Raw genomic sequence first — 384,873 nt, 5'->3', positions numbered from 1 at the left:
TAGGGCGGGACACGTGAAATCCTGTCTGAACATGGGGAGACCACTCTCCAAGCCTAAGTACTCGTGCATGACCGATAGCGAACAAGTACCGTGAGGGAAAGGTGAAAAGCACCCCGACAAGGGGAGTGAAATAGAACCTGAAACCGGTTGCCTACAAGCAGTCGGAGGCCGCAAGGCTGACGGCGTACCTTTTGTATAATGGGTCAACGACTTAGTGTGTCGAGCAAGCTTAAGCCGGTAGGTGTAGGCGCAGCGAAAGCGAGTCTGAACAGGGCGTTCAGTTCGACGCATTAGACCCGAAACCGAGTGATCTAGCCATGAGCAGGTTGAAGGTTGGGTAACACCAACTGGAGGACCGAACCCGCATCTGTTGCAATAGATTGGGATGACTTGTGGCTAGGGGTGAAAGGCCAATCAAACTCGGAGATAGCTGGTTCTCCGCGAAATCTATTTAGGTAGAGCGTCGACCGAATACCCTCGGGGGTAGAGCACTGGATGGGCTATGGGGACTCACCGTCTTACTGATCCTAACCAAACTCCGAATACCGAGGAGTACTAGTCGGCAGACACACGGCGGGTGCTAACGTCCGTCGTGAAAAGGGCAACAACCCTGACCTCCAGCTAAGGTCCCCAAGTCATGGCTAAGTGGGAAAGGATGTGAGACTCCCAAAACAACCAGGATGTTGGCTTAGAAGCAGCCATCATTTAAAGAAAGCGTAACAGCTCACTGGTCTAATTAAGGGGTTTTGCGCCGAAAATGTAACGGGGCTAAAGCCATGCACCGAAGCTGAGGATTGGACGCAAGTCCAGTGGTAGCGGAGCGTTCCGTAAGCCTGCGAAGGAGGACCCGTGAGGGCCTCTGGAGGTATCGGAAGTGCGAATGTTGACATGAGTAACGATAAAGGGAGTGAGAGACTCCCTCGCCGAAAGACCAAGGGTTCCTGCTTAAAGTTAATCTGAGCAGGGTTAGCCGGCCCCTAAGACGAGGCGGACACGCGTAGTCGATGGGAACCACGTTAATATTCGTGGGCCTGGTGGTAGTGACGGATTGCGTAACTTGTACATTCTTATTGGATTGGGTGTGCAGGGAAGCGGTTCCAGGAAATAGCTCCACCGTATAGACCGTACCCGAAACCGACACAGGTGGTCAGGTAGAGAATACCAAGGCGCTTGAGAGAACTCTGCTGAAGGAACTCGGCAAATTGCACGCGTAACTTCGGAAGAAGCGTGACCCTTTTGCGGGCAACCGTAGAAGGGTGGCACAGACCAGGGGGTAGCGACTGTTTATCAAAAACACAGGGCTCTGCGAAGTCGCAAGACGACGTATAGGGTCTGACGCCTGCCCGGTGCTGGAAGGTTAAGAGGAGAGGTGCAAGCTTTGAATCGAAGCCCCAGTAAACGGCGGCCGTAACTATAACGGTCCTAAGGTAGCGAAATTCCTTGTCGGGTAAGTTCCGACCTGCACGAATGGCGTAACGACTTCCCCGCTGTCTCCAGCAGAGACTCAGTGAAATTGAATTCCCCGTGAAGATGCGGGGTTCCTGCGGTTAGACGGAAAGACCCCGTGCACCTTTACTATAGCTTTACACTGGCATTCGTGTCGGCATGTGTAGGATAGGTGGTAGGCTTTGAAGCAGGGACGCCAGTTTCTGTGGAGCCATCCTTGAAATACCACCCTTATCGTCATGGATGTCTAACCGCGGTCCGTTATCCGGATCCGGGACCGTGTATGGTGGGTAGTTTGACTGGGGCGGTCGCCTCCGAAAGAGTAACGGAGGCGCGCGATGGTGGGCTCAGACCGGTCGGAAATCGGTCGTCGAGTGCAATGGCATAAGCCCGCCTGACTGCGAGACTGACAAGTCGAGCAGAGACGAAAGTCGGTCATAGTGATCCGGTGGTCCCGCGTGGAAGGGCCATCGCTCAACGGATAAAAGGTACGCCGGGGATAACAGGCTGATGACCCCCAAGAGTCCATATCGACGGGGTTGTTTGGCACCTCGATGTCGGCTCATCGCATCCTGGGGCTGGAGCAGGTCCCAAGGGTTTGGCTGTTCGCCAATTAAAGCGGTACGTGAGCTGGGTTCAGAACGTCGTGAGACAGTTCGGTCCCTATCTGCCGTGGGTGTAGGAATATTGACAGGATCTGTCCCTAGTACGAGAGGACCGGGATGGACATATCTCTGGTGGACCTGTTGTCCTGCCAAGGGCATAGCAGGGTAGCTATATATGGAATGGATAACCGCTGAAGGCATCTAAGCGGGAAACCAACCTGAAAACGAGTATTCCCTTGAGAGCCGTGGAAGACGACCACGTTGATAGGCCGGGTGTGGAAGCGCAGCAATGTGTGAAGCTTACCGGTACTAATAGCTCGATTGGCTTGATCGTTCTCATTGTTCATGCTCATCGGCCCTTTGAAAAAGGGCGATGAAGCCAGACGTGTTCACAGACTAAACAAACGAAGGCTCCGCCTTCTACCAGCTTCTCAAAAGATTGCCCTTAGCCGACCTGGTGGTTATGGCGGGGTGGCTGCACCCGTTCCCATTCCGAACACGGCCGTGAAACGCCCCAGCGCCAATGGTACTTCGTCTTAAGACGCGGGAGAGTAGGTCGCTGCCAGGTCTGCTAAAGGCAATCAAATCTTCTCAAAACAATCCTCGGCCCAAGCCGAAATCGGGCCGCCCTCAAAGCGGCCCTTTTGCATGCAAAAACATAACGCGGGGTGGAGCAGCCCGGTAGCTCGTCAGGCTCATAACCTGAAGGCCGCAGGTTCAAATCCTGCCCCCGCAACCAAATCAAAAGCCCCGATGACAGAAATGTCGCGGGGCTTTTTAGTGTTTGTGCTCCGTCTCAAGCTCGCCGGACGCAATGCGGGCCATCATATCGTTCTGGGCGGAAGCGACAAACTGCTGTTGCATGATGTCGATCACATCCATCGACGCCATGATGTTGGCGACATCGCCATGGACCTGCAGAGCTGCCAGCCGACGGCCCGGTGTCTTGCCGATCACCACCGTCTCGATCAGATCGCGAACGATGTTGATGAACGGCTGCTTCGTCTCGGTATCTACCAGCATCAACGAGCCTATGGCTTGAGCGTGCCGGGAGGGTTCGCGGAATATGCCGTCGCCGATGTCGCATTCGCCGTGCGACTGCCGTCGGATGTAGACCCTTCGACGATGGTGCCGGTCATGTGCGCCAGCGTCACCGCCTATTGCGCCATTCGACGGGCGGACCTGACCGCCGGCGAAAGGTTGGCCGTCGATGGCTGCGGCGGCCTTGGCCTTTATGCGTTGCAGATCGCGACCCGCATGGGCGTTCACATGCTGGCCGTGGACCGCAATCCGGCAAAGCTGGACCATGCCCGCCGCTATGGCGCGGCAGAGGTCGCCGTCGCCGGCGAAAGGCTTGAGCAAAACCTTGCGGCCAATCCCGGCTACCATCCTGGGATCAATTCCGCGCCGATTCCCGCCACCTGGTCGGCGATCGTCGCATCGATCCGGCCGCGCGGGCGCATCGCCGCCTCGGCGCTGGTGTCTGAACCGGTTCCACTCATTCAGGAATGGCTGACGGCGACTGGCGTCGCAATCACCGGAACCGGCGTCGGTACGCGCCAGGAAATGCGTGAGGTCGTCGCCATGCATGCCAGGCAGCCGCTACTCAATCCGAATCGGCATGGTATCGCAGCAGATAATCAACGACAGCGTCATTTCTTAGCAGGCGGGAAACGTAGCCTTTGGCAACGACCAGCACGAGCATCGTGTCGCCAAGCGTATCCTGAACTGTTCGATAGTCCTGATAGAGCCTTTCCCTCTCCCGCTCCATGCGGGCAATGTCTTCCGCAGAGGCCTCTATCGGTTTAGGTTTCTTCGGCTCCAGAAGAAGCTCTGGGCGTGTCGCCGAAAGGATCATGGTCGCATAGGTTATCGTAAAGCGATTTGCCGCGATCATCATTTCGGCGGCTTCGATCTGCCTCATTGGCTTCATCTTGCGCAGGATGGGGAATACACCGCGCGCCGCCAGCCTATCCTTAAGCAATTCCACCACCTCGGGCGCGATACCGTCCAGCATGCGCTGCCGTTCGCGGATACGTTCCACATTGACGCTGAGCGCTTTAGCTATGCGTTCAGCAGGAACCTTTTTAGCAATTGCCTGCATGATCATGCGGTGTTCCTGCACAGCATTCAGCCGATTGACCTGTCGATTGAACGTGAAGCCTTCGTCGTCTTTCGAAAGAAGACAGACGGCATGCGTCGCACCGAGAACCTTGAGGCATTCCAGCCGCACATGCCCGTCGAGAAGAATGTACTTTCTGCCTCCGTCTTTCCCACCCTTTTCGGGGAACACCGCCAGCGGCTCTATGATGCCGACTTCCTGTATCGACGCGAGGATCGTCTTGAACTTTGAGGAGTACCGCAGACTGGGTGACAGTGTGCGTGTCGGCAGAGTGTCGTTTACAGGTACCGTGATGGTATGCTGTTCGAAGGTGGAGCGGCTCATTGGCTTTTTCCTCCGGAAAGGCGGTCGGCGAGCGGCTTGGGCATATCGACGATCCCCTCCGCTCGCAGCAGCGTCCGAAAATGCTCCTCCGAATGCAGCTTGCGCATAGCAGAGACGACAAAGAGCAGCCGCTGTTCTGTCACATCCGCTTTCTGGATGGCGAGACGCTGGCGCCGAACTTCCTCCTGGAAGGTCTGCGCCAGCCTTGCTGCCGTCATGGGCTTCTCGTTGCGCTGAATTACCTTCTGGTATTTTTGACCGAACGCCTTGTGTTTATCGATCAGCCGCCGGACTTTCAGAAGCTGGTCCCCCTTTAGAGTTCCAGTTTCGTAGGCTTCCATCATAGCGATCTGAACGTCGGCCTGGCTGGATCTGGCGATTTCGACGGCCAGGGAAAGTGGCAGCCATCCTTTTTCAACGGCTGTTATGAGACGTTCTTCTCCTGCTCGTGACCTGAGCCCCGACTTCCCTCCAGTTTTCGGGAGAGTCTTGGGTTTTCAATCTGGCCTCATGCGGCCTGTTTTTCCATAGCCATTTTCATTGCGAACTCGCTGGGCGTGATGTTGCCCAGCGATGAGTGCGGTCTGTTTCTGTTGTAATCCTCCTTCCATGCGGTGATAGCGGCGCGCGCGTGGGCGAGCGACGAGAACAGGGTCTCGTTGAGGCATTCGTCTCGGAAGCTGCCGTTGAAGCTCTCGACGAAACCGTTCTGCATCGGCTTGCCGGGGGCGATGTAATGCCACTCGACACGAGTTTCCTGGCACCATTTGAGGATGGCCATACTGGTCATCTCCGTGCCGTTGTCCGAGACGATCGTCTTCGGCTTTCCCCGTCTGGCGATGAGGCTGTCCAGCTCGCGAGCAAGCCGAGCGCCCGACAAGGATGTGTCTGCGATCAGGCACAGGCATTCCCGGGTGAAGTCGTCGACGACAGCCAGAACACGGAAGCGGCGACCATCCGTGAAGGCATCGCTGACGAAGTCCAGGCTCCAGCGCTCGTTGGGGCGTGACGGCAAAGCCAGGGGACGCCTCGTCCCTAAGGCCCGTTTGCGACCGCCGCGCTTGTGCACCATCAGCTTCTCCTCCCGGTAAAGCCGCCTGAGCTTCTTCAGGTTCATGACGATCCCTTGCCGGTCCAGCATGACGTGGATGCGCCGATAACCGAAGCGGCGGCGCTCCGACGCAACCTTCTTCATCGCCTCCCGAATGGCCGCATCGTCAGGCCGCACGCTGCGGTATCGCATGGTGGACCGATCAAATGACAACATCTCGCACGCCCGACGTTGGCTCACCCCATGCTGCGCACAGACATGAGCCACCGCATTCCGCTTCACATCGGGCGTCACCATTTTTTTGAGGCCACGTCCTTCAGGATCGCATTGTCCAGCATGGTCTCGGCGAGCAGTTTCTTCAGCTTGGCGTTCTCGTCCTCCAGCGCCCTCAGTTTGCGGGCATCGGAAACGTCCATGCCGCCATACTTCGCCTTGTATTTGTAGAAGGTTGCATCCGAGATGCCGTGCTTGCGGCAGACATCGGCCGTCTTCGCACCCGCCTCCTGCTCTTTCAAAATCCCGATGATCTGTTCTTCCGTGAACCGGGAACGCTTCATGTCGTCCGTCTCCTGATCGTGACGGACTCTACCAAAATTTGGAGGAAGTTTAGGGACTCAGGTCACTCGCAGTAACTGAAGGATTCCCTGAATGTAGCTCGGATCCAGCCCGGTTTTCTGGCCGATCTGCACATTGGTGTACCCTCGATCTGAAAGCACCTGGACGGCGTTCGGGAGATCCTGGCTGGAGTGCTGTCGGCGGGCCAGGTTTTCGACGAGGCTTATCAGATAGCGGTCCGTTTCAGGAGCGGCTATGATCATCGCTGGAATATCCGGTCGTTGCGATAAGCGAGAAGGCGGAGGCCATCCCGTCCGACATCGCCATTGCCGCCGACATCGGTCTTGCGGCAGGCTGGCTGGACTATCCCTTCCTTAGTGGCATGGTGGAGGCGATGCACGGCGCCAGCGGTCTGGCGGCGCTGGAACAATGGTCGACGGCCTACGACGCGCATTACCTGACGATCGATGATGTCGTGCTGGCGTTCCGGCCGGGGCGCAACGCATCCCAGGTCATCGCCGTGCTGGCATCTCTCGCCGAGCGCAATCGTGTAGCCGCTCGGGATGATGGCGATGACGACGACGACGAACCGGCATCCAGAGGTACGGGCAAATCGTCGAAGCCGGAACAGGATGCGAAAGCGTCGGAGAAATCCTCATCCGGGAAAGACAGCGGCGGTGGATGGAAGCGCGACAAGCCGTCAGGCGCCGAGGTCATCCAGCCGGAGCCATAGGGACCCGGTGAAGCCGATCGTCCATTGCTCGCAGTCGAGACGCTCTCCGGTTACGGCAAGGCCAAGACCAGGGCGCTGGATCTGAAGGCTGATCTGGCCGATCACAGGGCGGGCGCTCTCGTCTGGTCGGACATGAGCACCAAGCTTCTGCTCCATGGACCGCCCGGGACCGGCAAGACGACCTTTGCTCGGGCGCTGTGCAACAGTCTGCAGGTGCCGCTGGTTGTCACATTCGTATCGACTTGGCTGCAGGGCGGGCATCTGAACGACGTCATCGCCAGGATGGCCAAAACCTTCGTAGAGGCCCGCGCGCTAGCGCCAGCCATCCTGTTCATTGATGAGATCGATGGCATCGGCAAGCGGTAGCCGGCCGAGCGGGAATACGCCGACTATTGGAATACCGTCGTCAACAAGGCGCTCGAGCTGTTGGATGGGGCGGTCAAGAGTGAGGGGCTGATCATCGTCGGCGCGACGAACAGGCCGCAGGAGATCGACGATGCGCTGAAACGCTCCGGGCGGCTTGAGACGCATATCGAGATCCCCATGCCGGATATCGTAACCCTCGCTGAAATCTTCGTCCACCATCTAGGCGATGATCTCGCATCGTATGGTCGATGTAAGGGCGTCGGAGGAGACCAGGGCCGATGAGGTGGGTTCCGAGGCCTCGGGCATGAATGTATCCGAGGCAGCAGCACCCAACATCCAGGCCGATTGGGACAGCGATAAACACACCTTGGATTGGTGAGATGGAAGGAGGTGTCGAACACCGCGACTTGCGGCACGGCAGGCCAAAGCGCGCGGCAGAGCCTGATGGCCTGCAGACTGCCCGGATTATATAACGGCGCCAGTGGTGACAGCTCCTTGATCGCCCCGATGGTCGCGTCGTCGAGGATCGCGGGCGCAGTAAATCTACTGCCACCATGAGCGACACGATGGCCGATCGCCTCGGGCGCACCGAGGTCGAATTGCCGAAGCACACCGGGGATAGCGGCGATGGCGTTGCCGATGTCAGCGTAGTGGACTGAGCCGCTCTGGTCCGTCTTGCCACAGCGAAAACGGAAATCGCAGCCTCCCTCCCGAAAGCGTTCGAATGAGCCTTTGAAAATCTCGCGAGATTCCGAGGCGATATCGAATACACCAAATTTGAGACTGGAGCTGCCGGCATTCAAGACGAGAATTTTCATTCAGTTTCCCTGATCGTTGAACAGTGTTCCGTGGTCTGCGGGGTGATGCGCCGAAGTGCGTTCAGGCCCTGGCAAAGTTGTTGGTTGCCGGGCCTCAATTCACAGACGGCCAATATACAGAGACGCGGCCATGCCGGCCGCAAGGCCGAGCACGCTAAGGGCGCCGACGCGCCCGCCGATCCTTGAGCCTCCGACCCATGCCGCCATCACGGCTTTGACAAGTGTATTCATGGCCACGGCGATCAGGATCGCATCTGCCGCAAGACCGGGCTCGATCGAATGCGACGCCAGGCGGGCCATGGAGATCGAAATCGCATCCACATCGACGATCCCCGAAGCGGCGGCTGTCACCAGGACACCCGCATCCCCGAATGACTGTTGAAGCAGATGCGACACCACCATGACCACGGTGATGAGCGTCCCCATTTTCAGGGCAGGCGTCAATTCCAGCGGGTTGGTGATCGTAAGTTCCGGCTGTTCGGAGGAGCCGCGACTCTGCAATAGCAGGAGCCCGGCGCCGATGGCGAGCACGCCACTGCCGATGAGAAACGGCCATTTGAGATGCGGAAGCAAGCTTGGGTTCAAGGCCATCGCCACGACTGCGACGCGAATGATCATGGTCAAGCCGGAAAGAAGCACGCCGCAGGAAAGCAGCGTGCTGGACTCGGGGTGTCGGCGGGCAAGCCTTGCCGGCGTCAAGGTCGTCGCTGTCGAAGAGGCGAGCCCGCCCGCAATCGCCGTCATCAGGACGCCAAGCCGGTCCCCGAACACGCAGACAGCGACGTAGCCGGCGAAGGAGACCGCAGCAATCAGGATGGTCAGCAACCAGATCTCATATGGATTCACGGTGCCCCAGGGATCGACCGGCCTGTTCGGCAGGATCGGCAGCATGAGAAAGGTCATTGCCAGAAGCGTCAGGCCCGACCGGATCTCATTCCAGTTCAGTGATGCGACCCAACGATGCAACGGCTCACGCAGGGCAAGCAGCACAGGCGTCTTCGCCACAGTGACGAGGACGGGTATCTTTCCGGCCTGCTCCACCGCCATCGCCCGAACCGGGGTCTGGTTTGTCCATGAAGGTCCGTACCGGCCGTCTTACGCTCTTATTGGCAGCGTTTGTCCCTCAAGCTGATCCGATGCTTGGCCGCTGTCTGCCACCATTTTACTGACGATGATGGAAGATAATCCGCTCCGCTTCTGGTCATCATCAAGGGATCGCTGGGGTTCAGGTGCGCGCAAGTTTCCGTCCGCAGGCTTGGTTGCGGCCACGCCCGCTACGAGTAGGAAAGCAGTTGTGCTATGAGGGAGGCAATGATTGCTCTGCGGGACAAAGCTGCTGTTTGCAGGTGCCGCGCGACGAAGCGCACCATCACCCCAGGGCGTGCCGACAGGGCGGAAAGCGGCAACCCGTGCGCAGCGCGGCAATTACTCTTCCCGGGGCCCGTGACGGGCGGAAAACCACTCCAAATTCTTGTCCGCATCCCCCAGGGGTCAACTCCGCGAGGAAATCAACAAACTATTGGACATACAGCAACAAATCGCACAAAGTGTACATTTCAACAAATCATGAGAAATCTCGCCCGACCAGGCCGAGACGGGTTGGGCTGGAATAATGGGAACTAGTAACGAGGCCTTCCGTTTCGTCGACCTCTTCGCTGGGCTGGGTGGCTTCCACGTCGCCCTCGATGAATTGGAGGGGTGTGGTGTATTCGCTGCAGAGAGGGAGCCCAAACTGAAGGCTCTCTATAAAGTCAACTTCGGCGTCGACGCTTGGGGTGACCTTAATGAGTTGAGCAGCGACGAAATCATAGCCCTCAACGTGCCCGATCACCACGTCCTTACCGCAGGTTTCCCGTGCCAACCGTTCTCTAAAGCAGGAGACCAGTTGGGCTTCAAGGATACAAATCAGGGCAATCTCTTTTTCAAGGTGCACGACATCTTGCGCGTCAAGCGGCCACTACACTTCATCTTGGAGAATGTGCCCAATATCCTCAAGCACGACGGTGGCCGCACCAAGGGCACAATCATTCGCTTGTTGGAGGAGCTTGGCTACTCCGTCAAAGTAGAGCACTTTTCGCCGCACGATTTCGGCATTCCGCAGGTGCGAGACCGCGCCTACTTCGTAGGATCACTCCACGGTCTCGATCATTTTGAGTGGCCAGCGAAGCATAAAGATCCAACCGAAATTCAATGGGTACTGCGCCACGAAGGGCACTCCAAGCGCGCCATCCCGGAGCAGACGCTGCGAGCCATTGACATGTGGGGTGACTTCCTGCGCCGCTCGCCGGCTTCTTTGAAGCTGCCTTCCTTCCCGATTTGGGCGATGGAATTTGGGGCAACCTATCCATATCTGGACGAGACTCCAGCAGGGGTTTGGATTCGGAGATCTGGGTTGGGTCTTAGCCAGTTGGGTTTCAAGGGCAGCTTCGGCCAGTGCCTCGACTGCTCGCTCGACGAACAAATTACGAGGATACCAAGCCACGCTAATCGCCTAGGTGATTTGAATTTTCCACAGTGGAAGCGGACTTTTATCAGGCAAAATCGCGAATTCTACCAAGCTAACCGCCATTGGATCGACCCCTGGATCGCACGATGGAGCCCTCAAAGCTTCCCTTCTAGCTTCCAGAAGATGGAGTGGAACGCGCAAGGTGAAGTCCGAGACATCGACAACTTCGTACTACAGGTCCGTGCGTCAGGGCTGCGGGTCAAGCGCCCCACTACCTCCCCAAGTCTCATCGCCTTCACGCAGACCCAAGTGCCCATCCTTGGTGCCAACCTGACCGGCGAACGCCGTTACATGACACCAGAAGAGTGCGCCGAACTTCAGTGCCTCAGCGGCATCCAACTCCCCGCGTCCGACCTCGACGCTTATAAAGCCTTGGGGAACGCAGTGAATGCCCGCGTAGTCAAAGCGATCGCCGAAAGATTGTTGCACGGACTCATCCGGCCCACTTCTAGCATCACCTCTGACCTCGAACCGTTGAGAGCTACTGGATGACTGACCACATCGAAGACGAAGTCGACGGGGAAGACCCGCGGTCCCTCTTGATGGAGAGCATTGCCGACGGGTTGGCAACCCTCTCCGAGGCTTCAGACACGCCGAACGGCGTTCACCCAGTATCGTCAATATTCAGCAGCGGTGACGTCGACTTCGCCTCCGCCTCATGGATGAACAAACTGGCTGAGATTCAAGGCTGGCTGAGCTTCAGCGAGGACCTCCCGCGCACGGGTGGTGAACCATTCCTTCAGGCACTCATCGCTGAACTCAAGCTTGAACCCGCCGACCTCCTTTCTCCCGGAGACACCTACCCGCCGCTGAGCCTTCGTACGCTAGAGCGTCTACAAGAGCGCGTCGAGGCAGCCGTCCGGCTCCAGAGAAATTTTCTTGAAGAACTTGAGACCAAGGGCACCAGCCGTGCGGTAGCTACCCAGTCGTGGGCTGACGCTTGGGCGGAGTCCGACGCGAGTGAGGAGGCGGTGAGTCCGGAGCCGGTCACGGCAAGGGCCGACGTATGGCCGATCTACCAACTCACAAATAAGGTGCCTAACCTAACCCCGTCCTATCAGCGAGGTGATGTATGGGCTAACGGCGACCGACAGTCTCTGATGGAGTCAATTCTCCGTGGCGTCCCTTTGCCCTCCATCATTCTGCTGCGAACTGGACCTACCACACCTTATGAGGTCGTTGACGGCAAGCAGAGGCTCACGACCATCCTCCGATTTGTGGGAAAGCACCCTGTCGCTACGCAGAAGGTTGCGGAGGTCACCTCTCGGCACAGAGATAAAAAGTTCAACGATCAAGGGCGTCTCGACGATAACGGTAGCATGAATTTAGCGGATCTGTTCCGCCACGATTACCCGGCCTTCCGCCGTGCGTGGAAAGCGCTGGAAGGTTACGCACTCAATGCCACACAAGAGAACGAATACTACTTCCCATTCAAGCTGCGCACGACCGGAGAAGGCGGGCTGGTTGGCTCCTACCTAGAGCCTCTCCGCGGGAAGTACTACACGCAGATTAAGGATCTGGTGATCAAGGTCGCTGCTGAGGAAGTCACGATAAAGGGGTTGTTCGAGGAAGTCGTTGAATACCGCATTCCTGTCATCGAATACACTAAGGCCAGTCAAGCCCAGATCCATGAGGTCTTTCGACTCTACAACAAGCAGGGCGTACACCTCAATGCTGAAGAGATCCGTAATGCAGTTTACCACGAGGTCGAACTCACCCGCGCGACCCTTGCTGCCGCCGGCGACGCCGACCCAAACACCGATGTCGCCAAAATCGCCGAATCGCTGGCCGGCATCCCCAATCTTGACCGGCTCAGTGAGGCGCTGAAAAGCTACGGTTTTGGCGACACGCGCTACAAGCGCACTAAAGTTCTAGCTTGGGTCATCTCAGTCCTGGTGCATGATACTGCTGGGAAAGACTTGGCATCGACTAGCCGTAATATCGACCAGTTGCTGATCGCGATTCAGAAGAACACATCGCACCGGCTGGCCGATTCATCGACGTTGAACAAACTGTTCTCGCTGCTGCTAAAAGCTGTCGAACTCCATTCATCGCACGATGAGTTGTGGTCCGATCAATTCAAAGATGGCGGCAAGGGTGCAAAGTGGCAGGAACTTCAACTCGTAGGTTCCCTCGTGGGCATTGCCATGGCCTTAGCTGCCTCGCCAGACGACGTAGAGGACCGCATCGAGGCCAGCGGTGATGTTATCCGAACGGCGAGCGAGGTAGCCCCGGACTGGGTACGCCCCGAAAAGACGCAAACCAAAACCCAGTGGGACTACATAGCTAAGATCAGCAAAAGTCTTCTGGAACTATTGAGCATCGACCCCGATCAAGCGGCTAACGCTGTTCGTCTGCAGTTCGGGACCTCCGGGTACGCGTCGTTGCAGCAGATGCTCATCAAACCGAAAAGTTGAGAGTGGTGCCCGGAAGTTCTCCACTCGTCGAGCATGTCTACTTCAATCCACCTGCTTCTCAGGAGGCGGACTCGTGGTGGGCTAGATACAAGTCCCAACTCGTCGGCTTGACCGACACAGCGCGTGCCTCAGTTGAGGCAGACTCCCGCTATATTCTCCAGCGCGGAATCTTGGGAGCCGACACCGCGAAACCCGAAGAGTGGTCATTCCGCCGATCACGCACTGGCCTCGTTATGGGCTCGGTCCAGTCTGGCAAGACGGCTTCTATGCTGGGGGTCTCAGCTCTGGCCATCGACAACGGCCTCGACATCATCGTCGTACTCGCCGGGACCCGTCTCTCGTTGTGGCGCCAAACCTATGAGAGGTTGGTGCAGCAGTTGGACTCGGGCGAGGAAAACGCACAGAAGATTAAGCGCCGCCTTCTGTGCCCTGCGCCTGGCATCGCTCTGTCAGAACAGACCTACCCACTAGCAACCACTTACGGCTTGACGCCGGCACAAGTGCGACAACGGCTGGGTCAGCGCAAGCCTCTAATCATCGTGGCGATGAAGCAGACCGACCATCTGCATGCCTTGGCCGCAAGCCTGCGCAATAACGTTTTTAACGAAGTTAAGGAGCTTGATCGTAGCGTCCATATGCTCGTGCTTGACGATGAGGCCGACGACGGCTCAATCCTCGATGCCATCGTTGAGTCCTCACAAGACCCTATTTACGGCAGACTGAAGCAGATCCCGCGTGCGATCGCCAACCTCTGGGATCCTCCCCAGGGTTCGCCTGAAAATTTGTTCTCGACCTACATCGCCTACACGGCGACGCCCCAGGCTAACCTCCTTCAAGAGGATCACAACCCATTGGCGCCACGAGATTTCTTGATCTCTCTTCGCACGCCGCTCGACGTCGGCCATCCAATAGATACAATAGACCCCAGCAATCTCAATGCACCGCGCTCATCGACCTATCCCGAGGCGACTGGGATCCGTTCTTACTACACCGGCGGAGAGGTCTTCTACCGCCGCGCAGAAGCAGCTCAACTGTGCGTGCCTACCACCAACTCCGCTCAGCAGGACCTCGCAGACGCCGTCCGAGCTTTCTTGGTGGCTGGCGCAATCCGACTACACCGCTCTGGCAAGGTCGGTCCGGTATCTGCCCTCGCAAAGCAGTTCGACACGAAAGAAGAAGCCCTTGCCAACGCGGCTTCGCCGCACTCTATGCTGTATCATCCTTCTGCGGCAATCCAGCACCACTTTCAGGGTGCTGAAGATGTCCTGATCTGGGCGGGAATTCAGGATCGATCGGCGGCTCGAAATCTCATTGATGGGGGGGATGCTAGGCTGCCCCATACCTTAGTAGATCAACTGCTGGCGGACCCCGCCCCATGGGCGCAATGGCTTGAGAAATATCGCGCCTCCGCCAGAGAAATTGAGAAGGAGTTCGACGTCCTGCCTCCGACGAGTTTCCCGGACTGGCAGACCGTCGAAAGTCTACTTATTTGGGAGGTGATCCCTGGAACTAGAATTGCCGTGGTCAACAGCGACCCTAATGCTGACGATCGCCCGGCCTACGCACCGAGCCAGGATAAAGATACGGGCAAATGGAGAGCAGCTCGCGACCTCTGCACGATCTTTGTCTCAGGGAATGTCATGGCCCGGGGACTGACGTTGGAAGGTATGACCACGGCGTTGTTCCAGCGTTCATCAGCCAACCCGCTGGCCGATACCCAGATGCAGATGCAGCGCTGGTTCGGCTACCGCGGATCACATATTGAACTATGCCGAGTCTTTGCCTCCAGCGACCAACTCTCACTCTTCCGTGCTTACCACGATGTCGACGAAGCGGTTCGAACTGCCATCACCGAACGCATGATGAGCGACGCTCCTGAGCCTACCGTCTTGCAGGGACTCAATTTCGAAGCCACCGGCAAGATCGCAGGCGTCGGCAACCTTCCACTATCACCAGGGGCACGTCCCTTCGTTACAGTCATCAATGACAGCCGGCGGGCGGATTCGAATGCAGACATCGTGGCTAAACTCTTCGTTCGGCCATCCAGCGACCTCACTGTCGCCAATGTGCTGCGGGGCCGGATCCTAGATGTTCCACTCGAACTGACCGAGGCCGCCGAACTCTTGGATAGCCTAACTTACGCGGATTATCGCCCCAGAAGCGAGGGGTTTCACGTGGACTTCTGGAGCGGTATCGAAGCCCGGGCAAACGCAGTTGCCCCACTGGTAGATACACCTTTCTATCGCCCGCCGGTGAGACATGGTAAGGGAGACGAGCCGAGGCGAGTCTGTCCTTATGCCATTGCCGCCTACCTTCGACTTTGGTCGGCTAGCCTCACCCGGTCGATCACGGGCCTATTTGTGACCGGCCAGCCCGGCGATCTATGGTCCTACGCCGACCTTAGGCGCAAGAACACTGAGCGACCACGGTTCTGGATCGGCATTCGTTACGGAGATGGTGCCACCATATCCAAAGGTCCGCTGGCGCTGCTTCCATTTGACATACGCGCCACCACAAAGAGGGTGGCCGGAGGCGAACTCAAGACCACTTGGGGTGCAAGTGACCCCAACGCCGGCCCGGGCCAGTATCGCGGCGACGTCTACTTCGACTACTATCACCGGTACGCTGACGTGCCGTCGCGCAGCACCACGGGGTGGCGACCCAGCGGCTCCGACGGTCAAATCCTCTTCTACGTTAATCAACACTCGGACGACGAGCACCCCGCGGTCGCAGTTGGGGTCTGTCTCCCTGCGGGAGGTCCGGAGCAGTTTTCAGCCACCCGTGCTGGTGGGGGGCGTCGTTAAGGAGGAAATTCCATGACCAGCTACGAAGTAGTTTTGAACCAGATCAACGTCGTCCCCGCGGGAACAATTGGAGATGACCGAGCCATTACTTGGTTAACTGATGCGAAGGTGGTCGGGATCGCTCGGAATAGTCGTGGTCACTTAGAACTGTTCCTTGCAGGCGACGAGTTAAGGCCCCGGACCGGCACAGTGAAGACTGCGATGCGCTACCACTCTTGGCACCGCGACGCCCTGCCTCCTCTGAACGCAAACCGCATTTGCTTGCCCGCGCTCGGGCATTTTGACCAGGTCGGTGCATTTATTGCCGCTGAACTCCTGCGCGAGAAGGCTGATTCTAATTTAGAGCGCGCCTTTGCCGTCACCGAGCCGCTGATCGAACTCGCCATTAAGCGCATGGAGATCTCCGAAAACGCGATCCTCGGGCTCGTCGGGGAACTGCTCCTACTCGATGCTCTCTGCCGCCGCGCGGCTGATCCCCAGGTCGGACCAATCGTTCAAGCTTGGGATGGCTGGCGCCGCTCGGCAAGGGACTTCACATGGCAAGGCACGGGCGTAGAGATAAAAACCACTACTCGCACCACCTCAAGTCACGCCATCCATGGTGTCCACCAGATCGAGCCTACCCCTGCCAGTGATGACGCCACAGGGGAAACGCGCCTGCTCCTCGTGAGCATCGGCCTGTGCCAATCAGATCTCAATGCGCCTGCTTTGTCGATCCCTTCCTTGGTGGAGAGCATTCTTGATCGACTCAACGGCACCGGGGCTAGTGGCTTGGTCGAGGACTTCCTCACGCGCGTGTCTGTGTACGGCACAGAGTCGGGCATCGGATACGAGCATGCCACGATGGTCAACGAGGCACCGTTCACGACTACATTTGGCGTGACGTTCATCCGTGGGTACGACATGGCAGACCCGGCCGTCGAGGTCCTGCGGCGCGATGACCTCGTCACCCATCAGCATGTGGATGCCCAGTCGGTCATCTTCCGCGTAGAACTTCCCGCGACGATCAGCTTAAATAACCCTATCGTAGGTGCCCGACGCGTCGCGGAGGCGATACTTCGCTTGCACATTTAGGGACTGTTGATTTCGCGCAGAACTGACGCTTGGGGGTTCGCTGAATAACCTGAGCAAGTCGGCGATGGGAAGCCCCAGAACGGCAGCAATCTCCCGCATCGCTACCATCTTGGCCGAGTCTTTGCCGCGATGCCAAACTAACGGCAGCTTTCGGCAATCAACAGCCGGAAGATGCCAATTCGCTAGCTACCTCTGAGGGGTACTTCCTTTTCGCATCGCCTGGTCGTTTGCAAGGACAGGATGCGTCTTGAGGCTTCACGATTACACCGATGCGTGCATTCCACGCGACATGGTCATGACAGTTCGATCATGCAGAACTCCAACCCTTTTTGACCTCGTCAATCTGTTGCGCAGCGACAGACTTCGTTTCGGTCACAAATTGCGAGATGAGTTGAGCGCTGCGGGCGTCGCGAAGATAGCGACGTTATCAGCGGCGATATCGCGCAGGAGGGTTGCTGATATCCATGGAAAGGTTCAAGCACCTCGTAAATCGTACCGTCGAGACCGTATCGGAATGGCACCATGGCGAGTTCGATGATCTCGTCTTGGCGAACATCCAGCCCGGTGGTCTCGACGTCAACGAACAGACCGGTACGAATCTTCTCAGATTTAGGATGAGGGCGTGGAGATCGCGGAGTAAGGCGACGTAAGACACGGTAATGTCCACTGGCTTCCAAGGCTGCGGCCATCGAGGCAAGATCGGATTCACTCATGAACTGCCCCCAATTTCGACCGGACAGTCGGCATAAGCAGAAAGGCTCAAGCACAGGCTTGAGGACAGGCTTATGTCTAACGAGTATCGACGCATTGAAGTGATCACGGGCGATGTTCTGCGACGGCGGTGGACAACCGAGCAGAAGCTGCGGATTATCGAGGAGAGTTTTGAGCCGGGCGAGACGGTTTCGTCGGCGGCCAGGCGTCATGGGGTTGCGCCCAATCTGCTCTACCGGTGGCGCAGGCTTCTCAGCGAAGGAGGCACGGCAGCGGTGGATTCTGATGAACCTGTCGTCGGCAATTCCGAGGTCAAGAAGCTCGAGGATCGCGTTCGCGAGCTGGAGCGCATGTCCGAATTTACAAGGCTCCCTGCGTTCAGGCCCCCGCAACCAAATCAAAAGCCCCGATGACAGAAATGTCTCGGGGCTTTTGGCGTTTCTGTTCAATGGAAACGGCAAGCCGATCCTTACCGATCACAAGGATCCTCAGCATTTGTGCCGCCTGGCCGCACGTCTCCTCATGACCAAGCCGGGTGTGAAGTGATCTCCTTTTGGCAATATCTGGCGAGGTTGGGGTGGGGCAGAAGAGGCGGGCCGATGAAGTCGCCGACTTAGTTGACCCTTGATTGCGGCAGACATTGCCGTCTTCTGGCCGCTTCCCTGCCTCTTCAGGATTTAAGGAAGTCCTAAACTTAATCCGGCTGCCTCCTTTGTGATGAACGGCGTGGTGTTTGAGCGACCGGCGCGTCAAACGAGCCGTAGATACGATGCCCATGCCTCAGAAGATCATTGACGTATTATAATGAAGTGTTGTACGTACAACATTACAATGTTGAGTGACGCTGCGCGTTTCTGTGGAGGATAGCGGTGGCGTCGGGTTGGGAGCTTACCCGCCTTCGGCATTGGCGTGTCACGTAAACGGAGGAAAATCGTGCTGAATTTTAAGAAGGCCCTGTTCGGGGCGGTTGCCCTGACATTCGCTCTCTCGGCGTCTGCTGGCGCTGAAGACAAGATTCTCATCGGCCTCGTCACCAAGACGAACGGCAATCCCTTCTATGCCAAGATGAAGGAAGGCGCCGAAATGAAGGCGAAGGAGCTCGGCGTCGAGCTGCAAAGCTTCGCCGGCAAGATCGACGGCGACAGCGATTCCCAGGTCGCCGCCATCGAGACGCTGATCTCGGCGGGCGCCAAGGGCATCATGATCACGCCGAGCGATCCGAAGGGCATCGTCTCGACGCTCGATAAGGCACGCAAGGCCGGCATCTTCGTTGTCGCGCTCGACACCGAGACCGATCCGATCACGGCGGCCGACGCGACCTTCGAGACGGACAACAAGCTGGCCGGCGAGCTGATCGGCAAGTGGGCCGCGGCCACGATGGGCGACAAGGCGAAGGATGCCAAGATCGCCTTCATCGACGCGGTCGAGAACCAGCCGACCGTCGACTGGCAGCGCGACCAGGGCTTCATGAAGGGCTTCGGCATCGACATCAAGGAGCCGAACCGCTACGGCGAGGAGGACGATCCGCGCATCGTCGGCCATCAGTGGGGCGCGGGCGCCGAGGACGGCGGACGCACCGGCATGGAGCAGCTTCTCCAGCGCGAGCCGGAAATCAACCTCGTCTACACCATCAACGAGCCGACGGCGGCCGGCGCCTATGAGGCGCTGAAGGCGGTCAAGCGCGAGAAGGACGTGCTGATCGTTTCCGTCGACGGCGGTTGCCCGGGCGTGAAGAATGTCGCGGCCGGCGTCATCGGCGCCACCTCGCAGCAATATCCGCTGCTGATGGCCACGATGGGCGTCGAGGCGATCGTCAACTACGTCAAGACCGGCGCCAAGCCCACCAACAGCGAGGGTCTCGACTTCTACAATACCGGCGTCAAGCTCGTGACGGACAAGCCCGTTCCCGGCATCGATTCCATCACGTCGGAAGAAGCACTCAAGCTCTGCTGGGGTTGATGAACCGGATCGGCGCGGCCCTCGCCGCGCCGCCCTTCCTTAACGAAAAAGGGCTTGCTCCATGTCGTCGGACAATCAGGCACTCTCGACGGCCGAGGCCGCATTCGAGGACCAGCGGTCGTCGGTGGGCCGCACGCTGCACCGCTTCCTTCACAACAATTTCACGGTCGTCCCGGCCGCGATCCTCATCCTGAGCTGCCTTCTCTTCAGCCTCATCGTCGGATCGCGCTTCCTGCACCCGTTCAATTTCTCCCTGATCCTGCAGCAGGCGACGATCATCGGCATCGTCGGCACGGCGCAGACGCTGATCATCCTGACGGCCGGCATCGACCTCTCCGTCGGCGCGATCATGATCATGGCCTCGCTCATCATGGGGCGGCTCGCGGTCCTGTCGGGCGTGCCCGTCGAGCTCGCCTTCCTCGCCGGCCTTGCGGCGGGCGCGGCCTGCGGCTTTGCCAATGGCGTCCTGATCTGCCGCTTCAAGCTGCCGCCCTTCATCACCACGCTCGGCACCTGGAGCGTCTTCGGGGCGATCAATATCGGCTATTCTCGCAGCGAGACCATCCGCTCGCAGGAGATCGCCGATGCCGCGCCGTTCCTCCAGTGGACCGGGCAATCCTTCTCCTTCTTCGGCGCGACGCTGACCTATGGCTCGATCCTCCTGCTGCTGCTCGTGGCGGTGGCCTGGTACGTGCTGAACCGCACGCCCTTCGGCAAGCACGTCTATGCCATCGGCGACGACGCGGAAGCCGCGCAGCTTGCCGGCATCAACATCCGCCGTACGCTGACGGCGGTCTATGTGCTGGCCGGCATCATCTGCGCGCTTGCGGGCTGGGTGCTGATCGGCCGCACGGGCTCGGTCAGCTCGCTGTCCGGCGCGACCGTCAACCTCGATTCCATCACCGCGGTGGTGATCGGCGGCACCAGCCTCTTCGGCGGGCGCGGCTCGATCATCGGCACCCTGTTCGGCGCGCTTATCGTCTGCACCTTCCGCAACGGCATCGCGCTCGCCGGTGCGGATGCGGTCTGGCAAGAGGCGTCCATCGGCCTGCTCATCCTCTCGGCCGTGGCGCTCGACAACTGGCTGAGAAAGGTGTCGGCATGAGTGTGGAACCCATTCTCAAGGCGCGCGGGCTGGTCAAGCGCTACGGGCGTATCGTCGCCCTCGATCACGCCGATTTCGATCTGATGCCGGGAGAAGTGCTTGCCGTCATCGGCGACAACGGGGCCGGCAAGTCGACGCTGATCAAGGCGCTGTGCGGCGCGATCACCCCGGAGGCCGGCGAGATCTCCCTTGGCGGCGAGCCGGTCTCCTTCCGCTCGCCGCTCGATGCGCGGCGGGCCGGCATCGAGACGGTGTTCCAGTCGCTGGCGCTGGCGCCGTCCATGACGATCGCCGACAACATGTTCCTCGGGCGCGAGCGCCGCACGAAGGGCATGTTCGGCCGGATCTTCCAGAACCTCGACATGCGCACCATGCGCCGCGAGGCGCGGGCGGCCCTGTCGGAGCTGGGGCTGGCGACGATCCAGGACATCAACCAGCGGGTGGAGACGCTTTCGGGCGGCCAGCGCCAGGGCATCGCCATCGCGCGGGCCGCGGCCTTCAGCAGCCGGGTGATCTTCATGGACGAGCCGACCGCAGCCCTCGGCGTGAAGGAATCGCGCAAGGTGCTCGACCTTATCGCCGACGTGCGGCGCAAGGGCATCTCGATCGTGCTGATCAGCCACAACATGCCGCATGTCTTCGAGATCGCGGACCGGATCCATATCCACCGCCTCGGCTCGCGGGCCTGCGTCGTCGATCCGAAGTCGATCTCGATGTCCGACGCCGTCGCCATCATGACGGGGGCGAAGCGGCTGGAGCCCGAGCCCGTTCAGGCCTGAAGCCAGCCTCACCGGCTTCCCTTTTCAAGTGCGGGCTTCGGCGGGGCGCCGGGTCCCTTGCGGCCTTTGCGCTTTCGGGCGGCGGAGGTCATTTCCTCAATCGAAGTGTCTTGTCATGTTGTACGTATAACATTATAGGATGCGAAAAGCATATCTGGAGGCACCCCTATGTCTGACCGCCGCGACCTGGCGAACGCCATTCGTTTCCTGACCGTCGATGTCGTGCAAAAAGCCAATTCCGGCCATCCCGGCACGGCCATGGGTATGGCCGATATTGCCGAGGTTCTGTGGAACGATTTCCTTCGGCACAATCCCGCGAACCCGAAATGGCTCAACCGCGACCGCTTCGTGCAGTCGAATGGTCACGGCTCCATGCTGACCTATTCGCTGCTGCACCTTTCCGGCTACGGGCTGACGGTGCAGGACCTCAAGGATCACCGCAAGCTGCATTCCAAGACCCCCGGGCACCCGGAATACGGCATCACCGCGGGCGTCGAGACGACGACCGGCCCGCTCGGGCAGGGCTTCGCCAATGCCGTCGGCATGGCGCTGGCGGAAAGGAAGCTCGCGCAGGAATTCAACCGCGAAGGCTTCCCCGTCGTCGATCACTTCACCTATGTCTTCGTCGGCGATGGATGCCTGATGGAAGGCGTGGCGCAGGAGGCGGCTTCGCTCGCCGGCACGCTGAAGCTGAACAAGCTCATCGCCGTCTATGACGACAACAAGATTTCCATCGACGGCGAAACGCCCGGCTGGTTCGCGGATGATACGCCGGCCCGCTTCCGCGCGCTCGGCTGGAACGTCATCGCCGATGTCGACGGCCACGACTTCGACGCCATCGCCGCCGCCTTCACTGCCGCACGCCGCTCGCCGGACAAGCCGACCATGATCTGCTGCAAGACGATCATCGGCTACGGCTCGCCGAACAAGCAGGGCAAGGAGGAGGTGCATGGCGCGCCGCTCGGCGTGGACGAGGTCACCCGCACGCGCGAGCATCTCGGCTGGCCACACGAGGCCTTCGTCGTGCCCGATGCCATCATGCAGGCCTGGGACGCTCGCCCGCGCGGGGAAAAGGCGGAAGCCGAGTGGAACGCGCTGTTCGCGGCCTACCGGGCGCAGCATCCGGCGCTGGCCGCCGAGCTGGAGCGCCGCACCGCCGGCCGTCTGCCGGAAGGGTTCGACGCCGCTGTCTCGGCCGAGGTTGAGCGCATCCTCGGCGGCGATCCGGTCAAGCAGCCGGTGCGCAAGGCGTCCAACCGTGTGCTCGGCAATCTCCTGAAGGGCCTGCCGGAGGTGATCGGCGGTTCGGCCGATGTTTCCCTCTCGACGCTCGCCTGGACGGGCGAGGCCCGCTCGATCACGCCCGAGGATTTCTCCGGCAATTTCGTGCATTACGGCGTGCGGGAATTCGGCATGTCGGCGATAATGAACGGCATGGCGGCCCATGGCGGGCTCATTCCCTATGGCGCCTGCTACCTCGTCTTCAGCGACTACAGCCGCAACGCGGTGCGGCTTTCCGCCCTGATGGGGCTCAAGGCGGTCTTCCTCTACACGCACGATTCCATCGGGGTCGGCGAGGACGGGCCGACGCACCAGCCCTGTGAGCAGCTCGTGGCGCTGCGCGCCATCCCCACCATGTCGCTGTGGCGGCCGGGCAGCGAGCTGGAAGCGCTCGTCGCCTGGGAGAGCGCCATGAAGCGCGAGGGGCCGAGCGTCATCGTCGCCGCGCGGCAGGACGGCGCGGTGTTCGCGCACAAGGCGGGCGATCTCGAAGGCATCCGCAAGGGCGGTTATATCCTCAAGGACGCCGCCGGCAAGCCGGATGTCGTGCTGGCCGCGACGGGTTCGGAACTCGGCCTCGTGCTGGAGGCCGCGAAGGTTCTGGAAGGCGAGGGCCGGGCGGTCCGTGTCGTCTCCATCCCCAACGGCAACCTCTTCGCCGGGCAGGATCGCGCCTATCAGGACAGCGTGCTTTCCTTCGGCACGCCGGCGGTCTTCGTCGAGGCGGCTTCGCCCCTCTACTGGTACCAGTTCCTAAAGGGGCCGGGCACGGTGGTCGGGGTCGACCGCTTCGGGGAATCGGCCCCGGGGCCGGAGATCTACCGCGCCATGAACCTGACGGCCGAGCGCGTCGTCTCCGAGGCCGCCCAGCTTCTGGCCTGAGAAAACGGTTGCAGCAGGGATGGAAAGCATCTCTGCTGCTTTTTCATGACGCATATGGGGACAGGCAGGCATGTATCTCGGCATCGATCTCGGCACCGGCTCGGTCAAGGCACTTCTGATCGATGACGACGGCAGGACCGTCGCGGAGGCCTCGCAGGCCTATGCCGTTTCCTCGCCCGTGCCGGGCCATGCCGAGACCGCGCCGGCCGACTGGTGGGCCGGAACGGTCGCGGCCGTGCGCGCCTGCTGCGCCGGGCGCGGCGCGGCGGTGCGCGGCATCGGCCTGTCGGGCCAGGCGCACGGGCTCGTCGTGCTCGACGCGGCGGAAAAGCCGCTGCGCCCCGCCATCCTCTGGGCCGACCAGCGCGCCACGGCGGAAATGGACGCGGTGCTCGCCTTGCCGGAGGAGGTGCGCCGCCCGCTCGCCAATCCCGTCGTCAGCGGCATGGCCGGCCTCTCGCTGCTGTGGCTTCGGCACAACGAGCCCGCCACCTATGCCGCCATCCGCCGCATCCTCTCGCCGAAGGATTGGCTGCGGCTGGTGTTGACCGGCGAGGTTGCGACCGAGCCATCCGACGCCTCGATGACGCTGCTCTACGAGATCGACGGCGACCGCTGGGCGACGGATTTCCTGAAAGCCCTGTCGCTCGATCCGGCCGTCCTTGCCCCCGTCGTGGAATCGCAGTCGGTCGCCGGCCGGCTGACGGCCGCGGCGGCTGAAGAACTGGGGCTACCCGCCGGAACGCCGGTCGCCGCCGGTCTTTCCGATACCGCCTCCTGCCTCTTCGGCATGGGGCAGACCAGGCCCGGCTCCACCATCCTGCAGGTTGGTTCGGGCATCCAGATCATGTCGGTGGTCGAGAGTATCGAGCCGCGCGTCCAGCCCTTCTACAACAGCTATCGCGGCATCGGCCGCAGCCTCTATTCCATGGCGGCGCTACAAAACGGCGGCACGGTCTTCGAATGGGCGCGCACCGTACTCGGCGCCTCCTGGGCGGAAATGTACCGCGCCGGCTTCGACGAGAACGAGGGCAATGGCGGCATTGTCTTCCTGCCCTATGCGGCGGGCGAGCGGGCACCGCTGCTCGATCCGAACGCGGCGGCGGCCTGGGCCTATATGCGCCTCGGCTGCACGCGCGGTCAGCTCATCCGCTCGGTCTTTGAGGGCGTCGCCCTTGCGGTGCGCGATAGCTGGGACGCTATGCGCGGCGTCGGCGTTTCCGCCGACCGCATCCTTCTCACCGGCGGCGGCAGCACGGATCCGCGCTGGCGGCAATTGCTGGCGGACATCCTGCAGATGCCGCTGGTGCCGGCGCACGAGCTCGGCAATGCGACGATCGGGGCCGCCTATCTCGGCGGCCTCGCCGCCGGCCATTGGCGCGGCGTCGAGGACATTCCCTTCCCCGACCAGCTCGGCGAGACCGTCGAGCCGCGTCCCTTTGCGGGGCTGGACGAACTTCTGGCCCTGTTCCGTGCCACCTATCGCGGCCTGAAGCAGGCCTGACGGTCCTCAATAGGTCCGGTGCAGGTCGATGGTCAGGCGCGTGCGGTCGGGATGGTGCCAGGATTCGTAATATTCGAGCACCTGCTTGTTCTGGTCGTAGGTCACTTCGCGGTTGAACAGGACGTAGCTGTTCATCTCCACCTGCAACTGGCTGGCGATGGCTTCCTCGTCGATGCGGGCGAGCTCCACCTGTCGCTTGCCGGTGGTCGCCACGGCATTGTAGCGCTTGGCGAGGTACTGGTAGAGCGAGACGTTCTCCAGCTCGTTCGAGTGCAGCAACTCGGGGAAGCGCGAATAGGGCAGGTAGTTGCGCACGACCAGGAAGACCACGCCGTCGGCATAGCGCATGCGCTCCAGGAAGACGGCGTCGTTCTCGCCGATCTCTTCGGCCACATGGGCGGGCGGGCGGATGCGCTCCTGTTTCAGCACCCGGGTCGTCAGCTTGAAGCCGGCCTTGGCCATGCTTTCGAGCAGCGGATCGAGCTGCTGGACGAGGGCGATGGGCACCTTGCGTTCCAAGACGAAGGCGCCGCGGCCGCGCTCGGTCTCGATCAGGTTGTCATGCGCGAGCGATTGCAGCGCCTGCCGCACGACGCTGCGCGAGACGTCGTAGGTCTCGCAAAGCTCGCCTTCGGTCGGCAGCTTGCTGCCGGGCGGATAGGCGCCGGATTCGATTGCGCCCCTCAGCGTTTCGGCGAGCTGGAAATAGAGAGGGATGGGGGAATTGCGTTCAATGCTCATGCGAATCTCTCTTCCTCGCGGGGCGGTTGCAGGCACTTTGCTGTTGTTAGCGTGACATGACAAGCGGACATCACAAACTGAAAAGGCTGTATTCACCGGCTATTGACACTCGGAATGTAGTTTGATTATGTTGTCCGTACAACATTACAAAATGTCATAATGATATGGCGCATCCTGCCATTCATATCAAATCCGGGAGCTGCGAGGTGGATGTGAGTGAAGCTGTCATCGGGGGTGCGCCGGCCGTGCGCGCCGCCGCCGAGGTCCGCAATTCCGGGCCGCATCCGTCCAATCCCGGCATCGCCTTCTCCATGGATCCCATCGAGGCGGTGCGCGTCAACCTGTCGGCCGCCGAGCGCCGCACGGCCTCGCTGGGCGGGCGCCGCACGGTCAAGAAGGAATGGCAGGCGGCCTGGCTGGTGCGCGCCATCGAATGCATCGACCTCACGACGCTGAACGGCGACGACACGGAAGGGCGCGTGCGCCGTCTCTGCGCCAAGGCCCGCCAGCCGCTGCGCGAGGACCTGCAGGCCGCGCTCGGCCTTGCGGATCGCCGCGTCACCACGGGCGCGGTCTGCGTCTACCACCGTTTCGTCTCCACCGCCGTCGATGCGCTGAAGGGCAGCGACATTCCGGTCGCGGCCGTCTCCACCGGCTTTCCGGCCGGCCTGTCGCCGATGGAAACGCGCCTCAAGGAGATCGAGGCCTCGGTCGCCGACGGGGCGGAGGAGATCGACATCGTCATCACGCGTGAGCATGTGCTGCGCAGCAACTGGCAGGCGCTCTACGACGAGGTGAAGGCCTGCAAGGAAGCCTGCGGCCCGGCGCATATGAAGACCATCCTCGCCACCGGCGACCTCCAGACGCTGCGCAATGTCTCGCGCGCTTCCTGGGTCGCGATGATGGCGGGTTCCGATTTCATCAAGACCTCGACGGGCAAGGAAGGCGTCAACGCCACGCTGCCGGTGACGCTGATCATGCTGCGCGCCATCCGGGACTACCGCGAGATGACCGGCCATGTCGTTGGCTACAAGCCTGCCGGCGGCATCTCCACCGCCAAGGACGCGATGGCCTATCTCGCGCTGATGAAGGAGGAACTGGGCAACGACTGGCTCCAGCCGAACCTGTTCCGCTTCGGCGCTTCCTCACTGCTTTCCGATATCGAGCGGCAGCTCGAGCATTATGTCACCGGCCGCTACGCGGCCTTCAGCCACCACGCCATGGCCTAGTCGGGCTGGAGCGTTTCCAGGAAAAGCGGATCCCGGTTTTCCGTTCGGAAGTGCGCAAAAACAAAGGAACAGAGCGTTTTCGCGGTTCGGAGAACGCGCAAATGCTCTGGGGAGAACACGATGTCCATTGCAGAGATTCTTGAGACGATGAGCTACGGCCCGGCCCCCGAAAGCGACAAGGAAGCCCGCGCCTGGATCAAGGGCCTGGGCGGCGAGACGAAACTCTTCATCGGCGGCGCCTGGAAGAAGGCGAAGGCCGGCGAGAGCTTCGAGACCATCGCGCCCGGTTCCGGCGAGGTGCTGACGCGCATCGCGCAGGCGGGCGCCGCCGATGTCGACGCCGCCGTCAAGGCCGCCGCCAAGGCGCAGCCGGCCTGGGCGGCGCTCGCCGGCCACCAGCGCGCCCGCTACCTCTATGCGCTCGCCCGCCTCATCCAGCGCCACAGCCGCCTCTTCTCGGTGGTGGAGACGCTCGACAACGGCAAGCCGATCCGCGAGACGCGCGACATCGACATCCCGCTCGTCGCCCGCCACTTCTACCACCATGCCGGCTGGGCGCAGCTCATGGACGGCGAGCTTGCCGACCGCGAGGCGCTCGGCGTCTGCGGCCAGATCATCCCGTGGAACTTCCCGCTGCTGATGCTCGCCTGGAAGATCGCGCCGGCCATCGCGCTCGGCAATACGGTCGTGCTGAAGCCCGCCGAATATACCTCGCTGACGGCGCTGCTCTTCGCTGAGATGTGCCAGAAGGCCGGTCTGCCGGAAGGTGTCGTCAACATCGTCACAGGCGACGGGGCGACCGGCGAGGAGATCGTCAAGCATCCGGGCATCGCCAAGATCGCCTTCACCGGCTCGACGGAAGTCGGCCGCCGCATTCGCGAGGCGACCGCCGGTACCGGCAAGAGCCTGACGCTGGAACTCGGCGGCAAGTCGCCCTTCATCGTCTTCGACGACGCCGATCTCGACGCGGCCGTGGAAGGCGTGGTCGACGCCATCTGGTTCAACCAGGGCGAGGTCTGCTGCGCGGGTTCCCGCCTCCTCGTGCAGGAAAGCGTCCATGACCGCTTCATCGCGAAGCTGAAGGCCCGCATGGAGACGCTGCGCGTCGGCGATCCGCTCGACAAGGTCGTCGATATCGGCGCCATCGTCCATCCGGTGCAGCTGGAGCGCATCCGCTCGCTCGTGGAAACGGGCGTCAAGGAAGGCGCAAGCCTGCACCAGCCGAAGGCCGGTGTGCCAGCCAAGGGCTGCTTCTACCCGCCGACCCTGCTGACGGGTGTGCATCCGGCCGCCACCGTCTCGCGCGTCGAGATCTTCGGCCCGGTCGTGGTCGCCACCACGTTCCGCACGCCCGCCGAGGCGGTGGAGCTTGCCAATAACACAGAATACGGCCTTGCCGCTTCGGTCTGGAGCGAGACCCTGTCGCTCGCCCTCGACATCGCGCCCAAGCTGAAATGCGGCGTCGTCTGGGTCAACGGCACCAACATGTTCGATGCCGGCGTCGGCTTCGGCGGCTACAAGGAATCCGGCTTCGGCCGCGAGGGCGGCCGCGAGGGGCTTTCGGCCTATAGCCGGCCGAAGTGGCTGGCGAAAGCCAAGCCCATCGCCGAGAAGCCGGCTGCCCAGCCGACCGGCGACGTGCTCTCCACCGCCTTCGTCGACCGCACGGCGAAATTCTATGTCGGCGGCAAGCAGGCGCGGCCCGACGGCGGCTATTCGCGCCCGGTCGTCTCGCCCTCCGGCGCGCTCGTCGGGGAAGTCGGCGAGGGCAACCGCAAGGACATCCGCAACGCCGTGGAAGCGGCGCGCAAGGCGGCATCCTGGGGCACCGCGAGCGAGCACAACCGCGCGCAGATCCTCTACTACATCGCGGAAAACCTCGACGCCCGCGCCGGTGAATTCGCCGAACGCCTCGCCGCCATGACCGGCCGCCGCCGGCAGGACACGGCCCGCGAGGTCTCCGCCAGCGTCTCGCGCCTCTTCGCCTATGGCGCCTGGGCCGACAAGTATGAGGGCGCGGTGCACAAGCCGCCGATGCGCGGTGTGGCGCTCGCCATGAACGAGCCGGTCGGCACGCTGGGCATCGTCTGCCCGGAGGAGCCGGGCCTGCTCGGCTTCGTCTCGACCTTCGCGCCGGCCATCGCGCTCGGCAACCGGGTCGTCGTCATCCCCTCGGCCAGCCAGGCGCTCGCCGCGACCGACTTCTACCAGGTGCTGGAGACTTCGGACGTGCCGGGCGGCGTCGTCAACATCGTGACGGGCGACCGCCATGCGCTGGCGCTGGAACTCGCCAAGCACGAGGAGGTGGACGGGATCTGGTACTTCGGCAACGCCGCAACGACCGGCGCCATCGAGAAGGCCTCGGCCGGCAATCTCAAGCAGGTCTGGGCCGAGACGGCGCAGCGCGACTGGTTCGATGCCCGGCAGGGCGAGGGACGGGAGTTCCTCGGCCGCGCCACGCAGGTCAAGAATATCTGGGTGCCCTACGGGGAGTAGGGCACGGCAAAAAGCACAGTGCATGTTGGCCTTCACCCTAACCCTCTCCCCGCAAGCGGGGAGAGGGGACTTGCCGCACGAACGGGCATTGGTTGGGGAAACCGGCGCGGCATATCCCCTTCGCCCCGTTTACGGGGAGAAGGTGGCCGGCAGGCCGGATGAGGGGCGCCTGCGCAACAGCATCAATAGGGACGGAGGAAACAGGTGTATCTCGAACGCTTCAGGCTCGACGGGGAACGTGCGGTCATTACCGGCGGAGGGCGCGGCATCGGGCTTGCGACCGCCGATGCGCTTGGCGAGGCCGGCGCCCGGCTTGCCCTCATCGAGCGCGATCCGGCGCTGCTGGAAGAGGCCCGCGCGGCATTGCAGGCCAAGGGCTACGACGTCTCGGTGCATGAGGGCGACGTCACCGATGCCGCGCGCATGCAGGCCATCGCCGACGAGCTGGCGGCGACGGGCGGTGCGTCCATCCTCGTCAACAATGCCGGCATCGCGCTCAGCGACATCCCCGCCGAGGACATGGAAGACGAGCGCTGGCTGAAGGTCATCGACGTCAATCTCAACGGCACCTACTGGTGCGCCCGCGCCTTCGGCCGCCACATGCTCAAGGCCGGCCGGGGCTCCATCGTCAATGTCGGCTCCATGTCCGGCTTCATTGTCAACCGGCCGCAGCCGCAGGCGCATTACAACGCCTCGAAGGCCGCCGTGCACCACCTGACCAAGTCGCTCGCCGCCGAATGGGCGACGCGCGGCGTCAGGGTCAATGCGGTGGCTCCCACCTACATCGAAACGCCGCTCAACGCGCTCGTCGAGAACAACCGGCCCATGCTCGACCGCTGGATCGATTCCACGCCGATGGCGCGCATGGGCAAGGACCACGAGGTCGCAAGCGTGATCCTCTTCCTGTCCTCTCAGGCCGCGAGCCTGATGACCGGATCGATCGTGCTTGTGGATGGAGGATACACGCTCTGGTGAGGCCATCCGTGCCGGATGCCGCGCCGCCCGTGTCAGCATGCAACAATCACTAGGAGGAGTTAACATGATCAGCATCAAGACGCTTCTGGCAGGGTCGGTGGCCCTGTTCTGCCTGACCTCTGCCGCCATGGCCGAGGATTGCAAGGTGGGCCTCACCATGCCCTCGCTCAACGCGCCCTACTTCGCCGCGCAGGTCGCCGCCGTCGAGAAGGCCGCGAAGGATGCGGGCTGCGAAATCACGACGGCGGACAGCCAGAGCGATTTCTCCAAGCAGATCAACGACGTCGAGGACATGGTGGCCAAGGGCATCAACATCCTCATCATCAACCCGCGTGACCAGGAAGCGCTCATTCCGGCCGTCAACGCGGCGACGGCCGCCGGCGTCAAGGTCGTGGCGATGGACTCGACGCTCAACGCAAAGGCCAATTTCATCTCGCTGGTCCGCTCTTCCAGCGACGAGAACGGCCGCCTTGTCGGCGACTGGATCGCCAAGAAGATGAAGGGCACGCCGATCAAGATGCTCCTCATCTCCGGCAACCAGGGCAATCCGGGCGGGTTGGAGCGCCGCATGGGCGTCGTCAAGGGCATCGTCGAGGCGCAGCTCGTCAACGAGGGCGCGGTCAATCTCCAGATCCTCGGCCAGGGTTGGGGCGACTGGGCGACGGACGGCGGCCTGAAGGCGGCGGAAGACCTGTTGCAGGCCCATCCGGACGCCAACCTCGTCGTCGGCGAGAACGACTCCATGGTGCTCGGCGCGGTGCAGGCGGCCAAGGCCGCGGGCCTCGACAACATCCTCTTCGCCGCCGCTGCCGACGGGCAGCGCGAGGCGCTGGCGATGATCAAGGACGGCAGCTACGGCGCGACGGGCCTCAACGACCCGGACCTCGTCGGCCGCACCGCCTTCGACGTCGCCTACAAGGCGTTCAAGGGCGAGCTGCCGGCGGACTTCCCGAAGGAATATTTCACGCCCGCCGACGTGATCTCCAAGGACAACGTGGACAAGTACTACAATCCCGAGTCCGTTTTCTGAGCGACAGAAGAGAGGGATGCACCGGGCCTCCGGTGCATCCTTTGAGGATCCCATGACCGAACTTGTCCGCCTATCCGGCATCCGGAAGAATTTTGCGGGGGTGCAGGCCCTCAAGGGCGTCGACTTCGACCTCAAGGCCGGCGAGGTGCATGCGCTGGTCGGCGAGAACGGCGCCGGCAAATCCACGCTGATGCGGGTGCTCGCCGGCGAGATCGCGCCGACATCGGGCACCGTCAGCCTCAACGGCGAGGCCGTGCAGCTTTCCGGCCCTCGCGATGCGACCGGCCGCGGCATCTCGGTGATCCACCAGGAACTGGCGCTCGCACCGGACCTGACGGTCGCCGAGAACATCTTCCTCGGCCGCCTGCCGGGCTTCGTGAACCATGCCGCGCTGCGCAAGGCCGCGCGTGAAATCCTCGACCGGCTCGGCTTCTCCATCGATCCCGCCGTGCAGGCCGGGCGCCTGACGGTCGCCCACCAGCAGGTCGTCGAGATCGCCAAGGCGCTTTCCAACAAGGCGCGCATCATCGTCTTCGACGAGCCGACCGCCGTGCTCGCCAACAGCGATGCCGAGCGGCTGCTTGCCATCATCCGTGAACTGCGCGTGAACGGCACGGGCATCGTCTATATCTCGCATCGCCTCAACGAGGTCTTCGATCTTTCCGACCGTATCACCGTCATGAAGGACGGCTCCCATGTCGAGACGCTTGCGACGTCCGCGACCGACGTGGACGCCGTGATCGCCCGCATGGTCGGCCGGCAGATGGCCGCGCTCTTCCCGCCGAAGGGCGGCCGCGCGCCGGGCGAGGTGGTGGTCGACGCGCGCAACCTCACCCGCGGCCGCAAGGTGCGCGATGTCAGCTTCACCGTGCGCGCCGGTGAGGTCGTCGGCCTCGGCGGCCTGGTCGGCTCGGGCCGCACGGAGGTCGCGCGCCTCGTCTTCGGCGCGGATCGGATGGATTCCGGCACGGTGGAGCTCAAGGGCAAGCCGCTGCACCTGTCCTCGCCGCGCCAGGCGGTGCATGCCCGCATCGGCCTCGTTCCCGAGGACCGCAAGGAGCAGGGCGTCATCCTCGACGCGCCGATCCGTATCAACACCACGCTCGCCAAGATCCGCAGCGTCACCCGCTTCGGCTTCCTCGATGTCGGCAAGGAGCGCAAGGTCGCGACGGCCCTCGGCAAGGACATGCGCCTCAAGGCCTCCAGCGTCGATGCGCCGGTCTCCAGCCTTTCGGGCGGCAACCAGCAGAAGGTGGCGCTCGCCAAGTGGTTCCACGCGGATTGCGACCTTCTCATCCTCGATGAGCCGACGCGCGGCGTCGATGTCGGGGCCAAGAGCGAAATCTACAATTTGATCAACGATCTGGCCAAGGCCGGGAAGGCGGTTCTCGTCATTTCGTCCGAGCATCAGGAACTGTTCGGCATCTGCGACCGCATTCTCGTCATGGCGGAGGGCGCCATCGTCGGGGAACTCACCGAGGCGGCGTTCACCGAGCAGCAATTGCTGACGCTGGCGATGACCCAGACGGCCAGAGCCAGATCAGAGACAAGGGATGAGGCAAGCCAATGAATACGCAATCCGCAAGCGCCGCCGCGCCGTCGCCGTTCACCCCGCGCCTGCTGGAGGCCGTGCGCCAATACGGCACCCTTGGTATCTTCATCGTCCTGGTCGTCGTCGCCTCGCTCTGGTCCGATGCGTTCCTGACGGAGCGCAACCTGATGAACGTGGTGCGCCAGGTCGCGTCCGGCGCGGGCATCATGGCCGTCGGCATGCTCTTCGTCGTTCTGACGCGCGGCATCGACCTGTCGGTGGGCTCCATCGCGGCCGTCGGCTCCGTGCTCTGTGCCCATCTCATCGCCGCGCAGGGCTATGGCGTGCCGATGGCGATCCTGCTCGTCATTCTCACCGGCGCGGCCTGCGGCGTCGTCACCGGCTTCTTCGTCGCCTATATGCGCCTGCCGTCCTTCGTCATCTCGCTCGCCATGATGGCGATCGCCCGCGGCCTCTCGCTGATCATCAGCGCCGGCCGGCCGATCACCATGGGTCCGCCCGGCGCCTCGCTGGTCGATTTCGGCAGCGGCTTCCTCTTCGGCATTCCACAGCCCGCCATCCTCATGCTGATCATCTACGCCATCGGCGGCGTGGTGCTGGCCTATACGAGCTTCGGCCGCCTCGTCACCGCCATCGGCTCCAACGAGGAGGCCGTGCGGCTCTCGGGCGTTCCGGTCGAGCGCTACGTGCTGTCGGTCTATGTCATCAGCGGGGCGCTCGCCGCCGTCGCGGGCATCGTCGCGGCCGGGCGCACCGGCATCGGCACGCCGCAGGTCGGCGTCGGCGCGGAACTCGACGTCATCGCGGCCGTGGTTATCGGCGGCGCGAGCCTGATGGGCGGGCGCGGCGGCATGTTCAACACGCTGCTCGGCGCGCTGATCCTCGGCATCATCACCAATATCATGAACCTTGCCGGCGTGCCGGGCTACCATCAGAACGTCTATCTCGGGCTGATCATCATCCTTGCCATGCTGATCCAGTTCGTCACCGCCCGCTCGCGCCGCTGAACCCCAGGGAAACCGACATGAACGACAAGACGGAAAAGTCCGGGATCGCCGGCACCTACCTGCCGGACCTCTTCGCCGGCAAGCGCGTGCTGGTCTCGGGCGGCACCAGCGGCATCGGCCTTGCCATCGCCCGGGGCTTCGCCGCGCTCGGCGCGGATGTGGTGGCGACGGGCAGCAATGCGGCGAAGGTCGAGGCGGGGCAGGCCGAAGCCGGGGAGCGACTGCGCTTCGCCGTGCTCGACGTGCGCGACAGCGCCGCCGTCAGCGCCTTCGCCAACGGCTTCGACCGGCTCGACGTGCTGGTCAACGCACAGGGTATCGGCCGGGGCGAGGCGGAGCATCAGGAGGCGGTGTTCCTCGACGTCATCGAGGTGAACCTCAACAGCGTGATGCGCCTCAGCACGGCCTTCCGCCCGTTGCTGGCGAAAACGCGCGGCGCCATCGTCAGTATCGCCTCGATGCTGAGCTATCTGGTGGAGCCGGAAGTGCCCGCCTACACCGCCAGCAAGACCGGCATCCTCGGCCTCACCCGCGCGCTCGCCCATGCCTACGGGCCGGACGGTGTGCGCGTCAACGCCATCTCGCCCGGCTACCACAAGACCGACATGACGAAGGGCCTGTGGACGCAGCCGAAGAGCCACGACCTCATCGCCGAGCATTCGGCGCTGAAGCGCTGGGGCTCGGTCGACGATCTCGTCGGCACCGCCGTCTTCCTCGCAAGCCCCGCCGCCTCCTTCGTCACCGGCGCCGACCTGCCGGTCGACGGCGGTTATGTCTGCGGCAACACCATTCGCTGATACTGGAGAAGAAAACCATGTCCCGTTCCTTCGGCAGCCCCGGCCGCTATATCCAGCGGCGCGGCGAGATCGCCCGCCTCGGCGAGCATCTGGCCTCACTCGGTAAAAAGCCGCTCTTCCTCATCGACGCCTTCCTGCATGACCGCTATGCGGCCAGCCTCGGCGAGAGCGTGAAGGCCGAAAGCCGCTTCGAGAAATTCGGCGGCGAATGCTCCGACCGCGAGATCGACCGGGTGACGGCGGCCGCCGTGGAATTCGGCGCGGATGTCGTCGTCGGTATCGGCGGCGGCAAGACGCTGGATACGGCCAAGATGGCGGCGCACCGCACCAATGCGCGCATGCTGGCCGTGCCCACCATCGCCTCCACCGATGCGCCGACCAGCGCCGTCGTGGTCGTCTACAGCGATGCCGGCGTGCTGCAGGAGGCGCACAACCTGCCGCGCAATCCCGATCTCGTGCTCGTCGATCCCGAGGTCATCGTCGCCGCGCCGGTGCGCTTCCTCGTCGCCGGCATGGGCGATGCGCTCTCCACCTGGTACGAGGCGCGCGCCAATATCGAGGCGGGCACGATGAACTACATTTCCGGTGGCTTCCCCGCGACCCGCGCCGCCGTCGCCATCGCCCGCGAATGCCATGCGGTCATCATGGAGCAGGCGGTGAAGGCCAAGCTCGCGGCCGAGGCCGGCGTGGTCACGCAGGCGGTAGAGGATATCATCGAGGCGAATACGCTGCTTTCCGGCCTCGGCTTCGAGAATTGCGGCGTCTCAGCCGCCCACGGCATCCACGACGCGCTGACCGTGCTGCCGGAAATCCACGGCCTGCTGCACGGCGAGAAGGTCGCCTTCGGCGTGCTCTGCCTGCTCGTGCTGGAAAATCGCCCGCAGGCCGAGATCGACGAGACGCTGCGCTTCTGCCGCGCCCTCGGCCTGCCGACGACGCTGGCGGACCTCAACATCAAGGACGATATCGCCGCCAAGGTGCGCAAGGTGGCGGAAGCCGCCGTCAGGGGCAACATCACCCACGCCACCCGCGCGCCGGTGACCGCGGAGGACATCGAGGCCGCGATCCTCGCCGCCGACGCCCTCGGCCGGGCGGCCTGATCCTTTCCTTCCCTGCAAGACAAAACCCCCGGCCGAAAGACCGGGGGTTTCTTTTTGGGCCGGCTGGAGGGCTCAGAAGCTGCCGTTGACGAAGCCGCCGTCGACCGGCAGGTCCGCGCCGGTGATGAAGATGGCGGCCGGGGAGGCGAGGAAGAGGGCGGTGCCGACGAGGTCGTCCACCGTGCCCCAGCGCTTCAGCGCCGAGCGTTGGGCGATCTTTTCTGCCGGAACCGGATCGGTCCACAGGCCCTTGGTCATGTCCGTCTTGTGGTAGCCGGGCGAGATGGCGTTGACGCGGATGCCGTCCGGGCCGAAGGCATGGGCGAGGTGGCGGGTGAGGCCGAGCACGCCGGTCTTGCTGGCGCCATAGGCCGGTACGACCGGGTCGGTGACATAGCTCAGCATCGAAGCCGTGTTGATGATGACGCCGCGTGATGCCTTCAGCAGCGGCAGGACGGCCATGGAGAAGCGCATCTGGCTGTTCAGGTTGACATCCATCACCTCCATATAGGTGGCGTCCTCGAACTCGGCCTGCGGCCGGGCGATGCCCGCGCCGTTGATGAGCACGTCGAGCTTCTTCAGCGTCCCGGCGAAGGCCTTGATGGCCTCCGGGTCGCGCACGTCGACGCGCTCGAAGCGGATGCCCTTGTTCTCCGGGTCCGCGGCGGCGGCCTTCAGCTTGGCCTGCGAGCTGCCGAGCGCGACGACGGAGCCGCCGAGCCGGGCGAAGCCCTGCGCGATGGTAAGGCCGATGCCGGACGAGCCGCCGGTGACAAGGATGTCCTTGCCGGCGAACAGGTCGGACCGGAACGTGTCGATAATCTCTTTCATGAAATCCTCCTCGTTTTTGACGGTTAGCGCGCGGCCGGTTGCCGGTCGCGGATCAGGCTGGCAAGCGCGTCCATGTCGTCGTAGAGCGCCTTGCTGTGATGGTAGAGCCGGTCGAAGACCGGCTGGACATGGCTGTAGATCTCCGCCCAGGCCGGGTCGGGCGCGATCTCCTCGTCGTAGCGGACATAGGCCTCCGCCGCGTCCTCGGTGCGCGAGAAGCGGCCGGTGGCGGTCGCGGCCATGGCGGCGCAGCCGACGAGGCCGCATTCCGGCTCCTGCGGCACCAGCACGGGCGTATCGAAGACGCTCGCCTTGATCTTCAGCCACAGTTTGGTCCGCGCCCCGCCGCCGGCGGCGATCATGCGTTCCAGACGCTTGCCGGAGCTCGCCTCCATGATGCGGATATGCCGGGCCATGGCGAAGGCGATGCCTTCGAGGATGGCGCGGTGCAGGTGCTCCACGCCATGGCCGGCGCCGAGGCCGAAGAACTGCGCCCGCGAATTGCGGTGCTGGCCGAGGCGCTCGCCGGTGAGGAACGGCAGGAAGAGGAGGGCATCCGAGCCGGGCGGGGCCTTCTCCGCCCGCTCGACGATGTCGCCATAGCTCAGCTTGCCCTCATGGAAGGCGCGGCGCGCCCAACGCATGCCGTCGCCGCCCGTTTCCAGCAGCACGAAGGGCGCCCAGTTGCCCTCGATCGTCGCGACATTGGAGATTTCCGGGTCGAGCAGCGGCCTTTCCGCGATCATGGTGACGATCGCGCCGGTGCCGGTGCTGTCCGAGCCGAGGCCCGGCCGGCAGGCGCCGGAGCCGAGCAGCGCCATCGGATAATCCGCCCCGCCGACCATGACGGGCGTGCCGGCGCGAAGCCCGGTGGCGCGGGCCGCGTCCTCGGTAACGTGGCCGATGATGTCGAGCGGATTGCGGATCGGCGGCAGCAGCCGTGCGTCGAGGCCCATGCGCTCGATCATGGCGGGCGACCAGGCAAGCGTCGCCGGGTTCATCAGGAAGCTGCACGAGGCATCGCCCGTGTCCATGGCGATCTCGCCGGTCAGCCGGAAGTTGATGTAGTCCTTCGGCATGATAGCGACGGCGCTGCGGCGGTAGGCCTCCGGGTCCGCGTCGCGCACCCATTGCAGCTTGAAGCCGGGCCAGGCCGGCGTCGGCGTGTTTCCGCTCTCGGCGAGGTAGCTTTCCGGCCCACTCTCCGCCTCGAACCTGCGCACGAGGTTCAGCGTGCGCTTGTCGTTCCAGAGGGGGGCGGTATCGCGGGTGAGGTTCCCGGCATCGTCCAGCAGCACGAGGCCGTGCATCTGGCCGCAGATGGCGACCATGGAGATGCGCTCGCGCGCGCCCTCCACCTTGTCGAGCACGGTGCGCACGGCGGCGCAGGCGCCGTCCCACCAGGCGAGCGGGCGCTGCTCCGCCCAGCCGAACTGCGGCACGATCTGGTCGTGCTCGCGCGCGGCGATCTCGACGATCCGGCCGCTGGTGTCGATCAGCGCGGCGCGGACGCTGCCGGTGCCGACATCGATGGCGAGGAAGAGTTCGGTCATGGCGCGGCCTCCCGCAGGGCGGCGAGCGCGCCCGACAATTCCTGCTGCTGCACGGCCGCCCGGCGATAGGCGGCGAGCGCCGCGCCATAGACCTTGCGGGTCTCCGGCGATGGCTCGCTGCGGCTCTCGGTGGTGTGAAGGTCACGGATGGGGGAGAAATCCCGCCACAGGCCCATGCCGACGAAGGCGAGCGCGGCCGCGCCGAGGGCGGCGGCCTGCTGGTCGATGCGTGTCTTGACGATGGCGCAGTCGAAGACATCGGCGAAGATCTGCCGCCACAGCACGTTGCGCGCCCCACCGCCGACGATGATCATCTCCGGGCCGAGCGCCGTCATGCGGCGCAATTCGTCGAGCGCGACCCGCAGGCCGAGCGCCACGCCCTCCAGCGCCGCGCGAAAAATGTCGGCGCGGCCGTGCTGGAGGTCGAGGCCGAGGAAGCCGCCGCGCACCGCCGGTCCGCCCTCGAAGCTGGTGCCGCCGCCAAGCGTGGGTACGAAGAGGAGGCCGCGCGCGCCGGCGGGGGATTGCCCGGCGAGCTGGAAGAGGTCGTCATGCACGTTGCGGCCGGCGGCTTCCGCCTCGCGTCTTACGTCCGGCAGAAGCGTATCGGCGACCCAGTTGACGCTGGTGCCGGAGGAGAAGATCGAGGTCGCGGAGATGAACATGCCGGGCGCGACATGGGCGAAGACGAAGGGGCGCACCCGGTCGTCCAGCAGCGGCTCGGCGGACGAGACGGTGATCCAGCTCGACGAGCCCATGGAGGCATAGGCGTCGCCGTCGAGGAAGGTGCGCCCGCCGAGCGCCATGCAACTGTTGTCGACGCCGCCGGCGACGACCTTCACGCCCTGCGGCAGCCCGAGCGCTTCGGCGATCTCCGGCAGCACCTCGCCGATGATATCCGTCGAGGCGACGATGGGGGCGAAAAGGCTTGGGTCGAGGTCCGCCGCCGCGATGAGGTCGGGCGCGTAGCGGCCGGCCCTGAGATCGTAGACGCCGGTGCCGGAGGCGTAGGAGGGGTCGGTCGCGATACGGCCGGTGAGCCTGAGGTTGATGTAGTCCTTCGTGCCGATGATCGTCTTCGTCCGCGCGAAGACGTCGGGCGCGTTGCGGCGCAGCCACATCGCCTTGAAGACGGTGTAGAGCGGGGCGGGGAAACCGTTGCCGGTCGTCCTGTACCAGAGGGCGGGATCGACCCGGGTGAAGAAATCCTCCGCTTCCGCCACGGCGCGCCCGTCGGACCAGATCGGCACGAATTCCTGCAGGAGGTTCCCGTCCGCGTCGAGTGGCAGGCAGCCGAGGCTGTGGCCGGAAATGGCGATGGCGCGGATCGCGCCGGCATCGACGGCCGGATTTTCGGTGAGCGTCTTCAGGCTGGCGCAGACCGCGTCCCACCAGTCCGCCGGGCGCTGCTCGTGGAAGGAGGAGGACGGGTAGAATGTCCTGTAGGAGACGACCTCTTCCGCGAGGCAGGCGCCGTCGGGGCGGAAGATCGCCGCCTTGACGCCCCCGGTGCCGAGGTCGAAAGCCGCAACGGTATCGGTCATGATGTCAGTCCGCCTTGCCGGTGATTTCGAGACGGCCGCCGGGCAGGGCGGCGCACTGGCGCACGAGGTCGACGGCGACCTTCGTGTTGATGCCGAAGCGGGTGACGCCGAGCCGCACCATGTCGGCGATGGCGTCCAGAGAGCGGATGCCGCCCGAGGCCTTCACCTCGACCGCGCCCTCCACCGTCTCGACGATGATCTTCAGCTTCTCGAGTGTGGTGGCGCTCGGCGTCCAGCCGGTGCCGGTCTTCACGAAGGCCGCGCCGCTTTCGGCGACGAGGGCCGAGGCGGTGCGGATTTCCGCGTCCGTCAGATGGGCCAATTCGAGGATGACCTTGAGGGGGACGGGGGCGATGGCCTCCACCACGGCGCGGATCTCCCGGCGCACATAGTCGAGGTCGCCGGATTTCAGGCGGCCGACATTCATCATCATGTCGAGTTCCTGCGCGCCGTTCCCGGCAAGCTCCGCGGCTTCCGCCACCTTGGTGCGCGTCGTGTGCCCGCCGGAGGGAAAGCCGACCGGGCCGCCGACCAGCGTCACACCGCCCATCGGCACGAGGCTGCGCAGCAGCGGCACGAAGTTCGGCAGGGCATGGGCGGCGATGAAGCCTTCCGCGACCGCAATTCCCGCCAGTTCCCGCACGTCCGCTTCCGTATGGAAGGCCTGGACGGCGCTGATATCGATCAGGGCGGCGAGATCGCGGGGGGCGAGAAAGGCTGGCGGGGAGCGGTGGCGGGTGTCGTTCATCTCTAGGTCTCGTTGCTCATTCGTAGGTAGCGGAGGTTTCGCTTCATGCGCGTGAAGATTTCCACATGCTCGTCGCCCCGGCGCAGCGCCACGCTGGTCGACAGGATGTCGACGACGGTGAGCGCGGCGATGCGGGAGATGGTGGGCGTGTAGATATTGGTGTTCTCCAGCGTCTCGACCATCAGCACGATGTCGCAGAACTCGACGAGCGGCCCGTCCGAGCCGACGATGCCGATGACCTGACAGCCGCTCTCGCGGGCCCGCCGCGCGGTCTCGATGATCGCCAGCGTCGCACCCGTGTTGGAGATGACGACGACGACGTCGCCGGGCTTCAGGCTGGAGACGACCATGATCTGCTGGTGGGCGTCGGTCTCGGCCCCGCAGGGCACGCCGAAGAGCGGGAACTTCTGCTGCGCGTCGCGCGCCACGATGCCCGATGCGCCGAAGCCGAAGAATTCGATGCGGTTCGCCTTGGCCAGCGCATCTACCGCCCGGCCGACCGCCACCGGATCGAGATGGTTGCGCACCCAGTCGAGGCTGGTGATCGTGTAGTCGAAGATCTTTTCCGAGACCCCGGCCGGGCTGTCGTTGCCGTCGATGACCGAGTGGGTGGCCGACATGCCGAGCGCGAGGCTCTGGGCGAGGCGCAGCTTGAAATCCTGGTAGCCCTGGCAGCCGATGGAGGCGCAGAAGCGGATCACCGTCGGCTGGCTCACCTCGGCCCATTCCGCCGCCTCGGCGATGGTCGCGTTGACCACGCGCTTGGGATCGGCGAGCACGAGTTCGGCCACCTTGCGGTCCGATTTGCGCAGGTCCCCGCGCTTCAGGCGGATGACTTCAAGGATGTTGTTGTTGCCGCCGATCGGTTTGGACTGGGCTGCGCTGGTCGACATGGAAACCCCCCGGGTTACTTGGACAGTCGGTATTCGACCGACAGCTTTGCCCGATGGAGCCTTGCCCTGCAATCAGCGGCCGCCGATTTGGCGTCGATGACGGCGGGGTCTTCCGTGTTGAAGGCGAAGAGGCCGTAGTGGTGTGCGATGAAATCGGCCGCGCCGATCCGTTCGGCCAGAAGGCACGCTTCGTCCAGTGTCAGGTTGCCGGCGATGCCGGCCTCCGTCAGCTCCGCGCGGCGGCCGTTGACGGGCAGGAGCGCGAGGTCCACCCCATGGGGCGCGACCTCTTCCGCCAGCCCCTCGAAGGGGATCGTGTCGCCGGAATGGTAGAGCGAGACGCCGTCCACCGCCACCACATAGCCGAGGAAGCGGTGCCAGCCCTCCGGCGAGCGCTCCAGTGCCTCATGGGCGGCGCGGATGGTGGTGATCGAAATGCCGGCAAGGGGCGTCACCGTCTCGCCGGCATCGACCGCGACCAGCCGGTCCGGCGTAACGCCTATGCGCTCTTCAGCCGCCGCCAGCGCTGCGCGGGGCACGACGAAGCGGCAGTCCGGATTGGCGGCGGCCAGCGGCATCAGCGTCTGCGGGTCCATGTGGTCCGTGTGCTGGTGCGTCACCAGAACGAGATCGACGGGGCCGAGTTCGGCCGGTGCCGCCGGGGCCGGCATCATCCGCTCGTGCTCGTAGCGCTTGCCGCGATATTTCTCCGCAAGGCTGTCGGAGAGATAGGGGTCGATGACGATGCGCCGTCCGCCAGCCTTAATGACGAAACCGGCCTGCCCGAGCCAGTAGAGCCGCACGCCGTCGCCCGCCGATGCGGCGAGCCTTTCGGCGAGCGATCCCGAAAAGGGCACGGGCGAGAAGGATGTCATGGGCGCTTCTCCTCCGTCAGAGCAGAGAGGAGGTTTTCCACCGCGATCGTCGTCGCCTTGCTGACGCTCTCGTCGGTCAGGCCGCCGATATGGCTGGTGGCGATGACGCGTGGGTGGCTCGCCAGCGAGCCCGGTGCCGGCGGCTCGTCGATGAAGACGTCGGTGGCGTAGGTCTGCAACCGGCCTTCGTCGAGCGCGGCGCGCACGGCATCCTCGTCCACCAGCGTGGCGCGGGCGGTGTTGATGAGGATGGCGTGCGGCGCCATCTTGGCGAGCCGCGCCGCATCGACAATGGGCTTGCCGTCGGCGGGGGCCGGGCAGTGGAGCGTCACGATATCCGCTTCCGCGAAAAGTTCGTCGAGGCTCGCCCATTTGAACGGGCCATAGACCTCGACATTCGGGCGGAAGGGATCGTGCGCCACGACATTCGCCCGCATCGCCGAGACGGCCCGGGCGACCCGCTTGCCGATCGCCCCGCAGCCGACGACGCCGACGGTGCGCTCGGCGATTTCCTTGCCGCGCGATCGCGGCCAGCCGCCGGCGCGGATACCGGCCGTTTCGGTCGGGATATGGCGTAGCGAGGCGAGGATGAGGCCCATCGCCAGTTCCGCGACGCCGACGGCATTGGCGCCCTCGGCCTTGAGCACGCGAATGCCCTTGCCCCTGAGCAGCGGCAGCGGCAGGTTGTCGATGCCGGTGCCGTTGCGGCTGATCGCGCGCAGGCTTTCGGCGGCGTCGATCACCTTGTCGGAGACGGGCTCGACGCCGGCCAGCCAGCCGACGCAGCCCGGCACGAGGTCGAGCAGTTCGGCCTCGTCCGGCATGCGGCCGGGCGTCGGGAAGACGAGGTCGAAGCCGGCCTGCCGCAGCGGTTCGAGTTCCGGTGGAGGATCGAGCGAGAGCGAACGGGGCGTGACGAGGATACGGTTCACGGCATCACCCCTTCGCCGCCTCGATGGCGATGCGCGAGATTTCGTCGAAGGACGGTCCCGAGGTCGGGATGTCGATGTCGAACACTTCGGCGATCACCTGCGTCCAGCCGTGCAGGAAGTAGGTCCAGCCGTCTTCCACCTGCAGCCCGCGTGCCGCTTCCTGCCGCCGCGCCTGGTCGAGGAAGACGAGGTCGCCGCGATAGTTGAGGTCCCAGGCGATGGCCCGTTCGGGGAAGATGCCGGCATCGGTGATCGGCGAGCCGGGCGCGTCCTTGCCGAGGCCGGTCGCGTTGATCACCAGCGAACCGGGCTTCAGCGCGGCCATGGCCGCGTCGTTGAGTTCCGGCCGATCGGCGAGGACGTAGTCGATTTTTACGCGCGGGGCCATGGCCGCGTGGATGCGTTTCAACTCGTCGAGGCGCGGCTGCGAGCGGTTGGTGACGACGATACGCGAGGGCACGTCGGCTCCACGTTTTTCCTGCATCAGGTGCCAGGTGATCGCGATGGTCGAGCCGCCCGCGCCCATGGAGAGGACCTCCGCGCCGGTCCTGGCGAAATGCCCTTCCGGCACGAAGCCGTCGATGGCAAGGCCCGAGGAGATCGGGTCCTTGGCATGGCAGATCAGCTTGCCGTCGCGCTTGGAAAGGCAGCTCGTCTCGTGCATCAGCAGCGCGTGCGGGTCGATCACGTCGAACATGTCGCGCGCGGCGTTGAAGAGGTCGATCTTGTGGGTCGTCACCAGCGCGCCGAGCGAGAGCGGGTCGTTCTTGATGAAGGCGACGGCCTCGCGGTAGGCGCCAGGCTCGGCATGCAGCGGAAAATCGATGCCCTTCAGTACCGCGTCCTTCAGGCCGAGATGGCGCGCCCAGGCGGGGAAGACCCGCATGATCGAGCTTTTCGCCGTGGTGACGCCGATGAAGTAGAAGGTCGGCTGGGTGGCGGGCTGGTAGCGGCTCATTTGCCCGCCTCGCGGATTTCCCTCGCCTTGGCGACCGCCGCGCGGGCCTTCGCCGCGATGTCGGACCAGCGGCCTTCGCTGATATCGGCCTTGGTGGCGATCCAGGTGCCACCGACGGCGGCGACCGCGCCGAGCTTCAGCCATTCGTGCATGTTGTCGAGGCTGACGCCGCCGGTCGGCACGAAGCGGGTGCCGAGATGGGCGAAGGGCGCGCTGATCGCCTCCAGCATGGCCGGCCCGCCCGCCGCCTTGGCGGGGAAGAACTTGGCGAGCGTCAGGCCGTTGCGGGCGGCGGCCGTCAGGTCGGACGGGGTCATGATGCCGGGCGCGAAGGGGAAGTCCTTTGCCTTGGCGGCGGCGACGATCTCGCCGTCGAAGCCGGGGGCGAGGCCGAAGCGCGCGCCGGCGGCGATGGCCGCGTCCAGCGCCTGCGGCGTCAGGATCGTGCCGGCGCCGACCAGCAGCTCCGGCCGCTTGTCGGCCATGATGGCGATGACCTCGGCGGCGGCCTCGGTGCGGAAGGTGATCTCGGCGAGCGGCAGGCCGCCTTCGAGGAGCGCATCGGCCAGCGCCACGGCATCGGAGGCGCGCTCGATGGCGATGACGGGAACGACGCCGAGGGTTGCTGCCTGTTCGAACGGGGCGGTCATGCGGTTTCTTCCTTCTTTTCCTGTCCGTAGAGGGCGGCGATGGTCGCGGCGTCGCGCATCCGCCAGTTCGGATTGTCGACCTTTCTCCAGCCGCCCTTGCCGTCGTCGACGATGCGCGCGCGCATGCCGCCGGCCTTGGCGATGCAGTCGTAGTCCTGGCCGGAATCGGCCGGGTAGCAGAAGAGCATCACCAGCTCGTCGTCGCCGACATTGACGGAGCGGTGGATCCAGTAGGGCGGCACGTAGCAGACTGTCTGCGCGTCGATCTCGACGATGCGGACCTCGCCGTCGGGTGATTCCATCAGCATCAGGCCGCGGCCCTTCTGGCCGTAGTAGATTTCCGGCCGGTCGGATTGCCTGTGGATATGGCCGCGGGTGACGAAATATTCCGTGCCCACCTTGCCCGGCAGCATGCGCGTGACGCCGAAGATGAGATCGCCGGAGCGCTCGTTGGGGCGGAATTCAGAGACCTCGTAGACGACCGTGTCGTCCCATTCGCCCTGCATGGCGGCAAAAGCGGCCTCGTCCGCATAGAGGCCGGCAAGGTCGCGGAAGCGTTTCTGGTAGGCGCCCGTTGCGTTGCTGATGGCGCCCGTTTCAAGGTCGACCGCGCAACCGACGGGCTCGAATAGCTGTGTCAAAGGAAATTCCTCGTCTTTCTCTTCGTTCATTGCAATTCCGAACGTAGAACCGCTGCACATGTTTGCTGGAATTGCCCGGGCATCAGGCGATGGTGTAACCGCCGTCGATCATCAGGTTGGCGCCATTGACCATCGCGGCCGCGCCGCTGGCGAGGTAGAGCACCGAGGCGGCGATCTCCCACGGCTTGGCAAAGCGGCGCGTCGGGATGGCGGCGCGGGCGCGCTCGCCCTTCTCTCCGGCCCAGCCGGTGAGGCCGAGCTCGGTCTCCACCACGGTCGGCGAAAGCGCGTTGACGGTGACGCCGCGCGGGCCCCATTCCAGCGCCATGCAATTGGTCATGCCGACGATGCCCGCCTTGCTGGCGCAATAGGCGACATGGCCCTCGATGCCGATGATGGCGGCCTGCGAGGCCATGTTGACGATGCGGCCGGCCTTGCGCTCCAGCATGGCGGGCGCGACGGCGCGGGCCATCAGGAACGCGCCCTTGAGGTTGATGGCGAGCGTGCGGTCCCATTCGGCGGTCGGGTAACTCTCGGCGGGGGCGAGCGGCCCGATGCCGGCATTGTTGACGAGGATGTCGATCTGCCCGAAGGCCTCGGTCACGGCCGCGACGGCGCGCTCGACGCCCGCTTCGTCGGTGACATCGACCATATGGCCGATATGGCCCGCGCCGAGCGCGGCGGCGACGCCGGCGACGGCCGGATCCCGGTCGAGCAGCGCCACGCGCGCCTTCTTCGCCGCGAAGGCTTCGGCGACGGAGCGGCCGATGCCGGTCGCCGCGCCCGTGACGACGACGGTCTTGCCGGAAAAGTCGAGCAGGTCGTCGAAGGAGGGGATATCCGTCATGTCAGAATTCCTGGCCTGTATGGGTGATCGTCATTTCCTGGAGGTTGACGTTCTGCGGCAGCTGGTAGGCGAAGAGCATGGTGCGCGCGATGTCGTTGGCGTCGAGCCCGCCGTCCAGCGCCTTGCGCCCGCCGTCCCAGAACTCGTAGGCGTTCTGGTGGGTGATCGTCTTGTCGATCTCGGACTTGGCGACGCCGGGCGAGATGACCATGACGCGCACCCGGTAGGCCGACATGGTCTGCCGCATGCCTTCGCTGACGGCATGCACGAAATGCTTGGTGCCGCCATAGACGTCGTGGTGCGGATAGACCTTGCGGCCGGCGATGGAGGAGACATTGATGATAGTGCCGTGCCGGCGCTCCTTCATGCCGGGCGCGACGGCATGCATGCCGTTGAGGACGCCGAGGCAATTGATGTCGACGAGGTCGCGCCACTGCGCCGGGTCCTGCTCGTCGAGCCGTGCGAGGCGCGAGATGCCGGCATTGTTGATCAGGCAATCGACGGGGCCGAACTTCTCCTCGCCCTGCCGGATGGCGTCGGCGAGTGAGTTGTAGTCGCGCACGTCGGCGGCGACGGCCAGCGTGTCCGGCAAGTCCATCGCCTCGATGAGGTCCGGGCGGCGGGCGATCAGCAGCAGCGGGTAGCCCGCGGCGGAAAAGACGCGGGCGGTTTCCTGCCCGATGCCGGCGCTGGCGCCGGTGATCATGACGAGCGGCTTCTTCTCGGTCATCGTTTGCCCTCGCTCAATCGATGCTGCGCGAGAAGGCGTCGAGCGCCAGGATCGCATCGCGCACGGCCGCAACGGTGATCGGGACCGGCGTCGCATAGATGATGTTGCCGGGCCGGCAGGCGGCTTCCGCCACGCGGCCGATCCTGGCCGGCACGTCCTCGACGATGCCGAGGTCGGCAAGCTTTGTCGGCAGGCCGACGCTGCGGCAGAAGCGGATCATCTCCTCGATCTCTTCGCTTTCGCGGTTTTCCAGCATGAGGAGGCAGAGCACGCCGAAGGCGACCTTCTCGCCGTGGAAGAGGCCATGCACCTCCTCCAGCACCGTCAGGCCGTCATGGATGCCGTGGGCGGCCGAGCAGCCGCAGTTCTCGAAGCCGAGGCCGGACAGCAGCGTGTTCGCCTCGATGATGTTCTCCACCGCCTGGGTGAGAAGGCCCGCCTCGACGGCCACCTTGGCCTTGACGGCATCGCGCATCAGGACGTCCTGGCAGTGCATGGCGATGGCCATGCCGGCCTCGGTGGCGGGGAAGCCGCCGGCGACATAGTTGTCGGTGCGCGATTCGATGTTGGAGCGCGCCTCGAACCAGGTCGAGAGCGCATCGCCGATACCGGCGACGAGAAAGCGCGCGGGGGCGGCCGCCACCAGCGCGGAATCGACGATCACCGCATCCGGGTTGCGCGGCAGGCGGAGCGATTCCTCGTAGACGCCGTGCTCCGTGTAGCGCACGGCGATGGCGCTGCAGGGCGCGTCGGTCGAGGCGATGGTCGGGGCGATGACGATGCGTGCATTCGTGTCGATGGCGACGATCTTGGCGGTATCGGCCGTCTTGCCGCCGCCGACGCCGACGAGGATGTCGGCGCGGTGCTCGACGGCGATCTTGCGCACGCGCTCGATCTCCGCGGTGCAGCATTCGCCGCCGAACCGCTCGAAGCGGATGTCGAGGGTGTCGGCGCAGCTTTGGGCGATGCGTTCGCTCAGCGCATCGAACAGCGCGCGGTCGATCAGCACGAGGGCGCGCTTGCCCAGCGGCGCCAGATAGGCCGCCAGCTTATCGATCTCGCCCGCGCGCTGGATGTATTTGTTCGGTCCGCCGAATGCCCTTGCCATGCGATGCTCCCGTATCTGTCTAATGTTCAGGTCAGTGAATGGTGTAGCCGCCGTCGATGGTCAGCACCGAGCCGGTGACGTAGCTGGCGGCGTCCGAGGCGAGGAAGAGCACGGCGGCGGCGACCTCGCTCGCCTTGCCGGCGCGGGCCATCGGCGTCATGCCGAGCCAGATCTTCGACCATTCGGGGTCGTCCAGCCCGCCCTGCGTCATCGCTGTCTCAATATAGCCGGGGGCGACGGCGTTGATGCGGATGTTGCTCGCCGCGAACTCGCCGGCGAGCGACTTGGTGAGCATGTGCACGCCCGCCTTGCTGGCGTTGTAGGCCACCTGGTTCTGCGGCAGGTTGCTGATATAGCCGGAGATCGAGCCGATATTGACGATCGCGCCGCTTTTCTTCTCCGCCATCATCTCGATGGCCGCGCGGCAGCACCAGAAGAGGCCGGTCAGGTTGGTGTCGATCACCTCGTTCCAGGTTTCCGGGGTCAGCTTAAGGCTGTCGCAATGGCGCGCGATGCCGGCATTGTTGACGAGGATATCGAGCCCGCCGAGCGCCTCGGCCGCCTGCCGAACGGCATCCTGCGCCGCGCTTTCGCTGGAAATGTCGGCGGGCAGGTAGATCGCCTCGATGCCCTTCCGCTTCAGGTATTCGACGGCTTTCGCACCCTCTTCGCGGGAGCGGGCGGAGATCGCGATGCGCGCGCCGGCCTCTCCCAAGGCCTCGGCGCAGGCAAGCCCGATGCCGCGGCTGCCGCCGGTCACAAGAGCGGCGCGGCCATCCAGTCTGAAAAGCTCAGCGTACATGGTTCCTCCCGGCAGCGCCCTTCCCCAGCGCTTCTAAAAATGTAGTTTAGTTACCTTGACAATCGAGTGTCAATCGGAAAATCTACGTCTCAGGGATGGAATTTGGCGCATATCCAGCGGAGTTGAGGCTGATATATGCGCAATAGTCAGATAAAATGTAGTTTAACTACGGGAGAAATGCCGCATGGGCGCTTTGCGTCACTGCCGGTTTCGGCCGGACTGCGCGATGGACGGAGGGTCAGCGACGGATCGTGCGGCGCCGTCCCTTGAGCGCCGTGGCCGCCGCTTCCTCTCCCCGCGCCTTGATGGCCGCAAGGTAATGTTCCCGCGTGGCGGCGATATGCCGGCCCATCAGCTCGGTCGCGGCGGCGTCCTCGCCGCCGGCCACCAGCTCGGCAAGGCGCACATGCTCCTCGAACGAGGTGACGTTGAGCGAGGGGGCGAGCGAGAGCCGGTTGCGCAGCGCCTGGACGCGGAAGGCGATCATCTCGTAGGCCTCGAGCAGGTAGGCATTGTCGGCAAGCTCGAAGAGCGCCCGGTGGAATCCGCCGTCGAGGGTGCGATAGAGCTCAGTATCGTCGGCATCGAGGGCCTTGCGCATCTTCCTGACGATATCCGCCCATTGCCGGGCAAGGGCCTTGCGGTCGGTGGCGAGCGCCATGCGGATGGCGGCCAGCTCCAGCACCTCGCGCAGCTCGGAAAGCTTCCGGACCTGGCTCGCATCCATGTCGAAGACGAAGGAGCCGCGCTGCGGATGGACCTCGATCAGCCCCTGGCGCTTGAGCACCATGAGGGCTTCGCGCACGGGCGTCTTGGAGACGCCGAGCTCGTTGGCGAGCGCGATCTCGGACAGCGGCTCGCCGAGCTGGAACTGCCCACGGACGATGCGGTTGCGAATTTCCTGCGCGGCCTGGTCGGTCAGCGAGGGGCCGCGGTCGAGTGTGCTCATGAAATCTCTCTCCCATGCGGGTTCGGCGCAGGCAAGCCGAAGCCTTCTGTTCTTTACACTGAGATATCAGATATGATACGCCAATTCTCGTTGCCTGCAATCTCCTAAGGTTGGCCCGGTATGTCTGTTCCCACTCTTGTTGCCCCTGATTTGCTCGAAGCGCTACTCGAAAACGCGTTGTGCGCTGCCGGTGCCTGCGCGGCGTCCGCCGGCGCGGCGGTGCGGGCGATGATGCATGCCTCGCGCATCGGGGTGGACAGCCACGGGGCGCGGCTGGTGGTTCACTATGACAAGGTGCTGCGCGGCGGCCGGGTCAAAGGCACGCCGGACATCGCAGTGCGCCGCACGGCGGCGGCGACGGCGGTGGTGGATGGCGACGATGCGCTCGGCCACCACGCGGCCTATGTGGCGATGGACACGGCGATCGAGCTTGCCCGCGAAAGCGGCATCGGCGCCGTCGGGGTCGTCCGCTCCTCGCATTTCGGCGCGGCCGGGGCCTATGCGCGTGTCGCCGCCGAGGCGGGCATGATCGGCTTCGCCACCACCAATTCCGACAAGGTCGTCGCGCCGTTCCAGGGGCGCGAGGCCTTTCACGGCACAAATCCGCTGGCCTTCGCCGCGCCGAGCGGCGCGGCCCGGCCGTGGCTGCTCGACATGGCGACCTCCTCCATTCCGCTGAACCGCCTGCTGCTCTTCAAGTCGCTCGGCGTGTCGCTGCCGCAAGGGGTGGCGGTGGACGCGGCGGGCCGGCCGACGACGGAGCCCTCGGAGGGGCGCACGCTCCTGCCGCTCGGCGGGGTCGACTTCTCCTTCAAGGGCGCGGCGCTTGCCGGGGTAGCGACGCTGTTTTCGGCGATCCTGCAGGGCACGACGCTCGACCACGCCTTCATCCCCATGGTCGGCGGTGACGATTATTCGACGCCGCGCCGGATGGGCCACTTCCTTCTTGCCATCGATCCGGATCGCTTCGGCGGCCGCGATGTCTTCGCCGCCGGCATGGCCGCCTATCTCGCCGCCCTCAGGGCCGCACCGGCGCAGGAGGGCGCCGAGGTGCTGGCGCCGGGCGACCGCGAATGGCGCGTCGAGGCCGAGCGCGAAAGGACGGGCATCCCGATCGATCCCGATACCGCGGCCTTCCTTGGTCTGCCGCGGGACCCGGCCGCATCGGCCGGAAACACCGAGGGGAATTTAGTCGCATAGCGCAACACGCGCCGGGGCAGGGAGCCGCCGGCCGTCAACTGGGAGGAATGACATGCAATCCATGCTGAAAACGGGCCTTGTGACCGCAGCGCTGATGGCTTCGGTAGCCCCCGCCGCCATGGCGCAGGAATGCGCCGATGCCGACCGCGTGCCGATCACTTGGTCGACCATCGCCGGCTTCTATACCGACGCGATGGCCGACCTCGTCGCCGGCTTCGAGAAGGGCCATTGCGTGAAGGTCAATGTCGTCAACATCGACAACTCGCAGCTCTACAACAAGCAGGTCATCGAGATGGTCGGCCAGACCGGCGCCTATGACGTCGTGACCCTGGAAACCTCGGAAAAGGCGGAATTCGCCGAAAACGGCTTCATCCTGCCGATGACCGAATATTTCGCCGACAAGAAGGCGCAACTCGACGACGTGGCGCCGACGCTCGCTGCCCTCACCACCCAGTACAAGGGCGACGTCTGGGGCCTGCCCTATTACACCTACACGGCCGGCTACATCTATCGCCAGGACCTCTTCGACGACCCGACGGAGAAAGAAGCCTTCAAGAAGCGCTTCAACTACGACCTCGCCGTGCCGCAGACCTGGGCGCAACACCGTGATATCGCCGAGTTCTTCACCCGCAAGGCCGGCGAGAACCTCAAGGGCGAAAAGCTCGCCAAGGATTTCTACGGCGTCGGCCTGATGGCCGGCCCCTTCCCGGAAATCCAGGACGAGATGTCCGGCGTGCTCTGGTCGCAGGGCGCCGACTGGCTGACGGACGAGGGCAAGGTGCCGGTCGATGCCGTCGAGAAGGCGATGAACGACTATCTCGCCCTCATGAAATACGCCCCGCCGGCCGCCCTCACCGTCACCTATGACGGCGTGATGAACCAGATGAAGGACGGGCAGATCGCCCAGACCTATTCCTTCTTCCTCGACCAGTGGCCGAATGCCGTGACGACCGAGACCTCCGTGCCGGGCGCCAAGATGGGCGTTGCCGAGGCGCCGGAGAAGAAGGCCTATATCGGCGGCTTCCTGCTGGCGGTCTCGGCTTCCTCCGCCCATCCGAAGGAGGCGATGGACTTCGTCGCCTATGTCGGCGGGCACGATGCGCAGATGGAATTCGCCAAGGCCGGCGGCACCTCGACGCTGATGAGCGTCCTGTCCGACCCGTCTTTCGCCGCGCCGGAAAGCCGGCCGAAGACCGGCCACTTCGCGACGCTGCTGAAGATCTTCGATTCCATGAAGGGCTTCCGCTCGAACCTCTTCGACACGCCCTTCGGCGCGAAGATCTACAACACGATGCAGATCCCGCTACAGTCGGCCGCGGCCGGCCAGATCTCGGCGCGCCAGGCCGCCGAGCAACTTGCCGCCGAAGTCGAGAAGATTTGCGGCGGTCCTTGCCCGATCGGCAAGTGACCGGACCCATCGCCTGGACCTTCGCATGGCGGGCCCGCGCCCGCCATGCGGATTGACCCGAAAGGCGCGGCACCCCCGCGCGAAACGATCTTCTGGAGGAATTTGATGTCGCAGTCGCTATCCGTGCCGGCGTCGCAGGAAAGGGGAACCGCCGGTCCGGCGGCCATGTCCGACCGCTGGTTCTCGATCCTGCTCGTCGTGCCTGCGATGCTGGTCATCCTTGTCTTCGCGCTTCTGCCGCTTGCCTATGCGCTGGACGTGTCCTTCCGCTTCGCCGACCTGACGCGCGGCCGGATCGGGGATTTCGTCGGCCTCGACAATTACCGCACGGTGCTGCACGACAGCGCCTTCTGGAGCTCCGTCTGGGTCACGCTCAAGTTCACGGTGACCGCCGTCACCCTCGAAATGGTGCTCGGCATCGCCATCGCCTTCCTGATCCACGGCGCGACCGTCGGCAAGGGCATCATCCGGAGCCTGATGATCCTGCCGCTTGCCACCTCGGCGGCGGTGACGGGCCTGTTCTGGCGCTATCTCTACGATCCCCAGTTCGGCCTCATCAACTATTTCCTCGGCCTCATCGGCCTGCCGGAGCCCAACTGGCTCGGCGACTACACCATCGCGCTGTGGTCGGTCATCCTGTTCGACGTCTGGCAATGGACACCCTTCGTCGCGCTGATCGCGCTCGCCGGCCTGCAGGCCCTGCCGAAGGAGCCCTTCGAGGCGGCCGAACTCGACGGCGCCAGCACCTTCCGCGTGCTGCGCACGCTGACCTTCCCCATGCTGAAGCCGGTTCTCTTCCTCGTCCTCGTGCTGCGCACCATCGACAGCGTGCGCCTCTACGACGCGGTCGCGGTGCTGACGCGCGGCGGGCCGGGCACGGTGACGGAGACCATGACCTTCTACCTCTACCGCACGGGTCTCAAGCTGTTCCGGATGGACTACGCCTCCACCATGGCGATCTTCTTCCTCTACGCCATGCTGGTCGCAAGCCTCTTTGCGCTGCGCCCGCTGCTCACCCAATTCTCATCCCGCGCATCGGAAGGCTGAGGAGGCAACCATGCTGCAACGTGAATCGAGTTTCCCCAAGGAAGTCCTGCGCTACGGCCTGATCGTGCTGGTGCTCGGCTTCATCGTCTTCCCCATCGCCTGGATGATCCTGACGTCGTTCAAGCCGGCCGATGCCGTCATGGTCTCGCCGCCGCGCTTCCTGTTCACCCCGACGCTGGATAACTACGTCCACGCGATCTACGACAAGAACTTCCTGTTCTACATCAAGAACACGCTGTTCATCTCCGTCGCCTCGACGATCATCGTCGTCATCACCGGCTCGCTCGCGGCCTACAGCTTCGCCCGCTACAATGTCGGCGACGGGCATCTGCTGTTCTTCATCCTGTCGACCAAGATGTTCCCGGCAATCGCGGTGATCCTGCCCTACTTCCTGATCTTCCGCGAGGTCGGCAAGACGGGTATCGGCAGCTTCCTCGGCATCGGCCTCGACCAGCCGGGCGCGCTGATTATCTCCTATACGGTGTTCAACCTGCCCTTCGCCATCTGGCTGCTGGTCTCCTTCTTCCAGGACATCCCGCGCGAGCTGGAGCATTCCGCCCGCCTCGACGGCCTCACCCGCCTCAAGGTGCTCGCCAAGGTCGTCTGCCCGCTGGCCGCGCCCGGCATCGCGGTCACCGGCGTCTTCACGTTGATCTTCAGCTGGAACGAGTTCCTCTTCGCCTACATCCTGACCCGCAAGGCGGCGAGCACCGTGACGGTGGGCGTGGAGTCCTTCTTCACCCTGCAGGGCATTCTCTGGGGGCCTGTCGCGGCCGCCGCCACCATCAGCGTCCTGCCCATGCTGATCTTCGTTCTGGCCATGCAGCGCTACATGGTGCGCGGCCTCACCTTCGGCGCCGTGAGAGGATAGGATTATGAGCTTCAGTCAAGGCTGGGATACCGGCTTCCGCGTCATCCTCATCTATGTCGGCGTCGTCTTCGTCTGGCTCGGGCTGATCGAGCCCTACTTCGCCAGCCAGTCGATGTCGGTGATCCTCATGAACATCGTCGCGCTCGCGGTGTCGGCGGCCTTCGTGGTCCGCGCCCGCGGCCGCTTCATCGCTGAGCGCCTTGCGGCCGAAGCCGAGGTCGCCGCCCTCATGCAGGAGGATGTCTGATGTACGAACTGAAATCCGTCCACAAGCGCTACGGCCTCGCCAAGGTCGCCCTGCGCAAGATCGACCTTGCCGTGCGCGACCGGGAATTCCTCGTCATCTACGGCCCGGCCGGCGCCGGCAAGAGCACGCTGCTCAACATCCTCGCCGGCATTGCCAAGCCGACCAGCGGCGACGTGCTGCGCAATGGCGTGTCGATCCTCAAGGTGCCGCCGGAAAAGCGTGACGCCGCCATGGCCTTTGAGAACTACGCGCTCTATTCGCACCTTTCCGTCGGCGAGAACCTTGCGTTTCCCCTCAAGGCGCGCGGCCTCGGCCGCGCCGAGGTCGAGGAGCGCGTCAAGCGCATCTCCGGCATCCTCGGCATCGGCCACCTCTTGGAGCGGCGCCCCGGCTTCCTTTCGGGCGGCCAGCGCCAGCGCGTGGCGCTCGGCCGCGCCATCATCCGCCCGGCCGATATCTACCTGCTCGACGAGCCGGTCGGCCATCTCGACGCCAAGCTGCGCCACAAGATCCGCGCCGAGCTGAAGGCGCTCGCCGAGGACCTGTCGGCCACCGTCGTCTTCACCACTACCTCCTCGCGCGAGGCGCTGGCGCTCGGCGACCGGGTCGCCGTGCTCAATGCCGGCAGGCTGGAGCAGGTCGGCAAGCCGGCCGATCTCTATCATCGCCCGGCGAACGCCTTCGTCGCCTCCTTCGTCGGCGATCCGCCGATGAGCTTCATCTCCGTCGAGCCGCGCCCGCATGACGGCAGGGTGGATTTCGTGACGGCGGACGGCATGCCCGTCGCCTCGCTTGCCGCCGACGCCGTGCAGGGCCTCACCAACGAGGCCGGCAGGATCCAGGTCGGCTTCCGCTCCAACGAGGTGCGGATTGCGGGCGAGGGGGATTCCAACGCGCTTCGCGGCCGCGTCGATGTCATCGAGAACCTCGGCTACATGAAGATCGCCCTTGTCGGCATCGGCGGCGACCAGGTCTCCGTCTCCGTTCCCGCCGGCACCGCGCTCGGCGTCGGCGAGACGGTCGCAATCGCCTTCCCGCGCGACGCCGTCCACCTGTTCCAGAATGCCCGGGCGGTCACGCATGCGACGCCCTCGGCAGGAGTTTGACCCATGGCCTCCATCAAAGCTGAACGACTCGTCAAGCGCTACGGCGCCTTCCAGGCCGTGCACGGCATCGACTTCGAGATCGCCGACGGCGAGTTCGTCGCCATCCTCGGCCCCTCGGGCTGCGGCAAGTCCTCGACGATGCGCATGATCGCCGGGCTGGAGACGGTCACCGAGGGTTCGATCTATTTCGACGGCAAGCGCGTCAACGACGTGCGCGCCCGCGACCGCAACGTCGCGATGTCCTTCGAATCCTACGCGCTCTATCCGACGATCTCGATCTACGAGAACATCGCCTTCCCGCTGCGCTCGGCCAATGTCGACAACAAGGAGATCGACCGGCAGGTGCGCGACATCGCGGAGAAGATGGAGCTGACGGCGCTCCTCGATCTCAAGCCGAAGGGTCTTTCCTCCGGCCAGGCGCAACGTGTCGGCCTTGCGCGGGCGCTGGTGCGCAATCCGGCGGTCTTCCTGCTCGACGAGCCGATCTCGCATCTCGACACGCGCCAGCGCTACCGCATGCGCCGCTTCATCAAGAGCCTGCACCAGAAGTTCAACTACACGATGATCTACGTCACCCACGACCAGGAGGAGGCGCTGGCGCTGGCCGACCGGGTCATGGTGATGAGCGACGGCGAGATCCAGCAGATGGCGGTGCCGGACGAGGTCTATGCCCGCCCGAGGAACGCCTTCGTCGCCGGCTTCGTCGGCGAGCCGCCGATCAATTTCTTCGATTGCAGGGTCGTGGCCGGTGACGGCGGCTGGCAGATCGAATTCGAGGGGCGCAAGCTCGCCTTGCCGGAGCGCCTGCACGCCGCCGCGCAGGGCATCGGTGACGGCGGCCTTGCCGCCATCCGCCCGCATTTCCTCTCCATCGGCGGCGACAGCCCGCTGCGCGTCGACGGCAAGGTCTTCATCACGGAGGAATTGCAGGACCAGAACCTGATCTTCGTCGATGTCGGCGACACGCGCTTCACGCTCGTCGCCCATCCCTCGGTCACGCCGAAGCGCGGCGAGGCGGTGCCGGTCTCCATCGACCCGGAGCACCTTCTCCTCTTCCCGCGCTCGCAGGCCGGCAAGGTGGAGAGCATCGTCGCATGAGCTACGACCACATCGTCGTCGGCGGCGGCACGGCCGGCTGCCTTGCCGCCGGCAAGCTTGCCGGCGAGCACGGCGCGCGCGTGCTGGTGCTGGAGGCGGGGCCGGACGACCGCAACCCGCTGATCCGCATGCCGGCCGGCTTCGTCAAGCTGCTCGGCGTCGAGAAATACATGTGGTTCTACAAGTCCGTCGCGCAGGTGCGGCTCGGCGGGCGCACGCCCATCGTGCCGCAGGGCCGCGTGCTCGGCGGCGGCTCCTCCGTCAACGCCATGGTCTATATGCGCGGCCAGCCGGCCGATTATGACGGTTGGGCCGGGGAGATCGGCGACGATCAATGGTCCTACGATGCGCTGCTGCCCTATTTCATGGGCATGGAGGACAACGCGCGGCTGAACGACGACTATCATGGCGTCGGCGGCCCGTGGCAGGTGTCAGACCTCGAGCACATGTGCGAATTGTCGCGCGCCTTCGTGCTGGCCGCGCAGGGCATCGGCCTGCCGCATAACGGCGATTTCAATGGCCGGAGCCAGCGCGGCGTCGGGGCCTATCAGGTGACGACCCGCAACGGCCGGCGCTGCTCGGCGGTGGACGCCTTCCTGCGCCCCGCCATGAAGACCGGCCGGCTCGACGTCAGGACCTCCTGCCTCGTCCACTCGATTATCATCGAGAACGGCCGTGCGGTCGGCGTCCGGTATTCTGAGGGCGATGGCCGCGCCGTGATGGAAGCCCACTGCGACGGCGAGGTGCTGCTTGCCGCCGGCGCCATCGCCACGCCGAAGCTTTTGATGCTCTCCGGCATCGGCCCGGCGGATCACCTGAAGGCGCATGGCATTCCGGTCCGCGTCGATCTTGCCGGCGTCGGGGCCAATCTCCAGGACCACACGGAAACGCCGGTCGTCGCCCTGTGCAACGGCCCCTACGGCTATTATGGCCATGACCGGGGCTGGAAGCAGATGCGCAACGGCCTCGAATACCTGCTCAACCGCACCGGCCCGGTGACGTCCAACGGCGTCGAGGCGGGCGCCTTCTTCGATCCCGACGATCTGTCGAACGATCCGAAGATCCAGCAGTTCTGCGTGCCGACGGTCTATCTCGACAAGGACCACACCGACCAACAGGCGAGCTACGGCCTGACGCTGAATTCCTGCGTCGCCAGGCCCCGTTCGCGAGGCTCCGTGCAGCTTGCCTCCGCCGATCCGAAGGACCAGCCGCTGGTCGATCCGAACTATCTCGCCGATCCCGAGGACCTGCGCCTTTCCATTGGCGGCATACGCCGCGCCCGCGAAATCCTCCGGCAGGAGCCGCTGCGCTCGATGATCGCCCGCGAGATCTTCCCCGGCCCGGACAAGGCGTCGGACGCGGACCTCGCCGAGCATGCGAAGCGCTTCGTCAAGACCGTCTATCACCCCGTCGGCACCTGCCGCATGGCCCGGGAGGGCGATGCCGGCGGCGTGCTCGGGGCGGACATGCGGGTGCGCGGCGTTGCGGGCCTGCGCGTCATCGACGCCTCCGCCATCCCCACTATCATCTCCGGCAACACCAATGCCGCCGTGCTGGTCGTCGCCGACAAGGCGGTGGAATTCATCACCGGCGGCACGCGCCGTCCGTCCGCTGGCATCGCCCCGGCTACGGGGCGGCCGGCGGCCAACGCATTTCAGGAGGCATGACATGAAGGCCATCGTTCTTCCGGGACCCGGTGCGCGGCTCGACGACGTGGCGCCGGCCGACCTGCCGGTGCCCGAGCCCGGCCCCGGCCAGCTGCGCCTCAGGGTCATCGCGGTTTCCGTCAATCCGGTCGACTGGAAGCTGGCGATCGATCACAAGCCGGAATGGACCTATCCGCATGTGCTCGGGCTCGATGCCGCGGGCATTGTCGATGCGGTCGGGCCGGATGTGGAGGGCTGGGCCGTCGGCGAGCCGGTGGTGGTGCACAACAATCTCTGGAAGCCCGGCGTCTTTGCCGACTATTGCCTCGCGCCGGCCCACGCCACCTCGCGCCTGCCGGCCGGTGTGCGCTTCACCGATGCCGCGGCCGTGCCCTGCGCGGGCTACACCGCCTATCAGGCCCTGTTCCGCAAGGCCCGGCTGGAGGCCGGCCAGACCATTCTCGTGCAGGGTGCGAATGGCGGCGTCGGCGGCTTTGCCACCCAGCTTGCCCATCAGGCCGGGGCGAAGGTCATCGCGCTGACACGGCCGGAGCATTTCGATGCCGTGCGCGCCTTCGGCGCCGACGTGGTCCTCGACTATCGCGACCCGAATCTCGTGCAGAAGGTGCGGGACGAGACGGAGGGCGGCTATGGCGTCGATGTCATGCTGGAGGTGGTCAATCCGGGCGATGCGCGCAAGTCGCTCGCCTTCATGCATTACAACGGCCATCTCGTCTCGGTCGATCCGCTGCCGGTGATGACCGACGTGCCGTCCTATACCTATGCCGCCTCGGTCCATGAAGTCGGCCTCGGCGGGGCGTATTTCGCCGGGCACGTGCCGACCCAGCGGGATTTCGCCCGCATGGGCGACGACCTGATGGCCCGGCTTGCGGCCGGCAGGCTCGATCCGATGGTCGAGGAGATCGTGACGCTCGGCGGCATTCCGGATGCGCTGCGGCGGCTGAAGCGTCGCGAGGTGACGGGCAAGATCGTCGCCCGGATCGCGCCGGACCCCTGAACGAGAAGACAAGACGGGAGGAACACCATGTCCAGCAACACGCATTATATCGACGGCCGCTTTGTCGAGGACACGTCCTCCGACCGCATCGCCGTCTACAATCCGGCGACCGAGGAGCAGATCGCCGAGATCCCCGACGCCTCGGGTGCGGTCGTCGATGCCGCAGTCGATGCCGCGCGCAAGGCGCAGCCCGCCTGGGCCGAGCTGCCGCCCATCGAGCGGGCCGGCTATGTCAGGGCGATTGCCGAGAAGATCCGTGGCAAGGCCGATCTTCTTGCCGAGACCATCTCGCGCGAGCAGGGCAAGATCCTGTCGCTCGCAAAGGGCGAGGTGCTCGGCATGGCCGGGCTGATGGACTACATGGCCGAATGGGCGCGGCGCATCGAGGGCGAGATCATTGCCAGTGACCGCAAGGGCGAGACCATCTATCTCAACCGCGTGCCGATCGGCGTCGTCGCCGGCATCCTGCCGTGGAACTTCCCCTTCTATCTGATCGGCCGCAAGCTCGCCCCGGCGCTCGTCGCCGGCAACACCATCGTCGTCAAGCCGAGCGAGGAGACGCCGCTCAACGCCTTCCTCTTCGCCGAGATCGCGGACGAGGTCGGCCTGCCGAAGGGCGTGTTCAACATGGTATCGGGCCGCGGCCGCACCACGGGCGCCGCGCTTTCCGGGCACACCGGCATCGATCTCGTCAGCTTCACCGGCAGCGTGCCGACTGGCGTCGCCATCATGGAGGCGGCGGCGAAGAACCTGACGCGCGTCAACCTGGAGCTCGGCGGCAAGGCGCCGGCCATCGTGCTGAAGGATGCCGACCTTGATCTCGCGGTGGAGGCGATCACCGCCTCGCGCATCGTCAATACCGGGCAGGTCTGCAATTGCGCCGAGCGCATCTTCGTCGAGCGCCAGGTGGCGAACGAATTCACGGAACGCTTCGTCAAGCGCATGGCGGCTGTCTCCTATGGCGATCCCATTGCCGAGCGAAATGTCGACATGGGGCCGCTCGTCAACGCGGTGCAGCTCGGCAAGGTCGAGGCCATGGTCGAGCGGGCGAAGGCGGCGGGGGCGTCGGTCGCGCTCGGCGGCCAGCGGGCGGAGCGCAATCGCGGCCACCACTACGAGCCGACCGTGCTGACCGGCTGCACGCCGGACATGGAGATCATGCGCAAGGAGATCTTCGGCCCCGTCGCGCCCATCGCCGTCGTCGAGGATGCCGACGAGGCGGTGCACCATGCCAACGACACCGAATACGGCCTGACATCCTCGCTCTACACGCAGGACCTCAACAAGGCGATGCGCGTCACACGGCGGCTGCAATTCGGCGAGACCTATATCAACCGGGAGAACGGCGAGGCCTATCAGGGCTTCCATGCCGGCCGCAAGAAATCCGGCATCGGCGGGGCGGACGGCAAGCACGGCTTCTACGAATATATGGAGACCCAGGCCGTCTATATCCAGCACGGCTGAGGCGAGTGACGGACCGGCGGCAACGTCCGGCCAGAAAGGACCAGCATGTATCTTGAGAAATTCGGCCTCGCCGGCCGCGTGGCCGTGGTCACCGGGGCGGGGCAGGGTATCGGGCTTGCCTCAGCCGAGGCGCTGTGCGAGGCGGGCGCGGCGGTCGTCCTGACCGATATCAGCATGGAGCGGGCGGAGGCCGGGCGCGCGGCACTGGCGGCGAAGGGCTACACGGCCGAGGCCGACGTGATCGACATCGGCGACAGCGCCTCGATCAACGCGGTGGCCGACCGGCTGGCGGCGAGCGGCAGGACGGCGGACATCCTCGTCGCCAATGCCGGCATCGCCCATGCGGGCGTTCCGGCGGAAGACCTGTCGGACGCCGACTGGGAGCGGATGATCGGCATCAATCTCAGCGGCGCCTTCCGCTCCTGCCGCGCCTTCGGCAAGCACATGCTCGCCAAGGGCGGCGGCTCGATCGTCACCATCGGCTCCATGTCGGGCAGCATCGTCAACCGGCCGCAGCAGCAGGTGCACTACAATGCCGCCAAGGCCGGCGTGCACCACCTGACCCGCTCGCTCGCCGCCGAATGGGCGACGCGCGGCGTCAGGGTCAATTCCGTCGCGCCGACCTATATCGACACGCCGCTGCTCACCTTCGCGAAGGAGGACAAGCCGATGTACGAGGAGTGGCTGGACATGACTCCGATGCACCGGCTCGGCCAGCCCGCCGAAATCGCCTCCATCGTGCTCTTCCTCGCCTCGGATGCCTCGAGCCTGATGACCGGCTCCATCGTCTCGGCCGATGCCGGCTATACCTGCTGGTAGAAACGCCATGCCGCCCGCCTCGGCTTTCCGGGCGGGCGGTATTCGCGGCGGGGCGGAAAGTGAACTTTCTCCCGCCGCCGCCATTCGGGTGTCATTTAGGTGCTTGAATTATACGCCTGACATGTTATGCGTACAACATGATAAGTTTGGATCGCACGTGCCGACAAGGTTGCCGCGCCGCGCGATCCGGTGCTGTTTTGCGACCATCTTCTCAAGGCTGGATTGATCGCCGCGAAGCATTCCCGCTCAGCGGGCATTTTGTAGCTTAACTACATTGCGGCGTGCTTTGCTTTGCGAAGTTGGCGCGAGCGCTCAGTCGATTCATTCTGTTTTTCCTGAAATTTGGCAGAATCGTTTCAAAAAATAATCTGCCGCCAATCGTAAAAATGTAGTTGAATTACTGAAATGCTTTGTCTAGCATCCCTGCTGCGTGAGGTGTGGGAGCGCCGACCGGCCAGCCGCTGCGCGCATTGGAGGCGTTTTTCGATAGGGAGGGGAGCTATGTTCAAAAAGCTCGTGAAAGCATCGTTGTTTGCCGCTGCCGCCACGGTCGCGCTCTGGCCGGCCATGGTTGCCGCGCCGGCTGCCGCGCAGGACGGCGATAATATCGACATCACCATCGGCTGGGTGCCGCCGGACATCACGGGCGTCTTCAAGACGGCCACGAACTTCTTCGAGCTGGCCGCCGCCGACGCCAACAAGAACGGCTTCAACGTCAAGGTCCTGACCAAGTCGCCGACCAGCCCGACGGCCTTCGCCGAGCAGGTCAGCATCATCGAGGACATGATCCAGCGCAAGGTCGACCTGATCGCCGTCTCGCCGGCCGAGGTCGCCACCGTCAAGCCGGCGCTCATCCGCGCCACGGAGGCCGGCATTCCGGTCGTCATCGTCAACCTGCTCGAGCCGATCGACGGCGTGAACGTCTCGTCCTATATCGGCTTCGACAACACGCAGGGCGCGGAAGTCTCCGCCTATGCGGTCGCCGACTATTTCGGCGGTCCGGGCGTGCTCGGCTCCGGCGACAAGGTCGATGTCCAGCCCGACACCTATCTCGACCTGAAGTTCTGGCAGGATCTCGCCGCCAAGCTCTCCGAAGAGGACAAGGCCAAGATCAAGGCGCGCGGCGCCATCATCGAGGGCGTTGCCGGCGGCTTCTTCTCGACGGCCCGCCTCAACGGCTTCCGCGAAGTGCTCAAGCAGTTCCCGGGCATCGAGATCGTCGGCGGCACCTGCGCCGGTGACTGGAACCGCGAGAAGGGCACGCGCTGCGCCGAGGACATCCTGCAGGCCAATCCCGACAACCTCGACTTCATCTGGGCGGCATCCAACGAAATGGGCCTCGGCGCGATGCTCGTCGCCGGTTCGCAGGGCCGTCTCGAAACCACCAAGGACGGCGCCAATATCGGCGACAAGAAGGTCGCGATCTTCACCAACGACGTGACGCCGGAATCGGTCGACCGCATCGCCGAGGGCAAGATGATCGCCGAAACCACCCACGGCTTTGCCGACTGGGGCTGGTTCGGCACCAAGTTCGCGGTGGAGCTCGCCTGCGGCCTCGAAGTGCCGAAGACCTTCGATATCCGCCCGCGCACCGTCTACGAGGCGAATGCCCGCAACTTCTATCCGGAACCGAAGCTGGAAGCGATCGACTGGAAGACCATCCGGGCGAACTGCAAGAAGGCCAACTGAGTTTCTCCCAGGACCGCGGGGTGTCGTCTTTTCGAAGGCGCGCCCCGCGTCTTGCTTGTCCGCGCGCGGACGGGCGAAGAACGAAGGGGCGCCTGCGCGCCCGTGCGGAACGGTAGTTGTAGGGCATGGATCAGCACGAAATCCTCTTGAAGCTCGAGAATATCGAGAAACGCTTTCCCGGCGTCATCGCCCTGAAATCCATCTCGCTCGACGTGCGCGCCGGCGAGGTGCAGGTGCTTCTCGGCGAGAACGGCGCGGGCAAGTCCACGCTGATGAAGATCCTTGCCGGCGAGCATGCGCCGACCGGCGGCGAGATCGTGGTCGGCGGTCGCCAGGTTTCCGCGCTGACGCCGACGCTCGCCACGGAACTCGGCATCGGCCTCGTCCATCAGGAGCTGAGCCTCGTGCCGGCGCTGAGCGTGACGGAGAACATCTTCCTCGGCCGCATGCCGCGTGGCGCCTTCGGCAAGATCGACTGGGCCAGGGCCCATGAGGCCGCGCGCCATGCGCTGGAGGCGCTCGGCGTCTCCATCGACCCGACGGCCGAGGTGCGCACGCTCGAGGTCGCCGAGCAGCAACTCATCGAAATCACCCGCGTCCTGGAGCGCGGCCCGCGCATCCTCCTCCTCGACGAGCCCACCTCGGCGCTCTCGGACAGCGAGCGCAGCCGCCTCTTCGACGTCATCCGCCGCCTCAAGCAGCGCGGGCATGGCATCATCTACATCTCGCATCATCTCTCGGAAATCCCGATGATCGCCGACCGCGTCACGGTGCTGCGCGACGGCGTGGTCGTCGAGACGCTGCCGGCCGAGAAGGCGGACGAGGAGACGGTCATCGGCCTGATGGTCGGCCGCAGGCTTGAAGAGCAGTTCCCCAAGGAGACGGTGGAACTGGGCGCGCCGATGCTGGCGGTGGAGAACCTCGCCTCCGGCCGCACGCTGAAGGACCTTTCCTTCACGCTGCGCCGCGGCGAGATCCTCGGTATTTACGGCCTGATGGGCGCGGGACAGGCGGAAATCGCCAGCGCGCTTTTCGGTCTTCAGCCGGTCAAGGCCGGTTCGATCGCGGTCGAGGGCAAGCGCGCCGATTTCCGGCATTCGTCCGATGCCATCGCGGCCGGGCTCGGCCTCATCTCGCGCGACCGCCGCCAGAGCCTCGTGCCGATGCAGCCGGTCGGGCCGAACCTCAGCCTGTCCTGGCTTTCCGGCAAGTCGCTGCTGTCGCGGCTCGACCTTGCCCGCGAGCGGGAGGAGGGCAGGCGCTACATTTCGGACCTGCGCATCCGCCCGGCCTCCACCACGCACAAGCTCTTCTTCTTCAGCGGCGGCAACCAGCAGAAGGTCATCCTGGCGCGCTGGATGTCGAGCGGCGCGAGGATCCTGATCTTCGACGAGCCGACCCGCGGCATCGACGTCGGCGCCAAGGCCGAGGTCTTCGCCGTCATGAGCCGGCTGGTCTCCGAGGGCGCGTCGATCCTGATGATCTCCTCGGAACTCAACGAACTCATCGGCATGGCGGACCGCGTGCTCGTCATGCGCGGCGGCCGCCTCTCCGCGGAGTTGCCGCGCGAGGAGATATCGCAGCAGAACCTGCTGCGATACGCGAGCTAGCAAGACAAGTGACAGGGCAGTTCCGCCGTCCTGAGCAGGAGACGGCAGGGCCCAAGGGAGTGGGAAGCATATGAGCACGGAAAAGAACCCGGACGCAGCCGTCAGCGCGGCCGATGCGCGCAAGGCGAAGATCAAGGGCATCGTCTTCCAGGCGGGGCCGCTGATCGCCCTCGTCCTGCTGATGGCCTATCTCGCCTTCGCCACGTCGAACTTCCTGACCCTCGACAACCTCTCCAACGTGGCGCGCCAGTCCGCCTTCGTCGCCATCCTGGCGGTGGGGCAGACCTTCGTCATCCTGACGGGCGGCATCGATCTTTCGGTGGCGGCCATCGCGGCGCTTGCCGCCTCGATCACGGCCGTGCTGCTCACCCAGCCGCTGGTGCTGTTCGGCGTCGATTTCGGCTTCGTGCCGCCGCCGATCGCGATCCTGATCGGCCTTGCCATCGGTATCGTCGCCGGCGCGCTCAACGGCTGGCTTATCTCCAAGTTCAAGATCCCGGATTTCATCGCTACGCTCGGTACGATGACGGCGTTCCGCGGCGCGGCGCTGCTGGTTACCGACGGCCTGCCGGTTCCCTCCTTCAATGCCGGCCGGCAGCTTCCCGACAGCCTGCTCTGGGTCGGCGGCGGGCAGCTTCTCGGTCTGCCGGTCAGCGCGATCATCGCGCTGCTCTGCGCGGTCGCCGGCTGGTATGTGCTGCGCTACACGGCGCTGGGCCGTGCGATCTATGCCGTCGGCGGCAACCGCGCCGCGGCCCATTCCTCGGGCATCAGCATTTCCCGCACCAAGATCATGACCTATGCGATCTCCGGCCTGCTGGCCGCCATCGCCGGCATCATCCTGGTTGGCCGCCTCAACTCCGCCAACGCGCTGATGGCGGAAGGCGAGGAGCTGCGCTCCATCGCCTCCGTCGTCATCGGCGGCACCAATCTCTTCGGCGGCGAGGGCGGCGTCTGGGGCTCGATCATCGGCGCGGCCATCATCGGCGTGCTCGGCAACGGCCTCAACCTGCTCGATGTCAGCCCGTTCTGGCAGCGCATCGCGCAGGGTGTCGTCATCGTGGTCGTGGTAATCTTCGACCAGTGGCGCCGCCGCAGCATGACGAAGGTTTGAGGAGAAACGGGATGAAGAACAAGCTTGGCCTGCACGCCAATGTCTGGGTGCGCGACTGGGGCCGCGAGGAATGCGTGCTCGCGGTCAACAAGACCGCCGAACTCGGCTTCGACATCATTGAGATATCCGCGCCCGATCCGAAGGCGCTGGACATCGCCTTCACCGCGGCCGAGCTGCGCAAGGCCGGCATCTCCGCCAACCTGTCGCTCGGCCTCGATGCCGCAAGCGACATATCGAGCGGCGATCCGGCTCGCGTGAAGGCGGGCGAAGTCCGGCTGCGCGAGGTCATCGCCGCCGCCGCCGAGCTCGGCTCCAGCCATGTCTGCGGCATCCTCTATTCGGCCTTCCAGAAATATCCCGAGCCGCCGACCGCGGCCGGCATTGCTGGAGCGGTCGAGGTTCTTCGCCGGATCGGCGAGGAGGCGGGCCGTCACGGCATCACGCTCGGCCTCGAAGTCGTCAACCGCTACGAGACCAACGTGCTCAATACGGCAGGGCAGGGCGTCGAGTTCTGCAAGCGGGTCGGCCTTCCCAATGTGAAGGTCCATCTCGACTCTTACCACATGAACATCGAGGAGGCGGACATGGAGATGGCGCTCGTCGATACGGGCGCCCATCTCGGCTACTTCCACATCGGGGAATCGAACCGCGGCTATCTCGGCGCCGGTTCCGTGGATTTCGGCCGTATCTTCAACGGTCTCGCGCGGATCGGCTACGACGGGCCGATCGTTTTCGAATCCTTCTCGTCCGCAGTCGTCGGGCAGCCCCTTTGCGGCATCCTCGGCATCTGGCGCAACCTCTGGGAAGACGGAGAGGACCTCGCGCGCCACGCAAAGACCTTTATCGAAGCCAAGCTCAAGTCCGCCGGCGAAGTCGGGCGCGAAGCCAGCCGTTCTGCCCTGCCTTAGGGCGGTCGGTGCGCCCATCCGGGCGCACCTGTCGCTTAGACCCCTTCCGCCGGAGCAGTAGGGGCGGGATGGGCGGCTACCAGCCGCCCTCGATGCGGCGGTCGTCGGCGGGGCCGCCGAGGTCGAAGACGATGAGCTTGTTTTCGGTGAAGCTGTCGAGAAACCATTGCGACAATTCGCGGCCGACGCCGGACTTGCCCGCGCCGCCGAAGGGGGCGAGCTGGTCCCAGTAGTTCGAGGTCTCGTTCACGTTGACCGCGCCGTGCGGCAGGGCCTCGGCGACGCGCCAGGCCTTGGACATATCCTGCGTCCACAGCGAGGCGACGAGGCCGAGCTCGGATTCGTTGGCGATCTCTATGGCCTCCTCGTCGGAAGCGACCTTCAGCACCAGCGCCAGCGGCGAGAAGGATTCGCCCTTGCCGCGGATCATCGCCCGGGTAAGGCCGGTGACAATGGTGGCGGGGTAGTAGAGCCCGTGTTCCGGGCCGAACTGCTCGATGGTCGCGCCGGCTTCGCGCAGGTCCCCCACATGCTGGCGGGCGCGTTCGAGGACGGCGGGATTGCAGAGCGGCCCCATGTCGTTGCCGGCGTCGGCCGGGTCGCCGATCTTCAGGGCGGCCGTGGCGGCGCGGAACTTCGCCAGGAATTCGTCATAGACCTTTTCGTGCACGAAGAGCCGTTCCGACGAGGTGCAGACCTGGCCGGAATAGTAGAAGGCGCCGGTGATCGCCCCTTCCACGGCGCGGTCGATATCGGCGTCCTCCAGCACGATCTGCGGCCCGTCACCGCCGAGCTCCAGCAGCATGGGGCGTAGCGGATTGACCCGCGCGATCTCCTCGCCGACCCTGTTCGAGCCGGTGAAGAAGATGCCCTTGACGTCGGCATGGCGCACCAGATGCGCGCCGACATCGCCAAAACCCTGCACCATGTTGAGGACGCCTGGCGGGAAGCCCGCTTCTTCGAAGAGCTCGGCGACCATGGCGCATGAGACCGGGCCGTATTCCGTCGGCTTCCAGACCACGGTGTTGCCGGCGGCAACGGCGTGGGCAAGGGCGATGGAGGAGATGTCGGTCGGGAAATTGAAAGGCGTGATGACGCCGATGACGCCGAGCGGCCGGTGGCCGAGCACGAGGCGCTTGTTCGTCGTCTTCTCCTGCGTGGAAGGCAGGGTCATGCCGCGGTAGCGCAGGATCTCCTCGGCCGCCTTGCCCCAGGCGGGGCCGGAATATTCGAAGGTCTCCTCGCGGGCGGCGAGGATCGGCTTGCCGACCTCCTTGGTGACCATCTGGGCCATGGCCTCGGCGCGGTCGCGGAAGAGGCGCTGCATGTTGCGCAGGATCTTCGCGCGCACCTGTACCGATGTCTTCGACCAGTCGGCGAAGGCGTCCTTCGCCGCCGCGACGGCGCGGTCGACATCGGAGGGCGCGCAGCGGCCGATGTCGTGCAGGCGCTTGCCGGTATGGGGATCGTTTGCGGCGAAGGTGCCGCCGGAGCCCGGTTCCCACCGACCGCCGATCAGCGCGCCGTTCAGGAGCCTTCTGTCGAACTGCATGCCGAATTCATTGCTATGGACGGTCATCTGGTTCCTCCCCATGGCCATCGTGCAGGCAGGAACGCCCGCCTCCCTGTGATCGAAGGTAGGCCCGGGGCGGGACGAACGTCAACTATTTTTGACGAAATGTTTTATTTATTTGACGCTCAGAGCATCGGCGGCGTCACGGCGCAGACGACGACGACCGGCGTGTCGCCGGCATTGCGGATGCGGTAGGGCACGCCGGAAAAGAGCTGGTAGCCGCCGCCGGCGCCGATCGTGTGCGCCTTGCCGCCGATCTCCAGTTCGATGGTGCCTTCCACCACCAGCGCGGCGGTTTCGCCGTCGTGCACGATGAGGTCCTCGCCCGTTCCCGCGTTGGGGGCGTAGTGCTCCAGGAACATCTGAAGGCGCTTGTCGCGGCGTTGCGAGGCAAGGCAGCGCATGTCGGCCTCGCCGCGCGTGATGACGGTGAGGTCTTCCGGCGCGGCGATCAGCACGTCCTCCTCGGCCGGCGGAATGGCGAAGAAATCGGCAAGGCTCATCGGCAGGGCCCGCAGGATCTTGTGCAGCGAGACGACCGAGGGCGCATGCGCATCCTGCTCGATCAGCGAGATGCTGGCATTCGTCACGCCGGCGCGCTTGGCAAGCTCCCGCTGAGAGACGCCGAAGGCTTCGCGCACCATCTTCAGCCGCTGGCCGATCTTCAGGTCGCCCTGCATGTCCTGCAGGGGGGCGGCGGCGATGGCCGGCGCCTTCGGGGTCGAGGTCTTGGGTTTGCGGCTCACGAACGGAATCTCCCGGTCGGCAGGGTGTTTTCCTCCGAGTTATAGGTTTTCCGCCGGAAATCAAGGCGTTGTGGATGCGGCCGGCGCCCGCCTCGCGCGAGCGCCGGCCCGGGTCTCAGTAACGGCCCTTGCCGGCCGGCTTCACCACGAGAAGCGTGATGAGCGCATAGACCACGCCGCCGACCACCGCCGTCGGCAGGGCGGCCGTCAGGTAGTCGTAGGGCCAGCGGCTTTCATAGGTGATCGGGTTCAAGAGGTAGAGATAGGTGCAGAAGCCCGCGGCCATGGCGATCAGCGAGGCCGGGTTGAAGCCGCTCCAGAAGCGATAGGCGCTGTCCGGCCTGTCCTCGAAGAGGCCGCGCACGTCGATCCGCCGCTTGCGCAGGAGGTAGTAGTCGACGATCTGGATGCCGCAGAGCGGGGCGAAGCCGAGGCCGATGAAGGCGATGAAGGTGCCGAAATTGGCGAAGAACAGGTCCGGGATCAGCAGTCCCACCACGCCCACCGGGGCGATGGAGATCAGGAGCAGCATCGGCCAGCTCAGCTTCTGGAGCGCCGGGAAATGCCGGAGCCCGATCGACGAGGAATAGACCCCCGCGACCGCCGTGCCGAGATTGGCCGCGGCGACGAAGAGCAGCGCGATCACGCCATAGGTCGGCCCGCCCACCGTGCGCATCCATTCGGCCGGGTCGGAGACCTGGAGCACGAGGATGCCGGCGATGCCGATGGCCGAGAGCAGCGGCACGGGAAGGCCCATGCCCACCATGATGGGGGCGGCCGCCCGCCTTCCGTTCGGGGCCATGCGCACCATGGCGCCGATATAGGGCCACCAGGAAAGCAGCGAAATGATGCCGATCTCGACGCCCGTCGTGTAGTTCCAGTGCGCGTCGGTCGCGGCATAGGCGGGCACGGCCGCCGACAGGTCCTCCCAGCGCTGTGTGACGAGGATGTAGAGCATCCAGAAGCCGACGAAGACATGAGCGACGAGGATCTTCGCGATCCGGTCGACGCCGGAGGAGCCCTTGAGCAGGAAGAGGAACACCAGCCCGGCGGCCAGCAGCACCGTCGCCTGCACGAGGAAGTTATGGCTGTCCTCGCCGATCCAGCCGAGCGCCAGCAGCAATTGCCGTGTCGACTTGGCGAAGAAGATGAGGAGCAGCGAGTTCCAGCCGACGATGGAGACGAACTGCATGGCGGCGGGGATGATCCAGCCGCGCGAGCCGAATTGCGGCTTGGACGAGGCGATGGAATCGACGCCGAAGCGGATGGCGACCGGCACGGCCGCCAGCGCCACGATGAGCATGCCGATCATGCTGCCGGCGAGGAGGGCGAAGAAACCTTCCTTGAAGCTGAGATAATAGCCGACATATTCGCCGATGATGTAGCACCAGGTCGCGGCGGCGGCCGTGGCGAGAGAAATGCCGAGCTGCCAGGGGCCCCAGACCCGCTCCTGCGGCAGCAGCGGCCAGGCGCTCTTGTCGGCCTCGATGAGGATTTCGTCCTGTACGCTCATGCCATCCTCCCGATCAGAAGGGCGAGGATCGGCAGCAGAACGCCGAGCCCGATCAGCGCGGCCCAGGCCATGCCGTCGAAATCCTCTCCCTGGTTGCGCGGGTCCTCCAGTAGCCGGAGCCGACGCTCCAGCTCCGGTTGCAGCCTCTCCTCAGCCATGCCGTGTCCTCCCTGATATGGCGTTCGTTGCATGCGGCCCGAAGTTCCCCTTCCGGGCCTTGATTGTTATCCGGCCAGCCGCTCCCCCTTCGGGTCGTACCAGGGGCGAAGCTGCAAGCGGATCGGATAGCGCCGCCAGGCGATCTCCGCTTCCCAGGTGCCGGCGGCGAGCCAGTCCGGCGTCACGCCGCCGGGGCAGGTGACGTAACCCATGCCGAGCGAGGCCCCGAGGCGGTGGCCGTAGGCGCCCGTCGTGACGGAGCCGACGATCTCGCCGTCCCTCAGCAGCGGTTCGTTGTGATAGAGATGCGGCGGCTCGCCTTCGGCCTCGATGCGGATCTGCACGAGGCGGCGGTCGGGCGTTCCGGCTTCCTTCTGGCGCAGGAGCGCGTCGCGGCCGATGAAGCCGCCGGCCTTGTCGAGGGCGACGGCAAAGCCGAGGCCGGCCTGGAGTGGGTTGTCCTCCTCGCCGATATCGTGGCCCCAGTGGCGGTAGCCCTTTTCCATGCGCAGCGAATTGATGGCGAAATAGCCGCCCATCCTGAGGTCAAGACCCTCGCCAGCTTCAATCAGCTTCTCCAGCACATGGCCGGCGAATTCCGCCGGCATGTAGAGCTCCCAGCCGAGTTCGCCGACATAGGTGAGGCGACTTGCCCGCACGCGGGCATAGCCGAGGTCGATCTCCCGGCTGGTGCCGAAGGGGAAGGCCTCGTTGGAGAAATCGGCCGGTGACAGGCGATGAAGCAGCGCGCGGGACTTCGGCCCCATTAGCGCCAGCATTGGCAGGCCGGAGGTGACGTCCTGCACATGGACGCGCGCGCCCTCCGGCAGGTGCCGGCGCAGCCAGGCGAGGTCGCGGCGCTGCGAGACGGCGATGGTCACGACCATGAACTCGGTCTCGGAAAGCCGGGTGACCGTCACGTCCGCCTCGATGCCGCCCTCTTTGTTCAGCCATTGCGTATAGACGACCTTGCCGACGGGAACGTCGATCTGGCCGGCCGAGACATGATTGAGCGCCGCGCAGGCATCCGGCCCGCTGACGAGGTACTTGATGAAGCAGGAATGGTCGAACAGCGTGACGTTATCCGCCGTGTTGCGGCATTCCTCGCCGACCGCGTCGAACCACGAGGGGCGGCCGTAGGAATATCGCACTTCGGGCGTCGTGCCCGGCGCGCCGAAGAAGCCCGGCCGTTCCCAGCCGGCCGCTTCCGTCATCCATGCCCCCGCGGCCGAAAGCCTGTCATGGAACGGGCTGCGGCGGATGCCGCGCGCCGTTTCGAACTGGCGCGACGGCCAGTGCATGTCGAAGAGCAGGCCGAGCGTCTCGGTCGTGCGGCCCTCCAGATATTTGCGATTACCCATGAAGGTCTGCATGCGGCGGATATCGACATCCATCAGCTCGACCGGCGGACGGCGGTCGCGGATCCAGTCGGCGAGCGCCTTGCCGACGCCGCCCGAGGAGAGGATGCCGACGGAGTTGAAGCCCGTCGCGCAGAAGAGGCCGGGCACTTCCGGCGTCTCGCCGAGAAGGTAGCGGTCGTCAGGGGTGAAGCTTTCAGGGCCGTTGAAGAAGAGCTGGATGCCCGTGCGCTCCAGCACCGGCACGCGGCGGGTCGCCTGTTCCAGATAGGGCGCGATATGGTCGACGTCCTCCGGCAGGGTGCCGAAGCTGAAGTCCTCGGGAATACCGGCCTGGCCCCAGGGTTTTGCGTTCGGCTCGAAGAAGCCGACGAGCAGCTTGCCGGCATCCTCCTTGTAGTAGGTCCATTCGTCGCCGAGGAAGAGCACGGGCAGGTCGCGCGGCAGGCCCTCCACCTGTTCCGTCACGATGTAGAAATGTTCGGCGGCGTGCAGCGGGATCGTCACGCCCGCCTCGGCGGCGAGGTCGCGCGACCACATGCCGCCGCAGATGACGACGGTTCCGGCGCGGATCGGCCCCCGGTCGGTCATCACGCCGGCGGCCTTGCCGTTCTCGACGAGGATTTTGGTGACGGAGAGATTCTCGAAGACCTTCGCGCCGCGCATGCGCGCGCCCCTGGCATAGGCCTGCGTCACGTCGATCGGGTTGACCTGTCCGTCATGCGGGAACCAGAAGCCGCCGACGATGCCGTCGGTGCTGATCGGCCCCCAGCGCTCCTTGATCTCGCCCGGCGTGACCGGCTCGACCGGCAGGCCGAAATTGCGGCCCATCGAGGCGCCGCGCGCCAGTTCCTCGTAGCGGGCCGGCGTGTTGGCGACGCGCAGCGAACCGTTGCGCTTGAAGCCGGTCGCCTGTCCCGTCTCGGCCTCCAGCGAGCCGAAGAGCTCGCCGGTATATTTCGCCAGCTCCGTCATGCGGCGCGTGGCGCGAAGCTGCGTCACCAGCCCGGCCGCATGCCATGTCGTGCCGCTGGTGAGCTGCTTTCTTTCGCAGACCACCACATCCGTGATACCGATCTTCGTCAGGTGATAGGCAACAGAGCACCCCGCGACGCCGCCGCCGATGACGACGACGTCTGCCCGCTCCGGAACATCCGTCATTGTGTTTCCCCCGGACAGCGGCTCCACTCCGCTGCATGTTTGGATTTCTTAACACTGTGTCATAGAAAATCAAACAGTCAATAGGGTTCGGAATGCTGCAGGGGGATGGTATCGGCAACCTGTAATTTTCCTGCATCCTCGTAGGTCGGTGCCGCAAAGCCTGATAGAACGACGTATCCCGCCGCCAACCGGATGCAGCAGATCGCATGGCCGACCGTATCGGAAAACTCCCGTCCCTCAATGGCGTCCGCGTCTTCGAAGTCGTCGCGCGGCATCTGAATTTCCGGCTTGCGGCGGAGGAGCTCGGCGTCACGCAGGGCGCCGTCGCCCAGCAGATCCGGGGGCTGGAGGCCGAGCTCGGCCTCAAGCTGTTCGAGCGGCATCCGAGGACGCTTGCGATCACCGAGGCGGGGCGCAGCTATGTCGGTAGCGTCCGCCGTGCCCTGGAACTGATTTCCGAGGCGACGGAGACCTTGCGCCCGGAGCCGCAGCATCTCACCATCAGCGTGACGCCGACCTTCGCCTCGAAATGGCTGATCCCGCGCCTGCCCGACTTCACCGCCGCGCATCCGCATATCGACCTGCGCATTCTCGCCAGCGACCGCATTTCCAATTTCCAGACGGATGCGGTGGATCTTGCCGTGCGTTACGGCCGGCCGCCCTTCGGGCCGGGCCTCCAGGCGGATCTCCTGTTCGAGCAGGTCATCGTGGCGCTCGGCAGCCCGCTCCTGATCGAAAAGCTCGGCAGGCCCGTGGTGCCGGAAAACCTTGCCGGTTATGCGCTGCTGCACGATGCGCACAATTTCTGGCCACGCTTCCTGGAGCAGGCGATGGGCAAGGCGGCGCCGGTTTCGGCGTCGAAGAACATCCGCTTCAACCAGACGGCGCTGGCGCTGGAGGCGGCGCGCGGCGGGCAGGGGCTGGCGCTCGCCAGCGAATTCCTCATCGGGGACGACGTCGCCGGCGGCCATCTGGTGCGGCTCTTCGAAACGCGGATGCGCGTCGGCGCCGATTTCTACGTCGTCGCGCCGCGCAAGCCGCGGCATGCCGCTTCCGTCGAAGCGGTCCGCGGCTGGCTCCTGAAGGAAAGTGCGAAGCATAGGACCGGTGCCGTCCCAGGCGACGGGCAGTAGATTTTCTACAGGAAGCGGCGCGTATTTCTGGTTGGTTCCGCCACGGGCGGCGTGGCAGGATGGCGGCAGTCAACGGCTCACGAAAGGACAGTTCCATGGCAGGCGAGAAGGTCGCGTTGATCACAGCCGGCGGCAGCGGCATGGGGGCGGAGGCCGCCCGGCGGCTGGCGGCGGACGGGTTCAGGATCGGGGTGCTTTCCTCCTCCGGCAAGGGCGAGGCGCTGGCGGATGAGTTCGGCGGTTTCGGCGTCACCGGCTCCAACCAGTCGAACGACGACCTGAAGCGCCTTGTCGACGGCGCACTGGAGCGCTGGGGCCGTATCGACGTGCTCGTCAACAGCGCCGGCCACGGGCCGCGCAAACCGATCCTCGAGCTGACGGACGAGGACTGGCATGCAGGGATCGACGTCTACTTCCTCAATGCCGTGCGTCCGACGCGCCTCGTGGTGCCGGTGATGCAGAAGCAGAAGTCCGGCGTCATCATCAACATCTCGACCGCCTGGGCCTTCGAGCCGAGCTCGATGTTCCCGACCTCGGCCGTCGCCCGTGCGGGCCTCGCCTCCTTCACGAAGATCTTCGCCGACACCTATGCGGGCGACAATATCCGCATGAACAACGTGCTGCCCGGCTGGATCGACAGCCTGCCGTCAACGGATGAGCGCCGCGACAGCGTGCCGATGAAGCGCTACGGCACCAGCAAGGAAGTCGCCGCGACGATCGCCTTCCTCGCCTCCGAGGGAGCGGCCTACATCACCGGACAGAACATCCGCGTCGATGGCGGCATCACGCGCGCCATCTGACCGGATCGCGTGAGATCAGGCGATTTGCCTGATCTCCCTAGAGGCGATGCCGGCGGGGACCCTCCGGGTCGAGGGTCATGCGATAGCCCGCCGTCTTCGGGGGCGCGGCTGACGGTGCGGTCGTGCGGGCGGTGCCGGAGAGATCGTCGAGGAAGGCGCGGCACCAGGCGAAGACGTCGTTTTCGCGCAGGGTCGCCATCATGCCCTGCCAGCGCTGGCGCCGCTCCTCGAGCGGCATGGCAAGGCCGCGCGCGATGGCCTCGGCCGTACCTTCGACATCGTAGGGATTGACCAAAACGGCCTCCTTCAGTTCCTGCGCCGCGCCGGCGAAGCGCGAGAGCAGGAGGACGCCCGGGTCTTCCTCGTTCTGGGCGGCGACATATTCCTTCGCCACCAGGTTCATGCCGTCGCGCAAGGGGGTCACCATTGCGAGCTTCGCCATGCGGTAGAGGCCGGCGAGGGCCGGGCGGCGAAGCGAGCGGTTGACATAGCGGATCGGCACCCAGTCCACGGTGCCGAGGGCACCGTTGACGCGGCCGGCCTGCTCGGCGACTGTGCGCTGCATCGCCTCGTATTCCGGAACCTCGGAGCGCGATTTCGGCGTGATCTGCAGCAGCGTCACGTGGCGCTGGCTGTCGGGATGGCGCGTCAGGAACGTCTCGAAGGCGTCGATGCGCTGGGTGATGCCCTTGGAATAATCGAGCCGGTCGACGCCGATGATCAGCGCCTTGCCGTCGAGGCTCTGCAGCATGCGCCTGTGCAGCGTGGTTTCCGACGCGCGCCGCGCAATGCCAGCGAATTCGTCGGTCTCGATGCCGATCGGATAGGGCTTTGCGGTGAAGGCCTGTTCGCCGACCATGAACCGGGTCGTGCCCAGCCGCTTGCCGAGGCCCTGCCGTGCCAGGCAATCGGCGAAGTTCTCCCGATCGTGAACGGTCTGGAAGCCGATCACGTCATATTCCGTCAGGCCCTTCAGCAGTTCCTCGTGCACGGGCATGGTCAGGAAGACGTCCGGCGCGGGCCAGGGAATATGCAGGAAGAAGCCGATGCGGTTGCGCACGCCCTGCCGGCGCAGTTCCGCGGCAAGGGGGATCAGATGGTAATCGTGAACCCAGATGAGGTCGTCCTCCCGCAGCATCGGCAGGAGGCGGCTGGCGAAGAACCGGTTGACGCGGAAATAGCCCGCCATCTCGCGGCGCCCGTATTCGGCGAGATCCAGCCGGTAGTGGCAGATCGGCCAGAGCACGCGGTTGGCGAAGCCCTGGTAGTATTCCTCGACATCCTGCTGGGTGAGGTCGGTCAGGGCATATTCGATATTGCCCTCCTTCACGCTGGTCAGCGGTCCGATCTCGTCCTCGCCGCAGGAACGGCCGGACCAGCCGAGCCACAGGCCGCCGCGTGCTTCCAGCGCCGTCTTGAGCGCGACCGCCAAACCGCCGGCCGGGGCCGTGCCCCGCTTGTCAGGAACGGGAACGCGGTTCGAAACGACGATCAGACGGCTCATTCTCGGGGCACCAATTCTTTTGGGTGAAGGCGGCCGGTCCCGAAGGACGGGCCTTGCCATTTTCATTGCGACGGAGGTGAAACACCTCACGGCGGGGAAGGTTCCACGGTGAAACGGCAGGCACCGCGATGGGCGTCTGCCGCTCCAGGGACCACTTCACGACAAGCGGGAAGTGCATGACAAACTGTCGCCGCACGACATTGTTCCGGCTGAAGAACGGGAAAATTACGGGGTCGGAACTTCCCTCAGGGGCCGGAGTTACCGCCGTCACGCGGTCTGGAGCCGCAGTGCGGTAAAGGCATTTTCCCATGAGCGAGACGGTCCTGAAGTCCTCGGCGGATTCAACGGAAAATCCAGCGGAACGTCCGGAAGAGAAAGAGAAGCCGCCGCTTCTCAAGCAGCTCGGCCCCGGCCTCATCACCGGCGCGGCCGACGACGATCCGAGCGGGATCGCCACCTATTCGCAGGCCGGGGCGCAGTTCGGCTTCAGCCTGCTCTGGACGATGCTCCTTTCCTATCCCCTGATGTGCGCCATCCAGATCGTCAGCGCGCGGATCGGGCGCGTCACGGGTTGCGGCCTCGCCGCCAATCTGCGGGGCATCTGGCCCCGGCCGGTCGTCTTCCTGCTGATCGTGCTGCTGTTTGCCGCCAATACGATCAATATCGGCGCCAATCTCGCCGCGATGGGGGCCTCGGCGGAACTTGCGACGGGTGTGCCGGGGCGACCGCTGGCGATCGGCTTTGCCATCCTTTCCCTGCTGCTGCAGGTCTTCGTGTCCTACCATCGCTATGCGAGCTACCTGAAATGGCTGACCATGGTGCTGCTCTCCTATGTCGCGGTCCTCTTCGTCGTGGAGGTCGACTGGGGCGCGGCGGCCTATGGCCTGTTCGTGCCGACCATCGGCAAGGGCGGCGATACTTTCACCGTGATCGTCGCGATCCTCGGCACGACGATCAGCCCCTATCTCTTCTTCTGGCAGACCAGCCAGGAGGTGGAGGAGATCGAGGAGCACGAGGATGCCCGGCCGCTGAAGCGAGCGCCGCGCCAGGCGAAGCGCGAATTGAAGCGCATCCGCCTCGACACCTTCGTCGGCATGGCGGTCTCCACGCTCGTCGCCGTGGCGATCATCATGAGCACCGCCGCCACCCTGCATGCGAGCGGCAAGACGGATATCGGCACGGCGGCGGATGTCGCCGAGGCTTTGCGGCCCATTGCCGGCGACTTCGCCTTCGTGCTGTTCAGCCTCGGCATCATCGGCACGGGCATGCTTTCCATTCCGGTGCTCGCCGGTTCGGCCGCCTATGGCGCCTCGGAATGCTGCGGCTGGGAATGCGGCCTCGACAACAAGCCGGGCCAGGCCGCCGGCTTCTATGCCGTCATCGCGGCGGCGACGCTCTTCGGGCTGGTCATGGAGTTCCTGCCGATCGACCCGATCAAGGCGCTTTTCTGGAGCGCCGTCATCAACGGCTTCGTCGCCGTTCCCATCATGATGTCGATGATGATGGTCGTCAGCCGCAGCGCGCAGATGAAGCAATTCACCGCTTCTCCGCTGCTTCTTGTGGTTGGCTGGGCGGCCACCGGGGTGATGGCGCTGGCCGCCGGCGCGATGCTGATCTTTCACTGATCCGCATCGCGTTGAACAAATTGTGTTTTGTCCGTCATCGCGGGAACAAAATTCGGTGGGAATTCGTTGCTATGCATAATCGCAGGGATTGCGTCCGGCGAGTGCAGGAGGGTTCCATGAGAACCACAGGCAGCGATGTTTTCGATCTCTTTTCCGAAACCTACGCAAGCAATGCGCGGGAAGAGATGAGCCTCCAGGAATATCTCCTGGCGTGCCGCGAGGACCGGAGCCTATACGCCACCGCCCCGGAGCGCATGGTGGCCGCCATCGGCGAGCCGCAGCTGATCGATACCAGCGCGGACGAGCGGCTCGGGCGGATCTTCGCCAACCGCACCATCAAGATTTATCCCTCCTTCTCCGATTTCTACGGCATGGAAGACACGGTCGAGCGGATCGTCGGCTACTTCCGCTATGCCGCGCAGGGGCTCGAGGAGCGCAAGCAGATCCTCTACCTGCTCGGCCCGGTCGGCGGCGGCAAGTCGTCGCTCGCCGAGCGCCTGAAGAAGCTGATGGAAGAGCAGCCCATCTATACGCTCGCCATCGACGGCAAGGTCAGCCCCGTCTTCGAATCGCCGCTCGGCCTCTTCAGCCGCGAGCGGATGGGCGATCTCCTCGAAGAAAAATACGGCATCGCCAAGCGCCGGCTCACCGGCCTCATCTCGCCCTGGGCGACGAAGCGGCTGGACGAGATCGATGGCGACATCTCGCGCTTCAGCGTCGTCAAGCTGATGCCCTCGCGCCTGCGCCAGATCGCCATCGCCAAGACGGAGCCCGGCGACGAGAACAACCAGGACGTCTCGGCGCTCGTCGGCAAGGTCGATATCCGGCAGCTGGAAAACTTCAGCCAGGCCGATCCCGACGCCTATTCCTACAGCGGCGGCCTCAACCGCACGACGCAGGGCCTCCTCGAATTCGTTGAGATGTTCAAGGCGCCGATCAAGGTGCTGCACCCGCTGCTCACCGCCACGCAGGAGGGCAGCTACAACGGCACGGAGAATTTCGGCGGCTTCCCCTATCAGGGCATCGTGCTGGCGCATTCGAACGAATCCGAATGGCTGCAATTCAAGCATAACAAGAACAACGAGGCCTTCCTCGACCGCATCCTCGTCGTGAAGGTGCCCTATTGCCTGCGGGTGACGGAAGAGCGGCAGATCTACGAGAAGCTGCTTCGGGAAAGCGAGCTGGCGGACAGCCCCTGCGCGCCGGAGGTTCTCTCCAATCTCAGCCGCTTCACCGTCGCCACGCGCCTCGCGCCGCACGAGAATTCGCCGATCTATACCAAGATGCGCGTCTATGACGGCGAGAACCTCAAGGATACAGATCCCAAGGCGAAGTCGCTGCAGGAATACCGCGATGCCGCCGGCGTCGACGAGGGCATGACGGGCATCAGCACGCGCTTTGCCTTCAAGGTGCTGTCGGAGACCTTCAACTACGATACCAAGGAGGTGGCGGCCGATTCCGTCCATCTCATGTATATTCTCGAACAGGCGATCCGGCGCGAGCAGTTCCCCAAGGAGGTCGAGGCGCATTATCTCGATTTCATCCGCTCGGAACTGGCGGCCCGCTATGCCGAGTTCATCGGCCACGAGATCCAGAAGGCCTATCTCGAATCCTACAGCGAATACGGCCAGAACCTCTTCGACCGCTATATCGCCTATGCGGATGCCTGGCTGGAGGATCAGGACTTCAAGGATCCCGACACCGGGCAGATCCTCAACCGCGAGATCCTCGACAGCGAACTGTCGCAGATCGAGAAGCCCGCGGGCATCGCCAATCCGAAGGACTTCCGCAACGAGGTCGTCAAGTTCACCCTGCGCGCCCGCGCCCGCAACGGCGGGCGCAATCCCTCCTGGACGAGCTACGAGAAGCTGCGCGAGGTCATCGAGAAGCGCATGTTCGGCCAGGTGGAGGACCTTCTGCCGGTCATCAGCTTCGGCTCGAAGAAGGACAGCGCCACCGAGAAGCAGCACGCCGAATTCGTGCAGCGGATGACCGAGCGCGGCTATACCGTGCGCCAGGTCCGCCGGCTCGTCGACTGGTACATGCGCGTCAACAAGGCCGGCTGATGCCGGCCCCGGGGGTGGGCCATGCCGCATTTCATCGATCGCCGGCTCAATCCCAAGGACCGCAGCCTCGGCAATCGGCAGCGTTTCCTGAAAAGGGTGCATGACGAACTGAAGCGGTCGATCCGCGATCAGGTGAAGACCGACCGGATCGCCGACGTGGATGCCGCCCATGGCGTGCCGGTGCCACGGCGCGGCGCCGACGAGCCGACCTTCCGGAATGCCCCCGCCAGCGGCCAGCGCGACTATGTGCTGCCCGGAAACGAAACATTCTCGCCCGGCGACCGGCTGGGAAAGCCGGACGGCGGTGGCGGCGCGGGTGGCCGCGGCCCGGGGCGCGGCGAGAGCGACGACGAATTCCTGTTCGTCCTTTCCCGCGAGGAGGTGCTCGACCTCTTCTTCGAAGATCTGGAACTGCCCGACATGGTCAAGCTCAACCTCAAGGAAACGGTGACCTACAAGCCCCACCGCGTCGGCTTCACGACCAGCGGCACGCCGAGCAACATCAATGTCGGCCGCACCATGCGCAACAGTTTCGGCCGGCGCATCGCGCTTCGCCGGCCGAGCGAGAAGGAGTTCCTGACGCTTGCCGCCGAGATGGCCGCGCTGGAGGGCGAAGCCAATCCGACGCAGCAGCAGCGCCGCCGGCTGGCACTGGCGCGCGAGGAGATGGAAAGGCTGGAGCGGCGGCGCAAGCGCATCGCCTATGTCGATCCCGTCGACGTGCGCTTCAACCGCTTCGAGCGCCAGCCGATGCCGAATGCCAGTGCCGTGATGTTCTGCCTGATGGACGTCTCCGCCTCGATGGGCGAGCGCGAGAAGGACCTCGCCAAGCGGTTCTTCGTGCTGCTCCACCTCTTCCTCAAGCGCCGCTACGAGCGTATCGACATCGTCTTCATCCGTCACACCGACGAGGCGCGGGAAGTGGACGAGGAGACCTTCTTCTTCAGCCGCCAGAGCGGCGGCACGGTCGTCTCGACCGCGCTGGAGGAGATGCAGCGCATCATCCTCGACCGCTATCCCTCGAACCTCTGGAACATCTATGCCGCGCAGGCTTCCGACGGCGACAATGCTGCGGGCGATTCCGAACGCTGCGCGCAACTCCTGCGCGACGAGCTGATGAAGCTTTGCCAGTACTATGCCTATGTCGAGATCATCGACGAGCGGGAGAGCGAAATTTTCGGCTCGACCGACAACGGCACTTCGCTGTGGCGGGCCTATCGCACCGTCGACGGCGCGGCGCCGCATTTCCAGATGACGCGCATCGCCCGGCCGGCGGATATCTATCCGGTTTTCCGCAAGCTCTTCGCCCGCCAGCCGGTCCAGCTTCGTCGCTAGGGGGATCATATGGCAAGACGCGGCGCCTCTTCCCTGCTGTTCGACGGATCCGAATGGAGCTTTACGACGCTCTCGCGCGCCTATGACGCCATTGAGGCCATCGCGCTCGGCGAGATGGGGCTCGACGTCTATCCCAACCAGATCGAGGTCATCTCCTCCGAGCAGATGCTCGACGCCTATTCCTCCGTCGGCATGCCGCTGATGTACCAGCACTGGTCCTTCGGCAAGCGTTTCGTCTTCGAGGACCATCTCTACCGCAAGGGGCGCCGGGGCCTCGCCTATGAGCTCGTCATCAATTCCAATCCCTGCATCACCTATCTGATGGAGGAGAACACGATGCCGATGCAGGCGCTGGTCACCGCGCATGCCGCCTTCGGCCACAACCATTTCTTCAAGAACAACTATCTCTTCCGCCAGTGGACGGATGCCAGCTCCATCCTCGGCTACATGGATTTCGCCAAGAAATATGTCGCGCGCTGCGAGGAGCGGCACGGGACCGCCGCCGTGGAGGATATTCTCGATTCGGCCCATGCGCTGATGGACCAGGGCGTCTTCCACTACCGCCGCCCGCCGCGGCTTTCCTCCGAAAGGATCACCGAGCGGGCGCGTGAGCGGCTGGAATATGAGGAGCAGACCTATAGCGACCTCTGGCGCACGCTGCCCACGGCTGGCGGCAATGCCGACATGGAAGAGGCGGAGGAGGAAGCGCTGGAGCGCAAGAAGGCGCTGAACCTGCCGGAGGAGAACCTCCTCTATTTCCTCGAAAAGCACAGCCTGATCCTGGAGCCGTGGCAGCGGGAACTGTTGCGCATCGTCCGCGTCATCGCGCAGTATTTCTATCCGCAGGCCCAGACCAAGGTGATGAACGAGGGATGCGCGACCTTCGTCCACTATTTCATCATCAACCGGCTCTTCGACCAGAAGAAGATGAGCGAGGGCGCCATGCTGGAGCTCCTGGCGAGCCACGCAAATGTGGTCTTCCAGCCGAGCTTCCACGATCCGCGCTTTGGCGGCATCAATCCCTATGCGCTGGGTTTTGCGATGATGCAGGACATCGAGCGCATCTGCACCGAGCCGACGGCGGAGGACAGGGACTGGTTTCCGGACATGGCCGGCAACGGCGACTGGCGGGGAACGCTGCTCGACGCCTGGGAGAACCACCGGGACGAGTCCTTCATCCTGCAATATCTGAGCCCGGCGTTGATCCGCAAGTTCCGCCTGTTCCATCTGACGGACCGGTCCACCGACCGGTTCTGCGAGGTCGCCTCCATCCATGACGAACGCGGCTATTCCGCCGTGCGCACGGCGCTCGCCCGCAGCTACGATCTCGGCGCCAACAGGCCGGATATCGAGGTGGTCGACGTTGATCTCCTCGGCGACCGGCAATTGAGGCTGAGGCATACCGTCAAGAACGGCGTTCTGCTGGAGGAGGCGGACCGGGATGCGACCCTTTCCCATATCCGCCGCCTCTGGGGCTACGATGTCAGCCTTGCCGGCGTCGCGGCGTCGAGCGGGACGGTTCTCTACGAATGCTCCTCCCGCGATCTCTAGAGCATTTCCAGCAAAAGTGCGAAGCGGTTTTGCGTTCGGAAAATACGGCGAAACAAAGAGTTAGAGCGTTCTCGCGATTCGGAGAAAAGCGGAAATGCTCTAACCATGGTAGCTTCGTACGATCCCGTACGCAGCGGGGAAAGGTTCGCGCGCGGCTTTCCGTCCCGCGCCTTCGGTGGCAGGTTCCGGTTTCCCGAAACGGGAGGGTGCGGCCGCCCTGCGGCCGGGCGGATTCTCAAGCGTGTCCGTCGCCGGGGCTCCCCCGAGTCCCGGTCGCCCTTTTTTCTTCATGGGTCGTCCGGCTTCGGGCGTTGCCCGCTGCGCCGGCACCGTTCTAGGATCATGGCATGACCCTGGACCGATCCTTCTTCGCGCGCGATGCCGTCGATGTCGCGGCCGATCTTCTCGGCGTGCTGCTGCTCGTCGATGGCGTCGGCGGCATCGTCGTGGAAACCGAGGCCTATCGCCGCGACGACGAGGCCTCGCACAGCCATCGCGGGCCGACCCCCTCCAATGCCGCGATGTTCGGCGATGCCGGGCGGGCCTATGTCTACCGTTCCTACGGGCTGCACTGGTGCCTGAATTTCGTCTGCGAGCCGGGCAGCGCCGTGCTGCTGCGCGCCCTGGAGCCGACGGAAGGTGTCGAGACCATGATGGCGCGGCGCTCGCTCGCCGTGACGCGGCGGCTTTGCGCCGGGCCGGGCAATCTCTGCAAGGCGCTTGCCGTCGGCGGCGGGATGAACGGCCTTTCCCTCTTCGAGCCGCCCTTCCTCCTCGACCTGCCGGCCGAGCCGCCCGTCTCGACCTCCGGCGTGCGGATCGGCATCAGCAAGGCGGCGGACCGGCCGTGGCGCTTTGCGGTGCGGGGTTCTCCCTATCTCAGCAAGCCGATCTGAAGTCTCCGATCCCGCGTGGAACATTCGGGCATGCCCCCGAGTTCGAGCATCCGTTCCCTCATACCCATGGAGACATCAATGGCTACCGAGAAGACACTGGACGATCTGTTCCTCGATACTCTCAAGGACATCTATTATGCGGAAAAGCAGATCCTGAAGGCGCTGCCCAAGATGGCGCGGGCGGCGCAGTCGGAGGAGGGCAAGCAGGGCTTCCTCCATCACCGCGACGAGACGCAGGGGCAGATCGAGCGGCTGGAGGAGGTCTTCGAACTCCTCGGCAAGGCGCCCCGCGGCAAGACCTGCGAGGCGATCCAGGGCATCATCGCCGAGGCCGAGGAGATCATGGAGAGCTTCAAGGCCACCCCGGCGCTCGATGCGGGCCTCATCTCCTCCGCGCAGGCGGTCGAGCATTATGAGATCGCGCGCTACGGCACGCTGATCGCCTGGGCAAAGCAGATCGGCCTCGACAAGGCGGTTCCGCTCCTGCAGGCCAACCTGGAGGAAGAGGCTGCGACCGACAAGAAGCTGACGAAGCTTGCCGAATCCTCGGCCAATGCGAAGGCCAAAAAGGCGGCCTGACCGTCTGCTTGGAGGCGGCCCCGGCGGGCCGCCTCCGGTCGCCCGGGCGGGGCGGGAAGATTTTCGTCAAACCCGATTTTTTCCGGGAACAATCGACAGACAGGCCGGTTGATGGGTTGCAGGAAATTTCCGCCACACGATGACGGCCCCAAGCCGTCCAGAAGAAAAAGTCGGCGGGCGTTGACGCCATCAGCTCAGAAAAGGGACGCTCTCATGGTCGATTTTGAAGATCTCGTTCGCAGCGAAGCCTATCGCATCTGGGAAACGGAAGGCTGCCCCGACGGCCAGCATGATCGCCACTGGCAGATGGCGGCCGAACGGGTGAGGGAGGCACACTCGCCCACGCGGGCTGAGGCTCCCGTCGTCCCCCTTCCGCTGAAGCGCGTGGCGCTGTCGGCGCGTCGTGGCAAGCCGCGGCCGTCGGTGGCGGTCGAGCTTCGCGCTTCCGCTTGATCCTCCCCGTGGACCTGCGCCCGGCAGCGATGCCGGGCGCTGATGCGTTTCTCGTCCCTCGCGCGGAGTGTCACCTGACGGGCCATGAACGTTCTGTCGACTGTTTCCGAGGTTTTTCCTCTCATCAAGACCGGGGGATTGGCGGATGTCGCGGGGGCCCTTCCCAAGGCGCTGCGGTCTCACGGCATCCTCGTCTCGACGCTCGTGCCGGGCTACCGCGCGGTGCTGGAGCACCTGCCCCGGCGCACGCCGGTGGCCCGGCTCGACGGCCTGCTCGGCCATGATGCCGTCCTGTCGCGGGCCGAGGCCGACGGGCTCGACCTGCTCGTGCTCGAAATCCCCGAGCTTTACGACAGGCCCGGCGGCCCCTATCTCGACGGCGAGGGGCGGGACCATCCGGACAACTGGCTGCGCTTTGCCGCCTTTTCGCTGGCCGGGGCAAGGCTCGCGCTCGGGGAAGTGCCGGCGGTGCGGGCGGATATCGTGCATGTCCACGACTGGCAGACGGCGCTTGTGCCGGTCTATCTGCGCTATGCGTTCCGCAGCTCGCTTCCGGTAGTCTGCACCGTCCACAACCTCGCTTTCCAGGGGCAGTTCTCCTTCGATATCGCCGGCCGGCTCGGCCTTCCCGACGCAGCCTTCGGTATCGAATGCCTCGAATATTACGGCGGCGTCGGCTTCCTGAAGGGTGGGCTGCTCTCGTCCGACGTGGTGACCACCGTCAGCCCCACCTATGCGCGGGAAATCCTGTCGCCGGAGCTTGGCATGGGGCTCGACGGCGTATTGCAGGTGCGGCGCTCGGCGCTTTACGGCATCGTCAACGGCATCGATTCCGATATCTGGAATCCGGCGTCCGATCCGCTCGTTCCCCGCCGCTACGATGCGCGCTCGCTGCCGCGCCGGCAGGCGAACCGCGCGGCGGTGCTGTCGCATTTCGGTCTCGGGGATGCCGGCGGGCCGCTCTTTGCCGCGCTGACGCGCCTTGCCTGGCAGAAAGGCGCGGACATGATTCCGGATGCCGCCGAGGAAGTCGTGCAGCATGGTGGCCAGTTCGTCGTCTGCGGCCAGGGCGATGCGGCGATAGAGGAAGCGCTCGGGGAGTGCGCCCGGCGCCACCCGGACCGCGTTGCCGTGCATATCGGCTATAGCGAGGAGCTCGCCCATCTCATCGTCTCGGGCTGCGACGTGCTGGTGCAGCCGTCCCGCTTCGAGCCCTGCGGCCTTACCCAGCTCTATGCCATGCGCTACGGCGCCATTCCGCTGGTCGGGCGGACGGGCGGGCTCTCCGAGACGATCATCGACGCCAACGAGGCGGCGATGGCGCGGGCCGTCGCCACGGGGTTCCAGTTCCACCCGATCGAGCCGCACAGTTTCCGCGAGGCGGTGCGCCGCGCTTGCGAGGCGTTCGAAGACCGGGAGGCCTGGGCCAGCCTGCAGCGGCAGGCCATGAAGGCGGATTTTTCCTGGGACCGCAGCGCCTTCCAGTATGCCCAGCTTTTCGAGGCGCTGCAGGCGGCGTGGCAGACGGCCGGCGTGCTGCCGGCCGAGCCTGAGCAAACCCATTCCGGGGGGACGGGTCCGTGACGCAGCAGAACAGGCTTCTGGCGGCGCTCGGCCCGGAGGAGCGCGATGTCCTCCTGTCCCTGATGACAGATGTGGCCCTGCCGCAGGGGCTGGAGCTCTCCCAGCCCCTGTCGCCGATCGACTATTGCCATTTTCCGAGCACGGGGATCATCTCGACGGTGGTCGTGTCGCCGACGGGCAAGCAGTCCGAAATCGGCATCATCGGGCGGGAAGGCATGTCGCCGTCGTCTGCCATCCTCGGGACGGATCGCAATCCGTTCCGCACGGTCATGCAGGTCGACGGGCGCGGCTGGCGCATCCGGCGGGAGGATTTTCAAAAGCAGGTGGAGGAGCGTCCTGCCTTCCGGGTCGTCATGCTGCGCTGGGCGCAGGCCTTTTCCTGCCAGGTCGCCTTCACGGCGCTTTCGCAGGCCGTCGACCATGTCGACGAGCGCCTCGCCCGCTGGATCCTGATGTGCCACGACCGGGTGGACGGCGACCGGCTGGCCCTGACGCACGAATTCCTGGCGGTGATGCTCGCCGTCCGGCGGGCGAGCGTCACGACTGCGCTGCATGTGCTGGAGGGCAACGGCTTCATCTATTCCCAGCGCGGCATCATCGTCATCCGCAACCGCGCGGCCCTGCAGGCCTTCGCGGCGAATTCCTATGGCGAAAGCGAGCGGGAATATGCCCGCCTCTTTCCCTCGTGAGGTGAGGAACAACCGGCAGGCTTGCGGATTGAAGGGAGGCAGTCATCCGCTGGGAATACGGTCATGCTGAAGAAGGCGAGCACGCCGGCGCCGGCTTTTCAGGAACACGCGCAAGGCGATATCGAGGCGATGCACGCCGCGGCGGCGGAATGCCGGCGCTGCGACCTCTACCGCGAGGCGACTCAGGTCGTTTTCGGCGAGGGCGCGAAGCGGGCGCGGGTGCTTCTCGTCGGCGAGCAGCCGGGCGACCGGGAGGACCAGTTCGGCCATCCCTTTGTCGGTCCGGCCGGGCGTTTCCTCGACGGCTGTCTCGAGGAGGCCGGCATCGACCGCTCCGCCTGCTATCTCACCAATGCGGTCAAGCATTTCAAGTTCAAGCGCTTCGGCAAAAGGCGCATCCATGAAAGGCCGAATACCGGCGAGGTCCGGCAATGCGCCTGGTGGCTGGGCGGCGAGATCGAGCAGGTGAAGCCGGCACTTCTCGTCGCGCTGGGCGCGACCGCCACCTTCGCCCTTCTCGGCAAACGCCACGCCGTCACCGCAGATCGCGGCCGCATCGTCGAGACGGAAAGCGGCGTGCCGACGCTGATCACCGTTCACCCTTCCGCGCTTCTGCGCAGCCGCGGCCGGCCCGATGCCGAGCAGGAGCGCGGCCGCTTCGTGGCGGAGCTGCGCAAGATCAGGCCGTTTCTCGAAAACTGAGCGTCAGGCCGGCGGCTCGTCCGTAGCCGTCACGGCGGAATCCTCCACCTCGGTCTCCGGCCGGTCCCGCCCCGCCGCCACCTCGTTGTGCCACCGGCCGTCCTCGTCCTCATAGGAGATGAAGCGGTCCTCGTCGCTTCTTTCGTGCCGTTCGGCCGCAAGGCGGGCGGCTGCGAGCGCTTCGGCATGGTTGGGGAATGTCTCGGAAAAGACGTCGTCCAGCTGGTAGGCCCAGCCGTCTTCGTGCGGCACGACATGATAGGTGATCGGCATGATGCGCTCCCTGGTTGTCTCGATGCGGAAGAAACCGGCCGTGCGGCAAATGGTTCCGGCATGGCGGAACAATGGGCGGGCGGATCGGTTCGAACCTCCTCAGGCATAACAAGCGACGGAGATGACGATGAACGGCCGCAAGCAAGCCCCCCGCGAAGACGACTTTCGCGATTACGAACAGCGCGACATCCGCGACGGCTGGCCCTATCCGGACAATGACGGCGACCTGAACGACGGGAAGAACGCGCCCTACGGCGCGCCGGGGACCAATTTCGACGCGCGCGACAACAAGGGCGTGGAGGTCGAGGCCGATCCCGACCTGCGGGACGTCGACGGCGCGCCCATGCCGTTTTCCGACGGGAACGAGGAGGCGATCGCCGACGACGACCTCGAGGCGCGCATCATGCAGACGCTCGAGAACGACGAGCGGGTCGATCTCGACATGCTGGAAATCACCATCCGGGACGGTGTCGCCGAGCTGGACGGGGCGGTCGACAGCGAGGACGACCGGCGCCATCTCATAGGGCTTCTGCGGCGGGTGAAGGGGCTGCGGGACGTGCGGGCGGAGGGCCTGTTGGCGCGCGGCGTCGACAGCCATGTCCCGCGCGATGTCGACGAATAGAGGAGATCGTCATGACCATCATCCCCAACGAGCCCAATCCCGGTCCGACGCCGGTGCCGGACCTTCCGCCCATCGACAAGCCGACGCCACCGATCAAGGAGCCGGAGCCCGACCGCCTGCCCGACGAGGAACCCAACCCCAATCCGGACGAGAACGACGATCCTCCAAAGCACATATAGGTGTCAGGCGTCGGTGCGGGAAAAGCTCGCATTGCCGAGGCCCGTGCCGATCGTCACGGCGGCCCAGTTATCGACATCCGCCATGCGCGGCAGCTCTGAAAGCCCCTGCACGACCGCGTCATTGTGCATGATGATGAAGGTGGGCTCGTCGGCGATCTCGGGGATTGCCTTGCGCAATGCGTCGGGCAGGTTGAAATGCGTGCTTTCCCAGTTGCCGCCCGGAAGGTTCTGTCCGCCGCGGGCGATGGCGCCGTCCGGCGCGATGATGCCGGGGCAGCCGATGCCGATCACCGGGGCGAGCGCGAGCTTGGCCTTTTGCGCCTTGCCGATCAGCGCCCCGATCATGTCGACGAGATACTCGATGGTGGCGGTGCGGCGGGGCTCGTCGTCGGCATGGCGCCACAGCTCCGATTTCCAGACTTTCGCCCTGGAGAAATCCGGCTTGTCGTCGAGGTTGAGCTTGACCACGCCGGCGCGGATGTTCGTGCCGCCGATATCGACGGCGAGGATCGCGTCATGGCCCTTCAGCATCCAGGAGGGAATGAGATGCACCGCGCCGATGAGGCCGGCTTCGTCAGGGTGATGGGAGATCGGCACCAGTTCCAGCTTCAGGCCCTCGGCATTGAGGAGAAGCTGCGCGCGGGCGATCGACATCAGGCCCGATTTGCTGTCGCTGAAACCGCCGCCGACGGCGATCTTCGTCGTCCCCTGCCAGTCCTTTTCCTTCATGTAGCGGGCGAGGATGGCGGCCAGGTCCCTGGCGAAGTCGTCTATCGCGGCGAGCACCAGCGCAGCGGCATCCGATGTCTCGTCCTTGAGGAGGGCGTCGATGTCCTTCTTCGACAGGTCCTCCGTGGCAACGTCGCCGAGGGGGTCCTCGCGGCCTTGGCGCACCCGCCGGCGCCAGCCGTCGATGGCGTCGCGGAAGGCGGCTTTGTTGGCCTGGTCGCCGATGAAGCCGTTGCGGTCGCGCAGCTCCAGATTGCAGCTCCTGACGCGCACGGCGGGCAGGTCCGTCGCTCCGTGGGCGATGGCGGGATGATACTCCTCGGCCTTCGCGCTCTGCTTTCCCATATCGCCTCCCACCGTTCCAAAACTGCGAAGTGAGAATGCGGCGGGGTAAAACTTGTTCCCAGATGCCCCCTTGCCGCCCGGCAAATGCGATCTACTTGCAGGACCCATGAGCGAACAGGAAAAATTGCAGCCGACCGATGCGGCGACCCGCCATCTCGTCCGCCGCCTGATCGACGAGCCGGACCGTTGGGCGCTCTTCCTCGATATCGACGGAACGTTGCTGGACCTTGCGACGACGCCGGACGCCATCCAGGTTCCGCTGTCGCTGCCGGTCGACCTTGCCGCGGTCTCGGGCCGCCTCGGCGGCGCGCTGGCGCTGGTGACGGGCCGGAGCCTCTCCTATGCCGACGGGCTCTTCGCGCCGCATCGCTTTCCGATCGCCGGCCTGCACGGCGCGGAGTTCCGGGCGGCCGACGGGGCGACCTCGGCGGTCGCGCAGACCTCCGGCTTCGACGCGCTCAAGCGCCGGCTGGTCGAGGAAACCGCGTGGATGGAGGGTGTGCTGATCGAGGACAAGGGCGCGGCCGTCGCGGCGCATTACCGGCTGGCGCCGGCCTACGACACCGCGCTGGAAAAGATCATGCGCGATTTCGCGGAGGCGGCGGGGCCGGCCTGGGTGCTGCAGCCCGGCAAGATGGTCTTCGAGATCCGCCCCTCGCGGGCCGACAAGGGCGAGGCGGTCGCCTCCTATCTGGAGCAGCCGCCCTTTCTCGGCCGGTTGCCGGTTGCCGTCGGCGACGACCTGACGGACGAATCGATGTTCGCGCTTGCCAATGCGCGGGGTGGCCAGTCGATCCGGGTGGGCTCGCTCTCGACGGCGACCTGCGCCCTTGCCAAGTCCTCGTCGCCCTCGGCCATCCGCTCGGCGCTCGCGACCATCGCGGCGGCGGGCGCGCGCAAGGAGGCCGCGGCGTCCTGAGCCCGGGAACCGGATCGGTTCTCGCGCCTTTCCCTTCGACGAAGGGAGACGAACGATGCAGCACAAACTTCTGGCAAGCGATGCGGGCGAGCGCACCTTCATCCTCGTTCTCGAGGAAGGGGACGAGGCTTTTTCCTGCCTGACCGGGTTCGCGAAGCGCGAGGGCGTGACGGCGGCCTCGATCACCGCCATCGGCGCCTTCCGGGCCGCCACCATCGCCTTCTTCGAATACGAGACGAAGAATTACAAGAAGATACCCGTGGAGGTGCAGTCGGAGGTGCTGAGCCTCATCGGCGACGTCGCGCTCGACGACGACAGCAAGGCGAGCCTTCACCTGCATGTCGTGCTCGGCCTTTCCGACGGCAGCACGAGGGGCGGGCATTTCCTCGAAGGCCATGTACGTCCGACGCTGGAGGTGGTGCTGCGCGAAACGCCGGCCAGGCTGCGCCGCCGGCACCGCAGTGATCTCGGCATCGCCCTGATCGACCTCTGCTAGCGCGTGGCACCCTCTCGCCAGAGCGAGAGAAGCGGGCCGGCGATGCCGTAGACCGGATCGCTTGCCGGGATCGGCAAGGCGGCGATGATCTTCAACTCGCCGGGCGTCGCGGCTTGCGTTTCGATATCCGCGTGCTGGCCCGGCGGATAGCCGCCGACCACCAGGAAGTCGTCGCTTGCGGACATCCGCCTGTGGCCGGTGCCGGCGGGCAGCACAAGGCAGTCGCCGGAGCGGACATCGAGGGTGGCGCCCTCCGGTCCGCCGATCAGGAGCTCCGCCTTGCCGCCTGCGATGCCGAGAACTTCATGCGCGCCGACATGGTAGTGCTGGTAGGAGAAGACGCCGTTGCGCCAGAGCCCCTGCCACCCCGCGTCGTGGAACATCCCTTCGAAGGCGCGGGCTGGGTCGTCCTCCTTGCCGCCGAAGAGGTCGCGATAGACCAGCACCGGCAGGAAGGGATGGTTGGGCACCCATTCGCTCGGGGGGAAGAACAGCGTTTCCGGTTGCTTCATGTCGCCTCACTTGCCGCCTTTGGGGGCCTTGCCGAAATCCTTGCGCAATTCGTCCTTGGCCTTTTCCAGCGTTTGGCGCCGCTGCGCCGAGAGCTGGTCGCCGGCCCGGTTGATATAGAATGTGAGCATGGACATGGCCGAACGGAAAGGGCTCGATTTGCGCCGGTCGCTCCGTTCGGCGGACTGCTTCAGGGAATCGGCGATCCTGCTGGCGCTGCGCTGCTTGAAGATGCCGTCTTTCAGGTCGAGCGCGTCGCTGTTTTCGGTCACGTCCTGCGACCATTTCTTCTTCCTGCTCTTTGTCATCTTCCTTCTCCTTCACCGTGCGAGTCGAACCGCGCCGCCGGTCGAATGTTCCCGGAACCCAGGGCGATATGGCGCATTAGAGGAGACGATGCGCGTTTGCGGAGGTTCGAACCCATGGACAACAAGGACCGGCTGATCCTGGCGCTGGCGGCGCTGCTGCGCGCCGAGCGGGAGACCCGCGGCGCCCTGATGGAAGCGCTGGAGGAGGATTCCATCTCGCGCGAAGCGCTTCTCGCCATCCTGTCCGATCCCATTCCCATCGTCACGCAGGAGGATATCGAATTCGCCGAGCGTTTCGCCATGTCCCGCCACCTGCCGATCGGGGGGAAGGGCTGATGGCGCCGCGCTCGTTCTGGAAGGGCTATCTCAAGCTTTCGCTCGTCACCTGCCCGGTGGCGATGTCGCCGGCGATTTCGGCGGAGGACAAGGTCCGCTTCCGGACGCTGAACGTGAAGACGGGCAATCCCGTCGTCAGCCGCTATGTCGATGCTGTCACCGGCAAGGCGGTGAACGAGGACGACGAGGTGAAGGGCTATCCCCACGGGGAGGACGACTATGTGATGCTGGAGGACGAGGAGATCGACGCGGTGGCGCTGGAAAGCACGCGCACCATCGATATCGAGAGCTTCGTGCCGCGCGAGAGCATCGAATGGATCTGGTACGATTCCCCGCATTATCTCGTGCCGAACGACACGGTGGGCGAGGAAGCGTTCTCCGTCATCCGCGAGGCCATGGCCGCGACCGGCACCGTCGGCATATCGCGCCTCGTGCTCTATCGCCGCGAGCGGGCGGTGATGCTGGAGCCGCGCGGCAAGGGCATCGTGCTCTGGACGCTGCGCTACGGCGACGAGGTGCGCGACGAGAAGGATTATTTCGCGGGGCTGAAGGACGCCAAGCCCGAATCCAGGGCTCTCTCGCTGGTGAAGACGCTCATCAAGGAGCGGACGAAGGACTGGGACCCGAAGATGGCGGACGATCCGGTGCAGGACCGGCTGCTCGACATCATCGCGGCCAAGAAGAAGGGCCGCAAGCGTCCCGCGAAGGCCAAGGCGCCGCCGCCGACCTCGGGCAATGTCGTCAATATCATGGATGCGCTACGCAAGAGCATCAAGGCGGAAGGCAAGGGCAGGTAGCTCAGCCCCCCGCCTTCGCCTTCAGCGGCTTGGCCGCCTTCCTGAAATCCTCCCACGGGTCGGAGCGAAGCGCCGCAAGGCGCGTCGGCGTGTTGTCGACGGTGAAATAGGCCGGGCCGATATCGGGGCTGAGCTCGCTCCATGCCAGCGGCATGGAGACCGCCGCGCCGGGGCGGGCGCGCGTGGAATAGGGCGCCACGGCGGTCATGCCGCGCTGGTTGCGCAGGTAATCGATGAGGATCTTGCCGTGCCGTTTCGACTTGGTGATGGTGGAGACGTATTTGTCGGGGCTGTCCTTCGCCATGGCGTCGGCGATGCCCTTGCAGAAGGCCTTGACGGAAGGCCAGCGCGCGGAGGGCTTGAGCGGGGCACAGACATGCAGGCCCTTGCCGCCGGAGGTCTTCACGAAGGCCGCAAGGCCCGCCGCTTCGAGACGCTTGCGGGTCTCCTCCGCCGCGTCGATGACGGCCTGCCATGCCACGCCCTCGCCGGGGTCGAGGTCCATGATGATGCGGTCCGGCCGCTCCCAGTCGGCCAGCGTCGAGCCCCAGGGGTGGATTTCCAGCGTACCCGCCTGCACCAGCCCCATCAGGCCGTCGAGATCCTCGATGGCGACATAGGGCTCGTCGTCCTTCTCCGCCGGGTCCTGCACCTCGACGACATGGGCGTTGATGCCCTTCCAGGCGTGCTTCTGGAAGAAGGTCTGCCCGTCGATGCCGCCCGGCGCGCGCAAGAGGGCGAGCGGCCGGCCGACGATATGCGGCGCGATATAGCGCCAGACGTCCGTGTAATAATCCGCAAGCCCCTCCTTGGTGACACCCTCGGCGGGCCAGTAGACCCGGTCGGGATGGGTGAGGCGCACGGTGCGGCGTGGCGGCTTTTCGGCCCGGGGGGCGGCCGCGGCTTTTTCGGTGGCTTTCGACTTCGGCACTTCGGCAACGACCTCCGTGGCTGGCTTGTCTTCCCTCAGGCCCCGGAAGGCAGCATGGCGCAGATGCCCGTCGGCCGTCCAGGCCCGGAATTCCACTTCCGCCACCAGTTCCGGCCGCACATAGCGCGCCTGCCGGGCTTCCTCCGCCGTCAGCTTGCGGGAAAAGGGGCTCTCGTCCGTCCGCATGCGGTTCAGCCGCCGGAAGAGATCGGCGGCGACGCTCGCGCTGAAGCCGGTGCCGACGCGGCCGACGGGGTCCAGCTTGCCGTTGCGGTAGACGCCGAGCACCAGCGAGCCGATCGCCTGGCGCGAGACGGTGGAGGGGACATAGCCGCCGATGACGAATTCCTGCCGCGCCGAGCATTTCGACTTGATCCAGCTCTTGCTGCGCCCTTCCCGATACGGCGCGTCGCGCAGTTTCGAGACGACGCCCTCGAGGCTGAGGCGGCAGGCGTGGTTCAGCACCAGCGCGCCGTTCTCGTCGAAATGCTGGCTGTAGCGCAGGATGCCCCCGGTTCCCGGCACGAGCTTTTCGAGCAGGGATTTTCGCTCCTCCAGCGGCATGCGCGTCAGGTCGTAGCCGTCGAGATGGAGAAGGTCGAAGAGGTAGAAGACGAACCGGTCGTCGCGCCCCTCGCTGAGATCGGCCTGAAGCGCGGAGAAGTCCGATGCGCCGGCGCCGTTCTCCACGACAAGCTCGCCGTCGATCAGCGCCGTGCCGACGGGCAGGTCCTTGAGTGCCGAGACGACGGCCTTGCCGAATTTCTTCGTCCAGTCGAGCCCGCTGCGGGTGAGGAGCTTCACGCGGCCGGCTTCGATGCGGGCCTGAAGCCTGTAGCCGTCGAACTTGATTTCGTGCAGCCAGCGCTCGCCGACCGGCGGGGAAGCGGCCAGCGTCGCCAGCGTCGGGGGCAGGAAGTCGGGCAGTTTCGCCTTGCGGGAACCCTTGAGGCCGGCGGGGTCGGGGGCCGTGGCCTCCTCGGCCGCCGGCTCCGTCTTCTTCGCCCTCGCCGTCTTTCCGGCGGCCGATTTGCGGATGCGTCCGGTCTTCGAGGACCAGCCGGGTTCCTCGCCGGCGACATCGGCGATGTCTCGCCCGGTCTTCACCGATTCCGGCCGCTCTTCGAGAAGGTCGTCCTCGCCCTCGGGCACCGCGAATTCGTCCTCGCCCTTGATCAGCAGCCAGTTCTCGCGCTTTTCGCCCGGCCTGCCGTGCATGCGCACGAGATGCCAGCGGCCGTGCAGCTTCTCGCCGTCGAGCTCGAATTCCATATGGCCCTTGGCATAGGCCTTGCGGGCGTCGCCGAGCGGCGTCCAGGTGCCGCGATCCCAGACGATCACCGTGCCGCCGCCATATTCGCCCTTGGGGATCGTGCCCTCGAAGTCGCCGTATTCCAGCGGGTGGTCCTCCACATGCACGGCGAGGCGCTTCTCGCTCGGCACGAGGCTGGGGCCGCGCGTCACCGCCCAGCTTTTCAGCACCCCGTCCATTTCGAGGCGGAAGTCGTAATGCAACCGCGTGGCGTCGTGCTTCTGGATGACGAAGCTGTGGCCGCTCCTGCGGCCCTTCCTGCCCTTCGGCTCGCCGGTGGACGTGAAGTCGCGTTTCTGCCGGTAGACGTCCAGCGTCGCCATGGGTCACCCTGCCTTTCGCCGGGTCGCTGCCGGCTTGCGTGTCGATGCGGCCTTTTTCGCGCCGCCGCGTTTTGCCTTGCCGGGCTTGCCCGTCTCGCCGGCGCTCTGGCGCAGCGCTTCCATGAGGTCGATGACCTTGCCCTCGGCCTTCGGCCTGACGGGCCTGATCTTGCGGCCTTCGATCTTCGCCTTCACCACCTCGGCCAGCGCGGCATCGTAGCGGTCGTCGAATGTCTTCGGGTCGAAACGGCCGCTCTTGGTGCGGATGATGTGCTCGGCGAGGTCCAGCATCTCGCCCTTCAGCCTGATATCGGGAATGTCCGCGAAGGCCTCTTCGGCCGGGCGCACTTCGTAGTCGTAGTTGAGCGTGGTGGCGACGAGGCCTTCGCCATGCGGGCGGATGATGAGGGGGCGCATGCGGCGGAAGAGCACGGTGGCGGCGAGCGCCGCCACGTCCTTCGCCTTCATGCCGTCGCGGATCAGCGCGAAGGCCTCCGCGCCGTGGCGGTCGGACGGCGCGAGATAATAGGGCTTGTCGAAATAGAGGTCGTCGATATCGGCGCAGGCGATGAAGGCCTCGATATCCATCGTCTTGTCGCTCTGCGGCACCGCCGAGGCGACTTCCTCGGCGTCGAGCACGATATAGTCGTTCTCGCCGGCCTCGTAGCCCTTCGCCTGGTCCTCGCGCTCCACCACCTTGCCCGTCTGGCTGTCGACGAATTCCCGGTGCAGCCGGTTGCCGGTGCGCCGGTTGAGCATGTGGAAGGAAATGCGCTCGCTCGTCGAGGCGGCGGTGTAGAGCGCGACCGGGCAGACCAGCTCGCCCACCTTCAGGAAACCTTTCCAGTTCGCTCTCGGTGCCACATCCGCACTCCCGCTTCAAAGCGGGTGCAATGCGGACGGGCCGTGATTGTTCCGCGTGGCCAGATGGGGCCGGAAACGGATACGGCGCCCTTCCGTCTGGAAGAGCGCCGCATCGCATGCTCGGGCTGGTGCCTTGGGCTTACCAGGCGGGGATCAGGGCGCCCTTGAACTCGTCGTTGATGAAGGCCTTGATGCTGTCGTCGTGATAGGCTTCGACAAGGGTCTTGACCCAGGGGGCGTCCTTGTCGGCGCGGCGCACGACGATCACGTTGGCATAGGGCGACTCGCTGCCTTCCATGGCGATGGCGTCGGTCTTCGGGTGAAGGCCCGCTTCCATCGCATAGTTCGTGTTGATGACGGCGGCGTCGACGTCATCCAGCGAGCGGGGGAGCTGCGCGGCGTCGAGTTCGGAGAACTGGATGTTCTTCGGGTTCTCGATGACGTCGGCGGGGCCGGCCTTCAGGCCCGCTTCCGGCTTGACCTTGATAAGGCCTTCCTTGGCGAGGATGAGCAGCGCGCGGCCGCCGTTCGTCGGGTCGTTCGGGATGGCGACGGTCGCGCCTTCGGCAAGCTCGCCGAGGTTCTTCACCTTCTTGGAATAGACGCCCATCGGCGTGGTGATGGTCTTGCCGACGCTGACGAGATCGAAGCCGCGGTCGGCGATCTGGTTGTCGAGATAGGGCTGGTGCTGGAAGGAATTGGCGTTGAGGTCGCCATCGGCCAGCGCCTGGTTCGGCACGACATAGTCGGAGAATTCCAGGATCTCGATGTTGAGGCCCTTCTTGGCGGCGACGTCCTTGACCTTCTCCATGATCTGCGCGTGCTCGCCGGGCGTGACGCCGATCTTGATGTCTTCGGCGAGCGCCGGAACGCTGATGAGGGCGGCGAGGGCCGCCGAGACGAGGAACTTCATCATGTGTATCTCCTTGAGGTTACATGGATTTGAAAGGAAAGGCGTCAGCTCTTGCGGTTACGCTTGTCGAAGCGCCGGGCGAGCGCGTCACCCGCGCTCTGGACGAGCTGCACGAGGACGATAAGCACGACCACCACGGCCAGCATCACCTCGGGCATGAAGCGCTGGTAGCCGTAGCGGATGCCGAGGTCGCCGAGACCGCCGCCGCCGACCGCGCCGACCATGGCCGAATAGCCGATCAGGCTGACGATGGTCATGGTGAAGGCAAGCAGGATCGCCGGGCGGGCCTCGGCGAGAAGCACCTTGAAGACGATCTGCATGGGTGTCGCGCCCATGGCGCGGGCCGCCTCGATCAGCCCCTTGTCGATTTCCCGGATCGCCGCTTCGACGAGACGCGCGAAGAAGGGAACGGTCGCGATGGTCAGCGGCACGATGGCCGCCGTGGTGCCGATCGACGTGCCGGTCAGGAGGCGGGTGAAGGGAATGATCGCGACGACGAGGATGATGAAGGGCGTCGAGCGCGCCGCGTTGACGATCAGCCCGATGGCATAGTTCAGCGCCGGCGCGGGGAAGAGCTCGTTCCGGCCGGAGGTGGCAAGGAACACGCCGATCGGCAGGCCGATCAGCGAGCCGACGAGGCCGGAGACGGCGACCATGTGCAGCGTCTGCAGCAGGGACTTCCAGAGCAGGTCGAAAAGCATGTCAGGCGACATAGCCGAGCACCTCCGTGGAAAGGCCGGTTGCGGCATAGAAGCGATCGGCGCGCTCGATGACCTCGGGCGTCGCCGGATAGGCGACGACCAGCGTGCCGAAGGGCTCGCCCGCAATCTCCTCGATGGAGCCGGCGAGGATGTTGACGTTGCCGCCGATCTCGGTGACGAGCCGCGCCGTCAGCGGCTGGAAGGCCGTTGCGCCGAAGAAGGTGAGACGCACGAGGACGCGGTCGCCCGCCGAGGGCGCGGCCTTCACGCCGGACCGCAGCCATTCCGGCAGGCTGGTGCCGAGCGTGGAGGAAAGAAGGATCTTCGTCGTCTCGTGCTTCGGCGCCGTGAAGATGTCGAAGGTCGGCCCCTGCTCGACGATGCGGCCCTTGTCGATGACCGCGACATGCGAGGCGATGGTCTTCACCACCTCCATCTCATGCGTGATCAGCAGCACCGTCAGGCCGAGATCGGCGTTGATCTGCTTGAGAAGGGCGAGGATCGACTGGGTGGTTTCCGGGTCGAGCGCCGAAGTCGCCTCGTCGGAGAGCAGCAGCTTCGGCGCGGTGGCGAGCGCGCGGGCGATGCCGACGCGCTGCTTCTGTCCGCCGGAAAGTTCGGAAGGGTAGCGCTCCGCCTTGTCGCCGAGGCCGACGAGATCGAGAAGCGGGCCGACCTTCGCGCGGATCGCGGCGCGGTCCAGCCCGGCGATCTCGAGCGGCAGGGCGACATTGTCGAAGGCGGTGCGCGAGGACAGGAGATTGAAGTGCTGGAAGATCATGCCGACTTCGCGGCGCAGGCCCCTGAGGCCCGCGTCGTTCAGCCCGCCGACTTCCGTGCCGTCGACGACGACCCTGCCGGAGGTCGCCTTTTCCAGCCCGTTGACGAGGCGGATGAGCGTCGATTTCCCCGCGCCCGAGCGGCCGATGATGCCGGTGATCGCGCCGCGCCCGACCGTCATGTCGACGCCGTCGAGGGCGAGGAAGGCGTCCGCGGCCGTGCCGTAGCGCTTGGTCACGCCTTCGAAGGTAACCATGGGCGCAAGATCCGCTCGCTCATGCGAGGCGGTGCTGCCCGCGGCGGTTGGAAGTGTCATGTTCGGTTCACGCTTTCAGTCAGATCCTGGAGGAGATAGCATCGCTGCGGTGCCCTTGCGAGATGCAAGGCCATCCGGTTGGGGGCGACCCGCTGTCACATCCTGTCGCTCTCGGTCTCACGAAAAGCTTTAACGTGTCTTGCGGCCCGGTGAAAGTGTCCCGGAAGACGGGGCACGGGGCCTCTTTAGCCGGCCTGAGGCCGCTGTTCAATTGTCCTTTGGCAGGAGGCGTTCCGGGTGTGGACCGCGGGCTGCCTCTATTCCTGCCGGCGCACCAGCTTGCCCTCTTCCGCCTTGTAGAAGAACTGGCTTGCGACGAGCCAGCCCTTGAGCGGGCGCAACGGCGGAATGCAGGTGAGCAGCATGAAGGGGCCGGTCACCAGAAGCTGCGTCAGCAGCGAGGCGCCGAAGGCGACCTCCAGCCAGACGGCGAGCGCGACGCTCGGCACGCAGGCGAAGCAGATGACGAAGAAGGCGGGACCGTCCGCCGGGTCGGCGAAGGAATAGTCGAGGCCGCAGGCCTCGCATTTCGGCGCGAGGGTCAGGAACCCCTTGAAGAGATGACCCTGGCCGCAACGCGGGCAGCGGCCGCGGATCCCCGTCTGCATCGGTGGCAGCGAGGGATAGGTGTCATTCATGGCATGCATCCTTTCCATGGCATTCAATCCAATCATTAATGCTGTCATATGGATGCTTGAATGCAGTCAATCTGTCGAGCAGACATACTGACGCAGGCGCGCGGGCGGAGATCGCGCGCGGCTGTCCGAGGGCGGGAAGAGGATTGATTCAGAAGAACGAGCCGGCCATTTCGGGCGGGCCTTCGAGGGCATGCGCCATGAATTCGAGGGCGGAGCGGAGCTGCGGGCGGGCGATGGGGCCGCCGAGGCAGACGCGCACGGCCTCCGGCGGCGTGCCGTCGACCGTGAAGGCGTCGCTCGCGACGACGCCGAGGCCGCTGTCGCGCATATAGGCGCTGAAGGTGGAGCGGGTCCAGCCATGCGGCAGGGGCAGCCAGATGTTGAAGCTCAGCGGGTCGGCGGCATGGCTGCCTGCCGGCAGCAGGCTTGCGGCGAGCGCCTGGCGCTCCGCCGTTTCGATGCGGAGGGCCGCGAGGATCGCCTCGACCGTGCCGTCCTCGGTCCAGCGCGTCGCGAGCGCGGCGGTGAGCGGCGAGGCCATGACACTGCCGGCCCGCATCGCGCCGGCGAAGGACCAGAGCGCGCGGCTGTCGTCCGGCGCGGCGACATAGGCAAGGCGCAGGCCCGCGCCGATGCATTTCGAAAGGCCGCCGATATGCCAGGTGAGGTCCGGCGCATGGGCGGCAAGGGGCGCCGGCCCGTCGGCGGGAATGAAGCCGTAGGCGTCGTCCTCGACGATGGGCACGCGGTATCTTTGCGCCACGGCGGCGATTTCCGCGCGGCGCGCGGCGGGCATGGTCAATGTCAGGGGATTGTGCAGCGTCGGATTGAGATAGAGCGCCTTCGGCCTGTCGCGCTCGCAGGCCGCCGCGAAGGCGTCCGGCAGGATGCCGTCGCCGTCCATCGGCAGGCCGGCAAGGCGCAGGCGGAGCTGGGCGGCGATGGAGCGGATGCCGGGATAGGTGATGTTTTCCGAGAGCACCGTGTCCCCGGCGGCGGCGAGCGTACCGAGGATCGCAAGCAGCGTTGGGTGCGTGCCCGGCGTGACGAAGATGCGCTCCTGCGGCGGCGTGAGGCCGCGGCGCGCGAGCCACAGCGCGGCGGCCTCCTTGTCCACGGCCGCGCCGCCGAAGCCCTGATAGCGCAGGAGTGGGACGAGATCGGCCGAAAGCGTAGCGAGCCCGCCGCGCATGCGGGCGAGAAGGGCTGGATCGTCGGGCTCGGGCGGCATGTTCATCGACGGGTCGACGATGGCGGCGCGACGCGGATCGGCGGGCGTGTCGGCAGGCGGGACGCCGGCCGGGGCCGCGGCATTGCCGGTCACGAAGGTACCGCGGCCGACATGCGATTGCACGAGCCCGCGCTTCTGTGCCTCCAGATAGCCGCGCGCCACCGTGGTAACGTCGATGGCAAGGCGCTTGGCCAGCGCCCGGTGCGTCGGCAGCTTGTCGCCGGCCGCCAGCAGCCCGCTGCGCAGGTCCGCCGCGATCAGGTCGGCGATCGCCATGTAGAGGGGGCTGTCACTTTGGCCGAGATCGGGATGCCAGTTCTTCATGCCGGGGATTCCATGCGCTGCGGATATTGACTGTATATTGCCTGCATGTGCATCTGTCATCCACCGCTTCCGGACAAAGCGTCGCAAGGAAGCCTTGCCGTTGCCGCCCGCCATTGCAATAGTGGCACCGTCGAACAGGGGGCAGAGGGCGAAGCTTGTCGTTGGAGGTCAGGGAAACAAGGGCGACGGCTCTCGGGGAGGCGGAAGCCTACCTCTCGGCCTCCTATTGCGACCACCGGCTGGCGCCGCAGGACCGGACCGGTGCCGTCGATTTCCGTCATCGCTGCGTGCAGTTCTCCGGCTCCGGCTTCAATTTCCTGCAATATGGCCACGAGGTCACGATCAGTTCCCGCTTCGAGGATTTCTACATGCTCGAAATGCCGGTCTCCGGCGGCGTGGACATCGCCTTCGGAACCGAGACCATCCGCTCGGAAGCGGGCAAGGCGCTGATCCTGTCGCCGGGGCCGAAGTTCCAGTCGCGCTGGCGGCGGGGCACGCGGCAGTGGATGCTGCAGATTGACCGCAGGCTGGTCGAGGAGCGCCTGGCAGCGATATCGCGCCGGCGCGGCGGCGGCAATCCGGTGTTCAATCCCGTCATCGACCTTTCCAGCCGGCATGGGCGGCAGCTCGCCTCGGTCCTCAGCGCCTTTTCCGAAATGCTTGCGGACGACGCCTTTTCGGATGCGCCGCAGGCCGTCGACGCGGCGCTCGGCTCCGTCGTCGACCAGCTCCTCGGCAATGTCGCCTTCACCAGCGCCGCATCGGTGATCCCCGAGCGGCTGCATGTTTCGCCCCGCCATGTGAAGCAGGCGATGGATGCGCTGCGATCCCGCTATGCCGAACGCCTGCTGATGCCGGTGATCGCGGGCGAGATCGGCGTTTCCGAGCGGGCGCTCTACGAAGGATTCCGGACCTATTACCAGCGCACGCCGTATGAGATCCTGACGCGCATCCGCATGGAGGCGGCGCGCCGGCTGATCCGCGAGGAGGGCCTTTGCGCGGCCGAGGCGGCACGCCGCGTCGGCATCCATCACCTTGGCCGCTTTTCCGCCACCTACAGGGAGGCCTTCGGCGTGCTTCCCTCGGCGGATATCCGCCGCGATCACTGACGGCGCCGGCCCCGGCCGGCACTATCCACATCCTGCAGAATTCGCGCCGGGTCGCCCCGCCGCGGCATCATTCCCCATGACAGCTTCATGACGGGACCCTAATGTCCGCCCGGACGCCGCGTGAGGGCGGCGGGCGGGAGAATGAAATGCTGATCGGCTTCGATGTCGGTTCGACCTCGATCAAGGCGGCGCTGTTCGACATGAACGGCACGGTGCTCGACCATTGGAGCCGCGGCTACCCGACCGAGCGTCCCGCATCCGGCATGGTGGAGCAGGACCCGCAGCACTGGCTCGACGGCATCCGCGATGCGATCGACGCCCTGCTCGTCGGCCGCAATTCGGCCGATATCCGCGCGGTCGGCCTCTGCAGCCAAGTTAATACGGATGTCTTCGTCGACCGGGACGGCAAACCGCTGGCGCCGGCGATCTGCTGGCAGGATATTCGCGCCGGCGCGGAAGCGGCGGCGCTGGATGCCACGATCACATCAGCGGAAAAGCGCAGCTGGTGGGGCGCCGAAATGCCGATCGGCGCGAGCCATGTGCTGGCGAAGATGATGTGGTTCGCCAGGCACCATCCCGATCTCTGGGAGCGCACGCATCAGGTTCTCTCGACGCGTGATTTCTGCCTCCTGCACCTGACGGGCGAAGCCTCGTCCGATCCCATCTCCGCCTTCGGCCATGTCGGGCAGGACCTCCGCTATATCGACGCGCTGATCGCCCGGGTGCCCGGCGCGGCCGGCAAGCTGCCGCCGCTCAGGCACTTCACCGAGATCGCCGGCGAGATGATGCTTGGTTCTTCCGGTTGCAAGGTGCCGGTGGTGACGGGCACGATGGATGCCTGGGGCAATCTCTTCGGCTGCGGCGTCTGCCGACCGGGGCAGGGCATGTATGTCAGCGGCACCTCCGAGATTCTGGCGCTGGCCGGATCGCAGCGCATCGGCGCGCCCGGCATCGTCACTTTCGCTACCATCGACGGGCTAGTGGTCAATGCCGGCCCGACGCAGAGCGGGGCGGATTCGCTGCGCTGGTGGGCGGCGACGGCGGGCGTGGAGCCGGGCGACGTGCCGCGGCTCGCCGGCCTTGCCAGCCGCGACGACCGGCCGATCCTCTTCCTGCCACATCTCGAAGGCGAGCGCGCACCGCTCTGGGATTCCGAGATTCGCGGCGCCTTCATCGGCCTCGACAGCCGGGCCGGCGGGCCGGATTTCGCGCTCGCCGTGCTGGAAGGCGTGGCGCTGGCGGCGCGCCATGCCATGGGCGCGCTCATCGATGCGGCGGGCTTCCGGCCGGACCACATGCTCTATGGCGGCGGCGGCGGGCGCTCGGACCTCTGGAGCCAGATCCGCGCCGATTGCCTCGGCATTCCGCTGCATCGCTTCGCCTTCGTCGATGTCGGCTGCCTCGGCGCGGCGATCCTCGCGGCCGTCGGCATCGGCGCCTTCGGCTCGATTGCCGAGGCCGTGCCGGCGATGACCAGCGTCGAGCGGGTCTTCGAGCCCGATCCGCGGCGCGCGGCGCGCTACGACGCCATGTTCCACGCCTATCGCAACGCCATCGATGCGCTTCGCCCCATCGGGCTGATCCGCACCCAATGAAAAAAACGATCTTTCCGGAGAGGAGAACCCCAATGAAGAAATTCGCATTTGCAGCGTCTATCGCGACACTCATGGCGTCTGCTTCGGCCGCCTTCGCCACCGACGTCACCATCCTGACGCCCTATATCAGCTCGGTGCCGACCAACGAGATGGCGCAGAGCTTCAAGGCGGAGGGCGAGAAGCGCGGCTGGAACGTCACCATCATCGACACCCGCAGCGATTTCGGCCAGCTCGCCTCGCGCATGGAAGACACGATCAACGCCAAGGCCTCGGCCATCGTGCTGGTCTCGACGGATCCGGCGCAGGTCGAGGACCAGGTGACGCTTGCCGCGAATGCCGGCATCCCGGTGATCTCGCTCGACGGCTCGAAGAACGCGCATGTCGCGGTCAACGTCACCTCCAACAATTTCGACCTCGGCACCCAGCTTTCCGACGCGCTCTTCAAGGCGCTCGGCGGCAAGGGCAATATCGTAAAATTCTTCCATTCGGCGCATCCGGGCGTGCACCAGCGCGAACTGGCGCTCGACGAGGCGCTGAAGAAGAACCCCGACGTGAAGGTCATCGCCGATCATTTCGTGAAGGTGCCGGGGCCGGTCGACGACGGCCGCATCGCGATGGAGAACATCCTTCGCCAGCACGGCGACGAGATCAACGGCGTGTGGGCGGCCTGGGACGATCCGGGCGTCGGCGCGGAGCTTGCGACGGAATCGGAAAAGCCGGATGCCAAATTCATCATCATGGGCATCGACGGCAGCGAGCAGGCGATCGAGATGATCAAGTCCTGCACGCGCTACAAGGCGACCTTCCGCCAGGACTTCCCGAAGATGGCCGCCGTCGGCGCCGAGCAGCTCGAGAAGATCCTCGGCGGCGGCAAGGCGGACAAGGACGAGTTCTTCGTTCCGGCCGTCATGATCACGCCCGAGACGCTCGGCGTGACCTGCCCGTAACGAAGGATCGCCGGCCATGCTGCTCGAGATACGGGGCCTCGAAAAACGCTTCGGCGGCGCGCGGGCGCTGGCCGGGGCGAGCCTTTCCGTGGCCGCCGGCTCGGTGCATGGCCTCATCGGCGAGAACGGCGCGGGCAAGTCGACGCTGATCAAGACGCTCTCCGGCCTCGTGCGGCCGGATGCCGGCGAAATCCGCGTCGACGGCGCGCCGATCGCGATCGGCAGTGTGCGGGAGGCGGAGGCGCTCGGCTTCCGCTTCATCCATCAGGAGCTCAGCCTCGTGCCGCAGTTCGACGCCGTCGAGAACGCCTTCGTCGGCCGGTCCTATCCGAAGAGCGGCCCCTTCATCGACCGGGCCGCCATGCGGCGCGCGGTGGCGGCGACGGCGGCGGCAATCGCGCCGGACCTGCCGCTCGACGTGCCGGCGGGGCGGCTGACGACCGGGCAGAAACAGCTCGTCGAGATCATCCGCGCGCTGATGAACGAGCCGGCGCGGCTGGTCGTGATGGACGAGCCGACGGCCTCGCTTTCCGAAGGCGAGGCGCGGCGGCTGCACGAGGCGGTGCGGACGCTCGCGGCGCGCGGCGTCGCCGTCATCTACATTTCCCACCGGCTCGACGAGGTGGCCGAGATCTGCGACGCCTTTACGGTGTTGCGCAACGGCGCGACGGCCGGGACAGGCATCATGCAGGGCACGACGCGGGCCAATCTGGTGCGAATGATGTCCGGTCACGAGGAGATCACGTCCGGCCGTCCCTCCGTGCCCGCCGTCGGCAAGCCGGTGCTGGAGGTTCGCGACCTGCCGTTCGGGCAGCGCGGCAACACGCTGTCGCTGACGGTTGGCGAAGGCGAGATCCTCGGCCTCTACGGGCTGGTCGGCGCAGGCCGGTCGTCCCTCATGAAGATGATCTGGGGCGCACGCCGGACGGAAGGCGGAACGGTCCTCCTCGACGGCCATGTCCTGAAGCCGGGCGATATCCACGCGCGTATCCGCCGCGGCGGCGCTTATGTGCCGGAGGATCGCCGGCATGAAGGGCTGGTGACGGCCCGGTCCATCGCGGAGAACGTGGCGATCAGCGATCTCTCGCGGGTGCGGTCCCATCCGGTGCTGCCGGTCACCAGCCGCAGCCGGCTGGCGGCGCGGGCGGAGGATATCCGCACGCAGCTTTCGGTGAAGATGGGCTCGCCTTGGGCCCTACCGCTGACGCTTTCCGGCGGCAACCAGCAGAAGCTGCTGTTCGGCCGCTGGTTCGGCGGGCGCATTCGTCTCCTCATCCTCGACGAGCCGACGCGCGGGGTCGATGTCGGCGCCAAGGCGGAAATCCATGCCATCGTCAGGCGTATCGCCGCTGAGGGCGCGGCCGTGCTGATGACGACCAGCGACATGGACGAATTGCTGGCACTCTCGCACCGCGTCGCCGTCTTCGCCAATGGCGAGATCACGGCGCGGCTGGAGGGCGAGGCCATCGCGCCGCCGCGCATCATCGACGCCGCATTCCATCACGAGACCAGAAGAGAACCCGCCGCATGACCGGCCTTGTCAGACAATACGGAACGCTCATCGCGCTCATCGCGATCGTCGTCGTCTTCTCCATCGCCTCGCCGGGCGCGTTCGGCTCCATGTCGAACCTCGTCAACATCACCCAGCAGATGACGCTGCTCGCCATCGTCGCCATCGGCGCGACGGTGGTGATGGCCGTCGGCGAGTTCGACCTCTCGACCGCCTCCATCGTCTCCTTCGGCGGCATTTTCGTCGTCTATCTCTTCAAGCTCGGCGTGCCCGCGCCGCTCGCCTGCCTCCTCGTGCTGGCGGTCGCGGCGCTCTTCGGCGCGGTGTCGGGCTATGTGGTCTCGCGCTTCCAGGTGCTTTCCTTCATCGCGACGCTCGCGACCGGCACGATCATCGGCGGCATCACCTTCTGGATATCCGACGGCGCGACGCTGCTCGGCGATATCCCGGCCGGCTTCCGCGACATGGCGCGCGGCCATATGCTCGGTCTGCCGACGCTGACCTGGTGGCTGATCGCCATTGCGCTCGTCGTCTGGGTCCTGCTCGACAAGCTGGAATTCGGCCGCCGTCTCTATGCCATCGGCGGAAACCGCGAGGCGGCGCGGCTGGCGGGCGTCCGGATCGTCTCCAACACGACGGCGGCCTTCGTCGTCTCGGCGGTTCTCTCGGCGCTGGTCGGCATCCTGCTCACGGCCCGCATCGGCAGCGCGAGCCCGACGGGCGGGGGCGGCTATCTGCTGACGGCCTATGCCGCCGTCTTCCTCGGTATGACGGCTTTCCGCGAGGGCGAGGCGAACCTGCCGGGTACGGTGGTCGGCGCGGCGATCATCGCCGTCATCGGTAACGGTCTTACCATCCTCGGCGTCTCGACCTTCCTTCAGGACATCATCACCGGCACGATCATCCTTTCCGCCGTGCTGGTGCGCCGCATCGGCCGGGGGACGGCATGACGGCGGCGGGCGCGGCAAGAAGGCGGCCGGGGCGCTATGGCCGGTTCGGCGGGCAGTTCGTGGCGCCGGTGCTGCTGCCGGTGCTCGATCGCCTCGAAGCCGCCTTCGACCAGGCCTGGGCGGACCCGACCTTCCGCCGCACCTTCGAGGACCTGCTGGAGCGTTTCGTCGGCCGGCCGACGCCGGTCTTCGAGACGGTGACGCTCGCCTCGGCCAATGGCGGGGCGCGCATCATCCTCAAGCGCGACGACCTGACCTTCAATGGCGGCAACTACGCCAATTCCGCGCTCGGCCAGTGCCTCCTCGCCGTGCGCATGGGGCTCGGCGCGGTGGTCACGGATACCGGCTCCGGCCAGAACGGCGTCGCGGCGGCGGCGGTCGCCGCCCGGCTCGGGCTTTCCTGCATCATCTACATGGGCAGCAGCGATGCGGCGCGGCACGCCGCGACGATCCGGAAGATGCGCGCCTTCGGGGCCGATCTCAGGATCGTGGAGGATGCCGACCGGACCTTGAGCGCCGCGACCTCCGCCGCCATCCGCCACTGGATGGGCAACAGCGCGACGACGGCCTATCTCGCCGGCGCGCCCATCGGCGCCCATCCCTATCCGGCCATGGTCAGCGCCTTCCAGGCGGTGATCGGCCGCGAGACGCGGCTGCAGCTTATCGAGGCCGGCGTGCTGCCGCGCGCCATCGTCTCGGCGGTCGGCGGCGGCTCCTCGACCATCGGCATCTTCTCCGCCTTCGTCGGCGATCCGCAGATCCGGCTCGTCGCGGTCGAGGCCGGCGGCCGGTCCGGCGGGGATGCGCCGCATTCCGCCCGGCTCGGCAAGGGGCGGCGCGGCATCTTCCACGGCGCCGAGACGCTGGTGCTGGCGGATGAACACGGCCAGATACTGCCGACTGCCTCGATCGCGCCGGGGCTCGCCTATCCGGGCTCGGCGCCGGAGATCGCCGATCTCGTCGAGCGCGGCCGCGTGGAGACTGTCGCCGTCACCGACGAGGAGGCCCGCCAGGCCGTGCTGCGGCTGGCGAAAAGCGAGGGGATCCTCGTCTCGCTGGAGGCGGGCCATGCGGTGGCGGCCGCCGAGCGCATCGCCCGGCTCTACGACCGCAACGACGCCGTCGTCGTCATGGTGGCTTCCGCCGGCGACAAGGACCTCGACGTCATCTGGCCGGAAAGCTGACCATGGCACGTTCCCCCAACCGCATCGACCGCATGTTCCGGCGCCTCAAGGCGAAGGGTCGCAGCGCCTTCGTCACCTTCACCGTCGCCTGCGATCCGGATTTTGCCGAAAGCCTCGAGCGGCTGCGGCTGCTTGTCGGAAACGGCATCGATCTCCTGGAAATCGGCCATCCCTATTCGGACCCCATTCTCGACGGCGCGACGATCCAGACCGCCAACCGGCGGGCGCTCGCGGCGGGCGGCAATCTCTCCCGCACGCTGAACCTCTGCGCCGCCTTCCGGGAGGAGGATGATACGACGCCCATCGTGCTGATGGGCTATGCCAATCCGCTTCTCGCCATGGGCTACGAGGCCTTTGCTGCGCGCGCCGCGGCGGCGGGCGTCGACGGCCTCATCGCCGCGGACCTGCCGCTTCGCGAGGCCGAGCCGCTGCTGAAGGCGCTCGGCAGGCATGGGCTGGTGATGATCCCGCTTGCCGCCCCGTCGCTGCCGGCCGAGGATTTCGTTTCCGCCAGCAAGGGCGTCGGCGGCTTTCTCTATTGCATTCCCGTCGTCGGGCCGACGGGCGGGCCTTCCGCCTCCATCGAGGCGATCTCGGATGCGGTGGCGCGCTGCCGGACGGTCAGCCGCCTGCCCGTCCTCGTCGGCTTCGGCGTCAAGACGCCCGACATGGCGGCGGCCGTCGCGGAAGTCGCGGATGGCGTCATCGTCGCGACGGCCCTTATCGACCGGTTCGAGGCGATGCGCGGGCAAGGGGATGCCGAGGCCTTCCGCCGCACGGCCGCCGGGCTGGTCGCCGGCTACCGGCAGGCCATCGATGGCCGGCCGGCGTAGCGCCAGAGGCCGGGCCTATTCGACGACCGCCGCTATCTCGCTCTCGGCGCGGCCGCGCAGGGGGCGTTCCGGCATGAGGTGGTAGACGACCAGCGACAGCGCCATGGCGAGGGCGCAGGCGATGAAGATATAGGCGAAGGGCATGGCGGAGGCCGCGCCGGCTGCTGCCGCCTGCACGCCCTCGCCGCCGAGCGGCAGGCCGTTGCCGAGCGCGATGGCGCCCAGCGCCGCGACGCCGAGGGCGCCGCCGAGCGAGCGCAGGAAGGTGAGGAGGCCGGTGGCGACGCCGAGATGCGCCTGGTCGACAGCGTTCTGCACGGAAACCGTGGTGACCGGGAACGTCATGCCGGTGCCGAAGCCGACACCGATGGTCAGCAGCTCCAGCACGACCAGCGACGACCGGCCGGCGACGGTTGCAAGGGCGGCAAGGCAGACCAGGCTGAGCACGCCGCCGACAAGGGCGATCCGCTTGTAATGGGTAAAGCGCGGGATCGCCCGGCCGCTCGTCGTGGCGCCGAAGACGGTGCCGAGCAGCAGGCCGAGCATCGCCATGCCCGAGCCGCCGGCCGTCAGCCCGTGGGCCGACTGCACATAGACCGGAAGGTAGACAGAGAGGCCGACATTGGCGGCCTGCACGAGGAAGATGGCGATCGTGCCCCAGCGCACGACGGGATCGGCGAGGACCTCCAGCGAGATCAGCGGCTCGGCGGCATGGCGCAGGCGCAGCGCGAAGAGGGCCCAGAGCACGACAGAGCAGGCGAGGAGCCCGAGGATTTCGGGCGAAAGCCAGGGATAGGTGCTGCCGCCCCAGTTGAGCGCCAGAAGGAGCAGCGAGGTTGCCGCGACGAGCAGCGTCGCGCCCGCCGCGTCGATGCTGTGCGTGCGCGCCACCCGCGGCAGCTTCTTCAGCGGGTTGTTGATGATCGCCAGCGCCACGATGCCGAGCGGAATGTTGATCCAGAAGATCAGCGACCAGTGGAGATGTTCGGCGAAGGTGCCGCCGAGGAGCGGGCCGGCAATGCTGGCGACCGCCCATGTTCCCGAGATCCAGGCGGCGTAGCGGGCGCGCTCGCGCGGCGGCACGAGGTCGCCGATCACCGTCTGCGACAGCGCGAAGAGGCCGCCACCGCCGAGGCCCTGCACGGCGCGGCCGACGATCAGGGTCAGCATGTTGGGCGCCAGCGCGCTCACCAGCGAGCCGATGAGGAAAATGACGATGGCGGCGAAGATCGTCGTGCGGCGGCCGTGCACGTCCGAGATCTTGCCGTAGAGCGGCGCCATGGCCGTTGCGGTCAGGAGATAGCCCGTCACCACCCAGGGCAGGTAGTCCGCATGGCCGAGCGCGTGGCCGATGGTCGGCATGGCGGGCGCGACGATCGTCTGGTCGAGCGCGGCGAGGAGCATGGAGAGAAGGACGCCGCCGATGATGACGTTCTTTTCCTGCTCCGAAAGGGCGGGAGCCGTTGCCGACGTTCCGTGCGGGTGACGTGCCTCGTTCATGGTGCTGTCCGGTCTGAGATGGGCGTATGCAGCCGCCGGTTTCGTGAATCGGGCCGCCGCCGCGCTGGGGAAAACACCGTAAAACATCTTCCGCAGCGGGATGTCCACCCATTTGCGCCCGCCCGGCCGGTGGCGAGGGCGAATGCACGGAAACGTGATCGGCGGCGGCGGGGCGCGTCAGGCGATGCCCGGCAGGCCCGCGGCCGGCTCGCCGTCGCGCACGACGACGCGGCCGCGGCGGATGACGGTGCGCTTCTGCGGCGTCAGGGCCACGGCCTCGGCAAGGGTGCTGGCGGGCACCAGAACGAGGTCGCCATGGTCGCCTTCGGCAAAGCCGTAGCCGGAAAGGCCGATACCCTCGGCGCCGCCGAAGGTGCAGATGCGCATGGTTTCCGCAAGGTCGGCGTCGTTGGTCATGCCGTTGCGCTGGGCGAGGTACTTCGCCCGCTCCAGCATGTCGCCATTGCCCCACGGTTCCCAGGTGCCCTGGATGCCGTCCGAGCCGGAGGCGACGACGAGGCCGCTCTGCCGCATCAGCCGGAGCGGCAGGGCAGGGGCCGAGGGGCTGCCGACCGTCATTACCGCGATGCGTTCGGCCGCCAGCGCCTCGATCAGGGCCTTCTGCCGCGCGGCGTCCAGCATGCCGAGACAGTAGCCATGGCTGACCATGACCTTGCCCTGCATGGAAAGGGCGCGTGTGCGCTCTATGATGAGCTCCAGGCAGAAGGCGCCGAGCTCGCCGAGTTCGTGCAGATGGATGTCGATGGGCTTCCCGTGGCGCTCGGCGAGCGAGAAGATCGCATCGAGATGGCACACCGGATCGCGCTCGATGGTGGCGGGGTCGATGCCGCCGACGATATCGGCGCCGGCCTTCATCGCTTCGTCCATCAGCTCGAACGTGCCCTCGCGCGGCAGCATGCCGCTCTGCGGGAAGGCGACGATCTGCACATCCACGAGATCGCGCAGCGCCTCGCGGGTTTCCAGCACGCCCTCGATATTGGCGATACCGATTTCCGTGTCGATGTCGACATGGCTGCGGATGTGGAGGACGCCGAGCTTCAGCGTCTGGAAGATCTGCCGGGCGGACTGCCTTCGGGCGTCGATGCCAAGCTCGCGCTTGGCGTTGCGGTCGGCGAGGATGCGGTGGTCGCGGGTCGGGCCGACGCGGTTTTCGAACCAGTCCATGCCGATCAGCGTCTTGTCGAGATGGGTATGCGCCTCGACGAGGCCGGGCAGGGCGATGAAGCCCGCGGCGTCGATTTCCCGGGCGGGACGGTCGCCGCCCGCGGCGCTGAAACGCCCGCCGCGGATGAGGAGGTCCACCGGTGCCGCGCCCATCGGGCGGGCGTTGCGGATGAGGATGTCTTCGGTCATGTCCGGTTTCCTTTCTTCACGCGATGCCGGCGCGCCGCATGGCGAGCCGGAAGGCCTTTTCCGCCCGGTCGAGGATGGCGTCCTCGTCCTGCCCGACCAGTTTGCGCCCGCGCATCAGGATGCGCCCGCCGACGATGGTCGTGTCCACGTCCGCGCCGTTGGCGAAGCGCGCGAGGCGCTGCACCGGATCGACGGGTGGCCACAGATGCGGCTGGCGCATGTTGACGAGCAGGATGTCGGCGCGCTTGCCCACTTCCAGCGAGCCGATCTCGTTTTCCATGGAGAGGGCGCGGGCGCCCTCGATGGTCGCCATTTCGAGAAGCTCGGACGGCGGCAGCACGGCATCGTCGCGGAAATGGCGGGCGTGGTAGCGGTGCGCCTGGAACATGTTGCGGAACATGTCGAAGGAACGGTCGGGCGCGGCGGCGTCGGTACCGAGCGAGACGGTGACGCCTTCCGCCCGCAGTTCCGGCGCGGGGCAGCGGCCGGAGACCGACATCAGCGCGCTCGGATTGTGCGCGACCTTGGCGCCGGTGCGCTTCAGAACGGCCCTGTCCGCTTCGGTGAGGTCGACGCAATGGGCAAGCAGCGAGCGGCTGTCGAAGAGGGTCATTTTCTCGTCGGCGGCGGAAATCGAACCGTCGCGGTGGCCGTCCTGGACGAGCAGGACGCCTTTTTCCCGCGCGAGCCGCTGTGCTTTTTTCGAAAGGTCGATTGCCGCGTCGTCCTCCAGCTCCGCCGCATCGAAGACGGGGAGAGACACCGCCAGTTGTATGCGGTCGCTGCGGCCGGCCCAGGCGTCGATCAGCCCGGCGCTGACATCGAGCTGCACATCCGGGGAGACGGCGACATCGTCATGGGCTTCTGCGCGCCAGGCGCGGTATACGCTTGCGGCGGACGGCCTGTTGGGGCCGACGGCGAGCACTTCGCGCACGCCCATGGCAAGGATCGCGGCCAGATGGGCTTCGGCGGCCTCGGGGGCCTCCGTGCGCATGATGTCCGGGCCGCCGCCGAAGAGCAGCGCGGCGGTGGTGGTGCCGCACTTGATGCGCTCGGCTGCCGACAGGGCCGCCTCCGCCGCCCAGAATTCCGGGTCGGTGGCTTCCGCATAGATGCGGCCGGTGGTCGTCATCCAGTCGTCGGAATCGCCGCCGAGGCCCTTGGTCAGCATGTGGCCGGCATGGGCGTGGGTGTCGATCAGGCCGGGCATGATGACCATGCCGGCAGCGTCGATGCGTTCCGCATCCGCCATGCCGTCCGCCGCGCCCGCGCCGATCGCGGTTATGCGCCCATCCTCCACCAGCACGTGGCCGCGCTCGAATAGGCGCCGATCGGCATCCATGGTGATGACCACACCGTTCTCGATCAGCAGAGCCTTCGTCATCGAATTTCCTCCCGCAGTGATTGCATGCGAATTGCGCCATGTCATGTGCGCAAGGCCTAATCTTTGTATCTTGATATTGCGCGCATGTTATGTACAGTCATATTGAAAATAATCGTATGCAAATTTTTTGGGAACAAGCATACAAACTTGGGAGATCCTGGTGAAGACCTATCTGAAAACCCTTTTGGCGGGGCTTGCCGTGCTGGCGCCGCTTTCCACCCCCGCCCTTGCCGAAACGCTGCGCTGGTCGGCCTCGGGCGATGTCATCTCCTACGATCCGAACGCCCAGGTCGACAGCTTCACGCAGAGCGTCCAGCACATGGTCTTCGACCCGCTGGTCCGCCGCAACAAGGAGCTGAAGCTCGAGCCGGCGCTCGCCACGTCCTGGGAGATCGTCGAGCCGACCCGCTGGCGCTTCAAGCTGCGCCAGGGCGTGAAGTTCCATGAAGGCCAGCCCTTCAATGCCGACGACGTGGTGGCCACCATCCAGCGCCAGATCGATCCCGGCGCGCGCAACCGCGAGAACCTCTCCGCCGTCACCGGCGTCGAGAAGGTGGACGACTACACGGTCGACCTCATCCTGCGCGGCCCCTATCCGCTGCTGCTCAACGACCTTGCCGCCATTTACATCATGAGCAAGCCGTGGATGGCCGAGCACGACGCGCTGAAGCCGGGCAACACGGCGACCGGCGTCGTCACCTATGCCAGCGCCCACGCCAACGGCACCGGTCCCTTCAAGCTGAAGAGCTACGAGCCGGATTCCCGCTCGGTCTTCGAGGTCAACAAGGACTGGTGGGACAAGCCCGAGCATAACCTGACGGAAGTGGAATTCCGCCCGATCGCCTCCGACGCGACGCGCGTCGCCGCGCTGCTTTCCGGCGAGGTCGACATGATCGCGCCGGTTCCGCTGCAGGATATCGACCGTATCGCCTCCACCGACGGGCTGAAGGTCGTGGAAAACCCCTCGCTGCGCACCATCATGCTGGCGCTGAACTTCAAGAAGGAACTGCATGCCGATCCGGGCGTGCCGAATCCCATGCTGAACGAGAAGGTGCGCCAGGCGCTCTGGCACGCCATCGACCTCAACACGATCCAGAAGCGGCTGATGCGCGGCAAGTCGCGCGTCGCCGGCATGCTCGTCGCCCCGGCCGTCACCGGCCATGACGACGCCATCGACGTGCCGCTGGAATACGATGTCGACAAGGCGAAGGCACTGATGGCCGAGGCGGGTTATCCGGACGGCTTCAAGACGGGTCTTTCCTGCTCGAACGACCGCTATATCGCCGACGAGCAGATCTGCCTTGCGATCTCCTCCATGTGGGCGAAGATCGGCGTGAAGGTCGACCTCAACGTCGAAAGCAAGACGACCTATTTCCCGCGCATGGACAATGGCGAACTCGACGTCTACCTGCTCGGCTGGGCCTCGCTGCCGGCGATGGACGGCTACAGCGTCCTGCAGGCGCTGCTCGCCACCAATGACGGCACCTATGGCGGCTCCAATCCGAACGGCCTTTCGGACCCGCGCATCGACGCGCTCGCCCGCTCGGCCGCGGTGGAGCTCGACGAGGCCAAGCGCATCGACATGCTGAAGGAAGCCTTCCGCATCACCCATGACGAGGCCCTGTTCATTCCGCTGCACCAGCAGCCGGTCGCCTGGGCCATGAGCGACAAGGTCGACATCCCGCAGTTCCCGGACGAATACGTTCGCCCGTGGTTCGCGCAGGTCAAAAAGTAGCGGGTTCTCCCACGGCTGGTCCCGGCAGGCGAAAGCAGGCCGGGACCGATCGGCATCCGGGCTCCATTTTCCGCAGGCGAGAAGCCGGGAGGAAGCGGGAGCGCAACGGCCCGGTTTCCGCCCCCAGGGCATGATCGCTCCCTGAAGGACCATTCCGATGCTCAGACTTCTTTCCGTGAGGCTTCTGCAGGCCATCCTCGTGATGCTCGCCGTGACGGCCGTCGCCTTCGTCATGTTCCGCTTTGTCGGCGATCCCGTCGCCTCCATGGTGCGCGAGGGCGCGACCCAGGCGGAAAAGGACGCCCTGCGCATGGCGCTCGGCCTCGACAAGCCCATCGTCACGCAGTTCCTCGATTTCGTCGGCCAGGTGCTGACCGGCAATCTCGGCACGAGCTTCCGCTACCAGCAGCCGGTCGTCGGCCTCCTGATGAGCCGCCTGCCGGCGACGCTGGAACTCGTCATCGTCGCCACGCTGCTGGCACTCTGCATCGGCATTCCGCTCGGCGTGCTCTGCGCGCTGAAGCCGCATTCCTTCCTCTCGCGCTTCACCCAGTCGGCAACGCTCGTCGGCATCTCCATGCCCACCTTCGTCACCGGCCTGCTGCTGATCCTCGTCTTCGCGGTCAATCTGCGCTGGCTGCCTTCGTCCGGCCGCGGCGACCTCGTCGATCTCGGCTTCTGGCAGACGGGTTTCCTCACTCTTTCGGGCCTGAAGTCGCTGATCCTGCCGTCGATCACGCTGGCGCTCTTCCAGCTCACGCTGATCATGCGGCTGGTGCGCTCGGAGATGATCGACGTGCTGTCGTCGGATTATATCCGCTTCGCCTTCGCCCGCGGCCTGCCGCGCGCCTATATCTACGGCCGCCTTGCGCTGCGCAACGCGCTGATGCCGGTCGTCACCGTTACCGGCCTTCAGATCGGCCAGCTCATCGCCTTCGCCATCGTCACGGAGACGGTGTTCCAGTGGCCGGGCATGGGCCTGCTCTTCACCAACGCCGTCGGCTATCCCGACATGCCGGTGCTCGCCGCCTACCTGCTCTTCGTCGGCTTCCTCTTCGTCATGATCAACATGATCGTCGACATTCTCTACACCTTCATCGATCCGCGCCTGAGGACACGATAATGGCCACGCAATCCCTGATGCGCCGGCTTCCGCCGGTTTCCGTGATGATCGCCGGCCTCGTGCTCGCCGTCATGCTCGTGCTCGTCCTCTTCGCGCCGATGATCGCGCCGATGGACCCGCGCGACGTCTCCTCCTACTCGCTCATCGACATGGAGATCCCGCCGGCCTTCATGGACGGCGGCGATCCGCGTTTCCTGCTCGGCACGGACAACCAGGGCCGCGACCTCGTCTCGGTCATCCTGTTCGGCCTGCGCATCTCCGTCGTCATCGGCCTCGGTGCGGTGCTGTTTTCCGCCGCGCTCGGCGTGATACTCGGCCTTGTCGCCGGCTTCTTCGGCGGCATCGTCGACAGCATCGTCATGCGTATCGCCGACGTGCTTGTCAGCTTCCCGACCATCCTCGTCGCGCTCCTCATCAGCGGCATCGCCCGGGCGCAGTTCAGCGCCGACACGATGCTGACCTGGGCGCCGCTGGTGCTGATCTTCTCCATCGCCGTCAACGAATGGGTGCAATATGCCCGCACGGTGCGCGCCTCGACCATGGTGGAAGTGGCGCGCGACTATGTGCGCGCCGCCAAGGTGATCGGCCTGCCCTCCGGGCGCATCATGGGCCGGCACATCCTGCCGAATGTCATGAGCTCGGTCATGGTCATCGCCACGATCAACCTCGCCGGCGCGATCCTGACGGAGGCGACGCTGTCCTTCCTCGGCGCCGGCATGCCGCCGACCTATCCTTCGCTCGGCACGCTCATCCGCATCGGCAACCAGTTCCTGTTCTCCGGCCTCTGGTGGATCGCCGTGATGCCGGCGGCGGTGCTCGTCGTCCTCGTGCTCGCCGTCAACGTGATCGGCGACTATCTGCGCGACCGCTTCAACCCGAAACTGATGGCCCGCTGAGATGACCGAAACAAAGCCCCCCGTTCTCGACATCCGCAAGCTGCGCGTCGAATATCCGCTGGCCAACGGCGACACGCTCGTCGCCGTCAAGGACATCGACCTCCTCATCCGCCCGGGCGAGATCCACGCCCTTGTCGGCGAATCCGGCGCCGGCAAGACCACGGTCGGCAATGCGCTGATGGGCCTGTTGCAGGCCCCCGGCAAGATCGCCTCCGGCTCCATCGAGATCGCCGGCAAGCCGATCGACCTGCGCACCGGCCGCACCGAGGGCATCGTGCCCGGCCGCGACGTCGGCGCGATCTTCCAGGACCCGATGACGAGCCTCAATCCGCTTTTCACCGTCGAAAGCCAGCTCTGCGAGGGCATGCTCGCCCATCTGAAGCTTTCCCGCCCGGCGGCGAGGGCGCGTGCGCTGGAGCTGATGAAGGCCGTCGGCATTCCCGAGCCGGAGCGCCGGCTCGGCTCCTATCCGCACCAGCTTTCCGGCGGCCAGCGCCAGCGCGTCGTCATCGCGACGGCGCTGGCCTGCAACCCGCAGCTCATCGTCGCCGACGAGCCGACCACGGCGCTCGACGTGTCGGTGCAGGCGCAAATCCTCAAGCTGATCCGCGACCTTGCCGACGAGCGCGGCGTCGGCGTGCTGCTCGTCACGCACAATATGGGCGTCGTCGCCGAGATCGCCGACCGCGTCACCATCATGCAGAACGGCGCGGTGGTGGAAAGCGGCACGGCCCGTGAGGTGCTGACCAATCCGCAGGCGCCCTATGCCCGCACGCTGATCGCCGCGGTGCCGCCGATCGAACACCGCCTCGAGCGCCTGCCGGTGCCGAGCGAGGAAACGCAGGTGACGCTCGATGCCCGCGCCAGCGTGCGCGGCAAGAGCACGAAGAGCGAAACGGGCAGCAGGGACGATGTCGTCCTCTCCGTGCGCGACCTTGCCGTCGAATATGGCGGGCGTTCGCTGATCCCCGGCCGCAAGGCGTCCGTCTTCAAGGCGGTGAAGGGCGTTTCCTTCGATGTCCGCCGCGGCGAGATCTTCGGCCTCGTCGGCGAATCGGGCTGCGGCAAGACCACCGTCGCCAACACCATCGCCGGCCTCGTCACCCAGAGTTCCGGCAGCATCGATTTCCAGGGCACGGCGCTCGGCGCCAAGCGCGAGAAATCCGTCCGGCAATCCTTGCAGATGGTGTTCCAGGACCCGTATTCGGCGCTCAATCCGCGCCTGCGCATCAATTCCGCCATCGCCGAGCCGATCCTGTTCTACAAGCTCGCCTCCAATGCGGAAGAGGCGCGGCAGGATGCGAAGACCCTGCTGGAGGCGGTAGGCCTGCCGGCCGATGCGGGCGGGCGTTTCTCGCACGCCTTCTCCGGCGGCCAGCGCCAGCGCATCGCGATTGCCCGCGCGCTCGGCCCGCGCCCGTCGCTGCTGATCTGCGACGAGCCGACCTCGGCGCTCGACGTCTCGGTGCAGGCGCAGCTCCTCAACCTCCTCAAGGACTTGCGCGACCTTGCCGGCCTCTCCATGCTGTTCATCAGCCACGACCTCGCGGTGATCCGCCAGATGTGCGACCGCATCGCGGTGATGAAGGCGGGCGAGATCGTCGAGCTGGCCGATACGGAGACGCTGTTCACCGCGCCGCAGCACGACTACACCAAGGAGCTGCTGCGGCTCGCGCCCTCGCTCGATCGTATCCTTTCGCGCCAGACGGCCGCGGAGTGACTGAAGGGAGACCCTCCATGGCCGATATCCTCATAAAGAACGGCACCGTCATCGCCATCGACCCGGAGCGCCGGATCATCGCCGACGGGGCGGTGGCCATCGCCGGGGACCGTATCGTCGCCGTTGGCCCGACGGCGGAGGTCGAGGCGGCGCATCCTGCCGGCGAGGTCATCGATGCGCGCGGCATGGCGATCATGCCGGGCTTCGTCGACGCCCATGCCCATGCGGGCCATGGCCTGATCAAGACGCTGGGCGGCGGCAAGAGCGATCCGTGGTACCAGGCGTGCCGCGGGGCCTATACGGTCGGCTCGACGCCGGAATTCTGGTTTGCCGAGGCGCAGCTCGCCGCGCTGGAGCGCCTGCGCTTCGGCGTCACCACGGGTGTCTCGCTGCTCGGCGGCGGCGATTCCATCATGCGCATCGACGAGCCGGTCTATGGCGATGCGCATATGGAAGGCGTGCTCGGCATCGGCACGCGCTCGGTGGTCGCCGTCGGCACGACGCGCCCGCCGCATCCGCTGACCTACGCCCGCTGGGAGGGCGAGACGCGGACGGATTATCCGGTTTCCTTCGACCGGCAGTTCGCCACCTGCAAGACCCTCGTCGACCGCTGGCACGGCAGCCATGACGGCCGCCTGCACGTCGCCCTGCTGACGCCGACGCTGCATCGCGGCTATCGGGAGGCGGCCGGTGCCGAAGAGGCCGTCGCCCAGTCGCGCGCGGTCAAGCAATATGCGGAAGAGCGCGGCCTCGTCTTCACGCAGGACGGTCACACCACGGGCAGCGTCCGCATCGCGAACGAGATCGGCATTCTCGGCCCGCGCACGCTGCTGTCGCACGCCACGGGGCTGGACGAGGAGGAGATCGCGATCTGCGCCAAGACCGGCACGACCATCGTGCACAATCCGAGCGCCGTCGCTGCCATCCTCGCGCGCTGCCCGGTGACGGAACTGCTCGATGCCGGCGTCACCGTCGTCATCGGCTCGGACGCGACCGCGCCGGACCGCTCGGCCGACATGCTCCGCCACATGCAGCAATGCATGCATTACCACCGCACCCATTTTCACGATCCGAGCTGGCTGCCGCCGGGCAAGGCGCTGGAAATGTGCACCATCGATGCCGCCCGCGTGGTCGGCCTCGAAAGCGAGATCGGCTCGCTGGAGCCGGGCAAGAAGGCTGACGTCATCCTCGTCGACCTGCGCCGGCCGCATCTCTATCCCGCCCATATGCCGGAATACCGCGTCACCTATTTCGCCAATGGCAACGACGTGCACACCGTCCTCGTCGGCGGCAAGGTGCTGCTGCGTGACCGCAAGCCGGTCCATGTCGACCAGGACGCGGTGCTGGACGCCGCCCAGCGCGAGGCCGACCTGATGATCGACCGCCTCGGCCTGCGTTATGCGCTGGAGACGCCCCGGATGTTCTGGGGGCACAGCCGCGACCTCGACCTTATCGAATAGTTTGAAATCCGATTGCCAGACTGGATAGATCCATGACCCTTTCCGACCTCGTCCTCGGCCGCCGCCCGGAAGGCCGCACCGCGCTTTCCGCACGCTGGATCGTCGCCCATGAAAACGGCCGCCACAGGCTTCTGACCGACGGCGAGATCGTCATCGAGGGGCAGGAGGTCGTCTATGTCGGCCCGCGCTTTCCCGGCGAGGTGGCGCGGCGCATCGAACTTGGCGATATGCTGGTCTCGCCCGGCTTCGTCGATCTCGACGCCCTGTCGGACATCGACACCACGGTCCTGACCATCGACTACGGCCCCGGCTGGGCGACGGGCCGCGTCTGGCCGCGCAGCTATGTCGAGCGCGGCCCCTACGAGATGTACACGCCGGAGCAGCTCGTCTTCCAGAAGCGCTTCGCCTTTGCGCAGCTGCTCCTGAGCGGCGTCACCTCGGCGCTGCCCATCGCCTCGCTGTTCTATCGCGAATGGGCGGAAACGGTCGCCGAGTTCGAGGGCGCGGCGGATGCGGCGGGCGATCTCGGCCTGCGCGTCTGGCTCGGCCCGGCCTATCGTTCGGGCGGCATGGTCTGCGAGGCGCCCGGCGTGCTGGAGCCGGTCTTCGACGAGGCGCGCGGTCTCAAGGGGCTGGAGGACGCCATCGCCTTTGCCGGCCGCATCGCCGGCCGCCACGAGGGGCTGGTGCAGGGCATGCTCGCGCCGGACCGGGTGGAGACCTCGACGCTGGCGCTTCTCCAGCGCACCATGGCGGCTTCCGCCGAGATGAACCTGCCGGTGCGTCTGCATATGGCGCAGGGCAAGATGGAGCGCCAGACCGTCGCCCGCCTGCACGGCACCACCGCGCCGCAATGGATGGCGCGCCACGGCCTTCTCAGCGAGCGGCTGATCGCGCCGCATGCGGTGCAGGCCGAGCCGGAGGACCTCGACCTCTATGCGAAGCATGGCGTGACCATCGCCCATTGCCCGCTGGTCTATGCGCGCGGCGGCGAATATCTCAATTCCTTCCGTCGTTGCCGCGATCTCGGCATCCGCATCGGCATGGGCACCGACACGACGCCGCCGGACATGGTGCTGAACATGGCTGTCGCGCTGATGACCGGCCGCATCGCGGCGGGCGAGGCGGGGCTTTCGACGGCGGAGGTCTTCGACGCGGCGACGCTCGGCGGGGCCGATGCGCTCGGCCGCTCGGATATCGGCCGCCTGCAGCCGGGCTCCAAGGCGGATATCGCCATCTTCGACCTTTCCGATCCGCGCTTCGCGCCGACGGTCGACCCGGTGCAAACGCTGATCTTCGGTGCGACCGGCCGGGTGACGCGCGCCGTCTTCGTCGACGGGCGGCTCTCCATGCGCGACGGCGAGGTGGCCGGCATCGACATCAAGGCGGCGCGGAGACAGGCGCAGGCGCAGTTCGACGGGCTTGTCGCCAAATATCCCGAGCGCAGCTGGGGCCATCCTTCCGTCGAGACGATGTTCCCGCCGACCTATCCGCACTGGAAGGCCGACTAAGGACGGATAGCGGGGCGATTGCCGGACGGGCCCTCCTGTGCGACCATGCGCGCGGGAGGATGTCTGGATGGTGTCGACGCTGTCGCACATACGGGAGATCGAACGCGTCGGCATGGGCGCGGTCAGCCCGCGCGATGCGCCCGTCATCCAGTCCTGGCTGCGCTGCCTCAACGACTACAAGCTCGACCCGGCCGTCGCGCAGGAAGCCTATATCGTTCCCGAACTGAAGCTGCGCGAGCATCGCGAGCAGGCCGAGGAGCTGATCCGCATCGGCCGTTCTGGCCTGGAAGCGCTGTTCAATCAGGTGGCCGGGCAGAACTACGTGCTGCTGCTTTCCGATGCGCGCGGCGTCACCGTCGATTTCATGGGCGATCCGACCTTCGACAACCAGTTGCGCAAGGCGGGGCTCTATCTCGGCTCGGAATGGTCGGAGAACCGGGCGGGCACCTGCGCGGTCGGGGCCTGCATGGTCTCCGGCGAGCCGGTGATCATCCATCAGGACGACCATTTCGACACCAGCCATATCGGCCTCACCTGTACCGCCGCGCCGGTCTTCGACACGCTGGGCAGCCTGACGGCCGTGCTCGACATCTCGCAGCTCCGCTCGCCGACGGTGAAGACCAGCCAGCAGCTCGCGCTGCATCTCGTCGCCTCCACCGCGCGGCGCATCGAGCTTGCCAATCTCATGACCCGCACCCGCAACGACTGGGTGCTGCGGCTTGCCCGCTCGCCGGAATTCCTCGATGTCGATCCCGATGCCGCCATCGCCCTCGACGGCAGCGGTCGCATCACCGGCCTCACCCATGGCGGCTTCGGCGCGCTCGCCCGTTCGATGAACCTTGCCGGCCTTTCCACCCGCGATTTCCTCGGCCAGCCGATCTCGCAGGTCTTCGACATCGACGTCGACGACCTGCCGCGCTTCATGCGCGGCCGGTCGAACGGCGAGCGGCTGCTTCAGGCGCGCAACGGGCTGGTGCTGTTCGCGAGCGCCGTCGCGCCGGCGGTCAATCTTCGTTCGGCCGTGCCGGCGCAGCCGCGCCTGCCGCGGGCGCTCCGGGACCTCAGCAACGGTGATGCCGCGATGGAGCGGGTGCAGGCGCGCGCGGCAAAGCTCGCGGCGCGCGATATCCCGATCCTCATCCAGGGCGAGACGGGCAGCGGCAAGGAGTTCCTGGCGCGGGCGATCCATGACGGTTGCGGCGGCAGCGGGGCCTTCGTCGCGGTCAATTGCGCGGCGATCCCCGAACACCTCATCGAATCCGAACTCTTCGGCTATGCGCCGGGCGCCTTCACCGGCGCCAGCCAGAAGGGCAAGCGCGGCCTGATCGAGGAGGCGAGCGGCGGCACGCTCTTTCTCGACGAGATCGGCGACATGCCGCTTGCCCTGCAAAGCCGGCTCCTGCGCGTGCTTTCGGAAAACGAGGTGCAGCCGGTCGGGGCGCTCAAGGCGCGGGCGGTGCGCCTCAGGGTTCTCTCCGCCTCGCATCGCGACCTTGCCGAACTGGTGCGGGAAGGCCGCTTCCGGCAGGACCTCTATTATCGCCTCAACGCGGCGACGCTCAGCCTGCCGGCGCTTCGGGAGCGGCAGGATCTCGGCTGGCTCGTCGACCAGCTCCTCGCCCGCATCGAGAAGGAGAACGGCGCGTCCTACCGGCTCGACAGGGCGGCGCGGGCCGTGCTGCTCGCCCATGACTGGCCGGGCAACCTGCGGGAACTCTCCAATGCGTTGCGCGTGGCGGCGGCGCTGTCTGAGGGCGGCGTCATCGGCACCGATAGCCTGCCGGATCACCTTTTCGCCGAACCAGCCGCGGCCCGGCCCGGCGACGAGGACGCCCTGCGCCAGGCCCTCACGGACTGCGGCAACAATGTTTCCGCGCTCGCCCGCAAGCTCGGCGTCAACCGCTCCACCATCCACCGCCGCCTCAAGCGCCTCAACTGACGCAACGGCTGCAACACCTGTCGCACGCCACCTGTTGCATCCCGCCCCGCGGTCCGGCTTCCCTTGATGGAAGCCGTTGATAATAATTGGAAATTCTTCCATCGGCCGTTCTGGCACGGTGCTTGCTGATCCTCCTGCGCAAGAACGACAGGAGGAACTCAATGAAAGCTCTGCGCTTCCACGCCGCCAAGGACCTGCGTATCGAGGAGGTCGATGCGCCGCCGTCGCCCGGCCCGGGCGAGGTGCTGGTCGAGAACCGCTTCTGCGGTATCTGCGGCACGGACCTGCATGAATATGCCTATGGCCCGATCTTCGTGCCGAAGGAACCGCATCCGTTTACCGGCGCGCACGGCCCGCAGATCCTCGGCCACGAATTCGGCGGGGTCGTCAAGGCCGTCGGCGAAGGGGTCGGTCATGTAAAGCCGGGGGATCGTGTCTCGATCCAGCCGCTGATCATGCCACGCCATGGCGACTACTATGCCGACCGCGGCCTTTTCCACCTCAGCGGCAACCTCGCGCTCGCCGGCCTGTCCTGGCATTCCGGCGGCATGGCAGAGGCAGCGCTTGTCAACGACTATAACGTCCAGCCCATTCCCGATGCGCTGAGCGACGAGGAAGCCGCCCTGATCGAGCCGACCGCGGTCGCCGTCTACGCCTGCGATCGTGGTGGCGTGACGGCCGGCAACAGCGTGCTCGTCACCGGCGCGGGGCCGATCGGCATTCTCGTCGCCATGGCGGCGCGGGCGGCCGGGGCCTCGCAGATCTTCCTGTCCGATCTGAACGATACCCGGCTGGCTCTGGCGCGGGAGGCGCTGGGCGAGGTGCGCACCATAAACCCCCGGACGGAAAAGGTCGGCGACGTCATCCGCGCCGAGACGGAGGGCGGCGTCGGCTGCGATGTCGCCATCGAATGCGTCGGCAACGAGCATGCGTTGAAGAATTGCGCGGACGCCGTGCGCAAGCAGGGCGTTGTGGTGCAGACCGGGCTTCATCCCGGCGAGAACCCTCTGAACTGGTTCGACGTCACCTTCAAGGACATCGACATCCGCGGCTCCTGGGCCTACCCGACCCACTACTGGCCGCGCGTCGCCCGGCTGATCGCCAGCGGCCAGATTCCGGCGGGCCGCATCGTCACGAAACGTGTCTCGCTCGGCGAGGCCGTCACCGAAGGGTTCGACCAGTTGCTCGACCCTGCCGGCAGGCACCTGAAGATCCTGATCGACCTCACGCGATAGGCCGGTCCGTTCTGCGGGGCGGTTGAGGAGCCGTCCCGTTTTTCCACTGAGCAGGAGGAGAAACGATGCTCGAGAAAACCCCCACCACCCGCGTCCAGACACTTCTCGACACGCTCGGCGCGGCCCTTGCCGCCGGCCGGATCGACGATGCCGTCAACCTTTTCGCCGAGGAATGCTACTGGCGTGACCTCGTCGCCTTCACCTGGAACATCAAGACCGTCGAGGGCCGCGACCAGGTGCGCGACATGCTGCAATCGCAGCTTTCCGCCGCCAAGCCGTCGAACTGGCGGGTCGCTTCGGGCGAGGAGGCGACGGAGAACGACGGTGTCCTGGAAAGCTGGATCACCTTCGAGACGGCGACCGGGCGAGGCTATGGCCTCGTGCGCTTCAAGGACGGCCTCATCTGGACGCTGCTGACGGCGCTTTCCGAGCTGAAGGGCCATGAGGAGAAATCCGGCTTCACCCGCCCGCTCGGTGCGAAGCATGGCCAAAATCTCGGCGCGAAGACCTGGAAGGAGGAGCGCGAGGAGGAGGAGCGCACGCTCGGCTACGAGAAGCAGCCCTATGTCGTCATCATCGGCGGCGGGCAGGGCGGCATCGCGCTCGGCGCGCGGCTGCGCCAGCTCGGCGTGCCCACCATCATCCTCGAGAAGAACGACCGGCCGGGCGACAGCTGGCGCAAGCGCTACAAGTCGCTCTGCCTGCACGATCCCGTCTGGTACGACCATCTGCCCTATATCGACTTTCCGAAGAACTGGCCGGTCTTCGCGCCGAAGGACAAGATCGGCGACTGGCTGGAATTCTACACCAAGGTCATGGAGCTGAACTACTGGACCCGTTCCACCGCGAAGTCCGCGAAATGGGACGAGGCGGCGCAGGAGTGGACCATTGTCGTCGACCGTGACGGCGAGGAGGTCGTGCTGCGGCCAAAGCAGCTCGTCTTCGCGACCGGCATGTCCGGCAAGGCGAACATCCCCGACTTCAAGGGACGCGAGCGCTTTGCCGGCGACCAGCACCATTCCTCGCAGCATCCGGGACCGGACGGCTACAAGGGCAGGAAGGTCGTCGTCATCGGCTCGAACAATTCGGCCCACGACATCTGCGCGGCGCTCCACGAGGCCGGCGTCGACGTCACCATGATCCAGCGCTCGACGACCCATATCGTCAAGTCGGACACGCTGATGGATATCGGCCTCGGCGCGCTCTATTCCGAAGAGGCGCTGGCGAATGGCGTGACGACGCAGAAGGCCGATCTCATCTTCGCCTCGCTCCCCTACCGGATCATGCACGAATTCCAGATCCCGCTCTACGACAAGATGCGCGAGCGCGACGCCGACTTCTACGCGGCGCTGGAAAAGGCCGGCTTCCAGCTCGATTGGGGCGCGGACGGCTCGGGCCTCTTCATGAAGTACCTGCGGCGCGGCTCCGGCTACTATATCGACATCGGCGCTTCCCAGCTCATCATCGACGGCAAGGTGAAGCTTGCCGCCGGGCAGGTCGAGGAGATCACGGAGAATGCCGTGAAGCTTTCGGACGGCAGGGAGATCCCGGCCGACGTCATCGTCTATGCGACGGGCTACGGCTCGATGAACGGCTGGGTCGCCGACCTCATCGACCAGGAGACGGCCGACCGGGTCGGCAAGGTCTGGGGCCTCGGCTCCGACACGCCGAAGGATCCGGGTCCCTGGGAGGGCGAGCAGCGCAACATGTGGAAGCCGACGCAGCAGGCCGCGCTGTGGTTCCACGGCGGCAACCTGCACCAGTCGCGCCACTATTCCCAATATCTGGCGCTCCAGCTCAAGGCGCGCCTGGAAAGCCTCCCCACGCCGGTCTATGGCCTCCAACCGGTTCACCACCGGAAATAGGCCGGCATCTCGAGCGGGCAGCGCAAGTCGCTGCCCGCCTTTTATTGCGAACAGGTTGCCAGCGTCTCGACGAAGCGGGCAGCCGGCTATTGGTCTGGTGGCTGCCGCTGTGAGCGGCGCGCTTCATTCTTGCCAGAAGCGGCAAGCGGGTCTATCGACGGGCGATCCCAGCCTTTCAGGAACCCTGCCATGTTCGACATCCGCAAGATCGAAGCCGCCGACAAGCCCGGCTTCTACCGCGAGCTTCTTGCCCAGGCGGAAGGCCTGCTGCATGGCGAGCGCGATGCGATCGCCAATGCGGCGAACCTCTCGGCGTTGATCTACGATGCCGTCGCCGACCTCAACTGGGCCGGCTTCTATTTCCTGAAGACGCCCGGCGAACTCGTGCTGGGGCCGTTCCAGGGCAAGGTCGCCTGCGTGCGCATTCCGGTCGGCAAGGGCGTCTGCGGCACGGCGGTCGCCGAGGCGCGCAGCCAGCTCGTGGCGGACGTGCATGCCTTTCCCGGTCATATCGCCTGCGATGCCGCCTCGCGCTCCGAGGTGGTGGTGCCGCTGATCCGCGCGGGCGCCGTGCTCGGCGTGCTCGATCTCGACAGCCCTTCGCCCGGCCGCTTCACGGCGGAGGACCAGGCGGGCTTCGAGGCGCTTGCCGCACTCTATGTGGCGGGCAGCGATTTTTGAGGTGGTGAGCGATGCAGCATGCGCATAGCTGCACTGCACAATAAATGTTTTCCATCTGATCAAAAAACGACCATATTGCACACAGCTGATGCGCATGGCGGTTTTCCTCCCAGTGCCGCTGTATCAGCTGTTCCCCTCTGGAGGTTTTTGACCTTCACACCTCATGGGCCGCGAATTTCGCCGGCCCATTTTTTTTGCCCTTATGGCGGGGCTTAGCGGAACAGGTACGGTATTGGCGGGGCGAGGGCTACTTCGCCTTTCGCGCTGGTAGCAGCGGGCTGCGTTCAGCCTTCCTCTTCCGGCGGACGGCGGTGCTCGTCGCGGCGCAATCGGCCGCTTTCCCGCAGGATGGCGGCAAGATGCGGGGAGAGCGATGCTTCTCCCGCCGGCGCAGTGTCGGCCCGGCGAAGGGCGTCGGCGGCGTCTTCGGCGGCGGCAAGGGCCGCTGCCGCCGCGAGAAAGGCGTTCGTCCGGTGCTGTCCGGCTAGCCCGATCTGCGCGGCATCGATGGCGCGTCCCGCTTCGCCGGCCATCGCTTCGGCGGCAGCAAGACGGGCGGCAAGACGGCCGGTCTCGATGGGATCGCCGGCGTCGTCGTCCAGCAGATGCCGCATCGCCCCGCGGGCGGCGCCGATCCGCCTCGCCGCCTCCAGCAGCAGGTCGAGGGAGCGGGGGACGCCGTGCAGTGCTGTCTCCCCGGCGGAATGCAGCAGGGTGTCGCCATCGATCGCCACGTCCTTGAAGAGCACGTGCTCGGCGGGCTGGACGCCGCCTTTCGCCGGCTCGCAACTGTTGGCGACATAGTGGAGCCCGTCGATGCGGGTCGCAAGCAGGAGGCCCGCCGACCGCCCACCGTCGAGATGGGCCGGCACCAGCAGCCAGTCGGCATGCCTCGCGCAGGGGGTACAGAGGGCCTCGCCGCCGAGCCGCCAGGCAAGGCCGCTCGCGACGAGGGGAAGGGCGTCGACGCTCTCGCCGTTGCGGCGGGCCGATGCCCGCGCCAGCCGTCCGCCGGCGAGGGCGGCGGAAAAGACCGTGCCCTGCTGGCTTTCGCTGCCATGGCTGCGGACCTCTTCGACGGCGACGAAATGGGCGGCGAGAACATCCGCGAGCGCCGCGGACCGGCTGGCGGCGACACTGCAGACCTCGGCCAGAACGGTGTTCGAGACGTCTATTCCGCCGTGTTCCGTCGGAACGGAGATGCCGAAGAGGCCCGAGCGGGAGAGAAGATCGAGGCGGGCCTCGGCCGTTCCGGCGGCGGCGCCGCCCTCCGCGGGAAAGCTGAAAACCTCGGCGACCGTGCCGGCAACGGTGATCGCTTCATCCTCGGTTCCGATGACCGCGGCCGTTCGGGCCGGGCGGTCGAGTGCCGATGAAAACGTACCCATGTCGTCTGCTCCTTACGGAATGCGGTTCCAGGGCGCATAGGCATTATCGGGATAGAAAGATCACATTCTATAAAGATTGTATAGATTGGTTCTGGCCAGTTCGGGCGACATCGCCGGATCGTTTCGCGGCGCCTGCCATGTGCCGCGCCGCCGACGGAATGGGTGCGCGACCCCTGTGGCCGCCCGCCCAGTTCCACTATTTTAATGAGGGAACGCGTTCGTGAGAAGGAAGTTCGCCGGCCTCGCTTTCGGGCTCGGAATCGGCGAAATTTATTATCTACAAAAAAGGTAGAAAATTATCGAAGGCTGCGCTATCGTGTCTTCCGCTTCTTGCTTCACGGTGCAGGGGAGGGACAGGACATGTTCTTCGAAAGGGTCGCAGCAGAAGACGCCCGCTGTACGGGCGCATCGCCGATGGCGCGCATCGCGGTCGTCGGCGCGGGACCGTCGGGGCTCGCCACGATCATCGCGCTGATGCGCCGGTTTCACCGGCCCTTCGAAGCCTGGATGATCGATGCCGAGGATGCGCCTGGCGCCTTCGGCGACGGCCCTGCCGGCGAGGCGCTGACCACCGAGCCCGCCCGCGACCTTTCCGTCCTCCCCGAGCGGCCGGACGATTTTTCCCGCTGGCTGAAGGATACGCTTCTTGCCGCCGGCACGGTGTCCGCATTGCGCGGCCCGCAGGATATCCATGTGCCGCGCGCTCTCTTTCGCGACTATCTGATGGCGCGGTTCGGCGAGGCGCTTTCGCAACGCCCGGACGTGCATATCCGCACCATCCGCGGCACGGTGCGCCATCTCCTTGCGGAGGCGGGTGCGGTGCGCCTTGCATTTCGGGATGGCGAAGGCGCCGTCTTCGACCATGTCTTCATTGCGACCGGCTTCGGCATGGCGCAGCGCGAGGCGGCGTCCTGGCGGGAGGCATTCGCCGCCGCCGCGCGCCTTTCGGGGCAGGAGAACCCGCCGCCGCTGACCCTTGTCGGCAACGGCCCGCGTCTTGCCGCCATCCTGCTCGACCTGCGCCGGCGCGGGTTTTCCGGGCCCGTCGAGGTCGCCGCCGCGGCGGGCCGCCTGCCGCAGCCGCATGGCCGGGGCCATGAAGGCATGGTCTTCGGCGAGCCGCCCACCAGCCGCTCGCTGAGGGACGCCTTCCGCTATATCCGGCAGGAATGTAGCATCGCGGAGGCGCGGCACGGCGGTCAATGGCAGACCGTCGTCGATGCAGCCTCCGCCCGTCTTTCCGTCGTCTGGCGCAACCTGCCCCAGGCCGAGCGCAACCATTACCGCCGCCATATCCTGCGCCTGCACCGGCATTTCTCCGTGCGCCTCGCCGGCGATATCCATCGGCGCCTTGCCGCGGAATTCGAGAGCGGCCGCACGCGCTTCGTACCCCCGCGCGATCCGAAATCCCCCGACGAGACCGTCATCGACTGCCGCGAGGCGCCGTCCGCCCGCGCGCTTGCGGGATTGCTCGGCTGCGATGTAGCGCTGCTCTCTGCCGATGATTGCGGCCAGCTCCTGAACGACGGCGCGCCCCTGCGCGGGCTCTCGGCGGTGGGGGCCATTGCCTCCAGCCTGCGCCCCGGCCCCTTCACCTTCGCCGAGACGGTGCGACAGGTCTATCGCGGCGTTCTCGCCGTGCCCCTTTCCGGTCAAAGGCGGGTGTCGAATGGCTGAAAAAAATCCGGCGGGCGGCCGGAAAACCTGAATTTTTCGCGGATGCATTTTGCGTTCGCCCGGGCGTTTTCGAGATGAACTGTGCGCTTGCCGCCGGGTGGGACAGTGCGCCCATTGCGTCGTTGCGGCCCGTTTGGAACCGGTTTTGCGAAGTTTCCGGCCATTGTTGACTAAGTCTACTAATTCTCTAGGGTTTTGACCGAGGCAGAGACCAGGAGGTTGGAGATGTCGAAATTTCTGAAAGGTGTTGGGGCTTTCGCCCTTGGTGTGAGCCTCGTGCTCGGCGGCGTTTCGGCGGCAATGGCCGAGACCACGCTGCTGAACGTTTCCTACGATCCGACACGGGAGCTCTACAAGGATTTCAACGCCGCCTTCGTGGCGCACTGGAAGGCCGAGACCGGCGAGGACGTCACGATCCAGCAGTCGCATGGCGGCTCCGGCAAGCAGGCCCGCGCGGTGATCGACGGGCTGGAGGCCGACGTGGTGACGCTGGCGCTTGAAAGCGATATCGACGCCATCGTCGAGAAGACCGGCAAGATCGCCAAGGACTGGCGCTCGCGCCTGCCGAACAATTCGGCGCCCTATACGTCGACCATCGTCTTCCTCGTGCGCAAGGGCAATCCGAAGAACATCCATAACTGGGGCGATCTCGTGAAGGGCGACGTGCAGATCGTCACCCCGAACCCGAAGACCTCCGGCGGCGCACGCTGGAACTACCTTGCGGCCTGGGCCTGGGCCAACCAGGAATTCGGCGGCGACCAGGACAAGATCAAGGCCTATATCGCCGAGCTCTACAAGCGGGCGCCGGTGCTCGACACGGGTGCGCGCGGCGCGCTGACCACCTTCGCCCAGCGCCAGATCGGCGACGTGCTGCTCGCCTGGGAGAACGAGGCCTATCTGGCGGGTGCCGAATTCGGCGCGGATTCCTTCGACATCGTCGCCCCGCCGATCTCGATCCTCGCCGAGCCGCCGGTCGCCGTGGTCGACGGCAATGTCGATGCCAAGGGCACGCGCAAGCAGGCCGAAGCCTATCTCGAATATCTCTACTCGGAAGAGGGCCAGAACATCGCGGCCAAGCACTTCTATCGCCCTTCCAAGCGGGAGTTGGTGAAACCCGAGTTGCTGCAACAGCTTCCCGACATTAAGCTGGTGACGATCGACGACCCGATCTTCGGCGGCTGGGCAAAGGCACAGCCCGAGCATTTCGGTGACGGCGGGGTCTTCGACCAGATCTACAAGCCGGGGAACTGAGTAACGTGTCGACTTCTGCTGCCGCTTCTGTGCGGTGGCGACTGAGACAGCCAAGCGTCATTCCGGGCTTCGGACTGACGCTTGGCTTTTCGCTCGCCTACCTCACGCTCATCATCCTGATCCCGCTCGCCGGCCTCGTCTGGCGTTCCGCCTCGCTGTCGGGTCCGGAATTCCTCGCCATCCTTGCCGATGAGCGCACGTTGAATGCGCTCAAGGTGTCCTTCGGCACGGCCTTCCTCGCCGCGCTGATCAATGTCGTCTTCGGCGTCATGGTCGCCTGGGTGATCGTGCGTTACGATTTTCCCGGCCGGCGCATCGTCGATGCGGTGGTCGACCTGCCCTTCGCCCTGCCGACGGCCGTCGCGGGCATCGCCCTTGCCGCGCTTTATGCGCCGAACGGCTGGGTCGGGCAGGTGCTGAACGTCTTCGGCATCAAGGCGGCCTTCAACACGACCGGCATCGTCATCGCCCTCGTCTTCATCGGCCTGCCCTTCGTGGTGCGCACGGTGCAGCCCGTCATGGAGGAGATCGACGGCGAGGTCGAGGAGGCGGCGGCGACGCTTGGCGCCAACCGTTTCCAGACGGTCTTTCGCGTGCTGCTGCCGGGGCTCGCGCCGGCGATCCTGACGGGCTTCGCGCTCGCCTTTGCGCGCGGCGTCGGCGAATACGGCTCGGTGATCTTCATCGCCGGCAACATTCCCTATGTCTCGGAGATCGCGCCGCTGCTCATCGTCATCCGGCTCGAAGAGTTCAACTACGGCGCGGCGACGGCGATCGCCACGATCATGCTGGCGCTGTCCTTCGCCATGCTGCTCGTCATCAACCTCATCCAGGCGTGGAGCCGCAGGAGGTACGGTCATGGCGCGTGAATCCCGTCCCTTCCGCTCGCCGACGACGGAGGCGCCCGCCGCCCGCTACACGCTGATGGCGCTCGCTTTCCTGTTCCTGGCGCTCTTCCTGCTCCTGCCGCTGGCCGCGGTGTTCATCGAGGCCTTCCGCAAGGGAGCGGGCGCGTTCTTCGCCGCCTTCGGCGATCCCGATACGCTCGCCGCCATCCGTCTCACGCTGCTGGTCGCCGGCATCGCGGTGCCGCTCAACCTCGTCTTCGGCGTGGCGGCGGCCTGGGCCATCGCCAAGTTCGAGTTCAAGGGCAAGGCGTTCCTGACGACCCTGATCGACCTGCCCTTCTCGGTCTCGCCGGTCATTTCCGGCCTCGTCTATGTGCTGCTCTTCGGCTCGGGCAGTGTTCTCGGGCCGTGGCTGAAGAGCCATGGCATCGAGGTGCTCTTCGCCGTGCCGGGCATCGTGCTCGCCACCGTCTTCGTGACCTTTCCCTTCGTCGCGCGCGAGCTGATCCCGCTCATGCAGGAGCAGGGCACGGGCGACGAGGAGGCGGCCCTGTCGCTCGGGGCCTCCGGCTGGCAGACCTTCTGGTACGTGACACTGCCCAATATCAAATGGGGCCTGCTCTATGGCGTGCTGCTCTGCAATGCCCGCGCCATGGGCGAGTTCGGGGCGGTCTCGGTGGTTTCGGGCCATATCCGCGGCCTCACCAACACCATGCCGCTGCATGTCGAGATCCTCTACAACGAGTACAATTTCGTCGCCGCCTTCGCGGTGGCCTCGCTGCTCGCCGCTCTCGCGCTCGTCACGCTGGTCGTCAAGACGGTCCTCGAACTTCACTACGGCGCGGAAATCGCCGCCGGTCGCAAGCATTGATTTGAAAGGCACGCCCGCAATGGACGTCAGTGTAAAGAACATCCGCAAGGAATTCGACCGCTACCCGGCGCTCAACGATGTCTCGCTCGACATCCGCTCCGGCGAGCTGATCGCGCTCCTCGGCCCGTCGGGCTCCGGCAAGACGACGCTGCTGCGCCTCATCGCCGGCCTGGAGCAGCCGACGCTCGGCAGCATCCATTTCGGCGCGGAGGATGCCTCGCACAAGACGGTGCAGGAGCGCCATGTCGGCTTCGTCTTCCAGCATTATGCGCTGTTCCGCCATATGACGGTTGCCGACAACATCGCCTTCGGCCTCACCGTGCGCCCGCGCGGCGAACGCCCGCCGAAGGCCGAGATCCGCCGCCGGGTCGGAGAACTGCTGGAGATGGTGCAGCTTTCCGGCCTCGATAAGCGCTATCCGAACCAGCTTTCCGGCGGCCAGCGCCAGCGCGTGGCGCTCGCCCGCGCCATGGCGATCGAGCCGAAGGTGCTGCTGCTCGACGAGCCTTTCGGCGCGCTCGACGCCAAGGTCCGCAAGGAGCTGCGCCGCTGGTTGCGCGAATTCCACGACCGCACCGGCCACACCACCGTCTTCGTCACGCATGACCAGGAAGAGGCGCTGGAGCTCGCCGACCGCGTCGTCGTCATGAGCCAGGGCAAGATCGAGCAGGTCGGCTCGTCCGACGATGTCTACGACAGGCCGAACTCGCCCTTCGTCTTCTCCTTCATCGGCGACAGCGCGAGCCTTCCCGTGACCGTGGCGGAGGGCGGCATCCTCTTCCAAAAGACGCCGATCGGCATCACATCCGCTGCCGGGGACGCCGCCGCCGGCACGCTGTTCTTCCGGCCGCAGGATGTGGTGCTGGTCGCCGATCCGCAGGCGTCGGCGCTCGAAGGGCGCGTCGCGACGTCGCGGCGGCTCGCCGGCACCCGCATCGCCGATATCGACATCGGCAGGGCCGGTGCGGCGCACCATGTCGAGATCGAAATCCCGCTCGACGCGCAGGCGGCGAACGGCTCGACGCTCCGCTTCAGGCCGACGCGGTGGAAGCTGTTCGGCGAGCAGGCCTGACGTGTTTGTGACCTAGAGCGTTTCCGTTTTTCTCCGAATCGCGCAAACGCTCTAACTCTTTGTTTCGCCGTATTTCCGAACGCAAAACCGCTGCGCACTTTTGCTGGAAATGCTCTAGACGAGGCCTTCCGCAACGGCATAGGCGGAGAGGACGTCCTTGATGTTGCGGTCGTCCTCCTTCGGCAGAAGGGCGCGGGTGGTGATCGAATCGAGGTGATGCGCCATCAGCTTGGCCGCCGCCTCGGTCTTGCCGGCGATCAGGTGGTCGAGAAGGTCCTGATGCTCCGACACCGCGCATTCGGACGAATGCGGCCGGCCGTAGAGCGCGAGGATCAGCGAGCTGCGGGCGACCGTCTCGTTCACGTAGCGGATGAGGCTGGCATTGTTCGTCATCTGCGCGAGCAGGGTGTGGAATTCACCGGCCAGGCGGATCGACTGGGCGTGCTCCATCCGCGCGGCATCCTCGGCGGCGATATGCGCCGAAAGCGTGTCGATCTGCTCTTTGGTCAGCTTGCCCGACAGGGTTTCCACGACAAGGCGCTCCAGCGCCATGCGGGTAAGGAACAGGTTGCGTCCCTCTTCCAGTGTCGGACGGGCCACCGTCGCGCCCTTGTTGGGGCGCAGGTCGACAAGGCCCTCCTCGCTCAGCCGCACGAGGGCCTCGCGCACCAGCGTGCGGCTGACGCCGAGGCGCTCGCCGATGGAATCTTCCGGCAGCTTGGCGCCGGGCGACAGGGCCTGGTCCAGAATCGCGCGCTTCAAGGCGCGATGTACGGCTTGCGACCGGCCGCGGCCCGTTTCGCCCACCTTCTGTGTCATGCGGCTTTCTCCCGTCCCGAAATGAGCCTGCAAATTGCATGCAAACAGCGAGTCTGTCCACCCGTGCGCATCCGGCACAGGCAATCGGCCGACGGCGGCGGGCGTTTCGAATGGCCGCGCGCCTGTTCGGGGAGCAATGTATGCGATCCTGTCCCGGGAATGCGTACTTTCGCGCTATTCCCCGGGAAAGATGCTTTTCAGTTTCGCCGGCGGCGGCGGGGCGTAGCCGCCGAGGCGCGAGGTGCGCATGTTGAGGCCGGCCATGGCTTCGGCGAGCTTGACCGCGCAGGTGACGCCGTCGAGCACCGGCAGGCCGTGTTCCTGCGCGAGATCGGCGGCGAGGCTGGCCATGCCGGCGCAGCCGAGCACGATGGCCTCGGCGCGGTCCTCGGCGATGGCGGTGCCGATTTCGGCGCTGATCTTCTGGCGGGCGTTGGAGCCTGGCTGCTCCAGTTCCAGCACCGCGACTTCCGAGGAGCGCACCTTGGCGCAGCGGGCATCGAGCCCGTAGCGGGCAAGATTGTGCTCCAGCGCCGGCACGGAGCGGGCAAGCGTCGTCACCACGGAGAACTTGTTCGAGATCATCGAGGCGAAATGGTAGGCGGCCTCGCCGATGCCGATCACCGGACGGTCGGTGAGGCAGCGCGCCGCGTCGAGGCCGGTATCGTCGAAGCAGGCGATGACGACGGCGTCGCAATCCGGATTGCGGCGAATCGTGTCGAGCAGGCCCGCAAGGCTCATCGCCTCGTCGAAATAGCCCTCGATGGAAACGGGGCCGTGCGTCGGGTTGACGGCGGTGATTTCGGTGCCGGGAGAGGCGGCGCCGCGCGCCGCCTTCCCGATGTGATCCGTCATCGATGCGGTCGTGTTGGGGTTGATGACGAGGATTTTCATGTCAGAGTTCGCCTCCGAGGTAGGCAGCCTTGATGCGGTCGTCGTTCATCAGTTCCCTGGAATTGCCGGAAAGCGCGATCGAGCCGGTGGAGAGCGCGTAAGCGCGGTTGGAGATGGAAAGGGCCATGCGGCTGTTCTGCTCGACGAGGAGGATGGAGACCTTCTCGTCGCGGCTGATGGCCACGATGGCGCGGGCGATGTCCTGCACGATCTTCGGCGCGATGCCGAGGGAAGGTTCGTCGAGGAGCAGGAGTTTCGGGCGGGCCATGAGGGCGCGGGCGATCACCATCATCTGCTGCTCGCCGCCGGACATGGTGCTCGCCTGCTGATGATAGCGTTCCTTAAGGCGGGGAAAGCGCGTCAGCACGTTTTCCAGCGTCCGCTCGATCTCCGCCTTGTCGGTGCGGGTGAAGGCCCCCATCAGGAGATTGTCCTTCACCGACATCAGCGGAAAGGCGCGGCGGCCCTCCGGCACCATGGAGATGCCCCGGCGGACGATCTCGGCGGCGGGCGTGCCGTCGAGCTTTTCTCCCTGGTAGGTGATCCGGCCGGACTTGATCGGCCTGAGGCCCGTGATCGCCCGCAGGATCGAGGACTTGCCCGCGCCGTTCGCGCCGATCAGCGCCACGGTCTCGCCTTCGCCCACATCGATGGAAACGCCTTTCAGCGCATAGATGTGGTCGTAGTAGAGTTCGACATTTTCAACGCTCAATATGTTCGTCATGGCTTACATCCCGATCGCGGCATCTTCGGAGCCGAGATAGGCTTCGATGACCTTCTCGTCCTGGCGGATTTCCTGGGGCGTGCCCTCGGCGATCTTCTGGCCGAAGTTGATGCACACGATGCGGTCGCTGATCTTCATCACCGCGGGCATGTCGTGCTCGACGAGGAGCACGGTGACGCCACGCTCGTCGCGAAGACGGCGCACGAGGGCCACCATCTTCATCGTCTCGTCGTGGTTCATGCCGGCGAAGGGCTCGTCGAGCAGGATGACCTTCGGATCGGTCGCAAGGCCGATGGCCATGCCGAGCGCGCGAAGATGGCCCTGCGGCAGGTTGGAGGCGAGCTCGTTGCGGATCGCCTGCAGGCCGAGGAAATCGACGATGTCGTCGGCCGACGCCGCGAAGGCCGCCTCGTCCTCGCGCGCCTGCTTCGAGCCGAGGAAGAAGCCGAGAAGGTTCGCCTTCGAGCGCAGGTGATGCGAGACGATGATGTTCTCGCGCACCGTCATGGAGCGGAAGATCGTCGTTTCCTGGAAGGTGCGCACGACCCCGAGACGCGCCACCTTGTGCGGGGCGAGGCTGGAAATGCGGCTTCCCCTGAAGAGCACTTCGCCGCTCGTCGCCGGCACGAAGGAGGAGATCAGCTTGAAGAGCGTGGACTTGCCCGCGCCGTTCGGACCGATCACCGAGAGGATCTCGCCTTCCTTGACGTCGAACGACACGTCGTTCACCGCCGTCAGGCCGCCATAGCGCTTGGTGATGTTGTTGATCTGCAGGATCGGGCTCATGCGCGGCCCTCCTTCTTGTCGAGCAGGCTCAGGACCCCGTTCGGCAGGACCAGCATGAGCAGGATCATGACGCCGGAGTAGATGAGGAGCTGGTATTCCCTGGCGATCGACAGCAGGTCCCAGCCGAAATAGAGCAGGAGCGTGCCGAGCATCGGGCCGAAGACGTATCCGAGGCCGCCGAGGAAGCAGTAGAGCATGAAGTTCACGCTGTCCGCGACGACGAAGGAGGACGGATAGATCGACTGCGAGATCGCCGCGAACATGGCCCCGGCTATGCCGCCGAAGAAGGACGAGATCGCATAGGCGAGGACCCTGAGATAGGCGGTGTTGACGCCGATCGAGGCCGAAAGCTCCTCGTTCTGCTGCAGGCTGCGGCATAGATGCCCGAGGCGCGAGTTCACGATGCGCCAGAGCACGAGATAGGTCACGATCATCAGCACCACGGCCATGATGTAGAAGCCGAAGCGCGGATTGGAGAGCGTGCCGAAGGCCGGGATGATCGTCAGGCCGAAGAGGGAGAGTTCCCCCGGCAGCGGGATCGAGGTGATGCCCTTGGCGCCGTTGGTGACCGGCAGGGCGAGCGCGGAAAGGCGCGCGACCTCGGTGAGCACCAGCGTCACCATGGCGAAGTAGACGCCGCGAAGACGCAGGATCGGCAGGCCGATGACGACGGAGATGAAGGCGCAGAACAGGCCTGCCAGCGGCAGCGTCAGCCAGAAGGAGACATTCGCCTGCGTCACGAGGATGGCCGAGACATAGCCGCCGACCAGCGCATAGGCGCCCTGGCCGATATTGATGCGGCCGATATAGAAGGTGAGCCACACGCCGGCGGCGCCGACGGACAGCAGCGCGACCGAGGTCAGCGTATAGAAGAAGTCCCAGCGGCCGGTGGCGCGGATGAACAGCGGCACGAGCACGAGGACGGCGATCAGGAAGACGGCGAAGCCGAGGATTTTCTTGATATTCATTGTCTCAACCCCACGGCTTGCCCATCAGCCCCTGCGGGCGGAATGCCAGGAACACCATCAGCGAGGCGAAGATCACGAGATAGGTGATGTCGCCATAGGCCGAGAGCACGGTAAGGCCGACGCTTTCCATCATGCCGAGGATGAAGCCGCCGGCGATCGCGCCGGAAATCACGCCCGCGCCGCCGATCATGATCATCAGGAAGGCCTTGATCGAGGTCGGGCCGCCCATGCCGAGGTTGACGCCGGTGATGGTGACGAGAAGGCCGCCGACGAGACCGGCAAGCATCGCGCCGAGCGCAAAGCCCAACATGGAGTAACGCGAGACGTCGACGCCCATCAACTGGGCCGCCATGCGGTCCTGCGCCAGCGCCCGCATGGCGCGGCCGGCACGGGAATAGTTCATGAAGCCGATGAAGACGACGATGAGGAGGATCGCGAGGACGCCGATCAGGATGCGGTCATAGGGCATGATGATGCGCATGTCCCAGTTGAACACGCCGCTCACGATCTTCGGCACGCCGCGCTGCTTCTCGCCGAAGAGCAGCAGGATGACGGCATCGAGGAAGAAGGCGACGCCGGCGGCGAGCAGCATGGTCGATTCATCGCGCTTGGAGCGGCGCACGACCGGCGCGAAGAGGAATTTCTCGATGAGCGCGCCCATGACCGCGAGGATCACGGCCGAGGCGACAAGGCCGACGACGAAGGGCAGGCCGAACTGGACGACCACCGTATAGGTGACGAAGCCGCCGAAGACGTACATCTGCCCGTGGGCGAAGTTCAGCACGTTCATCAGCGAGAAGATCAGCGTCAGCCCGAGGGCTATCAACGCATATTGCGCACCAAGGTAGAGACCGTTGGCGATTATCTGTTCCATCGTGAGCCTCCAATGGAAAGGTCAGGCAGAGAGAGACCCGGCCGGACGACAGGTGCGGTCCGGGTCCCGTTTCTGAAGCGCTGCGCGCCGTTCGGACGGGTGCGAAGCACTTTTCCTGGATTTGCCTCCAGGCGCCTCAGGCGCCGGTCAGTCGACCTGGCCGACGAACAGCGTCTCGAACTTGCCGTCCTTGTACTCGTTGACGACGAGCGGGACGGAGATCTGGCGCTTCTGGCCGAAGGAGGTCATGCCCACATATTTCAGCTTCGCGTCGCCCTTCATGAAGGGGTTGGGCGCTTCGAAGGTGTCGATCGTCTTCTTGAACTCGTCGACATTGTCGATGGCCGCCGGGTTCGCCTTGATCGTCTCGATGATGTATTCGAGCGCATAGACCTTGGTGTTGGATTCGTCGTTGTATTCGCCGAACATCTTGGTGTAGCGGTCGACGAATTCCTTCATCGTGTCGCTGGCAAGCTCCGGCGTGGAGGCGCCGCCGACGGAGATGAAGCCTTCGGCAAGTTCGCCGGCGCCTTCCTTGAGGACGGCCGCGTCCTGCGCCGTCTCGGTAGAGATGAGGCCGGTATAGCCGAGCTCGCGCGCCGAGCGGATGAGCTGCGGGGCGTTGGCCGGCGACACGCCGGAGAGCACGAGGAGATCCGGTGCGGACTGGATGACCGGCAGGAGGACCGGCGTGAAGTCCGTCGTATCAACCTGGTAGGTCACGTTGCTGGAGACCACGTCGAGGCCGAGGGCCTGAGCGGCGGCGACGCCGGATTCACGCTGGCTGAGCGGGTCGGATTCGTTGGCCGCGACGAAGGCCACCTTCTTCACGCCCTTGTTTTCCATCAGGTACTTATAGATGGCCGGGCCGGACTGGTAGTTCGCCACCATGCTGAGGATGGCGTTGGAGGCCGGCGGCGAGAAGAGCGCCTTCGGGAAGGAATAGGGGAAATACATGATGCCGTTCTGCTCGGCGGCCGGGCGAACCGCCGCCGCGCCGTCGTCGACATTCGGGCCGACGACGTAGTGGACGCCGTCCTGCGCCATCTTTTCCATGCCGGCGATGGCGCGCTTGGGATCCTTCTGGTCGTCGAAGGGGACGATCTCGATATTGTAGGTCTTGTCGCCGATCTTGACGCCGCCGAGTTCGTTCAGCCAGGTCGCCCGTGCCTCCATCGAGCGCTGGTTGGAGATGCCCCAGGCCGCGGCCGGGCCGGAAGTGACGCCGACAAAGCCGACCTTCAGCGTCGCGTTCTCGGCATGGGCCATCAGCGGCAGCGACAGGACGGTCGCTGCAGCGAGGGCGGAAAACTTCAGGAATGTGCGCTTGTGCATGATGTTCTTCCTCTGGGCCATTGATCTTTATCGGTATAGGCACGCGGGCCGCGAGAGGCGGCCATATCGGCCTTGGCTTGAGCATTGAGCGTATTGTTAACGATCTTGTCAAGTGGTGTGAACAACGGCGAGATATGGCGTCGACGAAATTGACGCTTGTTGGTCAACCAAAACGGCCCTATCTAGGGGCTTACGAGGCAGAGAACGCATGTAAAGGTCAATGCGGCCATGGATGTAAGCACGCGGAACCCGGTGGCGGAATCGGACGAGATCGACGAGAGCGATATCGTCGAGCGCATTTTCGAGGCCGTTATCGAGCAGCGGTTGCCGCCGGGCACCAAGCTTTCCGAATCCGCACTTTGCGATGCCTTCGGCGTCGGACGGATGCGTATCCGCCGCAGCCTGCTGCTGCTTGCAAGCCGCGAGGTCGTCGAGCTGCATGCCAATCGCGGCGCCTTCGTCGCCTCCCCCACGGCCGAGCAGGCCCGCGAGGTCTTCGAGGCCCGTCTGGCGCTCGAGCCGAACATCGCGCGCCTCGCCGTCCAGCGTGCGACGGACGAGGATATCGCGACGCTGAACCTTCATCTGGAAATGGAGCATCTCGCCCACAAGGAGCGGCGTCGGCACGATGCGATCCGCCTGTCCGGCCAGTTCCATACGCTAATGGCGCAGGTCGCCGGCAATGCCGTGCTCCTGCGCACCATGAAGGAACTGGTGACGCGCACCTCGCTGATCATCGGCATCTTCGGTGCGCCCGGCGTCAGCAATTGTCGCGACGACGACCATGCGGCGATTGTCGGCGCGTTCCATACCCGCGACGCCGAAAAGGCGGCGTGGATGATGACGCAGCACCTGCGCCACATCGAGAGCCATCTCCAGCTCGGCGCCAAGGCGACGGACAGCGTCGACCTCGTCAAGCTCTTCGCCAAGCCCTGATCGTTTCTAGACGCTGAGGAGCAAGGCGACCGGCTCCTCCCCGAGGGCGTCCGCCACGGTAAGCGTCGCGCCCGGTGTGAGGGTGCGGCCGTCGAGGACCGAGCGCAGTTTTCGCGCCTCGAAGCCGGCCGGAAGGGCGAGGCGGATATCGTCCAGCGTGCCGTCCAGCAATTGCAAGCCATCCGGCGCGACCTTGCCGAACACCAGCCGCGGGACGACGGTGATGGCGAAGGCCTGCGGCGTGCCGCGCAGGAAGGCGAGGGCCTGCCGGCTTCCGTCCGAAAGTGCCAGCGGCAGGTAAGGGCCGTCGAAGGGGGCGGGGTGCCGGTTGCGGGCGTCGAGCACCGTTGCCACCAGCCATTGCTTGTAGTCCGCGAAACGCAGCCGTGAGTCCGTCGGCTTTTGCGGAACGTCGAGGCTTTCCATCTCCAGCGGCTGCCGGTTGTCGGGATCGACCAGCGAGAAATCGCCGCGCTCGCTGCCCTGATAGATGTCGGGAATGCCGGGCGCAGTCAGCTTGACCAGCGTCTGCGCCAGCGAATTGACCAGCCCCGCATCGATGAAGGGCGACAGCGTGGCGGCGAAGTCTTCGAGGAAGACGTTGTGCCCGAAGAGGCCGTCCACGAAACCGGCGACCTTTTCTTCGTAGTCGACATCCGGCAGGCTCCAGTTGGAGCCGAGCTTGGCCTCGCGCAGGGCCTTTTCGACATAGGGCCGCATGCGCGCCTTCAGCGCCGCCATGGCCGGTGCGTCCCCATGCCCCTCCAGCGGCCATGCGCCGGCCAGGGATTGGTAGATGAGCCATTCCACGCCCGGCTCCGGCGCAATGCGTTCGGCTTGCTGGCGGCGAAGATGTGCGTTGAGCGCCGTCCAGCGCCGCGTTGCCGCGATCCACAGGTCCGGGGCTTCGCCGAGGGTGTAGAGCCGCGCGCGGGCATCCTCGCCGCGCTTCGTGTCATGCGTCGCGGTGGCCGAAAGGCCACGCGGCAGGGCCTTTTCGCGCGCCTCCATGGCAGCGTGGAAGGCGGCGGGCCCGCCCGTCGGCCGGCCCGGATCGCCGCCGACCTCGTTGAGGGCGATGAAGGCGTTCTCACGGTAGAAGAGCGTATCCTCCAGCGCCTTCGCCATGATGGGGCCGCTGAGTTGCTGGAACCGCACGCGAAATTCCGGGCAGCCGGTGAGCGTGCCGCATGTCCTGTCGTCGACGAGCAATTCCCAGATGAAGTCGATCGCCTCGCGCACTTCGGGGCGGACGTCTGCCTGCGCCTGCTGGCGCGCGGCTGCGAGAAGCTGGCGGTCGTGCTCGTCCGCGCCGGCGGTGGCGGTCGTGTAGGTGCGGTAGACGGGAAGGGCCACGATCATGCCGCAGATCGCCTCGGCCAGCGCGGGCCGGGAAAGATCGGCATTTGTCTCGTCCGCCATGGACTTTGCCAGCCGGGTGACGCGGTGGACTTCGCCTTCGAAATTGTCCGAAAGCATCTGCCGCTTGCTGGCGCGCCGCTCCTCCTCGTAGCTTCCCCGGTGCTCTTCGGATTTCAGGGGGCGGAAAGCGGCTGCAAGCCGGCCGCCCTCCTTCTCGTCGGCGAAGGCGTCGGCGAGGGAGGCGATGAATTCGTAGCCCGTCGCGCCCTCGACCGGCCAGTCGGTGCGAAAGGGCTCCTCCTTTTCGAGGATTTTCTCGACGACGATATGGACGTCGGGGCCGACGGCGGCGCGCAGGCGTTCGAGATAGGCTTTGGGATCGGCAAGCCCGTCGACATGATCGATACGCAGGCCGTCCACGATCCCGTCGCGCGCGAGATCGAGCACCAGCTTGTGGTTGTCGTCGAAAACCTTCGGGTCTTCGACGCGAAGGCCGACAAGGCCGGCGATCTCGAAGAAACGGCGATAGCTGAGATGGCGGCTCGCCGTCTTCCAATCGGTGAGCCGCCAGGGCTGGGTGGCGTGAAGCGCGGTGATCGCGGCCGGATCGGCGGAGAGTTCGGCGAGGCGCCGTTCCAGCGCTGTGCGGGCGCCCGAAGCGGCGACCGCCTGCGAGAGAATGGCCCTGCCATCCGGGTCTTCCTTCGGGCTTGCCTTCACCGTGAAACCGTCCCCGGCGTCGAGCACCAGCCGGTAGGTGCCGGGATGCAAGGGGTAGCAGGTGTCATGATAGCAGAGCGCCAAGGCGTCCCGCTGCGGATCGAGCGCCAGGCGAAGAGAGCCCGCGGCCAGTTCCTCCTCGAAGCCCTTTCCCAGAAAGGGAAGCGTCAGCTTCTGCGACCAGTCGATGTCGAAATGGCCGGAAAAGGGGCTTTCCACCCCCCAGAGGACGATGCTGTACCACCAGGGATTTTCAAGGCTCGCCGCCATGTGGTTCGGAACGATGTCGAGGAGGAGGCCCATGCCCTCTGCATGCAATTCCGCAGCGAGGCGGACAAGGCCTTCGCGGCCGCCCAGCGCCGGATCGATCTCGTCGGTGCGGGTGACGTCGTAGCCATGCGTGGAGCCGCTGACGGCGGTCATCAGGGGAGAGGCATAGAGATGGCTTATGCCGAGCCGCCTCAGATAGGGAACCAGCCGGCATGCTTTGCCGAAGTCCATGCCGTTGCGGAACTGGAGGCGGTAGGTCGAGCGGGGAGAGGTCATGAGGCCCTGAAGATGGGGGTGGAAGCCGCTCCAGAACGCATATCCTCCCGATTTGTTCCAAGCGCTCAAAGGCCGTGGCGGGCGAAGTCCGTTCGCGACACCACGCCTGTCAGCCGGCTTTGCCGGTCCAGCACGGCAAGGCGGCGCAGATGCAGCGACTGCATGTTGGCAAGGACGCCTTCCGCCTCCTCGTCGTCGTAGCAATAGGTGATATTCGTCGTCATGATGTCGGAGACCCGCGTCGTTTCCGCATCCAGCCCCGGGGCGACGGCGCGCAGGATGATGTCGCGGTCCGTCAGGGTGCCGACGAGGCCGTTGGCATCGGTCACCGGCAGGAAGGCGACGTCCCATTCCGCCATCAGGCTCGCGGCATAGTGCAGCGTCTCCTCCGGCCGGACCAGATGGACGTTGCGGGTCATGATCTCGCCGATATGCATTTCGACCTCTCGCTGAACGGTTTGCGGAAGAACCGCCGAGCGGCCGCTTGGTTCCCTCATGCCCTTTTCCGTTCGATGGTAACGACGATGGCGGGGCCCGCCGTTCCGCCCTGCGAAAGCTCGAAGATCGTCTCGCCTGCCACGTCCGGCCAGGGCTTTTCCGCATGGGTGAGGTTTGTGCGGATGCCGAGCGTTGCGGCGGGAAAGCGCCAGTCGATGGCAAGGACGCCATCCTCGCTGGAAAGCACATGCGGCTCGACCGGGCCGGGGCGTAAGAGCAGCGGCACGACATGGGCCTGCCGCAGCCATATCAGGTCGCGCACGAGGCCATACTGGCGGCGGCCGTCGGGCGAAGCGGCGCGTGGCCAGTCGAGCTTGGACGTCAGGAAGGTCTCCTTGGCGGTCGGGTCGGGCAGGTCGCCCGTCTGCCTGCCCTGCGGCATACCGCCGAACTTATCGGCCTCGTCCTTGCGGCCCTGCCTCGTCGTATGAGCGAGATCGCCTTCGAAATCGGCGAAGAAGCAGAAGGGGCGGCGCTCGCCGTATTCCTCGCCCATGAAGAGCATGGGCACGGCCGGCGCGAGGAGAAGCAGGGCCGTCATCGCGTTGAGGAGCGCGGGGTCGGCAAGCACGGCGAGCCGTTCGCCGAAGGCGCGGTTGCCGATCTGGTCATGGTTCTGCAAAAAATTCACGTTGACCACTGGCGGCAAAGGGTCCTGTGGCGCGGGGCCGACGCGGTCCTTCGAGCGGTCGCGGTGGACGAAGCCCCGTGCGGTCGCTTCCTTCAGGATGTCGTGTGGGGTTTCGGCAAAGGGCGCGTAGTGGCCCTGTTTCTCCCCGGTTGCGATGACGTGCAGTGCGTGGTGGAACTCGTCGTTCCAGCCGGCGGTGTAGAGATGCACCGTGCCGCCGTCCCGGTTGAGGAGGCCCTGCCGGCTCGTCTGGTCCTCGACGACGAGGTGGACATGGCGGTCGGGCGCCGCCCGGCGCAGCGTTTCGGCGAGCTCGATCAGCACGTGCCGGTCGCCCTCGTCCTCGATCTCCTCCGTTGCATCGAGGCGCAGGCCGTCCAGCCGGTAGTCGATGATCCAGTGCAGCGCGTTGTCGATGAAATAGCGGCGCACCGCCTCCTCCTCGAAGGCGAGCGCCGCGCCCCAGGGCGTGTGCCGCTCGGGATGGAAAAAGGCGGGGGCGATGCGCGGCAGGCTGTTCCCGATCGGGCCGAAGTGATTGTAGACGACGTCGAGCAGCACCATGATGCCATGGCCGTGGGCGGCATCGATCAGCGCCTTCAGGTCGTCCGGCGTGCCATAGGCGTTGTGCGGCGCATAGTGCAGCACGCCGTCATAGCCCCAGCCGCGCCGGCCCGCGAAATGGGCGACGGGCATGATCTCGATGGCGGTGATGCCGAGATGGGCAAGGTGCGGCAGGCGCTCGATGGCGGCGCGGAAGGTGCCTTCCGGCGTGAAGGTGCCGATGTGCAATTCGTAGAGCACGGCCTCCTCCCACGGCCGGCCCTTCCAGCCGATATTGCGCCAGGCATAGCCTCGGTGGTCGACGACTACAGACGGTCCGTCGATATCGTTCCATTGCGCATGGGAGGCGGGGTCGGGAATTTCTGTGCCGTCGGCAAGGCGGAACCGGTAGGGAGTGCCGGGGCCAGCCTCGCCCGTTTCCACCTCGTGCCAGCCGTCCCCCGCCGCGTGCATCGCGATGTCCCTGTCGCCGGCAACCAGCGTGACGGCCGTTTCGGCGGGCGCCCAGAGGCGGAATCGCACCCTGCCATCCTGCAGAATGCGTGGTCCCCAGCTCTTCTGGCTCGGCGATGGTCGTGTCATGCTTCCTCTCCTTCGGTTGCCGGGTTCGAACCGGGAGGCGGGGGCAATTGTTCCGGAACAATGCGTCGCATTTCGCGTTGCCCCACCGCTTTCAAGAGCCCGTTGGATATGGCCGTCAGGCCTTCCGGCTGGTGTTCACCCAAGGGGACCCGCCCGCATGAGCTATTCGTTTTCGGAACTCGATTTCATAAAGCCGGAACTCGGCGCCGAGTTCACCGGCGAGGGCACGCATTTCGCCGTCTTTTCCGCCCATGCCGAAGAGGTCGAGCTCTGCCTCTTCAGCGAGGACGGCAGCGAGGAGGTCGCCCGGCTGCCCCTGCCCAAGCGGGAGGGCGATGTCTGGTCGGGCTATATCGCCGGCCTCAAGCCGGGCACGGTCTACGGCTACCGGGCGCACGGTCCCTATGAGCCGAATGCCGGCCATCGCTTCAACCCGAACAAGCTGCTGCTCGATCCCTATGCCAAGCAGGTCGTCGGCGCCCTCGAATGGGACGACGCGCTCTATGGCTATCGCATCGGCGATCCGGAGGAGGACCTTTCCTTCGACGCGCGCGACAGCGCGCCCTTCATGGTCAAAGGCGTGGTGCAGGATCCCGATTTCGACTGGGCGGGAGACCAGGCGATCCGCCGGCCCTGGACGGAGACGATCATCTACGAGGCGCATGTGCGCGGCATGACGATGACCCATCCCGGCGTGCCGGAGGACCTGCGCGGCACCTTCATGGGCATGGCGAGCGATCCCATCGTCGAGCACCTCGTCGATCTCGGCATTTCCGCCGTGGAGCTTTTGCCCATCCAGTATTTCCCCGACGACCGCTATCTCCTGGAAAAGGGCCTGCGCAACTATTGGGGCTACCAGACGCTCGGCTTCTTCGCCCCGCAGCCGCGCTTCCTTTCCGGCCGCGCCATCACCGAGTTCAAGACCATGGTCAAGCGCTTCCATGCCGCCGGCATCGAGGTGATCATGGACGTGGTCTACAACCACACCGCCGAGGGATCGGAGCGCGGGCCGACGCTCAGTTTCCGTGGGCTCGACAATCTCAGCTACTACCGCCTGTCGCCGGACGATCCGCGCCACACCTACGATACGACGGGCACGGGCAACACGGTCAACATCGCCCATCCCATGGTGCTGCGCATGGTGCTCGACAGCCTGCGCTACTGGGTGGGCGTCATGCATGTCGACGGCTTCCGCTTCGACCTCGCGAGCACCCTCGGCCGCACCCGGCACATCGAATTCGACCGGGAGGGCACGTTCTTCGACGCGATCCGGCAGGATCCTATCCTCTCCGGCGTGAAGCTGATCGCCGAGCCGTGGGATGTCGGTGACGGCGGCTATCAGGTCGGCGGCTTCCCCTATCCGTTCCGCGAGTGGAACGACAAGTATCGCGACGACGTGCGGCGGTTCTGGAAGGGGGACGGCGGGCTCGTCGCGGGGCTTGCCTCTCGCCTTGCCGGTTCCTCCGAGCAGTTCAACCATTCCGACCGCGGCGCCACCTCCTCGGTGAACCTCATCAGCGCGCATGACGGCTTCACCCTCATGGACACCGTCTCCTACAACGACAAGCACAACGAGGCGAACGGCGAGGAGAACCGCGACGGCCATTCCGACAATCACTCGGACAATATGGGCGCCGAGGGGCCGACCGACGACGACGACATCCGCTCGGCGAGGGACCGGCGCCGACGCAACATGATCGCGACGCTGATGCTGAGCCAGGGCGTGCCGATGCTGCTCGGCGGCGACGAGCTCGGCAACAGCCAGCAGGGCAACAACAACGCCTATTGCCAGGACGACAAGATCGGCTGGACCGACTGGAGCGGCCTCGACGATCCGTTCCTCGATTTCTGCAAGGGCGCGATCGCCTTCCGCAGGGCGCACCCGGCGCTTCGCCAGGAACGCTTCCTGACGGGCGAGGCGGCCGAGGACGGCACGATCGAGATCGCCTGGTACCGGCCGGGCGGTGCCGTCATGGACGAGGAGGCGTGGAACGACGGCGACCTGCGGACACTCGGCCTCTTCCTTTCGAAGCCGGCCAACGGGGAGGGAGGCGACCAGCTCTTTCTCGTCTGCAATGCGGGCGGGGATTGCGGCGTGACGCTGCCGGAGGTGAACGGCATCACGGCATGGAAGCGGGTGCTGGATACCGGCGCGGCGGATGACGCCTTCGCGATTCACCCGGCCGAAAGCCCGGCCTTGGTCTACGGCGCCAGCATCGCCGCCTTCGAACCGGCGGCGTAGCGATCCAGATGGCGCCGGACAATCTCAAGGAAACCGGCCTCGTCTATGTCTCGGACAGCGAGCCCGGCATTCGCCGGCAGCGTGCCGGCCGCAGCTTCTGCTACCGGCTGCCGGACGGATCGCTCCTGCGCGATGCGGCGGTGAAGGCGCGGATCGCCGCCCTCGGCCTGCCGCCCGCCTATGAGAATGTCTGGATATGCCTCGACGAGAACGGCCACCTGCAGGCGACGGGCTACGATGCGCGCGGCCGCAAGCAGTACCGGTACCATCCCGACTGGCAGGCGCTGAAGAGCGGCGACAAGTTCGACCAGCTGATCGCCTTCGGCCGGGCGCTGCCGAAACTGCGCCGCACGGTGCGGCGCGACCTCGACGGGGCGCCGGGCACGGTCGAGACCATGCTGGCGGCGATCACCGTGCTGCTCGACGAAGCGCATCTTCGTGTCGGCAACCGGGCTTATGCGGTGGAGAACAAGACCTATGGCGCGACGACGCTCCTGAAACGGCATGTCTGCCTCAGCGACGGGCGGATCGAGCTCAGGTTCACCGCAAAGGGCGGCAAGCGCGTGCGCCGCACGCTGAAGAACCCGCGCCTCCAGCGCCTGCTGGAGGATTGCGCGGACCTTCCCGGCCGGCAGCTCTTCGTCTGGCGGGACGAGAACGACGTCGCCCGGCCCGTCGATTCCGGCCGGCTCAACACCTATCTCGCCGATATTTCCGGCATCGCCGTCTCGGCCAAGACGTTCCGCACCTGGGCCGGCAGCCTTGCCGCCTTCTCGCTGGCCCGGCAGGCCATAGAGGAGGGCGGGCGGCCGACGATCAAGGGCATGGCGCAGGCGGCGGCCGAGGTGCTGCACAACACGCCCGCCATCGCCCGTTCGAGCTATATCCATCCGGACATCATCGCGCTTGCGGACGCGCCGGAGCCGCTGCGCGTGGCGCTGCATCGCCCGCCGCGTTCCACCTCCGGGTTGCGGGCGGAGGAGGAGCGGCTGCTGCGGTTTCTGGAAAGCCGGCGGAATGCCCGCCGCCGTACCCGCCGTGGCGGCGCAGCGGCAGCGCCCTAGCGTCGGAGATGTTCGGGAAATGGGGGGGCAGCTTTTATGGCGCGGCTGCTACGTCGTCCACGAATTCACGCGAAAACCGGCCTCCCTCGCCGCTTCGATGAAAGCCCGGCGGGCGAGGGTCGGATCGTCGTCGCTTGCCAGCCCCTGCTCGCAGGTACGCCTTGCCGTCGATGCGGCGGGGCCATCCTCCAGCGGCCAGTGGTTCTTCAGGCAAAGCAGGGCATCGCGCGTGCTCTGCACGCGGAGCACCTGGCGCTCGCCCTCGATCACGACGGCCTCGTCCCAGAGACGGTCGGTTGCGAAAATGGTCATTGGCCTTCCTCCGCTCGCCTCTCGGCCGGAAGGTCGACGAGGCTGACGAGGCCGACCACCCGGCGATCGTCACGCACCACGACGAGGCGGCGCACGCCGAGCTCGCGCATGCGGGCGGCCACGGCCGCCGTGTCGTCGGCCTCGTTGCACACTTCCGGCGAGACGGTCATGAATTCGGCGATGGTGGTGGAGGTGGAAAGGCCCTTGCCCAGCACCGAAGCGACGATGTCACGGTCGGTGATGATACCGACGATGGCGCCGACGCCGGGGACTTCCACCGGCAGGGCGCCGACCTCGGTCTCCAGCATCAGCCGCGCGGCGGACTGGGCGGTGTCGTTGGGCGAGACCGTCACGATCTGGGCGGACATCACGTCCTTCACGCGCATCTGCGTCCGCTCCTCTTCAGAGCCGTCCATTGACGAGGCTGCGGCCGTTCGGGGCGGCGGGCACGGCCACCTCCTCCCGCTCCGTGGGCGGGAGCGGCAGGTCCACCTGATGCGGCACGACAACCTGCGGCTCCCAGGAATTGCGGCGTTTTCTCGTGCTGGTATCCGGCGCGGCGTCGGGCTTTCGGGCTAGCGGCTTCTTTTTCTGGCGCACGTCGGACCTCCTGCGAACTGACTTCGTCACAAGCCCAAACGCCACTCCTTCCCGTTGGTTCCGAAAAATCGGGAACCGGGCGGCCCGCCGGACATTCCTGCCGGACCCGACGGATGGAGATGCCCATGCTCTTTGCTGGAAAGGTTGCCCTCGTGACCGGTGCCGGGTCCGGCATCGGCAAAGCCACGGCGCTGGCCTTCGCCCGCCATGGGGCGAGCGTCGGCGTGCTCAGCCGCACCGCCGAGGAGGTGGCGGAGGTGGCGAAGGAGATCCGCGCACTCGGCGGTTCGGCACTGGCGCTTGCCGCCGACGTCACCGAGGAGGCGCCGATGCGGGCGGCCGTCGAGCAGCTTGCCGGCGCCTTCGGCGGGCTCGACATCGTCGTCACCAATGCGGGCATAAACGGCGTCTGGGCGCCGATCGACGATCTCACGCCGGAGGAATGGGACGCCACCATCGCGGTCAACCTGCGCGGCACATACCTGACGCTGCATCTTGCGGTACCCCATCTCAAGAAGGCGGGCGAGGGGGCCATCGTCGTCGTCTCCTCGATCAACGGCACGCGCACCTTCACGACGCCGGGCGCGACGGCCTATTCGGCCACCAAGGCGGCGCAGGTGGCGATGGTGCAGCAGCTCGCGCTGGAGCTCGGCAAGGCCGGCATCCGCGTCAATGCCGTCTGCCCCGGCGCCATCGAGACGAGCATCGACGAAAACACCGACCAGCGGGGCGCGGGCGAGGCCGGCATTCCCGTGCTCTGGCCGGAGGGCGACATACCGGTGACGCAGGGCAAGCCCGGCACGGCCGACGAGGTGGCGGACGCCATTCTCTTCCTCTCCTCTTCCAAGGCGCGCCATATCACCGGAACGCCGCTGTGGATCGACGGCGGGCAGGGGCTGCTTCGCTGACAGGTTCCTCTGGCGTCCCGGCCGTGCCCTGTGACAAGGTGCGGCAAGAGCGAAGAGGAGACAGCCATGGCCAACCATCTTTTCGATGCCATCCACGCTGCCGCGGCGCCGGAGGCGGTGTTCATCGAAACGGCCGAGGGGCGCCGCTGGACCTATGGCGACATGATCCGGCTTTCCGGCCAGTTGGCGCATGCGCTGGCAAGGCGCGGCGTGACGCCCGGTGACCGTGTGGCCGTGCAGGTGGAAAAAAGCCCGGAGGCGTTGATGCTCTATCTCGCCTGCCTGCGGGCGGGCGCCATCTACCTGCCGCTCAACACCGCCTATACGCTGGCGGAACTCGGCTATTTCCTCGGCGATGCAACGCCCGCGCTGGTCGTCGTCGATCCGAAGGTCCGCGACAGCGTCGCGGAGATCGCGGGCGGCGCGGTCGAGACGCTGGATGCGACGGGCGGCGGCAGCCTTCTGCAACTGGCCGGGGCGGAGGAGGCGGATTTCTCCGATATCGAGCGCGGGCCGGACGACCTTGCGGCGATCCTCTACACATCCGGCACGACGGGCCGCTCCAAGGGCGCGATGCTGACCCATGACAACCTCTTGTCGAATGCGCTGACGCTGCGGGACCATTGGCGCTTCACGGCCGCCGACCGGCTGATCCATGCCCTGCCGATCTTCCACACGCATGGCCTCTTCGTCGCGTCGAACGTGACGCTCCTTGCCGGAGCCTCGATGTATCTCCTGCCGAAATTCGACGCCGACGAGGTGCTGCGGCTGATGGGAGACGCGACGGTGCTGATGGGCGTGCCGACCTTCTACGTGCGGCTGGCGCAGCATCCCGGCCTGACGCGCGAGACTGCCGCCGGCATGCGGCTCTTCGTCTCCGGCTCGGCGCCGCTGCTTGCCGAGACCCATCGCAGCTTCTCGGAACGGACCGGCCACGCGATCCTCGAACGCTACGGCATGACCGAGACCAACATGAACACCTCCAACCCCTATGACGGCGAGCGTGTCGCCGGCACGGTGGGCTTCCCGCTGCCCGGCATCTCGCTGCGCGTCACCGATCCGGAGAGCGGCAAGCCGCTGCCGGACGGTGAGACGGGCATGATCGAGGTGAAGGGGCCGAACGTCTTCACGGGCTACTGGAAGATGCCGGAAAAGACCGCCGCGGAATTCCGCACGGACGGCTTCTTCATCACCGGCGACCTCGGCAAGATCGACGGGCGCGGCTATGTGCACATCGTCGGCCGCGGCAAGGACCTCGTGATCTCCGGCGGCTACAACATCTATCCGAAGGAAGTCGAGACCGAGATCAACGGCATGGCGGGCGTCGTGGAGAGCGCCGTCATCGGCGTGCCGCATCCCGATTTCGGCGAGGGCGTGACGGCGGTCGTGGTGCGGCAGAAGGGCTCGACGCTCGACGAGAAGGCGGTGCTTGGCGGGCTGCAGGACCGGCTGGCGCGCTACAAGCAGCCCAAGCGCGTGCTCTTCGTCGACGACCTGCCGCGCAACACAATGGGCAAGGTCCAGAAGAACGTCCTGCGCGAGACCTATGCCGATCTCTACAAGACCTGATCGGCATCCTTCGAGAAGCGTCGCTTGAGGATGTCGAGCACCTCGTTCGCCAGCTCGCCGACGATGCCGCTGCGCTCCCAGGAATAGAGAGAGGCGACGACGGGCGGCTCCGGGCCGAATTCGGCGAGGGGCCGGACCCGCCAGCCTTTCGTGGCATCGACCGGCAGCAGGGAAAGGCCGAGCCCCGCCTCTATGGCCATCAGCACGTTGCGCAGGCTCGCGGAGGTGAAGGCGACATACCAGCGCCGGCGTTCGCGCTCCAGCCGCTCGAACATGGCGTCGCGGTAGAGCCCGCCGGGCGGGAAGGTGACGAGCGGCACGGGGTCGGGCAGGGCCGCCGCCGCATCCCCGGCGGTGAACCAGGCGATGGGTTCCTCGAAACTCGCCCAGGCGTCGGCGCTCGGCGTGTCCTCCTTCAGCACCACGATATCGAGTTCGCCGGCGCGGTAGCGCCGCGCCAGGTCCGAGCGAAGGCCGGTGGTGACGTCGAGCCGGGCCTCCTTGTGGCGCTTGGTGAAGGCGGCGAAGGTGCGGGCTATTTCGGGCGTGGCGATATCGTCCGGCATGCCGATCCGCACGGAGGTCGTGCCGGAGGTCTCGGCCACCAGCGTCAACGCCTCGCTCTGCAGGGAAAGGATGCGCCGGGCGTGGCCGAGCAGGCGCTCGCCCGTCACGGTCAGCCGCACCGGCCGCGCGGCGCGATCGACCAGCTCGCGCCCGATCGCCTCCTCCAGCCGGGCGATCTGCTGGCTCATCGTCGACTGGGTCATGTGCAGGCGATCGGCGGCGGCCGTGAAGCTGCCGGAATCGGCGATCGCCACGAAAGCCCTGAGCAGGCGCGGGTCGAGCATGGCATCTCCATCGAAAACCGGAATAGTAGCTATCTAAACATGTAATTTGCGCATGATTCAAGCCGGTGGTAGCGATAGCGGACAATCGACGGGCATCCATGCCCGCCAAACCCCGTTTCAGCATGAAAGTCGAATGATGACGGATACGCGCCCCGGCCGCGATTGGGCCATGCTTGCACTGGTCGTTCTGGTCGGCCTCAACCTCCGGCCCTTCCTTGCCGCCCCGGCGCCGATCCTTGCGGAGATCGTTGCCGATACCGGCCTCGGCTATAGCGGCATCGCGATGCTCACGCTGCTGCCGATGTTCCTGATGGGCCTCGGCGCCTTCGTCGCGCCGGGCATTCAGATGCGGATCGGCGCCCGGCGCGGTCTTCTCCTCGCGCTCGTCATCCTGCTTGCCGGCTCGGCGCTGCGGGTCGTCGCCTCCGGCGGGCTGGCGCTGATCGCGACGGCCGCGCTTTGCGGCATCGGCGTCGCCTTCATCCAGGCGGCCTTTCCCGGCATCATCAAGGCGCGTTTCCCGAACAGCGTGCCGGTGGTGACGGGCCTCTATTCCGCGATGATCATGGCCGGCGGGGCCTTCGGGGCGCGGCTGATGCCGATGCTCGTCCATGCCGGCTACAGCTGGCGGGCGGCGCTCGCCTGGCTGGCGCTGCCGGTGGCCGTGGCGCTGGCCGCCGCATGGCGCATCCTTTCCGACGTGGAGGCCAGCAAACCGGACGGCGCGCTGACGCGCCAGCTTCTGCGCCGACCGCGCACCTGGGTGCTGATGGCCGCCTTCGGGCTGGTCAATACCGGCTATACCTCAATGATCGCCTGGCTTGCGCCCTATTATCAGGCGCAGGGCTGGACGAGCGCCGACAGCAGCGGCCTCGTCGCCGTCATGGCGGTCTGTCAGGCGACGGCCGCACTCGGCCTTCCCATCCTCGCGCGCCGCAATATCGACCGCCGCGGCTGGCTGTGGCTCACCATCCTCTTCCAGGGCATCGGCTTCTTCGGCCTTGCGACGGCCCCTGGCCTTGCGCCCGCCGCCTGGGCGGGGCTCTGCGGCGCGGGCCTCGGCGGCAGCTTCGCGCTCGCCATCGTCACGGCGCTCGATCACCTGCCGCGGCCCGAGCAGGCCGGAGCGCTCGCCGCGCTGATGCAGGGCGGCGGCTTCCTGCTTGCCGCGATCGGCCCCTATGCGATGGCGGTGCTGCATGACTGGACGGGCGGTTTTGCCGCCGGCTGGATGCTGCATTTCGGCTGCGTGCTGGTGACGGCGCTGCTCTACATGCGCTTCAACCCGCGCCGCTATCCCGAGGCCATGGCCCTTGCCGCATGAAAAAACCCGCGCCGGCCGGGCGCGGGTTTCTAAAAAAGGCCTGAGCGGGATGCCGCTTACCGGCGCGCGCCGAAGGGCTTCAGCGCCATGTGGCGGTTGACGTCCTTGTAGAGCAGGTAGCGGAACGGCTCCGGGCCGCCGGCATAGCAGGCCTGCGGGCAGAAGGCACGCAGCCACATGAAGTCGCCGGCTTCCACTTCCACCCAGTCCTGGTTGAGGCGGTAGACGGCCTTGCCCTGCAGCACATAGAGACCATGCTCCATGACATGGGTCTCGGCGAAGGGAATGACGGCGCCCGGCTGCAGGGTGACGATGGTCACATGCATGTCGTGGCGAAGGTCGGAGGGATCGACGAAGCGCGTCGTCGCCCAGCCGCCATTGGTGTCGGGCATCGCGGCCGGGGTGATGTCCTTTTCGTTGAGGATCAGCGGCTCGGGATGGGGCAGGCCGTCGACGGCCTCGTAGGCCTTGCGGACCCAGTGGAAACGGGCATGGGCGCGCGAGCGGTTGTGAAGCGACCACTTGAGGCCCGGCGGCAGGAAGGCGTAGCCGCCCGGCTGGAGCGTGTGCTTGCCGGTCGGCAGGGTCAGTTCCACTTCGCCGTCGACGACGAAGAGCACGCCTTCGGCTTCCGGGTCCTGCTCGGGCCTGTCGCTGCCGCCGCCCGGGGCGACTTCCATGACGTACTGCGAGAAGGTCTCGGCGAAGCCGGAAAGCGGGCGGGCGATGACCCAGCAGCGCGTGTCGTTCCAGAACGGCAGGTAGGAGGTGACGATGTCCTGCATCACTCCTTTCGGAATGACCGCATAGGCCTCGGTGAACACGGCGCGGCCGGTCAGGAGGTCGGTCTGCGGCGGATGGCCGCCGAGGGAGGAATAGTAGCTTCTTTGCATCGTCTCAGGCCCTTTGTCTTGAGTGTTTCCGATAGTCCGTGCGGCGTTACTTCGCCCCTGCCTTCTCCAGGAGGGCGACGATTTCGCCCTGGCCGCGGCCGCGGGCATGCTGGAGGGGCGTCACGCCGTCATTGTCGGCAAGGTCGACCTTCGCGCCGGCCCTGATCAGCAGGTCGACGATCCTTACATGGCGCGGTCCCCCGTCGCCGAGAATGATCGCTTCGAGAAGCGCCGTCCAGCCGAGGCGGTTCACATGGTCGACGTCGACGCCGGCCTTGATCAGCGTGTCGACGGTCTCGACATGGCCGCGCTCGCTGGCGGGGATGAGAGCGGTGCCGCCGTAGCGGTTGATGCTCTTGAGGTCCGCGCCATGGCTGAGCGTCAGCTTGAGGATGTCGAGATGGCCACGCGCGCCGGCATAGAGATAGGGGCTGTCGCTGATCTGGTCCTTGGCATTGACGTCGGCGCCGGCCTCGATCAGGGCCCGGGCGGCGTTCACCTTGTTGCCATGGGTGGCGACCAGCAGCGCCGTCGCGCCGCTCGCATCGCGCGCGTCGATCTCCGCGCCCTTCGAAAGCAGCGTCCCTATGGCGGCGACGTCGTCGGCCGCGGCCGCCTTGTGCAGTTGGATATTCATGGTGTCGCCAGCGGCAAGAAGGGGAGAGCAGAGGGCCGCGAGGAAGAGCCAGGCCGAGAGAAAAGCGAGTTTCAGCATGCGCATCCCGTTGGTGTGTGGGGGCAAACTAGCAGGCGGCAGGCTCATTAGAAAATTAAATGTGCAAATCAGGATCATGCATAAGATGGAACTTGGCGACTTACAGAACACAGGCAAAGGAAAACCCGGGACGGATCACTCCGTCCCGGGTTCCTGCCCCCGCCCCTGAAAGGGAAGCTCTACGCAATTCCGGACGCAAAACCGCTGCGCACTTTTGCTGGAACTTGCTTTACAGGCCCGCTGCCGCGATGGCGGCGTCCAGGCGCTCGCGTGCCTTCTTCGGCAGCTTGCCGGCCTTGATCGCATCGATATTGGCCGGTGCGTCGCCGACGACGACGAGGCCCACCATACCCATGCCGACATGCGGCGTGCACTTGACGCCATAGGCGCCGGCCTTGTCGAACGTGACCTTGTAATGCTCGTTCATCTTGCTCTTGAAGGCTTCCGCGCCTTCCGGGATCATGTCCTTGATCGTCTCGACATTATGCCCCTTGTCGGTGGGGATGAAGGTTACGGTGTCGCCGGGCGCGACCTTCACGAAGGCCGGCTCGAACACCATGGCGCCCTCGGCGCCCTTGTTGAGCATGTGCACCTCGAAATCTGCCGCCGCTGCCGGAAGCGCGAGCGCCAGAATGACCGCTGCCGCGCCGACGATGCTCTTTGCCATGATACGCACTGGAGTTCTCCTTGATGACGAACGTCTCACGTTCATGAGGAGGAAGTAGACCCGCCGGGCCGCTCCTTCTTTGACTTTAATCAAACAAGGGCGCGGGATCGTGCGTGGCGTCCTGTCGCAGTACGAGCAAATGTCTCAGGTGACGGTGACGGCGATGCCGCCGAGCCCGTGGATCTGCGCGTGCATCGTGTCGCCCCTCCTGACCGCGCCGACGCCGGCGGGCGTGCCGGCGAAGATCAGGTCGCCCGGCGCGAGCGTGAAGAGGCGGGAAAGGCAGGAAATCATCTCCGGCACTTTCCAGATCATCTGGTCGAGGTTTCCCTCCTGCCGGATCATGCCGTTGACCGCCAGCCGGATCGTGCCGGCCGCCGGATGGCCGACGGTAGCGGCGGGATGGATCGGCCCGCAGGGCGCGGCATGCTCGAAGGCCTTGGCAACCTCCCAGGGCCGCCCCAGCTTCTTCGCCTCAGCCTGCAGGTCGCGGCGGGTCATGTCGATGCCGATGGCGTAGCCGTAGACGCAGCCGAGCGCCCGCTCGACCGGAATGTCGCTGCCGCCCTCCTTCAGCGCGACGACCAGCTCGACCTCGTGATGCACGTCGCTGCTGGCGGGCGGATAGGGAAAGCCGCGTTCCGGTGCGACGAGCGTGTCGGGATTCTTCTGGAAGAAGAAGGGTGGCTCCCTGTCCGGGTCGTGGCCCATCTCGATGGCGTGGTCGGCAAAATTGCGGCCGACGCAATAGATGCGGTGGACCGGGAAGAGCGCGGCGCTCCCCTCGATGGGCAAAGCGGGAACGGGGGCCGGCGCGAAGACATAGCTGCGGTCGGTCCTGGTGTTTTCGGCGGGCATGGCTGCACTTTCGCTGGCTGGTGTTCGGCGCGAGGCTAGCATGGGGCGTCGCTGCGATCATCCGTTCTTCCCGCCTTTCCTTGCACGGGCCGGAAAAATCGCGGATAGGGGAACGATGACGAACAGCGACCCGCCAGAGAAGAGCACTCCCGAGACGGCGAAAGACGCGCCGCAGGGTGCGCGCCGGCGCTCGCTGCCGATCGGCCTCCTGAAAGCGCGCGAGGCGGTGATGCGCCATTTCCGGCCCATCCTCGTCGATCATGACGTGACCGAGCAGCAATGGCGCGTCCTGCGCGTGCTTGCCGACGAGGGCATGGTGGATGCGTCCGAAGTGGCGGAAAAGGCCTTCATCCTCGCGCCGAGCCTCACGCGCATGCTGCGCTCGCTCCAGCAGCGCAAGCTGATCTTTCGCCACAAGGACAAGGAGGACAAGCGCCGCGTCCTTCTGACGCTGGCGCCGGCGGGGCAGGCGATGATCGACGAAGTGATGCCGGACGCCCTGCGCGTCTATGCGGAGATCGACGCGCGCTTCGGCGCGGAGAGGATCGATACCCTCCTCGACATGCTGGAGGAACTCGCCGCCCTGAAGCTGGGCGGCGAGGGATAGGACCGATCGCCATTCAGCCCATGCCGGCCTGCAAACGGCACTTTTCCGGGCTTCCGGTGCTCACGTACCGAAAGTACGCTGCGCTCCGGATTCCGGAAAAGCACCATTTTCGGCTCAGCCCGAACTGAATGTCGATCTGTCCTGGGCCGGTCAGGCGTCCTGCCAGGCCACCTGCAGTTCCTCGCGGAAGGCGAAGCGGACGAGGTGGCGGATCACCACGTCCTTCAACTGCTCCATGTCCTCCGCCTTGGGCGCGGCAAGGTCGATATGCAGCGCCGCGCCGTCCGCCTTCAGCCGGCATTCGCCGATGGAGAAGGTGATCTGCCCGTCATGCTCGTCGAACTTCACGGGCAGCTTGTGGGCGAAATGCTTGCAGAGCTGCTGCAGGTAGCGGCTAGCCTGTTCGGTGGCGATGGCGGTCTTGCTCGTTGCGGCGGTCATCAGCTTTTCTCCACGGTCTGGGCGGCAAGGTCGAGCGCGGCGGCGATGGCGGCTGCCGCCTCCTCGCTCACGTCTCCCCGGCGGAGGCGAAGCCGCATGGCGAGTTTCAGGTTCTCCATGGCGCGCACGACCGGGGCGGGCACGCCCTCGCGGCCACGCGGTCCGCCACTGCCGGCGCGCGCCATGAGCTCGTCGATGGCCGCGCGGTTGGCCGCGAGGAAAGCCTTGCCTTCCGGCGTGATGCTGTAACGCTTGCGGCCGCCTTCGGCCGGTTCGATCACGGCATAGCCCATGTCATCCAGCCAGGAGAGCGTCGGATAGATGACGCCGGGGCTCGGGCTGTAGCTGCCGCCGAAGCGTTCCTCGATGGTCTTAATCAGCTCATAGCCATGGCTCGGCGCATCGGCGATGATGGCGAGCAGCAAGAGGCGCAGCTCGCCGTAGTCGAAGAGGCGTCCGCCGTGGCGGCCGCCCCGGCCGGGGCCATGATGGCGACCGCGATGGAAGGGACCCGAGCGATCGTCGGGCGGTGAAAAGTGGCGGTGAGGGCCGCATCCCATTCTGTGTCTCATGGTCCCGATATAAATCTCGATATATCTGAAATCAAGATATATCGAGATTTATATCTTTAAAAAGTTTTTGGGGGACGTTAACGTCGTATTTCGGAAAATATAACGATGGAGATGAGCATGGTCCGGCTGAATGAAATCCGCAGGAACGAGGTCGCGATCACGCCGCCGGAAACGGCGGATGCGCAGCTCGTCTTCATCGGCCGGATTTCGACGCCCTGGACCGCGCGCATGGAAACGCCGCGGCAGGGGCGTCATGACGGGCCGGTCTGCACCATCGAGATCTTCGAGCCCTGGGTGCAGGCCTTGACGGGCGTCGAGCGGTTCGAGCGGCTGGAAGTGCTTTACTGGCTACACCAGTCGCGCCGCGACCTCGTGCTGCAGAGCCCGGCGTCGAACGGCGAGGTGCACGGCACCTTCTCGCTGCGCTCGCCCGTGCGGCCGAACCCGATCGGAACCTCGATCGTCGTGCTGGAGAAGATCGAGGGCAACCGCCTCTTCGTGCGCGGCCTCGATTGCCTCGACGGCACGCCGCTGATCGACCTGAAGCCGGACCGCACGCTTTTCAAGCCGATCGCACCGCCCCAGCCGGGCGATTTCGAGACCGGCCAGGCGCAGATGTGCAGGAAGGCCGGCGATTAGTCGTCGACGGCGACCATCACGTCGGAGGCCTTGACGACCGCATAGGCTTCCTGCCCGGCGGCAAGGCCCAGCTCGTTGACGGCTTCGTTGGTGATCGAGGCGGTGATGATCGAACCGCCGCCGACATCGATGCGGACATGGGCGGTGGTCGCGCCGAGAGTGACTTCGACGATCTTGCCCTTGAGGCGGTTGCGCGCGCTGATCTTCATGCAATGCTCCTGTGGTTGCTACCTGCAAACTAGCATCGCGGCGCCGAAAGGAAAGGTCCGTAACCGCAGCCGGCGATCATCGCCAGCGGGCGGTGCGCTCGATCCATTCTCGGGTGCGGGCCTCCGGGTCGGCATTCAGCGTGATGTCGGTGACGACGGCGGCGCTGTCGGCGCCGTTCTCGAAGACGGCGGAGAGGCGATCCGGGTTGAGGCCGCCGATGGCGACGAGGGGAAGCGGCGCGATGCGGGCCTTCCAGTCGGCGAGGCGCTCGACGCCCTGCGGCGCCCATTTCATCTTCTTCAGGATCGTCGGCCAGACGGGGCCGAGCGCAATGTAATCGGGCCGTGCGGCGAGCGCCGTTTCAAGCTCCGCCGCGTCATGAGTGGAAAGGCCGAGCTTCATGCCGCTCGCGCGGATGGCGGCGATGTCGGCCCCGGCGAGGTCCTCCTGCCCGAGATGCACGAAGTCGCAGCCCTCCTCGATGGCGATTTGCCAGTAATCGTTGACGATGAGCTGGCAGCCCGCAGCAGCGCAGGCCGTTTTCGCGCGGCGGATTTCCGCGCGCAGGCGATCCTCCGGCAGGTCCTTCATGCGTAGCTGCACGAGCCTGACGCCGAGTGGCACGAGCCGCTCGATCCAGTCGGCGCTGTCGACGATGAGGTAGAAGGGATCGAGCTTCATGAAAAGACGGCCTTTCCGATGACGGGGGTGGAGGGAACGGCCATGTCGCGCGGTTCGAGGGGTACCGCCGCATGGGCGAGGCGGCCGGCCGCCATGGCGAGCGCGAAGGCTTCCGCCATGGCGGCGGGATCGCCCGCGCCGGCGACGGCGGTGTTGAGCAGCACGGCATCGTAGCCGTGCTCCATGACGGCGGCGGCATGCGAGGGCCGGCCGATGCCGGCATCGACGATCAGCGGAATATCCGGGAAATGCGCGCGGAAGGCGCGCAGCGCCATCGGGTTGACCGGTCCCATGGCCGAGCCGATGGGCGCGCACCAGGGCATCAGCACCCGGCAGCCGGCCTCCAGCAGCCTTTCGGCGACGACGAGGTCGTCGGTCGTATAGGGGAAGACCTGGAAGCCTTCGCCGGTCAGGATGCGTGCCGCCTCGACGAGGCCGAAGACATCGGGCTGGAGCGTGTCGTGATGGCCGATCACCTCCAGCTTGATCCAGTCGGTACGGAAGACCTCGCGCGCCATCTTCGCCGTCAGCACGGCTTCCTTGACGCTGTGGCAGCCGGCGGTGTTCGGCAGCACGCGCACGCCAAGCTCCCCGATCAGTTCGAAGAAGGCGCCGCCCGTCTTGCCGCCGGCATTTTCCCGGCGCAGGGAAACCGTGACGATCTCCGCCTTCGAGCGCCGCACGGCCTCCGCGAGAATGGCGGGCGAGGGATAGCGCGCGGTGCCGAGCAGCAGCCGGGAGCCGACCTCGGCATCGTAGAGTTTCAGCATGTCAGCCTCCCTGCATGGGGGAAAGGATCTCGACGCGGTCGCGTTCGCCGAGCGGGAAGGCGGCGCGGTCCCCGCGGTGCACCAGCTCGCCGTTCACCGCCGTCGCCAGCCAGTCGCCTTCGTAGTCGAGGGCGGAAAGGAGATCGGCGAGCGTCGCGGCGGCGATCTCCTGTTCCTCGCCGTTGATGATGAGGGTCATGATGCCTTCCTTTCGAATTGCCTCTGGCGAAGGAGGATGCGGGCGACCTCCCCGGCCATGGCGGGCGCCAGCAGGAAGCCGTGGCGGTAGAGGCCGTTCACATGGATGGTCTCGCCATCCTCGCTCACGCGCGGGAGGTTGTCGGGATAGGCCGGGCGGATGCCCGCGCCGGTCTCCACGAGCCGCGCCTCGCCGAAGGCCGGGTGCAAGGCATAGGCGGCGTTGAGGAGCTCCATCAGCGAGCGGGCGGTGACGGGGCCGGCGTCATCGCTCTCGATCATCGTCGCCCCGACCATGAAGCGGCCCGCCTCCCGCGGCACAATATAGATCGGATGGCGGGGGTGGAGCAGGCGGACGGGGCGGGACAGGCGAATCTCGGCGGTTTCGAGGCCGAGCATTTCGCCGCGCACGCCCCGCAGGCCCGGCAGGCGGCCGATCCGCGCCGCGCCGGTGCAGTCGATCACCCGGTCATGGCCACCGGCCTTGCCGCCCGCGCCGAAGAGGAAGCGCATGCGCGCCTCCTCGAGGCTTGCGGTCAGCGCCGCCATCGCCTGCCGCGGATCGAGATGGGCTTCCTCGCGGAAGAACAGCGCCCGGCGGAAGCGGCCGGCAAGGTCCGGCTCCAGCGCGGCGATGGCCGCCTCGTCCAGCCATTCCCAGCCGCTCGTCCGCCCGGCGAAGCGTTCGAGCTCGCCGGCATCGCGGCCGGCGGCAACGACCAGCGTGCCCTTGCGATGCACATGGCCGGGCAGCGCGGCTTCCCACCAGTCGGCGGCAAGGCGGCCGAGCGCCAGCACCTCTTCCTCGGCGCTTTCCCGCTCGCACCAGGGCGCGAGCATGCCGCCGGCAAAGCCGGAGGCGCCGAGGCCCGCCCTTTCCCGGCTTTCCGAAATGGTGACGTCGAAGCCGTGGCGGTAGAGCTGCCAGGCGGTGGCAAGGCCGGCGACGCCGGCGCCCTTGACGAGGATGCGCATGGTCATTCTCCCGAAAGCGGCATGTAGAGGTCGCCGCCCTCGCGGAATTTCGCGGCCATGGCCTCCAGTCCCTCCTTCTGCGCCTCGGCGCGGATATCGTGCGAGATGCGCATGGAGCAGAATTTCGGACCGCACATGGAGCAGAAATGCGCGACCTTGTGCGCCTCCTTGGGCAGCGTCTCGTCATGGAAGGCGCGGGCCGTCTCCGGGTCGAGCGAGAGGTTGAACTGGTCCTCCCAGCGGAACTCGAAGCGGGCGCGCGACAACGCGTCGTCGCGGATCTTCGCGGCTGGATGGCCCTTGGCGAGGTCGGCGGCATGGGCGGCGATCTTGTAGGTGATGACGCCGACCTTCACGTCGTCGCGGTCGGGCAAGCCGAGATGCTCCTTGGGCGTGACGTAGCAGAGCATGGCCGTGCCGAACCAGCCGATCATCGCCGCGCCGATGCCCGAGGTGATGTGGTCGTAGCCGGGGGCGATGTCCGTCGTCAGTGGGCCGAGCGTGTAGAACGGGGCCTCGCCGCAGGTTGCAAGCTGCTTGTCCATGTTCTCCTTGATCTTGTGCATCGGCACATGGCCGGGGCCCTCGATCATGACCTGGCAGTCCTTTTTCCAGGCGATCTGCGTCAATTCGCCGAGCGTTTCCAGTTCGGCGAACTGCGCGGCGTCGTTGGCGTCGGCGATCGAGCCGGGGCGCAGGCCGTCGCCGAGCGAGAAGGTGACGTCATAGGCGCGGGCGATGTCGCAGATTTCCTCGAAATGTTCGTAGAGGAAGCTCTCCCTGTGGTGATGCAGACACCACTTGGCCATGATCGAGCCGCCGCGCGAGACGATGCCGGTGACGCGGTTCACCGTGAGCGGGATGTAGTGCAGCCGCACGCCGGCATGGATGGTGAAATAGTCGACGCCCTGCTCGGCCTGCTCGATCAGCGTGTCGCGGTAGACCTCCCAGGTCAGGTCCTCGGCGATGCCGTTCACCTTCTCCAGCGCCTGGTAGAGCGGCACGGTGCCGATGGGGACCGGCGAATTGCGGATGATCCATTCACGGATATTGTGGATGTTTCGGCCGGTCGAAAGGTCCATGACCGTATCGGCGCCCCAGCGGATCGCCCAGACCATCTTCTCGACCTCTTCCGCCATGGAAGAGGTGACGGCGGAATTGCCGATATTGGCGTTGATCTTCACGAGGAAGTTCCGGCCGATGATCATCGGTTCGGCTTCCGGGTGGTTGATGTTGGCGGGGATGACGGCCCGGCCGCTCGCCACTTCCTGCCGGACGAATTCCGGCGTCACGAAATCGGGGATATGCGCGCCGAAGCTTTCGCCGTCGCGGGCAAGCGCCTCCTTTACCGCCTTGCGGCCGAGATTCTCGCGGATGGCGATGAACTCCATCTCGGGCGTGACGATGCCGGCGCGGGCATAGGCGAGCTGCGTCACCGCCTTGCCGTCCGTCGCGCGGCGCGGGCGGCTCAGCACCGGGAATTCCGGCGTCAGGCGCTCGCCGGTGGCAAAGCCGTTGTCCTCGGGGCGGACGTGGCGGCCGTCATAGGCCTGCGTATCGCCGCGGGCGACGACCCAGCCTTCGCGGAGGCGCGGCAGGCCGCCCTCGATGGAAACGACATGGGCGGGATCGGTATAGGGGCCGGAGGCGTCGTAGATGACGACCGGCGGTTCGCCGGAGGTCGGGTGCAGGGCGATCTCGCGCATCGGCACGCGGATGTCCGGGTGCAGTTCGCCGGGAATGTGGATTTTCCGCGAGGCGGGAAGGGCGCCCGTCGTGACGGTGGGGGTGAGCTTTTGAGCGGCAATATTCATCGTGAGGCTCCAAGTTTTCGTTTGGAGACCCAGTCCTAGAGCCGGAATGATGGAAGGACGCGGGAGACGGAATCCGGGTTTCGGATAGCCTGCCACAGCGCTTGCACCGTCCCTACGCCAGTATGAACTGGATCAGGTTCAACGGGTCACTGCGCTGCGAATGCCAGCAGTATCTCAGCCCCTTGTCGGGACCCCCCTGGTGAATGTCCCAAGCAAAGACGCTGGGAGGCGATTTGTCAACGGAGAAAAATAAGTAAGTAATTACTTACTTTTTGGCCTGCGGGCAAAAAGAAAACGGCGGAGCATTGCTCCGCCGTTCCTCTTGAAATCGCTTGCGAAAACTATTCGCGCTCGCCGGTGAAATTCAGCAGGAGCTGGAAGATGTTGACGAAGTTGAGGTAGAGCGACAGCGCGCCGAACACGGCCATCTTCTGCTGCGACTCGTGGCCGATATTTTCCGCATACTGCTCCTTGATGTTCTGCGTGTCCCAGGCGGTGAGGCCGACGAAGACGAGGATGCCGATCACCGAGACGGCGAACTGCAGGGCGCTGGAGCCGAGGAAGATGTTGACGATGGAGGCGATGATCACGCCGATGAGGCCCATCATCAGGAACGAGCCGAACTTCGAGAGGTCGCGCTTCGTCACGTAGCCGTAGAGGCTGGTGGCGCCGAACATGGTGGCGGCGATGAAGAAGGTGCGGGCGATGCTCATGCCGGTGAAGACGAGGAACACCGAGGCGAGCGACAGGCCCATGACGGCGCAGAAGGCCCAGAAGGTCATCTGCGCGGCGCTGGCCGACATGGTCTGGATCTTGAACGAGAAGAACAGGACGAAGGCGAGCGGCGCCAGCATCACCACCCATTTCAGCGGCGAGGAGAAGATCGGCACATAGAGCGCCGGCGTCGAGCCGACGACGAAGGCGATGAGGCCGGTGATGACGAGGCCGGCGCCCATGTAGTTGTAGACGCGCAACATGTGCTGGCGCAGGCCCTCGTCGAAGAGGGCGGCGGACTGTGCCTGCGCGCCGTAGCCGAAACGCTGTTGTACGGGTTCCATCGAAAATCTCCTTCGGTCTGGAAGCGGTTGATCAGTAGAGCGTGCGGGAAAGGTCCCGCGCGGTGTCCGCCAGGTCGTCGGCCTTGCGGCTTTCCGACACCAGCGCATAGGCGGCGTCGCCGATCTGCCAATAGGCGGCCCGGGCGTTGTCGGCATGGAAGAGCAGGACGTGCTGCACGGCAAAGGAGCCGGGGCGCACGGCGAAGAGCGACAGGCGCTCTCCCTTCGCCGGCTCCAGCACCAGCTCGACGCTTGGGCCGTAGGCGGAGGGGAAGACCTGCGTGTCGATGACGGTCCAGCCCTTCGGCAGGTCCGGCAGCACGATGGCCGTCGCCGAGCGGATCTCCGCCGGGTCGAAGGTCTCGATTTCCGGCTGCGAGGTCATGCTGTCGCGCAGCAGCGTCGTCCGGTGCGCGCGCACGGCCTCCTCGACGAAGGCGGGCGGCGGCGTGGAGGCGACGACCTGCGTCGCGCCGAAGGGCCCGAGCGCCGCATGGGCGACCCAGCCCGCCGCGATGAAGAGCGCGATGGCGGCGGCGCGGCGGAAGACGGAGAAGACGCGGCGATGCGACAGCGCCCGTTCCAGAAGCCGCGCGGCCTCGCGGGTTTCCTGCCGTGTCACCGTGCGATGGTCGGCGAGCGCGAGGCGCAGTTCGTCGCGCACGCGCAGGTCCTTCATGATCTGCGCGGCCACTTCCGGCCGTTCGGAGAGATAGGCCTCGACCTCGATGCGCCGGCCGACGGCGAGCTGGTCGTCGACATAGGCGTTGAGGTCGGTTTCGAGGATGGGGTCATTGCTTGTCATCGCCGGTGCCTCCGACAATCCTGAGATGGGTGACGGGTGCGGCACTGCCGCCCTGTTCGAAGCTGCGCAGCCGCTGGCGGGCGCGGGCGACGCGCGACATCAGCGTGCCGACCGGAATGCCGAGCGTATCGGCGGCCTCCTGATAGGAAAGCTCCTCGATGGCGACGAGATGCAGCGCCGCGCGCTGCTCCTCCGGCAGGCCGAAGAAGGCGTTGCGCAGCTGGGTGAGCCGCACCGAATGATCCTGGTTGGCCGGCGCGGAGGTCTCCGCGATCTCGGCCGCCGCATCGTTGCGACGCTCCTGCGAGCGGCGCTGGCGCAGGCGGTCGATATGGGCATTGTGCAGGATCGACATCAGCCAGTTGCGGACATTCGCGCCGGTGCGGAAGGTCGACTGCCGCTCATAGGCTTTCACCAGCGCGTCGTGCACGAGGTCTTCCGCCTCGTCCGGATTGCGGACGAGCGACAGGGCGTAGCGCCTCAGCGCCGCAAGCTGTCCGATCACGTTGAAGCCGGGTGTCTTTCCGTTCATGCCCCAATATACGAGCGCCGGGCGACGCTCATTCCATCGCCTTGCGAAAAAAGTTCAAAGCCAGTGCAGCACGACGGCGGCAAGCGCGATGTAGCGGCCGAACTTGGCGAGCGAGACGACGAGGAGGAAGCGGCCGAAGGGCTCGCGCATGATGCCGGCCGCGACCGTCAGCGGATCGCCGATGACGGGCATCCAGCTGAGTAGCAGGCTCCACCAGCCATAGCGGCGATACCAGTTTCCGGCACGCTCCAGCGATTTCGTGGAGACGGGAAACCAGCGGGCATCGCGGAAGCGCTCGATGCCAAGGCCGAGCAGCCAGTTGATCACCGAGCCCAGCACGTTGCCGATGCCGGCGACGAGGATGAGCAGGGCGGGCGTGTAGCTCTTCGAGGCCAGCAGGCCGGCCAGCACCGCCTCCGACTGGGCGGGCAGGATGGTGGCGGCGATCAGGGCGGCGAGGAAGAGGCCGCCATAGGCGGCAAGCGCGCTCATCTTTGGCCGGCGGCCGGGCCGCTCCGCTGTTCCTTGCTGTCCATGCCGCCTCCGCATCGGTTCGGCAGCTTCCGTAAACGGTGCCGACCGATGGAGGAAGGGAAGGATGGTCTTTTGCGGGCGCCAGCGGCAATCGGTAGCGGCAAAGAAGCTCTGCCGCACGCGATACTGGAGGCCCTGTCCGCACTATCGTTGAAGCGGCCGCGAGGATCGGCGGCGGCCCGCCTGGTTCGGGCCGCCGACGCGATCGGCGCCGTGGAGGAACGGCGGCCGGCTTCAGCCGGTCAGCAGAGCGCCGACCGGTTCATCAGCATGATGTCGTTCGTGGTCAGCGTCATGCGGGACGGTTCGTCGATCTCGTCCAGCACGGCCCGCAATGCCTTGTCCAGACAGAACTCGACGATTTCGGCATCCAGTGTCTTCGCCGATTCCAGCGCGAAGGCGACAAGACGCGCCAGCGCCATCAGTTCGTTGCCCCGGTCTTCGACCTCGTTCGTTTCGATTCTCATGTCTTGCGCCCCCGCAATTTCTCAAGCCCTGCACAAAGTATAGGCGTGACGCGCCCTTTTCGCGCGTGACTCAGGCGTGACACACGCGGAATGGGAAATTGCACGTTCTACTGCGTTTTGGGTTGATGGGCGGCGGTGCGCCAGAGCGAGGTGGCCCGGAACGTCCAGCCCGCGCGTTTTGCAGGGCTTTGCGGCTGGAAATCGTGAAGGGCCTGCAGCAGGGCGAGGGCGTCCTCGCGTTTCCGGTTTACCGTTTCTACATGGAAAAGTTGCAGGAAATCCTTGCGGAACGCGGTCAGTCCGGCTCTTTCCACGATCGCCGCCCAGGTCCGTTTCTTGTAGAAGAGAGCGGATGCGGCTGCGCGCAGGCTTGATATGTGAGCCTTATCAATGGCCTGGATATCGCCGAGGCGATCCAGCGTCGCATCGACATTGACCATGGGTAGCGAAAGGGCGGGATAGCCGAGTTCGGCCGGGCCGTGCAGCAGGGCGACATCCGCGTCGTCGACGCGCCGGCCGCTGGCATAGTCCTCGTAGATGCGGCCGATGCCGATCATGCCGAAGCTGTCGCATTCGGCCGCGCGGAGCGCGCCCATGCTCGCCGCGCCGAAGACGGCGACGCCCGTCTCCAGCGCGTGGAGGATTTCCTTGTGCCAGACGGGGGCGACATGTTCGAAATTGCCGTCGATCAGGCCGATGGCGGTGGCCCCGGCCCTAGTCGCCGCGAGCACGTCGCCATGGGCCGCGGGCGGGCGAACCTCGATGCCGTGGCCGCAAAGCGTGGCGACCTCCGGCAGGCTGGGGCCGACGAAGATGATCTTCATGGCATTGCGAACAGCATGCGCGAGAGGGCGCGCGGGCCGACGGCATGCCGGCGCGCGCCTTCCGGATTCTCAAGCGCCGGCACGATCATCTTGACCACGGAAACGGGCAGCGACGCATCGCCGAGCGGCACCGCCACGACCGGCGCGATGCCACCGGCGGCAAGCTTTTTGAGGCACCACTCAAGCAATCCGGCGGCATCGCCTTCCGGCGCCGGATAGGTTGGGGCGGCGCCGGGCGCTGCCTCGAAAAGGGTGCGGGTTTCCGCCGCGAGCGGGCGGCTGAAGGTCTCGGCGAAGAGATCGTCCCGCGCGCCGCTGATATAGGTGAGGCGCGATTGCGCGACCTCCGTCAGCGCGCGGATGACAGCGCGTGCCGCGACGGGATGGGTGCCGTAGCCGATCGTCACGTCATGGAACAGCGGCTGCCTGCGGGCAAGGATGCCGGCTTCGGCAAGCACCGCCGCATAGGTGGGCACGGCAAGGTCGCTGGTGATGTCGAAGAGGCGAAGGTCCAGCCCCGCTTCCCTAAAGCGCGCGACAAGCGCTTCGGCGACGGGGTCCGCGATATGCGCCGGGTCTATCGCCGCCGCAAGACGCTTTTGCCGGGGAAGCAGACGCCACAAGCGATCGGCATCGCGCTCGATGCGCTCCAGCAGGCCATGCAGGATCGCCTCGGTTTCCGAATTGCCGGAGGCCAGACCGTCCGAGGATTGCCAGAAGCGCGGCGTTTCCTCCGTGCGGTCGAGGATCACCGCCTCGCGCGGCACCCAGATGCGCTCGCCCGTCGCGACGTCGTGTCCTGCCAGCCAGTCGATCACCTCGTCCTCGCCGACGAAGGGCTGGCCGGCCGCTATGAAGATGTCGAGCGGCAGGCACGTTTCCCTCGCCTCAGAGAAGGCGCGGCGGGAGGAGCGGCGTGCGCGCACGAGCGGGTCGCCGGCGACGGCTCGCTCCAGCGCCTCCATGGCGGCGGAGACTTTCGCGTCGATATCCGTGATGCCCTTGCCCTGGTTGATGACGATCGAGCGGGCATTGGGGCTCACCGCATTCCAGACCGGGATGCCGAGGCGGTCGAGCCCCGTCAGGCGGGAAAGCCGGGTAATGCCGAACCGGGGCAGCAGCGCCCCGATCCGGCTCCAGGTCTCCTCCGGGCCGCAGATCCGGTCGGAACAGGGCCGGCTCACTTGTCCATGAAGCCGCCGGAAGCGTCCATGAATCCGCCCGAGACATCCATGAAGCCGCCGGAAACAGCATCCGCCGAGGAGGCGAGGGCGGCAAGGTTCACGCCCTTGGTGATCGTCGCGCCGGCCTTGCGCAGATCGTCCGCGGCCTTCAACGCGCCGCCCGAGGGAACGCCGATCTGCGTCACCGTGCCGGCATCGAGGTCCGCGACCCAGAGCCCGTCATCTCCCTCAATGCCCAAAACAACCAGTCGCGCCATGTTCAGTCCCTCTCTCGTTCGGTTGAATGCTCAGAACCCCGCCTTTTTCAGGCCTTCGTAATACTGCTGTCGTTGCCACTCTTCCTTGAAGGGGACGATCTTCATCCAGGCCTCGACGTCGAAGTTCGGATGGACGACGTAGGTGCGGCGCACGAAATGCCGCGCTTTCTTCATGTCCCCGAGCATGCTCCAGCATGCGGCCGAAAGACGGTCGACCGGCGTGCGGTCCTTCATGCGGGCGATATAGTCGAGCGCCTGCTCGTAGAGGCCGAGCGAATAGCTGGCACCGGCGGCGGTCCAGAAATATTCGTCGGGCGAGAGCGGGTTGAGGTCGATGGCGTGCTCGATCTTCCGGAGGCCGAGATCCGGCCGGGACGCCTGCACCAGCGTATCGGCATAGCTCGCGATGACATTGGCATGGTGCGGGCTCAGTGCCTCGGCCTGGTCGAGATAGGCGGCGCTTTCGTCGAACTGGCGGGCGTAGAGCTTCACGACGCCGAGCTCGCGGTAGCCGGAGGGCAGCCGCTCGTCGGTCCTGATGGTCTGCGCCGCATAGTCCTCCGCCTGCTGCAGCAATTCACCGTCGCCGCGCGCGGTCACCAGCCATTCGAGGAAGTAGCTTCGGGCGAGGCCGCCGAGGGCGGGTGCGAAATCGGCGCTCGTCTGCAGCGCCTCGCGGAAGCTCTTGCGGGCGCGGCGGATGTCGCGCAGGTCGAGGTTCTTCAACTGACCCTGGCCGACGAGGAAGGTGCGGTAGGCATCGGCGTTGCGCTCGTAATCGCCGCGCACCAGCTCGTTGTGTTCGATCTCCGTGGCGATGGCACCGGCGATCTGGTGGGCGATCATCTGGCGGGAGCGGGCGAGCCCCTCGGCCGACAGCGGAAAGCGCTCGGCCCAGATGACCTCGTCGCTGCCGAAGAAGATGAGCTGGGCGAAGAGCGTGTGGCCGTCGCCCTCGTCGCGCAGGCGCGTTTCCAGGATATAGCTGATCTTGTGGCGTTCGTAGGTGGTGGCCCGGTCCGCCTGCCGCGAGATCTGCGCGGCGGTGTGCGGGGCGATGATCGAGATCGAGCGCAGCGCACAGAGCCCGATCGTCACGTCCTCGATCAGGGCCTCGGCAAAGCGCGCCGCCGCGCGCGAGCCATGCGCCGTGGCCGGCGGCAGCAGCACGACGCGGGGCGGGTTCTGCCGCGGCAGCGCGATGCCGGCTTCATCCGGCGTCAGGATCTGCATGGACGGCTGGACGGTCATGAGCGCCGCCGGCGTTGCCGGCCGGCCGGTGAGGACCGCGCGCACCTCCTCGTCCTGCGGATTGGCCTCCAGCAGGCGGAGGGCGGCGGACGAGCGGACCTGCCGTGCGGCGCCGCTGTCGGCCGCCCTGTCGAGCAGGGCCTGGCGCAGCAGCGCCATATGGGCCGTCCGCTGCAGCGCGATCCAGTTGACGAGCGCGCGGTTGACCGGCTTGACGTGCTTGAGGAAATCCTCGGTAAGGAGGCCCGCCAGAACGGCAAGGCCCGCATCCTGCCGCAGCTTTGCGACATCGCTTTCGACCGGATCCGGCCCGAGCGCGATGGCGGCGTCGGTGAAGGCGAGATAGGCGCGGCCGAGATCGCGCTGCCGCTTCTGGGCGCGCGAGACGGTCTGCCGCAGGCTGGCAAAGGCGGCGGCAGCGTTGCCGTCGTCCCAGAAAAGGCTCGCCGCGTCGGCCCTCGGCATTTCCGTCAGGCCGCGCGTCTTGAGATAGCAGAGGATCAGCAGCGCCTTTTCGGGAAAGACGATGTCGTTACCGCCCTCGTCGAGCAGGCGAAGATGGCCCAGCGTCTGAAGCTGCGCCGGCATGTGCTATCAGATCCGCAGTTCCGATGCGCTGTCCGCACGTTCGCCCGCTTCCGCTCCGGCGCTTGCCTTGGAGAGCGCGGTCGCCAGCGCGATGATAGACTTGCGCACGCCGGCATCGTCGATCTTCAGGAAGGCGCGGTTGAGATCGAGGCCTTCCTTGGAGGAGACGAAGGTGGAGACGTCGCCGGTCTCGTGGGCGACGCCCGCGGTCGGAACGGCGTTCTCGTCGTCCTGGAAGAAGAAGCTCGGCGGCACGCGGAAGACGTCGGAGATCGCCTGCAGACGGCTCGCGCTGATGCGGTTCGTGCCCTTTTCGTATTTCTGAACCTGCTGGAAGGTCACGCCCAGGCGATCGGCGAGCGCTTCCTGGCTCATGCCGACCATCAGGCGGCGCAGGCGCACGCGGGAGCCGACGAAGACGTCGATCGGGTTCGGTGTTTTCTTGGTCATGATACTTTCTCCCCTAGAGGGCATGCCGGGGCATACGATATCGGAATATGCCTTCACTGTGCTCGAATCGCCGGTTCGATGCAACTGCCGCGGACCGGATTTCATCGCTACCGTAACGTGAGGCTGCGTGTACGCCGCCGCTATATGTCGTAGCTTTGCGGCGCGCTGAGCGAGGCGATGAACTTCTTCGTCCTATCCCGCTGGGGTGTCGAGAAGATGGCGCGAGGCGGGCCCTCCTCGACGATCACGCCGCCGTCGAGAAAGACGACGGCATCGGCGACGCGCGAGGCGAGACGCAGGTCGTGGGTCGCCATCACCATGGTCGTTCCCTCACGGGCAAGGCGGCTCAGGACCTCCACGACTTCCTCGGCAAGCTCGGGGTCGAGCGCCGACGTCGGCTCGTCGCACAGCAGGACGCGCGGCGAGGGCGCGAGCGCCCGGGCGATGGCCACGCGCTGCTGCTGGCCGCCCGAAAGCGTCGCCGGCCAGGCGTCGGCCTTGTGCGCCATGCCGACCTTTTCGAGAAGCTCCATCGCGCGGGCCCGCGCCTTGTCGGCCGGCCATTTCAGCACGGTGACGAGGCCTTCCATGACGTTGGCGATGGCGGTCTGGTGCGGGAAGAGCTGGAAGTTCTGGAAGACCATGCCGGTCTGGCGGCGCAACTTCTGGATAGCGTCCCAGCCGACCTTGCGGCCGGGGGCGAAATCGATCTTCTCCTCGCCGAGGCGGATCGAGCCCGCGGTCGGGATTTCGAGGAGGTTGATGCAGCGCAGGAGCGTGCTCTTGCCGCCGCCGGAAGGGCCGACGAGGGCCGTCACGGTGCCTTCGGCCAGCCGCAGGCTGATGTCGCGCAGCACGACATTGTCGCCGAAACGTTTCTCGATATGCGTGAGTTCGATCATGTGCGGGCCTCCAGGAAGCCGCCATAGCGGGCGAAGCGCTTTTCGAGCCGTACCTGCAGGGACGAGAGCACCGAGCTCAGCGCGAGGTAGATCAGCGCGGCCTCGATATAGAGGATCAGCGGCTCGTAGGTGGTGGCGACGATGCGCTGGGCCGTCTGGAAGAGTTCCGGCACCGTGACGGCGGCGGCGAGCGAGGTGTCCTTGACCAGCGAGATGAAGGTGTTGGACAGCGGCGGCACGGCGACGCGCGTTGCCTGCGGCAGGATGGTGCGGCGCATGGCCTGCGACCAGCTCATGCCGATCGAATAGGCCGCTTCCCACTGGCCGCGCGGCACGGAGGAGATGACGGCGCGGATGATCTCCGACGTATAGGCGCCGACATTGAGCGTGAAGCCGATGAGGGCCGCCGGGAAGGCGTCGAGCAGGATGCCGACGCTCGGCAGACCGTAGAAGATCACGAAGAGCTGTACCAGGAGCGGCGTGCCGCGGATCACCCAGACATAGAACCGCGCGACATCCGAGAACGGCCGCGGGGCGAAGAGCCGCACGACGGCGGTCAGCAGGCCGAGCGCGAGGCCGAGCACGAAGGAGGCGAGGGTGAGCGGAATGGTGAAGACGAGCGCGGCCCAGAGCAGGGGGGCAAGCGAGTCCAGCATCAGTTGAAGCCAGGGCGGCACGGGGGCGATCCTCCGAAATGCGGCTGGCCGGGTCATCCCCGGCCAGTTCGTCGGTCTATCTATATGTCAGGAACAGGCCGGCGCGAAGCGGCCGGTCGAAGATTACTTCGAGACGTCCTGGCCGAAATACTTGTCCGAAATCGCCTTGTAGGTGCCGTCGGCCTTGATCTCGGCGAGTGCCTTGTTGATCGCGTCCAGCAGTTCCGGCTCGCCCTTGCGGATGATGATGCCGGAATAGTCGGCGCCTTCCTGTTCGGCGGCGATCTTCACATTGGCGTCGGGCTTGTGCTTCTTGAAGTCGAGGAAGGACAGGCTGTCGTTGATCGTCGCGTCGGCGCGGCCGGTCAGGACGAGCTGGATCGACTGGTCGAAGCCGTCGGTGCCGACGAGCTCGGCGCCGGATCCTTCAGCAAGCTTGCCGAAATTGCTGGTCAGCGACTGGGCGGACTTCTTGCCCTTGAGGTCGGCGAAGCCCTTGATGCTGTCGTCGTTGGCGCGCACGATCAGCACGGCCTTGGAGGCGATATAAGGCTCGGAGAAGTCGTATTTCTGCTTGCGCGCCTCGGTGATGCCGACCTGGTTGATCACGGCGTCGTAGCGGTTGGCGTCGAGGCCGGCGATCAGGCCGTCCCACTTGCCTTCCAGGAATTCGGCCTTCACGCCGAGCTTCTTGGCGACCGCCTCGCCGATCTCGACGTCGAAGCCGACCAGCTTGCCGTTCGTGTCATGGTAGGTGAAGGGGGCGTAGGTGCCTTCGGTGCCGATCTTCAGCGCGCCGGCCGACTGGACGGCGGCGAGGTTTTCACCGGCAAAGGCAGGGGCGAGAGCGGCGGCCTGCAGGGCCGCGGCGGCGGCAAGGGTCTTCAACCAGTTCATCTTGGGGACTCCGTTTCTGGCTCACATGTTCGATGGGCGATCAATCGCAGAAATCCATGAAAAACGATGGGCAGAAAACTGCGATTTATTTGGGCGAATGCAAATATTTTTCTCATCGGCGGCCGCTTACAGGCGGCGCCGGCGGCTTTTGAGCCCTTGCACGATGACAATCGATAGACGGGACGAAGGATGAAAGATCGTCGAGGAAGGGCCGATGAATGCCATTTTCAGCGCGCCGCGGGAGGCTTATACCAAGACGCTGAAATCCAAACGCAGGAGACGGGATGGCCGAGAGCCGCTTGCCGCATATCGTGCTCTTTTCGGGCGGCACCGCCTGCCGCACGACCAATCTGGCGCTTCTTTCCAAGCCGGTGCGGTTGACCCGCATCGTGCCGGCCTGGGATAGCGGCGGCAGTTCGAAGGTGATCCGCGAGAGCCTCGGCGTGCTCGCCGTCGGCGACATCCGCCAGGCGCTGATGACCATGGCGCATGGCGAGGGCCGCGCCGGCGACGTGGTGAAGGTGTGCAATGCGCGCCTGACCAGCGGCGCGCAGGAAGATGCCCGCACGGAATTCGCACTCTATGCCGAAGGCCGCCATCCGCTGCTGGAGCGCATGGAGCCGGGGTTGCGCGGCGCCATCCTCAACTACCTGCGCACCTTCCGCGCGGCGATCGGCAGGGATTTCGATTTCCGCAACGGCAGCATCGGCAATTTCATCCTCACCGGCGCGCATCTCGCGCATAACAGCGACATCAACACCGCCATCTTCGTCTTCCGCAAGCTCTGCGACATTGCCGGCCATGTCTGGCCGTCGACGGCGGAGGGCGGGGTCGACCTTTCCGCCATCCTCAACGACGGCACGCGCATAGAGGGCCAGCACCGGGTGACGGCGCTGGAGGAGGAGGCCGGGCGCACCGGCATCCGCGAGATCACGCTTTCGGCGGCGGGCGGCAGCGTGGCGGCCAACGATGCCGTGCTCGAAAGCCTCGAAAGCGCCGACGCCATCGTCTTCGGGCCGGGCAGCTTCTTCACCAGCGTCTTGCCGCATTTCCATGTCGAGGGCATCGTTCCGACGATCGCCCGCAACGTGCATGCCCGCCGCGTCTTCATCGGCAATATCCTGCAATGCCGGGAGACCCGCGGCTTCGACCTTGCCCGCATGCTCGATATCGCCGGTGCGCTCTGGCAGGCGCGCGGCGGGGCGGATGCACGCCCGTTCACCCATGTGCTGGCGAACCGCCAGCTCCTGCCCTTCGAGAAGACCGTCGGGGCCTTCGCCTATCTCGGCAACGGTGCGTTGGCGGAGACCTGCCTGCGGCTCGGCGCGGAGGCGGTGGTCGAGGAATTCGAGGATCCCTGGCAGCGCGGACAGCACGACGGCCGCACGGTCGCCGACGTCCTCAGCTCGCTCTTGCCGGCGTAGGGTTCGCCGGCATCCAGGCGCGTGCCGTGGCGAAGGCGAGGAAATCGTCGGAGGCCATCGGGCGCGCGAAGGCGTAGCCCTGCAGGATATCGCAGCCGAGGCGGCGCAAGAGTTCGGCATGCTCCATCGTCTCGACGCCTTCCGCGACCGTCTCGATGCCGCGCACCTTGCCGATATCGACGATGGACTGGACGAGGCTCTGCTGCGCGGCCGATTCCAGCAGCGGCTGCACCAGCCGGCGGTCGATCTTCAGCCGCTTGGGCGAGAGTTCGAGGAGGCTGACGATGGAGGCGTGGCCGCTGCCGAAATCGTCGATCTCGATGTCGATGCCGAGCGCCTTGATCTCCTCGATCACCCGCTTGAGCCCGTCGTCCGCGGCATCGAAGGAGATCGATTCCAGCAGCTCGAAGGTCAGCGAGCCGGGGCGGATGTTCATGGCCCTCAGCTTCTCGACCAGCCCGTCGTCGTGCAGGCGCTGGCAGGAGACGTTGACGGAGACGCGCGGGATATCGAGGCCGAGGCCCTCCCAGCGGATGGTCTGGAACAGGGCCTGCTCGAGGATCGCCTCGTCGATCCGCGCCACGACATTGAGGCTTTCGGCGACGGGCAGGAAGACGTCGGGCGGCACGAAGCCGCGCGACGGATGCTCCCAGCGGGCCAGCGCCTCGACGCCGACGATCTCCAGCGTTTCGGCATCGAACTGCGGCTGGAAGAAGGGACGGAACTCCTGGCGCTCCAGGCCGCGCAGGATCTCGTCGCTGAGGCGCTTCACCTCGACGGTGCGCAGGCGCAATTCGTCGTTGAAGGCTTCCACGCGGTTGCGGCCGCGGCGCTTGGCCTCGTAGAGCGCGATGTCGGCATTGACGAGAAGCTGTTCGGCGGATTCCTCCCCGTCGTTGCGCGTGGCGATGCCGATGCTCGCGCCGATGCGGCAATCGTGCCCCTCGATCGCCATGGGCTCGCTGATCGCCTCGATGAGGCGGGCGGAGAGGGTGGGGAAATCGGCTGCGGCCGGATCGCGGTGCGACAGGAGCACGAATTCGTCGCCGCCGATGCGGGCGATGAAGTCCTCGGCAGGCACATGCGCGCGCAGCACGCCGGCCGCCTGTTTCAGCACCTCGTCGCCGGCGGCATGGCCGAGCGTGTCGTTGATGTCCTTGAAGCGGTCGAGGTCGATATGCAGCAGCGTCAGCGGGCGGTTGTCGTCGCCGGCAAGGGCGAGCTGCTGGTCGAGGAAGCGGCGGTTGGGCAGGCGGGTCAGCGCGTCGTGCAGGGAGTTGTGCTCCATGGCGCGGCGGGCGTCCTCCAGCGCGCGGTTCTGCGCCTCGGCCGTCAGCTTGGCCTTCAGCAGCTCGGCCTGCAGCTCGATGTCCTCCGTCACGTCCCAGTTGGCGCCGACGATGCGCTTGGCGCCGGAGGAGGCGCGATAGGTCATGCCATGGGCGCGGATATGGCGGACGCCGCCGTCCTTCGCGAGCACCCGGAATTCGGTGATATAGGGCTGTTCCATCTCGATCGCCGTCGCGAAGGCCCGCTCGGCCTCCTTGAGATCGTCGGGATGGAGCGCCTTGCGCCAGTCCTCGTAGCGACAGACCGGCTGGGAGGGGGGAACGCTGTAGAGTTCGCGCATGCGCTGGTCCCAGGCAAGGACCCCGCTTTCGCAATCGTATTCCCAGACGCCGACGCGCGAGGCGTCGAGCGCGAGCTGCAGGCGCTGCGAGACGGTCTCGAGCCGCTCCTCCCGGTCCTGCAGCGCGATGATGTGGCGGTGGCGGTCCTTCATCAGGTAGCCGACCCAGAACATCGGCGCGACGATGATGACGGCGAGCAGCGCAAGGCCGGCGCGGAAGGCCCCGAGGCTCGCCGAGGGCTGGCGCCAGCCCTTGAGGGGGGCGGCCGAAACCGTCCAGACCTCATGACCGATATCGATGGTCATCACCACCGGCTCCGTATCGACCGGGGCCGGAGTGCTGAAGAAGGTCCGGGCGTCCCCGCCCTCGTGCGACCGGCTGGAGATCGACACGGCAAGGCGCATGTCGTCCTTGAAGCCGCTGCCGGCGAGCAGCTTGTCGAGGTCGATCACGGCGGAGGCGATGCCGAAAAATGCATTGTCCGTGCCGGCATGGATCGGATAGCGCGCGATGACCCCGCGGCCGCCCTGCACGAGATCGACCGGGCCGGTGACGATCAGCCGATCGAGCGCCCGCACCTGCAGCGCGGCGGCGCGCTGGCGCTCGTTCTTGCGGTAGTCGAGGCCGACGCTGCGCTCGTTGCCCTTTTGCGGATAGACGAGCGAGACGACGAAATCCGGCGCGATGGCGAGATTGCGCAGCTCGGTGCCGTCGCGGAAGATGCGGCCGGCAAGGTCGGAGAAGCGCTGCTGCGACATGCCGGGCTCGGTCGAGAAGGTCGCGATGAGGCCCTCGACCAGCTTGACGTTGCCGAGGATGTTGCCGAGGAGCCGGGAGCGCAGCAGGCCGAGCTGTTCGGTGGTGGAGGAGCGCAGATATTCCTCCTCGAGCCGGCGCTTCTGCACGTCGGCGAGGAAGGTGGCGGCGAGCACGGCAAAAGCGACGACGATGGCGGGGATATAATATCCCAGCCCCCGGAAGGAGAAATGCGCATTCCGGTCCGTCATCGCGTCTCGCTCGTCTCCGCGCGCTTGCCCTCTCGCCGGACTTTTACACCCGCCGGTCAGGGACGATGGCAGACGCAACTTAATATTTGCTGACGAGGCGATGCCCGGTTTGCAGGATGCCGGGGCGCCGGGCAGGGCGTTTCAGTCCGCCGGGCGCATCTCGCCGAATACGGTCGGGATCAGTTCCGAGATGGTGGGGTGGATGTGCATGGCGTGGGTGATTGTGGTGTAGGGCTTGCCTGCATACATCACGTCCAGAATGCTTTGCACCGCCTCGTCCCCGCCGGTGCCGAGGATCGAGGCGCCGAGGATTTCCCCGGTGCCGGCATCGGCGATTACCTTCATGAAGCCGAGCGTTTCCCCCTTTTCCTTCGCACGGCCGACGCGTGTCATCGGCCGCGTGCCGACGAGGAGCCTGCGGCCCGTCCCGCGCGCCTCCGTCTCGCTCATGCCTGCGCGGCCGAGCGGCGGATCGATGTAGAGCGCATAGGTCTGGATGCGCTCGCTCACCTTGCGCGGCTCGTTGTCGAGCAGATTGGCGGCGACGATCTCGAAATCGTTGTAGGCCGTGTGGGTGAAGGCCCCGCGGCCGTTGCAGTCACCCATGGCGAAGATGCCCGGCACATTGGTCTCCAACCGGTCGTCGACGATGACGTAGCCGCGTTTGTCGGTCGCCACTCCGGCCGTGTCGAGGCCGAGATCGTCGGTGTTGGGCCGCCGGCCGGTGGCGAGCAGGATATGCGAGCCGATGATCTCGGGCGCCCCTTCCGCGCAGTCGACGCCGACACCGACATCCTTGCCGCTCCTGACGAAGCGGATGCATTCCGCCCCGGTGCGGATGGCGATGCCTTCGCGTTCGAGGATGTCGCGCACGGCGTCGCTGACATCCTCGTCTTCCCGCGAGATCAGCCGCGGTCCCTTTTCGACCACCGTCACCCTGGAGCCGAAGCGGCGGAACATCTGGGCGAATTCCAGCCCGACATAGCTGCCGCCGACGATGACGAGGTGCGCCGGCAGGCGGTCGAGCTCCATCATCGAGGCATTGTCGAGATGCGGCACCTCGCCGACACCCGGAAAGTCCGGCACGACGGCGCGGCCGCCGACATTGAGGAAAATCTGCCCGGCCGAAAGCCGCTCCTCGCCGACGCGGATGGTCTTCGGGCTTTCGAAGCGGGCATGGCCGCGGATGGAGGTGAGGCCCTTCATGCCCGCCAGCCAGTCCTCGTTGGCCTTGCGGGCGTCGAAACGCACCTTGTCCTTGCGCGCCATGACCCTCGCGAAATCCACGGAAACGTCTCCGGTCACCACGCCGTATTCTGCGCCGCGGCGGGCAAGGTGGGCGGCATAGGCGCTCGCTACCATAGCCTTGGTCGGCATGCAGCCGGTGTTGACGCAGGTGCCGCCCACGAGCTTCCGCTCGATGAGCGCCACGGTCCTTCCGGCAGCCGTCAGCCGGCCGGCAAGGGAGGGGCCGGCCTGGCCTGCACCGATGATGATGGCGTCGAATGTGCGCATGATGCCTCTCCATGCAATGCCTGCGGCGCGGGGCTCCACGCGGCGATATGGAAACGAAGCTCGCGCCAGAGTGTTGGATGCTTTCGGCGATTGCAACGTGTTTCTATTGCCAATCGCCGCTCTTCGCGCGATCCTGAAAATGCTTTGGCCGCGCGCGCTTAATCGTGTTCGTGCGGCCTATTTTTTGCGATTGCCTGCCATATATGAAATGCCTTGCCCCGACGGGCCGTTCCAAACGTGGTGAAAATACCATTCCGGATTTCCCGCACAGCACGAAAGGTCATCCCATGCGTCCAGCCGTCAAATTCCTCGGAGCTGCCCTCGCGCTCGGTCTTGCCGCCGGCGCCGCCCAGGCCCAGGTCGTCGTCTCCTCCAAGATCGACACCGAAGGCGGGGTGCTCGGTAACATCATCCTTGCCGTGCTGAATGCCAATGGCATCCAGACCACGGACCGGGTGCAGCTCGGCGCGACGCCGGTCGTGCGCAAGGCGATCATTGCCGGCGAGATCGACATCTATCCGGAATATACCGGCAATGCCGCCTTCTTCTTCGAAAAGGCCGACGACCCGGCCTGGAAGGATGCGACCAAGGCCTACGAGCTTGCCAAGACGCTCGACTTCGACGCCAACAAGATCGTCTGGCTGACGCCGTCGCCGGCCAACAATACCTGGGCGATCGCGTTGCGCAAGGACGTCGCCGAGCCGAACAAGCTGGCGACGCTGACGGATTTCGGCAAATACGTCTCCGGCGGCGGCAAGGTGGTGCTCGCCGCCTCGTCCGAATTCGTCAATTCGGCCGCGGCGCTTCCGGCCTTCCAGACGACCTACAGTTTCACCCTGAAGCCCGATCAGCTCATCACCCTTTCGGGCGGCGACACGGCCGCGACCATCTCGGCCGCCGCCAACCAGACGAACGGCGCCAATGCCGCCATGGTCTACGGCACCGATGGCGGCATCGCCCCGTCCGGCCTCGTCGTGCTCGAGGACGACAAGGGCGTCCAGCCGGTCTACCAGCCGGCGCCGATCATCCGTGAAGCCGTGCTGAAGGACAATCCGCAGATCGAGGACCTCCTGAAGCCGGTCTTCGAGAAGCTCGATCTCGTCACGCTGCAGGACCTGAACGGCCGCGTCCAGGTGGGCGGCGAGCCGGCCAAGGCCGTTGCCGAGGACTTCCTCAAGAAGAACGGCTTCCTGAAATAACCGGCCTTGCCCTTCGCCTTCGTGGCGAGGGGCCTTTCGAAAGGCATTCATGACGTTCAGGATCGACAAGCTCGGCGTGGTGATCGCCGCATTGCTGGCCTACGGCGCCTTTCTGGCGCCCTTCGCCAGTTTCCGGGCCAACCGCATCGTGCCGGGCGAGGGCCGGTCGATCCTCGAGGCGCTTCCCGGCGGGCTCGGGCCCGCGCTCCTCGCCTTCGTCGCCGTTGCCATCGTCATCGTCGTCCTGAAGACGCCAACGGTCCTACGGCTCCTGCTCGGCCTTGCCGCCATTCTGGCGCTCGCCGTCCTGATCGGTCTTTCCGCCGGCCATCTCACGCCGCCGGAAAACAGCTATGCCCGCGTCGCGCCGGCCTCCGGCTTCTGGCTTACTGGCTTTGCCTTCACGCTTCTGGCCGCCGATGCGCTCACCCGGCTGAGGCTGTCGCCCTATGCCCGTATCGCGCTGCTTGCCGCCGTCGTGCTGGCGGCGGCGGCGCTCCTGATGTCCGGCGCCTGGGACGGCCTGTCGCTCATGAAGGAATATGCGAATCGCGCCGATACGTTCTGGCTGGAGGCGGGGCGGCATGTCGCGCTGGCGCTCGGCTCGCTCGCCGCCGCCACGCTCGCCGGCCTGCCGCTCGGCATCCTCTGTCACCGGGTGGAGGCGCTGAGGGCCGGCGTGCTCAATGTGCTGAACATCATCCAGACGATCCCGTCGATTGCGCTTTTCGGCCTGCTGATCGCGCCGTTAGGCTGGATCGCGCTGCATGTGCCGGGGGCTGCGGCCATCGGCATTCGCGGCATTGGCGCCGCGCCCGCCTTCGTCGCGCTGTTCCTCTACTCGCTGCTGCCGGTGGTCGCCAATACGGTGGTCGGCCTTGCCGGCGTGCCGCGCGATGCCGATGACGCCGCGCGCGGTATCGGCATGACGGATCGCCAGCGGCTCTTCGGCGTCGAGCTGCCGCTCGCCTTCCCGGTCATCCTCACCGGCATCCGCATCGTGCTCGTGCAGAATATCGGGCTTGCGACCATCGCCGCCCTCATCGGCGGCGGCGGCTTCGGCGTCTTCGTCTTCCAGGGCATCGGCCAGACGGCGATGGACCTCGTGCTGCTCGGCGCGGCGCCGACCGTCGCGCTCGCTTTCGCCGCCGCCGTCCTGCTCGATGCCGCGACGGAAATCTCCAGCAACAGATCCGGCAGGGCCGCATGATCGAGATCGACAGCATCACCAAGCGCTATGGCGATACGGTCGTCGTCGACAATGCCTCGATGACCATCGCCCCGCATACGATCACCGTCATCGTCGGCACCTCCGGCGCCGGCAAGACGACGCTGATGCGCATGATCAACCGCCTCGTCGAGCCGAGCTCTGGCGAAATCCGCATCGACGGCGCGCCCAACACCGCCATTCCCGGCTACGAGCTGCGCCGCCGCATCGGCTACGCCATCCAGGGCCACGGTCTCTTCCCGCACCGCACGGTTGCTGAGAACATCGCCACCGTGCCGTCGCTGCTCGGCTGGGAGAGGGCGCGCATCGACGCCAAGGTCGAGGAGCTGCTGTCGCTCTTCCAGCTCGATCCCGCCGCCTTCGGCCCGCGCTATCCGCATGAGCTCTCGGGCGGCCAGCAACAGCGCGTCGGCGTCGCCCGGGCGCTTGCCGCCGAGCCGAACATCCTCCTGATGGACGAACCCTTCGGCGCGCTCGACCCTGTCATCCGCGCCAAGGCGCAGGACGACCTGCTGGCGATCCAGAAACATTTCGGCACGACCATCGTGCTCGTCACGCACGACATGGGAGAGGCGTTCCATCTGGCGGACAAGATCGCCGTGATGGACGAGGGGCGGATCGTGCAATATGCCAGACCCGCGGAAATGCTGGTGAAGCCCGCCTCCGGTTTCGTGGAGACGCTGATCGGCGCGGGTGAGCGGCCCTTCCGGTTGCTGTCCATCGGCACGGTGGGCGACGCCGTGGAAAGCGGCAGTGCCGAAGGCGAGCCGCTTGCGGCCGGGACGAGCCAGCGCGATGCCCTGTCCGCTCTGCTCTGGTCCGGCCGGGAGGCGTTGCCCGTCGCCGGGCCCGATGGCGCGCCCATCGGCCGCGTCACGCTTGCCGGCCTTGCCCGCCGTGCCGCGAGGCCGGAATGAGGCGCCTGCTGCCCAATCTGCTGCGTTTCGCGGTGCTTGTCGTGCTGGTCACGTTCCTCGTGCAGCCGGCGCTCTTCGAGCCGCTGCTGAAACCGCTGGTGCAGGCCAATGCGCCGGCGGTCTACAATCAGGGCAGCCTCCTGTCGCTGACGCTGTCGCATCTCGCCACGGTCTTCCTAGCCACCTTCGCCGCGACCGTCGTCGCCGTCGGCCTTGCCATCCTCGTCACGCGGCCGATCGGCGCGGAATTCCTGCCGCTCTCGCGCAGCCTCGTGAATATCGGCCAGACCTTTCCGCCGGTCGCCGTGCTGGCGCTGGCCGTGCCCGTCGTCGGCTTCGGCGAGAAGCCGACGCTGATCGCGCTCTTCCTCTACGGCCTCCTGCCGATCTTCGAGAATGCCATGACCGGCCTTTCCACCCTGCCGCCCGCCATCATGGAGGCGGCGCGCGGCACGGGCATGACGACATGGCAGCGGCTGACCAAGGTTGAACTGCCGCTTGCCCTGCCGGTCATTCTCGCCGGCATCCGTCTTTCGGTGACGATCAGCCTCGCGACGGCCACCATCGGCTCGACGGTGGCGGCGCGCACGCTCGGCGAGGTCATCATCGCCGGCCTGCAATCCAACAATCTCGCCTTCGTGCTGCAGGGCGGCCTCGTGGTCGCGGTGCTGGCGGTGCTGATCTACGATGCCTTTTCCGCGCTCGAGCGCGTTCTTTCGCGCCGGGTAGGCCGGGTCTAATCGTCGGTTTCGAGATCGTAGACGAGGATGCCGGCAATGCCGCCTTCAGCGGCGGCGACGAGCCGGGCGCCGGTCTCCCTGTGCTCCGGGTCTTCCAGATAGGCGTCACGCGAAAAACTGTCGGCGAAGTCGACGATGAAGCCGTCGCTGAAGCCCTTGTCCATGCCCGTTTCCGGGCTGACATTGGTGCCGATATGCACGGCGACCATGCCCGGCAGACGATCCTTCAGGGCGTCGATCTCGTTGAAGAGTTCGGTCTTGTAGGCGACGGAGATGGTCGGCTTGAAGCGGATGAAGACGCAGTGGCGGATCATGGCAAACCCCTATCGGATATCGGCGCGGGCACGCGGGCGCGTGTCGTTGCGCTCATATGAAAAGACCTGCGCCGGCAATGCCGGCAGGCCGCGGATGATGTCGGCGCCCTTCTCGCCCACCATGATGGTCGGCGCATTGGTGTTGCAGGAAGGAACGCGCGGCATGACGGAACTGTCGCAGACGCGCAAACCTTCAAGCCCGTGCACCTTGAGATCGAGGCCGACGACCGCATCCGCGCCCGTACCCATCTTGCAGGTGCCGACCGGGTGGTGGTCCGTCTTGGCGTTGGCGCAGCCGTATTCGAACAGGTCCTCGTCGGTGGCGAATTTCGGTCCGGGCAGGCGCTCGGCCATGACATAGGGTTTTAGCGCGGCCTGTTGCATGATTTCGCGGGCGATCTTCAGCCCCTCGATCGACATCTTCCGGTCGTGCGGGTCTTCCCAGTAGTTGGGGTCGATCAGCGGCGCGGCCGAGGGATCGGCGGAGGCGAGGCGCACCGTGCCCTTCGAGCGGGGGTGGAGATAGGCGGAGTTCAGGGTCACGCCGGCATTCTTCAGCCGCTCCACGCCCGCCTCGATGCCGGAGCCGAGGCCGAGGTGGAACTGGATATCCGGCGAGCGGGCCTGCGGGTCGGCATACCAGAAGCCGCCCGTCTCGAAGAGCGAGGAGGCGACGGGGCCGGAGCGGAAGAGCACATATTGCAGGCCGGCCCAGAGCGTGCGGTGCAGCTTCGCGACGCCGTCATAGGTGTGGTCGCCGGTGCATTCGCAGATGACGAAGAGGTCGAGATGGTCCTGCATGTTCGAGCCGACGCCCGGCAGGTCGTGCTTCACCTCGACGCCGACGGATCGCAGATGATCGGCCGGGCCGATACCGGATTGCTGCAGCAGCTTGGGCGAGCCGATGGCGCCCGACGTGACGAGCACCTCGCGCTCCGCCCGGATCGTCTCGACGCTATTGCCCGTCACAACCTCGACGCCGACGGCGCGGGTTCCCTCCAGCACGATGCGGGCCACGCGGGCGCCGGTGCGGATGGTGAGGTTCTTCCGATCCCTGATCGGCGAAAGATAGGAAAGGGAGGCGGAGGAGCGGCGGCGGTTGCGCTGGGTGAGCTGGTAGAAGCCGACGCCGGCCTGCTGGCTTCCGTTGAAATCGTGGTTGTAGGGAATGCCGAGTTCCTGGCCGGCGCGGATATAGGCGTCGCAGATCGGCAGGGCCGAGACGGGCATGGAAACGCCGAGCGGTCCGCCATAGGAATGGTAGTCGTCGGCGAAGCGCTGGTTATCCTCGGCGCGCTTGAAATAGGGCAGGATCTCCCGGTAGCTCCAGCCCTCGCAGCCGTCCTCGTTGGCCCAGAGATCATAGTCCGCCGCGTTGCCACGGGTATAGAGCTGGGCGTTGATCGAGGAGCCGCCGCCGATGACCTTGGCCTGCGTATAACGCAGCACGCGGCCCTTCATGTGCTTCTGCGGCACGGTTTCCCAACCCCAGCTCGCCACCCCCTTCGTCATCTTGGCAAAGCCCGCAGGCATGTGGAACAGCGGATTCCAGTCTCCGCCGCCGGCTTCCAGCAGCAGCACGCGGACATCAGGGTCTTCCGAGAGCCGGTTCGCCAGCACGCAGCCGGCGGGTCCCGCGCCGGTGATGATATAGTCATAGGTCATGCTCTGTCCTCAGAATGCGCGGCCTAGAGCCGCCCGATGGCGAGGCCGCCGTCGAGATTGATCACCGAGCCGGTGGCGAAGGCGAACTTGCCGGCGGCGAGCGCCGCCGCGGCGTTGCCGATATCGTCAGGCTCGCCCCAGCGTTTCATCGGCACGAGGCCGCTTTCGATGAGCGCGTCGTATTTCGCCGAGACGCCGGCGGTCATCTCGGAGCGAATGATGCCGGGGCGGATCTCGAAGACGGAGATGCCGGTTTCCGCGAGCCGCAGCGCCAGCCCCTGGCTGAAGGCGGCAAGGCCCGCCTTGGTCATGCAGTAGTCGAGCCGTTCGGGCGAGGTGAGGCCAGCCGAAATAGAGGTGATGTTGATGATGGAGCGCGGGCCGGCCGCCTGTTTCGAATGCAGCATCGCCTTCAGCACGGCCTGGGTGAAGAAGACCGTGCCGCGCAGGTTCGTCGCGACGATGGTGTCGAAATTGTCGGGCGCGAGATCGAGGAAATCGCCGCGCACGACGGAGGCGATGCCGGCATTGTTGACGAGGCAGCCGATGGCGCCGAGCCGGTCTTCGATGCTTGCTACTGTCGCCGCATGGCCGGAAACGTCGGCAAGGTCGCCTTTCAGGTAGATCGCCCGGGCGCCGAGCGCGCCAAGTTCGGCCAGCATGGCGTCGGTCGCGGCATCCGCCTCGCCGATGCCGGTAATGGCGATATCGAAGCCTTCGGCGGCAAGGGCCCTGGCGATGCCGAGGCCGATGCCGCGGCGGCCGCCGGTGACGATGGCGACGGGGCGGGGTGCGGTCGTCATGCGGCAAGGTCCCTCGATTGGATGTGGTTCGCCACCCGCAGTGCCTGCGCGGCGACCGTCAGCGCGGGGTTCACCGCGGCCGAGGTCGGCAGATAGGAGGCGTCGACCACGAAGAGGTTCGGATGGTCATGGGCGCGGCACCAGATGTCGAGCGGCGCGTCCGCCGGATCGCTGCCGATGCGCACGGTGCCGCATTGATGCGAGGGCGTGCGTTTGTCGAAGGCGCGGGCGAGAACGATGGGGAAGCCCGCCTTCTTCAACGCGCCTTTCAGTTTCGTCACGAGGTCGAGATGGGCCTGCCAGTTGGTGCGGGTCCATTTCATGACGATGCGGTCGCGGTCGACCATGATGCGGCTTTCGGGATGCGGCAGGTCCTCGCTCATCGCGTAGAAATCGATGGCGCGGCCTGCCACCTGCTCCAGCAGCCATTCCGGCATGGAGGGCATGTTGGCCTTCAGGATCTTTCCCGAGACGCGGCCGAGAAGCTGTACATTGCCGAGCGGCGGGCCGCCGTTGCCGTCCGAGAGGTAGTAGTCGTTGAACCCGAAGCTCTTCTGGTAGATGGAGTCGTTGCGGTAGAAGGGCGAGAGGCCGATCACGGCGCTCGAATTGTGGTTCATGAAGTTGCGGCCGACCTGGTCGGAACTGTTGGCAAGCCCCTTCGGGAAGGCCTCCGAGGCAGAGCGCAGCAACAGCACGGCCGATTGCACCGCGCCGGCCGAAAGGATCACCAGCTTCGGCGAAAGGCTTTCCGCCGTGTCGCCACGCTTGTAGTGCACGGTCGAGATGGTGCGGCCATGCGGAGCGGTGGCAAGCCGTGTCACCCGGCAATTGGTGCGCAGCTCGACATTCGGATGTTTCAGCGCTTCGGCAAGCGCCGTGCTTTCCGCATCCATCTTGCCGTCGTTGCAGTTCGGATGCGCATCCCACGGCGTCTTCGCCTTGGCGAGCCAGCGGTCGATATCGACGCCGAGCGGCAAGGAATAGGGATGTAGCCCGTTAGCCTTCATCTTCGCGCGGACCCTCGCGATGGCCGGCTCGTCCGGCACGGGCGAGAAGGGGTAGGGGGCGGAATGATGCGGTTCGGTCGGGTCTTCGCCGAGCGTGCCGCGCACGTTGTAGAGCTTTTCCGCGGCCGAATACCACGGCTCCAGCTCCTCATAGGGGAAGGGCCAGGCGGGGGAGACGCCCTCGCGGTGGCGCATCTCCTCGAAATCTTCCTTCCGGTAGCGCACCAGAACGGCGCCGTAGAACTTCGAATTGCCGCCGACATTGTAGTAGTTGCCGGGGTTGAAGGCGGTGCCGTCGGCCTCGTACCACATCTCCTTCGGGCGGAAATGGCCGCGCTGGAAGATCGCGCGCTGGTCGCGGTTCTCCGGGCGGTCGGGCAGGTGGTCGCCCGCCTCGAGGATGACGATCCTTGCGCCCGTCGGGGCGAGTGCGGCGGCCATGGTGGAGCCGCCGATGCCCGATCCGATGATGACGATGTCCGGCTGCGTGGTCATGGAAAGTTCTCAGGCGATGCGAAGCTGGCTGGCGGGGTCGAAGAACACGGCCTTGTCGAGATTGAAGGCAAGGCGCGCGGTCTGGCCGGCGGATATCCGCACGTCGGCGCGCAGCCGCGCGACGATCTCCTTGCCGCCGAGCTGGGTCACGGCGAAGGTGTCGGCGCCGGCCGGCTCCACCACTTCGATCAGGCAGTCGCCCTCGGCCACGGTGCGGGCATTGCGGTCCGCGCCGTCAGGGTCGGTCAGCGCTTCCGGGCGGATGCCGAAGATGATTTCCTTGCCGCCATAGGCCGAAAGGCTGGCCGGGGCATTCGGCACCGAGAGCACCAGCGGCTCGGCCTGATGGCGGGCGAGCGAGACGGCAAGGCCGGAGTCGTTGTTCTCGACCTTGCCCTTGAGCAGGTTCATCGCGGGTGAACCCATGAAGTCGGCGACGAAGGTGTTGGCCGGGTTGTTGTAGATTTCCGCCGGCGTGCCGAACTGTTGCAGCACACCGTCCTTCAGCACCGCGATCTTGGTGGCGAGCGTCATCGCCTCGATCTGATCGTGCGTCACGTAGACGATGGTGGTCTTCATGCGGTGGTGCAGGCGCTTGATTTCCGTGCGCATGTCGACGCGCAGCTTGGCGTCGAGGTTCGACAGCGGCTCGTCGAACAGGAAGAGCTTCGGGTCGCGCACTAGCGCCCGGCCCATGGCGACGCGCTGGCGCTGGCCGCCCGAGAGCTGGCCGGGCTTGCGGTCGAGCAGATGGCCGATCTGCAGCATGTCGGCGACCTGCTTGATCGCCTTGTCGCGCTCTTCCTTCGGAACGCCGCGGATTTCCATGCCGAAGGCGATGTTCCCGGCCACCGTCATGTTCGGGTAGAGCGCATAGGACTGGAACACCATGGCGATGTCGCGCTTGGACGGATGCAGGCCCGCGACCGAGCGCCCGTCGATGGCGATGTCGCCCGAGGAGATCGGCTCGAGGCCCGCGATGGTGTTGAGCAGCGTGGACTTGCCGCAGCCGGAGGGGCCGACGAGCACGAGGAAGCCGCCCTGCTCGATCTCCAGGTTGATGTCCTTCAGGATTTCCAGCGCACCGTAGGACTTGCGCAGATTGCTGATCTTGAGGAACGACATGAGCGTTATCCTTTCACGGCGCCGGACATCAGGCCGCGCACGAAATAGCGTCCGGAGACGATGTAGACGATGAGGGTGGGCAGGGCCGCGAGGATCGCGCCGGCAAAGTGCACGTTGTATTCCTTCACGCCCGTCGAGGAGGAGACGAGGTTGTTGAGCGCCACCGTCATCGGCGTCGTGTCCGCGCCGGAGAAGGAGGCGCCGAACAGGAAGTCGTTCCAGATATTGGTGAACTGCCAGATGACCGAGACGACGATGATCGGACCGGAGGAGGGCAGCAGGATGCGGTAGAAGATCTGGAAGAAGCTCGCTCCGTCGATCTGTGCCGCGCGCACCAGCTCGGTCGGGAAGTTCTCATAGTAGTTGCGGAAATAGAGCGTCGTGAAGCCGAGGCCGTAGATGATGTGCACGAAGGTGAGGCCCCAGATCGAGCCGGCCAGCCCGATCATCCCGAGAATGCGCGCCATCGGGATGAGCACGATCTGGAACGGGATGAAGCAGGAGAGCAGCAAGAGGCCGAAGAAGACGTTCGAGCCCCTGAACTGCCACTTGGTCAGCACGTAGCCGTTCAGCGCACCGATGATCGTGGAGATCGCGACGGCCGGCACGACCATCAGGATCGAGTTGATGAAGAACGGGCGAAGACCCGTCGGCTGCACGCCGATCTGCGCCGTCGACCAGGCGGAGATCCAGGGTTCGATCGTCCATTGCTGCGGCAGGTTCAGCATGCCGCCCTGGCGGATTTCCTCCAGCGGCTTCAGCGAGTTCACCAGCATCACATAGAGCGGCAGCAGGTAGTAGAACGCGAAGAGGATGAGTGCGGTGTAGATGAGGGCACGCGTCAGCTTGCCGTGGGTGATGATGTTGTCGGGGCTGGGAGCGCTCATCGGCCTTTGCCTCCGCGGATTTCGGAATAGAGATAGGGGATGATGATCGAGAAGATCATGACCAGCATGATGATCGCCGAGGAAGCGCCGATGCCCATCTGGTTGCGGGTGAAGGTGTAGGAATACATGAAGGTCGCCGGCAGTTCGGTCGCCTGTCCCGGCCCGCCGCCGGTCAGCGCCACGACGAGGTCGTAGGCCTTGATGGCGAGGTGGGCGAGCACGACGAAGGCGGAGAGGAAGACGGGGCGCATTAGCGGGATGATGATGCGGCGGTAGATGGTGCCCGTCGTCGCGCCGTCGATCTGCGCGGCCTTGATGATCTCGTTGTCGACGCCGCGCAGGCCGGCGAGGAACATCGCCATGACGAAGCCGGAGGACTGCCAGACGGCGGCGATCACCACGCAGTAGATGGCGTAGTTGCGGTCCTTGATCCAGTTGAAGGCGAAGCTTTCCCAGCCCCACAGATGCATGGTGTTCTCAAGGCCGATGCCGGGATCGAGGAACCATTTCCAGGCGGTGCCCGTCACGATGAAGGACAGCGCCATCGGGTAGAGGTAGATCGGCCTGAGGATGCCCTCTGCCCGGATCTTCTGGTCGAGCAGGATGGCGAGCGCCAGGCCCAGCACCGAGCAGATGACGATGTAGAGCGAGGCGAAGATCGCAAGGTTGGAGATCGCCCGCCACCAGTGCGGCAGCGCCCAGAGCTTGGAATAGTTGCTCAGTCCCACGAAATTGTAGGAGGGCAGCATCTTGCTGTCCGTCAGCGACAGGAAGCCCGTATAGGCGATGAAGCCGTAGACGAAGACGAGCACGATGAGGAAACTGGGTGCCAGCACGAGCTTCGGCAGAAGCTCCTGCAGCCGGCTTCGGCTATCCATGGTCGATACCACCGTTAGTGTGTGTTTGCGGCGGCGGGGCCGCGCCCCTCATCCGCCTGCCGGCACCTTCTCCCCGCAGGCGGGGAGAAGGATGTTGCCGTGGCCTCTCCGTCTGCCTCTCCCCGTGAACGGGGAGAGGGTCGGGTGAGGGGCAGTTGCTTACTTTGCAGCCTCGACGGCGGCCTTCAGTTCCGTCACGGCTTCCTCGGAGGAAAGCTCGCCGTTGAACTGGCGGGTCACGACGTCGTAGATCGCGTTCTTGACGGAGGCCGGATTTGCGTGGCCGTGCGCCATGGAGCCGAACAGCGTGCCGTTGGTGTTGGCTTCGGCCAGGTCCTTGATGGCCTTCTTGCCGCAATCGTCGAAGGCCTCGTCCGAGACGTCCGTGCGGGCCGGGGCCGAGCCCTTGACCACGTTGAAGGCCGACTGGAAGACCGGGTTCTCGATGGCCGAGGCCATGGCGAGCTGGGCCGGAACCTTGTCTTCGGCGACCTTGAACATCGCGAACTGGTCGGAGTTGAAGGTCACGGAGCCCTGCGTGCCCGGGAAGCGCATGCAGACGAAGTCGCCGCCCGGCTTCTTGCCGGCCTTGATGAATTCGCCCTTTGCCCAGTCGCCCATGAACTGCAGGCCGGCCTTGCCTTCGATGACCATGGCGGAAGCAAGATTCCAGTCGCGGCCCGAGAAGTTGTCGTCCACGTAGGAGCGCAGCTTCGTCATGCGGTCGAAGGCTTCCTTCATCTGGGCGCTGCCCAGCGTTTCCGGATCGAGGTCGATGAAGGCCTTCTTGTAGAAGTCGTTGCCGAAGGAGAGCACGACCGCGTCGAAGATCGTCGCGTCCTGCCACGGCTGGCCGCCATGGGCGACCGGCGTGATGCCCTGTTCCTTGAACTTGTCGAGAAGGGCGACGAGTTCATCCCAGTTCTGCGGCTCCTTGCCGCCGGCCTTGTCGAGCGCGGCCTTGTTGATCCACATCCAGTTGGTGGAGTGAACGTTGACCGGGGCGGCGATCCAGTGGCCGTCATACTTCGAGAACTGCTGCAGGGCGGTCGGGATTACCTTGTCCCAGCCTTCCTTGGCGGCAACTTCATCGAGATTGCCGAGCGCGCCTTCCTTGGCCCAGTCGAGAATATCGAAGCCGAGCATCTGCACCGCGGTCGGCGCGTTACCGGCCGTGACGCGGGCGCGCAGGACAGTCATGGCTTCCGTGCCGCCGCCGCCGGCAACCGGCATGTCGGTCCAGGTAATGCCCTTGGATTCGAGATCCTTCTTGAGAACGTCGAGCGCAGCGGCTTCACCGCCCGAAGTCCACCAGTGGAGGACTTCCACATTTTCGGCTGCGCGGGCGGCGGTGCCACCCATGCCCATCAGCACCGCAATGGCTGCAGTGGTCGTCAGAAACTTGCGCATCGTATTCCTCCCGTTTGCAAGTTCATGGGCGAGAGCCTCCTCCCGCCGATTTCCCCGAGGCCCGAAGGCGCGTCGGAATTTGGTCCATGGCTCAAAGCGCCGCGCCAATTTAAAACGTTGTAAATTTGCGGAGTCAAGCCGGGATGGAGTGCGGTGAAGGCTCTCTTGATAAATGCGGTAAATTCCGGAAGTGCAGGCATGTAAGCCATTCCGAACGGCTTTGTGCGGCGCACTGAAATCGTTTTAAATTCTGTGCGGCGCAAGATTGCCGAATGCCGGGCGCGTCGATATGGTGCCGCCCATTGACTGACGCCATCCGAAGAAGCGTATCCGTGTCCCGCATCGACAAGCCCGCCGACAACGATCCCGCCCGCAACATGCTTCGAGCCGGCAAGCCGACGCTGAAGACCATTGCGGAAATGACGGGACTTGCCATTACCACGGTTTCCCGCGCGCTCGGCAATGCGCCGCAGATTTCCGAGGCGACGCGCCGCCGGGTCCATGAGGTCGCCGCCGAAATCGGCTATCTGCCGGACCGCGCCGCCCAGCGCCTCAAGACCGGCCGCACCAATGTCATTTCCGTGCTGCTCGACCCGCATGAGGAAATTCTCGGCTTCGGCACGTCCATCATGCATGGCCTGGCGCGCGCCCTGCAGGCGACGCCCTACCACCTCATCGTCACGCCGAATTTCCTCGACGGCAGCAATGTCGATGCGGTCAACTACATCATCCGCAACGGCATGGCCGACGGCCTGATCTTCTCGCGCACTGAGCCATTCGATCCGCGCGTGCGGCTGCTTCTGGAAAACGGCTTTCCCTTCGTCACCCATGGCCGCACGGAATTCTCCACCCCGCATGCCTTCGTCGACTACGACAACTTCGCCTTCGCCTACGAGGCGACGAAGCGCCTGATCGCCAAGGGACGGCGCAAGGTGACGATCATCATGCCGCCGAAGCGACTGACCTTCCACCAGCACATGCTGCACGGCTTCATGACCGCCGTGCGCGAAGCGGGCGTCGCCTATGAGATTCCTGATACGCTCGACCTCGACAGCCCCGCCGACACCATCCGCGACACCATGCGCCGCCGCAGCGGCGAACCCGATCCGCCTGACGGCATCACCTGTCCCGGCGAAGTCTCCGCGCTCGCCACCATCACCGGCATGAGTGACAACGGCTTTTCGCTCGGCGTCGAATACGACATCGTCGGCAAGCAGACCTCGCGCCTGCTCAGCCAGATCCAGCCGAAGGTCGAGACCATCCATGAGGACCTGCCGGCGGCAGGCGAGGCCATGGGCCGGCTGCTGCTGCGGCGCATCGCCGGTGAGCCGGTGGAGGATCTCACCCTGCTGCAAAGCCCGCAATTCAGCTTCCCGACGCCGTGAGGCGCAGCGGTTGCCGCCTGCCGATCTCCCCCCTTGTGGGGGAGATGCCCGGCAGGGCAGAGGGGGGTGGAGCTTACCGCCTTCTGAAACGGTTCGGTTTGCCGCGCCGCCGCTACCCCCCTCTGTCGCCTTCGGCGACATCTCCCCCACAAGGGGGGAGATCGAGCGGCGCTTCCGGCGCTGCTCAATTTCCTCGCCTTCAATGGAGAAGATGTTTCGGTTCATCGCGGCATCCACCAGCCGGTGCGCGCGCCCATATGCATGTTGAGCGTCTTGGTTTCCGTATAGTCCTCCACCGCATGGCGACCGAGTTCGCGGCCGAGGCCGGACTGGCGGTAGCCGCCGAAGGGCAGTTCCGACGCGCCGTCCATGAAGGTGTTCATCCAGATCGTGCCGGCGCGCACCTTGCGGCCGATGGTCAGGCACGTATCGAAATCGCGGCTCCAGACGCCGGCCGAAAGGCCGTAGTCGATGGCGTTGGCGATGCGGATCGCCTCGTCCGTCGTCTCGAAGGTCAGCACGGAGAGGACCGGGCCGAACACTTCTTCACGGGCGACCGCCATCTCCGGCTTCACGCCCGACAGGATCGTCGGGGCCATGAACTGGCCGAGGCCGAGATCGAGTGCAGTCCCGCCGAGCGCGACGGATGCCCCGGCCTTCGCCGCGCCATCGACATAGGTGCCGATCTTTTCGAGATGCTGCGGCGTGATGATCGCGCCGACCTGCGTCGTCGGATCGAGCGGGTCGCCGACCTTCACCTTCTTCGCCAGTTCCGCGACACGCGCGGTCACGTCCGCTGCAATGGACTTGTGCAGGATCAGCCGCGAGCCGGCATTGCAGCATTCGCCGGCATTGAAATAGGCGCCGAAGACGGCGGCGTCGATGAACTCGTCGAGATTGGCGTCGGGGAAGACGATCTGCGGGTTCTTGCCGCCGAGTTCCAGCGACACCTTCTTCAGGGTCTGGGCGGCGTTCGCCATGGTCAGGCGGCCGACGCCGGTGGAGCCGGTGAAGGAGACCATGTCGACATCGGGATGCGTCGTCATCGGTGCGCCGACCTCGGGGCCGGTGCCGGTGACGATGTTGACGACGCCGGCCGGAACGCCCGCCTCGATGAGGATTTCGCCGAGAAGAAGCGTCGAGCCTGACGTCAACTCGGAGGGCTTGACGACCGTCGTGCAGCCGGCGGCGAGCGCGAATGGTAATTTCTGGCTTACGATCAGGAAGGGGAAATTCCAGGGCGTGATGATCGAGACCACGCCGATCGCCTCGCGCAGCACGACGCCGAGCGTGCCTTCGCCCAGCGTGTTGTAGCTCTCGCCGTGGAGATCGCGCGCCAGCGCCGCGGCATAGCGCCAGATATCGGCCGCGCCGCCAAGCTCGCCCTTGGCCTGGCTGATCGGCTTGCCGCTTTCGATGCAGTCGAGGAAGGCAAGCTCGTCGGCCTTCGCCGCGATGAGATCGGCGGCCTTCAGCAGGATATTGGAGCGCTCCGCGCCCGTCATGCGCGGCCACGGACCATTATCGAAGGCCTTTCGAGCGGCGGCGATGGCACGCTCGGCATCAGCCTTCGTGCCGGCCGGATAGCGGCTGACGACGACGCCATGACCCGGCGCGACGCGTTCGAGCGCGCTGCCGGTGCCTTCCGTCCATACACCGTCGATCAGCATGCGGAAATCGCGCGCCTTGAAATCGTCGAGCGCCTTGGGTTTCACATGCGCGGTCATTACCATTCTCCCTTGAAGTCTGCGGGGCGTTTTCCCGTGAAGGCGGCGACGCCTTCCTTGAGGTCCCCGGTCTTGGCGACGAGGATGGAGCCGAGGGCTTCCACCGCCGCGCCGTTGTCCTCGCCAGTCGCCACTGAAATCATCAGTTTGGAAATCTCCGTCGCCACCGGCCCGCGTGCGGCGATGCGCGTCGCATAGGTCCGGGCGGCCTCGACGGCCGTTCCGGTCTCAACGACCTGATCGACAATGCCGAGCGTTGCCGCTTCCGCCGCCGTCAGCACCTCGCCGCCCAGCAGCATGCGCCGCACCGCCTGCGCGCCGAAACGCTTCACCAGACGCTGCGTGCCGGACCAGCCGGGCACCATGCCGAGGCCGGCTTCCGGCAGGCCGATCTTCACCTGCGTCTCGGCGATGCGGATATCGGCGGCGGCGGCCAGTTCCAGCCCGCCACCCAGCGCATGGCCGTTGACGGCGGCGATCAGCGGCATGCGCAGCGTCGCCAGCCGCTCGAAGACGCGGTGGCCGAAGCGCACCCAGGCATGGCCGAATTCATTTGCTTCCATGCCCGCCCAGGCGCGGATGTCGCCGCCGGCGGAAAAGGCCTTGCCCTCGCCGGTGAGGATGGCGACGCGCACGGCCGCGTTGGCTTCCACCGTGTCGCAGGCGGCGGATAGCTCCTTCAGCATGTCGATGTCGAAGGCGTTAAGCTTTTCCGGCCGCGCGACGGATATCGTTGCGACGGGGCCGTCGATAGCGATGCGGATGCGCGGCTCAGCCATGGTTCGCCCCCGCAAGCCGGCGCGGTGCCTTGTTGGGCAATGTCAGGCCGATTGGTGCATCGGTGAAGAGACGCGCATCCATCACCTTGAGGTCCGGCGCGACGATGAGCGGGAATTCCGACTGGTCGAGTATATGCGTCTGGAGATCGACGCCCGGCGCGATCTCGGTGAGCACGATGCCCTCGGGCGTCAGCTTCATCACGCAGCGCTCGGTGACATAGGTGATGTCCTGTCCCTGCGCCACGCCGCGCGGGCCGGAGAAGGTGACGTGCTCGACGGCGTTGACCAGCTTCTTGAGCTTGCCTTCCTTTTCGATGACGAGCCTGCCGTCCGCAATGGCGAGCTTCGCGCCGGCATTGAACATGCCCGAGAAGACGACCTTCTTCGCCCGCGCCGTGATGTCGACGAAGCCGCCGCAGCCGGCCGTCACATGCGGGCGGAAGGAGAGTTTCGAGACATTCACCGATCCGTCCCTGCCGATCTCCAGGAAGGAGAGCAGCGAGGCGTCGAAGCCCGCGCCCTGGAAATAGGTGAACTGGTAGGGCGAGGGCATGAAGGCATCCGCATTGGAGGCGCAGCCGAAAGCGAAGTCGAGCAGCGGCACGCCGCCGACGGCACCCTGTTCGATCACCCAGGTCACCGCCCCGTGCAGGCCCTCTTCCATGAGGATGCGCGGCACGTTGGCGGAAATGCCGAAGCCGAGATTGACGGCGCTGCCGGCCTCAAGCTCCTCGGCCACCCGGCGGGCGATGACCTTCTGGATGTTGAATTCCGGGACGCGGAAACTGTCGAGCGGCCGGAAGATCTCGCCCGAAATGGCGGGATCGTAGAGCGTCTGCGTCGTCTGCTTCTGCTCGGGATCGACGACGATGTAGTCGACCAGAACGCCCGGCACGCGCACGTCATGCGGCTTCAACGAGCCTTCCTTGGCGAGGCGCTTGACCTGCGCAATGACGATACCGCCATTGTTGCGCGCGGCGAGTGCCTGGTCGAGACCACCGAGATAGGCGCCCTCGTGCTCGTAGGTGAGATTGCCGCGCTCGTCCGCCGTGGTGGCGCGGATGATGGCGACCTGTGGTGCGATGGCCTTGAAGTACAGCCACTCCTCGCCCGCAAAGGTGATCTTCTCGACGATAGCTTCGGTCGCCGCCTTGTCGTTCATCGCGCAGCCCTCGCGGCTCGGATCGACGAAGGTATCGAGGCCGACCTTGGTGATGACGCCCGGGCGCTTTGCGGCGGCCTCGCGATGCATGTCGAAGAGGATGCCGGAGGGGATGTTGTAGGCGGGGATCTCGTTGCCGGTGATCATCTGCCAGATCAGCGGCGGCTCGGAGGACGACGGGCCGGACGGATAGGAGCCGGCCAGCACCTTGGCGAGCAGGCCCTGCCTGGCGATGTAGTCGATGCCCTTGATGCCGCTCATGTCGCCGGCCGCGATGGGATGCAGCGTCGTGATGTTCCGCGGATGGCCGGTCTCGTCGAAACGCTCGCCGATGGCCTTCAGCGTCAGGTCCGGGCAGCCGAGGCCGGAGGAGGAGGAGACCGAGACGACGGCCCCGTCGGGAATGAGGTCTGCGGCCTCGCGCGGGGTGATATGCTTGCTCATGATGCTTCAGAATCCGGTTTCGATGCGGATGGTCTTGCCCGTGCGGGCGGCCTCGACGACGGCAAGGCCGGTCGCCAGCGACCAGACGCCGTCCTCGCCCGTGGCGGAGGGGCGGCCTTTGCTGGCGACGGCGGCGTGGAAGGCGGAAAGGGTGGTTTCGTAGAGGTTCCTGTGGTCGAGCGGCAGGTCGTGTTCGCCTTCCGCGTCGCGGAGCGTCACCGTGCCCACGGCGCGCTGCGTCATCACGTTGCGGCCGATCAGCGAGCCGTCCGTGCCGTGCACCTCAAGGCCCGTCTCGGCGAATTTCGTGGTGAAGCCGTCGTGGAACTGGGCGATGACGCCGTTCTCGAAGCGCAGCACGCCCATGACCGCATCCTCCAGCCCGGCCTGGCCCATGCCGCCGGCCTGCGAGAAGGCGATGGCCTCCACCGGGTCGCTGTCCAGCACGAAGCGCAGCGTATCGGCATCGTGCACGGTGATGTCGAGGATCACGCCGCCGCCGGCCTCCGGCTTGTCGAGCCGCCAGCCCTGCAGGTGCGGCGGCAGGTAGACAGCGTGGAAGACGCGGGCGGCAAGCGGCGTGCCGATGCGGCCAGCCTTGATGGCCTCGCGCATCTTCAGGTGCGTGGCGGCGTTGCGCAGATGATGGTTGGTCGCCATGACGACACCAGCATCCTTCGCGGCCTTGACCATGGTCCGGGCATCTTCCAGCGCCATGGCGAGCGGCTTTTCGCAGAGGATATGTTTGCCGGCCTTCGCGGCGGCGAGTGCCTGGTCGCGGTGCAGTTCATTGGTGGTGGAGATATAGACGGCGTCGATCTCGGGATCGTTCACCAGCGCATCGAGCGTCGTCACCGACTTCGCGATGCCCTGTTCGGCCGCGTAGGCCTTGCCGCGCTCGGCGCTGGTGCTCATGACTGAGACGACTTCGCCGCCCGTCGCGCGGATCGCGTTTGTCACCCATTCCTTCGCGATTGTGCTCGCGCCGATCAGTCCCCATCGTGTCATGCCGACATCCTCCTCGTCTTCTGGCCGGCGCCGCAGCTCTGGCGCACCACGAGGCGCACGGAGCTGACGATGGCCTCGGGCTCCACACGGCCCGCATTGATCTGTTTCAAGAGAAGCTGCGCCGCCCGCCGGCCCATGCCCTGCGGATCGACGGAAACTGTCGTTAGCGCCGGTACCGCGGTCTCGGCTTCGATCACGTCGTCGAAGCCGACCACGCCGAAATCGCGGCCGGGCTCCTTGCCCGCCGCGCGCAACCCGTCGCAGACGCCGAAGGCGGCCGCGTCGTTGAAGCAGAGCGCCGCCGTCGGCTGGTTCGCCAGCAGCAGGGCGCGTTCGATGGCCGAAACGCCGCCGGCGCGCGAGGCCGTCGTGCCGACGACCAGCGCATCCGGTGCTTCGAGGCCCGCTTCGGCCAGCGCGTCGCGCCAGCCCTGCACGCGCTCGGCAAAGACCGTCGTGTTGGGTATCCCGCCGAGGAAGGCGATGCGGCTGTGGCCGAGCGAGACGAGATGGCGAACCGCATCCTTCGCACCGGCATAATTGTCGGAAAGAAGCGAGGAGATCTTCGCACCCACCACGTTGCGCACCACGGCGACGACGGGAATGCCGCTCGCCGCGAGCGGCTTCAGGTCCGCCGCTTCCGTGCCGCGGGCGGGTGAGAGGATCAGGCCGGAAATGCCGTGCTCGCGCATGGAGGCGATGACCTCGCGCTGGCGATCGACGCTTTCGGCGGAATTCGACAGGAACTGCACATAGCCGGCCGACTGCATGACCATGTCCATGCCGACCGCCAGCTCCGCGAAGAAGGAGTTGGTGAGATCGTTGACGATGATGCCGATGATCCGCGAGGAGGCCGACTGGCGCAGGTTCGCCGCGCCCCGATTGTAGACATAGCCGAGCTCGCGAATGACCGCATTCACCCTGGCGCGCGTCGCCTCGTTGACGAGAGGGCTCGCCTGCAGGACGAGCGAAACGGTCGACTTGGACACGCCGGCGGCGCGCGCGATATCGACAACGGTCACCCGGCTCTTGTTCACGATCATCCTCCCTGCGCGGGGTGTAACGGCCCGCTTGTTGGTGGGTAATTAATTGGATCGTTCCAAATTTGTCAAGCGTGAATTGGGGTGAGGCGGCGTGGCGCCTTAGGTTGCCTTCTATCTTGATCGTGTGTTCAAATTGGCTGCCTTCGATGGGGCCTTTAGCGTATTGGCCTTTTCCGTGCACCTGGCGCTACCCTCAAAATCGTCCTTGAAATTTGGAACGATCTAAATTATTGCCCTTCTAAACCCTCGGGAGGACTCCATGCCGATCAGCCTTTCCCTACCGCGTGCCGATGGTGGCGTCGAAGCCTATGCCCTCGTGGGTACGCCGACAGAGCGCCCCGCCGCAGCGCCGCGCTTCAACCGCATCGCCTATGCCGCAGCCCATGTGGTTTCCGATCCGCGCCGCGACACGCGCCCATGGGAAGCGCCGGCCGTCGACTGGGAACGCACGATGGCTTTCCGGCATCATCTCTGGTCGCTCGGTTTCCGCATCGCCGAGGCGATGGACACCGCGCAGCGCGGCATGGGGCTCGACTGGGCCGGCGCGCAGGAGCTGATCCGCCGCTCGCTTGCCGAAGCGAAGACGGTGCCCGGTGCGGATCTTGCCTGCGGCGCCGGCACGGATCACCTCAACCCCGCCGATGCCCGTTCGCTGGATGACGTCGTCAGGGCCTATGAGGAGCAGATCGGCTTCGTCGAAAAGCATGGCGGCCGGGCGATCATGATGGCGAGCCGCGCGCTGGCCCGCATCGCGCAGTCGCCGGACGATTACCGCAAGGTCTATGGCCGCATTCTCGGCCAGGCGAAGGACAAGGTCGTGCTGCACTGGCTCGGCGATATGTTCGATCCGCAACTTGGTGGATATTGGGGCTCCGACGCCTTCGAGCCGGCGCTCGATGCGGTGCTTTCGATCATCGAGGAGAACCGCGACAAGGTCGAGGGCATCAAGATCTCCCTGCTCGACAACGCCTGCGAAGTGGCGCTGCGCGACCGGCTGCCGGAGGGCGTACTCTGCTTCACCGGCGACGATTTCAACTATGCCGAACTGATCGAGGGTGACGGGCGCAGATACAGCCACGCGCTGCTCGGCATCTTCGATGCGGTCGCGCCGCAGGCCTCCAAGGCGCTGGCGTCTCTGGCGGCGGGCGATGTCGCCACCTTCCGCGCCGTCATCGAGCCGACCGTGCCGTTATCACGGAAAATCTTCGAGGCGCCGACGCAGTATTACAAGGCTGGCGTCGTGTTCCTGGCCTGGCTGAACGGCCATCAGGATCATTTCACGATGCCGGCCGGCATGCAGTCCGCCCGTGGTGTCCTGCACTATGCCGACGTGTTCCGACTTGCCGATCGGGCGAATGTGCTCGATAGGCCGGAGCTTGCCGCCGCGCGCATGAAAAACCTCATGGCGGTGCTCGGCGTCGCCTGAGATTAGCTGTGGATGACCGGCGGTTTGGCCGGTCCTTACCGCCGCGCGGCGCTAAACTCTCCTCGTCAAGGAGAGAGCGATGGCAGCGACGGACGTAAAGATCGGAGAGAGCTGGAAAGCGCCGCTCGCGGCGGAATTCTCCAGTCCCTACATGGCCGAGCTGAAGAGCTTCCTGCTGGAGCAGAAGCAGGAGGGCCGGCGCATCTTCCCGAAGGGAGCGGAATATTTTCGCGCGCTCGACCTGACGCCGCTCGACGAGGTGCGCGTCGTCATCCTCGGGCAGGATCCTTATCACGGCGAGGGGCAGGCGCATGGCCTGTGCTTCTCCGTGCAGGCGGGCGTTCGCATTCCGCCCTCGCTCGTCAACATCTACAAGGAACTGGAATCGGACCTCGGCATCCCGCCGGCCCGCCATGGTTTTCTCGAACATTGGGCGCGGCAGGGCGTGCTGCTGCTCAACAGCGTGCTGACGGTGGAGATGGGCCGCGCGGCCTCCCATCAGGGGCGTGGCTGGGAGCGTTTCACGGATGCGGTCATCCGCGCCGTCAACGAGCAGGAAAAGCCCGTCGCCTTCATCCTCTGGGGCTCCTATGCGCAGAAGAAGGCGGCATTCGTCGACCAGAGCCGCCATCTCGTGCTGCGCTCACCGCATCCCTCTCCGCTCTCAGCGCATAACGGCTTCTTCGGCACGCGACCGTTTTCGCAGGCGAACGAATTTCTCGAAAAGCACGGCCGCACGCCGATCGATTGGCAATTGCCGGCGACGGCGGGCTGACGGGGTAGGGGTTACTCCCTGGGCTGCCCCTCATGCCCCTGCCGGGACCTTCTCCCCGCAAGCGGGGAGAAGGGGGCGTTGCACCGGCTTCCTCAAGCCATCATGAAGGCAGGAAACCCTTGCCTCCTGCGCTCCTCGCCCCGCTTGCGGGGAGAGGATGCCGGCAGGCAGGTGAGGGGCGGCTACGCCCGCCTCACCGCACCAGCGTCTCGTCCAGCAGCGCCATCACCTTTTCCGCATCGATACCGATGCAGGCATGCTGGCTCGGCAGGCCGTCCCAGTTGCCGGGCGGGAAGCTGCGGGCGTCGGGCTTCTGGATGGTCTGGCCGTCGGCGATGCCGCCGGCGACGACGCGGATCGCGCCGGGGCGGGTGGTGAAGAGGCCCGGTGCGACGAGATAGATGCAGGCGCAGCTATCGTGCACCACCATGCCCTCGTCCTTCACATGCCGGCCGTAGAAATCGATATAGAACTGCGAGATGTCGGAGAGCAGCTTGAGGTGCTTGCCGTTCTTCGCGGTCAGCTCGGCGAGGCGCTTGCGCGTCATTACGGTCTTCATCGTCACGTCGAGACCGACGACGATCACCTTCCACGGCGCGGTCATCACCACGTCGGCGGCTTCCGGGTCGCCGTGGATATTGGCCTCGGCGGCGGGCGTGATGTTGCCGGGCACGTCGAAAGCGCCGCCCATGATGATGACCTGCTTGACCAGACCGGCAATCTCCGGGTCTTCCTTCAGCGCATAGGCAAGGTTCGACATGCGGCCGACGGCGATCAGCGTCACCTCGTCGGGATTGGCACGCACGGTCTCGATGATGTAGCGGTGCGCCGGGCGCGGATCGACGGGCAGGTCGATCGTCTCCGGCACATCGATATTGCCGAGACCGTCATGGCCGTGGATCATCACCGGCCAGTCGGTGGGGTTGCGCATCGGGTTGTAGGTCTTGCCCTCGCCGCGGGCGACCGGCGCGTCGATGCCCCATTCACGCTTGAGGAACAGCGCGTTGCGCGTCGTCGTCTCGATGGCGGCATTGCCGAAGACGGTGGTGATGCCGATCAGGTCGATTTCCGGATGGTTGTGCAGGAAAAGCAGCGCCATGGCGTCGTCGACGCCGGGATCCGTGTCGAAAATAACCTTATGCATGGTCGGTTTCTTTCTTTTTATTGTTCTGGGAACTTACTGGAAGCGGGCGATGGAGAAGGGGGCGAGCGCGGCGTCCGTCTCGCCGGAGAGGAGACGCGCGACATGGCGGCCGGTCGTCGCCGAAAGCGTCAGGCCGACATGGCCGTGGCCGAAGGCAAAGGCGATGCGCGGGTCGCGCGGATGGAGGCTGATGACGGGAAGCGAATCCGGCGTGGAGGGACGCCGGCCCATCCATTCCGTGCCGCCTTCCTCCTGGAGATCGGGCACGTAGCGGCGCATCTTCTTTCGCATGGCGGCGGCGCGCCTGTAGTTGGCGGGGGCTTCGGGCGAGGCGAGTTCGACCGCGCCGCCGATGCGCAGAGCATTTTCGAAGGGCGTGGCGACGAAGCCGTGCTCGGAGAAGAAGACCGGCATTTCCAGCGTGGTCGAAGGATTCATGAAGGTCGTATTGTAGCCGCGCTCGGTTTCCAGCAGCACTTTCAGCCCGAGATCGGCGACGAAGCGGCGTGACCAGACGCCCGAGGTGATCGCCAGCTTGTCGAAGGTGAATTCCCGGCCGCCCTCCGTGCGCACGACGATGCCGTTTTGCGCCTGCGCCACCGAGGAAACGGTGGCGTCGAGCAACGTCGCGCGTTCGCGCAGCGCCGCCTGCAACCGACGCAAGAGGGTCAGCGGATATTCGAAGGTCTTGTAGCCGTCGTTGAAGACCGCGCCGGCAAAGGCGCCCTGCAAGGCCGGCACGCGGCGGCGGGCCTCTTCGGCATCCAGCTTCTCGACATTGCAGCCGAGCAGCTTCGCATTCTCCGTCTCGTGAGCGAACGCCTTGTCGCGCGCCGCAGTGCTGTCGAAGACCGTCAGCGCGCCGGTGTCGCGGATATGGCCGGAAATGCCGGCCAGAGCGCCGAGATGGGCATGGTCGGCTTCCGCCGTCTTCATCAGCGTCAGAAGGGCGGCGCGGCCTTCCGCCACCTTGCCGGGGCGGGCGGAGAGCAGGAGGCGGACGAGCCAGGGCGTGAGCGCCGGCAGGTCCTGCCAGCGCAGCGTCAGGGGGCCCAGCGGGTCGAGCAGCCATTTCGGCACGGAAAGCAGCATGTCGGCCCGGGCGAGCGGGTCGATCTCGGGCACGGCGAGGATGCCCGCATTGCCGACCGAGGCCGGCAGGCCGCCCGCGTCCCGTTCGAGGATCGTGACGCTATGGCCCCGTTCCATGAGATTGAGCGCTGTGGCGCAGCCCATGAGGCCGCCGCCGACGATACCGATATGCGCCATGCCGTCCCGTTGCGTTTGTGTTGATTTCGGCCGAAGCAGGCTGGCCGTTCGCGCCGGACGTTAGACGGAAACCGGCCCTCTGTCGACAGAAGGCCGGTGGCTCTCAGGCCGCCTGCGCGGGCCGGCGGTTCTGCAGCATCCGTCGGATGAAGGCGATGACGAAGAGCATCGCCATCAGCAGCACGATGGTCGGCGCGGGGGCGCTGTCGATCATGAAGCTCAGCCAGATGCCGCAGAAGGACGTGCCGAGCGCGACGGCGACGGCCACCATCAGCATGCTCGGAAAACGCCGCGTGAGGAGGGCCGCGATGGCGCCGGGAGCGACCAGCATGGCGACGGCGAGGATGATGCCGACCGCCTTCAGCGCGCCGACCACGACGAGCGAGAGCACGGCGAGAAGGCCGTAATGCAGGAGACGCACCGGCAGGCCGATGGCCGAGGCATGCTGCCGGTCGAAGGCCTGCACCAGAAGGTCCTTGCGGAAGAGGAGGATGAAGGCGGTCGAGGCGCTGGCGATGGCCACCGTCTCCACGAGGTCGGAGGTGGCGATGCCGAGCATGTCGCCGAAGAGGATATGGTCGAGATGGATATCCGGCTGGATCTTCACATAGAGCACAACGCCGAGGGCGAACATGCCGGAAAAGACGATGCCGAGAATCGTGTCTTCCTTCACCCGGCTGTTGTCCTTGAGATAGCCGGCAGCGAGCGCGCAGAAGAGGCCCGCGACGAAGGCGCCGGCCGCGAAGGGGAGGCCCAGGACATAGGCGATGACGACGCCGGGAAGCACGGCATGCGAGACCGCATCGCCCATCAGCGACCAGCCCTTCAGCACGAGATAGCAGGAGAGCAGCGCCATCGGCACGGCGATGATGAGCGTCACCAGGAAGGCGTTCTGCATGAAGGCGAGCTGGAAGGGCAGGAGCGCGAGTTCGAGCGTCTCGTTCATGGCGTGCTGCCTTCCGTCGTCTCGAGCGCCTGCCTGCCCCTGCGGCGCGCGGCGATGAGGCCGTGCTTGGGCGCGAAGAGGAAGGCGAGGAGGAAGATCGCCGTTTGCAGGACGACGATGATGCCGCCGGTCGCGCCGTCGAGGAAATAGGAGAGATAGGCGCCGGTGAGACTCGTGCCGGCCCCGAGCGCGGCGGCGATGACGATGAGGCGCTGGAAGCGGTCGGTGAGGAGATAGGCCGTCGCGCCCGGCGTCACCACCATCGCGACGACGAGGAAGGCGCCGACCGTCTGCATGGCCGCGACCGTCGAGGCGCTGAGGAGGGTGAAGAACAGGATCTTCAGGCCCGTCGGGTTGAGGCCGATGGAGCGGGCATGGTTCTCGTCGAAGAAGGCGACCATCAGGTCCTTCCACTTGAAGAGCAGGATGGCGAGCGTGACCGCGCCGATGATGGCGAGCTGGATCGTGTCCTCCCGCGTGACGGCGAGGATGTTGCCGAGCACGATGGTCTGGATGTTCACCGGCGTCGGCGAGAGCGAGACCATGAAGAGGCCGAGGCCGAAGAAGGAGGAGAAGATCATGCCGATGATCGCATCCTCCTTGAGTTGCGTCTGGCGGTTGAGGAAGAGCATGGCGGCGGCGGCGAGCCCGCCGGACAGGAAGGCGCCGGCGGCGAAGGGCAGGCCGAGCATGTAGGCCCCGGCGACACCCGGAACGATGGAATGCGAGAGCGCATCGCCGATCAGTGACCAGCCCTTGAGCATCAGATAGGCGGACAGGAAGCCGCAGATGCAGCCGACCAGCGCGCTCACCCACATGGCGTTGACCATGTAGCCGTAGCCGAAGGGTTCCAGCAGCGCGTCGATCACGGTTTCTTCTCCTCGCCATAGATGACGAAGGGGCGCTCGTCGTCGGTGATGACCTTGACCGAGCGCCTGTCCTCGTCGTCGTGCAGGTCGCGGCCGCCGAGGATGAAGTGGCGCAGCACGCCGCCGAAGGCGCGCTCCAGATTGGCTTCGGTAAAGGTCTCCGCCGTCGGGCCGGAGGCGATGACGGTGCCCTTGACGAAAACCGTGCGGTCGCAGAAATCCGGCACGCTGCCGAGATTGTGGGTGGAGACGAGCATGACGCGACCCTCGTCGCGCAGCTTGCCGAGCAGCTCGATGATCTGCTCCTCCGTGGTCACGTCGACGCCGGTGAAAGGCTCGTCGAGCAGGATGACCTGTCCCTCCTGCGCCAAGGCGCGGGCGAGGAAGACGCGCTTTCTCTGCCCGCCGGAAAGCTCGCCGATCTGGCGCTTGCGGAAGCCGGCCATGTTGACGCGGGAAAGCGCCTCCTCGACCATCTCGTGGTCGCGTTTTGTCGGGATGCGCAGCCAGTTCATGTGGCCGTAGCGGCCCATCATCACCACGTCCTCGACGAGCACGGGGAAGGTCCAGTCCACCTCCTCGGCCTGCGGCACATAGGCGACGAGGTTCTGCTTCAGCGCCTCGCGCACGGAAAGGCCGAGGATCGTCACCTTGCCTCCCGCGACCGGCACGAAGCCCATGATCGCCTTGAAGAGGGTGGACTTGCCCGCGCCGTTGACGCCGACCAGCGCGGTGATCGTGCCCTTCGGCACGGAGAAGCTGGCATGGCGCAAGGCCGTCAGGCCGTTGCGGTAGGTGACGGTCACGTCCTCGGCGACGATGCCGTCGACCGTCTTCGGCTTGCCGCCCATCCTCATTGCGAAAGACCTTTCACGATGGTTTCGGAGGTCACGCGCAGGAGGTCGAGATAGGTCGGCACGGGGCCGTCCGCCTCGCTCAGCGAGTCGACATAGAGGACGCCGCCGTAAGCCGCGCCCGTTTCGGCGGCGACCTGCCTGGCGGGATCGGCGGAAACGGTGCTTTCGCTGAAGACGACATGGATATTGTGCTCGCGCACCGCGTCGATCACCGCCTTCACCTGCTTCGGCGTGCCCTGCTGGTCGGCGTTGATCGGCCAGAGGAAGAGCTCCTTGAGGCCGAAATCGCGGGCGAGATAGGAGAAGGCGCCCTCGCTGGTGACGAGCCAGCGCTTTTCCTCCGGCAGTGCGCCGATCTTGGCCTTCATCTCTTCGCCCAGAGCCTTGATCTTCTCGCCATAGGCCTTGGCGTTGGCGTCGTAGGTCGCCGCATTGGCGGGGTCGAGCGCGCCGAGCGCCTTGCGGATGTTCTCGACATAGATCAGCGCATTGTCCGGCGACATCCAGGCATGCGGGTTCGGCTTGCCCTGATAGGGGCCTTCCACGATGCTCATCGGCGCGACGCCGTCGCTGACCGTGACGTTCGGCACGTCGCCGAGATTGGCGAGGAACTTCTGGAACCAGAGTTCCAGGTTGAGGCCGTTCCAGAGCACGAGCTTGGCGTCCTGCGCCTTCAGGATATCGCGCGGCGTCGGCTGGTAGTTGTGGATTTCCGCGCCCGGCTTGGTGATGGATTCCACCGTGGCCGCATCGCCCGCCACATTCGCCGCGATGTCGGCGATGATTGTGAAGGTCGTCACCACCTTGGGCTTTTCCTGCGCGAAGGCGGGGGCGGTGGCGAGAAGCGGCAGGCTGAGAAGCAGGGCATTGAAGGAACGGCGGAGCATCGGCTCTCCTGAGCTGCTTTTGCGAATGAGTTGCAATAAAATATAGAGCGGTTTTGCAGCCTGTCAACGCAATTGCAAATCATTCGCAGAAATGGCCCGAAATCGGACAGGCGGGTTTAAAACTTCCGAAACGCCCGCAGGCTACAGTGCGGCACGTTCGCGCGCTCTCGGCGCGTTCCCTGTTCTGCGTTCAAAGAGAAGTTCGTCGCCCGTGAAGTTCCTTCCGACCTCGTTCCGCCTGTCCCGGAAGCTGCTGATCATCGCCGCCGGCGTGCTGGTCCTGACCGGCGCCTCGGGCGCTGCCGCGATCTTCGTCGGGCGCGACGTGCTGCTCGGCCCGTCGACGGAGACGGTGTCCGGCGCCGCCTGCACGACGGTGACCACCGTGCGCCTCGAACAGGACGGCCAGCAATGGCTGCGCAAATATGTGCGCTCGGATGCCACGGACGGCGAGGTGCGCGTCAAGACGGCGCTGCGCGTCGCCGGGGCCGTCTCGAATGCCGAGGACGCCGATCTCTACCAGATCATCCTGATCGATGCCGCCGGGCCCGAATATCGCGCCGACATGCGCGGCCGGGCCATCGGCGCGGAAGTGCTCTTCGCCCGCGATCCCTCCGCCGTTCCCGGCATGAGCGCGCCCTTCGTCGCGCGCTATACGGATGGCGTGCCGGCCGCCAACGGGGAATTCTACGGCGAGCGCAAGGAGCTTTCGCTCGACGAGATCAAGACCATCGTCACGGCGATGAAGGAACGGGCGGACTGCATCGACCCGAATGCGGTCGAGACGGCGGCCTCCGGCCATGGCGAGGCCAAGGAGGAAGGCGGCCATGGCGCGGAAGGCGAGCATGCCGCCGCCGAAGGCACGCACGAGGTCGCGTCCAGCGGTCACTGACCGCGCTCGTCTCTGCCAAACGGCATATTTGCCGTTGTACAGCACCACCTAACTTTGCTAGCAGAGAGCACGATTTTCACCCCATACCGGCACGCTCGTGCCGACCCTTCCCGAGAGGGGAGGGTGAGGAAAGTTGACATGCCCGATCTCCTGCTTGAACTCCGCTCCGAGGAAATTCCCGCCCGCATGCAGCGCAAGGCGGCCGGCGACCTGAAGAAGCTCGTCACCGACGCGCTCGTCGAGGCTGGCCTCACCTATGAAGGCGCGCGCGAATACTGGACGCCGCGCCGCCTGACGCTCGATATCCGCGGCCTCAACGCCCGCTCGAGTGATGTGCGCGAGGAGATCAAGGGCCCGGCAACCTCCGCCCCCGAACAGGCAATCCAGGGCTTCCTGCGCAAGGCGGGCCTCGGCTCGGTTTCCGAAGCGCATGTGCATTCCGACCCGAAGAAGGGCGACTTCTACGTCGCCCATATCGTCAAGCCGGGCCGTACGGCGGACGAGATCATCGCCGAGGTGATGCCGGGCATCATCCGCAATTTCCCCTGGCCGAAGTCGATGCGCTCGGGTGCGGCCTCTGCAAAACCCGGCGCGATGCGCTGGGTGCGTCCGCTGCAATCCATCGTCTGTACCTTCGGCTCGGAGACGGAGGAGACGCGCGTCGTGCCCTTCGAGGTCGACGGGCTTACTGCCGGCAACGTCACCTACGGCCACCGCTTCCATGCGCCCGAGGCCATCACCGTGCGCCGCTTCGAGGACTATGTCGCCAATCTGGAGAAGGCGAAAGTCGTGCTCGATGCCGAGCGCCGCAAGCAGATCATCGCGACGGATGCCAATAACATCGCCTTCGCGAACGGCCTTGAACTCGTCGAGGACGAGGGCCTGCTGGAGGAGGTCTCCGGCCTCGTCGAATGGCCTCAGGTGCTGATGGGCACCTTCGACGAGGAGTTCCTGGCGATCCCCTCGGAGATCATCCGCCTCACCATCAAGACCAACCAGAAATGCTTCGTCACCCGCAAGCCGGGCGCCGACACGCTCTCCAACCATTTCATCCTGATCTCGAACATCGAGGCGAAGGACGGCGGCAAGGAGATCGTGCATGGCAACGGCAAGGTGGTGCGCGCCCGTCTTTCGGACGCCAAGCACTTCTGGCTGCGCGACCAGCACGACCTGCCCGACCTCGACACGCTGAAGGCGTCGGCCGAAAAGTTCGGCCTGGACCTCAAAAAGCCGCTCGACCAGCGCATGGCCAAGCTCGACGCGCTCAACGTCACCTTCCATGCCAAGCTCGGCACGCAGGGCGAACGCGTCACGCGCATCCGCAAGCTCGCTGCCGAGCTTGCGAAGGTCACCGGCGCCGATACCGCCCTCGTCGACCGTGCCGTGGTGCTCGCCAAGGCGGACCTGCGCACGGAAGCCGTCGGCGAATTCCCGGAACTGCAGGGCATCATGGGCCGCAAATATGCACTCCTGCAGGGCGAGGACGCCGCCGTCGCCGAAGCCATCGAAGACCACTACAAGCCGCAGGGGCCGTCCGACCGCGTGCCCTCGGGCAAGGTGGGCCTCACCGTGGCGCTCGCCGACAAGCTCGACACGCTGATCGGCTTCTGGGCCATCGACGAGAAGCCGACCGGCTCGAAGGACCCCTATGCGCTGCGCCGCGCCGCCCTCGGCGTCATTCGCATGCTCTTGGAAAAGAACATCCGCCTGCCGCTCCTTTCCGTCGCGAAGGACCCGGACCTTCTCGCCTTCTTCCATGATCGCCTGAAAGTCTATCTCCGCGACATGGGTGCGCGCCACGACCTCATCGATGCCGTGCTGACGCCGGAGGCCGACGATCTCCTGATGGTCGCCCGCCGCGTCGAGGCGCTGACGGCCTTCATCACCTCCGAAGACGGACAGAACCTGCTCGCCGGTACCAAGCGCGCCACGCAGCTTCTCGCCTCCGAGGAGAAGAAGGGCACCGTCGTCGAGGGCGCCGTCTCGGCCGCCCTTCTGAAGCTCGATGCCGAAAAGGCGCTTCACGCTGCCGTGGAAACCGCCTCGAAGGATGCGGCCGCGGCCGTCGCCGGGGAGGATTTCCGCTCGGCCATGGAAGCGCTCTCGATGCTCCGCGCACCGGTGGACCAGTTCTTCAACGACGTCCTCGTCAATGACGAGGACCCGGCCATCCGCGCCAACCGCCTCGCGCTGCTCTCCGCCATCCGCGCGGCGACCGGCACGGTCGCGGATTTCTCCAGGATCACGGGGTAAGGGGCGGGCGCTGGTGGCCGGCAAGATCCTCATCAGCGCTTGTCTCGCCGGTCTGCCGGTCCGCTACAACGGATCGGCCAAGCCGCTCGTCCATGCGGCCGTCGACCGCTGGATGGCGGAGGGGCGGCTGGTGACGCTCTGTCCGGAGCTTGCGGGCGGCTTCCAGGTGCCGCGGCCGCCGGCGGAAATCGAGAACGGGCTCGATGGCGACGACGTGCTCGACGGACGGGCGCGGGTGCTGGAGATTTCCGGCGGGGACGTGTCCGCCGCCTATATCGACGGCGCGCGCATCGCGCTCGACGTCGCGCGAAAGCACGATTGCCGCCATGCGCTTCTGATCGACGGCAGCCCGTCCTGCGGTTCCGGTTTCGTCTATGACGGCTCGTTTTCGGGTAGCCGGCATGCCGGGCAGGGCGTGACGGCGGCGCTGTTGCGGCGCAGCGGCATTGCCGTCTATTCCGACCGCGAGGTCGACCGGCTCGTCAGCGATATGGGGGAGAGCGGCTGATACGCGTGCGCCCCTGCTTGAGGTCAGGGGCGCAGACGTCCGCTTTCGCGGATTCCTGTCAGCCTGGAGGGACTGAGAGGCAGGGCCTCGCTAATATGGGGTCAATCCAGCCGAAGTTCAAATTTTCCCGGATCAAACTCGCGTGAAGAGGCGATCGCGGCCGTTTTCGCATGCCGTGCCGCGCCTTCGTCGAGCGCGCCGGTCTGGGTGCCGGCATCCACGGTCACCGCATTCTCTTCGGTGTCCGTGCTTGCGGCCTGCGTGGTCTCTGCCGGCGCCTTGCTGACGAAGACCACGGGCGAGCCGCCCATCCAGGCTTCCGTGCGGAAGATCTTGCGCTCGCCGTTCTCCTCGCGGACCTCGACCTTCTGCGTGCCGGGCGCGATAGCGTCGACATGATAGGTCGCGGCCTTGATCTTGGGCTTCAGCGCCGGGCAGTCGCCGCACCGGATCGTCTCGATGCTGTCCGCCGAGACGGCATCCTCGACGGGACGGATCGAACCCGCAAGGGCGGGGGCGGCAAGAAGCGCGAAGGCAAGGGTCGGCAACAGGATACGCATCGACGGTTCTCCTCATCGGTGAGGGGAGAATAGCGCCCGTCGGTTACGAGCCCGTCAGGGGAAATGGTAAAATTTGATGAAACGGCGTTTTTCCGCCGGTTGCCGTCAAGCCGTTTCGCGGGCGACGGCGCGCCAGCCGATGTCGCGGCGGCAGAAGCCGTTTTCCCATTTCACCCGGTCGAGCGCCGCATAGGCCGCCTTTTGCGCCTCGGCGACGGTCGGCGCGACGGCGGTGACATTCAGCACGCGCCCGCCGGTCGCCACGAGCTGGCCGCCCTTCAGCGCTGTGCCGGCATGGAACACCTTCGTCGCGGCGTCGTCGGCCGGCAGCGATAGGATCGGCGTCGCCTTCTCGTAGGCGCCGGGATAGCCCTTCGAGGCCATGACCACGGTGAGCGCGGGGTCGTCGCGCCATTCGGCGGAAACCTTGTCGAGCCGGCCGATGGCGGCGGCATGGAGGATCGGCAGCAGGTCGCTCTCGAGCCGCATCATCAGCACCTGGCACTCCGGATCGCCGAAGCGCACGTTGTATTCGATCAGCTCCGGACCCTTGGCGGTGATCATCAGGCCGGCGAAGAGCACGCCCTGGAAGGGATGGCCGTCCGCCGCCATGCCGCGGATCGTCGGCTCGATGATCTCCTTCATCGTGCGCTCGACCATGCCGGGCGTCATTACCGGGGCCGGCGAATAGGCGCCCATGCCGCCGGTGTTCGGGCCGGTATCGCCGTCGCCGACGCGCTTGTGGTCCTGCGCGGAGGCGAGCGGCAGCGCGTTCACGCCGTCGCAAAGGCAGAAGAAGCTCGCTTCCTCGCCGTCGAGGAAGGCTTCCACGACGACTTCCGCGCCGGCCGCGCCGAAAGCGCCGTCGAAGCAGTCGTCGACGGCGGCCAGAGCCTCGGGCAGCGTCATGGCGACGGTCACGCCCTTGCCGGCGGCAAGCCCGTCCGCCTTGATGACGATCGGCGCGCCCTCGGCCTCGATATAGGCTTTGGCGGAGGCGGCGTCGGTGAAGCGCTGGTAGGCGCCGGTCGGGATGTCGTATTTGGCGCAGAGGTCCTTGGTGAAACCCTTGGAGCCTTCGAGCTGGGCGGCGGCGGCCGAAGGCCCGAAGACATCGATGCCGGCCGCGCGCAGCACGTCGGCAAGGCCCGCGACGAGCGGGGCTTCCGGGCCGACGACGACGAAGGAGATGCCGTTCTCGCGGCAGAAGGCGGAGACCGCCGCATGGTCCTCGATATCGAGGGAGACCAGCGTCGCGCATTCGGCGATGCCGGGATTGCCGGGGGCGGCGTAGAGCGTGGTGAGGAGGGGCGATTGCGCCAGCTTCCAGGCAAGGGCGTGCTCGCGTCCGCCCGATCCGATCAACAGAACCTTCATGCCCGTACCCTCGACCTGATGCTTGTTGCTGGCGGGTTAAGGGGACGGGGGCGAAAGGTCAAGGGCCGCGGCGCTCGGGAGCATTGCGGCGCCCTTTTCCTCGGTGGTGCGATGAAGGAATTCCCGCTCGGTGCCGGGAACTCGCACGAATCATTTCACCTTCGAAAGCTGGCGAATGGTTAGCGAATCGGTAATGAAACGTGGCTAATGTTCGTGCAATCAAAGGTTTCGGCGCCCCGCGGCGGGTGCGTCGGCAAAGCGAGGATTGTGTCTTGAGTATCCGTTTCCCGGCCGCAATGACTGCGGCCGCCTTTCTTCTTGCGCCCATTTCCGCCCTTGCAGGCGACGGCGAGCACTTCTGGTCCGGCGACTGGTATCTGAAGGTGGGGGCCGCCGGCTTCGCCGCGCCGCGCTACGAGGGCGCCAAGGGCCATCTGTTCCAGGTCACGCCGCTGATCTCGCTCGGCAAGGCCGGCAGCACGGTGCGCTTCTCCTCGCGCAACGACAATCCCTCCTTCGCGCTGATCGACAACGGCGCTTTCCGCGCAGGGGCGACCGGCAAGCTGGTGATGCCGCGCGACGAGGATGACAGCGCCGACCTCAAGGGCCTGACGCCGGTGAAGCTGGGCGGCGAACTCGGTGCGTTCGCGGAAGCCTATCCGACGGACTGGCTGCGCGTGCGCGGCGAGGTGCGCCATGGCATCCGCAGCCACCACGGCATCGTGGCGGATGTGGCGGCCGACGCCTTCGTCGATATCACGCCGGACGTGCGCCTGTCCGCCGGTCCGCGCCTTACCGTCGCGTCGAACGACTATATGGACGCCTATTACCGGGTGAAGCCGAGCCAGGTCGCGGCCTCCGGCCTTGCCGCCTACGATCCGGGCGGCGGCATCCAGTCGGTCGGCGCGGGCGCGGCGATCACCTGGCAGGTCAACGAGAAGATCGAGACCAGCGCCTTCGCCGAGTACAAGCGCCTCATGGGCCCGGCGGCGGATTCGAGCCTCGTCAAACAGCGCGGCGAGCGCGATCAATTCCTGATCGGCGTTGCAGCCACCTACCGCTTCGATTTCACGCTGCGCTGAATCCCATCTGCGGCCATGCGCCGGCTTGACCGGGGCGTGGCCGCTTGCGATCTAGGTGCATGATCAGCACCTCCTCCGATTCCGGCCGCGTTTCCGACGCGCCTTCCGACAACTGGGTCTATCGCGTCCTGCCGCGCGGGGCCTGGCCCTATGCGCAGCTTGCCCGCTGGGACCGGCCGATCGGCTGGCAGCTCCTGATGTGGCCCTGCTTCTGGTCGGCGGCGCTGGCGGCCAATGTCGCGGCGGCGGCCGGCAGCTTCGACTGGTTGCGGTTCCTCGCGCATCTCTTGCTGTTCTTCATCGGCTCGGTCGCCATGCGCGGTGCGGGCTGCACCTATAACGACCTCGTCGACCACGATATCGACCAGGCGGTCGCCCGCACCCGCTCGCGCCCGCTGCCGTCCGGCCGCGTCACGCGCCGCCAGGCGAAGGTCTTCATCGTGCTGCAGGCGCTTGTCGGCCTCGTCGTCCTCCTGCAGTTCAATCTCTTCTCCATCGGGCTCGGCGTGGCCTCGCTGCTGATCGTCGCGGTCTATCCCTTCGCCAAGCGCTTCACCGACTGGCCGCAATTCTTCCTCGGCATGGCCTTCTCCTGGGGCGCGCTGATGGGCTGGGCGGCGGTCTTCGGCGCGCTGTCGCTGGCGCCCGTCGCGCTCTATATCGCCGCGATCGCCTGGACGATCGGCTACGACACGATCTATGCCCACCAGGACAAGGAGGACGACGCGCTGATCGGCGTGCGCTCCACCGCCCGCCTCTTCGGCGAGAAGACCCGGCAATGGCTCGTCGGCCTCTACGGCCTGACGGTGGCGCTCATCGCGCTGTCCTTCTGGCTGGCCGGCGTCGGCATCATCGGCTGGCTCGGCCTTGCGGCCGCCGCTTTGATGCTCGCCTGGCAGATCCGGTCGCTCGATATAGACGATCCGGTGCAGTGCCTTGCGCTGTTCAAATTCAACCACGTCGTCGGCTTTGCCATCTTCCTCGCGCTGGCGGTCGCCATCCCCTTCGCCTGAGCCGGACGCGGAAAAGCCGGCCGCAGGGAACGGCCGGCTTTCCGGAGGTCAAATCGTCATCGCAGGCTCAACGGCGGGCGATGATCTCCCGGCCGTCGATCTTCATCTGGACGCCGAGCTTGCCGGTCGTGCGGCGCACGAGGAAGCGGGGGCGGCGATCCGCGAAGTAGGAATGGCGGCGGCGCGGTTTCGCGGGGCGGCTGCCGACCGTCAGGTTGTCGTCGAGCGGGCGGGCGACGCCGTCGGCTTCCACCATCAGCATGGGAATGCGGTAGGCCTCGGCCCAGCTGCGCCAGTCGGCGGCGATGTCGCAGAGATCGTGCGCCACCAGAAGCGGGATGCAAAGGTCCGGGTCGTCGTGGTGCAGCTCGAGCGTGACGGTCACGTCGCCGTCGCCATGGTCGATGGCGCGGGCGGCGACGCCCTTGAAGGCGCGGGCCGGCAGTGCGATGGACAGCGGCAGGCCGCTGGAGGGAAGCACCTTGCGCAGCACGGCGCCGCGCTCGTCGAGGGTAATCGTGGCGTCGGTTCCCTCGGTGCGCAGCTCGAAGGTCACCTGCTGCGGGAAGCGCTTGGGATCGAGCCGGAGCGTGCTGCCGGCCCAGGCCGGCTTGGAAACGGTATTCAGCATGTCTTTCGCCCTTGTTTTCCTTGAGAGCCGGTGTCCGGTCTTCTCATCGGGACTTTGCGTCCTCTGAGGGGGAGAATAGGCGCGCCCCCTTCCATGCCGCTTAAAAATCGCGGTTAAGAAAACTTTGCAGTTCCTGATGGTTAGCAAAACCGCACGGGTCAGGGTTTAGGAGAGGTGAACGCAGGCCGGCGCATTCGAGCCATGGCCCGACAGGCCGGGACAAGCCTCGCGGGCGACAATGGCGCCGATCGGCCCCTGCGCGCGCGGCCGGTGACTGGAAGGAACGGTTTCCCGATGCTGTCGACCTATACGAGCTACAACCTCATCGCGAAGGACATGCTGAAGTCGCTGAACCGCACCGCGGCCGAGGCGACCAATGCGCGCGATGCCGATTACTACAGGGAGAATATCGGCAAGGTTTCCTCGGTCGACGAATTCCTCGACGACTACCGGCTCTATTCCTATGCCATGAAAGCCTATGGCCTGGAGGAGATGACCTATGCGAAGGCCTTCATGCGCCAGGTGCTGGACAGCGACCTGACGGATGCCAACAGCTTCGCCAACAAGCTGACGGACACGCGCTATCGCGATTTCGCCAGCGCCTTCAGCTTCACGCCCTCGACCGCGACGGCGCAGACCGAAACGCAGCTCGATTCCATCATCGGCCTCTATTCCGCCACCGCCGCCAATGCCGGCGCGGCGCTCAAGGAGGAGACCCGCTATTACAATGTCGTCATCGACACGGTGACGAGTGCCGACCAGCTCATCAACAACGACCGCCTGCGCAACTACGTGTTCACCGCCTTCGGCATCGATCCGAACACCTATTCGCGGGAGGTGGTGCGCGGGGTCCTCGGCAGCGATCCCGACGATCCGGCCAGCTACTTCAGCACCGAGTTCGGCGCCCGCGAGACGGATGCCGTGGCGGCGATCCAGGCTGCGAACAGCGAGCTGTCGACCCTTCCTTCCAACGATGCCAACAAGGCGCGGATCGCCGAGCTCAAGGCGGAAATCAGCCGGCAGAGCGCCATCATCGTCACGGCCGAGAAATATCGCGCGCTGGCGGAAGCCTACAATTTCGCCAGCGACGGGACGGCGACGGCCGGCACCGTGCAGGACGCGGACCAGAAGGCGGCCACGAACCAGCTCTACACGCTCTCCAATCCGCGCGTGACCTCCGAGGCGGCGCTGATCAACAAGGACTATTTCGAAAGCCGCATCGGCAGCGTGACGACGGCGAGCGAGCTCGTCAACGACCCGCGCCTGCTGAACTACATCAAGGTCGCTTTCGACCTCAACAAGGCGTCCGTCGTCAGCTCCACGATCGCCAATATCCTGACGAGCGACCCCGACCCGGACAACGCGACCAGCTACATCAACCTGTTCGGCGGTGCCGACAAGGCCAAATACGTCGCGCTGCGCGCCGCCTTCAACTTCCAGGAGGACGGCACGCTCGCCGCCGGCCAGACCGCGCAGACGGCGGCGCAGACCGCCACCGCCACGAACGCCTACATGATCCATTACAACGACAAGGACGACGAGGCCGACGCGACCGCCATCAAGCAGTTCAAGAGCCAGATCGGCGCGGTGAAGACCGTGAAGGACTTCGTCGGCGAAGCCTCCATCTATAACTTTGCGTTGAAGGCCTTCGGCATCGATCCGGCGAAGGTTTCCGCCTTTACCATCAAGAAGGTGATGCAAAGCGACCTCAACGATCCCAAAAGTTATGTGTACCAGCTCAAGGACGATCGTTTCGTCCAGCTCGCCAAGGCGTTCAATTTCGGTTCGGACGGCAATATCACCGCGCCGAAGCTGGCACAGTCGGAAGCCGAGATCCTCGTCATGTCCCGCGCCTATGTGACGGTGAAATCCCGTTTCGGAACGGAGGATGACAAGAAGAAGGCGGAGGAGGAGGCCAAATATTACTCCACGCAGATGCAGAAGGTGGAGTCCGTCGAGGATTTCCTTGCCGACGACCGCCTCGTCTCCTTCGTGCTGACGGCGAACGGCATCGATCCGGAAAGCGTCGACGCCACCTTCATGCAGAAGATATTCACTTCCGACCTCGACGACCCGAAGAGTTTCGCGAACCAGCAGGCGGATCGCGCCTATCGCAAGATCGTCGCCTCCTTCAACTTCAATGCCGAGGGCAAGGTCACGCAGCCGGACGACGCGGAGATCCAGTCGCGCCGCGGCATCTACGAGACGATCGACAGCCATGTGCAGCAGATGCTTGAGGAAGAGGCCGGCGACGACAATGCCGGTGTGCGCCTCGCGCTCTATTTCCAGCGCAAGGCCGAGACGATCACCAGCCCCTACGACATCCTCGCCGACGATGCGCTGTTCGAGGTCTTCAAGGTGATCTACCAGCTGCCCGACGAGATCGGCAGCGCCGATATCGATGCGCAGGCGGAGATGATCAAGCGCCATCTCGAGCTCAAGGACCTGCAGGACCCCGAAGCGGTTTCGAAGATGATCGTCAAGTTCTCGGTCCTCTACGACCTCGACAACCAGACGAATACCGATCCCGCCCTTTCGGTGCTGACCAGCTCCGGCTCCTCCGGCATCAGCGCCGACCTCATGATGTCGCTGGCGCAGCTGCGCCCGGGCGGCTCCTGATCAGCCAGCCACGACCTTGCCGGGATTCATGATGCCGGCGGGGTCGAAGGCGTGCTTGACCCTTTGCATCAGGTCCATCTCGATCGGCTCGCGCACGGCGGCAAGCTCGTCGCGCTTCAACTGGCCGATGCCGTGCTCGGCGGAAATCGAGCCGTGGTATTTCAGCACGATGCCGTGGACGAGATGGTTGATCTCGCGCCAGCGATCCAGGAAGGCCTGCTTGTCCGCGCCCACGGGCTGGGAAATGTTGTAGTGGATGTTGCCGTCGCCCATATGGCCGAAGGAGCAGATGCGCGCGCCGGGGATCGCCGCCATCACGGCCGCGTCCGCCTCGGCCATGAAATCCGGGATGGAGGAGACCGGCACGGAGACGTCGTGCTTGATCGAGCCGCCCTCGGGCTTCTGCGCCGGCGACATGCTCTCGCGCATGTGCCACAGGGCCTTGCGCTGTTCCCCGCTTGAAGCGATGACGGCGTTCTCCACCAGCCCCGCCTCGATGCCCTCGGCCAGCAGCGCCTCCATCATGCGCGTCGCCGTCTCGGCGGCGTCGGAGGTGGAGATGTCGATCAGCACGTACCAGTCGTGCCGCGTCGCGAGCGGATCGCGCACGCCGGGAATGTGCCGCGTGGTGAAATCGACGCCGAGGCGCGGCATCAGCTCGAAGCCGGTGAGCGCCGTGCCGCAGCGGCTGGAGGCGCGCTCGAAGAGGGCGAGCGCGTCCTTCACCGATTTCAGGCCGGCAAAGGCGACCTCGTGGCCGAGCGGGCGGGGGAAGAGCTTCAGCACCGCGCCGGTGATGACGCCGAGCGTGCCCTCCGCGCCGATGAAGAGGTCGCGCAGGTCGTAGCCGGTATTGTCCTTCTTCAGCCGGCGAAGGCCGTTCCAGACCTCGCCGGTCGGCAGCACGACCTCGAGGCCAAGGCAGAGGTGACGCATGTTGCCATAGGCGAGCACGGCGGTGCCGCCGGCATTGGTGGAGAGATTGCCGCCGATCTGGCAGGAACCCTCCGAGCCGAGCGACAGGGGGAAGAGCCGGTCGACGGCCTCGGCCGCCTTGTGAATCTCCGCCAGCACGCAGCCGCCGTCCGCGACGATCACGTTGCCGACCGGATCGACGTCGCGGATGCGGTTGAGGCGGGAGAGGGAGAGCACGATATCCGCCGCGCCCTCGCGGGGCACGCTGCCGCCGACATGGCCGGTATTGCCGCCCTGCGGCACGATGGCGGTGCGCGTCTCGGTGGCGAGCGCGAGGATCGCCGAGACTTCCTGCACCGAGCCCGGCCGCAGCACCAGCGGCGATGTGCCGTGATAGAGCCCGCGGCTTTCGACGAGATAGGGAGCGATGTCCCTGTCGTCGGAGAGCGCATAGCCGGCGCCGGTGATGTCCGCGAAGCGGGCGATGAGATCGGGGGAGAGCTTTGCCTGGACCATCTTGTTTCTCTCAGCTTCTCGGGGCGGCGGCGCGCTGCAGGCGGTCGTTGATCGCTTCGCCGAGGCCGGTCGCCGGGATCGGCGAGAAGGCGATGGAGCGTGCGCCCACGGCATCGGCCTTCTTCATGTAGCCGAAGAGGTTGGTGGCGGCTTCGGCAAGGTCGCCTTCGGGGCTGAGGTCGAGCACCAGCGCGGCTTCGGCCTCGCCGGGAAGCGCCTTGCCGCCGAAACGGATGAGCACTTCGCCGGGTTTCACGTCGCTCGCGTCGAGCCGCACCGGCGCATCGGGGGCATAGTGCGAGGCGAGCATGCCGGGGGCCACGATCGTCGCGCCAGCCTTGTCGTTGCGCGTGACGGGGCGGCCGATGACGCGCTCGATCTCGGCGGCGTCGAGCCCGCCGGGCCGCAGCAGCCGGATCGTCTCGCCCTCGACCTTGAGGATGGTGGATTCGAGGCCGACTTTCGCCGCGCCGCCGTCGAGCACCAGTTCCAGCCGGTCGCCGAAATCGTCGGCGACGTGGCGGGCGGTGGTCGGGCTGATGCGGCCGGAGGTGTTGGCGCTCGGGGCGGCGAGCGGCCGGTCGAAGGCGGCGAGCAGGCGGCTGGCGATGCCGGTCGGTACGCGGATGCCGACGGTGTCGAGCCCGGCGCGGGCCAGCGGATGGATGGGGCTTTCGGGGCGGACGGGCACGACCAGCGTCAGCGGGCCGGGCCAGAAGGCTTCGGCGAGGCGGCGCGACAGCGAGTCGAAGATCGCATGCCGCTCCGCCATGGCGAGATCCGCCATGTGGCAGATCAGCGGGTTGAAGCGCGGGCGGCCCTTCATTTCATAGATGCGGGTGATCGCCTGCGGATTGGTGGCGTCGGCGGCAAGGCCGTAGACGGTCTCCGTCGGAATGGCGACGGGAACGCCCCGCCCGAGGGTTTCCACGGCGCGCGCCAGCGCCGTCTCCGCATCCGTCCGCGTGTCAACGATATCCGCCATGTCGTCCTTCCGTCGCTTTCGGCTTCCTTTACAGGGCTTTGGCCGGCAATGCCAAGGCCGAAGCGCTTGGCTAAAATTCGAGCGACCGGATTAGAGCGGTCGAAAGAGCCGCCTGTTATGGAAGGCTGAGAATTCCCGCAGGCAGGTTCCCGTCCCATGGCTCAGAAGAAATCCTCGACGACCGATATCACGCTCAGGATCGCAGCGGCGATGAAGCAGATGGGCATCGACGGCCTGCCGCGCAATTACGAGCTGGTCTACGAGGCCTATGCGGGCAGCAATCCGGACCTCGTGCGCGATTTCATCGCGCTTGGCAAGTACAAGACCCAGGCGGCGCTCGACGAGCTCGGCCGCAAGTACCTGCCGCACCAGCACGAGGCGAGCGTGCTGCAGCGCTCGGCGGGCGCGATCAGCAACGAGATGAGCAATTTCATGGACCTGCTCAGCCAGGAACGGTCCTCGCTCAACGACTATGGCCGCCTGATCGGCGAGGCCTCGCAGGTCATCCGCAATGCCGGTGGCCTTGGCGAGGGCGCGCTCGGCAGCTCGCTCGAAGCCCTGCAGCGGGCGACGGAACTGCGCGTCAGCCACACGGCGGAAATGGCGGAGAAGGTCGCCGCGCAATCGGTCGTGATGGACGGCATCCAGAAGGAGATGGCGGAATTCGAGGCGATGAAATTCGTCGATCCGCCGACGAAGCTCGGCAACCGCCGCGCCTTCAACAAGGCGCTCGCCCGCGTCTATGCCAATCCGGAGCTACCCATGCTCTGCGGCGTGGCGATCGCCGAGGTCGATGCCGAGCGCCGCTTCACGTCCGGCCAGATCGAGGCGCTTTCGGACCATCTCGTGACCTTCTACGGCGGGCTCATCCGCCAGGCCTTCCCGGCAAGCGACCTTGCCGTGCGCTTCGACGGCCTGCGCTTCGGCTTCCTCTTCCAGACGGCGGACGAGGGCGAGGCGACGCGGCTCGTCGATCTCCTGCGCGCGGCCTTCCAGACCGTGGCGCTGCGCGATCCGCGCACCGGGCGCAATCTCGGCAACCTCACGCTGTCGACGGGGCTTTGCATGTCGGACCGGGCGGAAAGCGCGCTCGACCTGACATCCGCCTGCGAGCGGGCGCTTGCCGAGGCGAAGGCGGCGGGCGGCGACCAGACGGTCGTCTATGGCCGCGGCGACGAGGTGCCGGCCGGCAAGGAATGGATGCTCTACCGGGCGTCGTGAATGGACTATAGCGTCTGGATGACCTTGCGCAGCGCCTCGTCGCGCGCGCCGAGCATCAGCACGTTCTTCATCGCCAGCTTCGGATCGTCCGTGCGGAAGATCACGCCGTTGCCGCGCACCGTGCGGTCGATCGTGAGGCGGCCTTCCTCCTCGGTCGGGGCGATGGCGACGGCGAAATACATGCGGCCGGGCTTGCGCGATATGCCGGCGAAGAACTGGTCCTCGTCGCCGATCTCGGCCAGGAAATTGGCCATGTAGAAGGCCCATTGTACGTTTTCGAACTCCGCGAAGCGGCTGTTGGCGACGGTAATGTGGCAATAGCCGAGATGCGGCGTCCCGGCCAGCGTGCGGTGGAAGACCAGCTTGGGAAAGCGGATCGACCGGTGGAAGCCGTTGATGCGCTCGTGGGTGATGTCGCCGGCGCGCTCCAGCTTGCGGCCGGTGCGCTCGGCCACTTCCTGGTAGCTGAGATAACGCTTCTCGCTCGGGCTCCAGGCGATGCTCCGGTCGATGCGGCCGGTGCGCAGGAACTCCGTGTGCACGGCGGATCGGGGCGGATTGGCCCGCTTGAAGGCGACGGCGTCGTAGTACCGGAATTTCGTCTGCTGCACGCCTCGGGCACTCCATCCACGCGTCCTGTCCGGCAAAAGTTTATGGAAACGTCGTTAAGTATTTGTTTCAACCCGCGACGTCGCAAACCCGTAAGGAATATGGTCGCAATATGACAAGGGTTGTCGCTCCGGTGCCGACGGGTCGAAAGAGCGGGAAGAGCCCCCGGATTTGAAGCCTATCCATATGAGATATCAGGTGAAATAGAGGCCGCAGGTATCGATCTCCATGGTTGTGGCCTGTCGTCAAATCAAGAGGCCGTGTCGTTTTCCGGCATGCCGTTCGGACGTAGTTGCGCTTAGATAGGTCTACTCAAGGCGTCACCCTCGGCAGAGGGCGCGAAAATTGGGAAGCCGGTTGAATTCCGGCGCTGCCCCCGCAACGGTGTTGGAGGCGTGGAGAGGCCGACGGAGGAGGAACCCGGAAGGCGCCACGACAGTCCCGAAAGGACGCTCCTCAGCCCGGAAACCAGCCTGGAGGAACGATCGTGACGGCTGCGGCGGGCGGCCGGGAAGCGTGCAGTTCCGGGCCTGGCACCCGGGGGCCGTCTCCTTCCGTACGCCTCGGCGAATTTGGATATCTGAGGATCCCGGCATGGACATTCGCAGCGACGTGCTCCGCAAGCTCAAGAACCGGCGCGAAGGCTACAGCCTCGAGCAGGCCTTCTACACCGACCCCGATTACTACAAGCTCGACCTGGAGACGATCTGGTACCGCGACTGGCTGTTCGTCGGCCACGATTGCGAGATCCCGAAGGCCGGCAACTATTTCACCGTGCAGGTCGGCGACTATCCCGTCGTCATCACCCGCGACCGCGCGGGCACCGTGCGCGCGCTGCACAATGCCTGCCGCCATCGCGGCTCGCGCGTCTGCTCGCAGCACAGGGGCAGCGCCGCCAAGCTCGTCTGTCCCTATCACCAGTGGACCTACGAACTCGACGGTTCGCTGCTCTTCGCCCGCCACATGGACGAGAATTTCGACAAGAGCGAGCATGGCCTCAAGCCGGTCCATTGCCAGACGGTCGGCGGCTACATCTTCATCTGTCTCGCCGAGGAAGCGCCGGACTTCGCGCCCTTCGTCTCGCTCGTCGAGCCCTATATCGCCCGCCATCGTCTCGGCGAGACGAAGATCGCCTTCGAAAGCACCATCGTCGAGAAGGGCAACTGGAAGCTCGTCTGGGAGAACAACCGCGAGTGCTACCACTGCGCGGCCAACCATCCCGAGCTCTGCCGCACCTATCCGGAAGCGCCGAGCGCGACCGGCGTGCAGGGCGCGCAGGACGATCCGGAAATCTCCGGCCACTGGGCCAAGTGCGAGGCCGCCGGCCTGCCGAGCCAGTTCCGCATGTCGCCGACCGGCCAGTTCCGCGCCGCGCGCATGCCGCTCATCCAGGATGCCGAGAGCTACACCATGTCCGGCGCCCGCGCCGTGCAGCGCCCGCTTTCCAGCGACGTTCTGGAAAGCCATATCGGCGCACTGCTGCTCTTCCACTATCCGACGACGTGGAACCACGTTCTGGCCGACCACGCCATCACCTTCCGCGTGCTGCCGCTCGGTCCCGAACTGACCCAGGTCACGACCAAGTGGCTGGTCAACAAGGATGCGGTGGAAGGCGTCGACTACCGTCTCGACGAGCTCACCCATGTCTGGACCGAGACCAACGACCAGGACCGCCGGATCGTCGAGGAAAACGCCTTCGGCATCCGTTCCCCGGCCTACGAGCCCGGCCCGTACTCGCCCGTCGACGAAGGCGGCGTCATGCAGTTCGTCGAATGGTATTCGAACTTCATGGTCGACCGGCTCGACGGCTCGAAGCAGACGCTCTCGCGGGTAGCATGACATGAGTGCCAGCCACTTCCGCCACTTCGACGAACTCCATCCGTGGAACGACCGGCAGAACCTGCTGGAATGCATCGCAGCCACGGTGGAGACGGCGGACGTGATGACATTCACCTTCCGCTCCGATCGCGACAACTGGTTCCGGTATCTGCCGGGCCAGTTCGTCACGCTCGAACTGCCGGTCTCGGAAGACGAGCCGGTAATGCGGACCTATACGCTGTCCTCGACGCCCTCCCGCCCCTATGCCGTCTCCGTGACGGTGAAGGCGCAGAAGAACTCGATCGGCACGCGCTGGATGTTCGACAATCTGCGCCCCGGCGTGAAGCTGAAGGCCTTCGGGCCGCTCGGCGACTTCTCCTTCGTGCGCCATCCGGGCGAGAAATACCTCTTCATCTCCGCCGGCTCCGGCATCACGCCGATGATGTCGATGACGCGCTGGATGGCCGATTGCGCGCCGCAGTCCGACGTCGCCTTCGTCACCTGCGCCCGCAAGCCGGAGGATCTCCTGTTCAAGGGGGAGCTCGAATATATCGCCGCGCATATGCCGCAGCTCTCGCTCGGCTTCGTCGTCGAGGGACATAACCCGCGCGACGGCTGGCATGGGCTGCGCGGCCGCATCGATGCGGCGCGGCTGACGCTGATGGCGCCCGATTTCCGCGAGCGCACCATCTTCTGCTGCGGGCCGGAGCCCTTCATGCGCGGCGTTCGCGACATGCTGAAGGTCTGCGGCTTCGACATGGAGCGCTACCACGAGGAGAGCTTCCAGCCGGCCGCCGCGCCCGCCCCGGAAGAGATCGCCATCCGCGCCGGCGCCGGCGAGGCGGAGGTGGATGCCGACGCGGTCGCCACCATCACCTTCACCATGGCCGGCAAGGAAGCCAAATGCCCGCCCGGCCAGACCATCCTGCAGACGGCCCGCGCGGCGGGCGTGCGCATCGGCGCGGCCTGCGAGGGCGGCCTGTGCGGCACCTGCCGCGTCATGAAGGTCTCGGGCGAAGTCGACATGCGCCACAATGGCGGCATTCTCGATGACGAGATCGAGGAAGGCTACATCCTCGCCTGCTGCTCGCGGCCCATCGGGGACGTCTCCATCGAGGCGTGAGGCCGCGCTTCCTCTTCCATCGGCGTGGTCATGCCGTGCGGATGGATGCTCGGGTCGAGCCCGAGCATGTCGAAGGAGACGTGACAGGGCGTCGTTAAGCAAGAAGGCCGCGGAGCAACCCGCGGCCTTTTTCGTTATGAAGACGCTCTCTTGCGGTGAGCCTCACCCTACCCACTGCCGTCATCCTCGGGCTTGATCCGAGAATCCTCGCCACGAGCGAGGCCATGCCGTGGGGATGCATGGTCGGGTCAAACCCGACCATGACGGAGGGGAGGACGCGTCCTCCCTTCCGCAACGAAGCGTGTCAGTCCGCCTTGGCCCGGCGCGCCGGGAAGAGGATGACGTCGCGGATCGACGGGGCGTTGGTCAGGAGCATGATCAGGCGGTCGACGCCGATGCCGAGGCCGCCGGCGGGCGGCATGCCCTGGTCGATGGCGTCGAGGAACTCGTCATCGAGCTGCTTGGCCTTCTCGCCACGGGCATGGGCCTGCTCGAGCTGCTCGACCATGCGGGCGCGCTGCTCTTCCGGATCGTTCAGCTCGGAGAAGGCATTGCCGAGTTCCCAGGTGTTGCAATAGGTCTCGAAACGCTCGACGAGGCGCGGCTCGCCCGGCACTTCCTTGGCGAAGGGCGAGATGTCCTTCGGGAAATGCGTGACGTGGCTCGGCTGGATCAGTGTCGGCTCGACCTTCTCCTCGAAGATGAAGGCAAGGCATTCGCCCCAGGTCCAGTCCTTCTCGATCTCGAAGCCGGCGGCCTTGGCGGCGGCGCGGGCTTCCTCGTCCGTCTTGATGGCGAGGAAGTCGATGCCGGTTACTTCCTTGACCGCATCGGGCATCGGCACGCGCTTGAACGGGCCCTTGAAGGAGATTTCCTTGTCGCCATAGGCGAATTTGGTCGAGCCGTGGATCTTCACTGCCAGCTCGGCGAAAAGGCGTTCCACGAGGTCCATGATGTCCTCGTAGTCGGCATAGGCCCAGTAGCACTCCATCATCGTGAATTCGGGATTGTGCCGGGTCGACACGCCCTCGTTACGGAAGTTGCGGTTGATCTCGAACACCTTGTCGGTGAGGCCGGAGACCAGCGTGCGCTTGAGGAACAGTTCCGGCGCGATGCGCAGGAACATGTCCAGCTTCAGCGTGTTGTGGTGCGTCTTGAAGGGCTCGGCCGTCGCGCCGCCATAGACCGAATGCAGCATGGGCGTCTCGACTTCCATGAAGCCGTCGTTCTCCATGAAGCGGCGGATGCCGGAGACGATCTTCGAGCGCTGCTGGAAGCGGAGCTTGGACTCCTCGTTGCTCATGATATCGAGGTGGCGCTTGCGATAGCGGATCTCGATGTCGGCAATGCCATTCCACTTCTCCGGCATGGGAAGAAGCGACTTCGTCAGCATGACGATCTCATGGGCATTGATCGTCAGCTCGCCGCGCTTGGTGCGGCGCACCGCGCCGGTCACGCCGATGATGTCGCCGAGGTCGATCATCGGCAGCAGGTTGCGGGCCTCCTCCGGCGTCGTGTCCTTGTGGCTGAAGATCTGGATCTTGCCCGAGGCGTCATGGATATCCATGAACATGCCGGAATTGCGCGAGGAATAGACGCGGCCGGCGACGGTCACGATGTCGCCGCTCTCCGTGTCGAGCTCCAGGCCCTCGTACTTTTCCGCAAGCTCCGCATTGGTCATCGTGCGGTGGAAATGCGCCGGATAGACGTCGCCGATCGTTTCGCGCAGCTGGGCGAGCTTCTGGCGGCGGACTTCCGTCGGATCGGAGGAGAGGGCGGTTTCTGTCTTGTCGTTCATTCTTGTTCGTTCCTTACTTTCCGCTGCCGACCATGGAGGCCACGACCTGCGCGGCGACCTTCAGGCGCTGGCGCACGACGGAGCGGCCGAGGATGGCCATCGAGTCGAAGAGCGGCAGCGAGCGCGACGAGCCGGAGACGGCGACGAAGAGCGGAGCCACCACGACCTTGAGCTTCTTGCCGAGCCGGTCGGCGCTGGCGCGCAGTTCCGCCTCGATGCTCTCGACGGTCCATTCCGGCATCTTTTCGAGGTCCGGCTGCACCTGGTTCAGCACTTCCAGAATCTCTTCCGGCGTCGACTTCACCTTGGCGAAGGCTTCCGGCGTCAGGCCGAGGTCCGACTTCAGCAGGAAGCCGGCAAGGTCCGGCAGCTCGCCGAGCTTGGAGATGCGCGACTGCGACAGCTTCAGGCCGTCGCGGATGCGGTTGTTCTCCATCGCCCATTCCAGCACGCGCTGCATGAAGTCTTCTTCGGTAAGCTGCTCGCGCAGCCACCGGCCGTTCAGCCAGTCGAGCTTCTGGATGTCGAAGATCGCGCCGGCCTTGGAAAGGTTCTCCGGGTCGAACTTCTCGGCGAGCTGATCCATGGTCAGCAGTTCTTCGCCTTCGGATATCTGGATGAAGAACAGGCCGAGGAAGTTCATCAGCGCTTCCGGCAGGTAGCCGAGCGCCGAATAGTAGGAGATCGAGGTCGGGTTCTTGCGTTTCGAGAGTTTCGACTTGTCGTGATTGCGCATCAGCGACAGGTGCATGAAGACCGGCGGCTCAAGGCCGAGATATTGATAGATGAGGATGTGCTTGGGCACCGAGGCGAGCCATTCCTCGCCGCGCGCCACATGGGTGATCTTCATCAGGTGGTCGTCGACCACGTTCGCCATGTGGTAGGTCGGCATGCCGTCGGCCTTCAGCAAAACCTGCATGTCGACCGCATCCCACGGAATCTCCACCGGGCCGTAGACGCCGTCGACGAATTTGCACGAGCCCTCGGTCGGGATCTTCATGCGCACGACATGCGGCTCGCCGGCGTCGACGCGCTTCGTCACTTCCTCGGCGGAAAGGTGGAGGCAAAGGCCGTCGTATTTCGGCGGCTTGCCGGCGGCGCGCTGCGCCTCGCGCATCTGCTCCAGCCGCTCGGGCGTGCAGAAACACTTGAAGCCGTGGCCGTTGGCGACGATCTTGTCGACATAGGGACGGTAGATGTCCTTGCGGTCGGACTGGCGGTAGGGACCGTAGGGGCCGCCGATATCGGGGCCTTCCGACCATTCCAGGCCACACCATTTCAGCGCGTCCAGCACCTTCTGCTCGAATTCCGGCGTCGAACGCGTGGCGTCCGTGTCCTCGATGCGCAGGATGAAGGTGCCGTTGTTCTTCTTGGCGAAGAGGTAGTTGAACAGCGCGATATAGGCGGTGCCGACATGCGGCTCGCCGGTCGGAGAGGGTGCGATGCGGACGCGAACGCCGGAAGTGCTCATGGGTTGGGCCTGTCTTGACATTTCAGGAGGGGAGAGCCCGGTTTTTCGCCGTTTCGAATGGCGGCAAAAGGCAATCCATTGGGCTGGGTGAGACCATATTCAGCCCGGCGCGTCAAGAAAAACTCGGGCCCGGCTACTGCACCGGCCAGACGTAGAGCAGCGTCGGTACGCTGACGATGACGATGAGGACGGAGAGCGGCAGGCCGACGCGCGGATAGTCGGCGAACTTGTAGCCGCCCGGGCCCATGACCAGCGTGTTGCACTGGTGGCCGACGGGGGTGAGGAAGTCGCAGCCCGCGCCGATCGCCACGGCCATCAGGAAGGCCTCGGGCCGGTAGTGCAGGGCGCCCGCGAAGCTCGCCGCGATCGGCGCCATCACCAGCACGGTTGCGGCATTGTTGAGGAAGGGCGTCACCGCCATCGCGGTCAGCAGGATGAGAGTGAGCGCGCCGAAGGGCGGCAGGTGCACGGCGATATCGCCGAGCCAGCCGGCGATGAGTTCGCTCGCGCCCGTCGTGCGCAGGCTGTCGGAAACGGGGATGAGCGCGGCGAGCATGACGAGGATCGGCCCGTCCAGCGCCGCATAGGCCTCGCGCAGCGGCACGGCGCGGAACAGCACCATGGCGACGGCGGCGGCGAAGAAGCCGGTGGCGACCGGCACGAGGCCGAGCGCGGTGGAGGCCATGGCGGCGATCAGCACCAGGACGGGGATGATCGCCTTGCGCGGCGCGCCGAGCAGGATCTCGCGCTGGGCGAGGGGGAGGAGGCCGAGTTCCGGCAGCAGCGTCGGCAGCGCCCGGTTGTTGCCCTGCACCACGATCACGTCGCCGGGGCGAAGGCGCACCTCGGAGAGCTTTTCGCGTAGGCGCTGGCCCTGCCGGCTGACGGCGAGCAGGTTGATGCCGTAGGAATGGAACAGCGCGATGGAGCGCGCGGAAATGTCGATGAGGCGGGATTCGTTGCCGACGACGACCTCGATGGCGCTGATCTCGCCGGCCTCGCCGCGCCCGGCACGGATCGGCTGGCCGGAGAGCGTCAGGCCGGCGGTGGAGACGACCTTGTCGAGGGCGCTCGCGGTGCCTTCCATGAGGATCGTGTCGTTTGCCATGAGGCGCACGTCCGGCAGGGGCGTCAGATGCACATGGCCGCGGATGATCGAGGTCGCGATGACGTCGCCGTCACCGTTGCGCAGCACCTCGTTGAGCGACTTGCCGATGGCGGGCGAGCCTTCCACCACCGTCGCGTCGGAGGAATAGGCGGCCGCTTCCAGCGATTCCTCGATGCTGGCGTTCTTGTTGGTGCGCTCGGGCACGATGCGGTTGAAGAGCAGCATGAAGAGGATGCCGCAGACCGTCAGCGTCGCGCCGACCGGCGTGAAGTCGAACATGGTGAAGCTCTCGCCGCCGATCTCCTGGCGAAGGCGCGAGACGACGATGTTGGGCGAGGTGCCGATCTGCGTCATCAGGCCGCCGAGGAGGGCGGCGAAGGCCATCGGCATCAGGAACTTCGAGGCGGGCGTGCCGGATTTGCGGGCGAACTGGAAGGCGAGCGGCATCATGATGGCGAGCGCGCCGATATTCTTGATGAAGGCCGAGAGCACCGCGACGGAGACCAGCAGCAGGGCGAGCTGGCTGCGCTTGGAGGTGAGGTTCGGGAAGAAGCGCTTGACCGCGAGGTTGACGATGCCGGAGCGGGCGACCGCCGCGCTCACCATCAGCGCGCTGCCGACGATGATGACGATATCGTCGGAAAAGCCGGAAAACGCCTTGTCGAAGGGCACGATGCCGACGGCGAGCGCCAGCAGCAGCGAACAGCAGGCGACGAGATCGTAGCGGAACCTTCCCCATATGAACGCCGCCATCATGAGCCCGATGACGACGAAGGCGGAGGTCTGCTCAAGGGTCATATGTCAGTCCGTGCGGCGGGGTGAGGCGCGGCATGAATTCCCTTGAGGCCCTGCCGGTTCCGCTGCGATCAGCGCAACCGTCCAAAACTTTCGCGGAACAATCCACCCGTCCGAAGATTTGCCAAGAGAAGGCGGGCCGTGTCAACCGGACACGACGGAGATGGAGAACACGGGGATTTTTCCGGTTTCTCCCCGTGGCCGACGAAACGGCAGGCGAGCTCCCAACCCGTCCGGCCCGTCTTCGACGGTTCCCAAAACAAAACCGGCGGGGTGAAGGCCCCGCCGGTTCCTGTTTCAATGGCCCGCGCCCCTGCTCTTCTGCCGGGCATTACGCGAGAGCATGTTCAGCAACTCGACGAGCGCCGAGAAGGCCATGGCGGCGTAGATGTAGCCCTTGGGCACATGGAAGCCCATGCCTTCGGCGATCAGCGTCGTGCCGATCATCAGCAGGAAGGCCAGCGCCAGCATGACGATGGTCGGGTTCTTCTCGATGAAGTTGGCGAGCGGCGTCGCGGCCAGCAGCATGACGGCGACGGCCACAAGCACGGCGACTACCATGATCGGCAGGTGCGGCGTCATGCCGACGGCGGTGATGATGCTGTCGATCGAGAAGACGAGGTCGAGCAGCAGGATCTGGCCGATGGCGGCGGCGAAGGACGTGGTGACCGCGCCGCCGACCATGTCCTCCTTGTGGTCGACCGGATCGACATTGTGGTGGATCTCCTTCGTCGCCTTCCAGACGAGGAAGAGGCCGCCGGCGATCAGGATCATGTCCTTCCACGAGAAGCCGTGGTCGAACAGCGTGAAGACCGGTGTCGTCAGCTGGACGATCCAGGCGACGGTGCCGAGCAGCGCAAGGCGCATGACAAGCGCAAGGCCGATGCCGATGCGGCGGGCCTGCACGCGATGTTCGGCGGGCAGCTTGTTGGTCAGGATCGAGATGAAGATGAGGTTGTCGATGCCGAGAACCACTTCCATCACGACGAGCGTGACGAGTGCGATCCAGGCGGCCGGGTCTTGCACGAGCGCAAGAATGCTGTCCATCCGGTCTTTCCTCTCCATGAATACGGGTATGGACTTCCGTATTTATGCAGAATCCGGCCGCTGACAAGCGAGCGGGCCGCCGTTCCGGCGAATATCACGATTTCGTCATCTGATGCGCGGGTTGTCGGCGCTTCTCAAGGCTTCGCGCCGTAGGCGGCGAGGAACATGCGGATGGCGGAGGTGACGTTCTTCTCGATCGTCGCCCGCGAGGGCACCTCCTCCATCGCGCCGAAGATGCGCGGCTTGAAGAGGCCGACCGTGGTGAGCTCGATGAACTGCTTGGCGGCATGCGTGGTATCCTCGCATGCGATGATGCCCTCGGCCGCCTGGCGGTCGAGATATTCCTGCAGCACCGAGACGGGATTGATCGGTGTCGCGGAGAAGAAGCGACTACAGAGCATCGGCAGGCGATGGTTGGCGGCGATCACCATGCGCATGGCGCGGATCGTCTGGTCCGCCGTCATGTGGGTGGCGAAGAGCACGCCGAAATCGGCCAGCGTCTCGGTGATCGGCTTCTTTCCGTCGAGCACGTGGCGGACCGTCTCGGTGATCCGGTTGCGCTCGCGCTCGATCATGTAGCCGAACAGGTCTTCCTTGTTCTCGAAATAAACGTAGATCGTGCCCTTGGAGACGCCGGCGGCGCGCGTGATGTCGTTCATGCTGGCCGCTTCGAAGCCCTGCTCCATGAACACGCGCTTGGCCCCGTCGAGGATCTGCTCGCGCTTGGCGGGGTCCTCGCCCGCCACGCGGCGGCCTGCATGGGGGGCAGCCATCTTGTCTTCCGTCGTATGCATCTCCGTTCCCGTGCGCAAAGCCTGATGTGAAGTATTTCGAACCGCCCGGTTCGATTTCACTTGATATGCGGGAAAAAGAGGACTATGTCAAATCGAACCGAACGGTTCAGTTCAGTTAATTTTTAAATTTCACCCCGAGAATGGTGGCATGCGCATGTCGACTTCCCATGGCGCCGGCACGGCGAAGGTTCGCCCGGTCAACGACGATTTTGAGGCCGAGACCGCGGAGGCCCGGCCAGTGACGACGGCGGAGGCCGCGGCGCCCGAGGCCGTGGCCGCGCAGCCCGAGAAGAAGAAGGGCGGCCGCCGCATGATGCTGCCGATCCTCGGCCTGGCGCTGCTCGCCGCCGCCGGTTGGTACGGCTACCAGTGGTGGACGCATGGCCGCTTCATGATCTCGACCGACGACGCCTATATCGAGGGCGATATCGCCTCGATCTCGCCGAAGGTCTCCGGCTATGTGGCCGCGGTCAATGTCGTCGCCAACCAGACGGTCAAGGCCGGCGAGCCGCTCGTCACGCTCGACGACGGCGACTATCGTCTTGCGAAGGAGCAGGCGGAGGCGCAGATCGCCACCCAGAAGCTGGCGCTCGACCGCATCGACGCGCAGATCGACGGTGCGAAGGCGAGCCTTGCCCAGGCGGAAGCCCAGAAGACCGCCTACCAGGCCGCGCTCAACGGCGCGGAAGTCGCCGAAAAGCGCGCCAAGGAACTGAATGCCAAGGCCGTCGGCACAACCGCCTCGCTCGACAGCGCCACGGTGGCGCTCGACCAGGCCAAGGCGAACCTCGTCGGCGCGGATGCCAATATCGTGTCCGCAAAGGCGAATATCGCTGTCCTCCAGGCCCAGCGCGCCGAGTCCGAGAGCGGCATCCGCACGCTCGAGCTTGCCCGCGACAAGGCCGCGCGCGACCTCGGCTTCACCGTGCTGAAGGCGCCCTATGACGGCGTCGTCGGCAATGTCTCCGTGCAGGTCGGCGATCTCGTCTCGGCCGGCCAGCGCCTTGCCGCGCTGGTTCCGGTGACGGACCTCTATGTCGAGGCGAACTTCAAGGAAACGCAGATCGCCCATCTCGTGCCCGGCTCGAAGGTGCACCTGCATGTCGACGCCTATGAGGACGACGACATCCTCGGCACCGTGTCCTCGATCGCACCGGCTTCCGGCTCGGTCTTCTCGCTGCTGCCGGCAGAGAACGCGACGGGCAACTTCACCAAGGTCACGCAGCGCGTGCCGGTTCGCATCGCCCTTCCGAAGGAAGCGCTGGACAGCGGCAAGCTTCGTGCGGGCCTGAGCGTGGTCGTCGATGTCGACAGCCGTACGGCCCCCGCGGGCTCGGCGGTCGCCGCGACGGCCGAGTAACTTTCGGATCCAACTTTTACCGCATCTAGCGGCCGGGTGACGACACCCGGCCGCTAGATGCTCCAGCAAGGGAGCGCGGGCCATGGCCGCGACCGCTCAACCGACTGCCGGTGCATTTGCGGGCGCGCCCGCCCATGCCGACAAGGTTCCCGTCCGCCGCGTCATCGCGTTCTTCGCGATGGTCTTCGGCATGTTCATGTCGATCCTCGACATCCAGATCGTCTCGGCTTCGCTGTCGGAGATCCAGGCGGGCCTCGGCGCGGGCGCGGACGAGATCGCCTGGGTGCAGACCTCCTACCTGATCGCCGAAGTCATCATGATCCCGCTGTCCGGCACGCTGGCGCGCATCGTCTCGACGCGCGTGCTGTTCAGCTTCTCGGCCGCCGGCTTCACCATCGCCAGCGCCCTTGCGGCGACGGCGACGAATATCGACCAGATGATCGTCTACCGCGCCATCCAGGGCTTCATCGGCGGCGGCATGATCCCCTCGGTCTTCGCGGCCGCCTTCACCATCTTCCCGCCTTCCAAGCGTTCCGTCGTCTCGCCGATGATCGGCCTCGTCGCGACGCTCGCCCCCACCATCGGCCCGACGGTGGGCGGCTATCTCAGCCATGCCTTCTCCTGGCACTGGCTGTTCCTCGTCAACATCATTCCCGGCATCATCGTCACGGTCCTCACCTTCAACCTGATCGATTTCGACAAGCCGGAATTCGGCCTGATGAAGCGCTTCGACTGGTGGGGGCTCATCTCCATGGCGGTGTTCCTCGGCTCGCTGGAATACGTGCTGGAAGAGGGCAACAACAAGGACTGGTTCAGCGACGAGCATATCGTGCTCGGCTCTGTCGCCGTCGCCATCGGCGCCATCGTCTTCTTCTGGCGGGCCTTCAAGGTGCCGTTCCCGGTGGTGGACCTGCGCGCCTTCGCCAACCGCAACTTCGCCTTCGGCTCGGTCTTCTCCTTCGTCATGGGCATCGGGCTCTATGGCCTCACCTATCTCTATCCGCTCTATCTCGGGCGCATCCGCGGCTACGATTCGCTGATGATCGGCGAGACGATGTTCGTCTCGGGCCTTGCCATGTTCTGCACCGCGCCGATCGCCGGCATGATGTCTTCGCGGCTCGATCCGCGCGTCATGATGATGATGGGCTTCGGCGGTTTCGCGCTCGGCACGTGGTCGATGACGCAGCTCACCGCCGACTGGGATTTCTACGAGCTGCTGGTGCCGCAGATCCTGCGCGGCGTCTCGCTGATGATCTGCATGGTGCCGATCAACAACGTGGCGCTCGGCACGCTGCCGCCCGACCGCATCCGCAACGCCTCCGGCCTTTTCAACCTGACGCGTAACCTCGGCGGCGCCGTGGGCCTCGCGGTCATCAACACCATCCTCACCCAGCGTTCGCAGGAGCATTACCTGCGCCTGTCCGAGCATGTGCAGTGGGGCAATCCGGTCGCCGTCGAGCAGCTGCGCAACATGGCCTCGAACTTCTCCGCCCATGGCCTCGACGGGCCGACCATCGCCATCAAGCAGATGGCCGGCATGGTGCAGCAGCAGGCCTATATCCTGTCCTTCATCGATATCTTCCTGCTCCTGACCGTCCTCTTCGGTTCGCTCGTCGTCTGCGCCTTCGCGATCAGCAAGCCGCAATCGGGTGTCGGGGGCGGCGGCGGGCACTGAGCCCGCCCGAAACCCTCTTGCCGGGACATCGGTCCGTCCGCCAGAATGGCGGCGTGATCGATGCCCGGAGACAAGCATGCCCTTCAATCCTACCCGTCGCCATCTCCTGACAGCCGCGGGCGGCCTCGGCCTTTCCTTCGTCCTTCCGAAATTTGCGTCGACGGCGCAGCGTCCCGTGACGGACGCGACCTTCCTCTTTTCCTGCGACGTGCATGCCTGCCTCGTTTCCGCTGACGGCCTCAGTCCGGATTGCGCGGCCGAGGGCAAGACGGATGCCGCGCTGCTGCGGCATGTCGCGGCGGTCAACGCGGTCGGCAGCCTCGTCTGGCCGGCGGTGATCGACGGCAAGCCCTCCGGCCTTGCGAGCGCCGGCGCGCCCATCGCCGCGCCCCTCGGCCTCGTGCTTGGCGGCGACATGACGGATGACGGCGGCGGGCGGGTGAAGGTGCCGGGCGAGGGGTGGCAGCTCCAGCAATTCGCCAGCCGCTACCAGCAGGGCACCGGGCCGGACCGGGTGCACTACCCGGTCTATAACGGCCTCGGCAATCACGATCTCGACCAGGACGGCGTCGCCCCGCATATCGACTGGTATCGCCGCGAACTGCGCGACTATGTCGAGCTCAACCATCGCTCCACGGTCTTCTACAAGGCGCCGGTGCCGGTGACGAACTACGATCTCGATTCGGACAACTATTCCTGGGACTGGGGCGGGCTGCACCTCATCCAGCTCCAGCGCTTCGGCGGCGACCACACCAAGGGTGCGGTCAGCGGCCTGCCCTGGCTGCAGCAGGATCTTGCCGCCTATGCCGCAGACGGCCGGCCCGTCGTGCTCTTCCAGCATTACGGCTGGGACCATTTCTCCACCGAGCACTGGGACCCGGCGGCGAAGACCTTCGATCCGACTGGCGCGGGTCCCGCGCACTGGTGGAGCGACGAGGAGCGCGCCGCCCTGCTTGCCGCCCTCAAGGGCTACAATGTCGCCGGCATCTTCCATGGCCACGAGCATCCGACGCCGATGATCTACAACCGCGAGGGATACGATATCTTCAAGCCCATCGCCGCCTTCCTCGGCGGCCTCGCGCTGGTGCGCGTCACCGACACCTTCATGGACGTCGCCCTCGCGAAGGCCGGCGAGAACCCCGCCGATCTCCTCTTCACCCACGCCTTCAGCAAGCGCCTATAGCCCCGCAAAACCGGCCTCCGGACCTTGCCTGAAAATTTCTGATTTACGTACATCAAAAATTCCTCTAAGGCTCACGCCACGGAGGAGAGATGAGACCCACGGTTCACGATATCGCCGACAAGGCGGGCGTCAGCCTCGCCACGGTCGACCGCGTCCTGAACGACCGGCCGGGCGTGCGCGGCGTCACGCGCGCGAGGGTCGAGGCGGCGATCGCCGCGCTCGGCTATGTGCGCGACGTCGCGGCGGCGAACCTTGCCAAGAGCCGCGTCTACCCGCTCGTCTTCATCCTGCCGGAGGGCGACAATCCCTTCATGCGCGGGCTGGAGGCGGAGGTGCGCCGCGCCGGCCTCCATTCCGCCGTCGAGCGCACCCGCCTTTCCGTGGCGACGGTGCCGGCCTTCGACGCGGCGGCGCTGGCGAAGGCCATCGATGCCGCCATCGCCGAAGACGTCTCTGGCATCGCCGCCATCGCCGTGGATGCGCCGGAGGTCTCCGACGCCATCGCCCGCGCGCATGAGGCCGGCATTCCCGTCGTCACCCTCGTTTCCGATCTTGCCGGCTCGGGCCGCGATCATTTCGTCGGCGTCGACAACATCGCCGCCGGCCGCACCGCCGGCAGCCTGATGGGCCGCTTCCTCGGCGGCCGGCCCGGCCCGGTCGCGGTGCTCGCCGGCTCCATGCGCGTGCGCGACCATGGCGAGCGTCTCGAGGGCTTTCTCGCCGCCATGTCGGCCATGCCGGAGGCTCGCGCCATCCTGCCGGTGCTGGAAGGGCAGGACGATCCGGAGCTTTCCTTCTCGCTGATCGCCGATTGCCTCGCCAATGTGCCGGACCTTGCCGGCATCTACAGCCTCGGCGCCGGTAATCGCGGCCTGCTTGCAGCGCTCGCGGAACGCGGCAGGAGCGATCTCTGCGTGATCGTGCACGAGTTGACGGGCGAGACCCGCGCGGCGCTGGAAAGCGGCGTCGTCGATGCCGTGCTCAACCAGGATGCCGGCCATGAGGTGCGCAGCGCCATCCGCGTGCTGCGCGCCAAGGCGGACGGCCTGCCGGTCAATGCCGCGCAGGAGCGCATCCGCCTCGACATCTTCATCAAGGACAACCTCCCGGCCGGCCCGGATGAGGAAAACTAGGAGACAGCCATGTATCTCGGGATCGACCTCGGCACGTCGGGCGTGAAAGCCATGCTGATCGATGCGGACCAGACGGTCGTCGGCTCGGCCTCCGGCAGGGAGGTCGAGACCGCGCGCCTGCACGCCGGCTGGTCGGAACAGGACCCGGCCGACTGGATCCGAGCGACGGAGGAGGCGATCGCCAGCCTTCGCGCCGCCCACCCCGCCGAGTTCTCCGCCGTGCGCGGCATCGGCCTTTCCGGCCACATGCACGGCGCGACGCTGATCGATGCGGATGACAAGGTGCTGCGCCCCTGCATTATGTGGAACGACACGCGCAGCCACAGGGAAGCCGCCGCGCTCGACGCCGATCCGCGCTTCAGGAGAATCACCGGCAACATCGTCTTCCCCGGCTTCACCGCGCCGAAGCTTGCCTGGGTGAAGAACAACGAGCCCGACACCTTCGCGAAAGTCCGCTGGGTGCTGCTGCCCAAGGATTATCTCCGCCTCTGGCTGACGGGCGAGCACCTCTCCGAAATGTCCGATTCCGCCGGCACCTCCTGGCTCGATACCGGCGCGCGCAAATGGTCCGCCGAACTGCTGGCCGCCACCGACCTCGAAGAACGCCAGATGCCGGGCCTCGTGGAAGGCACCGAGCCGGCCGGCACGTTGCGGCCGGAGCTTTCGTCGAAATGGGGCCTCGGCGAAGGCGTCGTCGTTGCCGGCGGGGCAGGGGACAACGCGGCTTCGGCCTGCGGCATGGGCACGGTGCGCGAGGGCACGGCCTTCGTTTCGCTCGGCACGTCCGGCGTGCTCTTCGCGGCGAATGCCAGCTACCTGCCGAACCCGGAAAGCGCCGTGCACGCCTTCTGCCACGCGCTGCCCAATACCTGGCACCAGATGGGCGTCATCCTTTCGGCGGCCGATGCGCTCAACTGGCATTCCCGCGTCACCGGCGCTTCCGCCGCCGATCTTACGAAGGAACTCGGCGAGGTGCTGCAGGCGCCCTCCAGCGTCACCTTCCTGCCCTATCTCTCGGGCGAGCGCACGCCGCACAACGATGCCGCCATCCGCGGCGCCTTCGTCGGCCTCGGCCATGAGAGCGGCCGGCCGGTACTGACGCAGGCGGTGCTGGAGGGCGTTTCCTTCGCGCTCCGCGACAATCTCGAAGCGCTGAAATCCGCCGGCACGCGCCTGTCGCGCGTCACCGCCATCGGTGGCGGCTCGCGCTCGCGCTACTGGCTGAAATCCATCGCGACGGCTCTGGACCTTCCCGTCGACCTGCCGGCCGACGGCGATTTCGGTGCCGCTTTCGGCGCCGCCCGCCTCGGCCTCATCGCCGCGACCGGCGCGAACCCGACGGAGGTGCTGACCGCGCCCGCCACTGCCGAAACCATCGAACCCGAGGCCGCGCTCACCGCCGCCTACGAGGACGCCTATCAGCGCTACCGCCGCCTCTATCCGGCGATCCGCGCCGCCTACTGATCAACGACCATTCAAGAGGAGACACCCATGGCCACCGGCTTCTTCGGCGATATCGCCAAGATCAAGTATGAAGGTCCCGAGAGCACCAATCCGCTCGCCTTCCGTCATTACAATCCCGACGAGATCGTCATGGGCAAGCGCATGGAGGATCACCTGCGCTTTGCCGTCGCCTACTGGCACACCTTCGTCTGGCCGGGCGGCGATCCCTTCGGCGGCCAGACCTTCGAGCGCCCGTGGTTCGAGGATACGATGAAGGCCGCGAAGCTGAAGGCCGACGTCGCCTTCGAATTCTTCCAGCTTCTCGGCGTGCCCTTCTACTGCTTCCACGACGCCGACGTGCGCCCGGAAGGCAAGGACTTCGTCGAGAACACGAAGAACCTCAACGAGATCGTCGACTACTTCGCCGAAAAGCAGGCCGCGACCGGCGTCAAGCTGCTCTGGGGCACGGCGAACCTCTTTTCTAACCGCCGCTACATGGGCGGCGCGGCGACCAATCCGGACCCGGCCGTCTTCGCCTTCGCCGCCGCGACCGTGAAGACCTGCATCGACGCGACGCAGCGCCTCGGCGGCGACAACTATGTGCTCTGGGGCGGCCGCGAAGGCTACGAGACCCTGCTCAACACCAATATCGGCCAGGAACTCGACCAGCTCGGCCGCTTCGTCAACATGGTGGTGGAATACAAGCACAAGATCGGCTTCAAGGGCGCGATCCTCATCGAGCCGAAGCCGCAGGAGCCGACCAAGCACCAGTATGACTACGACGTCGCGACGGTCTACGGCTTCCTGAAGAAGTACGGCCTGGAAAACGAGGTGAAGCTCAATATCGAGCAGGGCCATGCGATCCTCGCCGGCCATTCCTTCGAGCACGAGCTGGCGCTCGCCAATGCGCTGGGCGTCTTCGGCTCGATCGACATGAACCGCAACGATTACCAGTCCGGCTGGGATACCGACCAGTTCCCCAACAACGTGCCGGAAATGGCGCTCGCCTATTACCAGGTCCTCGCCGGCGGCGGCTTCACGACGGGCGGCACCAATTTCGACGCCAAGCTGCGCCGCCAGTCGATCGACCCGGCGGATCTGCTCATCGGCCATATCGGCGGCATGGATTGCTGCGCGCGTGGCCTGAAGGCAGCGGCGAAGATGGTCGAGGACAAGGCGCTCTCCGGCCCGCTCGCCGAGCGCTATGCCGGCTGGCAGAAGCCGGATGCGCAGAAGATCCTTTCCGGCGGTTCCTCGCTGGAAGCGCTGGAGGCCTATGTGCTTTCCGGCAACGTCAATCCCCAGCCGCGTTCCGGCCGGCAGGAACTGCTGGAAAACGTGGTCAACCGCTACGTTTGAGTGGCTTTGCGATATGGAGAGGGGCGCCGAATGGCGCCCTTTTTCGTTGCGGGCTGAAGCGCTCGCCGCAGATATCCTCTCTGGCCCGCACCCATGCCGGTTGAGACAGTTACCGCTTCAAAAACCGCCGCGCCGGGGTGGAGACAGAATTGCGCACGATGAGGTCCGGCGTCAGCAGGATTTCGGCTTCCGGCGGCTCGCTCCCCGAAAGCAGCTCCAGCAGAAGCGCCATCGAGCTCTTGCCGATGGCGGTGCGCGGCTGGCGGATCGTGGTCAGCGACGGCGTCATGAAGGTCGCCTGCGGCACGTCGTCGAAGCCGGTCACGGAAAAGTCCGTCGGAATGTCGTAGCCGCGCGCGCCGAGGCCGATCATCACGCCGATGGCCGTCTGGTCGTTAACGCACATGAAGGCGCTCGGCAGCGTGTCGCGCATGAAGAGCTGTTCGAGTGCGAGGCGCCCGCTCTCGATAGTGCCGTCGCCTTCGAGGATGAGGCGGTCGCGCGGCGGCACACCGGCGGCGTCCAGCCCCTCGTCATAACCCTGCCGGCGGCGGCTATAGGCAAGGCGCGTGCGCGAATCGCCGATGAAGGCGATCTTGCGGTGGCCCTCGGCGATCAGCAGGTCGACGGCCTTGCGCGCGCCCTCGATATCGTCGACGCCGACATAGGGGATGCCGCCATTATAGACCGGCTCGAAGACGCCGACGCTGGGCGGCAGGCGCGCGGTCATGCTCTGGTGGCCGAAGGGCAGGATGCCGGTGAAAAGGATCAGCCCCGCCGCCTGGTTGGAATTCAGGAACTTCAGATATTCGAGGCCGCGCTGCGGATCGTTCTGCGTATGGCCGATGAGGATGCCGTAGCCATGCGCCCGCGCCTCGTTTTCCAGGCCCACGAGGATGTTGGAGAAGTTCGGGTCGCCGATATCGGGCGCCACGACGAGGATCATGTTCGACCGGCCGAGGCGCAGGCTCCGCGCCATCGCATTGGTCGTGTAGCCGGTGATGGCGATGGCCTGGTTGACCTTCAGCCGCGTCGAGTTCGCCACCTTTTCCGGGGTATGGATCGCCCTTGAAACGGTCGCGATCGAGACCTGCGCGATGCGCGCTACATCCTCGATCGTGGCAGGGCTGGACGTCGACAAACTGGCTCTCACTTAGCGATGGCAGGTCCGGGAAGACGCCCGAAACCGCGTCAAACAAACGAAGTGCGGGGGACACTACACAGACTGGCCCGAGGGTCAAACGGCGCTTGGTGAAAATTCCTGATATCCAATGATGTAAACCTTTACATAGCCAGTGTAAAGGTTTACATCATGCTCAAGCGGTAGGGAGCCGCAGGGAGAAAATCGATGAATCCGGACGCTGCCGACGGGGCTCCCGTCGTTCTCGCTGCACGCCGTATCAGCAAGTCTTTCAATGGCGTACAGGTTCTGTTCAGCGTCAATTTCGAGCTTCGCGCCGGCGAGATCCACGCGCTCATGGGCGAGAACGGCGCCGGCAAGTCGACGCTGGTGAAAATCCTCTCCGGTTTCGAGCAGCCGACCTCCGGCGAGATCCTGCTGGACGGCCAGCCGGTGAAGCTGCCGCCGAACGGGCAGGCCGAAGCACTCGGCATCGTCATCATCCACCAGGAATTCAATCTCGCCGAACATCTCACCGTCACCGAGAGCCTGTTCCTCGGCCGCGAGGTCACGCGTTTCGGCGTGCTCGACCGCAAGTTCATGCGCGCCGAGACGCGCCGCGTGCTCGACCAGCTCGGCTCCCATGTCGATGAGAATGCGCTGATCAGCTCGCTCTCCATCGCCGACAAGCAGATGGTGGAGATTGCGAAAGCCATCAGCCGCGATGCGCGCATCATCTTCATGGACGAGCCGACGGCCGTTCTTTCCCGCGAGGAGACCAATTACCTCTTCCGTCAGGTGCGCAAGCTGCGCGAGAAGGGCACGTCCTTCGTCTTCGTCTCGCACAAGCTGGACGAGGTCATGGAGCTGACCGACCGCGTCACGGTGCTGCGCGACGGGCAATGGGTGAAGACCGCGCCCACGAGCATTCTCGACGGCGAATCCATCGCCCAGCTCATGGTCGGCCGCGAGCTTTCCAGCCTCTATCCCGCCAAGCAGGAGCCGAGCGTCGACGAGGAGGTCACGCTCGCCGTCGAGGGGCTTTCGACGGGCTATGTCAAGGATGCGAGCTTCGAGGTCCGCAAGGGCGAGATCCTCGGCTTTTCCGGCCTGATCGGCTCCGGCCGCTCGGAACTGATGGAGGCCGTTGCGGGTCTTCGGGCGCGCACGGCCGGCGAGGTCAGGCTGCGCGGCGAGAGCGTGCCGGGCGGCGACGTCCACGCCGCCAACCGCGTCGGCATCGCCTATATGACCAAGGACCGCAAGCACAAGGGCCTGCTGCTGAACTCGCGCATGACGGCGAACCTCACGCTGCAATCGCTGGAAAAGCACGGCAGCTACGGTTATCTCAGCCCGAAGAGCGAGGCGACCGCGCTGGAGCGCGCCCGCCGCCGCTTCGACATCCGCGTGCGTGACGGACGTGTCGTCGCCGGCCGCATGTCGGGCGGCAACCAGCAGAAGCTGCTGCTCGCCAAGGTCATGGAGACCGAGCCCGACGTCATCATCATCGACGAGCCGACGCGCGGCATCGATGTCGGCACCAAGCAGCAGATCTACCATTTCATCTCGGCGCTCGCCCGCGACGGCAAGTCGATCGTCGTCGTCTCCTCGGAGATGCCGGAGATCATCGGCCTGTGCACGCGCGTCGCCGTCATGCGGGAAGGGCGGATCGTCGGCATTCTCGAAGGCGAGGAAATCTCCGAGCAGGAGATCATGCGCTATTCGGCCGGCCTCAAGAAAAAGACCGCGGCCTGATCGCCGCCAGAACAACGCATTACGTCGGGGACGAACATGACGGAAGACGCAGTCGAAACGAAGCCGCGGGGCCGAAGCTGGCGGGATGTGGATCTGAGGGCCGTCGCGCCCTTTGCCGCGCTCGCGCTGCTCCTCATCGTCGGCGCGCTGGTGAACCCCAACTTCATCGGGCTCAACAACCTCGCCAATGTCGCGACGCGCAGCGCCTTCATCGCGATCATCGCGGTCGGCGCGACCTTCGTCATCTCCTCGGGGGACCTCGACCTCTCGGTCGGCTCGATGGTGGCCTTCGTCGCCTCGATCATGATCCTCTTCATGAATTCGGGCGTGATCGCCGATCCCGGCATGATGCTTGCCGCCGCCGTCGTGCTGACGCTGGTCATCGGCGCGGCCTGCGGCCTTGCCAACGGCCTCATCACCACGGTCGGCAAGATCGAGCCCTTCATCGCCACGCTCGGCACGATGGGTATCTATCGCGGCCTGACCACCTGGCTGTCGCAGGGCGGCGCGATCACGCTGCGCGAGCCGGAACTGCAGGCGATGTATCGCCCGGCCTATTTCGGCTACATCCTCGGCGTGCCGGTGCCGATCGTCGTCATCCTCGTCGTCACGGCCATCGCCGCCTTCGTGCTCTATCGCACGCGCTACGGCCGCCATGTCGTGGCGGTCGGCTCGAACAGCGACGTCGCGCGCTATTCCGGCATCCCGGTCAACCGCGTGCGCACCATCGCCTTCGTCATCCAGGGCCTGTGCGTCGCCATCGCCGTGCTGCTCTACGTGCCGCGCCTCGGCTCCACCTCCGCCACCACGGGCATCCTGTGGGAATTGCAGGCGATCACCGCGGTCGTCGTCGGCGGCACGGCGCTGAAGGGCGGGGCAGGGCGTGTCTGGGGCACGATCTGCGGCGCCTTCATTCTCGAGCTGGTCGGCAACATCATGCTGCTCTCCAACTTCATCAGCGAATATCTGATCGGGGCCATCCAGGGTGCGATCATCATCATTGCGATGCTCGTCCAGCGCTCGCTGGTGCGGAAGTCGTAGGACTAGCCGGGTCAACGGGTCGCCCGGTCAGAAAAACAGACCTGCTTTTGGGAGGAAACTCATGCGCAAGAAACTTTTGGGCCTGACGGTCGCCGCCATGGCGCTCATCGCCGGCGCCGTGCACGCAGAAGACAAGAAGGTGACGATCGGCGTGTCGATCCCGGCCGCCGACCATGGCTGGACCTCCGGCGTCGTCTACCATGCCGAGCGCGTCGCCAAGCTCCTGATGGAGCGCAATCCGGGCCTCAACGTCATCGTCAAGACCTCGCCCGATCCGGCAAGCCAGGCGAATGCCGTGCAGGACCTCGAGACGCAGGGCATCGACGCGCTCGTCATCCTGCCGACCGACCCGGATCCGCTCGTCAACGCCATCAAGGAAGTCAAGGGCAAGGGCACCTTCGTCGCGCTGGTCGACCGTGCGCCGAGCACCAACGACAATTCCGTGCGTGACCTCTATGTCGCCGGCAACAACTTCGCCCTCGGCCAGACGGCCGGCGAATATATCAAGACCACGACGCCGGACGCCGAAGTCGTCGTCATCCGCGGCATGGCGATCCCGATCGACCAGCAGCGCCAGGATGGCTTCGACAAGGGCATCGAAGGCTCGGGCGTCAAGATTCTCGATCGCCAGTACGGCAACTGGAACCGCGACGACGCCTTCAAGGTCATGCAGGACTACCTGACCAAGTACCAGAAGATCGACGTCGTATGGTGCCAGGACGACGACATGGCCGTCGGCGTCCTCCAGGCCATCGAGCAGGCCGGCCGCACGGACATCCAGTATGTCGTCGCCGGGGCAGGCTCGAAGGACATGATCAAGAAGGTCATGGACGGCGACAAGATGATCCCGGTCGACGTGCTCTATCCGCCGGCAATGGTCGGCACCGCGCTCGAAATGACCGTCGCCAACTTCTACGGCCAGGTCCCGGTCCGCGGCGTCTACACCATCGACGCCACGCTGGTGACGAAGGACAACGCGAAGGACTTCTACTTCCCGGATTCCCCGTTCTGATCTGACGACGAAGCGAGCCGCCCGGGTTTTCGGCCCGGGCGGTTTGTCCATGACCGCGCCACGCTCTCCTTCGTCGTGGTCGCGTCAAGCCCGACCACGACGAAGGAGAGATGGTAGGGCGTGGCGAACACTACCGGATATCCGTGCCGCGTCATCCATCGCCTCACATTCCACCGCCGCCGATAATTCCGCATTGCCCGCCCGGCCAAAGGCCGATAGCTTTCCACGCTCTGCGGTACGTACCGCAAAAATATCATCGACTGGCCGCGACCATGGCCAGCTCCATGGGAGGAAGCCGAAAATGAAGACGATCAAGGGCCCCGGCCTGTTTCTCGCACAGTTCGCCGGTGATGCCGCGCCGTTCAATTCCTGGGACTCGATCACCAAATGGGCGGCCGATATCGGCTACAAGGGCGTGCAGGTCCCGACCTGGGATGCGCGCCTGATCGACCTGAAGAAGGCGGCGGAATCCAAGGCCTATTGCGACGAGTTCGCCGGCAAGGCGCGTGAGAACGGCGTCGAGATCACCGAGCTTTCCACTCATCTGCAGGGCCAGCTGGTCGCCGTGCATCCCGCCTATGACGAGGCTTTCGACGGCTTTGCCGTGCCCGAAGTGCGCGGCAATCCGAAGGCCCGGCAGGCATGGGCGGTGGAGCAGGTGAAGCTGGCGCTGACGGCCTCGCGCAATCTCGGCCTCGATGCCATGGCCAGCTTCTCCGGCGCGCTCGCCTGGCCCTTCGTCTATCCCTGGCCGCAGCGCCCCGCCGGCCTCGTTGAGACTGCCTTCGACGAACTGGCGAAGCGCTGGAAGCCGATCCTCGACCATGCCGAGGAGAACGGCGTCGACATTTGCTACGAGATCCATCCGGGCGAGGACCTGCACGACGGCATCACCTACGAGATGTTCCTGGAGCGCACCGGCAACCATGCCCGCGCCTGCATGCTCTACGATCCCTCGCATTATGTCCTTCAGTGCCTCGACTATCTCGACAATATCGACATCTACAAGGACCGCATCCGCATGTTCCATGTGAAGGATGCCGAGTTCAACCCGACGGGCCGACAGGGCGTCTATGGCGGCTATCAGAGCTGGGTGAACCGCGCCGGCCGCTTCCGCTCGCTCGGCGACGGTCAGGTCGATTTCGGCGCCGTCTTCTCCAAGATGGCCGCCAACGATTTCGCCGGCTGGGCCGTGGTCGAATGGGAGTGCGCGCTGAAGCATCCTGAAGACGGCGCCCACGAAGGGGCCGAATTCGTCAAGGCACACATCATCCGCGTGACGGAAAAGGCCTTCGACGACTTCGCCGACGCCGGCACGGACCAGGCCGCCAACCGGCGCATGCTCGGGCTTTGAGGTCGGGGATACCCCCTCTGCCCTGCCGGGCATCTCCCCCACAAGGGGGGAGATCGGATGCGGCGGGGTGTTGCCATATCCGACATGGCACCAGTCAATCTCCCCCCTTGTGGGGGAGATGTCACGAAGTGACAGAGGGGGGTGAGCCTCCCGTAGCAACATCAAGGAGGAAAGCCGCATGGCAATCGAAGGAAGCGCAAACGAAACGCGGGAGCGCCGCATCCGGCTCGGCATGGTCGGTGGCGGCTCGGGCGCGTTCATCGGCGCGGTGCACCGCATCGCCGCCCGGCTCGACGATCATTACGAGCTCGTCGCCGGCGCGCTCTCGTCCTCGCCGGAAAAGGCCGAGCAGTCGGCCCGCGAACTCGGGCTCGACCCGTCGCGCAGCTACGGCAGCTTCAAGGAGATGGCGATCCGCGAGGCCAAGCTGAAGAACGGCATCGAGGCCGTGGCGATCGTCACGCCGAACCATGTGCATTACGAGGCCGCGAAGGAATTCCTGAAGCGCGGCATCCACGTCATCTGCGACAAGCCGCTGACCTCGACGCTGGCCGACGCCCGCAAGCTGAAGAAGCTCACGGAAGAGAGCGACGCGCTCTTCGTTCTCACCCACAACTACACCGGCTATCCGATGGTCCGGCAGGCCCGCGAGATGATCCGGAACGGCGAGCTCGGCGCGATCCGCCTTGTCCAGATGGAATATCCGCAGGACTGGCTGACGGAGGATATCGAGAGCAGCGGCCAGAAGCAGGCCGCCTGGCGCACCGACCCCACGAAATCCGGCGCGGGCGGCTCCACCGGCGATATCGGCACCCATGCCTACAATCTCGGCTGCTTCGTTTCCGGCCTCGAACTGGAGGAGCTTGCCGCCGATCTCGACAGCTTCGTGCCCGGCCGCCGGCTGGATGACAACGCCCATGTCATGATGCGCTTCAAGGAGAAGGACGGCGTGCGGGCCAAGGGCACGCTCTGGTGCAGCCAGGTCGCGCCCGGCCACGAGAACGGCCTCAAGGTCCGCGTCTACGGCACCAGGGGCGGCCTCGAATGGGTGCAGGCCGATCCGAACTATCTCTGGTACACGCCCTTCGGCGAGCCGAAGCGCCTGATCACCCGGGGCGGCGCAGGCTCCGGCCCGGCCGCCGCCCGCGTCAGCCGCGTGCCCTCGGGCCACCCGGAAGGCTACCTCGAAGGCTTCGCCAATATCTATTCCGAAGCCGCCCGCGCCATCCATGCCAAGCGCAGCGGCGCGAAGGTCGATCCCGCCGTCACCTATCCGACGGTCGATGATGGCCTCAAGGGCATGCTCTTCGTCGATGCCTGCGTGCAGTCGTCGAAGAAGAACGGGGCCTGGGTAAAGGTCTGAGGCGGCTCAGTCGGCGAAGATGCCGCCGAGGCGGATGACCATCTTCTTGTCGAAGAGCTGTTCGCGGTCGAACATCCAGTTCAGCGCGTCCCTGGCGGTCCAGGGGCGCTTGTAGGGGCGGGTGCTCGTCAGGGCCTCGAAGACGTCGCAGACCGTGGCGAGACGGATTTCAGGGCCGATCCTGTCGGCCTTGAGCCCGGCCGGATATCCGCTGCCGTCAAGCGCCTCGTGATGATACCGGCAGATGTCCAGGATCATCTCCGAGACATTGCCCTGCTCCTTCAGCAGGCGATAGCCGATCTCCGGATGGTTGCGCACCACCCGCCGTTCCGCCGCTTCCAGTCCGCCGTTCTTGTTGAGAATGGCGTTGGGCACCATCAGCTTGCCGACATCGTGCAGCAGCCCGGCAACGCCGAGCTCGCGCATAGCGTCCTCGGCATAACCGAGCGCGCGGGCAAGCCGCATCATCAGCGCGCTCACCGCCAGCGAATGCACATAGGTGCCCTTGTCCTTGCTCTTGAGGCGCGTGACCTTGAGGAAGATATCGGGCGAAGCCTCGATCCGGTCGGAAATCTCGTCCGCGACCGGGTTCAGCGCCTCCACCTGCAATTGCCCCATGCGAACCGCATCGAAGCTTCCGCGCAGCGTTTGCGTCGCCTGCGCCACGGTCTCGATCGTGCGCTGGCGCTCTTCCGCCTGCAATGTCGAGGGAGCGGAACCGTCGATATCGACAGTACTCTTCTGCGGGTTGACCAGCGCATAGGTGGCCGAGGTGGCGAGGATGGCGCGCAGCGTTTCGTCGGACTGGACGAGGAAGCGGCGGCCGGAAAATTCGGTATCGGGGCATTCCACGGATTCGATGAACATGCCCTTGCGAACGAGATGTTTCGGAATTCGCCGTACCACGCATCTGTCTCCAGCCACCCCGGCATTTTGAGGGTGAATTCCTAATCGTTGTTTAAGTGACCGCTGTTTTTCCCGCGGCCTCGCACCGGCCGCCAGGAAAAATTGCGGCACGATTTCCCCGCCCCCCAAACCTGTGCCTACAATCCCCCCGTCCCGCCACGGATACACTGCAAGGCGTTGCAGCGAAGCGGGGTCGGCGCGGGGCGGGAGGGGAAGACGCAGAACCTCTCGCACCGGGCCTGCGGAAAATGGTCCCCCTCCGGCGACACGGGGGAAGCGATCGGGCATCGGACCGGCCCTTTCGCTTCACGCCCCGAACGGCGCGCCGGGCGTGCCTGTGCGGCACACAAGGGGGCAGGAGACGGCGGATGCGTCGGCATCGTCCGCCGGGATGGGTACCGTCCGGAAGGAAACCCCTTCCGTCCGTTTCGCCATGGAGCGCGGGGCGGGTGAAAAAACGGAAAGGCCCATGCCGGAAACCGGCGAGCATCATCCCGGTCTTTTGCCTTTGCAGAGGGACCCAAGTCGCGGGCACAAACCGCTGAACGGGGCGCTGAAAGGTGCCACACTAAACTATCAAAGATGAGGCAGCTTCCAGCGCCCCGTCCGATGGCAGAACATCCACCCGGCGTTTCGGCGTGCGGGCCGTTCGGCATGCTTCGCGATTGACTTTTCATGAAATGGCGATACTGCAACGTTACAGGTGCCGCTCGCGCGGCAAAAACCCTCCCGGCACAGAGAAGACCGATGATCGATCCCAAGACCCTTGCCGACCGATTTCCCGGCGATTTCCTCTTCGGCGTGGCGACCGCCGCCTTCCAGATCGAGGGCGCGGCGAAGATGGACGGCCGCAAGCCGTCGATCTGGGATGCCTTCTCCAACATGCCGGGCCGCGTCTTCGGCCGGCACAACGGCGATGTCGCCTGCGATCACTACAACCGGCTGGAGGAAGACCTCGATCTCATCAAGTCGCTCGGCGTCGAGGCCTATCGTTTCTCCATCGCCTGGCCACGCATCGTGCCGGAGGGCACCGGGCCGGTGAACGAGAAGGGGCTCGATTTTTACGACCGCCTCGTCGACGGCCTGAAGGCGCGCGGCCTCAAGGCCTATGCCACGCTCTATCATTGGGACCTGCCGCTGATGCTGGCGGGAGAAGGCGGCTGGACCGCGCGGCAGACCGCCTACGCCTTCCAGCGCTACGCCAGGACCGTCATCGCCCGTCTTGGCGACCGGCTGGATGCCGTGGCGACCTTCAACGAGCCCTGGTGCTCCGTCTGGCTCAGCCACCTCTACGGCATCCACGCGCCCGGCGAGCGCAACATGGATGCGGCGCTGCACGCCCTGCATGTCACCAATCTCGCCCATGGCCTCGGCGTCTCTGCCATCCGCGCCGAGCGGCCGGACCTGCCCGTCGGCCTCGTGCTGAATGCCCATTCGATCTATCCGGGCAGCGAAAGCCCGGCGGATAAGGCGGCCGCCGACCGCGCCTTCGATTTCCACAACGGCGTCTTCTTCGGCCCGGTCTTCAAGGGCGAATATCCCGAACGCTTCCTCTCCGCCCTCGGCCACCGCATGCCCGCCATCGAGCCCGGCGACATGGAAACGATCGCCCAGCCGCTCGACTGGTGGGGCCTCAACTACTACACGCCCATGCGCGTTGCCGACGATCCGGCTGAAGCCGTGGAATTTCCGGCGACTGTGCCGGCCCCGCCGGTGGCGGATATCAAGACGGATATCGGCTGGGAGGTCTATGCTCCCGCGCTCGGCGACCTCATCCGCAAGCTCAATGCCGACTACACGCTGCCTGACTGCTACATCACGGAAAACGGCGCCTGCTACAATATGGGCGTGGAGAATGGCACGGTGGATGACCAGCCCCGCCTCGACTACATCGCCGACCATCTCGGCGTCACGGCGGACCTCATCAACGAGGGCTACCCGATGCGCGGCTATTTCGCCTGGAGCCTCATGGACAATTTCGAATGGGCGGAAGGGTATCGCATGCGCTTCGGCATCGTGCATGTCGATTACGAGACGCAGGTGCACACGGTGAAGAAGAGCGGCCACTGGTATGCGGCGCTTGCCGGGCAGTTCCCGAAGGGGAACCACCGCGCGGGATGAGAGTGGGCGCCTGCCCCTCATCCGCCTGCCGGCACCTTCTCCCCGCAGGCGGGGAGAAGGGATTTGGAGCGCTGCCGCATCCTATCTCTATCGGTCCAGTTTTTGGGAAAACGGCGCGGCATTCCCCTTCTCCCCGCTTGCGGGGAGAAGGTCGCGGCAGCGGGATGAGGGGCAGCTTTCCGCCCCTACTTCCCGAGGTGCCGCTCGCCGCGCTTCTTCGCGAGGTCCATCTGCTTCTGCCGCTGGCGGAAGCGCATGCGGTCCTCCTCACTGCGCTCCCCATGGCAATGCGGACAGGAGACGCCGGCCTCGTAGAGCGGGGAGGTGATTTCCTCCGCGGTCAGCGGATGGCGGCAGGCGCGGCAGAGTTTGTGCTCGCCTTCTTCGAGGCCATGGGTGACGGAGACGCGCTCGTCGAAGACGAAGCAGGCGCCTTCCCAAAGGCTTTCCTCCGGCGGCACTTCCTCCAGATATTTCAGGATGCCGCCCTTGAGGTGGTAGACCTCGTCGAAGCCCTGCTCCTTCATGAAGGCGGTTGCCTTCTCGCAGCGGATTCCGCCGGTGCAGTACATGGCGATCTTCGGCTTGTTGTGCAGGCCGGTGTTCTCGCGCACCCAGTCCGGAAACTCGCGGAAGGTCCTCGTGTTCGGATCGACCGCGCCCTTGAAGATACCGATGGCCGTCTCGTAGTCGTTGCGCGTGTCGATGACGATCGTGTCGGGATCGGAGATCAGCGCGTTCCAGTCCTTCGGCGCGACATAGGTGCCGACGGAGCGGTTGGGGTCGATGTCCTCGACGCCCATGGTGACGATCTCCTTCTTCAGCCGCACCTTCATGCGCAGGAAGGGCATGTCGCCAGCGCGGCTTTCCTTGTGCTCCAGCCCGGAAAATTCCGGCTGGGCGCGCAGGAAGGAAAGCACGGCCTGGACGCCGGCATTCGGCCCGGCAATGGTGCCATTGATGCCCTCATGGGCAAGCAACAGCGTGCCGCGCACGCCGTTTTCCTCGCAGAGCGCCTGCAGGGGGCCGCGCAGTTCGGCAAAGCGGGGAACCGAGACGAAATGATAGAGCGCGGCGACGAGGAAGCCGTCGTTTCCAGCGGGCGAAGGGATCGTGTTTATCATGGCCGCCACATACAGCTTCGGCGCATTTCAGGCAATGCGGCGCGGTGTAACGGATCAGGCGAGCTGGCGAAGGCTCGCGCCATTGCTGATGCCGAGCGCCATCGACTGGTTGGAATAGCGGCTCTCGCCCGTCACTTCCCGGCCCACCCAGTTGGGCAGTTCCGGCTCGTCGTGGATCGAGGAGAGCTCGACCTCGGCGATCACCAGGCCGCGATGGGCGCCGTCATAGACGTCGACCTCCCAGACATGGCCTTCATGGGGCACCTTGTAGCGCACCTTCTCGATGACCTTGCCGACCGCATGGCGCAGCATGTCCTCGGCCTCGTCGCGATCGATGTCGAATTCGTATTCGTCGCGCACCAGCGCGGCATGCCCGACCTTCAGCGTGATGCGCGCCCGTCCGTCGCCATAGAGGCGAACCCGCAGCGACCGGTCATCCTGCGCGACGATATAGGCCTGCCTTATGGCGATGCCCTCGTTCGCGGAGCTGCGCCATCGTTGCCCCGATACCAGGAACTTCCGCTCGATCTCTTTTGCCATAGGCATGCTTTCGCTGTTGGAGATGGGCTTGGGCGAGGCAAACACTACACGATAAGTGTGTCATGACAAGGCCATGAATCATGCTTTAGGCTCGACACGACGTCGCGGACGCGGTATGCCGCTCTCAATTCAATCGTTTTAAAAGGTGGTGCCATGCGCGAGAAAAACGCCAAGCTCCTTTCCGTCCTGAAGCTGCAGCCGGTCGTGCCGGTGCTGGTCGTCGACGACGTCAAGACGGCGGTTCCGCTCGCGCGGGCGCTGGTCGCCGGCGGGCTGAAGGCCATCGAGATCACCCTGCGCACGACGGCCGCACTGGAGGCGATCCGCGCGGTCGCCAACGAGGTCGAGGGCGCCGTCGCCGGTGCCGGCACGATCCTCAATGCCGCGCAGTACGAGGCGGCGGTCGAGGCGGGCTCGCAGTTCATCGTCAGCCCCGGCACGACGCAGGAACTGATCGATGCAGCCGCGGATTCCGAAATCCCGCTGCTGCCGGGCGCGGCCACCGCCAGCGAGGTCATGGGCCTTCGCGAGGAGGGCTACCAGGTCATGAAGTTCTTCCCGGCCGAGCAGGCGGGCGGAGCGGCCTATCTCAAGTCGCTGTCCTCGCCGCTCGCCGGCACGCTGTTCTGCCCGACGGGCGGCATCTCGCTTTCCAATGCGCGCGATTATCTCTCGCTGCCGAATGTCGTGTGCGTCGGCGGCTCGTGGGTCGCGCCGAAGGATCTCGTCGCCAAGGGCGACTGGGCGGGCATCGAGAAGCTTGCCGCCGAAGCCGCCGCCCTCAAGGGCTGAAGGCAGGATCGACGGAATTGCGGACGGGCGGCCATCGGCCGCCCGTCATGCATTTGTAATTTGAAAGGGGCACTCCTATCTTGCCTTGCAGCCGGCTTCTTGCCGCGACAGGAGAAACGGAGACGCCCATGTTCGACCCCAAGACGTTGCTCGACCAGTTCCTCGGCTCGCAGGTGCCGGGCGCGGGCGGAACCGTGCGCGACCGCGCCGGCCAGGTCACCCAGCTCGCCAAGGACAATCCGCTTGCCACCATCGCCATTGCCGGCGTGCTGCTCGGCACGGATGGCGGGCGCAAGGTCGCGGGCTCGGCGCTGAAGCTCGGCAGCCTCGCCGCCATCGCCGGCCTCGGCTACCAGGCCTACAAGAATTATCGCGACGGGCAGAATCCGGCGGAGACCGCGCAGGCCGGCACGCCTGAACTCCTGCCGCCGCCGGTCGATTCCGGTTTCCATCCCGAGGCGGTCGGCACCGATTTCGCCCTCGTCCTCGTGCGCGCCATGATCGCCGCCTCGCGCGCCGACGGCCATATCGACGATGCCGAGCGCGCCCGCATCATGGACAAGCTGAAGGTCTCCGGGCTCGGCGCCGATGCCGCCCGGTTCCTCGAGGACGAGCTTGCCAATCCGGTCGATCTCGACGCGATCGTCGCGGCCGCGACGACGGAGGAGCAGCGCGTCGAGCTCTATACCGCCTCGCGCCTTGCCATCGAGCCGAAGACGCGCGCCGAGCGCGGCTATCTCGATCTTCTCGCCGGGCGCCTCGGCCTTGCCGATGCGCTGGTCGACCATATCGAGGCGACGGTTTCGGCCGCGACCGTCTGACATTTACAGGGAGCGGCCGAACGCCGCTCCCTGCGTTGCCGATTGCTTCGGCCCGCCGGCTGTTCTATCCCTTCGGCAGGACCGAAGGAGGATTTTCATGCGCGATCTCAAGGACTGGAAAGGTTGCCCGCCGCCGGCGCCGGTGACGCTCGAAGGGCGCTACGTGCGCATCGAGCCCTATGATCGCGCCAGGCACCTCCAGCCGCTCTGGGATGCCTTCGGCGGCATGGCGATCAACCCGCTGCTGCGCTACTTCACGCAGGCCGACTTCTCGGGCATCGAGGGTTTCGATACGTGGTCGGAAGGCGCGATCAAGTCCGGCTGGGTGCGCGAGGTCATCGTCGACAAGGCGAGCGGCAAGCCGGTCGGCATGGCGCATTACATGCGGCCCGACCCGGCCAACGGCGTCGTCGAGATCGGCGGCATCGCCCATGGCGGCGGCATGTCGCGCTCGCCGCTCTCCACCGAGGCGCAGTATCTCCTCGCCAAGCACGTCTTCGAGGATCTCGGCTACCGCCGCTATGAGTGGAAATGCCATAACGACAACGCGGCCAGCAAGCGCACCGCCACCCGCCTCGGCTTCACCTTCGAAGGCGTCTTCCGCCAGCACATGCTCTCCAAGGGCGAGAACCGCGATACCGCCTGGTTCTCGATCATCGACGGCGAATGGCCGGTCGTCGCCAAGGCCTTCGATGCCTGGCTCCTGCCGGAGAACTTCGATGCCGAGGGACGGCAGAAGCGCAGGCTGGAGGATATCCGCGCCGAGATCACCAAGGCGGACGCGGCGTGAGCGGCGAGGCCAAGGGAAAGTCGGCGGCGCTTGCGGCACTGCTCATCCTGCTCGGCACGGGTGTGGTGTTCTATTTCCTGCCGCGCATGATGGTCGCGCTCGGCAATGTCTCGCCTTGGCTGGCGGGCGCCTTCGGCGCGCTGCTGGTGCTCGGCTTCTTCCTCGTCTTCTGGCTCAGGGCGCGCTACCAGCGCAAGCGCGGCAACTAGAATGTCTGTTTCAACGCAATTCCGGACGCAAAACCACTTCACACTTTTGCTGGAATTGCTTTAGCCCTGAAGCGAGGCTCCGAGCAGGAGCAGCCCCATGATCATCACGAGCGCCGCCCCGGCAATCTCGATGGCGGTGCCGACGCGCAGCGCCGCCGAGCCGTTGCCGGCGAAGCGCACGGCCGCGCCCTTGGCGGTGACGGCGAGCGTAGCGAGGGTCGAGACCGTGATGGCCGTGCCGATCGACATGGCGAGCACGGCGAGCACGCCGCCGAGATAGAGGCCGTTCAGAAGCGCGAAGCTCAGCACGATGAGCGCGCCGGAGCAGGGGCGCAGTCCCACGGCGACGATGGCCGACCACGCCTCGCGCAGCGCGAAGCGGTCGCCTTTCAGCAGCGACGGGTCCGGCGCATGGGCGTGGCCGCAGGTCGAGCAGACCTCGCCCGCATGATGGTGATGATGGGCATGGCCGTGCACCTCGACTGCCTGCACGCCGAGCCTGGAGACGCGGGGGGCGGGGCGGAGCTTGCGGAAGAGAAGCCAGGCGCCGAAGAGGGCGATGAGGGCGTAGCTGCCGGTTTCCAGCGCCCGCGTCGCGTCCGTCATCGAGACCGTGGTGCCGCGCAGGAAGAGATAGGCGGCGCCCACCAGCAGGATGGCGACGACGCCCTGCAGGATGGAGGAGAGGAAGGAAAGCGCGACGCCGCGCTTCAACTCCACCTCGTTTGCCAGCATGTAGGAGGAGATGACCGCCTTGCCGTGGCCGGGGCCGGCGGCATGGAAGACGCCGTAGGCGAAGGAAAGGGTCACGAGCGTCGAGGCCGCCCAGGGGTTCTGGCGCATGTCCTTCAGCGCGCCGGTCATCAGCCGGTAGAAGCCCTGCTGCTGCGCGTTGATCCAGGCAAAGAGGCCGCCGAAGGCGCCGGTCGTGTTGAAGCCGGGCTCCGCCGAGCCGATCCCGAGCGGCGACTGGGCGTGGGCGAGGGTTGCCGTCGCCGCGACGGCAAGAGCCAGCGTGACGAGCGAAAGGGCACGGCCGCGACTCAGCATGTGACCTCCAGCCGGGTGGCGAAGAGTTTCGACATGTCGGTGCCGGTCGGGTCGTTGAAGAAGGCGTCGGTCAGGCTGCTCTGGTTCTGCGAGAGCACTTCGTCGGGATCCGGCCGCACGACCTGGTGCTTGCAGGCATCGAGCTTGTCGCCGACGGTCACGAGGTCGCTGTCGGAGGCGAAGTCCATCGAGGCATACATGGTGGGATCGTAGACGCCGAAGGTGAGCTTGCCCTTGAGCGGCATGACCTCGCCGGGCTTGACCGTGAAGAACATCAGGAGCTGGCCGTCCTTGAAGTCGACATTGATGACGTCCGGCTTGGCGACCTTCAGCGTCCTGCCGTCCTCGGTGATCGTCGTGTAGTAGTTGAATTCCTCCAGCGATTCGAGCACCGTCTTGCCGACCTCGGCCAGTTCGTCCGGATCGAGCTCGCCGTTGCTGTTCTTGTCGAAATCCATGACGACGCTGGCCGAGAACATCTCGTCGAAGCGCCAGACATTGCGCAGCTCGCTGATCGTCCCCCCTTCATCCGCGACCACCTCCAGCCGGGCTTCGGCGAAGATGTGCGGATGCGCCAGCGCGGCGACGGGGGCAAGAAGGGCCGTGCCGGCGACGAGAAGAGGAAGGAATCGCATGGGTTTTCAAACCTCCCGGGCGGCGTGAATCGGCCGGATGAATGGAACGGAAATGGGTCGGAATTGGGACCTTGCTATGCTTCCACGCCCGGATTGCGGCGGAACCAGGCGTGCAGGAAATCGACGAAGGTGCGCACCTTGGCCGGCAGGTAGCGCCGGTGCGGATAGATCGCATAGATGCCGCGGTCCGTCGGAAGATAATCCTCCAGGATCGAGACGATGCGGCCCGAATCGAGGCACGGGCGGGCGATGAAGGCCGGCACCTGCGCGACGCCGAGGCCGCTTGCCGCCGCGCGCACGGCCGCCGTCGGGCTGTTCACCTCGATATGGCCGGCGACCGGAACGGAAAAGCTTGCGCCCTTGTCGTCGATGAAGCGCCAGTTGCTGTGCGACCTGCCGTTGGTGTCGATGATGCAGGGCAGGCGGGCGAGATCGCTCGGATGGGTGATCGGGCCGGCATGTTCGAGGAATTCCTCGGTCACGCAGATCTTCAGGTAGAAATCGCCGAGCTTGCGGGCGATGAGGGCGGAATCCTCCAGCCGCGTGATGCGGATCGCCACGTCGAAGCCTTCCTCGACGAGATCGACGAAGCGGTCGTCCGAGACGATCTCCAGCGAGAGCTCGGGATGCTCGCGGCCGAAATCGATCAGCGACTGGCCGATATCGGCATCGACGAAGGTGCGGGGGGCGGAGACCTTCAGCTTGCCGCGCAGGTCCGTGTTCTTCTCGCGCACGAGATCGGCGAGGTTGTCGATCTCCTTCAGGATGTCGGAGGCGGTGCGGTAATAGGTATGGCCCGCCTCGGTCATCGAGAACTGGCGGGTCGTGCGGTTGAGCAGGAGCGTTCCCAGCTCGTCCTCCAGTTCGCGCACATATTTCGACAGCAGCGCCTTGGACCGGCCGGTCTTGCGCGAGGCGGCGGAAAAGCCTTCGGCGTCGACGACGTCGATAAAGGCCCGGATTCGGGTCAGTGTATCCATGTATCCCCACTGGGCTGCCCGCGCCCATCCCGGCGGGATGCGAGGTCGGCGAGCCTCCGGCCGAAATGCGGTGGCCGGCATGTTATAAACGATCTTCGAAAACCAGTCCGGCGAATGTCGTGGCTGTCACAATATTTTCAATAGCAGCCTGCAAAAAACCTCTTGATTACGACAGCGATTCTTCTTATCTCCGCGCTTGCCCAAAGTCGCACGTGCCTGTGGGTGTCCGCCGACCCTCGATTTGGTGAGGATCATCGGTAAGGTACCTGGACCTAACCGCTCCAGTCGTTATTCCGGCCAACCGGGAAATGCGAGGACATCTTGAAGCAACGACGGTGCGGGCCTTTCTGGTGTCTGCCGGCTTTCCATCAGCCGGGGTTACTGAAGAGGCACACCTTCATTGCCGGAAGTGCGGTCGGGTTCTCCCGCCAATCCATGGCAGACAAAGCCGAATTGAAGCCTAGGCGGGCTTCGGTTCACCGTTCGCGCATTTGCGCATGCTTGGTTCCGGGGTCTCCACCGGCTGGTTCCAGAGCGTTGCCGCATCTGCCCTTTGTCCTCTGGGGTTTCCCCGGAGCAACCTGGATATGGGGAATACCGAGATGGCTTCTGCACGTATTATCGACTTCCTGAACACCCGACGTCCCGACGGCCCGTGCCTCGTGGTCGACCTCGATGTCGTGCGTGACAACTTCAAGGCCTTCCGCCACGCGCTGCCCGACAGCGCGATCTACTATGCCGTGAAGGCCAATCCCGCGCCGGAAATCCTGCGCCTCCTCGCCTCCATGGGCTCTAACTTCGATTGCGCGTCCGTCGCCGAAATCGAAATGGCGCTCGATGCCGGCGCGACCGCTTCGCGCATCTCCTTCGGCAACACGATCAAGAAGGAACGCGACGTCGCCAAGGCGCATGCGCTCGGCGTCTCGCTCTTCGCCGTCGACAGCCATGAGGAAGTCGAGAAGATCTCGCGTGCCGCCCCCGGCGCGCGCGTGTTCTGCCGCGTCCTGACGGATGGCGAAGGCGCCGAATGGCCGCTGTCGCGCAAGTTCGGCTGCGTGCCGCAGATGGCCGTCGACGTGCTCGTCTACGCGCACCAGCTCGGCCTCACGTCCTACGGCGTCTCGTTCCATGTCGGCTCGCAGATGACGAAGCTCGACGCCTGGGATTCGGCCCTTGCCGATGCCAAGCGCGTCTTCGTGCAGCTTGCCAAGCAGGGCATCGAATTGAAGATGGTCAACATGGGCGGCGGCTTCCCGACGAAGTACCTGCGCGACGTTCCGTCCGCCGAAGCCTATGGCCAGGCGATCTTCGGTGCGCTGAAGAAGCACTTCGGCAACCAGATCCCGGAAACCATCATCGAGCCGGGCCGCGGCATGGTCGGCAGTGCGGGTGTGATCAAGGCGGAAGTCGTCCTCGTCTCGAAGAAGTCGGACAACGACAACCACCGCTGGGTCTTCCTCGACATCGGCAAGTTCGGCGGCCTCGCCGAAACCATGGACGAGGCGATCCGCTACCCGATCCGCACCGAGCGCGACGCGGACGAGATGGAGCCCTGCGTGCTCGCCGGCCCGACCTGCGATTCGGCCGACGTGATGTATGAGAAGAACATGTATCCGCTGCCGATCACCCTTTCGATCGGTGACGAGGTTCTGATCGAGGGCACCGGCGCCTATACGACGACCTACTCGGCCGTCGCCTTCAACGGCTTCGAGCCGCTCAAGGCCTACGTCATCTGACGACCGGGCGCTCCCGTCCCTGCGGGAGCGCCAGCTTCACAATTCATTCCGGATACCGTTTGAATCGGTTTTGAGTTCGGGAGGCCAAGATGGCCACTGTTCTTGATTCTGTCCGCGCGTTCTTCGCGCATGCCGCCTTCACCATCGACCGGGAAAATGCCGGCGACGTCGTCGCGCGCGAGCGTCTGCTCGACCGCGTCATGGGTGAGGCCCGCTTCCGCAAGTCCTCGGAAAAGCTGCGCCGGGGCCGCCTGCCGGCCGAGGGCCTCGCCCTCGTCGCGCGCGATGCGGACGGCCATGTCATCGGCACGGTGCGCCTGTGGGATGTCGAGGCGGGTGTCGATGCCGACGGCAATGCCGTGCCGGCCTTGCTGCTCGGCCCGCTCGCCGTCGATTGCGCGCATGAGGGCAAGGGCATCGGCGGTGCGCTGATGCGCGCGGCGATCACCGAGGCGCGCGACCGCGGGCACGGCGCGGTGCTGCTGGTCGGCGATCCGGAATATTACGAGCGCTTCGGCTTCTTCGCCGACAGGGCGCAGCATCTCGTCATGCCCGGCCCCTTCGAGCGCCGCCGCTTCCTGGCGCTGGAGCTGAAGGACGGCCGGCTGGCCGGCGCGGCCGGCATGCTCGTCGCAAGCGGCCGGCGCCTTTCGGCGCCGTTGCGCAAGGCGGCTTGACCCCGCGCAATTTGACTTTTCCGGCTTGCTACGTTATCGGGACGGCAGGGTAAGAGCCCCTGCCGTCCGCGAGCGCAAGCTTTGGTGAAGTCTCTCTCAGAAACGATCGGTCTTCCAGCATCAGGCATGCGAACCGGCGGCAATGCGGACTCCCTCCGAAACGACGCATGCACCGACTGGAGAGACGACATGCGTCCATCATCGACGCCACTACCATCCCTCGACGCCCTGAAGGACCAGGCGAAGCGGCTGCGCGCGCGCTTTTCCGCCGAGGGGCAGGACATTTCCCATTCCCGCGCACTGGAGCTGATCGCCGCGCAATACGGCTTTCGCGACTGGAACACGCTGCATGCCGCCGTCGGCAACCGGCCGCCCTTCGATCCGTGGATGCTGGGCTCGCGCGTGCGGGGCCACTATCTCGGCCAGCCGTTCGATGCGGAGGTTCTCGGCATTCAGGCGATCACCAGCCAGCCGGGCCGTTACCGAATGACGCTGCATTTCGACGAGCCGGTGGATGTGGTGACCTTCGAAAGCTTCTCGGCCTTCCGCCAGCGCGTGAGCTGCACCATCGACGAGACGGGGCGGACCATCGAGAAGACCTCGAACGGCCGGCCGCATCTCGAACTCGAATGGTGAGCCTCAGAACGAGCCCGAGAGCCGCATCGCGAGGCCGTCGACCTTGAAGTCGGCGGCCTTGTCCGTTTCGCGGCGGACGAGGTGGCTGTATTCCAGCGCCAGGGCCGCGCCTTTCGCCAGCGTATAGGTGAGGGTCGCGGTCGTCGCGGTCGTGTGGGTGCGGTAGTCGTAATAGAGCCAGTCGCTATAGGCGTGCTCGAAGGCAAAGCCGAGCTTGAGCTTTTCCGTCAGCGCCGTTTCCAGCGAGAGGCCGACCGTGCGCACGTCCTCGCCGAGCGGGTCGTCGATATCGGCGAGCTGGATGTCGCGCGCGAGCTTCGCCTTGAAGACGGTGTCGCGCGGGAGCTGGACGGCAAGTTCCGCCTTCAGGAAGGGGCGGCTTTGCTCGACCGTCCTGCCGAGTTCCGGGCTGCCGATGCGCAGGACGCCGGCCTCGGCCATCAGCGTGACGGCCTCGCCGAAGGTGCGGCCATAGGCCAGCGAGCCACGCAGCGCATGGGCGGGATAGCGATTGAGCCGGTCCTGCTGGCCGGCGGGGATGCGGTTCGTGCGATACTGCAGCGTCGCGCCGATCTCGCCGCCGAGGAGCGGCCGGATATGGCCGGCGGTGAGGTCGAAGAGCCGGTTGTCGGCCTCGATCTGCGTGTGGGGCAGGCCGGCCAGCGTGAAGTCCGCCTTGCCCCGGTCGAGGCTGGAAAGGGCGGCGGTGAAATGGCTCTTGCCGCCGCCATGCTCGGCGGTGATGCCGGCGCTCGCGGCGTTGGCGATATCGGCCTTGCTGTAGCCGATCAGGAGGCCGGGCAGGGCGAGGAAGAGATCGCCGTCCCGCCGGTGCTCGATACCGGCCTTGAGGGTGAGCTTCACGCCCTCGCCGAGCTCGCGCATATAGCCGATCTCGACGCCCGCCCGCCGCTCGTCGGCGAAATGGTAGCGCGCGATGCGCCGGACGCTCGCCGTCAGGCCATAGGCGAGCTGCGCGTCCTCCAGCGAAAGACTGCCGCGAAAGGCGAGCTTCGCCTCGCCGAAAGGAGAGGAAAGCAGTGTCGGATCCTTGAAAACATTCGAGGTGCGCCCGCCGCCGATACTGTAATCGACGGTTGAATCGGCAATTGCCGGGTTGCAGAAAGCGACGATGGATGCCGCACAAAGCAAGCCATGAAGAGAGCGCATCGGTTTCTGCCCCTGTCCGTTTCTGGAACGGAATCCTAGGGTTGCATGGTTAAAAATTCTTCCAATGGTTGAAATTCAACCGTATAATGCAATCTTATATACTATAAATTGTATGAAGTCAGGAATTGTTAAACTTGTCGACGTTATGGTTAACTCTTTGCCATGATTGGTAAATCGGGTTGAGTAAAGCGGCGCTTATATTACCTTCGATTGTGCATCAACGAGGTGCACAACCAAAGGAGAGAGATCATGAACAAGACCCGCATCATCGCTATCGCAACCGTCATCGCTCTTGCCGGCGCCAGCCAGGCTTCCGCCGGCGGCCTGCTCGGCCTCGGCATCCTCAGCGGCAACAACACCAAGGCGGGCGGCATCGTCATCGCCCCCAGCGTCGGCGTCGGCAATATCCTCAGTGACAACGACAACAACAAGGTGCTGAACGGCGTGCTCAACAACAGCCTCAACGGCACGCTGTCGGGCATCCTGAACGGCAATGCCCTCGGCATCCTCGGCGGCGGCAGCGACTGCGGCTGCAAGTCCCGTAAACACTGACCGCACCTCCCCCCGCCCTGTCCCTGCGGCCAGTGGGCCCGGGAGAGCTCCGCTCTCCCGGGTTTTCGATTGCCGGGGAGGGGGATCAGTCGATCCGCTGGTCCATCGTCACGGCCGGCATCTCGCCGGCGCCATGGGTGCGCACGACCTTTGCCGGAACGCCGGCGACGGTGCTGTAGGGAGGTACGGCCTCGAGCACGACGCTGCCCGCCGCCACCTTGCTGTAGGCGCCGACCTCGATATTGCCGAGGACCTTCGCGCCGGCGCCGATGAGGACGCCGCGGCGGATCTTCGGATGCCGGTCGCCCTTGTCGCGGCCGGAGCCGCCGAGCGTGACGTGCTGCAGCATGGAGACGTCGTCCTCGACGACCGCCGTTTCGCCGATCACGATGCCGAGGCCATGGTCGAGCATGATGCCGCGGCCGATCCGCGCGCCGGGATGGATATCGAGCCCGAAGACGAGGGAGGCCTGCGAGGAAAGCCAGCGCGCCGCCTCGATCCTGCCGTCCCGCCACAGGCGATGGGAGAAGCGGTGGACCTGCAGGGCCTGAAAACCCTTGAAATTGAGAAGCGCGACGAGCGGATCGGGGCTTGCCGGATCGCGCGAGACGACCGCCGCGATGTCGGCTTCCGTCTCTCCGAGAAGCGTTTCGTCCCCGACGGAGGAGAGGATCTGCGCGGCGAGCGCCCGGTCGCCTGGGGAATGGGAAAGGCGCGCGGCGAGCGCGCCGATCAGCATCTGCCGGCCGGTCGAGGCCTTAAGGACCGGCATCATGAATTCTGCGAGATGGGGCTGTTCCAGCGCGCGGCGTTCGGCAGACGTGTGGACCTCGGCCCAGACGGGGCTTTCCGGCCAGCCCTTGGCCGGAAATGCATGGAGGCTCGCCTGGGGCATGGCTCTTCCTATCCGGCGAGATCGATGACGCCGCAATCGCCGGCTTCGCTGGCGAAGGCGAGAAGCTTGCCGTTGCGGCTCCAGGCCATGGAGGTGACTGCGCCCTTGCCGGGGCGGCGCAGCAGCACCTCGCGGCTGTCGGCGAAGCGGGCGGCCAGCACCATGCCGTCGGAATAGCCGATGGCGACGACATCCTCGCCCGGGTGGCAGGCGACGGCGGTCACCATGACATCGGCGCGGGTGCCGAGTTCGAGCGGCGGCTTGCCCATCGGGCCGTCCTTGGCCGAGAAGGGCCAGACGATGGCGGCCGGTGCACCCGACGAGGCGAGCCACTTGCCCTTGGCGGACCAGGAAAGCGACTTCACCTTGGCCGGATAGCCGGTCATGCGCATGTGGCGGGTCTCGGCGCCGGGCTTGGCATCGAGCTTCCAGCCGTGCAGGGCGTTTTCCTGCATGCTGGTGACGACGAAGCGGCCGTCCGGCGAGAAGGTGATGCCGGTATGGGCGCCCTTCCATTCCAGATCGACCGGCGGAGCGGCCATGGCGACCCAGTGCAGCGACGCGCCGTTGTAGCGGGCGACGCCGATGCGCAGGCCCTTCGGCGCGAAGGCGATGCCCTCGACCGAGCGGGCCTCGGTGAATTCCTTGATCGTGCCGTCGGCAAGGCGCACGCGCGCCGTGCGGCCTTCCGCGAAGCCGACCGCGCCCTGCGGGCCGGCGGCGACGACGGAAATCCACTTGCGCGGCACTTCGGCCAGAAGCGTCGCGCTGCCGTCGGCGGCGATGCGCAGCACCTTGCCGTCCTCGCCGCCGGTGATCAGCGTGTCGTTCGCCTCGTCGCGCACGCAGGCGAGCAGGCCGTCATGGGCCTCGGTGACCTTCTCGCCCTGGTCGAGGCGGTGGATGGCGCCGGAGGCGGTGGCGAAGAACGGCACGTCGCCGAGGAAGGCGGCCGCAATGACGTGGCCGTCGAGATCGAGAGGCGCGACTGTCGGCATTATCGGGTCTTTTCCTTCACGCGTTCCGGCATCATGCTTTCTGCGCCTCGCAGGCCTTGAACGTGCGCTCGATCTTCTCGCGGTCGAGATCGCGGCCGATGAAGACGAGGCGGCTTTCGCGCGTCTCGCCGTCCTTCCAGGCGCGCTGGTGGTCGCCCTCGACGATCATGTGCACGCCCTGCACGACATAGCGCTCGTCGTCGCCGGCAAAGGCGATGATACCCTTGAGGCGCAGGATGTTCGGGCCGTCCGTCTGGGTGATCTTCTGGATCCAGGGGAAGAAGCGCTCGGGGTTCATCTCGCCGCCGCGCAGCGAGATCGACTGCACCGTCACGTCATGGATCGGCGAGACGCCGTGGTCGTGGTGATGGTGGTCATGATCGTGGTGGTGATGGCCGTGATCATGATCATGATCATGATGGTGGTGATCGTGGTCGTGATCATGGTGATGATGGTCATGGCCGCAATCCGGGCCGCAGACATGGTCCGGGTGATCGTGGTCGAGGAAATGCGGATCGTTTTCCAGCGCCCGTTCCAGGTTGAACGCACCCTGGTCGAGAACCTTGGTGAGGTCGATTTCCGAGCGGGTCGTGCGGTGGATGCGGGCGGACGGGTTGATGGCGCGCACCGTGGCCTCGACCCGGGCGAGCTCTTCCGGGCTCACGAGGTCGGTCTTGTTGACGAGCACGACGTCGGCGAAGGCGATCTGGTCCTCGGCCTCGCGGCTGTCCTTCAGGCGCAGCGGCAGGTGCTTGGCGTCGACGAGCGCGACCACGGCGTCGAGCTCGGTCTTCTGGCGAACGTCGTCGTCCATGAAGAAGGTCTGGGCGACCGGCACGGGATCGGCAAGGCCGGTGGTCTCGACGATGATGGCGTCGAAGCGGCCGGGGCGGCGCATCAGGCCTTCCACCACGCGGATCAGGTCGCCGCGCACGGTGCAGCAGATGCAGCCGTTGTTCATCTCGTAGATTTCCTCGTCCGACTCGACGATGAGGTCGTTGTCGATGCCGATCTCGCCGAACTCGTTGACGATGACGGCGTATTTCTTGCCGTGGTTGTCGGTGAGGATGCGGTTCAGCAGCGTCGTCTTGCCGGCGCCGAGATAGCCGGTGAGCACGGTGACAGGAATGGGCTTGGGAAGGGCTGTTTCGGTCATGGGAACCTCGAAGGATGATCGGACGCCAGGGTCCGTCGCTGGCATTGATATAGGAGATCGGACGGGCCAGCGCAAATCCCCGCGCGGCATGATCCGACGTTAACGGAGCGACCCGGCGTCGAAGGCCGCGACGTCCTCCAGAAGCGCGACGAGGCCGCGCACGGCATGGGCGAGCAGCGCCTCGCCCTTCTCCGCCGTCGCGGCGCTGGCATTGCCCGCAACGCCCTTCGGATTGAGGTCGGACATCTTCCAGCCGAAGGCATGCGGGCCATAGGCGCGCAGATGCGAAAAGCGCGCGGCGAACTCGGCCTGCCGCGAGCCGAAGCGCTCGGCCTTGTCCATGCGGACAAGCTCGGGGTGGAGGGCGAGCATGACGGAGGTTTCTATATCGCCGCCGTGGATGTCGATGGCCTTGTCCTCCGGCGATATCCAGCCCTCCGGCTGGCCGAAACGGGTCCAGGCGGTGGCGACGACCAGCATGTTGAGCCGGATGCGTGCCTCGGTCGCGACGATGGTCATCAGGGGCGAGTTGCCGCCATGGGCGTTGAGCAGCACGAGCTTGCGGATGCCGAAGCGGTGCAGGTCCTCCGCGATGCGCAGCCAGCGCTCGATCGCCTCGCCATAGCCGAGCGAGCGGGTGCCGGGCACATCGAGATGCTCCGGCGAATAGCCGACGGGTTCGGCCGGCAGGATGGTGACGGGCAGGTGCGGCGGCAGCACGGCCATCAGCCGGGCGGCGACGCCCTCGGCGATCAGCGTGTCGGTTTCCAGCGGCAGGTGGGGGCCGTGGCCCTCATGGGCGCCGAGCGGAAGGACCGCGATCCAGTCTTCGCGGTCTTCCGGCGTGAGCATGGGGTCGTTCTCGATCCACCGCATCTTGGGATGCGCCATGGCGTCTCTCCGATCCTTACTTGCCGCCAGCCTTGGTCCTCTGTCATACAAGGCCGCGCCCATGATGCAAGGGCGGTGCAGGAGGCGATGCATGGGCAAGAAGCACAAGGACGGCAAGGACGGCAAGAAGGTCAAGAAGAAGAAATCGCACGAGGCGGTCTCGGGTGCCGGGCTTGCCGCCGCGGTCGTCAATGCGGCGCGCTCCATGCGCACGGTGCTTTCGCGCAATCTTCTGGCGACGGGCCTTTATGCCGGGCAGGACGGCGTGATCCTGGCGCTTGCCGAGGAGGGCGGGCTGACGGCCGGGGCGCTCGCCACGCGGCTCGGCGTCAAGGCGCCGACCATGACGCGCACCATCGGCCGGCTTGAGGCGCAGGGTTTCGTCGAGCGCAAGCCCGACGAGATGGACGGGCGCCTCACCGTCGTGCATCTCACCGAGGCCGGGCGCGCCTCCGTCGACCACATCACCGAGGCCGGCCGGCTCAGTGAGCGGCAGGCTGCCGAGGGGCTCAGCGAGAAGGACGTGCGCAATCTCCTCAAACTGCTGCGCGCCATGGACGAGAACCTGCATGCCGGCCTGCCGGATGCGGCCCGCAACGGCGAAAAGCCTGTTGCCGACGACATTTAAACTGTTTAAATAAACGGTTTTAAAGCCGCGTTGCTGCGTGATCGTCGGGGAGGGGTCGTGGCTCAGAAAATCAAGCTTTCCACCATCGCGGAGACGCTCGGCGTTTCCACGGCGACGGTATCGCTTGCGCTCAGGGACAGTCCGCTCGTCGCGGCCGCCACGCGCGACCGGATCAAGGAACAGGCGCGCGCGCTCGGCTATATCTACAACCGGCGCGCGGCGAGCCTGCGCACGTCCCGCTCGGGCATCATCGGCGTCGTCGTGCACGACATCATGAACCCGTTCTATGCGGAAATCCTGAAGGCCATCGAGAGCGAACTCGACCGTGACCGGCAGACCTTCATCCTTTCCAACCACTACGACTCTGTCGAGAAACAGCGCAATTTCGTCGAGACGCTGCTGCAGCTCGGCGGCGACGGGGTGATCATGTCGCCGGCCATCGGCACGCCGCCGGAAGATATCCAGCTCGCCGAGGACAACGGCATGCCGGCGATCCTGATCGCGCGTTCCATCGACGGGCTGGACGTGCCGATCTTCCGCGGCGACGACAGCTACGGCATCTCGCTTGCCACCAACCACCTGATCGGCCTCGGCCACCGCACCATCGCCATGGTGGGCGGCACGGACCAGACCTCCACCGGCCGCGACCGTTACCAGGGCTATGTCAACGCGCTGCGCAAGGCCAATATCGAGGTCGATCCCGGCCTTCGCATTCCGGGCCCGCGCACCAAGCAGGGCGGCTTCGAGGCGGCGGTGCATTTCCTCTCGCTGCCGCAGAAGCCGACGGCGGCCGTCTGTTGGAACGACCTCGTCGCCATCGGCCTGATGAACGGCATCGCCCGCGCCGGCCTCGTGCCCGGCCGCGACGTCTCCGTCACCGGTTATGACGACCTGGAGGAGGCGGCGATCGCCACGCCCGCCCTCACCACCGTCTGGAACGGCCAGTCGGAGGTCGGGCGCAACGCCGCCCGCGCGCTTCTCGACAAGCTCTCCGGCAGCCACGAGCCGGACGGCATCCACCTCATCAAGCCGGAAATGCGCATCCGGCAATCGACCGGACCGCTGAAGCCGCATCCGGAAGGCTGAGGCATTTCAGACCGAAGGAGCTTTCGCCATGGCGGCCAAGACACGCATTCTCGTGCCCGGAACGATCCGCGAGCGGGTGCTCGACCGTCTGAAGGACGTATTCGACATCGTGCGCATCGAGAAGGCCGATCCTGCGCTTCTCGCCCGTTCCGAGGCGGCGAGCATTTCGGGCGTCGCCGTTTCCGGAAGCTTCGATGCGGCGATGATCGAGCATCTGCCTTCGCTGGAGATCATCGCGAGCTTCGGCGTCGGCTATGACGGGATCGACGTGGCGGCCGCCGCCGGGCGCGGCATCGTCGTGACCAATACGCCGGACGTGCTGAACGACGAGGTGGCGGATACCACCGTCGGGCTCCTCATCAACACCGTGCGCCGCCTGCCGCAGGCCGAGACCTGGCTGCGCGAGGGGCGCTGGACGCGGGAGGGCGCGTTCCCGCTGACGCCGCTCAGCCTGCGCGGGCGACGGGCCGGCATCTACGGCCTCGGCCGCATCGGCCTTGCCATCGCCGAGCGGCTGAAGGGTTTTGGCATCGAGATCGCCTATCACACGCGGCGGCCGCGCGAGGGCGTGCCCTATGCCTACCATCCCTCGCTGATGGAACTGGCGGAGGCCGTCGACATCCTGATCGCCATCGTGCCGAAGACGGCGGAGACGCACCGGACGATCGATGCGGCGGTGCTGCGCGCGCTCGGGCCGAATGGCGTGCTGATCAATGTCGGGCGCGGCTGGACGGTCGACGAGGCGGCGCTTGCCGCTGCCCTCCAGGATGGCGTCATCGCCGCCGCGGGCCTCGATGTCTTCTATGACGAGCCGAATGTGCCGGAGGCGCTGCTTTCCGCGCCCAACGCCACGCTGCTGCCGCATGTCGCCTCGGCTTCCGTGGTGACGCGCGATGCGATGGCCGATCTCGTCGCCGACAATCTCCTCTCCTGGTTCGGGCGCGGCGCGGCCCTGACGCCGGTGCCGGAAACGCCCCTGTCGCGAAAAACCGGGTAGGGGCGGGAAAGCCTTCGTTAACCATTCGGCAAGCTTGCAGGCGCATGCTTTTTCCGTTGAGTCGCGATGAAGGAGAGACCCATGAAGACACTGACGATCGCCATCCTGGCCGCTGCCGTGTCGTTCGGTCTCTGGACCTATTGGGGGCAGGAGCGCCCCGGTGTCGATCCCATCGTCTCGGGCTCCATTCCCGCGAAGCCCGCCGCCCACAGCTACACGATTTCCAACGCCGCGGCGAACACGGCCTGCCTTGCCGAGCGCGGCGGCCCGATCTCCAGCCGCAGCGCCCGCTTCGAGGCAGCCGCCGACTGCGACGCCGTCTGGCCGGGACTTGCCAGGGCGCGGACCTGGACCAACAACGGCGACGGCACGGTCGTCGTCGCGGACGCGCAGGGCGAGGCGATCCTGACGGTCGTCGACGGCGATGGGCTTGCCTATGAAGCCGTCGAGCCTGCCGATGCGATGGTCACGATGATCTCTGCTGACTGAGTAGTGTTCGCGCGTTCTGCTATGGGGCCATTACCGGGCTATCAAGTCTTGGCGGCAGTCATGCAGATATCTGCCGTTCTGCAGCCGACCTCTTTAATAGCCGTTCGAGATGCTTACGTTGCCACTCGAGACCTGTCGTTCGTTAAGCTCTGCCAAACGGTAGAGCTGGAGCCGCAGGCCGACGGCCAGTTCTTGTCCAACGAGGGCATGGACCCAAACGGCTTCGTCACATTCTCGCCGGATCACAAAAGCCTACGTTGCTTTAAGCTTACGCAATTGGACTGTCTTGTTTTATTGGGCTAACGCTTCCAGTTCATCTAACAGGCGTGAAAATCTCCTCAACTGATCATATTGCTCTTCGTCGATACCATCCGGATCGAAGTGCATAACATCGTTCCGAATTTCTCGCACCTTATCCATTTCGGCACAAAACACCGTTCTGTCCACTCGCAGACCAAGTTTCGTCCAATTTTCTGGCAATTGGATTATCCGGAGATACTCGCCGAAATTAAGATCTGATACGGATTGAATCCGTTCCTTTCGCTCGGAATCTGCTTCATTGCAAGCATCTCGTAGGGAATCCACCGAAAATCTACCATTCATAAGATTGCGAATCTGGTTTTCTATTTGCCCAATTAGAAGAAATGGCTCAGAAAGAAACTGAAACTGCTCACTAAGATCCGTTGCTGTTACTATCCCAGTGACCTTTTTGTCGACTGAGGAGCGAACAAATACGAACTCGTGATCGATGATTATCTTTGTTGCTTTGAATAAAGCTTCTGTTTCTTCGATGGCGACGGCTGGCTCCATCGCGTCTTTAACTTCCACGATATCATTTTTGTGACTAAGGCGCTTCCCAATGGTTTTCCAACTAATGGTGCCATTAATAGTCCTCTCGTTGGTCATGACGGCCAACTGGGAAAAATCGTGCGCGAGCATCAGAGTGATGGCTTTTTCCACTTTGTCTTGCGGGTTCACCGAGATCACCCCGCAGTTGGCAGCCTTGAGCATACTGACAAGGAAGTTGGCCTCTTTGATCAAGTCGCTATGCTGTTCCGCATCCAAGCTTGGGCTGGCGCCGCCGACCGGCGGATTCTCCGCCTGGCCCTTTTTAAAAATTATCTCGGCATCTATCCAGACTTTGGTGAAATCAGGACTTGTGACGATGCCGGCGGCAGCCAACTCGGTTTGAATTCGCTTGACGACTCCAGTTCTTCGCCGACGAGAGCCAAACCAACGGAGCAGTTCTCTAACTGTGGTTGAAGGGGATTTCCCGTCTGCAACGTCATTTTTGATCTCTTCAAACTCACCATTCATCTGTGCGGACCTTCAAGTTACATCGCCATGGCCTTAAATCCGCCCGCTGCCTCGAACCGGATCAACCCATAGTAATTGCTAGTAAGTGCATGAACGGTTGACGCATGAGTTTTTCCTTCAACGGCTGCCCAATCTTCCGGAATTATTCTTGATCTCCAGGAAGCTCTCACAGGTTAGGGACAGCCGTTACCAACTGGACCGCCGGCATTGGCCACATTGCACGGTATATGTGTTGTGCGTTGATGGCAGCTTTTCCACGGCCCAACTTAAAAGCCGCCGGTTTGCTTCCCACCCCATTTCGGTCGTATCGCCGACCAAAGCAGAAGGTCTGCTTTAGCTATTCGCCAAGGCCGCGTAAAATGACGGAAATGACGGCGCAAAGCTGTCGTGCGGTTACGGCCGCGTAGACCCTACTCAGCCGCCGTCCTGTGTACGAGGCCCTGCCGCGCGGCGGCGTAGTCGCGGACGGCTTGGCCGAAGGCGGCGAAGAGATTGTTGGAGGGCTGGTCGGAGCCGACCCAGTATTCCGGGTGCCACTGGACGCCGACGGCGAAGGCCTTGGCGCCGATGACGGAGACGGCCTCGATGGTGCCGTCGTCCGCGACCGCTTCCACGGCAAGGCGCGGGGCCATTTCGGAGATCGCCTGGCGGTGCAGCGAATTCACCTGCACCTCGCCCGCGCCGATCACCGAGGCGAGGCAGCTGCCTTCCTTGACGAGCACCTTCTGGCGGATGCCGTAGGCGACGTCGAGCACCGGCGTGTCGGGTTTGCGGTGGTCCCACATGCCGGGCTGTTCCTGGATCTCGTTGGCGAGCGTGCCGCCGAGCACGACGTTGAGCTCCTGGATGCCGCGGCAGATGGCGAGAAGCGGGATGCCGCGCTCCAGCGCGCGCTTGATGAGCGGCAGGCTCGTCGCGTCGCGGGCGGTGTCATAGGGGCCTTCCGCGTCGGTGGCCGGCTTGCCGTAGAGCGAGGGGTGGACATTGGTGCGCGAGCCGCTGACCAGAAGCCCGTCGACCCGGTCGAGGATGCCGTCGAAATCGTTGTCGGCCTCGAGCGCCGGAACGAGGAAGACCTGGACGCCAGCGCCCTTGACGGCGGCGCGGACATACTGGTTCGGCGTGGCCTGCCAGACGTTGCCTTCGATTTCCCGGATATCGGCGGGAATGGCGACGACGGGTTTCGACATGATGGGCTCCGGAAAAAGAAATACCAAAAGAGGATTTGCTATCAAATCCCGCGCCAGTCAATTCCCCCTTTCTGGCGAAATGACGACGCGGCAGCGCTTCGCGGGCGGTATGCGGCGCGCTGCGGCGTGCGTGCATCATCACTTTTCAGGGGGTAACCGGACGCAAGTTGTTAACCACCAATTTGCAATCCACGTTTGCAGCGGCGGTTTTTCGCCGGTGCCGCGGCGCAATACTTTGTCGCCGCCGTGTCCGAAAGTTGCGCCGAGCAGATATGGCAGGTTGAATTGCTTTCTTCCAGCGAGGTTATTTGCAATATTTGGTTGAATAAGGCTTCCCCTGGTTGAAGAAGGGTGCAATAATGTCCAAACGTACCCGTCTTATTGGGTAATTTCCCGAAATCATTCATTAAATTTTGGCCGGTAACCCTCGCTCGTCATAGGGAGTGCCGAGTCCATGAAGGATAAGGGTCAAGACACACTGCCGGCCGATGTCTACCTGTCGTTCGTCAGTTCGCTGTACGGGAACCGCCAGACCCTCTTCGTGGGCATGATTTCGCATGTCATCACGCTCGCCTTCGTTTTCGCCAAGACCGCCGATCCCTTCTTTCTCGCCTGGAGCGCGCTCATCGTCCTGATCTGGGGGACGCGCGCGATCGGCATGCGGTACTTCGACCGGGTGGACAAGTCCGCGCTCGGCATGGACGGCATCCGCTACTGGGAAAACTGGTACAATCTCGGCGCCGTCGGCACGACTCTGGCGCTCGGCACGGCCTGTGGCTACAGCCTGCTGGTCAGCCGCGACGCCTTCGCCGAAATCGCCACCATCGCGGTGACCTTCGGCACCATGGTCTCGGTCGTCGGGCGCAACTACGGTTCGCCGCGGACCGTCAACTACATGGTCTTCTCGGCCTGCTTTCCCATCGCGGTCGGCTTCCTCGGCCTGCAGGACTTCTATCACGCGATCCTCGCCTCGCTCGTCATTCCCTTCGCCATGACGACGCGCAGCATGGCGAATGGCGTGCGCACCTTCCTCTACGAGAACGTGCTGGCCGCCCGCGAGCTTGCGACCATCGCCGACCGCTTCGACACTGCGCTCAACAACATGCCGCACGGTCTCTTCATGCTGGATGCGGACCACCGCATCCTTGTCGCCAACCGGCGGGCCTGCGAACTGCTGCATCTCGGCAGCCAGGACCGGCTGAAGGATTGCCATCTCGACGTCGTGCTGCGCTTCGGCGTGCGCAACACCTTCTTCAATGCCGAGCAGAGTAAGACCATCCTGCGCCAGCTCGACGAACTGCTGAAGGGCGAGCGCTCGCGGGCGCTCGTGCAGGTGACGGAAGGGCTCTATCTGGAATTCACCGCCGCCCCGCGTGAGACGGGCGGCGCCGTGCTGATCTTCGAGGACGTGACGGCGCGGGTGCGGGCGGAAAAGAAGATCCTGCACATGGTTCGCTACGACAGCCTTACCGGCCTGCCGAACCGCAGCTATTTCGCCGATCTCGTGCAGGAGGCGCTGGCCGAGCGCAAGAAGCCGGGCACCGTCGGCGTCATGGTCCTCGACGTCGATGACTTCAAGCATGTCAACGACATGAAGGGCCATGTCACCGGCGACCGGCTGCTCTGCGCCATCGCCGAGCGGCTGCGACGATTGACCGGCGACCGCGTCCTGGCCGGCCACCTGATGGGCGACGAGTTCGTGCTCTTCTTCCCGAACGAGGTGAACCGGCGCGATCTCGAGGCGCGGATGCGGCGCTTCCACGAGCAGCTTCGCGGCACATATGAAGTGGAGGGCATGACCCTCTTCGTTTCGTTCAGCGCCGGCTGCGTGACCGTGGCGAGCGACGAGTTCCGGCTGGAGGAGATGCAGATCCGCGCCGACCTTGCGCTGTTCGAGACCAAGTCGCGCGCCAAGGGCAGCCTGACGGTCTTCGAGCAGGAAATGGACGCGCGCTATGTCGACCGCCAGAAGCTGAAGGAAGACCTGCGCGAGGCGCTTGCCGGCGACGCGCTCTCCGTCGCCTACCAGCCGATGTTCGTGCCGGACGGCTCGCGCATCGAGTGCTGCGAGGCGCTGTCGCGCTGGACGCATCCCGAGCGCGGCCCGGTGCCGCCGACCGTCTTCATCCAGGTCGCCGAGGAGATGGGCATCGTCTCGGAGATCACGCGCTTCATGATCGGCCGTGCCTGCACGGACTGCGCGACATGGCCGGCGCATATGGGGGTCTCGGTCAACCTTTCCGTCCAGGACCTGCGGGGCACCGGCATCATCGAGGTGGTCGCGGAGGCGCTGGAGAAGGCGGGGCTGGAGCCGCACCGCCTGCATCTCGAGGTCACGGAAAGCTGCCTGATGGAAGAGCCGGTGAAGGTGCAGGCGATCCTGCAGGAACTGCGCGCCCGCGGCATTACCATCGCCATCGACGATTTCGGCACCGGCTATTCCAGCCTCAGCTATCTCGACCAGCTGCCGCTCGACGTCATCAAGATCGACCGGTCCTTCGTGCGCAATATCGGCGAGGACCCGCGCCGCTTCAAGCTGCTGCGCGGCACCGTGAACCTCTCGCGCGAACTCGGCCTGCGCATCGTCGTCGAGGGCGTGGAGACCGAGGAGCAGCTCGCGCTCATCAACAAATATCACTGCGCCGATCTGGTGCAGGGCTATGTCTTCGCCGCGCCCATGTCGCTGGAGGCGCTGCGCGACCGCTACGAGAGCCTCGGTGGCAATCCGGATGAACCGCGCCGCCGTGGCCGCCGCGTCGCCTGATTTTTCCGCATCCCTGTCATTTCGCTAAGTTCTAATTCCAGCGTATTTATCAGTTTGTTCAAATTTAGCATTAACCATATGGTAAGGTTAATGAATAGTATTTTACACAAATTGTCCTATATCCATGATTATGGAGTCGGCGGCAAAGTGCGGTCGGCTTTTTCGATCGGGGATACGGAAATGGCCAACGGGGAAATGGCGACCAATCGCTTTTCCGAAAAGCTTCTTGGGCTGCTCGACAGGGTGGAATACCGCCGGGTCGAGACGAGTGAGGACATGGAGGACGTCGCGCGGGTCCGCTACAAGGCCTACAAGGCCGGCAGCGTCATGCACCTTGCGGAAGATTCCCACCTGCTGATCGACGAGGTCGATTTCGACAGTCAGGCCTATGTCTTCGGCGTCTATCACGACGAGCGGCTGATCTCGACGGTGCGCCTGCATCATGTGACGCCGGACCACCGTGTCACGTCCTCGGGCAAGGTATTTCCTGATGAGGTCAAGGCCTTCCTCGATGCGGGCATGTCGCTGATCGATCCGGTCCGCCTTGCCGCCGATCCGGAAATCTGGAGCGAGATGCCGGCGATCCCGTATCTGACGCTGCGCCTCGCCACCATGGCGGCGGATTACTTCGATGCCGACCGCGTGTTGCAGATGGTCAAGCCGGCGCATTCCGCTTTCTACCGGCGCGTTTTCGACGGCGATTTCGTCGCCTCGCCGAAGAGCCGGCAGGGCAAGTTCATCATCGACCTGATGCTGATGGCGACCCGCTGCAAGGACGTGCGCTCCTCGCTCTATGCGCGCTTCCCGTTCTTCCAGTCGGAGCCCTTCGAGCGGCGCATGCTCTTTGCCCGCGGCGAGGACATGCCCTTCAGCCCGCTCACCGTGCGCCCGACGGCGCGCCTTGCCGAATCCCATCGGCGGATCCAGCTCTCCGGCAACGCCTACGCGCGCTAAACCCAGCGTCCGGATGTCGCAACGCGGCCGGTTTCGCAAGAAACCGGCCCGTTTTGTTTCGGAAACGATACAGGGCCGAAGCGGGGCCGCGCCTTGCCGTTGCGCTTTGCCGATCCATTGTGTATGGCCAGAAAGACGCGCGCTTTCGCGCTTGAGGGAATCGCCGGCCCGTCCTGGGCCCGGCCTGTTTTAGGCGCTCATCGGGTGGAGCTTTCCGGCTGGCGGGTGCGACTGCTTAGGAGAAGGTGACAATGGCTGAACTTCATAACGGACCGGTCGAACTCGGCGCGCCGATGGACTATCCGGAGCACGAGAAGACCTACAATCTCTTCGTCCATGCCGCCAAGTACGGCACGATGTTCTGCGTCGCGCTGCTGGTCGCCATGGCCGCCGGCTTCTTCACCAGCGCCGGCTTCTTCAGCGCGCTCGTGCTTCTCATCGTTCTCAACGTCGTCGGCTACTTCCTGCTGCGTTGATCTGAAAACCGGATTTTCGGTTTGCCGCGGCGCCATCCGGCGCCGTGATCCAACACGGCCAGTCTCGGGGGGAGGACCACGGTTTGAGTCAGTGTGTTTTTGTTGCGCGGGAGAGCGATCCGGCCGAAGGCCGCGTTGCAGGTTCCGTTGATACCGTCAAGAAAATGAAGGCTTTGGGGCTCGACGTCATGGTCGAGGCCGATGCGGGGCTCGCCTCCCGTATCCTCGATGCCGATTATGAAGCCGCCGGTGCCCGCATCGTCGGAAAGGAAGAGGCGAAGACGGCCGATGTCGTGCTCAAGGTGCGCCGGCCGACCGCTTCGGAGATCGCCGGCTACAAGCCCGGCGCCATCGTCATCGCCACCATGGATCCCTACGGCAACGAGGCCGCCATCGCCGAAATGGCGCGGGCCGGGCTCACCGCCTTCGCCATGGAGCTGATGCCGCGCATCACGCGCGCCCAGTCGATGGACATCCTCTCCTCGCAGGCGAACCTTGCCGGCTACCAGGCCGTCATCGACGCCGCCCATGAATTCGACCGCGCCATGCCGATGATGATGACCGCCGCCGGCACCGTTCCGGCCGCCAAGGTCTTCGTCATGGGCGCGGGCGTCGCGGGCCTGCAGGCCATCGCCACGGCCCGCCGCCTCGGCGCCGCCGTCTCCGCGACGGACGTGCGCCCCGCCGCCAAGGAGCAGGTCGCCTCGCTCGGCGCCAAGTTCATCGCCGTTGAGGACGACGAGTTCAAGGCCGCCGAGACCACCGGCGGCTATGCCAAGGAAATGTCGAAGGAATACCAGGCGAAGCAGGCGGCGCTCGTCGCCGACCACATCGCCAAGCAGGACATCGTCATCACGACGGCGCTGATCCCCGGCCGGCCGGCGCCGCGTCTCGTGACGCGCCAGATGCTGGCCGCCATGAAGACCGGCTCCGTCGCCGTCGACCTCGCGGTCGAGCGCGGTGGCAATATCGAGGGCTCGGAAGCCGGCAAGGTCGTCGAAGTCGAGGGCGTCAGGGTCATCGGCTATCTCAACGTGCCGGGCCGCATTCCGGCCTCCGCCTCGGCGCTCTACGCCAGGAACCTCCTCACCTTCCTCGAGACCATGGTCGACAAGGAAACGAAGACAGTCTCGGTCAATGCCGAGGACGAACTCGTCAAGGCGACAATGCTGACCCATGGCGGGGCCGTGGTGCATCCGAATTTCGGCGGCGCCGTTCATGAAGGGGAGGGCAAGTGATGGCGAATGAACTTCTCGACAAGGCGCTGACCGATCTCGAACGCGCCGTGGAGGCCGTCCGCACCGCCTCCGAATATGTGCCGGACGCGGCCGCAGCCGCGGCGCACGGCGTTTCGGGCGGGGCGATCGATCCCTTCGTCTTCCGGCTTGCGATCTTCGTGCTGTCGATTTTCGTCGGCTACTATGTCGTCTGGTCGGTGACGCCAGCGCTGCACACGCCGCTGATGGCCGTCACCAATGCGATCTCATCGGTCATCGTCGTCGGCGCGCTGCTCGCCGTCGGCATCTCGCTCTCGGGCGTTGCGACCGGCTTCGGCTTCGTCGCGCTGATCCTCGCCTCCGTCAACATCTTCGGCGGCTTCCTCGTCACCCAGCGCATGCTGGCGATGTACAAGAAAAAAGAGAAGTGAGGCCGGCCCGATGAACGCAAACTTCGCAGCCTTCCTCTATCTCGTCTCCGGCGTGCTCTTCATCATGGCGCTGCGCGGCCTGTCGCATCCGACGACCAGCCGGCGCGGCAACATGCTGGGCATGGTCGGCATGGGCATCGCCATCGGCACGACGCTGCTGCTCGCGACGCCCTCCTTCGGCGGCCTCGTGCTCATCGTGCTCGGCCTTGCCATCGGCGGGGGCGCCGGCGCCTATATCGCCCGCTCCATCCCGATGACGTCGATGCCGCAGCTCGTCGCCGGCTTCCACTCGCTCGTCGGCCTTGCCGCCGTGCTGGTCGCCGCCGCCGCGCTCTATTCGCCGGTGTCCTTCGGCATCGGCCAGGTCGGCGAAATCCATGGCCAGGCGCTCGTCGAAATGGCGCTCGGCGCGGCCATCGGCGCGATCACCTTCACCGGCTCGATCATCGCCTTCCTGAAGCTCGACGGGCGCATGTCCGGCAAGCCGATCATGCTGCCCTACCGTCATGTCATCAACATCGTGCTGCTCGCGGCGATCGTCTTCTTCATCGTCGGCCTGACGCTGTCGGAAAGCCATTTCGACTTCTGGCTGATCGTGATCCTGTCGCTGGCCCTCGGCGTGCTGCTCATCGTGCCGATCGGCGGGGCGGACATGCCCGTCGTCGTCTCCATGCTCAACTCCTATTCGGGCTGGGCGGCGGCCGGCATCGGCTTCACGCTCGGCAACCTCGCGCTGATCATCACCGGCGCGCTGGTCGGCTCCTCGGGCGCGATCCTCTCCTACATCATGTGCAAGGGCATGAACCGCTCGTTCATCTCCGTCATCCTCGGCGGCTTCGGCGGCGAGACGGCGGCGGCGGCGGACGACGGCGTCCAGCGCACGGTCAAGCAGGGCTCGGCGGACGACGCGGCCTTCCTGATGGCGAACGCCTCCAAGGTCATCATCGTGCCGGGCTACGGCATGGCGGTGGCGCAGGCGCAGCACGCGCTGCGCGAGCTTGCCGATAAGCTCAAGGAGCAGGGCGTCGAGGTGAAATACGCGATCCACCCGGTCGCGGGCCGCATGCCCGGCCACATGAACGTTCTCCTCGCCGAGGCGAATGTGCCCTATGACGAGGTGTTCGAGCTGGAGGACATCAACTCGGAATTCGCCCAGGCGGACGTCGCCTATGTCATCGGCGCCAACGACGTGACGAACCCGGCGGCGCGCGACGACAAGTCCTCGCCGATCTACGGCATGCCGATCCTCGATGTCGACAAGGCCAAGACCTGCCTCTTCGTCAAGCGCTCCCTCGGCTCCGGCTATGCCGGCATCGACAACACGCTGTTCTACAAGGACGGCACGATGATGCTGCTGGGCGATGCCAAGAAGATGACCGAGGACATCGTCAAGGCGATGAACCACTGATCGCTCGCCGCCGCGTTCTTCGCGGCGGCCTTGCCCCTCATCCCCCTGCCGGGACCTTCTCCCCGCAGGCGGGGAAAAGGGGATGGGGCACCGTTTTCCCCAAGCAAAGAAACCCGCTTTCCGGAAGCCACGCCGTTCGTGCGGCTGGTAACCCTAGCCGCTTGCCGCCTTCTCCCCGCTTGCGGGGAGAAGGTCCCGGCAGGGGGATGAGGGGCGACACCACCTTCACGGTTTGGCGCTTCCCGCCAGCGTCCCCCGCCGTAAGGCGCGGGTCATCGTCCAGGGGGCGACGCCGAAGGTGCGGGCGAGGGCGGTGATGGTTTCGCCGTGGCTGAGGCGCTCGCGGGCGAGGCGGAGCTGCCGGTCGTCGAGCTTGGGCGGTCGGCCGAGGCGGGAGCCGCGCTTGCGGGCCGCAAGAAGGCCCTCGCGGGTGCGCTGCGACAGGGTCAGCCGCTCGAATTCCGCCAGCCCGCCCATGACCGTGTAGAGGAAACGGCCGGTCGGCGTCGTCGTGTCGATGCTGAGCTTGGCGATGTGGAAGTGAATGCCCCGCTGCTGGAGGGCGTCCAGCTCGCCCAGCGTATCCCTTGCCGAGCGATAGGCGCGGTCGAGGTCCCAGATGACGAGGAGGTCGCCGGCCTCAAGGCCGGCGGTGACCGCCTCGTAGACCGGCCGGCGGCGGCTCACCGCCGAAAGTGTCTCGACGTGAAGCTCGTCGCAAAGGTCCCTCAGCCCCTCGATCTGCCGGTCGGGATTCTGGTCGACCGTGCTCACCCTCAGATACCCGATCTTCTTCGCCATGCGCTGCCTTCCGTTTCATGTTGCTTTTTTCAACATAAACGAACGTTTTTGAGCGGGGATATTTGCAGGGATATATTTGTGAAACTGGGCGGCTGATGGCGTGGGAAACAAGTAGAATTCAAGTTTGCGCCAGCGAAAAGGAACAATCAACAAAAACGTTCCTTATCGTTGCCCCAATGAAAATCGCTGAACTGAAAGTGGAGCTTCTGCTCCTCGTCCTCGCCGCCCTGCCGGTCGTGTCCCTCGTCCTGCGCTCTGCGGGCGAATCGAATGTCGTGCAAGTCGTCGAGGCCGCCTTCGTGGACGGCTATCATGTGGACGCGGTGCTGAAGGCCGAAGGCCGCGGCGGGATCGTGAGTGTGTGGATAGAGCAGGGCGGCGTGAGGATGTGCGGCATGGTCGCCCATCTTCCGCGCGGCGAAACGCGGAAGGTGACGGTGCTCTGCCCCGACCTGCGTCCGGAGCCCTTCGAGGTGGGAGCGCAGGCGCGGTAGCGCCGCATGCTGTCAATGCGGTGAGACGGTCAGGCGGTGACGCGCGTGCCGGTCAGGCGGGCTTGGTATTGGCCGCGCCGCGGGTGCGGGCGAGGCCGTCCTTGGCCGGCTTGTAGTTCGGGTCAAGGCGCAGCGCCTGCGAATAGGAGCGCGAGGCCTTGGCCATGTCGCCGCGGCGCTCGTAGATGAGCGCCTGGTTGGCCCAGGATTCGGCCAGCTTGCCGTCGAGGTTGATCGCCGTATTGAAGTCCGAGAACGCGTTGTCGTCGTCGCCGAGCGCCGCGTAGGAAATGCCGCGGCCGTTATAGGGCTCGGCCGAGTTCGGCGAGAGCGAGATGGCCTTGGAGAAGTCCTCGATGGCTTTGTCGTGCTGGCGGCGGGCCTGGTAGATCAGGCCGCGATTGTGATAGGCGCGCGGATCGGTCGTATCGAGCTGGATGGCGCGGTTGAAGTCGCGGAAGGCGTCGTCGAGCCGGCCGGCCTGGCGATAGAGATTGCCGCGGCCGATATAGGCGACGTCGTAGTTCGCGTTGAGCTGCAGCGCCGTGTTGTAGTCGGCGGCCGCTTCCGCCTGCCGGCCCATGCTGCGCTGGACGAGCGCGCGGTTGGCGAAGGCCTGGTAGTAGCGCGGGTTCAGCTCGATGGCGCGGTTGAAGTCGTCGAGCGCGCGGCTGTACTGGCCGGCGCGGCCATAGGCCGAGCCGCGCACGTTGTAGCCTTCCGGATCCTGCGGGTTGGCGGCGATCACGGCCGAGAGCGACGAGATGTTCTCCTGCGAGCCCTGCGCGCGCTCGACTTTCAGCACGTCCGTCGAGGTGGCGGTCGACTGGCAGCCCGCAAGCACGAGGGCGAGCGAGGCGGCGCCGATGGCGGCCATCAGCGGGCGGCGAATGCGAACGGACGAGGAGGAAGAGAGACGATCGGTCGAAAGCCCGGTAGATGCAGCCATGTCCAAGTGCGAATCCTCAAAGTCGGCTTCATCGCGCCTCATGCGCGAAGAATACGCTACGGCCTGAAACGCAATTCCGGCAAGTGTGCGCAGCGGGTATGCCGGGAATTGCACGGGAAGGGTTTCACAATGGTGAATATCTTCCGCTCACGTCAAAAAAGGCGGCGGCGAAACCCTTCGCCCCCGCCCGGTCTTGCATCCGAAAACGTCGAAAAGACGACCGATCAGCGGGCGCCAGGACGACCGCCGATGAGGCCTTCGCGCTGGGCGCGCTTGCGAGCCAGCTTGCGAACGCGACGAACAGCTTCAGCCTTTTCACGCGCACGCTTCTGCGACGGCTTTTCGTAATAGTCGCGCATCTTCATTTCACGGAAAATGCCTTCGCGCTGCATCTTCTTCTTGAGAGCGCGGAGAGCCTGATCGACGTTGTTGTCGCGGACAAGTACCTGCACGAGAATCCCGTTCCTTTGGTTCGTTGTTAACCCGGCGATTCCCTGTTCAGGGAGGGGTCGTCAGGCAAATGAGTGACGTTCGCGCAGCCCAGAAGGCTGACGATTGGGGCGTCGGATACCAGAACGCTCGGCAGAAGTCCAGTCTCCCGCATCGCGTTGTTAGGGATTTTGCGCGAAAGGCCGGGAAAAACCTCTCATGGCCGCCGCCGCGGTCATGTCGCATGTGGTACAAGCTACGCCCGAATGCGTCGCAAAGGATACGGCGTCCGCCGTCAGGATTTGCTTTCTATCGGGACAGGAAACAGCCGGCGCCCGCCGGCGAGATATCGAGGACACGGGATGCGCAAATATTCGGTTTTCGCCGTCGCCCGCGAGGCGATGCGCGGCCATAAGGGATGGGAGGCACAGTGGACCTCGCCCGAGCCGCGCAAGGAATACGACGTGATCATCGTCGGCGGCGGCGGCCATGGCCTCGGCGCTGCCTACTATCTCGCCAAGGAGCACGGCATCACCAATGTCGCCGTGATCGAGAAGGGCTGGCTCGGCGGCGGCAATACCGGCCGCAACACGACCATCATCCGCTCGAACTATCTCTATGACGAGAGCATGGACATCTACGAGCACTCGCTGAAGCTCTGGGAAGGGCTCAGCCAGGATCTCAACTACAATGTCATGTACTCGCCGCGCGGCGTCATGATGCTGTCGCACAATGTCCACGACAAGCAGTCCTTCCAGCGGCACGTCCACGCCAACCGTCTCTACGGCATCGACAACGAATGGCTGACGCCGCAGCAGGCGAAGGACTTCGTACCGGTTCTCGACATCTCCGCCACGGCCCGCTACCCGATCAACGGCGCGGCCCTCCAGCGCCGCGGCGGCACCGCCCGCCACGACGCCGTCGCCTGGGGCTATGCCCGCGCCGCTTCCGACCGCGGCGTGCACGTCATCCAGAACTGCGAGGTCAAGGGCATCCGCCGCGGGCCCGACGGCGCGGTGACGGGCGTGGAGACCTCCAAGGGCTTCATCGGCGCGAAGAAGATCGCGGTCTCGGCCTCCGGCCACAACTCGGTCATCCTGTCGATGGCCGACGTGAAGCTGCCGCTGCATTCCGTGCCGCTGCAGGCGCTGGTTTCCGAGCCGATGAAGCCGATCTTCCCCTGCGTGGTCATGTCCAACTCGGTGCATGCCTATATCTCGCAGTCGGACAAGGGCGAGCTCGTCATCGGCGCGGGCACGGACCAGTACAATTCCTACTCCCAGACCGGCGGCCTCCAGATCATCACGCATACGCTGGATGCCATCTGCGAGCTCTTCCCGATGTTCCGCCGCGTCAAGATGATGCGCCAGTGGGGCGGCATCACCGACAACACGCCGGACCGCTCGGCGATCCAGGGCGTGACGCCGGTTCCGAACCTCTTCGTCAATTGCGGCTGGGGCACCGGCGGCTTCAAGGCGACGCCGGGTTCGGCCCATCTCTTCGCCCATCTCATCGCCAAGGGCGAGCCGCACAAGCTGGCGGCCGGCCTGACGCTCGACCGCTTCCGCACCGGCCGCCTCATCGACGAGGCAGCGGCCGCGGCCGTGGCGCACTGAGCGGAATCCAATGACCAGAAAGGCCAACAAGCTTTTTTTTCTCGGAGGCGCTGGTGCGGTCCTTCTCGCCCTGGCTGCTGGGCAACTGCACCGGCACACCGGCTCTGAGATAGCGGAGGTTTTGGTTGGAGTTTTCCCGTTTGTGGCATTCTTCTCGCTTGTTTTCGGAGGAGTCATGCCTTGGGTTGGAACGCTCGTCCTGAAACATCCGATGCACGACACGGCCGGATATCGAGACGATTATGCCGCTGAGCCGGAGAAGGAAGCTGGTGGTTACTTGTCACAAGGCTGGCGCCGAAAGCGCGAGCGCGTGATGCACCGAAATATAAAAGCCTTTGGCCTCTACATCGAGCCTGACGAGAAGAGTTGAACCATGTTGCTGATCTACTGCCCCTATTGCGAGGAAGAGCGCTCCGAGCTCGAATTCCGCCACGGCGGCGATGCGCATATCGCCCGGCCGACCGATATCGCCGACATCTCCGACGAGGCGTTCGAGGATTATTTCTTCCTGCGCGACAACCCGAAGGGCCTGATCTTCGAGCGCTGGCGCCATATCCATGGCTGCGGCCGCTTCTTCAATGCGGCGCGCGATACCGTCAGCGACAAGTTCTACATGAGCTACAAGGCCGGCGAGCCGAAGCCCGTCATTCCGGGCGTTTCGCCCGCCACCGAAAAAACCGTCGAAACCTATGAAGCCACGGAAGGAACCGCGAAATGAGCGGTGCTAATCGCATTGCCGGTCAGGGCCGCCTGACGCCCGCCAAGACGGCGCGTTTCACCTTCGACGGAAAGACGTTCGACGCGCTCGAGGGCGATACCGTCGCCTCCGCGCTGCTCGCCAACGGCGTTCACCTCGTCGGCCGCTCGTTCAAGTATCACCGCCCGCGCGGCATTCTCTCGGCAGGTCCCGAAGAGCCGAACGCGCTGATCGACGTGTCGCGCGACGCCGCCCGCCGCCAGCCGAACGTGCGCGCGCCGGTGCAGGAGGTCTTCGACGGCATGAAGGTGTCGTCGCAGAACCGCTGGCCCTCGCTCGCCTTCGATATCGGCGGCGTCAACAACCTGATGTCGCCGTTCTTCGCGGCCGGCTTCTACTACAAGACCTTCATGTGGCCGAAGGCGGCCTGGGAAAAGCTCTACGAGCCCTTCATCCGCAAGGCCGCCGGCCTCGGCGTCGCGCCGACGGAAGAAGACCCGGATCACTACTCCAACCGCTATGCCTATTGCGACGTGCTGGTCGCAGGCGCAGGCGTTGCCGGCCTTTCCGCAGCGCTTGCCGCCGCTGAAGCCGGCGCGCGGGTCATCATCGTCGACGAGCAGCCGGAGGTCGGCGGTGCGCTGCACTACGACCTGTCGGTGAAGATCGACGGCCAGAACGGCTATGAGTGGGCGCAGGCGGCGGCTACGAAACTCAAGGCCATGGAGAACGTCACCGTTCTTACCCGCACGACGGCCTTCGGCTACTACAACCACAATTTCGTCGGCCTCGTGGAGCGCGTGACGGACCATCTCGCCCGCCCCGACAGGAAGCTGCCGCGCGAGCGGCTGTGGCAGGTGCGCGCCAAGCGCGTCATCATCGCCACCGGCTCCATCGAGCGGCATATGGTGTTCGCCAACAACGACCGGCCGGGCATCATGCTCGCCTCGGCGGCGCGCACCTATCTCAATCATTTCGGCGTTGCCGTCGGTCGCAAGGTCGGCGTCTACACGGCGAACGATTCGGCCTATGAGGCCGCCTTCGACCTGAAGCGCGCCGGCGTCACCGTGGCCGCCATCGTGGACAACCGCGAGAAGCCCGGCGAAGCGGTTCTGGCTGAAGCCCGCAAGCTCGGCATCGAGGTGCTGGCCGGCCATTCGGTGGTCGACACCAAGGGCAAGCTGCGCGTCTCCTCCATGTCGGTCGCCCGCAACGGCGGCGGTTCGGCGCGGTCGATCCCGGTCGATGCGCTGCTGATGTCGGCCGGCTGGACGCCTTCCGTCCACCTCTTCTCGCAGTCGCGCGGCAAGGTCGCCTATGACGCGGCCACCAGCCGCTTCCTGCCGGGCACCTATGCGCAGGATTGCCTCTCGGTCGGCTCGTGCAACGGCACGGACGGCCTGCAGGCGACGATCGAAGAATCGCTGGCGGCCGGCGAGCTGATGGCCCGCGCCACCGGTAACGAGGGCGGCGGCAAGGTCGAGCTTTCCGGCGAGAACGCCTTCGAATGGACCGGCGGCATGGCCGGTGCCGGCGAAGGCGCCGGCGTCGACACGACGGTCAAGGCCTTCGTCGACTTCCAGAACGACGTCTGCGCCAAGGATATCCGCCTTGCCGTGCGCGAGGGCATGCACTCCATCGAGCATATCAAGCGCTTCACCACCAACGGCATGGCGACGGACCAGGGCAAGCTGTCCAACATCCACGGTCTTGCCATCGCTTCGGAAGTGCTGAACCGCGAGATCCCGAAGATCGGTCTCACGACCTTCCGCGCGCCCTATACGCCCGTCACCTTCGGCGCGCTGATCAGCCATTCGCGCGGTGACCTGTTCGACCCGGCGCGCAAGACGCCGATGCATGCCTGGGAGGAAGCGCATGGCGCCGTCTTCGAGGATGTCGGCAACTGGAAGCGCGCCTGGTACTATCCGCGCTCGGGCGAAACCATGCACGACGCGGTCAACCGCGAGTGCCGCACGGTGCGTAACGCCGCCGGCCTGTTCGATGCCTCGACGCTCGGCAAGATCGAGGTCGTCGGCCCCGATGCGGGCGAGTTCATGAACCTCATGTACACCAACGCCTGGGATACGCTGAAGCCCGGCCGTTGCCGCTACGGCATCATGCTGCGCGAAGACGGCTTCGTCTACGACGACGGCGTCGTCGGGCGTCTGGCGGAGGATCGTTTCCATGTCACGACCACGACGGGCGGCGCGCCGCGCGTCATGCATCACATGGAAGATTACCTCCAGACGGAATTCCCGCATCTGAAGGTCTGGCTGACCTCGACCACCGAGCAGTGGGCGGTCATTGCCGTGCAGGGTCCGAAGGCGCGGGAAATCCTCGAGCCGCTGGTCGAGGGCATCGACATCTCGAACGAGGCCTTCCCGCATATGAGCGTGCGCGAAGGCAAGATCTGCGGCGTGCCGACCCGGCTGTTCCGCATGTCCTTCACCGGTGAAGCGGGCTACGAAGTCAACGTTCCCGCCGATTACGGCCAGGCCGTCTGGGAAGCCATCTGGGCACGGGCCGAACCGTTGGGCGCCTGCGCCTACGGCACGGAGACGATGCACGTGCTGCGCGCCGAGAAGGGCTATATCATCGTCGGCCAGGATACGGACGGCACGGTCACGCCGCACGATGCGAGCCTCAGCTGGGCCGTTTCCAAGAAGAAGGCGGACTTCGTGGGCATTCGCGGCCTCAAGCGGCCGGATCTCGTCAAGGAGGGCCGCAAGCAGCTCGTCGGCCTCCTGACGAAGGATCCCGGCGTGGTGCTGGAGGAGGGCGCGCAGATCGTCGCCGATCCGAACCAGCCGAAGCCGATGACCATGCTCGGCCATGTCACGTCGTCCTACTGGTCGGAGAATTGCGGCCGGTCGATCGCCATGGCGCTCGTCGCCGGCGGTCAGGCCCGCATGGGCCAGACGCTCTACGTGCCGATGCCCGACCGCACCATCGCGGTCGAGGTCAGCGACATGGTGTTTATCGACAAGGAAGGAGGACGCCTCAATGGCTGATCAAGCTCTTCGCAAGGCGCCGCTTGCCGGCCGCCATGGCGGCTCCGCCGGCGCGCGCGTCACGCCCGCCGCGCCCGCAACCCGCCTGTCGCTGCGTGCCGGCGCCGATGCGCTCGACGCGCTTTCGGCGGCCTTCGGCCTGCAGCTGCCGACGCGTCCGAAGGGCTCGGCCTCGGCGAACGGCCGCCACGCGCTCTGGCTCGGCCCGGACGAATGGCTGCTGATCGACGAGAACGAGGCGGACCTCATGGGCATCGCCTCGGGCGTTTCCGCGCTGCATTCCGCAACGGACGTCTCCCACCGCAATACGGCGATCATCGTCTCCGGCCCGGATGCGGCCGGCGCGGTCGCCAGCGGCTGCCCGCTCGACATCGGCAATGCGGTCTTCCCGGTCGGCGCGGCGGCGCGCACGGTGCTCGGCAAGATCGAGATCGTGCTGTTCCGCTCGGGCGAGGAGGATTATCGCGTCGAGTGCTGGCGCTCGTTCTCGCCCTATGCCTTCGGCCTGCTGGCGGAAGGCGCCGAGGACGCCGGGCTCTGATCCTTCAGAGAAAACGATAGAAGAACAGGGCTGTCTCCCGCGTGCCGGGGGACAGCCCTTCGTACAGGTGCCGGTCATGGCCGCCGAGCACGAAGCCCTGGCGCAGATAGAAGCGGCAGGCCGCGACATTGTTCGTCTGGGTTTCGAGCCGCAGGCCGGGCAGGCCCTTTTCCCGCGTCCACTGGATTGCCTGCTGCATCAGGCGTTGTGCGGCACCCGTGCCGCGCCATTCGGCATCGACGGCGAGATCGTCGATGACGGCGAGATTGTTCCAGCCCGTTGAAAGCGCGATGTAACCGACCGGCGTTTCGTCTCCGATGACGACGAACAGCGCCTTGTCCTCGTCTTCCAGGCAGGAAGCAAGCTCGGCCGCATCAAAGCCGTAGCTCTTGGGGTAGGGCTCGACGGGGCGGGCATGGGCGAGCCACTCGTCCTCGAAGGGCGGCATGGCTTCCCGCGTGACGAGAAAGGAGAAGTCACAGGTGGCCAGCGCCGCCGTGTCTTCCTGTCTGGCGGGGCGGACCTTCACACATCCTCCGGCCGGTCCTTCGGATCGAACTGGATGATGGTGATCCAATCGGCCGTCAGCGCCGGCTTGCGCTCGTCCTCGATCTCGACCGAGACATTGTAGCGGATCGTCACCATGCCCGCGCCGCGGAAGCGGGCCTCGTCGAGCACGAAGCGGCCGCGCACGCGCGCCCCGCTCTTCACCGGCGTCATGAAGCGGACCTTCTCGAAGCCGTAGTTGATGCCCATCGTCTGCTCGATGATGCGCGGCACGCAGTCGAAATTCATCGCCGAAAGCAGCGACAGGGTGAGGAAGCCATGGGCGATGGTGCCGCCGAAGGGCGTTTCGGCCGCCGCGCGCACCGGGTCGGTGTGGATGAACTGGTGGTCTTCCGTCGCATCGGCGAAGCGGTCGATCATCGTCTGGTCGACGGTGAACCAGCGGGATACGCCCAGCTCCGTTCCGACGAGGGCGGCGACATCTTTCAAATGAATATTGGCAGGCATCCGGTCTTCCATCGATCGATAGGGTCTTTTCCAGAGCATGTCCGAACGCAAAGCCGCTTCGCACTTTTGCTGGGAATGCTCTTAGAGACGCGGTTTGTCAGGGCAATGAATTTCAATAGTTTTCGACAAAAATCTCCACCATGCGCGCAGGGAGCGCGCCGGTCGGCGGCTGGTTGGCGGCAAGCAGGCTCACCCAGTCCCGCCCTTCCGGCGGCGGCAGGGCGAGCGCCTGTTCGCCATGCGTGCGGTTGATGGCGATCGCGAGGCGGACGGTGCGCTTCTGCTGGCGGTCGGGCGTTTTGAGGAGAACGAGGAGCGTACCGGCGAAGGGAGCTTCCCAGTCCGCCACGGTCATCGGCGCGCCGGCCAGCGTCAGCCATTCGACGTCGCCCTCGCCGGTGAGGAAGGCCGTGTCGCCGAGTGCGGGGAAGCGCTTGCGGATCGCCGAGAGCATGGCGGCATGCTCGATCAGGCCGTCGTCCAGCCGGTCCCAGTGCATCCAGGTGATGGCGTTGTCCTGGCAATAGGCGTTGTTGTTGCCGTCCTGGCTGCGCCCACCCTCGTCGCCCGCCGTCAGCATGATCGTGCCACGGGAAAGGAAGAGGCTGGAGAGCAGGGCCTTCACGTCCGCCCGCCTTGCGGAGAGCACCATGCCGTCGGTCGTCGCGCCTTCCTCACCGTTGTTCCAGGAATGGTTCTCGTTGTGGCCGTCGCGGTTGTCCTCGCCGTTCGCCTCGTTGTGTTTCACCGCATGGGAGACGAGGTCGGCCAGCGTGAAGCCGTCATGGGCGGCGAGGAAGTTGACGCTGCGGGTTTCGGTGCCGCCGTGGCGGGAGAAGATGTCGGCCGAGCCGGCAAAGGCGGTGACGAAAGGGCCGAGCCTGTGGCTGTCGCCGCGCCAGAACAGGCGGGCGTCGTCCCGGAAGCGGTCGTTCCATTCGAGGAAGGGTTTCGGGAAATTGCCGAGCTGGTAGCCGCCGGGGCCGATGTCCCAGGGCTCGGCGATCAGCACGCGGTCCTTCAGCAGCGGATCGGCGCAGATTTCGGAGAGCAGCGCCGCGCGGGCGGAAAAGCCGTCCGCCTCGCGGCCGAGGATGGTGGCGAGGTCGAAGCGGAAGCCGTCGACGCCGGCATGGCGCACGAAATGGCGCAGGCTGTCGAGCACGAGCTGGCGCACGACGGGGTGCTCGCCGGCGATGGTGTTGCCGCAGCCGGTGTCGTTGATCAGCTCGCCCGGCCGGTCCGGCACATGGCGGTAATAGGTGCGGTTGTCGAGGCCGCGCATGGAGAGCGTCGCGCCGTGGCGGTCGCTCTCGCCGGAATGGTTGAAGACAAGGTCGAGGATGGTGCCGATGCCCTCGGCGCGCAGCGCCGCGACGGTGTCGGCCAGCTCCGTCATGCCGCCGGGCACGAGGCGCGGGTCGAGCGCCATCAGGGCGATGGGATTGTAGCCCCAGCTGTTGGACAGGCCGAGCGGCGGCAGGTGGCGCTCGTCGATCCAGGCGGTGATCGGCATCAGCTCCACGGCATCGACGCCGAGGCGCTTCAAATGGGCGAGCACGGCGGGATGGGCGAGCGCGCCGACGGTGCCGCGCAGCTTCTCCGGCACGTCCGGGTGCAGCATGGTGAAGGCGCGCACGGCGACTTCGTAGACGAAGCCGCCGGGGCGGAAGAGCGGGGGCTTCACCGCGACGGGGCGGTCGCGGGTGACGATGGCCTTCGGCACGATGTCCGCCGTCTCCGCGCCGAAGACGGCAAGACGCCCGTCATGCACGAAGCGGCGGTCGAGTTCCCTGGCGTAGGGATCGACCAGCAGCTTCGCCGGATCGAACCAGAGGCCGTGATCCGGCGAGTAGACGCCGTCGGCGCGAAAGCCGTAGCGGGTGCCGGCCGTCGCGCCCTCGACGAAGACGCGGTGGAAGCCGTTCTCGCCCCGCCCCATGGTGAGGCGGGCGAGTTCCTTCTCGCCCTCGTTGTCGAACAGGCAGAGATTGACGCGGGCGGCGTCGCGCGAATAGACCGCGAATTCCACCCCGTCCCCGGAGAGCGTGGCGCCCGGTGCGAAGGAGGGGGCGGTGAAGGCCATCTTACGTTATCACGCTCGGTTCGGTGCGGCCGGTGCGGCTCTTGATGCCGGCGATCTCGTCGGCGACGGCGATGAGGTCGGCAAGGGCCTCCTGCGTGTCGATGTCGTGGCGGGCGGCGTCGGGCTCGAAGCGCTCGATATAGACGCGCAGCGTCGCGCCCGACGTGCCGGTGCCGGAAAGGCGGAAGACGACGCGCGAGCCGCCCTCGAAGAGGATGCGGATGCCCTGGTTCTTGCTGACGGACTGGTCGACCGGGTCGTGATAGGCGAAATCGTCCGCCGTCTCGACCCTGAGCGCGCCGAAGCTCCTGCCGGGAAGCGTGGCGAGCTGGTCGCGCAGGTTCGCCACCAGGCCATTCGCGGCATCGCTGTCGACCTCCTCGTAGTCGTGGCGGGAATAGTAGTTGCGGCCGTAGGTCGCCCAGTGCTGGCGCACAATGTCGATGACGCTTTCCTTGCGCACGGCGAGGATATTGAGCCAGAGCAGCACCGCCCAGAGGCCGTCCTTCTCGCGCACATGGTTGGAGCCGGTGCCGGCGCTCTCCTCGCCGCAGATCGTGGCAAGGCCGGCGTCGAGCAGGTTGCCGAAGAACTTCCAGCCGGTCGGCGTCTCGTAGATGCCGATGCCGAGCTTTTCCGCGACACGGTCGGCCGCGCCGGAGGTCGGCATGGAGCGGGCGATGCCGGCGAGGCCCTTGGCATAGCCGGGGGCGAGATGGGCATTGGCGGCGAGCATGGCGAGGCTGTCGGAGGGCGTGACGAAGATGCCCTTGCCGATGATGAGGTTGCGGTCGCCGTCACCGTCCGAGGCCGCGCCGAAGTCCGGCGCGTCGTCGGCCATCATGGTCTCGTAGAGCGCGCGGGCATGGACGAGGTTCGGGTCCGGGTGGTGGCCGCCGAAGTCCGGCAGCGGCATGAAGTTGAGGACCGAGCCCTTGGTGGCGCCGAGGCGATTTTCGAGGATTTCCTTGGCATAGGGGCCGGTGACGGCGCTCATGGCGTCGAAGACGATGCGGAAGCCGCCGGCAAGCAGGCTACGGATCGCGTCGAAATCGAAGAGCTGCTCCATCAGCTCGGCATAATCGGTGACGGGGTCGATGACCGTGACCGTCATGCCCTCGATCTCGTGGGTGCCTTCGAGGTCGAGATTGACGTCGGGGACGTCGGCGATCCTGTAGCTGTCGATGGATTTGGTGCGGGCGAAGATGGCGTCGGTGATCTTCTCCGGCGCCGGGCCGCCATTGCCGATATTGTACTTGATGCCGAAGTCCTCGGTCGGGCCGCCCGGATTGTGGCTGGCCGACAGAACGATGCCGCCGAACGCCTTGTTCTTGCGGATGACGTTGGAGGCGGCGGGTGTAGAGAGGATGCCACCGCGGCCGACCAGCACGCGGCCGAAGCCGTTGGCCGCGGCCATCTTGATGGCGAGCTGGATGACCTCGCGGTTATAGAAGCGGCCGTCGCCGCCGATCACCAGCGTTTCGCCGGCAAAGCCTTCCAGGCTGTCGAAGATCGACTGGATGAAGTTCTCCGCATAGTTCTTCTGCTGGAAGACGGGGACCTTCTTGCGCAGGCCCGAGGTGCCGGGCTTCTGGTCGCTGTAGGGCGTGGTCGGGACGGTCTTGATGGTCATGTTCTATACTCGCGAAAGGAGGCTGGAATAGAGGTCGGCGTAGCGCGCGGCGCTGTTCTCCCACGAAACGTCCGACTTCATGCCCTGGTTCTGTATGCGCGCCCAGACTTTCGGTTCGTGCCATGCCTTGAAGACCCGGCGCAATGCCTGGCGCAGGCCCTCGGCATTGATCGGCGTGAACTGGAAGCCCGTGGCGACGCGGGCGGAAAGGGCGGCCTCGTTGGCGTCGATCACCGTATCGGCAAGGCCGCCGGTGCGCGCGACGATGGGGATGCAGCCGTAGCGCAGGCCATAGAGCTGGGTGAGGCCGCAGGGCTCGAAGCGCGACGGGATGAGGATGGCGTCGCTGCCGGCCTGCATGAGATGCGACAGCGGCTCGTTGTAGCCGATGACGATGCCGACATGGCCGCGATGGCGCGAGGCGGCGGCGAGCAGCGCGCCCTCCAGCCCCTGGTCGCCCGAGCCGAGCACGGCGAGCTTGCCGCCCCGTTCGACGATCCAGTCGGCCACCTCGGCGATGATGTCGATGCCCTTCTGCCAGGTGAGGCGGCTGACGACGCAGAAGATCGGCCCGTCGTCCTCTATGAGGTTGAAGCGCTCGACGAGGGCCTTGCGGTTCATCGCGCGCTTCTTCAGCGAGCCGGCGGCGAAGGAGCGGGCGATATGCGGATCGGTTTCGGGGTTCCAGACGGCGGTGTCGATGCCGTTGACGATGCCGACGAGCTCGCCGGCGCGCGCATTGATGAGGCCTTCGAGCCCCATGCCATATTCCGGCGTCATGATCTCGTGCGCATAGGTGGGGCTGACGGTGGTGATCGACCAGGCGGTGCGCAGCCCGCCCTTGAGGAAGCCGACATCGCCGTAATATTCGAGCCCTTCGACCGAGAAGGCTTCCGGCGGCAGGTCGAGACCGGCGAAGATCTCCGGGCCGAACTGGCCCTGGAAGGCGAGGTTGTGCACCGTGACGACGGTGGGGATGTGCTGCAGGCCGGTATAGCGCATGTAGACGGCGGTCATCGCCGCCTGCCAGTCATGAGCATGCACGATATCCGGCTGCCAGCCGGGAATGAGGCCGCGGGCGATCTCGGCGCCGGCAAGCGAAAGGGCGGCGAAGCGCCGCCAGTTGTCGACGAAATCCTTGCCGGTGGCATCCGTATAGGGCCCGCCCTGCCGGTCGAAGAAGCCCGGCGCGTCGAGCACGAGGATGTCGATGCCCTCGTGCGTCGCGGCGAGGATGCGGGCGGGTTCGCCGAGGAGGTCCTCGAAGGTCGCCACCACCTCGGTCTTCGCCAGCCGCTGCATGACCGCGGGATAGCCGGGCATCAGCGTGCGCATGTGCATGCCATGCCCGGCGAGTGCGATCGGCAGCGCGCCGGCGACGTCGGCAAGGCCTCCCGTCTTGATCAGCGGGAATACTTCGGATGCCACCGAAAGGATGTTCATGTCCGGGCTAGAGCTCCAGCTTGTCGATCATCGGTTGGGTGATGAGGCATATGCCGTTCTCCGAGCGGCGGAAGCGCTTGGCATCGAGTTCCGGGTCCTCGCCGACGACGAGGCCTTCGGGGATAACGACCCGGCTGTCGATGACGACGTTCCTCAGCTGCGCGTGCCGGCCGATCATGACGTTCGGCAGGATGATGGCCCCTTCGAGGCGCGAGTAGGAATTGGCGCGCACCCCGGTGAAGAGCAGGCTGCGGTTCAGCGAGGCGCCGGAGATGATGCAGTCGCCCGAAATCAGCGAGGAGGTCGCAGAGCCGCGGCGGTTCTCGTCGTCATGCACGAACTTGGCCGGCGGCTTGATCTCGGCGAAGGTCCAGATCGGCCAGGAACCGTCATAGATGTCGAGCTCGGGGGTGACATCCGTCAGGTCGATATTGGCCTGCCAGTAGGCGTCGATGGTACCGACGTCGCGCCAGTAGGCCTCGCGCTCGAAGTCCGAGCGCACGCAGGAGGCGGTGAAGCGGTGGGCGACGGCTTTGCCGTGCTCGACGATATAGGGGATGATGTCCTTGCCGAAGTCGCGGCTGGAGGTCGGATCGGCGGCGTCGCGGCGCAAGAGGTCCATCAGGAACTTCGTGTGGAAGACGTAGATGCCCATTGAGGCGAGCGCCATGTCCGGATTGCCGGGAATACCCGGCGGATCGGCCGGCTTTTCCACGAAGGCGATGATCTCATCCTTCTCGTCGACATGCATGACGCCGAAGCCGGTCGCTTCCATGCGCGGCACTTCGAGGCAGCCGATGGTGACCTGCGCACCGGAATCCACGTGCTGCTGGAGCATCAGCTCGTAGTCCATCTTGTAGATATGGTCGCCGGCGAGGATGACCATGTATTCGACGCCGTAATCCTCGATGATATCGATGTTCTGGTAGACCGCGTCGGCGGTGCCTTCGTACCACTGGGTCTCGGAGACGCGCTGGGAGGCGGGCAGGATATCGAAGCTCTCGTTTCGCTCGGGACGGAAGAAGTTCCAGCCGCGCTGCATGTGGCGGATCAGCGAATGGGCCTTGTACTGGGTGGCGACGCCGATGCGGCGGATGCCGGAATTCAGCGCATTGGAGAGCGCGAAGTCGATGATGCGCGCCTTGCCGCCGAAATGGACGGCGGGCTTGGCGCGCCGGTCGGTCAGCTCCTTCAGGCGGCTGCCGCGTCCGCCCGCGAGAACATAGGCCATCGCGTCACGGGCGAGGGGTTGATTGCGCTTCTGCTCCATTGTGTCCTCCCAGCTTCTGTCATGCGTCCAGCTCGAGCATCACCGTCGCCAATGGCGGCAGGGTGATGGCGGCGGCTATTCTTCCGTTTGCGTGCTTGCGGGCCTCGACGGCGCCGCCGTTCCCCTTGCCGCTGCCGCCATAGATCTCGGCATCGGTGTTGAGGATTTCCCGCCACCGGCCCTCCACCGGCAGTGGCACCCCATAGCCCTCGCGGTAGACGGGGGTGAAGTTGGTGATGATGGCGATCGGCTTTTCGCCGGGCGCCTTGCGCAGCCAGGCGAAGACCGAGTTGTCGCGGTCGTCGGCGATCAGCCATTCGAAGCCTTCGCCCTCGCAGTCGCGGGCATGGAGCGCGGCCTTGCGGCGATAGGTGCCGTTGAGGTCGCGCACGAGCCGGCGCATGCCTTCGTGCAGCGGATATTCGAGCAGGTTCCAGTCGAGCGAGCGGGCCTCGCTCCATTCCTGCCACTGGGCGAATTCCTGGCCCATGAAGAGCAGCTTCTTGCCGGGATAGCCCCACATGAAGCCGTAATAGGCCCTGAGATTGGCGAATTTCTGCCAGTCGTCGCCGGTCATCTTGGCGATCAGCGAACCCTTGCCGTGCACCACCTCGTCATGGCTGAGCGGCAGCACGAAGTTCTCCGTGAAGGCATAGAGCAGGCCGAAGGTCATGTCGTTATGGTGGAACTTTCGGTGCACCGGCTCGCGCGAGAGATATTGCAGCGTGTCGTGCATGAAGCCCATGTTCCACTTGAAGCCGAAGCCCAGCCCGCCTTCATGCACGGGGTGCGAGACTTTCGGCCAGGAGGTGGATTCCTCCGCGATGGTCAGGATGCCGGGATGGCCGGCATAGACGTGGCGGTTCATGGACTGCAGGAAGCGAACGGCTTCCAGGTTCTCGTTGCCGCCATATTCGTTCGGCACCCATTCGCCGTGCTTGCGCGAATAGTCGAGATAGAGCATCGAGGCGACCGCATCGACGCGCAGGCCGTCGAGATGGAACTTCTCCGCCCAGTAGAGCGCGTTGTTGATGAGGTAGGAGAGCACTTCGGCGCGGCCGAAATTGTAGATCGCCGTGTTCCAGTCCGGGTGGAAGCCCTGGCGCGGGTCGGCATGCTCGTAGAGCGCGGTGCCGTCGAAGCGGCCGAGGCCGTGCGCGTCCGTCGGGAAATGCGCCGGCACCCAGTCGAGGATGACGCCGATGCCGACCTTGTGGCAGCCGTTGACGAAACGGGCGAAGCCTTCCGGCTCACCGAAGCGGGCGGTCGGGGAATAGAGGCCGGTCGTCTGGTAGCCCCAGGACGGGTCGAAGGGATACTCGGAGATCGGCAGGAACTCGATATGGGTGAAGCCCATGTCGACGCAATAGGGGATGAGATGGTCGGCCAGCTCGTCCCAGGTCAGGAACGCCCCGTCGCCATGGCGCTGCCAGGAGCCGGCATGGACCTCGTAGATCGAGATCGGCTGGCGGCGGGCATCCGCGGAGGCCCAATGGGCAAGGTGCGCCTCGTCCTCCCAGGCCTGGTCGATCGGGCCGGTCGTCATCGAGGCATTGTTGGGGCGCAGTTCCGAGCGGCGGGCGAAGGGGTCGGCCTTGAGCGGCAGGACCTCGCCGTTCATGCCGACGATCTCGAACTTGTAGGCGTGGCCTTCGTTAATGCCCGGTAGGAAGACTTCCCAGATGCCGGTGTCGCGGCGAAGGCGCATCGGGTTCCGCCGCCCGTCCCATTCGTTGAAATTGCCGACGACGGAGACGCGCTTGGCATTCGGCGCCCAGACGGCGAAGTGGAAGCCCTCGACGCCTTCCAGCGTCATCGGATGGGCGCCCATCTTGTCGAAGAGGCGAAGATGCGAGCCCTCGCGGATATAGTAGTCGTCCATCGGGCCGAGCACGGGGCCGAAGCTGTAGGGATCGACGACGGTCCATTCCCCGCCGGCATTGCGGGCGCGGTAGCGGACCGGCTGGAGCTTTTTCGCCGCGACCTCGCCGGCGAAGATGCCGGCCTCGGCGACGCGCGTCAGCGTGCCGATCTCCTTGCCGGACAAGGTTTCGACCGCCACCTCGCTCGCCCCGGGCAGGAAGCAGCGGGCGATGAACGTGTTGCCGGACGCGTGAAGGCCCAGCACTGCGAACGGGTCCCAGTGCCTTCCCTCCAAGATCGCGTCGATGTCCGCCTTCGCCAGAAGCTCTGACGGTTGTTCCGTCGTGCCTTTTTTTGGCGGTGCGGTCATCAGGCTCTCCAGATTTCCGTTGCGTATTGGCGGATGGTGCGGTCGGAGGAGAACCAGCCCATGCGGGCGGTGTTCCTTATCGTTTTCGCGTACCAGGAGGGCTTGTCGGTCCAGATGGCGTCGACCTCGCGCTGGGCTTTCGCATAGGCGTCGAAATCGGCCGCCACCATGAACCAGTCGTGATTGTAGATGCCGTCGACGAGGCCGGTGAAGCGGTTGCGGTCATCCGGAGAGAAGACGCCGGAGGAAATGGCGGCGAGCGCCTGGGAAAGCTCCCGCGACTGCTCGATGATGGCGCGGGGATTGTGCCCCTCGGCGCGCACTTTCGCCACCTCTTCGGCGGTCATGCCGAAGATAACGATGTTCTCCGCGCCGACATGGTCGCGCATCTCGACATTGGCACCGTCGAGCGTACCGATGGTCAGCGCGCCGTTGAGGGCGAACTTCATGTTGCCGGTGCCCGAGGCTTCCATGCCGGCCGTCGAAATCTGCTCGGAAAGGTCGGCGGCGGGCACCATGATCTCGGCGAGCGAGACATTGTAGTTCGGCACGAAGACGACCTTGAGCAGGCCGCGCACGGCCGGGTCGTTGTTGATCACCTTCGCCACGTCGTTGGCGAGCTTGATGATCAGCTTGGCATTGTGATAGCTCGGCGCCGCCTTGCCCGCGAAGAGTTTTACGCGCGGCACCCAGTCGAGCTCCGGATGCGAGCGGATCTGGTCGTAGAGCGCGACGGCCTCGATGATGTTGAGGAGCTGGCGCTTGTATTCGTGGATGCGCTTGATCTGGATGTCGAACATCGCGGCGGGATCGATGCGCACGCCCATACGGCTGCCGACGAGGTTCGCGAGGCGGTTCTTGTTCTCCCGCTTGATCGCGGCAAAGCGCCCCTGGAAATCCCGGTTGTCGGCGAAGGCGTCGAGCGCCGTCAGCGCCTCGGCATCGTCCATGAAGGCGTCGCCGATGGATTCGCGGATCAGCTCGAACAGGCCCGGATTGCACTGCATCAGCCAGCGGCGCGGCGTGATGCCGTTCGTCTTGTTGTTGATGCGGTCGGGATAGAGCTTGTGCAGGTCGGCGAAGACCGTTTCCTTCATCAGTTCGGTATGAAGGGCCGACACGCCGTTGATCGAGTGCGAGCCGACGAAGGCGAGATTGCCCATGCGCACGCGGCGCTCGCCGGATTCCTCGATCAGCGAGATGTTGCGGATGCGCTGGTCCTCAAAGCCCTTTTCCTTGCGGGCCTCGACGAGAATCTTGGCGTTGATCGCATAGACGATCTGCATGTGGCGCGGCAGAAGGCGCTCGAAGAGCGGCACCGGCCAGCTTTCCAGCGCTTCCGGCAGGAGCGTGTGATTGGTGTAGGAGAAAGTGCGGCGGGCCAGATCCCAGGCGATATCGAAATCGAGGCCGTGCACATCGGTGAGCAGGCGCACCAGCTCGGCGACGGAAACGGCGGGGTGCGTGTCGTTGAGCTGGATGGCGACGGCGTCCGGCAGGGAGCTGAAATCCGGGTATTGCTGGAGGTGGCGGCGCAGGATGTCCTGCAGCGAGGCCGAACAGAAGAAGAATTCCTGGCGCAGGCGCAGTTCCTGGCCGGCGGGCGTGGCATCGGCCGGATAGAGCACGCGCGTCAGGCTTTCGGCCTTGTTGCTCTCTCGAAGGGCGCCGATATGGTCGCCGGCATTGAAGGCGTCGAGCAGGATCGGGTCGATGGGATTGGCCGACCACAGGCGCAGCGTGTTGACGCGCTTGGCGTGCCAGCCGACGGCCGGCGTGTCATAGGCCGTCGCGATGACGCGCTCGGCGGGCTTCCAGACGAAACGCTGCTTGTCCTCGCCGATATTGATCGTCTCCACGGCACCGCCGAAGCCGATCTCGTAGGAGCTTTCGCGCCGCTCGAATTCCCAGGGGTTGCCGTGGGCGAGCCATGTCTCGGGTAGTTCCACCTGCCAGCCATCCGCCATCTGCTGGCGGAAGAGGCCGTGCACGTAGCGGATGCCGTAGCCATAGGCGGGCACGTCGACGGTCGCCATGCTCTCCATGAAGCAGGCGGCGAGGCGTCCGAGGCCGCCATTGCCGAGCGCGGCATCGGGCTCCAGCTCGGCGATGACGTCGAGATCGACGCCGAGCGAGGCGAGCGCATGGCGCATTTCGTCCAAAATGCCGATATTCGTCATGGCGTCGCGCATCAGGCGGCCGATGAGGAACTCCAGCGAGAGATAGTAGACGCGCTTCGATCCGGTGGAATAGGTGCGGCGCGTGGAGTCCATCCACTTGTCGGTGACGCGGTCGCGCGCCACGAGGATCGCAGCGGTCAGCCAGTCATGCGGCTTGGCGACTTTCGGGTCCTTGCCGATGCGGTATTTGAGGCGTTCGAGAAGTTCTGTGGCGAGCTGTTCACGGTCCGATGATCGAGGGGCGGGGGCAAGGTCGTTATTGATTACCCTGTTCATCATCGGCGAACCTTGCCCCTTTGCATTCTCAGCGTTCGATCAGTCGAAAATCGCGTTTAAATCAATTTATGCATCTATCCGAAGCGCTTGCAATATGCCTTTTCAAGAAAGGGCGCATGCATTTTCGACAGGGCTGAAACAGCTCCGAGAGATGAAAAAGCCCGCCGAGTGGAGCACGGCGGGCTTCGTTCATCAAAGGAAAGCGCCGGTTATTTCGTGACGCGGGCGATCACCTGCGAAGCCTGCTGACCGATGGTCTTGAACGCCGCCAGAAGGTCGGCGGTGCTCTCGGCGGCGAAGTAGTGGTTCGTTGTGGTGGCGCAATATTGCAGCAGGGCCTGGCCACGGCTCGGCGCCATGAAGGCGATCGTGTAGACTTCGATATTGTTTGCCTTCGCCTTGTCGCACTCCGTCTTCGTGTCTGTGTCGGCGGATGCGATGTTGTTGTCGCCGTCGGTCATGAAGATAATGTATTTCGACGGCACCTGACCGTTGCCGGCCTTGTTCTTGTGCTCGGTCTCTTCCGTGCCGCTTGTCAGGCTGTTGTAGGCGATGGTGAAGGCGGGGGCCGAGTTGGTGTTGCCGCTGGCGGTCAGCGCGTTGACGTACTTGAGGACACCTGCCGTTCCCCAGGCGAGATCCGTGGGTGACTGGGCTGAGCTGTTGTACGATACGGCGCCGGTGCGCACGAAAATTGCCTTGGGATCGGCAGTATCGAGTTGCTTGAGAAGATCCTGCGTGGCGAGCTGCAGCGAGGCTATGCGTGTCAGCTTGGTCGTGCAGGTCTTGTTCGGATCCTTCTTCGTAGGGCAAGCATAGGTCGTCGTGCTGTTCGTCTGTTCGCCCATCGAGCCGGAGCGGTCGAGTACGAAATACATCGACAGGGCATTCTTCGATTCCGTGCCGCTCTCTGCCGATCCGCTCGCGGCGATCTGCTTCGAGGTCTGGCCGAAAAGACGTGTCAGCGGGTTGAGCTGGAGCTCGTAACCTGTCGCAACATTGATCTTGAAGGTCTTGCCGCCGGAGGCTTCGGTCGTTTCCGTGATGTCGATGGTCGTGGCCGAGGTCAGGTCGCTCTTGCCGGGCAGGGTGCCGCTCAGCTGCGTCTTGAAGAATTTCAGCGCGATTTCCTTGGCTTCCGCGACAGTCTTCTTGTCGTTGGAAAGCGCCGAGGCGGCGGCCAGCGAGGCGGAGTCGACCGCATCCTGCAGCTCGGCCTTGGTCAGCACCATGTTGGTGAGGTCCATCGCAAAGCCCCCGGCACCCAGGATGACCGGGAGGGCGAAGGCCGTCATCATCGCGAAATTGCCGCGGCGGTCATCCCGCAAGCGGGCAAGCAGGCTGCGTCTTTCCGTCATCTTCTTCATGAGACTTCACTCAACATCGTCATAATGTGGGGTGAAGCTACCAGCGAAGTGTTATTCAACGGTTCGAGCGCGTGGTATAGTTTTCGTAAAATTGCGCGGGTCCCGAAATCCCGCCGCCTGTCGCTGTTTCCAAACGGGAATTCACGATGCCGGCCGTACCGGGATGACGTCGACGGCCTGGTTCGTCTGATGCTGACCATAGCCCTTCAGGACGCCGATGACGGGGGCGACGTCGGCATAGTCGCGGCCATAGGCGACGACGATATGGTCGGTGCCGGCGGGGATGTCGTTGGTGGGGTCGAGTTCCATCCAGCCGTTCACCCGTCCGCCCCAGTAGCGCACCCAGGCATGCATGGCGTCCGCGCCTTCCAGCCGCTCCTTGCCCGGCGGGGGAATGGTGCGCAGGAACCCGCTGACATAGCCGGCGGGGATGCCGAGGCTGCGCAGCGCCACGATCATCACGTGGGAGAAATCCTGGCAGACGCCGCGTTTCAGCTTGAAGGCCTCGCGCGGGGTCGTGTCGACGCTTGTCGCCTTCGGGTCGTAGGTGAAATCCTTGTGGATGCGGGCACAGAGCGCTGTCGCGATGGCGCGGACCGTCATGCCGGGTTTGGCGATGGCGCGGGCATATTCGGCGATCTCCGGGCAGTCCTTCAGCCGCGGGCTCGGGCCGGTATAGTGGTGCGGCGAACCGGCGTCGAGCGACCAATAGCCGGCGATATCCTCCGGCAGCTCGGTGACACGGGGGGAGAGGTCGGCGGTGGCTTCCGGCGCATCGACCTGCACGCGTGCCTGCATGCGGATGTCCAGCCGCTCGTGCTGGCTGCGGAAGAGGATCGCGCTCATCGGGTTTTCGAAGAAGTCGTGATGGTCGACCCGCTCGCCCGGGCCGGGCGTGACGCCGACCGTGCCGGCGACGAGGCGCTGGCGGCCTTCGATGGAGAGCGGCAGAACGCGCACGATATGCCGGCCGCCGGAAACCGGCGTGTCATAGAGATAGCTGATATGGAGGTTGACGTCGTAGAGCATGGTTCGGCGCCTCCTCCCCGCTCAGCTCAGATAGGTTTGCGCGAGAATGTCGGAGAGCTTTTCCATCTCCGTCTCGAGGCGTTTGTAGACAGCGTCCGTCATCGTCTCCGGCGTCATCACCGCCAGCCCCGCGTGAAGGCGCATGGCCTCGCGGTAGAAGGGCGACATCTGGCCGTTCGAATAGGCGTTCGGCAATTGCTCGATCTCGTTCTTGATCTCGTTCAATTGGTAGAGGATCGAGCGCGGATTGAGCGCGTCGAGCGCCAGCAGGTCAGTCACGGTCAGGCGCGCGGTCGCCACGTTGTAGCGGCGGCGATGGGTCATGACGCTGTCGCCGATCTCCAGCAGCATGTCGAGCGCGCCGTCCGGTGCATCCTCGCCGGACATGTGCCCGAGCAGGCGCGTCATGTGCAGGCCGCGTTCGAGATAACGGCCGATGGACAGGAACCGCCAGCCGGTGAAGCGATACATGTTCTCGTGCACGAGGCCGGCGAAGCCCGCGAGCTTGCGCAGCAGCACCGTCATGGCGCGGGTCGCATCGTCGCCGGGCTGGATGCTGACATGGAAGCGGCGGGCGGTCTTCGACAGGTCGTTGAGCGCGAGCCAGCCATCCGGCGAGAAGCGGTCGCGAATGTTGCTGGCGGAGAAGACGGCGCTGTCGATGTTGCGGATGAGGCTCGTCGGCACGGCTTCGGACGTGTCGATGTCGAGCGCGTCGAGATATTCGCTGACATCCTTCAGGAGCGGCTGTTGTGGGTCGGCATATTCGGCGTAGCGGCCATGCCAGGCGCGCAGGATGCGCAGCGCGCCTTCCGCCCGTTCGATATAGCGGCCGAGCCAGAAGAGGTTGTCGGCCGCGCGGCTCGGCAGGCTGCCGGGCATGTTGCGGGTGAATTCTTCCTCGGCGGGCAGGAGCGAGGTGCGCTCGACGGGCTTGCGGCTGACGATCCAGACATCGGCGGCCGAGCCGCCTTCCTGCATGGCGATGGCCGCGACATTGTCGCCCGAGCCGATGCGGGCGAAGCCGCCGGGCATGATCTGCCAGCCGTCGCGGGTGCGGGCGGCGAAGACGCGCAGCGACATCGGCCGTGGCACCAGCTTGCCATCGACGAAGGCGGGCGTGGTGGAGAGGGTGACGGCTTCCTGGCCGACGAGCTTGGCACCGTCCGTCGCCAGCCATTCGGCGATGGATTGCTTGGCCGTGTCGCGCAGGCTGGAGCCGAGCACGGACTGGGCGTTGTCGTCGAAGAAGGGGCGCGTGGAATAGGCCGGGCCGATGACCATGCGCTCGATATTGGCCGCGACGTGCTCGCGCTCATCCTTCTGGCCGCACCACCACGTTGCGATGGAGGGCAGGCGCTGCTCCTCCCCGAGCAGGTGCCGGCAGATATTCGGCAGGAAGGCGAGGAAGGCGCGGGTTTCGACGATGCCCGCGCCGAGCGCGTTGACGAAGGTGACGGAGCCGGAGCGCAGCGCTTCGACCATGCCGGGCGTGCCGATATGGGAGTTCTGGTTCAGCTCGAGCGGATCGGCAAAGGCGGCATCGAGACGGCGCCAGAGCACGCCGATGGGCTTGAGGCCCGCGACCGTGCGCACCATGACCTTGCCGTCGACGACCGTCAGGTCCTCGCCTTCCAGCAGCATGAAGCCGAGATAGCGGGCGATATAAGCGTGTTCGAAATAGGTTTCGTTGGCAAGGCCGGGTGTCAGGACGGCGATGCGGTCGTCCGCCGCCTTGCCCGCCTGCAGCGCGTTGCGGAAGGCGCCAAAGAAGCCGGCGAGGCGATGGGCGTGGGTTTCGGCATAGACGTCGGAGAAGGCGCGGGTCGTCGCCACGCGGTTTTCCAATGCGAAGCCGGCGCCGGAAGGGGCCTGGGTGCGATCGGAAAGGACCCACCAGTTGCCATCCGGGCCACGGCCGATCTCGAAGGAGACGAAGTGCAGGAAATGCCGTCCGGCCGGCTGCACGCCGACGAGCGGGCGCAGGAACTCGTCGTTGGAGGCGACGAGGGCAGGGGGCAGCAGGCCGTTGGCGACGAGTTCGTTCCTGCCGTAGATATCGGCGATGACGGCTTCCAGCAGTTCCGCGCGCTGGACAAGGCCGCGCGAAAGATTTTCCCATTCGGCCTCGTCGATGATGACGGGAACGTGGGAGAGCGGCCAGGCGCGGTCGGTGACGGCCTCCTTGCCATAGGCGCGGTAGAAGACGCCGGCATCGCGCAGATACCGGTCGGCGCGGGCGAAGCGGCCAGCCAGCTCGGTTTCGTCCATGCGCTCGAGCGCGTTGAGAAGGGCACGCCAGACAGGGCGCACGACGCCGTCGGTGTCGACCATTTCGTCGGCGACGCCGGGAAGGGGCGCATAGGCGCGCGCGGATGCTTCCGCCGCCTCGGCCTCGATGCGTTCCGCTTCCGCAGTCGTGGTCTTCAATCAATGTCTCCTAGGAAGCTTTCGTATTTCCGCCGTCTTCGAAATGCGGAAATGCTCCAGCTCTTTGTCTCGCGCAATTCCAGACGCAAAACCGCTGCGCACTTTTGCAGGAATTGCCTTAGATGCCGGGCGGCCGGCGCAGATCCAGCGTCAGCGGGAAATCCGCCGGCGGTGTTTCCGGCCACAGCGTATAACCGCCGGCCCTGTGCCCCCAGGGCTCGAACCGCGCCAGCCGGCGCGCCTCGGCCTCGTTGCCGTTTACCGGGAAGGTGTCATAGTTGCGTCCGCCCGGATGGGCAACGTGGTAAATGCAGCCCCCGATCGCTCTCCGCGACCATGTATCATAAATGTCGAAAGTAAGCGGTGTGTTGACGGGCAGCACCGGATGAAGGCCCGAGGCGGGCTGCCATGCCTTGAAGCGGACGCCCGCTACCGAGACACCCTTCGTGCCCGCCGACCTCAATGGCATCGGCCGGCCGTTGCAGGCGACGGTGTAGCGCTCGGGATTGGTCGTCTCCAGCTTGACCTGCAGGCGCTCGACGGAGCTGTCGACATAGCGCACCGTGCCGCCGATCGCGCCCTGCTCACCCATGACATGCCAGGGCTCCAGCGCCTGCCGCAGTTCCAGGTTCGCGCCCTCGTATTCCACCTCGCCGCAGAAGGGGAAGCGGAATTCGAGCTGGGCGGAGAACCATTCCGGGCGCAGCTCGAAGCCGTTCGCCTTGAGGTCGGCAAGGACGTCGAGGAAATCCTGCCAGACGTAGTGCGGCAGCATGAAACGGTCGTGCAGCGTGGTGCCCCAGCGCACGAAACCGCCCTGCGCGGGGTTCTGCCAGAAGCGGGCGATGAGGGCGCGGATGAGGAGCTGCTGGGCAAGGCTCATGCGGGCATTCGGCGGCATCTCGAAGCCGCGGAACTCGACGAGGCCGAGGCGGCCGGTCGGTCCATCCGGCGAGAAGAGCTTGTCGATGCAGATTTCCGAGCGATGCGTGTTGCCGGTGACATCAGTCAGGAGGTTGCGGAACAGTCGGTCGACGAGCCAGGGCAGCGGCGGCTGGCCTTCGCCGGGCGGCGGCACCTGCGAGAGCGCGATTTCCAGCTCGTAGAGCGAATCGTGCCGGGCCTCGTCGATGCGCGGGGCCTGGCTGGTCGGGCCGATGAAAAGACCGGAGAAGAGGTAGGAGAGCGAGGGGTGGCGCTGCCAGTGCAGCACGAGGCTCTTCAGGAGGTCCGGGCGGCGCAGGAACGGGCTGTCGTTCGGGTTCGCGCCACCGACGACCACATGGTTGCCGCCGCCGGTGCCGGTGTGGCGGCCGTCGATCATGAACTTGTCCGCGCCGAGACGGGACTGGCGGGCTTCCTCGTAGATCGCCGTGGTGATGTCGACGCAGTCGTCCCAGTTGGAGGCCGGGTGGATGTTGACTTCGATGACGCCGGGATCGGGCGCGACGCGGATCACGTTGAGGCGTTCGTCATGCGGCGGGGCATAGCCCTCGATATGGACCGGCAGGCCGATCGCGGCGGCGGCGCGCTCGGCGGAGGCGATGAGGTCGAGATACTCCTCGACGCTGACGGTCGGCGGCATGAAGACGCAGAGCCGGCCGTCGCGCGGCTCGACCGAGATGGCGGTGCGCACATAGCCGCCGATCTCGTCGGTGGATTGTGGCACCTGCGGCTGCTGGCCCTTGAAGGGCTGGAAATGTGCGGTTTTCTGCGGGCGACCCGCGTCTTCCGCGTAGTCCGGCAGTTCGTCGCGTTCGATGGTGGGGTCCATCGGGTTTATGTAGGGATAGACGGCCGGCGAGAGCCAGGGCAGCGAATTCAGCGGCAGGCGGTAGCCGACGGGGCTGTCGCCGGGCACGAGGAAGAGGCGGCCGCGGCGGGTCTGCCACTTCTCGCTCGACCATCGACGGCCGCTGGCGCGGGAATTCCACGCCTGGACGGGCAGCACATAGCCGGTCGGGCGGGTGAGGCCGCGCTCGAAGACGCGGGCGATGCGGCTGCGCTCCTCGGCATCCTCCAGCTTCGAGTTGGAGGGGTCGACGTTATTGGGAAGGTTCGCCTCCTTGACCAGCCATTCGGCGGGGTCCTCGAAGGCGGGCACCACGTTTTCGGCGGGAATGTCGAGTTCGCTCGCAATCGCGGTGAGGAGCCGTCCGGCGTCGTCTTCCGTCACCGGGCGCGGTGCGCCTTCCTCGGCGATGAGGTCCGGGTTCTGCCAGATCGGCTTGCCGTCGCGCCGCCAGTAGAGCGAGAAGGTCCAGCGCGGCAGGCTTTCGCCGGGATACCATTTGCCCTGCCCGTAATGCAGGAAGCCGCCGGGCGCGAATTTTTCTCGCAGGCGCCGGATCAGCTGGTCTGCCTTCTCGCGCTTGGTGGGGCCGACGGCGGCGGTGTTCCATTCGGCGGATTCGAAATCGTCGATGGAGACGAAGGTCGGCTCGCCGCCCATGGTGAGGCGCACGTCGCTCTCGGCGAGGACGCCGTCCACTTCGCGGCCGAGCGCGTTCAGCGCCTCCCAGCTTTCGTCGGAGAAGGGCTTGGTGATGCGCGGATGCTCGGCGACGCGGGTGACCGTCATCGCGAAGTCGAATTCGGTATTCGCCTCGCCGAAATAGCCGCCGCTGATCGGTGCGGCGTTGCGGTAATGCGGGGTGGCGGCGAGCGGGATATGGCTTTCGCCGGTCAGGAGGCCCGAAGTCGGGTCGAGGCCGATCCAGCCGGCACCGGGAATATAGACCTCGCACCAGGCATGAAGGTCGGTGAAGTCCACCTCGGTGCCGGAGGGGCCGTCGAGCGCCTTGAGATCGGGCGTCAGCTGGATGAGGTAGCCGGAGACGAAGCGGGCGGCGAGGCCGAGATTGCGCAGGATCTGCACGAGCAGCCAGCTCGAATCGCGGCAGGAACCGCGGGCGATGCTCAGCGTCTCCTCGGGCGATTGCACGCCGGGTTCCATGCGGATGACGTAGCCGATTTCCTGCTGCAGCCGCGCATTGAGGCCGACGACCATGTCGACGGTGCGCTGGCGGGAGCGGTCGACGGTCTTCATGAAGGCTTCGAGCGCGGGCGTCAGCGGTTCGGGCGTCCGGTAGATCTTCAGGTCCTCGACGAGATCGGCCGGATAGTCGAAGGGCCAGTGCTCGGCCTCCTCCTCTACGAAGAAGTCGAAGGGGTTGTAGACCGTCATGTCGGCGACGAGGTCGATCTCGATCTTCAGTTCCGTCACCGGATCGGGGAAGACGTAGCGGGCGAGATAGTTGCCGTAGGGATCCTGCTGGAGGTTCACGAAGTGGTTTTCGGGTGTGACCTTCAGCGAATGGCTGATCACCTTGGTCTTGGAATGCGCCGCCGGTTTCAGCCGGATGATCTGGGGTCCGAGACGGACCGGGTTGTCGTATTTGTAGTGGGTAAGGTGGTAGATGCCGGCCTTGATCGACATACGTGCTTTTTCCCCTCGGTGACGGTCTCGTGCCGTCATCGAAGGGAGTTTGTGCAATGCGAAGACAGATTGCAAGCGTCATCGCGCTTGCCGGCTCCGATGGGGCGGAATGCCCGTGTCGCCCGAGGTTCAGCGGGTTGCCGCGACCAGCGAGAAATGGGCGCCCTGCGGATCGAGGCAATTGACGATCCACGCGCCGCCGGGCACTTCCATCGGGTCCATCAGGATCCGGCCGCCGCCGTCCGTCACCCGCCTTATCGCGGCATCCAGTCCCTCGACCACGAAATAGTAGCCCCAGAAGGGCGGGGCGGGCAGGTCCGCCGGCTTGGTCATCATGCCGCCGATGGCGTTGCCGCCGCGCACCGCGAAGGTCTGGTAGATGCCCATGCCGCCTTCCGACATGTCCACGGCCCTGTCCTTCGTCCAGCCGAAGGTCTTTGCGTAGAAGTCCCAGTCGCTGTCGAGGTCGCCGGCCATCAGCTCGTTCCAGCCGATATGGCCGGGCGTCATCATGCCGGGCTGTTCCGGACCTTCGTCCTTCGTGCTGAAGAGCGAGAAGACCGCGCCGTGCGGGTCGGCGGCGACTGCGAAGCGGCCGACGCCGGGAATGTCTTGCGGCTGGCGGTGGACCTGGCCGCCATTGGCGACGATGTCCTTCAGCGTCTTTTCGAGATCGTCGGAGAAGATGTAGCCGATCCAGAGCGGCGGCATGCCCTTCGCCTCGGCGGGAATATCCATCAGGCCGGCGACCTGGCTTTCGCCGGCATAGGCGAGGGTGTAGTTCATGCCCGGCATGCCGGAATCCTTCGTCGTCCAGCCGATGACCGACGCATAGAAGCGTTCGGCGGCGGACACGTCCGGGGTCATCAGTTCGTACCAGCAGAACCTGCCATAATCCTTGTGCATCGGTCTTTCCTCTTGTCCGTGGTCGCGGGTTGGTCAGTCGCAGCAGGATTGCACCTTTTGCGCGCCGGCATATTCGTCCTTCCGTTTGACGAAACTGAGGGTGCCGGTCTCGTTGCGGCCCTTGGGCGCGCGGTCGAGGATCATCAGCGTGCCGAGCGCCTCCTCGCCGCCACGGGCGTAGTCGGAATAGGTATGATAGACGATGCCGTCCTCATCCTTGAAAAAAGCGCTGAGGCCGGGAAGCTCGTCATGGGCATCCGCCGCGTCTGTCTCGCGGTAATTGTACATGACCTTGCCGCTAGCCAGCTCCTCCTTCGTGAAGGAAACGTGGTAATCGAAGTTGAAATCGCTGCCATGGGAGGAGACCCACGGGAATTTCCAGCCCATGCGCTTCCTGTAGGCCTCCAGCTTTTCCAGCGGCGTGCGGGAGACGGCGATCATCGTGACGTCGTGATTGTTGAGATGCGGCAGCATGCCGTCGATATGATCCGCCATGAAGGAGCAGCCGGGGCAACCGGCGTCCCAATCCGGGCCATACATGAAGTGGTAGACGATGAGCTGGCTGCGGCCGTCGAAGAGGTCCGCCAACGTTTTGCGGCCTTGCGGCGTCTCGAAGGTATAGGTCTTGTCGACCTTGACCCAGGGAAGGGCGAGGCGTTCGGCGCGCACCTTGTCGCGCAGCCTGGTTTCCTCCTTCTCCAGGGCCAGCAGGGTCTTGCGGGCGTTCAGCCACGTCTCCCGGGATACGATATCGTGGTTCGGTCTCATGCTCGGAACTCCTCCTTCACGGGCTTTCGACAAATGAGTTGGTATCAACATTTATCGTGGATGTCAAAGCGGCGCTTGTCGGATGGGTGGCAGAGGATGGAGGAGGGGGGAAGGAAAAGCCCGCATCGGCGGGCTTTCGGAAACAGGCGCGGGCGCAGCCTCCTGGCTGCGCCCGGCGGATTGCTTATTCTGGCAGGATGCGAACGGCGCCCTTGTCGGCGCTGGCGGCGAAGGCGGCATAGGCCTTCAGCGCCGTCGTGACGTTGCGCCTGCGGGGAGCGGCCGGCTTCCAGCCGAGCTTGTCCTGCTCGGCGCGGCGGACGGCCAGTTCCTCTTGCGAAACCGCAAGGTTGATGGTGCGGTTCGGGATGTCGATCTCGATCAGGTCGCCCTGGCGCACGAGGCCGATGGCGCCGCCCTGCGCGGCTTCCGGCGAGGCGTGGCCGATGGAGAGGCCCGAGGTGCCGCCGGAGAAGCGGCCGTCGGTGATGAGCGCGCAGGCCTTTCCGAGGCCCTTCGACTTCAGGTAGCTCGTCGGATAGAGCATTTCCTGCATGCCGGGGCCGCCTTTCGGGCCTTCGTAGCGGATGACGACGACGTCGCCGGCCTTCACCTCGCCGCCGAGGATGCCCTTGACGGCCGCGTCCTGGCTTTCGAAGACGACGGCGGGGCCGGAGAATTTCAGGATCGATTCATCGACGCCGGCCGTCTTCACGATGCAGCCGTCGAGCGCGATGTTGCCGGAGAGGACGGCAAGGCCGCCATCCTTGGAGAACGGGTGCTCGACGGAGCGGATGACGCCTTTCTCGCCGTCGGTGTCGAGCTCGTCCCAGCGCGCTTCCTGGCTGAAGGCGACCTGGGTGGGGATGCCGCCCGGCGCCGCGCGGAAGAAGGTGCGGACCGTCTCGCTGCTGGTGCGGGTGATGTCCCAGCGGTCGATGGCGTCGCCCAGCGTCTCGGCATGCACGGTCGGCGTGTCGCGATGGAGCAGGCCCCCGCGGTCGAGCTCGCCGAGGATGCGCATGATGCCGCCGGCGCGGTGCACGTCTTCCATGTGCACGTCCTGCTTGGCGGGCGCGACCTTGGAGAGGCACGGCACCCTGCGCGACAGCTGGTCGATGTCGTCGAGGTCGAAATCGATGCCGCCTTCATGGGCGGCGGCGAGGATGTGGAGAACGGTATTGGTCGAGCCGCCCATGGCGATATCGAGCGACATGGCGTTCTCGAAGGCCTTCTTGTTGGCGACCGAGCGCGGCAGGATGCTCTCGTCGTTCTGCTCGTAGTAGCGGCGGGCGAGATCGACGATCAGGTGGCCGGCCTCGACGAAGAGGCGCTTGCGGTCGGCGTGGGTGGCCAGCGTCGAGCCGTTGCCCGGCAGCGACAGGCCGAGGGCTTCGGTCAGACAGTTCATCGAATTGGCCGTGAACATGCCCGAGCAGGAGCCGCAGGTCGGGCAGGCGGAGCGCTCGATGGCCTTGACGTCGTCGTCGGAGATCTTGTCGTCGGCGGCGGCGACCATGGCGTCGACGAGGTCGAGCGCGTGGGTCTTGCCGTGGAGGACGACCTTGCCGGCCTCCATCGGGCCGCCGGAGACGAAGACGGCGGGGATGTTGAGGCGCATGGCGGCATTCAGCATGCCGGGTGTGATCTTGTCGCAGTTGGAGATGCAGACCATGGCGTCGGCGCAATGGGCGTTGACCATGTATTCGACCGAGTCGGCGATGATCTCACGGCTCGGCAGCGAATAGAGCATGCCGTCATGACCCATGGCGATGCCGTCGTCGACGGCGATCGTGTTGAATTCCTTGGCGACGCCGCCGGCTGCCTCGATCTCGCGCGCGACGAGCTGGCCAAGGTCCTTCAGGTGCACGTGGCCGGGCACGAACTGGGTGAAGGAGTTCACCACCGCGATAATCGGCTTTCCGAAATCCGAGTCCTTCATGCCGGTCGCGCGCCAGAGGCCGCGGGCACCGGCCATGTTGCGGCCGTGGGTAGTGGTTCGGGAGCGATATGCGGGCATGGTCAATTCCTCGAGATGGACGCGGCTTGCATATGGGCCGGAAAGGGCCGGATTGCGAGCCTCAGCAAGGTTCCCTAACGCAAAATGCCCCGCGCGTCACGAAAGGAATGGAGATTTTTTGGCGGTGCGGCGCAATTTCCTTGCCTGTTCCTGGCTGGCCATGCAGGGGCGGACATGACCGTTGTCGGCACAGTGCATTCGTGCCATGGTCCGCGCCATGAACGGCATGGCACAGGTTTTGGCGGAAGAGGCGGAGGCCGGGCTCGACAGGAGCCCGCTCTACCTGCGCATCCGCGACGTGCTGGCGGAGGCTATCGCCTCCGGGCGCCTGCCGAAGGGCGCGCTTTTGCTGGAGGGGCCGGTCGCCGGCCTTTTCGCCTCGACGCGGACGCCTGTTCGCCAGGCCTTCGCTCTGCTGGAGGAGGCGGGGGCGATCCGTCGCTTCGACGGGCGGGGCTTCCTCGTGGGGCAGGGGCGGAGCGGGCCGAAGCGCGTGGCGCTGACGGCGGAGATGCTCGGCCTCGGCGAGGAGGCGCCGGCCCTGCGCAAGGCGCCGGGCTGGGAGGCGATCTATGAGAGCCTTGAGCGGGAGATGGTGCATCTTTCCGTCTTCGGCCGCCACCGGATCAACGAGGTGGAGCTGGCGCGCGCCCGCGGCGTCGGCCGGCAGGTGGCGCGCGATGCGCTGACCCGGCTGGAAGCGCTCGGCATCGTCGAGAAGGACGAGCGCATGCGCTGGACGCTGGTGCCGCTCGACGAGCAGCGTATGCGCGACCTGCACGATATCCGCGTGTCGCTGGAGCCGCTGGCGCTGGTGCGCGCCGCGCCCTTCCTTCCGCCCGCCGGGCGCAGGGCGATGACGGAGCGGCTGGAGGAGGCGCTGGCGGTCTATCCGGACCTTTCCGTGGAGGCGATGGACGATCTCGAGACGGATCTCCACATCACCTGCCTCGGCTACTGCCCGAACCGGGAACTGCTGATCGCGCTGCGCCGCGCGCGCTTCATGCTGAATGTCAGCAAGCATATTATCGGGGTCTCGCACCGCATGCCGGCCGACGAGCCCTTCATCGCCGAGCATCTGGCCGTCTTCCGGGCACTCGATGTCGACGACAGCGCGCGGGCGGCCGAGACGCTGCGCCATCATATCGCCGTCTCGCTCCCCAAGGTTATCGGGCGCGTCGCGGAACTGCGGGAGGCGCACCGGCCGGAGATGCCGGCCTATGCGACGCCCGCCACCCGCTGAGGAGCGTGCCATGAAGGTCAGGCGCATCGTCGCCAATATCGAGACGGCAGATCCTGCGGCGGTCGCCCGCTTCTATGAAGAGGTGCTCGGGCTGCGGCTTCTGATGGACCACGGCTGGATCGCCACCTACGGCACCGATGGCACAATGCCGCTTCAGGTGAGCTTTGCCTCGGAGGGCGGCTCGGGCACGCCGGTGCCCGGCCTCTCCATCGAGGTGGACGATCTGGAGACGGTCCATGCGGCCGTCGTGAAGGGCGGCTATCCGGTCGAATACGGGCCCGCCGACGAGCCATGGGGCGTGCGGCGCTTCTTCGTTCGCGATCCGGCCGGCACGCTGGTCAACATCCTCATGCACACGGGCTGATCAGGTGATCGCGCCGACCTGCCAGGGGACGAACTCGTTGTCGCCGTAATCGAAGGCCTCGCTCGCCGTCTTGCGTCCGGAGGCGGTCTCGATGACGAATTCGAAGATGCGGCGGCCGGCTTCCTCGATGGTCTCGGTGCCGTCGACGATGGTGCCGCAGTTGATGTCCATGTCCTCCCGGATGTGCTCGTACATGGGCGTGTTGGTGGCGATCTTGATGCAGGGCGCGGGCTTGTAGCCGGAGACGGAGCCGCGGCCCGTGGTGAAGGCGACGAGGTTGCATCCGCCGGCGATCTGGCCGGTCACGGCGGCCGGGTCGTAGCCGGGCGTGTCCATGAAGACGAAGCCCGGCTCCGTCACCGCCTCGGCATATTCGTAGACCGCATTGAGCGGCATGGAGCCGCCCTTGGCGACCGCGCCGAGCGATTTTTCGAGGATGGTCGTCAGCCCCCCGGCCTTGTTGCCATGCGAGGGGTTGTTGTTGAGCTCGGCGTCGTTCCTTGCCGTATAGTCCCGCCACCAGTCGATGCGCGACAGCAGCTTTTCAGCGACCTCAGGCCGGGCGGCCCTGCGGGTGAGGAGATGTTCGGCGCCGTAGATCTCCGGTGTTTCGGAAAGCACGGTCGTCGCGCCTTCCTTCACCAGAAGGTCGGAGGCGATGCCGAGCGCCGGGTTGGCGGAGATGCCGGAATAGCCGTCCGAGCCGCCGCATTCGAGCGCCAGCTTGATGCCGGACAGCGGCTGTGGCGTGCGGCGGATGCGGCCGACATCCGGCAGCATGTCATCGATCATCTCGCAGGCCGCCTCGATGGTCCTGCGCGTGCCGCCCTGGTTCTGGATCATCATGGTGCGGAAGGTCTTGCCTTCCTCCAGTCCCGCCTCCTCGACGAGCGGGCCGTATTGAAAGGTCTCGCAGCCGAGGCCGATCATCAGGATGCCGCCGAAATTGGGGTTGCGGGCATAGCCCTTGAAGGTGCGGGTGAGGATGCGCCCGCCTTCGGATTTCAGGTTCAGCGCGCAGCCGCCGCCATAGGTCAGCGCCACGACGCCGTCGATATTGTCGTGGCCGGTCTCGCGGAACCGGCGGGCATAGTGCTCCGCCACGTAGCGCGAGACGGTGGCGGAACAGTTCACCGTCGAAAGGATGCCGATATAGTTGCGGGTGCCGATGCGTCCGTTGCCGCGATCGTAGCCCTCGAAGGTGCGGCGCTCGGCTTCGGGCATCATGATGGGCGGGGCGTTGTCGACGCAGAATTCGTGCTTCAGTTCGACGTCGAGGATGGCGAGGTTCTGCAGGTGCACGTGCTCGCCGGGGCGGATCGCCCGCGTCGCATAGCCGATGATCTGGCCGTATTTCAGGACCGGCGCGCCTTCCGCGATGGGCGCGATGGCGACCTTGTGGCCGCGCGGAATGCGCTCGGCGGCGGCAACGCCGTTCACCAGCGCACGGCCGGCATCGACATTGGCCGGCACCACGCCGACATTGTCTTTCGGGTTGAGGACGAGCACGGCGGGCAGATCGGCAAGCATGGCGGCTCCTGCAAGTGGGACCGGCGCATTATGCACTCTGTCGGCAGAAGTCAATATTCGGAAAATATCTTGACCGGAAAAGGCGGAGGCGTGGTCTTTGCCTTCAATTTGTCGTATAATTCGGAAGATTTGTACGATGATTTAGCATGAGGTGGAGGCAAGGTGGCGGAGAGATCGAAGAGGCAGGCCCAGCGGCCGCTGTCGCGCCGCCCGCGCGTGCGCCATAACGTGACGGCCGCTATCGGCACGGATATCTGCGGCGGGCGCTTTCCGCCGGGGGCGGTGCTGCCGCGCGAGAGCGATCTCTGCGAGACCTATGGCGTCAGCCGTACCGTCATCCGCGAATCCCTGAAAGTTCTGGAAACCAAGGGCCTCGTGCGCGGCCGCCCGCGCGTCGGCACGATCGTCTGCGACCGCTCGGAATGGAACGTCCTCGACGCGCAGATCCTCGAATGGATGGGGCCGGACGTGCTTTCGGCCGAGCTGCTCGGCTCGATCCTCGAAGCGCGCCGCACCGTAGAGCCGGCCGCCGCCTTCCTCGCCGCCTCGCGCGCCACGGCGCAGGAGATCGCGGACCTCGAACGGGCCTGCGACGAGATGCGCGACACCGAGGGCGATCTCGAAGCCTTCACCGCCGCCGATGCCCGCTTCCACGAGACGCTGCTGAAGGCGAGCCACAACAAGGTCTTCCACCAGCTCTCCTCCATCATCCATGCCGCGCTCTCCTATGCGTTGCACGCCTCCAACCGGGCGGCGGCGCGGCGGGACGAGGCGCTCGACGTGCACCGGGAACTGGTCGACGCGCTGCGCCTGCGCGATGCGGCGCGGGCGGAAAGCTGCTCGCGCAACATTCTCGATCTCGCCGCGCGCGACCTTTCCGGCCTGATGACCAAGGCCGGCGAGAGCTGACGAATTTCGCGGGGCCTTTCCGCGAGCGAATACGAACCCACGAGGGATGCAGACCCATGAAGATCACGAAGCTGACGACGTATATCGTGCCGCCGCGGTGGCTTTTCCTGAAGATCGAGACGGACGAGGGCATCGTCGGCTGGGGCGAGCCGGTGGTGGAGGGCCGCGCGCTGACGGTGGAGGCGGCGGTGCAGGAGCTTTCCGACTATCTCATCGGCAAGGACCCGCTGCTGATCGAGGATCACTGGCAGGTCATGTATCGCGGCGGCTTCTATCGCGGCGGCGCCGTGCACATGTCGGCGCTTGCCGGCATCGACCAGGCGCTCTGGGACATCAAGGGCAAGGCCTATGGCCAGCCGATCCATGCCCTGCTCGGCGGCCAGGTGCGTGACAAGATCAAGGTCTATAGCTGGATCGGCGGCGACCGGCCGTCGGACGTCGCCAACAATGCCCGCGAGGTCGTCGCCCGCGGCTTCAAGGCGATCAAGCTCAACGGCTGCGAGGAGATGCAGATCGTCGACACCTGGGAGAAGGTGGAGAAGGCGGTGGAGACCATCGCCATCATCCGCGAGGCCATCGGTCCGCATATCGGCATCGGCGTCGATTTCCACGGCCGCGTGCACCGGCCGATGGCGAAGGTCCTGGCGAAGGAGCTTCAGCCCTACAACCTGATGTTCATCGAGGAGCCGGTGCTGTCGGAGAACCGCGAGGCGCTGAAGGAGATCGCCAACCATTGCTCGACGCCCATCGCGCTCGGGGAACGGCTGTTCTCGCGCTGGGACTTCAAGTCGGTGCTTGCGGACGGCTATGTCGATATCCTACAGCCCGACCTGTCGCATGCCGGCGGCATCACGGAATGCCGCAAGATCGCGGCGATGGCGGAAGCCTATGACGTGGCGCTCGCGCCGCATTGCCCGCTGGGCCCGATCGCGCTGGCCGCCTGCCTGCAGGTGGACGCCGTCTCCTACAATGCCTTCATCCAGGAGCAGAGCCTCGGCATCCACTACAACGAGGGTAACGACATCCTCGACTACATCTCCAACAAGGAGGTGTTCCACTATGCGGACGGCTTCGTGTCGATCCCGCAGGGGCCGGGCCTCGGCGTGGAGGTGGACGAGGCCTATGTCATCGAGCGGGCCAAGGAAGGCCATCGCTGGCGCAACCCGATCTGGCGCCACGAGGACGGTAGCGTCGCCGAATGGTGAAACAGGAAAGCCCGGCTTTATGCCGGGCTTTTCGTCTTGCGCCGTGGTGGACGGAATCGCCGCGAGCCCCTATGTGATAGGGGTACGTCACAAAGGAGAGGACCATGCGCCCCATCACGGGTTTCATCGTTGCCGCGCTGGCGGTTCTGGCGCTTGCCGGTTGCAGCACCACGGCGGCCGACAACACGACCTATGCCCGCCCGGCGGAAACCGGCGGCGTTCGCGTTCCGCTGAACTGATCGACGAGGTATCTACCCAAAGAAAAGCCGGCCCGTGGTGAACGGGCCGGCTTTCGTTTGTGAGGCCTTACGCCTTCAGTGGCTGTCGGCGAGGCGGGCCGCGTCGATAGCCGCGGACTGCTCGAACCGGACGCCGTTGAAGAAGGCGTTCAGGATGACGGCCGCGATGGAGGCGAGCACGATGCCCGATTCGATGATCGGGTGGATCGCATGCGGCATCCACATCAGGTAATTCGGCGCCAGCAGCGGGATGAGACCGAAGCCGACCGACACGGCAACCACGAAGAGGTTGTTGCGCGAGGTCTTGAAGTCGACCGTGGCGAGGATGCGTACGCCCGTCGCCGCGACCATGCCGAACATCACCAGGCCCGCGCCGCCGAGGACGAAGGTCGGAACGGCTTCCACCAGCGCGCCCATCTTCGGGATGAGGCCGAGTACGATCATGATCACGCCCGCCGCCACGCAGACATAGCGGCTCTTCACGCCCGTCACGCCGACGAGGCCGACATTCTGCGAGAAGCTCGTATAGGGGAAGGTGTTGAAGAGGCCGCCGATCATCGTGCCGATGCCGTCGACGCGAAGGCCGGCCGTCAGGGTCTGCTGCGACACGGTCCGGCCGGTAATCTCGCCGAGGGCGAGGAACATGCCGGTCGATTCGATCATGACCACGATCATCACGAGCGCCATGGTGGCGATCAGGACGGGGTCGAAGATTGGCATGCCGAAGCGCAGCGGTGTGACGACGGCGAACCAGCCGGCATCGGCCACGCGGTCGAAATGCATCATGCCGAGCACGGCGGCGACGACGCAGCCGATGACGACGCCGGTCAGGACGGCGATGTTGCTGATGAGGCCGCGGCCGAAGCGGGCGATGACCAGGATGGAGACGAGCACCAGGGCCGAAAGCGCGATATGGCTCGGTTCCGCATAGAAGGGGTTGGAAACCGTCGGCGCGAGCGAAAGACCGTCAGGAACGGCAGGTCCGCCCGTCTCGGCGAGCTTCTTCATCTGCGCCAGCCATTCGGCATGGTTGGGGTCGATCACCTTGGGCGCGGTGGGGCCGAAGGGATTGCCGAAGGTCCAGTTGATGCCGACGCGCATCAGCGACACGCCGATGACGAGGATGATGGTGCCGGTCACGACCGGCGGGAAGAAGCGAAGGAGCCGTCCCATGATCGGGGCGAGCAGGAACGCAATGAAACCCGCGCCGATGATGGCGCCGAAGATCATGCGCGCCCCTTCCGTTCCGGGGGCAAGGTTGGCCATGGAGACCATGGGGCCGACCGAGGCGAAGGTGACGCCCATCATGACCGGCATCTTGATGCCGACATGGCGCGTGACGCCGAGCGACTGGATGATGGTGACGAGGCCGCAGACGAAGAGGTCGGCGGAAATCAGGAAGGCGACGTCCTGCGGGCTGAGTTGCAGGGCGCGGCCGACGATGAGCGGAACCGCGACGGCGCCGCCATACATGACGAGTACGTGTTGAATGCCCAGCGTCGCGAGCCTGCCCACGGGCAGCTTCTCGTCCACCGGCTGTATGCTGGATGCGTCGCTCATGGATCCTCCCATCACATCGACTGTCCAATGCCCGTCCTCCAACGGGGTGCGCTATCTTTGGGAGCGGGGCGGAGGGTCGCAAGCTTAGCCCGGGAATAAACACTTTACGGTTTCCCAGGGTAATCGGGCGGGCGGGATGATGCGCCGCACACCGGCGTTTTCCGCAATTCGGATGGAATTTCACCGGCTTGACACCGGTTTTCGCCCCTGTGCGCTACTTGAACCGGCCGTCATTTGATCCCGAAACAAGGCGGGCCGTCAACTCTTTCCTGCACGGCATATGTGTATTTCCGCGTGGCGGCCGAAGAGGTGCTGAAAGAGGGCGGACGGACGGGCCGATTTCGATATCTCGACCGTGCGCGGAACCGGAAAAGCAAAAGGCCTTCCGGTTTCCCGAAAGGCCTTTGGGTATCGAATGGTGGGCGTGACAGGGATTGAACCTGTGACCCCTACGATGTCAACGTAGTGCTCTCCCGCTGAGCTACACGCCCATTCGATGAGGCGCATAGACCACAAAACATCCGGCGGCGTCAATAGGCTTTTCGAGCTTTTTTTACGCGCCGTTTTTGCGGTCTTTTCCGGGCCTTAGGCGGCCAGCATCTTGTTGACCTCGTCGACGAGATCGCGCAGGTGGAACGGCTTGGAAAGGACCTTTGCATCCTTCGGAGCCTTGGAATCCGGGTTCAGCGCCACGGCGGCAAAACCGGTGATGAACATGACCTTGAGGTCGGGGTCGAGCTCGGTGGCGCGGCGCGCCAACTCGATGCCGTCCATCTCGGGCATCACGATGTCGGTGAGCAGCAGCGAGAAGGGTTCTTCGCGCAGCCGGTCATATGCACTGGCGCCGTTGTCGTAGGACAGCACCTGGTAGCCCGCCTTTTCGAGCGCCTTCACGAGGAAGCGGCGCATGTCGTTATCGTCTTCGGCGAGGAGAATCTTGGGTGTCATGGAATCCGGGAACCGTTGCTAAGGTTGTCTGCCCACGGAGGGGCGGTACTGTTACGAAATCTCATTCCGGTAAATATCCGGTGAATGTGGCAGGGCAAGCCCCAGGCCATCGGTTCTCAGTATGGACACGCGCGCACGCGGCTGGCAACATGGGCGCGGCAATGACTTTCAGGCATGGTAAAGGATGGCAATGGCGGAGGCTCTGAGCGAAAACAGCCACTTCGAAGTGCTGGAGCCGGTTTCGCAGAGCGTGCCCCTCGTCTTCAATTCGCCGCATAGCGGTCGCCGTTATCCACAGGGCTTTGTCGAACAGTCGCGCCTCGACGCGCTCGGCATCCGCCGCTCGGAAGACCATTATGTCGACGAGCTCTTCTCGGTCGCCCCCGCGCTCGGCGCGCCGATGCTGATCGCGCATTTCCCGCGCGCCTGGCTCGACGTCAACCGTGAGCCCTACGAGCTCGATCCGCGCATGTTCGACGGGCCGCTGCCGTCCTATGCCAACATCAATTCCATCCGTGTCGCGGGCGGGCTCGGCACGGTGCCGCGGGTCGTGGCGGAGAACATGGAAATCTACCGCCACCGCTTTCCCGTCGAGGAGGCGCTGGACCGGGTGGAGAATGTCTACAAGCCCTATCATGCGTGCCTGCGCCGGCTCGTGGTGCGCACCCATGTGGCCTTCGGCTTCGCGGTGCTCATCGATTGCCATTCGATGCCCGGCAATATCCGCGTCGCGGGCAGCGGCATGCGGCCGGATTTCATCATCGGCGATCGTTACGGCACCAGCGCCTCGGGCGAGCTTTCGCGTGTCGCCATGCGGCTTCTCGAGGACATGGGCTTTTCCGTCGTGCGCAACAAGCCCTATGCCGGCGGCTTCATCACCGAGCATTACGGCCGGCCGGCCAAGGGGCTGCACGCCCTGCAGATCGAGGTGAACCGCGGCCTCTATGTCGACGAGACGACGCTTGCCAAGCGGCCCGATTTCGCGGTGCTGCAGACGGCGATCTCCGCCTTCCTGCAGGACTTTTCCGACCATGTGGAGGAATATGCCGCGGACCGGGCGCTCGCCGCCGAATAGGCCCGCCTTTCCTTCCAAAAAAAACCGCGCAGATTGCGCGGTTAAAGTCTAGGGAGGAAACACCCAAGAGTGGGTATCCACAGTCACGGATGACCGTGAGGAAAAGGTAATATTGCACTGCACAAATGTCAAGCGGCGCCATGAACGGTCGCCTGGCTCTATGCGGTTCCGTTTTGCCCATCGATGCAGTATGGAGGAACGGTATGCCACTCCCGCCGAGAGATCCCCATGCTGCCTGATCGCGCCTTCTTCGACCGCCTTGCCGATGCCGCAAGGAAGGAAACCCTGCCGCGCTTCCGCGTCGGTGCCGATGTCGTCAACAAGGAGGCCGCCGGCTTCGATCCGGTGACGGAGGGCGACCGCGCCGCCGAGGCGGCCATCCGTGCCATCATCGAGGAGCATTTTCCCGGCCACGGCATTCTCGGCGAAGAGCACGGCTCGGTCGGTCTCGACCGGGAATATGTCTGGGTCATCGACCCGATCGACGGCACGCGCGCCTTCATTTCCGGCGTTCCGGTCTGGGGCACGCTGATCGGCCTCTACCGCAACGGCGAGGCGGTGATGGGCCTCGTCGACCAACCCTTCACCGGCGAGCGCTACTTCGCCGACGGCGAGGTCTCCCGCTATGCCGGGCCGGACGGCAGCAAGGTGCTGTCGACGCGTTCGTGCGAAAGCCTTGCGGATGCGATCATGTTCACGACGTCGCCGCATCTCTTCACCGAGAGCCGCAAGACCCGCTTCGAGGCCGTGCAGGACAAGGTGCGGCTCTTCCGCTACGGCGTCGACTGCTATGCCTATGCCCTGCTGGCCGCCGGCCATATCGACCTCGTCGTCGAATGCGGGCTGAAGCCCTACGATGTCGGCGGCCTCATCCCGGTCATCGAACAGGCGGGCGGCATCATCACCGCCTGGGACGGCGGCCCGGCGGAAATGGGCGGCGAGATCATCGCGGCCGGCAGCCGCAAGGTCTATGACGAGGCGATGGCGCTTCTCAGGGCGTGAGCACTCAGGCGCCGAGGCTGGTTTCCTCGGCGTCGCTTCCCGGAATGAAGGCCTCGATCGCGGCCAGCGCCTGGGCGCGGTAGCGGTCGGCCTCCTGCAGCAATTCGTGGCGCGCGCCGTCGATCTCGATGAGCCGGGCGGCGCGGAAGATGCGCGCGAGATCGCCGACGGCCTTGCGCGGGACGAGCGGATCGGCCGTCGGGCAAAGCAGCAGCGTGGGAATGCGGATGCGCGTCAGGTGGTCCTGATGCGTCACGCGGCGCATGGCCTTCAGCGCCTCGTCCAGCCAGCGCGCGGTCGGCCAGCTTATCGCAAGCTCGGGATGCTCGGCGTAGATGGCGGCATTGCGGGCGAAGCGCCGCGCATCGGAGGTGACGACGTTGTGCGCGAATTCCAGCGAGGGATCGCCCTTGCGAAAGGTGCGCCTGCCGAGGCCGGTCAGCGCTGCCAGCCGCGCGATGATGGCGATCTGGCGCTGGCTCATCGACTGGCCGGCGAGTGCGATGAAGGGCGCGATGAGCGCCATGCGCTCGATGCGGTTCTCCAGCTCCGGCGCCATCGAAAGGGCGACGAGCGCCCCGGTGGAATGGGCGACGATGTAGAAGGGCAGGCGCGCGTCCGGCAGCACGATCTTTTCCAGGAAGAGCGAGAGATCGGCCTCGTATTCGGCAAAGCGGGTGACATGCCCGGCGCGATTGCCTGGAATGAGCCGGCCGGAGCCGGCCTGGCCGCGCCAGTCGAAGGTGGCGACCCACAGGCCGCGCGCGGTCAGGTCGTTGATGGTCTCGAAATATTTCTCGATGCACTCGCTGCGGCCCTGCAGCAGCACGACGGTTCCCTTGGCCTCGCGCTCCTTCGAGCGGAACACCGCATAGCGCAGCTTCACGCCGCCGCGGCCTTCCAGGAAGCCGGCGAAATGGTTTTCCGGAACGGGATTGTCGGCGGTGGCGTAAAGGATGGAATCCATCGGGCGGGCTGGCTCGGCGACGATTTGCTTGGGCGGAAAACCGCTGGAGGAACTGCTTGTTCGATGGATAGGCGCTGGTTCCCGCGCCGTCAAAGAAAAAAGCCGGACGCATGCGGCACGGGGGTGGCAACACATGCAGTCCGGCATAATTTAACCGGGGAGGAAGGGACGTTACACCCCGGTCGTCGAAAGTATTCGCTTCCGATGCTGCCGTTCTAGCAAGGTCAAGCTGAACGCTATCCGAAACCGCCGTTCATTTGGCGTTCATCTCGAAAGTTTTTTCAGGACCACCGTTTTTCGCCTGCATTGAACCTCTTGAACGGGCCGGAAGCCATTCCCATCTCATTCTCACGGGCGCCGAAAGGGTCCGTCGAGGCTGCCGTTGCCAGAATGGGGCGGAGGCCGGATGAACCGGGCTGACCCTTCGGAAATCAGGGCAGCCTTTTTGAAGATCGCAACGTTGCTCTGAAGGAGGACACCATGCGTCACGTCGATTTCTCCCCCCTCTACCGTTCCACCGTCGGTTTCGACCGTCTCTTCACCATGCTCGACAGCCTCGGCCAGCCGGACCAGAGCCAGAGCTATCCGCCATACAATATCGAGCGCACCGGCGAAAACACCTATCGCATCACCATGGCGGTCGCCGGTTTCGACGAGAGCGAACTGTCGATCGAAGCGCGTGAACATGCGCTGACGGTCAAGGGCGAGAAGAAGGACGAAGCGTCCGAGGAAAGCCAGTATCTCTACCGCGGCATTGCCAAGCGCGCTTTCGAGCGCCGCTTCCAGCTCGCCGACCATGTGGAAGTGCGCGCCGCTTCGCTGAAGAATGGCCTGCTCCACATCGATCTCCTTCGCGAGATCCCGGAAGCTGCCAAGCCGCGCCGTATCGAGATCGCGGCCGTCGCACGCGAAGCCAAGCAGATCGAAGCGCAGACCAACTGAGCGTTTCGTTCGGGAATGAAGAGGGCGGTGCCGCAAGGCACCGCCTTTTTTGTTTGAGGGATTACCCTCCTTGAATCACAGTGCCGAAAGGAAGCCGTCGACGTCCGTTTCCGTCGTCGCGAAGCTGGTGACGAGGCGGATGAGCGTTTCGTCGTCGCGCATCGTCGCCTTCAGGTCCGGGCCGGCCGGCCAGTCGTAGAAGACGGCGCCCTTTTCCTGCAGGGCCTTCATCGCGTCGTTCCGGATGATGGCGAAGAGTTCGTTCGAGCCCGTCGGCCAGGCGAGGCGTGCCTTTTCGGATGCGGCGAAGCCGCTCGCGAGGCGTGCGGCCATGGCGTTGGAATGGCGGGCGAGCTTCAGCCAGAGATCGTCGCGGAAATAGGCGTCGAACTGGGCGGCGATGAAGCGCGACTTGGAAAAGAGCTGGGCCGATCGCTTGCGCAGGAAATGCATCTGCTGGGCCTTGGTTGGGTCGAAGAGCACCAGCGCTTCCGCACACCAGCAGCCGTTCTTGGTGCCGCCGAAGGAGAGGATGTCCACGCCGCGCTTCCAGGTCATTTCCGCCGGCGTGGCGCCGAGATGGACGAGGGCATTGGCGAAGCGCGCGCCGTCCATGTGCAGCGGCAGGCCGGCCTGCTTCGTCACGTCCGAAAGGGCGGCGATCTCGTCCAGCGTATAGGCGGTGCCGGCTTCCGTCGCCTGGGTGACGGTGACGGCCATCGGCTGGCCGCCATGCACGAAATTCGGCGGGAAGCGGCCGATTGCGGCGGCGAGCGCTTCGGGCGCAAGCTTGCCGGCGGGGCCGTCGATGGGCACGAGCTTCGAGCCGGTCGCGAAGAATTCCGGCGCGTTGCATTCGTCCACGTTCACATGCGCTTCGCGGTGGCAGAAGACCTGCCCGCCCGGCCGGTTGAAGCTGGCGAGCGCCAGCGAGTTCGCCGCGGTGCCGGTTCCCACGAAGAAGACGGCGACCTCCCGCTCGAAAATCTCCGAAAAAGTCTTTTCCACACGCTTGTCGAGATCGCTCGTGCCATAGGCCGAGGCAAAGCCGCCGGCCGCCTCCACGAGACTTCCTGCGATGTCGGGATGGGCGCCTGCCCAGTTGTCGGAAGCGAAAAACATGCGATTTCCAATGCGGTTGAGGGCTTTTGCGGACCATAATGGAGAAAAAACGGCGATCAATCGCCGGATTTGGCTCAAAGCCCCGTTTTCCTCGAAAATGAAAGGAACGGAAACAATGCGCCGGACGCCCGTAATTTAATTTCAAGCGGCGGAATGTGTGGGCAATTTTTCTTCATGATGTGGTGATTATTTGGCATGATGGCCTTGCGGGTTAGGGGTGTTTCTGGCATAGAGCACATGAAATAGGACAGCGTTACTGTCCTATTTCGGTCAGGAGACCGAAGAGGCGCCGCTTCCACCGCGGAAGGCGCCGAAAACGGCGCCGGGAGGAACACGTTCCGAAAGCCCGCCGCCCCGACGGTTTCGATGATCCATTGGATCGGCCGTCATTTCGCGGCCGCATCCCGTTCATGCAACAGGCGACGCTCCCCTGGAGCGGACGGAATGCCCGCACGATGCCGGGCCCACGGAGAGAGACAATGGTGGTGAAGACTCAAGCACATGATTATCGGCAGACCCGGGCGCAGACCACTGCGACGGGCGCCAAAACGCGCGCTTCCACACCGGGCCTGCCGAAAAAACAAGGACTCTATGATCCGCGCAATGAGCACGATGCCTGCGGCGTCGGCTTCGTGGCGCATCTGAAAGGCAAGAAGTCGCACCAGATCGTCGAGGACGGGCTCTTCATGCTCGAGAACCTGACGCATCGCGGCGCCGTCGGCGCAGATCCGCTGATGGGTGACGGTGCAGGCATTCTCGTACAGATTCCGGACCGCTTCTTCCGCGAGGAGATGGCAAAGCAGGGCATCACGCTGCCGAAGGCAGGCGAATATGCCGTCGGCCATATCTTCATGCCGCAGGACGAGAAGCTGGTCGATTACTTCAAGAAGGTGATCGCAGACGTCGTAGCCGAAGAGGGCCAGGTCCTCATCGGTTTCCGCGATGTGCCGGTCGACAATTCCTCGCTCTCCAAGGCCCCCGAGATCGCCGCCACCGAGCCGCGCCATGTACAGGTCTTCGTCGGCGCCGGCCGCGATGCCGCGACGAACGGCGAGTTCGAACGCCGGCTCTTCACGCTGCGCAAGGTGATCTCCAACCGCATCTATGATGAGTACGAAGGCGAAGAGAGCAACTTCTACCCTGTCTCGCTCTCCTCGACGACCATCGTCTACAAGGGCATGTTCCTCGCCTACCAGGTGGGCGCCTATTATAAAGACCTCGCCGATCCGCGCTTCGAATCGGCCGTCGCCCTCGTGCACCAGCGCTTCTCGACCAACACCTTCCCCTCGTGGAAGCTGGCGCATCCCTACCGCATGGTCGCCCATAACGGCGAGATCAACACGCTGCGCGGCAACGTCAACTGGATGGCGGCTCGTCAGGCGTCCGTCTCCTCGCCGCTCTTCGGCGACGACATCACCAAGCTCTGGCCGATCTCCTACGAGGGCCAGTCGGACACGGCCTGTTTCGACAACGCGCTCGAGTTCCTCGTGCGCGGCGGCTACTCCATGGCCCATGCGGTCATGATGCTGATCCCCGAGGCCTGGGCCGGCAACCAGCTCATGAGCCCGGAGCGGAAGGCCTTCTACGAATACCACGCCGCGCTGATGGAGCCGTGGGACGGCCCGGCCGCCGTCGCCTTCACCGATGGCCGCCAGATCGGCGCGACGCTCGACCGCAACGGCCTGCGTCCGGCCCGCTATCTCGTCACCGACGATGACCGCGTCATCCTCGCATCCGAAGCCGGCACGCTGCCGGTCAAGGAAGAGAGCATCATCAAGAAGTGGCGTCTCCAGCCGGGCAAGATGCTGCTCATCGACATGGAAGAGGGCCGCATCATCTCCGACGAGGAGGTGAAGTCCGCGCTTGCCGAAAAGCACCCCTATCGCGACTGGCTGGACAACACCCAGATCATTCTGGAAGACCTCGGCCCGGTCGAGCCGCGCGCGCTGCGCCGCGACGTGTCGCTGCGCGACCGCCAGCAGGCCTTCGGCTATACGCAGGAGGACACCAGGCTCCTGATGTCGCCGATGGCGACGACGGGGCAGGAGGCGATCGGCTCCATGGGTACGGACACGCCGATCTCGGCCATGTCCGACAAGACCAAGCTGCTCTACACCTATTTCAAGCAGAACTTCGCGCAGGTGACGAACCCGCCCATCGACCCGATCCGCGAGGAACTGGTCATGAGCCTCGTCTCCTTCATCGGCCCGCGCCCGAACATCCTCGATCATGGCGGCGCGGCCAAGGCCAAGCGCATGGAAGTGCGCCAGCCGATCCTGACCAACGGCGACCTGGAGAAGATCCGCTCCATCGGCCATGTCGAAGACCGCTTCGACACGAAGACGCTCGACTTCACCTATGACGTCTCGCGCGGCGCGGACGGCATGCTGGAAATGCTCGACCGGCTCTGCGAGCGCGCCGAGCAGGCTGTCACCTCCGGCTACAACATCATCGTGCTCTCCGACCGCCAGATCGGGCCGGACCGCGTGGCGATCCCGGCGCTGTTGGCGACCGCCGCCGTGCACCATCACCTGATCCGCAAGGGCCTGCGCACCTCCGTCGGCCTCGTCGTAGAGACCGGCGAGCCGCGTGAAGTGCACCATTTCTGCCTTCTCGCCGGCTACGGCGCGGAAGCGATCAACCCGTATCTCGCCTTCGACACGCTCACCGACATGCACAAGCGCGGCGAGTTCCCAAAGGAGGTCGATGCGGAAGAGGTGGTCTACCGCTACATCAAGGCCATCGGTAAGGGCATCCTGAAGGTCATGTCCAAGATGGGCATCTCGACCTACCAGTCCTATTGCGGTGCGCAGATTTTCGACGCCATCGGCCTCTCCTCCGAGCTGACGGACAAGTATTTCTTCGGCACGGCGACGACCATCGAGGGCATCGGTCTCGACGAGATCGCGCAGGAGACCTTCAACCGCCACAAGGCCGCCTTCGGCCGCGATCCGCTGCTTGCCAACACGCTGGATATCGGCGGCGAATATGCCTATCGCATGCGCGGCGAGGAACATGCCTGGACGCCGGACGTGATCGCGTCGCTGCAGCATGCGGTGCGCGGCAATGCCGCCGACCGCTACAAGGAATTCGCCGAGCTGGTGAACGCCTCGTCGCTGCGCATGAACACGATCCGCGGTCTCTTCTCGATCAAGGGGGCGGATGCGCTCGGCCGCAAGCCGATCTCCGTCGACGAGGTCGAACCGGCGGCCGATATCGTCAAGCGCTTCTCGACGGGGGCCATGTCCTTCGGCTCGATCAGCCGCGAGGCGCATACGACGCTTGCCGTCGCCATGAACCGGATCGGCGGCAAGTCGAACACCGGCGAGGGCGGCGAGGAAGCCGACCGCTACATGCCGCTGCCTGACGGCTCGATGAACCCGGAGCGTTCGGCGATCAAGCAGATCGCGTCCGGCCGCTTCGGCGTGACCACCGAGTATCTGGTCAATGCGGACATGCTGCAGATCAAGGTCGCGCAGGGCGCCAAGCCCGGCGAGGGCGGCCAGTTGCCCGGCCACAAGGTCGATGCGACGGTCGCCAAGACCCGTCACTCCACGCCGGGCGTCGGCCTCATCTCGCCGCCGCCGCACCACGATATCTATTCCATCGAGGATCTGGCGCAGCTCATCTACGACCTGAAGAACGTCAATCCGGAAGCCGATATCTCGGTCAAGCTCGTCTCGGAAGTCGGCGTCGGCACGGTTGCCGCCGGGGTCGCCAAGGCGCGCGCGGACCATATCACCATCGCCGGCTTCGACGGCGGCACGGGTGCTTCGCCGCTCACCTCGCTGAAGCATGCCGGTAGCCCCTGGGAAATCGGCCTTGCCGAGACGCACCAGACGCTGGTGCTCAACAAGCTGCGCTCGCGCATCGCCCTGCAGGTCGATGGCGGCCTCAAGACCGGCCGCGACGTCGTCATCGGCGCGCTGCTCGGCGCGGACGAGTTCGGCTTTGCCACCGCGCCCCTGATTGCGGCCGGCTGCATCATGATGCGCAAGTGCCATCTCAACACCTGTCCTGTCGGCGTCGCCACGCAGGATCCGGTGCTGCGCAAGCGCTTCAAGGGCACGCCCGAGCATGTCATCAACTACTTCTTCTTCGTCGCCGAAGAGGTGCGTGAAATCCTGGCCTCGCTCGGCGTGCGTTCGCTGAACGAGATCATCGGTGCCTCCGAACTCCTCGAAAAGGAGAAGATGATCTCGCACTGGAAGGCCAATGGTCTCGACTTCTCCCGCATCTTCCACAAGGTCGATGCGCCGAAGGAAGCGACCTACTGGACCGAGCGGCAGAACCATCCGATCCAGGATATCCTCGACCGCAAGCTGATCGAGCAGGCCAAGCCCGCCCTGGAAGCCAAGACGCCCGTCGCCTTCGAGGTCGATATCAAGAACGTCGACCGCTCGGCCGGCGCGATGCTCTCGGGCGAGGTGGCCAAGCGCTACGGCTTCAAGGGCCTGAAGGACGACACGATCTCCGTGACGCTCAACGGCACGGCCGGCCAGTCCTTCGGCGCGTTCCTGGCGCGCGGCATCACCTTCGATCTGGTGGGCGCCGGCAACGACTATGTCGGCAAGGGCCTTTCGGGCGGCCGCATCGTCGTGCGTCCCCCGGTCGGCAACCGCGCGGTGCCGCATGAATCGATCATCGTCGGCAACACGGTGCTCTACGGCGCGATCTCGGGCGAGTGCTACTTCAACGGCGTTGCCGGCGAACGTTTCGCCGTGCGCAACTCCGGTGCGGTCGCGGTCGTCGAGGGCGTGGGCGACCATGGCTGCGAATACATGACCGGCGGCGTCGTCGTCGTCATCGGCCAGACCGGCCGCAACTTCGCGGCCGGCATGTCCGGGGGGGTCGCCTATGTGCTGGACGAGGAGGGCGATTTCGCCCGCCGCTGCAACATGGCGATGGTCGAGCTGGAGCCGGTGCCGGAAGAAGACGACATGCTGGAGAAGCTGCACCATCACGGCGGCGACCTCATGCACAAGGGCATGGTCGACGTGTCTGACGACATGACGCGTCACGACGAGGAGCGGCTTTACCAGCTCGTCTCGAACCACCTGCACTATACAGGCTCGCCGCGGGCCAAGGAGATCCTCGACAAATGGGCCGAGTATCGTCCGAAATTCCGCAAGGTGATGCCGGTCGAGTATCGCCGCGCGCTCGAAGAGATGGAGCGCATGAGGATGGGGGTCGCTGCCGAGTGAGGCAGCGGTTCACCAACCTTCACTGACCGATTGCGTGAAACGCGATCAGGATCGATTTCATCTTCACCGGTACGACAGCGGAGCTGCGCACCGGTAACGGGGCCTGAGAGGCACCCGTCTTGAGCAAGGATTATTGAAGTGGGCAAGGTAACTGGTTTCATGGAAATCGACCGGCAGGTGATGAAGTATCAGCCGGCCTCCGACCGCATCCGCCATTTCCGCGAATTCACCATTCCGATGTCGGACCCCGAAGTGCAGAAGCAGGCCGCGCGCTGCATGGACTGCGGCATTCCCTATTGCCACGGTCCGACCGGGTGTCCGGTGCACAACCAGATCCCGGACTGGAACGACCTCGTCTATAACGGCAACTGGGAAGAGGCGATCCGCAACCTGCATTCGACCAACAACTTCCCGGAATTCACCGGCCGCGTCTGCCCCGCACCCTGCGAGGAGGCGTGCACGCTGAACCTCGAGGACACTCCGGTCTCCATCAAGACCGTCGAGCAGGCGATTGCCGACAAGGCCTATGAGATGGGCTATATCGTGCCGCAGCCGGCGACGGTGAAGACCGGCAAGAAGGTCGCCGTCATCGGCTCCGGCCCGGCCGGCATGGCGGCCGCCCAGCAGCTCGCCCGCGCGGGTCATGAGGTCCATCTCTACGAGCGTGAATCCAAGGCCGGCGGCCTGCTGCGCTACGGCATTCCGGACTTCAAGATGGAGAAGAACTTCATCGACCGTCGCGTCGACCAGATGCGCGGCGAGGGCGTCACCTTCCACTACGGCGTCAATGTCGGTGTCGACAAGCCGATGGACGAGATGCTGGCGGAGCACGATGCCGTGCTCTATTGCGGCGGCTCGGAAACCCCGCGCGACGCCGGCATTCCCGGTGTCGATTTCGCCGGCGTGCATGATGCCATGCCCTATCTCGTGCAGCAGAATCGCCGCGTCGGCCGCGAAAACATCGACAGCGTCGGCTGGCCCTCCGCGCCGATCCTGGCCGGCGGCAAGCATATCGTCGTCGTCGGCGGCGGCGATACCGCGTCGGACTGCGTCGGCACGGCCTTCCGCCAGGGCGCGGTGAAGGTCACGCAGCTCGACATCCGCCCGCAGCCGCCGGAAAAGGAAGACAAGCTCGCCGTCTGGCCCTTCTGGGCAACGAAGATGCGCACCTCCTCCTCGCAGGCCGAAGGCGCCGTGCGCGAGTTCCAGGTCGGCACGCTCGAATTCGTCGGCGACGAGGACGGCGTGCTGACGGGCGTGAAGTGCTGCCAGGTGGATGATCGCCGCAAGCCGATCCCCGGCACGGAGTTCATCATCAAGGCGGACCTCGCCTTCATCGCCATCGGCTTCCGCGGCCCCTTCACCACCAGCGTGCTGAAGGACCTCGGCGACAAGCTTGCAATCAACACCGACAAGCGCGGCTCGTCGAACGTCATCGCCAATGACCGCGACTACAAGACCTCGGTGGACAAGCTCTGGACGGCCGGCGATGTGCGCCGCGGCCAGTCGCTCGTCGTCTGGGCGATCCGTGAAGGCCGCCAAGCGGCGCGGGCCATCGACGAGGCGCTGATGGGCTCGACCACGCTGCCGCGGTGAGGTTCGACAGGGCCACGATTTGAGAGGGCGCGTCGGCATGCCGGCGCGCCTTCATGCGTTCTCCAGTTCCATCGGCTGACAATACCGCAATCCGCCACGTTTCTTTCGTCATGGTCGGGCTTGACCCGACTATCCGTCCCCACGGCACGGCTTCGCCCGCGGCGTGGATTCTCGGGTCAAGCCCGAGGATGACGAAGGAGAGGGAGTGAGCTTGGTGGGAGCAACGCACTTTGCGTGATTGGGGAATGCCGTGTCCCGCCGTAGGGACCTTGCTCTCCTACGGCGTTGCCGTCTTGTCCAGCCGGAAATCGTCCACGCGGCCGAGCGGCGCGTCGGCGGTCTCGCCCTTTTCCACCAGCTTGTCGCGCAGGCTCTTGCCGGTGCCCTTGATCGGCGCGGCGCCGAGGAGGGCGGTGCCGCCGTCCAGCGCCGGGTCGGCGAGGCTGATGGGCTGGGTCTTGGTGATCTCGGCGTCTTCCGCCGGGGGCGTCGCGACGACGAGGTCCTTGAGGTCGCCCTGCAGGCCCGGGCCGTCGGCGGCGGCAGCGCCGAGCAGGCGGCGGATTTCCTTTTCCACGTAGAAGGCGAGCTTGCGCTTGCCGGCCTTGGTGAAGTTGATGCCATCGGAGCCGCGCAGGCGTACCTGCTGGCCGTTGATGTCGGAACCGGAAATGACGAACTTGCCGTCCTCGTCGACGAAGCCGTCCCAGATGTCGACGAACTCGCCGCCGGCCTTCTCCGCGCTCGCGTGATAGAGGGTGTTGAGCGTCGTCATGTCCGCGGTCAGCGCGGAGGACTGGAAGGGCGGCATGCCCATCCAGAGCAGCGGCTTGCCATCCTGCCGGGCCAGCGCCGCGATGCGGGCGATGCGCGCCTCGTATTCCTTTGTCCAGGCCTCGGAGCGGAATTTCTCCTTCTCGCCGGCCACAGTCATCTGCTGGCGGTCGTTGGCGCCCATGCTGACGACGATGAGGGCTGGCTTGGTCTCCGCGATCAGGGCGGGAAGCGATGCGGGCCAGTTGTAATAGTCCTCGCGCACGATGCCGGAGGAGCCGTTGGTGCGGCGCTCGACGCGGATGCCCGGCGTCGTCTCGAAGGCGGCGTCGAGACCGTCGCCGAGGCTGCCGGCGATGAAATCGCCGACGACGAGCACCACCTTGGCGTCGGGCAGCTTTTCGACCGGTGGCGGTTCGGCCTTCTTGGCGACCGTCGGGGCCGGCTTCTTCTTGCGGATGACGGCGCGCGGCTTCTGGATCTGCGGCTCTGGCTCGACGACCTTGCGCTTCGGCGTGCCGAAGAGAAGCTCGAGGATCGTCTTGCGCTCGCGGCGCTGCTCCTGCGCGCTCGCGGGCAGGGACGTGACGACGACGCTTGCGGCCGCCACCAGCGCGAGGGCAAGGCGCACAATCCGGGTGGTCGTCGTCCTGTTCATCGTGAAGGCTCCGTTCTCGCCGCGATCCTGCGGCTGGTCGGTGGCGGCATGATGGCAAATGCCGGCGGCGAGCGGAAGCACCCGCCAGCGAAAAGGGGCGCCGCAGCGCCCCTCAACCTGTCGAAAAACCGCATCCGGTCAGCGGCGCAGCGCGCGCAGGAGCTGCTGGCTCGGCTCGCCGTCGGCGGCAAGGCCCACGCGGTTTTGGAAGGCCTGGATGGCAGCCTTGGAGCCGGAGCCGAAATTGCCGTCAACCTCGCCCTCGTAATAGCCGAGTTCCTTGAGGCGGGTCTGGAGCTCGAACTTTTCCGTGATGTCGAGCGCGCCGTCCGGGCGCGGCCAGCGCTGCTTGACGCCGCCATAGCCGGCGATCTGGTCGGCCAGCATGCCGACGCCCATCGCGTAGGAATCCGACGCGTTGTAGCGCTTGATGACGAAGAAGTTCTTGGTCATCAGGAAGCCCGGCCCGCCATTCGCCGGCAGCTTGAGCTCGGCCCGGTCGGAACCGTTCTTGAAGCCGTTGCCGCCCGGGCGCGTGAAGCCGAGCTTGGCCCATTGGGCGAGCGTCTTCGTCTGGCCGGAATATTTGTTGCCGCCCTTCGGCACGACGATCTCGTAGCCCCAGGTCTTGCCGGCCTGCCAGCCATTCTTGGCCAGCAGGTTCGCGGCGGTCGCCAGCGCGTCCGGCACGGAGTTCCAGATGTCGCGGTGGCCGTTGCCGTCGGCGTCGACGGCATAGATCAGGTAGCTCGTGGGGATGAACTGGGTGTGACCCATGGCGCCGGCCCAGGAGCCGGTCATGTCGGCGGCGTCGATGTCGCCGCGCTGGATGATCTTGAGAGCGGCGATGAGCTGCTTGCGTGCATAGTTCGCCCGCTTGGAATCGGCATAGGCAAGCGTCGCCAGCGCGCGCGGCACGTAATGCAGCCGGTCGTCCTTCTTCAGCACGGCGCCGTAGTTGGATTCCATCGACCAGATGGCGAGCAGCACGTTGCGGTCGACGCCGAAATGCCGCTCCAGTGCGGCGAGCGTGCGGCCGTGCTTGGCCGCCATTTCGCGGCCGATCTTCACCGTGTAGGGGTTCACGCGCGAATCGAGATAATCCCAGATCTTGTTGGTGAATTCCGGCTGGTAGGTCGCCTTCTGGATCACGTCGGGATCGGGCGTCTTCACGCCGGCAAAGGCCTTCTGGTAGGTCGACTTGCTGATGCCGGCGTCGGCCGCCGTGGCATAGAAATCGGCAATCCATTTCTGGAAGCGGGGATCGGCCGCGCGAGCCATGGAAGCCTGCGCGAGGAGCCCTGCCGACAGAAGAAGGGTGAGCGCGGATCGGCGCAGAACGGTTCTCAGATTCTGTGTCATCAGCTGTCGTGTCCGTTTCTTAAATTTCGGGACGGCGGCATGGAACCACCGGCTGAACGCAAAACTTATAAAAACGAAGTCAACAAATTCTTTACCATCAAACTTTTGCCGCGTCTCTCTTTGTAAAAAAATAGCAATTGGCTTCTAATTGGGCTCGGCTAGGCCCAGGCCATGAGGACGTGGGCACAACGAGGTGAATAATGTCGCAGACACGTAAGGTTCGCAAAGCAGTCTTTCCAGTGGCGGGCCTCGGCACCCGCTTCCTTCCGGCCACCAAGGCCGTTCCGAAGGAAATGCTGACCGTCGTGGACAAGCCCGTGATCCAGTATGTCGTCGATGAGGCGCTGGATGCCGGCATCGAGCACCTGATCTTCGTGACGGGCCGCTCCAAGGCGGTCATCGAGGATTATTTCGACATCCAGGTCGAGCTGGAGCAGACGCTGCGCCAGCGCAACAAGACGGCCGAGCTGACGTTGCTCGAAAGCATCCTGCCGGTCGCCGGCTCCACCAGCTTCACCCGCCAGCAGGAGCCGCTCGGTCTCGGCCATGCCGTCTGGTGCGCCCGCGAGCTCGTCGGCAACGAGCCCTTCGCCCTGCTTCTGCCGGACATGATCATGAAGGCGGAGAAGGGCTGCATGAAGGGCATGGTCGAGCTCTTCGAGCAAAGCGGCGCGAATGTCATCGCCGTCGAGGAATGCGCGCCCGACCAGGCGCACAAATACGGCATCGTCGGCGTCGGCGAGAAGATCGGCGACGGTTTCGCCATCACCCAGATGGTCGAGAAGCCGGCGAAGGGCACCGCGCCTTCCAACTTCTTCATCAACGGTCGCTACATCCTCCAGCCGGAAATCTTCCCGATCCTCTCCACGCAGGAGCGCGGCGCGGGCAACGAAATCCAGCTCACCGACGCCATGGTGAAGCTTGCCGACAGCCAGAAGTTCGCCGCCTATCATTTCCGCGGCGAGACCTATGACTGCGGCGCCAAGGATGGCTTCATCCTCGCCAATATCGCCTTCGCGCTCGCCCGTGCGGATATCCGCCCGGCCGTCGAGGGCCCGCTGAAGCAGCTCGTCGCGGGTCTCAAGTAATCAGCGGCGAAGGACAAGGCCGATGCCGGCGCGCGTGATGCCGGTATCGGAGGCGCCCGACTGGCGCGTCAACTCGTAGGAGACGTCGCCGGTCATCGCCAGCCAGCGGTTTATGTTCCAGGTAAGGCCTGCGCCGACCAGATAGATGTTCTGGTTGGCGGTGCCCGTCGTGGAGAAGTCGCGCAGCGTATAGGCGGCGCTGAGGCGTGCGACGAGATTGTCGCGCAGCTCATGCGTCAGGTCGGCCGTCGTGCCATAGGAGACGTAGCCGCTTTCGCCGCTCGTGGAAGAGGGCTCCAGATCCGTGCGCAGGCCGAGCCTCAGGTCGGTGCCGCGCAGCGGTGACCAGTTGACGGCGCCGTCCATCGTGAGCCCTTCGAGGGCGGCGAGGCGGCTGTCGTCGAACTTGGCGCGCTTGTAGCCGGCGCCGAGATCGCCGCGCAGCTTTTCCCCGAGATCGATTTCCAGGCCTGCCCGCGCGCCGAGCGTCGAGAAGGAGCGTTCGTATCCGGCCGAAAGCTTGTCGTCATAGACCGCGCGGCCCACCGAGGCTTCGAGATAGGGGATCAGCGCGGGCGAAAGCTCGTAGCCGATCCGGCCCGTCAGCGTCCCTTCCGTATAGTTGCGGAACGACTGGTCCAGCTTGCTGCCGTTGGTGGCGGTTGCCGAACCGTAGGTGTGCCGTTCGACATTGGCGCCGAACGTGCCGCGGATCAGGCCGAAATCGCGCATGATATTGGCCCCGCCGGATAGCGTCTGCACGCCGGACTGGGTGCTGGCGCCGACGATGGCATTGGGATCGGTGGCGCTTTCGCGCTCGAACGCGTAGCCACCGGTGATATGGGCGACGGTGTCGTCGCTGAGGTCGAGCCGGAGGTCGCCGTTCACCCGCGCCTCAGGCTCGGTTTCCCCCGTGCCGCTGATATTGCGCTGGTAGACGCCCTCGGCATCGATGGTGAGCTGGTGGCGAGACCAGTCGGAGGTGAGGGAGCCCCGGAAGCCGGTCTGGGAATAGGTGCGGCTCGTCGTGGTGTTTCCGCTCTTCGTGCGCTCGAAGCCGATGCCCTGCGTGATCGAGGGGCGCAGGACGAACGTCCCGACGCGGACGCCGACCGGCTCCCAGGGATCGCCGAGCCGGCTGTTGCGGACGCCGCTGAGGCTGTTCTCGCGCTGGTTCAACCGCTCGGCGCGCCGCTCGACGATGCCGTCGCGGTCGCCGGCATCCGAAAGCGCGGCTACCGCTTCGTCGCTGAGGGCGGGACGGGGCGTCGTGGCGGTCGTGGTCGCGTCGGTCGTATCGGGGTTTTCCGTGGCTCCCGCCGAAGGATCCGTGGTTCCCGTCGCCAGCGTCTCGAGGGCGGAGGGCGTGAGGGAATTCGCCTGCTGGGCAGCGGCGGGAACGGCGGCAAGCATGGTGCCGGCGAGCAGAAGCCCGGCCAGTCGCCGTCTCGGGCGGGGCACCAGTGCCTCGCGTTCCATTGCCATTGCCTCTGCCATGATAGGGCCTGCGATTCTCGAATTTCCTAAGCGAACGTAAACCGCCATGGTTAACGCTTGGTTGCTGACCGCGCGCTTTTCGCGCGCCGGTCCGCGATGGACAGGCACGGGCAAAAACGCTAACGAGGGGCATGATCACAAGACAGGCAAAAGTTGACGTCGAGGGCGCCATTTCCTCCGCGATCCGGACGATCGAGACGGAGAAGGCGGGGCTCGTCGCCCTTTCCGCGGTGCTGGAAGGCGAACTGCACGACGTCTTTCGCGAGGCGGTCGGGCTCATCGGCGGCATCGCCGGGCGGCTGATCGTCACCGGCATCGGCAAATCCGGCCATATCGGCGCGAAGCTCGCCGCGACGCTCGCCTCGACCGGCACGCCGTCTTTCTTCGTCCATCCCGTCGAAGCCAACCATGGCGACCTCGGCATGATCGGCCGCGACGACGTGATCCTGGCGCTGTCCTGGAGCGGCGAGACCGCCGAGCTGCAGGGCATCGTTTCCTATTCCCGTCGCTTCGCCATTCCGCTGATCGCGATGACCTCCGGCGAGCGGTCGGCGCTGGCGCGGGCGGCCGATATCGTGCTCCTGCTGCCGAAGGTGCAGGAGGCCTGTCCGCATGGGCTGGCGCCGACGACCTCGACGCTGATGCAGCTTGCGCTGGGCGATGCCATCGCCGTCGCGCTGCTGGAGGCGCGCGGCTTCACGGCGACGGATTTCAAGACCTTCCATCCCGGCGGCAAGCTCGGGGCGAGCCTTTCCCATGTCGGCGACATCATGCACAGCGGCGAGAACATGCCGCTCGTCGCGCTCGGCACCTCGATGCCGGATGCGGTGCACATGCTGGCGCAGAAGCGCTACGGCTGCGTCGGCGTCGTCGACGGGGCGGGGACGCTGGTCGGCATCGTCACCGACGGCGATATCGCGCGCAACCTGTCGCGCAATCTCTCCGAGCTCACCGTCGACGAGGTGATGACGCGCAGCCCCAAGACCGTGAAGCCGGCGACGCTCGCGACGGCCGCGCTCGGCCTTCTCAACCAGCACAACATTTCCGCGCTGATCGTCACCGACGAGGCCTTCCGCCCCGTCGGCATCGTGCATTTCCACGACCTGCTCAGGATCGGCGCCGCTTAAGGACTCAGACGGGCTCGACCGTGAGGTCGCGGCCGTTGCTGGCCGTGACGCGCACGCGTGCGCCGACCGGCAGATCCGGCCCCTGGACGCTCCACATCGTATCGTCGAGCCGGATGCGGCCGCGGCCCTCGGTGATCGGCTGCTCCAGCGTCGCCGTGCGGCCGATAAGGCTCTGGCCCCGCTGGTTGAGATGCGGCTGGTCGCTGGCCTCTCCGCTTCTGCTGACGATGCGCCGGCCGATCAGGGCCGAGACGAGCGACAGCACGGCGAAGACCAGCCATTGCACATGCCAGGACCAGAGGGCCTCGCCCCACAGGGCGAGGGAGAGGACGCCGGTGACGATGGCCGCGATGCCGATCCAGACCAGGAAGACACCGGGCAGCAGCACTTCGAGGATCAGGAGAACGATCCCCAGCACCCACCAGGCCCAGGGCCCGAGTTCGCCGATGATGCCCTGGATCATGCTCACGTTCCCTGCGGCGTGTCGAACGGATTACGGAAGGAGCCCGTGCCGGTGGTTGCCGGCGTGGACTGGCGCGCGCGCTGGGCACCGGCCGCCGGGGCCGGGCCGTCGCCGAACACTTCCTTTGCGATGGCGCCGATGCCGCCGAGCGAGCCGACCAGCGAGGAGGCCTCCATCGGCATCAGCACGATCTTGGAATTGGGCGCCTTGCCGATCGCGGCCATGGCTTCGGTGTATTTCTGCGCGACGAAGTAGTTGATCGCCTGCACGTTGCCGGCCGCGATGGCCTCGGAGACCATCTTCGTCGCCTTGGCTTCGGCCTCGGCGAGGCGCTCGCGGGCCTCGGCATCGCGGAAGGCGGCTTCGCGCAAGCCCTCGGCCTCGAGAATGGCGGACTGCTTGGCGCCCTCGGCACGCAGGATCTGCGCGTTTCGTGAGCCTTCGGCCTCCAGCACCTGCGCGCGCTTTTCGCGCTCGGCCTTCATCTGGCGCGCCATGGCGTCGACGAGGTCCTTCGGCGGGGCGATGTCCTTGATCTCGACGCGGGTGATCTTCACGCCCCAGGGATTGGCCGCCTCGTCGACGACGCGCAGCAGCTGGTCGTTGATCTTGTCGCGGTTGGAGAGCAGCTCGTCGAGGTCCATCGAGCCCATCACCGAGCGGATGTTGGTCATGGTCAGGTTGATGATGGCGTGCTCGAGATGGGCGACCTGATAGGCCGCCTGGGCCGGGTTCAGGATCTGGTAGAAGGCGACGGCATCGGCGGAGACGCTGGCATTGTCGCGGGTGATGACCTCCTGCGTCGGAATGTCGAGCACCTGTTCCATGACGTTCATCTTCGAGCCGATGCGGTCGATGAAGGGGACGATCAGGTTGAGGCCGGGCTGCAGCGTGCGCGTATAGCGGCCGAAACGCTCCACCGTGTACTGGTAGCCCTGGGGGACGGTCTTGATCCCGGCAAAGAGGATCAGGATGACCAGGACCACGAGGGCGACGACGACGATATCCAGTCCGGCAAACGGCATGTTCTTCTACTCCACGAAAGACGGTGCGGCGCGGTGCCACTCTACGGTATACGTTCCGCGACACCAGTCTATTTGGGCGGGAAGGGGAATTATCGCACTCAGATCCAGCCGGAAAGCTCCCGGCGCACCACCTTTTCCAGAACGGCCATGCCTTCCGGGGAATCGTTCAGGCAGGGAATGTGCGAGAACTTCTCGCCGCCATTGTGCAGGAAGCTCTCGGCGGCCTGCTCGGCGATCTCCTCCAGCGTTTCGAGGCAGTCGGAAACGAAGCCCGGATTGAAGACGGCGATGCGCTTGATGCCCTCCTCGGCCAGCTTCTCGACGGTCTTGTCCGTATAGGGCTGGAGCCATTCCTCCGGGCCGAAGCGAGACTGGAAGGTGAGAACCAGCTTCTCCGCCGACCAGCCGAGGCGCTCGCGCAGCAGCCGCGCGGTCTTCTGGCACTGGCAGTAATAGGGATCGCCCTTCTCGAAATAGCTTTTCGGAATGCCGTGGAAGGAGGCGAGCACGCGCTCCGGCTCCCAATCGAGGCCGGCGATGTGCTTTTCGATGGAGACGGCGAGGGCGTCGATATAGGCGGGATCGTCGTGATAGGGCGGCACGGTGCGCAGCGCCGGCTGCCAGCGCATCTTCAGCAAGGTCTCGAAGGCCTTGTCGTTGACGGTCGCCGTCGTCGCCGCCGCATATTGCGGATAGAGCGGGAAGACGAGGATGCGCTCGCATCCTTCCTTCTGCAGGTGCTCCATGCGCGAGGCGATGGAGGGCTGGCCGTAGCGCATCGCCCAGTCGACGACGACATTCGGGTGCTCGGCGAGCGTCCTCGCCATCAGCTCGGCCTGGCTGCGGGTATAGGTGCGCAGGAAGCTCTCGTTCCGTTCCTTGTTCCAGATCGTCTCATAGGCCTTGCCGACCTTGCCGGGGCGCGTGTTGAGCACGATGCCGAAGAGGATGGGATACCAGGCGATCCTCGGCCATTCGATGACGCGCTTGTCGGTCAGGAACTCCTTCAGGTAGCGCCGCATCGAGGTGTAGTCGGTGCCGTCCGGCGTGCCGAGATTGACGAGCAGCACGCCGACCTTGCCATGCTTGACGGTCGGATGGTTGGCGGGCTTGGCGGCGATGTCCATCGTGGATCCTGTGCGTGCTGGTGTCGTTCTCATGCGCGGCGAAAGCCGGTTCGTTCAGAACGGTTCTAAAAAGAAATGCCGGCCCGGGAAAGCCCGGACCGGCGGAAAAAGTGGAGACAAATTGTCCTTATTTGGCGGGAATCGAGAGTTCCCTGCCGATATGGAGCGCGCGCGGACGCGGATTGCCGTTGGCTTCGGCGATCCTGCGCCACAGCGTGCCATCGCCATAGGCGGCCTTGGCGAGATCCCAGAGCGTGTCGCCGCGTGCGATGACGTGCCTGCCGCCTGCTGCGACGCTGCCTTCGGCCGTCGTGGCGGCTGCTTCCGATCCCGTCGTCGCAGTGCCGGACCCGGTATTGCCAGTCGTCGCCGCGCCTTCCGTCGCGGTCGTGCCGCTATCGGCGGGCGTTGCCGCCTCGCCAGCGGTGGCTGGCTTCGTCTCGGTTCCGGTTGCGCCTTCCGCCATGCCGGTGGCGGCGGCCTCGGTGATGCGGCCGTCGGTATAGGGCTTGTAGGGGCGGTGGGCGGAGAGGTAGTCGGCGACCACCAGTTCCAGGTTCGGGCCGAAGTCATAGGGGTTCACGGCGGCCTTCGCGAAGATGGCATAGCCGTCGCCGCCGGCACGCAGGTAGTTGTTGGAGGCGACGCCGTAGGTCTTGTCCGGATCGAGCGGCGCGAAGGCATCGCCCTCCTTTACCTCGACCGAGACGACACGGCTGCCGGCCGGCTTCGACTTGTCGAAGGCGTATTTCAGGCCGGAGACCTGCGGGAAGCGGCCCGCGCCTTCCTCAATCTGGCTGAGGCCGTTTTCGAGCGCGGCGACGAGGTCGGACCCCTTGAGCTGGAAAGTCGCGACGGTGTTCTGGAAGGGCAGCACCGAGAGCACCTCGCCCATGGAGACCGGCCCGGCATCGATGGAGGAGCGCAACCCCCCGCCATTGGTGATTGCGACGGTCATCCCTTGGTTCTTCGTGCGGTCGAGGATGGCGTCGGCCACGAGGTTGCCCATGGCGCATTCGGCGGCGCGGCAGGTTTCGCGCGAGCCGTCGACCGGCCCGGCGGTTTCCGCGACGATCTTGTTCTTCAGCTCGTCGATGGGGCCGGACAGTTCCTTGATGCGGGCAAGGACGGCCTCGTCGGGCTTGATGGAGGAATCGATGGTGATCGGCGCGCCGGTCGCTTCCTTCACCACGCCGGCATCGTCGAAGACGACCTTCAGGTTGCCGAGATACTTCGAATAGGCGCCGGCCTGCACGACGGGCACCTTGTAGCCGCCGGGATTATCGACCATCGTCGGATAGGGGCCTTCCGCCTTGTCCGACGTGCTGGAAAGGAAGCTGTGGGAGTGGCCGCCGACCACGACGTCGACATCCGGAATCTTGGCGATGGCGGCGAGGTCGCGCGGATAGCCGACATGGGTGAGCGCGACGATCTTGTCGACGCCTTCCTTCTTCAACTCGGCGACGGCGGCGGTGATGTCGGCGACATCGTTGCCGATCAGCACGTTCGGGCCGGGGGAGGAGAGTTCCTCGGTGTCGTTGGCGACCGCGCCGACGATGCCGATCTTCTGGCCGCCCTGCTCGATGACGATGAAGGGCTTGATGCGGTCGCCGATCTTGGAGCTGGCGCTGGCGGCGACATTCGCGGTGACCACCGGGAACTGCACCTTGTCGAGGAAGGTGGCGAGGCCATCCTCGCTGTCGTCGAATTCATGGTTGCCGACGGTCATGGCGTCGAACTTCATGAGGTTGAGGAACTCGGCTTCCGCCGCGCCCTTGTAGGTCGTGTAGAAGAGCGAGCCCTGGAAATTGTCGCCGGCATTGAGGAGCAGCACGTTCTTGCCGGAAAGCTTCTGGCGCTCGGCGTCGATGGCGGCCTTCAGGCGCGCGACGCCGCCGAAGCATTCGCCCTTGCCTTCCTCTTCGGCCGAGCAGGTCGAATCGAACTTGTTGATCGCCTCGATGCGCGAATGCAGGTCGTTGATATGCAGGATGTTCAGCTCGTAATCGGCGAATGCCGCACCGCTGGAGAGCGCGATGAGGGAGGCGGCCAGAAGGCTGGATCGGATAAGCGTCATGGTCCTGTTCTCCTCGGTTGCCGCGCCCGATGGCGCGGAGGGCATGCCCGGCTTCCGGATAGGCCGGAAACATGACAGCCGGCCGGCGAATGTTTCCACCGGACGAAAGCAACTTCAAGTGAAAAGACGGTCCCTGCCGGCTACCCGGCCCGAAACGAAAAAAGGGCCTTGCGGCCCTTTTGAGAAGCGAGGTGCCGGATCAGGTGCGGCGCGCCAGCGAGAACTGCGCCCCTTCGGCCGTGGTGCAGTTGAGCTGGTGCTGATTGACCAGCGCGCAATTGACCTTGGACTGCGTGTTGCGCACCAGCGAGGTCATGTTGATCTCGACCAGCGTCGGCGAGGTCTTGATATAGGTGCCGGAGGCGAGGAGCTGGTTCGTATCGGTCGTGCGCGTCGTGAAGGTGCCGCTCGAGAAGGTCGAGACGATGCCGTTCGGATCGACCCAGGCGCCCTCGACGCCCTGCTGCATGGGCTGCTGGGCGACCGGAAGGCTGCGCGGCGCCGGTTCCGTCTGGCACGAAGCAAGCGCTGCGGCGGCGGCAAGCAGGCTGAGGGCTGCGATCGGCTTCATCTGGTTCTCCCAAAGTCTCGGCGGCGCGAAGCACCCGTCCGGTTCGCCAGAACATGCCGTGAAGAGAAGTCGAAAGCAAGACGCGCTGCCCGGCCGGCGGGCATTATCCCATTGAAAGCGAAGCGCCCGCGGGATTGCCGCGGGCGCTTTCCTTGGAAAATTGCGGGCCGGTTCAGCGAACGAGAACGTTCCTGAACTGCCACGGATCCTTCGTGTCGAGGTCTTCCGGGAAGAGGCCCGGGCGGCCGTCGAGCGGGGTCCAGTCGGTGTAGTGGCCTTCGACCGGGCCGAGATAGGGCATCTGTACTTCGAGGCAGCGCTTGTAGTCGACCTCATCGGCTTCCACGATGCCGGCCTTCGGGTTTTCCAGCGCCCAGACCATGCCGGCGAGCACGGCGGAGGTCACCTGCAGGCCGGTCGCGTTCTGGTAGGGGGCGATGCGGCGGGTCTCTTCCAGCGACAGGCGCGAGCCGTACCAGTAGGCGTTCTTGTCGTGGCCGTAGAGCAGCACGCCGAGTTCGTCGACGCCATCGACCAACTCATTCTCGTCGAGGACGTGCAGCACCGGCTGCTGGTGGCCGCCATTGCCGAACATCTCGTGCAGCGACAGCACGGCGTCGTTGCAGGGATGGTAGGCATAGTGGCAGGTCGGGCGGTAGGTGACGTCGCCGTCCTTGTCGCGCACCGTGAAGAAGTCGGCGATCGAGATCGACTCGTTGTGGGTGACGAGGAAGCCGTATTGCGGGCCGGGCGTCGGGCACCAGGAGCGCACGCGCGTGTTGGCGCCGGGCTGCTCCAGATAGATGGCGGCCTTGCAGCCCTTCTTCTGCTTCTTGGCGTTCTTCGGAATCCACTTCTCATGGGTGCCCCAGCCGAGTTCGGCCGGCTGCAGGCCTTCCGAGATGAAGCCCTCCACGGACCAGGTGTTCCAGAAGGTGTTGAAGGGCTTGGGGTTCTTGGTGCGCTGGGTGTCGCGTTCGGCGATGTGAATGCCCTTGACGCCGACCTTCTTCATCAGCTTGGCCCAGCCTTCGCGGTCGTCCTGCGAGGGCTCTTCGAACTTGACTTCGAGGTCCTTGGCAAGGTTCAGCAGCGCCTGCTTGACGAACCAGGAGACCATGCCCGGATTGGCACCGCAGGTCGAAACGGCGGTCGTGCCGCCCGGATGCTTTTCCTTTTCCTTGCGCAGGGTCTCGCGCAGGGCGTAGTTCGTGCGGTCGGCGTTCTTCATGTCCTTGTCGAAATAGAAGCCGAGCCAGGGCTCGACGACCGTATCGATGTAGAGCACGTCGAGCTTGCGGCAGAACTTGATGAGATCGACCGAGCCGGTATCGACGGAGAGGTTGACGCAGAAGCCCTGGCCTTCGCCTTCCGTGAGGAGCGGCTTCAGGAGATCCTTGTAGTTTTCCTTGGTGACATGGGCCTTGATGTGGCGAACGCCGTGGCGGGCATAGAGCTCGGCGTCGGCGTCGTCTTCGCGCGGCTCGATGACGATCAGCCGGTTCCGGTCATACTTGAAGTGGCGCTCGATCAGCGGAAGCGTGCCGCGACCGATGGAGCCGAAACCGATCATCACGATCGGGCCGGTGATTTCGCCATGTACCGGATAGGTGCTGTCTGCCATTTGGGTCTCCTGCGGACGGCCGCTTTGCGCTGAAAATCAGGGCCTCCAAGGCCCCTTAGCATAGTATGGCAGCGCTAGAGCACAGATTTCTGTCACAATAAAGGGCGGCCAAATATTTCTGCGGCGATATGCTTAAGCCGCCGTCGCCGCCTCACGCGAGGACGCAGCGGATCAGGCCGCGCAGCGAATTGCCGGCGAGGATCGTGCCGCCATGAAGGTCCTCCGGCCGCAGCACCGCCTCGGCGGCGCTGCCGGTTTCCAGCAGCTCCTCGCGCAGAACGCCGGCGAGCAGGCCCGAGGCGAGCGGCGGGGTCTTCAGCGGGCCGGTGCCGTCGTCGAGGAACAGCGAGGTGATGGTGCCCTCGCAGAGTTCGCCGCGCTCGTTGAGGAGGATGACTTCGTCGGCCTCGGTCGTGGGGAATTCGGCGCGTGCCGCGGCGTAGAGGGCGCGGCGGGATGTCTTGTGGCGCAGCAGCGGATCGGCGGAGGAGAGGCGGGTGGTGGCGAGCTTCACGCGCCAAACCGCATCCGCCGCAAGGGGTGTGAAGGCGGCGGTCTGCACGTCGATCCGGCCATCGGGGAAGAGTTCGAGGCGGATGCGCAGGGGTTGCGGTTGCGGCGCACCCCCCTCTGCCCTGCCGGGCATCTCCCCCACAGGGGGGGAGATTGGATGGGGGGACGCCTTGCCCATTTCAGTGGCCGCGGTTGAGAGATGACCTTGCCTCTTGCCAATCTCCCCCCTTGTGGGGGAGACGCCCGGCAGGGCAGAGGGGGGTAGCGCGGCGAACAGGGCGTCCCGCGCCTTTTCCGCCCCCGACAATCCAAGCGCCTCCGCCGACCGCGCCAGCCGCGCCAGATGCCGCTCCAGTCGTACGAAGCCGGTGCCGGGTTCCCAGCGCAGGGTCTCGATCAGCGAGATATCCATTGGTCCCCCACGGCGAAGCGCGCCTTCAGCAGGCATTCCTCATATTCCGCCTCTGCGGTGGAATCGAAGACGATGCCGCCGCCGACATTGAAGACGGCGCTGCCGTCCTCGAAGAGCGAGATGGTGCGGATGGCGACGTTGAAGCGCATGGTGCCGTCGGGGGCGATCATGCCGATGGCGCCGCAGTAGGCGTCGCGCGGGCTGTCCTCCAGGTCGTGCAGGATCTCCATGGCGCGCATCTTCGGCGCGCCGGTGATCGAGCCGCAGGGGAAGAGGGCGGCGAAGATATCGCGGATGGAGATGCCCGGCGTCAGCTTCGCCCGGACGTGGCTCACCATCTGGTGCACGGTCGGGTAGGTCTCGACCGCGAAGAGTTTCGGGACGTGCAGCGTGCCGACCTCGGTGATGCGCGAGATGTCGTTGCGCAGTAGGTCGACGATCATGCGGTTTTCCGCCTGCGACTTCGGATCGGCCTGCATGGCGGCGATGATGCGCTCGTCCTCGGCCGCGTTGCCCCCACGCGGCGCGGTGCCCTTCATCGGGTGCGTCTCGATCCAGCCCTCTTTGTCGATATCGAAGAAGAGTTCCGGTGAGCGGGAGAGCAGTTTCGGCCCGTCGAGCGAGACGAAGGCGCCGTAGCGCACCGGCTGGCGTTCGATCAGCGACCAGAAGGCGGCGAGCGGGTCGCCGTTCCAGCGGGCGCGGATCGGCATGGTGAGGTTTGCCTGATAGCAATCGCCCTGCCGGAGGTGCTGATGCAGGCGATCGAAGCGGCCGCGGTAGGTCTCGAAATCCCAGTCGGCCCTGGGATCGGCAAGGAAAGGTTCGTTTTCGACACGTTGCCGCGGCGTCGCGAGCGGGTGCTCGTCCGCCGGCTTTTCGAAGATGCCGAAGCTCATCAGCGGGGTCGGGCGTTTCTCCTTCGCGAGCGGGGCCAGCTTCTTCTCGAAGAGATGGCCGGCCTCATAGCTCATGAAGCCGGCGATCCAGTGGCCCTTTTCGTGGGCGGCCTGCAGGGCCGCGAAGGCCGGCTCGAAGCCGGCGCGCTCGCGCACGGTGACGACCGCGAGCGGATCGGCGAAAACCACCGTCCGATCCTCACGGTCGTCCCTGAGGAGCACAAAGCGTTCGCGGTCGGTCATGCGGGCTTCCGGCTTCTTTTACGATGACGCCTTATCAAGCGCTTCCAGTTCGTCGATCAGCCCCTCGATCATCGACAGTCCCTTGCTCCAGAACGACGGATCGCTCGCATCGAGGCCGAAGGGCTTGAGGAGTTCGGTGTGATGCTTGGTGCCGCCGGCCTTGAGCAGGTCGAAATACTTCGCCTGGAAGCCGGTCTCGGCCTGTTGGTAGACGGCATAGAGCGAGTTCACCAGGCAGTCGCCGAAGGCATAGGCATAGACGTAGAAGGGCGAGTGGATGAAGTGGGGGATATAGGCCCAGTAGGTCTCGTAGCCCTCGGAAATGCGGATCGCCGGGCCGAGGCTTTCGCCCTGCACGGAGAGCCAGAGTTCGCCGATCTGGTCGCTGGTGAGTTCGCCTTCCTTGCGGGCGGTGTGCACCTTGCGCTCGAATTCGTAGAAGGCGATCTGGCGCACGACCGTGTTGATCATGTCCTCCACCTTCTGGGCGAGCATGGCCTTGCGCTCGCGCTTGTCCTTCGTCTTGTCGAGCAGGCTGCGGAAGGTCAGCATCTCGCCGAAGACGGAGGCAGTCTCGGCAAGCGTCAGCGGTGTGGAGGCCATCAATGCGCCCTGGCCGCCGGCCAGAACCTGATGCACGCCATGGCCGAGCTCGTGGGCAAGCGTCATCACGTCGCGCGGCTTGCCCATGTAGTTGACGAGAACATAGGGGTGCGCGGAGGGCACGGTCGGATGGGCGAAGGCGCCGGGGGCCTTGCCGGGACGCACCGGCGCGTCGATCCAGCCCTTGTCGAAGAAGTCCCTGGCGATGGCCGCCATTTCCGGCGCGAAGGCACTGTAGGCCGCGAGCACGGTGTCGCGCGCCTCGCTCCACGGAATGGTTGCATCCGATGTCTCGGGAAGGGGCGCATTGCGGTCCCAGTAGTCCATCTGCTCCATTCCGAGCCACTTTGCCTTCATCGCATAGTAGCGATGGGAGAGGCGCGGATACGCTTCGCGCACGGCTTCCGCCAGCGCCGCAACCACTTCCGGCTCGACGCGGTTGGCGAGGTGCCGGCTGTCGGCGATGTCCTCGAAGCCACGCCAGCGGTCGGAGATTTCCTTGTCCTTGGCGAGCGTGTTGGTGATCAGCGTGAAGGTACGGATATTGTCCTTGAAGGTCTTCGCCAGCGCTTCGGCAGCCTTGCGGCGCGCCTCGCCGTCCGGCGACTGGAGCTGGTTGAGGGCGATTTCCAGCGGCAGTTCCTCGCCGTCGATCGTGTAGCGCAGCGAGGCCATGGTCTCGTCGAAGAGGCGGTTCCAGGCGGCCGCGCCCGTCATCGACTTTTCGAGGAAGAGCTGTTCGGTCTTGTCGTCGAGCTGGTAGGGCTTGTCCTTGCGCAGGTCCTCGATCCACGGGCGGTAATGCGCGGCAAGGGCATCTTTCGTCAGCGCTGCCTCGATGCGTTCGTCTTCTATCCTGTTGAGTTCAAGGGAGAAAAACAGGAGATGCGCGCCGAGGTCGGTGAGCTTGGCCTGTACGTCGCCATAGAACTTGCCGTTCGCCGGCTCGGTCGTGTTGGTGAAATAGGTGAGGCCGGCAAAGGAGATGAGGCGGCCCATCACGTCTTCCAGCGCCTCGAATTCGCGCACGGCCGCGCCGATGCCTTCGTCGCCGGTCTTCTCGGTGGCGGCGTCGAGCTTGCCCTTCCACTTTGCCTCGAAGGCGAGCGAATCCGCTTCGGCCTTCTGCATGTCGGCCTTGAATTCAGGCGAGGCCGGCGAGGGGTAGAGGTCGGCGAGGTTCCAGCCGGGCAGGTCGCCCAGCTCGGCGCCGGCGGCGGCCTCCGCGGTCGCGAAATCGATCCGGGGTTCAAGGAAAGTGCGCTTCATCGATATCTCTCTTCCTGGTGGGCAGGGCGGGTTCATTGCTTGCGTCGGCGTTGGTTAAAATGCAAGCCTTTCTCAAAACGGCATGTTCAACCCTTTCTGCCATGGTCCGCTGGTATCCAGTTCCCCAGGGCGTGCATGACGCGCGCCTTCGGCAAGGAGGTTCCAGTGACGGCCCATATTCTTGTCATCGATGACGATCCTGTCCAGCGCAGGCTTCTGAAGAACATGATCGAGCGCTCCGGTCATATCTGCCATATGGCGGAAAACGGCCGCGCGGGCCTCGATCTGCTCGATCGCAAGGGCGGTCTGATCAATGTGATCCTGCTCGACCTGATGATGCCCGAAATGAACGGTTCTGCCTTCCTCGACGCGCTCGCCGAGCGCGAGAACACCATTCCGGTGATCGTGCAGACGGGGCAGGGCGGCATCGAGACGGTGGTCTCGGCCATGCGCGCCGGCGCCTTCGATTTCGTCGTCAAGCCGGTCTCGCCGGAGCGGCTGAACGTCGCCGTCGGCAATGCGCTGAAGGTCGACCAGCGGGAAGGGCGCGGGCGTACCGGGCGGCGCGGCCGCTCCGAGGCCGTGCAGTTCGACGATATCGTCTCGGCGAGCTCCGAGATGCTGCGCGTGATCGAACTCGGCCGCCGCGCGGCGCAGTCCAACATCCCCGTGGTGCTGGAAGGCGAGTCGGGCGTCGGCAAGGAAATGGTGGCGCGCGCCATCCAGGCGGGAAGCGACCGGGCGCACAAGCCCTTCGTCACCGTCAACTGCGGCGCCATTCCGCACAATCTGGTCGAGAGCATCCTGTTCGGCCACGAGAAGGGCGCCTTCACCGGCGCGACGGAGCGTCATACCGGCAAGTTCATGGAGGCCGACGGCGGCACGCTGTTCCTCGACGAGATCGGCGACCTGCCGCTCGAGGTGCAGGTGAAGCTGCTGCGCGCGGTGCAGCAGGGCGAGATCGAGACGATCGGCGCACGCTTCCCGCAGAAGGTCAATGTCCGCCTCATCTCGGCGACCAACCGCGACCTCATCAACGAGGTGCGCGAGGGGCGCTTCCGCGAGGACCTCTACTACCGCCTCAACGTCTTCCCGATCACCATTCCGGCGCTGCGCCGGCGCAAGGAGGACATCCCGGTCCTGGTGCGCGCCTTCGTGCAGCGCTTCGCCGGGGAGCAGAAGCTCGCCCGCCCGCTCGCCGTCTCGGCCGGCGCGCTGGCGCTGCTGACGGCCTATGACTGGCCGGGCAATATCCGCCAGCTCGAAAACGCCATCTTCCGGGCCGTGGTGCTCTCCGAAGGGGCGGAGCTGACGGCCTCCGACTTCCCGCAGATCGCCGCGCAGGTGCCGGGCTACGGCCTTGCCGAAAGCGGCGCCGCGACTTGGGACACGACGGCCTTCCGCGCGCCGGAGCCGTCGGCCGAGAGCCATCTGCCGAGCGTCTATCCGGACTTCCGCCCGAACGAATCAGTCGATGCCGACGTGCCGGACAATGCGATCTCGAGCGTCGACAAGGGCGGCCATGTGCGCAAGCTGGCCGATGTGGAGGAGGAACTGATCCGCTTCGCCCTGAAATTCTATCATGGCCAGATGAGCCAGGTTGCCCGCAAATTGGGCATCGGCCGCTCGACGCTCTACCGCAAATTGAAGGATTACGGGATCGACCCCGACGATCCGATGAAGGAAGCTGCGTAAAACCCCTTGGAATCCCGGCCACTTGGGATTTCTCGATTGCCGTTTATTCCCTGTTAGTGGATTGTTCACTATAACGGGTGCGCGATGACGAGTGTGGCGGATTTGCCATGCTCTCACCGCAATTGGCAGTCATCTGGGGCAACGGACGTTCGTTGTCCTTCGGACGGGGAAAGAGTTGGCAAATTTGTTCGCATCGATGAAGCGCCCGGGGACGACCCTGGGCAGCCTCTGCAAGACAGTGTTGCAAAAGCTGCCCAAGGCTGTGACCACGGCCGTGCTCTCTGCTGCCCTCATCCTGCCCGCAGCCATTCCCGCGACCGTCCAGGCCGAGAGCGGCAGCCGCACGCTCAAGCTCTATTTCATCCATACCAAGGAAAAGGCCGAGATCACCTTCAAGCGCAACGGCCGCTATGACCAGCGCGGCCTGAAGCAGCTGAACGAGTTCCTGCGCGACTGGCGCCGCAATGAGCCGACGAAGATGGATCCCCGCCTCTTCGACCTCGTCTGGGAAGTCTACCAGAAGGTCGGCGCCACCGGTTACATCAACGTCGTCTCCGCCTATCGCTCGCCGGCCACCAACGGCATGCTGCGCTCGCGCACCAAGGGTGTCGCCAAGAAGAGCCAGCACATGCTCGGCAAGGCGATGGACTTCTACATTCCGGGCGTGAAGCTCGCGACGCTGCGCGCCACGGCCATGAAATTCCAGGTCGGCGGCGTCGGCTACTATCCGACCTCCGGCTCGCCCTTCGTCCATCTCGACGTCGGCGGCGTGCGCGCCTGGCCGCGCATGAGCCGCCAGGAACTCGTCAGCCTGTTCCCCGACGGCAAGACCATGCATGTGCCGACGGACGGCAAGCCGCTGCCGGGCTACCAGCAGGCGGTCGCCGACTACAAGCGCCGCGTCGGCTCGGATGCCATCCAGGTCGCCGGCGGCGGCTCCAAGCCTTCGGCCTCCAAGCGCAAGGGCGGCTTCCTCGCCAACCTCTTCGGCGGAGGCGGCGACGAGGATGAAGAACCCGAAATGATCGCCAGCAGCGCGGCGATCGCCGACGACTTCGACGAGGGCGGTTCCGGCCGTCCGGCGGCGAAGGCCGTGCAGGAGGCGCAGCCCGCCGCGGCCGAAGCGGAGACGGAGCTTGCCTTCAACGCGCCCGTTCCCGGCAGCCGCCCGGCCTTCAAGTCCGCCGAGACGAGCGAGCTTGCGCTTGTCGCGCCGCCGACGAGCGGTGCCGTCGCTGCGCTCGAAGCGGCGACGACCGAAGAGCAGACGCCTGAATACGAAGACCTCGCCGCCTACAAGATCCCGCTTCCCGTCATGCTCGGCGCGCGCGGCCAGGCCGGCGATGCCCAGCCGGGCGACGTGATGACCGCCGAAGCGGCGGCCGAGGACGGCGAGGAGCTGGCCATGGTGCCGGTGCCGGGCCTGCGCCCGCAGGTCGAGCTGGACAAGACGCAAACGGCGCTGATGGCGGCCGCGGAAGCGGACGTCGCCCTGCCGACGACTGCCGATCGCTCCGGCCTTGCCGCGCTCGCCGATCCGGCGACGGGCGGCGGCGACAATGCGCCGGTCGAGATGGCCGCGCTGATGCCGACGAATGGCGGTGCGACCCGCTCGCTTTCCGGCGCCGACGCCTTCGACGCCAAGACGGCGGAAGAGGTGCCGGCCAAGGGCGGCCGTCCGAAGAAGAAGGACGCCGATGCCGCCAGCCGCGGTGCGATCCGCACCGAGCCGAAGCTGTCGCAGAAGATCCTGTCGCAATGGGCGCTGACCCAGGGCCGTGTCGCGACACTGTCCAAGCCGGTCAAGGCGCCGCGCTTCGTCAGCCGCACGCTGCGCGCCGCGCCGACCACCGTCTATATGGCCGGCTTCCAGTCGGAAGGCCACTCGGTCGACGCCGGCCGCTTCAGCGGCAATGCGGTGAACTTCATGGAAGTCCGCAAGTTCGAGAGCGCCGAGAACTGAGCGGCAAGACATAGCCAATAAAAAACCCGCCGGAGCGATCCGGCGGGTTTTTTATTGGCCTTGCGGGAGGCTTATTCGGCGTCCGGCGGCAGCTCGACCATGCCGAGGGCCTGGAGATAGGTGTCGAGGATCGCTTCCTGCTCCATGCGCTCGTCCTTGTCCTGCTTGCGGATCTGGATGACCTTGCGCAGGATCTTGGTGTCGAAGCCGACGCCCTTGGCTTCGCCGTAGACGTCCTTGATGTCGTCGGCGATGGTTTTCTTTTCTTCCTCGAGCCGCTCGATGCGTTCGATGAACGCGCGAAGCTGGTCGCGTGCGACGCCGTGGGCATCCGACATGGTCTTCTCCTTGGATGGGCTGGTAGAAATTCGAAGGTGCCGTGACTTGCCGCGAACTTCCGGCAAGATCAAGACCAATCGTGCGCCGCCTGCCGATTTTCGCGCGGCGAAGGCGTCATTCCTTCGGGCGGTTGTCCTCGAAGGCGGCCTTCTGCGCGTCGGTCGCCTCGCGCTGGTAGCGCGCGCGCCATTCCTCGTAGGGCATGCCGTAGACGATCTCGCGGGAGGCTTCCTTGTCGAGCGGCACGCCCGCCTCGTTGGCGGCATCGCGGTACCAGTTGGACAGGCAGTTGCGGCAGAAGCCGGCAAGGTTCATCAGGTCGATGTTCTGCACGTCGGTGCGCTCGCGCAGATGCCGCACGAGGCGCCGGAAGGCGGCGGCCTCGAATTCGGTCTGCTGTTCCTTGCTGAGGTCGGTCATCGTCTCTGTCTCAATAGGGTCCGGTGCGGGACGGGTGTATCTCGTATGTGTGCAGGCTCTCGTCGGCATTCAAGCGCGAGAAGACCGGCGCCAGCCGGTCGACCCAGCGGGCGATGCCGGCTTCGTCGCCGATCTCGTCCTGGCGGATCTCGATGAGCGCGTGGGCAATGCCGGGCTTCATGCAGTGGCGGAACATGGTGTCGCCGCGCAGCGCTCCGTCATAGGGCTCGTTGTCGCCGACGACGACATCGCCCGGCGCTTCCAGCGCGGCGAGCAGCGCGCGCACCGCGCGGGGGTCGCTGTCCCACAGCACCGTCACCTGCCAGGGGCGGGGAACGCCCTTCCAGGCCGGCGTGAAGGAATGCATGGAGAGAACAAGCGGCGCCTTGCCCGTCTTGTCCGCAACGGCGGCGATCGTGCGGGACACGGCATCGTGATAGGGGCGGTGGAAGGTTTCCAGCCGGTATTGCCATTCTTCGGGCGTGATCGGATGATTGCCTGGAATGATCGCGCCGTCGGAAATGCGCATGACGAGCGTCGGGTCGTCCTCGCCCCGGTTGGGATCGATGAGAAGGCGGGAAAAGCGGCTCATGACCACCGGCGCGTTCAGCCGGGCATTGAGGCCGCGCACCACCCCTTCGACGCCGATATCGTAGGCGATGTGGCGCTCGAAGGCGCTTTCCGGCAGGCCGAGGCGGCCATAGCGTTCGGGCAGGCGGTTGGTGGCATGGTCCGCCAGGATGACCAGCCCGAGGGCAGGGTCGCCGTCGATGATCTCGAAAGGGGGAAGGTCCTGCATGCTTTTGCCGTCCGTCTGCCGCGCCGCGCGAGTGATCGCATGGGGCGATCCGCCCCGCAACCCGCAATGCCTGGTGTTTCGGAAAGATTCCTTCGCTTTTTGTGACGATGTAATCGATTAGAGCCGCGTTGACATTCCTGCCCCGTCGTCGCAAGAAAGCGCATATTCAAATCAACGGAGTTCCATTGGAAGCCGTGAGAGCCAATAGCCATCGCCCGACTTTCCTGAAAGCCAGCGGTCTTCTCCAGGCCGGCCTCTTCCTTTTCGCGGGTTTCCTCGCGCTGTCCGTGCCGGAGGAGGCGAGAGCCGATTTCCGCGTCTGCAACGGCACGCAGAACCTCGTCGGCGTCGCGATCGGTTATCGCGCCAAGGAAGGCTGGATCACCGAAGGCTGGTGGCAGGTCCCCGCGACGACCTGCGCCACGCTGATCGAGGGCGAGCTGCAGTCGCGCTACTATTACCTCTATGCCGAAGACGCCGCCCGCGGCGGCCGCTGGACCGGCGACGTCAACATGTGCGTGGCCGAGAACGAGTTCAAGATCACCGGCGTGCAGGACTGCTTTGCCCGCGGTTTCCAGCGCATGGGCTTCAAGGAATATGACACGGGGCGACAGGGAAGCTGGATGGTACAGCTTTCCGATACGCCAGGGACGCAGGAAAGCCAGAACTGATGAGACGGAACAGAAAAGTCAAAATCCTCGCCACGCTCGGACCGGCATCGTCTGACGAGCAGATGATCCAGAAGCTGCACGAGGCGGGAGCAGACCTGTTCCGCATCAACATGAGCCATGCCAGCCACGACGTGATGCGCACGCTGATCAGCCGCATCCGCGCCGTGGAGGCCCGCTGCGGCCGCCCGATCGGCATCCTCGCCGACCTGCAGGGCCCGAAGCTGCGCGTCGGCAAGTTCGCCAATGGCTCGGAAGAGCTGAAGCCCGGCCAGACCTTCACGCTCGACAACAAGGACGTGCCCGGCGACAATACCCGCGTGTTCCTGCCGCATCCGGAAATCCTGGAAGCGGTCAAGCCCGGCCATCGCCTGCTGATCGACGACGGCAAGCTGCACCTGCGCGCCGAGAGCGCCGACGGCAAGTCGATCGTCTGCACGGTCGTCTCCGGCACCAAAATCTCCGACCGCAAGGGCGTCAGCCTGCCCGACACGCTGCTCGGCGTCGGCGCGCTGACGGAGAAGGACCGCGTCGACCTCGACGCCGTTCTGGCAACCGGTAGCGTCGACTGGGTGGCGCTTTCCTTCATCCAGCGCCCGGAAGACCTTGCCGAGGTGCGCAAGGTCGCGCGCGGCCGCGTCGGCCTGATGTCGAAGATCGAAAAGCCCCAGGCCGTCGAGCGCATCGACGAGATCATCGAGCTTTCCGACGCCCTGATGGTCGCCCGCGGCGACCTCGGCGTGGAAATGCCGCTGGAAGCCGTCCCGGGCATCCAGAAGCAGCTCATCCGCGCCTGCCGCCGCGCCGGCAAGCCGGTGGTCGTCGCCACGCAGATGCTGGAATCGATGATTTCCGCGCCGGTTCCGACCCGCGCCGAGGTCTCCGACGTCGCGACCGCCGTCTTCGAGGGCGCGGACGCCGTCATGCTGTCGGCCGAATCGGCTTCCGGCGCCTATCCGGTCGAGGCCGTCTCCACCATGGCGTCCATCGCCAGCACGGTCGAGCGCGACCCGCACTATCCCGGCATCATCTACGCCCAGCGTTCGACGCCGGAAGCGACCGGCGCCGACGCCATCTCGCTCGCCGCCCGCCAGATCGCCGAAACGCTGAAGCTGTCGGCCATCGTCTGTTATACCTCGTCGGGCGCGACAGGCCTGCGCACGGCCCGCGAGCGGCCGGACGTGCCGGTGCTGGCGCTCTCGCCGGTCATCGAGACGGCGCGCCGCCTCTCGGTCGTCTGGGGCCTGCACTGCGTCGTCACGGGCGATGCGGAAGACCTCGACGACATGGTGAACCGCGCCTGCCGCATCGTCGTCAGCGAGGAGTTCGGCAAGCCGGGCGACCGCATCATCATCTCGGCCGGCGTCCCGCTCGGCACGCCCGGCGCGACGAACATGCTGCGCATCGCCTATATCGCCGCGGACGGCGTCAGCGGCGTCTGAGGGGCTTTCCCGGAATGATTTGGGAGAGGCGGGCTTCGGCCCGCCTTTTTCGTTTCAGGCGGCCGGAGGCGGCTGTTCAGGTGCGCTGGCCGGTGAGCTTCTCGGAAAGGTCGCCGTATTCCTTCTGGGCATCCCGCTCGGCGGGATAGACGTCGAGGAATTTTTCCCAGGCCTTCAGGGAGAGCTCGTCGCGTCCGGTCTGGGCCATGATGGCGGCCATGCCGGCGAGGGCGCCGAAGTGGCGCGGCTCGATCTTCAGCACCTGGTTGAGGTCCGACATGGACTTGCGATAGTTGCCCATCTTGAAATGCAGCGTCGCGCGGCGGTTCCAGCCCTCGACATAGTCGGGGCGCAGGCGAATCGCCTCGTCGAGATAGTCGAGCGCCGCAGCGTTCTTGTCCTCGTCGACGGCCTTGTCGGTCCATTGCATCAGGAGATTGACGGTGGCGCTGCCGGAATCCTGCCATTCCCTGCGGATCTGGTTGGCGATCCCCTTGGCGGCGTCCGGATTTGCCTCGCGTTTCAGGGCATCGAAGAGCTTGTCGAGACGCTGGGCCTGCGTGGCGAAGGCGGTGGACGACGGGTCCACGGAGGCCTTGTCCGCCTGTTGCGCAAGGGCATCGGCCGGCGCGGAGGCGACGAGGGCGAGGGAAAGATAAAGTGCAGCAAGCATGAAAAAGCGCATGGCGGTTATGGTAAACCGCCATGGCCCAACTTCAAATCGATATTTGTCGATCAACGCTTCCCGCAAGGCGGAAAGGCGACCACGACGCCCGATCAGCCCTGACGAGCCTTGAAGCGCGGGTTCTGCTTGTTGATGATGTAAACACGGCCCTTGCGGCGAACAAGGCGGTTCTCGCGGTGGCGAGCCTTGAGCGACTTGAGCGAATTCTTGATCTTCATTTTTCTGATCCGCGTATTGCAGGGCGACTCGAGTTCGCCGGATTTCCTCAATCAAAAACGCGCCGTTTCGGGCGCGCTTTCAGGTTGGCAGGCATGTAACCCGTGACATTTGCTCTGTCAACCGTGGCCGGCGGGTTTTCCGTGGAACTGTGCCGGTTTTCCAGCCTCCGGCGTGGCTTTTCAGCCGATAATCTGCGTCACATGCCCCATCTTGCGGCCGGGACGGGCCTCCGTCTTGCCGTAGAGATGGACCAGCACATCGGGCTTTGCGAGCCAGGCGGGAACGTCGTTGATGTCGTCGCCGATGAGGTTCTGCATCACGCAGTCCGAGTGGCGGCGCGGGTCGCCCAGCGCGTGGCCGGCGACGGCGCGGATATGCTGTTCGAACTGCGAGACCACGCAGGCCGCCTCCGTCCAGTGGCCGGAATTGTGCACGCGCGGGGCGATCTCGTTGGCGACGAGGCCGCCATCGGGCAGCACGAAGAACTCGACGCCGATGACGCCGACATAGGCGAGGTGGTCGAGAAGGGCGCGTGCGGCCTTGCGCGCCTGGTCTGCCGTCGCCTCGCTGACGCGGGCGGGCAGGGTCGAGGTGTGCAGGATGCCGTTGCGGTGGACGTTCTCCGCCGGATCGTAGCAGGCGATGGTGCCTTCGCCGTCGCGGGCGGCGATGATCGAGATCTCCCGCTCGAAGGGGATGAGGCTTTCCAGGATCAGCGGCACGCCGCCGAGCGCCTCGAAGGCGCCCTCGCGGCTTTCGGCCGGCGAACGGAACAGGCGCTGGCCCTTGCCGTCATAGCCGAGCCGGCGCGTCTTGAGCACGCCGACGCCACCGAAGCTGTCGAGCGCGGCCTCGAGGTCGGCCTGGCTGTCGACGGCGGCGAAATCGGCGGTGAGGATGCCGCAATCGCGGATGAAGCTCTTCTCCACCAGCCGGTCCTGCGAGACTTCCAGCGCGCGCGGCGGCGGGAAGACCGGAACGGAGGCGGCGAGTGCGGCGGCGGCGGCGACCGGCACGTTCTCGAATTCGTAGGTCACGACGTCCGAGATGCGGGCGAGCTCGGCGAGCGCGTCCGGATCGTCATAGGCCGCGACGATCTGGGCATTGGCGACCTGTGCGGCCGGACAATCGGCCTGCGGCTCCAGGATGACGGTGTTGAGGTTGAGGCGGGCGGCCGCCATGGCCAGCATGCGGCCGAGCTGGCCGCCGCCGATGATGCCGACGGTGCGCGCGCTCATAGGGGGCCGTCCACGGGATATTCGGCGACCGCGCTGGACTGGTTCTCGCGCCATTCGTCGAGCCTGTGGGCGAGCTCGGGATCGCTGAGGGCCAGAACGGCGGCCGCGAGCAGCGCGGCGTTCACCGCGCCCGCCTTGCCGATGGCGAGCGTGCCGACGGGAATGCCGGCCGGCATCTGCACGATGGAGAGCAGGCTGTCCTGGCCGGACAGCGCCTTGGACTGGACCGGAACGCCGAAGACCGGAAGCGGCGTCATCGCGGCCGCCATGCCGGGCAGGTGGGCCGCCCCGCCGGCGCCGGCGACGATGACCTTGAAGCCCTCCGCCTTCGCCCCGCGGGCGAAGCTGTAGAGCCGGTCGGGCGTGCGGTGCGCCGAAATGATGCGGGCCTCGTAATCGACGCCGAGCGCATCGAGCGTGTCGGCGGCGTTCTTCATCGTCTCCCAGTCGGACTGGCTTCCCATGATGATGGCGACGGGGGGCGTTTCTGTGGTGTCCAAGGCGTCTCGTCCGTTCAGGCGATGATGTCGGGAATGATCTGGTCTTCCAGCTTGGAAATCTTGTCCTTGAGGATCAGTTTCTTCTTCTTCATCCGCTGGATTCTGAGGGCTTCGCAGCCGGTCTGGATCATGGCGTTGATCGCGGTGTCGTAGTCTTCGTGTTCCTGGCGCAGCCGTGCAACGGCAAGCCGCAATTCAGCCTGTTCCTGGTCTGCCATGCTATTCGTTCCCCTCGGCGGAGAGGGCGGACCGACCGCCCTCCTCCAGTCTCAACAAAGGCTGCTCCTACCACGAAAGCCCTGGTAACGGGAAGTTATCCCTTGCCACGTTTTCGCCTTCGACAAATGAAAAATGACATGGCACACTGACTTTGTTGCAACCTGGATCATCCGGCACGCAAGTGACCGGGTGCAAGCAAAAGGAAGGAACTGTCACATGACGATTGAGGCTCATCTGGCCACGCTCGAAAAGAAGCACGTTGCTCTGGAGGAAGAGCTGCATGCTGCAATGAATCGCCCCTCCGCAGAGGATCAGGCGATTGCGGACCTGAAGCGTCGCAAGCTGCGCATCAAGGATGAGATTGAGCGTCTTCGCTCTTCCACCCACTGAAAAGACAGGGATTTTTCCAAAGTTACAAAGGAGTGAGGGTCGCGTAGAGACTGGTCTGTATGGGAAGACCCGGGCTTGAACCCGTTTCGCGAAACCGCCCTTCAAAGACGAATTTTTAGATGTCGTGACGCCCTGGCCCGTTCGAAAGACGCGCCGGGGCGTTTTGTTTCAGGATGGGACGGGTGGCTCACGACCAGAACTGGTCGAGCCAGAGATTGAGCCTGTCGAAGCCCTTCGCATTGATGGCGTAGATGCGCTTCGTGCCCTCGGCCTTCACGCTGACGAGGTTGGAATCGAGCAGGGCCTTCAAGTGCTGGGAGACCGCGGGGCGGCTGATCGGCAGGCCTTCGGAGAGTTCGTTGACCGTGCGCGGCGCGCGTCGGAGTTCCTCCAGCAGGAACCTGCGGTTGGGATCGGCAATCGCAGCAAAGGGATCCGGGTGCGCCATGGCCGAAAGCTATGGCAAAGCAGCATTTCCGGCAAGCAAATTGTGCAGTGCCGAAAAGCCCTCAGACGAAGGCGGCCGCCCCATCATAGACGAGTTTCAGGCCGGCGATGAGGGCCATCGCATACATGAAGGGATAGAAGACATCCGGCTTCATGCGCTTGACGATAAAGCCGCCGCAGGCCGTCGCCGCGATGGCGAGGGGAACGAGCGTCGCGGAGATCGTCAGGTTCTCGGTATCGAGCTGGCCGAGGGCGAAATAGGGGCCGAGCTTGATGAAATTGAGGATGGCGAAGAAGCGCACGCCCGCGCCGGTATATTCGCGCGGCGGCAGCTTCAGCGGCAGTCCGTAGACCTGGAAGGGCGCGCCGCCCGCATGGGCGACGAAGCTGCCATAGCCGGAAAGCGTGCCGAGGAAGGCCGCCGGCACCAGCCGGTGCGGCTTCGCGGCGATGACGTAGCCGTGCCGGGCGCGCCAGCTGTTGTAGAAAAAGCGAGCGACGAAGAGCACGGTAATGAGGCCGATGATGAGGCGCAGCGCATCGCGGGGCACATAGGCCGAGGTCGCCCAGCCGATGGCGATGCCGAAAAGCGCGCCGGGCAGCATCATCTTCAGGAGCGTGCGGTCGTTGTGCCGGCGCCAGATATAGAGCGACACGCAATCCATCACGACGAGGATCGGCAGGAGGATGGCGGCGGCCTGCACCGGCGGCACGGCCATGGCCAGCAGCGGCACGCCCATGAGGGCAAGCGCCTCGCCCATGCCGCCCTTGGTGAGTCCGACGAGCAGGACTGCGGGGATGGCGGCATAATAGATGGCGGGGTCGATGGGCATGGAAGGCGATTGATCCTCTTCGTCCTTCCGTCTATCCGCTTTGATCTGTTATGACGAGCCCCGAACATCTCAATCCGAGGGAAGTGCCCATCTATGTCCGACGTCGAAACCCGCTGCCGCCTTGTGCTGATCCTACCCGAAGGGGAGGAGCTTTCCGCGCGGGCCGCCATGCTGGAGGGCGCGCTGAAGGGCGGTGACGTCGCTTCCGTGATCCTGCCGCAATACGGCCTCGACGACGGCCAGTTCCAGAAGCATGCCGAAGTGCTGGTATCGATCGTCCAGAAGGCGGGCGCTGCCGCGCTCCTTGCCGGCGACACGCGCGTCGCCGGCCGGGCCAAGGCCGACGGCATCCACGTGACGGGCGGGCTGGAAGAGCTCGGCGAAACGGTGGAGAAATTCACCCCGCGCCTCATCGTCGGTGGCGGAAACGCCACGGACCGGCACAAGGCGCTGGAGATCGGCGAGGTGCAGCCGGACTATATCTTCTTCGGCAAGATCGGCGGCGACATCAAGCCGGAGGCCCATCCGAAGAACCTCGCGCTTGCCGAATGGTGGGCCTCGATGGTGGAGATTCCCTGCATCGTGCTCGGCGGCACGGATCCGCAGTCGGCGCTCGCCGTTGCGGAGAGCGGGGCCGAATTCGTGGCGCTCGACAAGGCGGTCTTTGCCGATCCCGCGCAAGCGCCGCATGTCGTTGCGGCCGTGAACGCGCTGCTTGACGAAAAAGCGCCACGGTTTGGGGAATAGTAGGCGCTCATGATCAGGGCCGTTTTCTCGCACGCTTGCCGCATCGCGCCTCTGGCGCTTCTCGCCACGGTTGCCCTTGCGGCCGTGCCCGCTGCCGCGGAAACGGCGAAGAAGGGCCCCGCCGTCACCGCCGGCGAGGCGGATGCGAAGGCGAAGGATGCCCAGCAGCCCGCCGCCACATTCGAAAAGCCGGCGAACAAGCCTGCGGACGGGGACACGCCCGCCGACGGACCGTCGAGCGGCCTGACCGTGCTCGACCGCATGGGCGCGGACCTGCCGGACCTGCCGGCGGAAAAGCCCTTCACCGGCAAGGTCGACGAGGCTTACGGCGCCTTCCAGCGCGGGCGCTACCTGACGGCGATGGACCTTGCCCTGCCGCGCGCGCAGCTCGGCGATCCGTCCGCCCAGACGCTCGTCGCGGAAATCCTCGACCGCGGGCTCGGTGTGAAGCGGGACCGCGACCAGGCGATGTTCTGGTACCAGCAGGCGGCGAACGGCGGCGACCCGACCGGCATGTTCAAATATGCCGTACTGCTGATGGAGCGCTCGCGCTCCAAGGACGACCGCAAGAAGGCCGACGAGCTGATGAAGAAATCGGCCGAGCTCGGCAATCCCTCTGCGCAATTCAACTATGCGCAGGTGCTGGTGGCCGACAGCCCCGGCGAGAAGGGGCTGCGCGAGGCGCTGCCCTATTACGAGAAATCCGCCGAGCAGGGCATTGCCGACGCGCAATATGCGCTCTCGCAGATCTACGCCAACATTCCCGACCTGCCGGAGGCGAAACGCAAGCGGGCGCGCGAATGGCTGCTGCGCGCCGCCCGCGCCGGCTTCGACACCGCCCAGCTCGATCTCGGCATGTGGCTGGTGAACGGCACGGCGGGCGAGCGCGACTACGACGCCGGCTTCAACTGGCTGAAACGGGCGGCCGAAGGCGGCAATGCCGTCGCGCAGAGCAAGCTCGCCCAGCTCTATATCCACGGCATCGGCACCAAGTCCGATCCGGTGGAGGCGGCGAAATGGTTCGTGCTGGCGCGCCGCGCCGGGCTCAACGATCCCTCGCTGGAGGATTTCTATCTCGGGCTGAACGACCAGCAGCAGAAGGCGGCGGTCGACGCGGCGAACAAGTACCGCTCGGGCTCCTGAAACCGCTGCCGTTTACCCTTTTGCACGACGCGAGACCCTGCATTGCGTCGCTTGCACGCGGCTAAGGCTTGAAACTTCGGGGGATTTGTGGTCTTGAGGCGCATCCCGGTCCCGGTGCGCTTCCCGCGCCGCGGCTTTTGCCGTCTCCGAAGCGCCGGACATTCCCGAAGGACTTTAGTTCATGGCTCGTTCAGCTCTTCTCAACGTCATGGTTCAGGCCGCCTTCAAGGCCGGCAAGTCGCTCGCGCGCGATTTCGGCGAAGTGCAGAACCTTCAGGTCTCGCTCAAGGGGCCCGGCGACTACGTCTCTCAGGCCGACCGCAAGGCCGAGAAGCTGATCCGCGAGGAGCTGATGAAGGCCCGGCCGACCTACGGCTTCCTCGGCGAGGAATCCGAGGAGATCGTCGGCACGGACGGCGCGCATCGCTGGATCGTCGATCCGCTCGACGGCACGACCAACTTCCTGCACGGCATTCCGTGCTTCGCCATCTCCATCGCGCTCGAGCGCAACGGCGAGATCGTCGCGGCCGTGGTGCTGAACCCGGCGACGGACGAGCTCTTCACCGCCGAGCGCGGCGGCGGGGCCTTCCTCAACGATCGCCGCCTGCGCGTCGCCGCGCGCAAGAACCTTTCCGACGCCGTCATCGGCTGCGGCGTGCCGCATCTCGGCCGGGGCAACCACGGCAAGTTCCTCATCGAGCTTCGCCATGTCATGGGGGAAGTGGCCGGCATGCGCCGCCTCGGCTCCGCCTCGCTCGACCTTGCCTATGTCGCGGCCGGCCGTTTCGACGGCTTCTGGGAGCGCGACCTCTCGGCCTGGGACATCGCGGCCGGCATTCTGCTGATTCGCGAGGCCGGCGGCTATGCGACGGATCTGGAGGGCGGTAACGCCATGCTGGACAACGGCACGATCATCGCCGGCAACGAATATATCCACAAGGCGCTCCGCGAGGTCGTGCACCGCCCGGTGCCGACGCGCTAAGCGATTGAAAGGCGCGGCGCATTCCTGCGCCGTGTTGCGGGCTAGCCCCTTCAATTCGGCGCAATCTTCCTCTAGTCTCCGCCCCGACGAGGAAGCGGAGATGCGACTACATGGCTAAGCTGGCGCTGCCGGGCTGGGGAGGTTCGGCCGAGACCGGGGACGATTACCCGCACAAACTCTCAAGCCCCATGGCCTTCTTCTGGACGATGGTGATCTTCCTCATCATCGTCGGTTTCGTGGCCGCGATCCTCTTCCGCCAGGCGCAGACGGCGTTCCTTTCCAATCCCGGCCTCAACGGCCTGATCCTCGGCGTGCTGCTCATCGGCGTGCTCTTGGTGTTCAACCATGTGCTGGCGCTCCGGCCGGAGGTGCGCTGGTTCAATTCCTTCCGCGCGGCGGGCAGCGCCGAGAAGGTCGGGCGCGATCCCGTCCTGCTCGCGCCGATGCGCGCGCTGATCGGCCGCCATCATTCCGTGGCGCTTTCGACGGCGACGCTCCGCTCGATCCTCGATTCCATCGCGACCCGCCTCGACGAATCGCGCGACACGTCACGCTACTTGATCGGCCTTCTCGTCTTCCTCGGCCTGCTCGGCACCTTCTGGGGCCTGCTCGGCACGATCGGCTCGATCAGCTCGGTCATCCAGTCGCTCGATGCGGGCGGCGGCACGGCGAACGATATCCTGACCGCGCTGAAGGAAGGCCTCTCCGCGCCGCTGACGGGCATGGGCACGGCCTTCTCGACCTCGCTCTTCGGTCTTTCCTCCTCGCTCATCCTCGGCTTCCTCGACCTTCAGGCCGGGCGCGCGCAGAACCGTTTCTACACGGAGCTGGAAAACTGGCTCTCCTCGGTGACGGATGTCGGCTCCGAGCTTCCGGCGGCCGCCGGCCTTGCGGGGACGTCCCCTGCCGACGTACAGGCTCTCGCCGAGCAGATCCTCAAGCTCTCGCAGGAGAGCGGCGGCGGCAACCGCTCGACCGCGGCCATGGCGAGCCTTGCCGAAGGTATCCAGGGCCTCGTCAAGAACATGCGCAGCGAGCAGCAGATGCTGCGCGACTGGATCGAGGCGCAGCAGGAGGAATCGAAGGCCCTGCGCCGCACGCTCGACCGCCTTGCCGCGCGCAGCGGCGAGAAGGCCGAGCGCGCCGCTGAAAAGGCCCACCCGGCCGGGGGCGAATAAATGGCGCTCGGGCGCAACCGGCGCAGCCAGCGCACGATCGATTACTGGCCGGGCTTCGTCGATGCGCTGTCGACGCTGCTGCTCGCCATCATGTTCCTGCTCACCGTCTTCGTGCTGGCGCAGTTCTTCCTGAGCCGCGAGATTTCCGGCAAGGACGACGTGCTGAACCGGCTGACGAGCCAGATCAACGAGCTGACGCAGCTTCTGGCGCTCGAAAAGAGCGGCAAGCAGGATCTCGAGGATGCGCTCGCCAACCTGCAGGCCTCGCTCGCCCAGTCGGAAAGCGACCGCACGCGTCTCCAGCAGCTGCTCGACAGCGGCGCGGGCGTTTCCGCCGCCGCGAGCGCCCGCGTGACGACGCTCGAAGGCGAGCTCGACAGCGAAAAGCAGGTGAGCGCACGGGCGATGAGCCAGATCGAGCTGCTCAACCAGCAGATCGCGGCGCTGCGCAGCCAGATCGCCGCCGTGGAGGAGGCCCTGCAGGCCTCCGAGGCGAAGGACAAGAACTCGCAGGCCAAGATCGCCGATCTCGGTCGCCGCCTCAACGTGGCGCTAGCGCAGCGCGTGCAGGAACTCAACCGCTACCGCTCCGATTTCTTCGGGCGCCTGCGGGAAATCCTCTCCGACCGGGAGAATATCCGCATCGTCGGCGACCGCTTCGTCTTCCAGTCGGAGGTGCTGTTCCCCTCGGGCAGCAGCGACCTCAACGAGGCGGGCCAGGCGGAGATGCGCAAGCTCGCCGCCGCGCTGCTCGACCTTGCGAAGGAAATTCCCTCCGAGATCAATTGGGTGCTGCGCGTCGACGGCCATACGGATGCCGTGCCGCTCTCCGGCACCGGGCGCTATCGTGACAACTGGGAGCTTTCCTCGGCCCGCGCGACGTCGGTGGTGAAGTTCCTGATCGCCAACGGCGTGCCGGCCAACCGGCTCGTTGCGGCGGGCTTCGGCGAATTCCAGCCGATCGCCGAGGGCGACGATGCCGCCGCCCGCGCCACCAACCGCCGCATCGAGCTGAAACTCACCGAGAAATAAAGCAAATTCCAGCAAAAGTGCGCAGCGGTTTTGCGTCCGGAATTGCGTCGAAAGGCTCTGGTGGAACGCACGGTCAGCCGACCGCGCGCTCCTCGTCGAGGAATGCCTGTCCGCCATGGTCGAACTGGAGGCGGGCGAGGCGGGCATAGAGGCCATCCTGCCGGATGAGCGACTGGTGCGTGCCTTCCTCCACCACGCGGCCGTCCTCCATGACGAGGATACGGTCGGCCTTGAGCACGGTGGCGAGGCGGTGCGCGATGACGATGGTCGTGCGCTTGCCCATCTGGCTGTCGAGCGCCTTCTGGACGAGTGTCTCGCTCTCGGCGTCGAGGGCGGAGGTCGCTTCGTCGAGCAGCAGGAGCGGTGCGTCCTTGAGGATGGCGCGGGCGATCGCGATGCGCTGGCGCTGGCCGCCCGAAAGCGTCACGCCGCGTTCGCCGACCATCGTGTCGTAGCCGTTATCGAGCCGTTCGATGAATTCCTCGGCCTGCGCGGCGCGGGCGGCTGCGCGGATCGCCTCGTCGCCGACGCCGCTCATGCCGAAGGCGATGTTGTCGCGGATCGTCGCGGCGAAGATGGTGACGTCCTGCGGCACGAGCGCGATGCGCCGGCGCAGCTCTTCCGGATCGGCGGCCCGCAGGTCGACGCCGTCGAGGAGGACGCTACCGGAATCCGGGTCGTAGAAGCGCAGGACGAGCGAGAGGATCGTGCTCTTGCCGGCGCCCGAGGGGCCGACGACGGCGACGGTCTCGCCCGGCTTCACGGCGAAGGAAAGGCCGTTGATGCTGCGATAGCCGGGGCGGGCGGGATAGGAGAAGTGGACGTCCCGGAAGGCCAGCTCGCCGCGGGCGGGGACGGGCAGGGCGACCGGATTGGCGGGCGCGGTGATCGCCGGCTGTTCGGCGAGCAGTTCCGTCAGGCGCTCGGCGGCGCCGGCGGCCTGCGACAGCTCGCCCCAGACCTCGGAGAGCGCGCCAAGGCTGCCGGCGGCGAAGACCGCATAGAGCAGGAACTGGCCGAGCGTGCCGGCCGACAGCGCGCCGGACAGCACGTCGCGGGCGCCGAACCAGAGCACGGCGACGACGGAGCCGAAGATCATCGCGATGGCGAAGCCCGTCAGCAGCGAGCGGGCGCGGATGGCCGAGCGGGCGGCCTCATAGGCGCTTTCGACATTGCCGAAGAAGCGGGCGCGGGCGGCCTCTTCCGCATTGAAGGCCTGCAGGGTGCGCGTCGCGCCGATGGCCTCGCCGGCATAGGCGGAGGCGGCGGCAAGCGTATCCTGCGCCTCGCGCGAGCGGCGGCGCACGGAGCGGCCGAAGGCGACGAGCGGGAAGACGATGACGGGAATGGCGGCGAGGACGAGGCTGGAGAGCTTCGGGCTCGTATAGACCATCATCGCGATGGCGCCGAGACAAAGGATGAGGTTGCGCAGCGCGACCGAGGCGGTGGCCCCCACGGCGGACTTGATCTGCGTCGTGTCGGCCGTCAGGCGCGAGACGATCTCGCCGGACTGGTTGACGTCGAAGAAGGCGGGCGAGAGCTTCGTCACATGGGCGAAGACGTCGCGGCGCAGGTCCGCCACGATGCGCTCGCCGAGCGTGATGACGAAATAGTAGCGCATGGCGCTCGCCAGCGCGAGCAGGCCTGCCAGCACGAAGAGCATCGTGAAGTAGGTGTTGATGAAGCCGGTGTCGGCATTGGAGAAGCCGTGATCGATCATGCGGCGCACGGCGACCGGCAGCGCCAGCGTCGTGACGGCGGCAAGGACGAGCGCGATCAGCGCGCCCGTGACGAGGCCGCGATACCGGCGAATATAGGGGGCAAGCCTGCCAAGCGGACGAATGTTGCGGCGTGCGGATTTCTCCGACGCGACTGTCTGACTGTCTGTGGACACCATACCCCCGTTTCCAGTGCCTGGCGGCACGAATTGTCTTTCGGCTCTTGTTATCCAGACGGCCTTCATGTATAGGCTCGCCATCGAATTGGGAAGCCGTAGGTCCGACCGACTGCGGCTTCATTTACGTCTTTGGCCCCGCTGCCGCAATCCGTTGCGACAAATGGCCCCCGGAACAGGCAGGAAAGTTGTCATGAAGGCTGATATCCATCCCGAGTACCACACGATCAAGGTCGTGATGACCGACGGCACCGAGTACGAAACCCGCTCGACCTGGGGTTCGGAAGGCGCGACGATGAACCTCGAAATCGATCCCAAGTCCCACCCGGCCTGGACGGGCGGCAACCAGCAGCTCATGGACCGCGGCGGCCGCGTCTCCAAGTTCAAGAAGCGCTTCGAAGGCCTCGGCCTTTAATCTGCCTTCCGCAGTGGATTTTCGAGAACCCGGCTTCGGCCGGGTTTTTTGTTGCCTGCATTTCGGGTGAAGCTGCCCCTCACCTGCCTGCCGGCATCCTCTCCCCGCAAGCGGGGCGAGGAGCGCTGGGCGCACCGTTTTCCTGCATTCCGAGGCTTGGAGGAAAACGGTGCAGCACCCCCTTCTCCCCGCTTGCGGGGAGAAGGTCCCGGCAGGGGGATGAGGGGCGCCCCTTGCAAACAGCTGGCAACAAAAAACCCGGCCGAAGCCGGGTCCATGCATGGATGCGTGCACCAGTCGCTCAGTTATTCCCGAATGCCGTCTGCAGCAGGTTGAGCTGGGCCTGGACGCTGTTCTGGTTGTCCGGCTGGAAGGTCTGGACGTCCTGCGGGCGGTAGATCTCGCGGTCGAGCAGGGCGATGCGGTTCTGCAGGCGCAGCGAGCGTTCGATGAGGTCGCGGAAGGCTTCCGGCAGGTCGTTCCAGCCGGGTGCGGTCTTGTCGACGTTGAAGCTGTCGAGACGCACCTTGCTCTTTTCGGAAAGCACCTGGTCGCGGCTCATCTCGCCGTTGTTGACGGCGCGCTGGAGCAGGAGCCAGGAGGCCATCTGCATGAGGCGGGTGGTCAGGCGCATGGATTCGGCCGCATAGAGCACGGAGGCCATGCGCGGCAGAACCTTCGATGCCTGCCGGCCGACGCCGTCGAGATAGCTCGCGGTTTCCTCGACCAGACCCATGCCTTCGGCGTACAGGGACTTGAACTGCGCCGACGACGCAACATGGCCAGCGAAGCTGACGGTATTCAATCCTCTTTCGGACATGGTTTCTTCCCTGTTGAACGCATCACTTGCAGGTAACGGCAGGTCGGCCCGAGGTGTTCCAAGTGGCCGGTCTATGGCTAGAAGATGATGCCATAACCCAATTCGCGCAAGGGTATTCTTAAGAAAGGGTTAATCTCCACAATTCTTTCGGGACAGGTGCCGCGCGCGGCGCGCGGCAAATAAAAAAAGAGCCGCGGAAAGCGGCTCTCAAGGTAAAACAGGGAGAAAAATCAGACCGATACCCCGGAGGGAGAAAATGTCTGAAGCCGGAAGGACCGGATGTGCAAGTAATAACATGTAAGGCTTAATGGCCGGTTAACTCTATTGTCGTTCGGTCTTTCCCTGTGTCTTTTCGGCAAAGCTGCGGCAATCCGGCGCGGCGGCCCCCGCGCAGGCAGGCGTGATTCGAGGAATGTGAAGATGGCGTCCTATCTGATGGAGCTTCGCGGCCTGGTCGGCCGGCGGCTGCTTCTCGTCCCTTCGGTCGCGGCCGTCATCCAGGATGGCGATGGCCGGCTGCTGTTGCAGGAAAAGGCTTCGGGAGAGGGCTGGAGCCTGCCTGCTGGCGCCATCGAGCCGGGCGAGACGCCGCAGGAGGCGATAATGCGCGAGGTGCTGGAGGAGACCGGGCTCAAGGTCGCTCCGGTGGAGATACTCGGGGTCTTCGGCGGGCGGGACTTCCGCCATACCTATCCGAACGGCGACGAGGTCGAATATGTCGTCACCCTGTTCAGATGCGCGGTGGTCGAAGAGGGAGGAACCTGGACGGACCCGGAAACCCGGTCCCTTCGCTATTTCACGCGGGACATGCTGCCGCGCCTGACGCCGCCCTATCCTCTCTCGGCGCTGTTCCCCGAGGTCTAGCGGAAGAGGCCCTCCGCCGCCGAGCGGCTCGCGCCCTTCTTCGCCTTTTCCGATTCGAGGCGTTCGATCTCCGCGCGCAGGAGGTCTATGCGCGCGGAAAGCTCGTCCACCGAAAGCAGCGACAGGTCGCTGCCGATCTCGTGTGCGGTCTTCCTGGCCGGGCGGTCGTCGTCGAACAGGCTCATGCGGGGCGCTCCTCCTGTTGATCGTCGGCGGCCTGCGGCTGGGCGAGGGCGCGCGGCGAAAGCTGAAGGCTTTCCGGCGTGGTCAGCGTGCCGGGGTTGATGGTCGTATAGGCATCGCGCATCTCCGCGGGCACGGCGGCGCGGCGGCGGCTGCGGAAGATCGCGTAGGCGGTGATCAGGATATGCGCGACGAAAGTCACCATGAAGAGCGCATAGGGGCTGACCGCCGACATGATCGGGCCGCCGATCGTCGGGCCGATGATCGTGCCGACGCCATAGAGCAGCAGCAGGCCGCCGGAAACCTTCACGAAGTCCTCGGGGCTGGCGAAGTCGTTGGCGTGCGAAACGGCGATCGGGTAGAGCGCGTTGGCCATGGCGCCGTAGAGCGCGGTGAGCAGCAGCAGCGCGGGCACGGAGGCCGGCTGGAAGAGGAAGAGGCACAGGCCGGCGATGGCGGCGATGGCCGACAGCACCGCGAGGACGATGCGGCGGTCGACCCTGTCGGAGATACGGCCGGCCGGCAGCTGCATGACGGCGCCGGCGAAGATGGCGCCGCTCATCATGATGGCGATGGTGCTCGGCGTGAGGCCGGCATTGGCGCCGAAGACCGCGCCGAGCGTGCCGAAGGCGCCGTTCGCGATGCCGATCAGCACGATGCCGACGCAGGCGATCGGCGAGGTGCGATAGAGCGCGGGGATATCGAGCCTGACCTGTTTCAGCGGCTGCGGCGAGGCGGCCGTGGAGAGCGTCGTCGGCAGCATGGCGAGGCAATAGAGGATGCCGGCGAACATGAAGAGGATCGGCGTCGTGACGTCGCCGAGCGCGACGGTCATCTGGCCGCCCACGGTGCCGATGAGGGTGATGGCGATATAGAGCGAGAAGATCAGGCCGCGGCTCTCGTTGGTCGCGCGCTCGTTCAGCCAGCTTTCGATGATCATCGACGTGCCGGCGATGGAAAAGCCTGTGACGGCGCGCAGCACGATCCACCAGACCGGATCGACCAGGATACCCGTCAGCAGTGCGATGATGGCGATCAGCGAGGCGAAGCCGGAAAAGGCGCGCACATGGCCGATGCGCTTGACCACCGTCGGGGCCAGAAGGCAGCCGAGGACGAAGCCCGTCGCCCAGGACGTGCCGAGCAGGCCGAGCATCGTCGTCGCATATCCCTCGAAGGCGCCGCGCATCGGCAGGAGCAGGCCGTGCAGGCCGTTGCCGAGGAAGAGGAACAGCGTGCCCATCAGCAGCGCGAAGACGGAAATGAGGTTTTTACGCATGAGACCTTCGCAGTTTCGCCAATGGGAAAGGAATAGCGTACCTGCCGGCGAATGCCAGATGCAAAGCTTGAAACCATGCGATTTTCAGGCCTTGCGCTGATCGCTTGGAAAAGTGTCCGAGGTGTGACAGGAAGGGGCGAGAAAGGCCGCCATGTCGAAAATCCTTCCCGCCCTGCTTCTTGCCGCCATGCTGCTGCACATCATCCGGCCCATCGGCCTGCCGGGGCTGCGGCGGCGCACGGATTTCTGGAAGATCGCGGTTTTCGCGATCGGATTGATGATGCTGACGGTGCTGATCCGGCCTTAAATTGAGGGCCTGGAGGAGGCCCGGCCGTCACGCGGAAGACCATCCGTCCCTCGATTACGCCGATCTCCGACCTCTCCTTCGTCAAGCCCGCGGATGACGTCGAGGGGTGGTGAGGGCTTGGCTGGAAGGAGTGCGGCGTTTACGCCGCCCCCGAACGCAAAAGGGCCACCCGAAGGTGGCCCCCATGAGGTCTGGTCCGGCACGGACCCGGGCCTATGGGCCCGAAGGAAGGTGGGTTCAGAGCGAGGGCTGCCTCGCTTTCGTCACCACTTTTCCCATGCCCGCGGCCAAAGCCAAAATCTCATTAGACATCGGATCACCTTCCTTTCTGAACGTTGACGATACAGGAAATGTAGGCGATCCGCGCCGGAGCGCAAGGCTTTCCTGTTATTTCTGCTGTTTCAGGATGTCGACGCCCGGCAGGGGCTTGCCTTCCATCCATTCCAGGAACGCGCCGCCGGCGGTCGAGACATAGGTGAAATCGTCGGCGACGCCGGCATGGTTGAGGGCTGCGACCGTGTCGCCGCCACCCGCGACGGAGACGAGCTTGCCGGCCTTGGTCTCGGCCGCTGCATGCTTTGCGGCGGAGACCGTCGCGGTGTCGAAGGGCGCGATCTCGAAGGCGCCGAGCGGGCCGTTCCAGACGAGCGTCGAAGCACGCGAGATCCAGGCATTGACCGCTTCGATCGTCTTCGGGCCGACATCGAGCATCATGGCGTCCGCCGGGATGGCGTTGACGTCGACCACTTCGTTCTCGGCATTGGCCTTGAATTCGCGGGCGACGACGCCGTCTTCCGGCAGCACGATGGCGCAGGTGGCGGTCGCCGCCTCGATCATGATCTGCTTGGCGGTATCGGCAAGGTCGTGCTCGCAGAGCGACTTGCCGACATTCGTGCCGCGGGCGGCGAGGAACGTGTTCGCCATGCCGCCGCCGATGACCAGCGCGTCGACCTTCTTCACGAGGTTCATGAGGAGGTCGATCTTGGTGGAGACCTTCGCGCCGCCGACGATGGCGACGACCGGGCGGGCCGGATTGCCAAGGCCCTTTTCCAGCGCCTCCAACTCGGCCTGCATGGTGCGGCCAGCATAGGCGGGCAGGAGATGGGCAAGGCCTTCCGTCGAGGAATGGGCGCGGTGGGCGGCCGAGAAGGCGTCATTGACGTAGATGTCGCCATTGGCGGCCAGCGCGGCGGTGAAATCGGGGTTGTTCTTCTCTTCGCCCTTGTGGAAGCGGGTGTTTTCGAGAAGCAGGATATCGCCGTTCGCCATGGCGGCGATGGCGGCGGCGGCCTTCTCGCCGATGCAGTCGGCGGCGAACTGGACCTTGGTGCCGAGGACGTCGTTCACGGCGGGAAGGATTTGCTCCAGCGACATGTCGGCGACGACCTCACCCTTCGGGCGGCCGAAATGGGCGAGCAGGACGACCTTGGCGCCCTTCTTCGACAGTTCCCGGATGGTGGGAGCGACGCGCTCGATGCGGGTCGCATCGGTGACCTTGCCGTCCTTGACCGGCACGTTGAGATCGACGCGGACGAGCACGCGCTTGCCGGCGATATCGGTGAGGTTGTCGAGGGTCTTGAAGGTCATGGTTGCCGCTCCTGAATATTTCTTCTGGTCAAGAAAAAACACCCGGACATCTCTGCCCGGGTGTTTCGCGTTTCCGCTTAGATGAGCTTGCCGAGGGCAACCGCCGTGTCGGACATGCGGTTCGAGAAGCCCCATTCGTTGTCGTACCAGGAAAGGATACGAACGAGGTTGCCGTCGAGGACCTTGGTCTGGTCGGCGGCGAAGTTCGACGAATGGCTGTCGTGGTTGAAGTCGACCGAGACAAGCGGCCCCGTGACGTAGTCGAGGATGCCCTTCAGCTCGCCTTCGGCGGCTGCCTTGACGGCGGCGTTGACTTCCTCGGCCGTGACGTTGCGCTTCGGCACGAACTTCAGGTCGACGACCGAGACGTTCGGGGTCGGCACGCGGATCGACGAGCCGTCGAGCTTGCCCTTGAGGTGCGGCAGCACGAGGCCGACGGCCTTGGCGGCGCCGGTGGACGTCGGGATCATCGACAGCGCGGCGGCGCGGGCGCGATAAAGGTCCTTGTGCATGGTGTCGAGGGTCGGCTGGTCACCCGTGTAGGAGTGGACCGTCGTCATGTAGCCCTTCTCGATGCCGAAGGCCTTGTCGAGAACGTAGGCGACCGGCGCAAGGCAGTTCGTCGTGCACGAGGCGTTGGAGATGACGAGGTCGTCCTTGGTCAGCGTGTCGTGGTTGACGCCGTAGACGATGGTCTTGTCGGCATTGTCGCACGGGGCCGAGACGATGACGCGCTTGGAGCCGTTGGCAAGGTGCGCGGAGGCCTTTTCCTTGGTGGTGAAGAGGCCGGTGCATTCCAGCGCGATGTCGACGTCGCCCCAGGGCAGTTCCTTCGGGTCGCGGATGGCCGTGACGCGGATCGGGCCGCGGCCGACGTCGATCGTGTCGCCGGAAACGGTGACGGTGCCGGGGAACTTGCCGTGGACGGAATCGTAGCGGACGAGATGCGCATTGGTCTCGACCGGGCCGAGGTCGTTGACGGCGACGACTTCGATGTCGGTGCGGCCGGATTCGACGATGGCGCGCAGCACGTTGCGGCCGATGCGGCCAAAGCCGTTGATGGCAACTTTCACAGTCATTTCGGGTTTCTCCCTATGGATAAACGTTTGGCGATGCGAGGCGCGGCCGGGGCCGCGCCCGACGGCGCTCAGGCCAGCTTGGCTTCCGCGGCGGCAACGACGGCCTCCGGCGTGATGCCGAAGTGCTTGTAGAGCTCCTTGTAGGGGCCGGAGGCGCCGAAGGAGGACATGCCGACGAAGATGCCGTCCGAACCGATGAAGTGATCCCAGCCCTGGCGAATGCCGGCTTCGACGGCGATCTTGACCGGCGAATTGCCGATGACGGCCTGCTGGTAGGCTTCCGGCTGCTCGGCGAAGAGCTCGAAGCAGGGAACCGAGACGACGCGGGTCGAGATGCCCTTGGCCGAAAGAGCCTGCTGGGCCTTCACCGCGATCTCGATTTCCGAGCCGGTGGCGAAGATCGTCACCTGGGCGTCGCTGGCCGAGACGAGATCGTAGGCACCGCGGGCGCAAAGGTTCTCTTCCTCGTATTCGAGGCGAACCGGCATCAGGTTCTGGCGCGTCAGCGCGATGGCGGACGGACGGTTGTGGCTTTCGAGCGCGAGCTGCCAGCACTCCGCCGTCTCCGTGGCGTCGGCCGGGCGGAAGACGAGCAGGTTCGGGATGGCGCGCAGGGCGGCCATGTGCTCGACCGGCTGGTGCGTCGGGCCGTCTTCGCCAAGACCGATGGAATCGTGCGTCAGCACGTGGATGACGCGGATGCCCATCAGCGCGGCGAGGCGGATCGACGGACGGCAATAGTCCGAGAAGATCAGGAAGCCGCCGGAATAGGGAATGAGGCCGCCATGCAGCGCCATGCCGTTCATCGCCGCCGCCATGCCGTGCTCGCGCACGCCGTAGTGGATGTAGCGGCCGGAGAAGTCGTTCGGGGTGATCGACTTGGTCTGGCTGGTCTTGGTGTTGTTGGAACCCGTCAGGTCGGCCGAGCCGCCGATGGTTTCCGGCAGGACGCCGTTGATGACTTCCAGCGCGTCTTCCGAAGCCTTGCGGGTTGCCGGGTTGGGCTTCGTCTCGGCGAGCTTCTGCTTGTAGGCGGAGATCGCGGAATCGAGGCTGCCTTCGAGGTCGCCGGCGAAGCGGCGGGTGAACTGCGCCTTCTTCTCGGCATCGGTCTTTTCGAGGCGGGCTTCCCATTCCTTGTGCGCCTTGGTGGAGCGCAGGCCGGCGAGGCGCCAGGCGTCGAGCACGTCGGAGGGAACGACGAAGGCTTCCGATTCCCAGTTCAGCGCCTTGCGGGTGGCGGCGATTTCCTCGGCGCCGAGCGGCGAACCGTGGACCTTGTGCGTGCCGGCCTTGTTCGGCGCGCCGAAGCCGATGGTCGTCTTGCAGGCGATCATGGTCGGCTTGTCGGACTTGTGGGCTTCCTCGATGGCGGCGGCGATGGCGTCCGGATCGTGTCCGTCGACGGCGATCGTGTTCCACTGGCTGGCGCGGAAGCGGGCGTGCTGGTCGGTCGAGTCGGCAATGGAGATCGGGCCGTCGATCGAGATGTTGTTGTCGTCCCAGAAGACGATCAGCTTGTTGAGCTTGAGGTGGCCGGCGAGCGAGATCGCTTCCTGGCTGATGCCTTCCATGAGGCAGCCGTCACCGGCAAGCACATAGGTGTAGTGCTCGATGAGGTCGGAGCCGAATTCGTCGCGCAGCTTGCGTTCGGCAAGCGCCATGCCGACGGCGTTGGCGATGCCCTGGCCGAGCGGACCCGTGGTCGTCTCGATGCCGGCGGCGTGGCCGTATTCCGGGTGGCCGGCGGTGCGGGCGCCGAGCTGGCGGAAATTCTTGATCTCGTCGATCGTGATGTCCTCGTAGCCCGTCAAATAGAGCAGCGAGTAGAGGAGCATAGAGCCGTGGCCGGCCGACAGGACGAAGCGGTCGCGGTTCGGCCAGGACGGGGTCTTCGGGTCGAAGGACAGGAAGCGGGTGAAAAGAACCGTTGCGATGTCTGCTGCGCCCATGGGCAGGCCGGGGTGACCCGAGTTCGCCTTTTCCACGGCATCCATGGAAAGGAAGCGAATTGCGTTCGCCATCCGGTCGTGTTTTTCGCGAGAGATCATGACTGTTCCGTCTTCTTCGGGGTGTCAGGGCCGATGCCGTTCCGGGTATCGGTTGGAAGCGGGGTGACACATAGCAGGTGCACCGTCTAAGTCAACGAATTCGGCGGGTTTTGCGGCACTTGGGCGCTGGTTCCGCGACGTTTTTTAGCAGTTCCGAAAGCCTTTGCCGGGCCGTTCGCGCGAGGGGTGCGGAACGCCGATCCACAGCGGCTTTGGCGCGCGGATTGCCATGCTGTTGACGCTCGGGCCCGCAGTTGAATACTGTCGCGCGAAGGGAACCGGCGCTGGCGGCGGCGATTCGTATTTTTGAAAGTGCCGGTGAAGGCTTCATGACAAACGGGGAAACAGTCAGGGCGGCGATAGAGGAGCTTCGCAGGGCTCTCGCGAACCTCGACAACGCGCTCGACATGCGCTTCGACCGCGAGCGCGATCACGGCGAGGTCGAGGGCGAGGTGCGGCGGGTGAACGTCGACCGCTCGCGGCTCGCCCAGGAGCTCGATCAATCCGAATTCCGCGCGAACCGTCTGGAAGAGGTGAACCGCGAGGTCTCCCGCCGGCTCGTCACGGCGATGGAGACGATCCGGGCCGTGCTCGACCGTTAATCCCAGAAAGAAAGACTTCGCATGGCACAGGTGACCGTACAGATCGATGGCAAGGCCTACCGCATGGCTTGCGAGGAAGGCCAGGAGGGGCATCTCGAAGAGCTTGCCGCCGGCTTCGATCAATATGTCGGCCACCTGAAGAGCCAGTTCGGCGAGATCGGCGACCTGAGGCTCACCGTCATGGCCGGCATCATGGTGATGGACGAGCTCAACGACGTCACCCGGCGTCTCGCCAAGCTGGAAAAGGAAACCGAGGAGCTGCGCACGGGCCGCGAGGGCGTGATGAGCGAGGTTTCGCGCAACGAGGAAGCCATCGCCGTCGCCCTCAACGAGCTGACCAGCCAGATCCAGGGCATGGCCGCCAAGCTCACCGGCAAGCCGCCGGCGAACTGATCCGCGGCGTTTCCAGGCCTTTGCGCACGGCGAGGGCTTCGCACTTTTGCTGAGCTGCTTCGGGAATTGCCACTGGCGAAAACGCCGCTTTCATCCTATATGTCGGATGCGATCTGCGCTTCCCGACAGGAACCACAATCCCTGGGGCCATACTCGATCCAAAGGGAGCTGTCCCTGACCCGGCCCGTGGGCTTGGTCACACGGTGCCCACCTACGTTTGTAGGCACCCAGGATCGTAAACCTCCATCGGTCGTCGCGGATCGTACCTTGCTGAAATCACCGTCAGAACGAAAAGGCCGCCCCATGGGGCGGCCTTCGTGTTTTCTTCCGGGCAGTTGCCCCTCATCCGGCCTGCTGGCCACCTTCTCCCCGCAAGCGGGGCGAAGGGATATGCCGCGCCCGGTTTCCCCAAATCTTCATCGTTGCGTGGGGCAAGTCCCCTCTCCCCGCTTGCGGGGAGAGGGTTAGGGTGAGGGGCAGGGCGGCGAACGCCTTACGCGGCCGCCTTCAGCTGCTTGTCGACCATGGCGCGCAGGCTGCCAAGGTCCTTGGCGAAGGCGCGGATGCCTTCGGAGAGCTTTTCGGTCGCCATGGCGTCCTCGTTCAGCATCCAACGGAAGGCCTTCTCGTCGATCTTGATCGGCGAGACCTTGGCGGCCTTTTCCGGCGAGAGCTTGCGCTCCAGCTTGCCCGATGCGGCGTCGAGTTCCTCGAGCAAGGCGGGGCTGATCGTCAGGCGGTCGCAGCCGGCCAGCGCTTCGATCTCGCCCGTGTTGCGGAAGGAGGCGCCCATGACGATCGTGTCGATGCCGTTGGACTTGTAGTAGTCGTAGATCGCGCGGACGGAGAGGACGCCCGGATCGTCTTCGGCGGTGAAGGTCTTGCCGGAGGCCTTGACATGCCAGTCGAGGATGCGGCCGACGAAGGGCGAGATGAGGAAGACGCCGGCATCGGCGCAGGCGATGGCCTGGGCCTGGTTGAAGAGCAGCGTCAGGTTGCAGTCGATGCCTTCCTTCTGCAGCACTTCGGCGGCGCGGATGCCTTCCCAGGTGGAGGCGAGCTTGATCAGGATGCGCTCGCGGGAAATGCCGCGCGCGTCATAGGCCTTGATGATCTCGCGAGCCTTGGCGATGGAGGCCTCGGTGTCGAAGGAGAGGTCGGCATCGACTTCGGTCGAGACGCGGCCGGGCACCAGCTCGGCAAGCGCGGCGCCGACCGCGATGGCGAGGCGATCGCCGACGGCGGCGACGACGCCCTCGTGATTGCCGCCTTGCGACCGGCCCCAGCGGATGGCTTCGGCCACCGCGTCGGAAAATGCCGGCGTGCCGAGCGCCTTCAGGACGATGGTGGGATTGGTGGTGCAATCGACCGGCTTCAGGCGGCGCACGGCTTCGATGTCGCCGGTATCTGCCACGACGGTCGTCATCGCGCGGAGTTGTTCAAGCTTGGACGTCATATCCGAATTCCCGAAAGGTTGTTGCTGGGCCTCCGTCCCCGGCCCTTGCAGGGGAAACGTCGAACCCTCCTCCATGTTCCTATGCAGGCGTGCGTGCGGCCGTGCTTCCGTTTCGGCCGCCGGCTTGCCGGCACACACTGGCGACCGGCGGAAAACCGCCAGTCGACATGGGGCGACTATCGACATTTCCCCGGGACAAAGTCAAGCACTTTTGCCCACTCTCGTGAACATATGTCGCATTTCCCCAGCGATGTGCTAAGGTGCCCGCCGGAAACGAACGAGCAAGATGGAGGCGACGTGGCAAGGCTCCGGCGCGACACACATACGGCCTATTCGGAATCGACGGCGCTACGCCTGCGGGCCGCCTGGCTCTATTACAACCAGGGCCTCACCCAGAAGGACGTGGCGGAGAAGATCGGCGTCAGCCGCACCACGGTCGTGCGCATGCTCGACGAGGCGCTGAAGCGCTCCGAGGTGCAGATCTGGATCAACGAGGGCATTGCCGACTGCGTGGAACTTTCCGTGCGGCTGGAAAGGGCCTACGGGCTCGACGAGGCCGTTGTGGTGCCGGCGGCCGACAGCGCGGAGGCGACGGCCAAGAGCGTCGGCCTCGCGCTCGGCCAGTTCCTGACGGAGGCGATCCCCGACGACTGCACGGTCGGCGTCGGCTGGGGGCGCACGCTGACGGCCTCGCTGGCCAGCTTCCGCCCCGCCCGCCGCGAGCGCGTCAAGGTCGTCTCGCTGCTCGGCGGCGTCGTGGAGGCGCATCGCATCAACCCCATCGAATATACCTGGCAGCTTGCCAGCCAGCTCGGGGCGGAGTGTTACCTGTTCCTCG

342 protein-coding genes, 2 tRNA genes, 2 rRNA genes, 1 other RNA gene, 5 pseudogenes and 2 riboswitches (2 of these 354 only partly in view) are annotated in these 384,873 nt (G+C 65.5%); of the genes and pseudogenes, 169 read left to right on the top strand and 183 right to left on the bottom strand.

Annotated elements, in window-relative coordinates:
* The 4 genes and pseudogenes from ACZ48C_RS13795 to ACZ48C_RS13780 form a co-directional block, all read left to right on the top strand.
* Window positions 1-2,385: ribosomal RNA gene (locus tag ACZ48C_RS13795) — 23S ribosomal RNA — on the top strand; it begins 412 nt to the left of the window's first position.
* Window positions 2,386-2,504: 119 nt separating this feature from the next.
* Window positions 2,505-2,619, top strand: a 5S ribosomal RNA gene (rrf, locus tag ACZ48C_RS13790).
* A 94-nt stretch (window positions 2,620-2,713) separates the two neighbouring features.
* Window positions 2,714-2,790: transfer RNA gene (locus ACZ48C_RS13785), tRNA-Met, on the top strand.
* Window positions 2,791-2,804: 14 nt separating this feature from the next.
* Window positions 2,805-3,578: pseudogene (locus tag ACZ48C_RS13780) on the top strand (zinc-binding dehydrogenase); the annotation flags it as partial.
* A 79-nt stretch (window positions 3,579-3,657) separates the two neighbouring features.
* On the opposite strand, the gene ACZ48C_RS13775 reads toward ACZ48C_RS13780, so the two are convergent.
* The 4 genes and pseudogenes from ACZ48C_RS13775 to ACZ48C_RS13760 all read right to left on the bottom strand — a co-directional run bounded on the left by ACZ48C_RS13775 (window position 3,658) and on the right by ACZ48C_RS13760 (window position 6,366).
* Entirely contained in the window at window positions 3,658-4,497 is an 840-nt protein-coding gene (locus ACZ48C_RS13775) for a plasmid partitioning protein RepB C-terminal domain-containing protein (protein ID WP_464781452.1), read from the bottom strand.
* Window positions 4,494-4,934, bottom strand: a pseudogene (locus tag ACZ48C_RS13770) (plasmid partitioning protein RepB C-terminal domain-containing protein); the annotation flags it as partial. The pseudogene ACZ48C_RS13770 and the gene ACZ48C_RS13775, both read right to left, overlap by 4 nt.
* Window positions 4,935-5,005: 71 nt before the next feature.
* A protein-coding gene (locus ACZ48C_RS13765) for an IS3 family transposase (RefSeq protein WP_464781451.1) occupies window positions 5,006-6,105 on the bottom strand; the annotation gives its coding sequence in 2 pieces (ribosomal slippage) (window positions 5,006-5,853 and window positions 5,853-6,105; 1,101 coding nt in all).
* A gap of 57 nt (window positions 6,106-6,162) precedes the next feature.
* A complete protein-coding gene (locus tag ACZ48C_RS13760) occupies window positions 6,163-6,366 on the bottom strand; it encodes a hypothetical protein (protein ID WP_464781450.1) in 204 nt (67 codons plus the stop codon).
* Window positions 6,367-6,497: 131 nt separating this feature from the next.
* Between ACZ48C_RS13760 and ACZ48C_RS13755 the strand changes: the two genes are divergently transcribed.
* Both ACZ48C_RS13755 and ACZ48C_RS13750 read left to right on the top strand, forming a co-directional pair.
* Window positions 6,498-6,836: a hypothetical protein gene (locus ACZ48C_RS13755; protein ID WP_464781449.1), complete on the top strand. Its 339-nt coding sequence runs from the start codon at window positions 6,498-6,500 to the stop codon at window positions 6,834-6,836.
* A 132-nt stretch (window positions 6,837-6,968) separates the two neighbouring features.
* Window positions 6,969-7,319 (top strand): annotated as a pseudogene (locus ACZ48C_RS13750) (ATP-binding protein); the annotation flags it as partial.
* Here the strand turns inward: ACZ48C_RS13750 and ACZ48C_RS13745 are convergent.
* Together ACZ48C_RS13745 and ACZ48C_RS13740 are read right to left on the bottom strand one after the other, a co-directional pair.
* Window positions 7,226-8,020 carry a hypothetical protein gene (locus ACZ48C_RS13745; protein ID WP_464781448.1) on the bottom strand — a complete coding sequence of 265 codons (795 nt, stop codon included), beginning with the start codon at window positions 8,018-8,020 and terminating at the stop codon, window positions 7,226-7,228. The pseudogene ACZ48C_RS13750 and the gene ACZ48C_RS13745 overlap by 94 nt on opposite strands.
* 99 nt (window positions 8,021-8,119) lie before the next feature.
* Window positions 8,120-9,067, bottom strand: a complete 948-nt coding sequence (locus ACZ48C_RS13740; protein WP_464781447.1) for an MgtC/SapB family protein — start codon at window positions 9,065-9,067, stop codon at window positions 8,120-8,122.
* A 565-nt stretch (window positions 9,068-9,632) separates the two neighbouring features.
* Here ACZ48C_RS13740 and dcm point away from each other — a divergent pair.
* The 4 genes from dcm (at window position 9,633) to ACZ48C_RS13720 (ending at window position 16,821) form a co-directional block, all read left to right on the top strand.
* Window positions 9,633-11,018: a DNA (cytosine-5-)-methyltransferase gene (gene dcm / locus ACZ48C_RS13735; RefSeq protein WP_464781446.1), complete on the top strand. Its 1,386-nt coding sequence runs from the start codon at window positions 9,633-9,635 to the stop codon at window positions 11,016-11,018.
* Window positions 11,015-12,943, top strand: coding sequence for a GmrSD restriction endonuclease domain-containing protein (locus tag ACZ48C_RS13730; RefSeq protein ID WP_464781445.1), 1,929 nt, complete (start codon window positions 11,015-11,017; stop codon window positions 12,941-12,943). The genes dcm and ACZ48C_RS13730 overlap by 4 nt, the downstream gene beginning before the upstream one ends.
* Before the next feature lie 170 nt (window positions 12,944-13,113).
* A complete protein-coding gene (locus tag ACZ48C_RS13725; protein ID WP_464781444.1) occupies window positions 13,114-15,747 on the top strand; it encodes a Z1 domain-containing protein in 2,634 nt (877 codons plus the stop codon).
* Between the two features lie 12 nt (window positions 15,748-15,759).
* A complete protein-coding gene (locus tag ACZ48C_RS13720) occupies window positions 15,760-16,821 on the top strand; it encodes a PD-(D/E)XK motif protein (RefSeq protein WP_464781443.1) in 1,062 nt (353 codons plus the stop codon).
* Between the two features lie 338 nt (window positions 16,822-17,159).
* Here ACZ48C_RS13720 and ACZ48C_RS13715 read toward each other — a convergent pair whose 3' ends face one another.
* Window positions 17,160-17,534: an exonuclease domain-containing protein gene (locus tag ACZ48C_RS13715; RefSeq protein WP_464781442.1), complete on the bottom strand. Its 375-nt coding sequence runs from the start codon at window positions 17,532-17,534 to the stop codon at window positions 17,160-17,162.
* Between the two features lie 72 nt (window positions 17,535-17,606).
* On the opposite strand from ACZ48C_RS13715, the pseudogene ACZ48C_RS13710 reads away from it, so the two are divergent.
* The 6 genes and pseudogenes from ACZ48C_RS13710 to ACZ48C_RS13685 form a co-directional block, all read left to right on the top strand.
* Window positions 17,607-17,885 (top strand): annotated as a pseudogene (locus ACZ48C_RS13710) (transposase); the annotation flags it as partial.
* A gap of 580 nt (window positions 17,886-18,465) precedes the next feature.
* Entirely contained in the window at window positions 18,466-19,491 is a 1,026-nt protein-coding gene (locus tag ACZ48C_RS13705) for a substrate-binding domain-containing protein (protein WP_464781441.1), read from the top strand.
* Between the two features lie 61 nt (window positions 19,492-19,552).
* Complete coding sequence (locus ACZ48C_RS13700) at window positions 19,553-20,596, top strand: ABC transporter permease (RefSeq protein WP_415213464.1); 1,044 nt, start codon at window positions 19,553-19,555, stop codon at window positions 20,594-20,596.
* Entirely contained in the window at window positions 20,593-21,375 is a 783-nt protein-coding gene (locus ACZ48C_RS13695; protein ID WP_454635166.1) for an ATP-binding cassette domain-containing protein, read from the top strand. Before ACZ48C_RS13700 ends, ACZ48C_RS13695 begins: the two co-directional genes overlap by 4 nt.
* Before the next feature lie 168 nt (window positions 21,376-21,543).
* Window positions 21,544-23,538, top strand: coding sequence for a transketolase (gene tkt / locus ACZ48C_RS13690; protein ID WP_464781440.1), 1,995 nt, complete (start codon window positions 21,544-21,546; stop codon window positions 23,536-23,538).
* Between the two features lie 70 nt (window positions 23,539-23,608).
* A complete protein-coding gene (locus tag ACZ48C_RS13685; protein ID WP_464781439.1) occupies window positions 23,609-25,042 on the top strand; it encodes a xylulokinase in 1,434 nt (477 codons plus the stop codon).
* Window positions 25,043-25,048: 6 nt separating this feature from the next.
* Here the strand turns inward: ACZ48C_RS13685 and ACZ48C_RS13680 are convergent, their stop codons facing one another.
* Window positions 25,049-25,783, bottom strand: a complete 735-nt coding sequence (locus ACZ48C_RS13680) for a GntR family transcriptional regulator (RefSeq protein ID WP_464781438.1) — start codon at window positions 25,781-25,783, stop codon at window positions 25,049-25,051.
* 311 nt (window positions 25,784-26,094) lie between these two features.
* Between ACZ48C_RS13680 and deoC (ACZ48C_RS13675) the strand changes: the two genes are divergently transcribed.
* From deoC (ACZ48C_RS13675) to ACZ48C_RS13640, 8 genes are all read left to right on the top strand, one after another.
* A complete protein-coding gene (deoC, locus tag ACZ48C_RS13675) occupies window positions 26,095-27,012 on the top strand; it encodes a deoxyribose-phosphate aldolase (RefSeq protein ID WP_464782812.1) in 918 nt (305 codons plus the stop codon).
* 120 nt (window positions 27,013-27,132) lie between these two features.
* On the top strand, window positions 27,133-29,508 hold the full coding sequence (locus ACZ48C_RS13670; protein WP_464781437.1) for an aldehyde dehydrogenase family protein: 2,376 nt from the start codon (window positions 27,133-27,135) through the stop codon (window positions 29,506-29,508).
* Between the two features lie 204 nt (window positions 29,509-29,712).
* Window positions 29,713-30,483: an SDR family NAD(P)-dependent oxidoreductase gene (locus tag ACZ48C_RS13665; RefSeq protein WP_318910066.1), complete on the top strand. Its 771-nt coding sequence runs from the start codon at window positions 29,713-29,715 to the stop codon at window positions 30,481-30,483.
* Between the two features lie 64 nt (window positions 30,484-30,547).
* Window positions 30,548-31,513, top strand: coding sequence for a substrate-binding domain-containing protein (locus ACZ48C_RS13660; RefSeq protein WP_464781436.1), 966 nt, complete (start codon window positions 30,548-30,550; stop codon window positions 31,511-31,513).
* 52 nt (window positions 31,514-31,565) lie between these two features.
* Window positions 31,566-33,083, top strand: a complete 1,518-nt coding sequence (locus tag ACZ48C_RS13655) for a sugar ABC transporter ATP-binding protein (protein ID WP_464781435.1) — start codon at window positions 31,566-31,568, stop codon at window positions 33,081-33,083.
* Complete coding sequence (locus ACZ48C_RS13650; protein ID WP_464781434.1) at window positions 33,080-34,072, top strand: ABC transporter permease; 993 nt, start codon at window positions 33,080-33,082, stop codon at window positions 34,070-34,072. Before ACZ48C_RS13655 ends, ACZ48C_RS13650 begins: the two co-directional genes overlap by 4 nt.
* A 17-nt stretch (window positions 34,073-34,089) precedes the next feature.
* Window positions 34,090-34,869: an SDR family NAD(P)-dependent oxidoreductase gene (locus tag ACZ48C_RS13645; protein ID WP_464781433.1), complete on the top strand. Its 780-nt coding sequence runs from the start codon at window positions 34,090-34,092 to the stop codon at window positions 34,867-34,869.
* 17 nt (window positions 34,870-34,886) lie between these two features.
* On the top strand, window positions 34,887-35,969 hold the full coding sequence (locus tag ACZ48C_RS13640) for a glycerol dehydrogenase (protein WP_464781432.1): 1,083 nt from the start codon (window positions 34,887-34,889) through the stop codon (window positions 35,967-35,969).
* Between the two features lie 72 nt (window positions 35,970-36,041).
* Here the strand turns inward: ACZ48C_RS13640 and ACZ48C_RS13635 are convergent, their stop codons facing one another.
* The 15 genes from ACZ48C_RS13635 to ACZ48C_RS13565 form a co-directional block, all read right to left on the bottom strand.
* Window positions 36,042-36,800 (bottom strand): SDR family NAD(P)-dependent oxidoreductase, encoded by a 759-nt coding sequence (locus ACZ48C_RS13635; RefSeq protein ID WP_464781431.1) that lies wholly within the window; start codon window positions 36,798-36,800, stop codon window positions 36,042-36,044.
* A gap of 23 nt (window positions 36,801-36,823) precedes the next feature.
* On the bottom strand, window positions 36,824-38,353 hold the full coding sequence (locus ACZ48C_RS13630) for a xylulokinase (protein WP_464781430.1): 1,530 nt from the start codon (window positions 38,351-38,353) through the stop codon (window positions 36,824-36,826).
* Entirely contained in the window at window positions 38,350-39,897 is a 1,548-nt protein-coding gene (locus ACZ48C_RS13625) for a xylulokinase (RefSeq protein WP_464781429.1), read from the bottom strand. The genes ACZ48C_RS13630 and ACZ48C_RS13625 overlap by 4 nt, the downstream gene beginning before the upstream one ends.
* Window positions 39,898-39,901: 4 nt before the next feature.
* Complete coding sequence (deoC, locus tag ACZ48C_RS13620) at window positions 39,902-40,645, bottom strand: deoxyribose-phosphate aldolase (protein WP_464781428.1); 744 nt, start codon at window positions 40,643-40,645, stop codon at window positions 39,902-39,904.
* Window positions 40,646-40,647: 2 nt separating this feature from the next.
* A complete protein-coding gene (locus ACZ48C_RS13615) occupies window positions 40,648-41,538 on the bottom strand; it encodes an SIS domain-containing protein (protein ID WP_119256431.1) in 891 nt (296 codons plus the stop codon).
* A 14-nt stretch (window positions 41,539-41,552) separates the two neighbouring features.
* Window positions 41,553-42,413 (bottom strand): MBL fold metallo-hydrolase, encoded by an 861-nt coding sequence (locus tag ACZ48C_RS13610; RefSeq protein WP_464781427.1) that lies wholly within the window; start codon window positions 42,411-42,413, stop codon window positions 41,553-41,555.
* Window positions 42,410-43,345 carry a phosphoglycerate dehydrogenase gene (locus ACZ48C_RS13605; RefSeq protein WP_464781426.1) on the bottom strand — a complete coding sequence of 312 codons (936 nt, stop codon included), beginning with the start codon at window positions 43,343-43,345 and terminating at the stop codon, window positions 42,410-42,412. Before ACZ48C_RS13605 ends, ACZ48C_RS13610 begins: the two co-directional genes overlap by 4 nt.
* 4 nt (window positions 43,346-43,349) lie before the next feature.
* On the bottom strand, window positions 43,350-44,303 hold the full coding sequence (locus tag ACZ48C_RS13600; protein ID WP_464781425.1) for a shikimate dehydrogenase family protein: 954 nt from the start codon (window positions 44,301-44,303) through the stop codon (window positions 43,350-43,352).
* Entirely contained in the window at window positions 44,300-44,953 is a 654-nt protein-coding gene (gene eda / locus ACZ48C_RS13595; RefSeq protein ID WP_464781424.1) for a bifunctional 4-hydroxy-2-oxoglutarate aldolase/2-dehydro-3-deoxy-phosphogluconate aldolase, read from the bottom strand. Before eda ends, ACZ48C_RS13600 begins: the two co-directional genes overlap by 4 nt.
* Complete coding sequence (locus tag ACZ48C_RS13590; RefSeq protein WP_464781423.1) at window positions 44,950-45,594, bottom strand: glucose-6-phosphate isomerase; 645 nt, start codon at window positions 45,592-45,594, stop codon at window positions 44,950-44,952. The genes eda and ACZ48C_RS13590 overlap by 4 nt, the downstream gene beginning before the upstream one ends.
* An 82-nt stretch (window positions 45,595-45,676) precedes the next feature.
* Complete coding sequence (locus tag ACZ48C_RS13585; protein ID WP_464781422.1) at window positions 45,677-46,441, bottom strand: SDR family oxidoreductase; 765 nt, start codon at window positions 46,439-46,441, stop codon at window positions 45,677-45,679.
* Between the two features lies 1 nt (window position 46,442).
* On the bottom strand, window positions 46,443-47,171 hold the full coding sequence (locus ACZ48C_RS13580; protein ID WP_464781421.1) for an SDR family oxidoreductase: 729 nt from the start codon (window positions 47,169-47,171) through the stop codon (window positions 46,443-46,445).
* Window positions 47,172-47,184: 13 nt separating this feature from the next.
* Window positions 47,185-48,279, bottom strand: coding sequence for a glycerol dehydrogenase (locus ACZ48C_RS13575; protein WP_464781420.1), 1,095 nt, complete (start codon window positions 48,277-48,279; stop codon window positions 47,185-47,187).
* Window positions 48,280-48,310: 31 nt separating this feature from the next.
* Window positions 48,311-49,081, bottom strand: coding sequence for an SDR family NAD(P)-dependent oxidoreductase (locus ACZ48C_RS13570; RefSeq protein ID WP_464781419.1), 771 nt, complete (start codon window positions 49,079-49,081; stop codon window positions 48,311-48,313).
* A gap of 238 nt (window positions 49,082-49,319) precedes the next feature.
* Complete coding sequence (locus ACZ48C_RS13565; protein WP_464781418.1) at window positions 49,320-50,030, bottom strand: GntR family transcriptional regulator; 711 nt, start codon at window positions 50,028-50,030, stop codon at window positions 49,320-49,322.
* A gap of 120 nt (window positions 50,031-50,150) precedes the next feature.
* Here ACZ48C_RS13565 and ACZ48C_RS13560 point away from each other — a divergent pair, with 120 nt between their 5' ends.
* The 15 genes from ACZ48C_RS13560 to ACZ48C_RS13490 all read left to right on the top strand — a co-directional run bounded on the left by ACZ48C_RS13560 (window position 50,151) and on the right by ACZ48C_RS13490 (window position 67,275).
* Complete coding sequence (locus ACZ48C_RS13560; protein WP_464781417.1) at window positions 50,151-51,230, top strand: Ldh family oxidoreductase; 1,080 nt, start codon at window positions 50,151-50,153, stop codon at window positions 51,228-51,230.
* A 52-nt stretch (window positions 51,231-51,282) separates the two neighbouring features.
* Window positions 51,283-52,638, top strand: a complete 1,356-nt coding sequence (locus tag ACZ48C_RS13555; RefSeq protein ID WP_454635193.1) for an ABC transporter substrate-binding protein — start codon at window positions 51,283-51,285, stop codon at window positions 52,636-52,638.
* Window positions 52,639-52,743: 105 nt separating this feature from the next.
* A complete protein-coding gene (locus ACZ48C_RS13550) occupies window positions 52,744-53,685 on the top strand; it encodes a carbohydrate ABC transporter permease (RefSeq protein WP_119256443.1) in 942 nt (313 codons plus the stop codon).
* 10 nt (window positions 53,686-53,695) lie between these two features.
* Window positions 53,696-54,556, top strand: coding sequence for a carbohydrate ABC transporter permease (locus tag ACZ48C_RS13545; RefSeq protein ID WP_464781416.1), 861 nt, complete (start codon window positions 53,696-53,698; stop codon window positions 54,554-54,556).
* 4 nt (window positions 54,557-54,560) lie between these two features.
* Window positions 54,561-54,803 carry a hypothetical protein gene (locus ACZ48C_RS13540; RefSeq protein WP_318910044.1) on the top strand — a complete coding sequence of 81 codons (243 nt, stop codon included), beginning with the start codon at window positions 54,561-54,563 and terminating at the stop codon, window positions 54,801-54,803.
* Window positions 54,803-55,909 (top strand): ABC transporter ATP-binding protein, encoded by a 1,107-nt coding sequence (locus tag ACZ48C_RS13535; protein WP_119256446.1) that lies wholly within the window; start codon window positions 54,803-54,805, stop codon window positions 55,907-55,909. Before ACZ48C_RS13540 ends, ACZ48C_RS13535 begins: the two co-directional genes overlap by 1 nt.
* A gap of 3 nt (window positions 55,910-55,912) precedes the next feature.
* The gene (locus ACZ48C_RS13530) at window positions 55,913-57,007 is read left to right on the top strand and encodes an ABC transporter ATP-binding protein (protein ID WP_464781415.1); all 1,095 of its coding nucleotides are present in this window, start codon (window positions 55,913-55,915) and stop codon (window positions 57,005-57,007) included.
* Window positions 57,004-58,674, top strand: coding sequence for a GMC family oxidoreductase (locus ACZ48C_RS13525; RefSeq protein WP_464781414.1), 1,671 nt, complete (start codon window positions 57,004-57,006; stop codon window positions 58,672-58,674). The genes ACZ48C_RS13530 and ACZ48C_RS13525 overlap by 4 nt, the downstream gene beginning before the upstream one ends.
* Window position 58,675: 1 nt before the next feature.
* Entirely contained in the window at window positions 58,676-59,671 is a 996-nt protein-coding gene (locus tag ACZ48C_RS13520) for a zinc-binding dehydrogenase (protein WP_464781413.1), read from the top strand.
* 27 nt (window positions 59,672-59,698) lie between these two features.
* On the top strand, window positions 59,699-61,135 hold the full coding sequence (aldA, locus tag ACZ48C_RS13515) for an aldehyde dehydrogenase (RefSeq protein WP_464781412.1): 1,437 nt from the start codon (window positions 59,699-59,701) through the stop codon (window positions 61,133-61,135).
* A 45-nt stretch (window positions 61,136-61,180) separates the two neighbouring features.
* Entirely contained in the window at window positions 61,181-61,954 is a 774-nt protein-coding gene (locus ACZ48C_RS13510) for an SDR family NAD(P)-dependent oxidoreductase (RefSeq protein ID WP_464781411.1), read from the top strand.
* A 501-nt stretch (window positions 61,955-62,455) separates the two neighbouring features.
* Complete coding sequence (locus ACZ48C_RS13505) at window positions 62,456-63,643, top strand: sugar ABC transporter substrate-binding protein (protein ID WP_464781410.1); 1,188 nt, start codon at window positions 62,456-62,458, stop codon at window positions 63,641-63,643.
* Between the two features lie 125 nt (window positions 63,644-63,768).
* Entirely contained in the window at window positions 63,769-65,253 is a 1,485-nt protein-coding gene (locus tag ACZ48C_RS13500) for a sugar ABC transporter ATP-binding protein (RefSeq protein ID WP_464781409.1), read from the top strand.
* A gap of 70 nt (window positions 65,254-65,323) precedes the next feature.
* Entirely contained in the window at window positions 65,324-66,367 is a 1,044-nt protein-coding gene (locus tag ACZ48C_RS13495) for an ABC transporter permease (protein ID WP_464781408.1), read from the top strand.
* Between the two features lie 11 nt (window positions 66,368-66,378).
* Entirely contained in the window at window positions 66,379-67,275 is an 897-nt protein-coding gene (locus ACZ48C_RS13490) for a sugar phosphate isomerase/epimerase family protein (protein ID WP_464781407.1), read from the top strand.
* A 76-nt stretch (window positions 67,276-67,351) separates the two neighbouring features.
* Here ACZ48C_RS13490 and ACZ48C_RS13485 read toward each other — a convergent pair whose 3' ends face one another.
* The 5 genes from ACZ48C_RS13485 to ACZ48C_RS13465 all read right to left on the bottom strand — a co-directional run bounded on the left by ACZ48C_RS13485 (window position 67,352) and on the right by ACZ48C_RS13465 (window position 73,785).
* A complete protein-coding gene (locus ACZ48C_RS13485) occupies window positions 67,352-68,854 on the bottom strand; it encodes an aldehyde dehydrogenase family protein (protein ID WP_464781406.1) in 1,503 nt (500 codons plus the stop codon).
* A gap of 119 nt (window positions 68,855-68,973) precedes the next feature.
* Window positions 68,974-69,594: a cupin domain-containing protein gene (locus ACZ48C_RS13480; RefSeq protein ID WP_119256456.1), complete on the bottom strand. Its 621-nt coding sequence runs from the start codon at window positions 69,592-69,594 to the stop codon at window positions 68,974-68,976.
* 115 nt (window positions 69,595-69,709) lie between these two features.
* Window positions 69,710-71,107 carry a purine-cytosine permease family protein gene (locus ACZ48C_RS13475; RefSeq protein ID WP_424546841.1) on the bottom strand — a complete coding sequence of 466 codons (1,398 nt, stop codon included), beginning with the start codon at window positions 71,105-71,107 and terminating at the stop codon, window positions 69,710-69,712.
* Window positions 71,104-71,265 (bottom strand): hypothetical protein, encoded by a 162-nt coding sequence (locus tag ACZ48C_RS13470; RefSeq protein WP_318910032.1) that lies wholly within the window; start codon window positions 71,263-71,265, stop codon window positions 71,104-71,106. Before ACZ48C_RS13470 ends, ACZ48C_RS13475 begins: the two co-directional genes overlap by 4 nt.
* A gap of 66 nt (window positions 71,266-71,331) precedes the next feature.
* A complete protein-coding gene (locus tag ACZ48C_RS13465) occupies window positions 71,332-73,785 on the bottom strand; it encodes a GcvT family protein (protein ID WP_464781405.1) in 2,454 nt (817 codons plus the stop codon).
* A gap of 206 nt (window positions 73,786-73,991) precedes the next feature.
* On the opposite strand from ACZ48C_RS13465, the gene ACZ48C_RS13460 reads away from it, so the two are divergent.
* Window positions 73,992-74,918 carry a LysR substrate-binding domain-containing protein gene (locus tag ACZ48C_RS13460; protein WP_464781404.1) on the top strand — a complete coding sequence of 309 codons (927 nt, stop codon included), beginning with the start codon at window positions 73,992-73,994 and terminating at the stop codon, window positions 74,916-74,918.
* A 95-nt stretch (window positions 74,919-75,013) separates the two neighbouring features.
* Complete coding sequence (locus tag ACZ48C_RS13455) at window positions 75,014-75,718, top strand: SDR family oxidoreductase (RefSeq protein WP_464781403.1); 705 nt, start codon at window positions 75,014-75,016, stop codon at window positions 75,716-75,718.
* A gap of 37 nt (window positions 75,719-75,755) precedes the next feature.
* Here ACZ48C_RS13455 and otsA read toward each other — a convergent pair whose 3' ends face one another.
* Window positions 75,756-77,222, bottom strand: a complete 1,467-nt coding sequence (gene otsA / locus ACZ48C_RS13450) for an alpha,alpha-trehalose-phosphate synthase (UDP-forming) (protein ID WP_464781402.1) — start codon at window positions 77,220-77,222, stop codon at window positions 75,756-75,758.
* Window positions 77,223-77,530: 308 nt separating this feature from the next.
* Here otsA and ACZ48C_RS13445 point away from each other — a divergent pair, with 308 nt between their 5' ends.
* The 10 genes from ACZ48C_RS13445 (at window position 77,531) to ACZ48C_RS13400 (ending at window position 88,702) form a co-directional block, all read left to right on the top strand.
* Window positions 77,531-78,847, top strand: coding sequence for an Nramp family divalent metal transporter (locus ACZ48C_RS13445; protein ID WP_464781401.1), 1,317 nt, complete (start codon window positions 77,531-77,533; stop codon window positions 78,845-78,847).
* A gap of 116 nt (window positions 78,848-78,963) precedes the next feature.
* Entirely contained in the window at window positions 78,964-80,913 is a 1,950-nt protein-coding gene (locus tag ACZ48C_RS13440) for a PrkA family serine protein kinase (protein WP_119256462.1), read from the top strand.
* A 21-nt stretch (window positions 80,914-80,934) separates the two neighbouring features.
* On the top strand, window positions 80,935-82,248 hold the full coding sequence (locus ACZ48C_RS13435; protein WP_464781400.1) for a YeaH/YhbH family protein: 1,314 nt from the start codon (window positions 80,935-80,937) through the stop codon (window positions 82,246-82,248).
* Between the two features lie 9 nt (window positions 82,249-82,257).
* Window positions 82,258-83,799, top strand: coding sequence for a SpoVR family protein (locus tag ACZ48C_RS13430; RefSeq protein WP_464781399.1), 1,542 nt, complete (start codon window positions 82,258-82,260; stop codon window positions 83,797-83,799).
* A 347-nt stretch (window positions 83,800-84,146) separates the two neighbouring features.
* Window positions 84,147-84,695, top strand: coding sequence for a DNA-3-methyladenine glycosylase (locus ACZ48C_RS13425; protein WP_464781398.1), 549 nt, complete (start codon window positions 84,147-84,149; stop codon window positions 84,693-84,695).
* 78 nt (window positions 84,696-84,773) lie between these two features.
* Window positions 84,774-85,274 carry a YciE/YciF ferroxidase family protein gene (locus tag ACZ48C_RS13420; protein ID WP_119256466.1) on the top strand — a complete coding sequence of 167 codons (501 nt, stop codon included), beginning with the start codon at window positions 84,774-84,776 and terminating at the stop codon, window positions 85,272-85,274.
* 213 nt (window positions 85,275-85,487) lie between these two features.
* Window positions 85,488-85,727 carry a DUF2934 domain-containing protein gene (locus ACZ48C_RS13415; protein ID WP_119256467.1) on the top strand — a complete coding sequence of 80 codons (240 nt, stop codon included), beginning with the start codon at window positions 85,488-85,490 and terminating at the stop codon, window positions 85,725-85,727.
* Window positions 85,728-85,811: 84 nt separating this feature from the next.
* Window positions 85,812-87,311: a glycogen synthase GlgA gene (glgA, locus tag ACZ48C_RS13410; RefSeq protein WP_464781397.1), complete on the top strand. Its 1,500-nt coding sequence runs from the start codon at window positions 85,812-85,814 to the stop codon at window positions 87,309-87,311.
* The gene (locus tag ACZ48C_RS13405) at window positions 87,308-88,000 is read left to right on the top strand and encodes a Crp/Fnr family transcriptional regulator (protein ID WP_464781396.1); all 693 of its coding nucleotides are present in this window, start codon (window positions 87,308-87,310) and stop codon (window positions 87,998-88,000) included. The genes glgA (ACZ48C_RS13410) and ACZ48C_RS13405 overlap by 4 nt, the downstream gene beginning before the upstream one ends.
* A gap of 63 nt (window positions 88,001-88,063) precedes the next feature.
* Window positions 88,064-88,702 (top strand): UdgX family uracil-DNA binding protein, encoded by a 639-nt coding sequence (locus tag ACZ48C_RS13400; protein WP_464781395.1) that lies wholly within the window; start codon window positions 88,064-88,066, stop codon window positions 88,700-88,702.
* Between the two features lie 3 nt (window positions 88,703-88,705).
* Here ACZ48C_RS13400 and ACZ48C_RS13395 read toward each other — a convergent pair whose 3' ends face one another.
* Window positions 88,706-88,975, bottom strand: coding sequence for a DUF2188 domain-containing protein (locus ACZ48C_RS13395; protein ID WP_464781394.1), 270 nt, complete (start codon window positions 88,973-88,975; stop codon window positions 88,706-88,708).
* Between the two features lie 127 nt (window positions 88,976-89,102).
* Here ACZ48C_RS13395 and ACZ48C_RS13390 point away from each other — a divergent pair, with 127 nt between their 5' ends.
* On the top strand, window positions 89,103-89,597 hold the full coding sequence (locus ACZ48C_RS13390) for a BON domain-containing protein (protein ID WP_464781393.1): 495 nt from the start codon (window positions 89,103-89,105) through the stop codon (window positions 89,595-89,597).
* A gap of 11 nt (window positions 89,598-89,608) precedes the next feature.
* The gene (locus ACZ48C_RS13385; RefSeq protein ID WP_464781392.1) at window positions 89,609-89,776 is read left to right on the top strand and encodes a hypothetical protein; all 168 of its coding nucleotides are present in this window, start codon (window positions 89,609-89,611) and stop codon (window positions 89,774-89,776) included.
* A 3-nt stretch (window positions 89,777-89,779) separates the two neighbouring features.
* On the opposite strand, the gene ACZ48C_RS13380 is transcribed toward ACZ48C_RS13385, so the two are convergent.
* Window positions 89,780-90,850 (bottom strand): ROK family protein, encoded by a 1,071-nt coding sequence (locus tag ACZ48C_RS13380; protein WP_464781391.1) that lies wholly within the window; start codon window positions 90,848-90,850, stop codon window positions 89,780-89,782.
* Window positions 90,851-90,956: 106 nt separating this feature from the next.
* Here ACZ48C_RS13380 and otsB point away from each other — a divergent pair, with 106 nt between their 5' ends.
* Window positions 90,957-91,769, top strand: coding sequence for a trehalose-phosphatase (gene otsB, locus ACZ48C_RS13375; RefSeq protein WP_464781390.1), 813 nt, complete (start codon window positions 90,957-90,959; stop codon window positions 91,767-91,769).
* A 55-nt stretch (window positions 91,770-91,824) separates the two neighbouring features.
* Window positions 91,825-92,265 (top strand): PPC domain-containing DNA-binding protein, encoded by a 441-nt coding sequence (locus ACZ48C_RS13370; protein WP_464781389.1) that lies wholly within the window; start codon window positions 91,825-91,827, stop codon window positions 92,263-92,265.
* Here the strand turns inward: ACZ48C_RS13370 and ACZ48C_RS13365 are convergent.
* Both ACZ48C_RS13365 and ACZ48C_RS13360 read right to left on the bottom strand, forming a co-directional pair.
* On the bottom strand, window positions 92,262-92,777 hold the full coding sequence (locus ACZ48C_RS13365; RefSeq protein WP_464781388.1) for a cupin: 516 nt from the start codon (window positions 92,775-92,777) through the stop codon (window positions 92,262-92,264). The genes ACZ48C_RS13370 and ACZ48C_RS13365 overlap by 4 nt on opposite strands.
* Window positions 92,778-92,783: 6 nt before the next feature.
* Window positions 92,784-93,083: a DUF3175 domain-containing protein gene (locus ACZ48C_RS13360; RefSeq protein WP_464781387.1), complete on the bottom strand. Its 300-nt coding sequence runs from the start codon at window positions 93,081-93,083 to the stop codon at window positions 92,784-92,786.
* A 114-nt stretch (window positions 93,084-93,197) separates the two neighbouring features.
* Between ACZ48C_RS13360 and ACZ48C_RS13355 the strand changes: the two genes are divergently transcribed.
* Together ACZ48C_RS13355 and ku (ACZ48C_RS13350) are read left to right on the top strand one after the other, a co-directional pair.
* Window positions 93,198-93,419, top strand: a complete 222-nt coding sequence (locus ACZ48C_RS13355) for a hypothetical protein (protein WP_119256487.1) — start codon at window positions 93,198-93,200, stop codon at window positions 93,417-93,419.
* Window positions 93,419-94,216 (top strand): non-homologous end joining protein Ku, encoded by a 798-nt coding sequence (gene ku, locus ACZ48C_RS13350; RefSeq protein WP_464781386.1) that lies wholly within the window; start codon window positions 93,419-93,421, stop codon window positions 94,214-94,216. Before ACZ48C_RS13355 ends, ku (ACZ48C_RS13350) begins: the two co-directional genes overlap by 1 nt.
* Before the next feature lies 1 nt (window position 94,217).
* Here the strand turns inward: ku (ACZ48C_RS13350) and ligD are convergent, their stop codons facing one another.
* The 7 genes from ligD to ACZ48C_RS13315 all read right to left on the bottom strand — a co-directional run bounded on the left by ligD (window position 94,218) and on the right by ACZ48C_RS13315 (window position 102,549).
* Window positions 94,218-96,782: a DNA ligase D gene (gene ligD / locus ACZ48C_RS13345; RefSeq protein ID WP_464781385.1), complete on the bottom strand. Its 2,565-nt coding sequence runs from the start codon at window positions 96,780-96,782 to the stop codon at window positions 94,218-94,220.
* 3 nt (window positions 96,783-96,785) lie between these two features.
* Window positions 96,786-97,646: a non-homologous end joining protein Ku gene (gene ku / locus ACZ48C_RS13340; RefSeq protein ID WP_464781384.1), complete on the bottom strand. Its 861-nt coding sequence runs from the start codon at window positions 97,644-97,646 to the stop codon at window positions 96,786-96,788.
* Window positions 97,647-97,785: 139 nt separating this feature from the next.
* The gene (locus ACZ48C_RS13335; protein ID WP_119256483.1) at window positions 97,786-98,562 is read right to left on the bottom strand and encodes a MetQ/NlpA family ABC transporter substrate-binding protein; all 777 of its coding nucleotides are present in this window, start codon (window positions 98,560-98,562) and stop codon (window positions 97,786-97,788) included.
* Window positions 98,563-98,603: 41 nt separating this feature from the next.
* Window positions 98,604-99,272 carry a methionine ABC transporter permease gene (locus tag ACZ48C_RS13330; protein ID WP_119256482.1) on the bottom strand — a complete coding sequence of 223 codons (669 nt, stop codon included), beginning with the start codon at window positions 99,270-99,272 and terminating at the stop codon, window positions 98,604-98,606.
* Window positions 99,262-100,296 carry a methionine ABC transporter ATP-binding protein gene (locus ACZ48C_RS13325; protein ID WP_464781383.1) on the bottom strand — a complete coding sequence of 345 codons (1,035 nt, stop codon included), beginning with the start codon at window positions 100,294-100,296 and terminating at the stop codon, window positions 99,262-99,264. Before ACZ48C_RS13325 ends, ACZ48C_RS13330 begins: the two co-directional genes overlap by 11 nt.
* Window positions 100,297-100,613: 317 nt before the next feature.
* Window positions 100,614-100,994, bottom strand: a complete 381-nt coding sequence (locus ACZ48C_RS13320) for a DUF983 domain-containing protein (protein WP_119256775.1) — start codon at window positions 100,992-100,994, stop codon at window positions 100,614-100,616.
* A 148-nt stretch (window positions 100,995-101,142) separates the two neighbouring features.
* Window positions 101,143-102,549: an aminotransferase-like domain-containing protein gene (locus ACZ48C_RS13315; RefSeq protein ID WP_464781382.1), complete on the bottom strand. Its 1,407-nt coding sequence runs from the start codon at window positions 102,547-102,549 to the stop codon at window positions 101,143-101,145.
* 155 nt (window positions 102,550-102,704) lie between these two features.
* Here ACZ48C_RS13315 and ACZ48C_RS13310 point away from each other — a divergent pair, with 155 nt between their 5' ends.
* The 7 genes from ACZ48C_RS13310 to trpA all read left to right on the top strand — a co-directional run bounded on the left by ACZ48C_RS13310 (window position 102,705) and on the right by trpA (window position 110,677).
* Window positions 102,705-103,658, top strand: coding sequence for an AraC family transcriptional regulator (locus tag ACZ48C_RS13310; RefSeq protein ID WP_464781381.1), 954 nt, complete (start codon window positions 102,705-102,707; stop codon window positions 103,656-103,658).
* A gap of 146 nt (window positions 103,659-103,804) precedes the next feature.
* The gene (locus ACZ48C_RS13305; protein WP_464781380.1) at window positions 103,805-105,253 is read left to right on the top strand and encodes a xylulokinase; all 1,449 of its coding nucleotides are present in this window, start codon (window positions 103,805-103,807) and stop codon (window positions 105,251-105,253) included.
* A 32-nt stretch (window positions 105,254-105,285) separates the two neighbouring features.
* Window positions 105,286-106,200 carry a sugar ABC transporter substrate-binding protein gene (locus ACZ48C_RS13300; RefSeq protein WP_464781379.1) on the top strand — a complete coding sequence of 305 codons (915 nt, stop codon included), beginning with the start codon at window positions 105,286-105,288 and terminating at the stop codon, window positions 106,198-106,200.
* Between the two features lie 16 nt (window positions 106,201-106,216).
* Complete coding sequence (locus tag ACZ48C_RS13295) at window positions 106,217-107,731, top strand: sugar ABC transporter ATP-binding protein (protein ID WP_464781378.1); 1,515 nt, start codon at window positions 106,217-106,219, stop codon at window positions 107,729-107,731.
* Entirely contained in the window at window positions 107,728-108,660 is a 933-nt protein-coding gene (locus ACZ48C_RS13290; RefSeq protein ID WP_464781377.1) for an ABC transporter permease, read from the top strand. The genes ACZ48C_RS13295 and ACZ48C_RS13290 overlap by 4 nt, the downstream gene beginning before the upstream one ends.
* Window positions 108,657-109,844 (top strand): tryptophan synthase subunit beta, encoded by a 1,188-nt coding sequence (gene trpB, locus ACZ48C_RS13285; RefSeq protein WP_464781376.1) that lies wholly within the window; start codon window positions 108,657-108,659, stop codon window positions 109,842-109,844. The genes ACZ48C_RS13290 and trpB overlap by 4 nt, the downstream gene beginning before the upstream one ends.
* A gap of 2 nt (window positions 109,845-109,846) precedes the next feature.
* Window positions 109,847-110,677 carry a tryptophan synthase subunit alpha gene (trpA, locus tag ACZ48C_RS13280; protein WP_464781375.1) on the top strand — a complete coding sequence of 277 codons (831 nt, stop codon included), beginning with the start codon at window positions 109,847-109,849 and terminating at the stop codon, window positions 110,675-110,677.
* Between the two features lie 15 nt (window positions 110,678-110,692).
* Here trpA and ACZ48C_RS13275 read toward each other — a convergent pair whose 3' ends face one another.
* From ACZ48C_RS13275 to ACZ48C_RS13265, 3 genes are all read right to left on the bottom strand, one after another.
* Window positions 110,693-112,177: an MDR family MFS transporter gene (locus ACZ48C_RS13275; RefSeq protein ID WP_464781374.1), complete on the bottom strand. Its 1,485-nt coding sequence runs from the start codon at window positions 112,175-112,177 to the stop codon at window positions 110,693-110,695.
* 177 nt (window positions 112,178-112,354) lie between these two features.
* Window positions 112,355-113,551, bottom strand: a complete 1,197-nt coding sequence (locus tag ACZ48C_RS13270) for an amidohydrolase (RefSeq protein WP_464781373.1) — start codon at window positions 113,549-113,551, stop codon at window positions 112,355-112,357.
* A 16-nt stretch (window positions 113,552-113,567) separates the two neighbouring features.
* Window positions 113,568-114,935 carry an amidohydrolase family protein gene (locus tag ACZ48C_RS13265; protein WP_464781372.1) on the bottom strand — a complete coding sequence of 456 codons (1,368 nt, stop codon included), beginning with the start codon at window positions 114,933-114,935 and terminating at the stop codon, window positions 113,568-113,570.
* A 160-nt stretch (window positions 114,936-115,095) separates the two neighbouring features.
* Between ACZ48C_RS13265 and ACZ48C_RS13260 the strand changes: the two genes are divergently transcribed.
* The 10 genes from ACZ48C_RS13260 to ACZ48C_RS13215 all read left to right on the top strand — a co-directional run bounded on the left by ACZ48C_RS13260 (window position 115,096) and on the right by ACZ48C_RS13215 (window position 129,100).
* Window positions 115,096-116,670 carry an ABC transporter substrate-binding protein gene (locus ACZ48C_RS13260; protein ID WP_464781371.1) on the top strand — a complete coding sequence of 525 codons (1,575 nt, stop codon included), beginning with the start codon at window positions 115,096-115,098 and terminating at the stop codon, window positions 116,668-116,670.
* A 157-nt stretch (window positions 116,671-116,827) separates the two neighbouring features.
* The gene (locus ACZ48C_RS13255; protein ID WP_119256493.1) at window positions 116,828-117,793 is read left to right on the top strand and encodes an ABC transporter permease; all 966 of its coding nucleotides are present in this window, start codon (window positions 116,828-116,830) and stop codon (window positions 117,791-117,793) included.
* Window positions 117,793-118,689: an ABC transporter permease gene (locus tag ACZ48C_RS13250; protein ID WP_464781370.1), complete on the top strand. Its 897-nt coding sequence runs from the start codon at window positions 117,793-117,795 to the stop codon at window positions 118,687-118,689. Before ACZ48C_RS13255 ends, ACZ48C_RS13250 begins: the two co-directional genes overlap by 1 nt.
* Before the next feature lies 1 nt (window position 118,690).
* Window positions 118,691-120,409 (top strand): dipeptide ABC transporter ATP-binding protein, encoded by a 1,719-nt coding sequence (locus ACZ48C_RS13245; RefSeq protein WP_464781369.1) that lies wholly within the window; start codon window positions 118,691-118,693, stop codon window positions 120,407-120,409.
* Between the two features lie 17 nt (window positions 120,410-120,426).
* Entirely contained in the window at window positions 120,427-121,869 is a 1,443-nt protein-coding gene (locus ACZ48C_RS13240; protein ID WP_464781368.1) for an amidohydrolase family protein, read from the top strand.
* Window positions 121,870-121,901: 32 nt separating this feature from the next.
* Window positions 121,902-123,380: an amidohydrolase family protein gene (locus ACZ48C_RS13235; protein WP_464781367.1), complete on the top strand. Its 1,479-nt coding sequence runs from the start codon at window positions 121,902-121,904 to the stop codon at window positions 123,378-123,380.
* 67 nt (window positions 123,381-123,447) lie between these two features.
* A complete protein-coding gene (locus ACZ48C_RS13230) occupies window positions 123,448-125,319 on the top strand; it encodes a sigma-54-dependent Fis family transcriptional regulator (protein WP_415215467.1) in 1,872 nt (623 codons plus the stop codon).
* Between the two features lie 161 nt (window positions 125,320-125,480).
* Entirely contained in the window at window positions 125,481-126,554 is a 1,074-nt protein-coding gene (locus tag ACZ48C_RS13225) for a 2,3-butanediol dehydrogenase (RefSeq protein WP_464781366.1), read from the top strand.
* A gap of 65 nt (window positions 126,555-126,619) precedes the next feature.
* On the top strand, window positions 126,620-128,419 hold the full coding sequence (locus ACZ48C_RS13220) for an NAD(P)/FAD-dependent oxidoreductase (RefSeq protein ID WP_464781365.1): 1,800 nt from the start codon (window positions 126,620-126,622) through the stop codon (window positions 128,417-128,419).
* A 189-nt stretch (window positions 128,420-128,608) separates the two neighbouring features.
* On the top strand, window positions 128,609-129,100 hold the full coding sequence (locus ACZ48C_RS13215; RefSeq protein WP_119256501.1) for a GAF domain-containing protein: 492 nt from the start codon (window positions 128,609-128,611) through the stop codon (window positions 129,098-129,100).
* Window positions 129,101-129,384: 284 nt separating this feature from the next.
* Here the strand turns inward: ACZ48C_RS13215 and ACZ48C_RS13210 are convergent, their stop codons facing one another.
* Window positions 129,385-130,488: an acyl-CoA dehydrogenase family protein gene (locus tag ACZ48C_RS13210; protein WP_464781364.1), complete on the bottom strand. Its 1,104-nt coding sequence runs from the start codon at window positions 130,486-130,488 to the stop codon at window positions 129,385-129,387.
* A 360-nt stretch (window positions 130,489-130,848) separates the two neighbouring features.
* On the opposite strand from ACZ48C_RS13210, the gene ACZ48C_RS13205 reads away from it, so the two are divergent.
* From ACZ48C_RS13205 to ACZ48C_RS13185, 5 genes are all read left to right on the top strand, one after another.
* On the top strand, window positions 130,849-132,165 hold the full coding sequence (locus ACZ48C_RS13205; protein WP_464781363.1) for an FAD/NAD(P)-binding protein: 1,317 nt from the start codon (window positions 130,849-130,851) through the stop codon (window positions 132,163-132,165).
* A 225-nt stretch (window positions 132,166-132,390) separates the two neighbouring features.
* Window positions 132,391-133,416: a sulfate ABC transporter substrate-binding protein gene (locus ACZ48C_RS13200; protein ID WP_464781362.1), complete on the top strand. Its 1,026-nt coding sequence runs from the start codon at window positions 132,391-132,393 to the stop codon at window positions 133,414-133,416.
* 5 nt (window positions 133,417-133,421) lie between these two features.
* Window positions 133,422-134,285 carry a sulfate ABC transporter permease subunit CysT gene (cysT, locus tag ACZ48C_RS13195; protein WP_464781361.1) on the top strand — a complete coding sequence of 288 codons (864 nt, stop codon included), beginning with the start codon at window positions 133,422-133,424 and terminating at the stop codon, window positions 134,283-134,285.
* Window positions 134,275-135,135 carry a sulfate ABC transporter permease subunit CysW gene (cysW, locus tag ACZ48C_RS13190; protein WP_119256507.1) on the top strand — a complete coding sequence of 287 codons (861 nt, stop codon included), beginning with the start codon at window positions 134,275-134,277 and terminating at the stop codon, window positions 135,133-135,135. Before cysT ends, cysW begins: the two co-directional genes overlap by 11 nt.
* A gap of 19 nt (window positions 135,136-135,154) precedes the next feature.
* Window positions 135,155-136,207, top strand: a complete 1,053-nt coding sequence (locus tag ACZ48C_RS13185) for a sulfate/molybdate ABC transporter ATP-binding protein (protein WP_464781360.1) — start codon at window positions 135,155-135,157, stop codon at window positions 136,205-136,207.
* Between the two features lie 114 nt (window positions 136,208-136,321).
* Here the strand turns inward: ACZ48C_RS13185 and ACZ48C_RS13180 are convergent, their stop codons facing one another.
* The 7 genes from ACZ48C_RS13180 to ACZ48C_RS13150 form a co-directional block, all read right to left on the bottom strand.
* Complete coding sequence (locus ACZ48C_RS13180) at window positions 136,322-137,026, bottom strand: GntR family transcriptional regulator (protein WP_464781359.1); 705 nt, start codon at window positions 137,024-137,026, stop codon at window positions 136,322-136,324.
* Between the two features lie 174 nt (window positions 137,027-137,200).
* Complete coding sequence (locus ACZ48C_RS13175) at window positions 137,201-137,920, bottom strand: aspartate/glutamate racemase family protein (protein WP_119256510.1); 720 nt, start codon at window positions 137,918-137,920, stop codon at window positions 137,201-137,203.
* A 1-nt stretch (window position 137,921) separates the two neighbouring features.
* Entirely contained in the window at window positions 137,922-138,644 is a 723-nt protein-coding gene (locus ACZ48C_RS13170) for an ABC transporter ATP-binding protein (protein WP_119256511.1), read from the bottom strand.
* A gap of 3 nt (window positions 138,645-138,647) precedes the next feature.
* Window positions 138,648-139,430: an ABC transporter ATP-binding protein gene (locus ACZ48C_RS13165; protein ID WP_454635245.1), complete on the bottom strand. Its 783-nt coding sequence runs from the start codon at window positions 139,428-139,430 to the stop codon at window positions 138,648-138,650.
* Window positions 139,427-140,398: a branched-chain amino acid ABC transporter permease gene (locus ACZ48C_RS13160; RefSeq protein ID WP_119256513.1), complete on the bottom strand. Its 972-nt coding sequence runs from the start codon at window positions 140,396-140,398 to the stop codon at window positions 139,427-139,429. The genes ACZ48C_RS13165 and ACZ48C_RS13160 overlap by 4 nt, the downstream gene beginning before the upstream one ends.
* A gap of 4 nt (window positions 140,399-140,402) precedes the next feature.
* On the bottom strand, window positions 140,403-141,272 hold the full coding sequence (locus ACZ48C_RS13155) for a branched-chain amino acid ABC transporter permease (protein WP_119256514.1): 870 nt from the start codon (window positions 141,270-141,272) through the stop codon (window positions 140,403-140,405).
* Window positions 141,273-141,419: 147 nt separating this feature from the next.
* On the bottom strand, window positions 141,420-142,607 hold the full coding sequence (locus ACZ48C_RS13150) for an ABC transporter substrate-binding protein (protein ID WP_245424814.1): 1,188 nt from the start codon (window positions 142,605-142,607) through the stop codon (window positions 141,420-141,422).
* 228 nt (window positions 142,608-142,835) lie between these two features.
* Here ACZ48C_RS13150 and ACZ48C_RS13145 point away from each other — a divergent pair, with 228 nt between their 5' ends.
* Entirely contained in the window at window positions 142,836-143,543 is a 708-nt protein-coding gene (locus ACZ48C_RS13145; protein ID WP_119256515.1) for a GntR family transcriptional regulator, read from the top strand.
* Between the two features lie 6 nt (window positions 143,544-143,549).
* Here ACZ48C_RS13145 and treY read toward each other — a convergent pair whose 3' ends face one another.
* From treY to treZ, 3 genes are all read right to left on the bottom strand, one after another.
* Window positions 143,550-146,171: a malto-oligosyltrehalose synthase gene (treY, locus tag ACZ48C_RS13140; RefSeq protein ID WP_464781358.1), complete on the bottom strand. Its 2,622-nt coding sequence runs from the start codon at window positions 146,169-146,171 to the stop codon at window positions 143,550-143,552.
* 65 nt (window positions 146,172-146,236) lie between these two features.
* Entirely contained in the window at window positions 146,237-146,668 is a 432-nt protein-coding gene (locus ACZ48C_RS13135; protein ID WP_464781357.1) for a CBS domain-containing protein, read from the bottom strand.
* Window positions 146,665-148,446 carry a malto-oligosyltrehalose trehalohydrolase gene (gene treZ / locus ACZ48C_RS13130; protein WP_464781356.1) on the bottom strand — a complete coding sequence of 594 codons (1,782 nt, stop codon included), beginning with the start codon at window positions 148,444-148,446 and terminating at the stop codon, window positions 146,665-146,667. The genes ACZ48C_RS13135 and treZ overlap by 4 nt, the downstream gene beginning before the upstream one ends.
* Before the next feature lie 157 nt (window positions 148,447-148,603).
* Between treZ and glgX (ACZ48C_RS13125) the strand changes: the two genes are divergently transcribed.
* Window positions 148,604-150,688 carry a glycogen debranching protein GlgX gene (glgX, locus tag ACZ48C_RS13125; RefSeq protein ID WP_464781355.1) on the top strand — a complete coding sequence of 695 codons (2,085 nt, stop codon included), beginning with the start codon at window positions 148,604-148,606 and terminating at the stop codon, window positions 150,686-150,688.
* Between the two features lie 8 nt (window positions 150,689-150,696).
* Window positions 150,697-151,752, top strand: coding sequence for a DNA topoisomerase IB (locus tag ACZ48C_RS13120; RefSeq protein ID WP_318909978.1), 1,056 nt, complete (start codon window positions 150,697-150,699; stop codon window positions 151,750-151,752).
* Window positions 151,753-151,800: 48 nt separating this feature from the next.
* Here the strand turns inward: ACZ48C_RS13120 and ACZ48C_RS13115 are convergent, their stop codons facing one another.
* Genes ACZ48C_RS13115 through ACZ48C_RS13105 form a run of 3 tightly spaced genes read right to left on the bottom strand, consistent with a single transcriptional unit; the run spans window position 151,801 to window position 152,664 of the window.
* Window positions 151,801-152,064, bottom strand: coding sequence for a DUF982 domain-containing protein (locus ACZ48C_RS13115; RefSeq protein WP_464781354.1), 264 nt, complete (start codon window positions 152,062-152,064; stop codon window positions 151,801-151,803).
* Window positions 152,061-152,450, bottom strand: a complete 390-nt coding sequence (locus ACZ48C_RS13110) for a CBS domain-containing protein (protein WP_464781353.1) — start codon at window positions 152,448-152,450, stop codon at window positions 152,061-152,063. The genes ACZ48C_RS13115 and ACZ48C_RS13110 overlap by 4 nt, the downstream gene beginning before the upstream one ends.
* A gap of 16 nt (window positions 152,451-152,466) precedes the next feature.
* Complete coding sequence (locus tag ACZ48C_RS13105) at window positions 152,467-152,664, bottom strand: hypothetical protein (RefSeq protein WP_464781352.1); 198 nt, start codon at window positions 152,662-152,664, stop codon at window positions 152,467-152,469.
* Between the two features lie 125 nt (window positions 152,665-152,789).
* Between ACZ48C_RS13105 and ACZ48C_RS13100 the strand changes: the two genes are divergently transcribed.
* Window positions 152,790-153,572: an SDR family oxidoreductase gene (locus ACZ48C_RS13100; protein WP_464781351.1), complete on the top strand. Its 783-nt coding sequence runs from the start codon at window positions 152,790-152,792 to the stop codon at window positions 153,570-153,572.
* A 66-nt stretch (window positions 153,573-153,638) separates the two neighbouring features.
* The gene (locus ACZ48C_RS13095) at window positions 153,639-155,141 is read left to right on the top strand and encodes a malonate--CoA ligase (RefSeq protein WP_464781350.1); all 1,503 of its coding nucleotides are present in this window, start codon (window positions 153,639-153,641) and stop codon (window positions 155,139-155,141) included.
* On the opposite strand, the gene ACZ48C_RS13090 is transcribed toward ACZ48C_RS13095, so the two are convergent.
* Window positions 155,129-155,992: a LysR family transcriptional regulator gene (locus tag ACZ48C_RS13090; RefSeq protein ID WP_464781349.1), complete on the bottom strand. Its 864-nt coding sequence runs from the start codon at window positions 155,990-155,992 to the stop codon at window positions 155,129-155,131. The genes ACZ48C_RS13095 and ACZ48C_RS13090 overlap by 13 nt on opposite strands.
* A gap of 133 nt (window positions 155,993-156,125) precedes the next feature.
* Here ACZ48C_RS13090 and ACZ48C_RS13085 point away from each other — a divergent pair, with 133 nt between their 5' ends.
* Entirely contained in the window at window positions 156,126-157,316 is a 1,191-nt protein-coding gene (locus ACZ48C_RS13085; RefSeq protein WP_318909972.1) for a cyanate transporter, read from the top strand.
* 56 nt (window positions 157,317-157,372) lie between these two features.
* On the opposite strand, the gene ACZ48C_RS13080 is transcribed toward ACZ48C_RS13085, so the two are convergent.
* The 4 genes from ACZ48C_RS13080 to ACZ48C_RS13065 all read right to left on the bottom strand — a co-directional run bounded on the left by ACZ48C_RS13080 (window position 157,373) and on the right by ACZ48C_RS13065 (window position 160,449).
* Window positions 157,373-158,209 (bottom strand): bifunctional allantoicase/(S)-ureidoglycine aminohydrolase, encoded by an 837-nt coding sequence (locus tag ACZ48C_RS13080; protein ID WP_313193277.1) that lies wholly within the window; start codon window positions 158,207-158,209, stop codon window positions 157,373-157,375.
* A gap of 46 nt (window positions 158,210-158,255) precedes the next feature.
* A complete protein-coding gene (locus tag ACZ48C_RS13075; RefSeq protein WP_464781348.1) occupies window positions 158,256-158,924 on the bottom strand; it encodes an ankyrin repeat domain-containing protein in 669 nt (222 codons plus the stop codon).
* 229 nt (window positions 158,925-159,153) lie between these two features.
* Window positions 159,154-159,591 (bottom strand): pseudoazurin, encoded by a 438-nt coding sequence (locus ACZ48C_RS13070; RefSeq protein WP_464782811.1) that lies wholly within the window; start codon window positions 159,589-159,591, stop codon window positions 159,154-159,156.
* A 144-nt stretch (window positions 159,592-159,735) separates the two neighbouring features.
* A complete protein-coding gene (locus ACZ48C_RS13065) occupies window positions 159,736-160,449 on the bottom strand; it encodes a fumarylacetoacetate hydrolase family protein (protein ID WP_464781347.1) in 714 nt (237 codons plus the stop codon).
* A 115-nt stretch (window positions 160,450-160,564) separates the two neighbouring features.
* On the opposite strand from ACZ48C_RS13065, the gene hpaR reads away from it, so the two are divergent.
* The gene (gene hpaR, locus ACZ48C_RS13060) at window positions 160,565-161,056 is read left to right on the top strand and encodes a homoprotocatechuate degradation operon regulator HpaR (protein ID WP_464781346.1); all 492 of its coding nucleotides are present in this window, start codon (window positions 160,565-160,567) and stop codon (window positions 161,054-161,056) included.
* 150 nt (window positions 161,057-161,206) lie between these two features.
* Here hpaR and ACZ48C_RS13055 read toward each other — a convergent pair whose 3' ends face one another.
* Together ACZ48C_RS13055 and ACZ48C_RS13050 are read right to left on the bottom strand one after the other, a co-directional pair.
* Window positions 161,207-161,497 carry a DUF2218 domain-containing protein gene (locus tag ACZ48C_RS13055; protein WP_454631720.1) on the bottom strand — a complete coding sequence of 97 codons (291 nt, stop codon included), beginning with the start codon at window positions 161,495-161,497 and terminating at the stop codon, window positions 161,207-161,209.
* Window positions 161,497-162,057, bottom strand: coding sequence for a PadR family transcriptional regulator (locus ACZ48C_RS13050; RefSeq protein ID WP_119256532.1), 561 nt, complete (start codon window positions 162,055-162,057; stop codon window positions 161,497-161,499). The genes ACZ48C_RS13055 and ACZ48C_RS13050 overlap by 1 nt, the downstream gene beginning before the upstream one ends.
* Before the next feature lie 129 nt (window positions 162,058-162,186).
* Here ACZ48C_RS13050 and tsaA point away from each other — a divergent pair, with 129 nt between their 5' ends.
* Window positions 162,187-162,708 carry a tRNA (N6-threonylcarbamoyladenosine(37)-N6)-methyltransferase TrmO gene (gene tsaA / locus ACZ48C_RS13045; RefSeq protein ID WP_119256780.1) on the top strand — a complete coding sequence of 174 codons (522 nt, stop codon included), beginning with the start codon at window positions 162,187-162,189 and terminating at the stop codon, window positions 162,706-162,708.
* On the opposite strand, the gene ACZ48C_RS13040 is transcribed toward tsaA, so the two are convergent.
* The 19 genes from ACZ48C_RS13040 to ACZ48C_RS12950 all read right to left on the bottom strand — a co-directional run bounded on the left by ACZ48C_RS13040 (window position 162,705) and on the right by ACZ48C_RS12950 (window position 177,761).
* Entirely contained in the window at window positions 162,705-162,917 is a 213-nt protein-coding gene (locus tag ACZ48C_RS13040) for a TOBE domain-containing protein (RefSeq protein ID WP_119256533.1), read from the bottom strand. The genes tsaA and ACZ48C_RS13040 overlap by 4 nt on opposite strands.
* 76 nt (window positions 162,918-162,993) lie before the next feature.
* Window positions 162,994-163,599 (bottom strand): thiamine phosphate synthase, encoded by a 606-nt coding sequence (locus ACZ48C_RS13035; protein ID WP_464781345.1) that lies wholly within the window; start codon window positions 163,597-163,599, stop codon window positions 162,994-162,996.
* Complete coding sequence (locus ACZ48C_RS13030; protein ID WP_464781344.1) at window positions 163,596-164,369, bottom strand: thiazole synthase; 774 nt, start codon at window positions 164,367-164,369, stop codon at window positions 163,596-163,598. The genes ACZ48C_RS13035 and ACZ48C_RS13030 overlap by 4 nt, the downstream gene beginning before the upstream one ends.
* A gap of 1 nt (window position 164,370) precedes the next feature.
* A complete protein-coding gene (gene thiS / locus ACZ48C_RS13025; RefSeq protein WP_464781343.1) occupies window positions 164,371-164,568 on the bottom strand; it encodes a sulfur carrier protein ThiS in 198 nt (65 codons plus the stop codon).
* Window positions 164,565-165,542, bottom strand: coding sequence for a glycine oxidase ThiO (gene thiO / locus ACZ48C_RS13020; protein WP_464781342.1), 978 nt, complete (start codon window positions 165,540-165,542; stop codon window positions 164,565-164,567). Before thiO ends, thiS begins: the two co-directional genes overlap by 4 nt.
* 2 nt (window positions 165,543-165,544) lie before the next feature.
* Window positions 165,545-167,356, bottom strand: coding sequence for a phosphomethylpyrimidine synthase ThiC (gene thiC, locus ACZ48C_RS13015; RefSeq protein WP_464781341.1), 1,812 nt, complete (start codon window positions 167,354-167,356; stop codon window positions 165,545-165,547).
* 91 nt (window positions 167,357-167,447) lie between these two features.
* A riboswitch (TPP riboswitch) is annotated at window positions 167,448-167,564 on the bottom strand.
* 133 nt (window positions 167,565-167,697) lie between these two features.
* Window positions 167,698-168,414, bottom strand: a complete 717-nt coding sequence (locus ACZ48C_RS13010) for a Bax inhibitor-1/YccA family protein (RefSeq protein ID WP_313193268.1) — start codon at window positions 168,412-168,414, stop codon at window positions 167,698-167,700.
* Between the two features lie 31 nt (window positions 168,415-168,445).
* Window positions 168,446-169,219 carry an anti-sigma factor family protein gene (locus tag ACZ48C_RS13005; RefSeq protein ID WP_318909961.1) on the bottom strand — a complete coding sequence of 258 codons (774 nt, stop codon included), beginning with the start codon at window positions 169,217-169,219 and terminating at the stop codon, window positions 168,446-168,448.
* Window positions 169,206-169,751: a sigma-70 family RNA polymerase sigma factor gene (locus ACZ48C_RS13000; protein WP_464781340.1), complete on the bottom strand. Its 546-nt coding sequence runs from the start codon at window positions 169,749-169,751 to the stop codon at window positions 169,206-169,208. Before ACZ48C_RS13000 ends, ACZ48C_RS13005 begins: the two co-directional genes overlap by 14 nt.
* 54 nt (window positions 169,752-169,805) lie before the next feature.
* Window positions 169,806-170,243 carry a YqaA family protein gene (locus ACZ48C_RS12995; RefSeq protein ID WP_464781339.1) on the bottom strand — a complete coding sequence of 146 codons (438 nt, stop codon included), beginning with the start codon at window positions 170,241-170,243 and terminating at the stop codon, window positions 169,806-169,808.
* Window positions 170,244-170,527: 284 nt separating this feature from the next.
* On the bottom strand, window positions 170,528-170,752 hold the full coding sequence (locus ACZ48C_RS12990) for a hypothetical protein (RefSeq protein ID WP_119256543.1): 225 nt from the start codon (window positions 170,750-170,752) through the stop codon (window positions 170,528-170,530).
* Window positions 170,753-170,859: 107 nt separating this feature from the next.
* The gene (locus ACZ48C_RS12985) at window positions 170,860-171,576 is read right to left on the bottom strand and encodes a TfuA-like protein (protein ID WP_464781338.1); all 717 of its coding nucleotides are present in this window, start codon (window positions 171,574-171,576) and stop codon (window positions 170,860-170,862) included.
* Entirely contained in the window at window positions 171,573-172,760 is a 1,188-nt protein-coding gene (locus ACZ48C_RS12980; protein WP_464781337.1) for a YcaO-like family protein, read from the bottom strand. The genes ACZ48C_RS12985 and ACZ48C_RS12980 overlap by 4 nt, the downstream gene beginning before the upstream one ends.
* Entirely contained in the window at window positions 172,757-173,017 is a 261-nt protein-coding gene (locus ACZ48C_RS12975; protein ID WP_119256546.1) for a hypothetical protein, read from the bottom strand. Before ACZ48C_RS12975 ends, ACZ48C_RS12980 begins: the two co-directional genes overlap by 4 nt.
* 30 nt (window positions 173,018-173,047) lie before the next feature.
* On the bottom strand, window positions 173,048-174,856 hold the full coding sequence (locus ACZ48C_RS12970) for a hypothetical protein (RefSeq protein ID WP_464781336.1): 1,809 nt from the start codon (window positions 174,854-174,856) through the stop codon (window positions 173,048-173,050).
* Window positions 174,857-174,862: 6 nt separating this feature from the next.
* A complete protein-coding gene (locus ACZ48C_RS12965; protein WP_119256548.1) occupies window positions 174,863-175,306 on the bottom strand; it encodes a helix-turn-helix domain-containing protein in 444 nt (147 codons plus the stop codon).
* A gap of 140 nt (window positions 175,307-175,446) precedes the next feature.
* Complete coding sequence (locus tag ACZ48C_RS12960) at window positions 175,447-176,208, bottom strand: amino acid ABC transporter ATP-binding protein (protein ID WP_415213850.1); 762 nt, start codon at window positions 176,206-176,208, stop codon at window positions 175,447-175,449.
* Complete coding sequence (locus ACZ48C_RS12955; RefSeq protein WP_119256550.1) at window positions 176,205-176,885, bottom strand: amino acid ABC transporter permease; 681 nt, start codon at window positions 176,883-176,885, stop codon at window positions 176,205-176,207. The genes ACZ48C_RS12960 and ACZ48C_RS12955 overlap by 4 nt, the downstream gene beginning before the upstream one ends.
* A 102-nt stretch (window positions 176,886-176,987) precedes the next feature.
* Entirely contained in the window at window positions 176,988-177,761 is a 774-nt protein-coding gene (locus tag ACZ48C_RS12950; RefSeq protein WP_464781335.1) for an amino acid ABC transporter substrate-binding protein, read from the bottom strand.
* A 284-nt stretch (window positions 177,762-178,045) separates the two neighbouring features.
* Here ACZ48C_RS12950 and ACZ48C_RS12945 point away from each other — a divergent pair, with 284 nt between their 5' ends.
* A complete protein-coding gene (locus ACZ48C_RS12945; protein WP_464781334.1) occupies window positions 178,046-179,185 on the top strand; it encodes a gluconeogenesis factor YvcK family protein in 1,140 nt (379 codons plus the stop codon).
* On the opposite strand, the gene ACZ48C_RS12940 is transcribed toward ACZ48C_RS12945, so the two are convergent.
* The gene (locus tag ACZ48C_RS12940) at window positions 179,163-181,823 is read right to left on the bottom strand and encodes a bifunctional diguanylate cyclase/phosphodiesterase (RefSeq protein WP_464781333.1); all 2,661 of its coding nucleotides are present in this window, start codon (window positions 181,821-181,823) and stop codon (window positions 179,163-179,165) included. The two genes, ACZ48C_RS12945 and ACZ48C_RS12940, sit on opposite strands and share 23 nt — an antisense overlap.
* A gap of 141 nt (window positions 181,824-181,964) precedes the next feature.
* Window positions 181,965-183,341: an FAD-containing oxidoreductase gene (locus ACZ48C_RS12935; protein ID WP_464782810.1), complete on the bottom strand. Its 1,377-nt coding sequence runs from the start codon at window positions 183,339-183,341 to the stop codon at window positions 181,965-181,967.
* A 284-nt stretch (window positions 183,342-183,625) separates the two neighbouring features.
* Here ACZ48C_RS12935 and osmF point away from each other — a divergent pair, with 284 nt between their 5' ends.
* The 4 genes from osmF to ACZ48C_RS12915 are packed head-to-tail and all read left to right on the top strand — an operon-like array spanning window position 183,626 to window position 187,422.
* Window positions 183,626-184,537 carry a glycine betaine ABC transporter substrate-binding protein OsmF gene (gene osmF / locus ACZ48C_RS12930; RefSeq protein ID WP_318909950.1) on the top strand — a complete coding sequence of 304 codons (912 nt, stop codon included), beginning with the start codon at window positions 183,626-183,628 and terminating at the stop codon, window positions 184,535-184,537.
* Between the two features lie 49 nt (window positions 184,538-184,586).
* Complete coding sequence (locus tag ACZ48C_RS12925) at window positions 184,587-185,747, top strand: ABC transporter permease (protein ID WP_464781332.1); 1,161 nt, start codon at window positions 184,587-184,589, stop codon at window positions 185,745-185,747.
* Window positions 185,744-186,682: an ABC transporter ATP-binding protein gene (locus ACZ48C_RS12920; RefSeq protein ID WP_464781331.1), complete on the top strand. Its 939-nt coding sequence runs from the start codon at window positions 185,744-185,746 to the stop codon at window positions 186,680-186,682. The genes ACZ48C_RS12925 and ACZ48C_RS12920 overlap by 4 nt, the downstream gene beginning before the upstream one ends.
* Entirely contained in the window at window positions 186,679-187,422 is a 744-nt protein-coding gene (locus ACZ48C_RS12915) for an ABC transporter permease (protein ID WP_464781330.1), read from the top strand. Before ACZ48C_RS12920 ends, ACZ48C_RS12915 begins: the two co-directional genes overlap by 4 nt.
* Here ACZ48C_RS12915 and ACZ48C_RS12910 read toward each other — a convergent pair.
* From ACZ48C_RS12910 to ACZ48C_RS12875, 8 genes are all read right to left on the bottom strand, one after another.
* Window positions 187,419-187,736, bottom strand: a complete 318-nt coding sequence (locus ACZ48C_RS12910) for a Dabb family protein (RefSeq protein ID WP_242218250.1) — start codon at window positions 187,734-187,736, stop codon at window positions 187,419-187,421. The genes ACZ48C_RS12915 and ACZ48C_RS12910 overlap by 4 nt on opposite strands.
* Before the next feature lie 9 nt (window positions 187,737-187,745).
* On the bottom strand, window positions 187,746-189,401 hold the full coding sequence (locus ACZ48C_RS12905) for a GMC family oxidoreductase (protein ID WP_464781329.1): 1,656 nt from the start codon (window positions 189,399-189,401) through the stop codon (window positions 187,746-187,748).
* A 23-nt stretch (window positions 189,402-189,424) separates the two neighbouring features.
* Complete coding sequence (locus tag ACZ48C_RS12900; RefSeq protein ID WP_464781328.1) at window positions 189,425-190,204, bottom strand: 3-ketoacyl-ACP reductase; 780 nt, start codon at window positions 190,202-190,204, stop codon at window positions 189,425-189,427.
* Complete coding sequence (locus ACZ48C_RS12895; protein ID WP_464781327.1) at window positions 190,201-191,709, bottom strand: GMC oxidoreductase; 1,509 nt, start codon at window positions 191,707-191,709, stop codon at window positions 190,201-190,203. The genes ACZ48C_RS12900 and ACZ48C_RS12895 overlap by 4 nt, the downstream gene beginning before the upstream one ends.
* A 9-nt stretch (window positions 191,710-191,718) precedes the next feature.
* Entirely contained in the window at window positions 191,719-192,834 is a 1,116-nt protein-coding gene (locus tag ACZ48C_RS12890; RefSeq protein ID WP_464781326.1) for an ABC transporter ATP-binding protein, read from the bottom strand.
* A gap of 5 nt (window positions 192,835-192,839) precedes the next feature.
* Window positions 192,840-193,721, bottom strand: coding sequence for a carbohydrate ABC transporter permease (locus tag ACZ48C_RS12885; protein WP_318909942.1), 882 nt, complete (start codon window positions 193,719-193,721; stop codon window positions 192,840-192,842).
* Window positions 193,718-194,599, bottom strand: a complete 882-nt coding sequence (locus tag ACZ48C_RS12880) for a carbohydrate ABC transporter permease (RefSeq protein WP_119256563.1) — start codon at window positions 194,597-194,599, stop codon at window positions 193,718-193,720. Before ACZ48C_RS12880 ends, ACZ48C_RS12885 begins: the two co-directional genes overlap by 4 nt.
* A gap of 159 nt (window positions 194,600-194,758) precedes the next feature.
* Window positions 194,759-196,009, bottom strand: a complete 1,251-nt coding sequence (locus ACZ48C_RS12875; protein WP_318909941.1) for an ABC transporter substrate-binding protein — start codon at window positions 196,007-196,009, stop codon at window positions 194,759-194,761.
* A 377-nt stretch (window positions 196,010-196,386) separates the two neighbouring features.
* Between ACZ48C_RS12875 and ACZ48C_RS12870 the strand changes: the two genes are divergently transcribed.
* Window positions 196,387-197,394: a LacI family transcriptional regulator gene (locus tag ACZ48C_RS12870; RefSeq protein WP_464782809.1), complete on the top strand. Its 1,008-nt coding sequence runs from the start codon at window positions 196,387-196,389 to the stop codon at window positions 197,392-197,394.
* A gap of 221 nt (window positions 197,395-197,615) precedes the next feature.
* Here ACZ48C_RS12870 and ACZ48C_RS12865 read toward each other — a convergent pair whose 3' ends face one another.
* The 5 genes from ACZ48C_RS12865 to ACZ48C_RS12845 are packed head-to-tail and all read right to left on the bottom strand — an operon-like array spanning window position 197,616 to window position 203,551.
* Window positions 197,616-199,121 carry an aldehyde dehydrogenase family protein gene (locus tag ACZ48C_RS12865; RefSeq protein ID WP_464781325.1) on the bottom strand — a complete coding sequence of 502 codons (1,506 nt, stop codon included), beginning with the start codon at window positions 199,119-199,121 and terminating at the stop codon, window positions 197,616-197,618.
* Complete coding sequence (locus tag ACZ48C_RS12860) at window positions 199,121-199,900, bottom strand: enoyl-CoA hydratase/isomerase family protein (RefSeq protein ID WP_464781324.1); 780 nt, start codon at window positions 199,898-199,900, stop codon at window positions 199,121-199,123. The genes ACZ48C_RS12865 and ACZ48C_RS12860 overlap by 1 nt, the downstream gene beginning before the upstream one ends.
* Entirely contained in the window at window positions 199,893-201,506 is a 1,614-nt protein-coding gene (locus ACZ48C_RS12855; RefSeq protein ID WP_464781323.1) for an acyl CoA:acetate/3-ketoacid CoA transferase, read from the bottom strand. The genes ACZ48C_RS12860 and ACZ48C_RS12855 overlap by 8 nt, the downstream gene beginning before the upstream one ends.
* Window positions 201,507-201,512: 6 nt before the next feature.
* Window positions 201,513-202,514, bottom strand: coding sequence for a Gfo/Idh/MocA family protein (locus tag ACZ48C_RS12850; protein WP_464781322.1), 1,002 nt, complete (start codon window positions 202,512-202,514; stop codon window positions 201,513-201,515).
* Window positions 202,511-203,551, bottom strand: coding sequence for a LacI family DNA-binding transcriptional regulator (locus tag ACZ48C_RS12845; RefSeq protein ID WP_464781321.1), 1,041 nt, complete (start codon window positions 203,549-203,551; stop codon window positions 202,511-202,513). The genes ACZ48C_RS12850 and ACZ48C_RS12845 overlap by 4 nt, the downstream gene beginning before the upstream one ends.
* A gap of 265 nt (window positions 203,552-203,816) precedes the next feature.
* On the opposite strand from ACZ48C_RS12845, the gene ACZ48C_RS12840 reads away from it, so the two are divergent.
* Together ACZ48C_RS12840 and ung are read left to right on the top strand one after the other, a co-directional pair.
* Window positions 203,817-204,983: a dihydrodipicolinate synthase family protein gene (locus ACZ48C_RS12840; protein WP_464781320.1), complete on the top strand. Its 1,167-nt coding sequence runs from the start codon at window positions 203,817-203,819 to the stop codon at window positions 204,981-204,983.
* A gap of 79 nt (window positions 204,984-205,062) precedes the next feature.
* Complete coding sequence (gene ung, locus ACZ48C_RS12835; RefSeq protein WP_464781319.1) at window positions 205,063-205,758, top strand: uracil-DNA glycosylase; 696 nt, start codon at window positions 205,063-205,065, stop codon at window positions 205,756-205,758.
* Window positions 205,759-205,951: 193 nt separating this feature from the next.
* Here ung and ACZ48C_RS12830 read toward each other — a convergent pair whose 3' ends face one another.
* The 6 genes from ACZ48C_RS12830 to ACZ48C_RS12805 all read right to left on the bottom strand — a co-directional run bounded on the left by ACZ48C_RS12830 (window position 205,952) and on the right by ACZ48C_RS12805 (window position 211,730).
* Window positions 205,952-206,902 carry a nucleoside hydrolase gene (locus ACZ48C_RS12830; RefSeq protein WP_464781318.1) on the bottom strand — a complete coding sequence of 317 codons (951 nt, stop codon included), beginning with the start codon at window positions 206,900-206,902 and terminating at the stop codon, window positions 205,952-205,954.
* A 33-nt stretch (window positions 206,903-206,935) separates the two neighbouring features.
* Window positions 206,936-208,171: an NAD(P)/FAD-dependent oxidoreductase gene (locus ACZ48C_RS12825; protein WP_464781317.1), complete on the bottom strand. Its 1,236-nt coding sequence runs from the start codon at window positions 208,169-208,171 to the stop codon at window positions 206,936-206,938.
* A 103-nt stretch (window positions 208,172-208,274) separates the two neighbouring features.
* Complete coding sequence (locus ACZ48C_RS12820) at window positions 208,275-209,117, bottom strand: metal ABC transporter permease (RefSeq protein ID WP_464781316.1); 843 nt, start codon at window positions 209,115-209,117, stop codon at window positions 208,275-208,277.
* The gene (locus ACZ48C_RS12815; protein ID WP_464781315.1) at window positions 209,114-209,986 is read right to left on the bottom strand and encodes a metal ABC transporter permease; all 873 of its coding nucleotides are present in this window, start codon (window positions 209,984-209,986) and stop codon (window positions 209,114-209,116) included. Before ACZ48C_RS12815 ends, ACZ48C_RS12820 begins: the two co-directional genes overlap by 4 nt.
* Window positions 209,983-210,843: a manganese/iron ABC transporter ATP-binding protein gene (locus tag ACZ48C_RS12810; RefSeq protein WP_464781314.1), complete on the bottom strand. Its 861-nt coding sequence runs from the start codon at window positions 210,841-210,843 to the stop codon at window positions 209,983-209,985. The genes ACZ48C_RS12815 and ACZ48C_RS12810 overlap by 4 nt, the downstream gene beginning before the upstream one ends.
* Window positions 210,840-211,730: a metal ABC transporter substrate-binding protein gene (locus ACZ48C_RS12805; protein ID WP_119256576.1), complete on the bottom strand. Its 891-nt coding sequence runs from the start codon at window positions 211,728-211,730 to the stop codon at window positions 210,840-210,842. The genes ACZ48C_RS12810 and ACZ48C_RS12805 overlap by 4 nt, the downstream gene beginning before the upstream one ends.
* A 211-nt stretch (window positions 211,731-211,941) precedes the next feature.
* Here ACZ48C_RS12805 and ACZ48C_RS12800 point away from each other — a divergent pair, with 211 nt between their 5' ends.
* The 3 genes from ACZ48C_RS12800 to ACZ48C_RS12790 all read left to right on the top strand — a co-directional run bounded on the left by ACZ48C_RS12800 (window position 211,942) and on the right by ACZ48C_RS12790 (window position 215,383).
* Window positions 211,942-212,622, top strand: coding sequence for a hypothetical protein (locus ACZ48C_RS12800; RefSeq protein ID WP_464781313.1), 681 nt, complete (start codon window positions 211,942-211,944; stop codon window positions 212,620-212,622).
* 138 nt (window positions 212,623-212,760) lie between these two features.
* Complete coding sequence (gene glyS, locus ACZ48C_RS12795) at window positions 212,761-214,875, top strand: glycine--tRNA ligase subunit beta (RefSeq protein ID WP_464781312.1); 2,115 nt, start codon at window positions 212,761-212,763, stop codon at window positions 214,873-214,875.
* 13 nt (window positions 214,876-214,888) lie between these two features.
* The gene (locus ACZ48C_RS12790) at window positions 214,889-215,383 is read left to right on the top strand and encodes a 2-thiouracil desulfurase family protein (RefSeq protein WP_464781311.1); all 495 of its coding nucleotides are present in this window, start codon (window positions 214,889-214,891) and stop codon (window positions 215,381-215,383) included.
* 101 nt (window positions 215,384-215,484) lie between these two features.
* Here the strand turns inward: ACZ48C_RS12790 and ACZ48C_RS12785 are convergent, their stop codons facing one another.
* Window positions 215,485-215,943 (bottom strand): plant virulence effector HPE1-like domain-containing protein, encoded by a 459-nt coding sequence (locus ACZ48C_RS12785; protein ID WP_454631804.1) that lies wholly within the window; start codon window positions 215,941-215,943, stop codon window positions 215,485-215,487.
* A 105-nt stretch (window positions 215,944-216,048) separates the two neighbouring features.
* Window positions 216,049-217,320 (bottom strand): phosphoribosylamine--glycine ligase, encoded by a 1,272-nt coding sequence (gene purD, locus ACZ48C_RS12780; protein ID WP_464781310.1) that lies wholly within the window; start codon window positions 217,318-217,320, stop codon window positions 216,049-216,051.
* Between the two features lie 296 nt (window positions 217,321-217,616).
* On the opposite strand from purD, the gene ACZ48C_RS12775 reads away from it, so the two are divergent.
* Together ACZ48C_RS12775 and ubiA are read left to right on the top strand one after the other, a co-directional pair.
* A complete protein-coding gene (locus ACZ48C_RS12775; protein WP_318912451.1) occupies window positions 217,617-218,402 on the top strand; it encodes a MipA/OmpV family protein in 786 nt (261 codons plus the stop codon).
* 59 nt (window positions 218,403-218,461) lie between these two features.
* Window positions 218,462-219,415 (top strand): 4-hydroxybenzoate octaprenyltransferase, encoded by a 954-nt coding sequence (gene ubiA / locus ACZ48C_RS12770; RefSeq protein ID WP_464781309.1) that lies wholly within the window; start codon window positions 218,462-218,464, stop codon window positions 219,413-219,415.
* Window positions 219,416-219,482: 67 nt separating this feature from the next.
* Here ubiA and ACZ48C_RS12765 read toward each other — a convergent pair whose 3' ends face one another.
* Window positions 219,483-220,046, bottom strand: coding sequence for a DUF6101 family protein (locus tag ACZ48C_RS12765; protein WP_119256584.1), 564 nt, complete (start codon window positions 220,044-220,046; stop codon window positions 219,483-219,485).
* Between the two features lie 294 nt (window positions 220,047-220,340).
* Between ACZ48C_RS12765 and ACZ48C_RS12760 the strand changes: the two genes are divergently transcribed.
* Window positions 220,341-222,665, top strand: a complete 2,325-nt coding sequence (locus tag ACZ48C_RS12760) for a DUF1217 domain-containing protein (protein WP_318909920.1) — start codon at window positions 220,341-220,343, stop codon at window positions 222,663-222,665.
* Here the strand turns inward: ACZ48C_RS12760 and ACZ48C_RS12755 are convergent, their stop codons facing one another.
* Together ACZ48C_RS12755 and ACZ48C_RS12750 are read right to left on the bottom strand one after the other, a co-directional pair.
* Entirely contained in the window at window positions 222,666-224,096 is a 1,431-nt protein-coding gene (locus ACZ48C_RS12755; protein WP_464781308.1) for an FAD-binding oxidoreductase, read from the bottom strand.
* Between the two features lie 10 nt (window positions 224,097-224,106).
* Window positions 224,107-225,081, bottom strand: a complete 975-nt coding sequence (locus ACZ48C_RS12750) for an L-threonylcarbamoyladenylate synthase (RefSeq protein WP_464781307.1) — start codon at window positions 225,079-225,081, stop codon at window positions 224,107-224,109.
* A 156-nt stretch (window positions 225,082-225,237) separates the two neighbouring features.
* Between ACZ48C_RS12750 and ACZ48C_RS12745 the strand changes: the two genes are divergently transcribed.
* A complete protein-coding gene (locus tag ACZ48C_RS12745; RefSeq protein WP_464781306.1) occupies window positions 225,238-226,302 on the top strand; it encodes a diguanylate cyclase domain-containing protein in 1,065 nt (354 codons plus the stop codon).
* Between the two features lie 5 nt (window positions 226,303-226,307).
* On the opposite strand, the gene ACZ48C_RS12740 is transcribed toward ACZ48C_RS12745, so the two are convergent.
* Window positions 226,308-226,913: a DUF6656 family protein gene (locus ACZ48C_RS12740; protein ID WP_318909917.1), complete on the bottom strand. Its 606-nt coding sequence runs from the start codon at window positions 226,911-226,913 to the stop codon at window positions 226,308-226,310.
* A 296-nt stretch (window positions 226,914-227,209) separates the two neighbouring features.
* A riboswitch (cobalamin riboswitch) is annotated at window positions 227,210-227,402 on the top strand.
* Between the two features lie 103 nt (window positions 227,403-227,505).
* Between ACZ48C_RS12740 and ACZ48C_RS12735 the strand changes: the two genes are divergently transcribed.
* Window positions 227,506-228,750, top strand: a complete 1,245-nt coding sequence (locus tag ACZ48C_RS12735) for an aromatic ring-hydroxylating oxygenase subunit alpha (protein WP_119256590.1) — start codon at window positions 227,506-227,508, stop codon at window positions 228,748-228,750.
* A 1-nt stretch (window position 228,751) separates the two neighbouring features.
* Window positions 228,752-229,852: an FAD-binding oxidoreductase gene (locus ACZ48C_RS12730; RefSeq protein ID WP_119256591.1), complete on the top strand. Its 1,101-nt coding sequence runs from the start codon at window positions 228,752-228,754 to the stop codon at window positions 229,850-229,852.
* A gap of 304 nt (window positions 229,853-230,156) precedes the next feature.
* Here the strand turns inward: ACZ48C_RS12730 and lysS are convergent, their stop codons facing one another.
* The 5 genes from lysS to ACZ48C_RS12705 all read right to left on the bottom strand — a co-directional run bounded on the left by lysS (window position 230,157) and on the right by ACZ48C_RS12705 (window position 236,844).
* The gene (gene lysS, locus ACZ48C_RS12725) at window positions 230,157-231,650 is read right to left on the bottom strand and encodes a lysine--tRNA ligase (protein WP_464781305.1); all 1,494 of its coding nucleotides are present in this window, start codon (window positions 231,648-231,650) and stop codon (window positions 230,157-230,159) included.
* Window positions 231,651-231,663: 13 nt separating this feature from the next.
* A complete protein-coding gene (gltX, locus tag ACZ48C_RS12720) occupies window positions 231,664-233,121 on the bottom strand; it encodes a glutamate--tRNA ligase (protein WP_119256593.1) in 1,458 nt (485 codons plus the stop codon).
* 133 nt (window positions 233,122-233,254) lie between these two features.
* Window positions 233,255-235,027: an SLC13 family permease gene (locus ACZ48C_RS12715; protein ID WP_464781304.1), complete on the bottom strand. Its 1,773-nt coding sequence runs from the start codon at window positions 235,025-235,027 to the stop codon at window positions 233,255-233,257.
* A gap of 294 nt (window positions 235,028-235,321) precedes the next feature.
* Window positions 235,322-236,071: a TerC family protein gene (locus ACZ48C_RS12710; protein WP_460930419.1), complete on the bottom strand. Its 750-nt coding sequence runs from the start codon at window positions 236,069-236,071 to the stop codon at window positions 235,322-235,324.
* Between the two features lie 134 nt (window positions 236,072-236,205).
* Window positions 236,206-236,844 (bottom strand): TetR/AcrR family transcriptional regulator, encoded by a 639-nt coding sequence (locus tag ACZ48C_RS12705; RefSeq protein WP_245424816.1) that lies wholly within the window; start codon window positions 236,842-236,844, stop codon window positions 236,206-236,208.
* Between the two features lie 175 nt (window positions 236,845-237,019).
* Between ACZ48C_RS12705 and ACZ48C_RS12700 the strand changes: the two genes are divergently transcribed.
* The 6 genes from ACZ48C_RS12700 (at window position 237,020) to xylA (ending at window position 245,018) form a co-directional block, all read left to right on the top strand.
* Window positions 237,020-238,225, top strand: coding sequence for an HlyD family secretion protein (locus ACZ48C_RS12700; protein ID WP_119256786.1), 1,206 nt, complete (start codon window positions 237,020-237,022; stop codon window positions 238,223-238,225).
* A gap of 82 nt (window positions 238,226-238,307) precedes the next feature.
* A complete protein-coding gene (locus tag ACZ48C_RS12695) occupies window positions 238,308-239,900 on the top strand; it encodes a DHA2 family efflux MFS transporter permease subunit (protein ID WP_119256597.1) in 1,593 nt (530 codons plus the stop codon).
* A 76-nt stretch (window positions 239,901-239,976) separates the two neighbouring features.
* Complete coding sequence (locus ACZ48C_RS12690; RefSeq protein WP_464781303.1) at window positions 239,977-241,083, top strand: metallophosphoesterase; 1,107 nt, start codon at window positions 239,977-239,979, stop codon at window positions 241,081-241,083.
* Between the two features lie 89 nt (window positions 241,084-241,172).
* Window positions 241,173-242,216 (top strand): LacI family DNA-binding transcriptional regulator, encoded by a 1,044-nt coding sequence (locus ACZ48C_RS12685; RefSeq protein WP_464781302.1) that lies wholly within the window; start codon window positions 241,173-241,175, stop codon window positions 242,214-242,216.
* Window positions 242,217-242,225: 9 nt separating this feature from the next.
* The gene (xylB, locus tag ACZ48C_RS12680; RefSeq protein ID WP_464781301.1) at window positions 242,226-243,680 is read left to right on the top strand and encodes a xylulokinase; all 1,455 of its coding nucleotides are present in this window, start codon (window positions 242,226-242,228) and stop codon (window positions 243,678-243,680) included.
* Between the two features lie 27 nt (window positions 243,681-243,707).
* Window positions 243,708-245,018 carry a xylose isomerase gene (gene xylA, locus ACZ48C_RS12675; RefSeq protein WP_464781300.1) on the top strand — a complete coding sequence of 437 codons (1,311 nt, stop codon included), beginning with the start codon at window positions 243,708-243,710 and terminating at the stop codon, window positions 245,016-245,018.
* 109 nt (window positions 245,019-245,127) lie between these two features.
* On the opposite strand, the gene ACZ48C_RS12670 is transcribed toward xylA, so the two are convergent.
* Window positions 245,128-246,159, bottom strand: a complete 1,032-nt coding sequence (locus ACZ48C_RS12670) for a LacI family DNA-binding transcriptional regulator (protein ID WP_318909909.1) — start codon at window positions 246,157-246,159, stop codon at window positions 245,128-245,130.
* A gap of 207 nt (window positions 246,160-246,366) precedes the next feature.
* On the opposite strand from ACZ48C_RS12670, the gene ACZ48C_RS12665 reads away from it, so the two are divergent.
* The 5 genes from ACZ48C_RS12665 (at window position 246,367) to ACZ48C_RS12645 (ending at window position 252,663) form a co-directional block, all read left to right on the top strand.
* Window positions 246,367-247,893: a sugar ABC transporter ATP-binding protein gene (locus tag ACZ48C_RS12665; protein ID WP_119256603.1), complete on the top strand. Its 1,527-nt coding sequence runs from the start codon at window positions 246,367-246,369 to the stop codon at window positions 247,891-247,893.
* A 36-nt stretch (window positions 247,894-247,929) separates the two neighbouring features.
* Window positions 247,930-248,934, top strand: coding sequence for an ABC transporter permease (locus ACZ48C_RS12660; protein ID WP_318909908.1), 1,005 nt, complete (start codon window positions 247,930-247,932; stop codon window positions 248,932-248,934).
* A gap of 61 nt (window positions 248,935-248,995) precedes the next feature.
* On the top strand, window positions 248,996-249,946 hold the full coding sequence (locus ACZ48C_RS12655) for a substrate-binding domain-containing protein (protein WP_119256605.1): 951 nt from the start codon (window positions 248,996-248,998) through the stop codon (window positions 249,944-249,946).
* 301 nt (window positions 249,947-250,247) lie between these two features.
* The gene (locus ACZ48C_RS12650) at window positions 250,248-251,300 is read left to right on the top strand and encodes a sugar phosphate isomerase/epimerase family protein (protein ID WP_464781299.1); all 1,053 of its coding nucleotides are present in this window, start codon (window positions 250,248-250,250) and stop codon (window positions 251,298-251,300) included.
* A 178-nt stretch (window positions 251,301-251,478) separates the two neighbouring features.
* Window positions 251,479-252,663, top strand: coding sequence for a Gfo/Idh/MocA family protein (locus ACZ48C_RS12645; protein WP_464781298.1), 1,185 nt, complete (start codon window positions 251,479-251,481; stop codon window positions 252,661-252,663).
* A 6-nt stretch (window positions 252,664-252,669) separates the two neighbouring features.
* Here the strand turns inward: ACZ48C_RS12645 and ACZ48C_RS12640 are convergent, their stop codons facing one another.
* On the bottom strand, window positions 252,670-253,569 hold the full coding sequence (locus ACZ48C_RS12640) for an HD-GYP domain-containing protein (RefSeq protein WP_424546954.1): 900 nt from the start codon (window positions 253,567-253,569) through the stop codon (window positions 252,670-252,672).
* A 747-nt stretch (window positions 253,570-254,316) separates the two neighbouring features.
* On the opposite strand from ACZ48C_RS12640, the gene ACZ48C_RS12635 reads away from it, so the two are divergent.
* Window positions 254,317-255,690: a GH1 family beta-glucosidase gene (locus ACZ48C_RS12635; protein ID WP_464781297.1), complete on the top strand. Its 1,374-nt coding sequence runs from the start codon at window positions 254,317-254,319 to the stop codon at window positions 255,688-255,690.
* Window positions 255,691-255,875: 185 nt separating this feature from the next.
* On the opposite strand, the gene trhO is transcribed toward ACZ48C_RS12635, so the two are convergent.
* Together trhO and ACZ48C_RS12625 are read right to left on the bottom strand one after the other, a co-directional pair.
* A complete protein-coding gene (gene trhO, locus ACZ48C_RS12630; protein WP_464781296.1) occupies window positions 255,876-256,814 on the bottom strand; it encodes an oxygen-dependent tRNA uridine(34) hydroxylase TrhO in 939 nt (312 codons plus the stop codon).
* Between the two features lie 54 nt (window positions 256,815-256,868).
* The gene (locus ACZ48C_RS12625; RefSeq protein WP_119256611.1) at window positions 256,869-257,354 is read right to left on the bottom strand and encodes a CYTH domain-containing protein; all 486 of its coding nucleotides are present in this window, start codon (window positions 257,352-257,354) and stop codon (window positions 256,869-256,871) included.
* Window positions 257,355-257,507: 153 nt separating this feature from the next.
* Here ACZ48C_RS12625 and ACZ48C_RS12620 point away from each other — a divergent pair, with 153 nt between their 5' ends.
* The 4 genes from ACZ48C_RS12620 to ACZ48C_RS12605 all read left to right on the top strand — a co-directional run bounded on the left by ACZ48C_RS12620 (window position 257,508) and on the right by ACZ48C_RS12605 (window position 259,966).
* Window positions 257,508-258,146: a 2-dehydro-3-deoxy-phosphogluconate aldolase gene (locus ACZ48C_RS12620; protein ID WP_119256612.1), complete on the top strand. Its 639-nt coding sequence runs from the start codon at window positions 257,508-257,510 to the stop codon at window positions 258,144-258,146.
* 128 nt (window positions 258,147-258,274) lie between these two features.
* Window positions 258,275-258,967: a tellurite resistance TerB family protein gene (locus ACZ48C_RS12615; RefSeq protein WP_313193190.1), complete on the top strand. Its 693-nt coding sequence runs from the start codon at window positions 258,275-258,277 to the stop codon at window positions 258,965-258,967.
* Between the two features lie 97 nt (window positions 258,968-259,064).
* Window positions 259,065-259,757, top strand: coding sequence for a GNAT family N-acetyltransferase (locus ACZ48C_RS12610; protein ID WP_464781295.1), 693 nt, complete (start codon window positions 259,065-259,067; stop codon window positions 259,755-259,757).
* Window positions 259,754-259,966: a hypothetical protein gene (locus tag ACZ48C_RS12605; RefSeq protein ID WP_119256615.1), complete on the top strand. Its 213-nt coding sequence runs from the start codon at window positions 259,754-259,756 to the stop codon at window positions 259,964-259,966. The genes ACZ48C_RS12610 and ACZ48C_RS12605 overlap by 4 nt, the downstream gene beginning before the upstream one ends.
* A 60-nt stretch (window positions 259,967-260,026) precedes the next feature.
* On the opposite strand, the gene ACZ48C_RS12600 is transcribed toward ACZ48C_RS12605, so the two are convergent.
* The 3 genes from ACZ48C_RS12600 to ACZ48C_RS12590 all read right to left on the bottom strand — a co-directional run bounded on the left by ACZ48C_RS12600 (window position 260,027) and on the right by ACZ48C_RS12590 (window position 262,631).
* A complete protein-coding gene (locus tag ACZ48C_RS12600; protein ID WP_424548479.1) occupies window positions 260,027-261,016 on the bottom strand; it encodes a nickel/cobalt transporter in 990 nt (329 codons plus the stop codon).
* Entirely contained in the window at window positions 261,010-261,651 is a 642-nt protein-coding gene (locus ACZ48C_RS12595) for a DUF1007 family protein (protein WP_464781294.1), read from the bottom strand. Before ACZ48C_RS12595 ends, ACZ48C_RS12600 begins: the two co-directional genes overlap by 7 nt.
* Before the next feature lie 74 nt (window positions 261,652-261,725).
* Entirely contained in the window at window positions 261,726-262,631 is a 906-nt protein-coding gene (locus ACZ48C_RS12590) for a LysR family transcriptional regulator (RefSeq protein WP_464781293.1), read from the bottom strand.
* 602 nt (window positions 262,632-263,233) lie between these two features.
* Between ACZ48C_RS12590 and odc2 the strand changes: the two genes are divergently transcribed.
* The 3 genes from odc2 to ACZ48C_RS12575 all read left to right on the top strand — a co-directional run bounded on the left by odc2 (window position 263,234) and on the right by ACZ48C_RS12575 (window position 265,680).
* Window positions 263,234-264,367, top strand: coding sequence for an ornithine/lysine decarboxylase (gene odc2, locus ACZ48C_RS12585; protein WP_464781292.1), 1,134 nt, complete (start codon window positions 263,234-263,236; stop codon window positions 264,365-264,367).
* 89 nt (window positions 264,368-264,456) lie between these two features.
* On the top strand, window positions 264,457-265,044 hold the full coding sequence (locus tag ACZ48C_RS12580; RefSeq protein WP_464781291.1) for a GNAT family N-acetyltransferase: 588 nt from the start codon (window positions 264,457-264,459) through the stop codon (window positions 265,042-265,044).
* 189 nt (window positions 265,045-265,233) lie between these two features.
* Entirely contained in the window at window positions 265,234-265,680 is a 447-nt protein-coding gene (locus ACZ48C_RS12575; RefSeq protein ID WP_119256621.1) for a glyoxalase superfamily protein, read from the top strand.
* A gap of 3 nt (window positions 265,681-265,683) precedes the next feature.
* Here the strand turns inward: ACZ48C_RS12575 and ACZ48C_RS12570 are convergent, their stop codons facing one another.
* Entirely contained in the window at window positions 265,684-266,850 is a 1,167-nt protein-coding gene (locus tag ACZ48C_RS12570) for a hypothetical protein (RefSeq protein ID WP_464781290.1), read from the bottom strand.
* Window positions 266,851-267,099: 249 nt separating this feature from the next.
* Here ACZ48C_RS12570 and ACZ48C_RS12565 point away from each other — a divergent pair, with 249 nt between their 5' ends.
* Complete coding sequence (locus ACZ48C_RS12565; protein ID WP_318909896.1) at window positions 267,100-267,402, top strand: hypothetical protein; 303 nt, start codon at window positions 267,100-267,102, stop codon at window positions 267,400-267,402.
* Window positions 267,403-267,487: 85 nt separating this feature from the next.
* Here the strand turns inward: ACZ48C_RS12565 and cysE are convergent, their stop codons facing one another.
* The 4 genes from cysE to ACZ48C_RS12545 form a co-directional block, all read right to left on the bottom strand.
* Window positions 267,488-268,297, bottom strand: coding sequence for a serine O-acetyltransferase (gene cysE, locus ACZ48C_RS12560; protein WP_464781289.1), 810 nt, complete (start codon window positions 268,295-268,297; stop codon window positions 267,488-267,490).
* Window positions 268,298-268,305: 8 nt separating this feature from the next.
* Complete coding sequence (locus ACZ48C_RS12555; protein ID WP_318909894.1) at window positions 268,306-269,295, bottom strand: WD40 repeat domain-containing protein; 990 nt, start codon at window positions 269,293-269,295, stop codon at window positions 268,306-268,308.
* Window positions 269,296-269,326: 31 nt separating this feature from the next.
* Complete coding sequence (locus tag ACZ48C_RS12550; RefSeq protein WP_464781288.1) at window positions 269,327-270,451, bottom strand: CobW family GTP-binding protein; 1,125 nt, start codon at window positions 270,449-270,451, stop codon at window positions 269,327-269,329.
* Between the two features lie 99 nt (window positions 270,452-270,550).
* The gene (locus ACZ48C_RS12545) at window positions 270,551-271,342 is read right to left on the bottom strand and encodes a creatininase family protein (RefSeq protein ID WP_464781287.1); all 792 of its coding nucleotides are present in this window, start codon (window positions 271,340-271,342) and stop codon (window positions 270,551-270,553) included.
* Between the two features lie 91 nt (window positions 271,343-271,433).
* On the opposite strand from ACZ48C_RS12545, the gene ACZ48C_RS12540 reads away from it, so the two are divergent.
* The 4 genes from ACZ48C_RS12540 (at window position 271,434) to ACZ48C_RS12525 (ending at window position 274,542) form a co-directional block, all read left to right on the top strand.
* Window positions 271,434-271,970: a MarR family winged helix-turn-helix transcriptional regulator gene (locus ACZ48C_RS12540; RefSeq protein ID WP_464781286.1), complete on the top strand. Its 537-nt coding sequence runs from the start codon at window positions 271,434-271,436 to the stop codon at window positions 271,968-271,970.
* Window positions 271,971-272,027: 57 nt separating this feature from the next.
* Complete coding sequence (locus tag ACZ48C_RS12535; protein ID WP_119256629.1) at window positions 272,028-273,056, top strand: LacI family DNA-binding transcriptional regulator; 1,029 nt, start codon at window positions 272,028-272,030, stop codon at window positions 273,054-273,056.
* 28 nt (window positions 273,057-273,084) lie between these two features.
* A complete protein-coding gene (locus ACZ48C_RS12530) occupies window positions 273,085-274,053 on the top strand; it encodes a 2-hydroxyacid dehydrogenase (protein ID WP_464781285.1) in 969 nt (322 codons plus the stop codon).
* An 81-nt stretch (window positions 274,054-274,134) separates the two neighbouring features.
* A complete protein-coding gene (locus ACZ48C_RS12525; protein ID WP_464781284.1) occupies window positions 274,135-274,542 on the top strand; it encodes a hypothetical protein in 408 nt (135 codons plus the stop codon).
* Between the two features lie 291 nt (window positions 274,543-274,833).
* Here ACZ48C_RS12525 and ACZ48C_RS12520 read toward each other — a convergent pair whose 3' ends face one another.
* Both ACZ48C_RS12520 and ACZ48C_RS12515 read right to left on the bottom strand, forming a co-directional pair.
* A complete protein-coding gene (locus ACZ48C_RS12520; protein ID WP_464781283.1) occupies window positions 274,834-275,859 on the bottom strand; it encodes a CBS domain-containing protein in 1,026 nt (341 codons plus the stop codon).
* 410 nt (window positions 275,860-276,269) lie between these two features.
* Window positions 276,270-277,049, bottom strand: a complete 780-nt coding sequence (locus ACZ48C_RS12515; RefSeq protein WP_464781282.1) for a gamma-glutamyl-gamma-aminobutyrate hydrolase family protein — start codon at window positions 277,047-277,049, stop codon at window positions 276,270-276,272.
* A 454-nt stretch (window positions 277,050-277,503) separates the two neighbouring features.
* Here ACZ48C_RS12515 and ACZ48C_RS12510 point away from each other — a divergent pair, with 454 nt between their 5' ends.
* From ACZ48C_RS12510 to ACZ48C_RS12485, 6 genes are all read left to right on the top strand, one after another.
* Complete coding sequence (locus ACZ48C_RS12510) at window positions 277,504-279,813, top strand: putative bifunctional diguanylate cyclase/phosphodiesterase (protein ID WP_119256634.1); 2,310 nt, start codon at window positions 277,504-277,506, stop codon at window positions 279,811-279,813.
* Window positions 279,814-279,993: 180 nt separating this feature from the next.
* Entirely contained in the window at window positions 279,994-280,767 is a 774-nt protein-coding gene (locus ACZ48C_RS12505) for an N-acyl amino acid synthase FeeM domain-containing protein (protein WP_318909885.1), read from the top strand.
* Window positions 280,768-281,018: 251 nt separating this feature from the next.
* Window positions 281,019-281,243 (top strand): aa3-type cytochrome c oxidase subunit IV, encoded by a 225-nt coding sequence (locus ACZ48C_RS12500; RefSeq protein WP_119256636.1) that lies wholly within the window; start codon window positions 281,019-281,021, stop codon window positions 281,241-281,243.
* 83 nt (window positions 281,244-281,326) lie between these two features.
* Entirely contained in the window at window positions 281,327-282,481 is a 1,155-nt protein-coding gene (locus ACZ48C_RS12495; protein WP_464781281.1) for a Re/Si-specific NAD(P)(+) transhydrogenase subunit alpha, read from the top strand.
* Window positions 282,481-282,891 carry an NAD(P) transhydrogenase subunit alpha part 2 gene (locus ACZ48C_RS12490; protein ID WP_119256638.1) on the top strand — a complete coding sequence of 137 codons (411 nt, stop codon included), beginning with the start codon at window positions 282,481-282,483 and terminating at the stop codon, window positions 282,889-282,891. The genes ACZ48C_RS12495 and ACZ48C_RS12490 overlap by 1 nt, the downstream gene beginning before the upstream one ends.
* Before the next feature lie 10 nt (window positions 282,892-282,901).
* Window positions 282,902-284,299, top strand: coding sequence for an NAD(P)(+) transhydrogenase (Re/Si-specific) subunit beta (locus tag ACZ48C_RS12485; protein ID WP_119256639.1), 1,398 nt, complete (start codon window positions 282,902-282,904; stop codon window positions 284,297-284,299).
* Window positions 284,300-284,524: 225 nt separating this feature from the next.
* On the opposite strand, the gene ACZ48C_RS12480 is transcribed toward ACZ48C_RS12485, so the two are convergent.
* A complete protein-coding gene (locus ACZ48C_RS12480; RefSeq protein ID WP_464781280.1) occupies window positions 284,525-285,100 on the bottom strand; it encodes a recombinase family protein in 576 nt (191 codons plus the stop codon).
* 176 nt (window positions 285,101-285,276) lie between these two features.
* Here ACZ48C_RS12480 and ACZ48C_RS12475 point away from each other — a divergent pair, with 176 nt between their 5' ends.
* Window positions 285,277-285,594 (top strand): hypothetical protein, encoded by a 318-nt coding sequence (locus tag ACZ48C_RS12475; protein ID WP_318909882.1) that lies wholly within the window; start codon window positions 285,277-285,279, stop codon window positions 285,592-285,594.
* A gap of 52 nt (window positions 285,595-285,646) precedes the next feature.
* Here the strand turns inward: ACZ48C_RS12475 and ACZ48C_RS12470 are convergent, their stop codons facing one another.
* Both ACZ48C_RS12470 and rpsU read right to left on the bottom strand, forming a co-directional pair.
* Window positions 285,647-286,543 (bottom strand): tetratricopeptide repeat protein, encoded by an 897-nt coding sequence (locus ACZ48C_RS12470; RefSeq protein WP_119256788.1) that lies wholly within the window; start codon window positions 286,541-286,543, stop codon window positions 285,647-285,649.
* 224 nt (window positions 286,544-286,767) lie between these two features.
* Window positions 286,768-286,995, bottom strand: coding sequence for a 30S ribosomal protein S21 (gene rpsU / locus ACZ48C_RS12465; protein ID WP_119256642.1), 228 nt, complete (start codon window positions 286,993-286,995; stop codon window positions 286,768-286,770).
* A 339-nt stretch (window positions 286,996-287,334) separates the two neighbouring features.
* On the opposite strand from rpsU, the gene ACZ48C_RS12460 reads away from it, so the two are divergent.
* Genes ACZ48C_RS12460 through ACZ48C_RS12440 form a run of 5 tightly spaced genes read left to right on the top strand, consistent with a single transcriptional unit; the run spans window position 287,335 to window position 292,837 of the window.
* Window positions 287,335-288,588 carry a sarcosine oxidase subunit beta family protein gene (locus ACZ48C_RS12460; RefSeq protein ID WP_119256643.1) on the top strand — a complete coding sequence of 418 codons (1,254 nt, stop codon included), beginning with the start codon at window positions 287,335-287,337 and terminating at the stop codon, window positions 288,586-288,588.
* Window positions 288,589-288,598: 10 nt separating this feature from the next.
* Window positions 288,599-288,958: a hypothetical protein gene (locus ACZ48C_RS12455; RefSeq protein ID WP_464781279.1), complete on the top strand. Its 360-nt coding sequence runs from the start codon at window positions 288,599-288,601 to the stop codon at window positions 288,956-288,958.
* Between the two features lie 3 nt (window positions 288,959-288,961).
* Complete coding sequence (locus tag ACZ48C_RS12450) at window positions 288,962-289,306, top strand: sarcosine oxidase subunit delta (RefSeq protein WP_119256645.1); 345 nt, start codon at window positions 288,962-288,964, stop codon at window positions 289,304-289,306.
* The gene (locus ACZ48C_RS12445) at window positions 289,303-292,296 is read left to right on the top strand and encodes a sarcosine oxidase subunit alpha (RefSeq protein WP_464781278.1); all 2,994 of its coding nucleotides are present in this window, start codon (window positions 289,303-289,305) and stop codon (window positions 292,294-292,296) included. Before ACZ48C_RS12450 ends, ACZ48C_RS12445 begins: the two co-directional genes overlap by 4 nt.
* Entirely contained in the window at window positions 292,289-292,837 is a 549-nt protein-coding gene (locus ACZ48C_RS12440; protein ID WP_464781277.1) for a sarcosine oxidase subunit gamma, read from the top strand. The genes ACZ48C_RS12445 and ACZ48C_RS12440 overlap by 8 nt, the downstream gene beginning before the upstream one ends.
* Before the next feature lie 4 nt (window positions 292,838-292,841).
* On the opposite strand, the gene ACZ48C_RS12435 is transcribed toward ACZ48C_RS12440, so the two are convergent.
* The 15 genes from ACZ48C_RS12435 to ilvD form a co-directional block, all read right to left on the bottom strand.
* Window positions 292,842-293,366: a GNAT family N-acetyltransferase gene (locus tag ACZ48C_RS12435; protein ID WP_464781276.1), complete on the bottom strand. Its 525-nt coding sequence runs from the start codon at window positions 293,364-293,366 to the stop codon at window positions 292,842-292,844.
* A complete protein-coding gene (locus tag ACZ48C_RS12430; protein WP_464781275.1) occupies window positions 293,363-293,851 on the bottom strand; it encodes a MaoC family dehydratase in 489 nt (162 codons plus the stop codon). The genes ACZ48C_RS12435 and ACZ48C_RS12430 overlap by 4 nt, the downstream gene beginning before the upstream one ends.
* 112 nt (window positions 293,852-293,963) lie before the next feature.
* Window positions 293,964-295,937, bottom strand: a complete 1,974-nt coding sequence (gene glgX, locus ACZ48C_RS12425) for a glycogen debranching protein GlgX (protein WP_464781274.1) — start codon at window positions 295,935-295,937, stop codon at window positions 293,964-293,966.
* Between the two features lies 1 nt (window position 295,938).
* Window positions 295,939-297,570 carry an alpha-D-glucose phosphate-specific phosphoglucomutase gene (locus tag ACZ48C_RS12420; protein ID WP_464781273.1) on the bottom strand — a complete coding sequence of 544 codons (1,632 nt, stop codon included), beginning with the start codon at window positions 297,568-297,570 and terminating at the stop codon, window positions 295,939-295,941.
* 3 nt (window positions 297,571-297,573) lie between these two features.
* Window positions 297,574-299,013 carry a glycogen synthase GlgA gene (gene glgA, locus ACZ48C_RS12415; RefSeq protein WP_464781272.1) on the bottom strand — a complete coding sequence of 480 codons (1,440 nt, stop codon included), beginning with the start codon at window positions 299,011-299,013 and terminating at the stop codon, window positions 297,574-297,576.
* Window positions 299,014-299,020: 7 nt separating this feature from the next.
* A complete protein-coding gene (gene glgC / locus ACZ48C_RS12410) occupies window positions 299,021-300,283 on the bottom strand; it encodes a glucose-1-phosphate adenylyltransferase (RefSeq protein ID WP_119256651.1) in 1,263 nt (420 codons plus the stop codon).
* 19 nt (window positions 300,284-300,302) lie between these two features.
* Window positions 300,303-302,516 (bottom strand): 1,4-alpha-glucan branching protein GlgB, encoded by a 2,214-nt coding sequence (gene glgB / locus ACZ48C_RS12405; RefSeq protein ID WP_464781271.1) that lies wholly within the window; start codon window positions 302,514-302,516, stop codon window positions 300,303-300,305.
* Window positions 302,516-304,975, bottom strand: coding sequence for a glycogen/starch/alpha-glucan phosphorylase (locus ACZ48C_RS12400; RefSeq protein WP_464781270.1), 2,460 nt, complete (start codon window positions 304,973-304,975; stop codon window positions 302,516-302,518). The genes glgB and ACZ48C_RS12400 overlap by 1 nt, the downstream gene beginning before the upstream one ends.
* 206 nt (window positions 304,976-305,181) lie before the next feature.
* Window positions 305,182-306,339, bottom strand: coding sequence for a vWA domain-containing protein (locus ACZ48C_RS12395; protein WP_464781269.1), 1,158 nt, complete (start codon window positions 306,337-306,339; stop codon window positions 305,182-305,184).
* A 141-nt stretch (window positions 306,340-306,480) separates the two neighbouring features.
* The gene (locus tag ACZ48C_RS12390; RefSeq protein ID WP_464781268.1) at window positions 306,481-307,368 is read right to left on the bottom strand and encodes a transglutaminase family protein; all 888 of its coding nucleotides are present in this window, start codon (window positions 307,366-307,368) and stop codon (window positions 306,481-306,483) included.
* A gap of 21 nt (window positions 307,369-307,389) precedes the next feature.
* Window positions 307,390-309,768: a circularly permuted type 2 ATP-grasp protein gene (locus ACZ48C_RS12385; RefSeq protein WP_464782808.1), complete on the bottom strand. Its 2,379-nt coding sequence runs from the start codon at window positions 309,766-309,768 to the stop codon at window positions 307,390-307,392.
* 148 nt (window positions 309,769-309,916) lie between these two features.
* On the bottom strand, window positions 309,917-313,237 hold the full coding sequence (locus ACZ48C_RS12380) for a transglutaminase family protein (RefSeq protein ID WP_464781267.1): 3,321 nt from the start codon (window positions 313,235-313,237) through the stop codon (window positions 309,917-309,919).
* A gap of 129 nt (window positions 313,238-313,366) precedes the next feature.
* Entirely contained in the window at window positions 313,367-314,143 is a 777-nt protein-coding gene (locus tag ACZ48C_RS12375; RefSeq protein ID WP_464781266.1) for a VOC family protein, read from the bottom strand.
* A gap of 33 nt (window positions 314,144-314,176) precedes the next feature.
* Window positions 314,177-314,911 (bottom strand): DUF899 domain-containing protein, encoded by a 735-nt coding sequence (locus ACZ48C_RS12370; protein WP_464781265.1) that lies wholly within the window; start codon window positions 314,909-314,911, stop codon window positions 314,177-314,179.
* Between the two features lie 184 nt (window positions 314,912-315,095).
* Complete coding sequence (gene ilvD, locus ACZ48C_RS12365) at window positions 315,096-316,931, bottom strand: dihydroxy-acid dehydratase (protein ID WP_119256658.1); 1,836 nt, start codon at window positions 316,929-316,931, stop codon at window positions 315,096-315,098.
* 226 nt (window positions 316,932-317,157) lie between these two features.
* Between ilvD and ACZ48C_RS12360 the strand changes: the two genes are divergently transcribed.
* Window positions 317,158-318,174, top strand: coding sequence for a GntR family transcriptional regulator (locus ACZ48C_RS12360; protein ID WP_464781264.1), 1,017 nt, complete (start codon window positions 317,158-317,160; stop codon window positions 318,172-318,174).
* Window positions 318,175-318,184: 10 nt separating this feature from the next.
* On the top strand, window positions 318,185-318,538 hold the full coding sequence (locus tag ACZ48C_RS12355) for a VOC family protein (protein ID WP_464781263.1): 354 nt from the start codon (window positions 318,185-318,187) through the stop codon (window positions 318,536-318,538).
* Here the strand turns inward: ACZ48C_RS12355 and ACZ48C_RS12350 are convergent, their stop codons facing one another.
* Window positions 318,539-320,068, bottom strand: coding sequence for a UxaA family hydrolase (locus ACZ48C_RS12350; protein ID WP_464781262.1), 1,530 nt, complete (start codon window positions 320,066-320,068; stop codon window positions 318,539-318,541).
* A 162-nt stretch (window positions 320,069-320,230) separates the two neighbouring features.
* On the opposite strand from ACZ48C_RS12350, the gene ACZ48C_RS12345 reads away from it, so the two are divergent.
* From ACZ48C_RS12345 to ACZ48C_RS12335, 3 genes are all read left to right on the top strand, one after another.
* Entirely contained in the window at window positions 320,231-320,977 is a 747-nt protein-coding gene (locus tag ACZ48C_RS12345) for a FadR/GntR family transcriptional regulator (RefSeq protein ID WP_119256662.1), read from the top strand.
* Between the two features lie 56 nt (window positions 320,978-321,033).
* Window positions 321,034-322,182 (top strand): galactonate dehydratase, encoded by a 1,149-nt coding sequence (dgoD, locus tag ACZ48C_RS12340; protein WP_464781261.1) that lies wholly within the window; start codon window positions 321,034-321,036, stop codon window positions 322,180-322,182.
* 104 nt (window positions 322,183-322,286) lie between these two features.
* Window positions 322,287-322,421 (top strand): lipoprotein, encoded by a 135-nt coding sequence (locus tag ACZ48C_RS12335; protein WP_162911367.1) that lies wholly within the window; start codon window positions 322,287-322,289, stop codon window positions 322,419-322,421.
* Between the two features lie 75 nt (window positions 322,422-322,496).
* Here ACZ48C_RS12335 and ACZ48C_RS12330 read toward each other — a convergent pair whose 3' ends face one another.
* The 3 genes from ACZ48C_RS12330 to cpdR1 all read right to left on the bottom strand — a co-directional run bounded on the left by ACZ48C_RS12330 (window position 322,497) and on the right by cpdR1 (window position 324,929).
* The gene (locus tag ACZ48C_RS12330) at window positions 322,497-323,981 is read right to left on the bottom strand and encodes a nucleobase:cation symporter-2 family protein (protein WP_464781260.1); all 1,485 of its coding nucleotides are present in this window, start codon (window positions 323,979-323,981) and stop codon (window positions 322,497-322,499) included.
* A gap of 416 nt (window positions 323,982-324,397) precedes the next feature.
* Window positions 324,398-324,472, bottom strand: a tRNA-Val gene (locus ACZ48C_RS12325).
* 94 nt (window positions 324,473-324,566) lie between these two features.
* On the bottom strand, window positions 324,567-324,929 hold the full coding sequence (gene cpdR1 / locus ACZ48C_RS12320) for a response regulator CpdR1 (RefSeq protein WP_069061148.1): 363 nt from the start codon (window positions 324,927-324,929) through the stop codon (window positions 324,567-324,569).
* Window positions 324,930-325,119: 190 nt separating this feature from the next.
* On the opposite strand from cpdR1, the gene ACZ48C_RS12315 reads away from it, so the two are divergent.
* Window positions 325,120-326,004 carry an N-formylglutamate amidohydrolase gene (locus tag ACZ48C_RS12315; protein ID WP_313196449.1) on the top strand — a complete coding sequence of 295 codons (885 nt, stop codon included), beginning with the start codon at window positions 325,120-325,122 and terminating at the stop codon, window positions 326,002-326,004.
* Between the two features lie 228 nt (window positions 326,005-326,232).
* A complete protein-coding gene (gene hisN, locus ACZ48C_RS12310; protein ID WP_119256666.1) occupies window positions 326,233-327,006 on the top strand; it encodes a histidinol-phosphatase in 774 nt (257 codons plus the stop codon).
* A gap of 4 nt (window positions 327,007-327,010) precedes the next feature.
* Here the strand turns inward: hisN and ACZ48C_RS12305 are convergent, their stop codons facing one another.
* Complete coding sequence (locus ACZ48C_RS12305; RefSeq protein WP_464781259.1) at window positions 327,011-327,973, bottom strand: alpha/beta fold hydrolase; 963 nt, start codon at window positions 327,971-327,973, stop codon at window positions 327,011-327,013.
* Between the two features lie 480 nt (window positions 327,974-328,453).
* On the opposite strand from ACZ48C_RS12305, the gene ACZ48C_RS12300 reads away from it, so the two are divergent.
* The gene (locus ACZ48C_RS12300) at window positions 328,454-328,915 is read left to right on the top strand and encodes an Hsp20 family protein (RefSeq protein ID WP_119256668.1); all 462 of its coding nucleotides are present in this window, start codon (window positions 328,454-328,456) and stop codon (window positions 328,913-328,915) included.
* 75 nt (window positions 328,916-328,990) lie between these two features.
* On the opposite strand, the gene ACZ48C_RS12295 is transcribed toward ACZ48C_RS12300, so the two are convergent.
* Window positions 328,991-330,037 (bottom strand): threonine aldolase family protein, encoded by a 1,047-nt coding sequence (locus ACZ48C_RS12295; RefSeq protein ID WP_464781258.1) that lies wholly within the window; start codon window positions 330,035-330,037, stop codon window positions 328,991-328,993.
* Window positions 330,038-330,594: 557 nt separating this feature from the next.
* Here ACZ48C_RS12295 and gltB point away from each other — a divergent pair.
* Window positions 330,595-335,241: pseudogene (gene gltB / locus ACZ48C_RS12290) on the top strand (glutamate synthase large subunit); the annotation flags it as partial.
* A gap of 138 nt (window positions 335,242-335,379) precedes the next feature.
* Window positions 335,380-336,837 carry a glutamate synthase subunit beta gene (locus ACZ48C_RS12285; protein ID WP_119256671.1) on the top strand — a complete coding sequence of 486 codons (1,458 nt, stop codon included), beginning with the start codon at window positions 335,380-335,382 and terminating at the stop codon, window positions 336,835-336,837.
* A gap of 277 nt (window positions 336,838-337,114) precedes the next feature.
* Here the strand turns inward: ACZ48C_RS12285 and ACZ48C_RS12280 are convergent, their stop codons facing one another.
* Window positions 337,115-338,269: an SGNH/GDSL hydrolase family protein gene (locus ACZ48C_RS12280; RefSeq protein ID WP_318909862.1), complete on the bottom strand. Its 1,155-nt coding sequence runs from the start codon at window positions 338,267-338,269 to the stop codon at window positions 337,115-337,117.
* Window positions 338,270-338,407: 138 nt separating this feature from the next.
* The gene (locus ACZ48C_RS12275; RefSeq protein WP_119256672.1) at window positions 338,408-339,631 is read right to left on the bottom strand and encodes a lytic murein transglycosylase; all 1,224 of its coding nucleotides are present in this window, start codon (window positions 339,629-339,631) and stop codon (window positions 338,408-338,410) included.
* 200 nt (window positions 339,632-339,831) lie between these two features.
* On the opposite strand from ACZ48C_RS12275, the gene galU reads away from it, so the two are divergent.
* On the top strand, window positions 339,832-340,719 hold the full coding sequence (galU, locus tag ACZ48C_RS12270) for a UTP--glucose-1-phosphate uridylyltransferase GalU (protein WP_119256673.1): 888 nt from the start codon (window positions 339,832-339,834) through the stop codon (window positions 340,717-340,719).
* Here galU and ACZ48C_RS12265 read toward each other — a convergent pair whose 3' ends face one another.
* Window positions 340,720-342,198, bottom strand: a complete 1,479-nt coding sequence (locus ACZ48C_RS12265) for an outer membrane beta-barrel protein (RefSeq protein ID WP_464781257.1) — start codon at window positions 342,196-342,198, stop codon at window positions 340,720-340,722.
* Between the two features lie 149 nt (window positions 342,199-342,347).
* On the opposite strand from ACZ48C_RS12265, the gene ACZ48C_RS12260 reads away from it, so the two are divergent.
* Complete coding sequence (locus ACZ48C_RS12260) at window positions 342,348-343,343, top strand: KpsF/GutQ family sugar-phosphate isomerase (protein WP_119256674.1); 996 nt, start codon at window positions 342,348-342,350, stop codon at window positions 343,341-343,343.
* 4 nt (window positions 343,344-343,347) lie between these two features.
* Here ACZ48C_RS12260 and ACZ48C_RS12255 read toward each other — a convergent pair whose 3' ends face one another.
* The 9 genes from ACZ48C_RS12255 to ACZ48C_RS12215 all read right to left on the bottom strand — a co-directional run bounded on the left by ACZ48C_RS12255 (window position 343,348) and on the right by ACZ48C_RS12215 (window position 354,169).
* Window positions 343,348-343,806 (bottom strand): NfeD family protein, encoded by a 459-nt coding sequence (locus tag ACZ48C_RS12255; RefSeq protein WP_119256675.1) that lies wholly within the window; start codon window positions 343,804-343,806, stop codon window positions 343,348-343,350.
* A 2-nt stretch (window positions 343,807-343,808) separates the two neighbouring features.
* Complete coding sequence (locus ACZ48C_RS12250) at window positions 343,809-344,831, bottom strand: SPFH domain-containing protein (RefSeq protein ID WP_318909859.1); 1,023 nt, start codon at window positions 344,829-344,831, stop codon at window positions 343,809-343,811.
* 98 nt (window positions 344,832-344,929) lie between these two features.
* A complete protein-coding gene (hemH, locus tag ACZ48C_RS12245; RefSeq protein WP_464781256.1) occupies window positions 344,930-345,958 on the bottom strand; it encodes a ferrochelatase in 1,029 nt (342 codons plus the stop codon).
* Window positions 345,959-346,085: 127 nt separating this feature from the next.
* Complete coding sequence (locus ACZ48C_RS12240; protein WP_464781255.1) at window positions 346,086-348,035, bottom strand: 5'-nucleotidase C-terminal domain-containing protein; 1,950 nt, start codon at window positions 348,033-348,035, stop codon at window positions 346,086-346,088.
* Window positions 348,036-348,234: 199 nt separating this feature from the next.
* Window positions 348,235-348,606 carry an outer membrane lipoprotein Omp10 gene (gene omp10, locus ACZ48C_RS12235; RefSeq protein WP_415212561.1) on the bottom strand — a complete coding sequence of 124 codons (372 nt, stop codon included), beginning with the start codon at window positions 348,604-348,606 and terminating at the stop codon, window positions 348,235-348,237.
* A gap of 172 nt (window positions 348,607-348,778) precedes the next feature.
* Window positions 348,779-350,230 carry a homospermidine synthase gene (locus ACZ48C_RS12230; RefSeq protein WP_119256680.1) on the bottom strand — a complete coding sequence of 484 codons (1,452 nt, stop codon included), beginning with the start codon at window positions 350,228-350,230 and terminating at the stop codon, window positions 348,779-348,781.
* Window positions 350,231-350,381: 151 nt separating this feature from the next.
* Window positions 350,382-351,155, bottom strand: a complete 774-nt coding sequence (locus ACZ48C_RS12225) for an aminotransferase class IV family protein (protein WP_464781254.1) — start codon at window positions 351,153-351,155, stop codon at window positions 350,382-350,384.
* Complete coding sequence (locus ACZ48C_RS12220) at window positions 351,140-352,297, bottom strand: aminodeoxychorismate synthase component I (RefSeq protein ID WP_464781253.1); 1,158 nt, start codon at window positions 352,295-352,297, stop codon at window positions 351,140-351,142. Before ACZ48C_RS12220 ends, ACZ48C_RS12225 begins: the two co-directional genes overlap by 16 nt.
* An 18-nt stretch (window positions 352,298-352,315) precedes the next feature.
* Complete coding sequence (locus ACZ48C_RS12215) at window positions 352,316-354,169, bottom strand: M3 family oligoendopeptidase (RefSeq protein ID WP_464781252.1); 1,854 nt, start codon at window positions 354,167-354,169, stop codon at window positions 352,316-352,318.
* A 165-nt stretch (window positions 354,170-354,334) separates the two neighbouring features.
* On the opposite strand from ACZ48C_RS12215, the gene ACZ48C_RS12210 reads away from it, so the two are divergent.
* Window positions 354,335-355,864 (top strand): sigma-54-dependent transcriptional regulator, encoded by a 1,530-nt coding sequence (locus ACZ48C_RS12210; protein WP_454631955.1) that lies wholly within the window; start codon window positions 354,335-354,337, stop codon window positions 355,862-355,864.
* Window positions 355,865-356,060: 196 nt separating this feature from the next.
* A complete protein-coding gene (locus tag ACZ48C_RS12205) occupies window positions 356,061-357,827 on the top strand; it encodes a peptidoglycan L,D-endopeptidase MepK (RefSeq protein WP_318912447.1) in 1,767 nt (588 codons plus the stop codon).
* Window positions 357,828-357,898: 71 nt separating this feature from the next.
* Here the strand turns inward: ACZ48C_RS12205 and ACZ48C_RS12200 are convergent, their stop codons facing one another.
* The 3 genes from ACZ48C_RS12200 to ACZ48C_RS12190 form a co-directional block, all read right to left on the bottom strand.
* Window positions 357,899-358,165: a DUF2312 domain-containing protein gene (locus ACZ48C_RS12200; RefSeq protein WP_119256684.1), complete on the bottom strand. Its 267-nt coding sequence runs from the start codon at window positions 358,163-358,165 to the stop codon at window positions 357,899-357,901.
* 115 nt (window positions 358,166-358,280) lie between these two features.
* Window positions 358,281-358,586: a DUF1244 domain-containing protein gene (locus ACZ48C_RS12195; protein WP_119256685.1), complete on the bottom strand. Its 306-nt coding sequence runs from the start codon at window positions 358,584-358,586 to the stop codon at window positions 358,281-358,283.
* 10 nt (window positions 358,587-358,596) lie between these two features.
* A complete protein-coding gene (locus tag ACZ48C_RS12190; RefSeq protein ID WP_464781251.1) occupies window positions 358,597-359,385 on the bottom strand; it encodes an N-formylglutamate amidohydrolase in 789 nt (262 codons plus the stop codon).
* Between the two features lie 194 nt (window positions 359,386-359,579).
* Here ACZ48C_RS12190 and ACZ48C_RS12185 point away from each other — a divergent pair, with 194 nt between their 5' ends.
* Both ACZ48C_RS12185 and pyk read left to right on the top strand, forming a co-directional pair.
* Window positions 359,580-360,056 carry a DUF1036 domain-containing protein gene (locus ACZ48C_RS12185; protein ID WP_119256797.1) on the top strand — a complete coding sequence of 159 codons (477 nt, stop codon included), beginning with the start codon at window positions 359,580-359,582 and terminating at the stop codon, window positions 360,054-360,056.
* The gene (gene pyk / locus ACZ48C_RS12180) at window positions 360,056-361,495 is read left to right on the top strand and encodes a pyruvate kinase (RefSeq protein WP_119256687.1); all 1,440 of its coding nucleotides are present in this window, start codon (window positions 360,056-360,058) and stop codon (window positions 361,493-361,495) included. Before ACZ48C_RS12185 ends, pyk begins: the two co-directional genes overlap by 1 nt.
* A gap of 76 nt (window positions 361,496-361,571) precedes the next feature.
* On the opposite strand, the gene ACZ48C_RS12175 is transcribed toward pyk, so the two are convergent.
* The 5 genes from ACZ48C_RS12175 to ACZ48C_RS12155 form a co-directional block, all read right to left on the bottom strand.
* Complete coding sequence (locus ACZ48C_RS12175; RefSeq protein ID WP_464782807.1) at window positions 361,572-362,189, bottom strand: tetratricopeptide repeat protein; 618 nt, start codon at window positions 362,187-362,189, stop codon at window positions 361,572-361,574.
* A gap of 83 nt (window positions 362,190-362,272) precedes the next feature.
* Window positions 362,273-362,398 (bottom strand): type B 50S ribosomal protein L36, encoded by a 126-nt coding sequence (gene ykgO / locus ACZ48C_RS12170; protein ID WP_119256688.1) that lies wholly within the window; start codon window positions 362,396-362,398, stop codon window positions 362,273-362,275.
* A 180-nt stretch (window positions 362,399-362,578) separates the two neighbouring features.
* Window positions 362,579-363,637, bottom strand: a complete 1,059-nt coding sequence (locus ACZ48C_RS12165; RefSeq protein WP_464781250.1) for a 5-(carboxyamino)imidazole ribonucleotide synthase — start codon at window positions 363,635-363,637, stop codon at window positions 362,579-362,581.
* The gene (gene purE, locus ACZ48C_RS12160; RefSeq protein WP_313196504.1) at window positions 363,634-364,101 is read right to left on the bottom strand and encodes a 5-(carboxyamino)imidazole ribonucleotide mutase; all 468 of its coding nucleotides are present in this window, start codon (window positions 364,099-364,101) and stop codon (window positions 363,634-363,636) included. Before purE ends, ACZ48C_RS12165 begins: the two co-directional genes overlap by 4 nt.
* Before the next feature lie 50 nt (window positions 364,102-364,151).
* Window positions 364,152-364,355, bottom strand: coding sequence for a YdcH family protein (locus ACZ48C_RS12155; protein ID WP_119256690.1), 204 nt, complete (start codon window positions 364,353-364,355; stop codon window positions 364,152-364,154).
* Between the two features lie 217 nt (window positions 364,356-364,572).
* On the opposite strand from ACZ48C_RS12155, the gene ACZ48C_RS12150 reads away from it, so the two are divergent.
* Complete coding sequence (locus ACZ48C_RS12150; protein WP_119256691.1) at window positions 364,573-364,746, top strand: YdcH family protein; 174 nt, start codon at window positions 364,573-364,575, stop codon at window positions 364,744-364,746.
* 187 nt (window positions 364,747-364,933) lie between these two features.
* On the opposite strand, the gene ACZ48C_RS12145 is transcribed toward ACZ48C_RS12150, so the two are convergent.
* Together ACZ48C_RS12145 and ACZ48C_RS12140 are read right to left on the bottom strand one after the other, a co-directional pair.
* Window positions 364,934-365,194, bottom strand: a complete 261-nt coding sequence (locus ACZ48C_RS12145; protein WP_117370534.1) for an ArsR/SmtB family transcription factor — start codon at window positions 365,192-365,194, stop codon at window positions 364,934-364,936.
* A gap of 61 nt (window positions 365,195-365,255) precedes the next feature.
* A complete protein-coding gene (locus ACZ48C_RS12140; protein ID WP_464781249.1) occupies window positions 365,256-366,026 on the bottom strand; it encodes a sulfite exporter TauE/SafE family protein in 771 nt (256 codons plus the stop codon).
* Window positions 366,027-366,119: 93 nt separating this feature from the next.
* Between ACZ48C_RS12140 and ACZ48C_RS12135 the strand changes: the two genes are divergently transcribed.
* The 5 genes from ACZ48C_RS12135 (at window position 366,120) to ACZ48C_RS12115 (ending at window position 371,108) form a co-directional block, all read left to right on the top strand.
* On the top strand, window positions 366,120-366,773 hold the full coding sequence (locus tag ACZ48C_RS12135; RefSeq protein ID WP_318909848.1) for a thiamine phosphate synthase: 654 nt from the start codon (window positions 366,120-366,122) through the stop codon (window positions 366,771-366,773).
* Between the two features lie 9 nt (window positions 366,774-366,782).
* Window positions 366,783-367,916, top strand: coding sequence for an SEL1-like repeat protein (locus tag ACZ48C_RS12130; RefSeq protein WP_454631968.1), 1,134 nt, complete (start codon window positions 366,783-366,785; stop codon window positions 367,914-367,916).
* Window positions 367,917-368,097: 181 nt separating this feature from the next.
* On the top strand, window positions 368,098-368,898 hold the full coding sequence (locus ACZ48C_RS12125; RefSeq protein WP_119256695.1) for an inositol monophosphatase family protein: 801 nt from the start codon (window positions 368,098-368,100) through the stop codon (window positions 368,896-368,898).
* Window positions 368,899-369,008: 110 nt separating this feature from the next.
* Window positions 369,009-370,076 carry a MotA/TolQ/ExbB proton channel family protein gene (locus tag ACZ48C_RS12120; RefSeq protein WP_119256696.1) on the top strand — a complete coding sequence of 356 codons (1,068 nt, stop codon included), beginning with the start codon at window positions 369,009-369,011 and terminating at the stop codon, window positions 370,074-370,076.
* The gene (locus ACZ48C_RS12115; RefSeq protein WP_119256697.1) at window positions 370,077-371,108 is read left to right on the top strand and encodes a peptidoglycan -binding protein; all 1,032 of its coding nucleotides are present in this window, start codon (window positions 370,077-370,079) and stop codon (window positions 371,106-371,108) included.
* A gap of 73 nt (window positions 371,109-371,181) precedes the next feature.
* Here the strand turns inward: ACZ48C_RS12115 and ACZ48C_RS12110 are convergent, their stop codons facing one another.
* Window positions 371,182-373,005, bottom strand: a complete 1,824-nt coding sequence (locus ACZ48C_RS12110) for an ABC transporter transmembrane domain-containing protein (RefSeq protein WP_464781248.1) — start codon at window positions 373,003-373,005, stop codon at window positions 371,182-371,184.
* A gap of 190 nt (window positions 373,006-373,195) precedes the next feature.
* Here ACZ48C_RS12110 and rpmE point away from each other — a divergent pair, with 190 nt between their 5' ends.
* Window positions 373,196-373,417: a 50S ribosomal protein L31 gene (gene rpmE, locus ACZ48C_RS12105; protein ID WP_119256699.1), complete on the top strand. Its 222-nt coding sequence runs from the start codon at window positions 373,196-373,198 to the stop codon at window positions 373,415-373,417.
* Between the two features lie 301 nt (window positions 373,418-373,718).
* On the opposite strand, the gene rcdA is transcribed toward rpmE, so the two are convergent.
* Window positions 373,719-374,237, bottom strand: coding sequence for a protease adaptor protein RcdA (gene rcdA, locus ACZ48C_RS12100; RefSeq protein ID WP_119256700.1), 519 nt, complete (start codon window positions 374,235-374,237; stop codon window positions 373,719-373,721).
* Window positions 374,238-374,657: 420 nt separating this feature from the next.
* On the opposite strand from rcdA, the gene ACZ48C_RS12095 reads away from it, so the two are divergent.
* Entirely contained in the window at window positions 374,658-375,101 is a 444-nt protein-coding gene (locus ACZ48C_RS12095) for an NUDIX domain-containing protein (RefSeq protein WP_454631973.1), read from the top strand.
* Here the strand turns inward: ACZ48C_RS12095 and ACZ48C_RS12090 are convergent.
* Together ACZ48C_RS12090 and ACZ48C_RS12085 are read right to left on the bottom strand one after the other, a co-directional pair.
* Window positions 375,098-375,286: a DUF1192 domain-containing protein gene (locus tag ACZ48C_RS12090; RefSeq protein ID WP_318909844.1), complete on the bottom strand. Its 189-nt coding sequence runs from the start codon at window positions 375,284-375,286 to the stop codon at window positions 375,098-375,100. The genes ACZ48C_RS12095 and ACZ48C_RS12090 overlap by 4 nt on opposite strands.
* Window positions 375,283-376,560, bottom strand: coding sequence for an MFS transporter (locus tag ACZ48C_RS12085; RefSeq protein WP_119256703.1), 1,278 nt, complete (start codon window positions 376,558-376,560; stop codon window positions 375,283-375,285). Before ACZ48C_RS12085 ends, ACZ48C_RS12090 begins: the two co-directional genes overlap by 4 nt.
* A gap of 151 nt (window positions 376,561-376,711) precedes the next feature.
* Between ACZ48C_RS12085 and ACZ48C_RS12080 the strand changes: the two genes are divergently transcribed.
* The gene (locus ACZ48C_RS12080; RefSeq protein WP_162911372.1) at window positions 376,712-376,867 is read left to right on the top strand and encodes a hypothetical protein; all 156 of its coding nucleotides are present in this window, start codon (window positions 376,712-376,714) and stop codon (window positions 376,865-376,867) included.
* Between the two features lie 387 nt (window positions 376,868-377,254).
* On the opposite strand, the gene ACZ48C_RS12075 is transcribed toward ACZ48C_RS12080, so the two are convergent.
* From ACZ48C_RS12075 to tkt (ACZ48C_RS12065), 3 genes are all read right to left on the bottom strand, one after another.
* On the bottom strand, window positions 377,255-378,454 hold the full coding sequence (locus tag ACZ48C_RS12075) for a phosphoglycerate kinase (RefSeq protein WP_318909843.1): 1,200 nt from the start codon (window positions 378,452-378,454) through the stop codon (window positions 377,255-377,257).
* Between the two features lie 77 nt (window positions 378,455-378,531).
* Window positions 378,532-379,533 (bottom strand): type I glyceraldehyde-3-phosphate dehydrogenase, encoded by a 1,002-nt coding sequence (gene gap, locus ACZ48C_RS12070; RefSeq protein ID WP_119256705.1) that lies wholly within the window; start codon window positions 379,531-379,533, stop codon window positions 378,532-378,534.
* 68 nt (window positions 379,534-379,601) lie between these two features.
* A complete protein-coding gene (tkt, locus tag ACZ48C_RS12065; protein ID WP_318909841.1) occupies window positions 379,602-381,584 on the bottom strand; it encodes a transketolase in 1,983 nt (660 codons plus the stop codon).
* Window positions 381,585-381,913: 329 nt separating this feature from the next.
* On the opposite strand from tkt (ACZ48C_RS12065), the gene ACZ48C_RS12060 reads away from it, so the two are divergent.
* From ACZ48C_RS12060 to ssrS, 3 genes are all read left to right on the top strand, one after another.
* Window positions 381,914-382,186 carry a DUF4164 domain-containing protein gene (locus ACZ48C_RS12060; protein WP_119256707.1) on the top strand — a complete coding sequence of 91 codons (273 nt, stop codon included), beginning with the start codon at window positions 381,914-381,916 and terminating at the stop codon, window positions 382,184-382,186.
* A 21-nt stretch (window positions 382,187-382,207) separates the two neighbouring features.
* Window positions 382,208-382,579, top strand: a complete 372-nt coding sequence (locus ACZ48C_RS12055) for a cell division protein ZapA (protein ID WP_119256708.1) — start codon at window positions 382,208-382,210, stop codon at window positions 382,577-382,579.
* A gap of 107 nt (window positions 382,580-382,686) precedes the next feature.
* Window positions 382,687-382,845: non-coding RNA, 6S RNA (ssrS, locus tag ACZ48C_RS12050), on the top strand.
* A 227-nt stretch (window positions 382,846-383,072) separates the two neighbouring features.
* On the opposite strand, the gene tal is transcribed toward ssrS, so the two are convergent.
* Window positions 383,073-384,035 (bottom strand): transaldolase, encoded by a 963-nt coding sequence (tal, locus tag ACZ48C_RS12045; protein WP_464781247.1) that lies wholly within the window; start codon window positions 384,033-384,035, stop codon window positions 383,073-383,075.
* 297 nt (window positions 384,036-384,332) lie between these two features.
* Between tal and ACZ48C_RS12040 the strand changes: the two genes are divergently transcribed.
* Window positions 384,333-384,873, top strand: the 5' portion of a protein-coding gene (locus ACZ48C_RS12040) for a sugar-binding transcriptional regulator (RefSeq protein ID WP_464781246.1). Its footprint extends 446 nt past the window's final position; only the first 541 of its 987 coding nucleotides appear in the window; its start codon is at window positions 384,333-384,335; the stop codon falls past the right edge of the window.

It is taken from the genome of Shinella sp. 1A1 (genome assembly GCF_055379515.1).
Note: the sequence above shows the minus strand (reverse complement) of the source record. Positions and strands in the feature narration are given on the sequence as shown.

Excerpts from the sequence above, each read along its gene's own strand:
- ACZ48C_RS13775 (WP_464781452.1), bottom strand. The coding sequence starts at position 4,497 with ATGAGCCGCTCCACCTTCGAACAGCATACCATCACGGTACCTGTAAAC.
- ACZ48C_RS13760 (WP_464781450.1), bottom strand. The coding sequence starts at position 6,366 with ATGATCATAGCCGCTCCTGAAACGGACCGCTATCTGATAAGCCTCGTC.
- ACZ48C_RS13755 (WP_464781449.1), top strand. The coding sequence starts at position 6,498 with ATGCACGGCGCCAGCGGTCTGGCGGCGCTGGAACAATGGTCGACGGCC.
- ACZ48C_RS13745 (WP_464781448.1), bottom strand. The coding sequence starts at position 8,020 with ATGAAAATTCTCGTCTTGAATGCCGGCAGCTCCAGTCTCAAATTTGGT.
- ACZ48C_RS13740 (WP_464781447.1), bottom strand. The coding sequence starts at position 9,067 with ATGGCGGTGGAGCAGGCCGGAAAGATACCCGTCCTCGTCACTGTGGCG.
- dcm (WP_464781446.1), top strand. The coding sequence starts at position 9,633 with ATGGGAACTAGTAACGAGGCCTTCCGTTTCGTCGACCTCTTCGCTGGG.
- ACZ48C_RS13730 (WP_464781445.1), top strand. The coding sequence starts at position 11,015 with ATGACTGACCACATCGAAGACGAAGTCGACGGGGAAGACCCGCGGTCC.
- ACZ48C_RS13720 (WP_464781443.1), top strand. The coding sequence starts at position 15,760 with ATGACCAGCTACGAAGTAGTTTTGAACCAGATCAACGTCGTCCCCGCG.
- ACZ48C_RS13715 (WP_464781442.1), bottom strand. The coding sequence starts at position 17,534 with ATGAGTGAATCCGATCTTGCCTCGATGGCCGCAGCCTTGGAAGCCAGT.
- ACZ48C_RS13700 (WP_415213464.1), top strand. The coding sequence starts at position 19,553 with ATGTCGTCGGACAATCAGGCACTCTCGACGGCCGAGGCCGCATTCGAG.
- ACZ48C_RS13695 (WP_454635166.1), top strand. The coding sequence starts at position 20,593 with ATGAGTGTGGAACCCATTCTCAAGGCGCGCGGGCTGGTCAAGCGCTAC.
- tkt (WP_464781440.1), top strand. The coding sequence starts at position 21,544 with ATGTCTGACCGCCGCGACCTGGCGAACGCCATTCGTTTCCTGACCGTC.
- ACZ48C_RS13685 (WP_464781439.1), top strand. The coding sequence starts at position 23,609 with ATGTATCTCGGCATCGATCTCGGCACCGGCTCGGTCAAGGCACTTCTG.
- ACZ48C_RS13680 (WP_464781438.1), bottom strand. The coding sequence starts at position 25,783 with ATGAGCATTGAACGCAATTCCCCCATCCCTCTCTATTTCCAGCTCGCC.
- deoC (WP_464782812.1), top strand. The coding sequence starts at position 26,095 with ATGGATCCCATCGAGGCGGTGCGCGTCAACCTGTCGGCCGCCGAGCGC.
- ACZ48C_RS13670 (WP_464781437.1), top strand. The coding sequence starts at position 27,133 with ATGTCCATTGCAGAGATTCTTGAGACGATGAGCTACGGCCCGGCCCCC.
- ACZ48C_RS13660 (WP_464781436.1), top strand. The coding sequence starts at position 30,548 with ATGATCAGCATCAAGACGCTTCTGGCAGGGTCGGTGGCCCTGTTCTGC.
- ACZ48C_RS13655 (WP_464781435.1), top strand. The coding sequence starts at position 31,566 with ATGACCGAACTTGTCCGCCTATCCGGCATCCGGAAGAATTTTGCGGGG.
- ACZ48C_RS13650 (WP_464781434.1), top strand. The coding sequence starts at position 33,080 with ATGAATACGCAATCCGCAAGCGCCGCCGCGCCGTCGCCGTTCACCCCG.
- ACZ48C_RS13645 (WP_464781433.1), top strand. The coding sequence starts at position 34,090 with ATGAACGACAAGACGGAAAAGTCCGGGATCGCCGGCACCTACCTGCCG.
- ACZ48C_RS13640 (WP_464781432.1), top strand. The coding sequence starts at position 34,887 with ATGTCCCGTTCCTTCGGCAGCCCCGGCCGCTATATCCAGCGGCGCGGC.
- ACZ48C_RS13635 (WP_464781431.1), bottom strand. The coding sequence starts at position 36,800 with ATGAAAGAGATTATCGACACGTTCCGGTCCGACCTGTTCGCCGGCAAG.
- ACZ48C_RS13630 (WP_464781430.1), bottom strand. The coding sequence starts at position 38,353 with ATGACCGAACTCTTCCTCGCCATCGATGTCGGCACCGGCAGCGTCCGC.
- ACZ48C_RS13625 (WP_464781429.1), bottom strand. The coding sequence starts at position 39,897 with ATGACCGATACCGTTGCGGCTTTCGACCTCGGCACCGGGGGCGTCAAG.
- deoC (WP_464781428.1), bottom strand. The coding sequence starts at position 40,645 with ATGAACGACACCCGCCACCGCTCCCCGCCAGCCTTTCTCGCCCCCCGC.
- ACZ48C_RS13615 (WP_119256431.1), bottom strand. The coding sequence starts at position 41,538 with ATGTCGACCAGCGCAGCCCAGTCCAAACCGATCGGCGGCAACAACAAC.
- ACZ48C_RS13610 (WP_464781427.1), bottom strand. The coding sequence starts at position 42,413 with ATGACATCCTTCTCGCCCGTGCCCTTTTCGGGATCGCTCGCCGAAAGG.
- ACZ48C_RS13600 (WP_464781425.1), bottom strand. The coding sequence starts at position 44,303 with ATGAGCCGCTACCAGCCCGCCACCCAGCCGACCTTCTACTTCATCGGC.
- eda (WP_464781424.1), bottom strand. The coding sequence starts at position 44,953 with ATGACCGCCCCGTTCGAACAGGCAGCAACCCTCGGCGTCGTTCCCGTC.
- ACZ48C_RS13585 (WP_464781422.1), bottom strand. The coding sequence starts at position 46,441 with ATGACGGATATCCCCTCCTTCGACGACCTGCTCGACTTTTCCGGCAAG.
- ACZ48C_RS13580 (WP_464781421.1), bottom strand. The coding sequence starts at position 47,171 with ATGACCGAGAAGAAGCCGCTCGTCATGATCACCGGCGCCAGCGCCGGC.
- ACZ48C_RS13575 (WP_464781420.1), bottom strand. The coding sequence starts at position 48,279 with ATGGCAAGGGCATTCGGCGGACCGAACAAATACATCCAGCGCGCGGGC.
- ACZ48C_RS13570 (WP_464781419.1), bottom strand. The coding sequence starts at position 49,081 with ATGTACGCTGAGCTTTTCAGACTGGATGGCCGCGCCGCTCTTGTGACC.
- ACZ48C_RS13565 (WP_464781418.1), bottom strand. The coding sequence starts at position 50,030 with ATGAGCACACTCGACCGCGGCCCCTCGCTGACCGACCAGGCCGCGCAG.
- ACZ48C_RS13560 (WP_464781417.1), top strand. The coding sequence starts at position 50,151 with ATGTCTGTTCCCACTCTTGTTGCCCCTGATTTGCTCGAAGCGCTACTC.
- ACZ48C_RS13555 (WP_454635193.1), top strand. The coding sequence starts at position 51,283 with ATGCAATCCATGCTGAAAACGGGCCTTGTGACCGCAGCGCTGATGGCT.
- ACZ48C_RS13550 (WP_119256443.1), top strand. The coding sequence starts at position 52,744 with ATGTCGCAGTCGCTATCCGTGCCGGCGTCGCAGGAAAGGGGAACCGCC.
- ACZ48C_RS13545 (WP_464781416.1), top strand. The coding sequence starts at position 53,696 with ATGCTGCAACGTGAATCGAGTTTCCCCAAGGAAGTCCTGCGCTACGGC.
- ACZ48C_RS13540 (WP_318910044.1), top strand. The coding sequence starts at position 54,561 with ATGAGCTTCAGTCAAGGCTGGGATACCGGCTTCCGCGTCATCCTCATC.
- ACZ48C_RS13535 (WP_119256446.1), top strand. The coding sequence starts at position 54,803 with ATGTACGAACTGAAATCCGTCCACAAGCGCTACGGCCTCGCCAAGGTC.
- ACZ48C_RS13530 (WP_464781415.1), top strand. The coding sequence starts at position 55,913 with ATGGCCTCCATCAAAGCTGAACGACTCGTCAAGCGCTACGGCGCCTTC.
- ACZ48C_RS13525 (WP_464781414.1), top strand. The coding sequence starts at position 57,004 with ATGAGCTACGACCACATCGTCGTCGGCGGCGGCACGGCCGGCTGCCTT.
- ACZ48C_RS13520 (WP_464781413.1), top strand. The coding sequence starts at position 58,676 with ATGAAGGCCATCGTTCTTCCGGGACCCGGTGCGCGGCTCGACGACGTG.
- aldA (WP_464781412.1), top strand. The coding sequence starts at position 59,699 with ATGTCCAGCAACACGCATTATATCGACGGCCGCTTTGTCGAGGACACG.
- ACZ48C_RS13510 (WP_464781411.1), top strand. The coding sequence starts at position 61,181 with ATGTATCTTGAGAAATTCGGCCTCGCCGGCCGCGTGGCCGTGGTCACC.
- ACZ48C_RS13505 (WP_464781410.1), top strand. The coding sequence starts at position 62,456 with ATGTTCAAAAAGCTCGTGAAAGCATCGTTGTTTGCCGCTGCCGCCACG.
- ACZ48C_RS13500 (WP_464781409.1), top strand. The coding sequence starts at position 63,769 with ATGGATCAGCACGAAATCCTCTTGAAGCTCGAGAATATCGAGAAACGC.
- ACZ48C_RS13495 (WP_464781408.1), top strand. The coding sequence starts at position 65,324 with ATGAGCACGGAAAAGAACCCGGACGCAGCCGTCAGCGCGGCCGATGCG.
- ACZ48C_RS13490 (WP_464781407.1), top strand. The coding sequence starts at position 66,379 with ATGAAGAACAAGCTTGGCCTGCACGCCAATGTCTGGGTGCGCGACTGG.
- ACZ48C_RS13485 (WP_464781406.1), bottom strand. The coding sequence starts at position 68,854 with ATGACCGTCCATAGCAATGAATTCGGCATGCAGTTCGACAGAAGGCTC.
- ACZ48C_RS13475 (WP_424546841.1), bottom strand. The coding sequence starts at position 71,107 with ATGAGCGTACAGGACGAAATCCTCATCGAGGCCGACAAGAGCGCCTGG.
- ACZ48C_RS13470 (WP_318910032.1), bottom strand. The coding sequence starts at position 71,265 with ATGGCTGAGGAGAGGCTGCAACCGGAGCTGGAGCGTCGGCTCCGGCTA.
- ACZ48C_RS13465 (WP_464781405.1), bottom strand. The coding sequence starts at position 73,785 with ATGACGGATGTTCCGGAGCGGGCAGACGTCGTCGTCATCGGCGGCGGC.
- ACZ48C_RS13460 (WP_464781404.1), top strand. The coding sequence starts at position 73,992 with ATGGCCGACCGTATCGGAAAACTCCCGTCCCTCAATGGCGTCCGCGTC.
- ACZ48C_RS13455 (WP_464781403.1), top strand. The coding sequence starts at position 75,014 with ATGGCAGGCGAGAAGGTCGCGTTGATCACAGCCGGCGGCAGCGGCATG.
- otsA (WP_464781402.1), bottom strand. The coding sequence starts at position 77,222 with ATGAGCCGTCTGATCGTCGTTTCGAACCGCGTTCCCGTTCCTGACAAG.
- ACZ48C_RS13445 (WP_464781401.1), top strand. The coding sequence starts at position 77,531 with ATGAGCGAGACGGTCCTGAAGTCCTCGGCGGATTCAACGGAAAATCCA.
- ACZ48C_RS13440 (WP_119256462.1), top strand. The coding sequence starts at position 78,964 with ATGAGAACCACAGGCAGCGATGTTTTCGATCTCTTTTCCGAAACCTAC.
- ACZ48C_RS13435 (WP_464781400.1), top strand. The coding sequence starts at position 80,935 with ATGCCGCATTTCATCGATCGCCGGCTCAATCCCAAGGACCGCAGCCTC.
- ACZ48C_RS13430 (WP_464781399.1), top strand. The coding sequence starts at position 82,258 with ATGGCAAGACGCGGCGCCTCTTCCCTGCTGTTCGACGGATCCGAATGG.
- ACZ48C_RS13425 (WP_464781398.1), top strand. The coding sequence starts at position 84,147 with ATGACCCTGGACCGATCCTTCTTCGCGCGCGATGCCGTCGATGTCGCG.
- ACZ48C_RS13420 (WP_119256466.1), top strand. The coding sequence starts at position 84,774 with ATGGCTACCGAGAAGACACTGGACGATCTGTTCCTCGATACTCTCAAG.
- ACZ48C_RS13415 (WP_119256467.1), top strand. The coding sequence starts at position 85,488 with ATGGTCGATTTTGAAGATCTCGTTCGCAGCGAAGCCTATCGCATCTGG.
- glgA (WP_464781397.1), top strand. The coding sequence starts at position 85,812 with ATGAACGTTCTGTCGACTGTTTCCGAGGTTTTTCCTCTCATCAAGACC.
- ACZ48C_RS13400 (WP_464781395.1), top strand. The coding sequence starts at position 88,064 with ATGCTGAAGAAGGCGAGCACGCCGGCGCCGGCTTTTCAGGAACACGCG.
- ACZ48C_RS13395 (WP_464781394.1), bottom strand. The coding sequence starts at position 88,975 with ATGCCGATCACCTATCATGTCGTGCCGCACGAAGACGGCTGGGCCTAC.
- ACZ48C_RS13390 (WP_464781393.1), top strand. The coding sequence starts at position 89,103 with ATGAACGGCCGCAAGCAAGCCCCCCGCGAAGACGACTTTCGCGATTAC.
- ACZ48C_RS13385 (WP_464781392.1), top strand. The coding sequence starts at position 89,609 with ATGACCATCATCCCCAACGAGCCCAATCCCGGTCCGACGCCGGTGCCG.
- ACZ48C_RS13380 (WP_464781391.1), bottom strand. The coding sequence starts at position 90,850 with ATGGGAAAGCAGAGCGCGAAGGCCGAGGAGTATCATCCCGCCATCGCC.
- otsB (WP_464781390.1), top strand. The coding sequence starts at position 90,957 with ATGAGCGAACAGGAAAAATTGCAGCCGACCGATGCGGCGACCCGCCAT.
- ACZ48C_RS13370 (WP_464781389.1), top strand. The coding sequence starts at position 91,825 with ATGCAGCACAAACTTCTGGCAAGCGATGCGGGCGAGCGCACCTTCATC.
- ACZ48C_RS13365 (WP_464781388.1), bottom strand. The coding sequence starts at position 92,777 with ATGAAGCAACCGGAAACGCTGTTCTTCCCCCCGAGCGAATGGGTGCCC.
- ACZ48C_RS13360 (WP_464781387.1), bottom strand. The coding sequence starts at position 93,083 with ATGACAAAGAGCAGGAAGAAGAAATGGTCGCAGGACGTGACCGAAAAC.
- ACZ48C_RS13355 (WP_119256487.1), top strand. The coding sequence starts at position 93,198 with ATGGACAACAAGGACCGGCTGATCCTGGCGCTGGCGGCGCTGCTGCGC.
- ku (WP_464781386.1), top strand. The coding sequence starts at position 93,419 with ATGGCGCCGCGCTCGTTCTGGAAGGGCTATCTCAAGCTTTCGCTCGTC.
- ligD (WP_464781385.1), bottom strand. The coding sequence starts at position 96,782 with ATGGCGACGCTGGACGTCTACCGGCAGAAACGCGACTTCACGTCCACC.
- ACZ48C_RS13335 (WP_119256483.1), bottom strand. The coding sequence starts at position 98,562 with ATGATGAAGTTCCTCGTCTCGGCGGCCCTCGCCGCCCTCATCAGCGTT.
- ACZ48C_RS13330 (WP_119256482.1), bottom strand. The coding sequence starts at position 99,272 with ATGTCGCCTGACATGCTTTTCGACCTGCTCTGGAAGTCCCTGCTGCAG.
- ACZ48C_RS13325 (WP_464781383.1), bottom strand. The coding sequence starts at position 100,296 with ATGGTTACCTTCGAAGGCGTGACCAAGCGCTACGGCACGGCCGCGGAC.
- ACZ48C_RS13320 (WP_119256775.1), bottom strand. The coding sequence starts at position 100,994 with ATGAATGACACCTATCCCTCGCTGCCACCGATGCAGACGGGGATCCGC.
- ACZ48C_RS13315 (WP_464781382.1), bottom strand. The coding sequence starts at position 102,549 with ATGAAGAACTGGCATCCCGATCTCGGCCAAAGTGACAGCCCCCTCTAC.
- ACZ48C_RS13305 (WP_464781380.1), top strand. The coding sequence starts at position 103,805 with ATGCTGATCGGCTTCGATGTCGGTTCGACCTCGATCAAGGCGGCGCTG.
- ACZ48C_RS13300 (WP_464781379.1), top strand. The coding sequence starts at position 105,286 with ATGAAGAAATTCGCATTTGCAGCGTCTATCGCGACACTCATGGCGTCT.
- ACZ48C_RS13295 (WP_464781378.1), top strand. The coding sequence starts at position 106,217 with ATGCTGCTCGAGATACGGGGCCTCGAAAAACGCTTCGGCGGCGCGCGG.
- ACZ48C_RS13290 (WP_464781377.1), top strand. The coding sequence starts at position 107,728 with ATGACCGGCCTTGTCAGACAATACGGAACGCTCATCGCGCTCATCGCG.
- trpB (WP_464781376.1), top strand. The coding sequence starts at position 108,657 with ATGACGGCGGCGGGCGCGGCAAGAAGGCGGCCGGGGCGCTATGGCCGG.
- trpA (WP_464781375.1), top strand. The coding sequence starts at position 109,847 with ATGGCACGTTCCCCCAACCGCATCGACCGCATGTTCCGGCGCCTCAAG.
- ACZ48C_RS13275 (WP_464781374.1), bottom strand. The coding sequence starts at position 112,177 with ATGAACGAGGCACGTCACCCGCACGGAACGTCGGCAACGGCTCCCGCC.
- ACZ48C_RS13270 (WP_464781373.1), bottom strand. The coding sequence starts at position 113,551 with ATGACCGAAGACATCCTCATCCGCAACGCCCGCCCGATGGGCGCGGCA.
- ACZ48C_RS13265 (WP_464781372.1), bottom strand. The coding sequence starts at position 114,935 with ATGACGAAGGCTCTGCTGATCGAGAACGGTGTGGTCATCACCATGGAT.
- ACZ48C_RS13255 (WP_119256493.1), top strand. The coding sequence starts at position 116,828 with ATGCTCAGACTTCTTTCCGTGAGGCTTCTGCAGGCCATCCTCGTGATG.
- ACZ48C_RS13250 (WP_464781370.1), top strand. The coding sequence starts at position 117,793 with ATGGCCACGCAATCCCTGATGCGCCGGCTTCCGCCGGTTTCCGTGATG.
- ACZ48C_RS13245 (WP_464781369.1), top strand. The coding sequence starts at position 118,691 with ATGACCGAAACAAAGCCCCCCGTTCTCGACATCCGCAAGCTGCGCGTC.
- ACZ48C_RS13240 (WP_464781368.1), top strand. The coding sequence starts at position 120,427 with ATGGCCGATATCCTCATAAAGAACGGCACCGTCATCGCCATCGACCCG.
- ACZ48C_RS13235 (WP_464781367.1), top strand. The coding sequence starts at position 121,902 with ATGACCCTTTCCGACCTCGTCCTCGGCCGCCGCCCGGAAGGCCGCACC.
- ACZ48C_RS13230 (WP_415215467.1), top strand. The coding sequence starts at position 123,448 with ATGGTGTCGACGCTGTCGCACATACGGGAGATCGAACGCGTCGGCATG.
- ACZ48C_RS13225 (WP_464781366.1), top strand. The coding sequence starts at position 125,481 with ATGAAAGCTCTGCGCTTCCACGCCGCCAAGGACCTGCGTATCGAGGAG.
- ACZ48C_RS13220 (WP_464781365.1), top strand. The coding sequence starts at position 126,620 with ATGCTCGAGAAAACCCCCACCACCCGCGTCCAGACACTTCTCGACACG.
- ACZ48C_RS13215 (WP_119256501.1), top strand. The coding sequence starts at position 128,609 with ATGTTCGACATCCGCAAGATCGAAGCCGCCGACAAGCCCGGCTTCTAC.
- ACZ48C_RS13210 (WP_464781364.1), bottom strand. The coding sequence starts at position 130,488 with ATGGGTACGTTTTCATCGGCACTCGACCGCCCGGCCCGAACGGCCGCG.
- ACZ48C_RS13205 (WP_464781363.1), top strand. The coding sequence starts at position 130,849 with ATGTTCTTCGAAAGGGTCGCAGCAGAAGACGCCCGCTGTACGGGCGCA.
- ACZ48C_RS13200 (WP_464781362.1), top strand. The coding sequence starts at position 132,391 with ATGTCGAAATTTCTGAAAGGTGTTGGGGCTTTCGCCCTTGGTGTGAGC.
- cysW (WP_119256507.1), top strand. The coding sequence starts at position 134,275 with ATGGCGCGTGAATCCCGTCCCTTCCGCTCGCCGACGACGGAGGCGCCC.
- ACZ48C_RS13185 (WP_464781360.1), top strand. The coding sequence starts at position 135,155 with ATGGACGTCAGTGTAAAGAACATCCGCAAGGAATTCGACCGCTACCCG.
- ACZ48C_RS13180 (WP_464781359.1), bottom strand. The coding sequence starts at position 137,026 with ATGACACAGAAGGTGGGCGAAACGGGCCGCGGCCGGTCGCAAGCCGTA.
- ACZ48C_RS13175 (WP_119256510.1), bottom strand. The coding sequence starts at position 137,920 with ATGAAAATCCTCGTCATCAACCCCAACACGACCGCATCGATGACGGAT.
- ACZ48C_RS13170 (WP_119256511.1), bottom strand. The coding sequence starts at position 138,644 with ATGACGAACATATTGAGCGTTGAAAATGTCGAACTCTACTACGACCAC.
- ACZ48C_RS13165 (WP_454635245.1), bottom strand. The coding sequence starts at position 139,430 with ATGAGCCCGATCCTGCAGATCAACAACATCACCAAGCGCTATGGCGGC.
- ACZ48C_RS13160 (WP_119256513.1), bottom strand. The coding sequence starts at position 140,398 with ATGAATATCAAGAAAATCCTCGGCTTCGCCGTCTTCCTGATCGCCGTC.
- ACZ48C_RS13155 (WP_119256514.1), bottom strand. The coding sequence starts at position 141,272 with ATGGAACAGATAATCGCCAACGGTCTCTACCTTGGTGCGCAATATGCG.
- ACZ48C_RS13150 (WP_245424814.1), bottom strand. The coding sequence starts at position 142,607 with ATGCACAAGCGCACATTCCTGAAGTTTTCCGCCCTCGCTGCAGCGACC.
- ACZ48C_RS13145 (WP_119256515.1), top strand. The coding sequence starts at position 142,836 with ATGGATGTAAGCACGCGGAACCCGGTGGCGGAATCGGACGAGATCGAC.
- treY (WP_464781358.1), bottom strand. The coding sequence starts at position 146,171 with ATGACCTCTCCCCGCTCGACCTACCGCCTCCAGTTCCGCAACGGCATG.
- ACZ48C_RS13135 (WP_464781357.1), bottom strand. The coding sequence starts at position 146,668 with ATGAGGGAACCAAGCGGCCGCTCGGCGGTTCTTCCGCAAACCGTTCAG.
- treZ (WP_464781356.1), bottom strand. The coding sequence starts at position 148,446 with ATGACACGACCATCGCCGAGCCAGAAGAGCTGGGGACCACGCATTCTG.
- glgX (WP_464781355.1), top strand. The coding sequence starts at position 148,604 with ATGAGCTATTCGTTTTCGGAACTCGATTTCATAAAGCCGGAACTCGGC.
- ACZ48C_RS13120 (WP_318909978.1), top strand. The coding sequence starts at position 150,697 with ATGGCGCCGGACAATCTCAAGGAAACCGGCCTCGTCTATGTCTCGGAC.
- ACZ48C_RS13115 (WP_464781354.1), bottom strand. The coding sequence starts at position 152,064 with ATGACCATTTTCGCAACCGACCGTCTCTGGGACGAGGCCGTCGTGATC.
- ACZ48C_RS13110 (WP_464781353.1), bottom strand. The coding sequence starts at position 152,450 with ATGCGCGTGAAGGACGTGATGTCCGCCCAGATCGTGACGGTCTCGCCC.
- ACZ48C_RS13100 (WP_464781351.1), top strand. The coding sequence starts at position 152,790 with ATGCTCTTTGCTGGAAAGGTTGCCCTCGTGACCGGTGCCGGGTCCGGC.
- ACZ48C_RS13095 (WP_464781350.1), top strand. The coding sequence starts at position 153,639 with ATGGCCAACCATCTTTTCGATGCCATCCACGCTGCCGCGGCGCCGGAG.
- ACZ48C_RS13090 (WP_464781349.1), bottom strand. The coding sequence starts at position 155,992 with ATGCTCGACCCGCGCCTGCTCAGGGCTTTCGTGGCGATCGCCGATTCC.
- ACZ48C_RS13085 (WP_318909972.1), top strand. The coding sequence starts at position 156,126 with ATGATGACGGATACGCGCCCCGGCCGCGATTGGGCCATGCTTGCACTG.
- ACZ48C_RS13080 (WP_313193277.1), bottom strand. The coding sequence starts at position 158,209 with ATGCAAAGAAGCTACTATTCCTCCCTCGGCGGCCATCCGCCGCAGACC.
- ACZ48C_RS13075 (WP_464781348.1), bottom strand. The coding sequence starts at position 158,924 with ATGCTGAAACTCGCTTTTCTCTCGGCCTGGCTCTTCCTCGCGGCCCTC.
- ACZ48C_RS13070 (WP_464782811.1), bottom strand. The coding sequence starts at position 159,591 with ATGGCAAAGAGCATCGTCGGCGCGGCAGCGGTCATTCTGGCGCTCGCG.
- ACZ48C_RS13065 (WP_464781347.1), bottom strand. The coding sequence starts at position 160,449 with ATGCCCGCCGAAAACACCAGGACCGACCGCAGCTATGTCTTCGCGCCG.
- hpaR (WP_464781346.1), top strand. The coding sequence starts at position 160,565 with ATGACGAACAGCGACCCGCCAGAGAAGAGCACTCCCGAGACGGCGAAA.
- ACZ48C_RS13055 (WP_454631720.1), bottom strand. The coding sequence starts at position 161,497 with ATGACCGCCGCAACGAGCAAGACCGCCATCGCCACCGAACAGGCTAGC.
- ACZ48C_RS13050 (WP_119256532.1), bottom strand. The coding sequence starts at position 162,057 with ATGGGATGCGGCCCTCACCGCCACTTTTCACCGCCCGACGATCGCTCG.
- tsaA (WP_119256780.1), top strand. The coding sequence starts at position 162,187 with ATGGTCCGGCTGAATGAAATCCGCAGGAACGAGGTCGCGATCACGCCG.
- ACZ48C_RS13040 (WP_119256533.1), bottom strand. The coding sequence starts at position 162,917 with ATGAAGATCAGCGCGCGCAACCGCCTCAAGGGCAAGATCGTCGAAGTC.
- ACZ48C_RS13035 (WP_464781345.1), bottom strand. The coding sequence starts at position 163,599 with ATGAAGCTCGATCCCTTCTACCTCATCGTCGACAGCGCCGACTGGATC.
- ACZ48C_RS13030 (WP_464781344.1), bottom strand. The coding sequence starts at position 164,369 with ATGCTGAAACTCTACGATGCCGAGGTCGGCTCCCGGCTGCTGCTCGGC.
- thiS (WP_464781343.1), bottom strand. The coding sequence starts at position 164,568 with ATGACCCTCATCATCAACGGCGAGGAACAGGAGATCGCCGCCGCGACG.
- thiO (WP_464781342.1), bottom strand. The coding sequence starts at position 165,542 with ATGCGCATCCTCGTCAAGGGCGCCGGCGTCGCCGGCCTTGCCACCGCC.
- thiC (WP_464781341.1), bottom strand. The coding sequence starts at position 167,356 with ATGAATATTGCCGCTCAAAAGCTCACCCCCACCGTCACGACGGGCGCC.
- ACZ48C_RS13010 (WP_313193268.1), bottom strand. The coding sequence starts at position 168,414 with ATGGAACCCGTACAACAGCGTTTCGGCTACGGCGCGCAGGCACAGTCC.
- ACZ48C_RS13005 (WP_318909961.1), bottom strand. The coding sequence starts at position 169,219 with ATGACAAGCAATGACCCCATCCTCGAAACCGACCTCAACGCCTATGTC.
- ACZ48C_RS13000 (WP_464781340.1), bottom strand. The coding sequence starts at position 169,751 with ATGAACGGAAAGACACCCGGCTTCAACGTGATCGGACAGCTTGCGGCG.
- ACZ48C_RS12995 (WP_464781339.1), bottom strand. The coding sequence starts at position 170,243 with ATGAGCGCGCTTGCCGCCTATGGCGGCCTCTTCCTCGCCGCCCTGATC.
- ACZ48C_RS12990 (WP_119256543.1), bottom strand. The coding sequence starts at position 170,752 with ATGAGAATCGAAACGAACGAGGTCGAAGACCGGGGCAACGAACTGATG.
- ACZ48C_RS12985 (WP_464781338.1), bottom strand. The coding sequence starts at position 171,576 with ATGAAGATCATCTTCGTCGGCCCCAGCCTGCCGGAGGTCGCCACGCTT.
- ACZ48C_RS12975 (WP_119256546.1), bottom strand. The coding sequence starts at position 173,017 with ATGGCGCGACTGGTTGTTTTGGGCATTGAGGGAGATGACGGGCTCTGG.
- ACZ48C_RS12970 (WP_464781336.1), bottom strand. The coding sequence starts at position 174,856 with ATGCCGGCGCAGCTTCAGACGCTGGGCCATCTTCGCCTGCTCGACGAG.
- ACZ48C_RS12965 (WP_119256548.1), bottom strand. The coding sequence starts at position 175,306 with ATGACCAAGAAAACACCGAACCCGATCGACGTCTTCGTCGGCTCCCGC.
- ACZ48C_RS12960 (WP_415213850.1), bottom strand. The coding sequence starts at position 176,208 with ATGATCGAACTCACGCATATCGAGAAACGTTTCGGCGACAATGTCGTG.
- ACZ48C_RS12950 (WP_464781335.1), bottom strand. The coding sequence starts at position 177,761 with ATGAACTGGTTGAAGACCCTTGCCGCCGCCGCGGCCCTGCAGGCCGCC.
- ACZ48C_RS12945 (WP_464781334.1), top strand. The coding sequence starts at position 178,046 with ATGGCCGAGAGCCGCTTGCCGCATATCGTGCTCTTTTCGGGCGGCACC.
- ACZ48C_RS12940 (WP_464781333.1), bottom strand. The coding sequence starts at position 181,823 with ATGACGGACCGGAATGCGCATTTCTCCTTCCGGGGGCTGGGATATTAT.
- osmF (WP_318909950.1), top strand. The coding sequence starts at position 183,626 with ATGCGTCCAGCCGTCAAATTCCTCGGAGCTGCCCTCGCGCTCGGTCTT.
- ACZ48C_RS12925 (WP_464781332.1), top strand. The coding sequence starts at position 184,587 with ATGACGTTCAGGATCGACAAGCTCGGCGTGGTGATCGCCGCATTGCTG.
- ACZ48C_RS12920 (WP_464781331.1), top strand. The coding sequence starts at position 185,744 with ATGATCGAGATCGACAGCATCACCAAGCGCTATGGCGATACGGTCGTC.
- ACZ48C_RS12915 (WP_464781330.1), top strand. The coding sequence starts at position 186,679 with ATGAGGCGCCTGCTGCCCAATCTGCTGCGTTTCGCGGTGCTTGTCGTG.
- ACZ48C_RS12910 (WP_242218250.1), bottom strand. The coding sequence starts at position 187,736 with ATGATCCGCCACTGCGTCTTCATCCGCTTCAAGCCGACCATCTCCGTC.
- ACZ48C_RS12905 (WP_464781329.1), bottom strand. The coding sequence starts at position 189,401 with ATGACCTATGACTATATCATCACCGGCGCGGGACCCGCCGGCTGCGTG.
- ACZ48C_RS12900 (WP_464781328.1), bottom strand. The coding sequence starts at position 190,204 with ATGACGACCGCACCCCGCCCCGTCGCCATCGTCACCGGCGGCCGCCGC.
- ACZ48C_RS12895 (WP_464781327.1), bottom strand. The coding sequence starts at position 191,709 with ATGACCACGCAGCCGGACATCGTCATCATCGGATCGGGCATCGGCGGC.
- ACZ48C_RS12890 (WP_464781326.1), bottom strand. The coding sequence starts at position 192,834 with ATGTCGTTCCTCAAGATCAGCAATCTGCGCAAGTCCTACGGTGCGCTG.
- ACZ48C_RS12885 (WP_318909942.1), bottom strand. The coding sequence starts at position 193,721 with ATGAGCGCTCCCAGCCCCGACAACATCATCACCCACGGCAAGCTGACG.
- ACZ48C_RS12880 (WP_119256563.1), bottom strand. The coding sequence starts at position 194,599 with ATGGATAGCCGAAGCCGGCTGCAGGAGCTTCTGCCGAAGCTCGTGCTG.
- ACZ48C_RS12875 (WP_318909941.1), bottom strand. The coding sequence starts at position 196,009 with ATGCGCAAGTTTCTGACGACCACTGCAGCCATTGCGGTGCTGATGGGC.
- ACZ48C_RS12870 (WP_464782809.1), top strand. The coding sequence starts at position 196,387 with ATGCTTCGAGCCGGCAAGCCGACGCTGAAGACCATTGCGGAAATGACG.
- ACZ48C_RS12865 (WP_464781325.1), bottom strand. The coding sequence starts at position 199,121 with ATGACCGCGCATGTGAAACCCAAGGCGCTCGACGATTTCAAGGCGCGC.
- ACZ48C_RS12860 (WP_464781324.1), bottom strand. The coding sequence starts at position 199,900 with ATGGCTGAGCCGCGCATCCGCATCGCTATCGACGGCCCCGTCGCAACG.
- ACZ48C_RS12855 (WP_464781323.1), bottom strand. The coding sequence starts at position 201,506 with ATGAGCAAGCATATCACCCCGCGCGAGGCCGCAGACCTCATTCCCGAC.
- ACZ48C_RS12850 (WP_464781322.1), bottom strand. The coding sequence starts at position 202,514 with ATGACACGATGGGGACTGATCGGCGCGAGCACAATCGCGAAGGAATGG.
- ACZ48C_RS12840 (WP_464781320.1), top strand. The coding sequence starts at position 203,817 with ATGCCGATCAGCCTTTCCCTACCGCGTGCCGATGGTGGCGTCGAAGCC.
- ung (WP_464781319.1), top strand. The coding sequence starts at position 205,063 with ATGGCAGCGACGGACGTAAAGATCGGAGAGAGCTGGAAAGCGCCGCTC.
- ACZ48C_RS12830 (WP_464781318.1), bottom strand. The coding sequence starts at position 206,902 with ATGCATAAGGTTATTTTCGACACGGATCCCGGCGTCGACGACGCCATG.
- ACZ48C_RS12825 (WP_464781317.1), bottom strand. The coding sequence starts at position 208,171 with ATGGCGCATATCGGTATCGTCGGCGGCGGCCTCATGGGCTGCGCCACA.
- ACZ48C_RS12820 (WP_464781316.1), bottom strand. The coding sequence starts at position 209,117 with ATGAACGAGACGCTCGAACTCGCGCTCCTGCCCTTCCAGCTCGCCTTC.
- ACZ48C_RS12810 (WP_464781314.1), bottom strand. The coding sequence starts at position 210,843 with ATGAGGATGGGCGGCAAGCCGAAGACGGTCGACGGCATCGTCGCCGAG.
- ACZ48C_RS12805 (WP_119256576.1), bottom strand. The coding sequence starts at position 211,730 with ATGCTCCGCCGTTCCTTCAATGCCCTGCTTCTCAGCCTGCCGCTTCTC.
- glyS (WP_464781312.1), top strand. The coding sequence starts at position 212,761 with ATGCCCGATCTCCTGCTTGAACTCCGCTCCGAGGAAATTCCCGCCCGC.
- ACZ48C_RS12785 (WP_454631804.1), bottom strand. The coding sequence starts at position 215,943 with ATGCGTATCCTGTTGCCGACCCTTGCCTTCGCGCTTCTTGCCGCCCCC.
- purD (WP_464781310.1), bottom strand. The coding sequence starts at position 217,320 with ATGAAGGTTCTGTTGATCGGATCGGGCGGACGCGAGCACGCCCTTGCC.
- ACZ48C_RS12775 (WP_318912451.1), top strand. The coding sequence starts at position 217,617 with ATGACTGCGGCCGCCTTTCTTCTTGCGCCCATTTCCGCCCTTGCAGGC.
- ubiA (WP_464781309.1), top strand. The coding sequence starts at position 218,462 with ATGATCAGCACCTCCTCCGATTCCGGCCGCGTTTCCGACGCGCCTTCC.
- ACZ48C_RS12765 (WP_119256584.1), bottom strand. The coding sequence starts at position 220,046 with ATGCTGAATACCGTTTCCAAGCCGGCCTGGGCCGGCAGCACGCTCCGG.
- ACZ48C_RS12760 (WP_318909920.1), top strand. The coding sequence starts at position 220,341 with ATGCTGTCGACCTATACGAGCTACAACCTCATCGCGAAGGACATGCTG.
- ACZ48C_RS12755 (WP_464781308.1), bottom strand. The coding sequence starts at position 224,096 with ATGGTCCAGGCAAAGCTCTCCCCCGATCTCATCGCCCGCTTCGCGGAC.
- ACZ48C_RS12750 (WP_464781307.1), bottom strand. The coding sequence starts at position 225,081 with ATGGCGGATATCGTTGACACGCGGACGGATGCGGAGACGGCGCTGGCG.
- ACZ48C_RS12745 (WP_464781306.1), top strand. The coding sequence starts at position 225,238 with ATGGCTCAGAAGAAATCCTCGACGACCGATATCACGCTCAGGATCGCA.
- ACZ48C_RS12735 (WP_119256590.1), top strand. The coding sequence starts at position 227,506 with ATGGACATTCGCAGCGACGTGCTCCGCAAGCTCAAGAACCGGCGCGAA.
- ACZ48C_RS12730 (WP_119256591.1), top strand. The coding sequence starts at position 228,752 with ATGAGTGCCAGCCACTTCCGCCACTTCGACGAACTCCATCCGTGGAAC.
- lysS (WP_464781305.1), bottom strand. The coding sequence starts at position 231,650 with ATGAACGACAAGACAGAAACCGCCCTCTCCTCCGATCCGACGGAAGTC.
- gltX (WP_119256593.1), bottom strand. The coding sequence starts at position 233,121 with ATGAGCACTTCCGGCGTTCGCGTCCGCATCGCACCCTCTCCGACCGGC.
- ACZ48C_RS12715 (WP_464781304.1), bottom strand. The coding sequence starts at position 235,027 with ATGACCCTTGAGCAGACCTCCGCCTTCGTCGTCATCGGGCTCATGATG.
- ACZ48C_RS12710 (WP_460930419.1), bottom strand. The coding sequence starts at position 236,071 with ATGGACAGCATTCTTGCGCTCGTGCAAGACCCGGCCGCCTGGATCGCA.
- ACZ48C_RS12705 (WP_245424816.1), bottom strand. The coding sequence starts at position 236,844 with ATGGCTGCCCCCCATGCAGGCCGCCGCGTGGCGGGCGAGGACCCCGCC.
- ACZ48C_RS12700 (WP_119256786.1), top strand. The coding sequence starts at position 237,020 with ATGTCGACTTCCCATGGCGCCGGCACGGCGAAGGTTCGCCCGGTCAAC.
- ACZ48C_RS12695 (WP_119256597.1), top strand. The coding sequence starts at position 238,308 with ATGGCCGCGACCGCTCAACCGACTGCCGGTGCATTTGCGGGCGCGCCC.
- ACZ48C_RS12690 (WP_464781303.1), top strand. The coding sequence starts at position 239,977 with ATGCCCTTCAATCCTACCCGTCGCCATCTCCTGACAGCCGCGGGCGGC.
- ACZ48C_RS12685 (WP_464781302.1), top strand. The coding sequence starts at position 241,173 with ATGAGACCCACGGTTCACGATATCGCCGACAAGGCGGGCGTCAGCCTC.
- xylB (WP_464781301.1), top strand. The coding sequence starts at position 242,226 with ATGTATCTCGGGATCGACCTCGGCACGTCGGGCGTGAAAGCCATGCTG.
- xylA (WP_464781300.1), top strand. The coding sequence starts at position 243,708 with ATGGCCACCGGCTTCTTCGGCGATATCGCCAAGATCAAGTATGAAGGT.
- ACZ48C_RS12665 (WP_119256603.1), top strand. The coding sequence starts at position 246,367 with ATGAATCCGGACGCTGCCGACGGGGCTCCCGTCGTTCTCGCTGCACGC.
- ACZ48C_RS12660 (WP_318909908.1), top strand. The coding sequence starts at position 247,930 with ATGACGGAAGACGCAGTCGAAACGAAGCCGCGGGGCCGAAGCTGGCGG.
- ACZ48C_RS12655 (WP_119256605.1), top strand. The coding sequence starts at position 248,996 with ATGCGCAAGAAACTTTTGGGCCTGACGGTCGCCGCCATGGCGCTCATC.
- ACZ48C_RS12650 (WP_464781299.1), top strand. The coding sequence starts at position 250,248 with ATGAAGACGATCAAGGGCCCCGGCCTGTTTCTCGCACAGTTCGCCGGT.
- ACZ48C_RS12645 (WP_464781298.1), top strand. The coding sequence starts at position 251,479 with ATGGCAATCGAAGGAAGCGCAAACGAAACGCGGGAGCGCCGCATCCGG.
- ACZ48C_RS12635 (WP_464781297.1), top strand. The coding sequence starts at position 254,317 with ATGATCGATCCCAAGACCCTTGCCGACCGATTTCCCGGCGATTTCCTC.
- trhO (WP_464781296.1), bottom strand. The coding sequence starts at position 256,814 with ATGATAAACACGATCCCTTCGCCCGCTGGAAACGACGGCTTCCTCGTC.
- ACZ48C_RS12625 (WP_119256611.1), bottom strand. The coding sequence starts at position 257,354 with ATGGCAAAAGAGATCGAGCGGAAGTTCCTGGTATCGGGGCAACGATGG.
- ACZ48C_RS12620 (WP_119256612.1), top strand. The coding sequence starts at position 257,508 with ATGCGCGAGAAAAACGCCAAGCTCCTTTCCGTCCTGAAGCTGCAGCCG.
- ACZ48C_RS12615 (WP_313193190.1), top strand. The coding sequence starts at position 258,275 with ATGTTCGACCCCAAGACGTTGCTCGACCAGTTCCTCGGCTCGCAGGTG.
- ACZ48C_RS12610 (WP_464781295.1), top strand. The coding sequence starts at position 259,065 with ATGCGCGATCTCAAGGACTGGAAAGGTTGCCCGCCGCCGGCGCCGGTG.
- ACZ48C_RS12600 (WP_424548479.1), bottom strand. The coding sequence starts at position 261,016 with ATGCTGAGTCGCGGCCGTGCCCTTTCGCTCGTCACGCTGGCTCTTGCC.
- ACZ48C_RS12595 (WP_464781294.1), bottom strand. The coding sequence starts at position 261,651 with ATGCGATTCCTTCCTCTTCTCGTCGCCGGCACGGCCCTTCTTGCCCCC.
- ACZ48C_RS12590 (WP_464781293.1), bottom strand. The coding sequence starts at position 262,631 with ATGGATACACTGACCCGAATCCGGGCCTTTATCGACGTCGTCGACGCC.
- odc2 (WP_464781292.1), top strand. The coding sequence starts at position 263,234 with ATGGCTTCTGCACGTATTATCGACTTCCTGAACACCCGACGTCCCGAC.
- ACZ48C_RS12580 (WP_464781291.1), top strand. The coding sequence starts at position 264,457 with ATGGCCACTGTTCTTGATTCTGTCCGCGCGTTCTTCGCGCATGCCGCC.
- ACZ48C_RS12575 (WP_119256621.1), top strand. The coding sequence starts at position 265,234 with ATGCGTCCATCATCGACGCCACTACCATCCCTCGACGCCCTGAAGGAC.
- ACZ48C_RS12570 (WP_464781290.1), bottom strand. The coding sequence starts at position 266,850 with ATGCGCTCTCTTCATGGCTTGCTTTGTGCGGCATCCATCGTCGCTTTC.
- ACZ48C_RS12565 (WP_318909896.1), top strand. The coding sequence starts at position 267,100 with ATGAACAAGACCCGCATCATCGCTATCGCAACCGTCATCGCTCTTGCC.
- cysE (WP_464781289.1), bottom strand. The coding sequence starts at position 268,297 with ATGCCCCAGGCGAGCCTCCATGCATTTCCGGCCAAGGGCTGGCCGGAA.
- ACZ48C_RS12555 (WP_318909894.1), bottom strand. The coding sequence starts at position 269,295 with ATGCCGACAGTCGCGCCTCTCGATCTCGACGGCCACGTCATTGCGGCC.
- ACZ48C_RS12550 (WP_464781288.1), bottom strand. The coding sequence starts at position 270,451 with ATGACCGAAACAGCCCTTCCCAAGCCCATTCCTGTCACCGTGCTCACC.
- ACZ48C_RS12545 (WP_464781287.1), bottom strand. The coding sequence starts at position 271,342 with ATGGCGCATCCCAAGATGCGGTGGATCGAGAACGACCCCATGCTCACG.
- ACZ48C_RS12540 (WP_464781286.1), top strand. The coding sequence starts at position 271,434 with ATGGGCAAGAAGCACAAGGACGGCAAGGACGGCAAGAAGGTCAAGAAG.
- ACZ48C_RS12530 (WP_464781285.1), top strand. The coding sequence starts at position 273,085 with ATGGCGGCCAAGACACGCATTCTCGTGCCCGGAACGATCCGCGAGCGG.
- ACZ48C_RS12525 (WP_464781284.1), top strand. The coding sequence starts at position 274,135 with ATGAAGACACTGACGATCGCCATCCTGGCCGCTGCCGTGTCGTTCGGT.
- ACZ48C_RS12520 (WP_464781283.1), bottom strand. The coding sequence starts at position 275,859 with ATGAATGGTGAGTTTGAAGAGATCAAAAATGACGTTGCAGACGGGAAA.
- ACZ48C_RS12515 (WP_464781282.1), bottom strand. The coding sequence starts at position 277,049 with ATGTCGAAACCCGTCGTCGCCATTCCCGCCGATATCCGGGAAATCGAA.
- ACZ48C_RS12510 (WP_119256634.1), top strand. The coding sequence starts at position 277,504 with ATGAAGGATAAGGGTCAAGACACACTGCCGGCCGATGTCTACCTGTCG.
- ACZ48C_RS12505 (WP_318909885.1), top strand. The coding sequence starts at position 279,994 with ATGGCCAACGGGGAAATGGCGACCAATCGCTTTTCCGAAAAGCTTCTT.
- ACZ48C_RS12500 (WP_119256636.1), top strand. The coding sequence starts at position 281,019 with ATGGCTGAACTTCATAACGGACCGGTCGAACTCGGCGCGCCGATGGAC.
- ACZ48C_RS12490 (WP_119256638.1), top strand. The coding sequence starts at position 282,481 with ATGGCGAATGAACTTCTCGACAAGGCGCTGACCGATCTCGAACGCGCC.
- ACZ48C_RS12485 (WP_119256639.1), top strand. The coding sequence starts at position 282,902 with ATGAACGCAAACTTCGCAGCCTTCCTCTATCTCGTCTCCGGCGTGCTC.
- ACZ48C_RS12480 (WP_464781280.1), bottom strand. The coding sequence starts at position 285,100 with ATGGCGAAGAAGATCGGGTATCTGAGGGTGAGCACGGTCGACCAGAAT.
- ACZ48C_RS12475 (WP_318909882.1), top strand. The coding sequence starts at position 285,277 with ATGAAAATCGCTGAACTGAAAGTGGAGCTTCTGCTCCTCGTCCTCGCC.
- ACZ48C_RS12470 (WP_119256788.1), bottom strand. The coding sequence starts at position 286,543 with ATGGCTGCATCTACCGGGCTTTCGACCGATCGTCTCTCTTCCTCCTCG.
- ACZ48C_RS12460 (WP_119256643.1), top strand. The coding sequence starts at position 287,335 with ATGCGCAAATATTCGGTTTTCGCCGTCGCCCGCGAGGCGATGCGCGGC.
- ACZ48C_RS12455 (WP_464781279.1), top strand. The coding sequence starts at position 288,599 with ATGACCAGAAAGGCCAACAAGCTTTTTTTTCTCGGAGGCGCTGGTGCG.
- ACZ48C_RS12450 (WP_119256645.1), top strand. The coding sequence starts at position 288,962 with ATGTTGCTGATCTACTGCCCCTATTGCGAGGAAGAGCGCTCCGAGCTC.
- ACZ48C_RS12445 (WP_464781278.1), top strand. The coding sequence starts at position 289,303 with ATGAGCGGTGCTAATCGCATTGCCGGTCAGGGCCGCCTGACGCCCGCC.
- ACZ48C_RS12440 (WP_464781277.1), top strand. The coding sequence starts at position 292,289 with ATGGCTGATCAAGCTCTTCGCAAGGCGCCGCTTGCCGGCCGCCATGGC.
- ACZ48C_RS12430 (WP_464781275.1), bottom strand. The coding sequence starts at position 293,851 with ATGCCTGCCAATATTCATTTGAAAGATGTCGCCGCCCTCGTCGGAACG.
- glgX (WP_464781274.1), bottom strand. The coding sequence starts at position 295,937 with ATGGCCTTCACCGCCCCCTCCTTCGCACCGGGCGCCACGCTCTCCGGG.
- ACZ48C_RS12420 (WP_464781273.1), bottom strand. The coding sequence starts at position 297,570 with ATGACCATCAAGACCGTCCCGACCACGCCCTACAGCGACCAGAAGCCC.
- glgA (WP_464781272.1), bottom strand. The coding sequence starts at position 299,013 with ATGAACATCCTTTCGGTGGCATCCGAAGTATTCCCGCTGATCAAGACG.
- glgC (WP_119256651.1), bottom strand. The coding sequence starts at position 300,283 with ATGGAGCAGAAGCGCAATCAACCCCTCGCCCGTGACGCGATGGCCTAT.
- glgB (WP_464781271.1), bottom strand. The coding sequence starts at position 302,516 with ATGACCGCACCGCCAAAAAAAGGCACGACGGAACAACCGTCAGAGCTT.
- ACZ48C_RS12400 (WP_464781270.1), bottom strand. The coding sequence starts at position 304,975 with ATGATGAACAGGGTAATCAATAACGACCTTGCCCCCGCCCCTCGATCA.
- ACZ48C_RS12395 (WP_464781269.1), bottom strand. The coding sequence starts at position 306,339 with ATGAAGAAGATGACGGAAAGACGCAGCCTGCTTGCCCGCTTGCGGGAT.
- ACZ48C_RS12390 (WP_464781268.1), bottom strand. The coding sequence starts at position 307,368 with ATGCTCTACGACGTCAACCTCCATATCAGCTATCTCTATGACACGCCG.
- ACZ48C_RS12380 (WP_464781267.1), bottom strand. The coding sequence starts at position 313,237 with ATGTCGATCAAGGCCGGCATCTACCACCTTACCCACTACAAATACGAC.
- ACZ48C_RS12375 (WP_464781266.1), bottom strand. The coding sequence starts at position 314,143 with ATGCACAAGGATTATGGCAGGTTCTGCTGGTACGAACTGATGACCCCG.
- ACZ48C_RS12370 (WP_464781265.1), bottom strand. The coding sequence starts at position 314,911 with ATGAGACCGAACCACGATATCGTATCCCGGGAGACGTGGCTGAACGCC.
- ilvD (WP_119256658.1), bottom strand. The coding sequence starts at position 316,931 with ATGCCCGCATATCGCTCCCGAACCACTACCCACGGCCGCAACATGGCC.
- ACZ48C_RS12360 (WP_464781264.1), top strand. The coding sequence starts at position 317,158 with ATGGCACAGGTTTTGGCGGAAGAGGCGGAGGCCGGGCTCGACAGGAGC.
- ACZ48C_RS12355 (WP_464781263.1), top strand. The coding sequence starts at position 318,185 with ATGAAGGTCAGGCGCATCGTCGCCAATATCGAGACGGCAGATCCTGCG.
- ACZ48C_RS12350 (WP_464781262.1), bottom strand. The coding sequence starts at position 320,068 with ATGCTTGCCGATCTGCCCGCCGTGCTCGTCCTCAACCCGAAAGACAAT.
- dgoD (WP_464781261.1), top strand. The coding sequence starts at position 321,034 with ATGAAGATCACGAAGCTGACGACGTATATCGTGCCGCCGCGGTGGCTT.
- ACZ48C_RS12335 (WP_162911367.1), top strand. The coding sequence starts at position 322,287 with ATGCGCCCCATCACGGGTTTCATCGTTGCCGCGCTGGCGGTTCTGGCG.
- ACZ48C_RS12330 (WP_464781260.1), bottom strand. The coding sequence starts at position 323,981 with ATGAGCGACGCATCCAGCATACAGCCGGTGGACGAGAAGCTGCCCGTG.
- cpdR1 (WP_069061148.1), bottom strand. The coding sequence starts at position 324,929 with ATGACACCCAAGATTCTCCTCGCCGAAGACGATAACGACATGCGCCGC.
- ACZ48C_RS12315 (WP_313196449.1), top strand. The coding sequence starts at position 325,120 with ATGGCGGAGGCTCTGAGCGAAAACAGCCACTTCGAAGTGCTGGAGCCG.
- hisN (WP_119256666.1), top strand. The coding sequence starts at position 326,233 with ATGCTGCCTGATCGCGCCTTCTTCGACCGCCTTGCCGATGCCGCAAGG.
- ACZ48C_RS12305 (WP_464781259.1), bottom strand. The coding sequence starts at position 327,973 with ATGGATTCCATCCTTTACGCCACCGCCGACAATCCCGTTCCGGAAAAC.
- ACZ48C_RS12300 (WP_119256668.1), top strand. The coding sequence starts at position 328,454 with ATGCGTCACGTCGATTTCTCCCCCCTCTACCGTTCCACCGTCGGTTTC.
- ACZ48C_RS12295 (WP_464781258.1), bottom strand. The coding sequence starts at position 330,037 with ATGTTTTTCGCTTCCGACAACTGGGCAGGCGCCCATCCCGACATCGCA.
- ACZ48C_RS12280 (WP_318909862.1), bottom strand. The coding sequence starts at position 338,269 with ATGAACAGGACGACGACCACCCGGATTGTGCGCCTTGCCCTCGCGCTG.
- ACZ48C_RS12275 (WP_119256672.1), bottom strand. The coding sequence starts at position 339,631 with ATGACACAGAATCTGAGAACCGTTCTGCGCCGATCCGCGCTCACCCTT.
- galU (WP_119256673.1), top strand. The coding sequence starts at position 339,832 with ATGTCGCAGACACGTAAGGTTCGCAAAGCAGTCTTTCCAGTGGCGGGC.
- ACZ48C_RS12265 (WP_464781257.1), bottom strand. The coding sequence starts at position 342,198 with ATGGAACGCGAGGCACTGGTGCCCCGCCCGAGACGGCGACTGGCCGGG.
- ACZ48C_RS12260 (WP_119256674.1), top strand. The coding sequence starts at position 342,348 with ATGATCACAAGACAGGCAAAAGTTGACGTCGAGGGCGCCATTTCCTCC.
- ACZ48C_RS12255 (WP_119256675.1), bottom strand. The coding sequence starts at position 343,806 with ATGATCCAGGGCATCATCGGCGAACTCGGGCCCTGGGCCTGGTGGGTG.
- ACZ48C_RS12250 (WP_318909859.1), bottom strand. The coding sequence starts at position 344,831 with ATGCCGTTTGCCGGACTGGATATCGTCGTCGTCGCCCTCGTGGTCCTG.
- hemH (WP_464781256.1), bottom strand. The coding sequence starts at position 345,958 with ATGGACATCGCCGCCAAGCCCGCCAACCATCCGACCGTCAAGCATGGC.
- ACZ48C_RS12240 (WP_464781255.1), bottom strand. The coding sequence starts at position 348,035 with ATGACGCTTATCCGATCCAGCCTTCTGGCCGCCTCCCTCATCGCGCTC.
- omp10 (WP_415212561.1), bottom strand. The coding sequence starts at position 348,606 with ATGAAGCCGATCGCAGCCCTCAGCCTGCTTGCCGCCGCCGCAGCGCTT.
- ACZ48C_RS12230 (WP_119256680.1), bottom strand. The coding sequence starts at position 350,230 with ATGGCAGACAGCACCTATCCGGTACATGGCGAAATCACCGGCCCGATC.
- ACZ48C_RS12225 (WP_464781254.1), bottom strand. The coding sequence starts at position 351,155 with ATGGATATCTCGCTGATCGAGACCCTGCGCTGGGAACCCGGCACCGGC.
- ACZ48C_RS12220 (WP_464781253.1), bottom strand. The coding sequence starts at position 352,297 with ATGACCGACCGCGAACGCTTTGTGCTCCTCAGGGACGACCGTGAGGAT.
- ACZ48C_RS12215 (WP_464781252.1), bottom strand. The coding sequence starts at position 354,169 with ATGAAGCGCACTTTCCTTGAACCCCGGATCGATTTCGCGACCGCGGAG.
- ACZ48C_RS12205 (WP_318912447.1), top strand. The coding sequence starts at position 356,061 with ATGAAGCGCCCGGGGACGACCCTGGGCAGCCTCTGCAAGACAGTGTTG.
- ACZ48C_RS12200 (WP_119256684.1), bottom strand. The coding sequence starts at position 358,165 with ATGTCGGATGCCCACGGCGTCGCACGCGACCAGCTTCGCGCGTTCATC.
- ACZ48C_RS12195 (WP_119256685.1), bottom strand. The coding sequence starts at position 358,586 with ATGACCGACCTCAGCAAGGAACAGCAGACCGAATTCGAGGCCGCCGCC.
- ACZ48C_RS12190 (WP_464781251.1), bottom strand. The coding sequence starts at position 359,385 with ATGCAGGACCTTCCCCCTTTCGAGATCATCGACGGCGACCCTGCCCTC.
- pyk (WP_119256687.1), top strand. The coding sequence starts at position 360,056 with ATGAGACGGAACAGAAAAGTCAAAATCCTCGCCACGCTCGGACCGGCA.
- ykgO (WP_119256688.1), bottom strand. The coding sequence starts at position 362,398 with ATGAAGATCAAGAATTCGCTCAAGTCGCTCAAGGCTCGCCACCGCGAG.
- ACZ48C_RS12165 (WP_464781250.1), bottom strand. The coding sequence starts at position 363,637 with ATGAGCGCGCGCACCGTCGGCATCATCGGCGGCGGCCAGCTCGGCCGC.
- purE (WP_313196504.1), bottom strand. The coding sequence starts at position 364,101 with ATGGGAAGCCAGTCCGACTGGGAGACGATGAAGAACGCCGCCGACACG.
- ACZ48C_RS12155 (WP_119256690.1), bottom strand. The coding sequence starts at position 364,355 with ATGGCAGACCAGGAACAGGCTGAATTGCGGCTTGCCGTTGCACGGCTG.
- ACZ48C_RS12150 (WP_119256691.1), top strand. The coding sequence starts at position 364,573 with ATGACGATTGAGGCTCATCTGGCCACGCTCGAAAAGAAGCACGTTGCT.
- ACZ48C_RS12145 (WP_117370534.1), bottom strand. The coding sequence starts at position 365,194 with ATGGCGCACCCGGATCCCTTTGCTGCGATTGCCGATCCCAACCGCAGG.
- ACZ48C_RS12140 (WP_464781249.1), bottom strand. The coding sequence starts at position 366,026 with ATGCCCATCGACCCCGCCATCTATTATGCCGCCATCCCCGCAGTCCTG.
- ACZ48C_RS12135 (WP_318909848.1), top strand. The coding sequence starts at position 366,120 with ATGTCCGACGTCGAAACCCGCTGCCGCCTTGTGCTGATCCTACCCGAA.
- ACZ48C_RS12130 (WP_454631968.1), top strand. The coding sequence starts at position 366,783 with ATGATCAGGGCCGTTTTCTCGCACGCTTGCCGCATCGCGCCTCTGGCG.
- ACZ48C_RS12125 (WP_119256695.1), top strand. The coding sequence starts at position 368,098 with ATGGCTCGTTCAGCTCTTCTCAACGTCATGGTTCAGGCCGCCTTCAAG.
- ACZ48C_RS12120 (WP_119256696.1), top strand. The coding sequence starts at position 369,009 with ATGGCTAAGCTGGCGCTGCCGGGCTGGGGAGGTTCGGCCGAGACCGGG.
- ACZ48C_RS12115 (WP_119256697.1), top strand. The coding sequence starts at position 370,077 with ATGGCGCTCGGGCGCAACCGGCGCAGCCAGCGCACGATCGATTACTGG.
- ACZ48C_RS12110 (WP_464781248.1), bottom strand. The coding sequence starts at position 373,005 with ATGGTGTCCACAGACAGTCAGACAGTCGCGTCGGAGAAATCCGCACGC.
- rpmE (WP_119256699.1), top strand. The coding sequence starts at position 373,196 with ATGAAGGCTGATATCCATCCCGAGTACCACACGATCAAGGTCGTGATG.
- rcdA (WP_119256700.1), bottom strand. The coding sequence starts at position 374,237 with ATGTCCGAAAGAGGATTGAATACCGTCAGCTTCGCTGGCCATGTTGCG.
- ACZ48C_RS12095 (WP_454631973.1), top strand. The coding sequence starts at position 374,658 with ATGGCGTCCTATCTGATGGAGCTTCGCGGCCTGGTCGGCCGGCGGCTG.
- ACZ48C_RS12090 (WP_318909844.1), bottom strand. The coding sequence starts at position 375,286 with ATGAGCCTGTTCGACGACGACCGCCCGGCCAGGAAGACCGCACACGAG.
- ACZ48C_RS12085 (WP_119256703.1), bottom strand. The coding sequence starts at position 376,560 with ATGCGTAAAAACCTCATTTCCGTCTTCGCGCTGCTGATGGGCACGCTG.
- ACZ48C_RS12080 (WP_162911372.1), top strand. The coding sequence starts at position 376,712 with ATGTCGAAAATCCTTCCCGCCCTGCTTCTTGCCGCCATGCTGCTGCAC.
- ACZ48C_RS12075 (WP_318909843.1), bottom strand. The coding sequence starts at position 378,454 with ATGACCTTCAAGACCCTCGACAACCTCACCGATATCGCCGGCAAGCGC.
- gap (WP_119256705.1), bottom strand. The coding sequence starts at position 379,533 with ATGACTGTGAAAGTTGCCATCAACGGCTTTGGCCGCATCGGCCGCAAC.
- tkt (WP_318909841.1), bottom strand. The coding sequence starts at position 381,584 with ATGATCTCTCGCGAAAAACACGACCGGATGGCGAACGCAATTCGCTTC.
- ACZ48C_RS12060 (WP_119256707.1), top strand. The coding sequence starts at position 381,914 with ATGACAAACGGGGAAACAGTCAGGGCGGCGATAGAGGAGCTTCGCAGG.
- ACZ48C_RS12055 (WP_119256708.1), top strand. The coding sequence starts at position 382,208 with ATGGCACAGGTGACCGTACAGATCGATGGCAAGGCCTACCGCATGGCT.
- tal (WP_464781247.1), bottom strand. The coding sequence starts at position 384,035 with ATGACGTCCAAGCTTGAACAACTCCGCGCGATGACGACCGTCGTGGCA.